The sequence below is a fragment of the Mogibacterium neglectum genome (assembly GCF_030644205.1).
Lineage (GTDB): Bacteria > Bacillota > Clostridia > Peptostreptococcales > Anaerovoracaceae > Mogibacterium > Mogibacterium neglectum.
Map to the genome: position 1 here is coordinate 403,701 of NZ_CP128647.1, position 461,373 is coordinate 865,073.

Consider the following 461,373-nt stretch of genomic DNA (forward strand, 5'->3'; position numbering starts at 1 on the left):
CGGTGTTATCTACAAAGTAATCTCGGAGATGCGTAGCTGGAAGGTTAAAGCGTAAGGGTAAACAACAAATATATGAATATTATTATGATATTGTTATTAATTATGTGTCTGGGATCGATGCTCATGAGCGTCCTCGTTCTGATGCGCACGAAGGGAAATGAGGAGCGAATGGACACGTATTTTAAGGCGTACGGCGATGCAATTGCTAAGAGTCAGATGACGATGTCCGAGCATCAGGATTTGAGGCTCAAGGAGCTTAATGACAGCATGGCAAGGCTTCGTGCGGAGAACAACACTCAGATTGAGAACATACGCCATACGGTGGATGAGAAACTGCAGACGACTTTGGATACAAGGCTCACGAAGTCTTTTGGCTTAGTGAACGAGAGACTAGAGCAAGTGTATCGGGGGCTCGGGGAGATGCAGTCAGTCGCACAGGGAGTTGGCGACCTTAGAAAGATTCTGTCTAACGTAAAGACTCGCGGTATCCTCGGCGAAGTGCAGCTGGGTTCGATCCTGGAGCAGATGCTACCACCAAACCACTACGTTAAGAACGCAAGGCTTAAGGAGAACAGCAGGGAGAATGTCGAGTTTGCGATTAGACTTCCTGGAGCGGATGACCACGATGTTTTTCTCCCTATCGATGCGAAATTTCCTGGAGATACTTATAACGCGCTACTTGAGGCGTATGACCTGGGTGAGAAGGAAACTATCGCTGAAGCTAAAAAGAAACTCGTTAATAGGATTGAGAGTGAAGCTAAAGACATCAACTCGAAGTATATCAATCCGCCGATTACGACGGATTTTGCGATACTCTTCCTTCCGTTCGAAGGTCTGTATTCTGAAGCGATTAATGCTGGCCTTATCGAGCCACTACAGAGGAAGTACAAGGTAACTATTGCCGGGCCAACCACGATGGCAGCGCTTCTTAATAGCCTTCAGATGGGCTTCAACACTTTAGCGATAGAGAAGAAGAGCAGCGAGGTATGGGAGCTACTGCACGCTGTTCAGAAGGAATTTGAGAGATTTGAGTTGGTCCTAGCCAAGTCGCAAGGACACTTAAAACAAGCTAGTGATGATATCGATGAGATGGCAGGCGTGCGCATGCGTCAGATGAAGAGGGTGCTTCAGAGAGTTAATAATATTGAAGGCGAAGAGGAATAAGTATGAAAATATACGCCATTGCGGATCTTCATCTTTCCTTTGATGAGAGAATAGACAAGCCGATGGACGTCTTTGGACCTGGATGGGGAGACCATGCAGAGCGAGTTAAAGTCGCTTGGACCGAGCTAGTTACGGATGATGACATTGTAATAATTGCAGGTGATATATCGTGGGGGCTGAAGCTGGACGAGGCTATGGCTGATTTGGACTGGATTCATGAGCTACCGGGACAGAAGGTACTGCTGCGCGGAAATCATGATCTATGGTGGTGCAGAATTCAGTACCTGAGGACACTTTACGACGACATGCATTTTCTGCAAAATGATTGCTACTATGTAGAGCCACTAGATCTTGCAATCTGTGGCTCTCGTGGTTGGCCGACGCATGACGTTATTTCGTATAGCGAGCATGATGAAAAGATGTATTTGCGCGAGCAGGGCAGACTTAGAAATAGTCTGGGCGAAGCGAAGAAAAAGGGCGCATCGAGAATTATCGTGGCGATGCATTACCCCCCAGCTAAGGTGGAAGAGACGGAATTTACCAGAATTATGCAGGAATACGGTGTTACCCAGTGTATCTATGGTCACCTACACGGCATGGTTGCATGGGCTAATGGCATCAAGGGGGAGCATGGGGGTATAGACTATAAACTCGTTTCACTAGACTACCTTGGTGCTAGACCGAAGCTCATTTACGATGGTGAGAAAGAAATATAGGGATAAATTAAATGAGGGACATTTATCAATGAAATATGCTTTTATCATAAATCCGATTGCGGGAAACGGCAAGAAAGTAGACAAGCTGTGCAAAGACATAAGTGCGGCGGCTCTAGATTCTGAGTTCGATATTGAGCTACATTATACGACTGGACCGAGTTCTGCGACGCATATCGCTGATAAGGTAGCGACCGCAGCAGAGCGTGATGGTGAAGAAGTCAGAATCTATGCATGCGGTGGAGATGGTACTGTAAATGAAGTTGCAAATGGTGTATATGGTCATGTAAATGCTGCACTAGGCATTGTTCCGATTGGCAGTGGAAATGACCTTATCCGTAACTTTGGAGGTTCTAGAGCTACGAATTATAAGGATATCATGTCACAGCTTTTGGCTGAGGAAGAAGTCGTTGATGTTATGTCGTTTTCATACAGGAGAGACGGAGAGGACTATAACAGAATTGGACTTAATGCGTTTAATATCGGATTTGATGGAAACGTTGCGATACTGGCGAGTTATTTAAATAAAAAGACATTTATAGGCGGATCGTTATCATACGGGATTTCGATTTTTCTGAATCTAATCGAGAAGTCGGGCCAGAATCTACAGGTTACTATAGATGGAGAACAGCTTTTCAAGGGTCCACTAATGATGTGCACTATTGGAAACGGTAGATTTTGCGGTGGTGGAATTGAAATCAGCCCGAAGGCGAAGCTCGATGATGGACTTCTAGATGTATTAGTTGTGCATAAGATTCCAAGGCGTACTGTGCTTAAGGTCTTACCTAAGTTTTCAAAAGGAAAGCTTGATGAGATAAAGGGAATAGAGAAGATTACTGAATTCAAGCAGGGAAGGAAAATCAACATCGTTCCTAGAAATGGGCACATGAAGTTTGTCGTAGATGGTGAGATAACAGAGACTGACGAAATTACGATAGAGATTAAGGATCGTGCGATGCGCGTGCTGGTGCCGTATCTTCAGGTTTAGCTGATAGTTATAACGAACTGGTTGAAGGTGCAACGATGCGATTCATATTATAAAGGAAAATCTTGATTGGAGATTAGAGATGGAAGCTTGGGATAATCTCAAGAAGAGTTTTAAAATAGCTATTTTAACGGTGTTGTGCATAACTATTGTCTTCAGCACTGATTTGCTGTACGTATTTTCATATGGTGCTAGCTATGAAAGCTGCGCTAAATCATCGAAGCAATCGGAATCATCTAAGAAATCAAACAAAGCAAAGAAGGTTCATGAACCTGAGATAAATGCAAAGAGTGCTGTTTTATACAGCGAGAATACGAATACTGTGGTGTTTTCGAAGAATAAGGATGAACGCGTAGCTCCATTTAGCACCACGAAGCTGATGACAGCGCTACTGGTAATTAAACATGTCAAAAATCTTGATCAGAAAGTTACGGTATCAAAGGAAGCAGCTGCTCTCGGTGGTTCCTCAATGGAGCTCAAAGAGGGGGAAGTTGTAACGGTCAGACAGCTTCTATACGGGCTCATGATCTTGTCAGGAAACGATGCCGCATATAGCCTTGCAGAGGTCGTGTCAAATGGTAATGTCGATGAATTCGTTAAGATGATGAACGATGAAGCAAAGACGCTAGGCTGTAAGGATACTAATTTTGTAAATCCAAATGGAGTGAAGGAAGAAAATCATTATACTACAGCCAGTGATTATATGAAGATTGCTAGAGCGGCACTTCAAAACAAGCAGGTATACAGGTTCGCAAGCACTAAGAAATACGAGATGGGTGCGACGAATCTAAGTGAAGCGCGTGTTATGAAGTCTCATACTGACCTGATCAACACCAAAAACTCCGGTGTAGTTGCTGGCAAGACTGGTTTCTGGGACGGTGAAGCCTCGATTGTGCTCGCTTATGATAAGAAAGATCTGAAGATGCTACTAGTACTGTTTGGTGATGATAAGGAAAACCGCCCGAAGGATGCAAAAGCAATTTTTGAATATGCATACAAATATCTAAAGGTGAACAAGCCTGTTGCAAAAGGCAAGAAGGTCACAAAGGTTCTAGTCCGCGGCGGCAAGAGCACCGTAGTCGATGCCTACGCAAGTGAGACGGCTTACGCATATACTGAGAAGGGTGATCGTGCAAAGATAACTGTAAAAATAAAGCGCGACTGGTCCGTTAAGGCTCCGCTCAAGAAGGGAGATCAGGTGGCGGTTGCAAAGGTATATGTCGATGACAAGTATGTGTCTGACGCACCGCTCGTAGTGAAACAGAGTGTAAGCAAGGGCTGGATAACATCAGAGGCATATATATCTAATCTGGGTGCAATGGTATTAGGTCCAGTTCTAGTTGTTCTATTTATGATTGCTTGCCTATTGAAAAGGCGCAGAAAGAAAACTGTAATGCCTATTGGAAAGCATGATATGGGCAGGTCTAAGTAGACATGACTGTTTGCTTAACATATTGCTAATTACCAACTGCGATACGGCCTAATTTGTATAAATGATGTTTAAATTTATATCTATATAGATGATAAAGCGCGTCCACGTGGCGCGTTTTGCTATTTTATGAATAGCGAGACATTGTTCAGTACGGATGTTGCTAAGCTTCTCAGCGTGTCGTTACGTCGCTTGCAACTACTTGCGTACACCATGCGGCTATGCTATAATGACCTTCGCGGTATCTTGCAGAAGCTTCCGCCCCGCTTGGGCTTAGTTTCTGGTTGAGGCTTTTGATCCTCGTTGGTCGCTAGTCTCCAAGGTATATATTTGTGGAGAGGTACCCAAGAGGCTGAAGGGACTGGCTTCGAATACCAGCAGGCGGGTAACTCCCGTGCGGGGGTTCAAATCCCCCTCTCTCCGCCACAAAAAAACAGGTAGCACTTTATGTGCTACCTGTTTTTTAAAACTGAATATATTAATTAGCATCGAAATTAAGAAGTTTTTTCATTTTCTAATTTTTATTGTCAAATTAGGCTTATAATAATGTTAGACGATAAATAAAAAAGCAGCAACAAGGCTGAAATACTTAACCTCATCACTGCAACTATCAATTTGATAGCTTCGTTGGCTGCATTGATTATAGCAATAAGGTATGGTTAAGGCAAGGGGGATAACGATGAATAGCTTTGAAGCATTTTTATTGATTAGTGTAATATATTCCAAGTTTGTTTGTGCAAAAGAAAAGCACTGATATCTAAACTAGCTAAGCATATTAGATAAACATGTGGCAGGTCCACGCTACCTACCACATATTTTATTTCTAAAATTATACTTCTCGCATTCGAACATCTTAACAGTTCTATCTCTTGCACTTATTAATAACGGCGGGAATGAAGCTGTTACTGTCGGTGGATACTGGTATAATCTCGGAGTAGTGTCGCTTGGAAATATGATAGGTGGCGTGCTCTTTGTAGCAGTTCCGTATATCGTGGCAGCTAAAGAGAACTCCAAGTAAATTCATAATATGTAATATAATAAAAGTAGCGTTAATGCAGTAAAAGAGGGGTGGCTACGCCATCCCTCTTATCGTATCCAAAGCATTTAATTATAAGGTTATACTACTGCCCATCATCAAGCAGAGCAAATTCCCCGTAAACTGGTCGATACAGCTTGTAGTGACTCAAGCCTATGAGTTTTCCAGTCTTCTGTTCGAACACCTTCACCTCGTATTCTTCGGCCGTATAGACAGCTCTGAACCCGAGATGCTGCACCTTGCCTTTTTCACCATTTAGCACGACTGAATCAGTTGCTTTATTATTAATGTCATTAATAAATAAAGGCGTATATGGTATATTACCAGTCATACGCTTATTAAGCGCATCAACGGCATTTAGGTTTGCAAAACCGTTATTAATAGATGCGTTCTTCTTCACACGGTAACCAAGAGTATCACCAGTTACGTATGCACGAAAAGTCACAAATCTATCCGGTGTAATTGGGGTGCCATCTACAGCACTCTTTACATTGCTAGATGAGCGTTTATAGGAGCTGTAATGTTTGTATTTTCTTATTAACGTATTTCTGTAATAAACTCCATGGTACTGTTCAGGCTTAGCGTCATGTTCGTTTGAATGTCCAAGCTTAGTGCTACCATAAATTGAAAGTACAGGTAGAGCTAAAACAATAGCAATCGCTATAGCTAACGCTTTTGACTTCTTCATAATGTCTACCTCCAGTGCTTAAAGTGCACTTTTAATTATAGAGGCGTTAACTGCTTATAACCTATAATTACCATATAAACTGATCAGTGTAAATGGGGGGGTAGAAAAAACAATTTAATACAAAAAACGGCAGCATTTACTGCTGCTCGTTTTTGTACTGCTTTAGCGCTTTGGAAAGCTGGTCCGGACATGATGTATCTTTGAACCCGCATTTTATACCCTCGAGTCTTTCAATTACATCATCGACTGGCATTCCTTTTACTAGACTGGCTAGTCCCTGGGCATTTCCGGCACACCCACCTATAAATTCAACTGATTTGACTATGTCGTCCTCAACATCAAGGTTTAGGAGCTGGGCACAGACACCTTCTGGCTTATATATCATAATTTCTTCCTTTCTTCTTTTCTTTCTCGTCTCAGCTTCAGCCTGCGCTTCACTATTAACTGATAAGCTGCAGCTGTTGCAACGTCTTCGATCACTCTAAAATAATCCTGGGCAGGTTTGGTATGAGAGATGCTATCTGCACAAGTCGAATCGATTGCAGCTTCAAGTGTACTGCAGTATAGGTCATAAGATTCGGAAATCTCATATCCTAGGCTATTGTCATCATCGATAGCTGAAATCAGCTCTGCAATCTCTTGCACGTTAAATATAGACTTGAGCGTGACAATTACGAAAAGCCGTGAAATAGCCTCCTTGCCGTACCGCCGCTTTATAGGAGGGGGGATAACCCCAAGTTTAACGTAATTATTAACCATAGTGCTAGTCAGCAGATAGCTATCACCGTATGTGTCCTGAAAATGAGGATTTATCAGCGATAGCACCTGATCCATATATAGCGATATATCAGGCAGCTCATCCCAGCGCGGGAGGTGAAGCCTTGTGCTGTCCTGCATCGTTTCTCTCTGTTCCATAAGTTCCTTCCAGTTATACTTCCATATATGATGGTAACACAGCTCGCCGCGAGCTTCAAATTTCTAATAACTTGTATTTTTCAACCTTTTGCACATTTATACCTGCATAAAAATTAAATTAAATATTGCTAAATCGTGCTAAATGGAGTATCATACAGCATATACTTAGATTATAATACTAAATAATATAGTTTTCAAAACTATATTATAATTTTTTTGTAAATTGGGGTTCTTCGGCGTGCCGGGATACCACGCTCTAGTGACTTTTGGTGGACGGTGTTTTTGTAAGAGACAAGTGATAATCTGATAGATAGATGGAGGTAAATTTGGAGAATATTAGAGAGATAATGGAGGATGCTGTTAGCAAGTACGGAGCTAACAAGGCATTTACGCTCAAGCAGGGTGATGGAGAGTATCGCGATATTTCCTACAGCAGATACTATGAGGAGATTAGATGTCTAGGAGAGGCGCTGCTATGTAGAGGCTTCTCGAATACTAGGATCGTTATCATTGGTAAGAATAGCTACAACTGGTATCTCGCCAACATGGCGACTTTGTTAACAGGCAATATAACTGTCCCGCTAGACAAAGAGCTAAAGTACGATGAGTTTGAAAGCTCGCTCGTTCGTAGTGAAGCAGAGGTTATCTTCTATGATGAGAAGGAAGCTGACGCTGTTGCTAAGGCGATTTCTAGTGGCAAGACTCGTATCAAGGCTGCATTTCCGTTTTTCAAGGTTGCTGACAAAACTGATATCTATGACCTTAAAGTAGAAGGTAAGGAACTCGTTGATGGGAATTCTAACAGGTATGATGATGTTGTTATCAATCCAGATGCTATGTCATTCATGATATTTACATCTGGAACTACATCACAGTCCAAGATTGTAATGCTTTCGCACCGCAACGTGGCTTCAAATGTTGTTAATACAATCGCGTCTGAACCGATTTATGATACCGATGTTAACATATCACTTCTGCCGTATCACCACACCTTCGGCCTAACATGCCAGATTATTATGTTCGCTGCAGGTGCATCGACCGTATTCTGCGATGGACTTAAGTATATCCAGCAGAACTTCAAAGAATATGGAGTTTCTATCTTCGTAGGAGTACCGCTTCTCATCGAGACTATGTACAGTCGTATTCTTAAGAAGGCAGAGAAGGAAGGCCTTTATGGCAGGCTCAAAGCCATGGGGAGGGTCGTAAGGGTGCTTGGAAAGGCACATATAGATATCAGAAGAACTGTATTTAAGGGAGTTCTCGAGGCTTTCGGTGGCAAACTTCGTATGGTAATCCTAGGGGCGGCAGCAGCTGACCCAGAGTGCATCAAGGGCTGGAATGACTTCGGCGTTATATGTCTACAGGGCTACGGCCTAACAGAGACTTCTCCAGTACTCTCTGCAGAAAGACCTGCGTATAGAAGACCTGGTTCGGTCGGAATTCCAATTGAAGGTGTTGGTATGGATGTCTACGAACCAGATGAGAACGGCATCGGGGAGATAGTCGCCCGCGGAGAGAATATCATGCTCGGTTACTACGAGAATGAAGAGGCGACAAACGAGTGCATTTACGATGGTTGGTTCCACACAGGTGACCTCGGATATAGAGATAAGGACGGATACTATTACATCACAGGACGTAAGAAAAATGTAATAGTGCTTATGAATGGTAAGAATGTTTTTCCCGAGGAAATAGAGCAGGAGTTAAATGTACTTCCGTATAAAGAAGAAGCGATTATCGTAGGTATTCCAAATGCTGAGGATGAGCGTGACCTCGTGGTTACACTCAAACTCGTATACAATCCAGAGGATTTTGATGGCAAGACATCTGAAGAGATCAATGCGATAGTAAAGGCTGATGTTGAGAAAATAAATGACAAACTTCCTTCATACAAGAGAATCAAGAGAGTCTACACAACTGATGAGCCGATGGAGAAGACAAGTACCCAGAAGATAAAGAGATTCGTTGAAACTCAGAAGATTATCGATGAAGAAAAGGCTGAAAAGCTCCGCAAGAAAGAGACGATGTCTGAAGAAGCATAGATACAATTAAGGACCTATGGCGTTGCCATAGGTCTTTTGATATTTAGAGTTTCAAATAAAACAGGAGGACACACGGTATACCGCTGACCTCCTGCCTATTGTTTATTGATATATGGTGTCTTGTAGCATGACAAGCAATCTATGCGTTGATTAGCAGCTCAGCAATCTGCACTGCGTTTGTTGCAGCTCCCTTGCGAACCTGGTCGCCAGCGCACCATAGGTTGATTCCGTTCTCGCATACGAGGTCACGCCTGATGCGTCCAACAAATACGATATCCTGGTCGCTAGTATCAATTGGCATTGGGTAGCTCTGTGATTCAAGGTCATCTACTAGCTTACAGCCCTCAGCCTCTGCGATAGCCTTCCTTACATCATCTAGCTCTAATCTCTTTTCTGTAATGACATTTGCAGAGATTGAGTGCGAACGCTCAACAGGAACTCTCACGCACGTGCAAGATACTTTTAGCTCAGGAAGGTGAAGGATCTTGCGACCTTCGTTCTGAAGCTTCATCTCCTCGGAAGTGTAGAGGTTCTCGCCGAAACCACCGATTTGCGGGATGAGGTTAAATGCAATCTGGTGCTGGAATACCTTCGGCTCTATGGAGCTACTCTCTCCAGCAATAATCTGCTTAGTCTGTTCGAATAATTCAATCGGTCCGCCTGCACCAGCTCCGCTCACAGCCTGGTATGTTGAAGCATAGAGTCCCTTGATAGGGGATAGCTTATTGATTGCGTTTATAGCTACTAATGTGATTATAGTCGAGCAGTTTGGATTTGCAATAATTCCATTGTGCTTAAAAGCGTCCTCTGGATTGATCTCTGGAACAACTAGAGGCACATTATCGTCGAGTCTATATGCACTGGAATTATCAATATATGTAGCCCCTGAGGACTTAATTGCATCGGTAAATCTAATTGAAATATCGTTTTCCGCAGCACCTAGCACGAAGTCAAGGCCTGCAAATGCATCATCGGTTGCCTCCTGAATCACGACTGTTCCGTACTTCTCGGTAACGACTTCTTTGCCTGCACTTCTCTTGCTTGCGAGCAGTCTGAGCTCTGATAGAGGGAAATCCTTTTCTTGAAGCACCTTGAGCATCTCCTGTCCAACGGCACCCGAAGCACCGAGTATTCCTAATCTGTATTCTTTCATATCCTATCTACTGGAATCAATCTGATCCCAAACCCCTTTCATTTTTATTTTGCGAAGCTCTCATAGAGTACGCGAATTGCTTTTTCAAAATCCTCGTTAAACACGCCGATCATTATATTGATCTCATCTGCACATTGCTCGATGATTCGAATATTGATTTTGTTATCACCGAGTGCTCCGAACAGCTTGCCTGAGATTCCAGTCTTATATGCCATCTGTCTACCTACGATAGCAATCATGCTGATGCCTTGATCGATTTCAGCATCGATTCCACATTCTTTCTTGATGGCTGCAAGCACATCGTACTTGCACTGTTCGAGCTTAGATGATGGCGTGATGATCGAGAAGCTGTCAACACCGCTTGGAATCTGAGAGATGGGAACATCGTGCTGTTCGCAGATATTGAGAACCTTACGAAGCGTATTTAGATTCTCGCCAATATTGCCCTTTGCTATCTTGATCAGGGAGAAATCACGCTTGCCGGTAATCCCGGTGATGAATCTATTACTCTCTTCAGGACTCTCTTCACCGAAGCTCTCGCGGATAATCGTTCCAGGATTTTCAGGTTCATTAGTGTTTCTGATATTGAGCGGAATGTCCTTAGCTCGTACGGGGAACACTGTATCTTCGTGAAGAACTGCAGCTCCCATGTAAGATAACTCTCTGAGCTCTGCGTAAGTCACGCGAGCGATACTCTTTGGATTTTCAACTATGCGAGGATCTACCATCAGGATGCCGCTGACATCGGTCCAGTTCTCGTATACATCTGCGTCGAGTGAAGCCGCTGCGATTGCCCCTGATACGTCGGAGCCTCCTCGGGAAAACACTTTGATATCACCATTTGGAAGGCTTCCGTAGAATCCCGGAATTACGATTTTGTTATAAACATCGAAGATTTCTTTGAAGTTCTGCCCTGTCTTCTCCGTGTCTACATCGCCGTTGTACTTGAAGCTGATGAGGTCTGCGGAGTCCACAAACTGGTATCCCAGATATTCAGCCATAAGCTTAGCGTTGAGGAATTCACCCCTCGATGCTAGGTAGTCCATGGAGATATTCTTGTTGAGCTTACCTCTTATAATCTCAAACTCCTGATCAAGGTCAAGTGACAGGCCGCATTCAGAGCGGATATCCATATAGCGTTGCTCAACCATCTCAAATATACTGTCATAAGATACATCGTACTTGATGTGTGCTTTCACTAGGTATAGAAGGTCTGTTACCTTGTTATCGTCCGAAGTGCGGCGACCTGGTGCCGAAACCACTACCACTCTGCGACTAGGGTCCTGTTCAATTATATTTTTTACTTTGGCAAACTGCGCACCATCACTGAGCGATGAGCCGCCAAACTTTGCAACTTTAATCATCAGTATATATTTACTCCCTTATTCCTGCCATGAAGAAATGCTCGTCACTGCTCTCGGAGGCTAATCTGTGCGCCTCGGCAACGCTTAGTGGCTCGATAATCTTGCATGAACCGTTTTCCCTTACGTAATATCTATGAGCTTCAAGGCTGTTATCTATTGAGATATCTTTCTTCTCTCTATTACCTGAGAATTTCCAGCCGTTTTCAATATCCAGCACATCCTGAATCACTGAAGTTCCGGTAGGGTACTTGCCAGCACCTTGTCCGTAGAAACTGAGTGTTCCGATGTGATTACCCGTCAGGCTGATGAGGTTGTTATTCGCTGGAACGCTGGACTCAAGTGCGCCTCTGCCAACAAGGGTAGGCTCAACGTATGCGTAAGCACCAGCCTCGGTCTGACCTGCATTCATGAGCAGCTTACAAGTGTATCCGTGTTCATTAAAATACTTGATGTCTCCAGCTGTGATATTCTGAATTCCGAACACAGGTACATCTCCTTCGGAAATACTTGTGCCAAAGGCGAGGTTCGCTGAAATCACGCACTTGCGCTGTGTATCAAAACCTCCAATATCTGCAGTCGGGTCCTTCTCCGCATAGCCGAGATCCTGCGCCTTTGCAAGAACCTCTGTGAAATCAACTGGCTCGTTATGCATAGTATCCAAAATGTAATTGCATGTGCCATTAACGATTCCGCTTATAGACAGTATCTCGTCGCTTCTAGACTGACGCCTTAGATTGAAAAGCCACGGTATACCTCCACCTGCAGATGCTGTGTAGCGGAATTCAGCTCCGTTCTCATTAGCGAGTTCATGCAACTCATCCCAGTATGCAGCAACCAGGTTCTTGTTAGGTGTTACTACATGCTTACCACTTTTAAGAGCAGCGGATACATACTCATATGCTGGGTGAAGACCTCCGATGCACTCTACAACTAGCTCAATCTCCTCATCCTTCAAAATATCTTCGTACTCGGTAGTCACTACATCTCCGAGCTCATCTATCGATCTCTTGTAGAGAACGCGTTTTACTTCTATATTATAAGCAGTCTGTGCGACCTCGTATGCACCGCTTCCGACTACTCCGTATCCGAGAATTGCAATCTTCATATTTATATACTCTTTAATCCTCTCTCTTGATTCTCTCTATGTCCTGGGCTTTGCACGAAGTGTCCTTGTATGAAAAACACTTGTATTCCTATGAGGAATAATGTATCATAAAAACACAAAATACGCAACAGAAAAGAGAGATAAAATGTTGAATTATATAAGCACAAGAGATGTGAATCACAAGGTTTCTTCGTCGCAGGCGGTACTTTATGGACTTGCCAATGACGGAGGTCTTTACGTTCCAGAAGATTTAGCCGAACTAAAGCTAGATTATAAAGAGGTAATAGCCGAGGACTACCGCGGCATGGCCAAGAAGGTGTTTAAAAAGTTCTTCCCCGACTATGGAGAAGAGCTGATAGATTCTATCGTCACGAGAAGCTACAAGGATAAGTTCACAGCAGAAGAAATTACTCCTCTAGTAAGCGTAGATGGTAGATATATACTAGAACTCTTCTGTGGGCCCACTTGTGCGTTTAAGGATGTTGCGCTCTCTGCGCTTCCTAACCTAATGTCAGAGGCAGCAAAGCTCAATGATTTTAAGGATGAGATTCTAATACTGACAGCTACTAGCGGAGATACGGGCAGCGCTGCACTTCATGGATTTTCAGATGTTCCAAGGATTAGAATAGCAGTATTCTATCCGGATAAGGGCATATCTGAGACTCAGCGTCTTCAGATGGTAACTCAATCAGGCGCTAATACCAAGGCGTTCGGAGTGAGAGGAAACTTCGACGATGCTCAGACAGGGGTTAAGAGATTATTCCAGGAGATTCCGAGACCTTGCGAAGGCGTTTCGCTGTCGAGCGCTAACTCCATCAATATAGGAAGGCTAGTTCCGCAGGTGGTATATTACTTCGCAGCTTATAAGAGTCTAATGGATGAGGGAGAGATTAAGCTAGATGACGCAGTCGATTATACAGTTCCGACCGGTAATTTCGGAGATATCATGGCTGGATACCTCGCTAAACAGATGGGGCTTCCAGTTGGAAAACTGATTTGCGCTTCTAACAAGAACGATGTTCTTACAGAATTCCTCGAGACGGGTCATTACAATAAGAAGAGGGAATTTTACAAGACCTCATCACCGTCTATGGACATTCTCGTATCAAGTAACCTTGAGAGGCTACTATTTTTCGTGTGTGGTGCCGATAAGACTAAGGAGTACATGAAGTCTCTTGCTGAAACTGGAGAGTATCAGATAAGCGAGGATGAACTATCTAAGATTAAGAGTGATTTTGTAGGCTATGCATGCTCGGATGAAGAGGGTTCAGCTGCTATCGGCAGACTGTTCAAGGATGCAAGCTACGTCATGGATACGCATACTGCAATTGCATGGGCTGCATCAGACAAGTATCTGAGAGATGGTGGGATACAAACAAAGAATGTGGTTCTATCAACTGCTTCACCATACAAGTTTACGAGTGCTGTACTCGCGGCACTTGGAGAGGATGCATCAGGAGACGATAGAGCTGATATGGAGAGACTATCGGAGCTTACAGGAACCGAAATCCCAAGTCCGCTTCGTGCAATATTTGAGAGAGAAGTTAAGCATAAGGACATTATCGACGTTGACGAGATGAAGGATAAAGTTGTGGAGTATGCTAGTGAAGGCAAGGAGTAGAAGGTGGATAGCAGGTATCTAATAGTAGATAAGAAAATTCTTCCTGAATACTTTGAGAAGGTTGTTGAGGCTAGCAGGCTGCTTGCAGAAGGAGAGGTCCAGGATATAAGCGAAGCGGTGCGTACAGTGGGGATTTCACGTAGTACGTATTACAAATATAAGGATTACGTGATGGAACTCAGCGCCAAGAAGACGAGCAAGAGAGCGATTATCTCTATGCAGCTACGCCATGAAACAGGTGTGCTAGAGAAGCTGATTCGCGTGATTGCTAGTCATTCGTACAGCATATGGACTATCAACCAGAGTCCACCTGTAAGTAACATTGCGACTATCATGATAGCTCTTAATATGGATGATGCAACATGCGGTCTTGAGCAGCTCATACTCGACATGAGGGAGACAGAAGGTATAAAAAAAGCTAATCTTATCGGTGTAGAATAGAATTTTTCAATAGCAAACCCATACATAATGCTGTTTATTTGACACGAAATTACAAATAATATAGTATTTACAGTAGCTAACAGGAGTGTTTCATTAGCGAGGCGCTCCTTTTTGATTAAGGGTTAGTGGAGGAAAGATGGATTTTAAGCAAATTGAAGCTTTTGTAAATGTTGTTAGGTTTAAGAGCTTTAGTCGTGCGGCAGATGCGACATTCTTTACCCAGCCAACAATCAGTACTCATATCAGTTCGCTTGAGAAGGAACTCAACACAAAGTTGCTCGACAGAAAGGGCAGGACTGTTGAGATGACACCTCATGGTCAGAAGTTCTATCAGTATGCTGTCGAGATGGTAAATGCGAGAGCGCAGGCTATTGAAGCGCTTGATAATGGCGATGATAACCTGGATGGAGTTTTGGAACTCCAGACTTCGACAGTACCAGGGATCGCATTTCTACCTGAGATTATCCGCAAGTTTACAGGTGCCCATCCTTTCACTCAGTTCTATATTGAGATGAATGACAGTAAGGCAACTGTTGAAAGCCTTCTTGAGAGACGTGGTGAAATCGGATTTGTAGGCGAGTACGTTGCTGAGCCAGGCATTGAAGTTCATGAAATCTTCCATGACCGCCCAGTACTGCTAGTTCCAGGGTCGTATGAAACTGATAAGGATATAATTACTCTAGAAGAGATGTCGAAGCTCCCACTTATCTGGAGAGAAAACGGTTCTGCAACTCGTAAGTCCTTCGAGGATACGGTTGCATCTAAGGGTTTTGATAAGAATAACTTTAGAGTGATTTCTAGAACTAATGACCTTAACATGATTATGCGCCTTGTTGCAAATAACGTTGGTGCATCGATACTTTCCGAGAAAACCGTTAATAAGGTAGTAAGGTCAGACGAATTTAAGGTTCTCAAGATTGATGGCTTTGACAAACTTCGTAGCTTCTATATGATTACTCTTAAGAATGTATTTCTTTCGCCGGTTGCAGAGGCCTTTAGGAAGTTCGTGCTTGAGAATGCAGAGAACCACAAGTAGGATGCTTTGAAGGCTAGTTAATTAAAATAAATTGTAAAAAAGCAGGAAGACGATATAATTCGCTTCCTGCTATTATTTTATGTAGAGTTTTGTTGTCAAAGTTTCCAAAAGTTGATAGATAGTAATATAGTTTACTTGTTCAAGATTTCAATATAATGTGATGTATGCTTCTTGAACCTTCCAATCACTGCGTTTTCGCAGCCCTTCTCTCCGAGCTGATACTGAAGTCTCTCAAGCTCAGGTTCCTTAACTGCGAGGAGCAGTCCACCTGAAGTCTGCGGATCGTACAGCATATCAATCTGAGCTTGTTTTAATCCTACACTGTAGTCCATTACATCCTTCTCTAAATATGCCATATTGTTGTGAGCGCCTCCAGGAAGAATTCCCTGCGAAGCGAAATCAAGCACTCTATCCATGAGAGGAACTCTTTCTGTAAAGATCTCAAGGGTCACATCTCCGGACTTTGCCATCTCTGCCCCATGACCAAGTAGTCCGAATCCGGTTATGTCTGTGCATCCGTCAACCTTCACGCCTGCAGTTGCCTCAAAAGCATACCTGTTAAGCTCGGCCATAGTTTCGCTTAGCGCTTTGCTCTCCGTTTCACTTAAAAGGTTTACCTTTTCGGCACTGGTGAGCACCCCAGAACCTATTTTCTTGGTTATTACAAGGTAGTCACCTTCAGAAGCACTGTTGCTCAAAATGTCGTCAGGATGAGCAAAACCAGTTACACTAAGTCCATACTTTGGCTCTTTGTCGTTTATACTGTGTCCGCCAGTCGTCATAGCACCAGCTTCGTTCACCTTATCGTTTCCGCCTTCAAGAATAGCTTCAACAGCGGTTATTGGAAGCTTTTCTGGGAAAGTGAGTAGGTTCATCGCCAGCTTGGGTGTTCCGCCCATCGCGTAGATATCACTAAGTGAGTTTGCCGCGGCAATCTGTCCAAACATATACGGATCATCGACAATTGGTGGGAAGAAGTCGATGCTGTTGATGATAGCGAGATCATCACTAGCTTTGTACACGCAAGCATCATCGCTGCTATCGAATCCAACCAGAACTCTCTCATCACGAATTTTAGGTAGCTTAGACAATATATCGCTTAGGACTCCCGGTCCTACCTTAGCACCTCATCCGCCAGCGGCAGTCATCTCTGTAAGTTTTACATCTTCCAGTGCCATAGGTATGGCACAGCAAGATTTCTTTTCTTTATCGCTCATTATCCTTTTCCTCTTTCTATTATTGAATTTAGTTAAATCATGATGCGTTAATAATCAAAGCGCATTGCAAAATATCTATAGATTGCTTGTTTCAGCAATTTCTTCGATAGCCCTAAGTGCTACATCGATTTCTTCCTCTGTATTGAATGGCCCGATTGAGAATCTAACAGTTCCTTCTGGGAACGTATGTAGTGACTCGTGTGCAAGTGGTGCGCAGTGAAGACCAACTCTCGTATTGATGCCGTACGTATGTTCAAGGTTAAAGGCACATATACCATTATCATCCCCTGCAAAATCGATAGAGACTACGCTCACTCTTCCTTCGATAGTAGGCAGTCCGACAAGCCTTACTCCTTTTATATTAGCAAGTCCCTCCAGCATCCTAGCGGTAAGGGCTTTCTCGTGATCATGGACTTCATCAAAATGCTTCTGTAACCACTTAAGCGCTGCATGAAGACCATAGATACCAGGTAAATTAAGAGTGCCACTTTCAAATCTATCTGGAAGTTCAGAAGGCATATCAGCCATATCCGAGTGACTTCCGGTTCCACCTGAAATTACAGGAATGATGTCATCTTTTATTTCGGGATTGATAAGCATAGCGCCAATTCCTTGTGGTCCGAGAAGTGACTTGTGACCTGGAACAGTAAGTCCGTCAATATGGCACTTCTGCATATCAATCGGAGTGTTTCCTGCAGTTTGTGCCGCATCTACGATGAAGATTACGCCTTCCTCGTGACATTTTCTTCCAATCTCTTCGATGGGGAGTATGGTGCCACTCACGTTTGAAGCGTGAAGCATGATTACAGCCTTGATATCTGGAGTAATCATTTCTAGAGCTTTAGCGAGCTCGAGCTGTCCCAAATCGTTGCAAGGCATACATTCATACTGAATTACTCCCTCTTCCTGGAGTTGGTGTAGCGGTCTATAGACTGCATTGTGCTCCATGTGGCTGGTGAGGAATTTATCTCCTTTACGAGCCAATCCCTTTATCAAAAAGTTGAGTGCATAGGTGTTGCCAGGCGTAAATATTGCATTGCGCGCACCATATCCATTCATCATCAAGTCAATCATCTCTCTGGTCTCGAGAACTACTTCGGCGGCCGAATAAGCTTTTTCGTAACCACCTCGGTTGATATTGCTTCCGACCTTAGTCATATATTCATAGACTGCATCAGCGACTTCCTGTGGTTTTGGGAAGGAAGTTGCACCGTTATCTAGATAAATCATCAAAAGCCTCCCATGAGATAATGTTTATACTATTAGAAATTAGTGTTGAATTTTATTATATCATAAAGCTGTTATATAGTTGATGGCGTGTTTATTTATATAAATGCGGTGCCGTATTAATGTTTTATGATTAAATACGTTAATTCCTGCTACGGTATTTGTGAAGAGAACGTATACACTCAACTATCTGTTGATAGACAATAACTTTGATGATATAATGACAAAGTATGTAACTTGGGGGTGGATAGGTGCTGGTGTGCCTTACGGTCTTCAAAACCGATATGAGGAGCTGATACCTTCTCGGGTGGGTTCGATTCCCACGCACTCCCGCCATTTAAGCTTGCATGGGAGTAATAGATAATATGAAAAAAAATGAAGTTTTACGACAGATTCCTAAGATAGATGAGGTGCTTAAAGAGCACCTCTTTTCTAATGCCTTCGAAAAGAGTGGAAGAGATGTTGTAACATCTGTGACTAGGAAGGTTATAGATGAGGTGCGTGCTAAGATTCTTGCCCTAGGCGATAATGAGCTAGAGCATTATGATATAAAGAAACTAAGCATCTCGCGCATCGTTGATGAGATTAAGGATAGACTAGAGGCGGACGAAGTGAATCATCTGCACGGAATTATCAACGCTACTGGAACTATTCTGCATACAAACCTCGGCAGAGCACCACTCTGTGAGGATGCGGTACACAATGTAGAGATGGTTTCGCGAGGATATTCGAATCTCGAATACGATGTGAAGCTCGGAAAGCGTGGGTCAAGGCATGATATTTTACAAGATCTTATGGTTGAACTTACGGGTGCTGAGGATGTCATGATCGTCAATAATAACGCATCCGCTACGATGCTTGTGCTGTCTGCTATGGCGGAAGGACACGAGGTCGTGGTATCGAGAGGTGAACTTGTTGAAATCGGTGGAGCTTTTAGAATTCCTGACATCATGGAGCAGAGTGGTGCGACCCTGCATGAAGTTGGAACCACCAACAAGACTAAGCCTAGTGATTACGAAAAGGCAATCAATGAAAACACTGGCGCACTCATGAAGATTCACACTAGCAACTACAAGATTATGGGCTTCACTGAAGAGGCTGAACTAGATGAACTAGTAGCTATTGGTAAGGAGCATGACCTTCCGGTAATCTTCGATATGGGTAATGGGCTCATGGTGAACCTCGCTGAGTACGGGCTAGATGAGCCTAATGTTCCTGCGTCGCTAGATACGGGAATTGATGTCATACTGTTCAGTGGTGATAAGCTACTAGGTGGTCCGCAGGCTGGGATTATCGCTGGAAAGCGAAAGTATATCGAGAAGATGAAGAAACATCCTTTGGCACGTGCACTTAGAGTGGATAAGATGACTTTTGCAGCGATGGAAGAGACGCTAAAGAAATATAGGGATACAAAAGTTGCTATGCGTGATATCCCAGTGCTCCGTATGATTACGACATCCAGGGAAGTTCTGCTCGAAAAGGCTATGAGGTTAGCTGACAAGATTCGCACGGCAAATAGCAAGCTCAATGTAAAAATTGTTGATGCAGATGATCAGATTGGCGGTGGTTCTGCGCCAATGGTATTCTTACCAGGTGTTGCAGTAGCTGTAACATCTGCTGAGGTGACGACAAAGTGGCTCGAGAGATTGCTCAGAAAGCATGAAATTCCTGTAATCGCAAGGATTCATGAGGATGAGCTGCTGTTCTCAGTTAGAACTGTGCTTGAACGGGAGCTCGATGATATCGCAGCAGCACTAAGGGAAGTGGAATAGATGAAGAATGTAATTATTGGTACAGCTGGTCACGTCGACCACGGCAAGACGCAGCTGATTAAAGCCCTATCTGGGATTGATACAGATAGACTATCCGAAGAGAAAAAGCGTGGAATCACCATCGAACTTGGGTTTGCGCACATAGATAATGATGCGGGATATAATATCGGAGTGATTGATGTTCCAGGTCATGAGAAGTTTATCAAAAACATGCTTGCTGGAATCGGTGGGATTGACTTCGTGTTATTCGTAGTTGCGGCAGATGAGGGTATCATGCCTCAGACTAAAGAACACTTTGAAATATTGCAAGCGCTCGGCATCAATGATGGTATCATAACCATCACCAAAAAGGATATGGTAGATGAGGAGTGGCTTGGGATGCTGGTCGAGGATGTAAAGGAATATTTTAAGGGCTCTTTTCTTGAGGGGAAACCCTTGATAGCAGTTTCTTCCAAGACCGGAGAGAACATTGGTGTTCTAAAAGAAGAAATAATAAAGAAGTGCGACCGTGAGTCGAAGAGGCACGAGGAGCCGGAGCTATTCAGGCTTCCAATAGATAGAGTTTTCTCAATGCAGGGATTTGGAACCGTAGTAACTGGAACTCTTGTGGATGGTGTATTAAAACTCAATGATGAGATGAACATATACCCTGACGATATACCAGTAAAGGTGAGAGGTATACAGACGTATGGTAACGATACTGATGAAGCATTTGCTGGACAGCGAACGGCAGTGAATCTATCTGGTATCAAGAAGGAAAATGTGACTAGAGGCTCTGTGCTAGCTGCATCAGGTGCAGTTACGGTAACCAATATGCTCGATGTGGAGATGAGCGTTTTTAAGAGCAGTGACAGACAAATACTAAATAACAGCAGAGTTCACTTCTATACTGGTAGTACGGAAGTTATAGCGAAGGTTATTATAATGGACCGCGATGTTATGATGAGCGGAGATAAGGCATCTGTGCAGCTAAGGCTCGAAGAACCAGTAGCTGTAAGGAGAGGAGATAAGTTTATCATCAGATTCTACTCGCCAGTTATCACGGTGGGTGGCGGCAGAGTGCTTGATGCAAATCCAGAGAAGCATAAGAGAAACCGCGACGATGTCTTAGCTGACTTTCGGGTTCTTGCTGCCGGCGATATAGAAGACATCATTCACCTAAAGGCCGGGAAATGGAAGTATTACAAAGAGCATGAGCTTGGGCATGAGCTTGGACTCACGGCTGCTGAAATAAAACAAGCGGTCCAATCGCTTGATGATAAAGGTAAGGTGATAATACTAGCAGACGGCTCTATCGTAAGTGAAGAGAAACTAAAAATACTCGAAGATACTGTTTCAAAAATAATCGAAGAGTATCATAGCCAGAATCCTATGGTAGATGGAATCCCTAAGAGAGAGCTACTCAGCAGGATCAAAGAGTATCACCATATTGAGGACGATAAGTTGGGGCAAGCGATTATTTCTAAGTTCTTAGATTCGGGGATGCTCGAGGACAAGGAGAAGACAATATCGCTTGCAGGTTTCAAGGTTGAGTTCTCAAATGAACAGCTTGCTCTGATGGACGAGATTAAAAAAATGTATGATAAAGCTGGAGTTGAGACGATTAAAAATGAATATATATATGAATTCGTCGGTGATAAGAATATCGCTAGTGCCATTCAAACTGAACTAGCATCACAAGGGGAAATCTTTAAACTCGATGCAAGCTACTACATTGATACCAATGCGTGGGATGTGGCAGTTGCTGCTGGGCGTGAACTGGGAACTGAAAAGCCAGAAGGATTTACTTTGGCAGAGTACCGCGATAAACTTGAAATCTCAAGGAAATTCGCATCAGTATTATTATCCGCACTTGACAAGTACGGTATAACAGTGTTTAATGGAGAGTGCCGAAAGGCGATAAAATAGTAACGAAAGGGAGAACTATAATGAAGAAAAAGACACTACTTATTGTGAGCATGCTTGTGTTAGTTATGTTTGCGCTAACAGCTTGTGGCGGAAAGTCACCAAAGAACGTTGTTGAAGATAATCTAAAACAGATTAAGACTGAGAAGACTTCTTCTAATGTTTCTAAGCTATTTAATGACAAAACTCTAGAACAGAAGTATGGAAAAGAGTATAACAAGTTCATCAAGAAGGTTCAGGACTTCGATTATGAAGTAAAGGACGAAAAGGTTAGTGGTAAGAAAGCAACTGTAAAGGTTGAGATTAAGACATACGACTTCGGTGCAGCTTACAAGACTACTTATGATACCGTAGTATCTGACGCTAAGAGCGGAAAGATTACAACATCGACAGATGTTAAGGATTATGTTTACAATCTGATGTTCCAGAATCTAAATAACGTAAAGGATAAGTCCTATAAGAAGACAGTTACTATCAATTGTACAAAGAACGATAAGGGTGAGTGGACAACAGATATCAACAACAATGTTGACTTCCTAGATGCAATGATGGGTGGAATGTTCACAGCAATCAAGTCTGTACAGGCAGGAAAGTAAAACCTGTTTGTCGGCTATCCGATAGATGAAGCAAATAATAAAGACCGTGGCTGTAAAGCCACGGTCTTGTTTTACACAGAGATTGTGTGTGTTGAAATTTAGTACTAGAATTGTATGCACTGCCAACATGATATTAATTGACAGGTGTAATAACTACTTCATAAGCTTGCAAATCCTTTCTCCAAATGCTAGTGGATCTTCAACCGGCATACCTTCGAGCACAAGCGCCTGATCATATAGGAGATTTGCATAATCGCTTACTTTGTCACTGTCTCCAGCTTCTACAGCTTTCTTAATCGCATCAAAGAACGGCAGGTCTCCGTTAAGTTCGAGGACTTTATCAGCTTCAACTCCTGATAGCTCCTTATTTCCTGACATTGCTGCTTGAGCCTTGAGAATCTTTTCCATCTCAATAGATACGCCGTCAGATGTTGCGAAGCATACAGGGTGATTCTTGAGTCTGGTAGATAGAATTACTGACGATACCTTGTTGCCTAGAGCATCTTTTATTGCATCGAGTGTGTTCTTAGCCGCTTCGTTTTTATCCGCTTGAGCTTTTACTTCCTCTTCGGTTTTCTCAAATCCTAAATCCTTGTCAGAGATATTCTTAAACTCTTTGCCATCATATTCTCTCATCGCCATAAAAGCAAATTCATCAATATTATCTGTGCAGTAAAGGACCTCATATCCCTTATCTTCAAAGAAATCCATCTGAGGCATCATCTTAATTTTACCTTTTGATTCACCAGCGGCATAGTATATGTATTTTTGATCTTCAGTCATCCTTGAAACATAGTCTTTAAGTGTAGTCATGTTATCAGTAGTGCTACTGTAGTATAGAAGTAGATCCTTTAGTTTATCCTTATCTGCTCCGAATTTATCATACACTCCATATTTGAGTTGAATTCCAAAGTTATCGAAGAACTTTTCATATTTCTCGCGTTCTTTATCGCGCATCTCTTCAAAAGTCTGCAGAAGTTTCTTTTCTAGTCGCTGTGCAATTGCGCGAAGCTGTCTGTCCTGCTGTAACATCTCTCTCGAGATATTTAGAGACAGGTCTGGAGAATCAACTAGACCACTTATAAATCCAAAGTAGCTTGGCAGAAGATCCTCGCACTTATCCATGATTAATACACCATTTGAATAGAGTTGAAGTCCTGGTTTAAAGTCCTTGTTATAGTAATTATAAGGCACCTCGCTAGGCACGAATAATAGCGCATCATATGAGATTACACCTTCAACATTAGTGTGCACTACTTTTAGTGGATTACTCCAAGCCATGTATGTCTTTTTGTAGAAGTCACTATACTGTTCTTCCGTTATTTCGCTTTTCTGCATCTTCCATAGAGGCACCATGCTGTTGAGCTTTTCATCCTCTGTATAAGTCTCATACTCAGGCTTATAATCATCGGCATTCATCTCTTCTTCAGATGCTGGCTTTTGACGCTCCTTTGTAACATTCATAACGATAGGATAACGGATGTAGTCGGAATACCGTTTGATGATTCCTCTGATTCTGAACTCCTCAAGAAACTCGGAGTATTTATCGTCTTCAGTATCGTCCCTAAGATATATTATTATGTCAGTCCCAATATTTGCGCGCTCCGCCTTATCTATTGTGAACCCTTCGGCACCTTCGCTCTCCCATATATATGCCTGGTCAGAACCGTAAGTCTTAGAAATTACCTGAATCTTCTTAGCAACCATAAAGGCACTATAGAAGCCAACACCAAATTGACCGATGACATCTACATCCTTCATCGATTCAGAGTTTTCTGCTTTGAATTTGAGCGACCCGCTATTTGCGATTATCCCAAGGTTGTTCTCGAGCTCCTCCTTGCTCATGCCGATTCCATTATCCGAGATGGTTAGAGTTCTTGCGTCTTTATCAGCAGCAATCCTGATTTCATAATCATCTCTAGATTTTCCTGTGCAGCCATCCTCAGCTTCCTTATAGTAACGCTTGTCAATCGCATCGCTAGCATTGCTGATAAGCTCCCTCATAAATATCTCACGGTTAGTGTAGATAGAGTTAATCATCATATCTAAGAGCCGCTGCGACTCCGCTTTAAATTTCATTTTTTCCATATCAAAACCTTCTTTCATAAGATTATCTAGCGTGTATTATTAGCACTCTCTAGTAATGCCTGCTAATAATATACTACTAGTTATGAGATAATTCAAGATTAAGCCAATAAAATTACGATAGTGGTAGGCTGTAAAATTAGATTGTACAAAATTAAAAATCACAGAATATTCATAATCTAGGAAGTTAGTGAGTTATAATGAACTTAAGATTATAGCGATGTGATATAAGTCAATCGCAAGAATATAGACATAAGGAATAAATTATACGGAGGTACTAGAGATGGGAAACAAGTATGATGTTGCAATCATTGGCGGAGGCCCTGCAGGACTTACTGCTGGAATTTATGCAGCTAGAGCTGGCAAGTCAACGGCTATTATCGAACGTGGACTTATAGGAGGACAGATTACTTTTACCGATTCTATAGATAACTTTCCTGCAACACAAGGGATGAATGGTGCTGAATATGCAATGAAGATTCAGGCACAGGCTGAGTCGTTCGGTGCAGAAATCATCATGGACGAAATATCTGAAGTTATTGCTCCTAAAAATGAGGGCAGGACTTTTAAAATTAAGGGTAACAACGACGAATATGAAGCTACAGCTGTTGTTCTTGCTACTGGACTTGATAATAGAAAGATGGGAATCTCTGGAGAAGATGGTCTGATTAGCCGTGGAATTTCTTTCTGCGCTGTGTGCGATGGTGCGTTCTTTAGAAACAAGGAAGTAGCAGTATACGGCGGAGGAAATACTGCCGTTGAGGATGCAGCATTCCTCGCTAACATCTGCTCAAAGGTTACTATAATTCACAGAAGAGATAGGTTCAGAGCAGAGCAGGCGGTTGTAGATGAACTCAAGGCACTTGATAATGTCGAATTTGTGATGAGCAGCAATGTTGTAGGTGTAAATGGCGATAAGGCGTTAGAGTCTATTACTGTTAAAAACAACGAGACAGGCGAGACTAGAGATATTGCTGTTAGTGCTCTTTTCGTAGCAATCGGGAAGATTCCTAATGGGAAGCCTTTTGTAAACCTTGTTGCAACCGATGAAGCGGGATACTTCGAAATCGGGGAGTCCTGTGAAGCAGACACCCCTGGTGTGTTCGTTGCTGGTGATGGGAGATCAAAGGATTTAAAGCAGTTAACTACCGCAGTATCTGACGGATCTATCGCTGCAACTAAGGCTTGTAATTATGTTGATAGGATTAACGGTCAGGAATACGTTTAGGATTTTCTGAATTTGTAGTACAATATATGAGCACGATTAACATATAAATAATTTGATATATAGGAGGAGTGAAATGGCAGATAATATGCAGACACCTGAATCCTGCAGCCATGATTGTTCAAGCTGCGGATCTAGCTGCCCATCTAGAGAGGGCGATGCACATGTTGGTCATGAGAAGCTAAATGAGCATAGCAGTGTAAAGAAGGTTATAGCCGTTGTTAGTGGTAAAGGTGGAGTCGGTAAGTCGATGGTTACCGCGCTATCTGCTGTAACAGCTAATAGAAACGGATGCAAGGTTGGAGTTATGGATGCTGATATCACAGGCCCCTCAATTCCAAAGATGTTCGGTATACATGATAAGGCTTACGGCAGTGAGATAGGAATTATTCCTGGCAAGAGCGCATCAGAGATTAAGGTCATGTCACTTAATCTGCTCACAGAAAACGAAAGTGATCCCGTGGTTTGGAGAGGTCCTGTAATTGCTGGAGCTGTAACGCAGTTCTGGACGGATGTTGCATGGGGAGATCTCGATGTGATGTTCATCGATATGCCACCAGGAACAGGAGATGTTCCTCTTACCGTGTTCCAGTCGCTTCCGATTGACGGGATTATCGTAGTTACTTCACCGCAGGAGCTCGTCTCCATGATAGTTGAGAAGGCGGTAAAGATGGCGAAGATGATGAATGTCCCAATCTTAGGGCTCGTTGAGAATATGAGTTACTTCGAGTGCACAGATAACGGAAAGAAGTACGAAATCTTCGGAAAGAGTCACGTTGATGAAATCGCATCAGAGAATGGCCTCAAGGTTTTGGCAAAGCTCCCTATCAATCCTGATCTTGCTACGCTCAGCGATCAAGGGCGCATCGAGTTCGCTGATACCACGGCTCTGGATGAATCTATAATGCAAATGCTACATGATATTGAGAAGTAGTATCATGTATCTATATAGATACTACATATAGATAATTAACCTCAGAAATCTCTATTGAGAGGACTGGGGGTTTTTATTTGTCGAGATACGTTGTTTAATATATCGAGATTTAAGATTAATATATTGACACTGTAACTAATGCGATTATAATATTGATATTGGTTTACAAATACTAAACTAATTATTTATTATAATGCGTGGCAGTAAATAATATTACATTAATTGATATATGTGAATACATTGCGGTTGCCAGTGCATTTAGATTGGACTATATATGGAAATCGGAGAGAAGATAAAAGAGCTTAGAATAGAACGTGGACTTACGCAGGAGGAACTCGCAGATAGGGCAGAACTATCAAAGGGGTTTATCTCACAGGTGGAGAGAGATTTAACATCTCCATCGATTGCAACACTAGAAGACATCGTTATATCGCTTGGTACGGACCTTACATCATTTTTCTCAGAGAAGGAGAGACCACAGGTTGTATTTAGCAGAGACGATTACTTCGTAAAGGAAGATGAGCATCACAAGAGTACTATAGAATGGATTGTCCCCAATGCTCAAAAGAACAATATGGAACCCATCAGAGTGACCATAGGTGCTGGTGGCACCACGATACCTGATAATCCTCATGAAGGCGAGGAATTTGGATACGTCATCAAAGGTAGTATAGATGTACATATAGGCAGTGATGCATATCATGTGAGAAAGGGTGAGTCTTTCTATATATACCCAGAGCAGGAGCATTTTATAAGCTCTGGCAAGGGCGCTGAGATTATATGGGTGAGTTCGCCGCCTAGTTTCTAGGACTACAGGATAATGCTTTACAACAGCAACATTGGAGGAAGATTTTGAACGAGTTAATCAGACTTGACAACATAGGGAAGAGCTACGGCGAACACGAGGTGCTAAGCGATATCTCGCTCTCAATCAAGGAGAACGAATTTGTAACGCTGCTGGGACCATCGGGATGTGGCAAGACCACTACCCTGCGTATCATCGGAGGATTTGAGACTCCTGATATAGGGAAAGTAATTTTTGACGGTAAGGATATAACCAATGTCCCGCCGAATCAGCGCCATGTAAATACAGTATTTCAGAACTACGCGTTGTTCCCGCATATGACAGTGCAGGAGAATATCGCTTTTGGGTTACGTGTAAGCGGTAAATCCGAACAATATATAAAAGATAAGATTGCATACGGGCTTAAACTCGTTAATCTTGACGGTTATGGAAATAGAAGAGTCGACAAGATGTCGGGCGGTCAGCAGCAGAGGGTCGCTATGGCGCGTGCGATAGTTAATGAGCCTAGGGTGCTATTACTCGATGAACCACTAGGGGCTCTTGATCTTAAACTCAGACAGGAGATGCAGTACGAACTCGTTAGACTCAAGAAGGAACTAGGCATTACATTTATATTCGTTACTCATGACCAGGAAGAAGCTCTTACTATGTCGGATACGGTCATCGTTATGAACAATGGCTACATTCAGCAGATGGGAACGCCTGAAGAGATTTATAATGAGCCTGAAAATGCTTTTGTAGCAGACTTCATCGGAGATAGCAATATCGTCGATGCCAAGATGGTGGATGATAAGCTCGTTGAGATAGATGGTCATGTATTTAAATGTATCGATGGTAGGGACAATGGATTCAATATTGGACAGCCTGTCGATGCGGTAATCAGACCTGAGGATATAGAGATTCGAGAGCATGGAGAAGGCATCATGAACGGCAAGATTATCAGCAAGCTGTTCATCGGCGTGCACTACGAGATGCTCGTGCAGAGTGAGGATGGTAAGGTGGAGTGGCTACTCCAGAATTATGATTCACATGAAGTTGGTGAGACGATAGGTATGTATGTGAGACCTGAGAATATTCAGATTATGCATAAGCCTACATCAGAGGACGAGGAGGCACAGGAAGTTGATATCTAAAAAAGGATATACAGCACCTTTCGTCATTTGGATAATCGCAGGGACTATAATCCCGACTTTGACAATTGCGTATTACGGAATAACCAATAGAAACGGTGCTTTTACATTTGAAAATATCACGGCGATGTTTAATTCGCAGCACCTAGAGGCGCTCACCGTGTCGCTGCTGCTCTCAGTTGTGAGCACGGTGGTATGTCTTGTACTGGCTTTTCCTATGGCTTTAATTTTGAGGGAAAGCAGGTTTGGCAAGCAAGGTTTTATGATATTCGTCTTTATACTTCCTATGTGGATGAATTTCCTGCTCAGAACTATGGCATGGCAAGTTCTCCTCGAGAGACAGGGAGTAATCAATTCTGTGCTCACATCCATAGGACTAAATAGACAGGAAATGATGGGAACACCTGGAGCAGTGGTGTTAGGTATGGTATACGACTTCCTGCCATTTATGGTGCTTCCTATTTATAACGTCGTATCCAAGATTGATAATCGCCTGATTGAGGCAGCATATGACCTTGGAGCAGGCAAATTCTACGTGTTCAGAAGAGTAATCTTCCCGCTCAGTATCCCTGGAATTGCAAGTGGAGTGACTATGGTCTTTATCCCAGCGCTCACTACATTCGTAATATCTAACATGCTTGGAGGTGGCAAGGTTAATCTGATCGGAAATATTATCGAACAGGAATTTACTGTGAACTCAAACTGGTATCTAGGCTCTGGACTTTCACTAGTTATGATGGTGTTTATCATCGTCAGCATGCTTATAGTCCAGAAGTTTGGCGACGGAGAGGAGGATCATTTATTATGAAGAAATTCTTCGGAAATATGTATTTGATAATAATAATGCTCTTCCTGTATCTGCCGATTCTAACGCTCATATTCCTATCATTCAACGAGAGTCGTTCGATGTCGGTATTTACGAGATTTTCGCTTAAGTGGTACCAGGAGATGTTCCACAGCAGACTCATACTGGGAGCTATTGTAAATACATTTTCGATAGCTATCTTAGCTTCACTTATCGCAACTTTAATCGGTACTTTGGCAGTGCTCGGAATTGAGTCGCTAAGGCCTGGTGCGCAGCAGACTCTCCTTGCAGTGAACAACATACCTATGCTTAACGCGGATATCGTAACTGGTATCTCACTGATGCTATCGTTCCTGCTATTTGGAGTATCGCTCGGCTATATGACGATACTATTCTCGCACGTTACGTTCTGTATCCCGTACGTGATACTTTCAGTACGGCCGAGACTTAACAAGAGGACGGATACTCTTTTTGAAGCTGCGATGGACCTGGGAGCCTCGCGTTTATATGCTTTTAGAAAGGTCGTTCTTCCCGAGCTTATGCCAGGAATACTCTCTGGTGCACTGCTGTCGTTTACGATGTCCGTTGATGACTTCGTGGTGACGCACTTTACAAGAGGGGCAGGTATTAACACTATATCTACACTCATATATAGCGAGGTGAAGATTGGCATCAGACCGTCGCTATATGCGCTATCTACGATTATTTTTTTGATAGCTCTAGTTGCACTATTGATCGTCAACGTGAATAGAGATAAGGAGCTAAAAAGAGCATGAAGAAGTTGATAATGGGTTCTCTGATACTGCTATTGCTTACAATGACAGGATGTAGAAGTGGCGAAAATGGAGAAGTTTATGTATACAGCTATGGAGATTACTACGACCCAGAGGTTGTTGCCGATTTCGAAGCTGATACTGGGATAAGAGTAATTCAGGATACGTATGATACTGCAGAGGAGATGTACCCTATAATAAAGAATGGCTCTGCGAACTATGATGTAGTGTGCACGTCCGATTATATGATAAGCAAGATGAAGGGCGAGAATCTGCTGCAGAAACTGGACAAAAAAAATATTAGGAACATTAAAAATCTTGATGAGGACTACATGAGAAAAGCCGAGGAGTATGATCCAGGCAATGAATATTCTGTTCCATATCTGGTTGGTGTATCGGGGATTCTATACAATAAGAAGATGGTGAAGGGTAAGAATATAGACTCGTGGAACGTACTTTGGGACCCTGATTTTAAGAATAACATAGTTATGCAGGATAGTGTGCGCGATGCCTTTGCAATCTCGCTCCTCAGACTTGGCTATTCACCTAACACCACAAATCCTAAAGAAATAGAAGAGGCGAAGAATGCACTTAAGGAGCAGAAAAAGCTGGTATATAAATACGCAAATGATTCGGCGAGAGATCTGCTAGCCGATAAATCAGCTGCAATTGGTGTTGTGTGGAATGGTGAATATAACTACACGCACGATCTCAATAAAGATATTGAGTTTGTAGTTCCGAAGGAGGGGTCGGAGTTCTTCATCGACTCTTGGGTTATGCCTAAGAGTTCCCGTAATAAGAGGAATGCAGAAAGATTCATAAACTACATGTGCAAAGCGAAAGTTGCGAAGCGCAATTTTGACTATATATATTATACGACTCCGAATACTGCAGCGATTAAGATGATTCCTTCAAAATACGTTTCGAATCCAGCGCTATTTCCTAGCAAGGAGACGATCGCTCGCTGTACGCTGCTAAAGAATCTCGACCCTGATACGACTAAGTTATATAGCGATAGCTGGAAGGAAGTAAAGTCAAAATAGGACATACATAAGCGGAGATAGACTATGAACGATAGACAGATAAAAGCTTTTGTAGAAGCAGCAAGGCTTCTTAATTTCACAAAGGCCGCTGAAAAGCTATACGTGCCACAATCCCAAGTCAGTCGTGCGATTAAGGGACTTGAGGATGAACTAGGGGTGATATTATTTGACAGGGAAAACTCTAGAAGCATAAAGCTATCACTCGCTGGTGAGAAATACTATAGTCTTTTTAAGAGGTTCGATGCTGAACTTGCCAAAACAAGAGAGTCGCTTAGGGACGAGACGCATGAACTGAGACTCGGATACAACATCGGGTGGAATATATCACATTTTCTTCCGGAAGTAATAGATAAATGCCGCGAGACATATGACGACTTTTCGGTTAGAATTGAATGCCTTAGCTTTGAGACACTCATGAACAAGCTTCAGTCAGGACAGCTAGATGCAGTGTTATCACTGGATGATTACATGCAGGGCACTTCGGGATTGGGAATCAAATATGAAGTTGTGACCGAAGTTAATCGTTCTATAATCTATTCGCATAAACTTCTAGACAGGAAGGTGAACAGTCCAAAGGAGTTAAAGGGTGTAAAGATGTTTGTCGCTGAGGATCCAAAGCTGCGTGAAATTATCTCACTAATAGGATTTAATCTTAGACCGTACAACTTTATACCAGAGATCGAAGTGGTTCCTAATCTCGAGTCGATGTTTGCAAATGTGCAAAATGCAAGAGGCATCATACTGGCAGACGAATGGGTAGCTGTGGGAGGTGGAACGGAAATTCACTCGATTGGGATAAGCAGTAAAGCGAATGTCGCATTGGCTTGGCATGAAAACGCACCGAACAGAGAGATTAAATTATTTAAAGAAGAGCTACAGGGACACTTTAAAGACTAGATAGTCATAGAATATGAATAGCAAAAATGTTGAAGAACGATAGATATCGATGCAAATTACGCATTGATATCTATTCGTTTTTTGTGGGTTCTAATAGCTTGATTTAAGTGATAGTCTATAGTCATCAATTAGTTAAGTATGAGATTTATATATAAAATATAAGGAGGGTGACATGTCTAGAAGAGAAGAGATGCTTTTTAAAAACACTGAGTTCGTCGGTTATTCAGATTTGAACAAGAAACCGGGTTTTCAGATGGGAATGCACCGCACGAAGGATGGCAGATATTATCTTTATACCGCTTGTTTCCGTGATAACGGATTTAATATCGTCGATGTTACAGATCCTGCAAATCCGGTTGCAAAGTGGGTTGAAGGAGACTGGGTTGGTGAAGTTCATGATGGTCAGAGCCTTGCTAAGCTGCAGGTCGCTGATGGTAAGCTAATAGCTTGCTACGGTGGAACTTTGAGAGTTCTCCACGGTACTCATGAGCAACCATATTGGGGTGGATTCAAGATTTACGATATAGAAACAGACCCTTTAAATCCTAAGCTACTCGGACAGTTTGAGTGTGAAGATGGTCCGGGTGTTCATCGTAGCTTCTACAATGGTGGGGATTACGCATATATTATGGGCAGTAAACGTAATTTCAGAGGATATATCCTAAGAATTGTTGATATCTCTGATCCAGCTAATCCGACTGAAGTCGGAAGCTGGTGGGCAGATGGACAGTATCTCGGAAACAAGAAGGCATCTGACATGCCGGAGGTTGGTACTGAACCATTCATGAAGCTCCCTAATGGACATGCAATTACTGTAAAGGATGATATCGTATATGCAGCTTTTCCTAATGTAGGGTTTTGCATGATCGATGTGCACGACAAGAGTAGACCTAGACTTCTTGGAAATGTTTCCCTGAACCCTCCATTCAGTAACGGGCAGTCGGGAGCAGCTGTGCATACAGCAATGCCCCTAGGGGACAGACCATTTGCTATCGTTACCACGGAGGGCGAGAGAACATGGTACTTCGATAAAAATAGAGAAGATGGGATGTTCCACAAGATTACCAGTCAGCCTATGAACATCATTGGGATTATTGAGACATCTGATAAGGAGAACCCAGCGCTCATCTCAGTATTCCCATACCCAGAGGTACCAGAAGAGTATAAGAAATGCCACGGTGACAACTTTAATATCGTCGATGGGCAGAGAGTTGTATTTGGGCCTCACAACATGTTCGATGCGTTCGGACAGGACTGCCTAGAGAACAGAGATGACAGAGTATATAATTGCCACTTCCAGGCTGGTCTTCGCATCTACGATGTTTCGGATCCATTCGTTCCTAAAGAAATTGCGTACTTCATGCCACCAGACCCAGAAGGCACTTGGTTTGATATCGATGAAGGCACACTGTTCCCAGGACCACACATCGCACATGCTGAGGATTGTATTGTAGATGATAGAGGATACATCTATGTAGATACTTATCAGGACGGACTTTATATCGTTCGCTGTACAGTATCGAGATAAATCTTTTAGATGCTGGATTTATAGATATAATAACCATATGATTAGAATTTCAGCGATCTCCGTCACTAGGAGGTCGCTATTTTGCTTTTATGTGATAAAGTGTCCAAATATAAAAGGTATTGAATTTATTTATTTTAGACCACGATAATCCAAGTAATTATTGAAATTGTCAATATAGATGAAATTCGTTAGGTTTTGATAAGTTATCTTTGTTACAATTACTAGGAATGTATTAAATTGATGATACATTTGAAGGTATGATTGGAGGTAACAAAATGAAAGTAAATGCAAAATCTATTGATTTAGCTAAAGTGCAGGCTGAGGCTGAAGAGTCATATCGCAAGGGATTCTTCTGCTGTGAAGCAGTTATGGAAGTTATTATGGATAACTTTGAACTAGATGTTCCACATGAGATTATCAAGATGGCTTCTGGAATGGCAATCGGCGTTGGTAAGTCAGGATGTATCTGTGGGGCGCTCAACGGTGGTGTTCTTGCAATAAGCATGTTCTTTGGCAGAGACCAGCAGAAGGGACCTAAGGATCCAGAGGTTGTAAAATGTATGAGCATGACTAATGAACTTCATGACTGGTTTAGAGAGAACAACACTAAGAAGGCAGCATGTTGCCGTGTTCTCACAAGGGAGTTCGATATGAGTCAGGGTGGTCATAAGTCGCAGTGCATCTACTATACAGGAATGTGTGCCGCAAAGCCTGCTGAAATACTCGCGCGTGAACTTGGAATTGAGACAACTGGAGAAATCAAAGTTCTTTCTCACGATGACTATCTCAAGACTAGAACTACACCGCTAGAAGCTTAATACTTGTTTTGTAGAGAACGGAGAATGTGATTATGATTAAGAAAGTACCTTTTCCCATATGTGGTGTGATGCTCGGAACGGCTGCCCTCGGAAATCTACTGCAGAGTTATTCGGAGACAGTTCGAAACGTTTGCGGAATTTTGGCAGCATTTTTGTTGATCTTAATACTATTAAAGCTCGTAAAATATCCGGGTACAATAAAACAAGATTTGGATACTCCTGTTATGGCTGGGGTGGCAGCTACTTTCCCTATGGCGCTGATGATACTCAGCACATACGTTAAACCATTTATCGGGCAAGGCGCATACTTTGTCTGGATATTCGCTATAGTATTACATGTCATTCTAATCGTATATTTCACAGCGAAGTTCCTACTGAAATACGATCAGAAGAATGTTTTCACGACCTGGTTTATCGTATATGTAGGAATTGCAGTTGCTGGAGTTACTGCACCTGCGTATGAAAAGATTGGATTTGGAGCAGCGACATTTTGGTTTGGTCTAGTTACGCTGATACCGCTTCTGGTAATAGTTATCAAGAGGTATGTGGCACACCCACTGCCAGAACCAGTTAAACCACTCAGTGGGATATTTGCAGCACCTATGAGCCTTTGTATCGCGGCATACATTCAGTCAGTTCAGGTTAAGAACTTTACACTGCTTATGGTGATGTTTGTAGTCGCAACAGTACTGTATGTATATTCTCTAGTTGTCTCCCTTGGATTGTTAAAGAAATTCTATCCAAGCTTTGCAGGATTTACGTTCCCATTTGTAATCAGTGCGATTGCTACCAAGCAAACTATGGCATGTTCTGCTCTCATGGGGCATCCGCTTTCATGGTTAAGCAACATAGTTCTAGCTGAGACGGTTATAGCAACAGCGTTCGTAGCATTTGTGTATGTGAAGTATATGGTGTTTATATTTGCTGGGAATGCAGGTCATGAGGGCAAATAACGTAAATGCATCAATAAGCAGAACTGTTGCAAAAAGGCAAGAGAGTAATCTTCTAAAAAGAAGCATCTGAGATTAATATTGATAGACCTCGGCATATGACCGAGGTCTATTTTAGTGTGAACATACGCTGATGTGTATTTCACGAAAAAAACATATAGTATTCAATTTTATGTGTTGACACATTGAGACTGTGATAGTAGACTATGTGTAGTGATTAGCACTCCGTATTAATGAGTGCTAACAAAATCTTGAGGACAGGAGGGAGAGCAATGGATATAAGTAAGAGAAAGCTTCAGATCCTCCAAGCAATTATTACTGATTACGTTAAAAGTGCGGAGCCTGTCGGTTCGCGGTCACTTGCTAAGAAGTATGGATTAGGCGTCAGCCCAGCGACGATTAGAAATGAGATGGCTGATTTAGAAGAGCTTGGATACTTAACTCATCCTCATACTTCGGCAGGTCGTGTACCTTCTGATAAAGCTTATAGACTTTATGTAAATAGTCTAATGAGTAAGCACGATCTTTCACTAGAGGAAAAAGAGATTATTAACGAGAGAATGCAGGTTAGTGTGGCTGAGTTTAATCAGACTCTTCAGCAGGCTGCGGAGCTTTTATCGGATATTACAAAGCTTGCATCCTTTGCGATGACACCATCAGCAAACTGTGACACGCTAAAGTTCATAAGGCTGCTTCCGGTAGATGAAGCCACAATCGTGTTGATGATAGTTTCGGATACAGGTAATGTTAACAATACTACGCTTAAAGTGGATGTTGCTTATACGCCTGAGGCTCTAGAAGTTTTGAGCAAGTCGATGACATATAACTATAAGGGAAATACGATAGATGAGGCCCTTAAGAAATCGATTATCGCAGATTTCAATTCTGACCTCGAAGCGATGAGTCCGTTGGCAAGTAAGATTATGCCTAATTTCATGAAGACACTTGAGGACATGCTCAATGTCAATCTCTACATGGAAGGCTTGACTAATATATTCAATATTCCTGAGTACAGCAGCATTGATAAGGCGAAAGCTTTTATCGAGCTAGTTAGCAAGAAGGATGAATTTGCTAAGGATATGCTTCAGCGTGACGATGGAATAATCGTAACTATAGGAGATGAAAATAGCGATTCTTCGATGAAAGATTGTTCTCTAGTAACAGCGACATATCACGTAGATGGTAAATTGATAGGAAAGATTGGTGTAATCGGACCGACACGCATGAACTACAGTGAGGTTACTTCAATTATGGAGTACTTAACTGAGAACCTCAGTAAATCGTTCTTACTAAGTGAAGGAAAGGAAATTAAGGATGACTGAAGAGAAAAAGATTAATATCAATCAAGCTGAAGATCAGACAAAGGTGACAGAAGAGATTAAGGCTGAAACATCAGAATCAATAGATGACAATATAGAAAATGAAAAAGCACCGCAAAAAGAGGAGCAGCCTAAATCCTCCGAAAACGCCAAAGGAAATGGTGAGGAGACTGCTGCCGAAGATGATAGCAAGAAAGCGGAAGCTGAAGAGAACGGTGATACAAAATACATCAGATTGATGGCAGAGTTTCAGAATTACAAGAAGAGAGTGGCAAAGGAAAAGTCTGACATCCATGCGTATGCAAATGAGAAGATTGTAACTGAACTACTCGAGGTTCTAGATAATTTCGAAAGAGCACTCGCAAGCGATGCTTCGGCAGACGTAGAAGGATATGCAAAGGGAATGAAACTGATCTTTGATCAATTGCTTGGAGTGTTAACTAAGTCTGGGCTTTTGGAAGTTGAAGCTTTGGGTGAAGATTTCGATCCTAACATGCATAACGCAGTTATGACAGCGGATAGTGAGGAGTACGGTAGCAACAAGGTTTGCAGTGTGCTTCAGAAGGGATATACCCTTAATGGAAAGGTCATTAGACCGTCGATGGTTACCGTCGCAAAGTAGTAGTGCGATAGCATGAAAGACGTGTACATAAATTTAGTAAATTAAGATTTCTTATATGAAAGGAAGTAAAAAAATGAGCAAGATAATTGGAATTGATTTAGGAACAACAAATAGTTGTGTAGCCGTTCTAGAGGGCGGAGAACCAGTGGTAATCGCAAATGCAGAGGGTTCAAGAACTACTCCATCTGTAGTTGCATTCACTAAAAATGGTGAGAGACTAGTAGGAGAGACTGCTAAGAGACAAGCTATAACTAATCCAGATAGAACTATCGCTTCTATCAAGAGACATATGGGTGAGAGCTATACTGTAGAGATTGATGGCAAGAGCTACACTCCACAGGATATTTCAGCTATGATATTAGGAAAGCTCAAGTCTGATGCTGAAGCTTACCTCGGAGAAAAGGTTTCAGAGGCTGTAATCACAGTTCCTGCATACTTCTCCGATGCACAGAAACAGGCTACAAAGGATGCTGGTAAGATTGCAGGACTCGATGTAAAGAGAATTATCAATGAACCAACCGCTGCATCGCTAGCATATGGACTAGACAAGGCGGACGGATCACAGAAGATTCTCGTATACGATTTAGGTGGTGGTACATTCGATGTATCAGTGCTTGAACTAGGAGACGGAGTATTTGAAGTACTAGCTACAAACGGAGATACACATCTCGGTGGAGATGACTTCGATAACGCAGTTCTCGACTTCTTAGCTGATTCCTTCATGGCAGAGCACGGAATTGATCTTAGAAAAGATAACATGGCTCTACAGAGACTTAAGGAAGCTGCAGAAAAGGCTAAGAAAGAGTTATCAAGTGCTCAGACAACTAAGATTAATCTGCCATTCATCACAGTTTCTGAAGCTGGCCCGCTCCACATGGATATGGATCTTACAAGAGCTAGATTTGACCAACTTACAAGCGATCTAGTAGATAGAAGTATTGAGCCAATGAAGAAGGCTATGGCAGATGCTGGAGTAACTAACTCTGATATCGCTAAAGTAATCCTCGTTGGTGGTTCGACTCGTATTCCGGCAGTTCAGGCTGCAGTTCAGAAAGTGACGGGTAAAGAGCCATTTAAGGGAATCAACCCTGATGAGTGCGTTGCAGTAGGTGCTTCAATCCAGGCTGGTGTACTTACAGGTGAGGTAAATGATGTTCTTCTGCTCGACGTTACTCCACTGTCACTTTCTATCGAGACACTCGGTGGTGTAGCAACTAAGCTAATCGAGAGAAACACAACTATTCCAACTAAGAAGAGCCAGATTTTCTCGACAGCAGCAGATAATCAGACTGCAGTAGATGTTCACGTAATGCAGGGAGAAAGAGAGATGGCTGCCGACAATATCACGCTAGGAAGATTCCAGCTAACGGGCATTGCTCCAGCTCCTCGTGGAATACCACAGATTGAGGTTACATTTGATATAGATGCTAATGGTATCGTAAATGTAAGCGCTAAAGACCTCGGAACTGGTAAAGAGCAGCAGATTACAATTACGTCTTCAACTAAGCTTTCTGAGGATGAGATAAATGCTAAGATCAAGGAAGCTGAACAGTATGCTGAAGAGGATAAGAAGAAGAAGGAAGAAGTAGAGGTTAAAAACCAGGCTGAAGGAATTCTCTTCGAAACTGAAAAGCAGATGAATGAGCTAGGAGACAAGGTTGCAGCAGATGAGAAGTCTAAGGTTGATGCTGCAAGGGAAGACCTTAAGAAGGCAGTAGAGGCTAATGACATTGAGGATATTAAGGCTAAGATTGAAGCTCTTACGCAGGCTTTCTATCCAATTTCATCAAGAATCTATCAGGAAGCTCAGCAGGCGCAGGCAGGAACTACAGAAGCTGGTGAGCAGTCACAGGACGGAGCACAGAGTGCAGGTCCAAGTGGTAACACTGTAGATGCTGATTATGAAGTTGTAGACGAAGACAAATAAGTCTAAATACAGCAGGTGATTACTGCCGGCACTTAGTGCCGGCAGTTCACTGATTTAATAAATTTATCGTTGGAAGGAAATAATATGGCAGAAAAGAGAGATTATTATGAGGTGCTAGGCATCCAGAAAGGCGCTTCCGAAGACGAAATCAAGAAAGCTTATCGCAAGATGGCGATTAAGTATCATCCTGATAAGAATCCAGGAGATAAGAAAGCTGAAGAAAAATTCAAGGAAGCCAATGAAGCATACGCTGTATTGTCGGATCCTGATAAAAAGAATAAGTATGACAGATTTGGACACGCAGGAGTAGATCCGAATGCAGGCTTTGGCGATGGAGCGGGCTTTGGAGGAGGCTTCGGTGGCTTTGAAGATATATTCGATATGTTTGGAGGCGGTTTCGGTGGTTTCGGCGGACGCGGTGCAAAGAGAAATGGCCCACGTAAGGGTAATGACCTACAGAAGTCGATTACGATTGAATTTACAGAAGCTATATTTGGTTGTAGAAAAGAGATTAGGCTAACCAAAGAAGTTAAATGTAAAACTTGTAGCGGTGAAGGGACAGCCCCTGGAACGCATAAGCATACCTGTGAGAAGTGTGGCGGAACTGGTCAGGTTTCCCGTGTATCACAGACTCCTTTTGGCACTTTCCAAAATGTAACAACTTGTGATGCATGTGGTGGAACCGGTCAAGTAATAGAAAAGCCTTGCCCTGATTGTCACGGCAAAGGCACGGTTAGAAAAACCGTTACGCTTAAGATTGATATTCCGGCTGGAGTTGATAGCGACAGTATCATACCAATTCGTGGAGAGGGTGAACCTGGTGTAAATGGAGGTTCGTCCGGCGACCTTTATATCGTCTTAAACGTAAAGCCGCACAAGATTTACAAGAGACGTGGTGATGACCTATACCTGACAATGCCTATTTCATACGATCAGGCAGTTCTCGGTGACAAGGTCAAGGTACCGGGTTTCAACGAGACTTATTCTTATACCCTTGCGCCAGGAACACAAACGGGTTCTAACTTCAGGCTTAAGGGTAAGGGTGTTAAAAACCCTAGAACCGGCAGATATGGTGACCTTTATGTAAAGGTAAATATCGAGGTTCCTACTAAGCTTAATGCGAAGGAGAAAAAGGCGATTAAGGACATGGCCGAGACATTCTCAGAGAATTCGTATCCACGCAAAAAGGAGTTTAGCAAACTAAAGTTTGATAAATAAAGTAAATATAAAGATAAACAAAAAATAGTAAGAAAAATAATAAATAAGCATTCAAAAATATAACACAAAATACATGGGGTTGCCGCACAAAAATTGCAGCAACCCCATGTTAGTTAGTAATTATAATCCTGTTCAGATATTTTTTCTACGAATGACTTCAATTATTTTTTTATTAAGTAATAACTGTTACGTTTATCCTTTGTTGATTTTTCCATATTGATACAGAGCAACCATCGCATTAACAGCCTGTTCTGCGGTTGCATACGCAGGGATGCCATGATCCCTTAGTTTAAGGATGGCTTCCTGGCACTCGTTTCCGCCCTGGCATTCCATAATGAACGGTTTACCGAGGTGACGATAGGTATCATGTATGCGGATAACCAAATCAGTAACTGCATCCACATCAGTCACGGCAGTAGGGCAAATCGAACCGATAATGCCGTGTACGTTAGGGTCACGCATAGCCTGTGTAAAGGCTCCTTTGTACTGAATTGGTGAGGCTGTTCCTGAAATATCAACAGGGTTCAATGGAGAACCGAACATAGGCATATAAGCACGAATTCTGTCAGATAGACTTGGTGAAATCTCGTTCAGCTCATGCATAGGCATGCCTCTACGTTCGAAGTGGTCGCAACTCAATAACCCAGATCCTCCTCCGTTTGTAATCATTACGATATTATCTCCTTTTGCAGGTGGTTGCATACCAAGTGCCATAGATATATCGAGGAATTCTTCCCATGTTGTTGCACGAATCGCTCCCGCTTTCTTGAAAACTTCGTCATAGAACGCATCCGATGTTCCTGCATTTTCAGAAGCAGTATGTGCAAATGCAGCTTTCTCACCAATCTTTGAACCACCAACCTTTATGGTGACAATTGGTTTATTTACATTTTGACAAGCTTCTATGAAAGCATCAGGACTGTCTAGCCCCTCAATATACACAGCAAGGCACTTTGTATCCTTGTCTCTACCCGCATATGCGATGAACTCGCAGAAATCCACATCGGCTTTATTGCCGAGTCCGACGAAGAAACTCATGCCGTAGTGATCCTTCTGTGAAGACCCTAAAGCAGCAAGTAAGTTAGCACCGGACTGTGAAATCATCGCAACTGGTCCCTTGATAGGTAAGTATGGGATAAATCCACAATTGAAGTCAAGATATGGGCTTCCCATTCCAACTAAATTTGGACCGATAAGAGGTAATTTGTTGTCACGGCAATATTGAGTCAGATCATCTTGTAGGGCACCACGACCAATTTCCTTGAATGCACTGGTAGCGATGACTACAATTTTAACCTTTTTGGCAACACAATCCTCTAATACGGACTTAACAATATGCGCCGGAACAGCAAGGAATGCCAAATCAACTTCTTTAGGAATGTCTTTAACTGTGGGATACGCCTTAAGTCCATTTACTTTGTCAGCACGTGGATTAACAGGATAAATTTCTCCCTTGTAACCCCACAGCTTGAGACCGTCTACAACTTTGTAGCCTACCTTTGTCGAATAGCGACTGGCGCCAACAACGGCGATAGACTTAGGATTTAATGCATACTGAAGATTATCTATCACATAATCGCGAGGATGTTTTACAATCATCTTATTTCACCTCCTCATGATCCGTTGAAAATCGGCACTTCGGTGCTCCGGTTTCCATACGGTTTTGGAGAAAGTCGTCCGTCATAACGCACTCCTCCCAATAGCCATTTTCATCATCAAGTCGTGCTACCCAACGTCTGAATTGGCGTTTGGAGTTAGCGACCTTAACTTCTTCAATTTCTGCATATTTTTCGAGCCTGTTGCGAATTTCATCAACATCATTTAACTCTGTGAAGACACTTAATAGGCAGTCATAGAAAGAATCGCCAAACTGGAAGATATCAACAAATTCAGACTGTCCGGTAAACTCTTCAATTAGTTCTGCTTTTCTATAGCTAGGAACATTCTGGAACATGCGAACGAGATACATATGCATTGAAAGTCCGATACCACGATAGTTTAAATATATCATCGGAAGCATAAACTTACGATCATCTACACAGGTTATAATGTCCTTTCTCATCTGTTCTCCATCAAGACCTGAAAGCTCTTCCAACCTCTTGAAGTTGAACATGTCTGCAACGGACTCGGTAGAATTCAGGGCATCAATGATTGCAAGATCTGTCTTGTCAATCTTCTGCTGAATCTTTAGGAACTTTTTCCTTTGTTCTTCTCCAAACACGAACTTTCTAAACTGGTCTGCCGGCACATCCCACTGGTTTACCATGGACTCACGCACATCTGCACGAATAGGGCAGAGGTGCACATACTCGACTTCTGGACGATCTCTCCACGGAGCTAAAACATCTGCAAGCAGATTATCAATTACACGCATGTGGTTTCCGTTGAAGAAATCAAAATCCCCTTCAGTCATGTAGCCAGTGCATATATCATCTTTGTTTTGATACCATTTTGCGAACTCGTCCTTCGTTGCTGAATCAGTTCCGTTTTTCAACTTAACAACCCAATAGTAGAGTCCCCAACCATAAACACTGACATTCGGATTCATGACGAACATAATCAAGTGTTCATCATACATCCTCTTTAGACGTTTTTTAATGTCGTCCTTTTTGCCTCCGGTCTTCTTGGCAATGTAGTCAAGGTTCCAAACGTCAGGATATACCTGATAGAATGACTTAACTACGTTGTAGGCAGCAACCTCTGTTGCATCCAGACCAAAGGTTCCCGGCTCCAGAAAGCCGTAGCCGCGTGGTGGAAAGCAATTTTTATGCATCCACGCTTGCTGTTGGTCAGTGCCAAGCATGTACTTCTTCTCACTCATTGATACTAACCTCCTAATCTTTTACAACTAATCAGTTACAACATACAACAAGATGAAGTAAATAATATCACCTTGTGTTATTATTCTATCACAATGTATAGTGAAATAGAACCTTACCGGCATTAAAATTTGTTCTTTTTATTTAAAATAATATAAATAATTTGAATATTGAAACAAAACTTTGAAATAGGCTCTATAGGCAGAGGAATCAGTGTTTAGATTTAGAGTGTGTGAGGCTTTGGAATCAACTACTGAAGTGCTTCATCAAGCACATCTTTGATGTGCCTCTTACACTCCTCGTAACTCTCGAAGAGGTGTGCCTCGTATTTTTTCTCATCATCTATAAACATCGAAGGTGTCGCATAGTAATCATAGTTTGCAATAATTTCAGGATGTTCGTTTTCTTCAATCCATTCAATTTCTACCTTGCCATATTCCGGATTCTCCTCAATGAGGTCGGCAAGAGCTTTCTTTCCCTGCACACAGTATGGGCAGCCTGCATATTCAAATGCTAAAATCTTTTTCATATTTTTCCCTTTCTATTTACATATAGTGATAAATGTTTATATTATTCAAGCACCAATGAAACTGGACAGTGGTCGCTGCCGTATACATCGGCGAGAATTGCAGCTTCTTTGATTTTAGACTCTAAGCGGTTTGATACTAAGAAGTAGTCAATACGCCAACCAGCGTTGTTTGCTCTCGCATTGAAGCGATATGACCACCATGAGTATACGCCTGTGGTTTCAGGTTGAAGAAATCTAAATGTATCTGTAAAACCAGCAGCTAGCAGCTCCGTCATTTTACCGCGCTCCTCATCTGAAAAGCCAGCATTACCGCGGTTGCTTTTCGGATTCTTAAGGTCTATTTCCTGGTGTGCTACGTTGAGATCGCCGCAGTATACAACAGGCTTAACCTTATCTAGCTTAGACATATAAGCTCTAAGATCATCCTCGTATTCCATTCTGTAGTCGATTCGCTTCAGTTCGTTCTGAGCGTTAGGAACATAAGCGCATATCAGGTAAAAATCATCGTATTCAAGCGTAATTACACGACCTTCTTCGTTATGCTTGCCTTCGATTCCATATACTACGCTGAGCGGTTCTTTCTTTGCAAAAATCGCTGTTCCCGAGTAACCTTTTTTCTCCGCGTAGCTGTAATATTCGTGATACCCTTCTGGGTGGAAGTCTGCTTGGCCTTCCTGCATCTTGGTCTCTTGTAAGCAGAAGAAGTCAGCATCGAGCTCAGTAAATATGTCTTCAAAGCCTTTCTTGAGCACTGCTCTAAAACCATTTACATTCCATGATATAAATTTCATTTCGTGAATTTCCTTTTGTTGAATTTTATTTTAAGTATATCTAAAGATTCTATAGTCGCATAATTTGCCAACACAGTATCATAATAGCTTCTTAACCTTGAAGCTAGTCATGACAGAATCCCTGTATTTTCCTATCCCCGTAACTATAGCATATCCTGTACCGGGAGATGTGTTCTTAATATATGCAACTTTGTAATCTTTTCCTTCACTTAACTCTTTGCCATGGTCATATACCACGATTCCAGGCTTAACTGCGAATCCGAGATATCTGGAGCTATGGCTCTTAAGTTGCACATTACATTTTTCAATCGACCTCTTGCCGTTCGCGTTAAAACGTAGCGAATGATATGTCTCTTTAGGGTTCAAATACATGAAATTCAGATCGACATTTTTGTTAATGCCCGGCACAGTCGCTTTGTCAGTGCTCTGCCACATCATGTAATTTCCTTTGTAAGTCGCTATCGTATTGTACTGTGCTAGCCAGATATTTGTACTCTTAGAAAGCTCGAAACCGCTTGCGTAGTGCATGAGGAAGTCGTAATTACCGTATATCATCGTCTCGTAGCCGCGTGTCCAGCCTCGCTTTGCAAATGCTAAAGCATTTCTATTTATCACCGCTGTTCCGAGTGAACCTGAACTTATCGCATTTGCAAGTCTACCGCCGTTATATAGTTCGTAATCCATGACTATCGGGAGATCTATGCGGTATTTATCTGCTAAATCAGCTAGATAGTCAGCCTCGGCAGCAGCTTCTTTAGTGGTGGTCGCCTGTGAATATAAATATACCCCGACCATGAGTCCTGCATCAGATGCACCTTTGATATTCTGTTCGAATTTTGCATCTTTGTGGAGATTACCCTTTGACGCATCTCTAAAACCAGCCCTAATATATACGAAGTCGACACCAGATTTCTTGACCTTATGCCAATCAATGTTATCCCCCTGTGCGTATGAAACGTCGATTCCAGTTGATATTACGTATCCCTTAAACCTCGCGTCATGTGTAAAATTACCGTATTCGAAAGGGGTGCTACGCATAGAATGGAGGATAATCACAATCAAAATCGCCAAGAGCCCGACAACAGAAAATGCTACCTTGAACTTGTTCTTCTTTATCTTGCGTATAGTTTTGCGTTTAAATGATGAACATTTGCGTTTCCACCATTTTTTTATTCTGACGCGTAGACCGTCCGATTTTCTCCTCGGTTTACTTCGTGTCCGTTGCGGCGAACTGCTTCGTCCCTGTCTCATTCTAATCCTCGTCGATTCCGATGTCGTTGCCGATTACATGTGCGAACTTTATCGATGACTTACCAAATTTACCTCTAATATCGTCCATAGCCTTAGCTATATTTTCGTCTTTTGCATTCTGATTATTTTCATTAGTAGAAGCGCCCATGCTAAATATAGTGATCTGACCTCCGTCAGGTGAGTCGGTAAGGTCAATGGCTGTTACCGTGAGAAGCCTTATTGGTTTGTTTGTATAATTAAGCTCCTTAATTAATTCAAAAGCAATATTCCTAAATGCAGCCGGACTATTAATAGGACTAGGAACGCGTTTCTGTCTCGACAGTCGTTTGAATTCTGGTGTAGTTAGTTCTATCTTGACACCGCGTGCCCATTTCTCGTGGTGTCTGAGCCTAGTACTCACTTTGTCAGATAACTCTGTCATGGCAAGACCGACATCGTCGGCACCTCTTAAATTACGGCGAAAAGTCATTCCGTGTCCGACTGATTTTATATCTTCGCGGTTGTCGTACGCGCGCACCGGATCATCATCCAGGCCATTTGCATACTTGTAAAGGCTCACTCCGTGAACACCAAAGGCGTTGGAAAGAAGCATCTGATCAGCATGCGCTAAATCACTTATCGTATGAATTCCAAAATTATTGAGTTTAGTAGTCGTAGATCTACCGACAAAGAACATTTCAGAGACAGGCATAGGCCATATGAGTTCTCGGAAATTGTCTCTTGAGATGACGGTAGTTGCATCCGGTTTCTTGTAGTCACTTCCCATCTTGGCAAAAATCTTATTAAAAGACACGCCGACAGATAAGGTGAGTCCGAGTTCGCTGCGTACGCGTTCTCTGATACTATCAGCGATAAATTTTGCATCTCCTAGCAGCATTTCACTAGCTGTCACATCGAGCCACGATTCATCAACACTGAATGGTTCGACAAGGTTCGTGTACTCAAGGTATATAGAGTTAAGCATATTGCTGTATTCGCGATACTTGTCATGATGAGGTGGTATGGTTATAAGCTCAGGACACTTACGTCTGGCTGCTTGTAATGTCTCTGCCGTTACAACTCCAAACCTCTTTGCTAGTTCGTTCTTAGCCAAGATAATTCCATGTCTGCTATCTGGGTCACCGGCGACTGCAACTGGCTTATCTTTAATGTCAGGGCGTGACAGCAGTTCAACAGAAGCGTAGAAGCTGTTCATATCGCAATGTAGTATTCGTCTGTCTGAATTCATGCTACAATCCTTTCGTAAGTTTATTTCTTATACTATTATAGACGATTTGATGGAGTAATAGAATTAAGAAGAACACTTCATCACTATTTAAGTGAAATATGTTTTGCTTAATTCTTTTTTATTGAAAAATTTGAGTGAAAGGAGGTAATCGTGAGGAACTACGAGAAAATAACCGCCTTGTATGAAAGGTTAAGTCGAGATGATGAACTACAAGGCGAGAGCAACTCGATCGTCAATCAGAAGAAAATTTTGGAAGAATACGCAAAGAAAAATCATTTGGAGAAAATCGTTCATTTTACCGATGATGGAATCAGCGGAACACAGTTTGACAGACCGGGATTTATGGCAATGATGAACGGAGGCAATCAAGGAAATATCGGTTGTATCATCGTAAAGAATATGAGTAGACTTGGCAGAGATTATCTCAAAGTCGGTCAATGTATGGAAATTCTAAGACAAAAAGGGATAAGGCTCATTGCTATCAATGACAATGTAGACAGCTTTTACAAAGACGATGATTTTACTCCATTTCGAAACATTATGAACGAGTGGTATGCAAGGGATACCTCAAGGAAAATCAAGTCCACATTCAAAGCGAAGGGAGAAAGCGGAAAGCACACAGGAAGCAGTCCACCCTATGGATATATCAAAGACAAGGACGATAAAAATCAGTGGATTATTGACGAAAAAGCGGCAGAAGTTGTCCGAAGAATATTCCATCTGACAATGGACGGAAAAGGATCCTATGCCATAGCAAGGATATTAGAAGCCGACAAGATAGATATACCTGCCTATCATCAACAAAAATTGGGATATGGACTACATCAAAGCAAAGTGTTTGAATATCTGTATAGTTGATGTAATTCCACGATTGCAAGTATCTTAAAAAAACAAGAATACTTAGGGCATACGGTCAACTTCAAAACAAGAAAGCATTTCAAAGACAAGAAGCACTCTATTTTGTCTCCAAATATGATTTAGGTATCAAGATAAGCTGAGGAAAGAAAAAGAGCCTTAAAATGCTTACCACCGTTTTGTAGTGAGTTAAATAAAAATATGGTTACAAGAATGATTATTCAGCTTGATGGAATGGAAAAATATGAGAAAAGTGATATAATAGGATAAATAGGAAATTGACAAATTTGAAGTTGCGAAGGAGAAGTTTTTATGGAAAGAGAAATACTTTTACTGGGAAATCCGCAACTTTATGAAATATCGGAAGATGTAAAGAAAGAAGAACTTGAAGATCTGCGTCCAGTCTTTGAAGATATGTTTGACTGTATAAAAGGGATACGCCGTGACTATGGGTTTGGACGTGCAATCGCTGCCCCGCAGATAGGTATCAAAAAGCGCCTTATTTGCATTCTTACAGACAAACCATATGTGATCATCAATCCAACATTGGAGTTTATAGGGGATGAGATGATGGAACTGATGGATGACTGTATGTCATTCCCGAAGCTGCTGGTACGAGTGCACCGTTATCGCCATTGCATTCTGCGCTATACAGATGAAAACTGGGAGAAGCAGGAGATGCGGATGGACGATGATATGTCTGAACTCATACAACATGAATATGACCATCTGGACGGAATACTGGCAACAATGCGTGCAATTGACAACAAGTCTTTTGTTATGAAGAAATATGCAAATCCCAGTTTGTCGAAGTAAAAAATCAAATATGATATTACCAAGAGGAAGTAAAAGCAAATTGCCGATACTTCCTTTTTTGTTGTAAAAATCCAAAAAAACGGAAAGGAGAATTTATGGAAGAATTGAAAAATAAAGATAAAAACGGCATTAGCACAAAGAGAAATATTGGAAAGACCACCTATGAGGTTGTTGTCCATTTCAATGAAAATGCGAAAGAAACAATGCAAGATAAGTTGACAAGAATAATGTTGAGGGAGCTTAGGAGAAAATCGGACGAAAAAAAGATGATTTTGATTAAAAAGTCCTTGACAAGTAGCAACAGGTGCGTGCGAACAGTGTTTTTAAGATAATAAAGACGAGCTCTATAGAGCCCGCCTGATATCATTATTTAACACACTACGATACTGTTTTTATTTAGTGGAAGCCAACTCCTGCGATCAGAGTACCAATTCTAAGTGCGAAGAGGGCGAAAGAAATCCACATAACTGGGGAAATTTCCTTTGCCTTTCCACCGATAACCTTAAGCAGTACCCATGAAATCATACCGAACATGATTCCATTAGCGATGGAATATGTGAAAGGCATGAATGTGATAGCGCAGAATGCAGCTGCAGTATCAGCGATGTCTGAGTTGAAGTCGATGTCCTTAATTGATGATACCATCAATAGTCCAACGTACATAAGTGCTGGAGTTGTAGCAAATCCTGGAATTGCTAGAAATACAGGTGAGAAGAATAGTGCGATTGCGAACATTACAGCAGATGTTACAGCTGTAAGACCAGTTCTACCACCAGCAGCTACACCGGCACTTGACTCAACGTATGAAGTAACTGTTGAAGTTCCTACAAAAGCTCCAAATATTGTACCGAACGCGTCAGCAAGAAGAGCTCCTCTTGCGTGAGGTAGATTTCCGTTCTCATCGAGGAGATTCCCTTTGGAAGCAACACCGATAAGAGTTCCTACAGTATCAAATAGGTCAACAAATAGGAATGAGAATGTGATAACTAGGAAGTTAATCAGATTCTGAGAGATCCATGTGAAGTCGAACTGTCCGAAGTATGGAGCAGTAGGAATGCTGAATATCTTTGCAGGTACTAGTGAAAATGCACCAGCAGCAGGGTCAACATGATACCAACCAGCCTTTTCAGCGATGATTCCGAGAATCCATGTTATGAGGATACCCCATAGAACTGCACCAGGAACGTTCTTGCGAACCATTGCGCAGATGCAAAGGAAACCGATCATAGCGAGTACGAACTGTGGTGATCCAACCTGACCAAGCTCAACAAGAGTTGCGCCGCTACCGATTACGATACCCGCACTCTTTAGTCCAACTAGAACGATGAATAGACCGATACCGGCTGTGATTCCGTACTTTAGGTTAGCAGGAACCTCGTTTACTAGCTTTTCACGGAAGCTTGTGAGCGAAAGAAGAACGAATACGATACCTTCTACAAGAACTGCAGCGAGTGCAATCTTCCAAGGGTCGTTGATTCCAGCCTTTGCCATTGGGATGCAAACAGAGAAAGCAAAGTATGCATTGAGTCCCATTCCAGATGCAAGAGCAACAGGGTAGTTAGCGAAGAATGCCATGAATAGGGTGGCTACAATTGCAGAAATCGCAGTAGCTGTGAATACGGCCGCACCATCCATACCTGCTGCAGATAGGATGTTAGGGTTTACTGCCAGAATATATACCATCGATAGGAACGTGGTAATTCCGGCAATAATTTCAGTACTTGTGGTAGTACCGTGTTCTTTAAGTTTAAAAAACTTTTCCATAAAGATAACTCCTTCTAGTGATAATTAAATATCTTGTAGTTGATTGAACAGCACATAAGTCGGTCTGTTCATGATAAAATAATTATATGGGGCAAAAAGTCTAACTTCAAGAAATGTTCACACAAAATAGTGCTGTGAAATGAAAAAATCGTCGGAAAATCGTAGTTTTTCCGAACAATGCACATACAAGTTAGAATTATCGTTCAATTTCAAGGAAGGTGATCAAGCGGGCTATGTATTTAATTTAGCCATATAATAGACCTTAATATTGAAAAAGCCTATAATGTAAACTCGAAAGATGTTTCGTCGGCATTGGGGAAAGTGAGATGTCAGAGATTAATAATATAAATGATAAAAAGAAAGTCCTGCTTACTGGTGGAGCTGGTTATATAGGAAGCCATGTTGCGGTGGAGCTGCTTGAATCAGGATTCGATATCGTAATAGCTGATGATTTTAGCAATTCTAGTGAAGAGTCACTCATGGGGATTCGGAAAATTACGGGAAGAGACTTTCCTTTCTATAACATAGATATTTGTGACAAATTATCACTTTATGATCTCTTTGAAAGGGAACAGATAGATGTTGTTATTCATCTAGCCGGATACAAGGCAGTAGATGAGGCGATTAAATCACCGCTCAAATACTATCAAAATAATATTGTAGCTACTATCACACTGCTCGAAGTTATGGATGCACATGAAGTACGTAAAATCATACTCAGTTCATCCGCAAATGTGTACGGAGAATCGAATGTTATACCGGTCACCGAGGAATGCGAGACTGGAAGATGTGTGAATCCTTATGGAAGAACTAAGTGGGTGCAAGAGGAGATGTTGAAGGATGTATTTACAGCCGATAATAGATGGAATGTAGTACTACTTAGATACTTTAATCCAGCGGGTGCACATGAGAGTGGACTTATAGGTGAGAGATATAGCAAGTCGCCAAGCAATATTGTTCCGTCGCTCGCTCTTGCGGCAAATGGAGATATTCCATATTTTAAGGTGCTCGGCGCAAACTATAACACTTTGGACGGAACTGGAGTTAGAGATTATATACATATATCAGATTTGTCTAGCGGTCATGTTGCGGCTATCGAGAAGTTATTTGGAAAACCTGAGGTATCCATATACAATCTAGGAACTGGTCATGGATATAGTGTGTTTGAGATGCTTGGAACCTTTGAAAAGATATCTGGACGAGAAATTACCTATAAGATTGAGATGGCTAGAAAAGGCGATATAGCCGAGCTGTACGCTTGCTGTAATAAAATAAGTGAAGAGCTCGGATGGTCAGCTAAACTTGGTTTAGAAGATATATGCGAATCAGCTTGGAAGTGGCATAAAAATTATATTAATTCAAATGAATAATTGTGGGGTCGATGTATATAAATAAAAATATATATCGACTTTTTTAACATGCAATATTGGGTAGACTTTATAATTGTTTAGTTATAAAATTAATTAAGTATATTATATATATGTTTAAGAACAGTAGTAGACATTGGTAGCGTGTTAATGATTTTTTATAGAAGGAGAGTGACAATTAAAATGAAAACACAGAAATTTACCAAAAAATTTCACGCACTTGTTATTGCTTTTGTGATGCTTGTAACTCAGCTTGTAGCGGTACTTCCAGCTTCTGCTGCAAACAGCATATTGCCTGTTGCACAGTACGTTACCCAGACAGGTAGCACAACTGGAGGAGCGGATGGCAACAGTGCGACGTATAACGGTACAGTAAAGCTAAAGATACCGATGTCGAAGGTGCTAGAGCCTAATGAGTCAGAGATGGCAAATGCAGCGGCAAATGGTCTATACCCACACGGAAGAGAGGGAAAGAATAAGATTGCCTATATCGAGTACAATGTTACATTTCCAGAGGATGTGAACATTGGAAATATCTCTGTAGCCAACTCGGTATCATATATTAATGGCAATAAGATTATCAAGACAGTTAACGGTAGAACTGTTAACTTTAAGCTGTATCTGAACGATGTAAACTGGCAGAGTATTTATAACGCTTATCTTGCTGACAAGGCTAATCCAGATGCGCATACAGTAGATATCACAATCCCTTATAGCGTAACAGCTAACGACAAGGCGGCAGCTGCAAGGATGGAAGGTGAAAAGATTGTGGGTAAGGGCGATTTCTCGTTTTACCCATCTGGATTTGGTGCAGCGTTCGGTTTTGGTCTTCAGACATTTAATACCGATGTAGCAAATGTTGGATTTACCAGCAACCTGGTACAGCATTTTCCCCAGGATTTGACAACTACTGGAAATCTTGAGGGTGACATCTTGGTAGGAAATGAGACTGAGCACAATGCTGTTTATGAGGCTCAAAAGAACGATACAATCGATTTCACAGGCAGCCTCAATGTAAAGCCTATCAAGGATGAGCTCTCTAGATTGGAGAAGCAGTTTAGTGATGCGGTTAATGCTGGAATTAAGGTTGAGAATATTGACACGACATTTAATACATCGATTGAGCTTCCAGCAGGTATGAAATTTAAGGATGCCAATCCAACAGTTAAACTAGTTGGAGCAAATGATAAGTTTGAAATTACAAATTCATCACTCAATGGTAATAAAGTAGATGTTACTATTAAGCTCAAGAATGCGAACGATATTAGGAATTACAATGACCTAAAGAAAGCTATATATGCGGTTGATGACAATCTTAAGGTTGTTGTCAAGGGTGCACAATTTACTGCAGAGGCAACTCCAGATACAAACTATACGGTAGTAGGTAAAGTCGGCGGAAACTTTAGGGCGAAGGCTACTAACACAGTTAGTAACAAAGTTATAAATTTTAACTATGTATGGAATGGAAAACAGAGTGCAGCAGGTGCAGATGCGATTAACACAACTGACCTTAGCAAAATTTCTTTTACCCTTAAGTATAAGAATCCCGAACCGATAGATGTAACTGATGAACGAGACCTCGAAGGTGATATACTTATCGGTAATGAAACAGAGCACAATCAAATATATGAGACAGGAAGAACTGATATACATGAAATTACAGGTTTACTCAAAGTAAAGCCTATAAAGGATCAGATGACTCAGATTGAGAAGCATTACAACAACCCTGCTGCTAACCAGATTAGCCTTGATGCAGTAGATACAACATTTACAGCTAGCCTTGAGCTTCCAAACGAGATGACTTTTGGAACAGATACACCAAACGCAACTCTTGAAGGTGCCAATAATGTGTTTAAAATTACAAAGGTTACTCGTACAGGTAACAAGGTTGTAGTTACTATAAAACTCATAAAGACTTATACAAATTACAAAGACTTTGCAAGAGATATTAGATCCGTAAGTGATGACCTAAAGGTAAAAGTTGGTGGCGTTAAATTTACAAACGATGCAGTTGTTAATAAGAACTACACGATGAAAGGTGAAGTTGGCGGCCTGTTTAAAGCAAAGGCAACACATATAACTACCGGCAAAGTTGTTAATTTTAACCTAAAGTGGAATGGTAAGCAGAGTGCAGATGGAGCCGACGCAATAGCACCAACAGATTTGAGCAAGATTACATTCACGATGAAGTACAAGGCTCCAGATCCTATCAACTCTAATTATGTTGGAGATCTCGAGGGAGATATCCTGATTGGTAATGAGACGGAACACACACAAGTATATGCTTCTCATAAGAATGCAAAGCATGAATTCACAGGACTTCTCGTAGTAAAGCCTATCAAGGATACCTTAACGCAACTTGAGAACAAGTTTGGAGTTAATGCTGTAAGCCAGATTAAACTCAATGATGTGGATACTACATTTACAGCAACACTAGAGCTCCCAGCTGGAATGAAATGGAGTCCTAATTCATCAAATGCAACGCTTGAAGGCTCAAATGGTATCTTTAAGATAACTGACTCAGTTATTGTTGGCAATAAGATAACTGTTAGAATGAAACTGATTAAGACGTACGACAACTATCGTGACCTAGCTAACGATATCAGATCAGTCGAGGATAATCTCAAAGTTAAAGTTCCGGGAGTTGTATTTACAGATGATTCAAATGCAAATACTAACTATACTGTAAAAGGTAAGGTTGGCGGAGTGTTCAGCGCTAAAGCAACACATGTGACGACTGGTCAGGTTGTGAATTTCAACTATAAGTGGAATGGTAAGCAGAGTGCAGATGGAGCCGACGCAATCGCACCAACAGATCTCAGCAAGATTACATTTACTTTAAAATATGCTCCAGAGACAACTCCTGTGACACCAATAAAGCCAAAGAAACCAGATAAACTTAATAAAGTTGTTAAGACTAGCGATGCTACAGATATTATGTTCTACATGCTAATCATGTGTGGTGCAGTAGCAGGTGTTGCTGGAGCGACTGGGTTTAGGAAAAGAGAAGAAAGATAAGTATTATTAATGAGTCAGCGACAAAACGCCGAGAAATCGGCGTTTTTGTTTTGTCTAATATGACCTTTGAAGAGAAACTTATCTAAAACAGGAAAAAATGCATATATACTTGCATTAATAAGACTCGTGCCCTATAATATATAGGCATCTTTGTGTTCAAATACATGGGTGTAGTAAGTAATAATCACATCGTGAAGTTGCCGCGGTGCCTCTTGAAGGTTGAAGGCTAGTGTTCACGGTGGAAGTAACAACCGGAGGTTAATTATGTCAGTAGTATCAATGAAACAGCTTTTAGAAGCAGGTGTTCATTTTGGACACCAGACTAGAAGATGGAACCCTAAGATGGCTCCATACATATTCACAGAGAGAAACGGAATCTACATCATCGATCTTCAGCAGACCATTCAGAGAATCGACGATGCTTACGATTTTATCAGAAAGGTAGCAGCAGATGGTGAGCCAATCCTATTTGTAGGAACGAAGAAGCAAGCTCAGGCAGCTATTAAGGATGAGGCTCTACGTTCAGGAATGTACTTTGTTAACGAGAGATGGCTCGGTGGAATGCTCACAAACTACAAGACTATCAGCAAGAGAATTGCTAGACTATCTGAGATTCGTGAGATGGAAGCTGATGGCACTATCGATAAGTATGCTAAGAAGGAAGCTCTTAAGATCAGACAGGAAGCTGATAAGCTAGAGAAGTTCCTCGGCGGAATCAAGGACATGAAGGGCATGCCTGGTGCAATGTTTGTGGTAGATCCTAAGAAGGAAAAGATTGCTGTTAAGGAAGCAAGAACACTAGGAATCCCAGTTGTAGGTATCGTAGATACAAACTGTGATCCAGATGATGTTGATTACATCATCCCTGCTAATGATGATGCTATCAGAGCTGTAAAGCTAATCACTTCTGCAATGGCAGATGCTGTAATCGAGGCAAAGCAGGGAGAAAGCTTCGATGCTAGCGAGGTTTCATCTGAGGAAGCTGAGACTGAAGCAGAAGCATAAATAAAAAAGACTTTTTATAAACGCATAATATAACAAGTGAATGCCGTCCGGACCGAGAACTAACCCGGCTCGGACGGTTATTTAGTAAGGAGGACACAATGGCTGTAACAGCTGCACTAGTCAAGGAGCTTCGTGAACTTACAGGTTCCGGAATGATGGATTGCAAGAAAGCGCTAGTTGAGACAGATGGGGACATCGATAAGGCAGTAGACTGGCTTCGCGAGAAGGGAATCATGAAGGCACAGAAGAAGTCTGGCAGAATCGCTGCTGAAGGACTTGTAAGAATTGCTTTTGGTGAAGGCAACAAAGTTGCTGCAATCGCTGAGGTTAACTCTGAGACTGACTTCGTATCAAAGAACGAAGAGTTCGTTGAATTTGTTGAAGCAATTGCTGCTGAGGCACTTGTAAAGGGTAATCTAGATATGGATGTTTTCTTAGAAGAACCATTCCAGGGATCCACTGTTAAGGAAGTTCTGACAGCAAAGGTTGCTAAGATTGGAGAGAACCTTAACATCAGAAGATATACTAGAGTTGAGGAAGATGGCGTTGTTTACACTGGCTACATCCACGGCGGTGGCAGAATCGGTGTTGTTATCGGAATCAAAACTGATGCTACTCCTGCAGAGGTTGAAGCTTGCGGCAGAGACGTTGCTATGCAGGTTGCTTCTATGAACCCTAAGTTTGTAGATGAAGATGGTGTGGATCCTGATTACATCGAGAACGAAAAGAAGATTCTCACTGAGCAGGTTCTCAACGAGGGCAAGAAGCCTGAGATGGTTGAGAAGATTGTAGCTGGCAAGATTAAGAAAGAACTCAAAGAAGTTTGCCTTGTTGACCAGCCTTTCGTTAAGGACAGTGATCTAAGCGTAGGACAGTATGTAGAGAAGTGCGCTAAGGAAATCGGTAAGGATATGAAGGTTGTATCCATGGTAAGATTCGAAGTTGGCGAAGGAATCGAGAAGAAGGAAGACGACTTCGCAGCTGAGGTTGCTGCAGCAGTTCAGGGGTAACCCATACTTGTATCAAGCAGATAGAAAATATAGTTAAAGTCTCGATATTTGTGATATGTCGAGTGACGATACAGCGTAGCCATAGGCTGCGCTGTTTTCATATGCATGCTTTATAAAAAAGAGACAATAATCTATAAAAACACAATTGTAGACGAATTATATTGAACTTATACACATATATATTTATAATTATTTATGTATATAGTACATAAAACTATGATTATGACATTATGGAGGTTTTCAATGAGCGATGTAAGTAAGCTAGCACCACGGGAAGTGTTTAGATATTTCAAAGAAATCAGTGACGTTCCTCGTGCATCAGCGCACACAGAGAAGATTAGCGCATATCTTGTTAATTTTGCTAAGGAACATAATCTAGAATATTATCAGGATGAAGCTGGTAATGTAATCATCTGGAAGGAAGGAACACCTGGATATGAGAACTCTGACATGGTTATGATTCAGGGACACATGGATATCGTTGCAGAGAAGACTGAGGACAGCATTCATGATTTCCAGAACGATCCACTAGAGCTGATTGTTGATGGTGATATACTAACGGCTAACAAGACTACGCTTGGAGCTGATGACGGCGTTGCAATTGCTATGGGACTTGCTCTTCTAGATTCGACAGATATCCCTCATCCGCCACTAGAATTCATCGCTACTGTTGATGAAGAGATTGGTATGCTTGGTGCATATGCTCTGGACGGATCGAAGATTAGATCCCGTAAGGTCATCAACGTGGATTCTGAGGATGAAGGCGTAATCACCGTTGGGTGTGCAGGTGCAGTAGATATCTTTGCAAGCTTCCCAGCAGATAAGAAGATTGTGAAGGGTGTAAAATACAAGTATCTCGTTGAGGGACTACTCGGTGGTCACTCTGGACTAGACATCCATCAGGAGCGCGCTAATGCTGGTCAGATTGTAGCAAGATTATTCCTCGATGCTAGAGAGAAGGCTGAGCTAAACATCGTATCTATCAATGGTGGAAGAGCTACTAACGTAATCCTCGGAATGGTAGAGGGTGAAGTGATTGTTGCTAAACCGGATGTTAAGGCTTTTGAAGAGAGCATTGTAGCTTCTACTGAGGAGATTAAGGCTGAGTACCGCGCTTCTGACCCAGGAATCACTATATCTATAGAGGCTGTAGGTGAAGCATCAGAAGAGGCAATCGACACTGTATGCCAGGACAACTTCTTCAAATTCTTAATTGCTTGTCCAGTAGGAGTAGAGCACTATAGCGTAGAACTAAAGGGGTTAGTTGAGACATCTCATTCAATCGGGATTATCCAGCTCGAAGATGGCAGATTACTCACTAAGTCTATGTCACGTTCAAGTGTAAACTCACGTAATGTATTATTAGCAAGGAAGATAAGAATACTTGCAGAGGCTCTGGGAGCGAGAGTTGAGCTAGGAAGTTCATACGGCGCATGGGAATTCAACAACAAGTCAGATCTTCTCGATGTATGCATAGCTGCATATAAGGAGCAGTATGGTGAGGAGCCAGTGGTAAGCGCGATGCACGCTGGTATTGAGTGTGGAATCTGGGCTGAGAAGGTAGGCAAGGTAGATGCAGTATCAATTGGACCAGACATCTCAGACGTACACTCAGTAAATGAGAAAATCTCAATTCCTTCGACAGAGAGAACATGGAATTACCTAAAGCTAATCCTATCTCACTGCAAGTAAATTTTTGATGTTACGATGAATTCAAAAGGATATTGAATCGTTAAGTAAATAGTGATATCTTAATAAAGGCAGGAATAGTTGTATGATTATTCCTGTTTTTAAGCTAATTTAGTTAGACATATCTAACTAACTATATTTAATAATAATTACTAATAAATAAGGAAGGCAGAGGATAGAACATGTATCTTAAGATTGATAACATTAAGAAAAGCTATGGCGCGGGAGACAGCCGGGTCGATGTTCTAAAAGGGATAAATTGTGGAGTTAACAAAGGGGAAATATGTGTGCTTCTAGGGCCATCGGGATCTGGAAAGTCGACATTGCTCAACATACTTGGTGGTATCGATAAGGCAGATAGCGGATCCGTGACAATAGGGGATGATAAGATTGAAAAATTTAACGATAAACAGCTATCTCAATATAGGCGTAAACATCTCGGATATATATTCCAGTCGTATAACTTAATTCCTAACTTAACAGTGAGAGAAAATATTGAGGTAGGAGCATATCTCAGTGACAGACCCCTTCCAATAGATGAGTTAATCGAATTACTTGGACTTGAAGCACACAGGAACAAAAAACCGAACCAGCTCTCCGGTGGACAACAGCAGCGTACCTCCATAGGTAGAGCAATTGTCAAAAATCCAGATTTGTTACTTTGCGATGAACCGACTGGTGCACTTGATTACAATACATCTAAGGAAATACTTAAGCTTGTTGAAGATATTAATAATAGGTATTGTAGCACTATAGTGATAGTTACACACAATGTCGCAATCAGTCAGATGGCTCATCAGATTATAAATCTTCATGATGGCAGAATTAGGAGCGATGAGAAGAATGCTTGTAGACTAGCTGCAGAACTAATTGAATGGTAGGTTTGGCTATGAAGAATCCAATATATAAGAGAGTTTTTAGGGAACTTTGGGCTGAAAAGGCCAAGTATTTAGTGTTGTTTCTTTTTCTTGTATTCTCTATAGGTTTCACTAGTGGATATCTCGTTGCCGATGGCAGTATGATTCGTACTTATAATAAGAGCTTTAATAAGTACAATGTTGAGAATGGTCACTTTAACGTTACGATGAAACCTAATTCAGACTTTAATAAGATAATTGATAATCTTGAGCAACAACAAGGCATTACTGTGCAGGAGCAATTTTATAAAGAACAGGAAATTTCAGCGGGTAAGCACAAGGGTGATACATTTCGTATTTATAAAAATAGGAAGGCACTAAATAAGGTCTCCGTTTTATCTGGTCGTTTACCTAAACACGATGGTGAAATCGCCATTGATCGTCTGTATGCTGAGAATAACAAGATTAAAATTGGCGATGAGATTTACGTAAATGGATATAAATTCAAGGTTTCAGGCTTTAGTGCATTTTCTGATTATAGCGCGATGTTTAGGAATAATGCGGATATGATGTTTGATGCACAAAACTTCTCGGTTGTACTTGTAACAGACAAGGCTTGGGATAAACTGGGAGATAATGGAATCGTATATTCTTATGCGTGGCGAAATAACAATCAGAAGCTATCTGAAAAAGTTCAAAAGGATAAAGCTGTAGATGTAAAAAATGGGCTTATAGAAAAACACGTGATGCTGAGTGATATAATCGCTAGACCTGATAATAATGCGATTATGTTTACTGGAAATGATTTTGGACATGATATGGCAGGTATGCAAATTATGCTTTATATAATCATGGCTGTCATTGCGTTTATCTTTGCCATCAGCGCTAGAAATGGTATTGAGAAGGAATCAAAAACGGTAGGGACTCTACGTGCTACTGGGTACACGCGGAGAGAACTTTTGTCATATTACTTGATGCTACCGATGATTGTTTCTATTGTGGCGGCAGTTATTGGAAATGCTCTTGGATATTCATACCTCAAAGGAGTTGTTGCAAAGGCATATTACCACAGTTATTCGCTTCCAATGTATACGACGCATTGGAATAGCGAGGCGTTTATCAAGACAACACTGGTTCCAATAGTAATAGTGCTAATCGTTAATATCGTTGTTTTGACAGTAGCACTCAACACGGAACCACTGCAACTTCTGCGTGGTGAAGTTAAGAGTAATGCGAGTACTAGGAATCCAATCAGATTACCAAATTGGAGATTCATATCGAGATTCAGAACCAGAATTATTCTTCATAACATTGGAGCATACATAACACTTGCGATAGGAATATTGATGGCGAGTATACTCATGATGTTCGGTACCATGCTAGGACCAATGTTGAGTCACTTCAAGACCGACATCCTGAAAAGCCAGATTGCTACATATCAGTATGTACTCAAATCCCCTTATGATGTTAAGTACAGGAATGCGGAAAAGTACACATATTCTAAACTCCAAAATGAGAGAAACGAGGAGGTGTCGATATTTGGGATCGAAGAGAACTCTAGGTACTTTAAAGGTAAACTTATTAATTTTGATACAAATACAAAGGTCGATGGCAAATCTAGCAATTCAGTTGAATCAGGGGATGCCGGAGCAAAATACGACAATGGGAGGAGAGAGATAGAAGTTCTCGCTTCAAGCGGCTATATGAAGAAGTATCGTTTAAGTGATGGAGCGAAGATTAAGCTGCACGCAAAGTTTGGAGATGAAAAATATACATTTGTATTGAAAAGAACTTACAAGTATCCTTCGTCACTAGCGCTCTTTATGCCTATTAATACATATAACGAAATATTTGGAAAACCCTCGGGGAATTATACGGGCTATTTCTCTGATAAGAGGCTGAGTGAGATTAATAAGAATTACATTGCAACGATTATTACGAAACAAGACTTGACACTTACTGCAAACCAGCTTGAGTCATCTATGGGAGATATCTTTAAGATGTTCAGTGCATTTGCCTGCACATTATATATACTGTTCCTATATTTGCTAGCAAAATCAGCAATCGAGAAGAGCGAAAATTCAATTTCTCTAATCAAGATATTAGGCTACTCGAACAGAGAAATAGGGCAACTTTACAATCGCGCGACTGGAACGGTGGCGATTTCGTCACTAGTAATTTCAGTATTTCTTGGTGAGCGAATCATAAGAGAACTGTTTTACTACATGATGCTCAATTATAGTGGATGCCTAGAATACTACATCGCACCAAAAGTATACATTGAACTTCTTGCTCTTGGTATAGCTGGATACTTATTAATATCAAAGGTGCTTCTTCGCCAGATTAAGAAGATTCCTATGGCTGTTGCGCTTAAGCAAGCTGAGTAAAAATGTCGCTGGTTACTGCAAATAGTAAAACTAATTTGTGCACAAGAAAAGCAGCTATATCAATTGAAATTTCAACTGATATAGCTGTCTTCCTTTTATTATAGTTAGCATTATATAGTAAGATGTATTAGAAATTTCAGTGCTACATATACATAAAAAGCTTGCCAATTTAATACTCTATTATAGTTGCTGCTAGTTTTTGATCTTCAGATATGATAAGCGCACAAGAACTCTTACTTCCGCCTCTAGGGTTGGTGAGGCTGCCAGGATTGATAAACCTTATACTAGAAGAGACTTCATTTACAGGAACATGCGTATGACCAAAGCATACAGCTACACATTTATACTGCATAGCGAGATACTTTAGATTCATGAGAGAAAATTTTACATTTTCCATATGGCCATGGGTAATCATAATTTTGCCAGCAGGGGTATCAATAATCTCAAAATTTTCTTTGTTACAGCCATCGCAGTTGCCAGGTGCACAGCTAACAGGGGTGCCAGTTTGAGCTTCCAGTTCATGGGCATCCTTGATAAAGTCACCGCAGTGAATAATGCGATCTATTTTGCAAATCGAAGTCGATATACGTTTGTACATCTCCAGTGCGCGGCCCAGCTCACCGTGTGTATCACTTAAAACTAAAATATTCATATTGATATTGTAACACACTAGATATAGCTCATATGCTTGTTTTGAATGACATCAAGAATTAAAATATATATGAATAAAAATTGAGTGGAGGAATATCGTGATTACACGCGGCGTTACGATTAGAGAGGGATCGCTTGCAATACACGGAAGATGGTATATGGATGGGCGCGAGGAGAAGCAGCCAACCATTATTATTTGCCATGAGTTTGGAACAAACATGAGGTTTACAAGCAGGTATGCCCAGATGCTGTGCAAGCAAGGGTATGCCGTATTTATATTTGATTTCTGCGGTTCTGAAAGTGGGACTAGCAGAGGTAGGAAGTCAACGGAAATGAGTGTAACAACAGAGGTGATTGACCTCCTTGTGGTACTGGATTATGTGCAAGACCGTTCATTTGTAAATAAGAATGCTGTATTTCTCATGGGCTGCTCGCAAGGCGGACTCGTTGCTTCGCTTGCTGCTGAAAAGCGAAAGAATGAAGTTAAGAAGCTCGTGCTTTATTACCCAGCATTGTCTATTCCTGACGATGCACGCAAAGGCTCCATGCTAGGGGCGGAATTTAACGGGGAGGAAATTCCCGATAGCTTTAAAGTTATGAACGATATGTTTAGGGTTGGCAAAAGGTACGTTGCCGATGCTATCGTGCTCAGCGAGTGGCGCGAGATGATGCGGTATAAGAATCCTGTTCTGATTGTACATGGCACGGATGATGAACTGGTGGATATCGATTATGCACGTAAGGCTGCAAAAATATTTCCAAATGCCAAACTCGTAGAAATCCAAGGCGGAAAACATCTATTCCCGTCTCTAGAGGAAAGAAAAATTGCTGTTGCCGAGACGATAAGATTTCTTTGGGAGTAGCGAGATACATCAAATGGTGATACAATCTATAGATACAGATTTTTAAGCTGTTTAGTATGCTAGGAGGAAGCGAAATGCAAGAGTTTAAACCTTTTAAGGCTGGTAAGGTAAGAGAGATTTATGATAATGGTGACAATCTAATCATGGTTGCTACAGATAGAATTTCAGCATTTGATCACATTCTTAAAAATAACATCGTTGACAAAGGTGCAATTCTCACACAGATTTCGAAGTTTTGGTTTGATTTATCGAGTGACCTTGTGCCAAATCATTTGATTTCAATTGATAACGATGATATGCCAGAGTTTTTCAGGAGTGAGAGATTTGCTCGTCGCTGCACTATGTGCCGTAAACTAGATATGCTACCTTTAGAGTGCATCGTTAGAGGATACATCACAGGTAGTGGATGGATGAGCTATCAGAAGACTGGTGAGATTTGTGGAATAAAGCTACCAGAAGGCCTTAGAGAGTCTGAAAAGCTTCCTGAAGCTATATATACACCAAGTACAAAGGCAGAAATTGGTGATCATGATGAGAATATCTCATACGAAAAGAGCGTTGCAATTTTAGAGAAAGCATATCCTGGAAGAGGTGAAGAACTAGCTCAGAAGGTAAAGGAACTAACGCTTGCCGTATACAAGAAGTGTGCAGATTATGCGCTTGAAAGAGGTATTATAATCGCTGATACAAAGTTTGAATTTGGACTCGACGAAGATGGTAATGTTGTACTTGCTGATGAGATTTTGACACCTGATAGTTCTAGATTTTGGCCGGTAGAAGGATATGAAGTAGGGAAGTCACAGTCATCTTACGATAAACAGTTTGTAAGGGATTGGCTAAAGGCAAATCCAAATAGTGACTACAAGCTTCCTGATGAAGTAATTGCGAAGACAATCGAGAAGTATAAGGAAGCATATAAGCTTTTGATAGGTAAGGACTTCTAGGCTGTTGTAATATGATTTTTAATGAGAGCCGTGAATGCGGCTCTCATATTATGTAGGATGATTATGAACTTGATTTTTTTATTGCTAGCATACTTCTGGGGGTTGGTTTAGCGATGGATGCATTTGTCATATCCATCGCTAACGGCATGAGTAGACCATATGCTAAGTACAGATATGTAATTAAAATTACATTGGTATATGCATTATTCCAGTTTGCAATGCCAATGATTGGATGGATTATGGTGCACGAAGCTGCAAAGGCATTTGTAGCTTTTAATAAACTCGTTCCCTGGATCGCTTTAGTATTGTTAGCTTTTCTTGGCGTATGCACGATAATCAAAGGAGTGAAAAGTGGTAAAATAAAGGCGGAAGTCTGTAGTGAGAGCGATGCGATGAAGACCTGTTATGCAGAAGTCTGTAATAGAGGTGATTTTTCAGAAATAAGTGGAAATAATCCAGCAAAACTTACAGGTATGACTCTTTTTATGCAGGGCATTGCTACATCTATTGATGCTTTATCTACAGGATTCACTATTTCAGACTATGACATAGAAGCAGCTTTCGTCTGTTCGACCATCATTGCAGTAGTCACGTGGATCATGTGCTTTATCGGAATGCATATAGGTGCAAAGGTCGGTGAATTATTTTCTGCTCATGCCATGATCGCTGGTGGTGTAATTCTTGTAATTATTGGCATAGAAGTGTTTACAAAAGACGTACTACTGTAATAGAATTACACTGTATGGGTATTATATTCTTAAGACGAAATATTTAATGTAAGGAGATATCAGATTGGAGATTTTCTTTAAAATCGTGAGTCTGCTCGGCGGACTAGCAATGTTCCTATACGGAATGCGCATCATGGGTGACGGTCTTAAGTCGACATCTGGAGGCGCGATGAAGGCGGCTCTTGCAAGAGTTACGGACAAGCCGTTTAAAGGGTTTTTACTCGGGCTTATCGTAACGTGTATGATTCAGAGCTCGACAGCGGCTATCGTGCTCACTGTGGGCCTTGTCGGGGCGGGATTCTTGACGTTTAGGCAGTCGATTGGAATCGTACTAGGTGCCAATGTAGGGACTACGATTACAGCACAGATTATTAGATTGATGGACGTAAAAGCTGGGTCAACTAGCTTTTTGTCTTTCTTTAAATCCGATAACTTAGCTCCTATGGCACTTGTTATCGGTATAATTCTAATCATGTTTGTAAGCTCGAGAGCAGCGAACACCGTGGGGACCATCCTAATGGGATTCGGAACACTGTTCGTAGGGCTGATGAATATGAGCGCAGCGGTTTCCCATATGGGTGATTCACTCAGCAAACTGCTAGTTTCTTTTGAAGGGAACCCAGTACTTGGGTTTTTCTCTGGTGTATTCGTTACAGGAATCATTCAGAGTTCATCGGCTGTAGTCGGAATACTTCAGTCGATTGCAAGTACTATAGGAATTAAATTCTGCGGAGTTTTTGCAGTAATCATCGGTATAGACATCGGTGACTGCTTGACGACATATCTTGTTTGTCGAATAGGTGCAAAGCCAGAGCAGATAAGGACTGCACTGGTTCATATATTGTATAATTTTACGGCATCTATACTTCTATTTATAGCGGTAGGCGTGCTTAGAGGCACAGGTGTTATCGATGATCATATTTGGTATATGACGTTACGAGCAGGTGGAGTTGCTAATGTTCATGGTCTGTTTAAACTGGTACCAGCACTCCTGTTACTTCCTTGTGCTGGAATTATTGCAAAGGTTGCAGAAAGGCTCGTACCAAATCAGCCAGAGGATCCAGAGGATACGATGATTAAGGAGAGCATAAAGCAGCTTGACCTAAGGCTCATAAACAATCCTCGTATTGCCCTCGGAGAGACACATTCAATGACTAGCAATATGTTTGAGGTTGCGCTCCATAATTATACAGCTTGTATACAGCAAATGTACGAGTATGATCCAAAGCGCAACGAACGTATGAATCAGCGAGAAGATATGATCGATAAGATGACAGACGTGGCTGACAAGTATGTAGTCGAAATTTCACCGCATATCACATTGGATTACGATGATAGATTCCAGAGTTTCCTGATGAAAGGACTAGTGAGCATTGAGAGAATTGGTGATTTGGCAATTAACATCATGGACGCTATTAAGAATATGAGGGAAGATGACGTTGAATTCTCAAGAGCTGCGATGGCTGAACTAAGGGTACTTCTGACGGCTGTAAACGATATACTTGAACTGACGGCTGATGCGTACAAAGAAAGCAGCTACGAAAAGGCTCAGAGGATTGAGCCTCTTGAGGAAGCTATCGACGAGCTTGTTGATGAAGTTCGACGTAGACATATGTGGAGAATGAAACACAATCTGTGTGATGTAGTTAAGGGCATAAGTTTCCAGAATATCTTACAAAACCTAGAGCGTATCTCCGATCAGTGCTCCGACCTTGGGGTTAATATACTTGGTATCGAAGATGATAATATCTATGGAAATGAGCACCAGTACTTGCGTGACATTCATCACTCTGACAATGATCTATATAATCAACTATTTGCAAAATTTAAGGCTAAGTACATGGGCGTGCTCGATTCGATGTCAGCTGACTCAACAGAGCATGATGATTCAGATGTAGAGAGGCAGCTTCAAATCGACGTTGTAAATTAAAAGAGTGTATGAAAACAACAAATAAACTGATTTTTGAATTAAAGGATGGAGTGTATGATTCGCTTCTCGAAGATGTAGTAAGCTATGATGATATTTTAAGGCTCAGAGAGAGACTGTGTGATGCTCTCAGTGGATTCGAGAAGGATTTCGGACAGATGGAGGTTTCTGTATACAGCGCTCCGTATACGATTCCGCTATTCGGAGACTTCACAGAAGCACAGAACGGCGCGGTGCTTAGTGCGGCCATAAATAGCGAACTTGTAGTTGTGATATGCGAATCCGAGGACAAGATGGTTCACATGCATTCTGAGGCGGAAGGCATACTCGAGTTGGATCCTTGGGGACTCAGAAGGAATGAGAATGAAGTACGTAGCCTGAAAGGTCTGGTGAGAGGAATCCTCGCAGAACTGAAACTGAGGGGGTATAAGATAGGTGGATTTAATGCCTATGTTCTAGGGAATGCGCCTTTTGATATTGATGAGATATATGTACCAACATTTGAGATTTTGGTGACGAGAGCGATATTTGAGCTATTTAATCAGGGTGAACTTAACAAATATGAGTTAGCTGAGATAGGGCAATGTGCATCGAACTCACACTACGACGTACCTAGTGGAACTGCGAGGCAACTCGCTGCATGTATGGGTGGCTTTAGCTTTGCGGATTTTAAAAAACCAGGTACTCCTATCTCCAGTAAAGTGATTGGTGAAGTGCTTCCGAGAGATTACAGATTGGTGCTCACTAAGCTTTATCCGAAGGCGATTCTCAATGAGAGAACAGATATCGTGGCTCTTGGGGATATCGTTCATGAGCTCAGACAGGTTTCTGGAATCATCGGAGCTAGAGTGCTTAGAGAAGTCACTAACGACGTGCTATTAGAACATGCGGAGGAGATAAGAGATGAACTCGGTGATAGGGCGCTTCTCAGAGCATTCTGCTATATGGGAGAAATCATCAGGACGCTAGAGGCTAGCAGCTATATAATCACTGATGATATCGAAAGGTTCATAAACGCGTTTAAGTCGGCAAGTGACTCTAGATTCAAATACATTCAGTCTTATGGAGTTGCAGGTGCTCCGACATTCGAAGAGCTTGCGATTGCAATATCTGTTAGCGATGAGCTGCTATATGATAGTGGTGCTACAGCCATCTTAGGTGATGGTAGACAGGGTATATCTGTTGCTATTGCAGTAGCAGGAAGGGTAGATTCGTATATTAAATCCATGCAGAAGATATTCAGCGACGATAGTGGAACTATAATATCTGAAATATATGAGTTTAGCAAGAATAGGCAGTTTAGGTTAGTTTAGCGACAGACATAAATATATATATAAATAAAAGAGCTCCAAGTAGATTGTATCTACCTTGGAGCTCTTCTGTTATAGCAGCCTTGATTCATAACAGGATAGATAACTGGTCTCTTGCCAAATTTAATATTGCTGCCGAGTTTTCCGGAAATTATTCTATATACTTCAGTATCGCAAGACAGTTTGTACGGAGTATAATAATAAATCCCAACCAATCCAAATGTAAATAGGCTACCAATATACCAACCTATGAACGACAAGTCATAGTTAAACATTTTTTCTTTATTACCATGCATCATATCTTCTGAAAGTCTTAGAGCTGCATGAGTGTCAATATCTGGGTTTTCAGCTAGAATATAAGGTACCATTCTGTATTTATATGCCTTAACGATTCCTGGGATGATGAATAAAATTGACCAACTAAGAATCCGAATGTTCCTTGCGAACATAGTCTTAACAATATTAAAGTAGCTACTCTTAAATCCATCTATAATGTGCAGTCCATAATGGTCATCTGCTGCATTATTCAGAAAAAAGGATCTAACGCTGATATTTAGCGGATTAATGAAGAATATTTTTACCGCTACCAATAGAAGCAGTACTAATATCATTGCGATAATTGGAAGTGAAGTAAGACGCGTGTAGAATGGGTCTTGTGCGAAGGAGTAGTCAAGAAGACCATTTCTGCCAAAATCAGTAGTAACCATCTCAAAGCGATGGGCTAATGAAAGTAAACCTCCAGCAACGAACATCCTGTAGATTATTCCGACCATTACCTTGTTCCAATAACTTGGATTATGCTTAAACTTTATTTTGTATTTGAGCGCTAATGTATCTATGTACGTAATTTGTTCCATAAGTTAAGTACCCTTCTTTAATTGATGATTCACTATAGAATATAGTTTAATGCTGGCAATGTCAATTATGTTCTCATAAATATTGATAACACAAAATATCCATTAAACTAGAAATGCAAAAAAACAAATTGTTACAGAAAAAAACCATCCACGCGTCGAACGCGTGGTTTTACTTATACAAAAAGACCTCCGTCTATAGATACGGAGGTCTTGTAATGTGCTTGTTTAAAAGCCCTGCACTACACCTAAGCGTTATTCGCCAGGTTTATATTCGATAGTATCCTCTTCAGATACAACACCATCGGACTTTGTTTCACTAGAATGTGATGAATGTGATGGGGAACTGCTTGAAGCCTGATCTCTTGTGGCTGCCGAATCATTTCTGCCAAATCCAGGTGCGTAGTATGACGGCTCTTCGTAGCCCGAAGGGCCTGTGCCAGTTCCCTCAACTCCAAAGCTGTAGTCTTCCCCACTCTTTCCTGCTAGCAGTCTGTATAGCTCTGCGTCGCACGCAAGCTTGTATGGCTGAACCCAGAAGATTGAAAGTATTCCACAAGTGAATATGCTCAAGATATACCATCCAATAAAGGAAAGATCATATATAAATGTTTCCCACTTGTTGCCACGCATAAGTTGCTCAGAACGCATTAAAGCTTCGTTGGTATCGATATCAGGGTTCTCAGCGAGTATATATGGGACAAGTCTATAAGAATATGACTTGATTATTCCTGGGATTATAAATAATAATGTCCACAGCAGTATCCATAGATTCATAAAGAACATGGTCTTGACAACATTAAGATAGTTGTATTTAAAACCGTCGCCTAGATGGAAACCTTCTGCTTCTCCAGATGAGTTCCGAAGGAAGAATGTCTGAATGCCGACATTAATTGGGTTAACAACAAATATAGCAAAAGCAAATCCAACTGCAATAGCTATCAATATCACACCTATCGCAAGACCAGCAATCCACTGCAAAGATGGGTCGTCAGCGAGCGAGTAGCTAGCATTGTAAGAAAAACTTCTGTTTGTCGTTGTAGTTGTGGTGTTGTAACTGCGTGAAGCAACGGTTGCACCGCCATTAAGTAGAAAATACACAAATGCTACTAGCACCGCATGCCAGTAATTAGCACGGAATCTAAATCTCCCTCTGTATTTTAATTTGTCTCTGTTGATATACATATTAATCTCCTCTTGTCTCAAAATCTTTAATAATTAAATGGTTTTATATAGGATAAAATGCAATGTCAATAATGTCAAATTATAACTATGACTTTAAGAAAATATTAAAAGTGGAGCTGTGACAGTGATCGATGTCCGAACAGTATCACAGCTCGCAAAAGTTATATAATTAAGAATATTTTACATATTTATTATCTTTTATTTGCCGATATATCTGCTTTCGATATAGTAACGTTTCTCGTTAGCTTCTCCCATCGAGAAAGTCTTTCTAGGAAGAGCACCATCCGCTGCAACTGCTGGGAAGAGCATGAACTTATCCATTGCTGGAAGTGCAAAACCTGCATTGCCAGCTTCGGCAGATAGGGACTCCAGAGCCTTTGTTCCGTGGATGTAGTCAATATCTACGGAATTTCTCTCCTTAACCATTACGTCCAAAGCGTTCTGAAGTACCCCTACCTCTAGCTGAGCAGAAGGTCCTTTAACGATGATAGTTCCTCTTTGTTCACCAGCTAGGCAAGGGATTGCAAAGCCACCATCTGGAGCAGCAGTACCATCTGGAGCGATGTAAGCCTTCTCGTTCTGCTCGTCTAGTAGAGCTACAGCTTCATTTACGAGCTCTTCACCAGTCTGACCGTTCTTAGCGAAGATTACACGATGAATTGGCTCAAATACGATGCCTTCATCGTGGATGTTCTCGATTTCGCAGAGAGCATATCTAGCAGGGTGAGTAGCAGCTTCCTCTGGTGAAAGATTCTTCTTGATGTTTTCCCAGTTTGTCTTAGCTGTAGCCAGTGAGTGATTTCCGTCTCCCATCGCTTGGAAGATGACATTGCCTTCACCATATTTTTCTACAGCCTTATCAAACAAGTCAGACAGAGCACCCTTTGCTCCTTCAAGATCCTTCTCCTCGATGAAGCATCCTGTGATATGTCCTCCTTCGAGCATTAGGTCTGTATCGTAAACTTGCTTCATAGGAGCATTTACCAATGGCTCAATTACACTCTTTTCAGGATCGTCGATGAGAATCAAGATGTGTGGTAGCTCGATAGGTGCACCTTCTCTAATCCTCAGTCTTGGTGGGATCCTCTCCACAACAGTTCCTTCAGTTGCTCTTGTAAGAGATTTAGAACCCTTGTTGAAATCATATGCTTCAAGGTCCGTAGCTATTACAAGTCCAAGACGAGTGCGCCCTTCAGCAGTTCTCTTTACGAGCATGCATCCTGGTGTAAGAGTTTCAAGTGTTCCGTCAGCCATGTACTTATCCATTGTCTGACGAATAGCCTTGATTCTTTCGGCTTCACCTTCCTTATCTAGGAAAATTTCAGGTAGCATGAGACGCAGTGTAGATGGTGCATCTCCAACAATTTCTTCTACCTGATCCCAGTACGTCGGTTCTGAAGTGTATTGGTCACATGCAACTACAGCCCACTTGCTGTAATCAGTGCCAGCCTTAGGTACCATTATTTCAGGGATGTGAAAACCGAACTTATCCCAATTGTACTTTGCCATTGCTTTAATACCTCCTATGGTCATTCAAATCAAATTTTCTTGATAATTCTATTATTTATTATCAGCAGACAAATTGCAATAAATCAATTATATTTATGTTCAAAAACAAATATTTCTTTTAAATCTAGTAAAATTAACACAGGTTATTCGATAGTATTTATTATTGATATTTGTTATAATTAAGCAGGGCTTTAAGAGATTATTAATATAGGGGAGATTTCAATCTATTAAGTCAACGTAGCGCATCACTATGAGCGGAGAGATTGTATTTGTTTCCGTTTTGTATGTGTATGAGCTTTTTTATTGGGATTATGTAAATGGATGAATTCAATATTTTAGATAATGATAACGCGCAGTTAAAGACGAAGTATATTATAGCAGCCACTATGCTGGTGGTAGGAATCCTAATGCTAGTTTCGATTAAGACGAATGTATCATATGTTTTTATAGCTACAGGAATAATGCTTGTATATGCAACAGCTGCTAAGGAACGTGACCGAATCAAGGAGTTAAGCAAGATTAGCGATATGAATGCCTTTCAGGATGAGATAGAAAGGGCTGATAAGTTCCGAGGGATGGGGCTGATGCTTACGGATAATTATGCCATAGTTGTAAGACCGTCGCTCAATGTATATGCATTTGGCGATATGGCTAAGTTTGAGGTAGGAATTGCCGAAGGCAAGGAAAAGGCACTGTTTCTAACTGATAGAGTTGGAACTAGACACAAAATTGCTAGGACCGTAACTGGTGATGGTAACCAGACAGACTTTGATGATGCTTATAGAATAGTAAAAAACAAATTTGCCAGATTATGAAAGGAAGATGGATATGAAAATCGGATTTGTTGGTCTCGGAATTATGGGACGTCCTATGGCAAAGCACCTTGTAAATGCAGGCTACGATGTGATGGTTTCTGATTTAAATCAAGAACTCGTTAGTGAGTTAGTTGACATGGGTGCGGGCACTGGTAGCTATAGTGAAATCGGCTCGCAATGCGATATCGTGATGATGATTCTGCCGAATGCAGATATCGTTAAGTCGGTAATTTTCGGTGAAGGTGGAATTGCTAGCTCAATGAAGAAGGGTAGCATCATAGTCGACCACAGCTCGGTTACCCCAGTTGAATCTAACGAGTGTTACTATGAACTCAAGGTGAAGGGCATTAGCTTCCTCGATGCACCAGTTTCTGGCGGAGAACCGGGTGCAATATCTGGCTCTCTAGCGATAATGGTAGGTGGAGACCAAGAGGCCTTTGATGTAGCGAAGACATATATGGATTCATATGCTTCTTCAATGATACTTACTGGTCCAAGCGGCAGTGGTAGTGTTACGAAGCTGGCTAATCAGATAATTGTAAATAATAATATCGCAATCGTATCAGAAGCGCTCGTATTTGCATCTAAGGCTGGAGCTGATCCAGAGAAGGTATACAAGGCGATTCGCTCTGGGCTTGCAGGTAGTGCCGTGCTAGATGCAAAAGCACCTATGATGATAGACAGAAACTTTGTGCCTGGAGGAACTATAAAGGTCAACCATAAGGATATAACAAATGTAGTTAAGACCGCACATTCGATTGACGCACCAATTCCATACAGCGCCCAGCTATATGAAATAATGCAGGCTCTCAAGGTGCACGGACATCTAGGTGACGACCATGCGGGAATTGTTCAGTATTTTGAAGCTCTTGCTGACTGCAAGGTAGAGAAGAAGGAGAACTAAGATGGCAATCAGCGCTGACGTTCTAAAGAAATACAAACCGATAGATGAAAAAGCAGTGGACGAACTGCTGGCTAAGGAGATTAAGAATAACAATAAGAAAATAGTAGTTCTCGATGATGACCCTACAGGAGTACAGACTGTTCACGATATATCTGTATATACTGGATGGGACGTTGATAGCCTTAGAGAGGCTTTTGAGGAAGAGAAGAACCTGTTCTATATACTCACAAACTCCAGAGGATTTACCGAAGAACAGACGAGAACTGCTCACCTTGAAATTGCCGATGCTGTTGATAGAGCGGCTAAGGAATCGTCAAGAGATTATATTTTTGTAAGCCGAAGCGATAGCACGCTGCGTGGTCACTATCCGTTAGAGACAGAACTACTCAAGGAGTGCTACGAACACAATACGGGTGCGCAAATTGGTGGTGAGGTTTTATGCCCGTTCTTCAAAGAGGGTGGACGATATACGATTGGGGATGTACATTACGTTAAGTATGGCGACGAGCTAGTCCCTGCACATGAAACAGAATTTGCCAAGGATAAAACATTTGGATATACGGCGGAGAATCTTCCAGATTACATTGAGGAGAAGACTGCAGGTGAATACAAGGCAGAGGACGTAATCAGCATTTCACTTGAAGATATTCATGATATGAATTTTGACAAGATTGAATCACAGCTGATGTTGGCTGATAACTTCAATAAAATAATCGTAAATGCCATTGATTACGCCGATATAAAGGTGTTTGCGGTTGCTCTATTTAGAGCGATGAATGCTGGCAAGATGTTTATGTTTAGGACAGCCGCTGCACTGGTAAAGGTTATGGGAGGGGTGTCCGACATCCCGCTATTGACACGCTCAGATATGATAGTTAATGATACCGAAAGCGGTGGTATCATAGTAGTTGGCTCTCACACAGCAAAGACAACATCTCAGCTAGAATGCCTCAAGGAGGTATCTAGCATAGAGTTCATTGAGCTCGATGCAAATCTTGTCAGAGATGAAGGAGAATTTGCGAAGGAAGTAGATAGATGCGTGGCGCTTGAAGAGGAATATATCAAGGCTGGCAAGACAGTCTGCTGTTACACATCAAGGTCGATAGTAGTTGCTAATACTGGTGATAAGGAAGATGAGCTCAGACTTTCTGTCAGAATTTCCGATGCGGTGCAGTCGCTAGTGGGGAGACTCGCGGTTACGCCAAGCTTCGTTGTTGCGAAGGGAGGAATAACATCGAGTGATGTTGGCGTAAAGGCCCTAGCTGTAAAGAGAGCTACGGTTCTTGGACAGATAAAGCCCGGAATCCCGGTTTGGCAGACTGGAAGCGAGAGCAAGTTTCCGAACACTCCATATGTTATCTTCCCAGGCAACGTAGGTGAAGCTGTTACCTTGAGAGAGGCCGTGGAAGAGCTGATGAACAGGAGATAAGGAGACGAAAATGTCAGAATGTGTAGTAATCGCTGATGATTTAACAGGTGGCAATGCGACTGGTGTACTTCTTAAAAAGATGAAATACAAAGCGCATACTGTCATTAACCTAGCGGCTATAGAACCGTCTCAGCTCGCTGAATGTGACTGTGTGATTTACCCGACTAACAGCAGAGGTCTGACATCAGAAGTCGCATATGATAAGGTGTATGAGGCATGTGCAGCTCTAGCTAAAGAGGGAACTATTCTATATTCGCATAGAATCGATAGTACACTGAGGGGAAATCTTGGAAGTGAGACGGACGCTATGCTAGATTTTCTCGGAGAGGAATATATAGCAATCTGTGCACCATGTTTTCCTGCTACTGACCGCATCGTATGCGGCGGGTATATGCTTGTGGATGGGGTGCCACTACATAAAACTAATATCGCTATCGACCCGAAGACCCCTGTAAAAATATCTGAGGTAGCCGAGCTATTTCGCCAACAGAGTAAGTATGGCGTGGTTTCAGTTAGACTTAAGGAACTCATGCATGGCAAGCATTATCTCGCAGATATTATAAATTCAAATGTAGAGCAAGGTAATAGGATAATCTGTTTTGACTGCATAAGCCAAGAGGATCTCGACTTGATTGCAGATGCTTGCATAACCAGTAAGAAGAAGATAGTTGCAGTTGATCCTGGAGTGTTCACGACGACACTTGCTAGAAAACTTATCGTACCTAAGGATCAGCAGGTGGACAGCAGGATACTTGCAGTTGTAGGAAGCGTAAATCCCAATGCTAAGGTCCAGATGGAAAACCTATGGTTAGCACAGCGTACCCATAGAGTTATGGTTGTAACCAAAAGATTGCTCGAAAGTGAGGTTGCTCGTAAGCACGAGATAGAAAGAGTGGTAAAGGAAGTGCTCGTCGGCTGTAACAAGAGGCAGGTGACAACGGTCGTTGGGGATGGTATTTATCCCGAAAACCGCATAGATTTCAGACCATATATGGATTTACTACAGTGCTCGATGGATGAAGTATCTTGCATAATAAATGATTCTTTCGCAGAGATCGCTTATGAGGTGTTTAAGAAAGAAACATCTTTCAGAGCTATGTATACAAGTGGTGGTGACATTACAGTTGCCGTATGCGATAGATTTAATACTGCGGGACTCAGGCTGCGAGACGAGGTACTGCCTCTTGCCGCTTATGGTAAATTCCTAGGTGGAGAATTCGATGGGGTTCACTTGATCACGAAGGGTGGAAGTCAAGGCGGACCTGATGCAATTAACTTATGTATAACGTATCTTAAGGAGAAACTATACATTTAAAACTAATATCGTAGAAAGGAAGTATATATATGGAAAAGCCAATTATTGCGGTTACGATGGGCGATCCAGCTGGAATCGGTCCAGAAATCGTCGTAAAGTCTATTGCTGACAAGACAACCTTTGATATAGCTAGGTGCATCGTTGTTGGAGATAAGAAGGTAATGGCGAAGGCCATTGAGATTGTAGGAGCCGACCTCAAGATTAACACCGTTGATAGCCCTGCAGATGGAGATTATTCTTACGGTGTGCTCAACATGATTGACCTAGATAATATTGATATGAGCAGGTTTGAATATGGCAAGGTAAATGCTATGTGTGGACAGGCTGCATTTGACTATATAAAGAAGAGTATCGAGATTACTATGGATAAGCAGGCCGATGCAGTTGCGACGACACCTATCAACAAGGAATCACTACATGCTGCAGAGGTGGATTTTATTGGACATACGGAGATATTTGGGGCGTTAACAGGCACGGCGGATCCGCTTACGATGTTCGAGACAAACGGGTTAAGGGTATTTTTTCTAACCAGACACAAGTCTCTTAGAGACATGCTTGATGATATCAAAAAGGACAGAATTATAGACTATGTAGAGAGATGCACCGGGGCACTGAGAAGACTTGGTGTTAAAGATGGAACGATGGCTGTTGCAGGTCTTAATCCGCACTCTGGAGAACATGGACTCTTCGGATGGGAAGAAGTTAATGAAATTGCTCCAGCTGTTCTTGAGCTCAAGGAGAGAGGGTTTAGTGTTGCGGGACCAGTTCCTGCTGATTCTGTATTCCATCAAGCTGCGCAGGGAAGATACAACAGCGTCCTATCCCTATATCATGATCAGGGGCACATAGCTACGAAGACGCTGGACTTCGATAGAACGATTTCTATAACCAACGGAATGCCAATCCTACGCACATCTGTAGATCATGGTACGGCATTCGATATCGCTGGCAAAGGCATTGCAGGTGCTGTCAGCATGGAAGAGGCTATTAGACTGGCTGCAAAATATGCACCATTCTTTAAGCAGTAATATATTATTTTCTTAAGGAGGACTATTATGATTAATGGCCTAGACGGGCAGAGGATGCTGATTGCACTTCTAATCGGTATTGCAATACTTATTATCCTCGTGCTCAAAACCAAGGTACAGGCTTTCTTGGCACTTATTGTCACTACAGTCATCGTTGGAATTATCGGAGGTATGCCTCTAGCTACTGAGATGATTAAAGTCGATGGTATTGAGAAGCCGTTTGGTATTGTAAATTCCATCACAACTGGTTTCGGAGGCACTCTAGGGAACATCGGAATCATCATCGGTTTCGGAGTTATGATGGGAGAAATTTTCGAAGTTTCAGGAGCTGCGAAGCGTATGGCTTACTCTTTTCTGAGATTATTTGGAAAGGGAAGAGAAGAAGAAGCGTTAGCTCTGACTGGATTCTTCGTATCGATTCCGATTTTCTGCGATTCAGGATTTATTGTACTTGCACCTATCGCTAAGGCTCTATCAGAGTCAACTAAAAAATCTGTAATCGGACTTGGAGTTGCTCTCGCATCAGGTCTTGTAATCACTCACTCACTCGTACCACCTACACCAGGACCTCTTGGAGTTGCCGGTATCTTCGGTATAGATGTTGGTAAGTTCATACTATTGTCACTGGTTCTAGCTGTTCCAATGACATTTGCTTGTATAGCTTACTCCAGAAAGATTCTATCGAAGAAGTTCTATAGGTTGGTTAATAAAGACGGAGTTATCGAAAAGGTTGAATACCAGGAACCAGATTACGAAGCCGCATTTAACATGGACATGTCCGGTGTTCCTGGAACATTTGAATCGTTTGCTCCACTGCTTCTTCCTATTGTGCTCATACTTATCAACACAGTTGCAACCGCTATGGGCAAGACAGATGGCATAATGAAGGTTCTTATCTTCCTTGGACAGCCAATCGTTGCGGTTGGACTGGGCCTAATCGTTGCTATATTTACACTCGGAAGACCTTTCAGTAGAGAAGAGCTTCTAGCTGCTATGGAGAGAGGTATGGCAAGCGCTGGTATCATCATGCTGGTAACTGGCGGTGGTGGTGCTCTCGGTCAGATCATCAAAGATTCTGGACTAGGTACATACATGGCAGATGGACTTGCAAAGGCTGCAGTTCCGATGATCATACTACCACTCGTTATTTCTACAGCAATGCGTTTTATCCAGGGGTCTGGTACCGTTGCGATGACGACAGCTGCAAGTATTTCTGCACCTATCCTAATCGCTGCAGGTGTTAACCCAATGCTTGGAGCAATTGCATGCTGCGTAGGATCATTATTCTTCGGATACTTCAACGACAGCTATTTCTGGGTTGTTAACAGGACACTCGGAGTTTCAGAGGCTAAGGAACAGCTTCAGGTTTGGTCAATCACATCTACAATTGCGTGGGCAGTCGGTGTTGTGGAAGTAATTGCACTCAGTTTCTTTATGTAATACATTGCATATAAGAGGATGAGGATATACAATAAAGCGATTAGATTGCAGGCACCGTATTGCTCGGTGCCTGTGTTATTTAGGATAGATATATCCGTTTAGACTCAAATAGACAAGGGGTACAAAATATGAGTTTAGTAACTATGGATAAGCTTGTTCAGCGTGCATGGGAAGATGGCAGCTGTATTCCCGCATTTAATGTAGGGAGCCTAGAGATGATTAGCGGTGCAATTAGAGCCGCAGAAGATCTTGATAAGCCGATAATTATTCAGATTGCCGAAAGACTGCTTAAGTATTCTCCGCTCGAATACATTGGACCAGCGATGGTGAATGCAGCTAAGGAGGCAAAGGTAGATATTGCCGTAAACATGGATCACAGCAACAGTTTTGATGTGATAGAAAAAGCTTTAAAACTTGGGTTTACATCAGTAATGTATGATGGTTCTACTAATCCGTATGAAGACAATATAGATGGAACCCTCCAGGTTTACGAGCTTGCAAGAAAGTACGGTGCGTCAGTTGAGGGGGAACTTGGGCTAGTTGGTGGTAGCGAGGATGGTTTAAGTGACCATGGCATTAAGTGCACAAATCCTAACCTGGCATACGATTTCTGTGAGAGGACTGGAGTTTCAGCTCTTGCTGTGGCTATTGGTAATGCTCACGGCGATTACCCTGTAGCTCCAGAGCTAGCATTTGATATACTGGAGGAGATAAATCAGAAGGCTGGTAAGCCACTGGTGCTCCATGGTGGTTCAGGTCTTACAGACGATGATTTTAGAAAGGCTGTATCACTAGGGATTTCCAAGATTAATATTGGGACCGCAAGCTTTAAAAATGTTACTAGATTCGCAGCCAGCTACCTTGCAAGCAAAGGAAAGCATGACTACTTCGGTCTAAATACTGCGATGACACAGGGAATGTATGAGAATGCATTTAGACATATCAAAGTGTTTACAGGGATTGAATGATATGCATATTGATAAAGAAAAACAGAAGGAACTATTCGCTAAGTATAATACGCCAAAGCATGTACAGCGTCACTGCGACGAGGTTGCGAGAGTTGTCGTGGTTATCGCTGAACGCCTTAAGGATAAGGGAATACAAATCAATGTGGATGAACTACGAGGTGCGGCATTGGTTCACGACATGTTAAGAACAGAAAAAAATCACGATAAGCTTGGAGCAGAAGTCTTGATGAATATGGAACTTCCACATGAAGCTGAGCTTGTGAGGCGTCATATGACATATTATCCATTTAATCATGCAGATAGATTTAAGGAGATAGATATACTATGTCTTGCTGATCGTCTTGTAAAAGAGGATCGTTATGTGGGTTTAGATGAGAGGATGCAGTACCTGATTGATAAGCCTGGCAAGACTCCAGAGCGAACAGAAAGAATCTTGAACGCAAAGGCTCATACGCAAGAGATAATAGATGAGATAGAGGGAGTCTTAGATATCTCTCTTGACGAACTGTGTCACAAAGCAGCTGAATAGACATGATGTGTTTTTAGTCTATTTTGCCTTGATTATATGAGTGTAATGTGTGATATATTAGATAATTTTTCCTCCACCTACGACATAGTCACCGTCGTATACAACGACTGACTGCCCTTTTGTTATGGCACGCTGAGGTTCATCGAAGACGATTGTAACTTCAGTTTCGCTTATAGGCGTAATGGTGGCCGGCGCTTCTTTGTGCTTATATCTAATTCTTGCCTTAGCTCTGAAAGGCGCATCAGGGCAGGCTATTGAAACCCAGTTGAAATTATGCGCGGTAAGCTCGTTAGTGTATAGATCCTCGTTTGAACCGAGCACTACTTCGTTGTTCTCAACGTCGATATACTGTACGTACATCGGGTGTTTAAGTGCGAGCCCTAGCCCTTTACGTTGACCAATTGTGTAGTGTATTATGCCCTTATGGATACCGAGTATATTGCCGTCCATATCTACAAAATTGCCAGAAGCAATCTTCTTACCTGTATATCTCTCGATAAAGGCTGAGTAGTCACCATCTGGGATAAAGCATATATCTTGAGATTCCTTGCGATTCGCATTGATAAAACCGTGATCCTCCGCAATCTTTCTGGTTTCTGATTTGTGCAGTGAACCGAGAGGAAACATCGTATGTGATAACTGCTCTTGACTTAAAGAATAAAGCACATAACTCTGATCCTTAGATAAATCGACAGCTTTCTTAAGCTTATACCTTCCATCTTCTCCGTGTTCGACAATGACGTAATGGCCAGTGGCAATATAATCCTGACCTAATTGATTTCCAGCTCTAAAGAGTTCATCGAACTTTAGAGTCCTATTACAATCAACACAAGGATTAGGTGTGATTCCGTGTTCATATGCACTTATAAATTTGCTTATAACCTTTTCTTCAAACTCTGGTCTGAAGTCGCAGACCTCAAACGGAATACCTAGGCTCTGAGCGACACTCTTTGCGTCATTTATATTCTCAAGGCTGCAGCATGTTTTTGCATCACTGCCGATAGTATCATTATCATACAGCCTCATCGTTACTCCTGTTGCATCATTACCCTCCTCTTTGACAAGAAGAGCTGCTACACTACTATCCACTCCGCCGCTCATAGCGACGAGAACTTTCTTTTTCATTTCTAGTCTCCTATTTTCATTGAATAACTGATTATAGCACAACTATTGTCTTTCGTAGTATTAGATATAATACATGGATTTAATCAAAGACATATTGACACCCTTTATGCAAAAGAGTATATTATAGATGAATATATGAACAAATGCTCATATGAATGATTGTAATTTTTATTTCTGAAGTGGGAGATTGTATGGTAAAAGATTTAGCGCCTAACTGCGAGGTTAACGAAGTACATGGAAGCACTGTAGAAAGGGTTGTCGGAGCGATGCCTGAAGAAGAGGAGATATTTGATCTATCCGAGCTCTTCAAGGTGTTTGGTGACTCAACAAGGATGAAGATATTATTTGCACTCTTTGAAGAAAAGATGTGCGTATGCGACTTGGCAGAGGCATTGGGTATGACACAGTCGGCGATTTCTCATCAGCTAAAGATTCTTAAACAGGCTAAGCTAGTCAAATTTTCAAGGTCAGGTAAGCAGGTTATCTATGAGCTTTCAGACGAGCATGTAAGAATTATCATCGCTGTCGGTAAGGAACATATCGAAGAAAGATGATTTAGAAGAGAGCATATATACTTTCTTCAATAATATGATAGGTGCAATGTTTTAAAGCTTTAAGGAGTATACTAAGCGGAAAAGGAGTAAGAGATGAAGAAGAAATTTAAGTGCGAAATTGATTGTGCAAATTGTGCAGCAAAGGTAGAGGACGCAATAAATAAGTTAGATGGAGTAGAGGAAGTAAAAGTAAATTTTATGGCTCAGAAAATCACTCTCGTTGCCAATGATGATAGATTCGATGAAATTCTAGAAGCAGCTATTAAGACAGGTAAGAAGATTGAACCTGACTTTACAGTAGAGATGAAGTAGTACTTAGATTAGGGTTACTTTTTGGATAGCGTATTGAGAGATTAGGGGCTATACTGATGAGCAAGAAGCAAATAAATAGGAGAAATAGGATAGCAGCATCACTCGTGTGCTTCTTAGTATTGATGATACTCGAGTTTGTAGGCGTGTTAGATGGAATTCACGGATTTGTGCTGTTTATAATTTACTTCATTCCATATATTATAGTCGGTAATGATGTAATCATAAGAGCGGCAAAGAATATCAGAAATGGTCAGATCTTTGATGAGAATTTTCTTATGATGATTGCAACATTTGCTGCATTTGGACTGGGCTTATTTGGAGACACACAGTATTCAGAGGCACTCGCCGTCATGCTTTTCTATCAGATAGGTGAAGCATTCCAGGATTATGCTGTCGGTCAGTCGAGAGCTTCTATTACTGAAATGATGGAGATTGCTCCCGAATCAGCATTTGTACTTAATGGAGATGAGACTGAAGAGGTAGATCCTGAGGATGTCGAAATAGGCAGCATGGTCGTGGTTAGACCTGGCGATAAGGTTCCACTTGATGGAGTAGTAATCGAAGGAGAGTCTTTTATCGATACGTCAGCTCTGACAGGGGAATCTGTCCCTAGGAGAGTTTCTGAGGGCGATGATATCATATCGGGATGTGTAAACGGCGAAGGTATGCTCAAAATTAGAGTTACCAAAGAGTATGATGATTCAACAGTCGCAAAGATTTTAGAACTGGTTGAAAATGCTAGTGCTAGGAAGGCTGTCCTCGAGAACTTCGTAACGAGATTTGCGCGTGTGTATACACCTATAGTTACTATAGGTGCTGCGTTTCTGGCTGTAGCCATGCCTCTTGTGTTCGGCTTATCATGGTCAGATGGTATAGAGAGAGCCTGCAACTTCCTGATTGTATCTTGTCCATGTGCACTCGTTATTTCAGTTCCGCTCGGGTTCTTTGGAGGCATTGGGGCAGCATCCAAGATTGGAGTTCTCGTAAAGGGGAGCAACTTCCTCGAAGCAGCAGCGAGCCTTGATACAATGGTCTTTGACAAGACGGGAACACTCACAAGGGGAGAATTTAAAGTATCAAAACTTGTACCAGCAGAGGGTACAACTGAAGACGAGTTAATAGAACTCGCCGCATATGGCGAAGCATTTGCAACACATCCAATAGGAAAGTCAATACTAGAAGCCGCAAAGGATAAGGAAATTGATAAGAGTAGGCTTGAAGATGTGATCAATCTAACCGGAAAAGGCACATCAGCTATGTTAGATGGAAAATCTCTACTTGTAGGTAGCCGTAAACTTCTCGATGAAAATGAAGTAGAAGATGTGAGTGGAGTATATGGCTCCGAGCTGGGAACTATCACATTTGTATCGTATGACGAGAAGTATAAAGGATATATAGTGGTATCTGATACCATTAAGGATGAAGCTAGAGAAAGTATCGCTGAACTTAAGCGTGAGGGTGTCAAGAAGGCGGTTATGCTCACGGGCGACAGGAAAGCGACTGCAGAGGCTGTAGCCAAAGAGCTTGGACTCGATGTAGTTAGGTATGAGCTGCTTCCAGCTGACAAGATTGAGGAGGTTGAGAAGCTCATAGAAGGAAATCATAATACTGGGGCTAAACTTGGCTATGTAGGAGATGGAATAAACGATGCTCCTGTGCTGATGAGAGCTGATGTCGGATTCGCCATGGGGTCGCTAGGATCAGATGCGGCAATAGAGGCAGCAGACATCGTTCTGATGGATGATGATTTGCGCAAGCTACCACTGATCTTAAGAATAGCTAAGCGAACGATGCGGATTGTAAAATCTAATATTGCATTTGCTATAGGGGTAAAGCTCATCATTCTTGCATTGTCTGCACTAGGACTCGTTTCAATGTGGTATGCAGTGTTTGGAGATGTAGGAGTTAGCATCATATGCATTATAAATTCGATGCGCGTACTTAAATTTAAACAGTAGTAATTCTTAACCGTGTGCGTTTGACTTACTAAGAAACTTGTCATAAAATTAAATTGGTTTTCAATTCTGAAGAGTTGAAAACCAATTTTTCTTGAATTATAGCGAGGCTTAGATGGAATCGAAGAAGAGATATAAGACAAAACAGTACGATGAACTTGTTGAATACATATCGTCAATCCCGGGACAGTATTTTACGGTGAACGAACTATACGTACACTTCGCTGGCATGGACAAGGCGATTGGAGTCACAACCTTATATCGTCACCTGCAGAGAATGCTCGATGAGGGGATTGTAAGCAAATATGCGGTAGGAACAAACGGAGCCGCTTGCTTTGAATACGTTGGTGATGGAGCGCCTCATGAAGCTGTAAGTGTTTATCATTGCAAGTGCGAAGGATGCGGGAAGCTCATCCATGTTCACTGCGATAAAATTAAGGATATAGAACAGCATCTGATCGATGAACATGGTTTTAAAGTCGATCCGTTTCGCACTGTCTTTTACGGTATATGTGAAACATGTATGGATAAATCTAAAGAAAGGTAACTGCAGGTACAGAAGGGATTATAGATGAAGTCGAATGATATGAGTGACCTCCTCCATGGTAGTATATGGAGGAAGGTTTTAATTTTTGCATTACCGCTAGCGCTGACTAGTGTGCTACAGCAGCTATTTAGTGCCGCTGATGTTGCTGTTCTCGGAACATTTGTCGGTAAGAATTCTATGGCAGCTGTAGGTAGCAATGCACCGGTTGTCGGATTGATGATCAATTTATTTGTTGGAATCTCAGTTGGTGCTAACGTCATGATGTCTAGATATACAGGAGCTAACGATGCCGATGGAGTTAGTAGGACAGCGCATACTTCGGTTGTGCTTGCAGTGTTAAGCGGAATCACAATCGCTGCTGTAGGTAATATAATCGCAAGTCCTATAGTCAATATACTTGGTGTTCCGGCTGATATCGCTCCTCTGGCTATTAGATACTTGAGGATATATTTTTGCGGAATGCCATTCGTAATGCTCTATAACTTCCAATCTGCTATATTTAGAAGCCAAGGGGATACTAGGACTCCTCTGATATGTCTTGCTATATCCGGTCTTGTGAATGTCGCATTAAACCTATTTTTCGTCATAGTGGTAGGAATGGATGTAGAAGGTGTTGCTATCGCTACTGTGATAGCTGATGCATTAAGCTCTTCGCTTCTATTCTATTTTCTAAAAAAGCACAGTGGAGCAGTAAGAATTTTTTTAAATAAGCTAAGAATAGACAAGAGGATAACGAGAAATATTCTTAGAATCGGAATTCCTTCAGGTATGCAAGGTATGGTGTTTTCGATATCTAATCTGCTAATTCAGTCTGCGATCAACAGCCTCGGCACTGATGCTATGGCCGGTACAACGGCTGCCTTCAATATAGAGATTATGGCATACTTTATTTCAAATGCATTTGGACAGGCTGCAGTTACGTTTGTCGGACAGAATCACGGAGCTTCGAATTATCGAAGGTGCAAAGATGTAGTAAAGCAGACATTGATCCTAAACTGGATTTCGATGATTGCCTTCGGTGTCTCAGTGATCGTATTCGGCAAGGAGATGCTGAGTGTATTTAATGATGATATGGCAGTGATAAAATTCGGCTATATAAGACTGGTTATACTTATGGCTGGTGAGGTTCTAAACTCTACAATTGAGACATTATCTGGAGGTATGAGAGGATACGGATACTCACTAAGTCCAGCAATAGTAACGCTTTTAGGTGTATGCGGTTTTAGAATAATATGGATTTACACGTTCTTTAAATTTAACCCAACATGGTTTAACCTAATGCTCGTGTATCCGGTAAGTTGGGCTGTTACATCGGCAATGATGGTTGTTGCATACAAAAGAACTATCAAGAAGGTCTTGCCTAAGGGGGAGTTATTAGTCTAAAATGTAATAGCTAAGACAGAGGGTTCGAAAGGAGATAGAGATGAGATTGCCTGCGCCTATTGAAAAATTCGCAGAACAATATTTTGTGCCACATGCTAGCGCTATAGTCTGGGCAGCGATACTAGTTATCTTTGCGCTGTTCGGTTACGTATGTTATAGAGCTAGGTCTAATAAGCCAATAAAATGGATTCTGCTTTTGGCGTTTTTAGTATGGGCATCGGTGCTTGTGCTACTCACAATAATCACCTTTGCTAATGAGGAAGAGGCTTTTGTCTTTTTAAACGTGTAAGCTAATTCTAGAGACAATTTTATACAGCAGTTCGAAACCATCCTGCTTTATCAAAACTACGGGTACTAGGAATACGAAAGTAAGCCGGCGTTTTGTTTTGCGTCGGCTGTTTATTTTTGATTAATTTTATCAGCGGCAGCTGTGTGATAATATGCGCTGTTAGATATTATGATTGTCTTCTGGAAATTTGATGTGGAAAGGAGAGCTCGAAGACTTGAGTGTCCGAGCAAAAACAAAATGAGTAATGAATTACTACTAATTATCACGCTAATAGTCGAGTACAGCGCCGTAGTGCTCATGTACAAGTATCTTGGGAGAGACGGACTCTACCTATGGACGGTGCTTGCGACTATCACCGCCAACATTGAGGTTCTTATCCTCGTAAAGGCGTTCGGCATGGAGATGACACTCGGAAACGTGCTCTTTGCGACCACTTTTTTGGTCACTGATATTGCCAGTGAAATCTATGGGAAAAAGGATGCGCACAAAGCTGTACATCTTGGTATAGCAACGTCCATTGCGTTTGTGGTAATCAGTTCGTCATGGTTATTGTATTCGCCAAGCTCAAGCGATTTTGCATCACCTTCAATCAGGCAGATATTTGCACATACACCGAGACTCATGTTCGCAAGTCTAGCGGTATACGTAATCGTGCAGTATTTTGATGTATGGCTATATCATAAGTGGTGGGATTTCACTAATAAGAAGTTTGGTGATAGAGAAAGGTTCTTATGGCTCCGTAATAACGGCTCGACATTAATCTCACAGCTAGTGAATTCGGCGCTATACACTGTATTTGCGTTTGCAGGATTATACGATACCAAGACCGTAATAACACTGATATTCTCGACTTATATAATCTATATCGTTACAAGCCTCTGCGATACACCTTTCGTGTATCTTTGCAGAGCTATAGCTCGTAAAAAAGGGGATATAACTGCATAAATAATAGCCACGCATTGTATTATATGCTTGCGTGGCTATTTTTATTTTACATTATAGATTTCATAGTTTTCTACCGTTATAGCAATTTTATTCCTGCACACTTGCTGATTTATTATGACCAAGGTGCTTTGCAAGTGCCTTAGAAACTATAGTGCCGAGCACGCAGCATGTTACCGCCTCGATTAAGCCTTGAAGTCCCACGAGTGTGATTACAAAAGTTAGCGGATTGGTTGCACCAATTGTGTGAGCAAGCTTCTGTATATATCTGGTGTCGTAGAAGGCAATAACTAAAAATCCCATGAAGAATATCGTGTTAAGTAAGGGGGCACTTATTGCTCCAATCGAGTATGCGATGGTACGGCTTTTTAAAACTTTATTGATCGCTTTAAATATGATACCTGCAAATGCTCCCATGAGCACTCTCGTGATGACACATAGTACAAATGTCTTAAAGGGTGCGACTTGAAATAAAACTCCGCCCATTGCAGATGCACCAGAAATAGCATCTATAAAGCTTGCGATGCCGAAGACTCCGCCGAGTATAGCTCCAGCGAGTGGACCCATTAGTATCGCTCCGATTGCGACTGGAAGTGTGAGAAATGACATGTAGATTGGACCGATAGGCACACTGCCAAGTCCTGTAATTTTCATGACGAGTTCAACTGCAACGAGAAGCGCTAATTGCGCAAGAAATTTAGTATTGGATAATTTATCCTTCATATTTACCTCCTTCTGCCGTTCTGCTAGGATACAGCGATGAGTCGGGCATCCCCGAAGAAATGATTTACATGGCATGACACTGCACGGTGAAGTCTCTGTCGCGCGTATTGCTGCGATGATATTCGCACAGTAATCTGCCCGAGAGATTATAACAACTTGTGAGATATTTTACAACAAGCAACCTCGTAAATAAAAATGGAATTAAGTTGCGATTTGGCCTAATTCCATAAATTAATTTTCATAACTTTACTCATAGATGATAAGAGCGACGAATTTTACAGGTTCGTTTTTCTTGTTGGCCAGACTGTGACCTTCGCCAGGCCCCGTAAATGTGACATCATCAGCACGCTAAGTCATCTTGATTAAATGCGATATTTCAGTTAAATCGTTCGCTCTATAACATATAAAATGGCATGCAATTTATGCATGCCAACATTTGACTTTTAGTCCTCCTCAGGCTTGAGCAGAGACTCGTTATATCCGAGCATGTTGCATGCGGTGTCTTCTATGGCATCGGCCATAAGTGCGGCATTCTCTAGGCTCGTAGCACAGAAAATCGGACCTCTGTTCGCAATCACGCATATGCTATTGTGTCTTAGCTCCTTGAGGATACTTTCGATGAACTCAGGGGTGTGCGGCTCAACATGTTCGCTAGCGCTGACATCTCCGAGCAGCTCATGAAGGGCTGGGTTTGTAATTTTGAAACCAACTTGTGCAGCCGCAAATACCGAAAGTCCATGCGAATGTGTACGGATTATCGCTTTCCAATCAGGGTGCTCCCTATAAATGGCAGCGTGCAAGTCAAATTCGCTCGAAGGGACACGTTGGATGTGCTCGAATTCCAGTGTATTGATATCTATCTTGACGATATCCTCGGCACGAATTTTGTTATACTCCATAGCTGAAGGAGTTATCAGCATTTCGTTATCATTAAGCCTAACAGACAGGTTTCCCCATGAACCATGGAAGAGACCTTTATTCTTGAGCTTATGCGCACAGTCAATCATGTTGTTACGCACATCGAGTTCGTCTGTTGAGATGTTTACGAAAACAACATGCTTCTCAGAATTGACATTAGAATATAGGTGATTATGCATCTGGCGAGTGCGCATTGCCTCTTCGGCAGAAAGATGCTTTATTCCACCAATTTTATCACCGTACATCTCTGCCTCGATGCTCTTTTCGATAATCTTAACTATTGAAATCGCATCCTTCATATTACTGCTAGCACTGAATATTCCTTTGCTACGAACTATGCAGCCAGCTCTGTCTTTTAATGCAGTAAGCAAGGATTTTGCTGTAGTATCTTCGGTAATTTTTATATCAGTACCAACTATACCTGCTAAATCATAGAGCGCTGGTCTAAGCACATCAGCGTCTTTGGAGAAGATTGCTGAAGGTTCTGTACATGCAAAAATCATGACGTTAATATCTCGCCTAGTACTGAGTATCCTGCCCGCATCACCTGAACTCATATCATAAAGCTGTAGATCTGAATCCTTGATAGTATCCAGAACTAAACCAGGTCTCGACATGAGGTATGTTCTATTGTCAACCCTAGCGATAATTGATCCGTAAGCTTTGGTATATCTATCTGTAAAGTCGGAGGCATACTTAACAATAAGTTCCCTCACCTGTAGTTCGTTCATTTCCGTACCTTTCTATACTATTGCATTAGAGTAGTGCAGCCGAACATGATAGTTCGCGCTGCACTAATTATCTCATTATTCATAAAATTTCTAAATAAAAACCGCGATATAGGTATCCCGATGATTCTATGAACACAAGTATCAAGGCGATTCCACATGTACGAGTGTTCAGTTGATGATATGTATAAAATACCCATCTATCATTACGTGTAAATTATATCATCTAATGTGATTTTAAATGTGGAGAGAGCAAGGAAAGTTATACATATTTTAGTATAGTTTCCGTAACTCCGTCCCACGACGCTTTGCTCGTATCTGGATACACATAGTCATGACTATATCTATTGCTGTGGGCAAGTTTTAAAGCGGATATGAGCCCCCCTTTGAGTCGCTCTTTAAATGCAGAAATTTCGGACTCAAATGGTTCACCTGGAGCCTGCATCTTAGGCGGCTCTACCAAGATGGTATTGTCAGATACAATCTTGCTGGCCAGCCAACTCTGTATACCTGGCAGGCTGGTGCAGACGGGAATTGCGCCCGATGCCATCGCCTCTATCAGAACGAGGGGAAGGCCTTCATAGTATGAAGGGAGCACGAATATGTCGCTGGCTCTGAAGGCCGCGGCGAGCTCGGTCTGAGATAGCATGCCGAGGTAGAGGGCGCTGAATGGCAGGGCTTCGAGCTCGCCTGCATCGCCAGCACGGAGTGCTGGCTTCCCTGATAGGAGACGTGCGATTCCCTCCTCCTGACATCCGCCGGCAAGTCGGAGTTCAAAAGCGGGAATTTCACTATCCCTATCAAGCTCGGTCAAAGCTTCTACAAGTGGAAAAATTCCCTTAGCCGTGCTGAGCTTGCCGGCATAGATAATCTTATACGGCTCATCTAACTTTGACTTTTCCATATCTTTATTCATATTAAATATCTGAGAATTATACCCGGTTCCGATTACCTTAATCTTCTTATTTTGTATACCGTAAAGCTCATTGATTTGATTTTTTTGCTCATCGTGCAGAGCAAATATACCATCCAGCTTACGTATTCCAGAGATGATAGCCTCACGTCTAAATGGACAATTCTGAAACTGCCTTATGTCGGAGCCGTGTGATATGCCGTAGATTTTGCCATGAAATGAATCAGGTGCAAACTCTTTGATCATATCAGGAAGCATGGAAGTGAGCAAGAATAGGTGATGGCATAGGATTACATCTGGATCAAGCTCTCTTATAGCTCTTCCGATAGCTTTGCCAAAAGCGCTATAAAGCATATCTGCCATATCATCAGTTAGGGAATTGTATAGAGTGGAAGGGTATGGCATAACATCTGACATGCCAAGCACCTCAAATGGTAATTCACCCATAGAATTCCCGTGTGAATAATATACAGGGTAGGTACGTACAGAAGGAGGAAATTCAAATAAATCCTCATTATATACACCTGCAACCACGGCCTGCTTGTGACCATTTCTGTCAAAGGATTTTACCAGCTCTGTTAGGTATACGCCGCTACCAGTTGAGTGCGGCTTTTGTGTGCTAATACTTAATATTTTCATAGTGTTTATATTGTCTTATAAGTAAATTGCAGTGTCAATATCAATTGGAAAACTTAAAATTCTATCAACCAATATTTTCCGTATAACGAAATTGCTGCTCGAAATACGGAAAAAATTCGCTTGTTAATGTTGACTAACTTAATCCTAAAGAGTATATTTTGAATTGTAAAAAGGCAGTGAAAGGAAGACATCATGGCAGAACGTAATAGTTCGCTTGAAAAGGCGTTAAAGGTGCTTGATTTGTACCAGTCTCAGAGTCGACTGACATTGACGTCTATAGCTCAGCAGACGGGACTTTCCAACGCTGCTATAAGTAGAATTCTCAATTCGCTTGAGGAGATGAAGTACATCTATAAGGATAAAATCGATAGTGGTTATTATCTTACCGATAGAGTATTCACCTTGAGTCGAAATACTAATATACAGAAGCAGATAGTCAACATGCTCGATGAGCCGGTGGCTAGACTATGTAGGAAATGTGGTCTGGCGGTGACGGTATCAGTGCGTGAAGGACTTAAATCATATATAGCAATTCGTAAAAATCCATATACTGGTGTTGCTGTAGTGGTTAGCTCAGAGGAGATGATGAGTCTAAATTTGACCGCTGCTGGTAAAGTGCTTACAGCATTTTCAGGTGAATCGGATAAATTAGTTGATGAGATTGATTACGTTCGTCTTACACACAAGAGTATCGTAGATAAAGACGAGTATAGAACACTTCTTGAAGAGGTTAAGGAAAGTAGACTCGCTTACGATATGGAAGAAGTGACAGAGGGACTTGTATGTGTAGCGACACCTGTACTTTCGTCCGATGGGACAGCAATCTGTGCAATCAGTGTAAGCGGGTATAAGGAGAGAATGGTCAGAAGCCTTTACTCCGTAATTCCAAGGTTGCAGGATACAGCTTCTGAATGTGAGAATTCATTTAGGTAGTTAGAACTGATTGATGTTTGTACAATGTCCAGATTCATCTTGGGTATCGTATGAAAGAAGTTTTTAAATGAGGTAGTGGATGAGTATTTTCTACGAGATGGATAAAGATTTCGGAGATCTTCTTAAAGAGAAGAAGAATTTCCTCTTTATAGGAGAGGCTGGAAGTGGTAAGAGTGAGATTGTTCTCAATGTTGCAGCAAAGCTTGCTGAACAGACGGGTGCTAAGGTCCAAGTATTCGATATGGACCAGAGCAAACCGCTATATCGTTCTAGAGATATGAAGGATGCATTCGCCCAAAAGGGTGTGGAGATAAATTATCAGCTGCAATTTCTCGATGCGCCGACAGTAGTTGGTGGTGTTGCCGAATCGCTGATGAATAAGGATGTATATACGGTCCTTGACATCGGTGGCGGTCACAATGCTTCGAGAGTTGTGGGAGTATACGCACACTTGCTAAAGGATGACAATACGGTTCCGGTATACGTCATTAATCCGTATAGACCTTGGACGAAGAGTCTAAAGGCGATTGATGAGACCATGAGCGATATTGTCACTGCGGCTAGGTTGAATCGCATCTATATTCTTGGTAACCCTAACCTAGGTTACCAGACGAGTGCAGAAGAATTCATGGAAGGGCTTGCTAGGCTCGACGAGATGCTGAGCGGAATAGTTACCGTCGGCAGCTTCGTTGTGAGAGACGAGATATATGATGAAGTCAAAAGTATGACTGACAGACATCTATTCCCAATTGAGTTGTTCCTGACGTATTCGTGGGTTGATCGCTAAAATATTTTATTTAAGGAGGTAATGTTGATGGCTAAAGGTAGAGTTGAAATCAATGCTGAAGCTTGCAAATCTTGCCAATATTGCGTGATTTCATGTCCAAAGAAAGTCCTCGTTATTGGTGAGAATGTTAACTCAAAAGGTTACCCTTATTCGGTTGCAGCTACACCAGAGGATTGCATCGGTTGCGCAATGTGCGCACAGATATGTCCAGAGGACTGTATTGAGGTTTGGAGAGATTAGTAAGGAGGAGCAATATGGCAGAACGTGTATTTATGAAAGGCTGCGAAGCTATTGCAGAGGCAGCTGTAAGAGCAGGATGTCGTTTCTTTGCTGGTTATCCAATCACACCACAGAACGAAATTCCTGAGTATATGGCAAGAAGAATGCCAGAAGTAGGTGGTAACTTTGTACAGGGTGAATCTGAGGTTGCATCTGTAAACATGCTTTATGGTGCTGTTTCTACTGGAATCAGAGCAATGAGCTCTTCATCCAGCTGCGGAATCAGCTTGTACTCAGAGGGTATCTCTTTCTGCGCATCTGCTAGACTACCAGCAGTATATGTAAACGTGCAGAGAGGTGGTCCTGGAATTGGTGCTATACAGCCAGCTCAGCAGGATTACCTTCAGGCAACTAAGGCTTCCGGAAACGGTGGTTTCAGAATGATCGTACTCGCCCCATCAACTGTTCAGGAGTGCGTAGATATGGTATATAAGGCATTTGATTATGCTGAGAGAGACCAGAATCCAGTACTCGTCCTCACAGATGGAGTTATGGGAACAATCATGGAACCAGTAGTTCTTCCTCCAATGAAGACACCAGAAGAGATTGCAAAACTAAGAGATGCATTCAACTACAGAGCAATCGTAGGTCACCCAGTAGGTGAGAACGCATTCTGTAGACCTGGTTCTGTTGGAACAGGACAGGAAGCTGTTAATATCGAAGCAGATAAGCTCTACAGAACTTGGGATAAGGATGTTGAGTACGAGGAGCTTGAGACAGAGGATGCTGAGATCATCATCGCAGCATACGGAATCTCCGCTCGTATCGGAAAGGTTGTCGTAAGAGAGCTAAGAAAAGAAGGAGTTAAGATTGGTATGATAAGACCTATCAAGCTTTCTCCATTCCCATATGAAGCATTTGAGAACCTAGACTTCAACAGAATAAAGGGTATTCTCAATGTCGAGATGTCCATTCCTGCTCAGATGAGATGGGACGTGGATCATGCAGTTAAGGGCAGAACAGTTATCAAGGAGTGCCTAAGATCCGGTGGTCAGCTTCTGACTAATGATCAGGTAATGGAAGCTGCTCGTGAACTGATTAAGGAGGTACTATAGATGGCAAAAGTTTATTCAAGAACTAAGGGAATTCTTCCTGATACAGTATCCGGATTCTGTCCGGGATGCATGCACGGTACTGTGCATAAGCTAATCGGTGAAGCGGCAGAAGAACTAGGTAAACTCGATAAGCTCGTAAGAGTTGAGGGTGTAGGCTGCTGCGGACTCGGTCAGTTCTACGTTGCTCACGATGCTACTATTGCTGCTCACGGAAGAGCTTGTGCTGTAGCAACAGGAATCAAGAGATCATCCCCTGATTCACTTGTATACACATACCAGGGCGATGGAGACCTTGCTTCAATCGGACTTGCAGAGACTATGTCAGCTGCTAACAGAGGAGAGAACTTCACAGTTATCTTCGTTAATAATGGAATTTATGGTATGACTGGTGGACAGATGGCTCCAACAACTCTTATCGGCATGAACTCCACGACTACACCAGAAGGTAGAGAGCCAGATATTCACGGATACCCAATGCATATCGTTGAAATTCTCAACCAGCTAACAGCTCCTTACTATCTAGAAAGGGTTTCTTGCAACACTCCTCAGAACGTAATCAAGGCTCGTAAGGCAATCAAGAAGGCATTCCAGTATCAGCTAGAAGGAAAGGGCTTCTCACTTGTGGAGATTGTTACATCTTGTCCAACGAACTGGGGAATGAGCACGCTTGATTCGCTCAAGTTCCTTGAAAAAGATATGTTTGATGAGTACCCTCTAGGTCTCGTTAGAGACAAGGGCGCAGAAGCTAAATAGGGAGGTTTAGAATGGAAAGAAATTTGATGATTGCCGGATTTGGCGGACAGGGTGTAATGACCATGGGAAAGCTTCTTTCAGAAGCTACATGTCAGTCAACAGACCTTAATGTAACATTCTTCCCTTCTTATGGCGCAGCTATGAGAGGTGGTACAGCAAACTGTTACGTTGTAATTTCTGATGACGAAATCGGTGCACCTGTATCTAACAGTGTAGATGACCTTGTAGTAATGAACGGACCTTCACTACACAAGTTCCTTCCAACTCTTAAGAAGGGTGGTACATTGTTCATTAACAGTTCAATAGTAAAGGATCCTATTGATAGAGATGACATCACTGTGGTATCTGTTCCAGTTACAGAGATGGCTCTTGAAATGGGTAACCCAAGGGTTCTCAACATCATTATGCTTGGAGCTTATATCGGATACTCTAATGCAGTACCTGAGCAGGTTATTTATGATGGAATTCACCACAAGTTTGAGCACAAACCAAAGGTAATTCCACTAAATGATAAGGCTTTCAAGACAGGTCTCGATATTGGTGCTGAAGCTAGACAGTAATGGCATACGCTATGTAATGGGCGTATATTGATAATCCATAAAGTATGAGGGAAGATGGCTGAATTTCAGCCATCTTTTCTTTTTTTTGAAAAAATTAAAATTAGAATAAGGGGCTTTTAATGTTGAAAAATAGCTGTTTTTAAAGCAAAAAAAGGATTCCACACAAAACTTTCACTTGACGAAAGTCACAAAGGCAAATAAAATAGTAAAAAAATAATAGATAAAAATATTTAACTAAAATATTTTATCCAACGTAGAGATTAAGAAAAAAAGGAGTAAATGCTATGACTTTTGAACAGCTAAAGGAATTAATTTGTGAGAATTTTGGTGTTAGTGAGGATAAGGTAACTGAGACTGCTGACCTTCAGGAGGACTTAAAGCTTGACTCATTAGACGCTGTAGAGCTTTCGATGATGATGGAAGAGGCTCATGGTGTTTCGATTCCTGAGGAAAAATTCCCAGAGTGCAAGACTATTGCAGATGTACTGAAGTTCGCAAATGGTGGTAACTAATTATGGAAAAGTATCTAGAGCTAACCGAGAGGCTAGTCAGCGTATTTGACCGTAGTAGCAGTGACTATTTAGAAATCAAGATATCGGATTATGCCTTAACGCTTAAAAAAGGTTCATCCGCATGTGCAGTGCCATCAGTACCTGTGACCGAAACAGTAGTACCTGCGGCTTCTTTGCAGCCTGCCGTTCATGCTTCAGCACCTGCTACGCAGACAGTATCAGGAACAGTAGCAAATGATGTGTCTATGTCTGAATCGTCAGCGCATACTGCGGAAGTGGCAAAGGAAACTCTTAATACAGAGGTTGTAAAATCACCGATTGTAGGAGTGTTCTACGCAGCTAAGGATCCTAATTCACCTCCGTTTGTAAAGGTCGGAGATACTGTGAAGAAAGGTGATGTGCTCTGCATCCTAGAATCGATGAAGATGATGAATGAGATTAGGTCTGATTATGACGGAGTGATCAGGGAGATTCAGTGCAAGAACGAAGAGCTTGTAGAGTTTGGTCAGATCATGTTTGTGCTGGAGAAGTGTGAATGATTAGAAAGGTCTTAATAGCCAATCGCGGAGAGATTGCGCTTAGCATACAGAGAAATTGCAGTGAGATGGGTGTGGAGACTGTAGCTGTTTATTCTGACGTGGATAAGGGGCAGCCTGCAATATATTTGGCGGACCAGGCTATCTGCATAGGCGCAGGAAAGAGTTCAGCTTCATATCTCAATGTTGCTAATATACTGACGGCTGCTATCGAATCTGGTTGTGAAGCCATTCATCCCGGATATGGGTTCCTTGCTGAAAATGGCGATTTTGCTGAAAAGGTGGAGGCCTGTGGACTGAAGCTTATCGGACCATCGTCAAAGGTTATAAAGCTTATGGGCAACAAGCTCTCAGCTAGAGGTCTAATGGAGCAAAGTGGCGTTCCAGTCGTACCTGGATGTAATGATGTAGTTCATGATGAAGAACAACTCTACAGGATTGCTGATGAGATTGGTTATCCAGTTCTCCTAAAGGCTTCGGCTGGTGGCGGCGGAAAGGGTATGCGTAGAATCTATAAACGTGAAGATCTCGTTGCTGGCTGGGAATTAACGAAGCGAGAGGCAAAGGCATCATTTGCAAATGATGACATATATGTTGAGAAGCTAATTGAGAATCCTAGACATATCGAGATTCAGATTCTCGCAGATAGTCACGGAAACGTGGTTTACCTGCCTGAGAGGGATTGCAGTGTCCAGAGAAATAATCAGAAGATAATCGAAGAGAGCCCTAGCAGAGCTAACAACGAGCTACTGGAAAAGATGTATAAATCTGCCGTACTGTGCGCGAAAGCATGTGAATACGAAGGCACCGGAACAGTAGAGTTCATCGTAGATAAATACGACAATTATTATTTCATGGAGATGAACACGAGGATTCAGGTTGAGTATCCTGTAACAGAGATGGTAACAGGAATCAATCTGATTAAGGAGCAGATTAGAATTGCCTCGGGACTTCCGCTATCTGTAAAGCAGGAGGATGTAGCAGCTAATGGTCATGCTATCGAGATTAGAGTTAATGCTCAGAATCCATACGATGATTTTAGACCTAGCTGTGGCGATATAAGCTTCTTTCTACCGCCAGGGGGTCTCGACACGAGATTTGAGACGGCGCTATATCAAGGTGCAAAAATACTGCCATTTTATGATTCTATGATGGCGAAGCTAATCGTAAAAGGACGCACACGAATGGACGCTATAAAAAAGCTAAGACGTGCAGTCTCTGAGACGATTATAGACGGTGTTCCTACAAACCTAGGATTTATCTATGCGATACTGTATGACAAGGATTTTATCCTTGGAAATATTGATACAAACTATATTGCTAATAAGGAAGCTGAGCTTCTGGAAAGCATGCATGTAACAGGAGAATAGCAGAAAATGGGAAGCTTAAATAAGCGAAAAAATCTATTGTCCGCAATTAAGAGTATAAGAGGCGGGAGCAAGCAGAGTCAGGTTAGGCGTGAGCCTCGAAGGGCGCTTCCCGACCTTTTTCTTAAGTGTGAGGGATGCAAATCGGTAATCGACTACAAGGAGTTCGTAGAACATCTTAAGATATGTCCAGAGTGCGGATATCACATGAAGATGAATGGACACGAGCGTTTCGAGTATCTCATGGATGAAGAATATGAAAAAATCAGTTTTGGTAGCGAGATCAAAGACCCAATTTCATTCCCTAAGTACGATGAAAAGCGTGCAAAGGAAGAAGCAAAGTCAGGGCTAAATGAAGCGGTTTCTATCGTCAAAGGTGCGATAGAAGGGAAATCTGTCATAGTGGCAGTTCTTGAACTGCAATATATGATGGGAAGTCTCGGTACATACGTTGGCGAAGAGCTGACTGCAATGTTCGAGTATGCGATTAGAAATGAACTTCCAGTTATCATATTCTCTGCTTCAGGTGGAGCTAGAATGCAGGAGGGGATTTTTTCTCTCATGCAGATGGCCAAGACAAGTGCAGCTATAGGAAAGTTTCAAGACGCAGGATTGCTTTATATAAGTGTTTTAACAAATCCCACCACGGGAGGTGTATCAGCAAGCTTCGCATCTCTCGGAGATATAATCATAGCCGAGCCTAATGCTCTTATAGGATTTGCCGGACCAAGAGTAATCGAGCAGACAATCAAAAAGAAGCTGCCAAAAGGATTCCAAAGAGCTGAGAAGCTTGAGGAATGTGGTTTTGTAGATATTATTTCCGAGAGAGAGAGCCAGCGTAGACTGATTGCTAAGCTGCTCAAGCACCATGTGAAGATTGGAGCGAAATATGAGTAATGCTTATGAAATAGTTAAGAAGGCGAGATCCAGTAACAGGCTTAGAGCTAAAGAGGTTATCGAGAGACTTCTCGAGGACATAGTTTACCTTAAGGGAGACAGATGCTTTGGGGACTCCAAGACAATAATCGGTGGAATCGGATCATTTGAGGAAAGACCGGTTACTTTCATCGGAATTCAGAAAGGGCGCGGCATTGAAGAAGGAGTAGAAACAAATTTTGGAATGCCGATGCCTGAAGGTTATCGCAAAGCCATGAGGCTAATGGATCAAGCGGAAAAATTCAGAAGACCAGTAATCACATTTATAGATACCCCGGGTGCATATCCAGGTGTAGGTGCAGAAGAGCGAGGACAGTTTGAAGCTATAGCATCTTCGCTGGAGAAGATGTCAATGCTAACAGTTCCTGTAATTGCCGTGGTTATAGGTGAAGGTGGCTCTGGCGGTGCGTTAGCACTATCCGTAGCCAACAAGATATTTATGTTTAAAAATGCAGTGTACTCAATACTTTCACCAGAAGGCTTTGCGTCTATTTTATGGAAGAATGCAGGGCTTGCCGAAAAGGCTGCTGATGTGATGAAGATTACATCGCAGGATTTATATGACTTCGGAATCGTGGATGAAATCATAGACGAGAATGGAGAAAAGGTGAACTTTACACAGCTTAGAAATTTGATTTCAACTGAGCTTAAGACCTTCTCAGACATGACCGGCGAGGAAATCAGAGAGTGCAGATACGATAAATTTAGAGAGATTAGAGGATAAGATGGGACTTAAAGTTAAGGACATTAAGAGTTTGACTAGAGGAGTTAAGCGTAGCAATAAGTACTATGAAGAAAGACTCGACACCACTGATGAGTGGATTTTAACTCGTACGGGGATTGAAAATCGCTACATAACTGAGGAGACTCCATCGGAGATGGCGAAGGAACTAGCAGATAAGCTAGTATTTGATAGAGATAAGGTAAAGGCTCTTATCGTCGCATCTTTCTCGAGTGACATTAGGATTCCTTCAATTGCTGGTATCCTACACAAGAGATTAGAACTTAAGAACAGCTGTTTTTCTGTAGACATTAATGCTGCCTGTGCAGGCTTTGTATCAGCTATGATTATGGCTGAGCGCATGCTTAATCCTGGAGAAGAGGCTATTCTCGTTGCCAGCGAACAGGTTAGCAGATACATAGATTTTAATGACAGAGGGATAGCTGTGCTGTTTGGAGATGGATGTGCAGGAATTGCAGTTGAGAAGAATGACAAGCTATGGCTAAGTGATGCAAGCACCTATGGAGATGACCGAGTAATTGTTATGGATGATAATGACTTTATTCAGATGAATGGTCAAGAGGTTTTTAAATTTGCTATAAGTAAAGTTCCAGAATCACTTGAACGCCTGCTAGAGAGAGCTGATCTTACTGGAGCGGATATAGATTATGTCGCTGCCCATCAAGCTAATGTGAGGATACTCGAACAGATTTCCAAGAGGACCGGGATAGATGAAGACAAGGTTCTAAAGAATATCAGGGAGCGTGGAAATACTTCTGCAGCCTCGATTCCTACACTTTTATACGAGTATAGAGATAAGTTTAAAGATGGGGATAAGGTTCTGTTCACAGCTTTTGGAGCGGGACTAATTGTTAATTCAGTACTGATGGAGTGGTAGAGATGAACTTAAATAAATTACTTAATATTAAATATCCGATAATTCAGGGAGGAATGGCGAATATAACAGATGGTAAATTTGCAGCTACTGTATCTAATGTTGGTGCTCTAGGGACGATTGGATCAGGCGGAATGAAAGCCGATGTGCTTGCCAAAGAGATTGAAATTTGTAAAGGACTTACAGATAAGCCTTTTGCTGTAAATTTAATCATGTTTCGTTCAGACATCAAGGAGCTTGTTGAGGTTGTATGCAGGGCGAAGGTTCCTTATGTAATTGCTGGAGCAGGCAGTCCTGGTCCGTACATGGAAGAGTTCCAAGCAGCTGGTATCAAGATTATGCCGGTTATATCATCACCGCTTCAGATTAAGCGCCTCGATAAGTTCGATGTATTTGCTTACATTGCAGAGGGGATGGAAGCTGGAGGTCATATCGGGGAGATGACGACTATGACGCTTATCTACCAAGTAACAGGCGCAACTGATAAGCCAATAATTGCAGGTGGAGGAATCGGATCAGGTGCTCAGATGTTAGCTGCGGAAGTGTTAGGAGCTGCAGGAGTTCAAATTGGGACAGCCTTTCTGTTCACTCATGAAGTTCCAGTACACGAGAACTACAAGGATTTGCTGATGCATACTGAATCTCATCGCATAACATCGATCGGAAATCTAAATGGAAGACCTATGCGTCTTGTAAAGAACCCGATGACCAGAGAGTTTAAGGAGCTTGAGAGAAGCGAGAGTGACAAGGAAGTACTAGAGGATTTCACACTTGGTAGATTAAGGAAAGCAGTATTTGAAGGTGATGTTGATCAGGGTTCCGTTATGGCAGGATATACAGCCGCTCAGTTCGATAAACTGTATTCAGTTCCTGAGCTACTGGATAAACTAATGGGTGAGTATCAGCTCGCAAAAAATAGTATCAAATAGATAGTTTGTTTGCATAGATGACAGTTAAGTTAACCTATCAATGAAACAGAGGAAATAATGAATAAATTAGCAGTAATATTTGCCGGACAAGGCTCACAGTATGAGGGCATGGGCAGTAAGTTATATGATAGATATCCTGAGATTAGAGGTATATACGACAGCTTAGGAAAAGAGCTCACAGATATATCCTTTAAAGGTAGCATCGAGGAGATATCGAAGACACACAACCTTCAGCCTATTATGATTGCTTTCCAACTTGCCGTTTTAAAGCTAATTCACACACATAAGCCAGGGCTTCTAAATGGGCTTAGTGCGACATGTGGACTCAGCTTAGGGGAATACAGCGCACTCGCACTATCAGGAGTAATCGACGAAGACGATGCACTACGACTCGTTGCCGTACGAGGTTCTCTAATGGGAAAAGCGTCAGAGAACAGAAGTAGCAAAATGCTTGCAATTCTCAAGATGACTGAGGAAGAGGTTAGGAAAATCACCGAGGAAAATCCAGATTTTAAAGGTAAGCTATATATTGCTAATATAAATAGCAGCAGGCAAATCATCGTATCAGGTGAAGGTGAAGCAATAGATAAACTTAAGGCTTTTCTAAAAGCTAACGGTAAGCTCGCTAAGCCTCTTGCTGTTAGTGGCGCATTCCATACTCCGTTTATGGAATCAGCGAAAGACGCCTTTGTGACAATGCTTGAAGGCACTTCGTTTAACTCGCCAGAAATTTCATATTATCCCAATGTTACTGGAGAGAAATATGAAGGAACTCCGATGAGTGAAGTGCTGTCTGAACAGATAGTGTCACCAGTGCTGCTATATAAGACTTTCAAGGAAATGGTAGCCGATGGAATTAAACACTTTCTCGAAATAGGACCAGGTGGTGTTCTTTCAACTATTCTAGAGAGAGAATTTGAAGGTCTAGAGGTAAGCGTTATTAAGAATGATGATGATTTAATTGAGCTACTTGAAGCCTAGGCAGAGTGTTCAATTCTTAGTAGAAAAAAAAGGAGTAGATGTATGGCGAATAAAGTAGCACTTATTACGGGCGCTGCTGGTGGAATCGGCACAGCAATTGCGGAAAAGCTAAAGAGCGAAGGGTTTAATCTTGCACTAAATGTTCGCACCGTTAAGCCACAGTTTAAACAGCTAGTAGAGAAACTGTCTGACGAAAACTGTCATGTGCAAGTAGTGCTCGGTGATATATCTCGCGCTGAAGATTGTAAGAGGATAGTAGAGGAAGTCGCTAAAGAACAGGGACAGATTGACGTGCTGGTTAACAATGCAGGTATCACGAGAGATAAGCTCGTCATGCAGATGAGCGAAGCTGACTTTGAAGATGTTATAACTACTAACCTAAGTGGTGCTTTCTATCTAAGCAAATATGTGTCGAGATACATGATGAAGAGGCGTTGCGGTAGAATCATCAACATGTCTTCGGTCGTAGGTCTACATGGTAACGCTGGGCAGGCTAACTATGCTGCAGCAAAGGCAGGGCTTATAGGTATGACCAAGTCATTCGCAAAGGAATTTGCATCGCGAAATATCCTTGTAAATGCGATAGCACCGGGGTTCATAGAGACACCGATGACTGAAAATTTGACAGAACAGGTAAAGGATAAGATAAAGTCTGAAATTCCGCTCGGGATAATTGGGGAACCGAGCGATGTTGCAAATCTGACAGCATTTCTCGCCGGAGAGGAATCGCGTTATATAACAGGACAGGTTATATCTGTAGATGGGGGTATGAACGTATAATGAGTAGAGTAGTAGTGACTGGTATCGGCATGATTACGCCGCTAGGAAACAGCGCATCTGAAGTGCTTGAGGGAATCAAGAATTCGCGCTGTGGAATCGGAGAAATCACGAGATATGATACGAGTGATAGAGCGGTGAAGCTAGCTGCAGAGGTAAAGGACTACAATCCAGACGATTACTTTGATAAAAGGGAACAGAGGCGATTGGATAGAGTCACGCAATTTGGTATAATAGCCGGCAGAAGAGCTTTGGAAAACGCTAATCTTACAAGAGAATATTTGTCAAATAAAAGGGCTGGAGTCTTTGTTTCCTCTGGAATCGGTGGAATAAGCACTATCGAGTCAGAGCATGCCAAGGGTATGAACCGCGGGTTCGACAAGGTATCACCTTATTATATTCCGATGGCAATAATAAATTTAACGGCTGGAAATATCGCTATTGACTTAAATGCACACGGTTCTTGTCAGGCTATGGTTACAGCTTGCTCCAGTGCAACGAATGCTATCGGTGAGGCATACCGTCATATCAAGCATGGGTATGCAGATATCATGTTTGCCGGCGGCAGTGAAGCTCCTATCACCGAACTTTCGGTAGGTGGGTTTACATCTATGAAAGCACTATCGCTCTCGCAGAATCCTAACAGAGCGTCGATTCCGTTCGATAAGAAGAGAGATGGATTTGTAATGGGTGAAGGGGCTACGGTGTTAGTCTTAGAGGAATATGAGCATGCGGTTAAACGCGGGGCTAACATACTTGCAGAGATTGTCGGATATAGTGATACCTGCGATGCAAATCATATAACAGCTCCTTGTGAGGATGGAAAGTATGCCGCGCAGGCCATGACACAGGCGATAGCAGATGCAGGACTTAAGACTGGTGATATTGATTACATTAATGCACATGGAACTTCAACTCCTCTCAATGACAAATATGAAACGGCAGCCATTAAGCGTGCATTCGGTGATGGCTACAGAGATGTGCTCGTATCTTCTTCCAAATCACAAGTAGGTCACCTTCTTGGGGCTTCAGGATCAACGGAGCTGGCGATGACTATTATTTCTATGCAGGCTGGTATAGTTCCACCAACTATAAACTACGAATATCCAGATGATGCATGCGATCTCAATCTGGTAGTTAATAGGTATAAGGAAGCAGAAATCAACTATGCTCTTAAGAATTCGCTTGGATTCGGAGGGCATAATGCATCAGTCGTAGTAAAGAGGTGGACCGAATGAAATTGACATATGAAGAAGTGAGAAATATTTTACCGCACAGATATCCGTTCATCATGGTGGATAAAATCGTTGAACTTGAGGCGGGTAATAAGGCTGTAGGAATTAAGAATGTTAGTGGAAATGAGCCTTTCTTTCAGGGACACTTCCCTAGTGAGGCTGTAATGCCAGGAGTTCTTCAAGTGGAGGCAGTGGGCCAGGTCGGAGCGGTTGCGGTCCTAATGGATCAGGAAAAGGGTGCTAATGCATTCCTAGCAGGAATTAAGAAGGCTAGATTCCATAAAAAAATCGTTCCAGGAGACCAGCTGGAGATTCACTGTGCAATCAATAATAGAGTTGGAAATATTGGATTTGGAGAAGGTTACATCCTCGTTGACGGTGAAAAGGCGATGTCATGCGAGATTTCGTTTGCTATCATGTAGGACGCCAGAACTATAATCCCTGTAATTAAGAAAGGCGGATTTGAATAGATGCTTACAGAGGTATTCGCAGAGGTATACGAGAAGTTCAAATTGAACTTGTATAAGCATATGTTTGTAAATGGCGGAGGCAAAGAGCATGAGCTTACAGCGACAGAGACATTTACACTAGAGGTTATTCATGCGATGAAGAACCCAAAGGTTAGTCAGCTTGCAGAATTCCTTGAGATGTCTACACCTAATGTTGCTTACAAGATTTCTTCCTTGATGAAGAAGGGATATATTGAAAAAATTCAGTCTAAAGAGGATAAACGAGAGTATATCCTCAAGGAGACAGATAAATTTCATGAGTACTACAAGGCGAAGAATAGTTACATACCGATAGTGCTCGACAGATTGGCGAAGAGGTTTACGGAAGAAGAAATCGATAACCTGGAGCATATCCTTAAGGTTATGAGCGATGAGTTTATGGGCGAGGTTAATAGGTTTATCGCAGACAACAAGGTTGATTAGATGCACGATTTTAAATTGTATGAGGGAGCCGTAATTTCAGAAATCAAAAGGAAAAATGCGGATATCGTTTTCCCTCAAGGATTCAGATACATACATTTTGAAAGTATAGACTCAACAAATAAATACGCTAAGGAACATGCCGGAGAACTTGAGAACGCTATAATTGTAGCAGAAGATCAATATGATGGAGTGGGTAAGAACTCGTCTCATTGGTGGTCTTTACCATGCCGCTCGATACTGGCGACGATTGTACTTTCGATTGATCTTGATCCTTCTGAAGCACTTGTGTATCCACTTCTCGTTGGAGCTTTAATTCGTGAAGTCCTAGCACAGCATGGGGTTGAGGCTGATGTGAAGTGGCCAAATGACATTTATATCGGCGATAAAAAGCTAGCTGGGATACTATGCGAGACGATCATAGAGAATGGGAAAGTTGAAAAATTAATAATTGGTTTTGGTATAAACGTGAACCAAACTAAAGACGAGATGGCTATATATAATATGACATCTCTGTATGAATATAAGGGTATAGAATTCAATAGATGTGAGCTCCTTGCAGATATTATCATAAAGCTGTTTGAGCACATGAACGATAGCAATCCAGATAATGTGAGGTATATGGAAAGAGAAGTTAATGCACATCTATTCGCAAAGGGATTAAATGTAATTTTTGAATTAGACAAGCGCTATGAAGGCACACTGATCGGAGTCGGTGCGGACGGAGCGCTTTTACTTTTGACAGATTCAGGCATGAAAAGGTTTATTTCGGGGAAAATAATCCTTTAGCTGATGAGAAAGAAAAGGTTAAAAATGAATAAGAATCAAAATAATGAAAACGATATTTGCGAGAACAATGAAAGCTATAATAAAGGTCCTGTTAAAAGACACAATCGATTGGATGCACGAACTATCACAAACGTTGGACTTGCAGTAGCTTTGCTCATAATAGGTTCGGCGATTTCCATACCAATCGGCCCGGTTCCTATCAGTCTACAGTCGCTTGTAGTGCTCACTATAGGAATAACCATGGGAAAGAGACTCGGTGTAATGGCAGTTACAGTGTATGTAATAGCTGGGCTAGTAGGACTCCCTGTGTTTGCGGGACTAAAAGGAGGACCTCAGTATGTCTTTGCCCCAACATTTGGATTCATAATAGCGTTCGTCTTAGCGGCATATATAGTAGGTGCAGGCTATGAGTCGAGTTCAAGCGTGCGCAGATATGCGAGCCTTGCTATAGCGACCTTCATGATATATGTGATAGGTACGTGTTACTTTTATTTCGTGCAGAGTGTGCATCTTGGAAATAATATTCCATTTGCTAAAGTTATACAGCTTACTGTTCTGCCATTCATAGTTGGAGATTTGATAAAGCTCCATGTAGCGTTCTGTGTGGGCGGAAAGCTTAAGAGTATACTGGGTGCAAATTTTGAAAATGTCAACTAGATGAATGCAGAAGGTCCACATCTAAATACCTTGAAAAAAACAAGGTATTTAGATATAATCGAGAGAAGTAGCACATGTAAATACTGCCTGATGGCAAGGAGGATATAATGGTTAGAAGAAGACGTATGACAGATGCAGAAAAGGCACTTCTAATTGAAGAGGGAAAGGTAGCTAGAAGACATAAGATGCTTAAGACAAGCATGAGAATAGCTGGTCTAAGTTTGCTAGCTGGAGCTACTCTAGTTGTTGCAACTAAGAAAATCTTCGACGAAATTTTTGTTGAAGATGATTGGTCAGATGTTGATTGGGGAGAAGAGGACGAGGACTACGGCGTATACTAAACCAATCCTCTGACATATGTTATAGATTTTGAAAGGGAATACGATGACGGAAAAAAAGGACACCTTTTATATTACTACACCTATATACTATCCAAGCGCTAAGCTTCACATAGGACACACATACTGTACAGTTATGGCAGATGCGATGGCTAGATTCAAGAGACTCACTGGATATGACGTGAGATTCCTCACTGGTACTGATGAGCATGGCCAGAAAATCGCCAGATGTGCACAGGAAGCAGGAGTTACACCGCTTGAATATATAGATCCAATTGTTGAGACAATAAAGAGACTTTGGGCGACGATGGAGATCAGCTACGATGATTTTATCAGAACCACAGAAGAGCGCCACGAAAAGCGCGTTCAAGAAATCTTTATGAGGATGTACAACAATGGCGATATATATAAGGATAAGTACGAGGGTTGGTACTGCACTCCGTGTGAGTCTTTCTGGACTGAGAGCCAGCTAGTAGAGGGAAACTGTCCTGATTGCGGTAGACCTGTTAAGAAGATGAGCGAAGATGCTTACTTCTTTAAGCTGTCAAAGTATTCTGACAAGCTTGTTGAGCTCCTTGGAAATGGCACATTCCTTCAACCTGAGTCTCGCGCTAAGGAGATGATTTCGTTTGTAGAGCAAGGACTCGAGGACCTATGTATCTCTAGAGCTTCTCTAGATTGGGGTATTAAGGTTCCGATTGATGAGAGACACGTAATATATGTTTGGCTCGATGCTCTATCAAACTATATTACTGCCCTTGGATTCCCTGGAGAGGATGAAGAACAGTATAAAAAGTACTGGCCAGGAATAAACCTGGTAGGTAAGGAAATTGTAAGATTCCATTCCATTATATGGCCTGCAATGCTAATGTCCATGAACGAGCCAGTACCTAAGAAGGTTCTCGGCCACGGCTGGATTCTAATAGATGGGGGTAAGATGTCGAAATCGAAGGGCAATATTGTTGACCCAGAGATTCTAATTGATCGTTATGGAATAGATGCATTAAAATACTTCTTGCTCAGAGAGTATACTTTTGGTCAAGACGGACTATATACCAACGAGATTATGCTTAACCGCATCAATTACGACCTCGCTAATGACCTTGGAAATCTCTTATCAAGAACTATTTCGATGATTGAAAAGTATTGCGGCGGAGTTGTTCCAGAAACTACAACTGAGGACGATTTCGATCGTGACCTGATTGCGACGGCACTCGGATGTGCTGTGAAAGTTGAAGCTCGCATGGATGAATTCCACTTCAACAATGCGCTTGAGGAGATTTGGATAGTTATTTCGAGAGCTAACAAGTATATCGATGAAAAGATGCCTTGGGTTCTTGCAAAGGACGAGAGTAAGAAAGCTGAACTTGATACAGTTATGAGCAATCTTGCAGAGGTGCTCAGAATGATTTCTGTGTTAATCATTCCATATATGCACACGACGTCAGATAAGATGAGAGATCAGCTCGGAATTTCAGATCAGGAGGCAAAATGGTCGGATCTCGAAGAGTTCCGCATGATGGCTGGTGCACATGTCCATAAGGGGGAAGCGCTGTTCCCAAGACTTGATGTAGCTAAGGAAATTGAAGTCCTATCTAATACAGAACAGGAAAAGGTTGCTATAAAGAAAAACAACCGAAAAAAATAATAAAAATGAGGCCTCAAGTCTATACTTGAGGCCTTTTTTACCAATATAAGGGGGTAGAAAAATGCTATTTGATGCACATACCCATTTGAATTACGAGGAGTTTAGCGAAGAAGAGCGGCTTAATAGGGCAAAGGAAATAGAAGAGTCTGATGTGGAGTTTATCATTGATGTTGGCGATTCTGTAGAATCGTCCAGGCAGGCGATTAAGGATGCAACTGATTATTCTTGGTGCTATGCCGCTGTTGGGATTCACCCGGATAAGGCGCTCACATACTCCGATAATGATTTAGATGAAATCAAGGAACTTGCTAGCGCACCAAAGGTTAAAGCAATCGGTGAAATAGGTCTAGACTTCCACTATGGAAAGGATTCTAAGGCAGAACAGATTGAACTCTTCAGGAAGCAGATCAGAATTGCGAATGAACTCATGATGCCGATTATGATTCATACACGAGAAGCTGATGCGATTACTAGAGATATTCTCATCGAAGAAGGAGCATTTAGCGAAGCTCGAAAGGGTCATTTCCCTAAGAGACCAGACGGACAAGAGGGGATGGTTGCTGATGCCAGAGTACAGCTACACTGCTACTCAGGCTCACTTGAACTGGCGCGTGAGTATGTGAAGCTTGGGGCGACAATCTCTATAGGTGGACCGCTGACATTTAAAAATGCGAGAAAAACCGTAGAGGTGCTAGAGGGAATACCGCTTCAGTTTATAATGAGTGAGACAGATGCGCCTTTTCTTGCGCCAGAACCGAAGAGAGGGAGACCTAATAAGACTCCGTATATTGAGCATGTCGTCAGGAGAATGGCTCTATTAAAGGGCATCGGGTTTGACGAAGCAGTACGGATAACGTCAGAAAATGCGAGACGATTCTTTAATATAAAGGTTAAATAGCAAGAGTTATATTTTATACATGACAGTATGTTAATGAGATGATTTATAAAGAGCACTTACTAGAAGTTTGCTGGGAATATCTATGAAGGGAATAATTAAAAAAATTATTGATAGTAAAACAATAAAACATGGAGATACGATAATTGTGGGTTTTTCTGGTGGTCCTGATTCTCTGACACTCCTTCATGCGCTAGATTCCGTTAAGGAAGTGCTTGGACTATCAATATATGCGGCTCATATTAATCACCAGATTAGACCCGTTGATTGTGATAAAGAGGCAGAGCATGCTAGAGATATATGTGAAGAGCTTGGTATTCCGTTTAAACTCGTTATTTGCGACTGTAAGGTACTCGCAAAGCTTGAAAAAGTATCGGAAGAAGAGGCTGGTCGTAAGATCCGTTACAAAGCATTTTCAGATATGGCGAATGAAATAGAGCAGTGCGGAACATCTAGAGATAAGATAAAAATAGCCATTGCTCAGAACTCAGACGATCAAGTGGAGACTGTATTGTTCCATATACTGCGTGGCACTGCAGTTCGTGGTCTAACAGGTATACCTATCAGTAGGCTGGATGAGTGTGGCTACATGGTAATTAGACCACTTCTGGGTATAAGTCGAACAGAGATTGAAGAATATGTGGATGACTACGACCTAAAACCTAATATAGATAAGAGCAATGAAAAACCTATATACAGTCGAAATAAGATTAGACTTGAGCTGATACCAGAGCTTGAGAGAGAGTACAATCCTTCACTTAGAAAAGCCGTTTTAAGACTAAGTAAGTCGGCAGCCTGTGATGACGAGTACATGATGAATGAAGCTATGAAGCTCTATGATGAATCTATTTCCGAAAATCATGAATATGGCATTTATAAAATAAGGGCTGCGCATGGAGCACTAAAGAGGCGTATTGCAACAATAATGCTTGAGGCTGAGGGTGTACATCCTACATATGAACTCGTCAATTCAATAGTAGGAATCATCAATTCAGATAATCCTTCGGCAAGCTACAATCTCCCTGGAGGTAAGGTGGCAGAGCGCAGGTATGATAATCTAGTGTTTTCGCAGGAAAAACATGGAGATGATTCTTATACAGAGTCGGAAAGTTGGGATATAACAGATATTTCTATAAGTTCTATCTCTATTGCTGAATATCTAGGTATTAGAGGTGGTTTAAATGGTAGCAAAGAGAAGAGAGCTCTATATGCAGCGTTTGACTTAGACAAATTGATTCGTGAGAGAGGGCTTGAAACGGAAATAGTTTGTGCGACAAATGTACGTTCGCAGCTTGGCATTAACCTGCGTACAAGGAAGTCTGGGGACTACATTAGAACTGGAAATGGCAGTAAAAAGTTACAGGATTTTTTAGTGGATGAGAAGGTTCCAAAGAGTTCACGAGATGAAATAAAATTAGCTGTAATAGGTAGCGAGATATTGTGGATTTTGCCAGATGAAATGTTTAGATCAGAGAGATACAAGATTAAGGGGAAATATTCACAAAAATATCAGATTGACGACAGTTCAGAGCGGGTTTTGTTTCTTGAACTGCGCTAATACGTATGATAAAATAACACGACAGTTTGTGTAAAATAACAAATTTCAGACCAAAAAAATTATTTAAGAATATGAGGGGTACGATAATTGAAGAGATTTACTAAGAATTTTGCGATATATTTGGTTATATTCGTGGTGGTTCTCGGAGTGGCTTTTTTCTACAAGGGAGCAGATGGTGCCAGGAAGACGGCTGAAGTGAAATTCTCAACATTTGCAACTCACCTCGAAAAGGGGAAGTATAAAACGATAAATATAACGGACCGCAAGATGACAGCAACGCTAAAGAATGGCAACAAGGAATACGCCTATGCTCCATCGGTTGTTGAGATTAGCTGGCTTGAGAACAGCTATGTGTTCCCGCAAGTTAAGACTGGTAAGTTGAAGCTTTCTAGCGATCCTCCTCAGAGTAGTGTGAACTTCTTCTCACTACTACCGACTATTATTATGGTTGTCGCACTTGGATTCCTGTTCTACTTCATGATGAGTCAAGGTGGTAACAATAAAGCATTCCAGTTCGGCAAGAATAGAGCTAAGTTATACAAAGAAAATGGTAAGAATATACGTTTTGCAGATGTAGCAGGATTAAAGGAAGAAAAAGAGGAACTCGAGGAGATTGTTGATTTCCTCAAGAATCCTTCTAAGTATTCTAATCTGGGGGCTAGAATTCCTAAGGGAGTACTGCTTGTAGGAAACCCTGGTACTGGTAAGACTTACATCTCTAGAGCCACAGCTGGGGAAGCTGGAGTTCCGTTCTTTACGATTTCAGGTTCTGACTTCGTTGAGATGTTTGTAGGTGTGGGTGCATCTCGTGTAAGGGATTTATTCGATCAAGCAAAAAAGAATGCACCGTGCATCATATTCATAGATGAAATTGATGCAGTAGGACGTAAGAGAGGTGCGGGCCTTGGCGGTGGAAATGATGAACGTGAGCAGACACTTAACCAGCTCCTAGTTGAGATGGATGGATTTGATGGAAATTCAGGGATTATCATTTTGGCTGCTACAAATAGACCTGATGTATTAGACCCTGCACTACTTCGTCCAGGAAGATTCGATAGACAGATTGTAATCGGCATGCCTGATGTTAAAGCGAGAGAGGAAATTTTCAAAGTACATACCAAAAACAAACCACTTGCAGACGATGTTACTATTGAGATTCTCGCAAGGAGGACACCCGGATTTTCACCGGCAGATATTGAGAATCTGGTCAACGAAGCTGCGCTTTTAACCGCTAGACGTAATGGTACTAAGATTAGAATGGATGAAATTGAGGAGGCTACTACTAAGGTAATGGCCGGACCTGCAAAGAAATCTAGAGTGATTTCGGAGGGAGAGCGTAAGCTCACTGCGTACCACGAAGCTGGACATGCAATAGTTATGAAGGCTATCCCTAATTCCGACCCAGTTCATCAAATTACTATCATACCTAGAGGTATGGCTGGTGGATTCACGATGTCGCTTCCTGAAGACGAAAAGTTCTTCATGACAAAAGGTGACATGGTTAATATGATTAAGCATCTCCTAGGCGGTAGAGTTGCAGAAGAGCTTAAGCTTGATGACATTAGCACTGGTGCAAGTAATGACCTTGAGCGTGCAACAGGTATAGCTAGACAGATGATTACAAAGTATGGATTTAGTTCAAAGCTCGGTCCGGTGAGCTTTAGTTCAAGCGACGAAGTTTTCCTTGGGAAGGATTTTTCAACAAGACAGAATTACTCTGAGGAAACAGCTTCAGAAATCGATGCTGAGATTAAACACATACTTGAGAGCTGCTACGAAGCTACCACTAATATTCTTAAGGAGAATGACGAAGCGTTCGAAAGAGTTGCGCAGGCACTTCTACTCATCGAGACACTAGATGGAGAACAGTTTAATGATCTCTATGAAGGCAAAATCACACCAGAAGAACTTGCTGAGAATGTAAAAGCTCGTGACGAAGAGATTGAAGAGTTAAATAAGGCTGAGGCAAAAGAAAGCGAAAGACTCGAGGAGGAGAGACGCCAGGAAGCAGAGGAGAGATTAAAGGAGCTACAGTCTGTTATCGTGGGCGATTTAAAGTTTGAAGACTCAACTTTTGCAGAAGAAAACAAGCTTGCAGATAAGCAAGCTTCGGAAAAGCCAGCCGAAGAACAGAATACAAAGTCTAACGAAGGATGGCCGGAGACTGAAGCAGAATCGAAAGACCCTAGTGTTAAAGAAGATTTAGGTATAGATGCGGATGTAAAGACGGAATCAGAGCCTGAATCAAAAGACGAAACTAAGAATGATACGGAATCGTACAAAGAGTAAAAGAGTATTAGACTCTGAGTCAAAGAAATTGAAGGAGCAACAAAATGAGGATAACTGTAGAAGATTGCCTTAATCTAGATGCGTTCAAAGGAAGCACCGTAATTTCCTGCAAGAGAAAGATGGATAGAAGAGTGCGAACTATCTCGGTTTTCGATGAAATCGATTACGATAAGGGGATTGAGCGTAACGGAGTAAAAGAACAGATGGTCCTTACTCATTTCTGGAATTGCAAGGATGATATTGATGCGCAGTGCCGAATTGTCGTTGGTTTTGGTAAAAAGGCAATCGCTACACTGGTAATATTCCTACATGAGGAGGGTGTTAGAGCTATAGACCAAAAGGTGATAAAGACAGCTGAGGAAAATGGTCTTCTGATTATCGTCATTCCAGATGATAAAGAGACTACTTATGCTGTGCTTATGGAGCAGGTGCTTGATAAAATCTTGTACGGGCACAACTACAGTGACAACATTTTAAACAACACAATTTATCATCTTCTTAACTTTGAAAAGCATAGAAACTTCCAGAGTGCACTTAAGGAAGCGGCTATAAATAACGACTATCAGGCTATCTTGATGACCTCAGAGTTTAATCCAATCCTCACGATTGAAACTCGTCACGAAGAGACTATTGATAATGCTATAGTTCAGGCCAAGAAAATGGATGTGTCACACTCTACTATGTTCACTCAGGTCAATATAAATGATGTGATCACTTACTGGGGCACTATAGATATAAATAACGAGAAGCATATTCTGATGATTGTTGACAATGAGGATAACTATTCTGCTACGGAAATCAAAAAGCTAGCAGAGATTATCGAGCTTGCGATGGGTATGTGGAAGTACACCCCTGAGAGAGATTCAAGAGCTGAATTTATCAAGTCAGCTATAAGAGGGGATTTGACATTCTGCTATACTCTAATTGATGAGGCGGGACTCAAAGGCAAGCAGTTTGTCAGTGTATTCTATGCGAATGGGATAAACAACAGAGCCTCTCAGGATATTCTCGAGAGATATAAATCCGACAAGGGTTTTGGCATACTTCCTCTAATTGAAGGAAATGAATTTTATGGTATGATTTATGCCGATGCGGGTGAAGAGAAAGGTGTTCAGCTCAAGAATGATTGCCTCAGAATGTACGATGATCTCAAGGAAGGCCGTAAAGACGTAAGAATTTTCCACTCAACGGGTATCGAAGAGCTCGACAGCGCAGTAGATGGTTTCAAGATGATTAATGAAACCTGGAACAACGTAGAATCTGTTTTCCCTTATAAGAGAGTGTTTACTAAGTACGAGATGTCGATGGTTTGTAACTGTATCAATATTCAGATGCAGAGTAGCGTGCTCAAGAAGATTTATCTAGATTTACTCGAGCCGTTTGAGAGAGAAGTATCTTTAAATAAGGGAAGGTTACTTCTTGAGACGCTAGAAACATTCGTCCTTGATGCTGGAATGAACAGTAACAAGACTGCGGAGTTTATGAATATTCATAACAACACAGTTCAATACAGACTAAAGCGAATCAATGAGATTCTCGGAGCAGAGCTAACAGGAAACAGAATTATCCCAGGGCTAACTATGGCACTAGCTCTAAGGAGAATGGAGGATCACTAAAATGCTCCTAGCTGTAGATGTAGGAAATACAAATATAGTGATAGGCGTGTTCAGCAAGTCGCAGCTCATTACGAGCTGGCGACTTGCTACTGATAGCAGGCGAAGTGCAGACGAGTATGGGATTCTAGTCGAGCAGATGTTCAGACATGAGGGGATTGACCCGTCTGATATCGACGATGTAATTATATCCACTGTCGTGCCTTCGCTGCTTTTTGCCTTACAGCACATGTGCTATAAGTATTTGCATGTATCACCGCTTGTTGTTGAAACAGGGGTGAAGACAGGACTTAAGATTAAATGCGACGATCCCCGCCAAATCGGTTCTGATAGGATTGTAAACGCCGTTGCTGCACATCACAAGTACAAGAGCCCACTAATAGTCATCGACTTTGGAACAGCTACAACTTTCTGCGCTATAACTGAGGATGGAGACTATCTAGGGGGTACAATTGCACCTGGAATAAAAATTTCAGCAAAGGCACTTTTCGAGCAGACGGCTAAGTTACCACACGTGGATTTGGAAGTTCCAGGAAACATGATTTGCAAGAATACCATTGAAGGCATGCAATCGGGACTAGTATACGGTCATATGGGTCTTACCGAATACATTGTTGAAGGTATGAAAAAAGAGCTCGTTGAAGATTACGGGAAAGAGTATGATGCCATTAAAGTTATCGCGACAGGAGGTCTTGCTCCAATGGTAGAGAATGGCGTTAAATGTATAGATGTTATTGAAAAGAGACTTACACTCGATGGTCTAGTACTCATCTATGAAAAAAATAAATCACAGAGGAAGAAACGTTACTAATGTCAGGTAACAGATATATTATTGGCGATGTTGAGCTACCGAATCCGTTTTTATTAGCACCGCTTGCAGGTGTCACAGATGCCGTTATGAGGCGGCTTTGCGAGGAACAGGGTGCGGCGATGACTTGCACTGAGATGGTGAGTGCAAAAGGTCTATATTATGGAGATAGGAAGACCCCAAAGCTCCTTTACATACCACCAGAGTCTGGGATAACAGCAGTTCAGATTTTTGGCAGCGAACCTGATGTGATGTCATATGCGGCATCAGCTTTGAACTCGGAACCCAATAGGATTCTTGATATTAATATGGGTTGCCCGGTCCCTAAGGTGGTAAAGAACGGTGATGGTGCGGCTCTGATGAAGGATTCTGACCTCGTCTATGATATCGTATATGCGGTTGTGAAGAACTCTGATAAACCGGTTACAGTTAAGATAAGAAAAGGGTTCGATGATGAGTCTATCAATGCGGTAGAAGTTGCAAAAGCTATATCTAGTGCAGGTGCATCTGCTGTTGCAGTGCACGGCAGAACCCGCGAGCAGTACTATTCTGGTGAGGCTGACTGGGATATCATCAGACAAGTAAAAGAAGCTGTAGGTATACCGGTTATCGGTAACGGAGATGTATTTACGGGTGAAGACGGTGTACGCATGATAAAGGAGACTGGATGTGACTTTGTCATGGTAGCAAGAGGGGCTATGGGAAATCCCTGGATATTTAAAGAATTAAACGCAGCGCTCCATGGTGAGGAGACACCACCTCGCCCGACTGTAAGAGAGTTAAGTCTGATGATGACTAGGCACCTAAACGAACTAGTTCAATTAAAGGATGAATATTCGGCGGTAAGAGAGATGAGAAAGTTTATCGCATGGTATACTAAAGGGGTGAAAGGAGCAGCCAAACTCCGTGGTAAGATTAACAACATTGAAACACATGCAGAGATGAAAGAGGCTTTGAACATTGAGTAATAAGAAGAAACTTAAAGCGGTATCTATTGCGCTAGCAATGTTTATGATAGCTAGTGTACTTGGTGGATGCACGACCTTTGACAATTTCAAAAAGACTTTTGTAGACAAGCAGGTAGTCGGTGATGATAACATCATAACCATTGGTATATATGAGCCTAGCTCTGGAGAATTTAAAGAGCGAGGCGAAGAGGAAATCAGAGGAATTGAGCTCGCGAATTCTATTTATAACAATGTAAATGGAATTAAGATTAGACTTGTTATAGTAGACAATCAGTCGGATGTCAATTCAGCGAAAGGTGCGATACAGAACCTCATAAAAATGAAACCATCTGTAATACTAGGAAGCGCTGGCGAGTCAAACTCTATGGTTGCATCTCCATATATTGAGGCTGCGAAGATCCCAACTATTACACCGTCTGCAGTGAATCCGCTGATAACCGAGAACAACAAATATTACTTCAGGGCATCTATCACTGAGTCACAGCGAGGGGCGGGATTAGCTGAATACGTTTATAGTGTGCTCGGGTCTAGAAAAATCGCGGCGATATCTATGAAGAATGACAGTGCTAATACTGCCATGCAGAGAGGCTTCAACTCCAAGATTAGCGAGCTAGAGCAGAGCTCAGCAGGTGACTCTTCTTCAGCCATTTCTTCCATAGTCTACCAGAAGTCTGTTGACGTCAATTTTGAAAGCTATGGTAAATTAGTTAAAAGTATAAAGAAATCTGGAGCAGATGTTGTAGTTGTACCGTTTGGAGCAGAGAATTCCGACAAGCTATTCTCGGAGATAGAAAAAGATAATCTAGAGAAGAAGATAACTTTCGTAGGAAGTTCAAACTGGAATGGTGAGGACTTCACTGAGATGATGAAGAGGCATCCAAAGATTAAAGTTGTATTTCCATCAGACTCTGTGTTTAGTGGTGGAAAAACAACGACAAAATCTGTAACGGCTGAGACTCAGAGATTTATTATTGAGTATGCAAAAAAGTACGGTAATGATTCCGAGCCGACGAGTAATGCTGCACTTGGATACGATTCTTATTTACTTGCGATTAATGCCATTAACAGAGCAAATTCTAAGAAACCTGAAGACATACGAAAGGCCTTATCAGAACTATCAGATGTAAGAGGTGCGACTGGTGTATTCACTTTTGATAAGGATGGAAATCCTATCAAGGCAGTAAACCTATCAACAATTAAGTCTGGAAAGGTTATTTCGCTATATGTAACCAACGACAAAACTACAGCGGAAAACATGGGAAAGATTAAGTAAGTGTAATCAGGTATTTAGATAAATATTTTTTGTACGGAATGCTTTGCAGCAATAGGTAACAAAATGAATTATATAGAGTGTTTAGAAAAATCACAATCTGAGATGATTGAGGAACTTGCAAAGCAAGTAAGAATTGACAGTGTTAAGTCAGAACCCGTAAGAACACCTGACGGGGAACTGTACCCGTTTGGACAGGGTGTTCAGGAGTCTCTTACGGAGCTGCTTAACCTTGGTGAGCACATGGGCTTTGAGGTTCATAATTATGATAACTATGTTGGAGAAATTATTTTCCCTGGTGACCCAGGGGAAGAATCGTTTGGTATAGTAGGACACCTCGATGTAGTTCCTGTGGCTGATGATTGGAAACATGGACCATTTAATCCCGTGATTGAAAATGGTTTTATGTATGGACGTGGTACAGCTGACGACAAGGGACCTGTTATCGCTGCACTTTTCGCTATGAAAGCGATTAAAGATGCAGGCATCATCCCTAAGAAAACTATTAAACTGATTGCTGGTCTCGACGAAGAGACTGGCAAGGAAAGTGCAATTTATTACAGAGAAGTTGCAAATATGCCTGATTTTGGAATCACTCCGGATGCGGACTTTCCTGTAATTAATGGCGAGAAGGGGATCCTTATCTTTGATATCGCACAGAAGCTTAAAAAGCATACCGTAAAGGACGGTCTCGTGTTAAGCAAGGTTCAGGGTGGGCTTGCAGCAAATGCAGTCCCAGCACGTGCTAGAGCGGTTATAGCATCAGATAATAGGTCGAGATATGACGAGATCATTGCTCTCGTTAAATCATATAGCGAAGAGAGCGGATACGATGTTACCGCTAAAAAGACTGGAACATCATTAGCTGTTGAGGCTCGTGGAGTCGCAGCGCACGGATCAGTTCCAGAGAAAGGCCTCAATGCTATAAGTATTCTCATGGAATTCCTTGGTAAGCTCGACCTAGCTGGAGACGATGTAACAGAGTTTATCGACTTCTATAATGACCACATTGGGTTTGATTTAAATGGGGAACGACTAGAATGCCAGTTTGAAGATGATCCGTCAGGCAAGGTGATTGTAAATGTAGGAACGATCGATATAAATGATGAAGTTGCCACTATGAAGGTGAACATTAGGGTCCCAGTGACATGTGAAAACTCAGCTGTGCTGAGCGGTATTGAAAGCGTTCTAGGACCGAATCAAGGCATAGTAAAGGGTACAGACGACAAGGCAATATATGTTGACCCTGAGGATGATTTCGTAAAAACACTTATGGAAGCATATAGAGATTACTCAGGGGATTTAGACAGCGAACCGATAGTAATCGGTGGAGGGACATATGCTAAGCACTTTGATGGGATATTGGCGTTTGGAGGACTCTTCCCATGGGAGGATGATTGTATGCACATGTCGGATGAGAGAATCTCTCTTGATTCGTATGACAAGATGGCAAAGATATATGCTTCGACCATATATAAGCTTTGTTGCAAGTAGGGATTAGACGAGATATGAGTGTTCATGAACAGATTGTTTATATAAAAAATGAGCATGATACTGAAGAGTTTGGGATTAAGCTGGCTTCTACATTAGAACCTGGTGATATTGTAGCTCTAATTGGGGATCTTGGAACGGGCAAGACTACTTTGACGAAGTATATTGCAAAGGGACTCGGAGTTACTGAGGCTATCGATAGTCCAACCTTCAATATTGTTAAGGAACACAAGAGCGGTAGATTACCGCTCTTCCATTTTGATGTATATAGATTATCTAGTGGTGATGAACTTCTAGACATCGGAGCTGATGAGTATTTCTACGCAGCTGGAGTATGCATAATTGAGTGGGCTGATGTAGTTTCGGATGTCGTACCTGAAAAGGCAAAAGTGATATTGATAGATTATGGTGAAAAGCAAGGGGAGCGAGTTTATAGATGTATATTCTAAGCATTGAGACAACAGGAAAGTACGGTTCGGTTGCACTTATAGATAGTGATGGTAATATCACTTCAAAAAACTCCAATGAGGAGATGAATCACCTTAAGGATATCATGTTTCTTGCCGACGAGTGCCTTAAGGCAAAAGGTATAGAATCAACTTCTATCGATGCTGTTGCAGCTTCTATAGGTCCTGGTTCGTTTACAGGTATAAGAATTGGTGTATCTACTGCTAGGGGAATCGCAGAAATGCTTAATATACCTTGTATTTCGATATCTTCTCTAGAGGGAATGGCGGCTCTAGCTGATGCTCATGTGCGTGAAGAGGTAAGGTTCTTTGCACCTATCATAAATGCGAGAAGGGGACAGCTTTATGGTGCACTTTTTAAGAAAAGTGGTGCTAAGTATGAAGCTGTACTTAGTGAAAAGCAGTATATGATAGACGAGTTTTTGGAAGAACTTAAAAAAATAGATGCCGTGGAGAAGCAGATTATCTTTATAGGCGATGGTATAGATGCGTATGAGGAGGAAATTCGTGAAGCCGGGGAATATAGATTAGCGGATGAAGACTGGCGGTATCAGGATGCTGCTTCAGTGACTAAACTAGCACTTCAGAATTATGAAAGCAGCAATATAATCTCTTACGATGAGCTACTTCCTAACTATATGAGAAAGAGTGAAGCGGAGATGAGACTTGAATCAGGTACTCTCAGCAACAAGATAGGTAATCTCAGATGATAATGAATACATGTGAGAATAAGCAGGGAATTAAAGTCCGAATTGCAGAGTTCTCGGATTTAGATGATATATACAAGTTAGACGTGGCGACGTTTGCAATGCCGTGGAGCAAGAAGGCGCTGAACTACGATATCCTAGAAAACGATAATGCTTTCGTTATTGTTGCTGAGTATGAAGATAAATTTGCAGGGTACGCAGATATATGGATCGTAATGGACGAGGCTGACCTGAATAGCATCGCGGTTAGCATCAACTTCAGAAGGAAGGGGATCGGGGATGCGATTATGATAGCGATGACTGAAATGCTTGCATCAAATGGCGTGGAGACCATTAACCTAGAGGTTAGAGTGAGTAATGTGCCTGCAATAAGACTTTATAAAAAATACGGATTTAAGGAGTGCGGAGTGCGCCCAGGGTATTATCTGGATAATGGCGAGGATGCACTGATTATGAAGAGGGAGACAGTTGATTATGCACGACAATAAGCATATTACGCTGGGAATAGAATCGAGCTGCGATGAGACGGCAGTGGGCATCGTTGCAGATGGGCGCGAGGTGCTCGCAAATGTCATTTCATCTCAGATTGATATACATACGAAGTTTGGGGGAGTGGTACCTGAAATTGCTTCGAGGCGTCACCTTGAGAATATAAACGACGTAATAGAACAAGCGCTAAATGAGGCTGGAATTACAATGGATGAGGTTGATCTCATCGGGGTGACGTATGGACCAGGGCTTGTTGGTGCGCTTCTTGTTGGCGTGGCAACGGCAAAAGCTATGGCATGGGCGCGAGGTATCCCACTAGTAGGAGTAAATCATATGCATGGTCATATTGCATCAAACTATCTGGAATATAAGGAGCTTAAACCACCTTTTATCGGCTTAGTGGTATCTGGCGGACATACAAATATCATCAAAGTCGATGATTATAACGAATGTGAGATACTCGGAGCGACAAGGGATGATGCGGCCGGTGAAGCTATGGATAAGGTAGCGAGGGTGGTTGGACTAGGCTATCCAGGCGGACCAAAGATAGATAAAGCTGCCCGCGAAGGTAATAGAGATGCAATCGAATTTAAAAGGGTATATCTCGAGGAGGGAAGCTATGATTTTAGTTTCAGCGGACTTAAGACTCAGGTGATAAACTACGTAAACAGCGAGAGACAAGCAGGTAGGGAGATAAATGTACCTGACCTAGCGGCTTCGTTTCAGGAATCAATTATGGAAGTCATAGCGGATAAGGCGATTAGCGCTGCAACCTCATCTGGAAATAATAAAATCGTAGTGGCTGGTGGTGTTGCTGCTAACAGCAGACTTAGAGAATTACTAGAGAGCAAGGGTGAAGCTGCAGGCATCGAAATTCTAAAGCCTGCTCAGATTCTCTGCACTGATAATGGTGCGATGATCGCTTGTTCTGCATATTATCAGATGAAGAAAGGAGAGTTCGCGGACATGTCATTAGATGCGTGCCCCGGACTGGAGTTTTAACTATGCTTGTAATGTCGGCAAAAGATATATGCAAGTCATACGGAACAGACATAATCATTGAAGATGTGTCGTTTTCTGTAAATAAAGGTGATAAGGTTGGAATCGTCGGACCAAACGGTGCTGGGAAAACCACTTTGCTAAGCATAATTGCTGGCGAGAATGAACCGACAAGCGGCGATGTTTTTATTCGTAGTGGATATGTCGTCGGGTATCTCAAACAGAAGGATCATTTTTTCTCAGAAGGAACGGTTCTCGAAGAAGCTACGAAGACTTTCACGCACTTTTACGAGATGGAAGAAGAGATTTCTGTTCTAGAAAAGGCAATTTCCGATACGAATAATCCGAGATTTGATCAAGACCTAGAAGCTTATACCCATCTTATGGATGAGTATAAGGCGATGGGTGGATATTCGTACAAGAGCGAACTTATCGGTGTTCTGGCGAGTATGGGATTTGGTGAAGACACTCATGATAAGGAGATAAGCATGCTTTCTGGTGGTGAGAGAACAAGGCTTGCTTTGGCTTGCATGATGCTTCAAAAGCCAGATATCCTCATGCTTGACGAACCAACTAACCATCTTGATCTTAAGATGCTTGCTTGGCTTGAGTCATTCCTAAAGACATATAAAGGTACGATAATTGTCATATCTCACGACAGATATTTTCTGGATAAGATAGTGAATCGCATATTTGACATGCGTGAAACTCAACTTATAGATTATCGCGGAAATTACTCTGAATATCTTATAAAGCGCAGTGAGCGTGAAGAGGTTATGAGACGAGAGTACGAGAAGCAACAGAAGGAAATCGCTCGTCAGGAAGAGATAATCCGCAGGTTTAAGCAACACAATACAGAACATCTCGTCAAGAGGGCGCAGTCCAGAGAGAAGCGACTTGCACATCTAGAAGTACTAGATAAACCGTCATTAAGTCAGGCCGAACTGAAGCTATCATTTGATGCTGACTTTCAGAGTGGTAAGGATGTAATAATGACAGAAGAGCTGTCTAAAAGCTTTGGAGAAAAGCAGCTTTTTAGAGATGTCAAGTTCGATATCAAGAGCGGAGAAAAGGTATGCTTTATCGGCGAGAATGGTGTTGGCAAGACTACCCTTCTACGCATCATTATGGGCGAGGAAGAAGCAGATGATGGATATCTAAAAATAGGGCATAATGTCGATTTCGGATATTATGACCAAGGACAGCTGCTGCTTGATGAAAATGAGACCGTATTAGGAGAGATGAAAAATGCATATCACCTATATACGGACACGGAAATGCGAAATATCCTCGGTAGATTCCTGTTTAGAGGAGATGACGTATTCAAGAGCGTCTCATCGCTTTCGGGAGGCGAGAAGGCGAGATTATCGCTTCTAAAGCTAATGCTATCTGGTGCCAATACCCTAATCTTCGACGAGCCGACCAACCATCTTGACATAGAGTCAAAAGAGATTGTTGAGTCCGCGATTATGGAATTTAAAGGAACTGTACTCATCGTATCTCATGACAGATATCTGCTTAGCAAGATTCCAGACAGAATCCTCGAGCTCAGGCACGAAGGAATAAGAGAGTACAAAGGTAAGTTTGATTACTACCTCGAGAAGAGTGCTGAGTTCGACAAACAGGATATTGAGGCAGGTGAAGCTGAAGATGCAAATGATGAATTAAGTGCTGAAGAAGAGCGTAGGCTCAGGAAGGAACGTGAAGCTGAGGAGAGACGCAGATCTCGCAGGGTAGCTGAGTTAGAATCAATTATTCACGATATCGAGGGCAAGATTGATGAAATTGAGACCGAGATGTGTAAGCCTGAACACGCTTCTGATGTATTTTACCTCCGAAAGGCAGGAGAAAAGGCAGATGACTACAAGACGGAGCTCGAGAGCGTATATGACGAATGGCTTAGTTTACAGGAAGACGCATAAGTGACAAATCTTAATAATGTATGTGAAGGGCTGCCGAGTGCAGTATTTTTTCATGTCCATTTGTACAATCTGAAAGAAGATTTATCTATTTTATAAACTTAATGAATAGAGTGCTCGATATAATAACTTTCAATATGTGAAATTCGTTTAGCCGAACAATTATATAAAATGAAAGAAAGATGTCTTTCCATTAAAAATTTTTATAATAATGACTAATTCTATCTTTGATAATAATTTATCACAACCATTAATTCTGTGATATAATCTTGTTAAGAATATATCAATTATTGGTATGTATTGAGGAGGTATTCGAGATGATGAGATTTACAAACCCTAGAGATTTATATCATGGAAAAGGTGCTTTAGAGGCACTCAAATCACTAAAAGGTAAGAAGGCTGTTATCTGCGTGGGTGGTGGGAGTATGAAGCGGTTCGGTTTCCTAGATAAAGCTCAGCAGTATCTAAAAGAAGCGGGTATGGAGGTGGCTTTAATCGAGGGGATTGAGTCAGATCCATCTGTAACGACTGTGATGGAAGGTGCTCGCAAGATGCTCGAATTTGAGCCTGACTGGATTGTTGCAATTGGCGGAGGATCACCGATTGATGCGGCAAAAGCAATGTGGATTAAGTACGAGTATCCAGAATGTACATTTGAGGATATGTGCAAGGTGTTTGGACTTCCAGAGCTTCGCAAGAAGGCGCATTTCTGTGCAGTATCCTCTACATCTGGAACGGCTACAGAGGTTACGGCATTCTCTATAATTACTGACTACGACAAGGGTATCAAATATCCTCTCGCAGATTTTCAGATTACTCCAGACGTAGCTATCGTCGATCCGGATCTTGCTGAGACAATGCCTCAGAAGCTTGTGGCACACACAGGAATGGATGCACTTACACATGCGATAGAGGCCTTCGTATCATTAGTTGCATCTGACTATACAGATGCACCGGCTCTATATGCAATGCAGATGATTAAGAGGACACTCGTTTCGTCATATGAAGGAGATATGGAAGCAAGGGATGCTATGCATAATGCACAGTGCCTAGCTGGAATCGCATTCTCGAGCGGACTACTCGGAATAGTGCACTCAATGGCACATAAGACAGGCGCTGCATTTGATGATTATGGTGCGCACATCATCCATGGTGCTGCTAATGCGATGTATTTGCCAAAGGTTATAGCATTCAATGCGAAGGATGAGAGAGCAGCTGAGAGATTTGCTGTGATTACAGATACACTTAAGTTAGGTGGAGAGAGCAGAGATGAGAAGATTAAGAATCTGATTGAATGGCTAAGAGGTATGAATGATGCTTTAAATATACCGCACTGCATCAAGCACTACGGTGCGGATAGCTATCCAGTAGAGCAGGGATTTGTTCCAGAGAATGTATTCCTAGCAAGATTGCCTGAGATTGCAAAAAATGCTATCCTCGATGCTTGTACGGGCGCAAATCCTCGCAAAATCAAACAGGAAGAGATGGAAAAGTTGCTTAAGGCTTGTTACTACGACACTGAAGTAGATTTTTAAGTCTCAATGATGCATTATTTATTACTTTATTTATATGCAGCATCTAACTATTCGAGGAGTGTTCTCAATTAATAAAGGCTTGAGGGCTGTGGTGTGATCACAGTCCTCTTTTTCTGAAAATGCATGGTTATATCAGTGTAAAATGCAAATAAATTCTGAATCTCTAAATGAAGTTCTCAAAATATGAGAAATATATGTAATAATTTACTTTTATCGTGATTAATATGCATATGGTTGATAAAAAACTTGCAAGAATTGATTGTATAATTTATAATTAGCTTTGAATTTCAAAAGGAGGTTAGAGCTATGACTTTTGATACAATCAGAGATATAGTAGTCGAGCAGCTTGGCGTAGATGCTGACATGGTTCAGATGGACACCAACTTGATGAAAGATCTCGAAGCAGATTCACTTGATGCTGTAGAAATCATTCTAGGCGTTGAGGAAGCTTTCGGTCTAGACATTCCAGATGAAGAAGCTGAGAAGTTTGAGACTGTTAAGGATTTAGTAGAGTACGTAGATTCACACAAGTAAGAAACACGAAAATTGTCGAGTTGGGGTGGGAAGTATTTATGAAAAGCAACAACACAAGGGTATCTAATGCGATTATCCGCAGATTACCAAGATATAGAAGATATCTAAACGAACTCCGCAAGAAGGGTATTAAGAAAATCTCTTCTAATGAACTAAGTGAGCTTATTGGTTATACTGCATCTCAGATTAGACAGGATCTCAATACATTTGGTGGCTTTGGTCAGCAGGGATACGGTTATTCAGTTGATTCTCTATTCCATGAGATTAACAAGATTTTGGGTCTTGATCGTGAGTACAAGACTATCGTAGTTGGTATTGGTAATCTTGGTCAGGCAATCACGAACTACACATATTACTACAAGATTGGGTTTAATATCGTTGGTCTTTTCGATGTTAATCCAAAGCTGGTAGGTCTAAGTATCAATGATGTACTTGTTCGAGATTTTTCTGAGATGAGCGATTTTGTAAAGGAAAATGACATAGATATTGCGATTATCTGCGTTAACCGTGAAAATGCACAGAAAGTCACAGATGTCCTTGTCGATGCAGGTATAGAGGGAATCTGGAATTTTGCTCCAGTAGATCTCAATGTGCCAAACGATGTCGCTGTTGAGAATGTGCATCTAAGTGATAGCTTGCACACACTATCGTTCTTAATCAGAAGCAATGAGCTAGAAGATGCTGAGAAGTAAATAATTAGACATAATGCAATTAAATGAAATGGCTGGGCGGTATCCAGCTATTTCATTTTTTTCTTTGGCTGTATAGGACATAAAAAATTCCCCTGCGCAAAGCGCAGGGGAATTTTATACCTTTGGTATATCCCTAACAGACTACTCCTGAGCAGGTGCTCCTACTGGACATACATCTGCGCAAGCTCCGCAGTCAATGCAAGTATCTGCATCGATAACGTAAGGTGTTCCTTCTGTAATAGCCTCTACTGGGCAACCATCCATGCAAGCACCACAGCTGATGCAATCTTCACTAATCTTATAAGCCATAATGACCCTCCTATGATAAACTGTTCATTTAATTTCTTTATCAGCATTGTAACATGGTATAATGGGTTTGATAAAGTTAACTTTTTGTGAAGTTTCAAGGACTAACGTTATATGAAGGTATACTCATTTACTGGAAAAAGTGGGACAGGCAAAAGCTATCAAGCAATTAGAGTTGCTAAGGGAAAGGGAATTCCTGCACTGATTGATGATGGCCTTTTGATTTATAAAAATAAAATTGTAGCTGGAAAATCAGCCAAGAAGTGTGAATCAAAAGCGAAAGCTATGCGCACTGCACTTTTTAATTATGAAGATCATCGAAGCGATGTGCAGAAGAAGATAAAGGCGCTTAAGATTAAGAAACTACTCGTACTCGGAACGTCTGACCATATGGTGGACATAATAACCGATACGCTGGAAATACCGAGAGCGATAGAGAGACTTTACATTGAAGATTATACAAGTTCAGGTGAACGTGAACTTGCTTCGGAGCGTCGTTATAACCATGGAGAACACGTCATTCCGGCACCGATGGGGGATTTAAAGCGAGATTTTGCAGGGTACTTCATGAACCCACAGAGATTTCTCAAAAATTGGAATCTTGCTAACGATGAGACAGATAAGTATGAGAAAACTGTGGTCATGCCGCAATACGCTTATAATGGAAATTACACAATCAATGAGAACGTAATTGGTGATATTATCAGAATTGTGGCGAGAAAGTATCGGCGTAACATCAGGGTGACGAATTTTTATAACAATGGTAAGACTGGCAGTTTGGTAATCGAGCTGGATCTAAAAGTCAGGAAGACTGTCGACTGCATGCGCTCCTGTATTATTCTGCAAAGAGATGTAAAACGCAGCATAGAGCAGATGACCTCATTTCAGGTAAAGTGTGTAAATGTTAATATTAAGGAGCTAGTACTCGACCGCGAGATAATGCGTAATCATGGTAGGAAGCAGGCGTGAAGAATCGAAACCCGAAGCTGAAATAGAGAAGGAGTTAGCCGGTAAATTTATCATATTTTCATATTAGAGCACGAAATATAAGAACGATGATTGTATCATCTAAATGCAATGATTAAAAATATCAGCCCGCGGGATATCCCCAGCAGGCTGATGTTTTGTTTATATCACATATATTTATATTATTTTAATTCGAATTGCTTTAGATAGTTTAAATATTTTTTTTCGCTTGAAGATAGTTCATCTATAGGACGATGTCCTATACCGTATACGAATTTTAGATCTGGTTCAATTGGTATAGCCTGTATATTTGAATTGTTTGGTAGATTGTTCGAAAATTCAACAGAATGAAGTGAAATCCCCATTCCAGCCTTTAGTAGCTCAATACTTCCTATTGAACTACCTTCGTACGTAGGACAAAATTCAAGCCCCTGCGCAATCATAGCATCTTTAATAATAGCCTGTAGAGTGGAGTTCCTCCCTGGTATGAGTATCTTCTCGCCAGACAAATCCTTAAGCGATAGGCTGGTTTTATTAGTGAGTGGATGAGATGTATTAAGTAATGCTACAAATTTAGTTTCAACCATTGGCAGGAACTCATAATTCCCAGTTAACTCACTAGGAGGAAATGCCGTAAATAGATTGTATTTTCGTTGTTTGAACATCTCTAACAAGCCTATTTCATCTGCCTCGATAAGATTAAAGTTTATATCGGGTTCAGCAATCATAAATCCAATCATATACCCTGCAAGATCGTAATACTGTGGATTTGAGATAATTCCGACAACGAGTTTATTGTTATCCCGTGAGCTAAATAACTCTAATTCACTCGAGTAAGAGTCGCATAGCCCGATTATCTTTTTTGCATAAGGCAGAAACATGATTCCTGCTTCAGTTAACCTAATTGATCGCGTGGTTCGAATAAATAACTGTGTCCCAAGTTCCTTCTCAAGAATCCTTATATGTTTAGATAATGATGATTGTGATATAAATGAATCCTCGGCAGCCTTGCTAAAATTAAGATTACTAGCCAATAAAATAAATTCTTTTATATGTTCTGTATTCATAACGTGCCTTTCTATCAACGAAGTTATATATTCTAATATGGAATAAATACTATCATATTTTGAATTGCCGGACAACGTGAAATAAGACTACAATTGATAAAAAGATATCAATTACAGATGTCGGATAAAACGTTGCGAATTATTTATTGAAGGAGGCACCAAATGTTTTTCCAGGTTTATGGTGAAAACTCATTTTACCAACTAATTGGATGGGTTATGGTTTTTGCAGGACTTATTATTACAAATGAGATTCAGAGAAGATCTAAGGCAGGGGGCTGCTTTTTCTTTTTCGTGTTACTGGCAGCACTCACTGCTTATTTTATCGCTATCTATATTGGTGCGGCTAATGGTGCTTCCTGGGCGCTTAAGAACCCTACATACGTTCATATGACCAGCTGGTTCCACTATGCTAAGCTCTATGCAGCTACAGCAGGATGTATAGGATTTATGATGCTCAAATACAAGAAGGGCATTGGAAAGACTGAATGGTTTAAAGTCTTTCCGTTTGTAATCGTGGCCATTAATATAGTAATCGCAGTGTGTAGCGATTTCGAGAGTGCAATAAGAGGATCCATTGCACTTGCAAATACAGGCACGAGATGGTGGTTATCCTCTGAGGGTGTATGGCTTTACGGTGGTTGGTGGAATGTCGCAAACGGTGTTGCTGGCATTATAAACATATTCTGCATGACTGGATGGTGGGGGATTTATCAGTCTAAAAAGAAAGATGATATGCTATGGCCGGATATGACATGGGCATACATACTAGCTTATGATGTTTGGAATTTTGAGTATACGTATTTAAATCTTCCAACACATTCGTGGTACTGCGGATTTGCGCTACTATTAGCGCCAACTGTTGCAGCGATGTTCTGGAATAAAGGTGGATGGATTCAGAATCGTGCCAATACACTCGCTACTTGGTGTATGTTCGCACAAGTATTCCCGATGTTCCAAGATTATAGCAGATTCTCCGTAATACCAAGCTTATACGCAGATGGTTTCATGAAGTCCAATATTCACCCAACTGCCGCTGATCCTAGAGCGGGTGGAGTTGTTGCGATCGTTTCAATCCTTATTAACCTTGCAATATTTGCATACATCGTTAAACGAGCAAAGGCTCAAGGTATTAATCCATATAAAAAAGAAGTATTTAAAGGTACTCGTGACTTTGAAGAGGCTATGGCTAGAGCAGCATAATCAGATTCTAGTGATTATAGGAGAGCAGTATGATTAATTACGATAAGATTAGCGGAAATAAAAAACCAGAATGTGTTAAGGATGACGGTCCCATTCGCGAACCGATAGTTAAACTTGCTAAGATGATTACCGATAGACCTGCACAGCATCTGGGTCTTAAGAAGATTACAAAAGATGACCCGGAGTATTGGGGGCTGGCAGCTTTAATTTCTGACGAGGAGGCTGAGCTAGCGAGTAAACTCGGAGTGAGGAAACCAAAGACATTTGAAGAAATTCATAAGCTTTCTGGTATGAGTGAAGAGCACTGCAGGAAACTCATAGATCATATGTCTGAACAGGGCATACTCGAGTATAATTGGGAGAATCTAGACGGTACAAATCCTAAGAATGAAAAGAGATACATAGTTCCTATGTTTGTCCCTGGAGTTGGTGAATTTGCAGCTATGCACGAGACCAATATGAGTGAGCATCCGGAGCTTGGTCGATTCTTCGAGAGGATGACGTTTCTTCCTCTTGAGAATGTAACTAAAATTGTTCCTCCTGGAGGTGCTGGTGTTGGAATGCATGTTATTCCAGTAGAGCAAGCGATTTCAATGGAAGAGACATCTATCTCTGTTGAGCATATTTCTCACTGGCTTCAGAAATATGAAGGCAAGTATGCGGCGAGCCCATGCTCTTGTCGTAAATCTAACTGCTCATATGACGAAGGCTGCGCTGACGATTTTAACGATTGGTGCATAGCTGTCGGCGATATGGCGGATTATGTTGTTGAAACGAAGAAGGGCGGACGATACATTTCCAAAGAAGAGGCGCTTGAGATATTCAAAAAAGCAGAGGATAACGGATTTGTTCATCAGATTACAAATATTGACGGAGAACAGAAGATATTCGCCATATGCAACTGTAATGTAAATGTGTGCTATGCATTAAGAACGTCACAGCTCTTCAATACTCCAAATATGTCGCGCTCATCATATGTTGCAAGGGTGAAGAAAGAAAATTGCGTTGCTTGTGGTAGATGTGTAGAGTACTGTCCAGCAGGTGCGGTTAAGCTTGGTCAGAAGCTATGTAAAGCGGACGGGTCGGAAGTTAAGTATCCAAAGAGTTCTATGCCTTCGCTTGAAAAGTGGGGCTCTGAGAAATGGGATATAGATTATAGAGACAATAACCGAATCAATTGCTATGAAACTGGAACTGCTCCTTGTAAAACGGCCTGCCCTGCGCATATCGCAGTTCAGGGTTATTTAAGACTTGCGGCACAAGGAAAATATAAGGAGGCTCTGGAGTTAATAAAGAGAGAGAACCCTTTTCCGGCGGTTTGCGGCAGAATTTGCAACAGAAGATGTGAAGATGCATGTACTAGAGGGAATATTGATCAGGCGGTAGCAATTGATGAAGTGAAGAGGTTTATCGCACAGCAAGATCTTGATAGCGATAGAAGATTTGTCCCTGATAAGGTTATACCTAAGGTGTGTGGGGAGTTTGAGGAAAAGATTGCCATAATTGGTGGCGGACCAGCTGGTTTAAGTTGCGCATATTATTTAGCTATAAAGGGATACAGCCCTACAATATTCGAGAAGGAACGTAGAATGGGTGGAATGCTTACCAATGGAATTCCTAGTTTTAGACTTGAGAAGGATGTTGTAGAGGCAGAAATCGATGTGCTAAAAGAACTTGGTGTCCAATTTAGATGTGGAGTTGAAGTAGGTAGGGATATCACGATTCCAGAGCTCAGGGAACAAGGTTTCAAAGGATTCTACTTAGCTGTTGGACTGCAGTCTGGCGGAGAGCTAGATATCAGTGGAGCTGATGCAAATGGAATTATATCTGGTATCGATTTTATGCGCAGGGTTAATCTCGGCGATGCAGTTGAACTAAAAGGACGAGTGGTTGTTATCGGTGGTGGCAATATCGCTTGCGATGTTGCTAGGACAGCCATAAGACTTGGTGCAGATGCCGTGGATATGTATTCCCTTGAAGAATATGAAAAGATGCCTTGCGGTGAAGAGGATAGAAGTGAATGTGAGCGTGATGGAATAACGATTCATGGTGGATGGGGGCCAATCTCTGTTTCAAAAAATGAAGGTAATTGTGAAGCGATATCGTTTAGAAAGTGTCTCAGAGTGAGAGATGATGAAGGTAGATTTGCTCCAAAGTTCGATGATAATGATCGAGTGACTGCTAAATGTAAAGCCGTAATTTATTGTATAGGCCAAAAGGTAGAATGGGGGGAAATACTTGAAGGTACTGATGTTGAACTTAATGCAAATGGGACGGTAAAGGCAGACCCAATTACATATCAGACGGATGAACCAGATATCTTTGTTGGAGGCGATGTTTACACTGGTCAAAAGTTCGCTATCGATGCGATTGCAGCAGGTAAAGAAGGGGCTGTGTCTCTTCATAGATTTGTACAGCCACGATCAAGCCTTACGATAGGGAGATATCGCAGAAACTTTGTTGAATTTAATAAAAAAGATATGAGCGTAAACGAAGAGTCATTCGACAATTCACCAAGAGAGAGAATTGGATATAATGAGGCGCTGGCAAGGACGTTTAAAGATGAGAGAATCTCCTTTACTGAAGAGCAGGTCAAGAAGGAAACTTCAAGATGTTTATCATGTGGAGCCTCAATCGTAGACGAGAACAAGTGTATCGGATGCGGTGTATGTACTACAAAATGTGGGTTTGACGCAATTAAGCTATATCGTGAACATCCAGAATGTTCCAATATGGTACCTAGCGAAGAAAAGATGAGACATATAATCCCATACGCAATCAAACAGGCAGTGAGAGTAAAGATTGCAGGAAAGAAAGGTTAAATTTCATGCATGAACTTGGAGTAGTATTTCATATTATCGATGAACTGAAAGTTGTTGCAGATGACAACAATGTGACCAAGTTTTCTAAAGTCGTCCTTGAACTTGGGGAGGTATCTTCTGTAATACCCTCATATCTTGAGGATTGCTGGGAATGGGCATCTGCAAAACATGAATTTGTTTCAAATGCTGAACTCCTGATTGAAACTATTCCGGCAGTTACTTACTGTGAGGCATGTGCTCGTGAATATTCAACCGTAAAGCATGGCCTTACTTGCCCATATTGCGGGAGTGGAAATACTTATTTGATACGTGGTAATGAATTTATGATTAAGGAAGTAGAAGTACCAGAGGTTTAGAGATGGATAAAGTAAAGGTAATTGAAGTAAGGGAAAGCGTTTTTGCAAATAACGATAGAGAGGCGGATAGGGTACGAGAGAAACTTAAATCTAAGAAGACATGCCTAATAAATCTAATGTTATCACCTGGTGCTGGTAAGACCACTACTATTCGCAGATTAATTGGTGATTTGAGTACTGAAATATCAATTGGGGTAATGGAGGCAGATATCGACTCCACTGTAGATGCGGAGGCTATCGCTGAAACTGGAGCAAAGGCTATACAGATACACACAGGTGGTATGTGTCATCTTGATGCTGGAATGACTGAGCAAGGGCTTGATGAGATAGGATATGAAGACTTTGACCTGTTGGTGCTTGAAAATGTTGGGAACCTAGTATGTCCTGCGGAGTTCGATACCGGTGCCGCTTTCAATATGTCGATTTTATCTGTTCCAGAAGGTCATGATAAACCACTCAAATACCCTCTCATGTACGAGGTGTGTAAAGCACTCATTATTAATAAGGTTGATGTGTTACCGTATTTTGATTTTGATATGGAAAAAATAATGGAATATGCATCAAGGAGAAATCCAAGTATCAAGATATTCCCCGTTTCTGCTAAGACTGGAGAAGGCTTTGAAGAGCTCGAGACATGGCTGAAATCTGAAGTGGGAATGTGGAATTCATAAAAAACAGCAGCCCGCAGGATATTACATGTGGGCTGCTGATGTTATTTCTGATTATGAAGCTATCTCTCTATATGCTCGTTAATAATGTCTATATAGCGATCAAGCCTCGGTAATAGTAGTTTTTGAATTATCTTTTCAAACCTATTATGCGTGGGAATCGCAAATAGGAATGTCACAGCGATTAAGAAGGCTCCTACCATATAGCATATCATAGCAAGTGGTAACATTTCTGTGATAATCTGAGCCATGATACCTACTAGGAAGAGAAGTACGCTCTCAATAAACAAAAATATCGGTAGTGGTGCTTTATATCCTCTCGGCTCAGCTTCATATGAAAGGGTTGAAGTTTCTCCGGACGTCGATACGATATCGAATTTTAAGGTTTTTATATTTATTAATAGACCGGAAAGATTCCTTCCCTCAGGAGTTTTTTGCAGAGTCTTTATCGCTTTGCGATCTAAAGAATAACTTTGAGGGTTATCCACTCCTTTGTATGAAAGGAGTCCTTTAAGAGCGATTTGTACGACTTCGGCTGGGGCATTAATTTTTACAGTCCCTTTTAATACATTCATGATATATTACTCCTTAAACTTTGATTGTTAAGCAGAGCTTTAATTATCCTTCTTTGCGCTATATATCAGCCAGATGATAAATGCTATTTCAATGATTGAAGCTAATACACCTAAAATCAGAGCTAAGCTTCCGATTACAAGGATAAAAATGCAGATTAATACTCCAAATATATCCAGGAGCATAGGAAACAAGTAGAGCGATTGTCTTTTCTTTATATCAAAACTATCATTTAAATCGGCAGCATTATTTAAACACAATGCTAACATCGTAACGGATGCGATTAATAATAATATAAAGACAAAGCCCATGAACATCAGCTTGAATAGCGTGGTTATATCCTGATAGAAAAAGTAGCTACTGCCAACCACTATGTCGTTTGATATTGATATTCCGAGTGTAAGATAAAGCACGATACGTATAGATGCGAAACAAATGTACGCTATTAACGATCGTTTGATCGACTTTTCTAGCTTTTCTGTTGAATAAAACTTAGTCTCTATGTTTTTCATATCTTTCTTTGGCAAATCTCTCTATCTAGCTATAAAAAATCGTATTTAAGTTCTAATTATGCTTCGGTGCTATCTGAAGAACCATTGTCTTCAGACTTCACTTCGTAATCCACATCGACAGGCGCGGCATCATCTTCAGCTTCAGCGGGTACAGCTTCGGCCTGTACAGCGGTCTCGGTCTTCTGTGCAGGTGAAGCCTGAGTAGAATTAGCGTTATCAGAAGATTTCTTAAGTTCTGCAACTGCTCCAAAATCAAGGTTGCTTTCAAAGTTGCTCTCGCCCTGGAGCTTCCTGAACTGACTAATCGATACTCCGCAGAGAATCCATGTGATAATTCCTAGCACAAGTCCGAGTAAAGCGAGTATGCCCGCGATAACAGCTCCGACGATGAGCAGTATGAATCCAGTGTTCTTTCCCTGGTTCTTAGTCATAAGTACTGCTGAGCAAATGGTAACTACCACTGATACGATTAAGAGACCGATAAGTGTTGCTTTCTGTAAAGTGAACATTTCCGTGTAGTAACCGCTGTATCCGAAATTAGATGTTAGATACGAATTGGTAATTTTAATTACTATAAATGCTACGATTGTAGCGATTATGAGTACGGTATTGAGAATTATACCTTTCTTTGCAATGCTCTGTTCTGTCATAATTATTCCTTTCTTAACAAAAAAATATCTACTAGATTGTAACATATTTAAGCCCGTATACATAGTTTTTAATCTACATTTCGTGTGTTATAATGTGAATTAAATACAAGGATTACGGTCATTTGAAATTCGAACCGAGAAAGGGAGGTTATTAATGGCACTTGTAACAACAACAGAGATGTTTAAGAAAGCATACGATGGATGCTATGCCATCGGAGCTTTTAATGTTAATAATATGGAAATCGTTCAGGGAATCACAGAGGCTTGCAAGGAAGAGAATTCTCCGGTGATACTTCAGGTGTCAAAGGGTGCTCGCTCTTATGCTAGTCACACTTATCTCATGAAACTCGTCGAGGCGGCGGTTATGGATTGCCCGGATATTCCAATTGCGCTTCACCTAGATCACGGTCCGGACTTCGAGACCTGCAAATCCTGCATAGATGGTGGATTTACTTCAGTAATGATAGATGCCTCGTCAAAACCATTTGAAGAGAACATTGAAATTACTAAGCAGGTTGTAGATTATGCGCATAAGTATGGCGTAGTAGTTGAAGCTGAACTCGGCACACTGGCAGGCATTGAAGATGATGTGGTTGTTTCAGCGGAGGATTCTTCATATACACGTCCTGAAGATGTCGAGGAGTTCGTTCGTAGGACTGGCTGCGATTCGCTTGCAATTGCTATTGGAACGAGCCATGGTGCATTTAAGTTTAAGCCAGGTACTAAGCCGCAGCTGAGATTTGATGTGCTTCACGAGTGTGAGAAGAAGCTACCTGGGTTTCCAATTGTGCTTCATGGAGCATCGTCTGTTCCACAGGAGTACGTACACATGATTAACGCTTATGGTGGAGCGATGAAGGATGCGATAGGTGTTCCAGAGGATCAGTTGAGGGAAGCTGCTAGATCGGCAGTATGCAAGATTAATATTGATTCAGATCTCAGACTTGCTATGACGGGCTCCGTCAGAAAGCATCTGGTTGAGTGCCCTGCAGATTTTGACCCTAGGCAGTATCTGAAACCAGCAAGAGCTAATATCAAGGAACTTGTAAGGCACAAGATTGTAAATGTTCTTGGCTGTTCAGGAAAAGCGCTATAATATTTGAAAAAATATCATTTTCACGAGATTAAGAGCATTGCGCAGAGCGCAGTGCTCTACTATTATAGATATATGAAAAAATACTTACATTTGCTTAAGAGGTTTAGATGAAAACACTTTATTTTGATTGTGCGACTGGTATCAGTGGCAATATGACTATTGGGGCACTGCTCGAGATCTGTAATGGTGAGCAATATCTGAGAGATGAGCTCGCTAAGCTTAGAGTTCCAGGATATGAGTTAAATGTAGTTAAGAGGGACTCGCATGGAATAGATGGAACATATGTTGAGGTGCTAGAGGCTAATACAGGATTACCAGTGGATGCAATTTATGAAGATAGCCATAATAGAAACTGCGGTGCCACTCTGGAGCCTGATCACGGATATGCTCATAGTTATAATCATGAGCATGAATTTGATTCCGACCATAACTATGGAGGGCATAATCACGAACACGAACATGTTCACGAACACTCTTTTGAACATCATAGCTACAATCACCATAATCATAAACATGGGCATGCCCATGACCACAACCATAATCATGTTCATAGGACCTATGGTGATATAAGGCAAATAATAGATAGCAGTGGGATTACAGAAGCCGCAAAGGCGCTTTCAAAATCCATGTTTCATAAAGTTGCGGTTGCGGAAGCGGCAGTTCACGGCAAACCGATAGACGAGGTGCATTTCCACGAGGTTGGAGCGCTTGATTCGATAGTTGATATAGTCAGTGTAGCAATATTGATGGATTACATTAAGCCTGACAGAGTTATGGCGAGTGTTGTTTCGGATGGATACGGTACGATAAAGTGTGCACATGGGATGTTAAGCGTTCCAGTGCCAGCAACAGCTGCGATTTATAAAAATGAACAGGTAAGATTTAAACAAATAGAAGTTCCGACGGAGCTCGTAACACCTACGGGGGCCGCTATTATATCCACTTTTGCAGAGACGTACGGTCTGATGCCAGAGATGAATCTGAGTAAAATTGGGATTGGAGTAGGTAGTCGCGAAATCGGTGGACCTAACACGCTTAGAGTTATTCTCGGAGACGAGGTGTCAACGGGTGGAGGAATTCAGAAAGGAGACATTCTAGTTATAAATTCTAATATCGATGATTCTAGCGGAGAGGAGCTAGGATATGTGCTCGAGAAGCTGATGGATGCAGGCGCTCTTGATGTTTCGTATGCCCCAATCTTTATGAAGAAGAATAGACCTGCGTATAGGCTTGAAGTTATATGTAAGGCAGAGAGTAGAGAGAAACTCTGCGAAATCATATTTGCCGAAACGACGACAATCGGTGTTAGATACTATCCCGTACAGCGTGAGGAGCTCGCGAGGATGAAAACTCTGGTGGAAACGGAGCTGGGGCTGATTGAAGCGAAGAAGGTTGTGACGGCGGATGGGCAGTCGTATACGTATCCAGAATATGAGAGCCTGAGGTCTATAGCTTCAGATCTGGGGATATCGATGAAATCGGTAAGAGCTACTTTTGAGAAGGGATTAAGAGATTGATGTATAAAGCTGCAATTTTTGACATGGATGGGACAATCCTTGATACCATAACGGATCTAAAGGATAGCACTAATCATGCACTTAAAGTAAATGGACATAGATGCGATTATAACGTTAGAGATGCTGCAAGATTTTTTGGTAGCGGGGTTAAGGTTGCTATGTCTAGGGCGCTAGCGACTGAGGCTGGATACAGTGATGAAGAGGTTGATCTCATAGGTGTAGAGACATCCTACGCAGGCGATGAAGCTGAGCTTGCTGCAGTAATAAATTCCTTTGAGGAATGGTATCCAGATCATTGCGATGAGAATACTAAGCCTTTTGAGGGCATAATTGAAGCAATTGAGAATCTGAGGGAGCAAGGTGTAAGGACAGCAGTAGTGTCCAACAAGATGCATGAAGCTGCGGTGATTCTTGCTGATAGATATTTTGCTGGGGGTTTCGAATACGTTCAGGGCGTAGATGATAAGATTAGAAGGAAACCTAACCCAGACGCAACACTGAAGATACTTGAACGCATGGGTCTTGGACAAGACGAGGCCGTATATATAGGTGATACTGAGGTGGATATCGAAACTGCACATAATGCAGGTCTAAAGTGCATAAGTGTCGATTGGGGCTTTAGGAACAGAAGGTTTTTAGAGCACGTCGGGGCAAATCCGATTTGTTCCGATATGGATTCACTAGTCAAAGCTATTATAGACTAGCATATGTAGATGATAATTTATGGAGGGAAATGTGGTAGCGACTAAGCTGAAATGCACCAGAGAGTGCATTTTTGTCGAAAATAAAAAGGCATCGAGAGCGAGCTCATTTAATTTTGCTTGCAACTACATAATCATTGGAGATGAAAAGGGGCTTCCTATAGATGGAGCACGAATCAATGCCAACGAACAACTTTATTCAGTACTATTTTATGAGAAACGCCATTTTATATCTCTCGTTGTAAAGAAACCAACGCCATACGCTATATCTCTAGTGTTCCGAAATAGGGCAGATTACGATGATGTGCTCGCACTACTAGAGATGACTGCGAATAAAATTAGGTTTAGCCGCCAGGATTTTAAGGTAGCAAGCTATGCTAGCAGGATTACAGATAAGCTGAGGGATGGTGTTGAACTTGCAATCATGGATGCTATAGATAAATCGAATGTTGCTGTCTGTCCAGAGTGCGGTATGGAGGTGCCACCAGGAGCTGAGTACTGCATGGAGTGTGGAGCTGAGCTATAAATGGCGAATTAGCCGAGCAGGGCAGCCGATATTAACCACCTATGATACTAGATGAGATACTGATTGGGCGAAGTGTGTAAATGTATGAGTAAGGTTTATAGAGAGGAGACTTAAGTGGATAAGGATATAATGATTATGGAGTCTTGTCAGACTAATGAAATTAGAAGTGCCGAGGAAATCGATAAGGACATGAGTGAATTAGCTGAGCAACTCCTAGAGGATTACAAACATGACCGTGACATCGACGCTGTTAGAATGTTTGAACTGCCTGAACAAAAGGCTATTAAGGAGATAATTCGCGAGCTTATGATGGTTCTTCTTCCAGGATATTATCGTGAGAAGTCTTATCGCACGTACAGCGTAGATAAGAAAATCCTGGTAATCCTAGAAGATGTGATGTTTATGATGACTAAGCAGATTGAAAAGGCATTACTTCATAGACCGGAGTTTGAAGACACATGCATCGCTGTCAGGCAGGATGAAGCTAAGAAAATCGCAAAGTCTTTTTTTAGGCAGATACCCAAGATCAGGGATTTTCTTAATACTGATATAATTGCTACATACGAAGGAGATCCTGCGGCAAATAGCAAGGATGAAATCGTTCTCGCATATCCGGGGCTTTACGCCACAGCGATTTATAGGCTCGCTCATGAACTACATGAGCTTGATGTTCCACTGATTCCAAGGATTATGACCGAGTATGCACACAGAAAAACCGGTGTGGATATTCATCCAGGAGCAACGATTGGTAAATACTTTTGTATGGATCATGCGACTGGAGTAGTAATAGGATCAACCTCTGTAATCGGTGAACATGTTAAGGTGTATCAAGGGGTTACCATAGGTGCACTTTCCACAAAGGCGGGTCAGAAGCTTCACGGAACGAAGAGACATCCGACAATTGAGGATAATGTTACGCTATATTCAGGAGCATCCGTACTAGGTGGAAACACTGTGATTGGTGAAGGTGCTGTTATCGGAGGAAATGCATTCGTAACAAAGTCTGTAGATTCTCACACTACCGTAACAATTAAGACACTTGAAATGGTTTACGACAAGCAGTCACACAAGACAGGGCAGGAGAAAGAGCGTAAGCAGGACGAATGGTTTTACGTGATTTAATCAAATTGATTTAGTAGATAGAATTTTCAGAGGGAGGGGAGCATGAGCAAGAAGCTGACACTAGGGATATTGGCACATGTTGATGCAGGCAAGACTACGCTTAGTGAAGCTATGCTGTACTCCGCTGGAACAATAAGGAAACTAGGACGAGTCGACAATGGCGACTCGTTCTTCGACAATTATGAGATTGAGAAAAATCGCGGAATTACCGTTTTTTCGAAACAGGCTGGACTAAACTGGAAGGACAGTCAAATCACCATACTAGACACGCCAGGACATGATGACTTTTCAGCTGAGATGGAGAGAGTTCTAAATGTAATCGATTATGCACTACTAGTTGTAAGCGGTCTAGATGGACCTCAAAGCCATACAGAGACAGTTTGGAGACTTCTCAGAGCGCGGAAAATTCCGACGTTTGTATTCGTAAACAAGATGGACCTTGCTATTGCTGATAGACATGAGCAGATTAGCCGCATAAAAGGCAGGCTCGGTGAGGGATTCGTCGATTTTAGTGTGGATAAGAATGATGAGGAATTTATCGATGGCATAACATTTTATTCTCCAGATCTTGCCGAGTGTTTTTTGGAAAATCTAAATTTGCCCGAAGAAGGTGTTCGGAAGGCAATCCAAGAGTGCCAGATATTTCCGTGCCTATTCGGTTCAGCACTTCATCAAGATGGAGTAGATCGATTGCTCGATGCCATGTCCTCATACACCTACGGCTTTGATGAACGTAGAGAAGACGCTTCACTAGATGATAAAATGGGGGCTCTAGTCTATAAGGTAGCCCGAGATCAGAGAGATGAACGAATCTCTTTTGTACGCGTGATGATGGGTACTCTTCACCTAAAGGATAGCGTCGCGGTGAGAACCGAAAACGGTGAGCTTCTACATGAAAAGGTCAATCAGATAAGGATTTACTCCGGTCAGAAGTACACGATGGTTGATTCAGCCTTGGCTGGTGATATATGCGCAATTACTGGTGTGGGCTCATCAAGAGCAGGACGAGGAATCGGTGCATTGGCGGAGGATGAGACCAGAAACGGTATAATTGAGCCGTACCTGTCTTATAGAATCATTCCTGAAGAATGCGTTGAGCAAAACAAGTTTGTAGCTGATATGAGAATACTCGAAGAAGAAGATCCGAAACTGCATGTTGCTGTAGATCTAGGTTTCCGTGGTGCTAATATCAGGCTTATGGGTGAAGTGCAGCAGGAAATTCTTGAAGCTCAGATAATGAGTAGGTTTGGATATAGAGTGCACTTTGAGACAGGAAATATAATCTATAAGGAAACTGTGACAGAGGCAGTTGAAGGTATTGGCCACTTCGAACCACTTAAGCATTATGCTGAAGTGCATCTAATCATTAGGCCAGGTGAACGCGGAAGTGGCATTGCCACAGATAGCATTATCCCAGAGGATGTCCTCAGTAGAAATTGGCAGAATTTAATACTATCGCATCTGGACGAGAGAATGTTCCGAGGTGTGCTGATCGGGGCACCTATCACGGACATACGCATTACACTTGCGGCAGGAAAAGCGCATGAAAAGCACACAGAGGGTGGAGACTTTAGACAGGCAACCTATAGAGCAGTTAGAAATGGGCTGCTGCATGCCAAGTGCCACATACTAGAACCTTGGTTCAGCTTTGAGATAAAACTACCCAGTGCTAATATCGGAATGGCGATGACTGATATAAGAAATGCATCGGGGGCGTTTGATGAGCCAATTATTGACGGAGATATGTCTACTTTAATTGGGAAGGCGCCGGCAGTAGCACTAATTGACTATCAGAGAAAGCTTGCTTCGTACACAGGTGGCAGAGGATATATTAGCTGTATGCTAATCGGATATGACTTTTGCCACAATGAATCTGAGGTTATAGAAGAGTCCGAGTACGAGCAAGATAAGGATGAATTAGAAACCGGAGATTCGATATTCTGCTATCATGGGGCTGGGAGAACAGTTAAATGGGATGAGGTTCAAGACTTCATGCATCTTCCATTTGCGCTTGAGAAGGAGACTGATTCAAATAAAAGAGAAGATTCAGCGAGAGCTGAAACGATGGCAGCCGGTCGGAAGCTGGCTAGCGATGCAGAGCTGTTAGCAATATTTGAGAAGACATACGGTAAAATTTCAAAGGGCAATGCAGTGAAGCGTAAGGCAAAGCCGAAAGGATCCGATTACCATGCTATGGAGATGCAAAAACGTTCTCTTCATAGGCTCGAAAGGGTTGGTAGTCCGGATACACACTTCATCATAGATGGCTATAACCTCATAAATGCTGACAAGCATATGAAAGAACTTTCTAAGGCTGATATTGGGGCGGCCAGGGATCATCTGATAAATATTCTTGCGAATTATCGCGGATATCTAGGATGCAAGATGACTATCGTCTTTGATGCGTACAGAGTGCCATACAGCTTCGGAAGAAAATATAAAGTAAGTGATACCGAAGTCGTGTATACTAAGGAAAATGAGACAGCAGATGCATATATCGCTGAGCTTACAAAAGAGATTGGGAAACGAGAAAGTATTACGGTGGTATCATCTGATGCACTCGTTCAAGAGATGTCGCTAGGACACGGCGCTCTCAGGATATCATCTAGGGAGTTCCTAATTGACATCGAAACAGCTCTGCAGGAGATTAGGGAGTTCCTCGATGAAAATAGATAGGAAAATTGAGTAGAAGGATAGAATTAACATTATAGTTACAAAATATTAGACATAATTGTAAGGCTAGAAGTAAAGAGACAGAAAGGGACTATAGATGGAGAAATATTTGGGATGCCACCTATCGTCTTCGGATGGGTTTGAAGCGATGGGGAAAGCTGCACTTTCGATTGGTGCAAATACATTTGCGTTTTTTACTAGAAATCCACGTGGTGGTAAGGCGAAGGCAATCGATGAAGCCGATGCACAGGCTTTGATAAAGCTGATGGATGAGCACAACTTCGGAAAGCTTGTAGCTCACGCACCGTACACGCTAAATCCATGCTCGGGTAAGGAAAGCGTGAGGGAATTTGCACGAACATGCATGCTAGAAGATCTAAAGCGAATGGAATATTTGCCAGGAAACTACTATAATTTCCATCCTGGCAGTCACGTTGGCCAAGGCAGTGAACTGGGAATACAGATGATTGTTGATACGCTTAACCACGTGATGTGGGAGGACCAGCATACAGTAGTGCTACTCGAGACAATGGCTGGCAAGGGTAGTGAAATAGGTAAAAATTTTGAAGAGCTTCGTGAGATTATCGATGGGGTGAAAATCAAAGACAAGATAGGGGTTTGCCTTGATACATGCCATATAAGTGATGCGGGATATGATGTGAAGAATGACTTCGCTGGAGTGCTGGAAGAGTTCGATAGAATTATAGGGTTAGATAGATTATGTGCGCTACATATCAACGATAGCAAGAATCCTATGGGGGCGGCAAAGGATAGGCACGAGAAGATTGGAGGCGGAGAGATAGGTCTTGAGGCAATGATGTCAGTAGTTAATAATCCGCACATAGTAGGGCTTCCGTGCATCCTCGAGACTCCGCAGGAAGACCTCGAAGGTTATGCAAGAGAGATTGAGACACTTAGATGAAATATTACGAGATAAAAATTGAAGTATCGGAGATTGGAATTGAGCCAATGCTTGGTGCGCTCATATGCGAAGGAATAGATACTGCTGAAGTAAACGATCCTGCAGATGCTCTGTTTATGAATGACCAACTTGGGGATACGGATTATCTAGCGCCAGAGGATTTTGAAAAGGAGAGCAGCAAGGCTCCAAGCATTATAGTATATACAGCAGATGATAGAGCGGCTGATGGCACTGTTGATGCGGTGAATAAGGCGGTAAATGCAGTTAGGAAAAATGCAGAAAATGGTTTTTTCGGTACTACTGCTGCTGATCTCGGATCATTAAAGGCAACAGTGCGTGTCAGAGATGACGAAGAGTGGAAAGACCGCTGGAAGGAATTCCTTAAACCGGTGAACATAGGATATAGCTATATAGCTGCTCCACCATGGATAGATATGACTGACTATTTACAAGAATTTGAATCTGATAGAGAGGTTATACGTATAAACCCGGGCATGGCCTTTGGAACCGGCCTTCATGAGACTACCTCGCTGTCAGCGGATTTACTAGAATCCTATATCGATGAAGGCGATAAGGTCCTGGACGTTGGCTGCGGCACAGGAATCCTATCTATATTAGCTAGTAAGCTCGGAGCTAGTGAAGTGCTAGGTATAGATATCGATGAAGAGGCTGTGGCTGCTTCAATAGAAAACTGCAAGAGCAATGATGTACACAATGTGGATATAAAAAAAGCTGATTTGACAGCAGGAGTAGACTTTAAGGCAGATATAGTAGTAGCCAACCTGCTTACTAATCTTGTTGTTCGCCTTACCGGTGATATTCGCAATCACCTTAATTGTGGCGGAAGATATATTATGTCTGGTATACTAACTACTCAGCAGAATAAAGTGATTGCGGTACTTAAGGAGAATGGTTTTGAAATGTTAGCCGTTGCAGAACTAGGCGAATGGTGTGCAATCGCAGCTGAACTTATATAAAAGGGGATTTGGGAGGAGAATATAATGCCAATTAAAGTACCAAATAATTTGCCGGCTATAGAGACGCTTACTGATGAAAATGTATTCGTAATGACGGATACACGTGCTATGACGCAAGACATGCGTCCGCTTCACATACTTCTTCTCAACCTCATGCCGACAAAGATTGACACTGAAACTCAGATTACACGTATGCTCAGTAATACACCACTGCAAGTGGAGCTTGAGCTACTGCAGACCGCAACACACAAGCCTCACGTTACTTCTCAGGAACATATGCTCGCATTTTATAAGACGTTCAGCGATGTAAAGAACGAGTATTATGATGGGATGATCATCACAGGTGCTCCGATAGAGCTACTTGAGTTTGAAGAGGTTAATTACTGGGAAGAGCTCTGCGAGATAATGGAGTGGTCGAAAACTCATGTTCACAGCACATTTCACATATGCTGGGGAGCACAGGCTGGGCTTTACTATCACTATGGAATAAACAAGAAAAGACTTCCTAAGAAGCTATCAGGGGTATTCAAACATACGCTTAAAACTAAGCGTAGCATGCTATTTAGAGGTTTTGATGATGAGTTTTATGTACCTCAATCCAGAAATACTACAGTAGATGAGGAGGATATCGACAATACTCCGGGAATTACTGTTCTTTCCACTTCAGAGGAAGGCGGTGTATTCTGTGTTAAGTCAGATAATGATAGGCAGATTTTCGTTACGGGTCACACCGAGTATGATTGGAATACACTACTTAAGGAGTATGTAAGGGATAAGGGAACAGGCATTAATCCGGAGATTCCTGCAAATTATTTCCCTGACGATGACGATTCAAAAACCCCTGTGGTCCGCTGGAGATCATCAGGGAGCCTGCTGTTCTCAAATTGGCTGAACTATTTTGTATATCAGTCAACTCCGTACGATATAAAGCTCATCCATAACGAGGATCTTGCACCTGCACTTAGAAATAACTCCGAGCTCACAGTAGCGAAGTTTGGAGGATCTTCACTTGCAACTGCTGAGCGCATTAGGCATGCTGCGGAAGTAGTCCGTCAAAATAAAGCACGACGCTATGTAGTTGTTTCGGCTCCAGGTGTTCACGACGACGAAAAGGTAAAGGTCACAGATCTTCTGATTTCTGCGCACGAGAACCCAGATGAATTCGATACCAAGATTACTCAGGCTAGAAATCGTTTCAAGAACCTTGCAATTGGACTAGGTTCAGAGATTAATATCGATGAAATCTTTGATAAGATAATTGAAAAGTATAAGGATTCTAGGTGCCGAGATTATCTCATCAGTAGAGGAGAGTTCATAACTGCCCAGCTTATGGCTGAGCAGCTTGAGTATGATTTTGTAGATGCAGCTGAGATTATTAAGTTTGATGACACGGGGAAACTGCTTGATGATACGACGAGAAATAACATCGAGAAACTTATTAAGAATCATAAGAAAATAGTATTTCCTGGATTCTATGGTTCAAATGAAACAGGGGAAGTTGTGACCTTCTCGAGAGGTGGATCAGACATCACTGGCGCGATTATAGCATCAGCAGCAAAGGCTGATTTATATGAGAATTGGACAGATGTGCCTGGACTACTGATGGCGGATCCTCGTATTGTGAAGAATCCTCTCAGTGTTCCTGTAATTATCTATAAGGAACTAAGAGAGCTTGCGCTCAGAGGTGCTGAGGTTCTTCACGAAGATGCGGTTAGACCTGTGAGCCAGTGCGGAATTCCAATCAATATTAAGAGCACATTAGAGCCGGATAAGCCTGGTACTCTCATAGTTAAGAATGCTGACTCATATGAGAACCGCCTTGAGATTTCCAGTATAACCGGTAAGAAGGGCTATTCTTCAATTCTTATCGAGCGAGAGAAACTGAATGATGATGCGAAGTATCGCGAAAGAATACAGAGCATTCTCGACGAGTTTAACATCACAGTTGAAAGTGAGCAGCTTGGGCTCGATTCATTCTCGGTCATCGTCGGTTCAGAAAGTGTAGCTAACTGTGAGGAAGAGCTAACGGAGAAGCTAAGGAGCGCAACTGATGCTGACGAAATAACAATATCTACTGGTATTGCAGCTATAGCTGTAGTTGGAAGAAATATCTCGGGAGAAGTTTCTGTTGCTATGAAGATATTTGAAGCACTATCAAGCGCTCATGTAAATGTAAGGTTTATCGACCATGCACCAGAGCGTATAAGCGTGCAGGTAGGAGTGTCGGAATCAGACTATCAGAGAGCCATTAGAGCTATATACAATGCTTTCGTTGTGAAAGCATAATTGGAATAAAAATTAGATGCTTAACTAAACCGTCATCTGAAGTGAACGCATTCAGATGACGGTTGGGAAGCGTCTTTTTTTTGCTATTATCTAGAAATTTTTCTAAATAATAATAAAATGTAACATCTGTTACGGAGATTAGATACATTTAATGTATAATGTATATACAATTAAAGAGTAAATTAAACACAGTATTGCGACCGTTACACAAGCGGATTATAAAAAAGATAAGATTAATTTTAAAGGAGGAAATAGACATGACTGCAAAAGTATTAGATATGAAGAAAAATGTACACGATCTGGCTACAGAATTTCCAGAGGTGATAGATATCATGATTGAGCTCGGATTTAAGGATATTTCGAATCCTGTTGCTCTAAATACCATGGGACGAGTGATGACAATTCCAAAGGGGTCACAGATTAAGGGAATAGACCTAGCTTCGATTATTTCTCTGTTTGAAGAAAAGGGATTTGAGGTTATAAATGTTCCTGAGTTGAAGAAGAAGGGAACGGATAAAACCCCTGTAGTTAAAGAAGAATCTTCAAAGCCAGCATTCGATTTAAGTAAGCTTAATATTCCTGATTTTGCAAAGGCTTACATCAGAGAAGACGGAACTGTGGATGTGGAAAAGGTTCCTGATTTCGTAAAGAACTTCTTAGATGAAGATGGAAGAATCGATCCAAGCAAACTCCCATCTTTTACATCAGGTAGTGATGCGAAGCGTGAAGAAGAACCTGCATCTGAGGAAACTAACAAGCCTAAGAATGCTAGTGAGAGAGAGGTTCTGCTTCGCAGTTACATAGAGAGACTGACTAAGGGCGAGGATTTAGAGACAGTAAGAGAAGAGTTCGTACAGAACTTCAAAGAAGTCGATGCTCTTGAGATTGCTAATGCGGAGCAGCATCTGATAAAAAGTGGAGTGCCTTTCCAGGAGGTTCAGAAACTTTGTGATGTGCATTCTGCACTATTCCACGGTTCAACTAAGCAGGAAAAGATTATGAACGCTGAGAAAGCCGTTACAGCATCAAAAGAAGCTGCTCAGAGAAGAATGAATGGCGCAAATGATCGAAAAGCGGCGGAAATTAAGGCTCAGACGCTTATCGCTGAACCTGGACATCCGTTAAATGTGCTGACTCTCGAGAACGAGGGAATTGCTGAACAAATTGCAGTAATTAACAAGCTATTTGAGGAAAGTGAGGACCGTTCTGTAATTACCGATGAACTAAATAAACTTCGTGATGTTTCTATTCACTATGCAAAGAAAGGTGACATAATCTACACGATACTTAAGAGTAGATACGATGTAACAGGCCCATCTGATGTAATGTGGACAGTCGATGATGAAATCAGAGATGAACTAAGAAACGTTACCGATGGAACACTATCCGATGATGAGTGGCTTGAGAGATCTAAGGCAGTTGTTAAGCGAGCAGATGAGATGATCTACAAAGAGTCGAATATCCTGTTCCCAATCTGTGTACAATTCTTCAAGGATGAAGAGTGGGAAGAAGTAGGGCGTGATTTCAAGGAATATGATTACTGCCTGCTCAAGGAAGAACCGGCTGAATGGGCTAAAGCTTCTAAGGAGGATTATACGCATAGAGCAGCTAAGGAAGGTAAGAACGGAGCTACTGCAAATGATGGAGACATCATATTCGCGAGTGGACACATGGCTCCGTACCAGCTTGAGGCGATGTTAAATACTATTCCTCTCGAGTTAACATTTGTAGATCACGTGGATATGAACAGATACTACAATGATAACGGTGAGAAGAAACTATTCAAGAGACCAATCAGTTCGCTCGATAGAGAGGTGTATACTTGCCACCCACCAACGATTGAACCGATGGTTCGCAGCATCATATCTTCATTCAAATCAGGTGCGCAAGACAAGGTAGAGGTATGGATGAATAAAGGCGGAAGCGATGTCCTCGTGAGCTACAGGGCTGTTCGAGATGCGAATGGTGAATATGTAGGAACTCTTGAATGCGTTCAGGTGATGGACGAAATCATGGAACACTACAAGGAGAAGTTCCAGTAAGAATTTATATAAAAACTACACATGCCATACTGCATATTTTATGATAATATAGTAACCACTATATTATTTAGAACAGAAGGATTGGGAAAGCACATATGGTATCAAAGCTAAGAACAGCTTTTAAGAATATTAAGGTGATAGTCGTTACTGAATTGCTACTCATGGTAGTGATGGTATCGACTATTGTCGTTAAGGCAGATGCTATAAATGACAGACGTGTTGTGACTATGTATCTAAACGTGGCCACGCTCAAGACAATTAGCTCTGATAATAAATCAAGCGAATCGACTGGGATGAAGGCGACAATCACTAATGCTGAGACTGAGAGGAATATCAAGGTTGCCGAAGATAAGCGTGCGAGTGTGATTTCATTTGCGAGGCAGTTTATCGGTAAGCCGTATGTGCTCGGTGGAAAGAGTCTCACTAATGGATGTGACTGTGCTTCATTTATAACACTGGTCTATAAGGAATACGGTTATAACTGGAAGATGGGTTCGGTTAATACGCTCTATGATAACTGCGGTGGCACGCTCGTGTCAGTGGATGATATGAAGCCAGGGGATATAATTTTCTTTGGTAGAGGCACTAGGAAACTGCACGTTGCAATGTATGCGGGAAATGGTCGCGTTGTACATGCCATGGACCCAGCACACGATATTTGTGAAATCGATCTCTACAAGCCAGGTACTAAGACCACCTATAGTGGCAAGAGCATATTGGCAGTTAAGAGGATAATTAACTAGATTTTTACCGAGTGTAGGAAGCCAGGGCTAAATATGAAACCATTGTATGATGAGCAAGGGTGCAATTTTCTGCAATATTTAATAAGGAAAACTGCTCCTTTTATGGTTTTAGGATTCGTATACTATATTTGGCTTAGGATGACGCATTTGTATATTCCTTGCATCTTTAAATCAATAACCGGTTATAGGTGTCCGTGCTGTGGTACGACAACCATGTGTATAAGTATACTGTGGTTCAGGTTTATCGACGCTTTCTATGCCAATCCGTTTATCTTCACAACTATCCCATTTATACTGTTTGAGATAGTGTATAACGTGTATTTGAGCTACACAGAAAGACGCATGCCACTGTGGAACAAGATCCTGCTCGGGGTTTACTGCTCTGCGCTATTAATCTTTGCAATTATAAGAGATTTCATGTAAAAGACTCTATGTCTGAACGCAAGTACGACGATTTAACATGAGAGGGTGGATGGCAGAGACCTTCTAATCACAAAGAAATAAAAATGCGCTCCATACGGGGCGCATTTTTTACATCCTTTTCTGTAGTTTTCTACTTGTTATCATAAGCCATTCTGTATATCTCTTTGAAATCATCCCTGTACAGAACCTTTGCAGCACCTACTTTGCCACCGACAGCTTTCTCGCATTTCTCAGCAAGCTCATCTATAACTTCATCTGTTAGCTCAAATCCAAAATCCTTCAGAGATATAGGCATTCCGATGTTTTTAAAGAAGTCCTCGGTTCTTGATATGCCTTCGAGTGCGACTTCACGGTCATCACCAGAATCCTCAATATTCCATACATTTGTTGCAAATTTCTTAAACCTTGTGAGGCAGTCGTCTAAAACGTATCTAGCCCAGCTTCCCCAAATTGCGGCAAGGCCTGCACCATGTGCTACATCGAACATGCCGCTAATTTCATGTTCAATTCGGTGGGTAGCAAAGTCGTCACCACCATTTCCGCAGCCTGTAAGTCCGTTATGAGACAAACTACCAGCCCACATTACCTCGGCGCGTGCTTCGTAGTTATCCGGCTCATCTACGAGTATTAAGGCATTTTTTACAACTGTCCTGAGCAGTGCTTCGGCAATCCCGTCAGTCAGTTCCATATTTCCTGCTGATGTAAAATATCTCTCCATCGTATGCATAATTATATCTGTGCAGCCGCATGCTGTCTGGAAGTCAGGAAGAGTCATCGTTAGCTCTGGGTTTAGTATAGCGAATTTAGGTCTAACCATGTTGTTGCTATAGCCGCGCTTGATACCTCCGTCTTCGTTAGTGATTACAGAAGAATTGCTCATCTCGCTACCTGCAGCTGCGATTGTAAGTACAACACCTACTGGAAGGGCGGACTCTGGGGTTCCCTTTCTATCATATAGATTCCATACGTCAAAGTCAGCTACAGCACCATATGCGATTGCCTTTGCGGAGTCTATTACACTGCCACCACCAACAGCGAGTATAAAATCTACCCCTTTAGATTTCGCAAGTTCGATGCCTTCATAAACGAGTGATAGTCTTGGATTAGCTACCACCCCTCCAAGCTCTACGTAATCTATACCCGCTTTATCTAGCGAAGATTTGATCTTGTCGAGCAGACCAGTGCGAATCACGCTACCGCTTCCGTAGTGGAGGAGAACACGGTTACATTTTGATGATTTGAGGAGAGAGCTCACCTCGGATTCAGTTCCTCTACCAAATACAATGTGCGTAGGTGCATACCAATCGAAGTTATTCATAATATGTATTACCTCCATATATGACACAATATCTTGTGCTAGCATGTACAAATGAAGTGAAAAAAATATGCATAAATTATTTTTCGTATTTTAGTAAATATTAGCACAGAAGGCTTGAAACTTCTACTTTGCAGGCTTAAAATTGTATAAAATAATATAGTATAAAACTGATTGACTAACCCCACTATATGGGATATAATGACAGGGCGTCAAACAAGATATAGTGTTTAGCGTTAAAAAGTGTATTAATTAATTTTAAGAGAATTAACTCACATAAATCAATATGTTCGGGTATTCGGTTAAGGAGAGACAATGAATGTTATCAAGAGAAATGGCTCAGAAGTAACTTTTGACAAAGCCAAGATTGAGAATGCAATTATCAAAGCAAATAGTTCCGTTGAAGAAGCAGTTAGACTTACACCAATTCAAATTAAGAGAATCACTGACAGCGTAATTCTATCTTGTGAAGACCTTGGTCGTTCACCTGCAGTAGAAGAGATTCAGGATATGGTGGAAGAACATATCATGCAGCACGGCGCGTATGAGGTTGCAAAAGCATATATCACATACAGATATACAAGATCCCTTGTTCGTCAGTCCAACACAACAGACGACAAAATTCTTTCGCTTATCGAGCTTAACAACGAGGAAGCTAAGCAGGAGAACTCTAATAAGAATCCTATTATCAACTCCACTCAGAGAGACTATATGGCTGGAGAGGTAAGTAAGGACCTCACTAGAAGAATCCTTCTTCCAGAGGAAATCTCTGCTGCGCATGATGCTGGTATCATCCATTTCCACGATTCCGACTACTTCGCACAGAAGGAGCATAACTGTGATCTTATCGACCTAGAGGATATGCTGCAGAACGGAACTGTAATCAGCGAGACTCTTATCGAGAAGCCACATAGTTTCTATACAGCATGTAATATTACAACTCAAATTATCGCGCAGGTCGCTTCTAACCAGTACGGAGGGCAGTCATTTTCACTAGCTCACCTAGCTCCTTTTGTTGATGTGAGCAGACAGAAAATCAGAACTAAGGTTGAGAAGGAGTTCAAGGACGCAGGTATTGATGCAACTCAGGAAGCACTCAACAAGGTTGTTGAAGACAGACTTAGAGATGAGATTAAGAGTGGTATCCAGACTATCCAGTACCAGCTCATCACACTGATGACTTGTAACGGACAGGCTCCATTCGTAACTATGTTCATGCACCTCGAGGAAGCACCGGAAGGAAGAATTAGAGACGACCTAGCTCTCTGCATCGAAGAAGTTCTTAAGCAGAGAATGCAGGGTGTTAAGAACGAGAAGGGTGTATGGATTACACCAGCCTTTCCTAAGCTAATCTACGTGCTTGACGATTGCAACATCAGAGAGGATGCACCATACTGGCATCTAACAGAAATCGCTGCAGAGTGCACATCTAAGAGACTCGTTCCTGACTACATCTCGGCAAAGGTTATGAGAGAACTCAAGAAGGGTAACGTGTACACTTGCATGGGATGCAGATCCTTCCTGACGGTTGAAGAATCACAGAAGAATGCTGACGGAAGCTACAAGTTCTACGGAAGATTTAACCAGGGCGTTGTAACAATCAATCTAGTTGACGTAGCTTGCTCATCATATGGAAATATGGACAAGTTCTGGGAAATTCTCGACGATAGACTCGAGCTTTGCCACCGTGCACTGAGGCTGCGTCATGAGAGACTTCTCGGAACACCGTCTGACGTTGCACCTATACTTTGGCAGTATGGAGCGATTGCTAGGCTCAAGAAGGGCGAGACGATTGACAAGCTGCTTTATAACGGATATTCGACCATCTCACTTGGATATGCTGGACTTTGTGAGATGTGCTACCGCATGGTAGGAAAGAGCCATACAACTGATGAAGGTAGAGAGTTTGCGCTAAAGGTTATGCAGAGACTCAACGACAAGTGTTCTGAATGGAAAGCAGCTGAAAACATCAGCTATTCCGTATATGGAACACCGATGGAGTCAACAACTTATAAGTTCGCTAAGGCTCTACAAAGAAGATTTGGAGTAATCCCTCACGTTACAGATAAGAACTACATAACTAACAGCTATCATGTTCATGTTGAAGAGGAAATCGATGCTTTCCAGAAGCTGAAGTTTGAGTCGGACTTCCAAAAACTATCTCCAGGTGGCGCTATTAGCTACGTTGAAGTTCCTAACATGCAGGATAATATCCCAGCTATACTCGAGGTTATGAAGTATATCTACGAGAACATCATGTACGCTGAACTCAACACAAAGAGCGACTTCTGTGAAGAGTGTGGATACAGTGGTGAGATTAAAATCGTTGAAGATGCTGAAGGTAAGCTTGTGTGGGAGTGCCCAAATTGTGGAAATCGCAATCAGGACAAGATGTCTGTAGCAAGAAGGACTTGTGGGTATATCGGAACACAGTTCTGGAATCAGGGAAGAACTCAGGAAATCAAGGACAGAGTTCTCCACCTATAAGAGAAAATTAATATGAAGAGACGATATTTGAGAAGCGTGAAACGCACTGAAGCTCACGTTGTAAGCATAGCTGGGGAAACTCTGGTCTATACCTTAGAGCGTAAGAATGTGAGAAATATAAACCTGCGGATTAGACCAGATGCTTCTATATACGTCTCAGCACCTCATAGAGTGCCCTTAGCTGAGATTGAAGACTTCATGATTAGTAAGGGCGCTTTTATTATGAATGCAATTGACCATATCAGAGATGCAAGAGCAGATATATCGAGATATGAAGACGGAAATAAAGCGTATTTCTTAGGCAGACCACTTGAGGTGAAGTTATCGCAAGGGCCGAGAGTTAATGTCTCTATAGATGGTGATTTCCTTTTCATCCAGATGCCAGAACCAACGAATGTTTCTGCTCGTATAGAGTTAGTGAAACGGTGGTATAGTAGGCAGGCAAGGGATATATTTATAAGTGCTTTGCATGATGTGTATGATGAATTTAGATGCGTTTATCAGGTCCCTTTTCCACATGTAACTATTAGACAGATGAAATCAAGATGGGGATCTTGCCGCCCTGATCTAGGCAAGATAACTCTAAATCTTCTGCTTGTGACTGCATCATACGAGGATCTGAGATATGTAGTGGTGCACGAGTTAGCTCATTTTATTGAGGGGAATCATTCGGAGGCATTTTGGGATGTTGTAAGACAATTTGAACCGAACTATAAGGAGAGGAGACAGAGCCTTCGTAAACTCCCAACTAGGTGGTAGGAATCCGAACAGAGTATGATTTTTAAGGCTTATAATAATACTGGTTATACGATATAATTGTATTAACAGAATGAAAAGAGAGTAAGAAAGTGTATTACGGAGAGATTAAAGATTGTGATATAGCCAATGGAATTGGTGTAAGGGTAAGCCTGTTCGTGTCAGGCTGTACAAATAGATGTCCTGGCTGTTTTCAGCCCCAGACTTGGGACTTTAATTACGGACAAGAATTCACCAAGGAGACTGAAGACAAGATTATTGAGATGCTTAAGCCCGACTATATAACAGGGTTAACAGTTCTTGGGGGAGAGCCTTTCGAACCAGAAAACCAGGTGGTACTTGTGCCATTCCTTAAGCGCGTAAAAGAGATTTATCCTGATAAAACGATTTGGTCGTTTTCAGGGTTTGTGTTCGAAGATCTCATGAGAGAGGGCACGCACTGTCACACAGAAGTGACTATGGATATGCTTAATATGATTGACGTACTAATCGACGGTAGGTTCGAGCAAGAGCTTAAGAATATTCAGCTGAGATTTAGAGGATCAGAGAATCAAAGGCTGATAGATATGAACAGAACTAGAGAAGAAGGAAGGGTTGTGCTCTGGGACGAATAGACGTGATAGGGGGCTAGCCACATGAGTGCTTTAAAGACATTTGCAACATACGAGAAGAAGGAGCAGGTCAAGAATAGTATTGGGCGTTTGATGATTGCCGTCATAGCTATTGTAGCTGAAGTGCTGTTTATTGCTATGCTCATAAATCGTTTAAATGAAAAATACACCCTACTAGCCACATTATTCCGAATCGTCGCCTTAGCTATCGTCATAGCTATTTCGACAAAATCTACGAGCGCATCCATTAAACTGCCGTGGGTTGTTCTCATCATGCTCAATCCGATCATAGGCGTTACAATATATTTTATGGTTGGGTTTTCTGGATCGACTCGGAAGATGAGGATGAGATTCCAAAAAGTAGATGATGAGCTGTTTTCTCTACTAAGTGGTGACAAAGAGGTTCTTGAGGAGATTGGGGAGAGCGACCTAGGTGTTGCTAATATCTTTAGGTATATTTCGCGTAAAGCGTTATTCCCTGCTTATCGCGATTCAAATATAGAGTTTTACGGCGAAGCTAGAACAGCTCTTAATGCGCAGAAGGAAGCCATGAGAAAAGCGGAACATTTCATCTTTATGGAATATCACGCTATTGAAGATTCAGCGGCATTTGCAGGAATAAAGGAGATTCTAGCAGAGAAGGCGGCAGAGGGTGTTGAGGTTAGAATCATTTACGATGATGTCGGAAGTGTCGGTTTTCTCGACAGTAGCTTTATAAAACGTCTTAATGTTTTAGGTATTAAATGCAGAGTTTTCAACCCTGTTGTACCGATAGCCAATGTCTTTCTGAATAACCGCGATCACCGCAAGATCACAGTTGTGGATGGGAAGGTTGGCTTTACAGGTGGATATAATCTTGCAAATGAGTATTTTAAGCTGACCAGGCCATATGGTGATTGGAAGGATTCCGGTGTTAGAATTGAGGGAAATGCCGTACACAATCTAACGATGATGTTTCTGGAAATTTGGAATGCGACCAAGACTCATGATACGAAGGATTTGAACTACTCTAAATACATGCCGGATGTTGAACTCGATAGTAAGGAGGATGGTTGCTTTATTCAGCCTTATGGGGATACACCGCTTGACCATGAACATGTTGGGGAAAACGTTTATCTCAATATAATAAACAATGCTGATGAGTATGTGTGGTTTATGATCCCTTATCTCATAATTACAGATGAAATGAACAAGGCATTGACTCTTGCTGCATCGAGAGGTGTTGATGTAAGAATAATTACGCCGGGAATTCCAGATAAACCTGCGACCTATGCTGTGACAAGATCATATTATTCAAGGCTTGTAAGAGACGGTGTTAGGATATACGAATACACTCCAGGTTTTTGTCACGCAAAACAATGCATAGCCGATGATGAACTAGCTACCTGCGGAACTATTAATCTGGACTATAGGAGCTTTTTCCATCACTTTGAAAATGGTGTATTAATGTACAACTGCAAAGCAGTTCATGACATAAAGGCAGATTTTGATGATACTCTTACAAAATGCCTAGAAGTGACAGATAGATATGTAGAGGGAAAGAGATCTCTAAATGTATTTAGACAGATTCTCAGGCTCTTTTCTGTTCTAATGTAGGATGGTTAGAACAAATTTAAAGCGGTTAGGTAACATGAAACATGTCCGAGAAATGGGACGTATCAATCCTAACCGCTTTTTCTTTAAAACAATACAATATCTGAATAAATCAGATTATGCTTCTTTTACAAATTCATTGATGAGAGCTTTTATAACTGCTACACCTGTCTCCATGCCCTCTATAGTTATATGCTCATAAGGACCATGAAATGCATGTCCACCAGTACCTAGGTTTGGACAAGGCAGTCCCATAAAACTGAGGTTGGCGCCATCTGTACCGCCTCTAACTGGAATAACTAGAGGTTCTACACCTGCTGCTTTACAAGCTTTCCTAGCATTTTCAATAGCATCTGGATACTTTTCAAGTACCTCAGCCATATTCCTATACTGTTCTTTAATCTCGAGCTTTATAGTTCCTTCTCCGTATTTTTCGTTAAGGAACTTCTCAGCCATCTTCATTGTATCCTGCCTGTTAGCAAACTTAGATGCGTCGTGATCCCTGACAATGTAAGTCATATTCGCATCGCTTACAGTTCCGTTTACAGATATTAAGTGATAGAAACCTTCATGGTCTTCGGTTCTCTCAGGGCGTTCAGCTGCAGGAAGTAGTGAATCAAATTCCATTGCAACAAGTGATGCATTAATCATAACGTCCTTTGCTGAACCAGGATGGACATTCTCTCCCTTTACATAAACCTTTGCTGTAGCAGCATTAAATGTTTCATATTGAACTTCGCCCTCGGTTGAGCCGTCTAGCGTATATCCATACTTTGCGTCAAATTTTGCAACATCAAAGTGCGCTGTTCCTCTTCCAATCTCTTCATCTGGAGTAAATGCTATAGAGATAGGACCGTGATCGAATTCATTTATATGTTCAACTACAGTCATAATCTCAGCGATTCCGGCTTTATCATCAGCACCGAGCACTGTCGTTCCATCTGTTGTTATTAAGGTGCGACCCTTCAAGTCCTTAAGATGAGGGAAAACTTCCGGATCAAGGATAAGTCCGCTGTCGCCGAGTTCTACGACTCCGCCATCATAATTTTCGATAATCTGTGGATTTGCATCGTGATCGCAATAGTCGCTTACTGTATCCATATGTGAGCAAAATCCGATAGCTGTTACATTTTCTTTTCCCGGAGTAGCTGGTATGTGTCCGTATACGTAACAATATTCGTCACATGCTGCGTCCTCGACACCTAAATCTTTTAGTTCCTCAACTAATGCATGCGCTAGTGAAAATTGACACTGGCTTGAAGGGAATGTTTCGCTATTATCGTCACTTGGGGTGCGGTAAGAAACATATTTTAATAATCTTTCATGTACTTTCATAGAAGGCCTCCTTATGAAACCGAATCTAAATGTAAATAATATAATTTATATTATCACATACGAGATATGGTAACAAATATTAACTACTTAGGTAGTTGATAAAAGTGCAACAAGTTGACGATAAGAATAAAGATATAATAAAAAATTCACTTTATAATATTCTCTGAAATCTTGACATTTTCCGATATCTGATGATATATTATTTTGTTGTACACAGTTATTTTTTAGGCTGTTTACAAAGTTTATGCTTTAAGTTTGATGACGAATTATAGACTGAAGAAAGGGTTATGAGTGACCTGAGGGGACTCGAAAAGGTGGATTATGAGAAATGCTTCCAAGGTGGGACTAGAAGTGCTTCAAATAGTTGTTGGAAATGCGTTAAGTGCCTTTGCTATTGCTTGTTTTGCCTTGCCGTATGGGATGGTAGTTTCGGGATTAGCAGGTGTTGGACGTATGACCAATCATTATTTCGGTCTTAGTGTGTCAGGGACGGTACTTGTAATTAACGTTATTCTTTTTGTAATCGGAACATGGGCTCTGGGTAAAAAGTTTGCAGCATCTATCGTGTTAGGAACAGTGTTATTCCCAGTATTTTTGGGAATATTTCAGAAAGCTACGATGCTTCATCATCTTGTAGATGACCCGCTGCTCGCAGCCATATGTGCTGGTGTTATCGATGGAATAGGATTAGGGCTTATCCTTAGGGTTGGTGGTTCTACAGGTGGAATAGACGTCCCACCACTGATTCTAAATAGAAAATTCGGCGTTAAAATCGCACCGATCATGTATGCCATTGACTTTGTAATCTTTATGATGCAGATTCCGGTAACAAAGACCAACGGAATAATCCTAGGAATTCTGTATGCGCTGATTTATAGCGTGTGCATGAACAAGATGATTCTGCTCGGGCAGGGTGGTGTACAGCTCATGATTTTTACAAGGAAAATCAAAGAAATCAATGAGAAGATACTGCAGCTAGGGTTTGGCACGACAATCATGCACGCTACAGGTGGATATCTACAGTCTGAACAGGATTTAGTATACTGCGTAGTTGGTAGCAGAAATCTCAACAAAGTGAAGCAGGCGGCTCTTGCAATAGATAAAAATGCTTTTATCACTATAACTAATGTCAGCGAAGTAAATGGCAATGGCTTTACCACATGGTTTAGTGATGAAGATTATGTACCTAAGGTTGCAGAGCGTCGTCAAGGAATTGATCTTACACAAAAAGAGGAGTGAAATAAATTAGATATGACTCAGGAAGAACGGTTAGATATATTAGCACAGGTTGCTGCTGGAATCGCTAAGCTTATGGGCAGCGATACAGAGGTTGTACTTCATGATTTGACTAAAAGAGAAATCATTTTTATGCATAACAACAACATCACTGGTAGGGAGAGAAGCTATAGAATAAACCCTGGGGTATATGATGTTATTAACAACCTCGCTGATGGAGAAGGACATCTGATAGGATATGCAAGTAAGTCAGCGCATGGTAAGAAGCTTCGCGCATCACATTTCATGTTTATGGATGAGGAGAACAATCCTGCAGCGATGATTTGCATAAATCAAGATCCTTCTAAGGTTCAAGACATTATTAACTATTTAAGCGAATCGATTAAGATTCACGATGTTGAGGAGCCGATAGCTGATGATTCGGCATACTCTATTAATGACGAGGATTATATGCAGAATGTGATGAAGGATACTATACTTAAGACTTAAGTCGATAAAGCAGTTTGATCCAAACCAGATAAATACTAAAGAAGGCAAGCTTAAGCTTCTGAGTAAGTTCAAGTTCCAGGGGGTTTTCTCCGTAAAGGAGGCTGTCCCATTTATCTGTGAAACTTTATCTATATCCCAGGCGACACTATATAATTACCTTCGTGAGATAAGGGATGAAGAGGGGCGCGAACCATACAACGAACTCAAGCTAAGATAGCATGACAAGTACTATGTAATTAAGGTACAGCTAAGCAATTAAGTATATAAGAAGTTATGAATAACATTATGGGCGATCGGAAGTAATCCGGTTGCCTTTTTTTGCCACAGAGAATATGAATAGAAGCAAATCCCCATAACAAAATATATATAAAATATGTTTATATGCGATAAAATCATTAAATAATTTAATCACACTTAATGATATTGTATAGGAATATGAACATGAAGTATAATGACCATATATCTATATATCTAGATATATGCTTTTGACACATATGTTTATATTTGTGGAGGAATGTTATGAAGAAAGATGTTGAAATTGCTCAGGAAGCAAAAATGCTTCCGATTACAGAAGTTGCAAAAGTGCTCGATATCCCTAGCGATGAGCTTGAGCAATATGGAAAATACAAAGCTAAACTTTCTTATTCGTACATTAAGGAAAACATGAATAAGAAAGACGGAAAGCTGGTGCTAGTTACCGCGATAAATCCTACTCCGGCAGGAGAAGGAAAGACGACCACTAACGTGGGGCTTTCTATGGCACTTAGCAGGCTTGGTAAAAAGACCGTTACAACTCTTCGCGAGCCTTCATTAGGACCTTGCTTCGGAGTTAAAGGTGGCGCAGCTGGTGGTGGATACTCTCAAGTAGTACCAATGGATGATATCAATCTGCATTTTACAGGTGACTTCCATGCTATCACTTCCGCTCACAGCCTGCTTGCAGCACTACTTGATAATCATATTCACCAGGGTAACAAGCTCGGAATAGTTACCAAGAGAATTGTATGGAAACGCGTTGTTGATATGAATGATCGTGCCCTACGTAATATCGTTATCGGCCTAGGCGGTAAAGGCGATGGCGTAACACGTGAGAACGGATTTGATATCACAGTTGCTTCTGAAATTATGGCTATACTTTGCCTTGCTTCTGACCTTGATGATCTCAAGGAAAGGTTATCAAAGATGGTAGTTGCTTACAACTATGATGGAGAGGCTGTAACCGCTGGTGACTTGGAAGCCACAGGAGCTATGGCGTTGTTGCTTAAGGATGCAATTAAGCCTAACCTAGTTCAGACACTAGATAACACACCAGCATTCATACACGGTGGACCGTTTGCCAACATAGCTCACGGCTGCAACTCTGTAGTAGCAACGAAGACTGCGTTAAAACTCGGCGATTATGTGATTACGGAGGCTGGTTTTGGTGCTGACCTTGGAGCTGAAAAGTTCTTTGATATCAAGTGCAGATACGCTGGACTCAAGCCGGACTGCGTAGTGATAGTTGCGACAGTTCGTGCACTCAAGATGAACGGTGGAGTAGCTAAGGATAACCTTGCTGAGGAGAATTTAGAAGCACTAAATGCAGGTTCTTCTAACATGATTAGACATATCGAGAACGTTGCTAAATTCGGCGTTCCGTCAGTAGTAGCAATCAATAGATTCCCAACTGATACAGAGGCTGAACTTGAGCTTCTCGATAAGATTTGCGAAGAGTACGGAGTGAAGGTTGTTCTATCCGAAGTATTTGCAAAGGGAGCTGAAGGTGGAATGGAGCTAGCTGAAGAAGTAATTAGAATCTGCGAAGAGGGCAAGGCAGACTTCAAGCCTCTATATGATCTAGAGCTTTCTATCGAAGAGAAGATGGAAAAGATTGCAAAGGAAATTTACCGTGCAGACGGAGTTGATTTCACTGCAGCAGCTCAGAAGCAGATCAAGGAGCTTGCTAAGTTAGGCTACGATAAACTACCAATTTGCGTTGCAAAGACTCAGTATTCATTCTCTGATGATGCAACACTTCTCGGTGCACCTACAGGATTCAGAATCACTGTTAGAGAACTGAAGGTGTCCGCTGGAGCAGGATTTATAGTTGCTCTTACAGGATCAATCATGACCATGCCAGGTCTGCCTAAGGTACCTGCGGCAAACGGTATGGATGTTCTATCTGATGGAACTATCATAGGACTATCATAAGAAATAAGCTGATTATGCACCAGATTATTGAGTTAGGCTTTTGGCTACACGTATCTAGTGCTATAATCGATTTAAGACATTATTAGTAAATATTATATTTAATTGTTCATTTGAAAGGAGACTTTAAATGGGTGTAATTCAGGAAAGACTCGCTGCACTTCGTTCCAAGATGCAGGAGCACAACATTAATTACTATGTAGTTCCAACTGCTGACTTTCATCAGAGTGAATATGTTGGTGAGCATTTCAAAGCAAGAAAGTTCATCACTGGCTTTTCAGGTTCAGCAGGTGTTGCTGTAGTTGGTCTAGAAGGCGCGTGGCTCTGGGTAGACGGAAGATACTTCATCCAGGCTGCTGAACAGCTACAGGGATCATCAATTGAGCTTATGAAGATGGGCGAGCCTGGAGTTCCAACTCTCGATGCTTTTATCAGTAGCAACCTTAAGAAGGGTGAGAAGATTGGATTTGACGGAAGAGTTGTATCCATGGATGAGGGACTACTTTATGATGAAATTGCTAAGAAGCACGAAGGCTGCATAGAATACAGTGTAGATCTTATTGATGAGATTTGGACAGATAGACCGCCGCTATCAGAGAAGCCTGCATTTGATCTTGACGTTAAATATGCAGGAAAGACAGTTGCTGAGAAGCTAGCTGATATTCGTGAGAAGATGGTAGAGGCTGAAGCAGATATGCACGTTGTTACAACACTTGACGATATCTGCTGGACACTCAACATTCGTGGAGACGATATAGACTTCTTCCCACTAGTTCTATCCTATGCTCTGATTGATGATAAGATATATCATCTATACATTGATGAGCGTAAGCTAGATGACGAGATTAAGTCTCGCCTTGCTGCAGACGGAGTAGTTCTACACCCATACAATGACATTTACGAGGATATCAAGAAGATTCCTGCAGACACAAAGTTAATGCTCGATGCATCCAAGGTTAACTATGCTCTATTCTGCAACATCGCTGATTCTGTTCAGAAGATTGACGTGATGAATCCAGAGATGATCTTCAAGAATGTTAAGAACCCAGTTGAGCTTGAGAATATCCGCAAGGCACAGATTAAGGACAGTATTGCACACGTTCGTTTTATGAAGTGGCTGAAGGAGAACGTAGGCAAGATTGAGATGACTGAGCTAAGCGTTTCTAATAAGCTTGATGAGCTCCGTGCAGAGCAAGGAAACTTCATTCGCCCAAGTTTCGAACCAATCTCATCTTATGGTGCACATGCTGCAATTGTGCACTACGCACCAACACCTGAAACAGATATCCCAGTATTAGCTAAGGGACTTCACCTGACAGATACTGGTGCAGGATTCTACGAGGGTTCAACCGACATCACAAGAACCTACGTATTAGGCGAGATTACAGATCAGATGAAGAAGGACTTCACTCTAGTTGCTATCAGTAATCTGTCTCTTGCAAATGCTAAGTTCCTCTACGGCTGTAACGGGGTAATCCTTGATGCTTATGCAAGAAAACCATTCTGGGATCGCCATCTCAACTTTAACCATGGAACTGGTCATGGGGTAGGATACCTTCTAAACATTCACGAAGGTCCTGCTAGCTTCCGTTGGGTATACAGAAAGGGTAACCAGTGTGTAATCGATGAGGGTATGGTTATCACAGATGAGCCAGGAATTTACATCGAAGGCTCTCACGGTATTCGTCTTGAGAATGAGCTCCTATGCGTGCTAGATGAAGTTAACGAATACGGTAAATTCCTCAAATTTGAGCCAATAACGCTAGTTCCATTCGACCTAGATGCTATTGATCCTGATTTCATGACACCTGAAGAGCGCAAGCAGCTTAACGACTACCATAAACATGTATATGAGGTTATCGCTCCATACCTAGAAGAGGATGAGAGAGAGTACCTTGCTAAATATACAAGAGAGGTTTAAGTATATTAATCTATTTTATGTATAGATAAAGTTAAAGCTTAGCCCCATCCAGTTTACTGGATGGGGCTTTTAGTGATAAAATACAAGCAACTATTTTTGAACTGAATATGCATAGAAGTTGAGCGGAAAGAGCTGAAGAGGTATTAGGAGTAGGGTAAATGATTAATATATTTATTTTAGAAGATGAGATACTGCAGCAATCGCGAATCGACAATGCAATTAGGGAATTAATCGATAAGAAAGCTCTCAAGTGCAGAATACCAGAAATTTTTAGCAATCCAAAGCAGATGCTAGAGGCTGTTACAGAAATGGGCTCTCACCAACTGTTTTTTCTAGATATCGAGATTAAGGGAGAAGGGCAAAAAGGATTGGATATTGCGAAGGAAATACGCAGTAGAGATCCTAATGCGACAATTGTATTTGTGACAACGCATACAGAGTTTATGCCTATTACGTTCAAATATAAAGTAGCAGCGCTAGATTTTATCAATAAAGCTCTTGATGAAAAATCATTTAAAGAGCGAGTATGTTCGGCTATCGAGTACACTATTGATAAGCTTGGAACAAGCTTATCTCAAGACTCATTCGTATTTGAAACAGCAATGACACGCGTACAAGTGCCATTTAATAATATCCTTTATTTCGAGACCTCTCCAATGATTCACAAGGTTATTTTGCATACTAAGGACGAACGTATGGAATTTTATGCTAGTATCGCTGATATTGAAAAGGCTGATAACCGTCTTTACCGCTGTCACCGATCATTTATAGTTAATCCTGAAAATGTAATTAAGATAGATAAGGAGAGTAAGGTTGCTCTATTTGAAAATGGAGAGGGTTGTCTAATATCAAGGATGAAGTACAGAGGGCTGCTTGAAAAGCTCAATCATTAGATATTAAGGTGTTTATATAGATATGTTATTAAATATTTCTAGTGTTGCATTGAAAATACTCATAACAATGCTTTTATACAACCAGGTAAGTGAGAAAAAGTTTAAACTTCATTGGTATATAATTTTTCCACTGGCTTACGTTGTAATTTTTGTGTTATGCCCACCAGCTGGATATTTCTGCTATTTTTTTATATTTGTAGTATACAGCTTTTTTACTAACCCTCAAGATAATAAGTTATTTAATCTGTTTATAGGAATTTATCCTGTTGTTATATTAAGCTTGCTTGGAAGACTGCTTGCGTATCGCATATTTCCTCTCGTGGGGATTGTGGTTTATAATGAGGCAAATATTAGTATTTATGATTTAGTAATTGATGTGCTTGCATTTTCTTTCTACCTTCTAATCATTAAAACTCTGAAATTGGACTTTAACGATTTGAAAAAGGGCTTTGAACGCAACTTCTTTAATTGTATGCTACTTATTGTTGATTTCTCAATGATTGTATACATGCTAATCATTTCAGCCCTTATGATTTTTGATGAGAAACTATCGTACGCAGATTCATTGCGTGGGCATGTCAATGATGTCTATATCCTGCTGTTCTTTGTTATGCTATTGTACCTAAACTCAACATCAAAAGAAAAGCTTAAGGAGGAGATTCTTAAACAAAAGGATATGCAACTAAGCGAACTATCAAATTACAGTCGACACATAGAGAATCTGTATGGTGAGATTCGTAGCTTTCGCCATGACTACATAAATATCCTTACCAGTATAAAAGTAGGCATTGATAATAGGGATATCGATGCAATTAAGAACGTCTATGAAGGAGTTCTTACTGATAGTGGTAAACAACTATATAACAGCAAGTTTGACATAGCAAAACTTACTAATGTCAAAGACGATGCTGTGAAGAGTGTAATTTCAGCAAAGCTTATTGAAGCATATAGTAGAGGTGTGGAAATCACGATTGAGATTGAAGATACTGTTGATGATTTTAAGATAGACCTGCTAGACTTTATCAAAGTGATATCAATACTTTGTGACAATGCAATCGAATCCAGCTTAGAGTCTGAAGTGCCAAAGCTGACAGTTGCACTGATTCTCGATGGTGAATCGCTGGTATTGATAATTGAAAACACTACAAAGCAAGAGAAGGTAAATATCAGTCAGATATTTGAAGAAGGTTACTCAAGTAAAGGTAAAGGACGAGGTATAGGACTCCATAACGTAAGTGATATCCTTGCAAAGTATCCTTTTTCGTCCGTCGTTACTCGAAGTGCAGACCATCAGTTCTCTCAGACGATTATTTTTAGAAAATAAAATACACACAATGTAATACCAAAAAACTGGATATTAATTATCCAGTTTTTTGCTTGTAATAGTCGTCTTGATTAATGATAAATGGAGGAATAAATGATTATTGACCGTTAATGACCTTATAAGTACCGTTCTTGACAAATGTGTTTTACTAATTGTGTATGACATATAATATGGTCACAAATTAAGGACAGACGAACGGAGACTCATATGTTTAAAGTAAAAGAGATAGAAAAATCGTTTAAAAATAAAGAAGTTTTAAAGGGCGTGACATTCGAGGTTTCAGAAGGAGACAGAGTTGCCTTGCTCGGCAATAACGGTGCTGGAAAGAGCACACTCCTTAAGATAATTGCTGGTCAGATAGAAGCTAACTCAGGCAAAATAGATACTTATCTTGATTTTAAAACTGAAATAAGCATGATGCCGCAAGGAGATATACTTATCGATGATCTTACGGTATTTGAAATCGTTAGTCTAAAGTGCAAGATGAATAAAATAAGCGATGTCGATACACAGGAGATGCTTTTGATGGTTGAACTACAAGGACAGCAAAAGCAATATGTCGGAAACTTATCTGGAGGACAGAAAAGGCGGCTATCTCTTTTACTGACGATACTTAATTCACCTAAGCTAATTTTTTTAGACGAACCAACTACAGGCATGGATCTAGAATCAGTAGATAACTTCTGGAGGTTGTTAGAGAAAAAGCATTATACATCGGTAATTGTCACTCACGACTTCAACCAGATAGACCACTTTTTTACCAAGACACTCATCATAAAGAATGGAAAAATAATAGCAAATGAATCGGTGGAGACAATTCATGATTTAGGAAAGACAGTAGAACAGTATTACCGCGAGACAATAGAAATGGAGGATTAAAGATATGAAGATGATACAATTAAAGCAGGTTATAAGAAATAAGAGATTCTTGCTATTCACAATACTGCTTCCTATTGCATGGTATACGTTCCTCTATAATGTTCAAAATGGTATTGTACCGAACATCATATTCGGTATAGCGGTATTTATAGGGATTATTGGAAACAGCTTAGCCACATTTAGCAAGAGAATCTCAACAGATATTGAATTCTATTCATTTGAATCGAGATTTACAAAATATGCAGTGAAGGACTATCTGATTTATCAGCTGTTCGTTCAACTAGCGCTAAATACATTAATTTTCTTGGTTGTACTCGCATTTGCCACTTCTTTGTTAAACTTCCGTGTCATGAGCAATCTAGTAGTACAGTTTTTACTTCTTATGGTTATGGGTATTTACTTCAGTATTATTGGTTTTGTACTAGGGGTAAGAGTTGATGCAAAGACACTCGATACCTTGAGCTTTCCCGTTATTATCATGGCATCGATGACGATAATACCATTTGCATCGCTAGGTGGAGATGGCAGATTCGTAGATATTGTTAGCAAAATTCAGATGATTTTCCCTGGATATTATTATAGCGATATTGTAACATCGCTTTTTTCAGAAAATGCAATTGATTCAAAAGATGTGTTGCTATTTATAACAGTATTTATCTTGAATATAATTCCATTATACTTCTTAGTCACAAGGGTAAGGACAATTAAGGATAGATAACACTTTGACTTATAAAATTTCATACACTAAAAAAATGTGGCTGTTGAAAATCAACAGCCACATAAGAATTTGATACTCTCTAATTGCTATATGGTATATTCAGCACTAATAGCTTTGCAAAAGAGTTTGGAGCCATATATTAATAGTGTAGATATTAGTAAATTAATTAAGTCAGATTATTCTTATGCTTCATCTTTATCCTTAACTAGCGACATTAACTTACCATCGATAGCAAACAGTATAACGGTGCTCACAAATGCAATCGCTGCAATTGTTATACAAGCTTTGGAAAATGCAAATTTCCCGCTGAATGCAAATGCATATAGATTTCCATATAGTTTAGCAGCAGCAAATATACCGAGACCCCATACGGCTGACATGATAGCAAGAAGTCGACTTGGTGAATATTGTCCGATAAATGCACTTCCAAAAGGTGAGAAGAACATCTCTCCTAGTGTTAGGAATACAAAGAATATAACAAGTAGAAGTACTGTAGGTTTGCTATCTCCACGGACGATGTCTATCACTGCATAGTAGATATATCCGATACCTAGGAATGCCAATCCAAGACCAAGCTTCTTGAATATGCTGATATCACCCTGTGGGCGGGCTGCTAGCTTCTGCCATAGAAGTGCAGTGAGCGGTCCAGAAATTACGCAGAACAGAGCATTTAGTGAGTCAAACCAAGTTACAGGAACTGTAAACCCACCAACCTTCCAGTTCATGTTCTCTGCCCAGTGGTAGTAGATTGGTAGATAAGCTAGATACCAGAACATCCAGAATATAATCTGGAAAGCTGATACTAACACAATCGCAGATACACGCTTTTTCTCGAGAAGAGTCATCTTCTGATGTGTCTTTGCAGCCGCTTTTTCTTCAGCTTCTCTTTTAAGTTCTTCTTCGGTCTTATACATCTTAAATGGTTTCTTGCCGTAATCCTTACCCTTTAGTAGCATTCCAACCGTGAACCAGATGCAACCAAGAAGCATTGATATAGCTGCAAGTCTAAAGCAAGGACGGAAGCCTAGGACATCGCCTGACTAAAGGTATATTGATATAGGAATCCAGCAACTAGGGGTCCGAAGAATGCACCGACGTTAACGAGTGAATAACGGATAGAATACGCTGAGTTAAGATTCTCAGGGCGAACAACTCTTCCGATTAGTGGGCCAGTCTTAAATAGACCTAGACCAAATGCAACGCAGAATACCATAACGTATACAAGCTTGGCATCATGTGCAATAGATCCTGAGAAGTATCCGAATGCTATGATGAGCATTCCAACCGGAGTTGTATATCTAGCACCGACTAATTTATCCGTGATGAATGCTCCTAGGAAACCTGCTAGATATGAATAAGCGGTTAGATCCGCTTGCATCTTTGCACCTGTTGTATTTGCAAGGCCAAGACCACCAGATGCAACAGCAGTGGTAACAAAAACTAGAATCAGAGAACGACCAAGATAAAATGATAGACGCTCAAAGATTTCTGTGCAACCACAAATCCAAAATGCTATTGGAAATTTGCGCTTTCTTTCAAGTTCTGCCATGAGGTATCTCCTTAATAAGGTGAGACAGCAATAACCTATGTTCTCCGTCTTAAGTATGTTTGGTGCAAAAGAAAAAAGTGCACACGCATCACAAATCACAAAAGCGAAGAAAACAAACTACTAATATATGGCTTGTAATCATATATTACTATTAATTCTGCCATATAATGCTTGACAAGTAAACAGCTAGGCAAGAGAAAGGTATGTACTTAGCACAAGAAAAAACCATCTCTTAGTTGAGATGGTGGCTTGTAAGCTTATAAAATTATATTGAGATTCATTATTCCAACGAATCTTCATCGTGATTCATTGCAGGGCACTCTGCCAAGAAATTGTTAACATGGTTACAAATGGCTTCATACGTAGCTTGGCTGATATCATGCTCGATTTTACACGCATCCTCATCAGCAGTTTTCTTATCAATACCTAGTAGATTTAAGAAACGAGACAACATCTTGTGTCTATCGTAAATTTTTGTAGCAATAGACATTCCAGTCTCAGTGAGGTGAATTAGACCATCATCGTCCATAGTAATGTAGCCGTTCTCTCTTAGCCTCTTGGTAGCATATGAAACGCTGGGCTTAGTTACATCGAGATGTCTTGCAATATCGATGGACTTAATATATCCTCTCTGCTCACTAAGCATCAGCATTGTCTCTAAATAATCTTCTGAAGACTTCTGAATTTTCATGAAATATCCCTCCTTCATTTATAGTTAGATTAGCATAACATATCAATAATATCAACATTACTGGTATATTAAACGACAAACTTAAATTTTTCTCAATTTAGTTGTTGACAATCAAATTTAATGTGGTATCATATTGTTAACAATAACGATTATCAATATTAGAGGAGGCTAATGATTAAGTACAGCAAACAGCGTCAAGCAATTAAAGATCAATTATCGAATAGAGGAGATCATCCTACAGCGGAGATCCTATATTCTGAGCTTAAGACTAGCATGCCTAATCTTAGTATCGCGACCGTATATAGAAATCTGAAACAGCTTGAAGGAATGGGAGAGGTTTCGACCATTATCACTGATGGGGCTACTAGGTATGATTATAATGTAAAGCCTCATGCACACTTCTTCTGTAACAGATGCGGTGCTGTTCTCGATATTGATACTGACAAAGGGGAAATCATTAAAATTGTCCAGGATGATTTTTCTGGTTCAATAGAAGGGTGCGATGTTAACTTTTATGGACTTTGCCCCGACTGCATGGCGAAGGACCGTGCATAGATGATTAACAAAATGACTTTATTTTATGTATTTCAGCAGAGCTGAAGAAGGGAGAATGAAAATGGCTAAATATGTATGCCAGGTATGTGGTTACGTTCATGAGGGAGATCAGGCACCAGAGAAGTGCCCAGTTTGCGGAGTTCCTGCAGAGAAGTTCAAGAAGCAGGAAGGCGAGATGTCTTGGGCAGCAGAGCATGTTGTAGGTGTTGCACAGGGTTCTAGTGAAGACATCATGGCTGATCTAAGAGCAAACTTTGAGGGTGAGTGCAGTGAGGTAGGTATGTATCTTGCAATGGCTAGAGTTGCTCACAGAGAAGGATATCCTGAGGTTGGACTATATTACGAGAAGGCTGCTTACGAAGAGGCAGAGCATGCTGCTAAGTTCGCTGAACTTCTAGGAGAGGTACTAACTGACAGCACAAAGAAGAATCTACAGCTAAGAGTCGATGCTGAGAATGGTGCAACTGCTGGGAAGTTTGACTTAGCTAAAAGAGCTAAGGCTGCTAACCTCGATGCAATTCATGATACAGTTCATGAGATGGCTAGAGATGAGGCTAGACACGGAAAGGCATTCGCTGGTCTTCTAAAGAGGTACTTCGGCTAAACCCAATATAAGTGCAGATATTATTCATATAAGATATGGGGCTTTTGCCCCATTTTTTAATACTATTATACGTTTTTCATAAGGGGTTCTTTATCAATGCGTCACCTAAAACACAAATACGATGTGTTATAATACGCGATATAGAATAAGAAATAAATCATCGATATGGTGAAAGTAAATACGTAGGGGGAAAAGAGATGTACTATCGTGATGACGGTGGCCTCGGCTGCTTGATTGGAATATTTATTATGCTGATACTTTTGTCAGTTGTAATGGCTATAATTTTGAACCCTGTTTTTTGGATTGTTGTCGGCATACTTGTGCTATTTCAAGCTATCTCGAAGAGATGGGGCAGGCGGAGTGCTGGTGAATCTGAGCAGTATTATTATTCGGAATCCAGGTCATACAATCGCGATGAACCTGCTAGTAAGGGACTGGAAGATGAATTTACCAAGGATGCGGTAGATGTAGATGTCGAGGTAATACCTGAAGATAAGTAGTTTGGACTGCATTAATCTATAGTATTATGAAACGTGCGGATTTTGTAAATATGTTATTATTGCTTATAAAATAAAATGAAGGTTACTTGATTCGATTAAATGAAAAATTAACTTCGGTGATGAGATTAAAGCTTTTTCACCGAAGCTTTTTTGTATAAAATAGAAGTATCACTTCGTAGGAGGAAGATTATGCAGCAGATAAAATGCCCTAAGTGTGGCGAAGCCTTTCAAATTGATGAAGCCGGCTATGCAGCCATAGTTAAACAGGTCAGAGATAGGGAATTCAATAATGAGATAAAGCGTGCTGAGGAACAGTATAAAGACGACAAAGCTGCGGCCGTAAATCTTGCTAAGGCCGAGACTGAAAAGAGAGTCCAGGAGCTTATCGCAGACAAAGAGCAGGAGATAATAAAACTTCGTGCTAGTATCAATGCTTATAATAAAGAGAAAGCATTGGCAATTAATGAAGCAGTACAGCAGAAGGAATCGGAGTATAGGAAATTAGTCGATAAAAAAGACGAAGAGTACCGTAAGCTTGTTGCATCGAAGGATGAAGAACTTTCAATGAAGAAGGAACAGCTTCAAAGGCTCTCTGGTGATCTAAAGGTTAGCGAAAAGCAGGCTGAACTGAACATACAGGTGCTTAAGGATGAGTATGAGACCAAGCTTAAGATGAAGGATGAGCAAATTGATTATTACAAGGATCTTAAGACCCGCCAGTCTACCAAAATGGTAGGAGAGACCCTGGAGCAACACTGTGAGATAGAATTTAACAAGCTTAGATCAACTGCATTTCAGAATGCTTATTTTGAAAAAGACAATGATGCTAGGAGTGGAAGCAAGGGCGACTATATCTTTAGGGAAAAGGATGATGCTGGATTAGAGGTTGTGTCTATCATGTTCGAAATGAAGAATGAGATGGATACCACAGCGACGAAGCATAAGAATGAAGATTTTTTCAAGGAGCTCGATAAGGATAGAAACGAAAAAAAGTGCGAATACGCAGTGCTCGTTTCGATGTTAGAATCAGATAACGAGTATTATAATCAAGGAATTGTAGATGTATCGCATAGATACGAGAAAATGTATGTGATAAGACCTCAGTTTTTCATCTCGATGATATCTCTGCTTCGCAATATGGGGTATAACTCTCTTAAGTATAAGCAGGAACTGGAGACGATGAAGGCGCAGGATGTTGATATCACACATTTTGAGGAGGACATGGAGAAATTCAAGAGTGCTTTTGCAAGAAATTACGATTTAGCATCTAGAAAGTTCCAGGAAGCTATAGATGAGATAGATAAATCGATTAGTCATCTTGAAAAGATCAAGAAGGCTTTAACTTCTTCAGAAAATAACTTGAGACTAGCGAATAATAAAGCTGAGGATTTGACGATAAAAAAACTTACCAAAAACAACCCAACGATGCAAGAGATGTTCAAATCGCTTGAAAGGAGTAAATAAATTGTGTTAAAATACTACACTAGATTAATTAGAAAAGGAATAATGAAATGAGCAAAGGTAAGCAGAGACCACCACAATACATAAGACAGTCGAAAGGCTATCAGCAGAATTTATATAAGAAACAGATGAAAGAGCAAGATATCCAGGTTCCAAAATCTATCAATATTGAAAAAATTACAAAGATTAATAGAATCCTCGGAATCGTATGGATAATTTTGATTTTTGCTTGCGGGTTTTTCTGGACATGGATTGCAGCAGCAGTTTTGGCTGTAGTAGGTGCTGCATATATGGGCGGATTCTTCGTGTACATGACCAATTATTCCAAGAAGTATCTTGGTGCATATAAGAAGATGGGGGTACCAAAAGAGATGTATATGAAGCAGCTTAAAAAGAATGGTACAGACGCCAAGAGCATGGAGAGAATGTCAAAGCTTTGGGATAAGATAAAGGTGGATTAATTTTATAATTAAGATTTATCTTACAGATAAAAAGAGCAAAATAGCGAATACACGGACATTGCTGTTAAAAATTTTTATAGAAAAACTGTTTTAAGAAGGGGATAACCCCTTCTTTTTTTTAAACGCTTAGAAATTCAATTATTGGAGTCATAAAAACAAAACTATTAAAAATAATTAAATACACACTTGAAAAACAACTATAATATTTTTTTAACAAAGTTGGTTGACTATAAAATAACGAGATATATAATGAAATTGTACATAGAAAGGAGGCTGTCAGATGTTTACCCTTGGACTAGACATAGGATCAACTACATCGAAGAGCGTGGTACTCGAAGATGGAAAAAGGATTGTCGCAAAGGCTCTAAGAGTTGGAGGTCTTGGTACATCTGGTCCAGAGGAAGTCATAGCGGAGATTATGAAGCTCTCAGGACTTAAAGAATCTGATATTTCATGTAGCGTTGTTACTGGGTACGGCAGAAATAAATATCAAGGATGTGATTTAGAAGTAAGCGAACTAACATGCCATGCGCTAGGAAGTCAAATTATTTTTCCAGAAGTGAGAACTGTAATAGATATAGGCGGTCAGGACGCAAAAGTAATCTGCTTGAATGATTCAGGAAGAATGACGAACTTTGTGATGAATGACAAGTGTGCAGCTGGCACAGGTAGATTTTTAGATGTAATGGCAAACATACTAAGAGCAGACATATCTGAACTAGAGGTGCTGGCATCAAAAGCAGATAGCCCGGCTACTATCTCAAGCACCTGTACAGTCTTTGCAGAGTCTGAAGTGATCAGTCAGCTCGCAAATGGTGAGAGCAGAGAGAATGTAATTGCCGGAATCTGTAACAGCGTAGCATCAAGGGTTAGCTCGCTTGCGCGTAGAGCTGGTGTAAAGGAGAAGGTATGCATGTCAGGTGGCGTTGCAAAAAACAGTGCTGTGAGGGATGCGATGAGTAGGGCTCTCGAAGTTCAGATAGAGTATGATCCACTCGCGCAGTATTTTGGAGCAATTGGTGCAGCTGTATATGCTTTTAAAAGTAAGGAAAAGATAAAAAATAGCTTTACTGCTCTATAGAGCAGTAAAAAATTTTAAGAAATGATGTTATAAAAATAACAATAATAGTGCAGATTTGGTATTGAAAGAAATATATATGATTAAATTTTTCTAATAGATTAACAAAACAAATGAGGAGGTATGGTTATGGCAGAGGAAATCAAAAAGCCTAAGAAGCCTATTGATCCTAATTCAGCAAAATTCAAGCTTGGTAAAATTGCTGGAGATGCGTTCGCAAGTGCAATTGAGGCTAAAAAGAAAGGCGTTCCAGTTGCATGGGTTTCGAGCAACTTTCCGGTAGAGATCCCAGAGACGTTAGGCATTGCTACTGCTTATCCTGAAAATCAGGCTGCAGGAATTGCTGCTCGAGGTGCAGGAGAGAGAATGTGCAACGTCGCTGAGGCAGATGGTTACTCAAATGATATATGCGCATATGCTAGGGTGAGCCTTGCATATGCAAAGCTAAAAGAATGTCCAGAACAGGATGTGGCGATGCCAGATGTGCTTTTATGCTGCAATAACATCTGCAACTGCATGATTAAGTGGTACGAGAATTTAGCAAGAAATTTAAACATCCCAATGATTATCCTCGACATACCGTTTAACCCAGATTACGAAGTGTCTGATGCTGAAGTTGAATATGTATCCGCTCAGTTCTGGGATGCAGTTCACAAACTTGAAAAACTTTTTAATCTAAAATGGGACGATGAAAAGTTCAAACAAGTTACCGGATTTAGCTGCAGGGCGAGCAGAGCATGGCTTGATGCAACAGCACAGGCAAAATACGTGCCTTCTCCATTCAATGGATTCGACCTTCTGAACCATATGGCTGTAATGGTTACGGCAAGAGGTAAGGAAGAAGCAGGCGAAGCGATGGAGACACTGCTCAAGGAGTATAAGGAAAATCACCTAAATGGAACAAGTACATTTAGGGCAGAAGAGAAATACAGAATCATGTTCGAGGGAATCGCGTGCTGGCCATATTTGAGGGCAACATCACATGGCCTCAAGGATCGAGGCATCAACATGGTAACTACGATATATGCGGATGCTTTTGGGTTTGACTATCACTCGTTTGAAGAGATGATTAAGGCCTATTGTAGCGTACCAAATGCCATAAACCTCGAGAAGTCGCGAGATAAGAGAATTAAGCTTTGCAAGGACAATCACGTTGAAGGTTTGCTTGTACACACCAACCGTTCATGCAAGCTGTGGAGCGGATTCATGTACGAGATGAGCAGACAGATTGGAGAGGCTTGCGATATACCAGTTACAAGCTTTGATGGAGATCAAGCAGACCCAAGGAACTTCTCTGAGGCACAATATGACACGAGAGTGCAGGGCCTTATGGAAATTATGGAGTCAAACAAAGCTGAGAAAGGAGATAAGTAGCTATGACATACAGTTCAATTAAAGAGTTTCATGAGATAGCATCATCTCCTCGCAAGCAGATGGATAAATACCTTACAGAAGGCAAGAAAATTGTGCTTACGGTTCCTTACTACACACCCGATGAAATTGTGCACTCGATGGGGCTTGTTCCAATGGGAACTTGGGGAGCCGACATGGAGCTTAACAGGTCGAAGGAATACTTTCCTGCATTCATGTGCTCTATCGTACAATCAATCCTAGAACTAGGAATAGATGGAAAGTTCAAGGGTGCGAGTGCAATCATAATCCCATCTCTCTGTGACACGCTTAAGACCATGGGTGAGAACTGGAAGTATGCAGTCCCTGACATCAAGTTTATCCCTATGACTTATCCGCAGAATAGAAAGCCTGCATATGGAGTAGCATATACGAGAGCTGGATACGAAAGAGTTATTAAGGATCTCGAGGAATGTACTGGCGCGACGTTCTCGATGGATAGGCTAACTGAATCGAATAAGCTTTATAACGAACACAACGAAGCGATGAGACGTGTGGATGAACTACTTGCAAGGCACGCAGAAGTGACGGTGCAGGAGAGAAGCGACATATTTGCAAGCGCTAACTATATGCTTGTAGAGGAACATACAGCTCTTGTAAATAAACTTATCGCCGAGCTTGAGGCTTCCGATGAGAGCGTAGGTAATTATCCAGTAGTTGTATCTGGGATTCTTACCGACATGACAGGATTAAGTGAAGCTTTCGATGAGATAGGAATTCATATCGTAGCAGATGATGTCTGTGCACATTCAAGGCAGTATAGAACTGATGTGCCAGATGGAGATGATCCATTACAGGCTCTCGCTGTTAAGTTCGCAAACACTGACAATTGCTCAGTTCTCTTCAACGTAGAAAAGCCAAGAATTCAGTGGATTATAGATATAGCGAAGAAGAGAGGCGCAAAGGGAGTTGTCGTTGTAATGACAAAGTTCTGCGATCCTGAGGAATTCGACTTCGTATGTATTAAGGAAGCATGTGAGAAGGCTGATCTACCTCTTGCTCTAGTTGAAGTAGACAGGCAGATGAAGCAGTTCGAGCAGGTTAAGACTAATCTCGAAACATTCCGTGACATGTTAATGTTTTAAAACGTAATGCGCATATAGATAAATTCAAGGAGGATAAAATGGGAAATAGACCACTTGAGGGAATCAGAGTTGTTGAGATGGCAACATTTATCGCCGCACCTTGCACAGCCAGATTTTTAGCTGACCTGGGAGCTGAAGTAATAAAAGTAGAGCCACCTATGGGAGATCCGCTTCGTTACACTGCCGTAAACGAAGGAAGACCTTTGGATCAGAAGGAGAATACATCCTACGATCTTGAGAATGCAGGCAAGACTTGCATCTCTCTCAATACGAAATCTGAAGAGGGAAGAGAAGCCCTCGAGAAGCTCCTGGCAACAGCAGATGTATTTATCTGCAATTGGCGTCAGTCACCTCTCAAGAGAGCAGGTTTAGACTGGGAAACTCTACACGAGAAATACCCTAAGCTAGTGTACGGATACGTATCAGGATACGGAGAAAAGGGTCCGGATAAGGATCTCCCAGGATTTGACTTCACTGCATTCTATGCAAGAGGCGGTATCCTAGGACCTCTACGTGACAAGAACAGCTTGCCAATGCTAACAGTCCAGGGCTTCGGAGACCACCAGGTTGCTATGAACCTAGCAGCTGGAGTTCTCGCAGCATTATTCAAGGCTAAGATGACTGGCGAAGGAGATCACGTGGTAGTATCTCTTTTTCATAGTGCAATCTGGGATATTTCACTGATGCTACAGGCAAGTCAATACGGAGCAGACAGTACGCAGTATCCTATGGAGAGATGGAAGCTCGGAAATCCGCTTGTGCTCTGCTATGAGACTGCTGATGGACAATGGCTGCAGATAGCAATGCCTCAGTACGATAGGCACTATCCAATACTGATGAATGCAATGGGATATCCAGAGCTTGCTGATGATCCTAGATATTATCCACAGAAGAATCTAATTCCTAACCGTGAAGAGTTCTCGGCGTGGATAACCGAAGAGTTTAAGAAGAAGACTTGCGACGAGTGGTGCAAGCTACTGGATGCAAATGATTTGCCATATGCAATCGCTCAGGAATGGGATAGCCTCCTCGAAGATAAGCAAGCTTGGGCATCGGATTGCTTCTATGAGATGGCTTATAGCAACGGAAATAAGCGTACACTCGTTAGACCACCAGTTCTATTCGACCAGATGGGACTACCTCCATATGAAAGAGGCCCTTACCTTGGAGAACAGACAAAGGACATACTCGGTGAACTGGGGTATTCCGCTGAAGCTATAGATGAGTTAATAAAGAGTGGTGCTGCAATCGATATGGATCCAGCACTTAGGGACTAATTAAAAAATTACAGGGAAAATGCATAGGTTTGAAACAAGAAAAGTGATTTACAAAGGAGAAATGGTATGAAAATTACTGCATATGAAGTTAGACCTGATGAAGAGCCTGTCATCAGAAATCTATGTGACAAGTACGGTATAGACGTTATTATTACGAGAGCTAATCTCGATGAAACTACGGTTAACCTTGCTGAAGGAAGTGATGGAATCACTACTCTAGGGCAGAGCACATATTCTAACGAGGTGCTTGATGAACTAAAGAAGATGGGAGTTAAGGTACTCGCATCACGCTGCGTTGGCTACAATCACATGAATGTTGAGTATGCTAAGAAGCTTGGCTTTAAGCTCTGTAATGGTACATATGCACCTAATGGAGTTGCTGAATACTCAGTAATGGCGATTCTGATGTGCATGCGTCACCAGAAGAAGGCACTGTATAACACAAATGACAACGACTTTACTCTCAAGGGCAAGATGGGCAGAGAGCTTAGATCCCTCACAGTTGGCGTACTCGGTGCAGGAAAGATTGGTAAAACCGTAATCAAGATTCTTAGCGGATTTGGCTGTAAGATACTAGCTTACGATGTGGTTCAGGACGATGAGGTTAAGGAATACGCAACCTACGTTGATATGGATACCATATACAAGGAATGCGATGTAATTACAATCCATATGCCACTACTACCAGCTACAACTGGCATGATTGATAGAGATGCAGTGGCAAAGATGAAGGATGGAGTGATTATCGTCAATAACGCGAGAGGTGAACTGCTCGATGTAGATGCTATTATCGAGGGCATTGAGAGTGAAAAAATCGGCGCGCTCTTCTGTGATGCATTTCCAGGAGAGACTGGTATTATTCATATTCCACACAACACAGACATTATCAGAACTGAAGGAATGCCTTACTTTAAGCTCAAATATCTGCGTTCATTCGTAAACGTATATCACACACCACACATGGCATTTTTCACTGAAGAAGCAGCTGAATCTATGGCAGCATGTGGAGTTGACAGCATCTATGAGGTTTTGACAGAAGGCAAGTCATCTCATGAGATACCATGCTAAGGAGGTAAGTAAATGATTTTAGATCGAAAGCATGCACTTCAGCAGAAACTGTTCCGCGAGTTTGCAGAGACAGAATTCACTAAGGAGCTTCAGGATGAACTAGATGAAACCGGCGAATTCAACTGGGATATGCACAGGAAGATGTCCCGCTACGGATTTATGGGAGTGAAGATTCCTGAGGAGTACGGCGGAGCTGGAGCTGACAGCTTGACATATGTACTCATGGACGAAGAGTTCGCTCGCCAGGATGCAGTTCTTGCAATATATGCAAATACATCAAACTCGCTCGGTGGAGGTCCTCTTCTACTAGCAGGGAGCGAGTCTCAGAAAAAGGAATATCTCCCACAGGTTGCAAGTGGTGAAAAAATCCTAGTATTCGGACTGACTGAGCCTGGTGCAGGATCAGATGCGGGTGGAACCACTACGACAGCAATTCCAGATGGCGATGACTTTATCATCAATGGTCGTAAGTGTTTCATCTCTGGTGCGCCTATGGCTGACTGGATTATCATCTATGCAAAGACAGATTTATCTCAGAAGGGTTCTCGTGGAATCTCGATGTTCATCGTAGACATGCACGCAGACGGAGTATCGCTTGGAGCACCTGAGAAGAAGATGGGAATCAATGGATATCCAACTTCTGACGTTGTATTTGAAGATGTAAGAGTGCCAAAGGCTAATCTTATTGGACCTCTCAACAAGGGATTCCAGTATGCCATGAAGACACTTGATGGAGGTAGACTCGGTGTAGCGGCTATGTCGGTAGGAGTAGCTCAGGGCTGCCTCGATGAAGCTGTAAAGTACGCTAAGGAGCGTAAGCAGTTTGGCCGCAGAATCGCGGATTTCCAGGGCGTGAGCTTCATGATCGCTGAGATGCAGGCTGATGTTGAAGCTGCAAGACAGCTTACATATCACGCAGCTACTCTCAAGGACCAAAATTCTCCTCAGGCAGGAATGGCTTGCTCTATCGCTAAGTACTTCGCTGCAGAAGCTGCAAACCGCTGTGCTTACAAGGCTGTGCAGATTCATGGTGGATATGGCTATATCAAGGAATATAGAGTAGAGAGACTTTATAGGGATGCTCGTATCATGAGTATATTTGAAGGAACTAGCCAGATTCAGGAAGTTGTAATCGCAAATAATTTGCTTAAGTAGAGGAGGAAGGAATAAATGAAAATTTTTGTAACAGTAAAACAGGTTCCTGATACCTCTGGCAAGGTTGCAGTAAACGAGGATGGAACACTTAACCGCGCTTCTATGCAGACTATCATCAACCCAGATGACCTAAATGCTGTAGAGCAGGCGCTTACACTAAAGGAAGAGTTTGGATACAAGGTAGTAGCCTTCACAATGGGACCTATGCCAGCAGAAGGAATGCTCAGAGAACTCATGGCGATGGGTGTAGATGAGACAGTGCTAGTTTCCGCTCGTGAGTTTGGAGGTTCTGACACATATGCGACTTCGCAGATTCTCGCAGCTGCAATAGATACTTATGGAATCGAAGAGGATGACATAATAATCGCTGGACGTCAGGCTATCGATGGTGACACTGCACAGGTAGGACCTCAGATTGCTGAGAAGCTACATTTACCACAGGTTACATATGCTGGTGAGGTTACCAAGGAAGGTGATGTGCTCGTTATCAAGAGAATGCTAGAAGATGGATATATGCTCGTAAAAGTTCCAACACCATGCATGATTACTTGCATTAAGGAACTCAATACACCTAGATATATGAGCGTAATCGGAACTGAAAAGTGCTGGGATATGCCACTTAAAATAATGGATTTTGCAGCACTTGAGAATCATCCACTTATCGATAAGACTACTATTGGACTAAAGGGTTCTCCAACCAACATCTATAAGTCGTTTACACCTCCAGTTAAGGGTGGCGGCATGATGCTAGAAGGTTCAGACAAGAATACCACTGATGAGCTTGTATCGATTCTGACAGGCAAGCACATCATATAGAAAGGAGAATTCAAAATGGCTTACGATAGTTCACAAATCGACGCTTTCAAGAATGTATGGGTGTTCTGCGAACAGCGCCAAGGCAAGATGATGCCAACAACATTTGAACTTATATCCGAGGGCAGGAAACTAGCAGATGAGCTAGGATGCAATCTATATGGAATACTTCTCGGAGATGATGTAGATGATCTCGCTGCTGAGCTCGGCGGCTACGGTGCAGATGGGGTATACGTATATAACAGCCCACTGCTCAAAAATTATACCACCGACGGATATACTAAGGTTATAAGCGAAGCGGTGCAGAAGTTTAGACCTGAGGTAATGCTATTTGGAGCATCTAACATCGGCAGAGACCTTGCGCCTAGATGTGCAGCAAGACTTCATACAGGACTTTGCGCAGACTGTACACACCTCGATATTGATCTCGATGGATATATAAACTTCCTGCGCTCTGGATCATCTCTAGATGTAGACAACATGAAGTTTGATACTAAACTCTTTGATGTAAATACCAACCTTAAGATGACTCGTCCTGCATTCGGTGGACACCTGATGGCTACCATCGTTTGCCCAAGGTTCAGACCGGCGATGGCAACTGTAAGACCTGGGGTAATGCAGAAGAGACCTTACGATGAAGCTGGAGCTGCAAAGGTAGAGATTGTGCATCCAGAGTTCGAATTAGTAGCTTCTGATATCGAGACAGAGGTTCTAGATATCGTTAAGGCTGCTAAGAAAATGGTAGACCTAATCGGTGCTGATGTAATCGTATCTGTAGGCAGAGGAATCGCAAAAGATGTTGAGGGCGGTATAGCTCTTGCAACTGAGCTTGCGGAACTGCTCGGCGGCGTAGTAGGTTCGTCGAGAGCTTGCGTGGATGCAGGCTGGATCAGTGCGGATCATCAGGTAGGACAGACTGGTAAGACTGTTCATCCGAGGATATATGTTGCACTAGGAATCTCTGGAGCGATTCAGCACAAGGCTGGAATGCAGGATTCTGAATGCATCATAGCAATCAACAAGAATGAGACGGCTCCAATCTTCGAAATTGCAGATTACGGAATTGCTGGTGATTTATTTAAGGTTGTTCCACTGCTAATCGATTCAATTAAAGCAGCGAAAGAAACTGCTTAATAATAGGCAAGTACAGGGGTGTGCGGGCACGTCCTGCATTCCCCTGTTCTTCATAACTGCCATAGGGGGACATTATGGAAGAAAAGATATATAACATAGTAGCTATAAATCCTGGGTCTACATCGACGAAATTCGGGTTTTATCACAACTGCGAAAAGATATTTATCGAGAATATATATCATAAGAAAGATGAACTCTCCCAGTTTGGCAGCATACAGGAACAGCTCAGCTACAGAAAGCTACTCGTTGAAAACAGGTGTGCATGTAATGGAGTTAATCTGCAAGAGGTTGATGCGTTTGTCGGCAGAGGTGGAGGGCTTCTTCCTTCAACCAGCGGTGTATATTGTATAAATGATAAAATCATATACGATTGTGAGACCGCAGCTTCAGGAATACACCATCCTGCTCTACTTGCCTCTCAAATAGCAAGGCAGCTCGCCAACAAATACGATGCGAAGGCTTATATCGTAAATCCGCCAGATACCGATGAATTTCAGGATTTGGCTAGAGTTACAGGCATCAAAGGGATTTATAGAGATAGTCACGTTCACTGCCTAAATCAGAAGGAGGTAGCAAGACGCTACTGTTTGAAAAAAGGCATAGCTTATAATGAGTCAAACTTCATCATCTGCCATCTTGGCGGCGGTGTATCTATAACGGCGCATCGTAAAGGTAGGATGATTGATAGCAACGATAATCTAATCGGCGACGGTCCAATGACTCCGCTAAGAGCCGGAACGATACCGGCAAAGAAGCTAATTGATATGACATTTAGCGGCGACTATTCACATGAAGAGCTTGAAGATTTGATTGTTAGGAATAGTGGACTTAGCAGTCACCTAGAAACTGCTGATGTTAAGGAAATCATGAGACGTATAGAAGAGGACAATGATGAATATGCAAAGCTTGTCCTCGATGCGATGATTTATCAGTTTGCAAAGGCTGTAGGCGAATGTGCATGCGTGCTCAAAGGCGATGTGGATGCAATCCTCATCACAGGTGGGCTCGCAAGAAGCGAATATATAGTAAGAAGTTTAGAGAAATACGTGGACTGGATTTCAGAAACATGGGTTATGCCAGGGGAGTGGGAAATTGCGGCTCTCGCATCCGGTGCATATCAGGCTATGACTAATCAGGTAGACGTACTCACATATACTGGAGTTCCAGTTTTCAGAGGTTTCCATTCATTAAAATATCATTTATAGATATACACCTTTTTAATTTTTCTTCTTGAAGGCGTAGCTTTATGCTGCGCTTTTAAAATTCAGTAGATTTGCAAGGCAGTGATTGGATATAAAATAGCTCATAAATATAGTAGTACAATAACAATTCCAAAAGAATTGAAATTATTTTCAAAAACGAGGCAGACATATAAGCAATATGATAAAATACTAAAATATATATAGTTTAATTTATTGATTATTAGTGGTGTCAAAGATAAGTTAATCCTCAATTCGCAGAGCTCTATGACGAGTTTTCGAGAAAGTATAGTATATGAAGTATGAATTAATTGCAACAGCGACATTTGGACTTGAAGCGGTAGTAAAGATGGAGTTGCAGGATCTTGGATACAGTGTAGTGAAGGTCGAAGATGGGAAAGTTACCTTTATCGGTGATGAGAGAGCCATAGCTCACACCAACATTTGGCTCAGGACTGCTGATAGAGTTTACATAAAAGTGGCTGAGTTCAGGGCTGAAACCTTTGAAGAATTATTCCAGCAGGTTCGCGGTATCGGTTGGGAGGATTATCTCACGGTTGATGCTGCATTTCCTGTTGTAGGAACATCTGTCAAATCCACACTGCACAGCGTTCCATCGTGCCAGAGCATAATCAAGAAAGCGATAGTTTCAAGGCTTTCTGATTTCTACGTGCAGAGTCACTTTGATGAAACGGGTACAAATTATCGCGTCAGATTTTCGATACTCAAAAATCATGTCACGATACTACTCGACACTTCGGGGGCAGGACTTCATAAGCGTGGCTATAGGACCGTGGATGTTGCAGCACCAATGAAAGAGACACTAGCAGCAGCGCTTGTAAGGCTTAGCTTCTGGAAGGAAGGTGTAATGCGCCGAGATAAGGATAATCCTGACCACGTGCCACGGATTCTTGTAGATCCATGCTGTGGATCTGGAACGATCCTAATTGAGGCGGCTATGATGGCTAGAAATATTGCCCCTGGTCTTAACCGCAAGTTCGCTGCGATGGGATGGGACTTCATCCCTGAGAAACTGTGGAATGAAGAGCGTCAGGCGGCATATAATGCTGTTGATTACGATAGTGAAGTCATCATCAAGGGCATTGATATAAATGGTAAGGCGATTACAGCAGCTATGGCCAATGCTATGGAAGCAGGTGTTGAAGAAGATATATCATTCAGCCGCATGGATATGCGCAAATTCAGAGCGGATGAATCAAACGGAATCATAATTACAAATCCTCCGTATGGTGAGAGAATAGGTGATAAGGAAGCGATTCATAAAATCTATGCGCGCCTAAAAGAGATTCTTGAAAAAGATCCTACGTGGTCTCTCTTCATGATTACGACTGACCGCGAAGTGGAGAAGATATTTGATAGAAAAGCTGATAGAAGACGTAAGCTATATAACGGAAGACTTCAGACTACCTATTATCAGTTCCACGGACAGAAAATTTTAAAGTAACTATGTAAATAGCGTACATCGCACAGATATTTACAGGCAGGGAATTAACCTATGAAAAAGATTGATGAAACATTTATGTCAGGAGATGCGAAGACTCCGATACATGTTAGAAAATGGATACCAGATGAGAAGCCTACGGCAGTGCTACAGATAGTACACGGAATGGTTGAGTTCGTTGGCAGGTACAGTGCATTTGCTTCGTATCTGACCGATCACGGATATGTTGTCGTTGGACATGATTTGCTGGGCCATGGGGAATCGGCGCTTACACCTGATGATTATGGGTATTTTGGTGATTATGGAAATGAAACGCTGATTGCTGATATACATGAACTTAGAAATAGAACGATGAAGGAATATCCAGATATTCCTTATTTTATACTCGGTCACAGTATGGGCTCCTTCCTCTTGCGTCAGTATTTAACTGAAACGGATAATGATGATATTAGCTACTCTGAAGGTCTAGCTGGCGCGATAGTGATGGGGACAGGCCAGCCTAATGCTTTGGTTTTGCATGCGGGAAGTGCACTGGCATCCCTGTTTAAAGCTGTGAGGGGACCTCGGTATAGAAGTAAACTCATTAACTCTATGGCATTCTCCTCGTATAATAAAAAGTTTAAGCCGGCAAGAACACCGTTTGACTGGCTAACCAAGGATACTGAAATCGTGGATTGGTACTGCGATGAAGAGTGGTGTAGCTTTATTTTTACTGTAAATGCATACAAAGAGATGTTTAAAGGTATCTTGAGGTGTATTGACAAGGATAGAGCTAAGACGATCGCTCCAAACCTTGCTATGCTCTTCGTTTCTGGTGCAGAAGACCCAGTAGGTGACTTCGGTGAAGGCGTTAGAAAAGCATATATGCAGTACGTGAGTAATACGAAGTGCATAGTGGACATCAAACTGTATTATGATGACAGACATGAGATCCTTAATGAGACAGACAGAGACTCTGTGTACGACGATATTAGAACTTGGATAGACGAAAGGTTAGAGGATATCAATGAACTATAGAGAACTATATAATTCAAAGTTAAAAGCACCTAGCGAAGCTGCGCAGGTCGTAAAGAGTGGTGACTGGGTTGATTTCGGATGCTATCAGGGCTTTCCAACTCTATTTGATGAGGCGCTTGCAGCAAGAAAAAATGAACTTGAGGACGTAAAAGTTCGTGCTCTACTCATAACTAAACCACTTCAGATAGCTGAACAGGATCCAGAGGCAGAACACTTTACATATAACTCATGGCATATGATTGGATACGAGAGAAAGCTATCTGATAGGGGGCTTTGCAAGTTCATTCCTATGGTATTTAGAAATCTTCCTGACTATTACAGGCGTTTTCTCACGGTAAATGTTGCTGTCATGGGTGTAACACCGATGGATGAACATGGCTACTTTAACATGTCGATGAGCAATTCTCATGCTCGCGCAGTTTTCGATGTAGCTGATATTATCATTCTTGAGGTAAATGAGAAGCTACCTTTCGTTCATGGACTAGAGAATACGATTCATATATCAGAAGTAGATATGGTTATCGAAGGTGTGCATGAAGAGTTGACTGAATTCCCTTCAATTGTGGCTGGCCCGGTGGAGCAGCAGATAGCTGAGTCTATTGTTGATCGAATGACTAATGGGGCATGCATTCAGCTAGGAGTCGGGGGTATGCCAGATGCAATCGGAAAGCTAATTGCCGAGTCTGAACTCAAGAACCTAGGGATACACACGGAACTGCTAGTAAATGCTTATCTAGATATGTACAAGGCAGGTAAGATAACAAATTTAAATAAGCATGACATAATGCGAGGTAAATCGGTTTTCAGTATCGCCCACGGTACAAAAGAATTATTTGACTGGGTGGCAAACAACCCTAGCATGTGCTGTGCTCCGATAAATTATGTAAACGACCTTTCTGTAATAGGAGAAATCGACAACTTCGTCTCCATAAACAGTTGTATTGCTGTTGATTTATTTGGACAAATTTCAGCAGAAAGTGCGGGCACAAGGCACATCAGTGGAACTGGAGGGCAACTCGATTTCCTCACTGCAGGTTTCAAGAATCCTAGAGCTAAGAGCTTCATCGCACTACCTTCTACGTATACGGATAAAAAGGGGAATCTACATTCTAATATCAAACCTACGTTCACTGGCGGTGATATAATTACGGACCCACGCAGTCAAGCATACACCATGGTAACGGAGTACGGCATTGAAAATCTTGCAGGGGCTTCCGTGTGGGAACGTGCTGAAAAGCTCGTTGGCTTAGCGCATCCTGATTTCAGAGATGAGCTTGTTGAGTCTGCTAAGAATTTAAATGTATGGAGACAATCGAATAAAAGATAGATTTTGTTGATAAAATGCTTATAATAGGTACATTAAGGCACCCTTTAGGGTGCCTTATCCATTATATTGTATGTTATAATTAGCGAATGGATCAATATTACGTATTTATGATAATTAAATCGGTAATTTCAGTAATTATCGCATTACTGCTAGGGAATGGTGCAGTTGTTTGGTTCAATAACATGCCTGTGAGATGGTTCCAGGAGGAGGGAGAAAATCTGCCTCCATCACTTATCGCGGATATTGAGGGCGAGAAACAGAGACTGCCTAGCACTCCTTGGAAGCTTGTTTTTACAGTATTCTTCGGAGCGAGCGGTGTATTTTTGTCTATAAGGGAATCGTCGCAGTTTATGATTGCTGGTATACTTTTGATATTTATTATCGCCATGATGGCTATATGTGATGCTAAGTACAGGGTAGTTCCTGATCAACTGAACGTGCTATTAGCTGTATCTGCAGTTGGTTTTGTGAGCTTTAACGAGAGACTACTCGAACCTCTTTACGGTGCGCTCATCGGATTGTCGCTTGGACTTGCTACATATGGGTTAGGAAGAATTATATATCACAAGACCGTAATCGGTGGCGCAGATCTCAAGTTTTACATATCGATTGGTCTGGTGACGGGAGTTCACGGCGTGATTACTATTTTTATTTTGATTTCTATATTCGCACTTATACACATAGTATATCTGAGCATAGCGAATAAATTCGATGCGGATGAACATAGACCTATGCTCGTATATGCGCTTCCTGCGGTAACTTTATACATATTGGTGCTATGGGATTATCTTCCTCTTGTGTTACTATAGTAAACCTAGCTAAGTTAATACATGGCATCTTATAGTGATAGTTACAATAACTATTTTGTATAACTGTATAGAGAGGCAAATATGTCTGAGAACAGCAAGAATATTCTTCTTAAAATTCAATATGATGGGACAAACTTTCATGGCTGGCAGAAGCAGCTTGATGTTAGAACTGTACAAGGCGAAGTTGAACATGTGCTTCGTTTTATCGCTGGATATGAAGTGCCTGTAAATGGCACAAGCAGAACAGATACAGGGGTACATGCATTAGGTCAATGTTGTTCCTTTACATGGGACAATCCGCTTCCAACTGATAAGCTAGCAGATATAATGAACAGAAGATTCGGGGCAGGGGGTCTAGGGAGAAGTGGACTTCCTGGTGATATTAAGGTTATTTCGGCGCATGAAGTTCCAGAAGATTTTCACGCACGATTTTCTTGTCATGGCAAGACATATAAGTATATTATTGATAGAAGTGGTGACATATTCGAGAGAAATCATGTGTATCAATTTGGATTAGAGCTAGATCATGATGCGATGCGTGAGGCTGCAATACTCGCTGTTGGAACACATGACTTCGCTTCATTTCAAACATCAGGTGGCACACCTAGAGAGACAACGGTCAGGACAATCACTAATATTACCGTAACAGATGAAGGTGACAGAACCATTATTAGGGTTACTGGTGATGGGTTTCTATACAATATGGTGAGAATCCTAGTTGGTACGCTGCTTGAGGTTGGAACTGGTAAGAGGGAAGCGTGTGAGATGGAATCTATTATAGCATCCACTAATAGGAGTAAAGCGGGATTTACGGCACCGCCAGAAGGGCTATACCTAGAAGAAATATTTTTTGATGATGAATTCAAACGTGGAGGCAGCACTTGTACAAAGTAAGAATTGATAAATTTGAAGGGCCATTCGATCTACTGGTTTATCTGATTCAGAATGCCAAGATGGATATATACGATATACGAGTGGCTGAAATCACGGAGCAGTATATAGGATATCTCAAAGAGATGGGCGAGCTTAATGTCGAAGTGAGCAGTGAGTTCATAGTCCTAGCAGCTATACTAATCAGGCTTAAATCACATATGCTGCTTCCTCGTGTTAATGACACTGGTGAAGTCGTAATTGACGAAGATCCACGTATGGAGCTTGCAAGCAGGCTTGCCGAATATGTACGAACTAAGAAGATTGCCGAGATGCTCCAGGAGAGGCTTGAGGCAAATCAGTGCATACATGAGAAACCAGCCGAGGATATGTCACAGTACCTTGAATCTCCGGATGAGCTTTTAAAGGCAGACATAGAGCAGTTTGTTAACGCGTTCAATGCTTTCTTGCAGAAGAAAAAGCGTGTGGCAGATGTAAAAAAGAGATATCGGAGAATAAAGAGAGAGCGGACTTCGATAGAAGATCGCATAAAATATATGACAGATGTTATAAAGGACAGAGTTTCTGTCGGTGGATGTATTGATTTTACAGAGCTCGTGCCTGTAGAGGCGGACAGATACGACATTACACTCTCATTTATGTCACTTCTTGAGATGATTAAGATGCAAGAAGTTGATGCAAGGCAAGAGAAAAACTACGGGAATATCAGTGTTATTAAGAAAGAGGTTCAGACAGATGTACAATGATAAGGTAATGAAATCAGCACTTGAATCGATGATGTTTGTCTGGGGAGAACCACTTAAGGTAAAGGATGCAGCAGAAGTTCTAGATGCTGACAAGAAGGAAGTCAAGGAGTTGTTCCTAGAGCTGCAACGCGAATACGCGATGATGGGGCGTGGTATCAGAATCAGAGAGGTGGATGGGGCTTTTCAGTTTGTGACACACGCTGAAAATGAGATATTCATTGAGAAACTCTGCACACCAGTAAAGGTTAAGAAGCTATCGCAGGCAGCGCTTGAAGTGCTTGCCATCATAGCTTACAGACAGCCTGTTACTAAGGGAGAGATTGATTCAATTAGAGGTATTAAGAGCGAGAGAGTCATAGATGGTCTAATGAGCAAGGAGTTAGTCGATGTTGCTGGCAGGTCAGAAGGCGTTGGTCGTCCACTGCTGTACAAGACGACAGACGAGTTCCTCAAGAAATTTGGCTTTTCTTCAATCAAGGATCTACCAGATATAACAGAGTTCGACGATATTGAAGAATACGAAGTGGAGAATGCTCACGAGCAGCTATCTATTAATTTCGAAGGAGATGCGGACAGTGAGGATAAATAAATATATAGCTTCCTGTGGTGTGACGAGCAGGAGAAAGGCTGATCAGCTCATAATAGACGGCAAGGTGGCTGTCAATGGTGCTGTGATGAAAGAGCCGGGATATGATGTGCAGCCAGTTGATGAGGTTCTGTGCGAGGGCAGGAAGATATCGCCTGAAGTTGGCAAGACATATATACTGCTCAATAAGCCGGTAGGCTATGTGACCACTGCCTCGGATGATAAGAATAGACCGACGGTTCTCGACCTTATCCAAGACGAGGATAGGAGAATTTTTCCTGTGGGAAGGCTAGATTATAATACTTCAGGTCTTCTTATTCTTACAAATGACGGAGATGTTGCAAATAAACTCATGCATCCGTCGAAGGAACTAGACAAGACTTACCGTGCGGTAGTATCTGGCATACTTACACGCGGTAAGATTGCTAGACTTGAAAAAGGCATAGATATAGGAGGATTTAAAACTTCGCCTGCCAAGGTAGAGGTGAGAAAGCACAATAGAAACTCAACGGTAGTTGATATCACCATACATGAGGGCAAGAATCACCAGGTTCGCCGTATGTTTAAGGCTGTCGGTGCGCCAGTTCAGGAGTTAGAGAGGATTAAGATTGGTAATTTAGTAATCGGGAGATTGGCAGGTGGCGGCTATAGAAAGCTTGGACCAGCAGAGGTTGAGTATTTGAAGTCGATATAGTTCGACTTATCCGAATTAGAAATGTATAACGCAGATGTCTAAAGAAAGAATCTTCACTGATTCAATCATAAACATCTGCGTTTTATGTTGCTATTTAAGAATTGTTCTAGTTTAGAATTGGGACCGAAATCGAAATCTAGTCTGGCATCATGCTTTCGCCACGACTCGACTCTATGTATGTCTTGATGATCTTTACTGCACCATCGATGCCTGCACGGCTGGTATTGATGAGCAAATCATATGAATCTCTATCTCCCCACTTAGTATCGGTGTAGTATTCATAGTATCTGCGGCGCTGCTTGTCCATCTGCTTAACAATCTTTTCCATCTGAGCAGGAGTCATGTTCTTCGCATCTTGTCCAGATAATAGAGCGAGCTTACGCTTTACTCTATCCTCTAGAGGAGCGAAAAGGAAGATGCTAACGTGTGACTGATCTCTTAGTATGTAATCAGCACCACGACCAACGATAACACAGCTATCCTCAGTAGCGATCTCTCTGATAATCTTGTACTCCTCTGCCTGAATCTTATCGTATGGAGATGGCTGATACAGCTCGATTCCTGAAAAGAGTGCACTAGCTGCAAAATCAGGGGCCTTCTCCTCGTTGTTCTTAACGTAGTCTTCATGAAATCCAGTCTTCTGAACTGCCATGCTGATGAATTCGTTATCATAGAATTTTATTCCAAGCTCGGTCGCAAGTCGCTTACCAACTTCATGACCTCCGCTACCAAATTCTCTTCCGATTGTTACTATGACTTTATTTGACATAACACCGTCTCCTTAAGCTGATTATAACACAATATAATGACAAAGTATCAAGCTATATATTCTGTTTTATCGCTTTGACAAATGATTCTAAATCATCCTTGCTGCCGAATTGTGCTCTCGCGTTATCATCGCGGCCACCACCTTTTCCACCAAAATCCTTGGCATGTTCTTTAACGAGGTTGCCACAATGGTAGGTTCCGTCGGAAATGAGCATGAGCGTATGGGAAGTGGCATTTGCGAGAGCGAGGAGGGGCTTATTCCCATCGATCATCTCTAACGCCATAAATCCAAGCTTCTGGATGTCGTTAGGGGAGATATTGTCGTACTCCTTGTATATGAATTCCATGCTAGACTCATAACTATTTGAAATCGCTTCTGCCTCAGCATTGCGAACATATTCAGCGAGACTTGCGCGTTCTCCTTTCAACTCAGTCTCTTCCTTGTCTTTTTTTGCAAGTGCATTCATGAGATTCTCTGGCTTAGATGAAAATTTCTCAGCTACTTCAGTAAGAATCTTGTGTGACTCACGGTAGTGAAGCAGTGCGTTTCGGCCGCAGTCAAAGAAGATTCTAGTCATGCCCTTGTTAGGCTCGGCCTTAAATATTTTTATAAGGCCAACCTCTCCGCTATAAGCAGGGTAGGTGCCACAGCATGCACAGCAGTCAAAGGGACTTGCAGGATCTCCTATCGTGACAATTACTACATCACCATCTACTTTATCGCTAACGGCTTTTCTAAGAGGCATATCATTGGCAGCTTCGACTGAGTCAAATTTGTGAGCTTGTATATGAAGATTTGCCCATATTGCTTCATTGGCGAGATCCTCGGAGGCCTCTAGCATTTCTTCCGTCATGAGTTCACCGCCGAGATCAATATCGATGGTTATATAATTCTGACCCATATGGAAACCCTTGTTAGAGCCCTTATATAATTTGTATATCGCACCACTCAGTATGTGCTCGCCATAATGCCTCTGCATATTTGAGAAGCGGAATGTCCAATCTAGCTCTAGAGTAACCTTGTCTCCAATCACAAAAGGGACATCGTCTTTTGTATAGTGTGCCACTGCATCACCTGAATCATAAGTATCAAAAATGGTTACTATTTTGCTGCTATCATCTGATAGATGAATGATCCCTCTGTCACCAGTTTGCCCACCACCCTCAGCGAAAAAAATGGTTCTATCTGTTATAATTTCAGTCCTTCCTTTGGAAATAACTATATCAGTTATTGTCGCCTCTAGTGTTTTTAAGTAGTGATTATTGTGGAAAACTTTTTCTGTAGTCATATTTCCCCCCTTGTTAAATTTTTTTTCGCAAATCGAACAAAAATATATAAAAACATTTTTAAAAACTGTTGATAACTTCTCTTGACATATCAGATTAGAATCGCTAAATCTTGTAAAATGTGCATTTTATCTTATCAACTTATCCACTTTATCATGTTGAAAAGATTGTATACAGTTTTTGACTTTTGTGTGGATAATTCGTGATGTGTGCATTTTATTGGGATTATAGCGATGTGGATAACTAGCACCAAATTTGATAGTCAAAAAAGAACAACCCTTGACGGATAAAATCATTCGTTATTTTCAGGGTTATAAATCATCTCACTAAATTTTGCTCCAGGCGCCTCACAAAAGCTCTTGAAGACCTGTGTCTCTAGCTTGTATCTGCCCTTTAATTCAAGTTTGCTAGCATTCAAGCTTCTGCTTATATCTGCCTCCATACTGGTTATCTTGATGATATCATGACTCATGACCACGAGCTCGTTATTAGGTGTCAATAGATAAGCTCCATACATATCATGGTTCATAAAATAGTTTGATGAATCCACATGGTAATTATCCTTATTGTACAGGATATATGTGATTCCGTTCGGGGCTGGCGACATGGTGGTGTCTGCCCCAAAGACGGAATCGTCGAGATCGAATGCTTCTGCAGGCACTTTTAATTCGTACAGTGTTACATATTCGGCCTGCTGGAGCTGGAGCGCTGCCTCGTAACTGGAGATGCGCATTAGAGTCGTCACTTCGAATTCTAGGACGCGGCGTGTTCGCATGATGCTGCGCGGTGAAAGTTTGATGAGCACTTCACCGTAGATATATGAATCGGAAAGCGCTGTGAACCTACACTTGTACACTGCATCTTCACCGCTAGGAGTATCGGCAGTGGTTTCTTTTGATATTTTATTCCTGACCAGCTCAGCTAGACCAATTTCATTAAACCTGCTTTGCTGCATTTCGCTGGTGGTCACATCCCCGAGGAATGAAGCACCATGAAAATCTTTATCTAGCATCCTCATGAGAAAGTAGTTGATAAGTTCAAATGAGGTGAGAGGGGATTTGCAGACTAACTGCTGTCCTTCCTTACTCTTTTCTTCAAAGCTATTGCCCTCATAAAGTAGATTAATAGAGGCCTCCTTCATAAGTTTAAGCCTCGTCAATGTTTCTTTGCGAAAGGCCTGAATAAACGGTTCGTGACCTCCATAATATTTTTCGTTCGTCGCTACAACCTCATCAATTAGCTGTACAAGTGTAAAGAATGGGATCTTAACTTCGGTGCCTCCAAGGCCACCCGATATACGCTTCCATTCAGACATAACCTCACGGCCACCTTCAGGGTTGTCAGCGTTAGAGAATATCTCATGGTAATCATCTACGCCGTATTCTGAAAAATCGAGATGAATAAGCTGGAAAAGCTTATCTCTACTTCCGTCCTTTGCGGTCCATGAGACTTTCATTGCTACGACACCCATAAGACGAGTGTCTGTAGCTATACATGAGTCAAAACGATAGTCATTAAAATGATTATATTTATTGGAAAGTTTACCTTCTACAACTCTTAGCTTGGGCATATTAATTCTCCTTGTCAATCCATAACACCATAATTATACCAAAACTGAGTATCAATCTCGCTATAGATAGCATTTTTCTCAAAAAACCATGATATGTAACATATGCAACTTGACACTAACAGATTTACATATATAATACTTTTACAATCCTTATTAAGAGCGAGTGAGGGAATGGGCCCGATGAACTCGCGGCAGCATCGCATTTTGCGGTTGTGCCAAGTCCCACAGGCAAAGCCTGAAAGATGAGGAGACATATTCATAGATGAAATTTGTCTCTTCATGCATGTGGCTCATGCTGAAGAGTTTTTTATTTAAAGAAGGGCAGTTATGCTCAATGGAGGTTTTAATGAAGAAACTATTTACATCAGAATCGGTTACAGAAGGTCATCCTGATAAAGTTTGCGATCAAATATCTGATGCGATTCTTGACGCCATACTTGCCGAAGATCCCCATGCTCATGTAGCATGCGAGACAGCAACCAAGACAGGATTTGTAATCGTATTTGGTGAGATTTCGACTACTTGCACTGTAGATATCGAGGGAATTGTTAGAGGTGTTGTTAAAAGCATAGGATATGATTGCAGTGAAGTTTGCTTTGACGGTAATACTTGCGCAGTTCTCGTCAGCATCGAGGAACAGTCACCTGATATCGCCATGGGTGTAAATGAATCCTTTGAAGTTAAGGAAGGAAAGGAAGCTGACGATGATTCCATGACCGGTGCAGGAGATCAAGGTATGATGTTCGGATTCGCTTGTGATGAGACGGAAGAACTCATGCCAATGCCTATTTCTCTCGCACACAAACTAGCAAGAAGGCTTGCTGAAGTTAGAAAAGATGGTACAGTGAGCTACTTAAGACCTGATGGTAAGACGCAGGTGACAGTTGAATACGATGATGACAAGGTTGTAAGAGTTGATACTGTAGTAATCTCAACTCAGCACAATCCAGATGCAACTCTCGAGCAGATTAGACGCGATATGATTGAGCATGTAATTAAACCTATTATCCCTGCCGAGCTAATCGACGATGAAACCAAGCTGTTCGTTAACCCTACTGGCAGATTCGTAATCGGTGGTCCAAAGGGAGACTCTGGTCTGACAGGACGTAAGATCATCGTTGATACTTACGGTGGATATGCTAGCCATGGGGGTGGTGCATTCTCTGGTAAAGATCCAACGAAAGTTGATAGAAGTGGTGCATATATGGCTAGATATATTGCAAAAAACATCGTCGCTGCTGGACTTGCTCGTAAGTGCGAGATTGAACTAGCTTATGCTATCGGCGTCGCAGAGCCGGTTTCCGTATATGTAAACACTTATGGGACTGCAAGCCTCAAAGATGAAGATATCGCCAAGCTAGTGAGAAAGAACTTCGATATGAGACCTGCTGCTATCATCAAGCAGCTTGACCTTCTGAAGCCAATCTATAGAGCACTTGCTGCCTATGGACACTTCGGCAGAGATGCGCTCGGCGTTAGATGGGAAGATACAGATAAGGCTGAACAGCTAAAGGCTGCTGCGGAGAGGTTCGCATAATATACGGCTATTTATAAATTAAATAATCATAAGACTTATGGGCTAATACAATCATCTAGGCATGTTTGTATTAGCCCATTATGATATAATTATATGATTTTATATGCAAGAAGGTGTATTTATGTCGCAAAAGCACATGAGGGAAAAGGGTACATTCCATAGCCCTCAGATTCCCAAAACTCTAAGAAGTGCCATTTTAATAATCGGCGGCGGTCCAGCAGGTATGGCAGCAGCTATAAGTGCCAAGCGAAGCAATTCTAAGCTTGATGTGGTTTTGATTGAAAAAAATGAAATCATGGGCCGTAAGCTTCGTGTGACTGGTAATGGAAGATGCAATATAACTAATGTTAATGCGGAAGGTTATAGTGAAGTTATTAGTTTTTTGAGCTCCCTAGGTATAGTGACTAAGAGTAATGAAAATGGTTTTCTCTACCCTGTGTCCGAGTCTGCTGCTGATGTTTCAGAACTGCTTGAGTTAAGGCTAAATCAGCTCGGTGTAAAGGTATTTACCGGGGTTACTGCACTGGAAGTATCGTATGCTTCTGACAAGACTGAATTCGTAACGTCGGTTTCCATGGGGGAAGCAAGTAGCCAAGGTAGATCGGCTAATGCCCTTAAGTGCACCGTATATTCGTCAGCCCTTGTAATAGCGGTAGGTGGCAAGTCCGCACCTGTATACGGTTCAACTGGAGACGGATACAGATGGCTTAGGAAGCTTGGCCACACAGTAACTAGACTCGTGCCTTCGCTTGCTCCGATAGAGTGTAGTCGGGCAGATTTATCAAAGCTATCAGGTACAAGAGTTCGTGCGGAAGCGAAGCTCTTTAAGAATGGCGAAGAAATACATAGAGAATGTGGAGAAGTTCAATTCACTAAGTTTGGACTCTCAGGCATATGCGTATTTAATCTATCTAAGATGATGAAGTTTGAACCAGGTGATACTTTTTCTAACTTCGAAATCGAACTCGATTTATGTAGAGATGTAGAGTTAGGAGAGGTTTTAAAGCGTACGGCCGAGAGAGTTTCTAATACACATAATGAATTTTTAGAAAGCGAGAAGCTTGTGGATGTGTTTAAAACTGTCTACAAGGAAGGTGTAGCACTTGAAATAATTAGGCAGGCAGGCTTTAAACCTGAAAAAAGCTCCATGGTGTTAACAACAGAGGAAGCTATAGATAAGCTAGTAGCAAGTGCGAGCGCTCTTAAGTTCCAGCCGACAGGCCAGAAGGGGTGGAAAGAAGCACAGTGCACTTCAGGTGGAGTTGTAGAATCTGAAGTTGATCAATCATCGTTTGAATCAAATCTAGTAAAGAATCTATATATTGTTGGTGAAGTTCTAGATTACGACGGCTTTTGCGGAGGATATAACCTAAATCATGCTTTTCTATCTGGAAAGCGTGCAGGTGCTACAGCAGCAGATCGTATTTAACTTTAGATATGAATAGGGTTGTAAAGAAGGATAAAGTATGGAAGCGAAAATTGTAGATAGAGTGTGGCGCGACGGAGATACACCTGGTAAATATTCATACTGTATTAGCGAAGTGAAGCTTCCTGTGGGATGTGAAATGACCGATTTACCGGCAAAAATATCTAAACAGCTATCAATAAAAGCTTCGGATATCATGACTTGGCAGGTTGCTCGTGAGTCGGTAGATGCCAGGGATAAGACAAAAATTTTCATGGTGTATACCGTGGATTTTACGACAAGAGTAGAGGTGTCGCCTAGAATTGCAAAAAAGCATAAGTGTAACGTACATAAGCCAATTGAAAAATTGGAACCGATGCCTGGAAGTGAGAAGCTTATAGGTCGTCCAGTTATCGTAGGATTCGGGCCGTGTGGTATATTTGCTGCCCTAGAGCTTGCAAAGAATGGATATAGACCGATTGTCATAGAGCGTGGAAAAGGGATGTCTGAACGTGTTAAAGATGTAGAGTCTTTTAGAAATAATGGCATTCTTAATGAAGAATCCAACATTCTCTTTGGAGAAGGTGGAGCTGGTACATTTTCCGATGGAAAGCTGACCAGCGGCATCAAGGATCCTAATATTAAGTTCGTAATGGAAACCTTTGCCGATGCAGGGGCAGGAGAAGAAATTATATACAAAAATAGACCTCATATAGGCACAGACGTGTTGAGAGCAGTGATAATAAGGCTTAGAGAACAGATAATTGACCTCGGTGGCGAAGTTAGGTTTGGAGCAAGACTCAGCGATATATCGATTTCAAATGGTGAACTCGAGTCTGTTACCATCACTTCTCTAGACGGAGGAACGGAAGTACTTGCGACTAATGCAATGATCTTGGCAACTGGTCACAGTGCGCGAGATACGTATGAACTTATCAAAGAAGCGAATCTTGAGATGGAACAGAAACCACTTTCTATAGGAGTTAGAATGGAGCATCCACAGGAGCTAATAGATAGAGCACAGTACGGATCAGAGGATAGGCTTCCGCCAGCGGAATACAAGGTTTCGTACAAAGCGAGCAATGGTAGAGGTGTATATTCTTTTTGCATGTGCCCTGGAGGTGAGGTTGTAACTTGCTCGACGCATAATGGTGAAGTTTGCGTTAATGGCATGAGCAACAGACGGAGAGATAGCGGGACTGCTAACAGCGGCATTCTCTGCGATGTGAGAGTGAGTGATTTTGAATCTGATGATGTTCTAGCTGGCATTAGATTCCAGCAGAAGTACGAAAAGCTCGCTTTTGTAAACGGTGGTGGAAACTACAAACCTCCAACATGTACTATGGGTGAGTTCCTATCTGGAAAAGCAGATACGGTCATAGCATCTCTTCCGGACTTTGCATATGAAGCGATAAGAGAGGCGGTTCCGAATTTCGCCAAGAAGATTCACGGATATGATAGCCCAGATGCAGTAATCAAAGCTGTTGAAACTAGAAGCTCGGCACCTCTAAGAGTTATTAGAGATAGAGAGACGGGCGAAAGCACAACAATCTCCGGCATCTATCCTGCAGGTGAGGGCTGCGGATATGCAGGTGGAATCACTTCGGCAGCATGCGATGGCATAAAGCAGGCGGATAAGGTGATAGAGCGGTTTAGCAGATAGCCTAAATATATTAATAACCATACAGAGACGGGGTAGCTGATACCTTGTTTTTCTGCATGGTTATTAGTTTAATATTATATCTGTTACATATGTTCTACAGCCCAAAGCAATCCTGAACCGTATATGAACCAACGGGCTGCTTGCTGAGGTAAACGGCACAGTCGACTGCACCGGCAGCAAAGCACTTAAAGCTCTGAGAGTGATGAGTAATCTCAAGTCTCTCACCAAGACCTACAAAATATGTCGTATGACTACTTGATATATCTCCGCCTCGGATGGAATGAAAAGCAATCTCGCCATGCTCGCGAGGGCATCTTCCTTGTCTACCATATCTATCTACATCATGGAGCGATTCGCCTCTAGTTTTAGCTACAAGTTCTCCGATTTCCTTAGCAGTACCACTAGGTGAGTCGAGCTTAGTACCATCGTGCATGTCGAGTATCTCAACGTCCACATCACCAGCTAATTCTGTAGCATCTTCGATTAGTTTATACATAACATTTACAAGTCTAGATGTATTAGCCGCAAGCATTACAGGGATTATTTTGCCTGCTTCTTCAAATGCTTCTCTCTGTTCTTGGCTGAATCCAGTGGTTCCGCAGATTAGTGCTTTCTTGTGCTTTTTCGCAGCTTCCAGTGTAATCATAGCCTGCTCAACAGTGGCGAAATCGATGATCACATCACAGTCATCAATTAGCTCTTCGATGTCCGAAACAACAGGGGCGCCCAGCGCTCTGCCGATCATAGCGACTTCTCCAATATCCTTGCCTATGTAATCTCTGTCAGCAGGAGCGACACCACCGATGATAGTAATCTCTTCGCGGTCTGCAGCAATTGCTGTGATTAGGCGACCCATTTTGCCGCGAGGACCAACAACTAGAAGATTCATAACAGTACCTCCAATTAATAAAATAATTTCTTAATAATAACTATAAAATTATGAGCTATCTATCAAGCTCATTTTCGAAGCTTAGTACGAGATTCTTTTCCCTAGGAGTAAGCCTGCGAAGCTTAACCCCAGCCATGCCGAGGAGTCTCTTAGATGCTAAGGTGGATTTCTCGTTAGCATATTTGTCGTTTAAATATACGACCTCCTTGATGCCGGACTGAATAATCGCCTTAGCGCATTCGTTACATGGGAAAAGTCCAACGTAGATCGTAGCTCCTCTCAGAGATTTACCTCCTGAATTTAGAATTGCATTGAGTTCAGCATGAACAACGTAAGGATACTTGGTATCCTCGCCAGTTCTGTCCCACGGTAGATCATCATCCGAGCAACCAACAGGGAATCCGTTGTAACCAGTGGATAGAATCACATTGTTGCTATCGACAATGCAAGCTCCAACCTGCGTGTTTGGATCCTTGCTTCGCTTAGCTGCAAGCAGGGAAACTCCCATAAAATATTCATCCCATGATATATAATCTTGTCTCTTCATATTACACCCTCGTTAATATAGTATCTATCCTGTATTTTATACTAAGGTTCAAAGCGTATCAACTATTCTATGCCCCTTTGAATCATTGTGCTTAACCATTTTATGCGGTATAATATCAAGAAGTATTGCCTAGAAGGAGACGTATAATGACGAGCAATGGCAAAGTGTTGTCAAATATATATAAATACTTACTTAAAATATTACTAATTTTAGCAATCATGAGTGTGATTCATGGTCTAGTTTTGGCTGACTCTTTCGGTGCAACTAAGGACAATAGCTATGAGATTAACAACTATGATTTTAAGGCAGTTGTAAAAAAGAATCACACCTATGAAGTCACTAAGCAGATAACCGTTAATCTTCCGAACAATCTTTCGGAAATATCTTTCGATGTACCAGCAGGGAACTATATCATTAGTGATGTAGAGGTCAAGAGTACTGATTTTTCTTTGGCAAAAAATGGTTCAAAGTACAACATCGTAATCAAAGATAAGAAGCGGCTTAAGAAAGGAAGTCACACCTTTAAGATTACTTATGTCGTAAAAGAGTTTGCTGAAAAGAATAAAAATTATGATTTATTTTATTTAACTGCATTATCACCTGATTGGGAGGTGCCGATTCAGAGCTACAAGTTCACACTAGTGCTGCCTAAAGACTTTCCTTGGGATGACCTTCAGTACTACGCAGGGCAGTTCGGTTCACAGGATGTATCAAACAAGATGTCCTACTCTATAGATGGAAATACCATTACTATGAATGGTTCACTTATTCCGTCGGATTTTGGCATTACTTTTAAGGCAGAGCTTCCAGACGGATACTGGAAGGATTCTCTCAATAACGAGTGGACTATTGGACTAGGTGGTGTGCTATTTATAGCAGCAGCAACCTTGTCATTGATTCTATGGCTAGCAGGTGGAAGAGATCCTAAGTTTAAGAAAAAGGTTATCTCTAATCCAATTGATGGCATATCGACTGCTGACGTGGCATATGTATTTAACGGCAAACTGTCAATACGAGATATCGTTCCGCTCATTGTCAGGCTAGGTATAGCGGGCTGCCTCAAGATAGTTGAGTATGCTCCTAAGAAGTACAAGCTGGTGAAGCTCAAATCACCCTCTATTGATGAAGATAGATATATTCGTGCAATCTATGGAGAACTTTTCGAAGATGTTTATGAGGGAAGAGCTGTCGAGATGGAGGGCATAGGCGTTAAGCTAAAAAGGATACTTCTCGATGTTGAAAGCAGTGTTGCTAGCGGCTATAGCTCTCGAGAGATGAGGGCGAGCACTACAATATCGAAGCTGTTTAGATATGTAAGTATTATAGCCATATCTCTTGCTATTGCTACGATTCCTGTACTTGTGTCGATGTATATGTATGAGGAAGAGATTAAATATGGCCTTCCTACTGGGTTATTCGTATTTTCTGTGTTAATTTTGAATATTATCACGAGGAGATTTGATCTGCGGTTTGATATGGATTGGAATCATTTCAAGATGTCAATATCCATGTACTCGGCGCTTTACGCAGCCGAACTCGTGTACGTAGGATACCTAGTGCATAAGTGCAACAAATCAATAATGATTCCTCTTCTGATACTAGTAACTGGTATATTTGGAGGTGTAATGACATGCCTGATGACGGCGAGGGCTAGAGAAAACGCTCGCCTTTCAAACAGGATGATGGGTATGCGCAACTTCATTGAAGCGGCACAGCCTAGGGATATAGCTATAATGCAGAGATCAAACTCCGAATATTTCTATGAGATGCTGCCATACGCTATGCAGTTCTCACAGTATGAGATATGGGCACAGAAATTCAGAGGGTTCAAAGTTTCAGCACCAGATTGGTTTGAAATTGTTGCCGAAGGACGCACATCGACGGCTAGCGTTTCAAATGGTGATGTCGAGACTTTGACTAGAGAACTTTATCAATTTGAAAGAACAATAGAGAGCGTTTATTACGTGATTAACCGTAGAAGGAGATTTTTCTTCGGTTCCGGTAGATAAATATTGTATAGCCATTTAGAAGGGATAACGATGGGAGAAAAGAATAAGATAATTAATATTGCAGTAATTGCACACGTTGACGCAGGAAAATCAACACTTGTTGATGCGCTTCTAGCTCAATCTCACGTGTTCAGAGACAATGAAGAGGTTGTAGAGTGTGTAATGGATAGTGATGCAATTGAACGCGAGCGTGGAATTACTATATATTCCAAAAACTGCTCAATCATGTATAAGGACTACAAGATTAACATTGTGGACACACCAGGCCATGCAGACTTCAGCTCTGAGGTTGAACGTATCATGAAGACTGTTGATACAGTAATCCTACTAGTTGATTCTAGTGAAGGTCCTATGCCTCAGACTAGATTCGTGCTTAATAAATCGCTTGAGCAGGGCTTAAATCCAATATTATTTATCAACAAGATCGATAAGAAAGATGCTAGAATAGATGAGGTTGTAGATGAAGTTTATGAACTGTTTATGGATCTTGAGGCTAACGATGAACAGCTAGATTTCCCAATCATGTATGGAATTGCTAGGCAGGGAATAGCAGTCAGTGACCCTAGTGAAGTTGCTGATATCATGGTGGATGACGGTACAACTAAGATTAAGAAAAGTCCTAAGGGCTTTGGTGAGTTCAATATAGAGCCTCTGCTTGATAAGATTGTTGAACACTGCGACCCATATCCTGATCTAAGAGACGAGCCACTTCAGCTGCAGATTTCTTCACTTGCATACGATGACTATATCGGTAGATTAGGAATCGGTAGAATTACAAGAGGTACACTCAAAGCAGCACAGCAAGTAGTTGTCATGAAGGATGAGGAAGAGTCGTACAATGCCAAGATAAATCAGGTGTTTGTATATAGAGGTCTTCAGAGAATGTCAGTTGACGAAGCTGAGTGCGGGGATATCGTTGTTGTATCTGGTATTTCCGATATCTCGATAGGAGAGACAATCTGTGATCCTGCTCACCCTGAATCTCTTGGTAATATCAGTATCGAAGAGCCAACTTTGTCGATGAATTTCATGGTTAACTCTTCTCCGTTCGCTGGTAAAGTTGGCAAGTACGTGACAAGCAGACATATCAAAGAACGACTGGAGAAAGAGCTTGAAGTCAATGTCGGTCTAGTGGTAGAGCCTACAGATTCAACCGATGCGTTCAAGGTATCTGGAAGAGGCGAGCTTCATCTGTCGATTCTGATTGAAAATATGCGCCGTGAAGGATACGAACTCGCTGTATCAAAGCCTGAGGTTGTAACTAAGCGCGGTGACAGTGGAGGTCTGCTAGAACCAGTTGAAGAGGTTGTTGTTAGTGTTCCAGATGAATATTCTGGTTCGGTCATATCTAAGCTCAATATGCGTAAGGGTATGATGAAGCAGATGATGAGCGAAGGAAATGGATATTCGAAGATTGAGTACTCAGTTCCAACCCGTGGACTCATGGGATATAGAAGTGAGTTTATAAATGACACTCATGGGGAAGGTACCATGGTTAGAAGATTCGAAGGATTTGAATCTTGGAAAGGTGAAATCCCAGAGCGCACTAACGGCGTTGCTGTAGCACAGGAAGAAGGCAACTGTACGCCATATGCAATATTTAATATTCAGGAGCGAGTACAGATGTTCGTTGAACCTGGGACTCACGTCTATGAAGGTATGATAGTAGGCATGAACTCTAGAGGCGATGATATGGTAGTAAATCCATGCAAGGCAAAAAGAGTATCTAATATGCGTGCGGCTGGTAGCGACGATACGATTAAGCTAACACCACCGCGGACATTTACTCTGGAGGAGGCACTTGAATTTATCAATGGAGATGAACTCGTAGAAGCAACGCCAGAGGATATCAGACTTCGAAAGAAGCTTCTCAAAGAGATTGAGAGACGCAAAGCTGGTAATAGAAATAAATAGTCATGTTATCACGTTCGAATGTATTTATACTAAGGACATGATTAAAATATTGAGGTAACGAAAGGAGAAATTGGTAACATGAAGATTCTTGTAATCAACCCTGGAGCAACATCCACAAAGATTGCTGTATACGAGAATGATCAGGAGCTTATGCGCGTAGGTATTGACCACGATGCAGCTGAGATGGACAAGTATGCAAACATCGTAGATCAGATGCCATTCCGTCGCGACGTAATAATGAAGACACTCGAGGCTGAAGGCTACAAGCTAGAGGATTTTGACGCAATTTGCGGTCGTGGAGGTTTATTCAAGCATATCCCATCTGGAACTTATCTCGTAAATGATGCAGTTATCAGAGATATTAAGAACCCACCTTATGGCGAGCATGCTGCAAACCTGGGAGCTTATCTTGCAAAAGAGCTAGGAGATAAAGTCGGAATTCCTGCTTTCTTCGTTGACCCTGTTTGCGTAGATGAGCTTGATGATGTTGCTAGATACTCTGGACTAAAGGGTATGGAGAGACAGAGCTTTTTCCATGCGCTTAACCAGAAGTCAGTTGCTAGAAAGGCAGCAAAGGAAATCGGAAAGGCTTATGAGGACCTCAACCTAGTTGTAGTTCACCTCGGAGGTGGAGTATCTGTTGCAGCTCACAAAAAGGGCAGAGTTGTAGATGTATACAATGTAAAGGACGATGGTTCTATGGGTATGGATAGAGGTGGTGCCCTTCCTGCAAATGCCCTCGTTAACCTATGCTTCTCAGGAAAGACTAAGGCTGAAGTAAAGAAGATCATCGGTCATGAGGCTGGTGTATTCTCATACACAGGAACTAAGGATTTCCGTACAGTAGAGAACAAGGCATTTGACGAAGGAGATAAGGAGTGCTTAGGTGCATTCAGAGCTATTGCTTATCAGCTAGCTAAGGATATCGGCGCTATGTCTGCTGTTCTTCACTTCGATGTAGATGCAATCGTTTACACAGGTGGAATGGCTTATAGTGATAGATTCTGTGAGGAAATCACTTCCTACGTAGGTAAGGTTGCTCCAGTTCTAAGATTCCCAGGAGAGGAAGAGATGAAGTCTCTCGCTGATGGTGCTCTCAGAGCTCTTGAGACAAAGGAGTACAAGATTTACGAATAGTAAGGTTTTGAATCGAGTTCCATGTGAAATCAAATAAAACAAGCGGACGGCATTGCCGTCCGCTTTGTCATTATAAGCATAATTGCAATACTGATTATACTTATGATTACAACATTGACTATACTTATGAATGCAGTTTTGATTTCATTATATCTAAGATGGTCTCTTCGGTTTTGACCATGCCAGGCGAGGCGATTAATCCCATATTACGCATGGTTTCTTCAGGCGTAGAACCATTGATACCATGTAGATTCTCGATACAAATACCAGCCATTGCAAAGTCTTTTGAACGAAAAGCCGTATCTACAGCGGAGACACCCTTCATGACACATCCATGGTTTCCACCGTCGCAAATCATACCGGTGATACTGCTAGCCATGTTGTTGAGACATCTGGATATCGCTTCAGTGTCACCTCCATCAAGGTAAACAAGTGCAGAAGCCATGCCGCTTCCTGCTGCGATAGCGCATCCGCAAAATGCAGACAACTTTCCAGAATATTCTTTGATATATGTACAGATCAGATAGCTAAGTGCGGTTGCTCGGATAAGCTTCTCGTCGTCAATATTGTGGATTTTACAGTACCCATATAGAGGAAGTGTGGCGATGATACCGTGTGCCCCAGAACCTGTAATACTCATCGCGGGAGCATCAAGTCCAAGTACTCTAGCTTCAATTGCAGCATTGCATAACAGGCTTGCGGTATCGACAGCGTTACTGCTGATAGTTTTGTTTCCGTTAATAGCATAAAGTGATTTCGCAAAAGTCGTGCGGTCACTATCCATAGATACTTTGTAAAGATCCAAATTTATCCTGTAAGCATCTTTTATAAACTCGATATCTTCGTATGGGACTTCGTTAACCAGGTTCACAAAATCTTGAAGGGTATACTTGTGAATTATCGGTGGCTCAGTCGATTCAGATTGCTCATCAGTAGGAGAGTCGCTACCTTTTATAATCCTACCGTTGTGCTTTATGCACGTAATATTGGTATGAGCATCCCAAATGATAACCTCTGCAGATTCATCACCGCAGCGAACAGTTGCCTCTATGTGTATGCGGCTGCTCACTTCCGATAGTAAAACATTGATGCGACCTTCGGCAATCATCCTTTCAGCTGCTTTGTTATCAGCAGGAGTAACTGATGAAAGACACTCAAGCCCCTTGGAATGGTCGGCAGCAATTGCACCAAGTGCTGCTGCATATAGGTTACCTACGTGAGGGCTGCTCGGTATGCCACAGGTAAAAGCATTCTTATATATACCGCTGTTAAGTCTAATATCAATGCTATCTGCTTCGCTTTCAAGGTACGAACAGGCCGTTGAAACGGCAAAAGCGATAGCTCCAGGCTCTGTAACACCTAATGCTGGCTTCATATCTTTTTTTAGTAGTTCGATAAGTTCGTGCATTTGATACTCCTTTCTATATATTACATAATACCATACGCGTGAAAATAATAACGGCTTGCGTTTATATTTCGTTTATGTTAACCTATTTAGGCACGATTTGAATATGAGTGCGTTAGCCGCGTGTGGAGGATTGACCGAGTGGCTAAGGAGCCTGATTGGAAATCAGGTAAGGCGTAACAGCCCCGTGGGTTCGAGTCCCATGTCCTCCGCCAAAAGAGACGAGCGAAGCTCGTCTCTTTTTTAATGTAACAAGGATGGGACGAGAAGCCACGGGTTCCAGTGAGGTTCGATTATGACCTAGCTAGCCGCCTCGCGAGTGAACCGAAGTGAGAGGCAAAGCAGGTCAAATACAGAGTAGTCTCATATCTGATTGTTGTATGATATAATACAGAAAAATTATATCTAAGTATGATAGAAATAGAATTAACCTAATCAAGTTCAAGTAGTATTGAATGAATTCCTCGTTTGAAAGATATTCTGGGAAATCGATAATACTATTGAATTTATATTCTGTTACGATTTAAAGGAGAAAAACATGTTTACTTTTAACCATTTTAACTTCAACGTTCTAGATTTAGATCGCAGCCTTGAGTTTTACGATAAGGCACTTGGATTAAAGCCAGTTAGAGAAAATCGTGGTGATGACTTTACATTAGTTTATCTTGGTGATGGAAAAACTGATTTCCAGCTGGAACTCACATATCTACATGATCGCAAGGAGCCGTATAACCTCGGTGAACTCGAGTATCATCTTGCAATGACAACTGATGATATGGAAGCATCTGTAAAGCTGCATGAAGAATTGGACTGTATTGTCTTTGTCAATGAGGGCATGGGAATCTATTTTATTGAAGATCCGGATGGATATTGGATTGAGATCATTCCAGAGAGATAGTGGCAAATAAGCAAAAAATAAATAGGCTTTCAGAAGTATTATTTAAAACGTTGATATAGATAAAAGGAACGAGATGAAAAAAGTAGGAATATTTATCATAAGCTTACTTGTTTACTTTGTCATTTCCTATATGTTAGGGCATCTTTATGTATAGTTTTTTAAAGAAACACAGATTCATAAATGATTTAAATGAACTGGAAGATTTTGAATTGCCACAAAATGCAGTTATGTTTAAAGAAAGCAACAATGTAAACACATTTATTCTTAAGATGCTTTTTTACGGTAAAAATGCATTTGCGAAGATATATTTATCACCAATTAATGGGGTACTTGTTTGTTATTCATCAAAACCACTTAAAAAGAAACAGTTTATAATAATGTCTCTTGCACCGACTATTATTTTTGCCATCATACCATATCTGAGCTGGGCATTGTATTTTGTAAACTATGGTGGTATAGGAAGGGCACTTTTATCTTATTGCATATTTCCATTTATTTTTGGTGTAGGGGACTATTCAAATGTCTTTAAGACTATTAGGCAAGTCCCTAATGGGGCCTTAGTTATAAATTCGGGAATGCATACGTATTGGTTTAAAAAAATACCATAAGGTTAATCTGCCTGAAAAATTATTTTAAATAGGTCAACACAGCCTGGCTTGTAGATAATAAAATCAATTCACATCATGTTCTATTACATTACAAATGCTCAAATTAATATCATTCTATAATGATATTTCTGTGAAAGAAGAAATTTTGCTACATATTGAACCTCATAAGTTTCAAACGTTTTTTTCATACATGTTTTGTTTACACCGCTGCATATTAGACCAAAAAGAGAAATAACAACTATAAGAGCTGTAATTTCAATAACTATATCGGTTGTTATAAACTATCTTTTTATACAATGCTATAACTTTGCTATTATTATTTCTCAACATATCTTTTTACAACATCTAAATCTAGCTTATAGAATTTATGAGGGCTCTGATTTACAGTGATTTATAGCATGTGGTTTTCCCCAGTTAACGCGACATATTTTTTTACTAATCCTACAAATCTCTTGCTTTTTGCTTTAGGGTTGTCGAGCAAATCACCTATTTCTCTGCGTGTACTATATACCCTCTATGCTATTTGTTAATACAATTTCATCTATTAGGCATTTATTTATATACTGAGTAAGCGGTATTTGAGGCAGCTCGTTCATGATTTGTTTTATATCTTTATTAATTCGTGCAATTTCGATTACAGCTTTTAATAATTCAGGTGTTTCTAAAAAGAATGCAGGTGAATCGTTAATCAAAAAGTCGAGGTGAATGCATTCATCTGAGTTAATTCTGCTTTCATATAAATTTATATAATCATCCTGATTATCATAGTATATATTTGATAAGTGTTTGTATCCCTTACTTCTCATTAAAATCACCTCTCTAATTTCAAATATAGTACAAATATATGACATATCATTAAAAAACAAGCATATTTTTTAATGAAAATAAAAAATTTAATTATTTGTTTAAAAAATACTCTGCAAATTTAAATAGTTTTTAAACTACCTTGCACATAATAAAAACAATTCACATTGAACTCCCATCTATACTATATAATCATGCCAAAGGTTAATAGGGTGGGGATATGAAGTACACAATCGGAGAAGTTGCTAATTTTTTGCACTTATCAAGAGATATGATTCGCTACTATGAGAAGCGGGGTGTGATAGTCTCGGAGCGCAATGAAAACAACAATTATCGCACCTATGATAATATGGCGGTTTTTGAGCTACTTGATACAATTCAGCACAAAAATCTTAATCTGAGCATTAGAGAAATCGAGGCGATGCGGCAGGGTGATTATGAGCACAATAAGTCGCGTTATCTGGATAGGTATTATAATGAACTCAAAAGTGAGATAAGCTATGGCACTGCGCTTCTCAAACGCATAGACGAACTAAAATCCAGATATGATTTGAGAGAACAGAAAATTGGTAATTCTTGGATAAAGAGCGTGTCCGGTCACTACAGATACCATATTGTTGACAGTAGGAAGGGCGAATTTGGATCTATAGAACTTACTGTACCTATCAGCGAGGTTTTATTCTCAGATTACGTAAATCCTTTTGTGGATTATGGTTTTACTTCAATCGATGATATGGAGTCGTGGTATGCGGTTATATCAGAATCATACACAGATGAACTATCCATAGATTTGCCTCATGGATACAAGTATGAGCCAGAGGGAATTTATCTGTGTTCTCTTGTAAATATTGGTTCTGTAAAAAAGTTTGATATGTCGGTAATCGATATGTTCCGTAAGGATGCTAGTGAGAACTATGGCGAAATGGTTGCGATTAATCCGGTAAGGGGTATCATAGCTAGCAGGGTTAAAAAAGATGGAGAGCTCCATGTGGTAATGGAACTTCAGATAAAGATCGGCTAGAGAAAAGTATATAGTATTGATATGAATGAACCTTGGAGTAAATCCAAGGTTTTTATATGCAAAAGTATTCAAATGAGGTCTATATATTTTTATGATACATCAAATCTAAAAACAATATAAATCATAAGCATTTTGTAAAAAAAGAAAATAATCACTTGACAATAGAACAATTCCATACCATAGAATGGTTTTACATAAGATAGATAGCATGATGGCGATAGTCAGTTGTGTAGTGCAGCTCCAATGTCGCCTTTAAAGCATATATCCATATCGATGGGTGTTGGCCACATACTAACATAGGTCGAAATATTCCTAACTCCATATTTCGCACATGCAAAAAGGTCTGATTCTTCGAATCAGACCTTTAGCATTTTGTCTTCTTATATTAAGTAGCTATAATCTGAGAAATATGCACCATATATTTTTATATTGTTCAAATTCGGCACTAGGATATAATTTAGATTCCGAACTTCATCCTAATGATTCCCAGTATTAGTAGGTGTACAGGGTAGAATAAATAATTCAATAGCTTATACTGCTTTCCTCGCTCACCGTTATAAGTTAAAACAAATCCATATCCAAGTAGCGCCCACGGCTCTTTAATCATTGATACAAAGCAGAATGGAACTGCTAAAAGTTCCCTGCCGTGGAATAGATAGAAAAAGTATGCGATAAGAATCCCATGGTAGTCATAATCAACACTGAAGTACAAGGATAGAGCAATGCCAACTAGTAGGACTGGAACAGATGCGAGGAACCAAAAGATCTTGTGTAAAGACCCCATTTTTTCCTTAAGAGTATCGATAAGCCAGATTGTTATGAGCATGAGTGCAAGCGTAAACATCACGTTGCTCCAATTCTTTTCGTATAATTCTGCACTTGTAAACATATCGAAAGGAACTTCTGAAATAACCCCGAACAACAGAAGTGTTCCGAGGTATCGCCATTTGTTTCGTGTTTTGAAATAACCTTCTACAAGAAGGAACGCAAATATAGGGAAGGCAATTCTGCCGAGTATATCGAATATATCGCTTAAGACATTCAGTTTTCCTCCCGTAAGATTTGGGTATATAAGTGCTTTATTTGTATGATCTATCAGCATTGAGAGAAATGCTATATATTTGAGCTTTGCCCCAGACAAGACTCTGAGGTTGCTTAATTTTGTACTGTTCATCTTAATTCTCCTATTTTACGATAATCATGTTTATTAGCTGTAATATAGCATTTAAATACAAAATATGATAGTAGATTGCGTACAATTTAATAAATGCTTAATAATAGCCTTTTCTAATAATTATAGAAAAATGTAAAATATTTGCCGATAGTATAAAAAAGACTGATACTCTTCTAAATGCTGAAAAATACGCACTAATGAGATTGAATTTATACATGACCAGGTGTAAAATCCACTAAAGTGACCAGGTGTAATATTGTGAGATGTATTCGACTTCGCAAAAATGATTTATCACATGTAACATGGACTTTGGATAATTAAGGAGCAGGTGAAAGTAAGAAATGGAGATTATAAAGGATTTGCCAGAGATATTTGAGGAGTTCTCGGAACAGAGGAGGAACTCATTCTTAAGTGTTAAGGAGATTAAGGAGTCAGGGACACCAGTTGTAGGTGCATACTGTACGTATTTTCCGCAGGAGGTTGCAATGGCGGCGGGCGCAGCGCCGATAGGGCTATGTTCTATGTCAGATGAAACTATTCCTGAGGCCGAAAAAGATTTACCTGCCAACCTATGTCCGCTGATTAAGGCTAGCTATGGGTTTGCAAAATCTGATAAATGTCCTTACTTCCACTTTTCCGACGTAGTTGTAGGTGAAACGACTTGCGATGGCAAGAAGAAAATGTATGAGCTCATGTCTGATTTTAAGGAACTCTACCTAATGAATCTTCCTAATAGTCAGGACGAAGAAGGTAGGAAGCTGTGGCGTGCAGAAGTAGTTAAGTTTATCAAGTATTTGGAAGAAAAATTTTGTGTTGAAATTACAGAAGATAAGCTTCGAGATGCTGCAAGGCTCAAGAATAGGGAGAGGGATGCACAGAGGATGATTTCTGAAGTGATGATACATGATCCGGCACCTATTACAGGAGAAAATCTATTCAATGCTGTATATGGTAGCACCTTTAAATTCGATAAAGAAGAACTTATCGGATCACTTAATGCCCTGACTAATCGAATAGAAGATGAATACAATCATGGCAATATGTTAGATAAGCGTTCTAGAATTTTAATAACAGGATGTCCGATGGGGAGTGGAACCATGAAGGTCGTGAATGCCATAGAAAACAATGGCGGCGTTGTTGTATGTTACGAGAACTGCTCTGGATATAAGAATTTTGATAGACTTGTGGATGCAGAAGCTGATGATATAATAGGAGCGATAGCAGATAGATACCTTAAGATTGGCTGTTCAGTGATGACTCCAAATGAGAATAGGTATGAACTGCTAGGGAGACTAATCGATCAATATAATGTAGATGGAGTAGTGGATATGTCGCTTACGGCCTGTCTGACATATAATATTGAATCTAAATCGATAGGAAAATTCGTAACAGAAGAGAAAGGCATTCCGTATCTGAGCGTGGAGACGGATTACTCTAAGGCAGATGTTGGACAGCTCAATACAAGGATTACTGCTTTTATGGAGATGCTGTAATAACAGCTAAAAGGCTAAGAACCTTGATTTAGCCGCTGACTTTCCGTATGAATTTTGGTAAGAAGGTATATTGGAAACTAAGAACGAAACTAAGAACAAAAGAAAAAGGATTTACATCGGCATAACTATTGCAATCATCGTGGTTGCAATAGTTTCTTTCATGTGTTTTTTTATCTCTGATAGAAGAACTGGAGAGTGCCGAAGCGGAAGCAAAGATACCTATAATAGCAAAAGTGTATATGTATACAACTTGACTGACGGTAAAGTAGAGATTGATGTTAACGGCAATAAGAAGCTACCTATAGCATCGCTGACTAAGCTGATGACATGCCGAAAAGCTCTCATAATTATGCGAAGTAAGGGTCTTGTCCTTGATGATAGCGGGCAAGTGAGTGAAGAAGCGGTTAATATTGTCAAGCGGCAAAAAGAGTTTATGGTGGGTTATGATGTGGATGAAAGCACCGATTTAAAGGATCTCTTTTATGCGATGATTATGCGATCTGATGGTGCGTGTGCAAATTCGATTGCTAGCATGATGGGTGGCAATATAAACCATTTCGTAAGTGAGATGAATGACGAAGCAAGTGTAATAGGACTTTCCAATACACATTACGAGACACCGGATGGTGTGTATAAGAAAGGAGAGTTTTCGACTGCTTCAGATGTTGCGAAATTACTCAAGGAGTCGTTATCGGATAAAGATTATTACAAAATTTTCACTACGCCGACTTGTGTATCGACAAAGACTGAGCGTCACCCTAATGGTATAAAATTATCAAATGACGTTATTTCAGCATTTAATAAGTACAAGAGGAAGAATTTTAAAGTTCTCGGTGGTAAGTTTGGATATACACAAGAAGCAGGCAAGAGCATAGCTGTATTAGCGGAAAAGAATGGCAAAAAGTACATAGTCATTACATTGGGCTGCTACAACAAAGGCGGCAATCATGGCCATATGGATGATGTTTTAGCAGCGATGAAAAAGATTAATGGGTAATTTTATGATTAATAATTATAAATCTTCACATGTAGAAAAGTTTAAAAAGCTAAAAGCGCCTGAAAAAGACGGTTTCTATACATATATATTGCTTTGCGGAGACGGCACCTTATACACTGGATGGACGGTCAATCTCGCTAAAAGAATTGATGCACACAATAGAGGAAACGGTGCAAAATACACTAGTGCGAGACTTCCAGTAAGTCTCGTGTATTATGAAGAGTTTGACAATAAGCGTGAAGCGATGAGTAGAGAGTGGTATATCAAGAAGCTTAACCGTGAAGACAAGGGGGAGTTAATTAAAAGCTTAAGATTGTAAGGCATACAACTTATTTAAATATTAGACAAATAATAGACACATTATTTGTAGTGTGGTATAATTTTCACGTTGATGCATGATTATTATGGGAATCATGCATCAACTTTTTATACTAAAATACTTTTACTTTATACGTTATTACTATGCGGACTTATTATTAGGGAGAAAAAAATATGGAAAATGCTATTAACAATATAGTGCTCATGATTAGTGATGTACTATATAGACCGTGGTTTGTGCCACTGCTACTCCTTGCTGGCGGATTGTACTTTACAATTCGCACCAGATTCATGCAGATAAGTATGTTTAAGGATTCACTCAAAGTTGTGGCAGAGAAACCTAAGAGTGAGAACGGTATTTCGTCGTTTGGGGCACTAATGGTTTCTACTGCTTCAAGAGTTGGTACTGGCAATATTATCGGTGTTGCGACAGCTATTATTCTTGGAGGTGCTGGTTCGATTTTCTGGATGTGGCTTACTGCCATTTTGGGCGGAGCATCGGCTTTTGTTGAGTCTACGCTTGCTCAGATTTATAAGAAGAACAGCGACGGATCTAGCTACGGCGGGCCGGCATATTACATGCGTGATGCCATTAAACTTAAAGGCGTTGGCAAAGTGCTTGGCGTATTCTTTTCTATAATCATAATATTTACATATGCCGTCGGTTATAATATGCTCGCAGCTTATAACCTGCAATCAACATTTAGCGCGTTCAGCTTCTATAATCAAAATTCACCAAAGGTCATCGGTGTAATCCTTGCGATTGCATTTGGCGCAATTGTAATAGGTGGAGCAAAGAGATTATCAGATGTAACAAAAATACTTGTACCAGTGATGGGTGTCATCTATGTAGGTGTTGCGCTTGTGGTTATCCTTATGAACATCAAGAATGTTCCTCACATGTTCCATCTAATTTTAGCAAATGCCTTTGACTTTAAAGCGATTTTCGGTGGATTTACTGGATCATGCATAATGTTTGGTGTAAAGAGAGGATTATACTCCAATGAAGCTGGTATGGGATCTGCACCTAATGCTGCCGCTACAGCGGATGTATCTCACCCTGTAAAACAGGGACTCGTCCAGATGTTATCGGTATTTATAGATACACTTCTTATCTGTTCGACAACTGCATTCCTGTGCCTGATTACAAATGTAGACCCTCAGAAATATGTTAATGGAGATGCTGCAAATGCTGCGGGCTACGTGCAAGCTGCTATTCATTCGACCCTTGGCAATTTCGGACCGATATTTATCGCAGTATCTATGTTCTTCTTTGCGTTTACTACTCTAATTGGAAACTATTCATATTGTGAAGGCTGCCTAGCATTTGTGTTGAAGAGGGATTTAAAGAGGCAAGAAGCTCTTGTGTTTAGATGTATTGCCATTGTTCTCATATACGTAGGAGCAGTGTCTCAGGCTGATCTTGTATGGAATATGGCTGATATGGCACAGGGCTTCATGGTAATTACTAACATGCCGGTAATTCTAGTTCTCGGTGGAACTGCGGTTAGATGCTTGAATGACTATAGGAAACAGAAACATGCTGGTCTTGACCCGCATTTTATCGCTTCAGACATCGGTATACACGACGAGACGGATTTCTGGAAATAGCAGAATTTGGAAGAAGCTAAAGTTAACACATATTTTGAATATATTAGGAGACCGCTATGTGCAGATGCATATAGCGGTCTCTTGATGTTGCGCGTGCTAAGTGATAACATTAAATCTATTCATAAGCAGTATTGTTGGAGGTCAAAACATGAGAAAGGGCAAACGAGTTCTTATAACAGATGGGGTGAATGCCGGTGGAGATATGCTCGTAAGAAGTTTTGCTTCGTACGGTGCATCTACAGCTTTCTTTTACAGTAATTCGTACGACAAGGCTATTGCTCTTAGCAAAGAGGCGAGTGCGCTTAATATTAGGTGTAAAGCATCTAAGCTTGATTCATTATGGTCAGCACTTGAGGTGCTAAGAGGATACTTCGATGATGAACTTGACGTGCTTGTGTTAAACATCGATATTTCTGATGGTACTAGTTTCGATGATATGGATGGTGATAAATGGCGTCATAGAGTGATTGCGGAAATTGATGGGCTATTTTATACGATTAGAGCACTAAGACCTTTTTTAAACCGACGCAGTGGAAGTGTGGTAATAACTGCGGCAAAAAACAAAAACTCTGGATTCGCATGCGACATACTAGAATCATATATAGAGGGCTTTACGATATCTTTATCAAAATCGCTTAACGATGCAAATATCACTGTAAATGCTATAATTTATGAGAAAAATGACAGTCTTGGGGCACATGTTGCAGATGCAACTAGACAGCTGGCATCAAGCAGCTCATCGTTTATTACAGGACAAATAGTCCGACTGTAGAGTATAAAAGGGGGACTAATATGAGATTCAAGACCCATTATAATATTAGATCGTATGAAGTCGACCTACATGGTGCGCTTAAACCTATGCAGCTTATGCAGCTTCTTCAAGAATCTGGTGATAGGCAGATGAGAGAAGAAGCGGTCGCATACGACGAACTGTATACTAAGGAACATAAATCTTTTGTAGTTAGTCGAATGAATATCGAGGTATTTAGACCAGTAGAAAAGTATTCAGATGTGAATGTAGAAACATGGATTGTTCCTGGAAAAGGTGCAAATTTTCCGCGTGGTTATGAAATGTATAAAGATGGTCAGTTGGTTGCAAAAGCCATCTGTAATTGGGCTCTCGTTGACACTATTACTGGAAAGCTTATAGCTAGCAAAGATTATGATATGGGTACTTATTCTATGGATGAGGCTCCAGAACTCTCGATTCCAAGGAGGTTTAGAATCCCTAAAGAGCTTAAGTTTCAAGAGGTTGAGAGTTCCAAGGTTGCGATGTCGATGATAGATATTAATATGCATATGAATAATACTGTATATGCATCTAAGCTGTACGATAATATTGATGATGCCGAAAAGTATTTTATAACATCGATTAATCTTAGGTACGTACACGAAGCGCCGCTGGGCAGCGAGTTTAAGGTTTATCGCAGCGATGCCGTGGATCCTGGCGAAATGGATTGTAGGGCGGAAAAACTAGTATATTTTTATACAGAAGCAGACGGATTGCTAAATCTTGAGGCAGCTGTGGGACTTAAAAAAGTGATTATCTAAAAGTGTATCTTTGCTCACTTGATGAATGATTATTAAATGAATTTATGATGGAGGACTGGATTTGAACAGTCTTCTTTTTTTATGAAAAAAATCAGTGAAATTACTGAAAAATACATAAAAATACCAATAAAGTGTTGAATTGTGGAGAGAAGTGGTTTAAAATGGAGGAGCAAATATAAAAAATAGAATTTGTGTGCAAAGAGGGAAGAGATGTTTACCGGGACTTATGAAAATTCAATAGACAGCAAGAACCGGTTAATCATTCCGGCAAAGTACAGAAATCAGCTCGGTGGGGAGTGCGTTCTATCAAGAGGGTATGACCGTTGCATCTACATCTATACGATGGAAGATTGGGGGCTGTTAGTAGAGAAGTTAAAAGAACTTAGACAATCAGATCCAGCTATACGAGAGTTCATCAGAAAGCTATTCTCTCAGGCTAGCGAGTGTAAACTTGATTCTCAGGGACGAGTAATAGTTCCTGCCAATCTCAAAAGCTATGCGAGGATAGATAAAGATCTAGTAACATTGGGTGCAATGGATAAGATAGAAGTTTGGAGCAAGGAAATCTTCAATGAAAATGAGGATGACAATCCTATGGATGATGAAGATTTTATAGCTAAGTTAGCTGAGTATGGGCTTTAGGAGAGATGATGACGTTTGAACATGTGCCAGTTTTATTCAATGAGGTTATCGATTCACTCGACATAAAGGCAAATGGAACTTACATGGATGGCACGGTTGGGGGAGCAGGTCATTCCTCGGGGATCTGCAAGAGACTCAGTGAGGACGGGCATCTGGTTGCAGTTGATAGAGATAGTATCGCTCTTGAGACCGCAAAGATAAGACTCAATAAGTTCAAGTGTGAGAAGACATTCATTCATGCGAATTACAGTGATACAAACAAGATAAAGGAGAAGGTTGAAACTGTAGATGGGATTCTCTTAGACCTAGGAGTTTCGTCATATCAGCTAGATACAGCTGAACGAGGGTTTTCATACATGCATGATGCTCCTATGGATATGCGTATGAATGAGGACGACATGTTCACAGCGGCGACCGTGGTAAATGAATATTCAGAAGCTGAGCTTTTCCGAATAATCAAGGAGTACGGCGAGGAGCGCTGGGCGTCACGCATAGCTAAGTTCATAGTTAAAGTGAGAGATGAAAAACATATAGAGACCACGGGACAACTGGTAGAGATTATAAAGGCTGCTATTCCAGCCTCAGCAAGACGAACAGGGCCTCATCCGGCAAAGAGAACATTTCAAGCGATTAGGATAGAGGTAAATGGAGAGCTAGAACATCTAAAGCTAGCGATGGAGAGACTTCCTGATCTATTAGCGCCTGGTGGAAGAATGTCTGTTATAACATTCCATTCACTAGAAGACAGAATAGTAAAGGATGCGTTTAACAAGAGATTGAATCCATGCACCTGTCCGCCGGAGCTACCTGTGTGTGTATGCGGTAAAGTGGCAGATGTAAGGAAAATTACGAGAAAGCCATTGGTAGCAAGCGAACAAGAGCTTGAGGAGAATCCGAGAGCAAGAAGCGCGAAGCTAAGAGTTATTGAGAAAATTTAAGGGTATTCAGTAAGGGAGAAGAAGGAAATGCAAGTTGCGACTAACGTAGCAGGAACAATGAATAGCGGAACTCATGTTGCTAGAAGAGGCTCTGGTAGCATCAATCGTAGCACTAGGGCAAGACAGAATTCGAGAATGCTGGCTATAGTTATTGTGGCGGGGATTATGTGCCTTATGATGGTGGTTATGTCTGCATTTGCGGCAAATCTCAATCAAGAAAACAATCAGCTACAGAAGAAGAATGATTATATTCAAGCAGAGGTCGATTCGTTGAATACGAAGATAAATGATGCGAGCAACATCAATAAAATTGAGAAAACTGCAACTGAGAAATATGGGATGGTACATTCAGAATCGCAAAACTGCGTTACCATTGGAGATTCAAAGTCTTCTGGCAAGACCAACCTAGCGTCAGCAATCAAGGATGAAGCTTATGAATAAATAGTCCATTTTGATTATAATGCCACTGATCCGAAATTGGATCGGTGGCTTTTTTCAAATATATACGTTATATATACAAAAAACGACAAGATATGGTATATAATGTAAGTTGTAGTGTTGCGGATAATTAGAGAATAATTAGGAGAATTTGATGGCTAAGTTCCACAATCCTTTAGATAAACAGAAAAAGAAGGGTTCAAGTAAAAGCAAGGCAGTTAGTGCAACCGCCAAAACCAATAATCGCAAGGCTGTTAGCACAGCAGTTACTGCTGAAAATAAAAGCCGGCTTGGTTTTGGATTTCTTGCAATTGTAGTATGCTTTACAATTCTAATATTTCGTTTAGCATTTTGGCAGGTTATTAAGTCTGATGATTTAAATGCGAAGGCTGCTGAGATGCAGAAGATAGATACAGAGCTTGATCCCGTTAGAGGTAATATTTACGACAGAAATAAAAAGGTTTTAGCGCAGACAGTTACAAAGTATGAACTTTACGGATATTCGCTTAACCTATATAAGAAAAAGGGACTAGATAGTTCTGCCAAAGAGAAGAATTTGCGTGACCTATCCAAGCTATCTGGCGATAGTCGTAAGGAGATGAAGAAAAAACTCTCCGGCAAAGATAATCTAGTTTTACTAGCAAAAGGTCTAGATCAAAGCCAGGTGAATAAGGCCCAGAAAGAGTGGGGGGATGATATTGTAGTCAAGACAAAGGTTACTAGGTCGTATCCGAATGGAACATTTGCATCGACCCTAATTGGCTCAGTAGACAGCAAAAACACAGGGCTTAATGGTCTAGAATATCAGTATAATGAGAAGCTTGCCGGAATTAAAGGAAGAGTGGTTAGAACGACAGACATATATGGCAATTCACTTTCTGTAGGAAGCAGTAAGTATTACTCCCCGCAGAATGGCGATAGCCTTGTGACATCGATAGATGAAGTAATTCAACACTACGTTGAAGATGCGCTAGCAGAGGGCATGGACGACACTGGGGCTGAGTCGATTACATGCATAGTGATGGATCCTCGTACAGGAGATATTCTGGCTATGGCAAGTACTCCAAGCTATGACCCTAACAATCCGTATACACCGTCAGGCGATGAAGCGAAAAAATTCAAGTCTCTCAGCACCAAGGAAAAGAGTGCTTACCTTAGTAGAATGTGGACCAATCCAGCTGTCAGTGGGCTTTATGAGCCTGGATCGACATTTAAGCTGATAACATCTTCGTCCGCTATCGAATCTGGAACCACAACCGATTCGTCTAGATATAGTTGTCCTGGATATATCAATGTGGATGGAACAAAGCTAAATTGCTGGAGCCCAGTTCCACACGGAACTCAGAATATCACGGAAGCCGTTGGAAATTCATGCAACCCTGCACTAGCTAGAGTTGCCCTCGATATGGGAAAGATTAACTTCTACAAGTATATAGATATCTTCGGATTTACGCAGAAGACTAGAGTGGATTTGCCTGGAGAAGCTGACCCAATAATTAAGAATAAGAATAATGTGAGTAACGTTGATATTGCCACGATGGGATATGGACAGGGAATAGCTATTTCCCCAATCCAGCTGATGACTGCTGTAAATTCACTTGGTAATGACGGAATAATGATGCAGCCTAAAGCAGTAAAGGAAATCATAGGGCCCGATGGCAAGGTTAAGAAAGTAATTAAAAATAGACGTCTAAGGCAGACAATTTCAAAGTCAACTGCCGATAAGATGCGTTCTATCATGGAGTACTACGTATCGGATGGTGGCGGTACAAGCGCATATCTGGCTGGATATAGGGTCGGAGGTAAAACCGGTACTGCAAATATCGCTGAGAATTCAGGATACTCTGAACAGACCATAGCTTCGTTTATCGCTATGGCACCGATGGACGATCCTCAGGTATCAATTCTCGTTATGGTAACGAGACCTAAGAAGAGTATTTACGGTGCAGCCAATGCCGGTCCTATAGTCAAGAAAATCCTCGAAAAGACACTTGTGTATAAAGGCATAGAGCGTAAATACTCAAAGAGCGAGAAGAGTGCCCTAGCAAAAGCAGAGATTTCTGTCCCTGATGTTACAGGTATTAATAGCAGTGAGGCGATAAGTAAGATTACTGCTGCAGGGCTCAAGGCTAAAAAGATGCCAGAAGGAACTGGTGATTCATTCGTTGTAATCGATCAGTACCCTAAGAAGGGTGATAAGATTGCTAAAGGCGGTACGGTATACATTTATAGTGAATAATTAAGGGATAGTTTAATGAAGAAAACAGGAATTAAATATATTCTTGAATCCATGCATGGTGCAAAGCTCATATCTGACGCAGGGTCGAAAGAGGTCACTAGCGTTGCTATCGATTCAAGACAGGTGAAATCAGGAACACTGTTTTTTGCTGTTATAGGTGGGAGAAATGATGGTCATGATTTCCTACCAGCAGTTAAGGAAAGTGGATGTCTTGCAGCGGTGGTATCTAATCCCGATTGGGCTAATAAGATTGCAGAAACGGGTGATATGACGGTAATCCTAGTGAATAATACCAGAGATGCGCTCATGCAGCTTGCAAAACAGTATATGGCAGACTGGAAGGATCTAATCAAAGTTGCCATTACAGGTAGTGTTGGCAAGACGAGCACGAAAGATTTTCTGGGAGCAGTACTTTCGGCAAAGTACAAGACTGGGAAGACGCCAGGCAATCTTAACAGCGATTATGGAGTGCCACTAACAGTGTTTGGATTCGAAGAAGATATTGAAGCTGCTGTTATCGAAATGGGGGCAGGCGAGTCTGTGCACATTAGTGAGCTCGCTGATATTATTCATCCACAAATAGGGGTAGTAACAAACGTTGGAACTTCACATCTAGAAGTATTTGGAACGCGTGAGGAGTTGACGATTGAAAAGCTAGGTATCGCTAAATGCTTTAAAGACAATGAAACAATTATTGTTAATTCAGATTGCGACATGCTGACTAGGCAGAAGGTTAGTAGAATAGTGTCTGTTGGAACAGATATTTTAACAGTGGGCAGCAAAGGCGACGATAATTTTATATTATATAATATAAAAGATAAGGGGATAGATGGGGTTAGCTGTGCGTTAGATGTGTACACAGGTAATGAAGATTACGATGGTACATTCGAACTAAGCATACCTGTAGTTGGTGCCCACAATCTCGGAAATGCTGCACTTGCAATCGCTGTAGGTATGAGGCTAGGTATCAAGCCGAAAGATGCGATTTCAGCTTTGGCTGATACACATTTTTCATCAGGCCGTCTTGAGATTGACAGACGTGATAATTTAACAATTATAAATGATGTGTACAACGCTAGTCCGGAATCTATGAAAGCAGGGATCAAGATGCTTATGGCATCTAAGGCAGAAAGACATGTGGCGATACTCGGTGATATGTTTGAGCTGGGTGATGAGTCAGAAGTGCTCCATGAGAGTGTGGGAGATTATGCTGTAGGTGCCGGTCTCGATTTACTAATAACAATTGGAACCAATGCAGAAGCGATTGCTAATGCAGCAAAAGCTGCAAATCGCGAAGCTGGACGCAATATAGCTAGCCAAACAAGATTAATCTCGTATAAAGATAAAGATGAAGCGATCAAAGATCTTAGCACTATACTTCATAGAGGTGATCTAATTTTAGTGAAAGCATCTCGTGGTATGAAGCTAGAAGACGTTATTTCAGCTATTAATTAGCAAGGAAGAGGTAGATGAATATTTCACTTGTAGTTGTTTTTATAGTATCATTACTTATTTCGACAATAGGAACCAAACTTCTGATTCCATTTCTCAAACAGAAGCAGTTTGGTCAGTTCATTCGAGAAGAAGGTCCAGAGGCTCATAAAAAGAAAGCTGGTACACCGACTATGGGAGGTGTCATGATTGTTCTTGGCATTGTAGCAGGGCTTGCATATGCGATATTCACAAACGGAAATGCCGCTGACACTTTTGCGATAATCTTTACAATGCTTGTATTTGGTGCTATAGGATTTCTTGATGATTTTGAGAAAATTGCCAAGAAGAACAATCTGGGACTAACAGCTAAGCAGAAGATATTGCTGCAAGTTTTGCTAAGCCTTGGGATAGGTATATATATGATACTTGGTGGCAATGGGACAGATGTGCTCATTCCGTTTGTAAATGTTTATGTGAATTTCGGAGTGCTCTTTATGCCTTTCGTAATTCTGACAGAAGTCGCAATGTCCAACGGAGTTAATTTGTCCGATGGGCTTGATGGGCTCGCGTCATCAGTAACACTTGTTGTAGTGATTCTGCTTGCTGTAGTGGGATATACACACGATGTATACATCTTAACGGTTAGTGGACTGGCTATTGCGGGCTCGTTGATTGGTTTCCTAGTTTTCAACAAGTATCCAGCAAAGATATTTATGGGTGATACAGGATCAATGGCACTGGGAGGAGTTCTTTCAGCAATTGCCATTGTAAGTAAAACTGAATTCTTACTTCCGATAGCTGGCATAATATATGTAGTAGAATCGCTTTCGGTTATTATTCAGGTAGTATACTTTCGTAAGACAGGTGGCAAGAGGTTCTTTCGTATGGCGCCTATCCACCACCATTTTGAACTAGGTGGTATGAAAGAGTACAACGTAGTAAAACTATTTACACTCGTAACAGTATGCTCGAGTGTAGTTGCATATTTCTCAGTTGCATAGAACTGGTTAGGAGTGAATTATGAGTTACGCAGTTGATGAGTACAGAAGAGAAGTCGCAGATAAAAATATACTTGTTGTAGGCATGGGGCGCTCTGGGATGGCGGCTGTAAAAGAACTCCATGCTCTTGGTTCTACTATAACAGCACAGGACATCAATACAGTAGACAAGATAGATCCTAAATTCATAACATTCCTAGATAGAGAAGGTATCGAATATTATTTTGGATCGACACCGGAACACATGGATATCTTTGATATAGTCGTACTTAGTCCAGGAGTAAATCCAAATCTTGGATTCCTTAACGATGCAAGGAGCAAGGGTGTAGAAGTGATTGGAGAACTCGAGATGGCATATAGATTATCTCGTGGTAAGTTTGTAGCGATTACTGGCACTAATGGTAAGACGACAACTACAAGCCTGATAGGAAAAATTTTTGAAGAGTCTGGCAGGAAGTATACTGTGGTTGGCAATATAGGAGTTGCTACTATTTCAAAGGTACAGGACTCAACGGATGACGAATGGATGATAACCGAGGCTAGCAGTTTCCAACTCGAAACAGTTTTAAAATTCAAGCCGGTAGTATCTGTAATACTTAATTTTACTCCAGATCACCTTAATAGACATGGTAATATGGAAGCTTATGGTGCGTGTAAAGCGGCAATAGGTAAGAACCAATCTTCTGACGAGTATATGGTCATAAACTATGATGATAAGGCATGTCTTGCTCTTGGTGCTAACACCAAGGCTAGGCTTGTACCATTTAGCAGAATAGAAGAGCTTGAATTCGGAGCTTGTTTAGACGATGGCTACATAGTAATAAGAGATGAGAATGGAATAGTTCACCAAATTTGCAGTAAAGATGAGTTAAAAATAATTGGTAACCATAATCTGGAGAATGCTCTTGCGGCAGCTGCAGTTTCGTTCTTTACAGGAATAGAGACAGATGTCATTGCTTACGCACTTAAGAAATTTCCCGGTGTTGAACATAGAATAGAATACTGTGGGATTGTTGATGGAGCAAAGTTCTATAACGATTCAAAGGGAACGAATGTCGATGCTTCAATAATCGCGCTAAAAGCACTAGAAAAGGATATCATCCTAATCGCAGGAGGGGATGGAAAATCTCAGGACTTTACTGAGCTCGGAGAAAACCTGCCAGTACGTGTAAAGGCACTTGTTTTATTAGGGAGAGATGCAAAAGATATTGAGAAGGCAGCAAGGAATGCTGGATTTTCAAATATTTACCATGAAAATGATATGAATGATTGTGTAAAGAAAGCACATGAAATCTCCGAAGCTGGAGATAAGGTACTGCTGTCACCTGCTTGTGCAAGCTGGGATATGTATGATAATTATGAACAGCGGGGTAACCATTTTAAAAATTGTGTAAATCAGCTGCTTAGATAGTGGTTAGTGTTCATTAGAGTTTGGGATAAAGGGTAGCCAGAATTGAAAAAACGGAGCAATATTAAAAATTCAAAACAGGTAAACAAGTTAAAGGCGGAAGATTACACTAGGACTAGCAAGCTATCATCGAATCGTAAGTTTTTTAAGGGTGCGATGAGCAGCTTGTATACGGAAAGTGATTTCACCATACTTTTATTGGTCGCGGCTCTTACTATGTTCGGTGTTGTTATGGTGTTTAGTGCGGGCTATTATTCTACACTTGCGAAATCAACAGATGCATATTACTTTCTCAAGAGACAAGTTGCTTTTGCCGTCTCTGGTTTTGCAATTCTGTTTGTTTTTTCAAAGATAGACTATCATTCATATTCTAAGTATTACAAGCAGATTGCGCTGTTTAGCTTACTGATGCTAATGCTGCTTTTTACACCTCTTGGTGTAACCGTTAATTTTGCGAGGCGATGGATATTTATAGGACCAATCAGAATTACGCCTAGTGAAATATCAAAGCTAGCCATGATTATCTTTACGGCTACCTATCTTGCGGAGCATCCTAACAAAGCAAAACAAGGGATTACTGGAATGTCAACGATATTGGCACTTATGGCGGTTCATGCAGCTTTGATTATCAAGCAGCCAAATCTTTCTACGGCAATTGTAATAGTAGCCATTATGATTGGTATTTTATTTGTAGGCGGTTTAGCTTGGAAATACATTGTCATTGCGTTTGGTAGCTTGGGTGTGGGCATGGTCTCAATTCTGATATTTTTTAGACATACTCACTGGTACTCCAGACTTACCAACTGGATGGATCCATTTAGGGATGCTCAAGGCGAAGGATACCAAGTTTCACAGTCCATAATTGCACTAGGAAATGGCGGCTTCAAAGGGTTAGGACTTGGAAATAGCATATCCAAAAACTTATATTTACCAGAGCCGCAGAATGACTTTATTCTAGCCATAATAGGTGAAGAACTCGGCTTCGTAGGAATCTTTATAATGATGATTGTATACCTTGTTCTAATATGGAGATGTATCATGGTTTCATCTAAGGCCAAGGATAAGCTAGGCTTATTCATGGGTGCTGGAATTGCTATTATGCTGGGGTTACAGGTTATTGTAAATGTTGCTGTTGTAACCGCATCTATGCCGGCAACAGGTATCACATTGCCGTTCGTCAGCTATGGTGGAACATCATTGTGGGTATTTATGGCATCGATGGGCATAATGCTAAATATATCTAAGCAAGGAAGGGCGAAATAGATATGAGAATTATTTTAACTGGGGGAATCACTGGTGGTCATATTTACCCTGCATTAGCGATTGCAGATCAATTCAAAGAAATAGATAAGGATGCAGAGTTCCTATACCTAGGTTCTGATGAGGGTATGGAACGCTATATCGTACCAAAATACGGATATGATTTAAAGTATATCGATTCCAGGTGGTTTGACAGAAGCAGTCCGCTTAAACTCGCTAAGACACTTTTCAAAAACGAAAGGGGTAAGAGACAGGCGATTAGGGTAATGAAGCAGTTTAAGCCTGATCTTGTGATGAGCACAGGCAGCTTTGTAAGCGTGCCAGTAGTTTTAGCAGCAAGAACTCTTAAGATCCCGATATATATTCATGAGCAGAATGCTTATCCTGGTGTAGCCAATAAGCTCCTTTCTAAGTATGCTAGAAGGGTATTTCTCGGGTTTGAGGCAGCAAGAAAGTACTTTCCTAGTGAGAAAGTAGTGTATACAGGAAATCCAGTTAGAAGTGAATTTGGAGAGCAAAATAGGGAACTTGCACGTTCTGAACTAGGCATAGCGCAGGATGACTTTGTTGTCTTGATCTTTGGAGGTAGTTTAGGTGCTGAGACTATTAACGATATAGGACTTGCGATAATTAACAAATACGGAAATGATGGCAATGTAACTATCTTGTTCGGTACAGGCAAGGATTACTATGAACACGTCAATGATAGATTGACCATGGATGGCAAGAAAATACCTACAAATGTCAGAGTGATGCCTTATATTTCTGAAATGGTAAAGATGTTGTCTGCAAGCAATGTAATTATATGTAGATCGGGTGCGCTTTCAACTGCGGAAGTAACCATGGCTGGACGCGCAGCTATTTTTATTCCATCACCAAATGTTACAGGAGATCATCAATATTACAATGCGAAAGCCGTAGCCGATAACGGAGGCGCCGTTCTTATCACCGAAGACGGCGATGTAGAGGTTAGGGTACTCAATGCTTTAAAGGCTCTTAGTACAGATGCATCTATTTTAAAGGATATGGAAGAAGGAAGCTATAAATCAGCTCCAGTCGATGCTGCAAAGATAATTTGTGAAGAGATAATTAGTGACGTAAAAGCTAGACGGAGATAGGGGGTTCAATGAAAGAGGATAAAAAGACCAAACCTGAACTCAATAAAGAAGAATACCTAGAATCACTTTTTAACGGTGCTAAAGATGAACTAGAAGCATATATAGTATCTAATGACCAGTCAGATTCTGATGAGAAGTCAGAAGAACAAGTTAATATAGATACAAAATCAGAAAATTCGGATATTATAGAGTCAAAAAATAACCTGGAAAACATTTCTGAATCAAAACTTTATAATGTATCCAATATTTCTAATAGTGGCTCAGATGCGTCTGAGACCGACGATGATAGTGATATTGATCAGCATATAGAAGATGATTTCCTAGAATCAGATATACCAGAAGCAGAAGGGGTATCACAGACCAAGGAAAGTGAAAAGCTTGATGAATTAGAGACTGACGATAATGAAAAATCCGGGGGGTTGGCTGAAAAAAAATCAAAATCAGATATAGATGATATCGAGAAGCGCCGGATAAAACGCAAACGAAAGCTAAAGATGCCAGGTTTTTTTACGAGAATCTTCATCATTTTAGGAATTATAATTGCAGGTGCAGCGTTTTCTTTATCAAGCTTCTTTACTGTAGATACAATTGATGTACAGGGTAATAAATATTTTACTGATGAAGAGATTTCAAATATGGCACATGCGAGAACAGGGCAGAACATTATTTATAAACTTAACAAGGGGAATATGCTTAATTACCTCGAAAAAAACCCATATATCGAGGAAGCCAGAGTTTATAGAAAGTTACCTAGCACGATTGTTATAAATGTAAAAGAGAGAATGCAGATAGCAGCCCTGACTTATGGAGATCAGTTCCTCATAATAGATAACAAAGGAACTCTTCTAAGGGTAACTAAAACAAAGCCAAAGCTAACAATTGTCACAGGGTTTAAGGTTAAAAAGGTGAAACTGGGGGATCCTGTAGAGGTAAGCAGTCCAGATTTATTCAAAGAACTGTTATCGCTGCTGAAGTCAATGAAAGCTGGGGATATTTACTTCACGAAAATAAATATTACGGAACTCTTTATAACGGCAAATGTATATGATTCGCTAGTCGTAAAAAGCAAGTATAAGGATCTCAAAGACAATATCGATAAAGGACGGCTGCATAAGGTGCTCAATGAACTGTTCAAAAGAAATATCAAGCGAGGTACAATTACAATTTCCTCCGATGGATATGCATCATTCACACCAGAATTATAGATAACGAATATTATTTATTTGTTAATCAAAAACAATAAAAAACCATGTATTTTGTGGTATGAATGCAAAAAAGAACCGTATATATAGTGCATTGTGTTATTCAATATGATATTATTAGTTAGATTTAGTCGATAATAGGAGGGGCTTTATGATGGAATTTGTTTCAGACTTCGTATCCAGCACTGATAATGCTGCGATTATCAAAGTCGTAGGTGTAGGCGGCGGCGGTTGTAACGCCATAAATAGAATGGTTGACGAGAATCTTCAAGGTGTAACCTTTATTGCGGTTAACACTGACAAGCAGGCTCTTGCAAAATGCAAAGCTGAAGTAAAGATTCAGATAGGAGAGAAGCTAACAGGTGGTCGTGGTGCAGGTGCTAATCCTGAGATTGGACAGAAAGCAGCTGAGGAGACTCTAGAGGAGATTTCAGGTTATCTGCAGGATGCAGATATGGTGTTTGTTACCGCAGGCATGGGTGGTGGAACTGGTACAGGTGCTGCACCAATCATCGCTAAGGCTGCAATGGACTGCGGCGCATTGACAGTTGCAGTAGTGACTAAGCCATTTTCGTTTGAAGGTAAGAAGCGTTGGAACAGAGCGACAAAGGGTATTCAGTATCTGACTAATTTTGTTGACTCTCTAGTTATCATTCCAAACGATAGACTTATTGATTCAAGTGAGAAGAACACTACAATGCTTGAGGCATTTTCAATGGCTGATGATGTATTAAGGCAGGGTGTTCAGGGCATCTCTGATCTTATTTCTGAGTACGGAATCGTTAATGTTGACTTTGCAGACGTTAAGACCATCATGGAGGGCAGAGGAGTTGCTCACATGGGTGTTGGTATTGGCACAGGAGACAATAGAATTGAGGATGCAGTTAGAAATGCTATCGAGAGTCCTCTTCTTGAAACATCAATCGATGGAGCAAGATCCATACTTCTATATGTTTGTGGTGGATATGATATGGGGATGCAGGACATCAGCAAGATTGCAAGCAAGATTCAAGACGAGGCTGATCCAGATGCGAATATCATATTCGGAGCTACAGTCAATGAAAATATGAATGATAAAGTGTCTATTACACTTATCGCAACAGATTTCACAAGCGGTGGTCTTTCTGCTCCAATCAATGAGACTCCTGAAGTTGCATCACCTAGTGTTCGTGGAACACGCGTTAATGTCGACGGACTTGAGGGGCAGATTGTTGACATGAGCGACTTCATGAAGGAAGACCACAAGGACAATAGTGGATCATCTGATTTTGATGTTCCTGATTTCCTTAAGTAGTGGAAGCTTATAACGAATATGGCAGGAAGACTAATGATGAGTCATATCGATTCATTAGCTCCCCTGACAACGATAAGATACGTCGCGTTAATAAACTTAGTAGAAAGAAATACCGCGATAAGAAGGGTGAGTTCGTTATCGAAGGAATTAACCTCGTAAGAGCGGCACTGAGTAAATCGCAACACATCAAGCTCGTTCTCATATCAGATGATTTCGATTATGGAGAGATAGCTGATGCGCTAGCTGAAGACGTTGATTATCGGAATATATACCTGATTCCGCGCTTTCTGTTTGATAAGATAAGCGATGCGGAAAATGGAGCTGGAATTATGGCAGTCGTTGATAAACGTTCCTATAGTTTGAAGACTATAACCAGCTTAGAACCTATTGGTACAGGTAATATTCTCGTGCTAGATAGACTTCAGGACCCGGGCAATATAGGAACTATGATTAGGACCGCTGTTGCTACAGGGTATTCGGTTGTTGCAACTCTTAAAGGTACGGCGGATATATATTCACCTAAAGTGCTGCGAGCTTCAGCAGGAATGATATTTGGGATTTCTGTTATAGAACTTGCAGATGCTGAAGAATTAAAGGGTTTAGTATCGGTACTTGATAAAAAGATTGTTGTTACAGATCCAAGAGAAGGGTGCCCTTATTATGAGTGTAACCTTGAAAATGATATAGCACTCATTATAGGAAATGAAGGCAATGGTGTTAGTGACGAGATTATGGAATGTTCTGACGTCCGTGTGACTATACCAATGCAAGGTGAAGTTGAATCACTTAATGCAGCGATTTGCGCTTCGATACTTATGTACGAGGCGGTAAGGGCTGATGAGTGATAATGCGGATACAACGTTTATAGCAGAATGGAGTATATTATGGAAAAATGCAAAGCAGACGTTACAATCTGTGGCAATGACTATGTCCTGTCTGGAGATAAGAGTGAGGATAAGATTAAGGAAATTGCCAAGTACGTTGACGATGAGCTTAGACATACCAGTAAGATGCTTAATAGCAATCCAAATTATAGAAGTGCGGTTCTTACAGCTATTAACTTGGCTGAGAAACTCATGGATAATAGTGATTTGCTGCTTAAGCTACAGACTGAGAATCATCAGCTCGATAACGATGTTAAGCACTATATCTCGCTCTGGGAGGATGCTAAGCTACAGGTATCTGATCTGAAGGATAAGATGACAACTGCATCAGATATGAATGTTCAGGAGAGTGAGAAGTATAAGGCTTTAGAAACCAAGTGTTCGGAACTTGAAAGTGCTTACTTCGATCTCCAGATGGAGAATACTAATCTCAAGAACGAAATTAGGAACTTGCAGAAGTTCAGAGGCGAGAATGAATAAGAAGGTTTTAAATCTTCTGGAATACAACAAAATAATAGACCTTCTTTCCGCTCAGGCTGGGGCAGTTCTTGCGCGAGAACGCATTAATGGATTTGCGCCTATGTCAAATATGCGGATGGTTAAGGAAGCATTAACGGAAACTACGGAAGCAGTTTCCGTTATTCTATATAAAGGCAGCATTCCGGTTGGAGAAATAGGGAACATCAATGGCTTTCTAGACATAGTAAGCAAGGGCAGATCATTAACGATGAGGGAGCTTCTTGCTATCAATCGTAGCCTAGCTGGTGCAAGGGAAGTCAAGGACTTCCTTTCTTCTGATGTTCCTGAAATTCCTATGATTAATGAGATAAATTCACTAATTGTTCCAAATACCAAGCTTGAGAGTGAAATAAACCGTTGCATACTGTCTGAAGATGAGATGTCTGATAATGCATCGCCTGAATTAAATAAAATTAGACGTGAAATCAGGAATAAAAATGAGAATATACACCGAAAAATCGACAGCTATAGGGGTGTAGGAAATAACAATTCATATCTGCAAGATGCGATTGTAACCTTAAGAAATGGTAGGTATGTAATTCCTGTTAAGCGTGAATATAGCAGCAAAGTGCCGGGGCTCATCCATGACCAGTCTAAAACAGGTGCTACGTTTTTTATCGAACCACAGGCTATAGTAAGTTTAAATAATGAGTTAAGAGAACTGGAATTAGCTGAGCAACGAGAAATTGAACACATTTTACAGATGCTATCTGATAGGGTTAGCGAGCATTATAACGATCTCAAGAATAATCAAGAATTGCTTATAAAGCTTGATGTCATCAATGCAAAGGGAAGACTTTCGATAGCGATGGATGCTGTGTCACCAAAGCTTAATCTAGATGGGTATCTAGATATTTGCGCAGGAAGACACCCACTTCTGGACAGGGAAAAGGTGGTACCAATTGACGTAAGCCTTGGTGATGGATACGATACACTTTTGATTACAGGTCCCAATACAGGTGGTAAGACTGTAACACTTAAGACCATCGGGCTGTTTATTCTAATGACGGAGTCAGGTCTACATATTCCGTGTCATGAGGAGAGCAATATCCCTCTCTTCAAGGAGGTCTATGCTGAAATAGGAGATGAACAGAGCATCGAAAATAATCTGAGTACATTTTCCTCTCATATGCTCAATACGGCAAATATTATTGCAAATGCAGATAATGAATCACTCGTGCTACTCGACGAAGTTGGCTCTGGAACTGATCCCACTGAAGGAGCAGCACTTGGTGTTGCGATGCTTGAAGCCTTGAAAGAAAAAGGTGCACACATCGTTGCAACTACACACTATACGGAGCTCAAGAAATATGCAATTTCAACAGAGGGCGTTGAAAATGCATCGATGGAGTTTGATATGGATGCACTTGCACCTACATATAAGATAAAAGTGGGTCTTCCTGGAAAGTCTAACGCATTTGAAATATCTAGAAAGCTTGGTCTTGATTCCAATATTATCGATAGAGCGATATCCCTAATGAATGGAAGTGACCTCGAGTTTGAAGGGGCAGTTTCGAGAGTGGAGGAGGATAAAAAGGAAGTTGATTTAGCGCTTGAAGAAGCTCGCATCAAAGCAGCCGAAGCAGAGAAAAAACTTAAAGAAGCTGATGAAAAGCTTGCAAAAGCAAAGGAAAGTAAGCATAAGATAATTGAATCTGCAAAGGAAGAAGCGCGTGAAATTATCAGCGATGCAAATAGGACGGTCAATGAAGTGAGCAAAGAGCTCAGAAAGGCAGCTAAGGAGGGTATAAATAATTCTTCGGCAGTTGTTGCTGACAGTAAACGCAAGCTCAGAGAGAAATCAATTGAAAATGCTATGACACCGCGCAGAGTTAAGAATACCAATATACCAAGGGCGGAGGATTTGAAGCCAGGCACTAGAATCAAGTTGCTTAAGCTTGGGCAGAATGGTGAAGTTGAAACTTCGCCTGATTCGTCAGGAAAACTGACAGTGAGAATCGGCGCGCTCAAGATGGGTGCAAAGATTAAAGATGTTATGATTATAGAGGACAATAAGCCTGGAACAAAAGAACGTAAGCGTAGGGGCTACGCAAAGATGAATACGGATAAGGCTAAGTTGATTTCACCATGTATTAATGTCATCGGTAAAAACCTTGATGATGCTGAACTAGAGGTTAGTAAATACATAGATGATGCCTTCTTGTCGGGTATAAACGAGGTGCAGATTGTACATGGACGAGGTGAAGGTATACTTCGTGGCGGCATCAGAAGCATGCTTAAGCGCAACAAAAACATTAAGTCCATTGCAGGTGCTTCATATGACCAAGGTGGTGAAGGGGTTACGGTAGTCACTTTTATAGACAAATAATGAGCTTTAGCACTTTAATAGGTTACTAAAATACTAATTTTGATATATAATTAATTGATTAAAGATTTATACTGGAGGTTTTGTAAATGTTCGTCGTTAGCAGCTGCCTTGTGGGCAATAATTGCAAATATAATGGCGGTAGTAACTATAATGAGGAAGTTGTTGAATTTTGCCGTAATCACAATGTTGTTCTAGTGTGTCCAGAGATTTTAGGTGGCCTTAAATCACCAAGACTGCCAGCAGAGCAACAGTGCACGAAAAAAATTGATGGTAATTTAGAGATTCGCGTCATCGATAAGGGAGGTAACGACCTTACGGAACCTTTCCATAAAGGAGCTATGATATCGCTAGAATTAGCACTTAGGCGGGCAGACGAGCTAGGCGAAGAAATAGAAGGAGCTATCCTTAAGGCTAATAGTCCATCTTGCGGAAGTGACCAGATTTATGATGGAACATTTACAAGTAGCTTGATTTCTGGAGATGGCATCTTTGCCAATCTTCTTAAAGAACAAGGGATTCCAGTTGTGAGTGAGAAAAATTTCAAAGAAAACATATTATAAAGAGGAGAAGTCCGGGTAATGATCGACTATAAGGTACAGATTGCACAAATTATTGCTAAGCAGGAAATTAGATTAACTGCCGAAGAAATTGCTGAGATGATTGAGATTCCAACCGATTCTAAGAATGGTGATTTTGCATTTCCTTGCTTTAGATTGGCAAAGACTATGCGAAAAGCGCCTCAGATGATTGCCGCTGATATTGCATCGGCTATCGAAGCTGAATCTATCTTTGATAAGGTTGAACAGGTGAATGCGTATGTGAATATGTTTATCTGCAAGGATGCTTTTGTGCGAAATATCATTTCAGAAGTTATTTCCCTCGGACGAGAATATGGTAAATCTGATGTTGGTGACGGGAAGAAAGTAATAGTAGAGTTTTCATCTCCTAATATCGCTAAGCCGTTCCATATTGGACATATCAGGAGTACCGTTATTGGTAATTCCATTTACAAGCTGTACAATGCAACTGGCTATGATGTAGTTAGAATCAACCACCTCGGTGACTACGGCACGCAGTTTGGAAAGATGATAGTTGCCTACAGGCTTTGGGGCAGCGAGGAGGAACTCGAGAAAAATCCTATAAAATCACTTCTTAAGTATTATACGAAATTTCATGAAGAAGCTGAAAAGGATCAGACTTTAGACGATAAGGCCAGAGAGACTTTTGCTAAGCTAGAAAATGGAGAACCCGAGGAAGTGGAGCTGTGGAAAAGATTTAGAGAACTCAGCCTCGAAGAGTTCAGCAGAGTCTATAAGATGCTTGACATCGAGTTTGATTCGTATGCAGGTGAGAGTTTCTATTCTGACAAGATGCCTGCTGTTCTGCAGGAACTAAAGGACAAGAACCTCATGCATGAGTCGAGGGGGGCACAGATTGTTGACCTTGAAGATTATGATATGCCTCCGGCTGTTATCACTAAGTCTGACGGTTCAAGTCTGTATGCTACTAGAGATATTGCTGCAGCTATATACAGAAAGCAGCATTACGATTTCTACAAGAACATCTATGTAGTAGCAACTCAGCAGAATCTACATTTTAAACAGTGGAAACAGGTTCTATCACTTATGGGATATGAGTGGGAAAAAGACTGTATTCATGTTCCATTTGGTCTTGTTAGCCTTGAAGAAGGGACGATGTCAACTCGTAAGGGCAGGGTGGTATTCTTAGAGGATGTTCTTAAAAAGGCTGTTGAGAAGACTAGAGAGATAATCTCCGAGAAGAATACAAGTGGTATTGATATCGACGAGATTTCTAAAGAAGTAGGTATAGGTGCGGTTATATTCCAAGAATTATCTAACAATAGGATTAAAGATTACGTATTCTCATGGGATAAAATTCTTAACTTTGATGGGGAGACAGGACCTTATGTTCAGTATACACATGCTAGAGCATCTAGTGTCCTTAGAAATGCATCAAGTGAGGAATTAGACAGGATTAAGAACTGTGATATCAGTAATTTCAGCTATGTAACATCGGATAGTGCTTATGAGCTAACTAAGCTGATTTATAGGGTGCCAGAAGTAATAAGAGAGGCTGCAGCTAAGTATGAGCCATCAATTCTAACAAGACATCTGATAGATATCGCGCAGAGCTTTAATAGGTTCTATCATGATGAACATATTTTAGTGGATAATGAAGAAGAGAAAGTTGAAAAGCTAGCGCTAGTATATGCTTCTAAGGTTACAATTGCCAATTGCTTAGCGATTTTGGGTATAAAAGCGCCAGATAAAATGTAGAGGAGACAACGATGAAGCTATTGCTCAGTACAGTCAAGACGGATTGCTTTGATTCAAAGCTAGCACTCAAGAACATGTATAATGTCGTTGGGAACTCACCATTAGAGGTAACTCTCAGGGAGTTTGAATTGAGTGAAACTGACCAGAGGATTTATGAAGAGTTGCTGGATGAGAAGTATAGTATTCTGTATTTCCATGCTGATGCAATCAATGAATCCAAGATAGTGCATATTTGCGAGATGATTAAGAAGGCTATTCCGAGCTGCATCACAGTGGTAGGTGGCACAGAAGTGAGCTTTGAAACTCGCGAGTTCATGCTAGCACACTCAGAGGTGGACTACGTTTTCCGCGGTGAAGGCGAAAAGATCCTATTTGACTTCGTGCGTTCAATTATTACGTACAGTTTTGATTTCGAGAGCATAGATGGATTAGCTTACAGAGAGAATGACGAAATTCTTGTAAATAAGATTGGTGAACCGATTCGTTACGAAGATATTCCATTTGCATATGATAAGTTTGGAGTTCAGCAAGGTGAAACGGTATATTACGAATCGTCTAGAGGGGTTCCCGATACCTGTCATTACTCTCAGTACATGCCGGGGGTATCGCTGCGTTCATTATCTCTAAACAGAATTTGTAATGAACTCAGATATTTCCTTGTCAAGAAAGTTGGGAAGGTAGAATTTGTAGAAAAGTGGTTCAATTACGATGTTTCGAGAGCATATAGAATCTGGGAGTACCTTATCAACAACGATAATGGTGTCACATCGTTCTCATTCGATGTGAATGGTGATTTGTTAGATGAGGAAACGGTTGAACTACTTAGCGAGGCAAGACATGGTTTATTCCACTTCGATATAGATATTGAGAGTACCAATGCAGTTGCACTAGCGGCAGCTGGGCGTAAGGAAAATATTTATCAGCTTATGTACAACGTATCTAAGCTTTTACAGAATAGCAAAGTCCATGTAAGAGTTGTACAGCGAGTAGGGCTGCCAGGGGAGACGATAGAATTATTTGAAAGATCGTTTAACAAGATATATAATCTTGGCGCTGATGAATTTGACATCGAAGTTCTACGTATTAAGAAAGGAACGATGTTCAGACAAAAAGCAGATGAATTCGGCTATGAATACAGCAGAGGATATCCAAATGAAGTCATAACTAATGATTATATTTCGGCTGCAAATATAGTTAGAATCAAGCTAGTGGCTGAAACTGTAAGGACATTTGAGCATGGTTTTGAAAATTCTATTAGCAAGATTATGTTCGATGCAGGCATGAAGCCATTTGAGTTTTTTGATGGACTTACATCATTCATAATGGAAAACGATCTTTCGTGCAAGCTGGGTAAAGCAGAGAATCTGTATAGGATCATATATACTTTTGCTGCAGAGCTGTACGATAAAAATGAAGATACATTGAAACTGCAGGTCCTTCAGGAAGTTCTTCACAGCGATATGAATAACAATGTTTCGCAAGATGTGATTAGAAGATTAGAGCGTAAAGGTTGGGAAATACATGTCAAAGCAAAAATCTAAACAGGATCGAATCGCAAAATACCTCCAGGATTTAAATGGAGGTATTTTATTTGACGAGCTATCAGACAAATATTTAAAAGATGCGGGGGTGTTTGAAATACTTCACGGCATCCCTGTTCCTATTGCGGCTGGAGTGGGTGACGAACTTACAACACTGACAATCGCTTTTGGGATGGCGAGAGTTATCGGAGCAGATACTAACTTTGAATATAAGGATAATTATATCTCATATATCAAGTATATATTCGGAGAAGATGCGAGCAAAGCTCTTATTGCAGAGGGTGCTAAGTATGGGCAATCTAGAAAATATGAAGTTGCAGCAATGTTCTTTAGATCTGTATTGGTATTCGATCCGAAGTCACGGGATGCACTTTATCTATACGGCAGGGCTTGTAAGGATGCATATGAACAGGAAAAAGAAGATGAATCTTATGTAGGAAGTTTTAAAGCTGAATCACTTGAAGTCTTTGAACTTCTAACGATGATACATACTGACTTTGCTATGGGATATTACTTCCTTGGCTATGGATATGCAAACATGGGACTATATACTAAAGCCAATCTTACATGGAAAACCTTTATAGAACTGACAGCAGCTTCTGGAGATACAGAAGTTGAAGAACTCCGTAGTGAGATTTCTGAAAGATTGGATACCCTTGAAGAACCTGTGAAGATAGAGGAGGGGGTAAACTGCGTACTTAGTGGAGATTACATGGGTGGTCTTGATATTCTATCTAAATACAAAGATGGGAAATACCGTGATTGGTGGCCTCTATGGTACTATATGGCGGTATGTGCGGCGTCTCTAGGCGAAGCAGAGTCAGCGATTGATTATTACAAGCAGGCTCTGATTTACTCTCCTAGCAATACAGATATAATGGAAGAGTTAGCCTCTGTATATACTGCTATAGGAGATCAGGTGAATGCTTTAAAGTACATAAATAAGATAGATATAGTTAATAACAATATAGAACAAGAAAATTTCTAAGGAATTGGGATGCAACATTTTTTTAGATATACTTTAGATGGTGATCCGAACCTAAACATGAAACTCATATATGTGGGGCTAGTGATTGCAATAATTATCGCATATAGATATAGAAAAAATGATAAGTTACTGAAAATACTGCTAGCTACTAATGTGATACTGCAGATTACGTTGTTCATCTGGTATCTGGGCTATAAAGAGCTTTTTATCATGGAAGGACTGCCTTTATATCACTGTAGGATTGCTGTGCTTATGATGGCAGTGGGATATGTGGCAAAAAGGCCAGTGATTACCAGATACTTTGCGTGGTTAGGAATAATAGGCACCGTCATAGCATTCGGTGTACCAGATCCGTCTGACTATTTGTGGCCACATCTTACGAATATTACATTTATATGTACTCATTACCTAATCACTATGAATTCACTTATTATTATCTCTAAGAAGGAGGTAAGGCTGAATTTAAAGAACGTAGTGGTGATCACATTCATTATGAATTTGGTTATTATGATTGCAAATGCGATTCTTGGAAGTAATTATAGTTACCTAATGGAATTACCTCCATCACTTCCTATCAGTATTAATAAGTATGTTATATTCACATTAATGACTATACTTCTCGTAATTGGCGAAATGGCTCTCGATAATATTTATTTATTAATAACAAATAAAAGTGTAAGCGACCTAAGTGCATAGACGTCTAGGTCGCCATAAAGGAGCGATTTATATAAAATCGCTTGACAGTATAATATGTGTAGTGTAAAATAAGGAAGTCGCAAATGCGGGATGATGTTCCGAGGTAGCTCAATGGCAGAGCAACCGGCTGTTAACCGGTAGGTTGTGGGTTCGAGCCCCACCCTCGGAGCCATTGAATTTGTGCCGGAATGGCGGAATTGGCAGACGCCCGGGACTTAAAATCCCGTGAGAAGTGATTCTCGTACCGGTTCGACCCCGGTTTCCGGCACCATTTATAGATATCGCGGGGTAGAGCAGTTGGTAGCTCGTCGGGCTCATAACCCGGAGGTCGCAGGTTCAAGTCCTGTCCCCGCAACCAACGAAAAGTAACGACTTCAGAGTAATCTGAAGTCGTTTTTAGTATAAAAATAATTATTATTTAATATCTTGTTTTCTGATAAAGTAATTTGCTTTGCAACTATAACTCGAAAATGATGTATTTTGATATGAGTAAAAAAACAATTAATAAATCTTATGTCTATGGTAAGTATGAAGATAAGCTTCTAAAAGAAAAGACTTTAAAATTGGATTATGTGAATATCGTAAACCGATTATCTCATTAAATTTTGAAAAAGAAAATATGGTAGAGTTCGTGCTAAAATACGACCTTGAGTTATGATGTTATTTGTAAGGAGTTGTCAATAATGTATGCTGCAGCTTTTGCTACAGCATACATTATTTCTATCATATAGTGAATATTTTAATACAACTGAAAAATGCAAAGCTCATATAATCAGCATATATAGTTTAAATATTCCTGTATAACTGAGTGCTGATAAGGATTGAGAAAAGGTTAATCTCTCGATGTAGTTCTTTACCATCATTAACTAGAAGCAGATAATCATTGATGAGGTTATCAGATTCTCTTAATAATTCGGCATATTTAATCTGTACATCATCTTCTGAGGATTCAGCCCGTAATAGTATTTTCCTGATATCTAGAAACTGAGAGTTCCCATGCTTCTCAAGTGGAATCTTTATCTGATAAGAGCAGTTTTCCTTGATGAATTCCGCGCTAATAGATGAAGCCGTTTCTGGGAATATATTAGCATTTATTGCAAAATCAGTTTCTTCTGATAGTTTGTGCGGCGCACGGAGCTGACTGCCCGTAATGACCAGGCAGCCAGCGGCGAGCCTCGGTCTTGCTGTAAGATCGCCGCCAGCAGACGGGAGCCCAGCTCCCGTCTGTGCCAGCGCTGCATCCAAGCGGTGGTTCGAAACAATAGGCTCTGCATTTGAATCAGATGATTTACTCGCGCCATGCGGCTCACTTGCATTGGGCACTTTATTTGAGTTGGAGTATGTAACTTCATGAATATCATCATACCTTGATTCAACATCAGGTTCGCCTAACGCAGCACTGAAATTGTTTCGTCCTATTATACTTAGAAGGTGGCAGAGCTGGAGAACATCCTCACGGTTATGCGTGAGAATTATCTTTTCTATTACAGAATCCTGATTAAGAGTGTATTCAGCAAAAAGCTTGACGCTTTCTCTACCAGATATTACATCTTTTCGGTTTGAGTTGATGCCAAAGTATTGCTCAATATTCTTCTGACTTAACGAACCTATCTGGGATTTAAGGTCAGTATTTGATCTTATGAAATTATATAAATCAAATTCATACATATTTAGAACATAAGGGAGATTTTTCATCTCAAGCCTCTGTTTCATAAATGGAATATCAAATGATAATCCATTATATGTTATCAAATAATCTACACCTTCATCTTTCAAAAAATCCATTGTGGCCATAATTACACGGTCTTCCTCATATGGATTTTCAGCAAAAAATTGAGTTATAGTCACGCCTTTTCTATCTGGTATAAGACAAGCTGTCAGAATGATTTTATTTCCGCGCTGTGCGGAGAGACCGGTTGTCTCAATATCAAATATGCATGGCTTTAGCCCACCATGATATAAATCGAATATTTGTCCTGAGTAAATATAAGTGTTGTAAGATCTAGTAAATTTTTTCATGTCTTTATTTTTAGTTATGCCAAAAACTGGCATATAAGTGCTTATTAAGAAATATAATAATGCCTAGTATTTAAATCTACAATTAATTGAAATACTATCTGTTATGTTTTATTACTATAATTCATTAGTATAAAAAAGTAAAACAGACTACAGGGGAGTAGTCTGTTTTGTAAAAAGGGTATTGGGACTAGAGATTAAGAGATTGCCAGGGAGACAATCTCTATAAGTGATTATAGTCGCTCTTTGTACATTTTGCAATACTTAATGTGATAATAATTATACTAGTAACATAATTAATATTTTTAGTGAATGAGTATTCGATTGATTTATGTGATGAAAAGGAAATTGTACAAGAAGACATATAAAAAGGACCACTTTCAGCTTGCAAGCTTTAGCTGAAACACATCTACAAAAGCTAGCATGACATCTAACTTTTGGGGTTTATTCAAAGCTTTAAGTAGTACCTTTATCATAAGCTGCTTAAAAATTATTTTCTATACATTGAATAAGAAATGAATTACATCTCCGTCTTGTACAACATATTCTTTGCCTTCGGATCTAATCAGACCTTGCTCACGAGCTTTTACAAGACTGCCACCACATTCAATTAGTTTGTCGTATGCGATGGTCTCAGCTCTTATAAAACCCTTTTCAAAGTCTGTATGTATCTTCCCAGCTGCCTGAGGCGCTTTAGTCCCCTTAGTAATTGTCCAAGCTCTAACTTCCGGCTCGCCAGCAGTGAGGTAAGATATTAGATTGAGAAGGGAATAGCTTGCTTTAATCAGCTTATCTAAACCAGATTCCTCTATGCCTAGGTCTTCAAGAAACAACTCTCTTTCATCATCCTCAAGTGCGGCCATTTCAGCTTCGATTTCCGCACAAATTTTCACGCAACCAGCACCTTCAGTAGAAGCAAATTCTGAGACTTTGGATACATACTCGTTATCTTCACTAGCTACCTCATCCTCGGAAACATTAGCAACGTAGATTACTGGCTTATAGGTTAGTAAATCCATAGATGAAATGATTTCTTTTTCTTCGTCATCAAGCTCCATAGCGCGAACACATTTGCCTGTCTCGAGCCACACCTTAACTCTCTCTAGCAGTGCAACTTGCTTGCCAAGAGTTTTATCAGCCTTCATATTCTTGTTAAGCTTGGTTATAGCTCTTTCTAAAACCTCTAAATCGGCAAATATGAGCTCTGTATTAATCGTATCGATATCATCCAGTGGATCAATATGACCATTTACGTGAACGATATTGTCATTTTCAAAGCATCTTACAACATGAACGATGGCAGAAACCTCACGGATATGACCGAGAAATTTATTTCCAAGACCTTCTCCTTTTGAAGCTCCTTTAACTAGTCCGGCAATATCGCAGAATTCTATAGTCGTATAGATTGTCTTTTTTGCCTTATAGATATCTGTTAGAACCTCAAGTCTTTTATCTGGAACGGTTACAACCCCAACATTTGGCTCAATTGTGCAGAAAGGGTAGTTGGCAGCTTCTGCGCCAGCCTTAGTGATTGCGTTAAATAGTGTGCTCTTGCCTACGTTAGGTAGACCCACAATGCCTAGTTTCATTTTATTACCTCTTATAAATTATTCTTACTATTGTAATCGTTCCTTTTCTTAAGATATACATATAATGTAAGTGAAACGATAAAGATGACTATGCTGATAACCTGAGCTTGTCTTAAGAAACCAACCATCAAGCTGTCTGTTCTCAATCCTTCTACCAAGAATCTCTCTGGCGCATACAGCAGTCCATATAGACATGCTACCTGTCCGGGAAATTTTCTGTGTCTAAAGATAAATGAAAGGATGATGAAAATAATAAAACACCATAACGATTCATAGAGAAAAGTAGGGTGTACCGATTTTCCATCTACTATTATAGCCCATGGAAGGGTGGTTTCGGTGCCGTACGCTTCATTATTGAAAAAATTCCCCCAGCGGCCTATTGCCTGTGCTAGAGCAACAGAAGGAAGTATTAAATCGGCGGCATTAATAAAGCTAATATTCTTATACTTACAAATAGCATATGCCGTAATAAAGCCCAAAATTAATCCACCGTGTATCGCTAGACCTCCACCACGAATATTTAGAATCTCAGAAGTTGACCCGCTATAATAATCCCAATTAAATATTATATAATAAACTCTTGCTCCAAGTATTCCCAAAGGAAGAATCCCTAGTGCTATATCTAGTACATCGTCAGAAGATAAGCCGTATCTTGGTGCACGCTTGTAACTTACAAATAGCGCAAGAAGTGCGCCAAAGGCAATTAATATGCCATACCATCTTATATCGAAACCTGCTATTGAAATTGCAATTGGTCCGGGTGATGTCACTGAAACCTCCAATACAAAGTTGATTCTAGAAAAATATACTAGGATAGTATACCATAAATGAGCTAAATTAACGAGATTATCGCAGAAAATGAAGATGAAGTATTGACAAGAATAATGACGTTTGGTAATATAGTTTGGCGACACATTAGTGTATATATGGCGGTGTAGCTTAGCTGGCTAGAGCGTCCGGTTCATACCCGGAAGGTCGATGGTTCGAGTCCATCCACCGCTACCATTTGGACGCTTAGCTCAGCTGGGAGAGCATCTGCCTTACAAGCAGAGGGTCATAGGTTCGAGCCCTATAGCGTCCACCATATTTTGGCCGGGTAGTTCAGTTGGTTAGAATGCCAGCCTGTCACGCTGGAGGTCGACGGTTCGAGCCCGTTCCCGGTCGCCAACTTTTAAAATCGATATGGTGGGTATCGTCAAGCGGTTAAGACCCAGGGTTGTGGCTCCTGTATGCGTGGGTTCGAATCCCACTACCCACCCCATTGACGTTTACATTTTTTGTTGGGGTATCGCCAAGCGGTAAGGCAACGGACTCTGACTCCGTCATTCACAGGTTCGAATCCTGTTACCCCAGCCAATAATGGCGACATGGCCAAGTGGTAAGGCAGAGGTCTGCAAAACCTTTATCCCCAGTTCGAATCTGGGTGTCGCCTCCATAATGAAAACAGCTCAACTATATGTTTAGCTGTTTTATTTTGCTTTGACATGGACACCTCATTGTGATTTAATTAATGGGTATAGATTTTACAAAATGCAATTTAATTAATAATAAAAAGTAAGGAATTGTAGACTTGAGAAATAAAAATGTTGTGCAAAATCTCGCTGATAAGAAAGTTAGTACTGGCAATCGAGCTAAGATAATCATTGCGATTATTGCATTGATTTTCATATGTGTGAGTGCATTTGTAGGCTACAGATACAGCAATGCGACAACCTTTCCCAAAGGAGTAAAAATCGACAATGTTGACGTATCTGGACTCAAGACCGAAGAAGCGGTAAAGAAGATCACAGATGCTAATAATTCTTTCACAATCGAAGAAGATGGACAGGAACCAAAGAAAATAAATACATCATTTACTTATGATATTAAATCAGCTGTTCGTGCTAAGATTGGAATATCCTCCGTAGACCCTAGGGTATTAATAGAAAATAGTGTTAACTATAATATCTCGCTTAAAAATGCTGGAGGTATCGATGAATCCGCCAAGATAATAGGTGATGCTGTCCCTGATGCTCAGGGTGTAAAATACACTAAAGATGCATATATTGATTACAATAATATGGAGATTGTACCAGAGGTTCAAGGAGATAGTGTTGATTTCACCAAGGTGGCTAAGGATGTTGCTGAAAAAAAAGCTGCTGATTACAAGTTTAATAAGTATAAGATCAATCGTAAGAAGCTTATATCAGAGCCTAAGGTTACGGCAGAATCTCTTAAGGATGAGTTTGAATTTGCTAAGAAGTATATTTCAAAGCCTCTTTATCTAAACACTATTACCGGAACACCTTATGAGGTAGATCAGAACTCTCTTGCAAAGGTTATACTTTATACAAAGGAAGGACCTAAGTACAGTAAAAAAGGAGCGAAGGAGGTTGCAAAGGGTATAGCAGAAAAGTATGCAGGAAATACTTTAACTGTAAAGACTCTTGTTGGTGATAAGACACTTTATAATAGTGCCCTTAAACTCAGTGTAGATGTTGACAAGACTGCGGATTCTATTCTTAATTCTGCCAAGAATGGCAAAACGGGATCAATCGTGACAGATAGAGCGGCCTCTAATGGAGATGGTTCACATCTTGAGATTAATCTTGCCGGTCAAAATGTAAAATACGTTAAGAACGGCAATGTAGTATTCACATCGTCAATTGTTTCCGGAGGTCCTGGACATAGGACGAGGACAGGAATATTCAAGATAAACGGAAAGATGCGTAATATCACGCTCAAAGGTCGTAACGATGATGGCTCAGATTACGAATCGCCTGTAAGTTATTGGATGCCTTTTGATGGTGGAAATGGTCTTCACGATGCAACCTGGAGAGGTGCATTTGGTGGGGGGATTTACGTATCTAATGGTTCTCATGGTTGCGTTAATATGCCACCTTCGATGGCTGCGCAGCTGTTTGGAATTATTCCTGCAGGGACGATAGTATACGTATACAATTAGTTATAAGCAGATAACTCAGGTTTTAAGAGGTGTACAAATTAAATATTTAAAGAGCGCTAACACTAATTGTTAGCGCTTTTATCATGTGTATACTTTTAATTTATATTATTTGTGTTCGAGCGACTTTTTAACTCTATGTTGTCTTAGTGGAGAGTATATCATTCCAAGACTAAAATTATATGCTATGAAGGCATAGACTGAATAAAATGCATGAGCATGTTTAGATTTTAGGGTTTCGCCACGAACGATACCCCCACAGCTTATTAAGCTATCTGTGTTTAATGAAGTTTTATGAACGGCCGAAATTAAATCATCGCAGCTATATATGTCATCTGAAAATAGCGTATAACCCATCCCAACGTATTCATAATCGTGCGAGTCAGAGCCACCAAACATCGGTTTGTTGAAATCTTTAGCTAGTAGCTGAGATAAGTCATTTGCGGTTTCAGTTTCACAAGCGTTAAAACCCTCGATAAAATCAAACTCCCTTACAAGAGTCCTGTTGCGTTTAAGTGCTTTAAAAAGCATCGCACTTGAGCTCCTAGTACCAAAAGGATGAGCAGGACCGATGATGCCTCCGACCTGGTGTACGAGATTAACCAGCTTTTCAACCTTCATTCCTCTCATTGTTAATGCTTTTAAGTGAACTCCATCAGGCAAAATTATGATAAAATGTCCAGCATCCCTAGTATCATATTCGATACCCCTGATTACTCTGAAGTTATTGTCTGGATTTTCTGCTTTCCAGCGATTATATCCTCGGTAAGAATCGTGATCGGTTACAAGCATTCCGTCATATCCTTTTATTGAAAGCATCTCAACATATTCAGAGATTCTAATCTTGGCGTCTATTGAACCATATCTCGTATGGCAATGCATATCAAATTTTAACAAAACAATCTTCCCCTAAAAATTAATTGCCTTGATTATATAACCCTATTATGTCGAAAATATGTAGAAATCAAAGCAAGTTCAAGTATATCAAGTGGTTAAAATCACTGGAAGATCTATATTATCTATATTATTCGAATGATGCTTTGATCAGATTCGCATCTTCATCGATTGAGTCGAGGTATATCACGGGAAGGTAAGAAGCAATTTTTTTCTTGATGGGTTCTCTCGATGTTATGGCTACACCCGCACCAACTACTTCTATATCAAACTCCGATAGGATTTCTGATACACCCTTTAGACTTCCTCCTCCGCGCATGAAATCGTCGATGATTATAGCGCGCTTATTTGGGGAAACTGCTCTTTTTGAAATAGACATTTTTTGTATTCTATCGTATGAGCCTGAGAAGTAATTTATACTCACGGTAGAACCCTCAGAGTATTTTGCTTCGCGCCTAATAACCACCAATGGGAGGTTCATCATGAATGCTACATCGGTAGCTAATGATATTCCTTTAGTCTCGACTGTTACAACATAATCAGCTTTTAAATTTGCAAATTTGCCTGCAAAGTAAGTACCCATACTACGTGTTAGCTGTCCATCGAACATGATGTCCGAGGTATATAGAAAGCTTCCACCGAGAATCCTTGCGGGATCAGACAATTTGTTTACTAGAGTCATTTGTAGCTCTTTTAACCTCTTGTCTGATAGTGATGGTACATATCGTAATCCACCGTTTGCTCCTTGGATCGTCTCGATTCTACCGATACCTTCCGTAGCTATAATCTCGCCTGCAGTTGTAATATCTTCGCTTAGGCTAGATTTTGCAATATCGAATTTAGAGCAGAATTGATTATAAGAATACTGTTTGCTTGGGTGAGAAAGGAGCTCAGCAATTAAGCTTCCAACACGCTTATTTTTCTTCATGGCAAATTCCTCCAATACCATTCATTTTACTGTTATTAGATCAAAAGTCAATTCGTGTTCTTATAGTGTTTAATGTCTTTTATTCGTTGAAATCATAAGGGATATGCCGTATAATTATTCGAGGTATTAATTAGCTTGGAGGTAAATAAAGTGGCTGACATTTCAAAGTTCAAGAGAATTCATTGCCTAGGTATTGGCGGTGTAGGGCTATCAGCTGTTGCAGAGATATTACAGGACAATGGTCATGTAGTGAGCGGGACAGATATAAACAGATCTGATATTACTAATCACCTAAGTAGGATTGGGATTAAAGTATTTTATGAGCATAAAGCGGAGAACGTAGAGGATGTTGACGCTATAGTGTATTCTAATGCTGTATCTGATGCTAACCCTGAGATTGTTCGTGCAAAGGAAAGAAGAATCCCGATATTCTCACGCGCAGAAGTCTTGGGCATGATTATGAGCAACTATAAGCATAGTGTTGCAGTATGTGGCACACATGGAAAAACTACTGTTACATCCATGATTTCCCTTATACTGCGTGATGCGAAGTATGAACCAACAATTCTTGTCGGCGGAAATGTCGAGGAGATTAAAGGTAATGTAGAAATTGGTGACACCAACTATTTTGTTACTGAAGCCTGTGAATACATGGATAGTTTTTTACATCTTACTCCTAATATAGGTGTCCTTCTAAATATAGATTCTGATCACCTAGACTATTTTAAGGACATGGATCATATCGTTAAATCGTTTAAAGAATTTGTTTCTAACATTCCTAAGAAGGGGATTATCATAGCATTTGGAGAGAATCCTTTTGTAAAAGAAGCGCTCAGAGGACTTACTAATGTAATAACGTATGGATACACAGACAGTAACGACTTCTATGCTGAAAATATTTCGTTTGATGATAGAGGATTTCCAGAATATGATATTTGTCATGAAGGCAAAGCTCTCTGCCACCTTCATTTAGGCGTACCGGGCGAACATAACGTTCTGAATTCAATGGCTGCATATGTTACAGCGAGATATCTCGGTGTAAACGATGATGTAATTGCTGGTACACTTAAAAACTTCAAGGGAACTCACAGACGCTTTGATTTTACTGGTGTTACCAAGAAAGGCGTTAAGATAGTGGATGATTACGCACATCATCCAACGGAGATTAAGGCAACACTTTCAGCTGCTAGCAAGGTTAAGCATAATAAGCTTAGAGTTGTATTCCAACCACATACATATACTAGAACAAAGGCGCTTTTTGAAGATTTCGTGGATTCGTTCGACCATGTTGATTCACTTATCATAACGGATATCTATGCAGCTAGAGAGAAGGATGTATATGGAGTTTCTTCATACCAGATAGTAAATGCAATTAAGGCAAAGTATCCTGATAGAGAAGTTTATTACGTTCAGGATTTTGAGGATATAGTCAAGTATCTTTCTGCCAATGCAGAGAATAATGATATTGTGATGACGATGGGCGCTGGCGATGTCTATAAGATTGGTCAGATGTTGCTTAAAGCATAGTGGAGGAATTACATGACTATTGAGGAGTATAGGAATTACGAAAGCGCAAGGATTGAATCGAATAAACGTAGGATGGAAGATGACGGAGTTAAATTCGTAGACATCTACTCTGCATATATAGATGAAGAGGTTGTAATTGAAGAGGGGGCTACAATTGCTCAGAATGTTACAATTTCAGGCAAATCTATAATTAGAGCAGGTGCCTACATAGGACAATCTTCAGTTATTAGAGCTGCGGAGATAGGTACTGATTCTACTGTAGAAGCATCATACATATACGAGAGTAAGGTCGGGGCAAAGACTAGTGTAGGACCATTCGCTTATATCAGACCGGGAAGCATTGTCGGTGATGAGTGCAAGGTAGGTGACTTCGTTGAAGTTAAGAACTCTACAATAGGTGATGGAAGTAAGTCTTCACACTTGACATATATAGGCGATGCCGATATAGGAAAAAATGTTAATCTAGGATGCGGAGTAGTATTCGTAAATTACGATGGTACTAAAAAGTATCGTTCTAAGATTGCTGATGATGCATTTATAGGATGTAATTCGAACCTTGTTTCTCCGGTTGAAGTAGGTGAAGGGGCATATGTAGCCGCAGCGACCACAGTTACGGAGAATGTTCCGGAAGACGCCCTTTGCATAGGGAGATCGCGAATGACCACAAAGAAAAATTGGGTACGTAACCGCAAGATTTTAAAGAAAGATAATAAATAGCAAGAGAGTATATTTTTAAGTTCACATATTGGAGGTAAACAATGAACAAGGTCTTTTCCGATCTAAAGCTTTTTACATGCAACGCACATCCAGAACTAGCAAATGAAATTGCTGAATTAATGGGGATTAAAGTTGGAAAATCAACGGTAAATAAATTCAGTGATGGAGAAATTCAGGTAAGTATTTGGGAGTCTGTAAGAGATTGCGATGTATACGTAGTACAGCCCACATGTGCACCTGTTAATGACCATTTGATGGAACTGCTTATCATGATTGATGCCCTCAAGAGGGCATCCGCAGGAAGAATCAATGCTGTGATTCCTTACTATGGATACGCAAGACAGGATAGAAAAGCGAAGGCAAGAGATCCAATTACAGCTAAGCTTGTTGCCAACTTAATTCAGGCTGCCGGAGCAGATAGGGTTATCTCGATGGACCTTCATGCTAATCAGATTCAGGGTTACTTTGATATTCCAGTTGATCATCTTCTTGGATTGCCAATACTTACAAAGTATTTCAAAGAAAAGAATCTCGACAATGTAGTCGTTGTATCACCTGACCACGGAAGTGTTACAAGAGCTAGAAACATGGCTGAAAGACTCGATGCCCCAATTGCAATTGTAGATAAGAGACGTCCAGAGCCAAACAAGAGTGAGATTATGAACATAATCGGAGATATCGATGGCAAGAATTGTATTCTCTTAGACGATATGATTGATACTGCAGGTACTATTTGTAATGCAGCAAGTGCACTGATTGAATTAGGTGCAAAAAATGTATATGCTTGCGCGACACACGGAGTTCTGTCGGGACCAGCGAAAGAGCGGCTTGAGAACAGTCCTATACAGGAACTGGTTCTTCTAAATACTTTACCGATTGATGATGAGAAGAAGTTAGACAAGATGACGTTTATCTCTGTTGGGACAATCTTCTCGGAGGTTATCACTAGAGTTTACCAGGGTGGATCCGTAAGCACTTTATTTGACTAATTGATATAAAACTGCGATTTATGGCAACGGAGTTATCTCCGTTGCCAATCTATCTATTGGAGTAAAAGATTATGTACATTATTGCAGGATTAGGGAATCCAGGGGATAAATACACACGGACAAGGCATAATATGGGATTTAGGGTGGTTGATAAGCTTGCGGATGATCTTAACGTTGATATCACCAAAGCTAAATTTAAGTCGCTTATTGGAGAATGCAGAATTGGCACACATAAAGTACTTCTCGTAAAGCCGCAGACATACATGAATCTTAGCGGAGACGCTTTAAGAGAGGTCGCAAATTTCTATAAAATTCCTTCGGAGAACATAATAATTATCTATGATGATATTGATATTCCTCTTGGGTCTATTAGAATTCGTAAATTTGGTGGTCCAGGAACGCATAACGGGATGAGATCAATTGTTAGTCAGCTCGGAACGACTGAGTTTCCAAGAATTAGAACTGGCGTTGGAAGTGGCGGTGGATCTTTAGTTGATCATGTGATTGGAAAAGTATCAAAGTATGAAAATACAATACTCGATGAAACGGCTGCGAAAGCAGCTAAGGCTGCGCAGGATATCATTGAGGTTGGTATTGATAAAGCCATGAATCTCAACAATACGACTAAGAAAAAGGACTAGATATGAAAATTAATATCACCGGTGTTAGTGGAAGTAGGGTTGCCTACTATGCAGCTAAGGAGATTGTTAAGAAGAAAAAGACAATGATTATCGTTTCCAGAGCGGATGTCGCTAAAAGGCTCAGGGACGATATTTCTTTTTTTGTACAGGATAGGGAAATCTTTGTATTACCCGAAGAGGATGAACTTCAGATAGTTTATGAGGCAAAAGACAACAACTCAACAATACAGAGATTAAGAGCGTTAGACGCATTATGCTCAGATGACGATGCTGTTGTAATCGCCCCAATTTCAGCAGCTTTAAAATCTATTCAGCCTGCAAAAAGATTCATAGATTCAATTATAGATCTCAAAGTTGGCATGAGGATTGATCCGAAAGAATTAAAACAAAACCTGGTAGAAGTTGGATATACTCCATCCTCAATAGTTGAAGCAGAAGGGGAGTTTAGCTCGCGTGGAGGGATAATAGATATATTTTCACCTAACCATACGGATCCAATGAGAGTTGAATTTTTTGATGATGAAATAGATTCGCTTAGATACTTTGACTCGGAATCGCAGATATCACTCGAGAATGCCGATTCTATCCGAATATGTCCTGCGGCTGAGTTTGTGCCTTCTGAACGAGAACGCCTTGATGTGCTTCCCGTGATAATTGATGAATATGATAGGCGCCTTGATGAACTTATCGTTCAAAGCAGTGATAAAAAAATAGCTGATGGCAGAATAGACAGAATCAACGAACTTAAGAGCCGCATTACAGAGATGTTCAAGGAATGCACTAATGTCCAAATATTTTCCAATTATCTTAAGTACTTTAATATAAAGTCCGAAATGCTGTGGGATTATCTAGTATTATCAGACGATTCAAACCTAATGGTATATGATCCAAACAGGATAGAAACTGAAATTCCAGAATGCGAGGAAAAAACTGACCTCAAGAAATTGTTTCAAAGGGACCTTATTGTATTTACACCATTTCCAGAACCAATAAAGGAAATAGATGAATTTAACAGAGTCATCAATGTAACTAGTAGGCAAATTGCTAGCTTCAATGGACAGATGGAGCTTTTTGGGAGAGAGATGAAAAGGCTTTCCAAAGAAGGCTATGAAGTTCACATAGTTTCTGCTGATCATGAGAGACATGAACGCATTCGTGAGTATTTAGAGGATGCAAAGATTTTCGGCCATTTTAGGTATGATATAGGACTGCTTGGATCTGGGATGATGCTCGAAGACGATAAGCTTTGCTACATAACAGATGCAGATATTTTTCCTAATATAAGAAAAAGTTCAAAACGAAAGCTACGCCGCAAGACTAAGAAGCAAGACTTTTTAGATCTTCACGCTGGCGACTATGTTGTTCACGAAGAACATGGAATAGGCCGCTTTGAAGGAATTAAGACGTTGGAAGCCGATGGAGAAATAAAGGACTATTTAAAAATCCACTATTCAGGCACGGATGTTCTATATATTCCTACTGAGCAAATGGACATCATACAGCGTTATATAGGAAGTGAAGGGAAAGCTCCAAAGCTATCCAGACTGTCGGGTGGGGATTGGCGCAACACTAAAGCTAGAGCACGTAAGGCAATTGAGGAAATTGCTGAGGATCTTGTTAAATTATATGCTGAGCGTGAACTCCGTGGAGGCTACGCATTTCAGCACGATACTATATGGCAGCATGAATTTGAGGAGAGATTTCCGTATCAAGAAACTGATGATCAGCTGCAAGCTACAGAAGAGATAAAAGCAGATATGGAAAAACCGCTACCTATGGATAGACTTCTGTGCGGAGATGTCGGTTACGGTAAGACAGAAGTGGCTGCTAGAGCAATTTTTAAATGTGTCTCGGAAGGAAAGCAAGCGGTATTTCTTGCTCCTACAACACTTTTGACCAATCAGCATTTCAATACACTAAAAGAACGTTTTGAAGATTATCCGTTTAATATAGAAATGATGTCTAGGTTCGTAAATGAATCACACCAAAAGAAGGTGATTGAAGGATTATGTAAAGGTACTGTAGATTTAGTTATTGGAACTCATAGACTGCTGTTGGAAGATATATCCTATAAAGATTTAGGATTACTAGTTATAGATGAAGAACAGCGCTTTGGTGTAAAACACAAGGAAAAGCTCAAAATGGCAAGGCAAACAGTTGATGTTTTGACACTTTCCGCAACTCCGATTCCAAGAACTTTGAACATGTCGTTAACAGGTATTAAAAATATAAGTACAATTGAGGAACCTCCTCAAGATAGGTATCCAGTACAGACATTTGTATCTGCTGAAGACGATGAGCTTATGAGAAACGTAATTAGGCGTGAACTTGATAGAGGTGGACAGGTATATGTCATATATAACCGCGTAAATGGAATTAATGATGTTGCAAAACGTATAAATTCATTAGTACCGAATGCGACAGTTGCGGTTGGACATGGGCGTATGAACGAAACAACACTAGAAAATGTCATGCTAGATTTCGTAGAAGGTGAAGTAGATATATTTGTGGCAACAACGATTATTGAAAATGGAATTGATATTCCAAACGCTAATACCATAATTATATTAAACGCAGATAAACTCGGGCTTTCGCAGCTATATCAACTTAAAGGTAGGGTAGGAAGATCAAATAGACTTGCCTATGCGTACTTACTATATAAACCAGAAAGAGCTTTGACAGAAGTCGCTACAAAAAGACTTGCGGCAATAAGAGAGTTTACCGAGTTTGGCGCAGGCTTTAAACTTGCGATGCGTGATCTAGAGCTCAGAGGAGCGGGAAATATCTTGGGAGAAGCTCAACATGGTAATATAGCTGGAATTGGTTATGAACTATACGTTAAGGAAATTGATAAGGCTGTTAGAAGGTTAAAAGGAGAAAAAATAACCGAAGGCCGAGAAGAAATCGCTATAGAAGTCGATATCCCAGCGCGCATCCCTGCTGAATACATAAAGGATGAAACACTTAAACTACAGGCGTACAAGAAGATTGCTCAGATTGCAAATCATGAAGAGGCTGAAGAGCTTGTAGCAGAACTGATTGATCGATATGGTGATTTACCTGACGTAACAGTGGACCTTATTAGGATTGCCGAGATTAAATGCCTTGCAGCCGAGCTTGGTGTAAAATCCATATCCGAGCGTGGCGGACATTATGTTATTGAATTTAGTGAAGAAAACAATGCGGACGCATTCACCTTGATTGTAGCTAAGCAAAAGTATGGGGAACAGCTGATTATAAGTAGTGGGAGTAATCCATACCTTAGCTTACAGAAAGGACGAGAAAAGCCAGCTGTAAGAATCTTAGAGTTGATGATGACAATGGCAGAGGCTAGACTTAAAGGACTTTCTAAGGCCGAGTAGAGTATAGATTCAACCAATCTTAAGCATGGACTTATTTGCGTGTTATGGTATAATCGGCGTTAGTTCTGAAATAAACTGTTTGTTATAGGAGATATAAATGAGTAAAATTCAACACTCTGAACATGGTGCTAAATTCGTAAAAGGTGCGGCAATCCTGTCGATTACAGGAATAATTGCCAAAGTTTTTGGTGCTTTCTTCAGAATCCCACTTAATAACTGGATTGGTGCTGCAGGTATGTCATACTACGGTGTAGCATATCCTATTTATTCGTTCTTTCTTATTATAGCAACTGCAGGGCTACCGGTTGCTATTTCCAAGATGGTGTCAGAAAGAGTGGCAATTGGCGATTATATAAATGCACATAGGGTATACAGGGTATCTCTTCACATCATGTTTGCTATAGGTGTTTTTGGATTTATTGTTTGTTACTTCGGAGCAGATATGATAGCTGCACACAGTAAAAATCCTGGTGGTGCAGCGTCTTTGAGAGCTATAGCACCAGCATTATTGACCGCCCCCATTGTTGCGTCGTTCAGAGGCTATTCTCAAGGACAGCAACACATGATGCCAACGGGAGCATCGGAAGTTATTGAGCAATTGATGAGAGTGTTTGCGGGGCTAGGATTAGCTTATATGTTTCTTAGTTCAAGCAGAGACCTTACAAAAGCAGCAGCAGGTGCTACATTTGGAGCTTCTGCTGGTTCAATAGCTGCGCTCATATTGCTGCTTATCGTCTATATTGTTGGCAGTAAAGAACGTAAGCTTCATTTCCAGAGGTCAATTCATAAGGATGAATCTACAAAATCAATCTTCAGTAAATTACTTAAGATTGCTGTTCCTATTACTATCGGCTCAGCTATCTTACCATTCATGATGATTGTAGATTTATGGCTAGTAATGAGAAGGCTGCAAGCTACAGGCTGGACTCATCATCAATCAAAGCAGTTATATGGATTAATAAGTGGGTTTTGTGATCCGCTCATAGGATTCCCACAAGTATTCACTATTGCTGTGGCAGTAAGCCTTGTTCCGGCTATTTCGTCAGCATTTGTAAGAGATGATATGGTGGGGCTTCATAAAAACATACAAACTGGAATCAAAACAAGCATGATTATCAGTTTTCCTTGCATGATTGGGCTGATTGCTCTGGCTAAACCTATTCTTTTCTTACTTTATCCAGAGCAGCCAGAGGATTCAGCGCTTGCAGTGCCTACGCTACAAGTTCTATCTTTGGGGATAGTTTGCTTGTCGATACTTCGTACATTCTCTAGTGTTTTACAAGGAATAGGAAAACCAGCTATTCCAGTTATTAACCTATCAATCGGTGTCGCATGTAAATTCATCATCACATATATACTAGTGGGTATTCCGGAGTTTAACATTAATGGAGCAGCAGCAGGAAATGTTGCAGCGTATGGGATAACAGCTATACTTAATTATCGTGCTATGCATAAACTAACTGGTACAAATATTAATATATTAGGAACATTTGTTAAGCCTGCCATTGCGGCGATTGTTATGGGGGTTATAGCTCACGGATCGTATATGCTAATTTATAGAGCTTTAGGAAGTAACTCTCTTGCAACACTAGCTGCGATGATAATAGCAATATTTGTATACATTGCTGCAGTATTCGCCACAAAGTGCTTAGGGCCAGATGAAATTCTAATGATGCCTAAAGGGTATAAGATTTTGAGGATAACGAACAAATTTCACTTGACGGATAAGAATAATTAGCGGTTATTTTTATATTTTGTAGGCTTTTTATAAACTTTAAGTAAGATAAACACAATCAATTCGTTGACTTTTCAATGCTTCAACAGTATAATACGTGTAGTTAAGTTACCATAAGGAGGAAAATTATGAATAAGGCTGAATTAGTAAGCAAGGTTGCTGATAAGACTGGTTTTAAGAAGAAGGATGCAGAAGCAGCTTTGGACGCTGTACTAGGAAGTATTGAAGAGTCTCTAGTTGCTGGAGACAGTGTTAGACTTATCGGTTTCGGTACATTTGAGACAAGATCTAGAAAGGCTAGAAAGGGTAGAAACCCGCAGAAGCCAGAGGCAGTTATTGATATCCCAGCTTCAAAGGCACCTGTTTTCAAGGCAGGTAAGTCGCTTAAGGATGCAGTAAATAAGTAATTGAATGATGCTTCGGGAGATGGGTGCAATGTACCCATCTTTTTCTTTTGTTAAATTTCCTTTGGAAATGTATGGAGCGAAATGGTTCCGTGTTCCAACTTCCGACTTCACCAGAGCAATATTCTTAAAGTGTTTAGGAGCAGTTTTGTACCACAGATAGGACGATGAGTGAATCAATACTAATTATATATGATGTGATAACTTTGTATTTATCATATTCAGTATAGTAGGTATTGCTTATGGTATACAGATTAAATTGAGAGGGTAGAAATGGCTAGGATAGTATTGCTAGGTTTACTTGTGCTTTTGGCCTTTTTATATATTGGTATATGGTTTGGGGCATACAAGTACTTGAAGAATAAAAAAGTTGAGGGAATATCGTTACTTGATAGTGCAGTTAATGAATCGATAGATACGAGCAAGATTCCCTTGAATGAGCTCATAGTTTATATTCTTATGATTGCTATAGCCGTTAGTGGAGCAATCAAGCTTATAAATGGAGCAGGTTCTGGGTTTTCAATCATGGCTAGATGGATTATTGGACCTCCTGCACTTGCATTGTTTAATGCTCGAAAAAGGACGGGAAGATCGCTGTTGGTTCTTGCGGCAACAGCGCTACTCTCAGTATTTCTTATGATAGCGTTTTCTGTAATTGGTATGCCGAGCAAGGCGCCAGTTATAACCATTGATGGCACAGATATTAAGATGGCTCAGACGAAGGCTTCAGAACTAGTAGACAATGGTTTCGATATATATGTGCGAGTGAGTGACGAAACCGGGAATAAGGTTGATTATGCAAACATCTCAGATTCACCTAGATATAAAAAGTTCTCATCTAGCAGCAATATCTCTATCCCTGCTGGATACAAACGAGCTGAAGAGGGGATACTTTATTCTAAATATTTAATAGTTAAAAATAATACTGTAGTCGGTAGTATACATTTCTTTGGCGACATGAAAAAAAGCACCTTGCTAAAGGATTGCAAAGTTATTGCCATAATGATGGATGAGGATTGTATTAAAAATGCTAGAAAAGGCGGTAACAATATTAAGTTAAATGGGTTGGACCTGCTTTCTATTTTAAATGAACAGGAGTTTAAGGATACTTTCGGAAGTCACTTATGGTCAGTGCCTAACTATCCTGCTGATGAGACGAGCCTCTATTATGGTATACAGTGGATCCCAAGGAGTGATCATTTGTTCTGGAATGAATATTATTCATACGTAAGATTTGATAGGAGTAATATGATGACAGATTTCCAAATTGTTGCAGAGATTGCTCGTAATTACGATGATAATTAGTAGGAGAGACGTCTCAGTTTGAGCTTAGATATAGAATATAAGGTATAATAAAGTAAGAAAGTTAAAGTGAAGGTAATATGAGGTTAGATAAATTTCTTAAGAATTCAAGAATAATAAAAAGACGCACAGTTGCAAAGGAAGCCTGTCAGCAGGGAAGGGTGGAAGTAAACGGCAAAATTGCAAAGCCTGGAGTTGAGCTTAAAGAAGGGGATATTATTAAAATTACATTTGGAACAAGTATACTAGAAGTGCGAGTTGAAAAGCTTTTAGATAACGTTAAGAAAAGTAATGCAGAGTCAATATATACTGTCGTTTAGAGAATTATTTAAAACCAATCATATAAATTGTTTGACAAATGCATATTGTTAGATAGGATATCAACTGATACATAGCTGTAATCATTTAGGTCTTTTAACAAACTATTTAGTGATAAATTAATTTCAGAAAGATAAAATCAGTTTCGAAAAAAACCGTGACAGTAGTAAAAACTGAATAAAAATAACAAGAAAAAAATGACCAAAAAACTGATATCAATCAAAAATAGCATAAGTAGTGGTCGCGTTCTGCGAAAACTCAATATGTTGATTTTGAGGTCGAAAAAAGTCGATTTACTTTTAGTGTTTATAAGGTTAATATTAAGCCACCAGTTACCCCTGGTTGTAAATGTGTGTTATTTCATAATGATAGAAGGAGCAGATTATGTATAAAGAGAACACAGACACTATATCAATTATCACTGGGTCGACATGTGCACAAGTTGCTATTGATGACATTGAATTTATAGATAGGGAAGGAAAGTCTCTTCTAATATATACGTCGTCATACATCTATAAAACCTTTGCAAAAATTGATGACATCGCGTATCCGCTGATAGGAAGATCGTTCTTTAGACCGCTTGTTGGCCTGATTATTAACTTTGATAAAGTTAGAAGAATTGACAAATACGAAATTGAATTTGAGTCTGGAAGGAAGATAGGTATAGGAAGAAACAACCATTCTAAAATTAGAAAGGCATATAAGAAGTATCTATTCAGATATCCGCCATATGTAACTGTGGACTGGGAGAGCAAGCCACATGCTACAATTAACTCGCTTTGGGAAGATGAAGTAAAGTACAAAGGGAAGGATCATTAAGTGAGTTAAATTCATTGTAGGTCTGCACTACTTGAGTGTGAGTTAAGAAGGAAAGAATTAATGATGATAAACAACTATAATATAGTATCAATGCATTCATAAAACATATTTATGAATGACAAAACAAGAATCGTAAAAAATGATTAATAAGATCAGTATTCACCTATATATTTAAAGAAAAAAATATAAAACTAGGTTGAATGGAGAGAATAATAAAGTTAAAAAGTACTATATACAAGTTGAAAGAATAATGATGAGAAAAAAGATTCACTAACCAGGGGTTGACAGGCAATAGTGCAGACTCTATAATGAAAAAACTTGTTATCTAGATAGATGACGAGAGAGCGAGCCAGGGCGTGGCAAGCAAGAAATCTTAAAAAAGATGGAAAAAGTGCTTGACGAGTCCAAAATGGTGCGCTATAATGATTAAGCTGTCGCGAGAGAGCGGGCAACAAAAATCGCTCAAACGCAGTCAGCAGAACCATGACAACTTCATAGTGTAGAAACTGGTCAAGAGATCGACACGGTGAAAACCGGAGATTAGATCTCAAGATCGTATAAGAGACAAACGATGTACAATATGTCGTATGTCCCTGTACAATTCAAACACAAACAACAATGATTCGGAAATAACGAGTCGAGACGCGATAAGCGTCATCCATTAACAGGATTTGGACGAATCGAAAGATTCTTCAGATAACATTTATTAAGAGTTTGATCCTGGCTCAGGATGAACGCTGGCGGCGTGCCTAATACATGCAAGTCGAGCGAGATGTTAGCGCATGAACCTTCGGGGGATTATGCTAACGGAAAGCGGCGGACGGGTGAGTAACGCGTAGGCAACCTGCCCCTGACAGAGGGATAGCCATTGGAAACGATGATTAAAACCTCATGACACCGATGAAGCACATGCTTCATCGGTCAAAGATTTATCGGTCAGGGATGGGCCTGCGTCTGATTAACTAGTTGGTGAGGTAACGGCTCACCAAGGTGACGATCAGTAGCCGACCTGAGAGGGTGATCGGCCACATTGGAACTGAGACACGGTCCAAACTTCTACGGAAGGCAGCAGTAGGGAATCTTGCACAATGGGCGAAAGCCTGATGCAGCAACGCCGCGTGAAGGATGAAGGCCTTCGGGTTGTAAACTTCTGTTCTAAGGGAAGAAACAAATGACGGTACCTTAGGAGCAAGCCCCGGCTAACTACGTGCCAGCAGCCGCGGTAATACGTAGGGGGCAAGCGTTATCCGGAATTATTGGGCGTAAAGAGTGCGTAGGTGGTTACCTAAGCGCAAGGTTTAATTTAGAGGCTCAACCTCTACTTGCCTTGCGAACTGGGCTACTTGAGTGCAGGAGGGGAAAGCGGAATTCCTAGTGTAGCGGTGAAATGCGTAGATATTAGGAGGAACACCAGCGGCGAAGGCGGCTTTCTGGACTGTAACTGACACTGAGGCACGAAAGCGTGGGTAGCAAACAGGATTAGATACCCTGGTAGTCCACGCCGTAAACGATGAGCACTAGGTGTTGGGCCCGTTAGGGCTCAGTGCCGCAGTTAACGCAATAAGTGCTCCGCCTGGGGAGTACGCTCGCAAGAGTAAAACTCAAAGGAATTGACGGGGACCCGCACAAGCAGCGGAGCATGTGGTTTAATTCGAAGCAACGCGAAGAACCTTACCAGGGCTTGACATCCTGCTGACAGGACCTTAACCGGTCCCTTCTTCGGACAGCAGAGACAGGTGGTGCATGGTTGTCGTCAGCTCGTGTCGTGAGATGTTGGGTTAAGTCCCGCAACGAGCGCAACCCTTGTCGCTAGTTACTAACATTCAGTTGAGGACTCTAGCGAGACTGCCGAGGTCAACTCGGAGGAAGGTGGGGATGACGTCAAATCATCATGCCCCTTATGTTCTGGGCTACACACGTGCTACAATGGTCGGTACAATGGGATGCAATACTGTGAAGTGGAGCAAATCACCAAAACCGATCCCAGTTCGGATTGTAGGCTGCAACTCGCCTACATGAAGTTGGAGTTGCTAGTAATCGCAGATCAGAATGCTGCGGTGAATGCGTTCCCGGGTCTTGTACACACCGCCCGTCACACCATGGAAGTTGGGGGTGCCCAAAGTCGGTTAATTAATCTATCGCCTAAGGCAAAACCAATGACTGGGGTGAAGTCGTAACAAGGTAGCCGTTCGAGAACGAGCGGCTGGATCACCTCCTTTCTAAGGAGACCTAGTCTCTACACTATGATAGTTTATGGGCTTGTAGCTCAGGTGGTTAGAGCGCACGCCTGATAAGCGTGAGGTCGGAGGTTCGAGTCCTCCCAAGCCCACCATTACATATATCTTATATATGTGAAGTAGTACCTTGAAAATTGAATAACACACCAAGTGTAAATGAAGACAAATAGACAACGAATCGAGATACAAGCCGAATCTTCTAGAAGGAGATTCAAATTGGGTAACGATTTCAAACAGACTATTTGTTGAGAGAAACCAGAATTCACTGAGAGAAAATACAATAGTGAATAAGACCTAGTTAACGCTAACTAGGCAAGAGAACATTTCGAAAGAGATGAATGGTCAAGTACAAAGAGCATCGGGTGGATGCCTTGGCACTGGGAGCCGAAGAAGGACGTGATAAGCTGCGATAAGCTGCGGTAAGGAGCACATATCCGATATACCCGCAGATTTCCGAATGGGGGAACCCACATACGGTAATGCGTATGTATCATTAAGTGAATACATAGCTTAATGAAGGGAACGGGGTGAACTGAAACATCTAAGTAGCCCTAGGAAGAGAAAGAAAAATCGATTTCCTGAGTAGCGGCGAGCGAAAGGGAAAGAGGCCAAACCAGACTGTTTACAGTTTGGGGTTGTGGACCACCGACATTGACGAAGTTATGCGAGCCGAATAGGGTTGGAAAGCTCAAGCAAAGAAGGTAATACTCCTGTAGGCGAAGCAGAAAGCGCATAGGTGGCACCAGAGTAGGACCGGACACGTGTAACCCGGTCTGAAGCAGGAGGGACCACCCTCCAAGCCTAAATACTACCCAGTGACCGATAGCGAATAGTACCGTGAGGGAAAGGTGAAAAGAACCCCGGGAGGGGAGTGAAATAGAATCTGAAACCTGATGCTTACAAGCATAGGGAGCGCAAGTGACCTAGTACTTTTTGTAGAACGGGCCAACGAGTTATGGTATGTAGCGAGGTTAAGTTGCTGGAGCAATGGAGCCGTAGAGAAATCGAGTCTGAATAGGGCGAGAGTTACATGCTGTAGACCCGAAACCGGGTGACCTATCCATGAGCAGGTTGAAGTAACCGTAAAAGGTTATGGAGGACCGAACCTATATCTGTTGAAAAAGGTTAGGATGACTTGTGGATAGCGGTGAAATTCCAATCGAACTCGGATATAGCTGGTTCTCCTCGAAATAGCTTTAGGGCTAGCCTCAAGGTAAAGATACGCGGGGGTAGAGCACTGACTGTTCGCGGGGCCTTCACCGGTTACCAACAACTATCAAACTCCGAATACCGTGATATCATACTTGGGAGTCAGACTATGAGAGATAAGTTCCATGGTCGAAAGGGAAACAGCCCAGATCAACAGCTAAGGTCCCAAAGAGTAAGTTAAGTGGAAAAGGATGTGGGATTGCACAAACAGCTAGGATGTTGGCTTAGAAGCAGCCATACATTTAAAGAGTGCGTAATAGCTCACTAGTCGAGTGATCCTGCGCCGAAGATAAACGGGGCTCAAACTTACCACCGAAGCTTTGGAATTAGTATAACTAATTGGTAGAGGAGCATTCTATATAGGTAGAAGGAGGCGTGAAAGCAAATCTGGACGGTATAGAAGAGAGAATGTTGGCATGAGTAGCGTAAGGCGGGTGAGAATCCCGTCCGCCGAAAATCTAAGGTTTCCTGAGGAAGGTTCGTCCTCTCAGGGTAAGTCGGGACCTAAGCCGAGAGCGAACGCTGTAGGCGATGGACAACAGGTTGATATTCCTGTACCACCAAGGATTGTTTGAATGAAGTGGGGACACAGAAGGATAGATTGAGCACGCCGTTGGTTGAGCGTGTCCAAGCAGTAAGGCTAGAAAGTAGGCAAATCCGCTTTCTATAAGGTTGAGCTGTGATGGGGTGGTCAAATGACCGGTAGCAATCGATTTCACGCTGTCAAGAAAAGCCGCTAATGAGATCCAAGGTGCCCGTACCGCAAACCGACACAGGTAGATGAGGAGAGAATCCTAAGGTGAGCGAGCGAACTATTGTTAAGGAACTCGGCAAAATAACCCCGTAACTTCGGGAGAAGGGGTGCCTGCTTCGGCAGGCCGCAGTGAAGAGGTCCAGGCAACTGTTTACCAAAAACACAGGTCTCTGCTAAAGCGAAAGCTGATGTATAGGGGCTGACGCCTGCCCGGTGCTGGAAGGTTAAGGGGAAGTGTTAGGGCAACCGAAGCACAGAACTTAAGCCCCAGTAAACGGCGGCCGTAACTATAACGGTCCTAAGGTAGCGAAATTCCTTGTCGGGTAAGTTCCGACCCGCACGAAAGGCGTAATGATCTGGACACTGTCTCAACAATAGGCTCGGTGAAATTGTAGTACCGGTAAAGATGCCGGTTACCCGCAGCAGGACGGAAAGACCCCGTGGAGCTTCACTGTAGCTTGATATTGATTTTCGGCATTGCATGTACAGGATAGGTGGGAGACGAAGAATTCAGCACGCCAGTGTTGGAGGAGTCACCGTTGGGATACCACCCTTGTAATGTTGGAAATCTAACCTAGTACCGTGATCCGGTACAGGGACAGTGTCAGGTGGGCAGTTTGACTGGGGCGGTCGCCTCCTAAAGAGTAACGGAGGCGCCCAAAGGTTCCCTCAGCGCGGACGGAAATCGCGCGAAGAGTGCAAAGGCAAAAGGGAGCTTGACTGCGAGACATACAGGTCGAGCAGGGACGAAAGTCGGGCTTAGTGATCCGGTGGTTCCGAGTGGAAGGGCCATCGCTCAACGGATAAAAGCTACCCCGGGGATAACAGGCTTATACCCCCCAAGAGTTCACATCGACGGGGGTGTTTGGCACCTCGATGTCGGCTCGTCTCATCCTGGGGCTGAAGTAGGTCCCAAGGGTTGGGCTGTTCGCCCATTAAAGAGGTACGCGAGCTGGGTTCAGAACGTCGTGAGACAGTTCGGTCCCTATCCGCTGTGGGCGTTGGAAATTTGAGAGGAGCTATCCTTAGTACGAGAGGACCGGGATGGACATACCTCTGGTGTACCGGTTGTTCTGCCAAGGGCATAGCCGGGTAGCTACGTATGGAAGGGATAAGCGCTGAAAGCATCTAAGTGCGAAGCCCCCCTCAAGATAAGATTTCCTCCGAAAGGTAAGACCCGTGAGAGACTATCACGTTGATAGGTCAGAGGTGTAAGTACGGTAACGTATTGAGCTGACTGATACTAATAGGTCGAACACTTGACCAAATGGTTTTAAGCATGAGGTGGTTATTCAATTTTGAGGGTACATCTCTCAAAAGCGTAGAAGATGATGAAGACACATCTTACTACAAAATATGAGTAGATTGCGAAAGCGATTTACATAATCCGGTGACAATAGCAGAGAGGTTACACCTGTTTCCATCCCGAACACAGAAGTTAAGCTCTTTAGCGCTAAAGATACTTGGTGGGAAGCTGCCTGGGAAATTAGGACGTCGCCGGTTTTTTTAAGGCCCCATGGTCAAGCGGTTAAGACATCGCCCTTTCACGGCGGTAACCCGGGTTCGATTCCCGGTGGGGTCACCACCAATTAAATATGCGCTTGTGGCGGAACTGGCAGACGCACCAGATTTAGGTTCTGGCGGGCGACCGTGGGGGTTCGAGTCCCTCCAAGCGCACCAAAGATAAGACTTATGGTTGTTCCATTGGTCTTATTTTTTTTATTAGCTTATTAATTTTGTATTTAATCACAATCTAAATCATTTCTTTTTTCTTTTTTCTCAAGTCATTACCCTTATAAAAGGTGTGCTGAAGGGGAATTTCTTTCATGCTATCATTTCTTTGTAAGGTAATTAAATACTCCTTACAACTCCAATTTTTTACTATTTCTAGAGGTGATTGATGAGATTTCGAATTTTGTTAAGTGATAAAGAGTATCTTACATCGTTTATAGATTTGACTAGCAAGATTGATAAAAACCTTCTTATTGACTTAGACTTTAATGGTTTACTCTTTGGTGATGAAATTTTAATTACTGATTTTACTCCTAATGCGTTATCTCATCAGTATCCTTCTTTAAATCTTAAGGCTGTTTGTTTTCTTTCATCAATAGAGTGTGAAGAAAATTTATTTACAGGACCATTTAAAATTTTTAAGTTTCAAACTTTTGATGATTTAGTTTCTAAAATCAAGATATGTAGCTTTAGTTATTTGGGTGGCAATAAATTTGAGGTTTCAAGTAATCATAAAATTGCATTCATCTTTGATTTCGATGTTTATTTTTCAGATTTTATCGAACAATTTGCAAAACAAATTGTTTATAAATTTGGATTAAACGTTTTGATTTTTCCGCTTCAGTTTATATCTTCTATAAATTGCCTTAATTTTAGTGGATATAATGACGCATATATTTTTAAGAAATTTATTTACCTAATTAATAAGCATGAGGACATACCAATTGATTCATTCTTTTCTTTAGATAAGCTTGGTTTCTATCATTTTAAGAGTTCACTAGCGTTGAATCCATTATCTACAATGGATGATATATCTTTTGAAATGCTTATCAAGTACATATATGGACATTTCTTTGATGTTATTTGCTTTGATATTGGTCGTTGTCTTAGCGAGCGCAATATTAATTTAATTAAACACATGGATAATGTCATAATACTTAGTCGTAATAGTGAAAACAATCAAGCTTATCCAAGCATTGCTTCTGAGTTAAATCTTAGTAATGTTTCTTATATTAACCCCGATTCTGATGGCAGTTCGCTAGAAATCGCTATTAATGAACTGATTGATGTTACTTTAAATTCATAGCTGTTATGAGTATTTTTATTTATACTTGTAATACATGTTATTTTGTTAGGAATTATTTATGAGAATTGCTTTAAATTATAGTATGAAGAAAGTTGTGAATAAACATTCAAAAGTTATTGAAACAATTATGAATCATTTAAAAGGAATTATTTCTCGTTCTGATAATTTAAATAATGAACAGCTTCGTGAATTAGTTGAAAATGCAGTATTTGAAAGTAATTATATTCCTATAATTGATTACAATGAGATTACTGAAATAATCAATGCTATTTTCTTAAGAGTATCAAGTAAATATAGCATTTTATCTAAATATATTGAGGATCCACATATTAACGAGATTATGGTAAATGGATACAATCGTATTTTTGTTGAGAAGGATAAGCAAATTATTGAAGTGGATAACTCGTTCTATTCAGCTGATGAGTTAGAAGGACTGATAAGGATGTTTGCATCAGATGTTCATCGTGAGATTAATGAAGCAAATCCTATTGTCGATGCACGTTTAGAAAACGGGTATAGAGTAAACGGTGTTTTAAAAAATGTTGCTTTAAATGGACCAATATTAACGATTAGAAAGTTTGCAAACGATGAAATTACACTTGAAGATCTTGTTAAAAACGATACGATGCCTCAAGAATGCTCTGAATTTCTATCTGACCTTGTTGCTGCAAAATATAATGTGTTTATTAGCGGTGGTACATCATCAGGTAAAACTACTTTTTTAAATGCTCTGTCATCCGCAATTAATTCAGATGAACGTGTGATTATCATCGAGGATTCTGCAGAGTTAAAGGTGAGCCAGATTGAAAATATTGTTCATATGGAATGCCGTAATGCTAATTCTGTTGGAAAAGGTAGGGTGAGTATGGAAATGCTGATTAAGACTAGTCTCCGAATGAGACCTGATAGAATTATTGTTGGTGAAGTCAGAGGGCGGGAAGTTATTGACATGATACAGGCTATGTCAACTGGTCATGATGGCAGTATGTCCACAGGACACGGGAACTCCATAAAAGGAATGTTAAATAGACTTGAGACTATGTATCTTATGGATACACAGATCCCCATTTATTCGATTAAAAGCCAAATTGCAAATGCAATAGATATATTTGTTCATTTACGTAGAGACAGTGGCGGGAAAAGACGTCTTATTGAAGTTGCAGAAATGGTCGGTTTTGATGGTGATGATTATAATCTCAATTATATTTATGCAACTAATTCTGATGGGAGACTAGTAGATACTGGTAATAAACTTATGAACTGTGAGAAACTACTACAAAATAGATGTGAGGAAGGTGTGTGTTAGAGTTGAGAAATGGTTTTTTGTTCAGTGAAAAGTCTTCAAAGGCTGTTACCAAGTTTGAAAATATCAGGCCTGATGAATCAAAAAATGATAATTGTGATAAAGATGAATGTTCTGAAGATTCTGAGGTAAGGTATGATAAGTATGTTATGGATAAGGTGGAAAAAAAGCTGATATTTGTATTTACATTCGCTGCTGGGATAGGTTTATCTATACTTTTATATCACAATATACTTTTTAGTATTGTACTTCTATTCTTTTATTTCAAAATTAAAGAAATTTACGTGGAATTTATGGTTAGTAGAAGGGAGCGTGCACTTGCTGAGCAGTTTAAGGACTTTCTGTTTATTTTATCGACATCGATTGGCGCAGGTAGAGGAATGCGTGATGCAATTGGGGAAGCGATACCAGGGGTAGTTGGGATATATGGTGACACTGCTATTTTAAGTAAGGAACTAAAGAATATGCACAAACGCATGAGTATTGGTAATGAAGAAGATGTGACTGTTTTAAATGATTTTGCTAAGCGGTCGGGTTCAGAAGATGTAGTTGATTTTACGATTATTTATTCAACATGTAAGACGACAGGTGCTAGTCTTGTAGATGCACTTAATAAAGCTGCAAGTGTAATCATAGATAAAATGACAATAGATAACGAGATTAGAGCTATGGCAAATAGAAAGAAGAATGAGAGCATTATTCTGTTTGTGATGCCATTTGTTGTAATACTATTCCTAAATATTTTTTCTCCAGAATATATTGCACCGCTGTACGAGAGCTTTTTTGGGCGAATGATCATGACTCTAGTTGTTGTGGCTGATATATTTATATATTCAGTTATGCAGAAAATCACTAATATTGATATATAGGCAGGCGATATGTGCGTGAAATTTGATTTTAAAGAAATATTTGATAATAAACTTAAGAAGCAATTAGTTCAGATCTCAATTATCGCGTTCATTTTCCTGGTAGTCATTCTTATTAAACCTCGTATTAATGGTACATACATCATAGATGAAAAAGGAAATGTTGTTGGGATAGTGCAGCGAGGTGAACATAATTTCGTGGAATATGATTTGATTGCTAATGTACAAAAAGGTAGCAAAAGAATTACGCAAGATGTAAGACTCAGAAAAAATATAGACGAAAATAATCGCAAAGAGGTCCCTGATTCCACTCATGATATTGAAGCAGAAATGAGCACAAGTCTCGGAATTGCAGTAGGCAAGCTGGAAGAATCGCGTGGTAAAAAAATTGTATTACCATCAAAGTTAGATGATGGGAGCAATGTTACTTGGAGAAAAAGCGATAAATCTAATAGAGATTGGGTAATTATTCCAATGCTATATGTTTTAATTTGCTTCGCAGTGATAATGAATAGACAAGATAAGCTTCGTAAGGCTGCAGTGGATGAGCGCAAACAGATTCTAAAATCTTTACCACGGTTTACAAATCAGCTTCTATTAATGATGAATGCAGGTGTCATATTAAGTGATGCTTTCCATAAGATCTGTTACGGATACTCAATGATGCAGATGGATACTCAAGGTGAACTAGAGCGTAATATTATTGCAATGACTGAGTCAGCAGAGCTAACTAATCGAAGTATCCCTTTATTATTCTCTGAATTGGCACAGAAGTATTCTGTAAAGGAGCTCATGCGAATATCAACTGTACTGCGTGAGAATGAAAAGAGAGGAAGTAATATTCAGGATAAGCTTGAACGTGAGAGTGCTTTCCTTTGGGATAATAGAAAAGTTATTGCAAAGGAACAAGGTAAATTGATAGACACTAAAATGACTTATCCCTTAGGGCTTCTACTAGTTTTGTTAATTGTTATAACTATGGCACCAGCAATGATGGCGATGTGATGCATTATTATATAGTACTTAAGGAGGTGATTGAAATGTAAGGAGATGAAATTGAAAGGGTAAACATAATATTAATGTTTTAAAATGCAAGTGTGTACGTGTGAGTATAAAAGTGCAGATTCTTGTCAATTTAAGTGTGTGATGATAAGATTCAGCAGCAATTAAGGGAGGAAAGATATGAAAAATATTAAGAAATTATTTAAATCTAAAGCTGGAATGGAACTTGTTCAAGTAGCAATTTTGATTGCTATTGCTATTGCTCTCGGAATTATCTTCAAATCAGAAATTACATCTTTTGTGAACAAAACTTTTAAAGCACTTAATGCGAGTAAATTCTAAAGTATACTCACAGAGCCTAGTGACCCCTTTTGCAAATAAGCGTGGTGGACAGATAATAGAAGCGAGTATTGTTTTGCCTATTATAATATTGGTAATAATGTTACTAATTAGACTCTGCACCTTTTACCTGGAATGCTTAATCACCCAGACTAATATGCACTACAAGATGTTATCAAAATGGGACAGCACAAGTTCTCCGGTGGTTAAGACAATAAATGATTATAGAGATATTAACTATGCGAATTTTGGGCTTGCGGAAGGATTGATAAGAAAAACGGTAGAGGTAAAAGGATTTGCAGTACGTGAAGATAAGTTTGTGAGAGTTGGTGATACTGTTGAGTCAGCTGTTCAAGAATAAAAGCGGATCTACGATTGTATTTGTATCGTTTGTATTTCTTGCTTTCATATCTATTATAACAATTGCAATTGGTTTAGCTAGAAGTCGCACTGTTCAGAGCTGGGCAGAAGTGAACGGTAAGTTATGGTGCAAAGCGATTCTTTCCGAATATGACAAGTATTTACTTAGTGACTATGGCTTAATGGCATTTCAAGGCAATGATAAAGATGTAGTCAAAAGATTGAATGTGTATTCAAAATACTCTTTTGAAGATAAACTTCGCGTTAGTGTTGGTACACCAAGTGCAAACTTAGATCAGTATCGTATGTCAGATTTGGATAATTTTCGCAAAAGTGTACGCAAATCACTTTTTTATGAAAGTACCAAATTTATTATTGATGGAAACAACCGAACTGTTCGTAGTAAGGTTGATAATACAAATAGTTCTGTAGAGGAATCTGAAGGTGAGGGAACTGAGTCAAAAGATAAGAGTGTACATGGTAAAAGAATAATAGGAAACAAATATGTTATAGAAACTCTGCCATCGAGAGGTGAAAAGAATAAATTTAGCATAAAAGGAATATCCAGAATGATAAGTAATGATAATGCATCAGAAAAGTTGAGTCCAAAGGCTCTAGGGAAAGTCTCTGAAATAATATTCATAGTCAATAAGTTTAATAGCCACCTAAAGACTTGTAACGATAAAGAGACATTTTTTGCAAATGAGTACGAATACATTATCAAAGGAAATTTAGATGATAGAAAAAACTTTGAGAGCTGTAAAAAGAGCATTTTTTTGATCAGAAATGCACTTAATCTGATTGCATTATCTAAAGACCCAGAAAAGATGGAGTTAATAACAGCAGTAGCAGAAGTAATATCTCCAGGACCAGGTGCGATAGTGGTTCAAGGCATAATAATGGAAAGCTGGGCGACACTTGAGGCTCGTGAAGATGTGAAGGCATTATTAGATAACAAAAGAGTTCCATTTATCAAAAAGAAAGGTGAGTGGAAGGTATCTTTAGACAGTGTGCTTGGTGATGAAAAGTTCAGTGATAAGATAGATGAGGAATCTAAAAAGCTAATGAACGAGAATTCTGAGCAATTAAAGGAAATGAGCAAGACTGAAAGGTTTGTTGATAAGATGAATGGACAAAACTACGAAGAATATCTCTTGCTTATGATGTTAACAACCCCTAAGGACCTTAGAACAAAGAGAATCATGGATCTGATTCAAATTAACATGAAGTACCGATACTATGATGATTTTAACTTCGATGAATATAACTGTGGGGTAAGATTCAATTTAAAAATAAATGGTAAATCATATGAAGTTGATGATTCATACAGGTAAAAAAATCAATAATAAAAGGGGAAGTTACATTGTTGAGGCGACGTTAATTCTGCCGATTTTCATGATTGCAATTATGGTTATGAGCTCTATTATTTCTGCCTACAGTTGTATTGAAGATGCAAATTATGTATCTGCTAATTATTTAAGAAGATCGGCAGCGGTTGCCTCAAAGGTCAATATCCACAAATTAGTTCCTTATCAAATTCATAAGGAACTAAGCTCAAACCATTCTCAGGTTGACGGAATTTTAGTGAATTCATTAGCTTATAGAAAGCCTCTTCTTGGAATTGATGAAATCATATATATAGATGCAGATATGAGATTAAATACTAAAAATCCAATTGGTTTTAAGGCAGAGGCAAAATATAGGCTTAAGACAATAACGCGTGCGTATGTTGGGCGTGTGAGAGATGATACCCACATGACGGTTGACGATCTAACAGGGGAGGGAGATAAGGCGGTATTTATTTTTCCAAAGCGTGGAGAGAAGTATCACAATCAAGGGTGTATGTATATGCACTCTAAAGTAAAGTCAGCTACGTTAACTCCAAGGTTTATAAAAGAATATGATCCATGTCCAGTTTGCAAGAGTAAAAGAGCGAAGGCTGGAGCATATGTGTATTACTATCCTGTCGAAGGTGAATGCTACCACATGGCAGGTTGCAGAGTTATGGAAAGAAATTATGTAGAGATAACAAAGAAAATTGCAGAAAGACGCGGATATACACCGTGTTCAAAGTGTGGAGGTTAGTTAAGTGGAGAAGGATGTTAGGCAAAGTATTACCGACTACAAGTTGCCAAGATATATATGTGAGATTCTGTGTAATCATTATGCAAAAGCATTTCTGGATATGACAATTATATGTGAGAATAACAAATATATATTTTCATATGACAAAAAGAATAAGCAGCGCCTAATATATCGCGAGCTTACAGAGACGGATAAGCTGCAGCTGGTGTTAACGCTTATTCTGATAAATGATAATAATCGTCAGATGCTTATTGGAGCTGAAAGATATCTAATAGAGCCTGAACTAATTTATTCGGTCAGTAATAGGACAGACTATAACAACATAGGAATACTGTTTTATCCTGATACGACAATGACACCATTTAATATAAAGCTGCTAAGGTTTATAGATAAGATTGAAACAAAGAATAAGAAGAAGGTGATGGATTATTTTGGATTAATAAAAGATGAGTTAGCAAAAAATGAAATATATAGAGCAAGAAGTATTGCGGAAAAACATCTCAACAGGATGTTAAATGAGAGGGCGGTTTAGAAAAAGATAAAAAAGAAAATAAATTTGATATTACAGTAAAGTTTATTTTTAAAATATAAACCGATAGTTCGTATAAACTTTTTACTTATTTGCCATAAATTGATTTTTGTAAAAAATAATATAAATTATGTATATATATCTTGACTTTGATACAAAATATATGATATTTTATCAATAGTTAAAAGGCTCTAACCAAGAGTCTTTTTTAAAAAATGGGAGTTAGAGATATTTAACTCTTCTTGCGTAATCGCTATAAAGTAGTGCGTAAAAGCAATTGTATCGGTATTTTTTTCTTAGGGGTAGGCAATGTTAGAGGACAAAGTTATTCAGTTTTGTGCACCAACTTTGGCAAGGCTTAAAATAGGGAGCATGTTTGGTTACAACTACTATTCACAGGAAAAATTTAAGGATGAGCTTGCAATAATCAATAAAAAGCTAAATCATAAAGGTGTTGTTATGGTAGTATTACATGACAATGGCAAAAGAGCCCTATTATATGTATTTAGACCAGACATGTTGCTAGTGCGCTTATCTGAGTGTTGTGTAAGCAAGCTGATGCATGATTTTGGATATAAAAATTGCGATGTTGCAGGAGCTTTAGAAAGGCTAGTTTATAGGATTTCAATTTGTGGAAATTTTCCTCATGAAGTGGGTATATTTCTAGGTTACCCTGTGGATGATGTTGCCGGTTTTATCAATCATTGTGGGAATAACTGCAAGGTCTGCGGGCAGTGGAAAGTTTATGGTGATGTTGAATATGCCGAGAATCTTTTTGCAAAGTACAAGCGCTGCGAAAAAATTTATATGAAGAGGTTTAAAAAAGATGGTGATATTGCAAAATTAACCGTTTGCGCATAATTAGGAGGATGGATAATGAGTATTGTCATAGTTGGCGGAAATGAGTGTATGGAATGTAAATATAAGGAGATTTGCAAAAAGCATGGTTGCAAAGCAAAGGTCTTTACAAAAGAGCGTGGAAATGTAGGTAAAAAGATTGGTTGTCCAGATTTATTAGTCATGTTTACAAATACTGTGTCTCATAAAATGATGAATACGGCGGTCGCTGAAGCAAAGCGAAAGAATGTTGAAGTAGCATGGGTACACTCTAGCAGTGCATCGGCTCTCAAGACTTTGTTAGCTCAGTATGTGTAATTTAAAAACAGTTAAAAAATATAACACAAAAAGGATGAGGGTCTAAAATTAAAACGGATTCTCGTTTTATTAATCAGATTATGAATTAAAATGTCTGTAATGCATAGTATTTCAAGCATTAGAGACATTGTGAAATGTTGACTTTGTTTATTGCACATGTTAAACTAGAATGGTTTCATTAGAGAGTATAAATGTAACTTATGTGGAGGGGGAATATGCACACCGCACTAATGGTTGTTTTACTTGTTACTAGTGTGATTCTGATTCTTAGCATCTTGCTTCAATCAAGCAAGAGTGATGGACTTTCCGGCTCAATAGCTGGAGGTGCAGAACAACTTTTTGGAAAGAAAAAGAGCAATGGTTATGATGCGATACTCGCTAGAATTACGACAGTTGTATCAGCTATATATATCATTGTGGCATTAGTCATCGTAGCAATTTTCAACTAGTATTTATTTAGAAATACAGTAAATTAACAGATTGTTTATGTTGATATACAGAGGTTTAGGAATGAGCTTCTGTATATCTTTAATATATTTTTATTTTATTGTTTAGGAATTTGAGAATCTTTTTCTCATATTTCAAGGAGGTTTATTATGGCGATTAAGTGGATGGTTCCTGCTGCGGCATTAATCGGTCTGCTTGTAGCTTTCGCACTTGCTTCGTGGGTAGGTAAGGCGTCGGAAGGTACTGACAGAATGAAGGAAATATCCGGCTACATCAGAGAGGGTGCATTTGCATTTCTAAAGAGAGAATATAAGACGATGATTATTGTAATCGTTGCGCTATTTGTTCTCATTGGATTTGCAATTAATTGGACATCTGCCGTTCTCTATGTATGCGGTGCTCTGCTTTCTGTACTTGCAGGATTCTTTGGTATGAATGTTGCTACAAAGGGTAATGTAAGAACTGCTAATGCTGCTATGGAATCTGGCATGCCACGAGCTCTCAAAATTGCATTTAGAAGTGGTGCAGTAATGGGACTTTGTGTTGCAGGACTAGGACTTTTAGGACTAGGAATTGTTGTAGTTGTTCTTGATTTAGCTACAATCATGCAGTGTATTACGAGCTTTGGTCTAGGAGCTTCATCGATGGCCCTATTCGGACGTGTAGGTGGAGGTATTTATACTAAGGCCGCTGACGTTGGTGCTGACCTTGTAGGTAAGGTTGAAGCAGGTATTCCTGAGGATGATCCAAGAAATCCGGCTGTTATTGCGGATAACGTTGGAGATAATGTAGGTGATGTTGCTGGAATGGGATCTGACCTATTCGAATCATATGTTGGATCTATTATTTCTGCTGTAACTCTAGCTGCCGTCGCTGTTGACGCTTCAGGTGTTACTGGAACATTTACAGAGGCAACTGCAGCAATATTCCCGCTACTGATTTCTGCAGTAGGTATCCTTGCATCTGTAATAGGAGTACTGTGCGTAAGGGGAAGTGCAAATATTAACCCTGCCAAATCACTAAATGTTGGAACTTATGTGAGCAGTGCCATTGTAATAATCGGATCACTCGTATTAAGTAACAAGCTTCTAGGATCACTTACTTATGCATATGCGATTATTGCAGGGCTATTAGTTGGTGTTATTATAGGTGCTATAACAGAAGTTTATACTTCAGATTCATACAGATTTGTTAAAAAAATTGCTGAGCAGTCACAGACTGGATCCGCTACTACAATCATCAGCGGATTTGGTGTTGGAATGAGTTCGACATTCTGGCCAATTATCTTTATCTGTGTAGGTATTATCGTTGCATACAATTTTGCAGGACTTTATGGTATTGCTTTAGCTGCTGTAGGTATGTTATCTACAACAGGTATGACAGTTGCTGTAGATGCTTACGGTCCGGTTTCTGACAATGCTGGTGGTATTGCCGAAATGTCAGAACTACCTGAGAGCGTAAGAGAGATTACTGATACACTTGATTCTGTTGGTAACACAACAGCTGCTATCGGTAAAGGGTTCGCTATCGGGTCAGCTGCACTTACGGCACTTGCATTATTTGCATCATTTGCTGTTTCGGCAAAATTAAATCAGATAAGTTTGCTTAACCCACTGGTAATTGTTGGTTTATTTATCGGGGCAATGCTTCCGTTCCTATTCTCGGCTATGACTATGAATTCTGTAGGGAAAGCTGCAAATGAGATGATTGAAGAGGTAAGACGCCAGTTCCGTGAGAACAAAGGTATCATGGAAGGGAATGCAAAGCCTGACTATGCTAGATGCGTTCATATCTCAACAGGTGCTGCTCTTCATGAGATGATTGCCCCTGGGCTACTTGCTATTGTTGCGCCTTTACTGATCGGTTTGCTACTTGGAACCGAGGCGCTAGGTGGAATGCTTGCCGGTTCACTTGCCTCAGGTGTTCTTCTAGCCATCATGATGGCTAATGCCGGTGGTGCATGGGACAATGCAAAGAAATATGTTGAGAGTGGAGCATATGGTGGAAAGGGAAGTGAGACTCATAAAGCTACAGTTGTTGGTGATACTGTTGGTGATCCATTCAAGGATACATCCGGTCCATCAATCAATATACTTATTAAGCTTATGACTATTGTTTCGCTTGTATTTGCGCCTGTGTTTGTTCATTTCGGCGGGATCCTCTTTTAAGGGATAGGTAAATATTAATATTAAAAACAAGGACATGTACTAACGCACATGTCCTTTTATAGTGAAAATACTTAATTTTGTACGAAATGAGACTTTCAGTATTGTTGAATAAAATAACAAAAAATGATAAAATATTTGGGTATATTTTTAAGATAGCATGCTTACAAGGAGGGCCTAAGTTATGCATAATAGATTAGAAGAGATACGTGAAAATGGTCTTTTACGTATTGCAAACGCTGGAAGTGTTGAAGCTTTACAAGATGTTCGTAGAGAACTAACAGGTAAAAAGGGGACGCTAACTGATGTGCTCAAAAATCTTGGTAAGCTTGAACCAGAAATGAGAAAATCAGTTGGGATGAAGGCGAATGAAATTAAGAATTTCTTTGCAGAAAAAATTAGTGAGAGAGAAGAAGAACTCGTTGCATCGAAATCTGCTGTTGATGAGAAAATAGATCTTACTTTACCTGGCACACCTATAAAGAGCGGTGCACTTCATCCAATCACTCAGATGTGCTACGACCTCAACGATGCCTTTCTCTCCTTGGGCTTTGAGATATTTAGTGAAAATGATATTAGCAGTGAGAAGTATGCTTTTGACAACTTGAATTTCCCAGTAGATCATCCGGCAAGACAGATGATGGATACATACTGGATTGAAGGTACGGAGAACAAGAGCGGAACAGATAGACTTTGTCTTAGACCGCATTTAACTGGTGCATCAGTTAGACGCCTGCTTGAAGTTGGCGCACCAACTAGATTTGTATACCCTGGTCGTGTATATAGAAATGAGAACACTGATGCAAGGCATGAAAGAGCTTTTTTCCAATATGAGGCTCTCATCGTTGATAAGGACTTATCTTTCTCATCCGGGAAGGTAATGATAGAGACTATTCTTGAAAAAGTATTTGGTAGGAAGATAAACGTACGTATGCGTGAGGGTTTCTTTCCATTTACTGAGCCTGGATATGAAATTGATATGGAGTGTCTCGTTTGTGGTGGTAAGGGGTGTAGAGTATGCAATCAGAATGGTTGGATTGAGGTTATGCCTGGTGGTGTTATTCATCCAAATGTTCTTAGGGCTGCTAACCTTGATCCTGATGTGTGGACTGGTTTCTACACTAACATTGGTCTGGATAGACTCGTTATGATGCGCTACGGAGTAGATGATGTTAGACTTTTCCATAGTGCTGACCTTAGATTCTTAGAGCAGTTCAAGTAGGAGGGCATTATGAAAGTATCACTTAATTGGGTAAAAGAATATATCGATATACCTGTGGATTTGACGAATTCTCAAATTGCATATGATTTAACTATGAGAACTGTTGAGGTTGAAGATGTTGTTGATACTGCTGAAAAGTTCCATGATGTTGTTGTTGGTAAGATTACAGCAGTTAATGCGCACCCTAATGCTGATAAACTCAGAGTTTGTATGGTAGATATCGGTGAAGCAGAGGACGTACAGATTGTATGCGGTGGTTCGAACTTGTACGAGGGTGAAAAAGTTGTTGTTTCTAAGCCAGGTGCCGAGGTTTACTGGCATGGTGAAAATGAGCTCATGAAGATTAAAGAAACGAAGATGCGTGGAGTAACTTCGTATGGCATGATCTGTGGAGCGGAAGAGGTTTATCTTGAAGATCTTTATCCAACTGATGATCCTACTGTAATTGTTGATCTCGGAGATATTGATGCAATTCCTGGACAGAACATAGCAGATGTAATCGGCATGAATGATACCGTTCTTGAGATTGATAATAAGTCGCTGACGAATAGACCTGATCTATGGGGGCACTATGGTATTGCAAGGGAATTAGCGGCAATTTACAAATTACCTTTAAAGCCTCTTGACGAATTTGTTGTACCAGAAGGACTTAAGGATTATGACGTTGAAATTGACTGTACGGAAAAATGCTATAGATATGCATGCTTAGAGATTAGAAATCTATCTATTAAAGAATCACCTCTATGGATGAAAACAGCTATTATTAACGGTGGCATGAGGCCAATCAATGCTATTGTCGATATAACTAACTACATAATGCTCAGTGTCGGACAGCCAACACATGCATTTGATAGAACTCACGTTACAGGTGGGAAGATTATCGTTCGCAACGCAAAGTCCGATGAGAAACTAGAACTGCTCGATGGGGAAAATATTGAACTTACTCCTGAAGATTTGGTTATTTGCGATGTTGAAGGTCCAATTGCGCTTGCAGGAATCAGAGGCGGCAAAAAGGACTCTATACTTGATGATACAGTTGATGTTGTTCTTGAAGTAGCGAACTTCACCGCAGGCGCTATCAGAAATACAGGAAAGCGCTTTGATGAGAAGACGGATGCATCCATAAGGTATGAAAAAGGAATCGATACCCAGAGAGTTAATCAGGGGCTCGCGCTTGGTGTTAAACTTTTTAAGGAAATATTCCCTGAAGCTGAATTCACTGCGTTTAAGGATGTAAATCCAGTAGTAACTAAGAGAGCTGAGGTTCATGTTACAAAGGCTTTCCTTGATACTAGGCTTGGAAAGGTTCTCGATGATAATGAGATTTCAGATACATTGAGACGCCTAGGATTTGATGTTGAATTCAATAAAGGAGTATTTCATACACTTGCGCCAACGTGGCGTTCAACAGGGGATATCTCGATGAGAGACGATGTGCTTGGCGAGATTGCAAGATTAATTGGCTATGAAAATTTCGAAGCGAAGCCATTACCTGTTAACTTTGAAAGTGCAGTTCACCAAATAGACATGGATCTCAACAGACATCTAAGAGAGCACCTAGCTTTCAGGTGTGGATTTAACGAGATATTCACTTATCCTTGGATTGATGAGAAATATATAAAAGCGGCTAAGATTGATATGGATAATGGAGTTAGACTTGCGACTCCTCCAGCTCCAGAGTTAGCGACTTTAAGGCAGTCGCTGGTACCTGGTGCGCTTGAAGCTGTCGTAAAGAACCTCAGATACTACGATGAGTTTAAAATTTTTGAGGTTGCAGAAGTTTTTGAAAAGGGAGAGTTTCACCCCTCATCAGAAGATGAGACACTGCCAGTTCACAAACTTATGCTCACAGGTGCAATGGTAGGTAAGGATGCAAAATCTTTATTCTATGAAACGAAGGGTGTAGTGGAATCACTGCCAAGGTATTGTCATATGAATGAATATCAGTTTAAGCAGATTGAGAGACCATCATGGGCTGATTCGGAAGTATATCTCAATATCTTAAATGATGAGAAAGAGATTATAGGATCACTTGGGCTAATCTCAGTTGCAACGCTTTCTGATGCTGGTGTAAAAAAGGCTAGTGCTGCTGTGTTTGAACTAGATGTAAAGAAACTAGTTCCATTTACATCAAGAACAAACGAATTTGTACACTTGCCACAATTTCCTCTTGTAGAGGAAGATTTATCACTTCTAGCAGATGAAGATGTCAAATGGGAAGACATATATGAGGCAATCAAATATATGGCTAAGGAAGTTAGCTTCATAGAAGAGTACAGAGGCTCTCAAATTCCAGAAGGCAAGAAATCCATAATGCTTCGTATAAAGCTTGGAAATGATGATAGCACCATGACTGCCAAGCAAATCGAAAAAAAGACTAAGAATATCTTAAATGTACTTGCCAAGAAAACTGGAGTTACTCTTAGAGAAGAGTAACGAGCTTATGATTATCACATCAATATATCTGGTCTAAATTAAAAGGGTCACTGAATTGATACAGCGACCCTTTTAGCGTGAATAATTTTTATTATAGTTATAGAAAAAGACTGTGATAAATAGTCCAATGACTTTAACATCCATATGAGATTAGGTGAATATTCCTCAACTAATCTCCAGAGCGTATTAACAGAACCTTGCCATGATGCACAGAAATATGTGCCTGATTAAGAATAATCTCGTTCGAGATGCAAAGTGTCGATGCTCGAGAAATTGAAGCGTTATCGAGGTTATATTTAGCTCCTGTGATGGAAACACCATCTGCAATTGAATCTAATGATACAAGTGAGAAATATCTATATGCAGAGGTGTGAGTTAGTAATATTGAATTGCATGATTCACTATCAAGTAGCTGCATAGAATTTTTCCCATCCATGAATTCGAGGTGATCAAGCTTGCCAATATATTTTTCAAGTAGGCCTACATTGCCTAAAGTATGATCAAGCCTGCCACCTATTCCACCATACACCGTTATATCTCTAATGCCTAGTTCAATTGCGTGATTGATAGCAGCTTCAGTATCGGTGAGATCTTTTTCAGAAGGTAGTGTGATGTATAGGCAATCTAGGCGGTTGCTCGTGACTGTGGAATCAAAATCTCCAATCACGCAGTCTGGCCTTATGCCATATGTGTTCGCTATATCTACACCACCGTCCGCACATATAATGTAATCGCTAGTACAAGAGAGTGTATTTAAGTGAGATATATCTATCTTTTCAACAAATGATAGGATAATTAAAGCTGTATTATACATTGTGTCACCTAATCCTTAAATCTTGAATTACTACTTTTAGTATATTACAATTAGAGACGATTCTAAACTAGAAAGTGAGCTATAATGACTGAAAATAATAATCATTACATTGTTCAAGAAGATTTGGGCGAGATAAGGTATCTGTCGATAATGCACATGAAGGATACCATGATTCAATATATCTTAGGAATCATTTTATTTTATGTGTTTATGGATTTGGTACCAGATGTCCTGGGTTTCTTTGTGCCTAGATCATATTTTAAAGTTGTTTCAGAAGATATTAATCCCAAACTTCTTGCTGAATTACCAGATATTGCGTTTTCATCGTTTGTATATGTTGTGGCGCTTGGTGGCGTCCTGATGCTTGGGCGTTCGTTCTATATACTCAGATATCTAAGAAATAAACAAATAGACTACCCGTCAATCCTCGATGGAGTAAGATTTTTCTTTAGTGCTACGCTAATTTATATAATTCAGATGACTACAATATCAATCCTAGCAATGTTCTTGATAGTGCCAGGCGTGATTGCATTTTATATGTTTAGGCAGGCATTCAATATATTAGCTGAGGATCCATCTAAAAGTGCAATTAGTTGCCTAACAGAAAGCCGGAGATTGATGGCAGGGAATAAGTTTCGAATGTTCCAGCTAGATATGACATATATCCCGTTTGTAATTTTTTCTAGCATACCACTAGTATTATTTTCCGTTATGGGAATGCCTGAGGTGGGGAGCTATACGAAATTAGTTGCAATTTTCATTACATTCATACTTAAACTTCCTATATATCATGCAATGGGGAATATTTTCTTTGGAGAGACAGTATTTTACGAATTAATGGTTGCAAAGGGTTTTAGAAATTTTACTTATAAGGGTGAATCGGTGTTTAGAGCAGGAGCAAGAGCTAAGATATTTAAGAAATAAATTCAGTAAACCATAATAAAATTCAATACTAAGACTGAAATAATTGCTAATAAATAAGGCGGGGAGTCTCTGTTGAAGTTTGAGAATCCCCGCTATTTACGTGCTAGTCTTTAGGATATTATATGATGATGCTAAAAAATTTTAATTATGGATTATTTGACTGCCCTTGGTTATTTCCTTGATTATTACCCTGATTGCCTTGATTATTCTGGTTGCCCTGGTTGTTACCCTGGCTATTATTGGAACCGCTATTATCGTTCTGCGACTGATTGGTTTGCTCCTGCTCTTCTTCGATAGTCTCAGTTTCTTCAGATTTTTCGCTAGGTTTATTACCTAGTCCACCTTCTGTTCCCTTGGTGAAGTATTCTCCGTTCTTATGGACAACATTAGAAGGAGCTGGCTTGTATGAGCCTTTTCTAATATTAGGAACATTACGCATGATTCTTGACCACAGGCTTGCGGCAGAAACTGAAGAAGAAGTTAAAGGAATATTCACATCGGTACCAATCCATAGAGAAGCTGCATATTTTGGTGTGATTCCATCAAACCATATATCGTAGTTGCTATTTGTAGTACCTGTCTTACCTCCAACTTCAACACCAGAGATAGCAGCATTTGAACCTGTTCCACCATTTACAACGGACTTAAGCATTGTAACCATGATATAAGCAACACCTTCGTCCAGGACTTTGTGCTTCTTCTTTTCAGTTGTAAGAATTGTGTGCCCATCTCTATCTACAACTTTTGTAAACACTCTATTCTCAACGCGAACGCCACCATTAGGGAAGGTAGCATATGCTTCCGCCATCTCATAGGGGGAAACACCCTTTGATAGGCCACCGAGAGCAAGTGCAGCAGGGTTCATATCTCCATTTGCTGACTTATTGAGTGTGCTAATTCCGTACTTCTCAACCATGCTAGCAGAATAGTCTGCACCAATCTGCTCATATAATTTTACAGCAACAACGTTTGTTGAAGTTTGCATACCTTTACGCATTGTCATAGGTCCAGAGTATTTGTTGTTTGAATTCTTAGGCCAAATTCTGCCGTTAATCTTAATTGGTTCGTCGATAATAATCGATGCGGCGGTTAGATAATCACCGTAGTTATCAGTTCCTTGCTTATCGTTTCCTGGATCGACAAGTGGGTATTTCTGACCTTGCTCAGCATATTCATAACTTCTCTGTAGTGCTGCACTGTATACTGCGAGTGGTTTTATTGAAGAACCAGGCTGTCTAGGGTTAATTGCGCGGTTATATAGTTGTTTTCCAGTAACGCCACGACCACCAACCATGGCTTTTACTTTTCCAGTACCAACTTCAGTGATTACCATAGCTCCTTGAGGCTGTATAACTTTATCCTGCAGTATATATAGCTTGTCAGTGAAAGCTGGATTTCCATTGACGGTCGTTACTAACTTGCTGTTATTCTTTATGAATTTAGCACTGATTACAAGATTGCCAGATTTATCCATGGACTTGCTATTGCTTGGAATATTGATATATCCGCCTGGAACTATGTACAAGCTACTATTTTCTATTACATATGAAGGTTTTAGCTCAAGGCTATAATCAGTACCATTAGCCGTGGAAGTCTTGTAAATATTTAGTCGCTTGTTCTTGTAAAGTGTGATTGAACCATCAGCGTTATTCTTATACTCGCCATCTTGAAGTACGAATTTATCATCTTGAATCATATTATTGTATGCATAGAGAGTAATAGAACCCTTATCACTTACGATATTTCCTGAACTATCTTTTTTAAGTCCGGTTAGTGAAGGGAAGTAGCTACCTTCATTAAATCCATCTTCAACGGCTTTCTGTGCCTTGGAATCCATGGTCGAGTAAATCTTGAGACCGCCATTGTAAACCATATCACGCGCACTCTTGTAGTCGAGTTTATACTTCTTCATAAGAGCTTTGATTACCTGATTCACAGTATAATCGGTGAAGTAAGAAGTGCTTGCTTCACTTTCAGAACTTAATGAAGGGTTTATGAAATCTACAAGATTAGCAGATGCATTATCATCATATTGAGCCTTTGTGATATAGCCCTGATTATACATAAGCTTAAGGGCAATCTGACGACGTGATTTTGAAATATCATTTGCAATGTAAGTCTTCCCACTTACCTTAATAGGAGTTGACGTTTCCTTCGATGCAAGTGGAGAATCAGCATTTTGAATTAGTGAATACGTATCTGGAGACTGTGGCATTGAAGCAAGAGCGGCACTTTCTTTTATAGAAAGCTCGCTTACGCTCTTTGAAAAATAAGTCTTTGAAGCATTCTCTATACCGTAGTTGCCATATCCAAAGTAAATGCTGTTTACATATGCTGCAAAAATCTCTTTTTTAGTTAGGGTTCTCTCAATTTTAGCAGCATAATACATCTCGAGAATTTTACGGCGAACGGATCGTTGACTCTTAATATTTGGTAGATACACGTTCCTTGCTAACTGCTGGGTAAGTGTACTCGTACCACGAATGTTTCCATGTCCAAAAGAGGAGACTATAGCTCCTGCCATTCTCGTCCAGTTGAAACCATGGTGTTTCCAGAAGGTTTTATCCTCAAGAGCCACAAATGCATCAACTGTGTGCTTCGGAATATCTTTATATTTGATAATAGTACGACTTTCACCATTATTGACACTTCCAACACGCTTACCGGTATCATCGTATATAATCGTATCAGTTGAAATTTGATCATAAATCTTATGAGGATTGATCTTAGGAGCGAAGGCGATAACCACTGATGCGTAGATTGAAAACATAAGCGTCATCACTACACCCATAACGATAAAGTTGCGTATAGCATACTTTATGCTGAATGTACGAGCCTTATTCTTAACTTTTTTTCCAGCTACCATGATGTACTCTCCAGCTCCAGGTGTATAGTATGGGTTTGGCTTAGTAAATACGCGCTTGATAAACTGAACAGGGTGTCTAAGATCACGCTTAGGTTTAAAGCCTCCATCTTCACCGCGTGTCTTAGCTTTCTGTTCCTGTTTTAAAAGCTTCTTTTCTTCTTTTGCTCTTTTTCGTATTGATTTATCATGTTTTGCAGCTTCGGCCTCAGCTTTAGCAACTTGTTCATGAAAAGCAGCCTTGCCATCTTTGCTAATTATTCGAGCTTTGCTGTTAAGTGCTGTTTCATCAGTACTGTTATTATGTTTTACAGAATATTTCTCAAGATTATTTTTCAATCTATTCTTTTTTGCTTCTGTATCAGCCTTAGCAACCTGCTCATGGAAGGAAAGACCTTTTTTCTCGATTCCGTTAGCAGCCTGTGCACGCTTTTCACGCTGTGCTTTTTCAAACTTCAATTGTGCTACATGATTTGCGACTATGCGCATTTCTTCTGAGGAAAGGCGTTCGCCATTCTGTAGTTTTTTTATTAATTCTTTTATGTTTGTTGAATTGTTTTCCATAAATTGCCTCTTAAATAAAATATGACATATTATTCTACCATGAATCACTTGAAAAATGAACATTCAGGACGATTTTAATGTGAAGATTATATGTGCATATTAGATGATCATTATCTGTATAAATTAAATATGTGCTGAAGGGAATTCCTGCGCGTGATAACATCTGATAAATATATAAAACTTAATATTATAGACGTTTGTTAAGCGGTGGTGTTAAGTATGTTTAGAAGAAGGATTGTTGCTCTAAGTGTGTCTCTGGCGCTAGGTATTGTTGTTGCTGACATATTTATAAATAAGGGAAGTCCGGTTAAAGCTTTTTCGGTGACTGCACTATTTTTATTTTCTATTTATCGTGTAGTTTGCATAAGAACAGTGATAGAACAGGAAATCACAAGAAAATATATAAGAAGGGACACTATTCTTTGTGTATTTATATTCTGCGTCGGTTGTATGAATTATGCAATTCATGAACATGATATGAAACCAATGATGCCTAATAAACTATCAAATTATAATTATATTGAGGGACGAGTAATAGATTATAAAGACAACGATAAAGGTCTTACGATTGATGTAAAAACCTATTCGCTAGGGAATGAAACTATTGTTAGATGTCGGAAATTGAAAGGATTTATTAGAGGGAGAGGTGATGGCTTCAAAGCTAGAACAAATGCTGGCTATAGTAATACAAAAATTAAATATAAAGACATGAATCATAAACTTGGAATGAAACTTTATGGAAAGCAAGTAAAGGTGCAGGGAATAATAAAAGTTCCGACCGTAGCTCGTAATCCGGGATGTTTTGATTATAGGCGATATCTTCTGACCAAGAAGATTACATACATCATGAAAGTAACAAATATAAGCGAAATCAAGAGTGTGGAAACAAGCAAACTCTGGATTATGAGGCATTCTTTAAATAATACCAAAGAAGGGTTTGCAAGAAATGTATCGGATGGGAGAAATAAAGCATATGGATTTATAAAAGGTGTAACCTTTGGAGATACCGACGACATAGATGAAGATACAATCAAGGAGTTTCGGGAAAATACTACGGCGCATGTACTTGCCGTTAGTGGATTGCACGTTGGGGCAATATATGGGATGTTAAGACTCATGGCTATGGGGCGCCATGGAGGAATCGTAGGGATTATGACGATGATAGCAATGCTTGGATATGGTGAACTCGCTACTTGGAATGTTTCGACTACAAGAGCGGTAATTCTTACATGTACTGCAATTATGGCCTTTTATCTAAAGCGTCCGTTTGATCTATTATCTTCATTGGCTTTATCCTTTATAATGCTGCTGATATATAATCCATTCTTGCTTTTCAGCGCTAGCTTTCAGATGTCTTTTCTTGCGGTGTGTGGGATTGCTTTTTTCAATGATCCACTTAGCAGATTAACTGGAAAGAGAGGAGGATTTTTACTGGCAATTCAGCTCTCGATGATTCCTTATACGATGTTTACGTTTAACAAAATTAACCCAATAGGATTTTTAATAAATGTACCGATTGTTGCATTAATAGGTATATTAGTGCCATTTTCCATATTCGGACTAGCTACGTACTCAATAATCGGCAAAGCAGGAATAATAATAAAAAGCGAGATTTTTTATCTGACAGAAATCATAACTAGGCTCAATCACTTGCTTAATATGGGTGGTAAATACTCATATTCCATTAGCTCTATGAAAATAGCGACGGTAATTTCAATCTATGCGTTACTATTCTATATATGTTCAGAGTTCAATATCGTTATGCTACTACGGAAACGTTATTTCGTCGTATTGCAATCATTAATACTCATTTTGTGTATGTCTATTACAGTAGGTGCTGCGTATCGAAATATATTTATGGAGTATGAATTAGTGTTTATTGATGTCGGGCAAGGTGATGGAATACATATACGAACAGACAATTATGATGTGCTTCTAGATGGAGGCGGCGAAAAGAAACGGAATATAGGAGAGAAGGTACTAAAAGAGTACTTTTTGAAGAATGGATGTAGCAATCTAGACATAAGTGTATTTACCCACATGCATATGGATCACTGCAAAGGTGCCATGGAGTTAGGCGAAGTGTATCCTGTAAAGCAGTATATGGTTCCATATCCATACAGATACCAAGTGAAAGGGAGGCATTTAAATTTAGTTAGATTTAAAGATAAGATAAGGCTTGCAAAAGGCGTTTGGATAGAAGCTATTTGGCCGATGGATGATAGGATAGCGACGAGTGAATCTGATGATAATGAATTAAATACCGTATACATACTACACTATAATGGTATTAAGATAATGTTAACTGGGGACTTAGTTGAGGCAGATGAACTGGATATGATAGAATACTACAAATCTACTGACGTGTTAAAATGCGATATCCTCAAAGTAGCGCATCACGGAAGCAGGTATAGCTCTAATGAAAAGTTTATAGATGCTGTAAACCCGAGAATTGCAATTATCCAGGTTGGTGAACATAATACATATGGCCATCCTAATGCAGGAGTAATAGAGCGCTTTAAAAAGCGTGGGATTAGTGTCTATAGAAATGATAAAGAAGGAGCTATTGGCGTAGATATTAGTAACAACAAGATTAGAATCGATAGGATGATTAAGGATGTCATTTAAAGAGTTTAGTAAAGACATAAAGAGTGGTGTAATAGGCAGTAACATTTTTCTCTATGGCGAAGAGGGATTCCTTACCGCCTGGGCTGTAAAGGGCATTATAGAAAATAATTCGAGTGAGGCTGACAGAAACTACGTAGTAACAGATCTCGATGGAGAGAATATAACAGCACAGGAAATCGTTGAAACTGCTAATACCATGACAATGTTTACCAACACAAGAGTGTTGACGGTTAAAAATTATCAGCCGTTAATAAAAAAGAGCGCCGTAACTGAAACTACTCCGATTCTCGAGTATCTCAGCAACCCAAATCCATCGACGATTCTCTTATTTTATCTGGAGCCACTTGCGAGCCCTGGCAAGAAGGAGAAGTTAAATGCTTTTGCTACCAAAATATCTGGGTTATGTAGTACATATAATTTCGAGAGGCTGAATCTAGCGGAACTTAAATCATTTGTAAACAAGCGAATTCGCTCAGCTGGCAAGTTGATTGGTGCTCGCGATATGGATTATCTTGTAGATATCTCTGGCTATCTCAATAATGACAGTGAATATGATCTATACAGGATGGAATCGGACCTTACGAAGCTAGTCAATGCTTCTGATGAAGATACTGTATCAAAGCAGCTCATAGAAGAGATAATGATTGGTGATAAGGATAGATTCGTGTTTAACTTCATTGACTATTTACTAGCTGGTAAGAAGAGCATGGCTATGCAGCTTCTCATAAACACCATTTCTGCTGGTGAAAACTCAAAAGGTAAAGGAAATGTATTCTCACTTGCATCTACATTAATAGGCCAGTTTGAGATTATGTATGATTCACTTGAACTAGATGATGAGGGCATGCCAATCAAAGCTATGGCTAAGAACCTTGGAGTGAATGAGTATCGTCTCAAAAAGGCGTACGCTGCAGCTAGAAAAGTTGGTAAGTCTAAGATTAAGAAAGCCTTGATTGAACTATACGATACTGATAGATTGCTAAAGTCAGGTGAGATGGATAAGAATACATCACTTGAACTATTTGTATTTAACTGGTAGCTAATGTAAAAGTACACAAAAATCACCGACGATAAACTGGATAAACGGAAAAAGCTTGAGGCATAGCCTCAAGCTTTATTGTTTAACTGATGCGACTAGCTCTCTAGCAGCTTCAAGTGCATTGATACTGTCTGGAGCACCGCTTATTAATCTCGCAAGCATCTCAAGTTTTCCTGACTCATCTAGGTGTTCGATAACTGTGTGAGATTTTCCATCTGAAATCTCTTTTTCAATCGAGAAGTTATCATCTCCAGAAGCGGCAATTTGAGGTAGGTGAGTGATACATAATATCTGTCTATGATTGGCAATCTCGCTAAGTTTATGACCTACCACAAGTGCGGTCTTACCGCTAATTCCAGTATCGATTTCGTCGAAAATCATGGTCTCAACGCTGTCACTACTACCGATGATGTGCTTGAAGGCTAGCATAATTCGAGAAATCTCGCCACCAGAGGCAATCTTTGCCATCGGTCTCAGAGGTTCACCTGGGTTTGTAGATATGAGGAATTCAACACCGTCATATCCCAGGTCAGAGATGTCATCCTGCCTTGTTATCTCAATCTTGAATTCGGAATTTGCAAAAGCAAGAGCCTGAAGTTCCTTGATCATCCCTCTTTCTAGTGAAGCAGCATTGGCCTTTCTAATATTGCTAACTATGTCAGCCTGCGCTTCAAGTTCGCTGTACCTCTTGTCTATCAGTTCAGTAAGTCTTTTTTTCTCATCGTCAAGATTACGGATTACGCTAAGCTTACTATCGAGCTCTTCTTTGTATGCGATAATCTCTTCGATGCTCATATTGTATTTTCGCTTAGCATCCTCAATTACACTTAGCCTAGACGATACAAGATCTATCTCTTCCTCTGAGAAGTTGATAGATTCACTTGTATTCCTAAGGTTAGAAGAGATATCCTCAAGGCTATAGTATAGCTCAGAGAAACTCTCTGATAGTTCACCGAGCTCTTCGCTGTATGATGCGATACCCTGAAGCTGATTCATACATGAGCCAAGAACACTGAGTACCGAAGGGTCATCAGTTAGCTTGCTATATGAACCGGCAACGGCCTCGTATATTCGCTCGCTGTTACGCATCAATTCTAGCTGCTCTCTTAATTCGTCATCTTCACCAGCCTGCAAATCAAGGTTGTCTATGTAGTCAAATTCGAACTGATAGAAGTCCTGCTGTCTACGCGATTCTGACTCGCTTCGGAGTAGCTGATCGTATTCACGTTTGACTTCATGATAGAGTTTATAAAGGTCACTAAGCTTAGCGAGCTCCAGTTCGATAGATTCGTGATTGTAGCTATCGGTGATGAGTATATGGTTGTCTGGATCTAGTATCTGCTGATTGTCGTACTGTCCATGGATATCGACGAATTCACTGCAAAAATCTCTTAGCTTTGTCAAAGAAACTATCTCGCCATTGAGCTTTGCAACACTTTTTCCTGACCTAAGAAGCTCTCGTGAGATAATAACATCTTCATCTCCAATATGCCCGACAACTTGAATAAGAGCTTTATCTGTGCCATTTCTTATCATAGAAATATCAGCACGGTCCCCGAGGGCTGTGCTGATGGCCTGCACTAGTACAGATTTACCAGATCCCGTCTCACCGGTGATGATATTGAGAGAGGAACCAAGGTCAAATGCCATATGTTCAATTGTCGCAAAATTAGTAATTTCAATACGATCGAGCATTAAGATACCTCAATTTTAATTTATTCTCTTAGGGCAATCATGTCTTCGAACACTTTGAGAATTGTTGCAACATATTCTTCATGTTCAGCAATAATAAGTAGAGTGTTATCTCCTGCAACTGAGCCCACAACGTGTTCGAGTTTCAGACAGTCGATGGCTTCTGCTGCAGCATTTCCGCAACCAGAAAGTGTCTTTACCACGATGAGATTTTGTGCCGAGGCATAGGAGACGATAGTCTCTCTAAAAATTTTGATAAACCTTTCAGAAATCGGCTGAATGTCGAACTTTCCGGATGTGTACTTATAGCGATCCTTATCTATTGATACTTTAACGAGCTGTAGCTCCTTAATGTCTCTAGATATAGTCGCTTGAGTTACTTTGTAGCCTTCCTGCTCGAGTAGATCCTGTAGCTGATCTTGTGTCTCTACTACGTGCTTTTGGATTAGTTCTAATATCTTATTCTGTCTTGAGTAACGCATCTGTCCTCCTAATGATAAAAAGGTTTTCTGTACACAACACACAATAAATTATAGCATAAATTTGCAAGTGAATGAATAAATACGAAACATTAACGCTCGTTGTCTTGATTAATAGACAAAACAGCCTATTTTTGGTAAAATGTCGGAGGTGATTAATGATGAGAATTATAGGAATAGACCCAGGTTATGCCATCATGGGATATGGCATTTTAGACTATAATGGCAACCGCTTTAAGACCGTCCATTACGGTTCAATAGAGACAAAGGCGGGAGTGCCGATGCCTGAGCGGTTAAAGTTGCTCTACGACGGGCTGACTGAAATAATTCAGGAGTACAAGCCAGACGAAGCGTCGATAGAGGAGCTTTTTTTTAATAGAAATGTTACGACGGCTATCGGCGTAGGAGAAGCACGGGGAATCGCTCTGCTCGCATGCGTTGAAGGTGGGCTTTCGGTGTCTGAATACACACCAATGCAGATTAAACAAGCACTTGTAGGCTACGGAAAGGCGGAGAAGAAGCAGGTTCAGACGATGGTCAAAACTATACTGAATCTAAAGGAAGTCCCTAAGCCTGACGATACAGCTGACGCAGTTGCTGCTGCTATCTGTCACGCACATTCGCGTAATTCCAAAGTGATTGGGAGATAAGAGATAATGATAAGAAATATCAAAGGTGAATACCTTTATTATGACCAGGGATCAATGATTATCGAGACGAGTGGAGGAATCGGTTTTCGCATATACGTTGCGGATACTTCGCCACTACTTCTCCATCGAGAGGGTGATATCATAAATATATTTACGTACATGCAGGTCAAGGAAGATGGCATGTCGCTTTATGGTTTCTCTAAGCTTGATTCTTTGAATCTGTTCGAACAGCTAATCACCGTAAAAGGTGTTGGCCCAAAGGCGGGTCTCGCGATTATGTCGACGGGGTCAGCTGATGAGATTAAATACAGTATAGCTAATAAGGATGCTACCGCAATTGCTAAGGCGCAGGGTGTAGGTAAGAAGACTGCAGAGCGTGTAATTCTTGAGCTATGCGATAAGGTTGACACGGTTCCTATGCCAGATATGGGAGGAGCGACTCCAGTTTCTATTCCTGGGCTTGATAAAGCGAGGCAGGAAGCTGTTATGGCACTCACTACACTTGGTTATTCGAAAACTGAGGCTGAAGAGGCAATCGGTCATGTAACCGATGAGGGACTTGATGCGGAGACTTACATCAAGAAAGCTCTTAAGTATCTGCTATAGAAGAAGGATTGGGAAATGCTAGATAACATCACATCGACTAAGGTTATACCGAATGAGATAAACGGGGAGTTCACGCTCAGACCACAGTACCTAAGTGAGTACTGCGGTCAGTCAGTTGCTAAGGAGAACTTGTCTATATATATTGAAGCTGCTAAGAAGCGCGGTGAGTCACTAGACCACGTGCTTTTCTACGGACCTCCAGGTCTTGGAAAGACTACACTTGCAAATATTATTGCAAATGAACTTGGAGTAGACATCAAGATTACGTCAGGACCCGCAATCAGCAGGGCCGGCGACTTAGCCGCTATTCTTACGAATTTAAATGAGAATGACGTCCTATTCATTGATGAGATTCATAGGCTAAATCGTTCGGTTGAAGAGGTCCTGTATTCCGCTATGGAAGACTTTGCACTAGATATCATTATCGGAAAAGGACCTGCTGCGAGATCGCTACGAATCGATATCGCAAAATTTACATTAGTAGGAGCTACGACGAGGGCAGGAAGCCTTTCGGCGCCCCTAAGAGACAGATTTGGAATAATTACAAAATTTGAATTCTATACTCACGAAGAAATCAGAAATATTCTACTTCGCTCTGCAAAGGTTCTCGGCATAGAGATAGACGATGAGTCTCTCGATGAATTAGCTAGCAGATCGAGAGGGACACCAAGAATCGGAAATAGACTGCTCAAGAGGGTTAGGGATTTTAGTGAAGTCATAAGTGATGGACAGCTTAATATCGAAGTGACACGTAAAGCACTAGAAGCACTAGGCGTGGACGAACTCGGACTGGATAAGCTAGACAGGCAGATCCTCGAGACGATAATCAAGAGCTTTGGCGGTGGACCGGTTGGAATTGAAACTATTGCTAGTGCGATCGGCGAAGAGAGGGTGACACTCGAGGATGTCAATGAACCGTTCCTCATTCAGTCAGACCTCATGTACCGTACGCAGAAGGGACGTATGGTTACTAAGCTTGCATATGAATACCTAGGACTGATGTCCTATTACAAAGAAGATTAATAAGGGGCGCGGCGGATATGTGCTATATGTATCCGTAATCGCGCCTCGCTGATTAGAACTGGAGAATACAGAACAAATGAGACTAGAAGATTTTGATTACGAGCTTCCGAGAGAGCTAATCGCCCAGACACCTTCGCTAAAAAGGGATGAGTGCAGGATGATGGTGCTCGATAGAGCTAAGAATACGATAGAGCATAGACATTTCTACGATATTCTAGAGTACCTGCATGAAGGCGACTGTCTTGTCGTAAATGATTCGAGGGTAATTCCTGCAAGACTATACGGAATCAAGGAGAGGACAGGTGCGCATATTGAGCTACTTCTCATAAAACGCCTAGATGGTGATAAGTGGGAGAGCCTGGTTAAGCCTGGAAAGAGACTTAAGGAAGGCGATACAGTGGTTCTAGATGAGAACAAGCTTTTTAAGGCACACATCTTAGGTTTTAAAGATAAAGAAAACGGAACACGTATAATAGAGTTTGAATACGAAGGGATATTCATGGAGCGACTCGAAGAAATCGGAAGTATGCCGCTTCCACCATACATCGAACGAGACGCAGGTAATGACGATAAGGAGAGATATCAAACCGTATATAGCAAGGTAGATGGGTCTGTGGCTGCTCCGACGGCAGGTCTTCATTTTACAGATGAACTACTTGAGAAGGTGAGGGAAAAAGGCGTTGAAATCGCATACGTAACACTTCATGTCGGCATCGGAACCTTTAGACCGGTCAAGGTGGACAACATCGAGGACCACAAGATGCATTTTGAGGAATATACCATAGACCCTGAAACGGCAGAAACTATAAACCGAGCAATTAGAGATGGTAGAAGGATTATATCTGTTGGTACGACATCGACGAGAACTCTCGAGAGTGCTGCAAAGCAGGTTGACGGGGTGTGGCAGATTGAGAGCGGACATAGCAGCACAGGGATATTCATTTATCCGGGGTATAAATATAAGGTCGTAGATGGACTTATTACAAATTTCCACCTTCCAAAGTCGACTCTGATCATGCTCGTCTCGGCGCTATATGATAGGGAGCACATTCTTGCGGCTTATGAAGAGGCTGTGCGTGAGAGATATAAGTTCTTTAGCTACGGCGATGCGATGTTTATAAAGTAGGAGTTTGAGATGAAAGAATCACTTAGTTTTGAGCTAATAAAAAAGGACGCTCGCACTGGAGCAAAGCGCGGCAGGATTACGACACCTCACGGTACTATTGAGACGCCCGTATTCATGCCGGTTGGCACTCAGGCTACGGTAAAGGCGATGAAGCCTGAAGATGTTGAAAAGACAGGTGCGGAGATTATACTTGGAAATACATATCATCTATACCTTAGACCTGGTGAGGACATCGTCCGTGAAGCTGGTGGGTTACATAAGTTCATGAACTGGCATCGTCCTATACTTACTGATAGTGGTGGCTTTCAGGTATTTTCACTTGGAAAATTCCGTAAGATAACCGAAGAAGGGGCTAAGTTTAAATCATACATAGATGGCTCGTCTCACATGATGACTCCGGAGAGTTCGGTTGAAGTGCAGGCGGCGCTCGGTTCAGATATCATGATGGCATTTGACGAGTGCGTTGCATATCCTGCTGAAAAGAAGTATGTGGCGAGATCGCTAGAACGCACCACAAGATGGCTTAGGCGCTGTGACGATCACCACAGGAGACTAGAGGCTAAAGCCGCTATGAAAACAGGCTCTGATACTATGAAGCAGGCACTGTTTGGAATCATGCAGGGCGGAATGTTCAAGGATCTTCGTGAGCTAAGTGCAAAGCAGGTTACGGAGATTGATCTTCCTGGATACGCAATTGGAGGGCTGTCCGTCGGTGAGCCAAAGGATATCATGCTCGATGTACTTGATGATTGCGTTGACCTACTACCTGAAGATAAGCCAAGATACCTTATGGGGGTTGGAACCCCCGATTACCTGTTCGAAAGTGTTGAGCGAGGAGTAGACATGTTCGACTGTGTACTACCAACAAGGCTAGCTAGGCATGGTATGGCGATGACGAGCAGGGGTAAGATTAATATCAAGAATGCTGCATTTGCAAGGGATTTCAGCACTTTGGATCCAGATTGCGACTGTTATTGCTGCAGAAATTATTCACGTGCATATTTAAGACATCTATTTAAGAATGACGAGATACTTTGCTCTATGCTGCTATCAGAACACAATATTTATTTCTTGGTAAACATGATGAAAAACATCAGAAAAGCAATTGAGGAGGATAGGTTCCTAGAGTATAAAAGGGAATTTTATAACAAATATGGAGAATTTTAAGATCTGTCCGATCTCCGAGCACTGCGGAGGATGTCTGTATCAGGGTGTTCCATATGAGGAGCAGCGCGCGGAGAAGGAAAATATAATCAGAGAGCAGCTGACGAGGCGCAAGGTTGACGATTCTTTATTCAGTGGTCTAGTTCCGGCTCTCTCGGAATACAGATATAGAAATAAGATGGAGTATACGTTCGGTGACCTTGAAATTGGTGGGGAACTTACCCTAGGTATGCACAAGAAGAGACACTTCATGTCGATTGTGACGTGCGATGAATGTCAGCTGGTTCCTATGGACTTCAACAGGGTGCTTCGTACAACACTAGGTTTCTGTGTAGAAAAGGGCTATTCGTTCTATCATAAGAAATCGCACCAGGGTCTTCTTCGTAATCTTGTTGTTCGTCACGGAGTAAAGACTAATGAACTGTTGGTTAACATAGTTACAAGCAGCGAAGATGGATTTGACGAGCAGGCGTACCTTGATATGCTGCTGGGACTAAAGCTAGATAATAAGCTTATCGGCGTTATGCGTACGTTCAACGATAGCCTAGCAGATGCCGTAATCAATGAAGGAGTAAAAATTCTCTATGGCCGTGATTACTACAACGAGGAAATTATCGGGCTAAAGTTTAAGGTAAAGGCCTTTTCATTCTTCCAGACTAATATTGAAGCGGTTGAAAGATTGTATAGCGAAGCACTTGCGCTAATTCCAGATCTTGACTCAAAAGTCGTATACGACCTGTACTGCGGAACTGGGACTATTTCACAGCTTATGGCATCTAAAGCCAAGAAGGTGTACGGAATTGAGATAGTACAGGATTCAGTTGATGCAGCAATCGATAATGCCAAGATGAATAATATAGATAACTGTCACTTTATCTGTGGCGACGTTAAAGCGAAGCTTGATGAGGTGACTGAAAAACCCGATATGATAGTTGTGGATCCACCACGAATGGGAATGCACGACAAGGTGGTTGAGATGCTGGCTAGCTACGGCATAGAGCAGATTCTCTATATCTCATGTAATCCAAATACCATGGCGATGAATTTGGAGAAGTTCTCTGAGCTGGGGTACGAGCCTGTGGTGATGAAGGCGTATGATAATTTTCCGAAGACGAAGCATGCTGAGACGGTAGCGTTATTGTCCAAACTTGATGTCGATAAACATATAGATGTTGAAATTAAGCTTGATGAGCTTGATTTGACAAGTGCTGAAAGTAAAGCGACTTATGCACAAATCAAGAAATATATATTGGAAAAGTTTGATTTAAAGGTTTCGACACTCTATATTGCACAGATTAAAAAGAAATGTGGAATTGCACTGAGGGAGCATTATAATAAATCAAAAAAAGAGAAACAGGTTATTCCACAATGCACACCGGAAAAAGAGGAAGCTATCATGGATGCGTTAAGGCATTTTAAGATGATTTAATAGAAATGGAGGGTATTTATGAGATGGATATTAAAAATAATCTTATTTCCAATTAGATTGCTGTTAAGTATCCTCACTGCATTTCTGACATTCCTGCTCGGCATAGGAACAACTATTCTATATTTATTGATGCTGATGTGTATCGTTGCTGCAATAGGATCATTTATACAAAAAGATATATCACTTGGAATTGAGGCGTTGGTATTAGGATTTTTGTTAAGTCCTTATGGAATACCGATGGTCGGAGTAGCTGTTATAGCATTCCTTCAGGGAATCAATGAAGCAATAAAATCAATCTAAAAAAATTCATACAAATGGTTACCAAAGGCGATAGAAGAAAAACTATCGTCTTTTTCTTTGCCAATTTTTAAGGAGGGAGGTGAAGCGATGGACTTTGACTATTTCTATAACAGAGAAGCGGAAAGATTTAACTTTCTAAAAGTACCGGAGATATTGGTAGACGGAGAAGAATTTAAGGGATTATCCGCTGAAGCGATTATCCTTTATTCCATGCTTCTGAAACGGACAGGAATGTCTTTTAAGAATAACTGGATAGACAAAGATGGCAGGGTATTTATCTATTTTACTGTTGAAGAAATTATGAGAAGAAGAAATATCTCAAAGCCGACAGCTATAAAAACATTAGATGAACTCGATATGAAGAAAGGAATCGGACTGATTGAAAGAGTAAGACTTGGGCTTGGTAAGCCGAATGTCATATATGTTAAAGACTTTATGAGCATATTAGCGGTAAAAGAAAATGACTTTCAGAAGTCAAAAAACTTAACTTCAGAAGTAAAAGATTTTAACCTCAGAAGTAAAGAAAATGAACTTCAGGAAGTTCAAAATCTTGACTCTAACTATATAGAGAATAATAAGAGTAAGTATAGTAAGAGAGAATATAGTTTTGGTGAAAACGGGCTTGGAACATTTCAAAATGTATTTTTAACGGCAGAAGATATATCCGATTTACAAATCATAATGAACTCACAGCTTGATAATTACATTGAGAGATTATCTGCATATATCAAAAGCACCGGAAAGACCTATAAAGACCATAAAGCGACAATCCTTTCTTGGTTTTATAAAGATCAGGGGAGAGGAAAAGAAGTGAAAACATCAAATATCCCGACATGGGAAGAATATGATAAAGGAGAACACCTATGATGAAAGAATTAGAAAAAGTAATGATAGAAGATGTAGAGTATTCTTACGATCCTGAAAAAGAATATATCAAGGATGGACACGCATTTTGTAAAGTTTGCCATGAAAGAAAAGACGGAAAAGTGATGGAGTTCTTTGATAACAAGATGATATTTAAGATTTCTTGCAAGTGTGATAGAGATAGAGAGGAAAGAGAAAAAGAAAGACAAAAGCAGATGGAGATTGAACGATTAAAGAGTAGCTGCTTTAACTCGATTATTCAGTGGTCATACACATTTGAAAATTATCAGGGAGAAGAAAATCAAAGCCTTATCATTGCAAAGAACTTTGTAAAAGACTATGAGGAAATGAAAAAAGAAAATATCGGACTTCTTTTTTATGGCTCAGTAGGTAGCGGAAAGACCTATCTTGCCTGCTCCATTGCAAATAGCCTTATTGAACAGTATCGAATAGGCGTTAAAATAAGAAATTTTTCACAGATTATCAATGAACTGCAAAAGGGAGGATTTGATTTTGACAAGAACGCATATATTGAATCCCTTGTAAATATTTCCGTTCTTATCTTGGATGACTTAGGAATAGAAAGAGATACAAGCTATGCCAAAGAGCAAGTATATAACATCGTGAATAACAGGTACTTAAAACAGAAACCGACTATCTTTACCACTAATCTTTCCTATGACACAATCCAAAATTGTAAGGATAGCGTAGAGTATCAAAGAATCTACTCAAGAATCATAGAGATGTGTATTCCTGTTATGGTTGTAGGAGAAGATTTTAGAAAGGTTATTCAAAAGGACAAACTGAATCGGAATAAGGACAGACTGCTGAATGGAGGTGAGATAAGTTGATCAATGAAGAAATAGCAAGAAAAACGCTGAATATGGAAGTTAGAGCTGCTAAAGTAACAGGAAAGCTAATTCTGAACTTATTAAAAAAATTGATGAAAGAAGCAGAAAAACTTGGAGGACTTGAAAAACTTGTAAATAGCAACGGAAATGAAGTAAAGCTAAAAGATATGGTTAAAAAGGGGCAGCTTGAAGAAATTCCGGTTGAAGAAGCAGAGCTTAAGGAACTGAAAAAAGAACTTAATCGGTATGGCGTAAAGTTTTCAGTGATGAAAGATAAGGAAAGTGGGAAATACTCAGTATTCTTTCAAGCTAAAGATATGAAGGTTATGGACAAAGCATTTAAGCATGCCCTTTCAGAATCAGAAAAGAAAACGGAAAGGAAGGAGTCCATTCATAAGAATATTGAGAAGTTCAAGGAGATGGCTAAAAACTCTGTTTCCAAAGATAAAATCAAGAATAAACAAAAGGAGCAGAGCCTATGATAGATAAAATATTAAAGGACATCAAAGGCTTATTTAAGGTGCAAGATAAGGTGAAGTTTCTAAAGCAGAACATTCCCTATCTTGCATTTTTCTATACAGGAAACATCTTTTCAAATCATGTAAGAAGCTATGTTGGAGGAGATGTGATGGATAAAATATTTCAGGGAATATTGGAGCTTAACACAATGAGCTTTCTTCCGAGTATTCATCCGGCGGATATTTTAATAGGTATAGGAGTGGCTGCTTTAATCAAATTCATTGTCTATACAAAAGGGAAAAATGCTAAAAAGTTTAGGCAGGGAAAAGAGTATGGATCGGCAAGATGGGGAACTAAAAAAGATATAGAGCCATATATGGATGAAAAGTTTCAAAATAATATCTTGCTTACTCAAACTGAGCGATTAACAATGAATGGTAGACCATCTAATCCAAAGTATGCGAGAAATAAAAATGTGCTTGTTATCGGTGGTTCAGGAAGTGGAAAAACTCGATTTTATGTCAAACCTAACTTAATGCAGATGCACAGTAGCTATTGTGTAACTGATCCCAAAGGATTAACCTCTTAGGGACAGAGAAAATAAAAAACTTGGAAAGGAGGTAATTCTCATGTCAAATACAAAAAGAACAGGACAAACAGCCCTTTATGAGCGTTTAAGTCGAGATGATGAAATGCAGGGAGAAAGCAATTCCATCACTAATCAAAAGCAACTACTTGAAAGTTATGCGAAAAGAAACGGCTTTGTAAATATCTATCACTATACCGATGATGGAGTAAGCGGAACAACCTTTGATAGAGAGGGATTTCAGAAAATGATAAAAGCAGTAGAAGAAAACAAAGTATCTACTGTGATAGTAAAAGATATGAGTAGGTTTGGCAGAGATTACCTTAAAGTAGGCTTTTACACCGAAATACTTTTCAAAGAAAAGGGAGTAAGGTTTATCGCCATCAATAACGGAATAGATAGCGAAAAACAAGCAGAAAGCGACTTTACCCCATTTCTAAATATTATGAATGAATGGTATGCAAGAGATACCTCAAGAAAAATACAATCCATCTTTAGAGCAAGAATGGAAGAGGGTAAAAGAGTATCACCAAGCGTTCCATACGGCTATTATAGAAATCCTAAGAACAAACAGGAGTTACTTGTCGATAAAGAGAGTGCAAAGGTCGTAAAACGCATTTACAGGCTTGTAATAGAGGGATATGGAGTAACACATATAGCAGACATATTAACCAAAGATAAAGTCCTTATTCCGTCAGCCTATGCCCAAATACATTACCCCGAAAACAACCACAGTTCCAAGAAAAGAGGAATAGAAGACCCGTATTTTTGGACACCGACCACAGTAGGCTATATCTTAGAAAAAAGAGAATATATGGGACATACCGTACTTGGTAAAACAATATGTCTTGATTACAAAACCAAGAAACGCAGAAAGGCAAAAGAAGATGAACTCATTATTTTCAAAAACACCCATGAAGCCATCATTGACGAAGAAACATGGAACAATGCTCAACGCTTAAGAAAGACAGTAAGAAGAAGTCCAAAGTATGGAACAACCTCACACCCCTTTACAGGACTTTTAATCTGTTCCGATTGTGGAGGAAAGCTAAGTTACAGAGAGCCGGCAGAATATAAAGAAAAGAAATATGATTGTGATTATTGCTTTGTATGTCAACATTACAGACACAGAAAAGGCTCTTGCAGTATGCACTACATCAAGGTAAAAACAGTGAATGAAATTCTCCTAAAATCAATCAAAGAAATCACAGATTTTGCAAAAGAAGAAAAGCAAGAATTTCTAAAAGTGATGAACAAATTATCCGATGAAAAAAGGGAAGAAAAGTATCAAGATGATAAAACGAAATTAGAAAAATTATCTTCAAGAAATGAAGAACTAACAACCCTTATTACAAAGCTATATGAAGACCATGCACTTGGAAAAATTCCCGCAAAACACTTTGATAGATTATTTAATATCTATGACACGGAGCAACAAGAATTAGAAAAGCAAATACAGTATTTTGAAGATGAAATAGAAAGCTATCATCAGAGAAAAGTTGACACCGATAAATTCCTAAAGATGATAGAAAAATATACCGATATTGAAGAACTGACAGTCCCAATGATAAATGAGTATATAGAAAAAGTTGTAGTCCATGAAGCCACAGGGGGAAGAAAAGGAAAAGATAGAAAACAACAAGTTGATGTGTATTTTAACTTTATAGGCAACTGTCAAGTACCACAAAAAGCCGATATAGAAAAAATGGCTTAAAAATGGTATAATATTGTTAATTATTTAGAGAGAAAAATTAGAATTTGTACACAGGATGGATTAGACTAATGAATATACATGAATTTGGAAAAGGTAATGAACAAGCAATTCTGCTGATACATCCTTCTGTTGTAAGATGGGATTATTTTGAACATTTAATTCCGCTTCTCAAAAACAAATATCATCTGATTATTCCGGCTCTTCCCGGATATGATTCTGAGGATGAAAGTGACTTTACAAGCATTGAGAAGATCGCTGCCGAATTGAATGAGTGGCTTCAGGCTGAAGAGATTGCCGAATTGTATGCAGTATATGGGTGCTCGATGGGCGGCTCCGTTGCTTTAATGGTAACGCTTGGACAACTTATTCCAATCAGACACTGCATTATGGACGGAGGCATTACACCATATCAGCTACCATGGCTTGTCACACGCTTTATCGCCTTGAGAGACTATCTCATGGTGATGCTGGGCAGGACAGGTGGAGTGCGCTTGCTTGAGAAGGCTTTTGCTACCGATGAATATTCGAAGGAAGATCTTCAATATGTTGCAGATGTTTTGAAGTGCTCCAGTAGAAAAACGTTATGGAGAACTTTTGACTCATGCAACAACTATAAGATTCCACAGCCCATTCCGAAGGTCGATACGCAAATGCATTACTGGTATGCCGATGGCGAAGAAAAGGAGCGAAAACTTGATATCGCCTACATGAATCAGCATTTTCCGCAAACAGAATTCAAGGTTTTGCCTAAACTGGGGCATGCAGGTCTTGTTTTACTGAAACCGGATTTATTTGTGACAATGATAAACGAATTGTTTTGAGACAGACAAATTGCAGTTTGTCGAAGTAAAACAATTAAATACAAGCTATAACATAGCAGTTCACGAAACAGTAAATCAAATCGGTTTACTGTTTTTTCTTTACTAAAAATCAGAAAGGAGAACAGAAAATGAAAAATATAGATGAAAAAATCTTAATGGCAGAAGAGGAAATTAAGCAGTTACAAAACAAAAGAAAAAAACTCATCAGTCAGCAGAAACAGGAAGAACGAAAGAAAAGAGATAAAAGGCTTTATGAAAAAGGAGCAGTTTTTGAAAGTATCTTTAACGAAAGCAAGGATTTTACCAAAGATGAATTTTATCAGCTAATTACATTCCCAAATATCAAAGAAGCAATAAATGAAAAAATCCTAAAAATCATGGAGAAAAGAGAAAAAACGGAAGAAGAAAACATAGAAAAACAAGAGAAAGTAACGGAAACAGAGCAGTAGTCCCTTGTTTACAAGGGCGCACTTATACACCCTAAAGGGTGTGTGCGTTCTCCGAAGGCTCTTGCAGAGAGCATATCAGCTAAAGCTGATACAGGGGAGCTACACTCCCCTACGGAAATAAATTTCCTACCCCTTGTGTACTTACCAAAAGAAACCGGATAAAAAACAATCCGATTTTTTTAGTAAGTCTTATCCATCGCCACTGTATCCACATCAGAAAAAGAGAGGAGGTTTTAGCTATGGCGATATATCATCTTAGTATAAAGATTATCTCAAGAGGCAAAGGCAAAAGTGCGGTTGCAGCAGCTTCTTATCGAAGTGGCGAAAAGATAAAAAACGAATATGACGGCATAGTCCATGACTTTACAAGAAAAGGCGGAATAGCACATACAGAAATCCTATTACCACAAAACGCACCACAGGAATTTTCAGACAGAGGAATGCTATGGAACAGTGTAGAGAAAATAGAAAAAAGTAAAAACTCACAGCTTGCAAGAGAAATAGAAATCGCCTTACCCAAAGAATTAAACAGGGAAAAACAGATAGAACTTGTAAGAGAATATGTAAAAGAAAATTTTGTAAAAGTCGGTATGTGTGCCGATATTGCTTTGCACGATAAAAATGACGGGAATCCACACGCTCATATCCTATTAACTATGAGACCGTTAAATGAAGATAAAACATGGGGAGCAAAATCAAAAAAGGAATATATCCTTGATGAAAACGGAGAAAAAGTAAAACTCAAAAATGGCAATTACAAAACAAGGAAAATAAATACAGTCGATTGGAACGAGCAAGACAAAGCGGAAGAGTGGCGAAAGACATGGGCAGATATTACAAACAAATATCTTGAAGAAAATAGCATACAGGAAAAAGTAGACCATCGTTCCTATCAAAGACAGGGCATAGAAGAAATACCGACCATTCATTTAGGAGTATCAGCAAGTCAAATGGAGAAGAAAGGTATAGCCACCGACAGAGGAAATATCAATCGGGAAATCAGAAAACAGAATAGGCTATTACAAGAAATCAAGTTAAGAATAAAAGCCTTAATGAGATGGATAAGGGGAATTGGAAAAGAAGAAAAAGCAGAAACTGATAAACTCAAATCCACCCTCCCACCCAAAGAAAATTTGCTATCCGTTTTTGAAAATCTTATCCGTAAAAATGCAGATAACCATAATACAGATTTAGAAAAATACATCGAAAGCTATCAATTCTTAAAAGAGAAAAACATTATTTCCTTATCTGAACTGAAAGAAAGTATAGTTACTTTAAGAGATAAGAATTACAAGACCACAAGAGCCATTAAAGATACTGAAAAGAAAATAGATGGTAAAGTACAGCTTATTGACCAAGCCGAGAAATATTTGAAGTATAAGGACATCTACAAAGCCTATACGAAATTAAAGAAAATAAAACAGGAAGATTTTTATAATGAGCATACGGCGGAGCTTATTCTATTTGAAAGTGCAAGGAAACATCTCAAAGAGCATTTAGGGGAAAGTAAGACCTTAAATATATCCAAATGGAAATCGGAACTTACCACTTTGAAGAAAGATAAAAAGAGCCTATATAGTCAAATATTAGAAATACGAGAAGAAGTAGAGCATGCTGAAAAAGTTAAGACCTGTATAGAGCAGTTACAGGAACAAGAAAAACAACTATCACAGGTAAATAGGAATGAGTTAGACCTATAAAACTAAGTAAAAAAAGTATATAATACTAACTAGTGAAGACAAAAAATAAAATTTGAAGGAGGCGTTTACATTTGGGGAAAATAGAAATGCAAGAGAAAATAAAACCTGTTTTGAACGGCACTGCAGAAACTATGCTTCAAAGTTTTTATGCACGTGCAGAGTATTCACAGAGAAAGAAGCATAAATTCTATGATGCAAAAGCAGTAGAACTTGTAAATAAGATTGATTATGACTTTTCAACTGCAGCAAAAGATCGTACCATGAGTAGTGGTGTAATCGCACGCACACTCGTCTTTGACGAACTGGTCAAAGAATTTATTGGGCGAAACCCGACTGCTACAATAGTGAACATTGCCTGTGGACTGGACACAAGATTTTATCGTGTGGATAATGGTACTATCACTTGGTATAATCTGGATCTGCCTGATGTTATAAATCTCAGAGATCAGATTTTTTTAGAAAGCGGGAGAGTTTCATCTATCAGTGCGTCTGCTTTAGATCCAAATTGGTTCAAGGAAGTAAAAAACAGAGAGAATGTACTTTTTATTATAGAAGGACTGTCCATGTATCTCACTGCTGAAGAAAATGCCAAGATACTTTCTATCATTCATAAAAACTTTGACACCGCTACGGTCATAATGGAATGTATTGCAAAGATGTGGGTAAAACGAGAAGGGGTTGAAAAATCCATTCAGCAAACCGGAGCCAGATTCGTTTTCGGTGCAGACAGCTTTGATGATATAAAGAATATTGCTCAGGGGTTTCATAAGATTAAAGATGACAACATATTACGTGGTATGCGTGTTCTTATGCCTACATTAAAGCTAATCGACTGGCTTCCGATTGCGAGGAAGATCACGCAGAAGATTCTTGTTTTTAGTAAAGATTAAAGCAAACCACAGTTTGCATAACTAACAATTTAATAAAAACTAACACAGAACAGTAAATCATAAAAGGTTTACTGTTTTTTCTTTGTCTAAAATCGGAAAGGAGGACTTATGAAAGAAGAAAAAAGAGAAATACAAGCATCACCCAATAAACAGTTAATAATGGATATTGGAAAGACAAAATATACTGTAAACCTACATTTCAAACAAGGTACAGGAGAAACATACAAGGATAAAATACTGAAGTTAATCAAGAGAGAAACAGAAAAGATATAAATTTGTCAAAGAAATTTTGTTTATGTCCTTGACAAATCTTCCCAAAAGGAACAATAGTCCTTGAGTGCGGTAAGATGCTTGAAGATAACGGATATGAGATAAAAATCTTAAATACAATTAACTTCAAAAAGAGCATGAAGTACAATCCATTCGCTTATCTTAGAAGTGAAAAAGACATACTAAAATTAGTGCAAACCATCATCGCAAATACCAAGGGAGAAGGAGAAAAAGCAGGAGAAGATTTTTGGGTGAAAGCTGAGAAGCTCTATTACACTGCACTTATAGGATACATCTTCTATGAAGCTCCAAGAGAAGAAAAGAACTTTGCAACACTTCTCGATATGATAGACGCTTCAGAAGTTAGAGAAGATGATGAAACCTATATGAATCCGATAGACAGACTCTTTGAAGCACTGGAAAAGAAAGAGCCTACACACTTTGCAGTCAAGCAATATAAAAAGTACAAATTGGCTGCCGGAGTAATAGAATTAAGGAGAACACTTAATCACTATTTTAGTGAAATATGTACTTCTTAATTCTTTTTTTATTGAAAAATTAAGAGAAAGGGGGTAAAAATGAGGAATTTTGAAAAGATAACAGCACTCTATGAGAGATTAAGTCGTGATGATGAACTGCAAGGAGAGAGTAACTCTATCATCAATCAGAAAAAAATATTGGAAGAATACGCAAGCAAAAATAATTTGTCAAACATCATTCACTTTACAGATGATGGAATCAGTGGAACGCAGTTTGACAGACCGGGATTTATGGCAATGATGAACGGAGTCAATCAAGGAAATATTGGTTGTATCATTGTAAAAGATATGAGCAGACTTGGCAGAGATTATCTCAAAGTCGGTCAATGTATGGAGATACTAAGACAAAAGGGCGTAAGACTAATCGCTATCAATGACAATGTAGATAGTTTTTACAGAGAAGATGATTTTACCCCTTTTAGAAATATCATGAACGAATGGTATGCAAGAGATACATCAAGAAAAATCCAATCGACTTTCAGGTCAAAAGGCGAAAGTGGGAAACATACTGCAAGTACACCGCCTTATGGCTATATCAAAGATGAAAAAGATAAAAACAAGTGGATAGTAGATGAAAAAGCAGCAGAGATAGTAAGGCGAATATTTAACCTGACCATGCAAGGAAATGGTCCGTATCGAATAGCAAAGATATTGGAGAGTGAAAAAGTAGATATACCAGCCTATCATCAACAGAAATTAGGCTATGGACTATATCAAAGCAAAAACTTTGAACATCCCTATCGTTGGTGCAGCTCAACCATAGCAAGCATTTTAAAGAAACAGGAATACTTGGGACATACAGTCAATTTCAAAACAAGAAAACACTTCAAGGACAAGAAAAGCAAATATGTATCCGAGGATAACTGGCTTATTTTTGAAAATACACACGAGCCAATTATAGATCAAGAAACCTTTGACAATGTGCAAAGGATAAGAGGAAATGTAAAAAGGTATCCTGACGGTTGGGGAGAATATCACCCACTCACAGGACTGATGTATTGTGCAGATTGTGGAAGTAAAATGTATGTTCATAGAACAAGCAATTACAAAAATATACCCTATTACACTTGCAGTGCCTATACTAAAACACCTTGTGGCATGCTTTGTCCATCAGCACACAGAATAAAAGCGGAAGTAGTCTTAAATTTAATACAAGACACACTAAAAGATATTAAAAAATACCTTGATGAAGATAATGAAGCCTTTATCTGTTCCATTCAAAATGAAATGGAAGAAAAAGAAAAAATAGAGATAGAAAAGAAAAAGGTAAGATTAACGGAAAGCCAAAACAGACTTAGGGAACTCGAACGACTTATGTGCAGAATTTACGAAGATATGATCCTTAACAAAATACCAAATAGCAGATATGAGATACTAAACAATCAATATGAAACAGAGCAGATAACTTTAAGCAAAGAGATCAAAGATTTAGAGCAGCAGGTATCAAGATATGAAAAAGAAACAGACAGAGCAAGAAAATTTATATCTCTTATCAGTCGTTATGAAAACTTTGATGAACTTACAACTACAATGATAAATGAGTTTGTAGAAAAGATTATCGTACATGAAAGAGATAGAAAAGGAAGTCAGACATCAAAGCAAAAGATAGAAATTTACTTTAATTTCATAGGTAATTACGAACTACCACAGGCGGAGTTAAGCGAAGAAAAAAAACAAAAACTTGAGGAAGAAGAAAGAAAAATCGAAGAAAGAAAAGACAAGCTACATCAAAATTACCTAAAGCGTAAAGCGAGTGGAAAACAGAAAGAGTATGAAGATAAATATAAGGCAAGAAGAGAACAGAAGAAACAGGAGAAAATAAAGGTTTTGAAAAGAGTGGGGATACCGGTGAGTGAGTATATAAAAACAAATATTTAAATCTATCTTGACAAATATTGAATTTTAATTTATTATTAAATATAGATTCAGTATTGGAATAGAAAGAGGTGTGCTATGGCACAAGTATTAAAAGAAGAAGTTAGAAATAGAATACTCGAAGCAGCAGAAAAAGTATTTTATAAAAAGGATTATAGAGGTGCCAAATTAACAGAAATTGCAAAAGAAGCAGATATTCCTGTGGCACTAATTTATACCTATTTCAAAAATAAGGCAGTTTTGTTTGATGCAGTAGTAAGTTCTGTTTATATAAACTTCGAGTCAGCTTTTAATGAGGAAGAATCTTTGGAAAAAGGTTCTGCTTCTGAAAGGTTTGATGAAGTTGGAGAAAATTATATTCATGAACTTTTAAAAGATCGTAAGAAGTTAATTATTTTAATGGATAAAAGCTCAGGTACAAAGCATACAGAAGCAAAACAAAAACTCATATCGCAAATGCAGGTTCATATTGAAGTAAGTTTAAAAAGACAATCGAAACAGGAATATGATCCAATGCTTGCCCATATTTTAGCCAGTAACTTTACAGAGGGACTTCTTGAAATAGCAAGGCATTATCAAAGTGAAAAGTGGGCAAAAGATATGCTAAAACTTATTGCAAAGTGTTATTACAAGGGAGTGGAATCATTGTAAGTTGATTTGATATTTAAATGCGATAAATTTAAATTTTTGGAGGAGATATTTTGAAGATATATAAAGATAAAGAAGAACTGAAATCTGAGATAAATAAAAGTTTTGAAAAGTATATTTCTGAATTTGATATTATTCCTGAATCTCTCAAAGATAAGAGAGTCCCTGAAGTTGACAGAACACCAGCAGAAAATCTTGCTTATCAACTCGGATGGACAACATTAGTTTTGAAATGGGAAAAAGATGAGAAAAACGGTTTTGAAGTAAAGACACCGTCGGATATGTTTAAATGGAATCAACTTGGAGAATTATATCAGTGGTTTACCGATACTTATGCTCATTTATCGATAGAAGAATTAAAGAAACGATTGAAAGAAAATATTATATCTATCTATACAATGATTGATACACTAAGTGAAGAAGAATTATTTCAACCGCATATGAGAAAATGGGCTGATGAAGCTACTAAAACAGCGACATGGGAAGTTTATAAGTTTATTCATGTTAATACGGTTGCCCCTTTTGGAACGTTTAGAACTAAGATTAGAAAATGGAAAAAGATTGTGCTATAATTTTTGATTTGCTGATACAGTAATTTAAAAAAATATAGTGATCGGATAAAATAGACTTTGCGTAATCAGCAAAGTCTTACTTTAAACCTTAATACTGAATTAAAATTCAATATTATTCAATTTTGAAAGGAGAGTTGTTCATGCCGGAAAAAGAATTAAGGAAAAAAGTGATTGGGAAAAATAGTTTATCCAATTCACTTCTTGCTTTAAAAATAGTATTTGATTTGATACCACAAATCTTACTTGTATATTTGATTAGTTCTTTAATCACAAACAATATTAACGAAGGTAATTTAAAGTATATATTCTTGGGAATCTTTATATCGTTTGTATTAAAAGGAGTGTTTTATTATTTTGCAACAAAGGTTGCCCATGAGAAAGCATACGAAAAATTAACAGAACTTAGGTTAGATATTATCGGTCATCTGAAAAAACTAAGTTTGGGATTCTTTAAAGAACATAATACAGGAGAGCTTACCAACATTGTTCAACATGATGTAGAGCAAGTGGAAGTATACCTTGCCCATGGTCTTCCTGAAATAATGGCAGTTACACTTCTGCCTACCATTATTTTTGTAGCTATGATTTTTGTTGATTGGCGTCTTGCTCTTGGAATGATTGCTGGAGTTCCACTCATGTATTTGGTAAAAGTTCTTTCACAGAAAACAATGGATAAAAACTTTGCTATTTACTTTAACCATGAAAATAAGATGAGAGAAGAGCTAATGGAATATGTAAAAAATATTTCTGTGATTAAGGCTTTTGCTAAAGAAGAGGAGATTAGTGAAAGAACATTAAAAACGGCAAGAGAATATATTTACTGGGTTAAAAAGAGCATGGGAGCAATTACAATTCCAATGGGACTCATTGACATATTTATGGAAATTGGAGTAGTTATTGTCATGATTTTGGGAAGTATATTTCTTTACTATGGAAATATTACAACCCCTAATTTTATACTTGCCATTATTTTATCGTCTGCTTTTACTGCATCTATAAGTAAGACGGCTACATTGCAACATTTTTCTATTGTGTTTAAGGAAGCACTAAAGGCGATTGGAAAAGTTTTAACAGTTCCGCTTCCAAAGAAAAAGACAGAACAAGGTTTAGAATTTGGAAATATAGAATTTAAAGATGTGAATTTTGCATACGGAAAAGATAGCTTTGAGCTTAAAAATATCAATTTGAATTTTAAGAAAAATAGTTTGAACGCCTTTGTAGGAGCAAGTGGTTGTGGGAAAAGTACTGTATCTAATTTGCTTATGGGATTTTGGGATGCAGATGAAGGACAAATACTGATAAATGGAAAAGATATAAAAGAATATAGTCAAGAAAATATCTCAATGCTGATTGGTAGTGTGCAACAAGAAGTTATCCTTTTTGATTTAAGTATTTTTGAAAATATAGCAATTGGAAAACTAAATGCAACAAAAGAAGAAGTCATAGAAGCTGCTAAAAAAGCAAGATGCCATGATTTTATTTCAGCATTGCCAAATGGATATGAAACACGAGTAGGTGAAATGGGAGTTAAGTTATCTGGTGGAGAAAAACAAAGAATCTCCATAGCAAGAATGATACTGAAAAATGCACCGATTTTAATATTAGATGAAGCAATGGCAGCTGTTGATAGTGAAAATGAAAGACTAATCGGCGAAGCAATTGACGATTTAAGCAAGGATAAAACCATTATTACAATTGCTCATCATCTAAACACAATTAGAGATTCAGACCAAATTATAGTTATGGATAAGGGTGTTGTTCTTGATGCAGGAAGCCATGAAGAGTTGATGAAAAGATGTGAGTTCTATAAGGATATGGTTGAAGCACAGAACAAGGTAGATAGATGGAATTTGAAAGAGGTGGTAACAGAAAATGTTTAGAGAAATGTTAAAGCTGCTTACAAAAACCGGCAAGAGAGATTTGATTATATCAAGTGTATTCTTTGCCCTTTATGGACTAAGCTCCATAGCCATGATTGTTATCGTATTTTCTATACTGTTTCAGATATTTGATGGGACGAGTTTAGCAAGTTTATATAAAGGTTTTATTGCAATTGGGTTACTTGTAGTATTCAAAGGCATTTGTAATATGGTTGCAGATATGAAAAAGCATAGTGCAGGTTTTGATATTGTTCAGCAAATCAGAGAACGCATGATTATTAAATTGAAAAAATTCAGTTTGGGATTTTATACCAATGAAAGACTGGGAGAGATCAATACAATTTTACACAAAGATGTTGATAATATGTCTCTTGTTGTAGGACACATGTGGTCGAGAATGTTTGGCGATTTTTTGATAGGTGCAGTCGTATTTATCGGTCTTGCAAGTATTGATTTCAAACTTGCTATTCTAATGGCTGTATCTGTTCCGATTGCACTTGTCTTTCTATATCTGACAATTAAGCAATCTGAAAGAATAGAGAATCAGAATAATTCAGCACTTCTTGATATGGTTAGCTTATTTGTTGAATATGTTAGAGGAATACCTGTACTAAAGAGTTTTTCAAACAATAAAAGCTTGGATAATGAGCTTATGAACAAGACAAAAAAGTTTGGAGAAACAAGCAAAGTAGCTTCAAGATTCAAGGCAAAACAGCTATCTATATTTGGGTTTTTACTGGATATTGGATATTTAGTTCTTTTAATTGCAGGAGCAATACTTGTTATAAAGGGAAGTCTTGATGTACTTAATTTTATTATCTTTGCAGTAATTTCAAAAGAGTTTTATAAGCCGTTCGCTTCTATGGAACAACACTATATGAACTATGTTTCGGCGGTAGATAGTTACGAAAGACTTTCAAGAATTTTATATGCAGATGTAATCCCGGATAAAGTGAATGGAATTGTTCCGATGGATAATGATATAGCTTTTGAAAACATAGATTTTTCCTATGAAAAAGATGAATTTAAAATGGAAAAATTGAGCTTTTCTATTGCTGAAAAAACTATGACAGCCTTAGTTGGAGAATCAGGTAGTGGAAAGACTACTATAACCAACTTGCTTTTAAGATTTTATGATGTGCATAAAGGAAAAATTACCCTCGGAGGAACTGATATAAGGGATATTCCTTATGATGAGCTTTTAGATCGTATTAGTATTGTCATGCAAAATGTTCAGTTGTTTGATAATACCATTGAAGAAAACATCAAGGTAGGTAAAAAAGGAGCAACGAAAGAAGAAATCATTGAAGCTGCAAAGAAAGCGAGGATACATGATTTCATTATGGGTTTACCAAAAGGTTATGAAACTGATATTGGAGAAAATGGTGGGATTTTATCAGGTGGACAGAGACAAAGAATATCTATTGCAAGAGCTTTTCTAAAGGATGCACCTATTTTAATTCTTGATGAAATGACAAGTAATGTTGATCCTGTAAATGAATCTTTGATACAAGATGCTATTACAGAACTTGCAAAGAATAGAACTGTACTTGTAGTGGCTCATCATTTAAAAACCATTCAAAAAGCTGACCAAATTCTCGTATTTCAAAAAGGAAATTTACTTGAAAAAGGAAAGCATGGGGAACTTCTTGAGAAAGATGGTTACTACACAAAATTATGGAAAGCTCAGTACGAGGTATAATCATGATTTTGTTAAAAAATGTTTCTTATGAATGGGAAGATGGGCGAACTGCTTTAAAAAATTTCAATCTTGAAATTAAAAAAGGTGAATTTGTTTTAATTTCAGGGAAAAGTGGAAGTGGTAAAAGCACTCTTGGAAGTGTAATGAATGGTCTTATACCACATTATTACAAAGGCAAAATGAAAGGAGAAGCCTTTGTGTCCGGAAAAGATATAAGCAAATTATTACTTCATGAAATAGGGCATATTGTAGGGACTGTATTTCAAGATCCAAGAAGTCAGTTTTTTACAACAACTACAGATGAAGAAATAGCTTTTGGGCTTCAAACGATCTGCAAATCAAGATATGAAATCAAACAGAGAGTAGAAGAAGTATATGCAGAACTGGATATTGAGGAACTGAAAGGAAAATCTGTTTTTGAATTATCAAGCGGACAGAAACAAAAGATAGCTATTGCAAGCATCTATGCGATGAATCCGAAAGTTTTAATTTTGGATGAACCTTCAGCAAATTTGGATATGAAAGCAACATTTGACCTGTTTTTAATTTTGGAGAAATTAAAGAAAAAAGGAACAACAGTTGTTCTAATTGAGCATCGTTTGTACTATGTAAAATCTTTATTTGACCGTTTTCTTTTGGTGAAAGATGGAGAGATTGCACAGGACTTGAGTCGGGAAGAAGTTATCCGTCTTGAAGGGGAGTTTTGGGATGAAAATGGGCTAAGAACTCTTGAATTAGAAGAATACAGGATAAGTGAGAAGAAAGATTCATATCAATTAAATGATGAAAGTATCAACGGAAAAGGCTTGAGATTTTGCTATCCGAATGTAGCTAAGGATGGAAAGAAACAAAACAAGTACATCTTAAATCATCTTGATTTCAATATGGAGTGTGGAAAAGCCATTGGTCTTATAGGCTTAAATGGTACCGGGAAAACCACCTTTGCAAGAGTGATTTCAGGACTTGAGAAGATAAAAGAGGGAACAATATGGGCTGGAAAAGATAAGTCGCTTAATCATAAAGATTTAATGGATATGTCATATTTTGTCTTTCAAGATTCAGACTATCAGTTGTTTTCGGAAAGTGTACTTGATGAAATGCTACTTGGTATTTCAAGTAAAGATAAAAAAGAAAATACTCAAAAGGCAAAGTCTATTTTGAGTGTACTTGGCTTAGACAAATACATTGATAAGCATCCGTTTGCTTTATCAAGAGGAGAAAAACAAAGACTGACAATAGCTTGTGGAATGATGAAACAGGCAAAAGTTTTTATCTATGATGAACCAACATCAGGTTGTGATAAAGACTCAATGCTTTCGGTGGCAAAATTGATTGAAGAACAATTAAAAAATGGGACAACAGTCTTGGTAATAAGTCATGATTTTGAGTTTTTAGCAAACACAGTAAGCGATCTGTGGGTAATGGGAGATGGAAAAATAGAAACTGTTTTAGATATGAGTGAAAGTAACAAATTTCTCATATTAGACAAGATGAGAGGAGGTAGAGAACTTGATAGATAGAAAAACAGTCGATCCGAGAATAAAACTTATTCTACTTCCAATTGCCTCCTTTACCAGCTTTTTTATAAGCGATACAATCCTACTTTTCGGACTGATTGTCTTTGCCTTTTTTCTGTATGTATACAGTAGTATGTGGAAAAGAGCATTACGCTTTATTTTGTTTTTTGTGCTTTTATACTGCATAGAGTTAGGGCTTGGAAAGTTTCGTGAAGCAAGTATCGTATTTGCAATATATATGTTTATTTACTTTGCATCAAGGATGACCTTAATTGCTATGTTTGGTGGATATATAACAAAGACTACAAGTGTAAGTGAAATGCTTGAAGCATTAAATAGAATGAAAGTACCAAGAAGCATTGGTATACCTTTTAGTGTTTTGCTTAGGTTTGTACCAACTATAAGAATAGAACTCAAGGCATTAAAAGAGAATATGAAGATTCGAGGAATCGTAACAAGTAGATTTTTCCCGTTGCTACATCCATTTAAATATATTGAATATACGCTTGTTCCACTTTTAATGAGGATGATTAAGATTTCAGATGAACTGTCAGCTTCAGCACTCATTAGAGGACTTGATAGTGATGAGAACAGGGTTACATTGACAAAATTGAGGTTTAGATGGGCGGATTTGTTGATTGGACTATTAGGAGCTTTGATGATTGCTCTTGTGATAGTAATACAGAAAATTTATTAGGAGGACTTTTATGAAAAACAAATTAAATGGTCGTGATTTTATTACAATCGGAATCTTTAATGCAATTGGAATTGTCATATACATGGTGGTTGCATTTGCTATGGCAACAACAGTGATTGGAGGATTTATTGCTTCAGGAGTTAGCTTTATGGTAGCTGCTACCGTTTATATACTTATGGCTTTGAAAGTTAAAAAGAAGGGCGTATTTACAATATCAGGAACGCTTCTTGGTTTAATTGCATTGTCAGGAGGACATTTGCCTCATGCAGTCTTTGCTGTAATCGGTGGAATTATATGTGATTTGATTATAGGAAATTATGAGAGCAAGGGACGAATGATTATTGGATATGGGATATTTGCATTAGCAGATTTTTTAGGAACAGTAATTCCTGTGATTTTATTCGGGACAGCTTCTTTTGTGGAAAGAGCATCAAAATGGAAAATGAGCGAAGCACAAATAAATGAAGCATTATCTTATTTCAAAGTTTCGTGGGCAGTAGGATTTGGCTTGATAACTTTTGTTCTTGCTTGCATAGGAGCATTCGTTGCAACAAAGATACTCAAAAAGCATTTTGAAAAAGCAGGAGTGATTTAATAATAAATTTACTTAGGAGGGAAAATAATGGAGGGATAATTATGTCAAAACTTATAGTTTCGGTTTTCACAGAACGATATAATTATCCTTTTTTATTCTTGGAATTGCTTACACATAGCAATAATACTTTACCAGAAACAACAAAATAGAAAATTATATAAAACATTAGTTTTTAAGCCGAGAGGACTTTTTACGTCAAAGTGTAGAAGTCCTCCTTTTTTATTCTCAAAACCAAAACAGAGAACTTAAAAAGGAGGATGACTAAGTGGCAAAGAAAGAATATTACCTTTATGTAAAAGGCAAAGCCGTACCTGTAAGTGAAGAAGTCTACAAAGCCTATTGGAAGATAACAGAGCATGAAAAGTATCTCCAAAGAAAAGATTGGAAGCATAATGTAATACCATTTTCGGCACTGGATCATGATGGACACTTTGTAGATAACATCATAGATGAAAAGATAGACTTAGAAAAAATTGTAGAAGTAAAAATGCGAATTGAAGAACTTCATAGAGCATTAAATACTCTTTCAAAAGAAGAACGAGAGTTGATGGAAGCCATCTTCTACAAAGAAGAAAGTCTAAGGTCAATCAGCAGAAGAGAGAAAGTTACACATCAAGCAATCAGTGGGAGGAGGGATAGGATTTTAGAAAAACTGAGAAAGATTTTAGAAGATAAAATCTAAAAACTTGGAAAGGTTAAGTGTCAAAAAAAGGTGCTTAACCTTTCTTTATGGAAACAAGCAGATACCAAAACGGAGGAATGAAAAATGAAGAAAGAAAACACATTACAGGAAGTACAGGAACAAATTTCTGAACTTCAGCAAGAAAGAGAAAAGTGCGATGTGAAGCTGAAACAATTACAAAATCAAGGCAAGAAATTAGAAAAACTTGCAAACGAAAAGGAACGAAAAAGAAGAAATCATAGGCTCATACAAAGAGGCTTGATAGTAGAAAGAGTCATTAAAAATCCTATCATGTTTACTAACGATGAGATAGAAGAATTACTTAAAGTTGCTACTCACACAAAAGAATACAGACAAGCCTATGAAGAAATGATAAATGGGAAAGATATGGAAGATGAAACAGAGATAGAGTAGATAAAATAAAAAACCATAGTTTTTTCAGAAGCTCCCTGCAAGGGCAAAAAGCTTCGCAGAACGCAAAGCACCCTTTAGGGTGTATAATTGCGCCCTTAGAAAAACTAAGGGATTTTAGCAAGTCTTTAAAAATCCAAAACTTAATAAAAACATACGGATAAAGTAGATAGGAAAAGATACAAAAAATAACCTGTCTGCTTTTTCCTTTACCTGAAAACAAACAAAAAATGAAAGGAGCTTAAAAGTGGCAGAAACATTTCACTTTAATATTTCTATGATAAGCAGAGGAAAAAGTAAATCGGCAGTTGCAAGTGCAGCATATATCTCTTGTGAGAAAATCAAAAATGAATGGGACGGAGAAGTTCACGATTACCATAATAAAAAGGGACTTTTACATTCAGAAATCTTCTTGCCGGAGAATGTTCCCATAGCATTAAAAGATAGAACTACATTATGGAACAGCGTTGAACTAAATGAGAAAGCAAGCAATGCACAGCTTGCAAGAAATTTTATCATTGCTCTACCAAAAGAATTATCCTTTGAAGAAAACAAGAAACTCATTACCGACTTCATACAAGAACATTTTGTATCAAAAGGAATGATAGCAGACCTTGCAATTCATGATGAAAGTGATGAAGAAAATAACAATATCCATGCACATATTATGACTACTCTTAGACCGATTAATAAAAAAGGAGAGTGGCTGGCAAAAAGCAAAAAAGAATATGTTCTTGATGAAAAGGGAGAAAAGATAAAACTAAAAAGTGGTAATTACAAAACAAGAAAAGTAGAGCTGACAGACTGGAACGATAAAGGCAACGCAGAGAAATGGAGAAAGAATTTTGCAAGCCTTTGTAATCAGTATTTAGAAAAAAATCATCAGGAAAAGAGAGTAGATCATCGTTCCTACAAAAGACAAGGGATAGAAGAAATCCCAACCATTCACATGGGAGCAAGTGCCAGTGCCTTAGAGAAAAAAGGAATCGAAACCGACAAAGGAAATATCAATAGAGAAATCAAAAAGCATAACTCTTTAGTAAAAGCCATCAAGAACAAGATAAAAGAAATCACCTCTTGGATAGACTCTTTACTTGGAAATCTGCAAGCAAAATACGATGAGTATAAACAGACCAAGAAAGATGAACTGGAGAACAAAGCGGAACTCTTTAACCTCTATGAGTATATTTCTATCTACAACGAGATACAGGGAGAAAAAACAAAAAATTTATCCTACTACGGACAGATAAAAAAGGGAAATGCAGACCTAAAGAGATTTGTAAAAGCAATCTACTATTTGAAAGATAATCATCTTCAAACCATAGCAGACCTACAAGGAAAAGTCTTTGAACTGGCAAAGCAAAGTAAAAAGATAAGTGGTGATATTCAAGATAAAACACAAAGAATAAAAGACCTAAATCAATGTGTAAGCTGCATAGACGCTATCAGAGAAAACAAAGAAGTCTATCAGGAATACAAAAGCAAGACACTATTCAAAGACAGTTTTTACAATTCCCATAAAAAAGAAATAGACAGATACCAAAGAGCAAGAAAGATCATAGAAAAATTTACTGGAACATCAGCTATAAAGTCGAGTGATTGGCAGAAAGAAATATCAAGCCTTGAAAATCAGATACAAGAGCTAACCAAAGATAAAGCTAAAGTTCAAGACGAATTTAAGCAGATAGACCATATCAAATATGCAGTAAAGATTGTCAATGAAGAGTATGGAATAGACCTAAGCATAGAGATAGACAAGGCAATTAAGAGAGGAGATAAACCAAGTGTGATTGCACAACTGAAAAAATTCCAAGAGCAAGAGGAAATAAAGGGGCAGTACAAACAAAAAGCCAAGGAAAAGGCTAAAGAAAATTATAAAAATAAAGGGGAGGAAAGATAAAAATGGCAGACAACAGAAGATACTATTGGTTAAAATTGAAAGAAGATTTTTTTACAGATAAGAGAATCAAAAGGCTAAGAAAAATATCAGGAGGAGATACCTATACAATCATCTATCTTAAATTGCTTTTACTTAGCTTAAAAGATAGTGGGAAGCTGTATTATGATGGAGTAGAAACAGACTTTATCAAAGAGATTGCCTTAACGATTGATGAAACGGAAGATGATGTAATGGTTACAGTAAATTATATTATAGCACAAGGCTTGATGGAGATAATCACAGAAAATGACGAGTATTTTTTAACAGAAATCCCAAGTCTTATAGGTTCAGAAACAGCTTCTACAAGGCGTTCAAGAAAATCGAGAGGACAAAAAGCGTTGCAATGCAACACTGGTGCAACACCTTGCAACCTTTTGCAACAAAACTGCAACGGAGATATAGAGATAGATAAAGAGATAGATATAGAGTTAGAAAAAGAGGGGGAGATAGAAAAAATATCCCCCAACCTTTATGGAGAATATAAAAATGTTTCCTTAACCGATGAAGAATATGGGAAGTTAAAGGATAAAATGCAAGGTCATAGGGAAGAAATGATAGAGAAGCTGTCAACCTATATGCAAAGCACGGGAAGAAACTATAAAGATCATTATGCGACCTTAGTTCATTGGTATGAGCAAGATAAAGTTAAATTAAAAGAAAGCCATAAATCAAAAATATATACCCTTGAAGATTATGACAAGGGGGAACACTTGTAGACCTCGTACAAGACGGTGGGAAGGTGTTTTTAGAGCGTTAATGATAAAATAGGTATCAGACTATAGCTAAGTGTAAAATATGGCTTAAAATTGCAGTATGGAAAAAATATCGTATTTATGATAAAATGATAGTGATATGGTAATAAACTCAGTTATAAGGAGAGGATATATAAATGCGAATTCAATTTACTGTAACCGATGAAGAACTTGAAATTTTAACTAAAAAAGCAATAGAGGGAGGTTTCCCAAGCGTTACTGAATATTGTAAGTGTAGTAGTTTACAAGAAAATACAAGCTATGCTGACCTATATACTACCTTATTAAACAAAATTAGCTCTTTACCAAAGGACAAAGAATTTGTTTTGAGAGAGTTAATCGCAACACCTCCGGCATTGATTGGCAGATGGTTTTATGAAAATGTAAATAAGGGACTTGTAAAAAATGTGGAACACATCGGAAAAGCTGAAGGCGGAGTAGAAAAATATAAAAGAATATAAGACTTATTCAAAAAGCTACGCAGTGCGTGGCGAATTGGAAAAGAATTTAGATAATGTTGGAGGTGCATTTCATGGCAGAAGAAAATAAAGAGATAGTTATTGTAGATGATAAAACTATACAAGAAAAAATATATCTTATTCGTGGGCAAAAAGTAATGCTTGATGCAGATTTAGCTGAAATATATGGTTATGAAACAAAAAACTTTAATAGACAGGTGAAAAACAACGCAGAAAAATTTGAAGGTGAAGACTTCATGTTCCAATTAACGGACGAAGAAATGGTAGAACTTTCAAGGTGCAAAAATTTCACCTTGAACAGAGGGACTGGTAGAGGAAGTAATATTAAATACAATCCTTATGCCTTTACAGAACAAGGTATTTATATGCTGATGACTGTATTAAGAGGTGAACTTGCTGTTAAGCAAAGCAGAGCTTTAGTTAGAACATTTAAGCAAATGAAAGATTTTATCATTGAAAACCAAGATTTTATCGGTTCAAAAGAATTAGTTCAAATAGCAGTACAGACAAATCAAAATACAAAGGATATAGCTGAAATAAAGTCGCAAATGGCTACAAAAGAAGATTTGAAAAAGGTTATGGATAATTTTATAGATCCGGACACATACAAGCATTTCCTTTTAATGAACGGAGATAAGATTGAAGCAGATGTTGCCTATACCAAAATATATAAGTCTGCAAAGAAAAGCATTTATGTGATAGACAACTATATAGGCTTGAAAACCTTAGAATTATTAAGGGCTGCAAAAGACAATGTTGAAATTATAGTCTTTAGCGACAATGTGAAGAACAAGGATATGCTGACAAAAAATATCCTAAACGATTTTAGAAAAGATTACCCTAATATCAATCTGAAGATGAAAATTGCAGGTAAAAAGTATCACGATAGATATATTGCCATTGACTATGGAACAGACAGTGAAGCCTTTTATCTTTGCGGAGCTTCATCAAAAGATGCAGGAAATAAAATATCAAGTATTACAAAGATAGAGGAATCTTCCAAGGATATGTATCATATGATGTTTGGCGGAATGCTGAACAATAAGGATTTGAAAATTTAATATGTAAATGGTAAAGCGTTATTCAATGAATAGCTATAAGACTTGCGAAAGGCGGTAGAAATAAAATTCTATCGTCTTTTTTAATTGCAACTAATAGGAGGAAAATAATATGCACGAAAACAGAAATGAACAAAATACTGGAACAAAGACCATAAAGAAGATAGGAAGGGCAACTTACGAGGTTGTAGTCCATTTTAATGAAAATGCGACTGAAACCATGCAAGATAAATTGAAAAGGATAATGCTTAGGGAAATGGAGAGAGAAAAACATCAAAAAGTCGATAAAAATGATTAGAAAGTCCTTGACAAGTTGTTACAGGAAAAACGGCAAAATCTATTCTTATCTCTTGTGGTGCAAGGCTTGCTCCATTTGATATTAGGGAACTTAGGGACTTGATGAGTGAAGATGAACTTGAGCTTGATACACTCGGAGATAGAAAAACGGCACTCTTTGTTATTATCTCTGATACTGATGATACCTTTAACTTTGTAGTATCCATTATGTACTCACAACTTTTTAATCTCTTATGTGATAAGGCAGATGATGTATATGGCGGACGATTACCTGTCCATGTGAGATGCTTGCTTGATGAATTTGCAAACATCGGCTTAATTCCAAAGTTTGAGAAACTTATAGCAACAATCCGTTCCAGAGAAATATCAGCAAGTATCATACTTCAAGCACAATCTCAGCTAAAGGCAATCTACAAGGATAACGCTGATACAATCGTAGGTAACTGTGATAGTACCTTATTTCTTGGTGGCAAGGAGAAAACTACGCTAAAAGAATTGTCTGAAACACTGGGAAAAGAAACTATCGATCTGTATAACACGTCGGAAACAAGGTCAAATCAAAAGTCTTTCGGACTTAATTATCAAAAGACAGGTAAGGAACTGATGAGCCAAGATGAGATTACTGTAATGGACGGTAGTAAATGTATTTTTCAGCTTAGAGGTGTAAGACCTTTTCTTTCAGATAAATTCGACATCACAAAGCATAAGAACTATAAGTTCTTAGAAGATTATGACAAGAAGAATGTGTTTGATATTGAAGAATATATAAAGAGAAAAGGCAAGGTTAAGCTTAATAGAAATACGGTAATTACAAGATTGTAAGATTTACTGTTATAACTATATGGTCGAGGGTATATTTGATATAATAGAGCTAGATAAATTTGAATTTGTACACAGGATGGATTAGACTAATGAATATACATGAATTTGGAAAAGGTAATGAACAAGCAATTCTGCTGATACATCCTTCTGTTGTAAGATGGGATTATTTTGAACATTTAATTCCGCTTCTCAAAAACAAATATCATCTGATTATTCCGGCTCTTCCCGGATATGATTCTGAGGATGAAAGTGACTTTACAAGCATTGAGAAGATCGCTGCCGAATTGAATGAGTGGCTTCAGGCTGAAGAGATTGCCGAATTGTATGCAGTATATGGGTGCTCGATGGGCGGCTCCGTTGCTTTAATGGTAACGCTTGGACAACTTATTCCAATCAGACACTGCATTATGGACGGAGGCATTACACCATATCAGCTACCATGGCTTGTCACACGCTTTATCGCCTTGAGAGACTATCTCATGATAATGCTGGGCAGGACAGGTGGAGTGCGCTTGCTTGAGAAGGCTTTTGCTACCGATGAATATTCGAAGGAAGATCTTCAATATGTTGCAGATGTTTTGAAGTGCTCCAGTAGAAAAACGTTATGGAGAACTTTTGACTCATGCAACAACTATAAGATTCCACAGCCCATTCCGAAGGTCGATACGCAAATGCATTACTGGTATGCCGATGGCGAAGAAAAGGAGCGAAAACTTGATATCGCCTACATGAATCAGCATTTTCCGCAAACAGAATTCAAGGTTTTGCCTAAACTGGGGCATGCAGGTCTTGTTTTATTGAAACCGGATTTATTTGTGACAATGATAAACGAATTGTTTTGAGACAGACAAATTGCAGTTTGTTGAACTGAAAAATTGAATACTAAATGCGTAAGACGATAGAAAAGAAAAAAATCTATCGTCTTTTTTCATACCTATTTTCAATTTATATTGCGATCAATAAATAGGGGAAACTCGCTAATTAGCGAACTAGTATTTCAAGTACCTTTCACTAATATATACACGACAAAATGCTAATTCACTTAAATATGTTAAAGACAATAAAGGAGATAAGATGATAAGGATCAGAAGTCCCACTAAGAAAAAACTAAATAGTAAGAGTATCAGCGATTGGAAAAGAAATACTCCAGTCGCTTTTTTATTGAATTGAAAAGGAGAAATTTTTAATGAAGCAGGAAATGATTAACATCAACGCCAACTTAGTGGCGGAGCCTACCTTCTCAAGTTTTGAAAATGAAGGAGAGAAAGTGGAAGTTGCAAACTTCACGCTTGTAAAAAAGTACGGAAAGGGTAAGGAGTACATCAACTGTGCAGCTTATGGAGAAAAGACAGAAATAGCAAAAGCCTTTGAGAAAGGCGATTTAATTCATATCTTTGGTTACTTTAAGAAGCGTGAAAAAGAGGGAAAGACTTACAAAAACTTTGTAGTGAAGTCATATAACAAGATTGAAAAGAAAGAAGAAAACGAGGAGGAATAACTTATGGCATTTTTTACACAGGCAGTTAATGTATTAAAGATTTTGGTTATGGCAGTAGGTGCAGGACTTGGAGCATGGGGCGTTATCAACCTGATGGAAGGATATGGTAATGACAATCCCGGTGCTAAGAGCCAAGGTATTAAGCAGCTTATGGCTGGAGGAGGTATCGTTCTTATCGGACTTAAGCTCATTCCACTACTTGCCAATGTACTCAATTAAGAAGAAAAGGAGAGCTTAGATGTTTGGAATATTCGACAAGATAGAAGAATTCTTTAAGGAGCTTCTACTGGGCGGTATCCAAGCAAACTTAGAGTCCATGTTTCTTGATATCAACGACAAAGTTGGTGCGGTTGCAACAGATGTAGGTAAAACGCCTATGGGGTGGAACGGAGATGTATTTGCCTTTATCAAAAGCATTAACGATTCCGTTATCATTCCAATAGCGGGACTAATCATCACAGCAGTTCTTTGTATTGAGCTTATCAATATGGTAATGCAAAAGAACAATATGCACGATACAGATACCTTTGAATTTTTCAAGTACATCATCAAGATGTGGATTGCTGTATGGTTAGTATCCCATGCCTTTGAGTTTTCGATGGCGGTTTTTGATGTGGCACAGCACATGGTAAATAAGGCGGCAGGGGTGATAAATACCTCTGCCACCGTTTCCGGAGATCAGATAGTAGCAATGATGGATACCCTAAAAGAAAAGGGGCTTGGAGAACTTGTCATGATTCTCTTTGAAACCTCACTCATCAAGGTTGCTATACAGGTAATATCCGTTGTGATTATGCTTGTAGTTTACGGAAGAATGTTTGAGATTTATGTTTACTCATCGGTTTCAGCCATTCCATTTGCCACAATGGGAAATAAGGAGTGGGGACAGATTGGAACAAACTACATCAAAGGACTATTTGCACTTGGACTACAAGGACTCTTTTTAATGGTTTGTCTTGGAATTTACGCAGTTTTAGTTAAGACGATTAAGATAACAGATATACACACAAGTACAATGACGATACTTGGCTATGCGGTTTTGCTGGGGTTAATGATGCTAAAGAGCGGAACATTGGCCAAAAGCATATTAAATGCACACTAAAAGAAAGGAAAGATAGTATGAATAAAAGAAAAACAATATTTACAGCAGTAGTAATTGGAGCAGGTATTATGGCGATAATTGATAGAATCAGGCTTCATAACAAGGTAAAAGAATTGGAAGAAAGAACAGATGACATCGGTCGCTGCCATAATGATTTTTGCTTAATGCAGGAAAGATATAACAAAAGTACGAATGAACAGATAGAGAGTATTCAGGAAGAAATCGGCTCTGTATATGAACACTTTGAGGAGCTGTCAAAGGGTAAAGAAGATGGGAGGTAAGATATGGCATATGTACCAATCCCTAAAGACTTAAATAGGGTAAAGACAAAGGTTGCTTTTAACCTAACGAAAAGGCAGCTCATAGGCTTCACACTTGCAGGACTGGTTGGAATACCAGTCTATTTATTTATAAGGAAGTTTGTGCCAAATGACATAGCTGTCATATTCCTTATCGTATCCACGCTTCCTATCTTTTTCATCACACTATTTGAAAAGGACGGACTGACCTTTGAGAAATATTTTAAGCACATCTACCTTCATAAGTTTTATCAGCCAAAAAAGAGAGTGAGAAAGGAGGTTTACCTTGAACAAGAAAAGAAAAATTCAGCAAATAAAACTCATGCAAAACGAAAAGGCATTGAGAAGTCAAAAGCGGGACTTAAAGAAAAGTAATTGCAAGTCAAAAAAAGATAAGGGAGGAATCCTTGACCTTATCTTTAAGAAAGAACCGAAAAGATATACGGTAGAAGATACCATTCCCTATCTAAGGCTTTTAAAAAGCGGAATATGCCAGCTTGATGAAAGGCACTTCAGTAAAAGTATAGCCTTTCAGGACATTAACTATCAGCTTGCCTTAGATGAAGATAGGGACTTGATTTTTAATCAGTTTGCAAACTTTCTAAATTCCTTTGATCCGAGCATCAGCATTGAGTTTTCATATATCAATCAGCTCGGACGAAACGAAGAAATGAAGTCGGCAATTCAGATACCGGATAAAAAGGACGGTTTTGACGATATACGCTTTGAATTTAGAGAGATGCTTAAAAGCCAGATTGTAAAGGGAAATAACGGACTTAAAAAATCAAAGTATGTAACCTTTACAGTGGAAGCGGATAATTTAGAGCAGGCAACATCAAAACTTGAAAGACTTGAGATAGATATACTGTCTAATTTAAAGAGTATGGGAGTTCGAGCAGAAAGCCTTATCGGAGAAGAAAGACTAAAGGTTCTTCACGATATTTTAAATCCAAATAAAACATTTGAATTTTCCTACAAAGACCTAAAGAAAAGAGAAAGCACAAAGACATATATTGTGCCTGATGAGTTTAACTTTACACCGAGTAGATACTTTAAGTTCGGCAAATTCATCGGAGCAACAAGTCATTTTCAAATCCTTGCCAGTGAGCTTTCAGATAGGATGTTATCCGAGTTTTTGGATATTGACGATAACATCAATATTTCCTTTCATATTAGGGCAATCGACCAATCGGAAGCCATTAAGATGGTAAAACGAAAAAACACTGATATTGATAAGATGAAGATTGAGGAAAATAAGAAGGCGGTAAGAAGCGGTTATGATATGGACATTCTTCCATCGGACTTAATCACCTATGGGGAAGATGTAAAAAGCCTCTTAAAAGACTTGCAGACAAGAGATGAGCGAATGTTTGTGGTAAGTATCGTCTTTATGAACTTTGCAAGGACAGTGCAAAAGCTCGATAACACAATTGCTCAAATAAGCTCCATTGCAAATAAGCATAACTGTAAGCTGAAAAGACTTGACCATTCTCAGGAACAAGGTTTAGTGAGCGTGCTGCCTCTTGGTGTAAATAAGATTGAAATAGATAGAGGATTGACAAGCTCATCAACGGCAGTATTTATGCCATTTACCACAGAGGAGCTTTTTATCAATTCAAGTAATAGTCTTTACTACGGACTAAATGCCCTAAGCCATAACCTGATTATGGCAGATAGAAAAAAATTAAAGAACCCAAACGGTCTAATCCTCGGAACTCCGGGCAGCGGTAAATCCTTTAGTGCCAAAAGAGAAATGGCAAATGCGATTTTAGTAACAGATGATGATGTGATTATCTGCGATCCGGAAGGAGAGTATGGAAACCTTGTAAGGCAGTTTAAGGGAGAAGTCATTAAGGTCAGCAGTAAGTCAAAGGATTACCTGAATCCCCTTGATATAAATTCAAATTATGGAGATGGGGACGCACCTCTTAAAGACAAGGCAAACTTTATCATGAGTATGCTTGAGCTTGTAGTAGGTGGTAGTGGTCTTACAGCAGAAGAAAAGTCTGTAATAGACAGATGCCTGCCAAAGATTTATGAAAAGTATTTTGAAAACCCAGAGCCTTATAATATGCCAATACTACAAGACCTATACGATATGTTAAAAGGACAGGAAGAAAAGGTTGGTAAGAAGCTGGCAACAGAGATGGAAATCTATGTATCGGGTTCTCTTAATGTCTTTAATCACAGGTCAAATGTGGATTTGAATAAGAAGCTCCTTTGCTTTGATATTAAAGAACTTGGAAGTCAGTTAAAGAAAATAGGAATGCTTGTTATTCAGGATCAGGTGTGGAATAAGGTGTCACAAAACAGAGGAAACAAGGCTACAAGGTACTATATCGACGAGTTCCATTTGCTTTTAAAAGATGAGCAGACAGCATCCTATTCCGTAGAGATTTGGAAAAGATTTCGTAAATGGGGAGGTATTCCAACAGGTATTACGCAGAATGTCAAAGACCTACTTATGAGTAAGGAGATAGAAAATATCTTTGACAATACAGACTTTGTCTTAATGCTAAATCAAGCATCGGGAGATAGAGAGATACTTGCAAGAAAACTTAAAATCTCACTTCCTCAGCTTAGATATGTTACCAACTCCAATGAAGGTGAGGGACTACTTTTCTTTGGAAATACCATTGTGCCTTTCCTTGATAAGTTTCCGAAAGATACAATTTTATATCAGAAGATGACTACCAAGCCGGAAGAAGTGAGGTAACCTATGGGAAAGAAGCTGAAAAAGGACTTTAGGGAAAGGCATAAGGCGAGTCTTGAAAGAGAGATATTTCATAGTAAAACAGATACTATTCCTGAAGAAAGTAAGCTAAAACATAACGATGATTACAGAGGTAAAATCGTTCATGAGAAAGAACGGTTTCAGGATAAAGTGCGTGAAAAAACAAGTAAGGTAAGTGCTGATAATGAAAAGTCTTATGGAACATCCAAGAGAAACGAAAAATATAGAGCTTCAGATAAGGGAGACGTAAATTCCGCAATTGAAACGAGAAGATCAGATTATACTACGGAGGTTAAGGATGGAAAAATCTATGATCCTTTAGGAAAAGACCTTGATAATGATGGGATTATGGACAGATACGACAATGACTTTAGGGATAGCGACTATTTTGAATCGACCTATGATGTCGAGGATAATCTTCATCATAAAGCAGAAAATACAAATAGCTTCTCAAAAAGCCAAAAAGCTCAAAAGAGAAATTATAAGAGAAAAAACTATACCGAAAGCCTTTATACAAGGAAAAAGGATGATGTGTTAAAGGAGAATAAGCCTGAAGATAAAAAGACTGGAAAAGATACTGCAAGCAAAAAAGTTTATAGCAGTATTTATAAAGAGCAGAAGAAAAAGCTAAAGAAAGATATGGTAAAAACATCTGCACTTTCTGGACTTGCCAAAGGAAGTGAAACTGTAAGAGATTACTTGTCTCATGGAAGTGATGAAAATCAAGGAGTGGAAGCAGGAGAAAAGACAGCAGATACAAGCTCCAAGCTCATTCATGGCATAAAGAAGTATTCTGATAAGAAAAGAGCTAAAAGAGGCTATGACCTTACAAATAAGGACTATAAAATCAGAAAGCGTAAGTCAAAGTTGGAATTTCGTGATGCCAAAAAGGAACTGAAAAAGACGGATGAGTATAAAAGAGCAAGTGCATATAAAAGATTTCAAAAGAAAAATCAGGTAAAGGCAGCAATTTCTCGTGAGAATAAGTCAAGGCTTAGAGATCGAATTAAAGAGGGACTTATCGGAACACTGAAAAGCTCAAAGGATATGATTATCCGAAAAGCAAAAGGACTAATGCTTATTTTCATAGGTATCATTATCTTAGGGACTTTTGTGATTAACTTTGCAGGAACGGGAATGACAGGCTTTATGAACTCTACAAGCTCTGTGCTTACAACAAGCTATTTATCAAAGCCAAATGTCCTAAGTGAAATCAATCAGAAATTTTCAGATATGGAGGGTGAGCTTCAAAGTGAAGTTGACCATGTGAAAGAAAATTATCCCGGATATGATGAATATATCTTAAATAATACAGAATACATCGGTCATAATGTCCATGAGCTTTTATCCTACATTACATCAAGGTGCGGAGAGGTAAAGAGTGTATCGGAAGTAGAATCCATATTAAAAGAATTATTTGATTCCATGTATGACCTTGAGTATAGGGAAGAAATTGAAATCAGATACAGGACGGTTACGGAAACCTATACCGATGAAGATGGCAATGAATATACCGAAAGCCACGAAGAACCTTATGAGTATAAAAAACTCATCGTAACGCTTCATAAAAAAGAGATGGACAGCATTATCCGAAAGGTCTTTGCAAACTATCCCGATAATCTAAAGCACTATGAAGCCTTGTTCCTTGCACAAGGCAATATGGGAGAAGCCTTTGGTAATTCTGACCTTATCAGTGCAAATGGTGGTATCGGCGGTGGAAAAGAGTATGAGGCATCTACGGAAGTACAAAAGAAGATTGTTAATGCTGCATACATTACGCCATCTCCGGGTGCAGGCTGGTGTGCCATGTGGGTATCACAGGTCTATCAAAATGCAGGACTTGGATATATAGGCGGGAATGCCTGTGATATGTACCGAAACTATACCTTTACATCAGACAGGTCAAAGCTCAAGGTCGGAATGCTTGTGGCAGTCGAAAGCAGCAGTAGCGGAAGCAGTGCAGGGCTTACCTATGGTCATGTAGGTATTTACATTGGAGATGGAAAAGTGATTGATAACATCGGTCGAATAAGAGTAACTACCTTAGATGATTGGATAGCAACATTTTGTAAGCACCATCCCGTAGGATTCGGTTTTCCGCCAAATGTAAAGAAATAGGAGGTAACAATTTGAAAAAGGAACTGATAGCAGTAAAAAACAGAATAAAGAAGTTAAATGATAAAAAGGCTCTGATTGATGAAGAATTGGAGCCTTTATTCATTCGTGAAGAAGAGCTTGAAAATGAAGAAATCATTGCCATTTGCAGAAAGAATAACATCACAATCAGCGATTTGATGGCAAAGGTAAACAGACAAAAAGCAGAAATGAAAAAGGAGAAAACAAATGAAAACCAGTTTGAAAAAGAATAATAAGTTTTGGACGGTAGCACTTGCGGTAATTGTAAGTATTAGTTGTATTTTAGGTCTTTGGACGGTTGTTTATGCACAGGAGCAAAAATCTGAAGCTCCAACAAAAAACGAAGCTGTTCAAACGGAAGTTGAAGTAAATGTAAGGTATATCTTTGAAGATGAAAAGGTCTTTAAGGAAGAAAAGATAAAGGCTGAGAAAGGACAACTTATTGATAGCGGAGATCTTCCAATGCTCCCAGATGATATGAAATTCATTGATGAGTTTCTGTTTTATGAGGTAAAGGGAGATGGAAAAGATGAGATTATCCGTAAGGTAGCAAAGGCTGAACTTAAGGATAAAGAAACTAAGACGGAAGAAAAAAAGCCACAGCAGGATAAAAGCACTCAGACGGAAGATAAAAAGACGAAAGATAAGTCAACGCAGACAGAGCTTTCCAAAGAGGATATTTCCAAGATGGAAAAGCAGGCAAAAGAACTTAAAGGGGAGCTTGATAAGCTAAATGATGAGATTAAGGATAAAGATAAGTTAAGCGATAAGCAGAAGGAAAAAATCAAAGCTCTTGAAGATGAAATTGAAAGTCTGAAAGAAAAACTGAAAAAAGAAAAGGATAACAAAGATTTATCTTCTGATATTAAAAAGGAAATGGACAAGCTAAATGAAAAGATTAAAGATCTTGAAAAAAAGGCTAATGAAGTGAATAAAGCTCCGGCATCATCTAATGTTGTTACACCAATTCCACCAAATAGCAGTATAAAAACAAGTGCAGGAAATTCTCAGCCACCTGTAAATACAGGTAAGGGAAGTGAACCAAAGATAAGTTTTGGAAATACTACAAAAGATGAAAATACTAAACAATCAAAAGATAAAGAAAAGGAAATTCGTTATCCTAATAAGCTGACAGCTAAAACGCCTGCTAACAATAACAGCCAAGATTCAGCTATGGATGGCACAAGTAAGAGTGTAAATACCAATAAGGGAGTAGCTTCTGCACCGTCTAAGGCAAGAGGAAGTGTTACGGAAAATAAGGATAATGCAAATAAGGAATATCCGATTCATCATAGCGATGATAAGGATAATAAAGAAACTGATAAATATTCGGCAGATGCAAGGCAGTTTATTACCTTTCAGACTAAAAACGGTAAGACCTTTTATTTAATCATCAATCATGATGAAGATAGTGAGAATGTAATGCTTCTTACGGAAGTATCTGAAGATGATTTGCTTAACATGGTGGAGAAAAAAGAAGCACCAAAGCAGGAAGTAGTAAAAGAAGAACCTGTTAAGGAAGAAGTAAAGCCTGAGAAGAAGGACGAAAAGAGTAATTTAGGAACCTATATTATTTTGCTTCTTGTAGTAGGTGGTGCATTAGGAGCAGGCTACTATTTTAAGGTTGTAAAAAAGAAAGAAGATAAAGAACTTGAAGCCTTAGAGGAAGAAGATGATGATTTCTTTTCTGAAGCAGAAAGTGAGGAAGAAATAAATGATGCAGATGAAGTAGAAGATGAAGAATAAACGCACCTAAAAACATATTATTTTGGGTGCAAAGTTAGGGCGGGAGAGTAACATCTTTCGCCCTATTTTGATTTATAACAGGAGGAAAACACAGATGAAGTTAGTTATTGCAGAAAAACCGAGTGTTGCAATCTCCATTGCAAAGGTTATTGGAGCAAATAAAAAGAAAGACGGATATTATGAAGGAAACGGATATAGGGTAAGCTGGTGCGTTGGACACCTAATTCAAATGGCAAATCCGGATGCTTATGATGAAAAGTACGCCAAGTGGAATATGGCTGATTTACCGATTATTCCAAGAGAATATAAGTATGAGGTAGCAAAGTCAACCAAGAAACAATTTAACATCCTTAAAAAGCTGATGAACGACAAAGAGATTGATACGGTTATAAATGCGTGCGACGCAGGTCGTGAGGGAGAGAGCATTTTTAGACTTGTATATGATCAGGTAAATTGCAAAAAGAAGATGAAACGCCTTTGGATTTCATCTATGGAAGATAGTGCGATTAAAGAGGGTTTTGATCATCTAAAAGACGGAAAGGACTATGATAATCTCTTTGAATCAGCACAGGCAAGAGCAATCGCTGACTGGTTAGTCGGAATGAATATCAGCAGGCTCTATTCTTGCCTATACAAGCAAAATTATTCTGTCGGCAGAGTGCAGACACCTACCCTTGCCATGATCGTAAAAAGAGATGAGGAGATAGCAAATTATCAGAAAGAAAAATATTACACAGTAGAGCTATCTATGGATGGTTTTACACTTTCAACAGACAGAATTGATGACGAGGTTGCTGCCGAACAGCTAATCAATTTAGTAGGTGATAAGATTGAAATAACCGATGTCATTCAGAAAGAAAAGATTACTAAACCTGATTTACCCTTTGACCTTACAACACTTCAAAGAGAGTGCAATAAGTATTTCGGATATAGTGCTAAACAGACACTTGATTATGCCCAAAGCCTTTATGAGAAAAAGCTCATCACCTATCCAAGAACAGACAGCAGATATTTAACGGAAGATATGATTGTAAGTACGGTTAATAACATTTTAGGTAAGAATGACTTTGACACAGAGCGTATCAAGGTAGTATTTAACTCTAAAAAGGTTACGGATCATCATGCGATTATTCCGACAATCAGTTCATTAAAGGAAGATGTTTCGGAGCTTCCTCCAAGCGAAGCAAAAGTTTATTTCCTTATATCCGATAAATTTCACGCAAGTGTAGGCTATCCACTCATTGAAAATATAACGAAGATAGTAGCTGAATTTGACGGCTTTGAATTTACAAGTTCAGGAAAGGTAATTAAAGACGAGGGGTTTACAAAATATCTTAAAGAGTATAAGTCCAAGAAGAATGAGGATGTAGAACTTCCTAATGTAAATGTTGATGATGCTTTAAACATTGAAAATAAAGAGATTAAAGAAAAATTTACCCAACCTCCCAAGCACTTTACAGAAGATACGCTTCTAAAGTCTATGGAGATTGCAGGAAATGAAGCCTTAGAAAAAGGTGTAGAAGTGGAAAGAAAGGGACTTGGAACACCTGCAACAAGGGCAGGAATTATTGAAAACTTAATCTATAAGGGTTTTGTCGAAAGAGATAAGAAAAATTTGATTGCCACGCATAAGGGGATCAGCCTTGTAACAATAGTATCCGATACCTTTAAGTCAGCGGAAACAACTGCAAAGTGGGAAATGGAATTAGCGGATATTGCTCAAGGAAAATCTTCAAAGGAAGAATTTTTAGAAGCGATTGAAAATGAGCTAAAAGAGGCTGCTCTGACATACGCAAAGTAAGAGGTAACTAATTTCAGAGTGGAAAAAATCCTCTAAAAATGCTATAATATAAGCAATTTATTTGTAATTGTTAGGAGAATTAAGATGGCAATAAAAAATCAAGATTATATAAAAAATTTAATCAGAGAGTTGATTTCTTTGCCAAGTGAAACAGAATGGGTTGAATTTAAGCATAATAACGATGAACCTCAGATGATAGGTGAGTATATTTCTGCTTTGGGCAATTCTGCAACTTTATGGGGAAGACCTAAAGCATATTTACTCTGGGGTATTGATGATAATACACATAAAATTGTAGGAACTACATTTGATTATAGGGAGAGTAAAAAAGGTTCGGAAGAACTTGAAGCATGGTTATCTCGAATGACAAATCCAAGAATAGACTTCAGATTTTATAAAACAGAAATTGAGGATAAAAATGTAGTATTACTCGAAATTCCATGTGCAGAAAAGCAGCCAATTAAGTTTTCAGGTGAAGAGTATATTAGAATTGGAACAAATAAGAAGAAGTTGAAAGAATATCCTGATAAAGAGAGATCTCTATGGGCAGCTTTTGATACAACTCCGTTTGAATTAAGAAATGCAAAAGATAATATTTCGTTTCATGAGGTGTTAGATGTACTGAATGTAGCGGGATATTATGAAAAGATGGGGTTTGCATTACCACAAAATAACAATAAAATATTGGATGATTTTACTAATGAAAAGTTTATAAAAAGAAATGATTCCGGAAGCTATGATATTACTAATTTAGGAGCATTACTTATTTCAAAAGATTTAAAGAATTTTGAGAGTTTAGCTCATAAATCTATAAGAGTAATTTGGTATAAAGAGAACAATAGACTTGACACGATACGGGAAAAAGTATTTAGTGAAGGTTATGCTATTTCATATGAGAAAATTGTAGATTATGTTTTGACTGTCATTCCACAGGAAGAGATAATTGAAGACTCTATAAGAAAAACTAAGTTGGGTTATCCGGAGATAGCTATTCGTGAGTTAATTGCCAATATCATGATTCATCAAGCTATTGAACAAAAAGGGACAAGTCCTATGGTTGAGTTATTCAAAGATAGGATAGAATTTTCAAATGCAGGTTCGCCATTGGTTTCGATAGACCGCATTGTTGATACAGTTCCGATTTCAAGAAATGAAAATCTTGCAGGATTTATGCACAAATGTGGGATTTGTGAAGAAAGAGGAAGTGGTTTTGATAAGATAGTATATGCGACAAGTAAGAATTCTATGCTTGCTCCTAAAATCGAAAATCAAAGTGATAAATTCACAAAAGTAACTCTCTATTTGAAAGCTCCTTTTGACTTGATTAGTAAAGAAGATAGAATAAGAACTTGTTATATGCAGGCTTGCTTTGTCTATGTCAATGGAGAGAGTATAACGAATAATTCGCTCAGAGAATTATTTGATATAAGTGATAAAGATAAATATAAAGCATCGAGGATAATTAAAGATACATTAGAAGCCAAACTTATTAAGCCAGTTGATGAAAATACAGCTCCGAGATATATGAAGTATATTCCTTTTTGGGCTTGATTTAAGTTGCAGTAAGTTGCAAAATCGTGATTTATGCAGTATGAATGGGGAGATAAAACCTAGTAAAATAAGGATTTTTAGTAAGTCAAAACAGAAAAATTAAGTTGCAGTAAGTTGCAGCACATAGAATTTAAAGGTGATTAGAGTAAAATCTAACCACCTTTTTTGTTTGGAAAAAAGAAGGAGGTAAAAATGCGAATAAATGATTTTCATAACATTTTGGAGCTTGTAAAACAAGATGTGCTTCAAAGTGAAGCAGAATATCTGAAGCTACTAAAGGTTGTCGGAAACAATCAGAGATATGACTTTAGAAGTCAGCTTAGTATCTATGATAGAAATCCTGAGGCGACAGCCTGTGCCAAGTTCGACTATTGGAGGGAACGATTTAACCGTACCGTTATGAGAGGTAAAAAGGGTATCCCAATTTTGGAGGACTACGGCACATACAAGAAGGTGGACTATATCTTTGATATAAGCCAGACGGTTTCAAGAAACAGGGATGTCAATGAGGTCAATCTTTGGAGATTTGATAAGGAAGCTCATAGGGATGTCTTAAAGGAAATGATAAAAAATGAGGGCTATGAGGAAAGTGAAAGCACCTTAGAAAATATCTTTTCTTTAAGCAGGCTTTACGGAGATGAAAAGATAGACAGTCTTATGAACGAGCTTAGAATAGCCGATGAGAATAGAATATCTTTTACAAAGTTTGTGAGAGAATCAGTGAGCTATGCGGTATCTTCAAGGTTTCAGCTTGATTATCCTATGGATAGTGAACTTTTAAGAGAAAATTTTGAAAGACTTGATAGTATATCTCTTATGAGTCTTGGTGAAACCGTATCGGATATTAGCGGAAATATCATTGATGCGACCATTCAGAAAAGTAAAGAGCTTGACAAAGAAGTTTTAAGAGGTAAAGAAGCAGGATATAATAAGATTAGAGAAGAAATTGAGGAGGTAGAAGAAAATGTACTTCGACGAGATGATCAGAAAAGAAATGAAAACGAGCGAGTTCTCCGAAATGGAGAGTACGGACGAGATAATAGAGAAAATCAGGGAGAATACACTAAACAGCTTGGAGGAACAGACGGATTTCATGAAAGAATTCCCGAATCCGATTTACGCAGTGATGAGACTCACTTATCTTTCAGAGAGCGAGGAGCAGAGCCATTTCGAGATGTTAGTGGATCTATACAAGGAGAAGAAGCTGACAGGACACCTGATGGATATTCAAAAACAAGCGATAGACTTTATGAGAGCGGAGAAGCCGAAACTGATGGCAGCTTGGAAGATAGAGGACGAGAACGATCCACAGTATGGGGCGATGATTTCAGCTCTAAAGGAAATGACGATCAAGGAAGTAGTGGAAATTTAAAAGATAATACTGAGGTAGAGATAAGAGAAGCTGATAAGGCTTCTTTTTCTTTACCCGAAAATACTTACGGACAGATGAGGCTTACCATTCCATTAACTCAGAAGGATATAGATGCTGTCCTTATTAACGGAGGAAATCACGATGGAAGTAGACTTCCTGTTATTGCAGAGTTTTCTAAAGGAAAAAGTAATGGAGAATTGGGAGAATACCTCAAAGATACATTTAGAGGCGGAAACGGATTTTACATTGATGAAAGAGAAGTATCTTCCTGGTATTCGGATAAAGGCATTCATTTAGCTTATGGGACTTCAGCAAGAGAAGATGATACGCAAATTTTAAGCTGGAATGATGCAGCAAGTAGGATAAATGAGCTTTTGGAAACCGGAGAGTTTGCCACAAATGTAGAACTTTCTGAATCCCTTGATTATGAAAGAGATAGAATTTCAGAATCCCTATGGTATCTATATCACGATTTAAGCGAAGAAGGAAAAGCACAGGGATATTTTGATTTTATAGAAAGAGGTGGTGGCTTTCCGGAAGAAACGAAAAAATTGTCTGAGGCATTAAAAAATCCTGAGTATCTGAAAGAAACAATCAAAGAATACAGCAGGTTTTTAGCAGGATATAAAGAAAATAGAGATGTACTAAGATTTCACTACCACAAGGTAGATAGCCTTTATCAGAGATTACAGGAACTTGAGCTGCCACGAAAGGAATATAGTACCAATCTGATAGAGCTTCCTAAAGCAAATCCATTTATTGCAGAAGATGAAGTCTTTGCTGCAATTTCAAGAGGAAGCGGAATAGATAAGGGAAAAGAGCGAATCACCAAATTCTTCAAAGAAAACCATACACTTCAAGAAAAAGCTAATTTCCTAAAAGATGAGTATGGCATCGGGGGAAGCTCTCATGCTGTTTCAGGGGCAATGGGAAGTGATGAATGGCACGATGCTAAGGGATTTAAATTACAGAAGAAAGATTGCAGTGATGTTTTTCTTACTTGGTCAAGTGTGGCAAAGCATATTGATGAGCTGCTTTCTAAAAATCTTTATCTTGAGGAAAAAATAGAAGGTAATTCAGAGATAGAAGAAGCAAAAGAACCACAATATTATTCTAAAGATGATCCTGAAAACTTAATGACTGATGAAATGCTTGAAAGAGTGCCTGAGCTTTATGCACAGGAAGATGTCGCTTTAGCAGATAAAGAGGTTCATGCTGCATATATCATTCCGTTTAGAAGTAATTGGACTTGGTATATGACGGAGTATGATAGAGAAAGTGGAGATGCCTTTGGACTTGTACTTGGGATTGAACCTGAATGGGGATATTTCAGTATTGAAGAGTTGAAAGAATTAAATGCCCAGAGGCTTATTTTAGAAGATTTTCCAAAGACCTTTAGAGAACTTAAAAATACAGAGCTTGTCAAGCAGATGGATGAGCAGGAGCTTCAATCGGTATTTAACGGAGAACTTAGTTTTGAAGAAGAAACAGAGCTTGAAGCACCTGAAGAAGTAGAAGAAAGAATAGCTGCAACACCTGTTCAAGGAACGCTATTTGATTACCTCAAAGAAAGAGAAGAAGTAGAGCTTAATGAAGAAAAGGAAAGCCTTACCGATGAATTTACAGTTAAAGAAGATGATACAGTCTATTTCAACCATGAAGAATACACTGTAAGGGAGATTGCTAAAAATCAAATCACAGGAAGAAATGATTTATGGCTTGATCCGGTAAGAAGTGGAAATCGTCAAATCCCGATTATAGCCTTTGAAGATAATGGGGACTTATTAAAGCAGATAAGCCTTGAAAGACCGAATTTTATTGTTGGTGATGAAGTTAAATATAAGGATAAAAACTATACCATCACACGCTTTGATGATATGGGAAATAATCTAAAGACAGTAACGGTTAAGGACAATACCGAATATCTTGGCGGTATGATAACAGGCTCCGATGTAATTCTTTATCGTCTTGAAAGCGACCTTGATAGGCTATTTCAAAATATAACCTATACGAACCCTGAAAAGACTATTGAGGAAGTAGAAATAAAGAAAGCTGATGCTCATAACTTCAAAATCACAGAAGAAACGCTCCCGGAAAAGTTATCTCCAAGTGAGAGACTGAATAGCAACCTTGAAGCAATCTCTATGTTAAATAGAATTGAAAGAGGTGAGAGAGATTTAGATATTAACGCTCAGGAAGTCCTTTCAAAGTATGTCGGTTGGGGCGGACTTGCTGATGTATTCGATGAAGAAAAAGGCGGACAGTGGAAAGAAGCGAGGGTATTCTTAAAAGAAAATCTATCGCAATCTGAATATGAAGCTGCAAGAGAGTCTACCCTAACAGCTTTTTACACACCGAAAACAGTGATTGACAGCGTATATAAGACACTTGCAGGTATGGGATTTAAGAGCGGTAATATCTTAGAGCCAAGTATGGGAGTTGGAAACTTTATCGGTAATCTTCCCGATGAAATGAGTAGGTCAAAGTTTTATGGCGTTGAACTTGACTCAGTAAGCGGTCGTATTGGAAAACTCTTATATCCTGAAAGTGAAGTGCAAATTAAGGGATTTGAAGAAACTACCTTTTCCAATAACTTTTTTGATGCAGTTATCGGTAATGTTCCCTTTGGAGAATATAAGGTAAATGACAGGGATTATAACAAAAATAACTTCCTTATTCACGATTATTTCTTTGCCAAGTCCATTGATAAAGTAAGAAATGGTGGTGTTATCGCCTTTATTACATCAAGTGGCACAATGGATAAAAAGGATGAAAGCGTCAGACGATACATTGCAGCAAGAGCAGAGTTTTTAGGGGCAATCAGACTTCCAAATGATACCTTTAAGGGCGTAGCCGGAACAGAAGTAACCTCAGATATTATATTCCTAAAGAAAAGAGATAGTATCAGAGAAAGAGATGAGGACTGGATTCATCTTGCTGAAGATGAAAACGGGCTTTTATATAACAAATATTTTGTTGATCATCCTGAACAGGTGCTTGGTTCTATGGAAGAAATATCTGGAAGATTTGGGAATACAATAGCTTGCCTGCCGAAAGAAAATACAGACATAAAGGAACTTCTTACAAAAGCAGGCACAGAAATATCAAAGAACGCAAAGTATGAGGAAATAGAACTGCTTGATGATGAAATCAGCACAATGCCTGCAACGGATGATGTTAAGAACTTTTCCTATACCGTTATTGATGATGAAGTGTATTACAGAGAAAACTCTCTTTTTGTAAAGAAGGAAATAGCGGATAAAAACAAGGAAAAGATTAAGGCTTATCTTGAATTAAATGATGCTCTAAAAGATGTAATCTACAAGCAAAAGGAAGATTTTTCTGATGATGAAGTAAGCAAAGCTCAGGAGAGGTTAAATGAAGTCTATGACAGTTTTTCTAAAAAGCACGGGTATATCAATAACCTAAGTAATACCAGAGCCTTAAAAGAAGATAGTAACTTCCCACTTGTTTCCTCAATAGAAATTCTTGATGAAGAAGAAAACTTTAAGGCAAAGGGCGATATTTTCAGTAAGAGAACTATTACAAAGGCAAAGACAATCGACCATGTAGATACTTCCCTTGAAGCTCTTGTCTTATCTATGTCTGAAAAAGGTTATGTGGACTTTGACTATATGGGAAGTCTTACAGGAAAAGACAGACCAACTTTGATAGAAGAATTAAGGGGAGAAATCTACTTAAATATTAGAGAAGAACAAAACTTTTACAGACCGTTATCCTTTAACCCTGAAGATGGGGATTTACCATTTGCCTGTGCAAATGGCAGTAATTCCTATAAATATGGCTATGTAACAAAAGATGAGTACCTATCAGGAAATATCAGAGATAAGATTGCAATTGTTGACAGTTATCTTTCTAAGCTAAGACAAACGGAAAGAGAGCTACCTCATCTTGGCTATGCGGAAGATGGCAAAGAAAAAGAGTTGATAAGCTATGAGATGAACCGTTTGGAATACCAAAAGGCAGAGCTTATAAAAGTTCTCCCAAAGGAGCTTGAAGCAAGTGAAATCAATGTGCGTCTTGGAGCAACTTGGATACCGATTAAGGATATAGAAAAGTTTATCTTTGAAACACTGAAAACTCCGGGCTGGGCAAGATGGGATATTAAGGTTAAATTTTCAAATCTTACAAGTGAATGGAATATTGAGGGAAAAAGCAAAGACAGAGGAAATGACCTTGCAGAGATGACCTACGGTACAAGTAGAGTAAGTGCCTATAAGCTGATTGAAGATGCTCTAAACTTAAAAGAAACAAAGGTATTTGACCAGATTGTAAATCCTGACGGCTCGAAAACTTCTGTACTAAATAAAAAGGAAACTCTCCTTGCAGGACAGAAACAAGAGCTTCTAAAGGAAGAATTTAAGAACTGGATATTTAACGATCAGGAAAGAAGAAACAGGCTTGTAAAGCTATATAATGAGCGTTTTAACTCTATCAGAAATCGTGAGTATGATGGAAGTAAACTATCTTTTGAGGGAATGAATACTAAAATAGATTTAAGACCTCATCAGAGAAATGCTATTGCAAGAAGTTTGTATGGAGGAAATACGCTTCTTGCCCATGTGGTTGGTAGCGGAAAGACCTTTGAAATGGTGGCTTCCGCAATGGAAAGTAAAAGGCTTGGAATGTGCAGTAAATCACTCTTTGTTGTACCGAACCATCTAACAGGTCAAATAGGCAGAGAATTTATGCAGTTATATCCATCGGCAAATATTATGGTGGCAGATAAAAAAGACTTTGAGCCGAAGAACAGAAAGAGATTTATCGGAAGAATTGCCACAGGAGAGTACGATGCGGTAGTAATCGGGCATACGCAGTTTGAAAAAATTCCGATGAGTAAGGAATATCAAGAGAAGCATATTCAGGATCAGATTGATGAAATCATAAATTATGTTGAGGAATATAAGCATGACAGAAATCAGAACTTTACGGTAAAACAGCTTGAAAAGACAAAGAAAAAGTTGGAAACAAGGCTTGAAAAATTAAATGATGATTTTAAGAAAGACGATGTTATTACTTTCGAGGAACTGGGTGTAGATAAGCTATTTGTGGATGAAGCACACAATTACAAAAATCTCTATCTATACACAAAAATGAGGAATGTAGCAGGTATCGGTCAAAGTGAAGCATTTAAGTCCTCCGATATGTTTATGAAGTGTAGATATATGGATGAAATGACGGGTGGAAAAGGTATTGTATTTGCCACAGGAACGCCTGTATCAAATTCCATGACAGAGCTTTATACCATGCAGCGTTATCTTCAGTATGAAAGCCTAAAGAAAAATAATTTGGAGCATTTTGATAGCTGGGCATCTACCTTTGGTGAAACGCAGTCAGCTTTTGAATTATCTCCGGAGGGAACAGGGTACAGAGTTAAGACAAGATTTTCAAAGTTTTACAACCTACCTGAGCTTATGTTTATGTTTAAGGAAGTTGCAGATATTCAAACAGCGGATATGCTTAATCTTCCAACACCTGAGGCGCATTATGAAGTTATTAAGACTTTGCCAAGTGAGGAACAAAAGGAAATCCTAAAGAGCCTATCCGAAAGAGCTGATGATGTTAGAAATAGAGTGGTAGAACCTGATGAAGATAATATGCTGAAGATTACCAATGACGGTAAAAAACTTGCCTTAGATCAGCGTTTAATCAATCCTTTGCTACCCGATAATCCTGACAGTAAGGTCAATGTATGCGTGAAAAATGTGTTTGCCATTTGGGATAAGACAAAAGAAGATAGGTTAACACAGCTTCTATTTTCCGATATGTCTACACCAAAAGGCGATGGGGAGTTTAATATCTATGATGATATTAGAGAAAAACTTTTAGCAATGGGTATACCGAAAGAAGAAATCGCCTTTATCCATGAAGCCAATACTGATAAGCAAAAAGATGAACTCTTTGCAAAGGTAAGAAAAGGAGATGTGAGGATTTTGCTTGGTTCTACTCAGAAGATGGGAGCCGGAACGAATGTGCAAAACAAGCTGATTGCACTTCATGACCTCGATGTCCCTTGGCGTCCTGCCGACTTGGAGCAGCGTGCGGGTAGAATTGTCCGTCAGGGAAATGAAAATAAAGAAGTTAATATCTATCGTTACATTACCGAGAACACCTTTGATGCCTACCTTTGGCAGACCATAGAAAACAAGCAGAAATTCATTTCACAGATTATGACAAGTAAAACACCTGTCAGAGTGGCAGAAGATGTAGATGAAAGCAGTTTAAACTATGCGGAGATTAAAACCCTTGCCACAGGTGATCCTAAGATTAAAGAAAAGATGGATTTGGATAATGAAGTTACAAAACTTAAAATGCTGGAAGCAAACTATAAGTCCAATCGTTACAGATTAGAAGATAAGGTTGCTAAAAACTATCCGGAAGAAATCGCAAGAACCGAAAAACTAATTGAAGCTGTTAAGAAAGATATAGTAAGTGTAGAGCCTAAAGCGGAAGGTGAGGAAAAGTTTACTTCCATTACCATTGCGGGAGAAAAGATTACCGATAAGAAATTAGCCGGAGAAAAGCTGCTTGAAGCTATTTCTAAAGTAAAAATCAATGAAAGCAAGGTTATAGGTAAGTATAGAAACATGGATTTAGAGGTAAGTTACAACTTCTTTACCAATGAGCATAACTTTAGCTTAAATGGTGCTGCAAAGCATTCAGGAGAGCTTGGCACAAGTGCAGACGGTAATATCATAAGACTGGATAATGCCATTGAGAAAATGCCTGAGAAATTAAATAGGCTTGAAGAAAAACTTATCAGCACAAAGGAACAACTGGAAAATGCCAAAGAAGAATTAAAAAAGCCTTTTGAAAAAGTCGATGAGCTGAAAAGTAAGGTATTAAGACTTGCAGAACTGAATAAGCTCCTTGATATGGGAGAAGTGGAAGAAAAGAGAAATGATAATCCGCTTATAGAAGATGTAAAAAGAGCAATCATTGACTTCTGCAACAGAGAGTATGAGGAAAACCATAGTTATGATGAGTTTGACGCTCTATATCCTGATTTAAAGCACATAGGAATTGCTTATACTGATACACCGGATGAAAGACATGGCATACAGTTTGAGTTAGACCTTGAGAATTATACAGCAACTCAATATGTAAATGATGTTGTAGTAAGTCATTATGATTATGTAAAGGAAAATGGAAGTGTTGAAAAGGCTCTTGATGTCATAAAATTTGAAATGGAAAATGGAGAGTTTAATACCTTTGTTTCGGTAGATGAAGAAGAATTAAAGCAAGCAATGGGACTTGAAATTGATGATGAAGGTAACTTCTATGATCCACTTTCTAAAGACCTTGATAATGATGGAATTGCTGACAGATATGACAATGACTTTAAGGACAGCGATTATTTTGAGTCAACCTATGATGTTGAAGATAATTTGCATACCAAAGAGGAAGCCACACAGAAAACGGGTGATAAACCATCTATCTTAGGACAGATAAGAGCCTATCAGGAAGAAAGTAAAACAGAAGAAAAACAAACTGCAAAAGAACAGGAATATGTACGATAAGTGAGGGAAACCTCCCTTTTACCATGAAAGGAGATAAAACATGGATTACAAAACAATGAGAAATCAGATAGAAGATATGGTAAGTGATAATCACAAGGACTTTGTTAAGGCGGTTATCAGCATGGAAAAAGGTATCAACGATGAAAGTGCTTTGGATAAGCTCTATGAGGCTTATATGGACAATGACACCGTTAATTTACTGCATGAGGAATTTGATTACATGATTGAAGATTTAAGAGAACAGGGGCAGATTAAAGATCTTCCTTATGTTCAAGAGGAGAAAGATAATCTTGTCAATATCGTTGGAAATATTGTAGGAAAGATCGATGTAGTTGAAAGAGAAAATAAGAACGGCGAAGCCTTTCAAGTAGTAAACTTCTCTGTGGCATCTAAAGATGATGAGGGCAATAAGGTATATCATAATTGCTCCGCATACGGAGAAAAGGGTGATATTCCAAAAGACTTTAAGCAGGGAGATTTTGTAAAACTCTTTGGACAGATCAGAACTTCCGTTGACGATAACGGCAAGGAACATACTAACATCAGGATACTTTCTTCAAAGCTCTTAAAGGCAAAAGAACAGATGAAAGGTCGAGATGAAAAGAAAGAGTCTGTGCTTGGAGCTATCAAAAAATATCAGGCTGAAGATAAGGAAAAGCCTAAAGAAAAGAAAGAAACATCAAAAGAAGCTGAGAGATAAACTTATGGTCGGTGTGGTCTTGGGACTGCACCGACTCTTTTTTTATTTGCGAAAAAAGGAGATAAAGATTATCTCTCCATCTCCTTACCCATATAAATTCCGTAATTTTTTCGTATCTTATAAAGCTCGTCCATAGTGGATTTTGAGGAAGAATACTCTTGCATAAGGCTATTCTTTTTTTCTTGTAATTTATCAAGCTCAGCTAAAATATCCTTTGAATTTGGGAGCTTGGAATAAGATTTTTTAAGCTCTGAGAGAGCATTTTCATATAGGGTAATCTGAGCTTTGTACTCTTCAAAAAATGCCTTGTCAGACGGATTAGCAGTATATTCCTTGTAGCACGCTCTGTATTTTTTAACGGTATGAACTTGCTCCATAGTGGTGGAAAGCTTCTGCATTTCCTTATCAATAGCCTTGATTTTCTCTTGTATATTTTGCCTTTCATCGGCTGCTTTTTGAATATACTCGTCAAGCTGTTTAACGGATTTAATGCCATGTTCTCTGATATAAATAACAGACTCAGCCATTGTATGAAGGTTATGTTTGGTTGCCCAATATTCGTAGCCTTTGCTTTCCTTTACCTTTGCATTGGTGTTCATGTCAATAACATTGCCGATGCGTTTTTTGACGTCGGGAGTCTTGATAAACTCTCTTTCTGCAATTCGTTCTTTTAATCTTTCCTCGGTATAATCTTCTCCGATTGTTTTAGTCCTTGTAAATCTCGCCTTATCTTTTGGCTTAAAAGCAATGTGCTTACCGTATTTGATTTCATAGCCAAGATCAGCCATCTTCTTTAAAAATTCGTCCCAGTCCTTTGACTGTTTTATTATTCTATCAATGTCAAATTGAAGTTTACTTTTCCAAGAAGTGCCATGCTTTGCCTGTTCGTTTTCATACCAAGATTTACCGTTAATCTTATATTTTTTCTCATAGCTTTCGTAAAACTCGTCAATGACATATAGGCTATTTTCTTTGCAGAGTTTATCACTCTGATAACGGATTTGGTGGTAGCTTTTCTTGTTAGACTGGTAGCACCTACCTGTTACCATATTTACATTATTGAAGATGATGTGATTGTGGATATGCCCCTTATCTACGTGAGTAGATAAGACAAATTCGTACTCATCTTTGAGTATCTTTTTACACAGCTCCATACCAATCTGGTGAGCCAATTCAGGGCTTGTTTCTCCGGGTAAAAAGGATTGAATGAGGTGTCTGGCAAGAACAGTTCCGTTTGTTTCTGAATCATTTCGTGTCCTTAAAAACTGGGTATGAGCAGTTTCTTGATGACATTTATGAGTGCTTACCAAGATTTGCTCATCTGTTTTTTCTTCATTAACAATATATGAAATGGCAAGATTAAGAGTTGATTTTATAGGATGTATTTTTGTGATAGCCATAAGATTTAATCACCTCCTGAAGTTCTGTTAAGAAGCAGAGAATGTATTTGCCACAACTCCTTTGAGAAATATTCTATCTGCTTTTTCATATCATTTATATCGTCCTTATAGATTATGCCGGTAGAATTTACACGCTTTGCAATTTGATTGATGTTGTTTGTAGCATTGGAAAGTAAACCCTGTAAATCTCTAAATGGCTCTAAATCCACTTGATATATTTCCTTTTCTAAAACGCACTTGCGTATGAAGTGGCTCATATTTTTACACTTCGCAAGTTTTCTTTTCTCCTCAAAAAGAGCCTTTTCTTCTTCTGTCAATTTAATTTCAAGTCGTTCATTTCGTATTCTATTTGCCATAGGTAAATCCTCCTTTGAATGTGTTTCGGGGTCTTAGGGTACACCCTAACAAGTTAAAAATTGATAAAAAAAGAAGCAGATCCCAAAGGGCTGCTTCATCAATTTTTTCGTAAGTGTCCGTACACTTACTGTGCTTGCTACATAAGAATGAATTAGATAACAAGCATTAAGCAAGTTTTGAATTTATTATTAAATTATACCATAAGAACGCCATAATTTCCACATGTAACGATAATTTATAGGAGTGGTGATATATTGACTAAAAACTGAAAAAGTGATAATATAATTATTAAAGATAATTAGATTATCAAAAATAAAAAATGAGAGGGGAAAGTTAGATGTCTTATTGCTCTGATATAACAAAAAATAGAATTTTAGAATGTGCTAAAGGGGAATTTTTAAGCAAAGGATTCGAAAATGCACAGGTAGCTGAAATTGCTAAATTAGCAAAAGTAACTACAGGAGCTATTTATCGTCATTTCAAAAATAAGGAAGCATTATTTTTTGCTCTAATTGAAGAGGAATATAATTACACATTAGATGTTGTTTCTGATGTTGAAAAAAGGAGCGAACAAAAAACTATTAGGATAGACTCTGATTTAGTCGATGATGAAGCAATTATAGAAAATTTATTCTTGGAAACAATGCTATTTGTTGATTATATGTATGCACATTTTGATAACTTTAAGCTGATTTTTGCGTGTAGCAAAGGGTCGCAAGTAGAAAACTTTATTGAGGATATTACTGAAAGATATACAGCTAAAAATATGAAGCTTATTCTTTTCAACGCTAAACAAGAGCAAATTATCACAGAGATTAAAGAGTTTGAAGTTCATGTCATTACAAAAGGCTATATTACATCTCTATGCGAGTGTATTCTTCATGATATACCGCATGATAATGTTGGCGAATATATTAGAAGCATTGTTGTTTTTCAATATTATGGTTGGCAAGGCTTAATGAAGAAAAACAACAAATAAATTTTTTCAAAGGGTTAGCAATAACTAATTGATCATCTGTTTGTAGGGGGTGTTTTCTTGAAAAGTAACAATAAAAATGTCATTTCAGAGTTGCTTAAATACGCTGATGGCGAGAAAAAACAATTATACAAATCAATTTTGTTAGCGACCATAGGGGAACTGTTTGGAATGATTCCTTTTTTAGCAATAGCAAAATTGATAGAAAAAATATATCAATCTGAAGTGTCATTTAGAACTATATTGTGTTTAACACTTATAGCTTTGTGTGGACAAGTTTTAAAAGGTATTTTTACTTTATATTCAACAATAATCTCACACAAAGCAACATTTCATATTTTAAAAAATATAAGAAGTTTAGTAGCTGAAAAAATGCTAAGAGTACCTATGGGTGTAATGATAGATACTCCTATAGGTAAATTTAAAAATTTAATTGTAGATACAGTGTCTAAGCTGGAAGATTCAATGGCTCATTTTATGCCGGAGATAACATCAAGTATAGTATCTCCTGTTTTATTTTTGGTTTTGATTTTTGCTTTGGACTATAGGATGGGATTGGCTTCGTTGCTTACAATTCCTTTAGGAATGCTTGGATATATAGGCATGATGAAGGATTATGAGTTTAGAAGCAAAACATATACTACAGCTCAAAATAATATGAATAGTACATTGGTTGAATATGTTAATGGCATTGAGGTCATAAAAGCTTTTAATCATAGTACATCTTCATATGAAAAATTTACGAGTGCAATTCAATTTTTCCATGATAGTACCCTTGCTTGGTGGAAACAAAGCTGGTTATGGTCAGCATTTGTTCAAGCAGTTATGCCGTCAACACTTTTGGGGACTTTGCCAGTTGGTGCATATCTATATATGAATTCTCAAATATCTCTATCAAATTTCATTGTGTGTATTATCTTACCTATCGGCTTTATTGCACATTTAATGAAAATCGGAAAGTATTCGGAGCAATTCAGTATGGTTAAGGCGAGTTTAGATGTAATAGATGAATTTTTATCGACAGAGGAACTTAAAAGACCAAAAGAGAGAGCAGTTCTTGATAATACTCTGTATCGTTTTGTAAATGTTTCATTTGCATATGATAAGGAACTTGTGCTAAAAAATATCAACTTTGAATTAAAACCAAACACAGTAACTGCATTGGTAGGAAGTTCCGGTTCTGGAAAATCTACAATAGCAAAACTTATGGCTGGTTTTTGGGATCCGTCCAAAGGAAGTATCTGTTATGGTGGGAAAAAAATAACTGAAATTCCATTTGAACAGCTAACAAATGAGATAAGCTATGTTGCTCAAGATAATTTTTTATTTAATACAAGCATTAAAGAAAATATAAAAATGGGAAACCCAACTGCAAGTGATGAGGAGGTTATTGAGGTGGCTAAAGCTGCATCTTGCCATGACTTTATTATGGAACTTGAAGATGGATATAACACAAAGGTCGGTGATGCAGGAGGTTCTTTGTCCGGTGGAGAAAGGCAAAGAATTACGATTGCAAGAGCAATGTTAAAACAATCTAAGGTAATAATTTTAGATGAAGCAACTGCATTTGCAGATCCAGAAAATGAATATCTCATTCAAAGTGCAATCAACAATCTTATTAAAGGAAAGACTCTTATAGTGGTTGCTCACAGGCTTTCTACTATTACAAATGCTGATAAAATCCTTGTTATGAAAGATGGGGAAATTGTAGAGAATGGAACTCATGAAAACCTTGTAAAAAAAGATGGAGTATATGCTTCCCTGTGGAAAAATTATGTGGGCGGACAAGATAATGAAAAGGAGGCGATGTAAATGATTAGCATTGTAAAACGAATATTAAAAATATCAGGAAAGTATCAAAAAAATGTAATCCTTGGTCTTATATTTAGTGGATTAAAATCATTTTTCGTTTCTTTGATGTTGTTGGCGGTTTTACTGATTATGATTAATCTTGAACAGTTGAATATGACTATTATTATTCAGGCAACAGCAATTGTAGTTGTGAGTATATTCGGCAGATTCATATTTCAGTATCTTTGCGATAGAAAACTTAGTGCTTCAGGCTACGAGATTTTTAAGGATAAAAGAATTGAAATAGGCGAAAAATTAAAGAAAGCTCCGATGGGATATTTTTCAGAAAAAAACTTAGGGACAATTCAAGCTGTTTTAACGACAACTATTTCCGACTTAGAAGCTATGGCAATGCTTGCGATGAACTTTATTGTTGGTGGGTTTTTCCAAGCTCTAACTATGACAATCATGTTATTAATCTTTTGTTTCCCGGTAGGGATGGTGTCTTTAATTGCGATAATCCTTGGAATAATTGTTCTTAAATTAATCACAAAGAAAACTGAAAAATATTCTCCTATTATGCAAGATTCGCAGGAAATATTAGTTACAGAAGCAATTGAATATATCAGAGGAATTTCAGTGCTTCGTTCATTTAAGAAAGGGACTGATGGAAAAAACAAAGTTGAAAAAGCTTTTATGAGGAAATGCGAAGTTGATATAGAGGTCAATGAAGGTTCAGCTTATTTAATGAAATTATATGAAATGATTTTCAAGGTAGCAAGTTGTGCCTTAGTGTTTGTTGCTACGGTTTTATATATGAATTCACAAATTCCACTTTCATATGCACTGATGTTTATAGTATCTGCCTTTCTGATTTTTTTGGAATTGGAGTTGGTCAGCGATGGAGCTTTTTTAAGTAGGATGCTTGCAACACAACTTAATAGACTGGAATATATTTCGGATATACCTTCACTTGATGAGGGCGGAAAAGAAATTTCTTTGAACTCCTATGACATTGATTTGAAAGATGTTTGTTTCGGCTATGGAGAAAGGGAGATTTTGAATAATATAAACTTGCAAATAAAGTCTAATAGCAGTTTAGCCATTGTGGGTGCTTCAGGTTCCGGGAAAACAACGCTATGTAATCTGATAGCAAGATTTTGGGATGTAAAAAAAGGTGAAGTTCTTATTGGTGGACATAATGTTAAGGATTTTACTTCTGAAAGCCTTTTAAAAAATATCAGTATGGTATTTCAGAAGGTGTATTTGTTTAATGACACGATTGAAAACAATATAAAATTTGGAAATCCAAACGCAACACATGATGAGGTGGTGGAGGCTTGCAAGAAAGCTTGTTGCCACGATTTTATAACAAGCCTTAGTGATGGATACGACACTGTTGTTGGTGAGGGTGGTTCAACTCTGTCGGGAGGAGAAAAACAAAGAATATCTATTGCAAGAGCTATTTTGAAAGATGCACCAATTATTATTCTTGATGAAGCAACTTCAAGTGTAGATCCTGAAAACGAGCATATGTTAATTAGTGCAATTAAGGAATTAACAAAAAATAAAACACTTATTAGTATTGCACATAGACTATCTACAGTAAGAGAAGCAGATCAAATTATTGTCATTGATAAAGGGAAAATTGTGCAACGAGGCAATCATAAGGAACTAATTGGTCAAGATGGAGTATATAAACATTTCATTGAAATTAAAAAACAATCTATTGGTTGGCAAATATAGGTGATGAAATGGGAGATGTAGTTATTGATTTTGACAATGTAAGTTTCAGTTATGGAACACAAACAGAAGGGAGTCTCAGAAATATAAATTTCAAAGTTAAAGAAGGAGAATTTATTTTGCTTACTGGTCAGTCTGGTTCAGGGAAAACAACTGTTACAAGATTGATAAACGGCTTAATTCCACATTTCTTTGAAGGGGTTTTAACTGGAACTGTGAAAGTGTTAGGAAGTGATATAAAAACTATTACTCCCGGAGAAATGGGGAAAAATATTGCTTCTATATTTCAAAATCCACGAAGTCAATTTTTTGCAACGAATAGTACCAAGGAAGTGGCATTTGCTCTTGAAAATTATGGAATAGATAGAGATGAAATGATAGATAGAGTGAATTGTGCATTTCACGATTTAGAAGCTGAAAATCTTATGGATAGGGATATGTTTTCTTTATCTAGTGGTGAAAAACAGAAGATAGCGATTATAGCTGCAAAAACTTTGAATCCCAAGATTTATGTTTTTGACGAGCCATCTGCAAATTTAGATATTCATTCAATTATTAAATTGAAAAAAATTATGGAGTGGTTAAAGAAACAGGGACATACAGTAATTGTTTCAGAGCATAGATTGTTCTATTTAAAAAATTTAGTAGATAAATGCCTAATAATGAAAGATGGAAAAATTGATAGAGAATTAAAGAAAAATGATATTGATAACTTGAATGATTCAGATATTAGAGCGTATAAACTTCGAACATTTAAGTTAAGTAATATTAAATATGAACTAAAGGATAATCTTATTGTTAACAAGCAAAATGCAGATTTTAAAGTGGAAAATTTATCTTTTTCCTATGATGTCAATCATTCTGTTTTGAGTAATTGTAATTTAGAAGGGAATTTTGGTGAAACAGTAGCTATAGTTGGACACAATGGAAACGGCAAAACGACATTAGGTAAAATAATGTCAGGATTACTAAAAGCAAGAAGTGGACAATTTTTTATTGAAGGTAAATATACAAAGCAAAAGAACTTATATAAAAGTGTATATTTTGTAATGCAAGATGCAGATTATCAATTGTACTCCGATTCTGTTGTTTCTGAGTTAATGCTCAGTTCTATGAATAGTATTAAGCAAAATGATGAAAAAATAGAAAATGCGATAACTTTATTGAATATTTCATCATTCAGAAATAGACATCCGCAAAGCTTATCAGGAGGGCAAAAGCAGCGAGTTACTATTGCAGCTGCAATAGCTTCAAACAAAAAAATTCTGATTTTTGATGAGCCAACCAGTGGACTTGATTATGAAAATATGAAAGTCGTATCTGAAGCAATTAATACTCTTCGTAAAAAAGGAATACTGATTTTTGTTATTTCTCATGATTTAGAATTTTTAAGTAGAGTAGCAACTAAAGCAGTTTTTATAGAAAATAATACTGTTAGCAAAAGGATAAATTTAAAGAAAAGTGATGGGTTTGAAACAATAAAAAGATTTTTACTACAGAGTGAGGGATATGAAGAATGAGCAAATCTTGTAAACAAAATGGAATAAGATATGATCCAAGAATTAAGTTGTTACAAGTTTTAATTATAGGGGTTTTAGTATTTACTTTGACTGGTAAAAAGTATGAAGTTCTACTTTTTTTGTCAGTATTTGCATATGGAATGATAAGCGGCATATACAAAACTTGTTTTAAATTTTTAGCTTTATATATAGTGTTGTTTATGGTAGCGGAAATAAGTCCATTATTTATTTCAACTACAATACACTATTTTTTCCTATGTTTTATAACATTGACTCTTGCAGCTATAAATATGATTAGAACAAGTGAAATATCTGAAGTATTAGCTTCCTTGCAAAATATGAAAATTCCATATTATATAAACATTCCACTAGCTGTTATATTAAGGTTTTTTCCTACTCTAAAACAGGATATTACTTGTATAAAGCAGGGAATTAAGACTAGAGGGATTGATATTTCTTTCCTTGGATTTTTAAAACATCCTTTTAAAGTTTATGAAATGATGTTGATTCCTATGTTAATGCGAATGTTATGTACTGCAACTGAGTTGTCGGCATCTGTTGAGACACGAGGACTTGGAGTTTCGTGTAAAAAAACTAGTTATACAGAAGTCAAATTTCGTATGCTTGATATGTTATTGCTAGTAATAATGATGGTATTTTATCTAGCTATCATCATTATGAAAATAAAAAATATTTAAAAACAAGGAGAATAATTATGGAAGAAAAAAAGAATTTTCAAATTAAAGATTTAATTATTACAGCACTAATGGTGTTATGCTCACAGGTTTTATATAGAGTGTTATCTTTTCTGTTCATATCGCCATACACAATGCTATTAGTAGTTCCGATATGGTCAATTATTGGAGCAATTGCCTATTTCTTAGTACCGGTAAAAACAAAAAATCCATGGATGATTTTATTATTTTGTGTACTTACAAGCATTATAGGTTTTTATCCACCATATATCATTAGTTGTATATTTGCCGGGATTATAGCTATGTTGATTGCAAGAACAAAAGGGGTTGGCAATTATAAAGGATTAACAATTGGATATATGATATTTTGTGTTCTCGCCGGCTTTGGTGGAATGTATGTACCATTTCTTTTTTATGCAGATCAAACACTTAAATCTTATGAAAAAATGTTTGGGAGCGAATATTTAGGTACATTAACTAAAATTGTTTCTCCTATGACTACAGCAATAATGCTTATTGTAATAGCCATTTGCGGATTGATTGGAGCAGTAATTTCTAAGAAACTATTGAAGAAACATTTTGAAAAAGCAGGAATGATTTAATCAATCTTTATTTGTGAGGGGAAAAAATGGATTAAATAATGGAGGTAATTGCTATGTATTATTTAGGGTCTGTTATTCATATAGAAAAAAACGATAGACCTTTTTGATACTGGTAATTACCATAAAAAATCAAATTTAAAATATAAGGAAAGAGCAAGTTTCTTTCATTTTAGAGGACTTATTATGCCTATGTGCAGAAGTCCTCCTTTTTTGTCTAAAAACGCAGACAAAAAAGAAATGGAGGAAATAAAATGTCAAAAGAATATTACCTTTATGTCAACGGACAAAGGGTTAAAGTCAGTGAGCAGATATATAAAGTCTACTGGCGAGAAAAAGAACACGAAAAATATTTAGAGCAGGTGGACAAGAAAAACCACTTGCTCTTTTTTTCATCATTGGATCATGACGGACATTTTGCAGATAGCATTATTGATGAAAGCGTTGATGTAGAAAAGATTGTGGAAACACAGATGATGATTGAAGCAGTCAGAAATGCTATATCAAGGCTCAATGCAGAAGAAAGAGATATTATTGAACGCTTATATTTCAATGATGAAACAGTTCGTTCAGTGGCAAAGCTCAAAAGTATTACACATCCAGCTTTAATCAAAAGAAGAAACAAAATTCTTGAAAAGCTGAAAAAGATTATCGAAGAACTTTAAAACTTCGGTAACCAAAGGGGTCAAATTTTCCTTATGTAAAGTGAAGGGGAGTTTGACCTCCTTTACTTTCTTGGGTAAGAGATACGCCTGCTTATGGCAAATAGGAAAATGTAGAGAAAACAATCCCTTTCAAATATTGCTCTTTGACAACTGAATAGACCAAGGTAGGACTTTATCTGCTTGTGGAGAATTATGACTTACGCCATGACCTTTCTGCTGAAAGCAATTTCGGTTTTATGAATACTGGGTTAGCCAAGGATACAAGAAAGTGAGCGATAAATAAGAATACATAAAAAACAGAGGTGGCAATCTGTTCGATGATACAAGTAGTGACAATGATACTTCAATAGTTTAAGCTGCCTCGTCTGGAATAAGGGGCAGAGGTGAGATTCCTATGTAGCAGCCAATGCACCTACCAATGTCATAAAACTTAGTAAGAAAAATAATATGTGATTATAAAGAATTTAAATAGGAGGAGGTGTATTAGTGGATAATGACTGGAATGGATTGGCTGATTTGATAGCAAATCTGATTACAAAATATGCTGGAGTTTTAGATTTAGATAATCTTCCAAATCCAACTCCAGTAAAAAATACAGAAGGTAAAAATAAATTTGACATGGCAAAAACACAGATTGAGAAAAAGCAATAAAAGTGATATAATATACTTGATATATAAGTCCAAACTATAATTGGTAAAAATATAAAGATATAGAAAAAGGATATTGAGGTTAATGCTATGTCAAAAGAAAAAATAAAAGTATACCTCTATACAAGAGTATCTACATCAATACAGATAGACGGTTATTCTTTAGAGGCACAAAAATCAAGAATGAAAGCTTTCGCTCTTTATAATGATTATGAAATTGTTGGAGAATACGAAGATGCAGGAAAGTCTGGAAAATCTATTGAGGGAAGAATACAGTTTACTCGCATGATGGAAGATATAAAATCCGGAAAGGATGGAGTATCTTTTGTTCTTGTGTTTAAGCTGTCAAGATTTGCAAGAAATGCTGCTGATGTTTTATCAACTCTACAAACAATGCAAGATTTTGGAGTCAATTTGATTTGTGTTGAGGATGGGATTGATTCATCTAAAGATGCAGGTAAATTGATGATTTCAGTTTTATCAGCTGTGGCTGAAATTGAAAGGGAAAATATTCGTGTTCAAACGATGGAAGGGCGTATTCAAAAGGCAAGAGAAGGCAAATGGAATGGAGGGTTTGCTCCTTACGGTTATCAATTGATTGATGGGAAATTGATAATCAATGAGGAAGAAGCAGTTGCGATACGAACTATTTTTGATCAGTATGTAAATACAACAATTGGAGCCAATGGACTTTCTAAATACTTAGAAAATCATGGTATAAGAAAAATTCCAAGACAAAATGGGAAAAATCCATTATTTGATGCGGGTCTTATAAGAAAGATATTAAAGAATCCAGTATATAACGGGAAGATAGCCTTTGGAAGAAGAACTTTAGAAAAAGTTCATGGTACAAGAAATGAATATAAGCAAGTTGAACAAGATGAATATTTAATAGCTGAAGGTATTCATGAAGCAATAATTTCTGATGAGTTGTGGCAGGCTGCTCAGGTTAAGTTAAAATCTCAAGCAAAGAAATATGAGCATGTGAATAAGGGAAAAGATGTTAGAACTCATTTGTTATCAGGAATTGTAAAATGCCCGATATGTGGAGTGGGAATGTTTGGAAACAAGTGTATCAAGAAAAAGAAAGATGGTACAAAGTATAAAGATTTTTATTATTATGGTTGTAAACATAGGCAGATGATAAGAGGTCATAAGTGTACTTTCAGTAAGCAGATCAGAGAAGAATTGTTAGATGATGCAGTTGCTGAGGTAATTATAAAGATAGTAAGCAATCCCAAATTTGCTTCTATGATGCAAGAAAAAATTAACATGAAGGTAGATACCTCTGAAATAGAAAAAGAGATAGATAATTACCAGAAAGAATTGAGGAAGAGCCATTCTACGAAATTTAAGCTAATTGAGGAAATAGATAATTTAGATGCTGATGATAAGCACTACAAACGAAGAAAACAGGACTTAGACGATAGACTTTATCGTATGTATGATAAGATTGAAGACTTAGAATCATCGTTAATTGATGCGAAAGCAAAGAAACAAACTATTGAAGCTGAGAAACTTACAGGAGATAACATATATAAGATTTTGATCTATTTTGATAAACTTTACAAGGTAATGAATGATGTAGAGCGTAGACAGTTAATTACAGCTTTGATTTCTGAAATTCAAATTTACGAAGAAAAGCAACCGAATGGGCAATGGCTAAAATCAATTACTTTTAAACTTCCTATCATCGATGAAGATTTAAATATAGGTTTGGACAATAATGAGCAAGTTGAAGCCGTAACACTACTCACAAGAACTGATAGTTATTGTGAGTAGATGTACGTCTCACGCAAGGCACGCCAAAGAAAACGAGCGAAGTGAAGTTTGATTTGTAGCGGGCTACTGCGGAGGCATAATAAAAAAACTAGTATCAGAAATGCAAACTAAAAGCTGGTACTGCCCACGCGACAGCTGTCCAAGAGCAAGGAGCGAGGCGACGTTGCGATTGGAGACAGCGAACTGCTGAAGCCGTAACACTACTCGCAAGAACTGAAAGTTATTGTGAGTAGATGTACGTCTCATGCAAGGCACGCCAAAGAAAACGAGCGAAGTGAAATTTGATTTGTTGCGGGCTACTGCGGAAGCCGAGAAAGTAGCTGGTACTGCCCACGCGACCTAATGAAGAAAACTTAGCCATTACACTTGAACATGAACTTGTCACAAAGTTTGCTAAAGAGTTTATAATTATATAATGGGTATTATTTAAACAAAGAAAAATTAGAGGCTGGAGGTAAGTAGTTGAAAGATAATCGAGCGGATTTTATCAATATAAAATCATTTGAGGAATTTAACAGATACTATTGGTATCGAGAAGAACTTTCGCAAATTTGTAAATCTCTTGGATTAGAATACAGAGGTACAAAACAGGAGCTGAATCATATTATAGAACAATATTTCAAAGGAAATATAATAGAAAAGTCTGTAAGGAAAGTAAACAAAAAACAAGCCGAAGCGATAACCTTAAATACGCCGTTGCTTGAATGTGGCTTTTCCTTTAACCAAAAATTTCGAGAGTATTTTTCGGTTGTAACAGGTGTTGATCCATTCAAATTTAATGCTAATATGGCTACAGCTTGGCGAAAAGTAAAAGCTGAGAATGACTTAAACTTTACAATTCAAGATATGCTAAAAGTATACTATGGCGAGTCAGACTATGCTAAGTATGATCATTCAGTTTGTCAATGGAATCAATTCCTAAAGGACTTTTGCTCGGACGAATTTAGCGACTTTTATTCTAATAAGTTAAAAGTTGCTGCTATTCTATGGAAAGAAGTCAGAGATTCAACAAATGAAAAAACCTATTCAAGCCAACTTCTGGATGAGTATAGATACAAAATAGAGGAGTATCTAAAATAAACAAATCCCAGTTTGTCGATGTAATATCTTTTAACGATATCTTATGCTGTCGTTAAATAGTTTAGTGGATATGTTTCCACATACAGACAGGACTGCTGGACGTACTTAGTGTTCACTCGTTTCATGCTGAGGCAGTTGCCCTTTTAGTTAAGTCAGGTACTGACGCAAACAAAAGCTGGTACTGCCCACGCGACCTAATGAAGAAAACTTAGCCACTACACTTGATCATGAACTTGTCACAAAGTTTTCTAAGGTGTTTATGGAATTTATAATGAGATTTATTTTAAACAAAAGACAAATTTGAATTAAAGGAAGACAAATGATTTTAGAAACGTAAAGGTTGATTCTTCGCTCATGGGAAGAAAGAGATGCCAATGATTTATTTCAATATGCCAGTAATCCAGAGGTTGGTCCGATTGCAGGTTGGCCGGTACATACCAGCATTGAAAAACAGCAAGGAGATTATTAAAAATGTTTTTTCCGCACCTGAGACATACGCCGTAGTTTTAAAAGAAACAATGAAGCCAGTTGGTAGTATAGGTTTGATGATCGGCTCTGCAAGTGATAAAGGTATTCCCGATACTGAGGGGGAGATTGGTTACTGGATATGAGTTCCGTATTGGGGCCAGGGTCTTATACCAGAAGCAGTTCGTGAGATTATGAGGCATGGATTTAATGACCTGAATCTGGAGAAAATGTGGTGCGGTTATTTTGACGGTAATACAAAGTCAAAGAGAGTCCAGGAAAAATGCGGTTTCCGTTATCATCATACAAAAGAAAACGTTCCATGTGCATTGGAAGGTGTTCTTCGAACAGAACACATAACCTGCCTATCAAAGGCAGAGTGGATTTCATATAAGTAAATCCCAGTTTGTAGGGGGAGCAAAATGTTAAAGATAAAAGATTTTACATTTCAAGAGGATTGGGAGGATAGAAGAAGTTGTCTCATGTTCTTTAAAGCAGACCGAGAGGAAAGCTCTTCATGGGCTGTAGACATTGGGTTTAAGCCCGGTGATTTTGAGGGAAATGAGATTTCCCCTTCCCTCTGTATCAATCCAATAGATACGGACAAGAGCAATGTAAAGGAATTGGCGGGGACTACATTTTCAGTAAAGACAGCTTTGGATAGTGAAGAGCGTGAGGATTCATTTTATATTTATGAAAATGAACCTTTGTGTGAATATAGGATAGAAATCTTAAACATAGTAGAGGCAAAAGCCCATATAAAATGTAATGGGGTGCTTATTCTTGACGGCTATGCGGAGCCGTGGATAGAAGAAAGATTCCAAATAGACAGTTGGATTCCGGTAATAGAATCGGTGCAGGATTGGGATAAGTTGTCCTTATGACGGAAGAATCCATTCTGCGGTTATCCGATTTATAGGGGAGCCCGGTGAGTATGCTAGAAAATCCGTGGACAATGGATTACGATATAACAGTAAGAAGTTCCCTGACTCTATTCAAAGCGGAAGCCAGAACATAAGTTACGAGCTACAAAGTAGCGAAGTAGAAGTAGATGTACGTCTCAGTTTTAATTGCGCGATATCCTCCATATAGTTCACGCTATCGCAGAAATAATTAGAATTAAAGGAAAAGTTAAGAGCTGAGGAGTTATAGATGTTTATATTGGAATTGTACCAGAGCAATTATTCAAAAGACCTAGTTGCATTTGATTCGATAGAAGAAGGGAAGGCTTTTGTATCTAAAATACATGGGTATACTTTAGAAAAAGAGGATCAGTTTGAATACAAATATTTTAATCCTAAAAATATTCCTGATTACACGGAGTTTACCTATAACGGCAATATTGTTCCTTTCTCTAGATTTATGTTTGATTCTTAGGAAAATGTTGAGATCATTTGGAAGGAGCTTTCGAATCTATCCGTCACAAACGACCAAGTAATCAAAGGATATTCAAAAATTGATGCGTATGTCAGATAGATTCAATAACTAGGAGATTAAAATGTGCAGTATCCAATTGGAAAAATATCAGGGCAGGATTAAGGCGGCTTATGAAGCAAGTGCCTTTACAGAAGGTGTTAGGCCGGAGTCAGAGGAAGATATAAAAAAGTTTGAAGCAAATTACACCTCCATACCATCAGAGTACAGGTGGCTACTACTTAACTTAGGCGGTTGCTATTTGGCAGAGCCATGGATTTTTGGTTTGAAGGAGCTTACGGAAAACTATACCATCTTTGAAGAGGTATATGAGGAATATATGTGTGAATGTGAACACGGCCCAGCATTTCCTATCGGAGGTTTAGGTGATGGGAGCATCGTGTTTATAGACATTGAAAGCGGCAAAGTACGTGGATATAACAATGATTATGCGGACCTTGAGGAAATTTCAGAGAGCTTCTCTGAGCTTATCTTAGATCTAGTAGAGCAGGTAGAAAGCTTTTCTGCCTACAATATCTGATATTAAGCATATTTATTAAATGGCATATCTACAGACGTTTAAGATGATTATTTATTGTCATAGTTTGTATCCACTCTAGAATTCATTTTATAGGATCAATTTGGACTAAAGCGAGACAATAATTAAAAGAAAAAATTTGAAATTTGCAGGTTTAAATATATGACATTATTAAAAATTATTTTAATAGCAATTGGTGCAACTTTTTCAACGTTTGGATACTTAATCTACTTTAAGAAAAAGTACAATCTTATCAATGACTATGAAGCTAACCGCAAAGCTGGTAAGAAAACAGAATCTTATGCTAGAAAAGTTGGCCTTATTGAATTACTACTTGGAATTGCTTTGCTAATGATTGGCTTATACTTGATTGTTGCTATGCGAAGCACTTGAATGTGTTAATTAGTATCCGTAATGGATACATGATCATATTTATTATATGCGAGGAACAATATGGATTTTATAAATGATAGAAGCAGCAATATTCTTTTTAGCCTTCATGACAGCAGGGTGAAAGAAATCAAATATCATAACAAAACTTTGACATTAAAGGTACATAAAATATTTCAATTTGTGGATGGTGAAGAAAAAGCCTATCCAGGCGAAGTATGTTTTAAAGATTGTGATTTGGACATGTGTGATGTACTGATATTTAATAAAACATTGGGTGAAGGCCGTTTTTATGGAAAGGCTATTGAATTACAGCAATTTATGGATGAATATGCAGGCTCAGAGTTTGAAATAATCAAAGAAGGATATTTTGGTAACACGACAACATATACAGGCTGGCTTTGGGAAGATGGTAAACAACCAGTGTCAGCAATTATGTATATTTGGAACAGAGAAGATATGGTATATAGAGTAGAGAAATAAACTTTACTTAAACTAAGATTTTTGCTGCTTTGCTACGAAAAGTAGCAAAAAATATAATAAAGACAACTAATGTTTCTTGATTGGTAAACATCAATTTACTAACCTTTGAAGTAAGTAAAACATAACTAAATATCGGAGGTAGAAAAATGACTTTATTTGAAGATCAAATCAAACATTACAGAAAACAGGCGGGACTGTCACAGGAAAAGATGGCGGAGAAGATTGGTGTATCTCGTCAGGCGATTACAAAGTGGGAAAATGGAACTGGAACACCTGATATTTCAAATTTGATGGCTATAGCTAATCTCTTTCTAATATCTATAGATGAATTACTGTCAAATGAGAAAACAGAGAGTAAAAAATCTGACTATATCTATGAAAGTCGTACGGAATACGATATCGATGGAAAAAAAGACTTTGATATCAAACTCGGTGGGGCATATAAAGTAGATTTAAAAGCGTATAATGGAGAAAAAATAGTAGTTGAACTATTCTCGAATGTTTATAAAAATATTCAGTCGGACTATAAAGTTAAGATCGATGATAATAGGCATAACATTGATATCGAGCTTGCAAGGTTAAACGGAGTAAGCGAAGCAATTGCGAAGGAGAGCCTCATTGTAAATATTAATATTCCAGCCAAATATATCGGAAGAGTTGAAATATCAGTTAATGCAGGGACACTAACTGTTAATGATATTGAAAATGAAAATATTGAAATAAATGGAAAAATCAGTGAAGTTGCATTAAAAGGCAACAAAAGTGAAATTGAAATAGATTCTAATCTTGATATGCAGATTAATGTTATCTCGCATGAAGGTGCAGTTGAAATCAATCAATTGTCTGCAACATCAAGACTTATAATACCTGAAAACTTCTGTTTTAGAAGTGCAAAAAAAGGAATTGCTAATACTATTTATTATGAAAAGTACGGAAAAAAGGTAGAGTCATTTTCAAATGATGAATCCGATAATTATATTGAACTTAATGGGATAAAAAGCGAGCTTGTTATAGCTATTGACGAAGCATAGAATTTATTGGAAGAAAATGGATTGCACGTATATTTCAGCTGAGGAATTAGAAAAAATATGAGGGATTATGCATTATGGCAATAGATGGTGTGAAAAATTATAGATAGCGATACAGGGTATGATATCTATAATTATGTTATCAGGAGCTATAAGGACGGGATGAGTGCAGATAAAATCGTCGAAACCATGCTAGCTGAAGAAAAACACTATTGTATCGATGATTTTTATTCCGAAATTTACTGGACGGCGCTTGCTTATTCGCTATGGGAAATAGGACACCTTCCAGATGGTGTAAAAGAGAAAGCATTTGAAATCATCAAAAAAGGAGCAAATGAATTCTGGCTCGAAATTGATGACAAAGCATTAAAGCAAAGGCAAAAGTGTTTGGATAAATTAGCAATACAGCTAGAAAACGAAAATACTAAGCCAATCAAAGTACCAAAGTTAAAGACTACAAGAAAACCCTTCTTTCAAACAGGAGATGTTCTTGCGATAAAATTTGATGATGAGTATGGAGTTTGCTTTGTATCTTCGGTAGATCAAGGAGTGAGAAAAATAGAATACCACTTAGCATGTACGCGATTACTGCAGAAAGAAAAACCTAGTATCGATGATTTCATAAACAGTGAAATTGCTTGTGGCAAGCAGAATACATCATACTGCCTGAAGACAGACTGTTGGTTTAACCATAAAGACCTAGGCTTGCTTATAGACAGATTTGTGAAGATTGGACGAGTGGAATTGGAAGATTATGTATTAGGAATTCTCTCGCCTACTTCCACGCTTGAGGATATTTACAATAGAATTACTATAGACAAAAAGACTTCGAATTTTAAATTTAAAGATACATGGGAACTGATAAGAGGTTTTGAGGTTGATGAGACATAATTGGGTATTTGAAACAACGGTAATAACTAGTTTAATTATGTTTTAGGACACTTGGAAGGAACGAAGCTAATGGGCGATAAACCAACGAGCATCTTTAATTTGCATGTTTTATTGCAGTGTGTTTTACCAAATATGGACATAGCTTTGATAAAAGCTATACCAAAGAAGTATTCGATTTAGTCACAGCGCTGGGAAGTAAGCTGCCGGCACAAATAAAGAAAAACGGTAGCGGATCAATCCCAAAGGAAATCGCAGAATGTAAGACGGAGGATTTTTCTTGCACTTCAAATGACGCCTTTGCAATTATCAAAATATCAGTGAAAAATGAGTCTGAAGAAACATATAGTAAAGCTTTAGATTATCTATGTAAGCTGTTCGAATATGGTTTTTCGCCGAGCTACTCAATTGAATTTAAAAGTTCTAATAAAATATATCTCCCTATAAAGAAGCTTCCGAAGAAGGGGGTAAATCAATTTTTTGCAAATGCAATTCTCTATCCTGAGATTCACGATAAAATTGAGCGATATGCAAGGTTAGTTATGAAAGAGTTTGAATGGTATCTAAATTTGAACGACGAGTTTTGTACGATGCCGGGAAGCTTTGCGGTGTTTGCATTAGGTCTTTACGACGAAAAATATCATAGGCTGGTCTGCGACTATTTTGCTATATGTGATGGTGAACATCAAAGCATTCAAGGTGAATTTGTGCTTGCGTATATAGAAAAGTTTGGCTTTACAGAAAAAGGTCTTGAGCTGTATAAACTGTGCAGGTCAAACATACAGGCGCTCCCAAATAAACTGATAGCTCAATATAATAAATTCTTTGCTCAGAGGTAAGGTGTTTTGAGGTTTTTATGAAACAGATTAATGAAGCAATCAAAACGTTTTTAGCAAATCCACAAAATATGACATGGTGGAATATTCAAGGCTAAAAAATGTGAATCTGGGCGCATCGTTTTTTACTATTCTTATTGCTGTCGGAGCAGAAGTAGCTAGTCACTATATCTACAAGTGGCTAGATAGTAATCATAATGACAATTAGCACATTGAAAAACCAGGAGCTGGCATTCCTGGTTTTTCTTTCGCGTGTATACATGACGCTTAATATCATTTCTTGGTTATTAACAATATAGCACAGCTTTATTTATATACAATGTTACTTGTATAACGATAGGATATGCAACTTTAATGAATACCTAACCCTACAGTAATCATAAAATTTAACGATAGAAACATAACCGTCATGTTAGCATCTTTCTTTTCTTTCTCGAGCATTTTATATGTATATATTAAGACTAATATAATGGATATTGCCGATCCAGTTTTAATAACAGAATGTAATGGGGATACATCAAACATGGTATATATTGCATAAGCAATAAAGAAAACAGCTTCATAGATATATATTATATTTTTATATAAATTACTCATTTTTTTCATAAGCACCTCCAAAAGTATTATATACATGTTTGAATTTAAACTATCTAACTTATAATTAACATTTACAGTTTTGGTGAAAAACCAGTAGCTATCTTCTTAGGATTGCCTACTGAGGACAAGTCTAATCACTTCTTAGCCCTTAATTTTGTAACACAGGTATTCCAGTATCTATTCAAGGTTGCGAAGGCTGGAAATGGCAAATTAGACCGTAATGTGAGGTTCATATTAGACGAGTTTGGAAATATGCCAGTTCTTGATAACTTTGGCGGCATGGTTACAAATTGCCTTGGCGTTGGATTCAGCTTTGATATATTCATACAGTCATATAATCAGCTGCATACTAATTATGAAATGGAAATGGATACGATTAAGGATAACTTTGCTAACCAGTTCTACATCATGGCACTTGGAAACGAGACAGCAAATGAATTTTCAGAGCAGCTTGGAAATAAGACAGTAATAGAGCTTCAGCGTACAGGAACGAGATTCGGTAGAAACAAAACCTTTATGGAAAGCTCTAAAGAAAGACCGTTGTTATTCCCAAAAGAACTTAAAGAATTTAGGCAAGGGGAATATGCAATGATTAGAGGTGCAAAGAGAACAGACTTAGCTGGAGCTGGAATAAAGCACTATCCAATACTTGGTGAATACATGGATAACATTAGCTTTATAAAGAAGCTGCAAATACGCAGCATGGTAAAGAAAAGAAGGAAAGCTGGTGGAGCTATGAGGAATAGAGACACAGGCGAACCTTTATCTTACAGGCAAGAGCTTAACTATGAGCTTTCTGAAGCTGCTAGAAAGTCTGGAACTGCATTTCTATTTAGGTATCAATATGCTACAGATGATTTTCCTAATCCAAATGAAATATATCTGGATCAGATTTGCACCGAAAGTAGAGAGCGTGTAAATTACACAGAATATGTCTATGATCCTAATATTGCTTTAGGGAAAAAGGAAAACGCTCATTCAGGGGCTAAGAAAAAGGTTCTTAGTGAGCTTTCAGATTATTACAGTTTAGAAACTGTACTTTATGCTTGCTTCGGAGATAACTATGAAGATGAGCTTGGGCTTAATTCAAATACAAGTGTAGATCAAGCTATGATGATAATATCCGCAGCTTGTGACAGAGAGGGTATTAAAGAGAAAATGGCGGCACAGATGAAAAGTATCTTAATGAGAGGATAAACAGTATGCCTTGCATTAAAAAAGTCGCTTAAATCGCAAATATGAAGCTCTGTTCTTAAGGGAAAGGAGAGTTGATTTGAAAACTAAACCACAATTAAATAAAAGAAGATGGAAGAAGCGGATTTCTAGTTTTTCCATCTTCTTTTTTGTAGGACTAATACTTGCTAGTCCTGTTTTTGCGGATGAAGGAGATAAATACCTATCATTCTATAAAAACAACGCAGATATACTAAAAACAAACACATTATTTTTAGATGCACTTAGAGCTATCTTGTGGTATGGAGTAATTGCATTAGTTAAGCTAGGGCAAGAAGTACAGAAGCTTTATGATACAGCGTTTGGATTTATAGACTTAACTACAAATAGTGATGTAACCGCATTTGTTAATCAATTCAAGCCTGTATTTATAGCTTTAACAGCAGCTGCTCTTGTATATCTAGGAATTATCCTGATATTACACCATGATAAAAAGCCTAATGTTGTTACAAATATTGTTATTGCTGCTCTTTGTGTATCATGCAGTACCTTTATTTTTAGCTCTTTTAATTCACTTTTAGTGTCATTTAAAGATGGTGTAAACAATACATCAATCAAAAGTGAACAAGAGGTCTATACGATTGTTAATAACAACAGCTTCGATGTCCTGAAGCTTTATAACAAATATGGTACTGGTCTTAATAAAGGTAAATATGCTAATGGTAAAGCTGGAATAAACAAAGAAAACTTTGGATATTTTAATATCAACGAAGTTATAAATTACAAAAGTAAACTTCTAGCTTCAGAGGAAAATCCATTTAAGTATAGAATAGGTTACATACTAGATGGCAAAGCTGGTACGGTAGAAAATTCCAATGGATGGGGAATAAATGAAAATGACGATGCGGATTTTGGTAACGAGTTTTACTATCGTTACTCGTTTCAGTTCCTTGTTGCATATATCCAGCTAATAGCACTCATAGTTGTTTATCTGGCAATGTCATATAAGGTTGTCAGAGTAGCATTTGAGCTTGTAGTAGCTAGGCTACTGGCTTATCTATATTCAGCAGAGTTATCTGGTGGAGAGAAGATAAAGAAGATATTAGCATTTATAAGAGATAGCTATATATTACTAGCTGTATCAATCGTGTGTATAAAGGTGTATGTAATCTTTACAACCTTTATAACAAAGACTGCTGGAACTGGTTTTACAGCTGCTATTTTTTCTCTTTTTCTAGCTTTTACGGTCATAGATGGACCGAATCTAGTTGAAAGGGTACTAGGTATGGATGCTGGATTAAAGTCATCTACAGCGAGAATGATGGCTGTTGGCGGTATGGCTGTTGCTGGTACTAGAGCAGCAACCAATCTAGGTAAAGGAGTAGGAAGAAAGATTGGTGGCACGCTGAAGAACGCAAGCGATAAAAAGGCTGCGGATATGGCTAAAGCTGGTGCTACTGGTGCAGCTCTTGGAGCAGCAGACGATAAAGAGAAAAATACTACCAGGGGAAAAGATGGTGCTGGCGGCACTATGGAAACATCAGGAATTAGTAAAGTAAGTAATACAGAAACTGGTTCTTCAGGAAGCTCTTTTGATAAAGATGTATCTTCTGGTCTATCTACCGAAGGAGCTGCATCGAGCAGCCTTGCAGATAGAATGGATAGTGCATTAAGTGATAAGCACGAAAACAGGAATTTAGGATCTGAACTACAGAAGTCAAACCACCATTCAAAAGCTGGTTCTGAAAGCTTTAATAGTAGAGTAAATAACCTAGATAGACAGCAGACTAGGAAGAATACGGTTGTGACAAGTTCTAAGCCTAGAACGATAACTAGATCAAAGAGTAAGTTCATGGATAAGGGAGATAAGAAGTAATGGCAAGAACAGTAACTACGGATTCAATAGAAAGTAGAACTAGCGTAGCATTTGGATATGATGTATGGGATCTCTTTTTTCTCATGTTTTACATTGCTCTTATATACTCGCTAAGAATATTTGTGCATCCTAAACTAAGGATTGCATACATCATATTTTCAGTATTAGTGGCTATATTTTTAACCACAAGAAGCACGCTCAATAAAAGAAGAAAAAATTATGAGAGTTTATACTTCTTAATTTCAAAAGATATATCCACTTATAGACCATTCTATAGCAGAAAGGATAGATAAATGTTTTCTAAAAAGAAAGAAAAAGAACCTAAAGAGAAGAAAAAGGAAATAATAAAAGAAACCTTAAGCGTCTTGCCTATCAGAAACTATGATGAAGGTATAGACGCTTTTTCTTTAGAAGATGGCACATATTTAGATCTACTTGAAATCGTTACAAGAGACAGAGAAAATCTACAGGATGATGTTGTAAGGTTTGATATGTTTACTTTAACTAAATTTGAAAGGCTTTACTCTGGAGATCATAAGATTGTTGGACTTAATTTTCCAATAAATACTTTATCTCAAAGAAAATACCTAGATAGGAAGCTAAAAAAGACCGCTGATCCAATCAGAAAAGAATGGTTAATGCGAGAATGGGATGAACTCGATAGGCTGGAGAGCATGATAGACCGTAAAGAATTCTATTTGTTCTTCTTTGGGAAAACAAAAGACGAACTAGAAAAGAATCGTGGAAATATCCTTGGATGGATAGGGTATGGAAGTTCTAGGCTAGTCAAACCTATGGGTAAAGAGAAGAAAATACAGATTATAAGAAAGCTCTGCAATATGAACGCATTAATACTTGCAGATGATTTAGTAGAGGATGAAGAATATGAGTAAGTTCGGTAAAAAGAAAAAGGGGAAATTTAAGACTGAAATTCCGTTAGACGAAGAACTTTTTGAGTATATCCAACCAGCTGGTGGAATTACTTTTAAAGATCCTAATTATATAACTACAGGGGATGGATATATAAGATGTTTACACCTTTATCAGCTTCCCAAATTGCTTGATGATTTTTGGCTAGATAACTTCTTTAAGCTAGAGGACTGTATATCTGTAATGGATATACATGCTAAAGATAATGCAGAAGTTAAAAAGAATATTAACCGTTCTTTGAAGGAAGAATTTGCCAGGGCTAGGACTGCTAAAGACTACATGGAACTTTATGATGCGAAGCTTAGACAAGAGCAGCTTCAAGGGATGTATGATGAACTAACATCCCTGGGAGAAGTTGTAAAGGATGTAGATATAAGAACCTTTGTAAGTGGAAGAAATCTGGTAGAGCTAGATGATAGATGTAAAGAAATCATTTCTAGTCTTGAAGCAGATAGTTACATGACTGCAACAATGCTAAATGAGGGCAAGAGGGAATGGCAAGCTATTTTTGAGCCTTATCAGACACAGCACAGCAAGATTTTTTCAATGAAAGCACATCCGTTAATGAGTGAACAGGTTGCTATGGGAAATCCGTTCTCATATAGTGAGCTTATAGATGATCATGGAGATTTACTTGGATTTACACCAGTTAGTGGTGCAGTTATATTTGACGAGTTCCATAAAACTGCAACGAGAAAACATTACAACTCACTTGTATGCGGAGATATGGGTTCTGGAAAATCAACCTTCCTGAAGAAAAGGTTTAAGGCTAATGCTGCTAAAGGAAACTTTATAAGAACCTTTGATATTACTGGAGAGTTTGAAAAGCTGACTAGGGAATTTGGCGGTAAAATTATAAAGTGTAATGGTGAAGATGGTATGCTTAATCCTTTAGAAATACTAAAGGCTGGCGAAGATGATTTTACTTCATATAGTAAACATATTTCAAAAGTAGCAACATTCTTCAGGTGTATTTTGCCGCAGACAGATGACCAGATAGTAACTAATCTAGAAATCTTGCTAAGAGACTTCTATGAATTATATAAGCTAGTGCCAGCTGAAGGTAGAAGTATTACAGGGCAGCCAGCTAAGAACTATCCAACATTTTCAAATTTTCTTTCTTTTTTAGATGATCAAATTGAGGTTGAGAAAACTAGGAAATACACTAGCAGTGTAGATGCTGGATTAGCACAGAATAAAGCTTTAATTGTTAATCAGATTAGGGATGCTGTTTCAACAATTGTTGGTAACTATGGATCTATGTTTGATGGACATACTAGCGTAGATAATCTTGTAGATGAAAAGATTGTTACCTTTGACATTTCAGATATTAAAGATTTAGGCAATGTGTTTGTTGCTCAGATGTTTAACATGGTTTCACTCTGCTGGGATAACGCTGTTAATAACGGTAGCATAATGAAATCCATGTGGGAAAATAAAGAAATTGAACTTGAAGATGTTACGTGCTTCCTTATCCTAATAGACGAAAGTCACAGATGGGTAAATACAAAGATGGTTCAGATACTGGAGCTTCTAATCCAGTATCTAAGAGAAGCTAGAAAGTTCTTTGCTGGAATCACTTTTGCTTCTCAGTCAGTAAGAGACTTTGCTCCACAAGGTGCATCCGATCCACATATTGATAAAATACGTGTCTTATTTGAGCTAACACAGTATAAGTTTATGTTCAAGCAAGACAGCTCTACACTTCCGCTCATTAATGATGTTTTTGGAAGTGCATTGTCCTTCTCGCAAGTTGAGAGAATACCATTTCTTGGTATGGGTGACACCATTCTTTCAATATCAGGAGATAGAAGTCTTGAATTTAAAGTTTACCTAAATAAGCAGTACGAAGAAAGCATCTTCTCAGGTGGAAGATAATGAACCTAAAAAGGCATTTAAAGAAGATTCTCATCGGTTCTGTTATATCTGTTTTATCATTCATGATAATTCTATCAGCAATCGTTGTTGCAATTACCAGCACTATGCAAAGTGCTGGCGGTGCATGGTATAAGCTTAAAAAAACAAATGAGAATACAGAAACTGAAGAAACAGAAAGCGGAGACATTCAGGCTGGTGTAATCAAAGGTAAAAGAACTTCATATCCTTCAGGAGATAACCTCTTTTACTTTGGTGCAAATCTTAATCCTTGGGTCAGCATGGGTGCAAGACCAGGATATCATAATTGTACCTGGTATGCTTTTGGAAGGTTCGGAGAAATCCTAGGAAAAAGACCGGCACTTCCTACAGGAAATGCTAATATGTGGTATAGTCATTGTACAGCATACAAAAAAGGTAAGACACCTAAAGTTGGAGCTGTTATATGTTGGGATTATACTAATCATGACTGCGGTCATGTTGCCATTGTAGAAGAAGTGAAATCTAATGGTGATATAGTTGTATCTCAATCTGGATGGCGAGGTGGCAAGTTCTGGATGACGAATGTTACAAAGGCGAGTGGTTACAGACCGCAAGGACGGTATGTGTTTCAAGGCTTTATTTACCAGCCGTAGGAGATAATTATGAAAAAGTTAAAAGAACTTAATTCAAGACAAGTATTAATACTTGTAGGAATTATAATCATGCTTGGTGTAACAGCTTTTGCTGGAGTGCAGTCCTTTATTGGAAAGAAGCAACAGAAAAGTTTAAGTGAAGTTAGGAAAGAACTTTCTAATACCGTTTGGCTAGAAGAAACGTCAAATGGAACTAATGTTGTTTACTTCAGTCCATTTGGAGATATTCTACTTGGAACGAAAAACAAGAAAGGAAAGCTGAACTTAAACACGGTTTATCTAACTTATGAGGTTACAAAGCCAAATAATTTATATATCTCAAATCAAGCTGGAAACGATAAAGGAAAAAGCTGGTTTGGAGATCATAAGATAGAGGTAAATGGAGATACATTAAAGCTTGATAATAAGTATTATAAGAAGGGGAAGGATGCCACAGGGTGGTATGACTACTCACAAGATCCAGCAAATTGGGAAAGCTTCACCGAAGAAGATATATATGAAATGGATCATCCAAACAAGACAGATGAAAATGAATAGAGTTTAAAGTACCAGGACAAAGCTGGTACTTTTTCTTTTTTACTGAAAGTGATGGTGAATCGTTATGAACATGAGGAAAGTATATTTGCTTAGCAAGGCTAAAGAAAAGGAAAAGTATAAAAAAAAGATTCGAGATAGATATAGAGTTGTTTTTTTAGAGGATGATGTTGATGCGGATCTAGTTATTCTACCAATTGAGGAAGAAGGAATAACTATAGAGCAGCAAATGTATATAGACGAATTAAAAGAAGGAGCATCCTTAACAATGCTGAGTTCTAAAGATATTCTGGATGATAATTTTGAACGAGTATTAGATAAAGAGCTTGAAAAGGAAAAATCTCTAGAGAAGTCAAGAAAACAGACTAATGATGACTTAGATTATGGATTGGAGATATAGATGGAAAATGCAAGAGAGCTAGAATTAATTGAAAAAAGAGAAAAAATAGAGAGGACAGGAAATAGAATCCTGAAAGGCTTTTTAATAATTTTCTTTCTTGGTTACGCTGTATTTTTCACATCCAGATTATGGCTTCCAACACCATATGAAGGAGTTGCAATAACACCAATTGGAAAGTCAGTAACCGTTGAAGATAGGACTTTAACTATTGATAGCTGGAAATACTCGAAAGAGCAGCGAGAAATGGAAATTATAGTCGAAGTGAACAAAACTTCCCTTGATAGCGTAAATACTTATAAGTGGAGTGTTGCTACTGCCACAGGAAAACTTGATACAAAAGCAGTTCATGAAAGTAAAGATATAGTGGTTCTTAAAGTAACTAATGTTCCTAGAAGATGGACGGAACTTGCTTTAAATATGAGCTTAAAGCAAGAAGATATGAATAAAGGATTAGAATTTTCTTCCCTAAAGGTATATACAAATGACAAGCACGTTGATTTTGTAAAGAAAATCAAGCACAAGTCAACAAAAGGATATTTAAGAGAAGCTTATCTATCTAAAATAGAAGGTTATAAAGCACAGCTTAAAACTTTAAGGAAAGAAAAAGCTGCCATTAAAACTAAAATTACAAATGCTGATAAGATGATAAAGGATCTAACTGATAAAATGCAGTATCAGACACCTAGCGATCAGCAAAAAACTGGTGATGAAATATCTAATATTTCATCTGAACGAGATAGCCTTAATGATAGATTGAAGGAAAAGGATGCTGAAATTAATGAAATGCAGCAGAGGATTGATATACAAAAAGAGCTTTTAAAAAAGCTCTAAAATGTACATTACCTTGTAATGATGTGATTGTATTTCTTCATGTTCTCTGTGCTGTTATTTTATGCGTTATATAGCTTCTGCAAGTGGCAAGCGGTTGTAAAAAGCTATGCTTTTTCTCCACCGTCTAGTAAGACCACTTGCTTTACGCTTTATATAACGCTTTTTTTACAGCTAACAGAGAACAACAAAGAATTGTTCATCTGAAGAAAGTTAAATGGTTTTCTTGAAAGGAGAAAAAAATGGATAAGTTTAAAGAAATTACTGCGGTAGAACAAAATAGTTTTGCGGATGAGAGATTTAGCCGCAATGGTGGCGGCTACTTACAACCGCATATCGTATATGATTATCAAGGTGAAAAAGTTGAGTTATTTGATAATAACATCGGTGAATATGGGAATGAATACACCGTTGTATATGATGGCTGTGAATTTTGGTATAGCACAAAAGGAAAAGACGAAGAAGTTTCAACAAACTTTGCAGAAAAGCATAATCAGTTTATTAATGATTGGAATGAGGCTTTTGGACGTAATTATCCTATATGGAACAGTCATGAAGAAATTGTACGTCCTATCAGGGAAGAAATTCTGTATCAATCTGTAAATTCAACACCAGAACCAGGTGCATTTGCAACATATGCCATAGAAGATGGTGATGGTGGATATGTTTCTGCAAGTGTTTCAGAAGATGATTTTGTGGAAGCAATGGGGTATAAAACAATAGAAGATTATCAAGATGGTGACTATGATGAGTTTCTATGGACAGACAAGGGTTATGAAATTTTAGGTACCCTTGCAAGAAAAAGACATTTACTATAACTTAAAAAAGTATGATTCTGTGAGGATTAATCCTCACAGAAATTTTTACAACACTAAGTGAGTAAATAGAAGGATATTAAAAAATGGCAGACCTTGAAAAACTTAAAGATATAAGCATAGTAGATTATGCTAGACAAATAGGATTTACACCAATTAAAGTTGGCAGATACTATAGCTTAAAAGAGCATGATTCAGTGCGAATTGACACTAGTCGAAATGTGTTCTTTAGAAATTCAACAGGAGAAAAGGGCAGTATTATAGACTTTGTAATGGCTATGCGAGGGATTAGCCTTGGTGCTGCGATTAAAGAATTAAATGGGAATCTAGGCAGCTTAGAGCCTACAGAGAAAAGAGAAAAGAATTATCCTGATAAGGATAAGCCTACTTCATTACAACTTCCTAATAAGGCTTCGTCTATGAAGAATGTATTTGCATACTTAGTTAAAACAAGATGTATCAGTCAGAAGCTTGTACAGGAACTTGTAGATAGAGATATGTTATATCAGGACGATAGAAATAATTGTGTATTCGTATCAAGAAACGAAGAAAACATTGCCGTTTTTGCTACAGTTCGAGGAACAAATACATATAAGCGATGGGTAGGGGATGTATATGGGTGTGACTATTCTCATTCTTTCTTCATAGATAATGGAGCTGATAAGCTTGTTGTAGCTGAAAGTGTCATTGATGCGTTATCTTTCATGGATGTAATGAACCAAAGAGGGAATAATCATCTTAATTATAACTACCTTGCCTTATCAGGTACAGGTAAGGCGAAAGAAGCTATAGAGTACCATCTTGAAAAGGAAAAATATGGGGAAGTTTTACTAGCATTAGATAGTGACAATGCTGGTAAAAGAATTACCGCTGAAATGGTTTCACATATCAATGGGATTAAACCAAAAATTAATGTATCAGATTATAACCCTGAGATATATAAAGATTGGAATGAAGCTCTTGTAGATATGAAACAGACTAAAAAAGAAAGAATAAAAGAGAGGGATGCTGAAATATGAGAATACTATATATTGGAGATAGAGCAAGAGGGGTATTTATAGAAGAAGTTTGTAAATCAAATGCTAATGATGGATGGGTATTTGATTTTATAGAAGCTTCTGGGCATTTAAAGACATATGAGCCTAAACTGCTTAGTAAGCTTGCTGGATATAACTATGTTGTATATGATACAGAGCCATACATTGATGATGCTGAAGATCTAGCTGCAATAATTGAGAGTATATATAAATCAAATGCTGTAACTCCTATAGTTATGGTAAATACTATAAATCCAACTAATACTATGGTTAAGGCTTGCCTTGATAGAGGTATAAAGAGCTTCATTAATCTTGGAGTAGGTTCCGTTTCCGACTTAAAGGAACAGCTAGTAAAAAACATAAGCAATTATTACGAAGCTAACGGTCGAGAAGAAGTAAACCAAGTTAAGGAAACAATAGAGGAAGAAAAAGTTAATATCTCTAGGTTTACTTCAATAGCTGTTGTGGGTACTGAACACAGGATAGGCACAACTACACAAGCTATTCAGATTGTAAAGTTTTTAACCTCGCAAGGGTTTAGAGCTTGCTATGTTGAAATTAATGATAACAAATATACTAATCGCTACTTGTCACAGGAAAGTAAAGATCAGCTTTCATATGTTGAAAAGCTGAAGCTTATGGTTGGTGGAGAAGTAGAAGATAGCGAAAGAGGGTATTTAAGGACAGACGGTGTAGATATGTTCTATAAGCAAGATAAACTTGCGGATCTGTTTAAGGAAGATTATGACTATTTAGTTTATGATTATGGAATGTATCGATCTGCTGGATTTAATAAAACAGCTTTCCTTAAAGATGACATAAAGCTCATATGCACTTGTGCAAATGTTATAGAATTTGATGGAGCAATTGAAATTGCGACAAATCCATCATATAATTCTGCTAAGCTAATATGTTCATTTTCGGCACAGAAGGATAGAGAGGATGTAAAAGAGATATTTGCAGAATATAATGCGGATAACAGGCTGTATTTTACAGACTATACACCTGATCCATATATTCTAACGAATATTACACTGTACAAGGAGCTTCTAAAAACAGAAGCTGAAGAACCTACTCCTGAAGAACCAGAAAAGAAAAGATGGAAGTTTTTTAAGAGGTGATTGCAATGAATGATGATTTTACAAAGAGACTAGCTATGATAAAAACCTTACTATTTTTTAGACCGATAGTTAGGTTTATATGCAAACCACTTCTAATATTATTCGGAATAGGTGTAGCAGCATGGATATTTAATATTGTGAAATTCAGAGCTGGTGCAACAATTCCAATACTGATTATGTTTGTTGTATTAGCATCTACGTTATTAGGGTATGACACCTTAATATTCAAATTAGCTAAAGATGATATAGATGTACGTTTATAATAAGCGATTAAGAGAGCCTGCAAGCTCTCTTTTTTATTTGGAGAATCAATGAATGAATAAATACGCAAAGATGAAAGAAGTGGCTAACAGAGAAACAGAGTTTAGAAATGAACAAGCAGCCCTTCATGAAAAACACAAAGACATAGATCAAAATAAAGTTATAGTAGAAAAGAGTATGGCAGTTAAGCATACCTATTCCTTTATAAAAAGTATATGCAGAACAATAGTAGGAGTTCTGTTTATACTACTTGCTGCAATAGGGGTAATTACACTTATTTACCCTGAACTTAGGACGGAGCTTATATCCATACTATCAACAATTTATAATGAAATATCCAGTATGGTTTAGAAGGTAGGAATTAATGATTAATGTAGGGAAAACTGAACTGAAGAAGTTTGTACATGAATATATTAAAGAAAATAGCAGCCTGTTAGAAAAAGAAGAAATAAAGGAAGCTATTAATAATGATACATATTCATCACAGATGGAAGCTGAACTTGATAAGCTAAAGGAAGAATTTAGCTTATATGTAGCTGATAACGATTATGAAATTATCAGCCTTAATGCAGATAATTTAGATCGCATTAAGAGAGTTGCAAAACGATATGTAGATGTTGATCTTGAAGATGATCTTATTAATGAGTATCTTCAAGGCATTTTAGAAAGGATAAACTGTAATGAGTAGAAACTTAGTAATTCTTGCAGAAAAGGCAAACGCTGCGGAAGCATATGCTGAAGCTATAGGCGTTAAGAATTTACATAAGAATAGAGATGGCTTTTTAGAAGGGGAAGTAAGTTTTTCAATTGGTTCTAGAGAAGAACCAGTACATGTTGAAATTGCACATTCACAAGGTCATTGCCTAAGACTTTTAGATCCAGAAGAAATTGATGAAAATTATAAGAAATGGGATGTTGCAATGCTGCCTATTCCATTTGATGATAATAAGCTGAAAGCTATAGATGATTACAAAGAGAGAAAGCTTAATGCTATTAAGAAAGCTCTTGGAGCTGCGGATTATATCATTAATGCTGGTGATTCTGGAAGGGAAGGCGAATTAATACAGCGTTGGATATTAAAAGAAGCTGGAAAAGAAAGAAATGTATATCGTCTATGGACTAGCAGCTTAACTATAGCAGCTATAAAAAAGGCATATGATAATCTGTTAAATGATCCGACTTCTAAAGAAATGCTTGATAACCTATATGCTTCTGGTAAAGCAAGAGCAATAATGGATAAGTATATTGGATTTAATTATTCGAGGCTTATATCTTTAACAAAGACTGCCGGTGTAACTGTAAATTATGGCAGATGCAAATCTCCATTAACTCACGCTATTATTGAGCGAGATTTAGAAATTGAGAATTTTGTTAAAAGACCATTCTCTTACATAAAGCTAAAATTAGGTAACGAGATTACATTTAATGGGGTACTAATTTCTGATAATGGAGAAAAGCTAGAGTTCGATAATCATGTTGCAGCTGCGGAAGTTTTAGAAAAATTGCAACATGAAGCGAAGGTTATATCTGTAAAAAAGGAAAATGGTGTAGATAATCCACCTAAGCCTTTTGATATACTTACTATCCAAAAGGAAATGAGTAAGAAATATGACTATGAAGCAGATGTTACACTTTCAATTTGCCAAGATCTTTATGATAAGCGCAAGATACTATCTTATCCAAGGACTGATTCTAGATATTTAACAGCTGATCTAAAAGAGGAACTTAAAGATACAGTAAAGGCTCTCGACTTTGGAGAATTTAAACAGTATGTATCAAGCTGTTGTGTGAGAGAGATTCCGAATAGGTATTTTAATGATAAGAAGGTCATAGATCATCACGGACTAATCCCTGTAGTTCCACAAGGTGGAATTGAAACAAAATATGAAAAACTTAATGAAGCTGAAAAGAATGTATATGATGCTATTATTAAGAATTTCATTTCTCTTTTTATGGAAAGCTCTAGATATGAGAAGACAGAAATAATAACTGAAGCTTCTGGTTATAAGATAAAATCAAAGCTTAAAAACGTAACTGAGATTGGATATAAGGCACTATTTAAGGATGATGCTGTAGAAACAGATGATGTTGATATACTTTCGATAGGCAGCATCAATGAAGGGGAGCTTATTCCAATTAATGAAAAAGAAATAGTTGATACTGAGACGAAACCTAAACAGCATTTTACAACAGCTTCACTTCTTGATTTTATGAAGATACATAACATAGGAACTGGTGCAACTAGAGACGGAATTATAAAAGAACTTACAGAGAAAAAGGGGCATAATGTTTCTAGCACTGTTAAGAAAGAAGGTAAATACTTTATATCTACAGAATTTGGACGATCCATGGATGCTGTTATACCAGATAGGTTAAAGTCTATTGAATTTTTATCTGAAGTAGATGGTAAACTGGCAGATGTAGAAAATGGCAAACTATCTTTTGATGACTTTATGGCTGATGTACAAGCAAAATTCAAAGCAGATTTAATTGAAATGGCAAGCAATACAGAAGTCTTGATTGAAAATAAAAGAGAAGAAAAAGAATTGTTTGATTGTCCTTGCTGCGGAAATAAGCTTGTAGATAAAGGTTGGGGATATGCTTGTAAAGGATGGAAAAAAGACGGATCTGGCTGCAACTTCAATTTGCCTAAAAAGATTAGCGGTAAAATTCTATCTGAGAAAGTTCTTTTGGAGCTTTTGACATATAAGACTACAAAGAAAGAAATAAAAGGTTTTAAAAGTCAGAAGTCAGGTAAAAAATATAATGCTAGGCTGAAACTTGATATTGTAGATGGTAAATCAAAGATTTCTTATATTTTTGATAACTAACTTGTATGCTAGTTGGGGTTAAAGTATATGGGAATGAAAAATGATACTCAAGGAGGTTGAAAAATCACATGGGAAGGAAAAGGAAGATACAGGATGGCGATAAATTCGGCTACTGGACAGTTCTCTCCAAAGCAGATAAAAGGCGTTATCTGTGCCGCTGTCAGTGCGGTACAGTAAAAGCTGTTGATTATGGCAGTCTTTTATCTGGCTCGTCAAAGTCCTGCGGATGCTTGTATCGAGCTGAGCGCAGAAAAATAGACGAGAAAAGAATCGATGCGCGGTTTTTAGGGCGCAAACTTGGGCGATTAACGCCGATCAAAAGGTTGCCTGGTACACCAGATTCAGTCAGGAGCCTTAAGTATCTGTGCAGGTGCGATTGTGGCAAGGAAATCGTCATGACTGTGGAACAACTAAAAAAAGCAAGGTCGTGCGGTTGTTTGCGCAGGGAGAATTCTGCCGTGCTGATGGACAGTATCAAGGAAGCTGGTTATGATAAAATCCAAGATGCTAGGATAGACGGTACTATAACATATAGCCTCGTTCAGAAAACAAGAAGAAACAATACATCTGGGATCAAGGGTGTTAGCCGTCTGAAAAACGGCAAGTACCGAGCGTATTTGAACCTCAGAAGGACTCAAATCAACCTCGGGTATTATGACACTCTTGAAGAAGCTGCACTCGCACGTCGTGAAGGGGAAAAGCTCTACTATAAGCCAATACTTGAGAAAGTAAAAAATAAAAATTGAGGGGGCAGTTAAGCCCTCTCAATTTTGCCCTCTATTTGAAGTCTTATAGAAGAATTAAATCAAATTATCATTATTTAACTATTAAGAAAAAGCATTTCTTGGCCAAACACCAGCGTTTCAAGTTCCTTGAAAACACATGGGTTTAGCCATTATAAGATTGTCATTTTATAAATAAGTAGAGTTAAGAAAAGGCATTTTGCTTTTTCTTTTTTTATTGAAGCGAAAGGAGAGAAATATATGAATATTTCAGAAACACAGAAAGTTAAAGTTTTTAAAGTTAATGAACATGAGAAAAGAAAAAATACCATGCAAGTGCATATATCTTCCTATGAGGGAAAAGATAAAAATGATGATGCTGTATATAGCTCTTGGTTTGCTAACTTTGTTGGAACTGCATACACGAAAGCTAAAGAGGAACTTAAAGAGGGTGACTACATACAGTTAACTAACGGTAAGATTGAAAACATTTATAGTAAGGAAAAAGGGAAAGCTTTTCTTGAAGTAATTGTTTTCGATTTTGATATTTTGCCTGAAAAGGATGGAAGCAACTAATGTTCTTAACCGAACAAGAGTTAAAAGATACCTTTTGGAAAAATTACAATTATTCTGGACGAGCTATAAGGTATCAATTTGAGAGCAGTATAAGAGAAGGTAATGCTGATCTGGTGACAGTAGAAATGTTCCAGAATAATGTTCAGTTTAATTCTTTTGAATTTAAACTGTCAGATATTAAGAAAGCTATAGTGCAAGCAGAACACAATTCAAAGTATGTTCACAAGTCATGGATCGTTATTCCTGAAGAAAAGAAAAAACTAATTCAAGACAAGTACACGAACATACTAAATGAAATTAAATATGTGGGAGTAATCACTGTAGAAGAAGGTGGTAAATGGACTATGATACACCGTCCATTTTATAGAAATAGGGTAGAACTTAATCAGGAAATTTTGAAGCTTATGCTTCTAAAATTTTAGTAAAGGTGGGATGTTAGGGCTTAGCCCTCATCCCTTTTTTATTTTTCGCTCTGCGAATAAATAAAGAGCATAAGGGAAAACTGATAGCACGGAACGTGCTACGTTGGCAGTGCCAACGGTTTTATATGCTTGCATAAATTCTTATAAATACGGTTTATAACCGTATGAAATTATAACGAATTTATGGCAATACGGTTTATAACCGTATCATTTTATGCGGTAGAAATCTATATAGAGGAGACGGAAATGGCAAGAAAAGAATACAATTTACCAGAACAGACAATAGACACCATCCACGAAGTTATGAAAGAAACTGGTTTTAAATATGAGGTGGATGCAGTCATTTTCATGATAAACGAATATAACGAATATAGAAAACGAGAGCTAGATTTGACTAAATATTCAGAAATGACCGCTGATTTAGTTACAGAAAAATTAGACAAGCATTTTACAAGACTTCGATTAGGATTAAGGACAGCTGAACAGAACTCTATAATTATGAAAGACATAACCAATACACTTTTGTTTAAGCTTTTACCATCTAAGAATGAAATGTTGATGCCGGCTGAAGGACGATTTAAACATACCGTATTAGTAGAAGCTGAAGATAATCTATCTGAAAAGATAACAAAGGCGAAACAAGAAAAAGACAATCTGAAGGCTCAGAGAGGTATTGAGTAATGAGAAGTGAAGTATTATATGTAAGAGGGGTTTCCGAATATACAAAGACAACTCTTGAAAAGATAGCTAGGACTAAAGGAATAAGCACAAACGAGCTTGTAAATAAAATACTTGCTGATTATGTAAAAGCTCCAGAGCTTAGGAATTTAGATAATAAGTATATAGAGCTAACAGACAAGATGATAGCCTTATATAAGGCACAGGCAGATAGATTAGCCGAAACTTTAGCCGAACAAAGCGAACTTATAAGAGAACTACTGGATAGACAAGATATTTAAACCACTTTAAAAAGAAAGAGGAAAATCCTATGGTTGGAATTGTTGCAGTGACAAGATTTTGTACTTCAGGAAGTAAAGCTTTTTCTGAGTATATTAATTACATAGATAGAGATAATGCGACCAGAAAAGACAAGATGGATCAATACAACCTATTTGAAGAATATCTAGGTTATATGGAAAACGAAGAAAAAACGGTGGTAGATGATTATAAAAATAATACTACTGAAGAAGTCAGTGCTTTATTTACCAGAGATAAAGACCATCTTTCGCTGGATGAAAAAACAAAAATTAAAGACTTATTTAAAGCTGCACAGAACAATGAATCCAATATGTGGCAAACCGTTATATCTTTCGATAATCGTTATTTAGAACAAATTGGTGTATATAAGGACAAGATCTTAGACGAAAAGAAGCTAATAACATCTAGTAGAGCTGCCATTGATGCCATGCTACATAAAGAAGGACTAGATAACGCTGTATGGACTGCTTCTTTTCATTACAATACAGACAATATACATATCCATATTGCAACTATTGAACCAACTCCGATGAGAGAAAAGAAAATATATCGTGAGTGGGTTAGAAATCCTGATGGAAGAATTAAAATGCAGCGTAATCAAGATACAGGCAAGTTGGAAAAAGTTCCGTTGCTCGATGAAAATGGTAATCAGGTACTGAAAGAGCAGTATAAAGGAACTTTTAAACAGTCAAGTATAGAAACACTAAAAAGCACAATGGTTAGTGAACTTGAAACAGACAAGGAGCAGATGATTGAAATATCCAGTATGCTCAGAGATATTATAAAAGACAAAAAAGATACCTCTTTGCTAAATAACGACAAGTTCAAAGAGCGATTAATTAACTTATACAAAGAAATAAAGGCTACAGGAACGGAAAGAAGATACTGGAACTATAATCAGAAAACGCTACACCATTTAAAGGGCGAAATTGACGATTTAAGCGACTTTTTTATATCTTCCTACCACCAAGACGAATTCAAGCAAATAGTGTCTGAAATCGAAGATTTACAGGCAAAATTTGCTAATACATATGGTGGCAACAACTCATATTTAGAAAACAAACTATATAATCCCAAAGATGGACTATATCCAAGACTAGGTAACGCAATACTTAAAGAACTGCAAACATATGATAGGGCAAGATCTAACCAGCTAAAAACGGTCAGCGAAGCGATAGAAATGCTTGATAAGACAAGTTCAAAATACGATCCTAAGACTGCAATATTTAAGCTGGAGAAAGCATCTGAAATGGGAAATTCTTTTGCTCAAAATAGATTAGGGCTTATGTATCTAAAGGGTGAGTTTGTTAAAAAGGATAAGGTGCGTGCTATGAATTACTTTAATCGATCTGCCGCTAACGGAAACAGGTTTGGTTCTATGATGTTAAGCAAGAAAGAGGTTTATAGCACTAAAGACTATGGAAGAAATTATCACGTCAGCAGATACATTGAAAGATCCACCAACAGACTAAGAAGAAACCTAGAGCAGAATTATGAATCGTGGAAAAATAAAGCTGCTTATGAGGAATTACAGCGTGATATAAGCAAGAGAACAGATGACTATGAATTATCTTAAAGGATTGATATGGGAGAAAAATTTAAGCACCTAACTTATAGTGACCGACTAACAATAGAACGGATGCTCTTAAAGAACTTTTCAAAGAAAGACATAGCAGCGGCTATAGGCTGTAGCCTTAGGACAATCTATTATGAAATTAAAAGAGCAACTTATGTGCATACAAATACAGATTTAACTACTGAAATTAGGTATGATCCAGAAATTGCTAATGCCAATTACAAGGATAAATTAAAAGCAAAAGGGAGAACACCTAAACTCATATCTGATCTTGAATTTAAAAAATATGTTGAAACAATGATAGTACAGTACAAATATAGCCCTGAAGCCGTACTTCTTGGTATTAAGGAAGATGGGCTATATTTTGATGAAATGGTATTTTCTCATACAACTTTATATACAGGAATAAAGAGAGGTTACTTTGAGAATCTTAGTATGGTTGACTTGCCTAGACATGGGAAAAGTAACAAAAGAAAGAAGAAGAAAGTTGTTCAAAAACGGATTGCTCCTGGTACATCTATTGAAAAGAGAGATAGAACGGTACTTGGTCGAGAGACCTTTGGAAACTGGGAAATGGATTCCGTAGTTGGAAAATCCACCAACAAGAAAACAGCACTTGCTCTAACAGAACGAAAAACACGATATGAAATTATTGAAGTGCTGAAAGCTCACACTGCTGATGAAGTGGCTAAAGCTCTTAATCGAATAGAAAAGCGGCTTGGTGCTAGTTTTTATTCGGTTTTTCAAACAATTACTGTGGATAACGGATCTGAATTTAAGGACTTTGAAGCTCTTGAAAAAGCGATAAATCGTGTTGGTAATAGAACTAAAATCTATTATTGTCATGCCAGATCACCACAGGAACGTGGCTCTAATGAAAATGCAAATTTATTAATCAGAAGATGGTTGCCAAAAGGATCAGATTTTGACAAGATCCTTACCAGAGACAAAGTTAAGAACGTGGAAGAATGGATAAACTTCTACCCAAGACGATTGTTTAAAGGCAAGTGTTCGTTCGTATTATTTCAAGAAGAATTAGCATTATTATGATATCTACAAAGTTATCCACAATTACACATTCCTATTCAAATATAAGGAGATATTGCCAATAATATCCCCTTAATTTCTGTTTGTTGATTTATATTTTTAATTCTATGACATTAGATATTCTAGTTTCTACTATATATATTAATGTTTAGTATATTTAATATTTACCCTATATTCATATATAATTGACTTAATTTTAATATTTTTAATTTATTTGGAAATTAACTATTGACATTTAAGATTTACACACAAAAAATATAAGTATTGAATATAATAATTATACGGTATATTATGAAATTTACATATGTTTTATAGTTTGTTTGGGTAGGTTTTATTCTTTTCTTGAGTTCTTTTTATGGCATAGCCATCTTTTTATTTCTTATTTTAAAGTTAAAGAATTATAAAATATAAAATTTGACAATTCAAATATTCAAATTATATACTATTGAAAAATTCCGTATGGGGCGCACTTACAGACACACTTCGTATATCTATTTTAGTGCAGTCTGCGACGCTGAAAGGATTTTTCAATATGGCAATATTCAGTATGGAAAGTCCTAGTAAATTTTCGAGGGAGCTTAGCATATGAATACAATTACGAAAGAGATAATCCTAGAAAGACTTAATTGCTTTAAGGAAAGAGTTGACGAATTGGGTGGAATTACCTGCAAAATAGTATGCAAGGAAGCTGCAACAGAAAAAGAAATACTAGAACTTGAAAAGGAATTAGGGCTAAGCTACCGGATGACTTAAGGTGGGTACTTCTTAATGTATCGTCGCATTTAGAATTTTTCTGGAATCTCTATCATGAAGACGAAGAACTTTTAGAGTTACCAAAAGAGTTAGTGGAAATTTTTTCGGGTAATTTGTACTTCGGAATTGATACGATACTTAGCTGTGAAGACAGCAGAAAGGGCTGGATTGATATTTGTTATCCTGATTACAATAATCCATATGACAAAATCTTTCACAATAAATTAGCATTCCAAAAAGTGAGTAAGGGCGATTTATTTGCTATTGATTTGGAAGAAGAAAGCTATGGAAAAATCGTATATTTAAGCCATGATGGAAGCGATATGCACGGCTATGTAATGGCAAACTCATTTCAATAGTTTTTAGACGAATACACCCAAATAGGGTGTGTAGGTGGTGAGGATTGGCAGTTGGAAGCTTTTACAAACAATCATGCAACGCCTATAGATGGTAGCTGCGAAAATGCAAAGAAATGGCTTGAAATACTGTTTAAATGTAACTGAATCTTAGGAGACAGGTAAAATTATGATTACAGGTGTTGATTACATCTTATATACTGATAAAAGTCAGGATGCTCTTATAGAAAAAATAAAAGAAACTATTCCGTTTTGGGGGAATCCATACTTCGTTATTGATAATGAAGATGAAACAACAGATGTTTATATTTCCCGAGATGAGGAGATGTTTCAGCTAATGGAGGAAAAATGCTTTTATGCAGATGAACTTTCTGAAGAAGGTTCATTTTTACTAATAATTAATAAGCAATATTCATCAAAGCTAAATAGAATAACGCTAGTGCTAGCCGAAGAAGTTGATGAATCCAAATTTTCCAAGCAAGTATTAGGCTTTATCAAATCTATTTTGTAGAAAAATACGGGTTTCCGAATTTGAAGAATCCTAAATTTGAGGTTGAATTTGATATCGAGTGAGATGTGTCAAGTAAAATCATTGATGTGAAATATTGCCAATTACTGTTTTTTCTTGTTGTAAGATTTAAGTGATTTATTGGCTTAGAATAAAAGGATAAGGGGAGAAAGCTATGGGTACATGGAGCGCAAGCATTTTTGGCAACGATACATCTCTTGATATCAAAGATGAATTTTTTGAAAGGTATAATCAGGGAGAAGAGCCTGAGGATATAAAGAAAGACCTGCTTTTAGATATAGATGATGAAGATAGATTTAACGTGATGTTTGCTCTTGCGCAATGTATGTGGGAAGTAGGGCAATTAGATGAATCATTTTTATCTGATATAGAGAAAGTCATAGGGAATAAAGAGGACCTGTCTGTTCTTGAAGAACTTGGTGCTGATAAGTCATTCATTAAGCAGAGAACTGCACATTTAGAGAAATTCCTTAAAAAAATCAGCGTCAAAAAAGAAAAACCGAAAAAGAGGGTTGCTCCACCCATTCCTGTGGAAAGTAAATACAGAAATGGGGCAGTAATGGTATTTCAATACGAGGATGGAAGGTATGGGGCATTAATCTCTGTAGATGGCAAATTTTACGACAAGGAAACATACTATTCTTATATCCAGACAGATATTAAAATGTCAAGAAAACCAAGCATTGACGATGTTAGAGATGCGAGAATCATCGATCCGAGCTTTCATAGTGAAGAATACAATTCGTTTCGAGATCCAGCCTATTATTATTCCTTTGTGTATTGCGTTTCCGGTTATTTAAAGAGTACTGCGACGAAGCGATTTGAAAAATATAACGATAGTTTCTTTGAAGTTATCGGATATTTATCCGATTGGGGAGATTGCTGCAGCGGAACCTTTGACTGCTTTGACTATTATAGACAAAAGACTAGTGATGAATTTAGAGCCATTGCCAGCAAGGAATTAAGCAAAAGGTTTGATAAAAATCCAGATGTTCGTACAAGCATGACTGTTGGTGAGATAGATCTGGAAGCTCAAAATTATAATAGGTGGTTTTCAATCTAGAATACATAATAAATATAAAACGCCTTCTAAGATTATTCCTAATCTTAGAAGGCGTTTTATACATATAAGATTTAATATAGCGAACAGCGCTAACCCTCGATGTTTGGAAGTGTAGCCAGGCTCGCTTCAATTTCCTCGTCGCTTGGTACGTAGTCAGTCATATTGCCATCGTTAAACTGTTCGTAGGCATAGAGATCAAAGTAACCAGTTCCAGTAAGTCCAAACAGAATGGTCTTTTCTTCGCCAGTCTCTTTACACTTTAGAGCTTCATCGATAGCTGCCTTAATAGCATGACTACTCTCTGGAGCAGGGAGTATGCCTTCAACTCTGGCAAAGTCACGAGCAGCTTCGAAGACTTCTGTCTGTGTATAGCTTACAGCCTCGATTTCGCCCTGGTGATATAGCTCAGAAACGATTGGGCTCATACCATGGTAGCGTAGTCCGCCTGCGTGATTAGGTGCAGGGATGTAGCCACTGCCAATCGTGTACATCTTTGCCAATGGGCATACATGTCCTGTATCACAGAAATCGTAAGCATAACGACCTTTTGTAAGGCTAGGGCAGGATGCAGGCTCAGCAGCGATGAAGCGGTAGTCTGCCTCTCCTCTAAGCTTTTCGCCCATGAATGGTGACATGAGACCGCCTAAGTTGCTACCGCCGCCAGCGCATCCGATAATTACATCTGGCTTGATGCCGTACTTCTTCATTGCGGTCATAGCTTCTTCACCAATTACACTCTGGTGTAGAAGTACCTGATTTAACACGCTTCCTAGTACGTACTTGTGTCCATCGCTTGTCGCAGCCACCTCTACTGCCTCGGAAATCGCACAGCCAAGGCTTCCTGTCGTTCCAGGGTGCTCGCTCAGTATCTTTCTACCTACCTCTGTAGTTTCAGAAGGAGACGGTGTAACCGATGCACCATAAGTCCTCATAACCTCACGGCGGAATGGTTTTTGTTCATATGAAACCTTAACCATGTACACCTTGCAGTCTAGACCGAGGTAAGAGCAAGCCATGGATAGGGCAGTTCCCCACTGGCCAGCACCAGTCTCGGTTGTGACTCCTTTGAGCCCTTCCTTCTTAGCATAGTAAGCCTGTGCTATTGCTGAGTTAAGCTTATGACTTCCGCTAGTGTTGTTTCCCTCGAACTTATAATAAATCTTGGCAGGGGTCTGGAGTTTCTCCTCAAGGCAGTAAGCACGTACGAGAGGGGAAGGTCTATACATCTTATAAAAGTCTCTTATCTCCTCCGGAATCTTGATATATCTATCGGTATCGTTTAACTCTTGTTCTATAAGCTCATCGCAAAATACAGGTTTCAGATCATCGAAGGTTACTGGCTTTCCCGTACCTAGATTTACAAGTGGAGCGGGCTTCTCTTTCATATCAGCTCTCACATTGTAATAGTGTGTTGGCATCTCATTTTCTTGCAAATAAATCTTATAAGGTAGTGCGCTGTTGTTTGTGTTGTTTGACATTTTACTCTCCTTTGTCATCTCATCTAATCTTGCGAAGTGTGAAAGAAAGCAATAAAAAAACTCTCATCCCCAAATTGCTGGGACAAGAGTTGAATCTCCTGCGGTGCCACCCGGCATTGACGTAAAAACGCCCACTCCTTCGCATACTAACATATGCAGATATTGTTTACGAAGTATCTTCTCCGTCGCCCCTAATAGAGTCTAGATATTAAACTCGTTCAGTTTGCCCTCAGGAGACCATTCAGCAAAGCGCATACAGTCTGCAATCACACCATCTGCAAATCTCTCTTCTGCTGCATCTAAGCTTACTATTCTCCCTCAATGGTTTGTAATTTTTTACAATGTTAACATCGAAATCTGTGAGAGTCAACATATTCCATGATTGATTGTATTTATGCATATAATTATTTACATTAAATCACGTCTTGCTGTTGACTTATTATCTAAATGATGTTAAGTTATAGCCATAAAGATATTATCAAGATGATAATAAGTTGAGATGAGGTGAATACCATGAAAAAAACATTGATTGTTGTAGACATGCAGAAGGATTTTATAGATGGAGCATTAGGGACGAAAGAAGCAGTGGACATAGTTCAAAATGTTAAGAATAAGATTGCTGAATATAAGTCTAGAGGTGATGAAATAATTTTTACGAGAGACACTCATAAGCAAAACTACCTTGAGACGAATGAGGGTAGACATCTCCCGATAGAACACTGTATAGAGGAGACTGAAGGCTGGAAAATTCCGGAAGAACTTTATGTCGAAGGTGCTGCTTATTTAAATAAACCGAGCTTCGGATACATAGACTGGAACAAATTTGATTTTAAAGATGTCGAAATTATTGGACTTTGTACGGACATATGTGTAGTCTCGAACGCACTTATAATCAAAGCAGCATTTCCAGAAATTGATGTAACTGTAGATGCGAGCTGCTGTGCAGGAGTAACACCAGAGACACACGAGGCGGCATTAACTACCATGAAATGCTGTCAGATAAACGTAATAGGTGAAAAGTAAACACATATAGTTATTTAAACGGTAATTGGGAGAGCTTATATGATTCGTATAGATAATAAAGAAATTGATCTGAAGCATTTTCCGGATGGAACTATGCTCATAAAACACTTGTCTGATGGCGAAAATACTAAAATCACTTGGCTCTATGATAATGATGAAGAGTGCATGGTGATTTATTTCCTGGTGAAGCACCTAAGAACTTATGGGGTAAAGAGAATTGAACTACTAATGCCCTATATTCCAAACGCCAGAATGGATAGGGTAAAAAACTCCGATGAAGTATTCACGCTTAAGTATTTTGCTGAGTTTATCAATGATCTGAAATTCGATACCGTGGAGGTACTTGACCCACATTCAAATGTCAGTACCGCGTTAATCGATAACATCTCGATTATTGAACCGACGGATATTATCTTACATCTACTTGAAACCGTGAATAGTGACGGAAATACCATTCTGTTTTTTCCAGACGAAGGGGCAATGAAAAGGTATTCTCACATAGCATCAAAGTGCAATATTCCGTATGTGTTCGGCATGAAGAAGCGTGACTGGAGATCAGGGGAGATATTGGGGCTTGAAGTGCTTGGAGAAACCGATATAGTTTCAGGCAAAAATATCCTTATTATCGACGATATATGCTCGAGGGGCGGAACGTTTTTACACAGTGCCAAAGCTTTAAAAGCCATGGGTGCTGCCGATATTGATCTATATGTGTCTCACCTCGAAAATGCAGTTTGGGAAGGTGAAATGATTAAGAGCGGACTCGTTAGAAATGTTTATACAACTAATAGCATATATCGATTTCAGGATAAGGGAACAGTTAGGGTTGTAAGGGAATATTAGAGAGGAGTTCATCATGAGTGCGAAGAAGATAAATCCTATGCTGCTTATAGATTTTTACAAGGCTGTACATGCCGAAATGCTACCTAAAGGAATAACAAAGTCCGTTTCATATTTTACACCGAGGATGAGCCGCGTAAAGAGATGGGACAAGATTGTAATGTTCGGACTTCAAGGCTTTATTAAGAACTATTTAATTGATTACTTTAATGATGAGTTCTTTGGAAGACCTTTTGATGAAGTAATCGAAGATTATAAAAGGATTATGGATAACGCGCTTGGTAGTGAAGCTTATAAAATAGAGAAAGTGGAAAAGCTACATCATCTTGGGTACCTGCCAATTGAGATTGTGGCCCTACCAGAAGGCACATTAGTGCCAATGCATGTGCCTATGTTCGGAATTACTAATACACACCCAGACTTTGCATGGCTTCCTCAGTCGCTTGAAAGCTTAATATCTGCTGAAAGCTGGCATCCTATGATCGCTGCAACTGTCGGATATACGTATAGGCAGATTGTAAATGAATATTACGACAAAACATGTGATGATAATATTCCTCGTGCGAGAGCTCTAGGAGCATTTGACTTCAGAGGCGAAGAATCTGTAGAATCTGCCGTAAAAGCTGGTGCAGGCTGGTGCCTATCGTTTTTAAATACCGCTACCGTTCCGACTATCCCTTACCTCGAGGCTAACTACGATTGTGATTGTACGAAGGAGTCTGTAGCATTTGGAAGTCCAAGCACCGAGCATTCGGTTATGTGTAGCAATTATGCAATAGATGGTGATGAAATTACCTTACTCAGAAGGCTTCTTACTGAGATATATCCAAATACAAGCTTTAGTGCCGTTTTAGACTCATATGACTACTGGAATATCATAGATAACGTGCTTCCTGAATTAAAGCCTGAAATCACAGCCCATAACGGATGCATGCTAATGAGAGGAGATTCTGGGGACTGCGTCGAAGTTGTAACTAAAACTGTCTTCAAGCTGTGGGAGCAGTTTGGAGGAACGATTAATAGTAAGGGCTACAAGGTCCTTGACCCTCATGTAAAAGCAATTTACGGTGACTCGATAACTGTCCAAAGATGCGAAGAGGTGTATAGGATACTCGAGGAAAATGGATTTGCTTGTTCTAATGTCGCCCTAGGTGTAGGTTCGTTTTCAATGCAGTGCATCGAAGAAGATGGGGTGCTGAAACCGTTTACACGAGATACTTTCAGCTCGTGCATTAAAGCTACTTACTGCGAGATTGAGGGAAAACCATATCCCATTTTCAAGAATCCTAAGGACGGTGGATTCAAGAGGTCACAGAAGGGCTGCTGTGCTGTGTTCAAGGATGATAATGGTGAGTTTACTTACAAGGATGAATATACCTGGGAAGAAGTATGCCGAAATCCTAAGAACGAATTAATTTCAGTTTTCAAAGATGGTAAACTTACAGTAAATCAGACTCTAGCGGAAGTAAGAGCTGTGCTACACGAAGGTGAATTTTAAACGGCAAAAATAAATAATAATTTCGTAATATTTTAAAAGGATATGATTATGAGGGAATATAGATTCGATGCAGAAAAGACAAAAGCTGAAGTGATTACGTGGATTCGTCGGTTCTTCGAGGAGAATGGGCCTGGCTGTAATGCAGTGCTAGGCATATCAGGTGGAAAAGACAGCTCCATCGCGGCAGCCCTATGCGTAGAGGCGCTTGGTAGGAACCGTGTAATAGGCGTGCTTATGCCAAATGGCGAGCAAACTGATATCGAAATGGCGAGGCTATTAATTAATCATTTAGGAATACGGAGCATCGAGATTAATATCAAGTCTGCCGTGGATGGGGTACTGAATGGAATCGAATCAGGTAAGAAGAATGGATTGAACTTAGAGATCTCAAAGCAGACAAAAGAGAACCTCCCTCCTAGGATTAGAATGTCGACGGTATATGCGATAAGTCAAAGCATGAATGGTAGGGTTGTTAATACATGCAATCTTTCAGAAGATTGGGTTGGTTATTCAACTAGATATGGTGACTCTGTCGGTGACTTTAGTCCGATGTCTAATTTGACTGTAACAGAAGTTAAGAAAATTGGTCGTCTGTTAAACTTGCCAGATGTGCTTATTGACAAGGTACCTATCGATGGACTGTGTGGAAAAACCGATGAAGATAACCTCGGGTTCACTTATGAAATGCTAGATGTATATATTAGGACAGGCGAGATTACCGACTTAGAAAAGAAAGAAATTATAGATAGAAAGCATGCACAGAATTTATTTAAATTGAAACTCATGCCTATGTTTGATCCTAAAATTGATACTATATAATTAATAATTACTTACTAAAGAACTGAAATTATAGTAATGGAAAGAATAATTGGTTAGCGGGAGATGACCTATATGACATACGACATAAATAGTTCTGAAGAGAGGGAATACCTCGAGGATTACAATATTGAGCAATTTGAACGTCCATCAGTTGCCACTGATATAGTTGCTTTTGCTGTAATGCAGGAGGGGGAGCAAAGTAATATCAGGAAGCTGGCAAATAGAGAGCTTAAACTTTTGCTCGTCAAGAGATCTCAATTTCCGTACAAAGGTGTCTGGGCGCTCCCCGGAGGTTTTTTACGACCAGGTGAAACCATCGAGGAAACTGCAAAGCGTGAACTCCTTGAGGAAACAGGCGTAGAGAATCCATTTTTACACCTAGCAGGGGTGTACTCAGAAGCCGGAAGAGACCCTAGAGGCTGGATTATATCAAATAGCTTCATATCTCTAATTAATGCGGAAAATTGCTCACTAAGGGCGGATACTGATGCGTGGGATGCAGCCTGGTTTTGCGTAAAGCTTCAGAGTGAGGATATTTCGTCTGATGATTCTGCAAGCACAACTAAAATAATAAAACACATTCTCACTTTATCTTTTGACAGTACCTCGTCCGATAGCAATATAAAAGGTGATGACAATATTGAGATTAAAGCGATTGTGTCAGAGAAATCAACAAGAAAAGGTTACAATCACGTATCGAGCTATCAGATAGTAGAGAGCGGCGAGCTAGGATTTGATCATGCCAAAATCATAGTCCAGTCACTTCTCGAGCTCAGAGATATGATGGAGTACGACCTTAGAGTTGCGTTTGATTTATTGCCAGAGTCATTTACCTTGGCTCAGCTACAGAGCACCATTGAAAAGGTGACGGATAAGAAGTTCCTGTCTGCAAACTTCAGAAGGAAGGTTGCAGAGTATGTTGAAGAAACTGGAGAGGTAATTGAGGGATATGGACATAGACCAGCGATGCTGTTCCGCGTAAAGAGTGCAAATCATTAAAAATAAGCTGCTGGACAAGTTATATAATTATGTGAATTAACCTAAGGAGATATACATGATAGCAAAGGCTGGAGATATTTACTGCGTTTACAATGAACTTTTTAAGAAATACACTGCTTGCCAAGTAACAAAGGTAGATGACAGCGGTAAAAATCCGCAGGCTATTATATTGTCACTTAACTGGTTCGGTGATAAACTACCTGAACTGGATGATCTTGCTACGGTGACACCACTTTATATCGATTACATGTACTGGAATAGAGCTTTACATATGAAATAGGAACACAAGTTCTTCTTTTAGCCTGGATTGTGTAGGTTAATATTAAGATAATAAGCAAAGAAAGTTATATGAAATATAAAAATAAATGGAGGTGACATAATTGAAACCACTAATTGTATATTATTCGTACTCTGGAATAACAAAAAAACTTGCAGAAGATATTGCATTAATTACGGATGGCGATTTGAGAGAACTAAGACCACAAAAACCCTACTCATTTTCATATAATACAGCTGTGAAAGAAGCAAGAAAAGAAATTGAAAAGGGATACTGTCCACCTCTTATTGAAGGGACAGAGCCTATTGATAATTCAGGAGTAATTTTTATAGGCTCCCCTAATTGGCTTAAAACTTTTGCTCCGCCTGTTCTTTCCTTCTTAAGGAAAGTTGATTTAAGCGGAAAGACAATTATTCCATTTTGTACACATGGTGGAGGTGGTTTTGGGAGAATGATTGAAGATTATAAAAAAGAATGTAATAACTCAATAATAAAAGATGGATTAGCTTTAAAGGGAGGGTACAGTTTTGATGAACTTCAAAACTGGTTAAAAAGAAACCTATAGCCTTGTAGACTGAAAGCCGGGTATATCATGTCAGTCTTTTTTTGATAGATTAACTTATGTCTATAGATAGACTTGTGTTTATACAGTAGAAACCTATAGGATTTACACACATAATGTAGGAAATAGAGTTTATAAATTATATCCATAATATTCTTGTTATATGGTAGACTGTGTAAAATATAAATTTTAAATATCACGAGGAATTGATATGAAATATACGATTGAGACAATGGATAATGAACTATGCAACCTGGAAAGCAATGATGAGAAAGAACGTAAAAAAGCCTCAAGTTATTATATGAGAGCTGCATGCAAAGAGCTTGGTACTAAAAATACAAAGCCAATAAAGATTTGGTTTATTATCAATACAGATAGGTATATCTCAGCAATTAAAAAAGAGACCGATATTGATACTATATGGAACAATGTATATACTCTCCAAAGCTTTTGTGCACGATATATTCATTTAAGTCATTTATATAAGGCTGACTCAGATATAATTACAGAAGACAAAATTAATCATTTTGAAGAAGAAAGTAAAAAATACGTTAGATATTTGCTTGAGACACAAAAACATCCCAAGGTGCTGCAGGCTGTAGCATCGTTCTTTTGTATATATGAAGAAGCATTTGTATGGGATGTTTTCATAAAAGTATTAGAGAAGAAAAGAGATAAACTTACGTTGTCCCACATTAAGATTGCTATCAGGCAGTGCTATAGTTCTTCCCAAAATGATTGTACAAGGAGCTTTATATCGAAAAAACAGCGAGAAAAACTTATAGCTATTTTGAAGGAAAAGGATATTTTACATAGAGAAATAGAATTGCTAGAAAGCATGTAAATAGGAAAAGGGAGTAGCATTACGCTTACTCCCATTTTATATGCTGCGCTCCGACGCTATATTGATAAGGCGATTCGTCATTTCTAAAATTAACCACAATGCGATAAGATTTCCATAATATGTATTCATCTGTCTGTAGCGTTAGATAGAAGGTTTTTTCCACCATATTCTCTTTATAAAAAAATGGATTAACAGAAAAGGTTGATGCCATTCTCTTAGTCTTAAAGTCACGATAACTTAGCTGTGATAAAGCAGTATTGTTGAATTTAACCTTATCTAATTCTTCGTTTTGAGCCGCTATTCTATAAAATGTTACAACACAGTTCTTGAGCTTATCCATATCTTCGCTGTTTGGTGTAAGGAACATATGTCCGTATGATTTTCCATCTTTCGTAATCTCTACGAGATCCCCGTAGTAGAAGTGATCATTTCGCTTGTTTACAATTATGTCATCGGCAGTTCTGTCTTTAAAAGTGTAACCGGATGAGAGTAATTTAGAAGCTTTCGTTTCACCTATAATCACGTTTGTACTACCTAGCTGCACACTGATAGGCTTTACTGGTATACCTGACATTGATAAGCACAGTGCCAACACAAATGAGGTAAAGAATATTGAGCCAATTACCGCGTTTGTTGAAGCATATACGTAAACGGGTTTGTTTGATTTATTTCTAATTACTGATATGAATTTAATAATGCCTTGAATTAACATCGTTACTATAACGAGTCCAAATTGTGCCTTTAGGCATTTATAAGTAGTATATGGTATATTGTGAGTTTTATGGAACATTACAATCAAATACAGCAGATTCACAATAATCAGACGTACAATAAAAAACGTAGCTTCTTTGAGCGCTGTTGCGTCAGTTATATTATCAAAGTTATTAAAGTTTCGGTGCCTAAATGCTTGTCCGATCTTGTAAATCCATGCAGGAACATCTTTGACAGTTCTTACACAATATGCAAGCTCGAAGTATATGTAAATCGTGATAATACAAGAAAAAGAGAGAATGCCTAAAAATATCCAAAATATTGATAAAAAGCTCATATACAGACCTCTTTCTACATAAATTACATGCTTTAAAAATGTAATGATATATCATTATAGCAAGATATATAAACCTATGTTTAAAAAAATTATTGCTGAATTCATTCCAGAAGGAATTGAAACTAGAAAACGCTCACTTGGTAGAGGAGAAAATGAAACGCTGATAGCAGACGATAAGTTTGCATTACGCTGGGTTGAAGGTATAGATATTAGTTTGCCGACTCTCATTTCTGCATCAGGAGTATATCAGTATTTCGATGAAGCTAAAATAAATATTACACAGAAATAGATTATAAAGACCTACTTACAGATGCAATAGCATCAAGTGAGTAAGTTTTATAATGAATAGGAGGGGCATGGTAAATGGATGACAATAAATACAATACATGTACTTGTATCCGATGCAAGTACATGTTGTAATTCTAATACAACATAAAGAAAGAGGAAAGACATGGATACAAAATTTTCAATGACGCTTCATATTTTAGTTTACATAGCAGAATCAAAAGACGTCGTTACTTCTGAGCTTCTTGCAAAAAGTGTTGGTACTAATTCGAGCCATATACGAAAAATACTTCTTCTGTTAAAGGAAGCAGGGTTAATAGAAAGTAAAAAAGGTAAGAAGGGAATTTCACTTAAGTTAAAGACTGATGAATTAACTCTAGATAAGATATATTTCGCGGTCTATCTAGATAAGATTCTATTATACGTTCATGATTCTGCTAACCAAGAGTGCCCTGTTGGTGCAAATATCCGAGAAGCATTGTTACCAATATTTGAAGAATCTGAGAAACAGTTAATTCTAAGTTTAAAGGGCAAAACATTAAAATCGTTAATTGATGATATGTATAAATTGCACAGCGCAAAGTAGAAAGGATAAAAAATGAAAGCAGCACAGGTAAAACAGTACAACAAAAGTAATATAGCCGTAGAAATTGCGGATATAGAAAAGCCGGCAGTGGGAGCACATGACGTACTAATCAAAGTATCGGCTGCGGGAGTTAACCCGCTTGATAACATGATTTCTCGTGGCGAAGTTAAAATGATAGTTCCATATAAGCTTCCAACTGTAGCAGGAAATGAGGTTGTTGGTGTAGTTGAAGAAATTGGTGATAGAGTCTCGAAGTTCAAAGTTAATGACCGTGTTTTCGCTAGACTTCCGCTTAATAGAATTGGAGCCTTTGCAGAATATGTAGCTGTTGATGAAGATGCTCTTGCAATAGTTCCAGAGTATTTGAGCGATGTAGAGGCGGCCGCTGTACCACTGACAGCTCTTACAATCATGCAAGCTCTAGATGTAATGGAAGCCGAAAGTGGCAAGACGATATTCATCTCTGGTGGAACTGGTAGCGTTGGAGCTATGGCCATTCCAATTTCTAAAGCTAAGGGTTTAATAGTAATCACGAATGGAAGTGCAGAGAATAGGGATCGAGTTCTTGAATTAGGTGCTACAAGATTTATTGACTATAAGACCGAAGACTACTCAGAGGTTGTATCAGGTGTAGACTATGTGCTTGATACCCTTGGAGGCAAAGAAACCGAGAAGCAAATGTCTATTCTTAAAAAGGGTGGAAAGCTAGTATCCCTTAGAGCAATGCCAAATGGTTCTTTTGCAAAGCGTATGAACTTACCGGTTTGGAAGCAGTTTGTATTTGGTATCGCTGGTCGTAAATTTGATAAAATGGCTGATAAATATGGAGTTTCGTACAATTTTATATTTGTAAAGTCAGATGGTAAACAGCTAACAGAAGTTTCAAACATCTTTGAAGAGCTAAAAATTAAACCATCAATTGATACAGTATTTGATTTTGATGATGTAAATGACGCCTTAGATAAAGTTGCAAATGGACGTTCTAAAGGTAAAACAGTTATTTCGATGATGTAATAATAGAAGGGGATTATGATGAGATTTATAGAAGTTGAAAAAATGCCAATAGATATTAAAAAGGCGATTAATGAACGTGTTAGTACGAGGAGCTTTCAGGAGAAATCTATAACTGATGCTGATAAAACTAAGCTTATGGAATTTAATAATACGCTGAATAATCCTTTTGATGTAAATGTTAAGGTGCAGTATATCAGCAAAGAACAGGGAGCAGACAGTGTAAAACTTGGTACTTATGGAACGATAAAAGGTGCTAAGGATTATTTAGCAATCACAGTTAATGATGAACCCTATGCTATGGAGGCTATTGGATATCAGTTTGAAAATTTGATTCTTTATGCTACTGAGATGGGACTTGGCACTGTGTGGCTTGCAGCAACATTTAGTAGAAAAGACTTTGAAAAGGCAATGAATATAAGCGATAAGGAGCTATTCCCGTGTATATGTCCAGTTGGATATAGTAGAGAGAAGCGTTCGTTTATAGAGAAATTTACTAGAGCAAGCCTGGGATCTAAAAAGAGAAAAGCATGGAGTGATATATTCTACGATGGTGACTTCACACAGCCGCTTACTGAAGCAGATGCTGGTAAATACGTTGAGGCACTAGAGATGTTAAGATTAGCACCCAGCTCAACTAATGCACAACCATGGGCTGTAATTAAGGAGGGGGAAACATTCCATTTCTTCTGCAACTATAAGAACAGCATAAGTGATGACATGAAGAAGATAAAGCATCTTGATGTTGGTATTGCTTTATCGCATTTCCATCAGACGCTATTGAGCGATGGACTAGAAGGGAAATTTGAGAATATAGATACAGAGTTTGATGTTCCGGAGGAGATGCACTATGTTATTTCCTTCGTGGGAAGTAAATAGGCATAATTATATTTACCTATTGAATAAGCTATGTAGTGTGTGTTACGGCAGATTCATTATCATAAAAATTACGACTAATATAACTACCTCACAAGTGTACATTAGTCAATAATGTGAGACCAAATATGTAAAAATAAAAAAGCCATATGATATCATTGAATTGTTTTACCAAAGTGAGTGATAAGTTGCGCCTTGAGTTGTGAATGCCTCTCAATAGGAGATATCCAGCCGAGTACAGCCATCGGAATTCGATTTGAGCGACGCATATATCTGTACATCTGCTCTTTCAGATCCTAGAAAGAGTAGAAACTCAGAAAGTTATAGAATCGCTCCTGATCATTTCTCTGGCGCGTTCCACCTTTCCGTTGTGCCATGGAGTTCTTGGCCGAATAAGTTTGTGGTCAATTTCTATGCTTTCACAAAAGCGATCAAACGGATGTATACGGCTACAATCTCTGGGATATGTAAATTCAAAACCATTATCAGTTGGGATGATTTTAGGCTTATACCCAAAGTAGACTATTGCGCGTTTTACAAAGTCAATTGTACTGTAGCTGCTTTGTTCACGATATGGATAAATAGATCATTGATCCACTTGAGGTCCATATCCGTATGAGCGCTTGGGGTGAGTGCTGATTGGTCGATGAGACTTATCTCTAAGAGAGTCTCTGCTTCCGTCAAATCGTTTGTTCCAGTGCATAAGAGACGCTTTTGATATATGGTATTTTCGGCAGACAAATTGTACAGAGTTACCACCACGGTATAGCTTTACAGCATAGAATCTGGTATCGATAGTATGTGGGAGATATCGTTGAGAATGTGTTATACTGTTCGTGAGCGATTGAATGTCCTTTCGTTAGTTGATTTTGTGGTAAAACCATTCTAACGGACTCAATCGCTTTTTTCTATACCTGAGGTCTCACATCTATTGTAGAGCTACATATACTTATATTTGTATAGTAGAAACCTAGAGGATTTTGAAAGATCAAATGGAGTATAATATTATGTATCATCAGAGAAATATAGGAGATACAAGATGAATTTACTAATTCATGATTTAAGCAAAATTGAAGTTGATAAATTTATTGGAGAGAATGATGATATAAAGATCATTTCAAATAACAGCTCAATAAGAAGTTGTATGGGGTGCTTCGGCTGTTGGATAAAGACACCAGGCAAATGTGTGATAAATGATGACTATCAAAATATGGGGGCGTTACTTGGGGCGGCAGAAAATGTCATTGTCATCAGTCACTGTTTCTGTGGAGGATATAGCCCTTTTATAAAAAATGTAATGGACCGAAGCATTCCTTATTTACTTCCTTTTTTCAAAATAAAACAAAATGAAACACATCATAAGCAGCGCTATCGTAATAAGTTTAATCTTATTGTTAGTTTTTATGGAAAAGAAATTTCATATAAGGAAAAGGAAATCGCTATACGGCTAATAGAGGCTAATGCAATTAACTTTGATGTAGCCGCTAGTAAAATTAGCTTCTATGACTGTGAAGAAGAGGCCTTGAGAAAGGGGTTATCATATGGAACTCACAATTGTTAATGGTAGTCCAAGACGCGGTAAGAGTAACTCGGGATTACTTATAGAGTTGTTAATGCCACTCATACAAGAGAAAAATGAAGTGAAGATTATTCATGTGGAGAGCTTTAAATCAGCAGATAAGAATGTTGAAGAAATTGTTAAAGCAGATATACTCATTTTTGCTTTTCCTCTATACGTTGATAGTATTCCATCTCACATCCTGTATCTTATGGAGAAAATAAGTGAAAATTATAGAAACGGTAATTGCATTATATATTTAATTGTGAATAATGGATTTTATGAAGGTGAACAGAATCATATTGCCGTTCAGCAGATGAAGTTTTGGTGTAATGACACTGGTTTTGTTTGGGGGCAAGGAATAGGTTGTGGAGCTGGTGAGATGCTGCCTTTTCTAGAAAAAGTACCACTCGGACATGGACCGAATAAAAATTTAGGCGATGCTTTAGAAGTGTTTGCCGCAAACATCAATAGACAGAACTCAGGAGAAGATTTATATATTAAGCCTAATTGGCCAAGATTTATATGGAAGCATCAAGCTAATAGAATGTATTGGATTCCGAGGGCTAAGAAGAATGGCTTAAAAAAGAAGGATATATTTAGGAAATAGATTATATTTTTCAATTGAAAAAAACTTCTACAATTCAACATATTATACATTGTGCAATATGGTATGGTTTGAATGAATAGTGCACAATTTAAACTTGCAATAAGGAGTATAACAAAGATGAATAAAAAGGTAGATAATATAATAATTGGTTTTGGGAAAGCTGGAAAGACGCTGGCTAACTATCTTGGAAATGAAGGTGAGAAAACCGTTCTTGTAGAGAAATCGCCAGAGATGTATGGTGGAACTTGCATCAACGTTGGTTGCATCCCTTCTAAGTTCTTAGCAACTTGTGCAGATAGAAAGGCTTATAGCAATGCTGATAATAGAGCATATTATAAAGAATCTGTGCTTGGTAAGAAGAATCTTATATCGAAGCTGAATAAAGCAAATTACGATAAGGTTGAAAGTAATGAAAACGTAGAAGTTCTAGATGGTAAAGCTTCATTCAAAGACGATCATACAATCCTAGTTGATAATGGCGCGGATTCATATGAGATATTCGCTGAAAAGATTTTTATCAATACTGGGACTAGACCATTTATTCCTAATGTTGAAGGTCTTGAAATAGGAAACCACATTCATACGAGTGAAACGCTGATGGACCTCGAGGAATTCCCTGAAACGCTAGCTATTCTAGGTAGCGGATTTATAGGATTAGAATTTGCAGCAACATATGCAAAGTTTGGAACTAAAGTAACGATTATTGACAAGGGAGATAGACTACTACCACGAGAAGATGACGATGTGGCGGACGTTGTATATGAATCATATAAGTCATTAGGTGTTGATATTCTATTCAATTCAGAAATTAATCATGTTGAGCAGAGCGATGATGAAGTTTTAATCGCCTATACCGAAAATGGTGTAAGCAAAGAGCTCAGGGCAGATGCGCTACTAGTTGCTACTGGCAGAAGAGCAAATGTTGAGGACCTGCATGTAGAGAATGCTGGAGTTGAGGTTTCAGAGCGTGGATTTATCAATGTAAATGATCACCTGCAGACTAACAAGCCACATATCTTCGCAATGGGAGATATCAACGGCGGACCGCAGTTCACATACGTTTCTCTCGATGATTTCCGCATTGTGAAAAGTTATTTGGATGGGGATGGAAGCTACTCGAGAAAAGAGAGACAGGGTATTGCGTTCTCTGCATTTTTGCATCCTACATTTTCTAAAGTTGGTCTTGGTGAAAAGGACGCAAAGGAAATGGGTTATAACGTGAAGGTTGCGACCTTGCCTGTAACGGCTATTCCAAAGGCAAAGATTCTTGGAAATCAGACGGGCGTGTACAAGGCTATTGTTGATGCGGATACGGATCAAATTCTTGGAGTGGTTCTCTTTGGCGAGGAGTCACACGAAATTATCAATATCGTAGTTACAGCTATGATTGCAAAGCAGCCATACAGAGTGCTAGCAAATCAGATATTTACACATCCGACAATGGCGGAAGCACTCAATGACTTGTTTAGCTCGATTAAGTAATTAATGTCATTTAATTAACTACTCAGCAAGTATCTTGCAATTCACGGATAAAAAATATATAGTTACTTGGATACAAAAAGGAGGGACTTTTATGACAAATTACAAAACTAGCACGGTATGCGTACAGGGTGGTTACGAGCCAAAGAATGGAGAGCCGAGAGTAGTTCCAATAGTTCAGTCCACCACTTTTAAGTACGAATCATCAGAGCAGATGGGAAATCTATTCGACTTAAAAGAGTCTGGATATTTCTATACTAGACTTTCTAACCCCACTAATGATGCAGTGGCAAACAAGATTTGTCAGCTAGAGGGTGGCGTTGCAGCTATACTTACGTCGTCTGGTCAAGCTGCAAATTTCTATGCGATGATGAATATTGCAAGCGCAGGTGATCATATTATTTCTAGTTCCGCTATATACGGTGGAACATACAATCTAATCGCACACACTATGAAGCAGATGGGCATTGAGTCGACCTTTGTTGAACCCGATATTTCACCTGAAGAGTTAGAGAAGAAGTTCCAGCCTAATACAAAACTTGTATTCGGTGAGACTTTATCGAATCCTTCACTAAGTGTACTAGATATTGAAAAATTTGTGAATGCAGCACATAAGCATGGAGTACCACTAATCGTAGATAATACATTCCCTACACCAATTTTCTGTAAACCTTTCGAATGGGGTGTTGATATCGTTACACATTCAACCACAAAATATATGAATGGTACCGCTAACTCAGTTGGTGGAGCAGTTGTAGATTCAGGTAACTTCGATTGGACTAAGCATAGCGATAAATTCCCAGGTCTAACAACACCTGACGAGACATATCATGGCACTGTTTATACAGAGAGCTTTGGCAATGCTGCATATATTGTAAAGATGACAACCAACCTAATGCGTGACCTCGGATCTATTCCGTCACCTCAGAATGCTTTTTATCTAGGAATTGGGCTTGAAACGCTACATCTAAGAATGGAAAGACACTTCCAGAATGCACTTGCTCTCGCTAAACACCTTGAGAATCATCCTAAGGTAGCTTGGGTATCGTTCTCCGGACTTGAAAACGATAGCCAGCATGAGCTCGCGCAGAAATATCTTCCAAACGGATCTTGTGGAGTTATCGCATTTGGAGTTAAAGGTGGTAGAGAGGCAGCTATTAAGTTCATGGACTCGCTTAAGCTTGCAGCAATAGTTACACATGTGGCTGATTCAAGAACTTGCGTACTACATCCTGCATCTACTACTCACAGACAGATGAACGATGAAGAGTTAGCAGCAGCTGGAATCTCTCAGGATTTAGTGAGAATGTCAGTAGGTATCGAGGATATCGATGATATAATCGCTGACGTTAATCAGGCTCTTGAGCAGTAATTGCGTGAATACAGCTTACTAAATTAATTTAATAGAATTATCTAAAAAGGAGTTTCTATACCAGTCAATTTTCCGAGGTACAGAAACTTCTTTTTTAGTTGCCATATTGGGATAAGTAATAATACAAACAGTGCACTAAGAATATGATAATCATCTAAATTATTTTAAATCTAATACTCACATGTTATGATTAGTCAGAACACGGAAATAAATCAATGTGTTGCTTAATTATTATATATTAGATTAGAAAACAAGGTATCAATAAGAAATAGTTTAGCTTTTAATAAAGAGAGTGAGTAACAACGAAGGGAGAGAAACTTGTGAGTGATAGTAATTATTTGGTAATTGGTAAATATACTATAATTTTAACAGTGCTATGTATCGCTGTTATGATATTTACAATTGTTAGAAGGGGAGTAACTAAAAAATACAAAGGAGATTATATGGCTACCGGTATGATTATAGGTATTTTGTTTGGTATGATCGCTGGTTTGATATTTGGTAAGTCCAGTTTAGGAATGGCTATTGGAATGTCTCTCGGGGAGATATTAGGAATGACTATAGGTTTATTAATCCCTAGGAAATAAGTTATTATACGTTCATTAGCACGAAGGATACTTTGTAGTGGGTATCTTATATATCAAATCAAATACCTACAGTATATTAATTTGATACCTTCTTGCCCTTGTGATGTAAGTGATACAAGATTGCAAGTGTCGGTATTATACACACATATGCAATAACATTTAGAAGCATATTATTGAAATCTGTATCCAAAGATGGCGGTAATGTGCCACCTATATTGTTAACGCCGTGTGCTAACACAACAAGAAATAAAGATCTACACTTCTTCATGTAGTATGCTAAGATGATTCCTACTATTGCAGTATAAACGCCTTGGATAAAGCTACCGTGCCATACACCAAATATAATACCAGTTGCGAGTACAGGAAACCAAGAGTTTTTCGTTGTGTTCTCAAAGCTACTAAAGATGATGCCACGGAAAAGTATCTCCTCAATTATCGGTCCAACTACAACAATCGCGAGGAATAGCCATATATATGGACCTTTCTCCATATCACTATAGAGCGAATCAAATCCTTTAACTTGCTTTGCAAGGAAAGGCGAATAATCAGCAAGAATGTACATACCGTTTAGCCAAATGCTTGATATTCCTCCCGCACCGAATCCGAGTACTATAGCATATATTACTCCAGTTGGTTTATTTATAAGAACTTCTGGCTCTCTTTTTGTAAAAACTATGCGGTAGAATATATAGCATATAATTGATAATACGAAAGCTATAGATGCATCCATAAAGCTTGCGCTTGAACTCAGAAATTTATTGCTAACTGAGAATAATGTGAGGCCTCTTTCGATAACAACGGCTACCAAAGATGCCAATATGTCATATACAAATAAAAATATAAATGGTAGAAATAAAAAAAGTAATCTTTTTAAAGGTGATTTTTTTGTATCCAATTTATTTGCCTCCAATCATTTAGTTTATATGATATCATAAACTTTAAATTGATAATAGAAAGAATAGATAGGTCCTTATATAATAACAAGAATAGAAACAATGATTTTGAAAATATGAAAGGAAGTGTTTATGCATATATTTATATTGATAAGTCTGAAACTGTTTATAGGGTTCATTGTGATGATCATAATAATTAACGTCACGGGGAAGGGAAACCTTGCGCCATCATCTGCTAGTGATCAGGTGCAGAACTACGTGCTCGGTGGAATTATCGGAGGTGCTATGTACAATGATAGTGTTAAGATTCCTCAGTTTGTCGGCATCCTGTTCATCTGGTGTGCTATGGTCTTAATTCTGAGATGGATTAAACAGCATAACGTCAAGGCCAAGCAAATCCTCGATGGTAAGGCTCTTATTGTTATAGAGGATGGTAAAGTAAACATTAATAACTGTAAGAGAGTTGGACTTAGTGCTCATGAAATTTCATTTAAACTGAGGACTAAAAAAATTTATTCTACTAATAAGGTAAAAAGAGCAGTTATTGAGCAAGATGGCGATTTAATTATCGTAAATGAAGGTGAAGCGAATCCAAAGTATCCACTTATAACCGATGGTCAGATTCAGACTGACATATTGAGGGTTATCGGTAAGGATGAAGCGTGGCTGACTGAGGAATTAAATAAACGTGGTATAAAATCACACAGAGAAGTATTTCTAGGTGAATATGAAGACCGAAAGCTTCATTTAACAACTTACAATTAGAGGTTTAAATGTACTTAATAACGATATTACTAATTGCTTCATTTATATATTCATTTTGGAGAGATCGGAGAAGCTTTTTAAACCCGGCCCTACTAATGTTATGCATTATATTTGGCTATTTGTCTATCGCTAGATTATTCTAAGATCTGGGGTATAATTCTGCTCGTCATTCTCTTGTACTAATCATGTTTTTTTGTGTGCAAGGCCTGATAATTATGGGTGCTATTTTTCTGATTTTTAATGGATGTATTTTACTAAAAAAAGAAGGAGCTTCAAAGACTAACCTTGTATCGTTATCTCTCGGAGTTTCGGTTCTTGCGTTTTATGTAGTGACTTTTTATTATCTCACATCAGAGACGAAAGTGTTTAATGTAAATACTCTTTCTAATGTCATTTTTGTAATAGCAGTATATTCATATTTGATATTTTGCACAGCCTTTATAGCATTCATGTTATACTCATTTATCTATCTAACTGTGCCAAACAAAAAGATATATGATTTTATCATCGTTCATGGTGCCGGACTCCGTGATGGTGAATACGTAACACCTTTGCTAAGACAGAGAATTGAAAAAGCTGTTGAAGCTTATCTCAATTCCAGTAATCCATATATTAAGATTATTGTTAGTGGTGGGCAAGGGCCAGATGAAAAAATATCTGAAGCTCAAGCAATGGCAAATTATATCGAGAGTAGAACTTCTGTTCCGATAGATAGAGTAATTCTTGAGGATAAGTCGACCACGACTTATGAAAACCTACTATTTTCAAAGGCACTAGGGAAAAAGCTAGTAGATAATCCCAAGTTCTTATTTGTAACTAATAATTACCACGTATATCGTACTAGTGCATATGCTAGAAAGATTAAAATGGATGGAGATGGTCTCGGATGTAGAACAGCAGGTTATTATATTCCGTCTGCTTTTATCAGAGAATTTATCGCAGCCTGTGTAAAGATCAAATGGGCTTTCGTAGTATTATATACCCTACTATTTATATTTCTCTTTGTGATATAGCACTATATGCTAAAATAAACTTTGTATTGTTGAGTCTGTTAAACACCTGCATGGCAGGTGTTTTTTTATGGAATCAAAAATTTATATGTAATAATTATATTTGGTAACTTAGTAGAAGTTGCAGGAATATAATATTTGTTAGAGAAATCTAATGGTGATAATATAATAAAAGAAATATTTAATTTTGCTTATTTAACGAGCCCATTATATGATGAGAGGGTGTGATGAAATTTGGAATCTAAGAAATCCCAGAGGAAGCGACAGAAGGAGATTATGCTCGTATCACAGATGATTAAACTTTATTGCCATAAGAATCATACTAACCAAAATGGTAAAGTGCTATGCGAAGACTGTCAGCAATTATTAGAATATGCGAGGTTCCGTAGTGCAAAATGTCGATTTATGGAAAACAAGACGTTTTGCAGTAACTGCAGGATACAATGCTACTCGCCTGAGATGAAGAAAAGGATTCAGAAGGTCATGCGCTATAGTGGTCCTAGAATCATCATATATCATCCAGTGCTTTGTCTAAAACATGCGCTTACTGGTGTCATTGAGAAGAGGAGAACTAAATGTGATTAAGATGAGACTGATAAGACTCTTAAAGGGTTCTGGAAAGTATATAATCTATCAAATCATTTGGCAGTGGCTTTCACTGCTTGCTCAAATTGCGATAGTGTGGCAAGTTACAGAGTTAATCGATGCTGCGTGGCAAAAGAGTGTTACGAATTATGAAATACTTACGACTGTCGGAATTGTAGCGGTTGGACTAATGATTAGGTTTATTTGCGACCGGCTGTATTCTCGCGCGTGCTATTTGGCAAGTGTCGATGTTAAGCGTGCACTTAGAGATCAGATATATAAAAAGGTGCTATGGCTAGGTCCATCATACCGCGAGCAGATAAGGACTTCTGAAATCGTACAGATGTCAGGTGAAGGCGTCGAGCAGTTAGAGATTTATTTCGGTAGGTATCTAAGCCAGTTTTTCTATGCACTTATTGCTCCGTTAACGTTGTTCTTTGTCGTTTCGAGGATTAGCTTAAAAACAGCAATCGTACTACTTGTGGCTGTTCCGCTTATTCCGATTGTAATTATGCTCGTAATGATGGTAGCAAAAAAGATTCTTGGTAATTACTTTGATATATATTATGGACTTGGTGATAGCTTCCTCGAGAAACTACAGGGCATGACAACGCTGAAGATTTACAGGGCTGACCAAAGGGCGGTTGATCAGATTGACAGTGAATCAGAACAGTTTCGCAAGATTACTATGAAGGTGTTGATGATGCAGCTCAATAGCACATCGATTATGGATATCATCGCATATGGTGGTGCAGCAGCGGGAATCATAAGTTCTCTTATTGAATTTTCTAATCGTAACATTAATGTGTCAGGGGTGCTAATGTGTACATTCCTAGCTGCAGAGTTCTTCTTGCCAATGCGTTTACTTGGCAACTTTTTCCATATTGGGATGAACGGAATGAAGGCTAGTGATAGAATCTTCGCATTTCTTGATTTGCCAGAACAGAAACGTGGAGATAAGGAAATTTCAGGTGAATATATAGATATAAGTCTCGAGGATGTTACGTTTTCATATGACGATAGCAGGGAGATTTTGCACGATATTAGCATGAATATAGATTCTGGTTCACTCGTATCCATAGTTGGAGTCTCTGGATCTGGTAAATCCACTATTGCAGGAATCTTACTCGGCAAAAATCACAACTACAGGGGTTGTATAAAGGTTAATGGCATCGAGCATCAGGAAATAACCAGTAAGTCGATTATGAATAACTTTACTATGATTGGTCATAACAGCTGGATTTTCAAAGGTACCGTACGTGATAATCTTATGATGGGAAATCCTAATGCAACAGAATCGGAGATGCTAGAGGTATTAGACAAGGTTAATCTAAGGTCATTTCTTGAAGCTCAAAATGGACTAGATACAAAGGTTAAATCTAATGCTACGAACTTCTCTGGAGGTCAGAAGCAGAGACTTGCCCTAGCGAGAGCATTACTTCATGACACACCGGTATATATATTTGATGAAGCAACTTCCAATATAGATGCCGAGAGCGAAGAGGTAATAATGGCAGCTATTACACAGATTGCGAAGGAGAGGACGGTTATTCTTATATCTCACAGACTTGCTAATGTTGTAAATAGCGATGTTGTATATACGCTTCGTGGTGGAGTAATAGTTGAAAAGGGAACTCACGAAGAACTTATGAAGCTAAAAGGCACATATGAAAACTTGTACTCTGAACAATCAGAGCTTGAGAATTACTCTAAAGGAAGAGAGGTTGCGTCGATATGAAAAAGGATAAGCGCAGATCAGATATTGCAATAATGCGCAGTCTTATCGTGCTTGTAAAGCCTCTAACAGGAGTTATGCTAACAGGCATTATCTTAGGTGTTGTCGGCTTCCTATGTGCGATATTTCTTACAATAATAGGTGGAATTGGCGTAATAAAAGGACTGTCAATCATCGGTGGTGATGTTCTATTCGGAGGAATTTCAATTGACGAATTAATGACGTGGAGTCAGATTTTTACAATTCTAGTCATACTTGCTATAGCAAGAGGGGTGCTGCACTATGGAGAACAGTATTGTAATCATTACATAGCATTTAGAATTCTTGCTATCATCCGTCACAAGGTATTCGAATGCTTAAGAAAGCTCTGTCCTGCTAAGCTTGAGGGCAAGAATAAAGGAGACCTTATCTCGATTATCACGGGAGATATTGAGCTACTTGAGGTTTTCTTTGCCCATACGATATCTCCAATCGTAATCGCATTTCTGACGTCATTGATTATGATTGTGTTTATAGGGTCTCAAAGTCTCATAGCTGGAGTCATCGCATTTGCAGGATATACTGTAGTTGGGGTTGTGATTCCTGTATGGAATGGCAAAAGGAGCGCTGCTGTTGGCATGAAGTTCCGTAATTGCGTAGGCGAACTCAATAACTTCGTACTAGACAGTATGTACGGTGTTGATGAAATTCTTCAGTACAATCACGGAGATGAACAGATTCGTAAATTGAACGATAACTCCCGCTCACTTGCCGATAATCAGAAGAACCTCAGTTTATACGAGGGTTCTCAGAGGGCAGTTACCAATATAGTGATTCAGCTGTTCTCCTGGGGAATGTTATTTACAATGATATACCTCTATGTCGAGAGCGCCGCTACGTTCTCTGAGATGCTAATCGCGACTCTTGCCATGATGAGTTCCTTCGGACCTGTTGTAGCGCTATCTTCGCTTTCTAATAGCTTGAATCAGACGCTTGCCTGCGGAGAAAGGGTACTTTCACTTCTCGAAGAAGCACCGGAAGTCGAGGAAGTAAGTGGAAAGGAAGAGACTATATTTACAGGCGCTAAGGCTGACAATATTACATTTTCATATGCAGATGAAGTTATCCTCAAGAATGTTTCTGTGGATATTGATAAAGGCAAGGTGCTAGGTATACACGGTGCTAGTGGCTCTGGGAAATCTACACTTCTTAAGCTCTTAATGAGGTTCTGGGATGTTGAACAGGGTGCAATGCGCATATCAGAAAAGGATATAAAGGATATTAATACAGTCGATTTACGTAATATGTCTTCGTATGTAACTCAGGACACTATACTTTTTCGTGACACTATAGCAAATAATATTAGGGTTGCAAGAGAAGATGCTGACCTACTTGCAATCGAAGAAGCAGCTAAGAAAGCAAGTATACATGAGTTTATAATGAGACTACCTCACGGGTATGAAACGAATGTAGGGGAACTTGGCGACACACTTTCAGATGGAGAGAAGCAGAGGATTGGAATTGCAAGAGCATTTCTTCATGACGCTGATTTATTGCTACTTGATGAGCCGACAAGTAATCTCGATATTTTGAATGAGGGAATTATCCTTAAGTCGCTAGAAAAAGAAAAGTCAGGTAAGACGATAGTACTCGTTTCTCACAGGAAGTCGACACTTTCTCTTTCTGACAGGGTGTATGAAATGGATAACGGTAGATTATCATAATTAAATATTACTGTATGTATAAAATCTCATCTGCGAACTATATTACGCGCTCTTGGGAATTGATTGAGGAGGAACTGTAATTATGTTTTGGGATAATGTAGCAGGGGTCTATGACATATTCGTCAAGGTTATTAATAGAAAGACACATAATGAACTAAAGAGTATAGTGGGCAAATACATAGAGTCACAGGATAAGGTGCTAGAGTGTGCGGCAGGGACTGGTATGCTAAGTACGGTGATAGCCGAAAGGTGTGATACGCTTGTTGTAACTGATTTTTCATCAAAGATGATTAAACGTGCTGAGAAGAATTGCTCATCATATGATAACATCACTTTTGAATTAGCAGATATCTTTGCACTCGACTACCCAGATAATAGCTTTGATAAAGTTATTGCCGGTAATGTCATTCATCTTCTTGATGAACCTCTAAAGGCTCTAGCCGAGTTAAACCGCGTATGCAGACCTAGTGGAATGCTGATAATTCCTACGTACATGAATCGTGATAAGCAAGATAAGAAGAACAAATTAACCGATTCAGTAGGAAAGGTGGGTGCTGATTTTAAGCAATACTTCAATGTTGTTAGCTACCTAGAGTTCTTTAAGTCTGCAGGGTATATCGATGTAAAAGTAGAACTAGCAGATGGCAAGATTCCATGCGCTGTTGCTACTATGCAAAAGTTGATTTAAACTGAGTTATTAAGAGTAGTTTATAGGTGGAAAATTGTGTAATACTTTAGCTAATTTAAGGAGATAGTAATATGCCAATGAATATAATTAAAATTGCTACTGTATATTTTTCACCAACAGGAACAACGAAAAAAGTTATTGACAATATTGTTAAGGGAATTGGCGGAGAAATAATTTATTCAATTAATCTGACTGAACGTGACAATAGAGAAAAAACTCAAAATCTGAGCTTTGATAATATAGATTTAATAATTTTAGGAGCTCCAATATATGGAGGTTTTCTGTATAAAGAATTCAGGAACTGTATTAAACACTTAAATTTTCAGAGGAAAAACGTAATTGCTGTTACACTGTATGGCAATGCATCAACCATGTTTGCTACTAAAGAATTGATATCAATAATAAGAAAAGGTGATGGAAAATTACTTGGGTATGGTGAGTTTGTTGGTGAACATTCATATTCCAGTAAATTTATTCCAGTTGCTAAAGGTAGACCAAATGAAGATGATTTACAGAAGGCAACCCAGTTCGGTGAGACGATAAGAGATAGATTAGCAAATATTGAGAGATATTTTTTTAGCAATAAAGTTAGTATGTCCGATAAAGTTATAAACTTTGTTGCGGATAATAAACCTATACATACAGGAAAAAGAATATTTACTATTCCATATACAGATAACGAAAAATGCATCCGTTGTTATAAATGTATAAAAGCATGTCCTAAAAGCTGTATAAAAGCAGATATAACAACTGATAAAGATGAATGTATAGTTTGTATGGCATGCGTTAAAATATGTCCGATAGATGCACGAATAGCTTATCCTAAAAATGCTATAGTTAAATTAGGATTACGGGTGATAAATAGAAGACGTCATGAATCATTGTTTTTTTGAATTCATGTAACGGCTTTATAATAAATTGGTTTAATAATTGCATTTTTATTAAAAATATGATGTATGAGGGAAGGTATATGAAAAAAATATACTTATTAGGGCTGGTAATAGCATTAATTATGATATTGTGCTCTGGATGTATACTGCCTGATGGTAAACCATTAACCACTAAGAGTGTAACGGAGAAAGTAGAAGAGCGTTACGGTGAAGGTAAGGTTAAGGTCAAACAGCTTGACAAGAAGACATGGGAGATTTCACCTACTGATTATCCAGAAATAAAGTACACCATTAAGCAGAAAATTGGTCATGGAGGTGTAATTCCTGTCCCGGCATATACGGATGATGATAATAGAACGGAAATATTAGGTAAAATTGTCCTGCCTAAGTTTTTCAGCCGAAAAGAGATAAAAAATATAGAATTTTCAGATTCAATAATTAAGTATAACTGTACCGTAAAAAATAATCAGGATGTTGAAGCTCTGTGTTCTAAGCTACAGGCAATGTGCGAATACATGAATGAAAACTATAGACCTGTCGTTAAGGATGCATATGTTATGGCTTATTTTAAAGAGCCACAGGAATCTGTTACTGCCGATGTATCTCACAAGAAACCTCTACTGATGGATAAAACGAGCAGAACTAAAATAATCTCTTATCTCGATTCTAAGTATGGCAGTGGAAACTACACGTTTAGAAAAGTTCCATCAGATGAAGTTTCGCACGAAGGAGAAGTAGAGGTAAAACTGAATGCTTACCCAGATATGCCTTTCTACCTTGCAACCAGTACTAAGCAGGGCAAGAGAGGTCAGCTGACAGACACACTGTACATAGATATGATATATAATTTGGCAACGAAGTTTCCAGCGAGTGAATATGACTCTTCAAGCTATCTAACAATAGAAGGGGAAGAAAATCTTGATGGAAAACGCTACTATGGAATTCTTCTCAGGCGTTACTTCAAATGGGGTGATGAGACAGGTGTTATCGAAAATATGCAGGTGGCAAGAAAGGCGCTAAGGACATATTTGGATCAGTATCCTATGGTTAATTATACGGACTATCCGCAGAACCAACACATAGTGAAGCCACCTATTTGTATGGAGATATCTGTACAGTTTTAATTTATAAGTAATATAATTAAGGAGTATATATATGGGTTTTGATATTAGCTATCATCCAATGAGCAGATCGCAGATGGAGGAGTGGTACTTTGCTCCGCTCAAAGCTCTTAGAAATGGAGATGAGAGTGTTCTAAATGCTTTAATGGAAGCACAAGGAGAGGAATTCTTTTACGAAAAGTATGTTGATCACATGAAACACTTCGCATCGATTGATGAAGGAGAGCCATCGGAAAAGGGACTTCTATACGGACTACCTATTATGGGTGGATTCTTCCGTGACTATCAGTATGTACGCGGTGCGGCCTTTTCGTTTGTAATAGAAGGACATCCTGAGATGGATAAATACCGTACGCCTTGGTCAGAAGTACTCCCTTCGTGGCTTCCTGCTCCTAGTAACGACTTGATAGAGGAGAATTATTCTGCAGGAATATTTATAGGTCCTGATCACGTTAAGGAGCTACTAAGAGATATAGAAAGCGATGAAGCTGTACGCAGCATTCTTACAGAATCATTTGGAACGGACAACCTCGGGGTATTCCAGTTCGCTTTACAAGATGCGGCAAATACAGATAGCGGCCTTATTGAGGCAACCGAGGTAATGGAAGTTCAGCCATTTGACTTAAATAGATCGACTTGCTATTCGGATATTCGATTCTGCGATCCTCGAGGAGCTCTTATATATCGTGAGGTAGCTTTAGCACAGGTTAGAGAAGCGACTGGTATGAGCGATTATGAAATATCTGAGAATGTCGAATACAAGAAGACAGATCATGAGGTGCCGGAGGAGAGTACTCCAAAGACTGAGAAGAAGAAGGGACTTCTATCAAAATTGTTCGGGAAGAAGTAGGTCATTACTTTAACCTATTAGTGCTGCAGAACTAAAAAAATATATTTATTTTGATAAGGGTGATTTTATTTTTCGTATTAACTATTAGTACGATTATAATCATCCTTTTAATTATGCTATTAGATAATAAGTAAAACTTGACAGCATAGATGTAATAATATATATTACATCTATGCTAGTGTTAGAACACGTGGAGTTAACATAATTAACTTAAATGTTAAAAGGTGGGATAGGAAATGAAAGCACAAGATTGTTTAGACATTTTAAGAGAGATTAAGGATGTAGCGTTTGCAACTGTTGATGAAAAGGGTAAACCACAGGTTAGGATAATCGATGTAATGATTGTTGAAGACGAAAAACTCTATTTCTGTACGGGACGCGGTAAGGATTTTCATAAGCAGCTAATAACTAAAGGTGACGTAGCCATCACTGGGCTTAATAAGAATTTTCAGATGATTCGTCTTGAAGGCGAGGCAAAAAAGGTTGAAGATAATAAGTACTGGATAGACCGAATTTTCGATGAAAATCCAGCTATGAATAGCGTATACCCAGAAAATAGCAGATATATCCTCGATGCATTTTACATAGATAATGGATTGATAGAATTTTTTGATCTTGGTAAGAATCCAATTAATCGATACAGCTTTTCAATTGGGGAGGATACAGTTAAAGGAAAAGGTTTCTTTATAACATCAACGTGTATCGGTTGTGGAAAATGTTTACACGGATGTCCACAGAAGTGCATTACAAAAGGAGAACCGTACGTGATAAATCAGGATCACTGTCTGCACTGTGGACTATGTTTCGAAAACTGTCCTGTGTCCGCAATCGAAAGAAGAGGGTAATATAAAATGTTAAAAGAAATAGTAGAGCTGTTAACTACAAAAAAAGAATTTTTCTTAAAACTGTTATTGGAGCATATTGAAATTTCAATGTCAGCTATTTTGATTGCTATCATAATTGGTGGAATGGCAGGAATATTAATAAGTGAGTACAGAAAAGCTGCAAAACCTGCTTTAAATATAATTAACTTTTTATATACAATTCCATCAATATCGATGCTTGGATTCCTTATTCCATTTTCAGGAATTGGTAATGTAACAGCTGTAATCGTTCTGTCGGTGTATGCATTACTTCCAATGGTTAGGAATACTTACACTGGTATGATAAACGTTAATGAATCAATATTAGAAGCAGCAAAAGGAATGGGCAGTACCCGAGCTCAAACTCTTTTCAATGTTCAAATTCCTCTAGCGATGCCTGTGATTATCTCAGGAATTAGAAATATGGCAACAATGACTATCGCACTTGCGGGAATTGCTTCCTTTATTGGCGCAGGAGGTCTTGGTGTTGCTATTTATAGAGGAATAACGACCAATAATGCTGCTATGACTATATCTGGTAGTTTATTAATTGCTGGCTTAGCGCTTATTATCGATTTTCTTCTTGGTATCCTAGAAAAGAAAGTTTTGAGGAAATCTAAAAAAAAGAGCAATTTAAATATTAAAGTAATAATTACGATAGGTGTTATCGCGATTTCCCTAATAGCAGGAATTATAATTCCTAAACATAATAATAAAATACGTTTAGCAACGAAGCCTATGACAGAACAATATATCCTTGGGGAAATCTTAAAACTTATGATTGAGAAAGATACAGATTTGGATGTTGATATCACTCAGGGCGTTGGAGGAGGTACATCGAATATAGAACCAGGTATGGAAAGTGGTGAATTTGATATGTATCCCGAATATACAGGTACTGGCTGGAATATGGTACTAAAGAAAAAGGGGATATATACGGAAACTCGATTCCAAGAGCTTCAGAAAATGTATCAGTCAAAATTAGGACTAACATGGAATGTACTACTAGGATTCAATGATACGTTTGGCATTGGAGTTCGAAAGGAAATTGCCGATAAATATAATCTAAAAACATACTCTGATTTGAAAAAATTGAATGGGAAGTTAGTTTTTGGAGCAGAATATGATTTTTACGATAGAGAAGACGGTTATAACAAGCTTTGTAATGAATATGGGTTAACTTTTAAAAATACTAGTGATATGGATATGGGACTAAAATATAAGGCAATAAATAGTGGTAAAATTGATATCATGCCGGTAAATACCACAGATGGACAACTTGCAAATTCTGATATTGTAGTACTAGAGGATGATAAAAAGATATATCCATCATACCAATGCGGAATTGTTGTACGCCAGGAGGTATTAAAAAAACATCCAGAATTAAGCAAATCTTTAAATAAACTCAGTGGGATTATAACCGAATCCGACATGCAACGGATGAATTACGAAGTCGAGAGTGAGAAAAAGGAACCAAAAGAGGTTGCCAAAGCATTTCTCATAAAAAAGGGACTTTTAAAAAATAAAACATCATAAAAGAATTTCGATAATTTAAGTAAAAACGGTTTAAATAGATACATGAGGGAAGTTTATGAGTACAGTAATTGAATTTAAAGATGTAAGTAAACGATATGGAGACAACATTGTTATACCAAATTTTAATCTTGCAATAGAAAAGGGAGAATTTGTAACCATTATTGGTTCGTCGGGTTGTGGTAAAACCACGATTCTTAAGATGATTAACGGACTCTATGAGCCGAGTGAAGGTGAAATCTTCGTAAACGGGGAGAACATAAGATATAAGGATATGATTGAATTGCGCAGAAGTATTGGTTATGCAATACAAGGCAGTATCTTGTTCCCACATATGAATGTTTCGCAAAATATATCATATGTACCACGTTTATTAAATAAAAAAAATGTTGAGAAGACTGAGCAAGCTGTAAATAAATGGATGGATATTGTAGGTTTAGATCACTCCTTAAGGTATCGTTTTCCAGATGAATTATCAGGTGGTCAACAGCAACGGGTGGGAATAGCCAGAGCATTGGCTGCATCTCCAGATATCCTTCTAATGGATGAACCCTTTGGTGCAGTGGATGCAATTACACGAGCACAGCTTCAAGAAGAATTAAAATTAATTCATAAAAAAACCGACATAACAATATTCTTTGTGACTCATGATATTGAAGAAGCTTTGAAGCTAGGAACAAAGGTTCTAGTCATGAATCATGGAGAAATTGAACAATATGAAACACCAAAAGACATTTTGAATAATCCAGCTAGTGATTTTGTAATGAAAATGGTGGAAAAACAAAGAAGGTCATGCAATCTTCCTGATGATAGACTTGACGATTGCGAGTTCAGTGGGGCATCTTGTGGATTACTAGATTAATAGGAAAAAAGAAGGAGTTATATAAAGATAGGTATGCAAATTACGAGTAAATTTACAATAGCGATTCATATTTTAGCATGCATTGATTATTTCCATGGTAAGATTCCAGTAAATAGCAAGCTTCTAGCTGAAAGTATAGGCTCAAATCCGGTGATTATTAGAGGTGTTATGTCATCTCTGAATAAAGCAGGAATAATCAATACTGAAAGAGGAAAGAGGGACGTATCTATACAAAAGGAGCTGGCGGATATCACATTTTATGATATTTATTTAGCTGTTGACCCTTTAAGCGATAATGGATTATTTCACTTTCACGAAAATCCAAATTTAAAATGCCCTGTAGGAAGTAAAATCCATATAGCTTTAGATGACAAGCTTGAAAGGGTAAAAGTTGCAATGGAAAATGAAATGAAAAGTATTTCAATAAAATCAATTATTGAGGATATTAAGGATGATATTTAAGTGAATGAATAAGCTAAAATCGTAGTTTAGATTAATTTTTATTAAATTGTTATATGTAATATTCTATACTAATATTGTGATATACTAAAATTATGATGTCGATTTCGAAAGGGAGTGTTAATGTATTATGTATTTAATAACTCTATTTGCTATAATTGCTTTTATTTTCTCAGTTTGGAGAGATAGAAGAAGTTTTTTGAATCCGGCATTGTTAATCATATGTATAATATTAATTAATATATCTGTGGCAAAAATACTTTATGATTCTGGTTATGTAGTTGCACATGGTTTTATAATATTCCTGCTATTATTCGTGATACCTTTAATAATTCTTTTAAGTGCAGTGTTCTTAATATACAATGGCTTCATTTTATTGAAACGCGAAGGACTGTCCAAAACCAATCTACTTTCTTTAATATTAGGTATAATCATCTTGCTATTTTTTGCATTGATATTTTTCTATTACACAAGTGTAGGGAGGTTGTTTTTTTCAAATATGATTCTAACCATCATATTTATAATAATCGTTTTTTCGTACTTACTTTTTGGATCAGCTTTTGTAGGACTCATGCTATATTCAATTTTATATTTGGCTATCCCTAAAAATAAGCTCTATGATTTCATCATTATCCATGGCGCGGGACTGAAAGAAGGCGAATATGTGACACCTTTATTGAAACAACGTATTGATAAAGCTATCGAAGCATTTTATAAATCAAAGAATCCGAATATTAGGATTATTGCTAGCGGAGGAAAAGGAAACGACGAGAAAATCTCTGAAGCACAAGCAATTGCTAATTATATAGAAAAAGAGACAACTGTTCCAACTGACAGAATCATACTAGAAGATAAGTCAACAACAACGTATGAAAATCTGCTATTTTCAAAAAAAATAGGTGAATCTCTAATTGAGAATCCTAAATTTTTGTTTGTAACTAATAATTACCACGTATATCGTACTGGAGCTTATGCAAAGAAAGTCGGAATGGTTGGCGATGGTTTAGGTTGCCGCACAGCAAGATACTACATCCCGTCTGCTTTTATCAGGGAGTTTATAGCACTATGTGTAAAAATAAAATGGGTGTTTGCTGCGTTTTATGCAATATTAATATCTGGATTGTTTCTTTCATATGGATATTTACTTTTCTAATTCACTGACACATTTGAGACTGCAATTATCTGTTTTTTATAATGAATATCAATATCGAATAGAATAGTCCTTTTAGTAATTAAGTCAATAGGACTATTTTTTGTACAGATTTATAACCTTATTTATGATAAATTGTAGTGTATGGAATAGTTGTTATTAAAAATTATGATTGTTAAAAGTCAGAAGTTTTAGGAGATAAGAATGCTAAAAATTTTAATTATTGAGGACGATAAATCGATAGATTCTATTCTTAGTGATGAACTTAATCAATGGGGATATCAAACGAAAAGCATCGAAGACTTTAGCACTGTATACGAGACTTTTGAAAAATTTGAACCCAATCTTGTCCTTATGGATATTAGTTTACCATATTACAATGGATTCTATTGGACGCAAAGGATTCGTCAAAAGTCAAATGTTCCTGTAGTTTTCATTTCATCACATTCTGAATCTATGGATATGGTGCAAGCAATACAATTTGGAGCAGATGATTTTATTACAAAGCCTATTGATATAACAGTAACTATAGCCAAGATACAGGCGATTTTGAGAAGGACATATGACTATACTTTAGATAGTGACAAGCTTGCATATGGGGAATTGACATTAAATTTGTCTTCAGCAAAACTTGAGGGAGAAGAATTTTCTCTTTCATTGACAAGAACAGAGCTTTTGATACTTGATATTTTATTTAATATGAAAGGACAAATTGCAAAGAGAGAGGATATTATAAACCATTGTTGGCAAGGGGATGATTTTATAGATGATAATACGTTAGCTGTTAATATGACAAGGCTTAGAAAGAAACTGGCTGGCGTAGGGTTAGATGAATTTATTCAAACAAAGAAGGGTATTGGTTATTATCTACAGTGAGGTTAATATGAATAAGTTTATAAATTATATTAAAAGTGAATATAAAGTAATTATTTTCGCAATATATTCGATAATAGTGTTCAGCGCTATTTTTTTATTTGCTAATTTAGAAAAAGAGTATCTAGTGTTAGGTATAGAAGGGATTTCATTTGGCGTATTCTTATATCTATTCATTCAGTGGTTCAATTATTATAAAAAAGAGGGATATAGAGAAATAGCAGAACAATTAAAATTAGAAAATAAACAATTGCAAAGTCAAGCCTTGAATGACAGAAGAAATCTTGAGGAATATTTCCTCTTATGGGTGCATCAAATTAAGACTCCTATTACGGTGGCAAACCTAATTTTGCAAAAGGATAGCTCGTTATATAACAAGAAGCTTAAAGCGCAAATGTTTTATATTGAAGAATATACTAATATGGCAATCAATTATTTAAAGCTAATTGATAGACAGGCAGATATGGATATAACGTTCATTAATCTTGATAAAATCATAAAGAACTTGCTCAAGAAATATTCCATGATGTTTATAGAAAAAGGGATTTCTTTGGAATATGAACCAATATACGTAGAAGTTATATCCGATGCGAAATGGTTGTCAGTTCTTATTGAACAGATTCTTTCTAATGCAATTAAATATACGGAATCTGGCACTATTAAAATCTCATATGAAGAAAGGACCAATACTATGAGCATTCAAGATACAGGTATTGGGATTCGGTCAGAAGATTTAGGAAAGATTTTTGACAGAGGTTATTCAGGCTTCAATGGAAGAATAAACGAGAAATCAAGTGGTCTTGGATTGTATCTTGTTAAATCTATTGCAGATTTGATAAATGTTAAAGTAAAAGTTGAATCGACGATAAACGTTGGAAGCAAATTTATAGTGCAATTTCCTTTCAATCTTTCAGAACTGTAAGTTTAGGAATAGAGATTGTCATATTAAATAAATGCAGGAATATATGTGTATTAGTAAAATTATGACATAAAGAAAAGGAGTGATGAAGATATGGCAATCTTAGAATTAAAAAATGTAAAGCGATTATATCAAACTAGAAAGATTACAACAGAAGCCCTAAAAGGTGTTAATTTTTCCGTAGAGAAAGGTGAATTTATTTCAATAATGGGCGAATCAGGTGCCGGTAAGACAACTTTATTAAACATAATAGCTACACTCGATAAAGCTACTTCTGGTACGGTTGTTCTAAATGAGCAAGATACAAATTCGTTAAAGGACACCGAAGTTTCAGAATTCCGTAGAAAAGAGCTTGGTTTCGTTTTTCAAGATTTTAACCTGCTTGATCAATTTAACAACCGTGACAATATATACCTACCACTTGTTCTTTCAGATGAAAAAGAGGCTATCATGAGGTCAAGGTTAAGTAATTTAAAGGAGCCGCTTGGTATAGGGGATTTGTTGGAAAAATACCCGTATGAAGTATCAGGTGGGCAGAAGCAAAGAGTAGCTGTTGCAAGGGCTATAATTACCGAGCCGTCTCTGCTGCTTGCGGATGAACCTACAGGTGCGCTTGATTCACAGTCTTCTGAAACGTTACTAAAGATGTTCCGCACTATTAATCAGAATGGGCAGACAATCATTATGGTTACACACTCTTTAAGGGCGGCATCATATGCAAACAGAGTGTTGTTTATTAAAGACGGAGTCGTTTATCACGAAATATACCGTGGGGAAAATGAGAGGCAAGCAGAATTCATGGAGCGTATTAATCAAGCTCAATTTATGTTGAATAGAGGTGATAAATAATGACATTCTCAATGGCTAGAAAGTTTGCTTTTCAAAATTTGAAGGCAAATAGATTGTTAGAAGTTCCATTTGTTTTGTCAGCAGGTATTATGTTGATTCTATTTAATATAATGGCGAGTTTAATAAATAATAATTATGTTCAGACGAGACATGATTCTCTTCCTACCGTTATAGCAATGGGAGCAATAGTAGTAGGTATATTTACTTTTATATTCGTAACATATACGACAAACTTTTTGCTAAAAAAAAGAAATAAAGAGTTTGCTTTATACGCAATACTCGGTTTAGAAAAGAAACATATTCGTAAAATAATCAGCATCGAGTTTTTTGTATTGTTTTCTATGATAGCAGTTGTCGGTGTTGTTGGTGGGTATATTTTTGGGCAGCTTACTTTTTTAGGACTTAACCGTCTAATGCATGATGTTTCAGGCAGACTCATGGACTTTCCTTTCAGCATTATTGCTATGCTTTTAAGCTTGGCAATAATAGCCGTACTATATATGATTACTGTGCTTCGTAGCAGTTATAGAATTTATCTGTCAACACCAATTCAATTGCTTAGCAAGCAACACAGTGGGGAGGGTGAGCCTAAATCCAGATGGATAATTTCGGTTATAGGACTAATAACATTATCAGCAGGTTATTATATTGCATTGACAACAAAGGGTTCATTGTCTTCATTATTTAACTTTTTCATCGCCGCTATCCTGGTTATGATTGCAACTTACCTACTTTATATATCGTTCTCGATCATTGTTTTGAAGAGGCAGAAAAAGAGAAAGAGCTACTTTAAACCTACAAAATTCTTGGGTATCAGTGGTCTTATATATCGTATGAAGAGTAATGCGGTGTCTCTTGCCAGCATATCAATTATGAGTGTCGGCATTATTATTACTTTATCAGTTACTGCAACAATATACTCAAACATACAGTCTACAGCGCAAAATATTCTTCCAAGGGATTATCAGATTAATAGTAAAGTGTCTGTGGATGAGAACAATTATAAAGAAGTTGCAAAGTCACTTAAAGAGGAAGTTAATAAAACTGTAAAAGATGATAAACAAATTAAAGATGAATATATATCCTACAATATGACAACAGCAATTCTTAAAAAAGGAAATTCCTTTGTAGAATTTACCCCTTATAAAAATATTGAACCAAGATATATTTTTGTAAATAACTTGGATGGGTATAATGCTCAAACTCACAATAACATTAAACTAAATGATGATGAAGTACTTATTTGTGCCAATCATAAACAACTCCTTGGGATGAAGAATCTTAAAATAGGAGATCGTACATTTAAAGTAAAAGAAATTCCCAATATAGCACCTTCAAATTATGCAGCTGAGGTATATGTTATTATAGTAAAGGATTTCTCCACTATGAAATATATAAGCAGTTCATTGAAAACCACAAATGTGAAAACACAAAAAAAGGAAAACTCAATCATTAGCTGCAATGTGAATTGGAATGTTTCAGGTCTTTCGGAAAAGATATATAGGAGTGAATTAAATAAGCTTAAGGAAGGAAAAGATTATTTTGTTTTATCTAAATCGGAATATTTAGATAAAATATATGAAATGAACGGGGGATTTCTTTTCCTTGGTATCATAATAGGGTTAGTTTTCTTAACTGGAACTATTCTAGTTATATACTATAAACAAATTAGTGAGGGTTACGAAGATAGGGAAAAATATCAGATAATGAAAAAAATCGGTTTGTCTGATGGACTAATTAAGAAAACAAGTTCATCGCAAATAGTATGGATGTTTTTTGCCCCGCTCATCGTCGCAGTTATTCATAGTACAATTGCATCGAAGATAGTTTATCAATTACTGGGATTGTTTGGTGTTAACAGTTTTATACAATATGGTAAATTCTTTGGTATAGTAATTGCGGTATTCTTCATGGTTTACTTCATTATTTTCAAGTTTACATCACGTACGTATTATAAAATTGTGCAATGAAGTATGTTTTATTTTATTATTGAGATAAGGGATAAACATTTGAAATATAGCACTTATGAGCCCCAATATAATGGGGCTTTTTCATTGTTGAAATATCTCTTGATACTAAACTCTTGCTGAATTAAAATATATACATATTTAGAATGATTTAGGAGTAATAAATGAATTACAAGGAGTCAAGAGTATATCTGGATGAACTTTCCAGATACGGAAGTGTACTTGGCCTGGACAGTATGCGCGAGCTACTCCACAGACTGGGTGATCCACAGGACGAGTTAAAGTTTATTCATGTCGCTGGCACCAATGGCAAAGGGTCGATTCTCTCGTATCTATCTAGTATCTTAATTCAAGCAGGATATACCACGGGGTGCTACTTCTCTCCGTGGCTTTTTGAATACGGCGAACAGTTTCAGGTAAATGGTGTTCATATAACAGATGATGAGCTTGCACGTCATACGACAGTGATCGCTGAAGCGATTAGCGGCATGGTTGCGGATGGGCTAAATTCACCGACGCTATTTGAAGCGGAGACGGCTCTAGCTATGGTGTATTTTAAGAGCAGAGGATGCGACTTCGTAGTGCTAGAGACCGGTCTAGGCGGTAGAGGAGATGCGACGAATGTCGTAAACACAACTCTGGTCGAAGTGATAACGCCTATTTCGAAGGACCATATGGCATTTCTAGGAGAGACTATTAAGGAGATTGCTGGTGAGAAAGCTGGCATTATCAAACCGAATACCATAGCGGTAAGTGCTAAGCAACATGAAGATGCTGAAGAAGTACTAGCAGCTAAGTGTGATGAACTCGGATCTGAGCTTAGAGTGGTTGATGAAGCTGCTATTGAACCAATCTCATATGGAATAGGAGAACAACGCTTTAATTACAGCTCATGGAAAGATGTGACCATATCGCTTGCAGGAGTGCACCAGTTCAGTAACGCATCATTAGCGATACTAGCAATAGAGGCATTAAGGGATAAGGGTGTCATAATACCAGATAAAGCGATATACGATGGACTAAAGGCTGCAAGGTGGTTTGGACGATTCACTGAATTAGCAAAGGAACCTACTGTAATAATCGACGGCGCACACAACGAAGGTGCGGCAATCGCACTTGAGTCGTCAATATGTCAGTATTTTGGGGATAAGAAGGTAATACTGGTTATTGGTGTATTTAAAGATAAAGAGTACAATAAGTTACTATCACACCTGGTACCTTTATCAAAGCAGGTTATAACGGTTGAGACGCCAAATAACGATAGAGCTATGCCATCACAAGAGTTAAAAGAAAAAGTTCTCGCTTACTCGGAGCATGTCGAGGCTGCGGATAGTATTTGCCAGGGCATGGAGAAAGCGTATGAATATGCTAATAAACACGATGTGATTCTCGTATGTGGGTCACTATCGTTCCTAGGGGACGTAAAAAGGATTGTAGAAAGAAGAGGGACTAACAATGGATAGAGATAAAATCATGGAGGGTGTAAGGCTCATACTGGATGGAATCGGCGAGGATGTCACAAGAGAAGGATTGCTCGAAACACCTGAACGCGTCGCTAAAATGTATGAAGAGCTTGCAGGTGGATATACCGATTCAGCAAGTACATACCTAGCAAAGCGCTTTGATGTTGAAAATAACGATATAGTGCTAGAGAAAGACATAGAGTTCTATTCCCTATGCGAGCACCACATGCTACCGTTTTATGGACGCATAGCTATTGCATATATACCTAATGGCGAGGTAATCGGACTCAGCAAGATGGCGAGGACCGTTGAAGTATTTGCTAAGAGGCTTCAGCTTCAGGAGAGAATGACAACGCAGATAGCTGATGCATTCATGGAGGAGCTTAATCCAAAGGGTGTGATGGTTATGATAGAGGCTGAGCATATGTGCATGACTATGCGCGGTATTAAGAAGCCAGGAACCAAGACAGTTACGGTTATGGCGCGAGGAAGCTTTGAGAACGATGAACATCTTCAGAATACATTTTTCAGAATGATGGAACATAGGTAGTGGTTAGATGGCTTATTCTGTAAAAAGTATGATTACATATAGAGCCATTCCTTCTAATGACAATGAGTCTATGAAGAGGCTTGATTCCATTTACCGTGATGAGCTTTGGCGGAGGTGCATGGAAGATATTGAATGTACTGAGATTCAAAGAATCTACTGTAGACATGACTTTACACATCTGATGGAGGTTGCTCGCATTGCATACGTATTTTCGCTTGAAGAGGCTTTGGAGATACCTAAGGATGTAATATATGCTGCAGCCTTACTTCACGATATAGGGCGAAGTAAGGAGTATACTGATGGCATTCCTCATGACGAAGCAGGAGCTAAGATTGCAGAGGAAATTTTAAAGAGGTCATCATATACCGAAGAGGAACTAGAAGCGATAATAGCTGCGGTTAGTGGTCATAGAGGGCATTCTGAAACTAAAGAGGCTGGCGGACTTATAGGGGAATTAACCTATGTCATTAAACGTGCAGATAAGGAGTCTCGGCTATGTTTTATATGTGATGCGCGTGATACATGTAAGTGGCCCAATAATAAGAAGAACAAGAATATTACGTATTAATAAGTTGTAATATTCTTTAATCCACAACAGTAATGTGGAAAGGAAAAGGAATAAAATGAGAATTGGCAAAAAAATTTTTGATTTAGAAAACGACTGTTACATCATGGGAATTCTTAACTTCACTCCCGATTCATTTTCTGATGGAGGCAAGTGGAACGATATGGACAGTGCGCTACGCCATGTTGAAGAGATGATTGAAGATGGCGCTGCAATTATTGATATCGGCGGTGAGTCAACTAGACCTGGACACATTCAGATTACGGAGCAGGAAGAGATTGAGAGAATCGCACCTGTGATTAGAGCTGTCAAGGAACGCGTTGATGTCCCAGTTTCTATCGATAGTTACAAGGGGGCAGTTGTAGAAGCTGCCCTAGAGTGTGGTGCCGATATGGTAAATGATATATGGGGATTCAAGTACGATGAAAAGGTAGCTGAAGCAGCAGCGAAGTACGATGTTCCAGTTTGTATCATGCATAATAGAAACAACACTGACTATACCGATTTTGTAAAAGAATGGATTGATGATATGCGTGGCTGCATTGATATAGCCAAGTCTCATGGAGTAAAAATGGATAAGATTGTGATGGATCCGGGCTTTGGGTTTGGTAAAAAGCCTGAGCATAATCTTATGGCTATGCATCACTTAGATAAAATGAAGGAGTTAGAGCTACCAGTCCTACTTGGAACTTCGAGAAAGTCCACGCTTGGCCTAATACTAGACCTACCGGTTGACCAGAGGGTTGAAGGAACGGTTGCAACTACTGTTTACGGTGTGGTTCAGGGTGCATCTATATTTAGAGTTCATGATGTTAAAGAAAACTATCGTGCGATGAAGACTATGCAAGCAATTCTCAGGGAGCATATATAGGATAAAAACTACATATGCTATGTGCTGAAAAGTAAATTACATAGCTTGAACGTACACGAGGAGACTGAAAATGTACGATGAGATTAAAATAACTGACCTTGAAGTCTTTGCGAATCATGGGGTATTCCCTGAAGAGAATACATTGGGGCAGAAGTTCGTATTTACAATAAAATTATATATAAACACTAGGCTCGCGGGTAAGACAGATGAGCTCGATGACTCGATTAATTATGGTGATGTGGCGTCATTTGTCACAGAGCACACAAAAACTCACACAGTCAAGCTTCTTGAAGCTGCTGCCGAAGAGCTTGCTGAAGCAATGTTGCTTAGATACGAGATAGTGAAGGGCGTATCTGTTGAGATAAAGAAGCCATGGGCACCGATTGGACTTCCGCTAAGAGAGGCTTCTGTCAAGATTGAACGTTTCTGGCACAAGGCTTACGTTGCTATTGGATCAAATATGGGCGACAAAAAGGCATATCTCGATTTTGGTATTAAGAGCATAGGAGAAATTAAGGGATGCAGAGTAGTTAAAGTATCTGATTATATTACAACAGAGCCTTACGGTGGAGTTGAGCAGGATGAGTTCTTAAATGGAGCGCTACTAGTTGATACGCTATTATCTCCTAAAGAGCTCCTTGGCGAGCTACAGCGAATTGAACTTGAGGCACATCGTGAAAGGAAGGTGCACTGGGGTCCAAGGACACTAGATCTCGATATTATCATGTATGATGACTGTATTGTGGAGGATGAGAATCTTACTATTCCTCATATTGAGATGCACAAGAGAGACTTTGTGCTAAAACCTCTAGCACAAATCTCACCTTATCTCCGCCATCCTGCACTTAACAAAACAGTCATGCAGCTGCTTGAAGAGCTTAAAGGATAAATCATAAAAGCTAAACTGATTAAATATTTTACATACTTTAAGAAAGTCGGTGTTATACACATGGACTTTCTTTTTTCAATAAATTTAAAATATAAGAGAGTTTTTGTAACGTTTTAGATAAAGCAGAGTCATATAAATAGAAACGCAAATACTAAAGGAGGACATGATGGATTTAGACCAGCTATATCGTGAATACTTCACATTGGTCTATAGATACATTTTCTCTATGTGTAAAGACTCTTTGCTCGCCGAAGAGATTACACAGGAGACGTTCTTTAGGGCGCTTAAAAAACTTGATTCATTCCGCGGAGAATCGAGTGCTAGGGTGTGGCTTTGTCAAATTGCTAAGAATATTTATTTCTCTTACCTCAATAAGAATAACCGCCTCTGCGAGTTAAAATGCGATGAATCAGATAACCTTGTGGATGAAAGTGTTGAGAGCATTATCCTAGGCAAGGAACAGTCAGAGGAATTAAGAGCCGCAATCCATGCTTTAGAGGAACCATATAAAGAAGTTTTTATGCTTAGAGTTTATGCAGACTTATCATTTAGTGACATAGGGACATTGTTTGGTAAATCTGATGGATGGGCGCGCGTTACTTACCACAGAAGTCGTTTAAAGATAATGGATAATTTGGAGGTCTTAAAATGAAGATAAGCTGTGACGTGATTAAAGACTTACTGCCTTTATATGTCGAAGATATGCTGTCTAATGATAGTAAGAATTTAGTTGATGAACATATAGAACAATGTGAAAGCTGTAGGGATGAGCTAAAAAAACTATCAGGAGATGAAGTACATAGCTGTGCAGTTAACCAAATTGAAAATAAAAGTATCTATGATTCCCTTAATAAAATACGGAAGAGGATAAGCTTTAAGATACAGATAACAGTTTTGATTTCGGTAATATTTACATCGATAGTTGCGGTCTTTGCTTGGGATTACTACGATAATCATAGGATTTATATGCCATACAAAGAGGCGAAAATAAAGTGGGTAAAAGATAGTATGAAAACTAGTGAGAAGTATCGAGACGTTGATCGGGTAATCTCAACTGACGGAAAAGTACTAATTATAGTTTTGAATCGAACACATAGAACTAGTAACGATAGCAGTTATTCTGACCGAATAATTTGGAAAGGACCAAATAGGGAGTATTCGTATGAAGATGAGAAGGGAGAAGAAAAGTTAGCTGACATAGAGGAAGTTTATTATATGTCATCAGATGCATGGGAGAGGTATAAGGAAAGAGAGGTTCTTATTTACAATATACCACAAGATGAATTTAATCTTGAAAGATATAAAAGGGAGTTTAATGTAGTTAAGAGCAAATCGAAGCTGATATGGACTAAAAGTAATGGGTTTATAGGCTAGCAGTTCATAACATAACAGTTATGATACTTATGTGTATATATCAATTATACAAATGAATCCTCCTATTGTAATATCTAGTTGTAAGCAGTGTTTTGTTTTTAACAAGTGCTTATAAATGGATGATTTATGGTAAATGTTGGGGGATTGAGTATGAAAATTTTAGGAATTTCTCTAGGAACAAAGAACGGTAATAATGACACTATGTGTCGCGTTGCACTTGAAGAGGCAAAGGAGATGGGGTGCGATATAGAGTTTATCCATCTATTTGACTGGAACATCAAGCCATGTACTGGATGTGTCGCTTGTTCAAGAGCTCTCGTAATGGGCAAGGGGATGGTCTGTTTGCAGAAGGACGACTTTGCAGCGCTATATGAGAAGATGACCGATTCAGACGGAATACTAGTTGTAGACCCAATATTTGAGTCAGGTGGTACAGGTATGTTCCATAACCTAATGGATAGAATGGGACCTGGTCATGATACTGGTCTAATGCTCGGATGTCAGGCAAAGATGATGGAACAGGGCAAGGAGCCTCTACCTATGAAGTACTTTAAGCAGAGAGCGATTTCATTCCTTGGAATTGGCGGATCTGACTGGGCTGTGCGTACTGAGACTGATCACGCAATGCTCGCTATGAGCCCTGGCTGGAAGGTTGTTGATAACGATTACTTCTCTTGGTCAAAGGATGTTCTCATGCAGGATAACAAGGTTGCTCGCGTGAAGGAAATCGGAAGGAATCTGGTTGAAGCTGCGAAGGACATCGCGGAGAGAAATCTCATGATTATGGATCCAGAAAACGATAAGCTTGACTATTTTAAGGGACACAAGGGTGCATGTCCTCACTGTCATGGTAACAACTTCTATATTCACCCGGATACCAACGAAGCTGAATGCGAGCTTTGTGGACTTAAGGGTGAGCTCGTTATGATGGACGGAGCATTACGACTCAAGTTCGATCCAGCTACTCTTCATCATGCTCACGATATTCTATCTGGAAAAGCATTACATGGTCAGGATATCTTTGAGAACGAAGGTAGACTCATGAACCTGTTTAAGGATGAGACTTTCAAAGCGAGGAAGGCACATTATACAGCAGTTTGTGAGCCAACTCCATCGCCTTCAAAATAATAGCTGATAAAGGCGATATGCCAAGCCGTATAACCAACAAAATATTCAGATAAGGGTGCCTATGGGTACCCTTATTATTTTGCATAAACTTCTAAATCTTAATATCAGCTTAAGCATTACAATATAGTAGTGATAGTGTATAATTTAGAGACGTGAATTTTGATAATATATATATCTGCATGTACAGGAGTAAAAGAGATTAATGAGTATTTTAACTGTTTCAAACGTTTCACATGGATTCGGTGATAGAGCAATTCTTGAGGATGTTTCATTTAGGCTTCTTCCAGGAGAGCATGTCGGTTTAATCGGTGCCAATGGTGAAGGAAAGTCTACTTTTATGAATATAATAACTGGCAGTTTACAGCCAGATGAGGGCAAGATTGAGTGGTCAAAGAATGTACGTGTTGGTTATCTTGATCAGCATTCCGTACTCAAGAAGGACATGACGATTGAAAACGTTTTAGCTAGTGCTTTTGACTATCTATATGATATGGAATCACGTATCACCGAGCTGTATATGTCGATGGCTGATGTGGATGAAGAAACTATGAATTCTTATATGGAGGAAGCTGGCACACTTCAGGAACTCCTGACTGCGCATGATTTCTATATGATTGATGCCAAGGTGAGCGAGGTCGCACGTGCACTAGGTCTAACGGAGCTCGGGTTAGACCGTGATGTGTCCGAGCTTTCAGGCGGTCAGCGTACGAAGGTTCTTCTTGGTAAGCTTTTACTAGAGAAGCCTGAGATTTTACTTCTCGATGAGCCGACCAACTACCTCGACGAGGAACATATCGCCTGGCTGACTAGATACCTACAGGATTACGAAAACGCATTTATCCTAATCTCTCATGAGATCCCATTTCTAAATAGCGTAATCAATACAATTTATCACATGTATGAAAAACAGCTTAACAGATACGTCGGCGACTACGATCATTTCCTTGAAGTCTTTGAGATGCAGAAGGCTCAGAGGGAGGCTGCATATAACAGGCAGCAACAGGAGATTGCAGAGCTTCAGGATTTCGTAAATAGAAATAAAGCCAGGGTTGCCACTAGAAATATGGCGATGTCACGCAAGAAGAAACTCGATAACATGGAGCTTATTGAGAAAATTGTCGAGAAGCCTAAGCCAGATTTTCACTTTGAGTACTCCAAGGCGCCTGGAAAGTTTATTTTCACGACTAAGGATTTAGTTATCGGATATGATGAACCTTTATCCTCTCCGCTTAATATTTCACTCGAGAGGGGCAGCAGGGTGGTTCTCACAGGTGCTAATGGAATTGGTAAGACGACACTCCTTAAGAGCCTACTCGGGCTTATAAGTCCGATTTCTGGAACTTCAGAAAGGGGTTTCGGACTTGAAATCGGCTATTTCGCACAGGAAGACGGTGCTGATGATGACAACACATGCATTGAGGCTGTATGGAAAGAATTTCCTTCATATACACAAGCGGAAGTACGTGCGGTTCTCGCAAAATGCGGTCTGATGACGAAGCACATCGAGAGCAAGGTTAAAGTGCTATCGGGAGGAGAGCAGGCTAAAGTTAGACTTTGTAAAATTCTAAATAGACCATCTAACCTATTAGTTCTCGACGAGCCGACTAACCATTTAGATGTAGATGCTAAAGACGAGTTAAAGAGGGCTCTTAACGAATATAAGGGAAGCATCCTCATGGTTTGCCATGATCCGTTCTTCTATGATGATGTAGCTACAGAGGTGTGGGACTGTACAGAGTGGACTACTAGAGTATTTTAGCGAGGTGTATGATGATTAAAATTTACGGCATGATTACATGCCCAGACTGCTTATATCTTATGGACCAGATTTCTGGTCGCGAAAATGAATACGAGTATATAGAAATAGGTGAGCATGTATTCAAGCTGAAAGAATTTCTTAGGTTGCGAGATTCAGAGAGAAATGCGGAGATTTTTAAAGATATAAAAGCCACGGGAGGCGTTGGCATTCCTTGCTTTGTATTAGAAAATGGACGTATATCTCTTGATCCAAGCGATGCAGGGCTTGAAGCGAATCCGCAGTAGTTCAAGGTTAGGTATATCTCACCAATTATGAAATTTGAAGCTGTTTGTGCTATACTACTAATGTATTTTCAGCTTATTGACAACTTCGCAAGGAGATTTATATGAATTCATTTAGAGCCAAATTGCCAGGAATAATCGCATGTATTGCGATTGCCATACCAGCCTGGCTACTTGGTAAGTTTGTACCGGTTGTTGGTGGACCGGTTTTTTCAATTCTATTAGGTATGATAATAGCTCTGTTTTGGACTGATAAAGGCAGATTCGGGAAGGGTATAAAATTTACATCGAAGTACATCCTACAGCTGGCAGTTGTGCTATTAGGATTTGGTCTCAATTTAGGAGTAATCCTAGATACTGGTGTTCAATCCCTGCCGATTATTGTGTGTACAATCTCGACGTCACTTATACTTGCTTACGTGATGCGCAAGGTCATGAAGGTAGATGCAAATTCAGCTACACTTGTTGGGGTCGGTTCATCAATATGTGGGGGATCCGCGATAGCAGCTACGGCGCCTGTAATTGATGCTTCCGATGATGAGATAGCACAGTCAATTTCAGTAATATTTTTCTTTAATGTTATTGCAGCTCTAATATTTCCTATATTTGGACACATGATTGGCATGAGTACTACAAGTGGGGACGCATTTGGAATTTTTGCAGGAACCGCAGTAAATGATACATCTTCAGTTACAGCAGCAGCATCTACGTGGGACAGCATGTGGCGACTTGGGACGCAGTCACTTGATAAAGCCGTAACCGTTAAGCTTACTAGAACACTAGCAATAATACCGATAACACTATTACTTGCAGTTTATACGGCGAAAAAGAAGAACAACTCTCATTGTGAAACAGAAACGGAACATTCATTTAGCCTAAAGCGGGCATTTCCAATGTTTATACTGTATTTTATAGTTGCTTCTCTGATAACGACGGTATGTGTGTCTGCTGGAGTAGATGCAAAGACTTTCGAGCCACTTAAGTCACTCAGCAAGTTCTTTATAGTCATGGCTATGGGAGCAATAGGGCTTAATAGCAATATAGTGAAGCTAATAAAGACAGGAGGAAAGCCTCTTGCTCTTGGAGCAACATGCTGGGTAGGGATTACGGTAGTCAGCCTGATTCTTCAGCATGTGTTGGGGCTTTGGTAGAGATATTTGGGTATATTTCCTAAATATGCCATATAAAAATTTCGAATCGTTATGAATTATGATAGCCTGAACGTTAGCAGGGGAGTTATGTCCTTTGCTAATGCTACAGGCTTTTTAAATGCGCTATTTAACGATAATCTACTATACGTCTTTAAAGATTTAGTCAAGAAAAATTATAATAATTAATTAAATTATGGAAAAGTTGTAATAAATTTAGATAAATTATGTGTAGATTTTTTATTGATATGATGTTAAAATTCTTCATGGGTTAGTTTAAGTGAACTAACTTAATTTGTCTAAATTAACCCAACAGTATTATTAAACACGCTTTTGCATTGCATGTATTTATTCATTAAGGAGGAATAAGTAGATGAAGAAAAATTGGTCGAAGAAGCTTCTTACCGCAGCCTTAACGTCCAGTATGTTGTTCAGCATGGGTGCCGCTAACTCTTTTGCGATTACAGGTGACCAGGTTGCTAAGGACAAAATATATACGGGCTCCGGTAGAGTAACTGAGGATCCGCGTTCTATATGGAGTGGTTACGATATCAGTCTTAAGATGGAAGTAAAAGATGGAGTTATCAAGTCCATAGAGTGCACACCTGCTGCAAATATGGATAGAATGAACCAAGGATATGTTGATTTAACCAGAATGCAGTTAGGAACACTAGTTGGAAAGCCAGCTACACTAAGCTCTGTAAATGGGTTAGTTGATTCTAATACTGGTGCGACATATTCGCTCAAGGGTGCGAAGAGAATCGCTATCAAAATGATGCAGGATGCCGAAGCTAAGGATAGCGGAACTACACCTATAAATCCTGGAAATAATGAGAAGCCAAACCCTAATCCAAACCCCGGGAATAATAATTCAACACCAGGAAATAACTCAGATTCTAAGACGGGAATTGATGCTATAGCCGATAATGATTATATATACGGCAAGATTAACCTAACATATGCTGATTTCTACTATGGTGAACTTAACAACCTCAGAAATGGAATTCAGAGCATGGACTTGAATTCTGAAGACAAGGCCAAAAGTATGAGAGGTGCAGGGCAGTACGATGCAGTAACGAGTGCTACAAAAGTTAAGTCAAAGAGATTCCCAACTACGTATTTTGAGGAAAAGGAAAACGGAGTTGAAATCCTAGGTATAAAGGATGCAAATGTTGCAATTAGGAAGAGTCTATATGTTGAAGCGATGAAGGCAATTAAAGAAGGTAAGTCTTCTAACAATCCACTTCTAAACCTTGTAAAGAATTTCAAGGCAAATGAAGACCCTGCAGCACCATCTTATGAGTACAAAGTTCTTAATGGTGATGGAACACTATCAGCTACAACCACTCAGGAAGTGCTTGATCCTGATGCAAAGGTAACAGTTAAGACTGGCAGCAATTGGGGTCACTATCTAGTAAACGTTGATTCCAAGAAGATTCCTAAGATTGATGAAATCGAAGGGATTATCGTTAAGACTAGTGATGGCAAGCAGTATGGTATGGAGCATCTTGAAAATATTTGGCTTCGTCCAAATGAGTTCTCGTTCGCTGTAAAGAAGGATTTCGTAGAACCACACGGTAACACAGTTGACTATAAGCGTCATGAGGAATTACAGGGCAAGAGAATCATTCAGATTCGTTATCTAGTTAGAGATAAGGCTGATCTTGTTATAAACACTAACGTTCTTTGCAAGACACTTCTTGACGAAAAGTATGGTGCTACTATTAATGATGCTGAGTTCAAGGATGGTGTTACAGTAACACCTGAAGTTAAGACTCCTGCGGGAAGTAACTACAAGCTAGCAGCTATTTATAAGGGTAGAAATACTCTTGAACAGGGCAAGGACTACACAGTATCTGGTAACAAGATATCATTCAAGGAAACAGATAAAACTGGAATGGGTACATATACAGCTGTTTACGAAGATGAGAACTTTGCTGATATCGAAGCATCTTTCAACTTAAGATCTAAGTATCATGATGGAGAAATTAAGCTCGCAGATAATAAACTGACACTTCCAGAAGGTCTTTCACAGGAAGACTATGCATCATCAATCAGCACAGTTCTTATTGATGGTAAGAGAGTCAGGGGTCGTGATTTAATGAAAGCTATCTTCAATGCAGATGGCACAGTTAATTTCGATGGAAAGATAAAGGGTAAAGACGGTTCTGAGACTCCAATCTTCAATAAAGGTGCAGCTGGAATCTATACTATCGAGCTTAAATCAGATAGACATCCTAGTGTAAAGAACATGATTGTTGCTCCTGGAACCAAGGATATTGAGGTTAAAAAGATTGATTCTGAACATGCTTTTAAGAAAATTTTCCTCGGCTACAATGTTGCCGGATATAATCTAAATGATTATGATTATGAGGCATATGATATATCTCTTAGAGATGGTTCAGACAACAAGATCCAGCCAGAAACTGGTAAGAAGGTTAAAGTTCAGCTTGAGCTTAAGAAAGTAGATCCAAAAAAGCTTGTTATTCTCCACGACAAGGGGAATAAGCAGCTTGAGGAAATTAAAGACTTCAAGATTATCGATGGAAAGAAAATCGAGTTTGAAGCTGATCATTTCTCGAATTTCTTCTTTGCAAATAAGAAGCCAGCAAACTCATCATCTGTAAATACAGCTTCTGCTCATAGATCTACTCCAAGCAATGTTGCAAAAGCTACAAAGCATGGAAGATCAACTAGCAGAGTAGTTAAGACAGGTGACTCGAGTTCCGTAATCCTATACTCACTAAGTATGCTAGTTGCTACAATGCTCGCTGCTGTTACAGTTTATGCTAGAAGAAAGAGCAACGAGAAATAGAGAACACGCTACTAACACTTTAAGTAAAATATAGTTAAATTGCTTAACTATATCAGCTAAACTAAAATAATTCTGGTCATGCAGTTTTATGTAGATCAGGATTATTTTAGTATTATATTTAATTATAAATTTAATAGTAGTATCGTTTACGCATCAAAGATAAGAAAAAAATTGAAATGATAAATGCTATGATTTCTGAAAGTGGATTTGACCACCATATTCCCTCAATTCCCATTATCAATGGTAGTAATATTACAAATGAGAGTTTGAATACGAAGGTTCTTAGGAATGATATTACAGCAGAAAGCCATCCATTACTTAATGCAGTAAAGAATGACGAAGCAAACACATTTATCCCTAGAATCACAAAGCATACAGTGGTAATTCTCATAGCATGAACAGTCATATCTGTTAGCGCATCATCATAACCTACGAATAATAAAGAAAGGGGCCTTGCAAATACCTCACCGATGATTAGCATCAAGAATCCTGTACCTGCTAATAACCTAAAGCTTTTATTAAGTATATTTCGTAATTCACTTGGGTTTTGAGCGCCATAATGGTAACTAATTATAGGAGCACATCCCATAGAGTAACCGATGTAAATCGCTGCAAATATAAATAATACGTACATTAGCACTCCATACGCAGCAACCCCATCTGAGCCTATATATTTTATAAGTTGCACATTGTAAAACATGCTTACAAATGAAGAAGTAATACTCGTAACCATTTCCGAAATTCCGTTACCACATGCTTTAATGATAGGCTTAAACTCAAGTTTGGTCTGTACTAGCCTCAGCAGGCTGGAATTAGGCTTAATAAAATAAATTAGAGGGATTATAGCTCCGACAGCTTCGCTTATACCTGTTGCGATAGCAGCACCTGCAACACCCCAGCCCAAAACGTATATAAATAGTGCGTCAAGCACGATGTTAGAGAGTCCAGCGATTACAGTGCATAGAAGTCCAAGATGTGGTTTTTCAGCAACGATCAGGAAATCTTGGAAGCAGTTCTGTAGCATGAAGAACACGTTAAAATACATGCTTATTCTTCCATAAGTAACGCAGGCACTTATCATACTTGAATCAGCACCGAGTGCTAGACATATTTTCTCCATAAATACATGTGCTAAGATGCATATAAAAATTCCAGCAATCGCTGTAATAGCTATAAGCATAAAGAAGTATTGATTTGCACGTTCCCTTCGTTGTTCACCAAGTGTCTTCGCGACAAGTGCAGCTCCACCTGTTCCAATCATGAAGCCTATGGCGCCAACAATCATCTCGACCGGCATAACGAGATTTATAGAAGCGAAAGCTGTTTTCCCTACAACATTAGATACAAAAAGACCATCAACTATGCCATAAACTGAAGTAAACACCATCATGCCTATAGAAGGGATGACGAATCTTATCAGTTTAAAATAAGTAAAATGGTCTGATAATTGAATTTTGTTGCGATTAATCTTAGTCTCCATATACATATTTTACATGAGTGTAAATAAATGTAAATATGTATAAATTCATGTAAAATCATGTACCCTCTAATCAACTGCACTAGTTCGGCACATGAACCGTGAAGCAACATATGAAGAAATAGGGATTATGATAACCGTTCCTATTGCACTAATCATGATTGCAATGAGTTCCTGAGTAAAATCTTTAGAATTGATTAGAGTGCTCCATGAATAAAATTTTAGGAAACTGATACACATAATCATGAATTCTCCAGCAAATATAAAAAATAATGTATTGATGTTAGAGCTTAGTATCTTGCAACCTATATTCATACCTGATTCGATGATTTCTGAGCGTTTCACATTAGGATTATGTCTGAGAATTTCATAAGTTCCAGAGCATATTGCTACTGCGGTATCAATTAATCCACCAATCAAAACAACGATAAATACAGCCACCTGAACTAATCTCATATTAATCCTAATATCTTCTTCGTACCCATTTGAAGGTTGTATTTTGACATCACCGACTACCCCAAAGCCTTGAAGATGTGCGTGAGTGATTATAAATGATATGACCAATGAGGAAATAGCAAGAACGATAATCACTGAAATGAATGAAGAAACTGTCTTGATGTTGTTCTCATTCTGGTAAAATATTGTCACAGCTGTGATGAGAATAGCAGCGATGGCTGTCGTAAATACGATGTTAAACCCAAGATAAATGAGTTCTATGAGCATGGCGAATATTGCTATATTAATTGCAGTTGTCATAAGTGATTTTGCAGTTCGATCACCTCCCGCAAATAGAGATAGGAGGACGAACACAATGATAAGCACTTTAATCATGTTTTAGCTCCTTTCTAGCTACAAGAGATGTAACGAATGTTGAGACGAGTATGGCAACAACTATCGAGAGCATTCCAGCAAGTGAACGAACTATATAGAAGTATGCATCGTGGCTTACTACCGTTCTGAAACTTATCTCATTAGACATAGAGATTAAGAATATCGGCAGGGTTGAAGCTATATTCGTTAGAAGAACAACGCTTATCATGGTTCCATTTATATCATCTGCAACCTCACGCACTGACGTGAGAAGTGATTTGTTGCTAATGCTAGGAGTTCTCTCGATGAGCTCCATACAAGTGGCAGTAATGGTAACTGATACGTCAATTACAGCTCCCAAGCAACCGATAATTATCTGAGCGAGGAAAAAGTGATTTGCATCTGTAGTTGTAAATGGCTCCGGCAAGAAGTGAAGAAAATCATAATCTATATCGGTATTCCATATTAAGAGCATGACAAGACTAGAAAGTAGCAAGGTGGTCAGTAATGCTGCTGCAAACGATAATATCATTCTGCGAGATATTCCGTCTACTACCAGTAGTACGAAGAACGTAAATACCTCGGAGCCAGCAACTGTCATGTAGAGAATATCTGCACCACGCATGTTCATATAAATAATAAGACTAAAAAGCGCAATGTTCCCGAGAATACATAATGATGTGTAAGCACCTCTTTTTCCGCCAACTGTGATTAGCGATGAAAGCAAAAATAAGAATATAGCTGCAACCCAGTAATCTCTTTTTACTCCGGTTATACCAGTGTATTCATCATTAAGAAACACGTAGTCGTGTTTAAAGTATCTCTCATCGTAAACCTGCGATTTATCATACTTGTTTTTTATATGGACGGTCTTTCCTTTATCACTCCCATTTTCAAGACGCAGTTCAATAGACTGCTGATTACCATTGTTATGGACAGCGAGGACTTTAGCGACGGGGGATTTATACATCCATGAATTATTAACGACAAACAGAAATAAAATGACTGCACCCACCATTGAGATAGCCATTCTTAACAAATACTTATTCTTCATACGTTAATTATAGCGCACAGTTGATATATCTGGTAGAGTACGCTTGTTATTTGCTTGAGTCATATGTGAAAATAGTTTTTATTATGTTCAAAAAATTCACTAAAAAGATATTCAAAAACAAAATTAGTTTGATACAATGTAAATATCATGATTAAGCATAACTATATAGAAAAAGGTGAGGGTGAAGTGCTGATTATGCTCCATGGGAATGGTTTAGATAGCAGTTACTTTTATCACCAGATTAACTATTTTTCAACTAAATATAGGGTTATAGCTGTCGATTCGAGAGGACACGGAAGGACTCCGCGCGGTGATAAGCCTCTCACGATTTTGCAGTTCTCTGAAGATTTGCGTTTTTTTATGGATATGCATGATATCGAGAAAGCACATATTCTTGGTTTCTCAGATGGAGCAAATGTCGCAATTCGTTTTGCTATAGATCATCCAGAACGCGTTGATAAGCTCATTCTTAACGGAGCGAATATAAAGTATAGGGCGCTTAGATTCACTGTTCGAATTGGAATCGAATTACTTGAGCTAATCAATGCTACTTTTAGCATAAGCCTTGAAAAGAGGAGACTAAGAGCTGAAAGACTTGAACTCATGAAAAATGAACCGGTAGTCAGCGCTGATGAACTGAAGAGTATAAAGTCTAAGACACTTGTGGTTGCGGGTACTTTCGACTTGATGTACGGGAGTCATACAAAGTTTATCGCTGAGCATATACCAGATGCCCAGCTTGAGTTTATTCCTGGAAAACACACTGTTGCACGTTGGAACTATAAGAGATTTAATAGCGCTTTAGGCGATTTTTTATCAAAAGATACTAAGGTAAAAGAGAAAACGAACAATTTATATGATAAATTAGTATAGAGGAAATAAGTACCGACATAAGAATAGTTGTGCATTGGATACTGTAAGCGGGGGGATACTATGTTAAATAAGAAAAATATCGTCATCATATCAGTACTGCTCGCAATATCTGCGTGTATATATGGAATGCAGATTCTTATATTTAAGGATGTGAGGAATACAGAGTTCTATATATTTCAAGACATGGCATTCATTCCTATAAGTATTGCAATTACAACTGTTGTAGTGGGTGAACTCCTCGATATCAATAATAAACGCGACAGTCGTCAAAAGACTCGAATGCTAACGAGCACATTCTTTAGCGATATAGGTTTCGAACTTATGAGCATGCTCGCACTCGTATCTAATATAGATGAAGCACTATTGCAAACTATAAATGATTCAGATTTATCTGAACAGGATAAAATTAGCGCTATTAAGAACAGCGGATTTACGGTCAATGCTGATATAGGAATTTATACTATAATCAGTGATGTAATCATAGCATCAAAGACAGATATCTTGATTCTTTCTTCAAACCCCATGCTATATGATCATGAGTATTTCTCTGATCTATTGTGGGAGTTGCTACACCTAATGGACGAATTTAGATTGCGAGGTGATTATGTTAAGCTCACGCCAAATGATTTGACGGAGTTAAATAGTGATTTTGCCCAAGTACTTGAACTCCTACTTATAAACTGGGTAGTAAATGCTAAGTATCTAAAAGAGACATATCCAAATTTCTATAAGACAATTACGTCCTTTTTAGATAATTAATAGTACATTCATTACGAATAATATAAAATCCACACGGTGTTAATAATTCCAGTAATTTGGAATATTTCACTTTCGTGTGGATTTTTAATTTTAATCTAAATTGAGTGTTAGTTAAAGAAAAAATATAATAGCACAACGACTCCAAGTGCTATTCTGTAATAGCCAAACACCTTGAAATCATGCTTCTTGATATAGTTCATCAGCATTTTGATAATAAATAAAGAAACTACAAATGCTACTATCATTCCAACAAGCAGGACTACCAGCTCATTCCCTTCAAAGTTAAAACCGTATTTAAGAAGCTTTAACAAGCTGGCTCCAAACATTACTGGGATTGCCATGAAAAATGTGAACTGTGCAGCGGTTTTGCGGTTAACTCCTATAACCAATGCACCGAGAATTGTCGAACCTGATCGCGATGTACCTGGGAATATAGCTGCTACAAGCTGAAATAATCCGATAATAAGCGCCTGCTTATATGTCAGCTCATCCAGCGAATTAGTAGTAGGTTTAAGATGCTTATTACGGTTCTCGGCAATAATAAAAAGAATACCTATTAATATAAGCATGATTGCTACTACCTTATAGTTATAGAAATGTTCTTCAATCACATCATCCCACTTGAGTCCGACAATTACAGATGGAATGCATGCAACAATAACCCTGAACCACATAGACCAAACGTCCTTACGGATATATTTCTTAGATTTGTCTGCTGAAAAAGGCCAGATATCATTCCAAAAGGTGATGACTACAGCTAAAATCGCTCCAAGTTGGATCACAACTAAAAACATATTCATGAAATCCTTGTTGACATGCATCGGCCAAATCTCATTAACAAGAATCATGTGACCGGTACTAGAAACTGGTAGCCATTCTGTAATGCCTTCAACAATACCCAAGAAAATCGCTTGTAAAATTACAGTCATTTTTAACTCCTTTTCTCAATAACCAATATATTATACCAAAAAATCGAGAGACTTGCTTAAATTATACGTATATTTCTAATGAGAATATGCTGAATAATTCGATGCAGCACAATTATATTTTATAACATTTATTAAAAATAGACTATGAAAGTAGATTTATAATTAAAGTTTTAGTGTAATTATAAAATAAATTCAGTATGTAGAATTCATTGAAGAATAAAGACACAGAAGGAGAATTTTAATGAATTCTAGAGGAATAAAAAGAGTTATGGCTTTACTATTGTGCTTGAGTTACATATGTACTATATAGAAATATATTATTGCAATTAATTAAAATTAAGTTAAAATATGCAAAGTAATAATTATTATAACTATTAATTGAAAAATAAGATTTGGGGTTTATTTATAGCCCTTTTTTAAATAGGGGGTATTGCTATTTTTGAATTTATGAAAAGGAGCGATAGAGCTCTCAATATAACATCTGATAACTGTAAACCGAGAGACAGAGCATACTTGCTACAATATGAAGAAGCCCTAAGGAGTGAAGCTCTCAGAGATCCTATACTAGTTCATATCAAATCTAGAGATGGACTAGTGCTCAAGGGGAGACTATATAAGAAGCAAAAAAATAAACCTAGAGCTGTTATAATTGCCGTTCATGGTTTTCATAGCGGAGGCCTAAGAGATATGGGTAGATTCGCTGATATGTATTCAAGGAACGGATTTGATTATTTGATTATTTCTCAGAGAAGCCACTTTGATTCAGAAGGCAAATATCTAACATTTGGTGCAAAAGAGTCACGAGACGTCTTAGATTGGGTCAATATAGTGCGAAGAATATATTCACCAGATATTCCGATAACTTTACATGGAGTATCCATGGGAGCGGCTACAGTTTTAATAGCTGCAGGCATACATGAGAATCTTGTAGATGAAAATAGTAAACCTAACATTATCTGCTGCATAGCAGATAGCCCATATGACGATATAATAAGCCAGGTAGAGTATTTATTGGGAGAGAGGGGCAAAATATTACCAAAAAAGCAGCAATCGGTCTATTTAAGGCAATTATGCGCCTTAAAGCAAAAGTCAATGTTAGAGATGCATCTCCGATTACATCTATGGCGAATATAAAACTGCCAATCATGTTTATACACGGAGAAGACGATAGATATGTGCTCCCCGAAAATTCAGTAAGATTGTATAAGGCATGCAATTCTAATGTTAAGGAATTACTTCTTGTAGAAGGAGCGGGGCATGTGTGTTCATACGTTTTAAAGCCATATGAATACGAGAAGGCATTCGTATCATTTGTGGTTAATTCCATAGAGTAACTTCAAGAGAGAGTTTTATAAGCAATGTTAACAGACTTTGAGCCGCATGATCTATACGGTTTTTAGTTTTGTTATTTGCAGAAACAATTAAAACCCCTCCCAATAGGGAGGGGTTTTGAGACTTTGATCATATAATTTATTATCTCTTTATGAGATTATAATCTTATTTCGCACCAAAGAAATCCTTGAACTGACCATAAACAATCATAGCCATGAAAAGAGGTCCAATCCATCTGATACAGAAGTTGTAGAAACCTCTTGTCTTGAATGTACGAGCTCCACCGTTTTCGATTTCTTCATCGAGGGAGTGAGGCACGAACCATCCAAGCAATATAGCCATGATGAGACCTGTTAGTGGCATCAAGAGACCTTCAGCTAGACAATCCCATACACTGAGAACATCAGCCTGTCCGAATAGGTGGAACCAATTCATCTTAGGGTTTCCGCCTAGGCAGTCAGCAGTTGTTAGGAAGTTCCCTACGAATGCTGCAAGTGCCATGATTAACGAAACCTTAACTCTGCTTGCAGGCTTACCAGCCTTTACCCTGGAGTCGAGTATAGCAGAGATACCAGCTTCCATCATTCCGATTGAGGAAGATAGAGCAGCGAAGAATACGAGTAGCCAGAATGCAAGCTGGAAGATCTTACCAGCAGCTCCCATTGATTGGAATACAGTAGTCATCGAAACGAATAGTAGTCCAGGACCACCGCTTGGCTTTAGACCAAATGCGAATACAGCTGGCATAATAGCCATTCCAGCGAGAACAGCTACTAGGGAGTCACCTGCGGTGATGATAGCAGCATTAGACTCGAGGTTTTCCTTCTTACCAAGGTATGAACCGTAAGCGATGATGCAACCAGAAGCAAGTGATAGTGAGAAGAACATCTGTCCACCAGCTAGTCTTACTACTTCGAAGAAGTCCTTCTTCCACATTGATAAATCAGGGTAGAAGAGGAACTTAAGTCCAGGACCAGCTCCAGGAAGTGTGCAAGATCTGATAACTACAGCTATTAGTAGGAAGAATAGTGCAGGCATAGCGATTTTACAGAACTTCTCGATACCGCCTGATACGCCTCCGAATACGATTACCATAGTAAGTATAAGGAATCCAGCCATCCATGCTACGGAGTTTCCAACGTTTCCAATCATACCTCCGAATAGGGCAGCAGGATCTCCTGTGTTGAGAACTGCGTTCTTGCTGAATAGAGCCTGAATTGACTCAAATAAGTATTTAGTGATGTATCCACCAAATGTGCAGTAGAAGCAGATTAGGAACCAAGGAACGATAGTCTGAAGAACACCGTTGAACTTGAATCTGTGATCAGCCTCTTTGTATGCTTCGATAGCAGCCTTCTGAGTCTTACGTCCAAGAGCAATCTCGGATAGCATCAGAGGGTAACCTACTACGATAGCAAGAATTGTGTAAATAATTAGGAATGCGAATCCGCCACCAAGTCCTAGCTTATAAGGGAAGGACCATAGGTTACCAAGACCTACAGCGGAACCAAGTGCAGCCATCAAAAATCCAAAATTGGAATTAAATTGGCCTTTGTTGTTTTCCTGTTCCATGTTAAATAACCTCCATACATAGAATAATCAAAGTCCTATTACAAGTACAGTCTGATTATAAAATCGGTATTTTGTGTTGTCAATATGACTTTGTTATCACAAAATTGACACTTTCGGATGATATACCCTAAAAGCCTTTTATTTGAACGATTACATAGATATTGACATAATTTAAATTATTAATATTTTTTGTTATGTCAATAAATATTTTAGAAAATAGTTAGAATTTATAACAGTATTATTAAAGTGAAAGTTGCTTTTATATTGAAAAAAATAAAGCTCCAAAGTAATAGCGGAGCTTTATTATCGCAATTAAATTTTCGTACTTATAAAATTTTAATAACCAAATCAACCAAACTTTATGCACCAGGGATGGTAGGTCCAGAGTTCGTATTTTGTGATGATTGGCTGGTATCATCATCAGTATCATCGTCCTCATCATATTGCTGCTGATGTTGCTGCTGAGGAGTAGGTTTAGGCTGTACATATGTAGAGCGACCTTTTTCTGTACCTTTAGTGTAGTATTCGTTTCCTACCTTTACTACATCGCTTGGCATTGATTTATACTTACCAGTTTTAGCATTAGGAACCTGATTCATAATCCTGCCCCAAAGTCTTGCAGCCATCCCAGACATGGATGATAACTTGATATTAACGTCAGTACCAATCCACAAGGAAGCTGCATAATTAGGAGTAAATCCATCGAACCAAATGTCGTAATTGCTGTTAGTAGTACCAGTCTTACCGCCGGCTTGAACACCACTTATAGATGCCGCTCCAGCAATACCGTTTGATACTACGGTTCTAAGCATATCAGTCATGATAAAGGCAACTCCTTCATCCATAACCTTAGTTTTCTTCGACTTGTTCTTTAAAAGAACTTTACCATGCCTATCTGTAACTTTAGTGTAAGCGATAGAGGATTGGCGTACACCTCCATTAGGGAAGGTAGCATAAGCCTGTGCCATCTCGAGAGGAATTACACCATTTGTAAGACCTCCGAGTGCGAGTGCTGCAGAGTTCATATCGCTAGTATCGCCTTTAGTAACTATGGTTGTTAGTCCAAACTTCTTTAGCATATCCGCAGAATATTCATTTCCTACCTGAAGCTGAATCTTTACAGCAATAGTGTTAATCGATTGCTGCAGTCCTTTACGCATGGTTACAGGACCAGTGAAGCTGTTACTTGCGTTTTTAGGCCATACTTTCCCGTTGAATGTCATCTGTTCATCGACAATCGTGGATGATGCGGTTAAATAGCTACCATAGCTCTTGACTCCTTGCTTATCGTGCTTATAATCGACAAACGGCCATGTTTCACCTTTTTCTGCATAGTCGAAACTCTTCTGAAGTGCCGCACCATATACGGATAGTGGCTTTATTGATGAACCGGCCTGCCTTGGGTTAAGCGCACGATTATACAATCTGCTACCAGATTGACCTCGACCTCCTACCATAGCCTTTATCTTGCCGCTTCCGACTTCTACTACAACCATCGCTGCCTGCGGCTGAATAGTCTTCTCGTTTAAAGAGTATGCGTCTGGTTTAATGATCAATGTATTTCCAGACTTAACCATAGCCTTAGGGAAGTCCTTAAAATAGCTCTTATCAATAACTAAATTGTCGTTACTATCTAGTTTCTTATACTTACTTGGCACATTTATAAATCCACCTGAATATATGTAGAATGTACCGTTTTCTTGAACATATTGTTTCTTGAACTCAAGGCTATAATTAACTTTTCCCCCAGCCTTTGTAGTGAATATGTTAAGTCTCTTGTTGCGTTTAATAGTAACTGAACCATCTTTATTAATAGTTGCTTCATCACTCTTTAGTGTAAAATCACCATCAGAATTGAAGCTATCGTTATAATCATATAATAGGATGTTTCCATTTGCACCTATTACATTGCCAGAAGAATCCTTGCGGATACTTACTAGGGAAGGGAAGTTCGATCCCGTTTCAAATTCCTTAGTTATTACACTCTGTGCTGTAGAATCCATGGTGGAGTGTATCTGTAGTCCTCCAGTATAGATCATCCTTTCAGCTTCTTCTGGTGAAATATTATATTTCTTCTGTAGGTCATGAGATACTTCGTCAATTACATATTCGTTGAAATATGAATTAACGCTCTTGTTGCTCTTAACAGATGGGTTTATGAAGTTGATTAAGTCTTTTTTATAAGCTGATTTAAATTCTTTATCCGTTATATACCCCTGTTCGTGCATCAGTTTGAGGGCTGTATCCCGACGATTTTTAGATGTGTCATTAGCTATATAAGTATCTGGGTCACGTAGGATTATATTCGTATTTCCTTCGGTTACGGAGTCTTTACCCACAAGTTTAACTAGCGCATAAGTATCAGGCGCTTGAGGTAGGGCAGCAAGCGCTGCGCATTCATCTAGAGTTAAGTCCTTAGGGTCTTTGGAGAAATAAGCATGCGATGCTGAATAGACACCATAACTTCCAAAACCTAGATAAATAGTATTAAGGTAAGCTTCAATGATTTGTTTCTTTGATAAAGACCTTTCAATCTGGCTAGCGTAGTACATCTCGAGGATTTTACGCTTGATGCTTCGCTGACTCTTTATCTTTGGCAAGTATACATTACGTGCGAGCTGCTGCGTTATTGTACTTGTTCCACTTATATGACCAGATCCTGTAAATGACTGAACTACGGCTCCCGTCATCCTAGTCCAGTTGAATCCGTGGTGTTTCCAGAAAGTCTTATCCTCTAGTGCGACAAAAGCGTTGATCATATTCTTAGGCATATCTTTATAAGAGATGAGCTGTCTATCCTGGTTATAAAAAACAGTTGAAACCTTTTTGTCTTGATCATCGTAAATTACTGAGCTCTGAGCTACCGAATCGTAGATGTTTTCTGGGTCAATCTTTGGAGCAGTGCTGATCACAACGAATGTATAAAGAATTGTAATCACAAATAAGATAGCAAATAAAATTATGAGATCCTTTGCGATTTTTCCTTTGCTTATAACTTTCGGTGTATTTTTCACTTTTTTTCCATTGACAACTACCGATGCGCCGAGACTTTTGTTGTAGTAGGGATTATCCTTAAGAAACAGTCTGTCTCTTAATGGCTCACCATTCCCCTTGATTAAGCGTGCAAGGAAAGAGCCTTTAGTTTTAGGTTTATTTTTTTTGTTTCTATTGCTGCTTTTAGCTGACGAAGCATCTCCTGTACTAGGAGATGTCTGTGATGTATCGTCGCTGTCAAGCTTTTCAAACTTCGATAGAAATTCATCTATTTCACGTTCGTTATTAGAAATCTTGTCATTATCAGACTTCATTAGAAACCCTCCAATTATAAATAATAAATATAAAGTAAATTATCACATTATATAATCCATATCATTATATCATATATATTCATATGAAAAATATTAATAGAAACTTAAATTATTATATATAAAAACGCTTCTTTGTTTATTTGAGAATCATCAAATAGGGAAGAAGCGTTAGACACTGGTGCTTTAAATAAAAACGATACAATCTCAACTCATACCATCATATTAATCAAATGCACCTTTAAAGGTTGATTAGTCCAGATTTTGTATAAGAGTTTATGTAGTTTAGAAGAGTATTCGTTACCTTTATACCTGCCTCCGGATCATTATCATTTAGGTTAATATGAGTAATATTAGCTTTAGCTTGAACATTACTAAGCAATGACATCGTTGTAAATTTTTGATCTCTATCAATTGGAATAGCGATTGTCTGCGCTGCTTTATCATTTACATTTGAGTAAATTGAACTAAGTGCGCTAGAAAGTTTCTGGTCTTTGTTTTCATATGCACTATATAAGTCATATGTATTTATTGTTAGACCCGCTAGTGATGCTGCCGATGTATTATCTTTGATTATTTGATCGCGATATGCGTTTGTAACACCTGTTGTATTCATCCTGAGATGCATAATGTCACCTTCGACATATAACTCTTCAATCGTATTTGTCGCATAGACATCCCCTTTTGAATACTTGTTAGGAATCTTATCGTCATCGCTAAATCTATAATTGCTATTTTTATCGATATACAGATATGTTGTTAAATAATCAATCGTACTTTGAGATATTGCTGTATCCGGTAATTTTGATTCATCTGTGACAACAGAATATGTCATCTTGGCATCTGGAAAATACTTCTTATTTGCTTTCATAAATTTTTCAACTTGGCCGTCAAAATATTCCTTTGTATCATCGAGGTTATATGAATCTACGAGAAGCGTGAATTCAAGAGAACTTGGATACATATTACCGTTATTTCCGAATTTCAAATCTGCAATCTGATATGAGACTGATTTGTTTTTATATTTAGATACAATAGAACTGAATACCTCAAACACATCTGGTTGTTGTGATATATAAGAACTAGGGGCATCGGTCTTGATACCACTAATCTTAATTTTAATGCCAGTATTTTGTGCTCGTGGTTCTGTGGTATAAGGGATAGAGATATCGCTCATGCCACTTGCGAAAGAGCTGTTTGATATATATAGTTTCTTTCCACCGCTTACATATACTACATTAGAATTAGCTGGGATATATGATTTGTTTATATTTTTGGCCCCAATGTGCTCATTGTTTTCGTTGTTCATAAAAATTGCTATTACACTGCCTCCATTTGTCTTGGAAGTTGATACTTCATGGAGAGTCGCAAGTGTATCAGCATCAATAGCCACGGTCTTGTAATTATAATCAGCTACAACAACAGTAGCAGGAGCTGTGACATCTGATGCTGTCTTAGTGATTATTATATTGCCGTGTTCATCAGTTATATATATGACCTTGTCTTTAGCGGTTTCATTTTCAATAAATTTCTGCAGTTCAGTGTTAGATTTAAAATCATTTGATTTTGATAAGAGATTCTCACGAAAACTCAAGTAGTTCTCTTTGTTAACAAGTCGAGTCTTTGTCATTTCATAATAAGCGATTATACCGACAAACGCTAAGACAATCACGAGTACAATAGCCGTAGTTTTTTTATTAGAATTACGCATGGAAACCCTTTCACTCTTTTTTATATTTCTGATATAGGCTTTATTATACAGAGTAAGTGTGAAGATTAAAACAAGAAAAGACACTATTATGCTACTTAATTAATTTCTAACCTACTTAATGGTAATAGATATTCAAAATTAAAGTTGATTTAGTTAATATTGTTTTTATAATCAATGATTGGAAAAATGATAACAAATCTCTTGCACCTAGTGCAATTGTTGTGTTATAATTTTCATCGCGTTACTAGTTAACGCTACTATATTAACTACAAGGAGGTGCGGCAAATGTCCAGAAAATGTGAAGTTTGCGGTAAGGGTCAAGCTTCGGGAAACGCTGTTTCTCATTCTAACAGACATTCGAAGAGAAAGTGGAATGCTAATATTCAGTCTGTAAGGATTAGCGAGAACGGTACGGTCAGAAAGGCAAACGTTTGCACGAGTTGCCTGAGATCTGGCAAAGTAGACCGTGCCATTTAGTCTATATACCCGAAATCTTGTCTTAAACGGTTTGCCGTTTAAGACTTTTTTATTTCTTGGTATTTAAAAATGCTGTTTAATCGCTATTATCTGGATAATCATATATAATCATTAATTAAGATGTGTAAAAACGGAGGATAGTATGAAACTACTCAGCAATTCAGAATATGGAACCGTCAAGATTAGTAAACATGTTATAGACAAACTCGTGCTTGATGCACTGCTTAAATATGAAAATGTAGTCACACCATGCAGCCAGACTGGAAAGCCATTAAGAAGAGGCTTTTTCTCTGGCATAAATGATCTGCTTTCTTCAGTTGAGGTTCGAGATTCGGATAATGGCATTTATATTGTCTTCTATACTATAGTAAAGTTTGGGGAAAGTATTAATGAGGTTAGCAATGCTATTTTTGATAGTATTGAACATGATTTCGAAATGTTTTCTCTTAGCAAACCAGTAGAGATAAAGGAGTGCATTAAAGGTGTGCAAGCTGAACATATCATGAAGAGAGATGTTGAAGTAAGTAGGGTAAACGAATAGATTATGAAATTAAGTGACAGTGTAACGACAATCAAAGGTGTCGGTGCAAAAAAGCAAACAGTGCTTGAGGAGATGGGGATTACCACAATTTATGATTTGCTTGAACACAGCCCTTTTAGATACCAGAATAGACTTAATCGTACTCATTTTATGGATGTACCTGAAGATAAAGATGTTTTGATTGGTGGTGTTTTGATTAATAAGAGGCTTCGTTCTATAGGTAGAGGTCGTACAATGCTTGAATGTGCGCTCCGTGACGAGAGCGGTATATTTCATGCAATTTTTTTTAATATGCCTTTTCTTGAAAAGAATTTGAGATTAGGAAATGATTACACTTTGTTCGGTAAGATGAAGTGGAGAAATGGGGCTAAGACCATAGTTAATCCTGAAATGTATCCTGCGAATAGTCCTAGAGATATTCGGGGTATAATACCCGTATATAGGCGATCCGCTGGAATATCTTCTAATGAATTGTCAAAGTTGATTCTCAGCATTCTAGATGAGATGGATGAATCTTGTGAGTGGCTAGGAGATGAGCTTTTAGAGAAAAATAATCTTGCGCCCGAGTACTACGCATACAGGAATATTCATTTTCCGGAGAGTGTAGATGCATACAATAGAGCGAAGTTTAGATTGATATATGATAAGCTACTTGCGTTTCAATACTGCATTTTGTATAATCGGAGATTTCTTGATGAAGAATGCGGAAACTCAATGATTGCTCCCGTTGATATAAGCAAATTTTTGGACTCGCTTCCATTCAGGCTTACTGAAGGACAGCAAACCGCTGTAGATGATATAGAGCATGATTTGATGAGCACAAAGACCATGAATAGACTTGTGCAAGGGGATGCTGGGTGCGGAAAGACTGTCGTTGCAGAAACTGCTATCTTTCATGTTGTTAGTGCGGGTTGGCAGGCTGCCTTTATGGCTCCGACAGAGATTTTAGCTAGACAGCACTTTGCTAAACTTACTGCTGATTTTGGAGAATTTGGAATGAGAACTGCACTTCTAGTCAGTGGTATTAAATCTACTGATAGAAGAGAAATACTTGAAGGTATTTCTAGTGGTGACATTGATATCGTTATAGGAACACATGCTCTGATTCAGTCTGATGTGGAGTTTGCAAAGCTTGGTCTAGTTTTAACTGATGAGCAACACAGATTTGGCGTTAATCAGCGAAAAATTTTGACAGAGAAGTCAGAGGCGGTAAATGTTCTGGTGATGTCGGCAACTCCTATTCCTAGAACGCTTGCAGCTACGGTATTTGGTGATATGGATTTCTCTGTTATAAAGAGCAAACCATCAAATCGTAAGGAGATAATAACAAGGTATGCAACTGAAAAATCGCGTGAGCGTGTATATGCAAATGTCTATAATGAAGTAAAGAATGGTAATAGAGCATATATTGTAGCACCGTCAATTGAGGATAGTGAAGATAACAACTTAATATCGGCGGAAGCTCTTTATGAGGAATTAAAAAAGAAATTCAAGGGTACAAAGATAGGTCTTATTCACGGCAAGCTTGATAAATTAGAAAAAGAGCGGATGATGAATGAATTTGCTGCAGGGACTATTAAAGTTCTTGTATCAACAGTAGTAATTGAAGTTGGCATAGATGTTCCTGAAGCAACTGTCATAGTAATTGAAAATGCAGAGAGGTTTGGCTTAGCTCAGCTACATCAGCTAAGGGGAAGAGTTGGAAGAAGTGATTTGCAGTCATATTGCTATCTGATTTGTTACAGCGATGCTGAGAATGCCATAGAGCGTATGAACGCTATGGTGACTATGAGCGATGGATTTGAGATAAGTGAAGAGGATTATAGACTTCGTGGGGCTGGGGATTTGATGGGAACTATGCAACACGGATATTCTGGTAATAGTTTTTACGATTTATTTGGTTATGATAAAATACTAAAGCTTGCAACTTCTGATGCAGAACAGATACTGTCTAAGAATCAAATTGAACTCAAAGGATTCGTAGACCTAGAGCAGTTACAGCTAAGAACAAACAATATCATGGTGCAAGATAATAGTAATATAATATAGTAGGAAAAATAAAGGAGATGCCAATGAGGATTAATACTGGCAGGTTCAAATATAGAAAAATAGAGGTTCCTGAGAGTGCTAGGCCAACTACAGAGAAGGTAAGAGAGGCGGTATTTAGCATGCTTATCGGCCGTATAAAAGGAGCAACTGTACTTGATTTATTTGCTGGATCTGGATCTTTAGGCCTAGAGGCACTATCAAGAGGAGCAGGGTATTGTGTATTTAACGAAGTTAATAGAAAAAACTATAAAATACTAAAAAATAACATTGAAAACTGCAAAGCAGAAGAAATTTCTTCAACTTATAATAATGATTTTAGGAAAGCTTTAGTGCTTGCAAATAGAGAGTTTGATATTATATTTGTAGATCCACCTTACCGTGAAGGGTATTATGGTGAAGTATTTGAACTTATTGAGGAATATGGACTTTTAGCAGATGATGGAGTGATAGTCGCCGAACACTTAAACGATAACTTATTATCCGATAAAGTGCTGTGTTTCAATAGAACTAAGCATAAAAAGTATGGAACCATAGGTGTGGACTTCTTCGAAAGAGCTTAAAGCCTTGCAAATACAATATCCGTTTGTTAAAATACGTTGAGAGATGGTGATTAACATGAAAAGAACTGCAATTTATGCGGGTTCGTTTGATCCAATTACTAATGGTCATTTGGACATAATTGAACGTGCAGCTAATATGTTTGACAGTTTGACTGTCGGCATAGCCGTTAACAGTTCTAAGACCCCGTTGTTCACTTTGGATGAACGAAGGAATATAGTCTCCAAGGTGACGGAGAATATACCTAATATCGAAATTGATGTATTCGATGGGCTGCTCGCAGAGTATGTTAACGATCATGATTTCGAAGCAGTTGTAAGGGGACTTAGAGCAACTACTGATTTTGAATATGAAATTCAGATGGCTCAGATGAATGCTCGCTTATACACGGGTGGGACAGAGACTGTTTTCTTGATGACAGACCCTAGGTATTCGTTCATTAGTTCATCTCTCATCAAAGAAGTGGTCTCTTATGGTGGCGATGTAGATGGGTTGCTGCCAGACTATGCAAACGAAATGATTAAAACTAAAGTTGAGAATCAATAAACTAGGAGGAAATCGTTATGGGCGACGCATCAATTAGAGTTATGACACTACTTGACGATCTTGAGGAAATTCTTGCTAATGCATCTAAGGTACCTTTTTCAGAGAAGGCAATTGTAGATAGCGATGAAATTAGGAGCATTGTTGATGATATTAGACTCAGCATGCCTAAGGACATTCAGCAGGCAAAGTGGGTTAAGGATGAGCAGGACAGAATTCTTAACGAAGCAAGAGGTGAGTACGATAAAGTAATCATCGCAGCAAAGAAACAAGCTGAATATCTTGTTGAGAATGATGTTATAAAGAAAGAAGCTGAAAAGAGAGCGGATGCTCTTATCTCTGAGGCTGAAAACCATAGCAGATACATTAAGCTTCGTTCTTACGAGTATGTAGACAAACTTCTGTTCGATATGCAGAATGATATTGCGAAGGTTGCTACAGAGCACATTCAGCCGATGAATGATTACTTCACTGATATGCTCGGCGAGATGAATGGAAGAGTTAATGGAAACCGTCAGGAAATGAAGGCTCTTGCAGAACGTATTCAGGGCGGAGCTTCATATAATGAAGGTCCGCAAGCAGCTCCTGCAGAAGAAGAGGAGCAATAATTACCTGATGAGAGTTCTGGGAATTGTTGCTGAATACAATCCTCTTCATAATGGTCATCTGTACCAAATCAATAAGGCAAAGCAAGAAACTGATGCTGATGCAGTAATAGTCGCTTTGAGCGGGGATTATGTGCAGCGCGGTGAGCTTGCTTCGGCTAACAAGTGGGTTAGAGCAGAGTCCGCAATTAAGAATGGAATAGACGCAGTGTTCGAGATACCAACTTATGCGTGTCTCGGCAATGCGTCTGTTTATGCGTCTGCAGGTATTGAACTTCTTGCAGCAACAGGTGTTGTAGACGTCATATCATTTGGTAGCGAATCTGGAAATCTAGAGGAGTTAACAGAGATTGCATCTAATATGAATGACGGGAGGATATGTGAGAGGATAAGTGAGCTGTCAAAAGATGGCCATAGTTACCCACGGGCACGTGCAATTGCATATGAGGAGTTCTTTGGTAGTGATTCTAATGAAATCCTAAGTAGACCAAATGATATACTTGCTATTGAATATATCAAGGCACATTCATCTCTTAAAAACTCAAATATAGTTCTCCACGCGGTAAAACGTGAGTCTTCTGGATACTCAGCAGCCTTTGATAATAGCATGAGATTTCAAAGTGCATCTGGAATCAGACAAGCTATTCGAGATGAGATTGATGTTTCTGATTTTATGCCTGAAGATTCTCTAAAACATGTGGAATCATACTCAAGTTCCATGCAAGATAAAGTGGATGGGAACCTATTTAATTTAATCAGATATGCCCTTATTAATTTGTCCGCTGCAGAAATTGACGAGTTTCCAAGTGGTGGTGAAGGTATAGGGGGCAGACTTTTAGAGATTTATACAAAATGCAATACATTCGAAGATTTAGTCATAGGTGCAAAGAGTAAGAGGTATACATATACGCGTATTTCAAGGCTTTTGATGCAGATCCTTCTTGGTATAAAGAGGAGAGACTTTGACAATGCTTCACCTGAGTATTTGAGACTACTAGCGGCAAATGAAACTGGTCGGCAACTTATAAGAAGGGCGAAGAAGGAAGAACTCAATAAACTTCCTTTATTGACGAATATCAATAGAGAATCTAATATTCTATCTTTGTTTGCAAAGAAACAATTGCTCCTTGACATTAAGGCTGCAGATACATACAATATTCTAGCAATTAATGATATGTACAAAGAGTCAGATCGCGTAAAAAGGCCGACAATGCTTTAAATTTCATTGACATAGATTGATGTTGCGTATATAATATTGACTTGTAATGCGTGAAACGTAAGTTCAATATTTGAGATAATCACATTTGTAAGGAGGTGTCGACAATGGCAGTACCAAAGAGGAAAACATCGAAAGCAAAGACTGCTAGCAGAAAGGCTGCTAACATGAAGATGGGCGCTCCGGGACTTTCAACTTGTCCTCAGTGTCATGAGCCAAAGCTTCCACACAGAGTTTGCCCAACATGCGGATTTTATGATGGAAAAGACGTCGTAAATAACGCTGAATAGTTAAGACAAGCCCATGATCCGAGATATCTCGGGTCTTTTTCTTTTTTGCAAATATACTTTACAAATAGTATAATTAAACGAATATATCTACTTGTTTGAATACGAATTGGGGAATCATGGCAGAGGATAAGAAAAAACGCGGTCCAGGTAGGCCTCCTGGCAGTAAGAATAAATCAAAGAGAGCTACATCTACTTCGAATAACAAGAGAAGCAGCAGTAATGCAGAGAATGCTGAACAGAAGCAGATTCGGGAGATGCAAGAAAAAAGAAATTCACATAGAAAGCTTATTGATGAGATATGGGGAATTGCCATATTTGCAATAGGTGTTTTTTTGATATTTACGATGAAGAGTGATAGTACTGGAAGCTTTGGACATGGAATACATAACATTTTGAGAGGTTTGTTCGGTGGTATGTCCTATGTGCTCCCATACTTTTTGATTTTAGTTGCAATTTGCTTATTCCTTCAGAAACTGCAACATCTAAATGCCAGAACTGCCTCGTTAACTACGCTCATATATTTTATGATGTGTGCACTTAATGGATACAGATTTGTAGATTCGAATAATATCAAATTCGGATTTGGTGATATTTTGATTTTTTATCGAAATGGCGTAAAAGGGCATAACGCTGGTGCTGTCGGAATGGAATTGGCGAATGTCCTTGTTAAGCTTATCGGAAAACCAGGACTGATTATTCTCGGTTTAGCTTTGATTTTTATATCTGTACTTTTAGTTGCTAATACGCCTATTTCTAAACAAATACATGCATTTAGAGAAGCTCGTGAAGAGAAACAATTGATAAGGGAGTTTGAACGTTCAGGTGGAACAATTGGACCATCCTCTAGCTTTGGTGAAAATAAAACAAGTGATGTAGATGGAACTTCAGCTAGAACCGATAGGAACGACCATATGCAATTTGGAATAGGTGAACAAGCAAGTGTTCAAACTACTCCTTTAACCTCTTCATCTACAACTGATTATAACATCTCTGGAAATTTGAGTCAGGGCTCGTATTGTGAACTAGAAGAAGAACCAACGTCAGGATTATTTGGTAGAATGCTTGCTAAGCACCTGAACTCTAGAAAACAAAGAGCTCAAGAAGAAGGTACGGGAGTTTCTGGTGCCAAATCTAAAAAAAGGGCAACAAACATAGGAGCTTATAAAATTGACGAGGCAGGTGAAAAGAAAACAGCTGAAGGATTTCCTGATGAAGAAACTAGGAGAGAACTAGCTAATATGCTCGATAATGGATCAGACTTTGGTGGAGATGAAAGCGGGGTCTATGATGGGTATAGAGGTAAAACAGCAAGTGTCATTGGGTT

Annotated in this window: 425 protein-coding genes, 15 tRNA genes, 3 rRNA genes, 6 pseudogenes and 1 riboswitch (2 of these 450 running past the window's edge); of the genes and pseudogenes, 384 read left to right on the forward strand and 65 right to left on the reverse strand. The window is 39.1% G+C overall.

Annotated elements, in window-relative coordinates; genetic code table 11:
* The 7 genes from QU661_RS01825 to QU661_RS01855 all read left to right on the forward strand — a co-directional run.
* Positions 1-55 carry the 3' portion of a regulatory protein RecX gene (locus QU661_RS01825; protein WP_304990063.1) on the forward strand. Its footprint begins 491 nt before the window's first position, so 55 of the gene's 546 nt are visible here — the last part of the coding sequence; its start codon lies beyond the left edge, outside the window; it ends in the stop codon at positions 53-55.
* A 113-nt stretch (positions 56-168) separates the two neighbouring features.
* A complete protein-coding gene (locus tag QU661_RS01830; protein WP_304990064.1) occupies positions 169-1,164 on the forward strand; it encodes a DNA recombination protein RmuC in 996 nt (331 codons plus the stop codon).
* A 2-nt stretch (positions 1,165-1,166) separates the two neighbouring features.
* The gene (locus tag QU661_RS01835) at positions 1,167-1,880 is read left to right on the forward strand and encodes a metallophosphoesterase (protein WP_304990065.1); all 714 of its coding nucleotides are present in this window, start codon (positions 1,167-1,169) and stop codon (positions 1,878-1,880) included.
* Positions 1,881-1,908: 28 nt separating this feature from the next.
* Positions 1,909-2,865, forward strand: coding sequence for a diacylglycerol/lipid kinase family protein (locus tag QU661_RS01840; RefSeq protein WP_304990066.1), 957 nt, complete (start codon positions 1,909-1,911; stop codon positions 2,863-2,865).
* Positions 2,866-2,944: 79 nt separating this feature from the next.
* Complete coding sequence (locus QU661_RS01845) at positions 2,945-4,294, forward strand: D-alanyl-D-alanine carboxypeptidase family protein (protein ID WP_304990067.1); 1,350 nt, start codon at positions 2,945-2,947, stop codon at positions 4,292-4,294.
* A gap of 331 nt (positions 4,295-4,625) precedes the next feature.
* Positions 4,626-4,717: transfer RNA gene (locus tag QU661_RS01850), tRNA-Ser, on the forward strand.
* Positions 4,718-5,078: 361 nt separating this feature from the next.
* Positions 5,079-5,309, forward strand: a complete 231-nt coding sequence (locus QU661_RS01855; protein WP_304990068.1) for a hypothetical protein — start codon at positions 5,079-5,081, stop codon at positions 5,307-5,309.
* A gap of 103 nt (positions 5,310-5,412) precedes the next feature.
* Here the strand turns inward: QU661_RS01855 and QU661_RS01860 are convergent, their stop codons facing one another.
* The 3 genes from QU661_RS01860 to QU661_RS01870 all read right to left on the reverse strand — a co-directional run bounded on the left by QU661_RS01860 (position 5,413) and on the right by QU661_RS01870 (position 6,930).
* The gene (locus QU661_RS01860; protein WP_304990069.1) at positions 5,413-6,015 is read right to left on the reverse strand and encodes a hypothetical protein; all 603 of its coding nucleotides are present in this window, start codon (positions 6,013-6,015) and stop codon (positions 5,413-5,415) included.
* A 136-nt stretch (positions 6,016-6,151) separates the two neighbouring features.
* Positions 6,152-6,400, reverse strand: a complete 249-nt coding sequence (locus QU661_RS01865; RefSeq protein ID WP_304990070.1) for a TIGR03905 family TSCPD domain-containing protein — start codon at positions 6,398-6,400, stop codon at positions 6,152-6,154.
* On the reverse strand, positions 6,397-6,930 hold the full coding sequence (locus QU661_RS01870; RefSeq protein ID WP_304990071.1) for a DUF1836 domain-containing protein: 534 nt from the start codon (positions 6,928-6,930) through the stop codon (positions 6,397-6,399). The genes QU661_RS01865 and QU661_RS01870 overlap by 4 nt, the downstream gene beginning before the upstream one ends.
* Before the next feature lie 326 nt (positions 6,931-7,256).
* Here QU661_RS01870 and QU661_RS01875 point away from each other — a divergent pair, with 326 nt between their 5' ends.
* A complete protein-coding gene (locus QU661_RS01875; RefSeq protein ID WP_304990072.1) occupies positions 7,257-8,972 on the forward strand; it encodes an AMP-binding protein in 1,716 nt (571 codons plus the stop codon).
* 139 nt (positions 8,973-9,111) lie between these two features.
* Here the strand turns inward: QU661_RS01875 and QU661_RS01880 are convergent, their stop codons facing one another.
* From QU661_RS01880 to QU661_RS01890, 3 genes are read right to left on the reverse strand one after another with little or no spacing between them, the layout of a single operon-like run.
* Entirely contained in the window at positions 9,112-10,125 is a 1,014-nt protein-coding gene (locus QU661_RS01880) for an aspartate-semialdehyde dehydrogenase (protein WP_304990073.1), read from the reverse strand.
* A gap of 44 nt (positions 10,126-10,169) precedes the next feature.
* Positions 10,170-11,489, reverse strand: a complete 1,320-nt coding sequence (locus QU661_RS01885; protein WP_304990074.1) for an aspartate kinase — start codon at positions 11,487-11,489, stop codon at positions 10,170-10,172.
* A gap of 10 nt (positions 11,490-11,499) precedes the next feature.
* On the reverse strand, positions 11,500-12,594 hold the full coding sequence (locus QU661_RS01890) for a homoserine dehydrogenase (protein WP_304990075.1): 1,095 nt from the start codon (positions 12,592-12,594) through the stop codon (positions 11,500-11,502).
* Positions 12,595-12,739: 145 nt separating this feature from the next.
* Here QU661_RS01890 and thrC point away from each other — a divergent pair, with 145 nt between their 5' ends.
* From thrC to QU661_RS01905, 3 genes are all read left to right on the forward strand, one after another.
* Positions 12,740-14,215 (forward strand): threonine synthase, encoded by a 1,476-nt coding sequence (thrC, locus tag QU661_RS01895; protein ID WP_304990076.1) that lies wholly within the window; start codon positions 12,740-12,742, stop codon positions 14,213-14,215.
* Between the two features lie 3 nt (positions 14,216-14,218).
* A complete protein-coding gene (locus QU661_RS01900) occupies positions 14,219-14,656 on the forward strand; it encodes an ACT domain-containing protein (protein ID WP_304990077.1) in 438 nt (145 codons plus the stop codon).
* Between the two features lie 136 nt (positions 14,657-14,792).
* Positions 14,793-15,692, forward strand: coding sequence for a selenium metabolism-associated LysR family transcriptional regulator (locus tag QU661_RS01905; protein ID WP_304990078.1), 900 nt, complete (start codon positions 14,793-14,795; stop codon positions 15,690-15,692).
* A gap of 131 nt (positions 15,693-15,823) precedes the next feature.
* On the opposite strand, the pseudogene selD reads toward QU661_RS01905, so the two are convergent.
* A pseudogene (gene selD / locus QU661_RS01910) lies at positions 15,824-16,816 on the reverse strand (selenide, water dikinase SelD); the annotation flags it as partial.
* 168 nt (positions 16,817-16,984) lie between these two features.
* Positions 16,985-18,139, reverse strand: a complete 1,155-nt coding sequence (locus QU661_RS01915; RefSeq protein ID WP_304990080.1) for an aminotransferase class V-fold PLP-dependent enzyme — start codon at positions 18,137-18,139, stop codon at positions 16,985-16,987.
* A gap of 236 nt (positions 18,140-18,375) precedes the next feature.
* On the opposite strand from QU661_RS01915, the gene QU661_RS01920 reads away from it, so the two are divergent.
* The 4 genes from QU661_RS01920 to QU661_RS01935 all read left to right on the forward strand — a co-directional run bounded on the left by QU661_RS01920 (position 18,376) and on the right by QU661_RS01935 (position 22,409).
* Positions 18,376-18,472, forward strand: a tRNA-Sec gene (locus QU661_RS01920).
* A gap of 29 nt (positions 18,473-18,501) precedes the next feature.
* Entirely contained in the window at positions 18,502-19,908 is a 1,407-nt protein-coding gene (gene selA, locus QU661_RS01925; RefSeq protein WP_304990081.1) for an L-seryl-tRNA(Sec) selenium transferase, read from the forward strand.
* Positions 19,909-21,816 (forward strand): selenocysteine-specific translation elongation factor, encoded by a 1,908-nt coding sequence (gene selB, locus QU661_RS01930; RefSeq protein WP_304990082.1) that lies wholly within the window; start codon positions 19,909-19,911, stop codon positions 21,814-21,816.
* 20 nt (positions 21,817-21,836) lie between these two features.
* Positions 21,837-22,409 (forward strand): peptidylprolyl isomerase PrsA family protein, encoded by a 573-nt coding sequence (locus QU661_RS01935; protein WP_304990083.1) that lies wholly within the window; start codon positions 21,837-21,839, stop codon positions 22,407-22,409.
* Between the two features lie 153 nt (positions 22,410-22,562).
* On the opposite strand, the gene htpG is transcribed toward QU661_RS01935, so the two are convergent.
* The gene (htpG, locus tag QU661_RS01940; protein ID WP_304990084.1) at positions 22,563-24,497 is read right to left on the reverse strand and encodes a molecular chaperone HtpG; all 1,935 of its coding nucleotides are present in this window, start codon (positions 24,495-24,497) and stop codon (positions 22,563-22,565) included.
* Between the two features lie 280 nt (positions 24,498-24,777).
* Between htpG and QU661_RS01945 the strand changes: the two genes are divergently transcribed.
* The 15 genes from QU661_RS01945 (at position 24,778) to dnaJ (ending at position 40,488) form a co-directional block, all read left to right on the forward strand.
* Positions 24,778-25,722: an NAD(P)/FAD-dependent oxidoreductase gene (locus QU661_RS01945; protein ID WP_304990085.1), complete on the forward strand. Its 945-nt coding sequence runs from the start codon at positions 24,778-24,780 to the stop codon at positions 25,720-25,722.
* A 73-nt stretch (positions 25,723-25,795) separates the two neighbouring features.
* The gene (locus QU661_RS01950) at positions 25,796-26,653 is read left to right on the forward strand and encodes an Mrp/NBP35 family ATP-binding protein (RefSeq protein ID WP_304990086.1); all 858 of its coding nucleotides are present in this window, start codon (positions 25,796-25,798) and stop codon (positions 26,651-26,653) included.
* A 274-nt stretch (positions 26,654-26,927) separates the two neighbouring features.
* Positions 26,928-27,461 (forward strand): helix-turn-helix domain-containing protein, encoded by a 534-nt coding sequence (locus tag QU661_RS01955; RefSeq protein ID WP_304990087.1) that lies wholly within the window; start codon positions 26,928-26,930, stop codon positions 27,459-27,461.
* Positions 27,462-27,502: 41 nt separating this feature from the next.
* A complete protein-coding gene (locus QU661_RS01960) occupies positions 27,503-28,591 on the forward strand; it encodes an ABC transporter ATP-binding protein (protein ID WP_304990455.1) in 1,089 nt (362 codons plus the stop codon).
* The gene (locus QU661_RS01965; protein WP_330692466.1) at positions 28,581-29,396 is read left to right on the forward strand and encodes an ABC transporter permease; all 816 of its coding nucleotides are present in this window, start codon (positions 28,581-28,583) and stop codon (positions 29,394-29,396) included. The genes QU661_RS01960 and QU661_RS01965 overlap by 11 nt, the downstream gene beginning before the upstream one ends.
* Positions 29,393-30,169 (forward strand): ABC transporter permease, encoded by a 777-nt coding sequence (locus QU661_RS01970; RefSeq protein WP_304990088.1) that lies wholly within the window; start codon positions 29,393-29,395, stop codon positions 30,167-30,169. The genes QU661_RS01965 and QU661_RS01970 overlap by 4 nt, the downstream gene beginning before the upstream one ends.
* Entirely contained in the window at positions 30,166-31,209 is a 1,044-nt protein-coding gene (locus QU661_RS01975; protein ID WP_304990089.1) for an ABC transporter substrate-binding protein, read from the forward strand. Before QU661_RS01970 ends, QU661_RS01975 begins: the two co-directional genes overlap by 4 nt.
* A gap of 24 nt (positions 31,210-31,233) precedes the next feature.
* Complete coding sequence (locus QU661_RS01980; protein ID WP_304990090.1) at positions 31,234-32,106, forward strand: LysR family transcriptional regulator; 873 nt, start codon at positions 31,234-31,236, stop codon at positions 32,104-32,106.
* A 172-nt stretch (positions 32,107-32,278) separates the two neighbouring features.
* Positions 32,279-33,634: an LVIVD repeat-containing protein gene (locus tag QU661_RS01985; protein WP_304990091.1), complete on the forward strand. Its 1,356-nt coding sequence runs from the start codon at positions 32,279-32,281 to the stop codon at positions 33,632-33,634.
* Positions 33,635-33,909: 275 nt separating this feature from the next.
* Complete coding sequence (locus QU661_RS01990; protein WP_304990092.1) at positions 33,910-34,452, forward strand: C-GCAxxG-C-C family protein; 543 nt, start codon at positions 33,910-33,912, stop codon at positions 34,450-34,452.
* 32 nt (positions 34,453-34,484) lie between these two features.
* Complete coding sequence (locus QU661_RS01995) at positions 34,485-35,405, forward strand: TDT family transporter (protein WP_304990093.1); 921 nt, start codon at positions 34,485-34,487, stop codon at positions 35,403-35,405.
* 269 nt (positions 35,406-35,674) lie between these two features.
* Complete coding sequence (gene hrcA / locus QU661_RS02000) at positions 35,675-36,724, forward strand: heat-inducible transcriptional repressor HrcA (RefSeq protein ID WP_304990094.1); 1,050 nt, start codon at positions 35,675-35,677, stop codon at positions 36,722-36,724.
* Positions 36,717-37,343: a nucleotide exchange factor GrpE gene (gene grpE / locus QU661_RS02005; protein WP_304990095.1), complete on the forward strand. Its 627-nt coding sequence runs from the start codon at positions 36,717-36,719 to the stop codon at positions 37,341-37,343. The genes hrcA and grpE overlap by 8 nt, the downstream gene beginning before the upstream one ends.
* A 73-nt stretch (positions 37,344-37,416) precedes the next feature.
* Positions 37,417-39,270: a molecular chaperone DnaK gene (gene dnaK / locus QU661_RS02010; protein WP_304990096.1), complete on the forward strand. Its 1,854-nt coding sequence runs from the start codon at positions 37,417-37,419 to the stop codon at positions 39,268-39,270.
* Positions 39,271-39,354: 84 nt separating this feature from the next.
* Positions 39,355-40,488, forward strand: a complete 1,134-nt coding sequence (gene dnaJ, locus QU661_RS02015) for a molecular chaperone DnaJ (RefSeq protein WP_304990097.1) — start codon at positions 39,355-39,357, stop codon at positions 40,486-40,488.
* Between the two features lie 192 nt (positions 40,489-40,680).
* Here dnaJ and QU661_RS02020 read toward each other — a convergent pair whose 3' ends face one another.
* The 6 genes from QU661_RS02020 to dinB form a co-directional block, all read right to left on the reverse strand.
* Positions 40,681-42,087, reverse strand: coding sequence for an acetate--CoA ligase family protein (locus tag QU661_RS02020; RefSeq protein WP_304990099.1), 1,407 nt, complete (start codon positions 42,085-42,087; stop codon positions 40,681-40,683).
* A 1-nt stretch (position 42,088) separates the two neighbouring features.
* A complete protein-coding gene (locus QU661_RS02025; protein WP_330692467.1) occupies positions 42,089-43,261 on the reverse strand; it encodes a hypothetical protein in 1,173 nt (390 codons plus the stop codon).
* Between the two features lie 296 nt (positions 43,262-43,557).
* Positions 43,558-43,836, reverse strand: a complete 279-nt coding sequence (locus tag QU661_RS02030) for a thioredoxin family protein (protein ID WP_304990101.1) — start codon at positions 43,834-43,836, stop codon at positions 43,558-43,560.
* A gap of 41 nt (positions 43,837-43,877) precedes the next feature.
* Positions 43,878-44,627, reverse strand: a complete 750-nt coding sequence (locus QU661_RS02035; protein ID WP_304990102.1) for an exodeoxyribonuclease III — start codon at positions 44,625-44,627, stop codon at positions 43,878-43,880.
* Positions 44,628-44,705: 78 nt separating this feature from the next.
* Complete coding sequence (locus tag QU661_RS02040; RefSeq protein WP_304990103.1) at positions 44,706-45,878, reverse strand: glycoside hydrolase family 25 protein; 1,173 nt, start codon at positions 45,876-45,878, stop codon at positions 44,706-44,708.
* Position 45,879: 1 nt separating this feature from the next.
* Complete coding sequence (dinB, locus tag QU661_RS02045; protein ID WP_304990104.1) at positions 45,880-47,106, reverse strand: DNA polymerase IV; 1,227 nt, start codon at positions 47,104-47,106, stop codon at positions 45,880-45,882.
* A gap of 150 nt (positions 47,107-47,256) precedes the next feature.
* Between dinB and QU661_RS02050 the strand changes: the two are divergent.
* The 3 genes and pseudogenes from QU661_RS02050 to QU661_RS08310 form a co-directional block, all read left to right on the forward strand.
* A pseudogene (locus QU661_RS02050) lies at positions 47,257-48,072 on the forward strand (recombinase family protein); the annotation flags it as partial.
* A 201-nt stretch (positions 48,073-48,273) separates the two neighbouring features.
* A complete protein-coding gene (locus QU661_RS02055) occupies positions 48,274-48,777 on the forward strand; it encodes a peptide deformylase (protein WP_304990105.1) in 504 nt (167 codons plus the stop codon).
* A gap of 95 nt (positions 48,778-48,872) precedes the next feature.
* The gene (locus tag QU661_RS08310) at positions 48,873-49,109 is read left to right on the forward strand and encodes a transposon-encoded TnpW family protein (RefSeq protein WP_330692468.1); all 237 of its coding nucleotides are present in this window, start codon (positions 48,873-48,875) and stop codon (positions 49,107-49,109) included.
* 64 nt (positions 49,110-49,173) lie between these two features.
* Here QU661_RS08310 and QU661_RS02065 read toward each other — a convergent pair whose 3' ends face one another.
* Positions 49,174-50,541, reverse strand: a complete 1,368-nt coding sequence (locus QU661_RS02065) for an NCS2 family permease (RefSeq protein WP_304990106.1) — start codon at positions 50,539-50,541, stop codon at positions 49,174-49,176.
* A 326-nt stretch (positions 50,542-50,867) separates the two neighbouring features.
* Between QU661_RS02065 and galE the strand changes: the two genes are divergently transcribed.
* The 7 genes from galE (at position 50,868) to QU661_RS02100 (ending at position 61,874) form a co-directional block, all read left to right on the forward strand.
* Positions 50,868-51,911: a UDP-glucose 4-epimerase GalE gene (galE, locus tag QU661_RS02070; protein WP_304990107.1), complete on the forward strand. Its 1,044-nt coding sequence runs from the start codon at positions 50,868-50,870 to the stop codon at positions 51,909-51,911.
* A 180-nt stretch (positions 51,912-52,091) separates the two neighbouring features.
* A complete protein-coding gene (locus QU661_RS02075) occupies positions 52,092-54,926 on the forward strand; it encodes a hypothetical protein (RefSeq protein WP_304990108.1) in 2,835 nt (944 codons plus the stop codon).
* A gap of 264 nt (positions 54,927-55,190) precedes the next feature.
* Positions 55,191-55,931: a 30S ribosomal protein S2 gene (rpsB, locus tag QU661_RS02080; protein ID WP_304990109.1), complete on the forward strand. Its 741-nt coding sequence runs from the start codon at positions 55,191-55,193 to the stop codon at positions 55,929-55,931.
* Positions 55,932-56,029: 98 nt separating this feature from the next.
* Positions 56,030-56,941 carry a translation elongation factor Ts gene (tsf, locus tag QU661_RS02085; RefSeq protein ID WP_304990110.1) on the forward strand — a complete coding sequence of 304 codons (912 nt, stop codon included), beginning with the start codon at positions 56,030-56,032 and terminating at the stop codon, positions 56,939-56,941.
* Between the two features lie 243 nt (positions 56,942-57,184).
* Positions 57,185-58,633, forward strand: coding sequence for an aminoacyl-histidine dipeptidase (locus QU661_RS02090; protein WP_304990111.1), 1,449 nt, complete (start codon positions 57,185-57,187; stop codon positions 58,631-58,633).
* A 179-nt stretch (positions 58,634-58,812) separates the two neighbouring features.
* Positions 58,813-59,511, forward strand: a complete 699-nt coding sequence (locus QU661_RS02095) for an ABC transporter ATP-binding protein (RefSeq protein ID WP_304990112.1) — start codon at positions 58,813-58,815, stop codon at positions 59,509-59,511.
* A gap of 8 nt (positions 59,512-59,519) precedes the next feature.
* Complete coding sequence (locus QU661_RS02100; RefSeq protein ID WP_304990113.1) at positions 59,520-61,874, forward strand: ABC transporter permease; 2,355 nt, start codon at positions 59,520-59,522, stop codon at positions 61,872-61,874.
* 169 nt (positions 61,875-62,043) lie between these two features.
* On the opposite strand, the gene QU661_RS02105 is transcribed toward QU661_RS02100, so the two are convergent.
* Positions 62,044-62,526: a metallophosphoesterase gene (locus tag QU661_RS02105; protein ID WP_304990114.1), complete on the reverse strand. Its 483-nt coding sequence runs from the start codon at positions 62,524-62,526 to the stop codon at positions 62,044-62,046.
* Positions 62,527-62,623: 97 nt separating this feature from the next.
* Here QU661_RS02105 and QU661_RS02110 point away from each other — a divergent pair, with 97 nt between their 5' ends.
* From QU661_RS02110 to QU661_RS02130, 5 genes are all read left to right on the forward strand, one after another.
* Positions 62,624-63,388, forward strand: coding sequence for an alpha/beta hydrolase (locus tag QU661_RS02110; protein ID WP_304990115.1), 765 nt, complete (start codon positions 62,624-62,626; stop codon positions 63,386-63,388).
* A gap of 74 nt (positions 63,389-63,462) precedes the next feature.
* Positions 63,463-64,332 (forward strand): phosphoribosylaminoimidazolesuccinocarboxamide synthase, encoded by an 870-nt coding sequence (locus tag QU661_RS02115; protein ID WP_304990116.1) that lies wholly within the window; start codon positions 63,463-63,465, stop codon positions 64,330-64,332.
* A 113-nt stretch (positions 64,333-64,445) separates the two neighbouring features.
* Positions 64,446-65,060: a manganese efflux pump MntP gene (locus QU661_RS02120; RefSeq protein ID WP_304990117.1), complete on the forward strand. Its 615-nt coding sequence runs from the start codon at positions 64,446-64,448 to the stop codon at positions 65,058-65,060.
* Between the two features lie 64 nt (positions 65,061-65,124).
* Positions 65,125-66,990, forward strand: coding sequence for a Na/Pi cotransporter family protein (locus tag QU661_RS02125; protein ID WP_304990118.1), 1,866 nt, complete (start codon positions 65,125-65,127; stop codon positions 66,988-66,990).
* 8 nt (positions 66,991-66,998) lie between these two features.
* On the forward strand, positions 66,999-68,300 hold the full coding sequence (locus tag QU661_RS02130) for a galactokinase (protein WP_304990119.1): 1,302 nt from the start codon (positions 66,999-67,001) through the stop codon (positions 68,298-68,300).
* A 50-nt stretch (positions 68,301-68,350) separates the two neighbouring features.
* Here QU661_RS02130 and QU661_RS02135 read toward each other — a convergent pair whose 3' ends face one another.
* The 3 genes from QU661_RS02135 to QU661_RS02145 all read right to left on the reverse strand — a co-directional run bounded on the left by QU661_RS02135 (position 68,351) and on the right by QU661_RS02145 (position 71,845).
* Positions 68,351-69,154, reverse strand: coding sequence for a DUF975 family protein (locus QU661_RS02135; protein ID WP_304990120.1), 804 nt, complete (start codon positions 69,152-69,154; stop codon positions 68,351-68,353).
* A gap of 252 nt (positions 69,155-69,406) precedes the next feature.
* A complete protein-coding gene (locus QU661_RS02140; protein WP_304990121.1) occupies positions 69,407-70,336 on the reverse strand; it encodes a DUF975 family protein in 930 nt (309 codons plus the stop codon).
* Positions 70,337-70,534: 198 nt separating this feature from the next.
* On the reverse strand, positions 70,535-71,845 hold the full coding sequence (locus tag QU661_RS02145) for a DUF1015 domain-containing protein (protein ID WP_304990122.1): 1,311 nt from the start codon (positions 71,843-71,845) through the stop codon (positions 70,535-70,537).
* A gap of 317 nt (positions 71,846-72,162) precedes the next feature.
* Between QU661_RS02145 and QU661_RS02150 the strand changes: the two genes are divergently transcribed.
* The 8 genes from QU661_RS02150 to QU661_RS02185 all read left to right on the forward strand — a co-directional run bounded on the left by QU661_RS02150 (position 72,163) and on the right by QU661_RS02185 (position 80,273).
* Positions 72,163-72,660: a hypothetical protein gene (locus tag QU661_RS02150; RefSeq protein ID WP_304990123.1), complete on the forward strand. Its 498-nt coding sequence runs from the start codon at positions 72,163-72,165 to the stop codon at positions 72,658-72,660.
* 13 nt (positions 72,661-72,673) lie between these two features.
* Positions 72,674-73,564 carry a 2-hydroxy-3-oxopropionate reductase gene (garR, locus tag QU661_RS02155; protein ID WP_304990124.1) on the forward strand — a complete coding sequence of 297 codons (891 nt, stop codon included), beginning with the start codon at positions 72,674-72,676 and terminating at the stop codon, positions 73,562-73,564.
* Position 73,565: 1 nt separating this feature from the next.
* The gene (locus QU661_RS02160) at positions 73,566-74,993 is read left to right on the forward strand and encodes a four-carbon acid sugar kinase family protein (RefSeq protein WP_304990125.1); all 1,428 of its coding nucleotides are present in this window, start codon (positions 73,566-73,568) and stop codon (positions 74,991-74,993) included.
* A gap of 10 nt (positions 74,994-75,003) precedes the next feature.
* Positions 75,004-76,308 carry a four-carbon acid sugar kinase family protein gene (locus tag QU661_RS02165; protein WP_304990126.1) on the forward strand — a complete coding sequence of 435 codons (1,305 nt, stop codon included), beginning with the start codon at positions 75,004-75,006 and terminating at the stop codon, positions 76,306-76,308.
* A gap of 29 nt (positions 76,309-76,337) precedes the next feature.
* A complete protein-coding gene (gene pdxA / locus QU661_RS02170; RefSeq protein ID WP_304990127.1) occupies positions 76,338-77,336 on the forward strand; it encodes a 4-hydroxythreonine-4-phosphate dehydrogenase PdxA in 999 nt (332 codons plus the stop codon).
* Positions 77,337-77,363: 27 nt separating this feature from the next.
* Positions 77,364-78,776 (forward strand): GntP family permease, encoded by a 1,413-nt coding sequence (locus tag QU661_RS02175; RefSeq protein ID WP_304990128.1) that lies wholly within the window; start codon positions 77,364-77,366, stop codon positions 78,774-78,776.
* Positions 78,777-78,904: 128 nt separating this feature from the next.
* Positions 78,905-79,744, forward strand: coding sequence for a class II fructose-bisphosphate aldolase (locus QU661_RS02180; protein ID WP_304990129.1), 840 nt, complete (start codon positions 78,905-78,907; stop codon positions 79,742-79,744).
* Between the two features lies 1 nt (position 79,745).
* Positions 79,746-80,273: an HD domain-containing protein gene (locus QU661_RS02185; protein ID WP_304990130.1), complete on the forward strand. Its 528-nt coding sequence runs from the start codon at positions 79,746-79,748 to the stop codon at positions 80,271-80,273.
* A 57-nt stretch (positions 80,274-80,330) separates the two neighbouring features.
* On the opposite strand, the gene mnmA is transcribed toward QU661_RS02185, so the two are convergent.
* Positions 80,331-81,398 carry a tRNA 2-thiouridine(34) synthase MnmA gene (gene mnmA, locus QU661_RS02190; protein WP_304990131.1) on the reverse strand — a complete coding sequence of 356 codons (1,068 nt, stop codon included), beginning with the start codon at positions 81,396-81,398 and terminating at the stop codon, positions 80,331-80,333.
* A 191-nt stretch (positions 81,399-81,589) separates the two neighbouring features.
* Between mnmA and QU661_RS02195 the strand changes: the two genes are divergently transcribed.
* The 7 genes from QU661_RS02195 (at position 81,590) to QU661_RS02225 (ending at position 87,383) form a co-directional block, all read left to right on the forward strand.
* Positions 81,590-81,952, forward strand: coding sequence for an ArsR/SmtB family transcription factor (locus QU661_RS02195; RefSeq protein ID WP_304990132.1), 363 nt, complete (start codon positions 81,590-81,592; stop codon positions 81,950-81,952).
* Positions 81,953-82,045: 93 nt separating this feature from the next.
* On the forward strand, positions 82,046-82,264 hold the full coding sequence (locus QU661_RS02200) for a cation transporter (protein ID WP_304990133.1): 219 nt from the start codon (positions 82,046-82,048) through the stop codon (positions 82,262-82,264).
* Between the two features lie 56 nt (positions 82,265-82,320).
* Complete coding sequence (locus QU661_RS02205; protein ID WP_304990134.1) at positions 82,321-84,222, forward strand: heavy metal translocating P-type ATPase; 1,902 nt, start codon at positions 82,321-82,323, stop codon at positions 84,220-84,222.
* Between the two features lie 112 nt (positions 84,223-84,334).
* Positions 84,335-84,766 carry a Fur family transcriptional regulator gene (locus tag QU661_RS02210; RefSeq protein ID WP_304990135.1) on the forward strand — a complete coding sequence of 144 codons (432 nt, stop codon included), beginning with the start codon at positions 84,335-84,337 and terminating at the stop codon, positions 84,764-84,766.
* A 24-nt stretch (positions 84,767-84,790) separates the two neighbouring features.
* Positions 84,791-86,149 carry an MATE family efflux transporter gene (locus tag QU661_RS02215; RefSeq protein WP_304990136.1) on the forward strand — a complete coding sequence of 453 codons (1,359 nt, stop codon included), beginning with the start codon at positions 84,791-84,793 and terminating at the stop codon, positions 86,147-86,149.
* Between the two features lie 40 nt (positions 86,150-86,189).
* Complete coding sequence (locus tag QU661_RS02220; protein ID WP_304990137.1) at positions 86,190-86,438, forward strand: hypothetical protein; 249 nt, start codon at positions 86,190-86,192, stop codon at positions 86,436-86,438.
* Between the two features lie 237 nt (positions 86,439-86,675).
* On the forward strand, positions 86,676-87,383 hold the full coding sequence (locus QU661_RS02225; protein WP_304990138.1) for a queuosine precursor transporter: 708 nt from the start codon (positions 86,676-86,678) through the stop codon (positions 87,381-87,383).
* Positions 87,384-87,470: 87 nt separating this feature from the next.
* On the opposite strand, the gene QU661_RS02230 is transcribed toward QU661_RS02225, so the two are convergent.
* The 3 genes from QU661_RS02230 to QU661_RS02240 all read right to left on the reverse strand — a co-directional run bounded on the left by QU661_RS02230 (position 87,471) and on the right by QU661_RS02240 (position 91,301).
* Positions 87,471-88,103: an ECF transporter S component gene (locus tag QU661_RS02230; protein WP_304990139.1), complete on the reverse strand. Its 633-nt coding sequence runs from the start codon at positions 88,101-88,103 to the stop codon at positions 87,471-87,473.
* Between the two features lie 443 nt (positions 88,104-88,546).
* Positions 88,547-89,752, reverse strand: coding sequence for a class II aldolase/adducin family protein (locus tag QU661_RS02235; RefSeq protein WP_304990140.1), 1,206 nt, complete (start codon positions 89,750-89,752; stop codon positions 88,547-88,549).
* Positions 89,753-90,011: 259 nt separating this feature from the next.
* On the reverse strand, positions 90,012-91,301 hold the full coding sequence (locus tag QU661_RS02240; RefSeq protein ID WP_304990141.1) for a glycosyltransferase family 4 protein: 1,290 nt from the start codon (positions 91,299-91,301) through the stop codon (positions 90,012-90,014).
* A gap of 192 nt (positions 91,302-91,493) precedes the next feature.
* Between QU661_RS02240 and QU661_RS02245 the strand changes: the two genes are divergently transcribed.
* The 38 genes from QU661_RS02245 to QU661_RS02430 all read left to right on the forward strand — a co-directional run bounded on the left by QU661_RS02245 (position 91,494) and on the right by QU661_RS02430 (position 127,152).
* Positions 91,494-92,234, forward strand: coding sequence for an IclR family transcriptional regulator (locus tag QU661_RS02245; RefSeq protein WP_304990142.1), 741 nt, complete (start codon positions 91,494-91,496; stop codon positions 92,232-92,234).
* A gap of 79 nt (positions 92,235-92,313) precedes the next feature.
* Positions 92,314-93,021, forward strand: coding sequence for a nucleotide-binding protein (locus QU661_RS02250; protein ID WP_304990143.1), 708 nt, complete (start codon positions 92,314-92,316; stop codon positions 93,019-93,021).
* 27 nt (positions 93,022-93,048) lie between these two features.
* Positions 93,049-93,261: a 4Fe-4S dicluster domain-containing protein gene (locus QU661_RS02255; protein WP_297967946.1), complete on the forward strand. Its 213-nt coding sequence runs from the start codon at positions 93,049-93,051 to the stop codon at positions 93,259-93,261.
* 14 nt (positions 93,262-93,275) lie between these two features.
* On the forward strand, positions 93,276-94,355 hold the full coding sequence (gene vorB, locus QU661_RS02260) for a 3-methyl-2-oxobutanoate dehydrogenase subunit VorB (RefSeq protein WP_304990144.1): 1,080 nt from the start codon (positions 93,276-93,278) through the stop codon (positions 94,353-94,355).
* Positions 94,356-95,108: a thiamine pyrophosphate-dependent enzyme gene (locus QU661_RS02265; RefSeq protein ID WP_304990145.1), complete on the forward strand. Its 753-nt coding sequence runs from the start codon at positions 94,356-94,358 to the stop codon at positions 95,106-95,108. It abuts the gene before it with no gap.
* A gap of 11 nt (positions 95,109-95,119) precedes the next feature.
* Complete coding sequence (locus QU661_RS02270; RefSeq protein WP_106056369.1) at positions 95,120-95,668, forward strand: 2-oxoacid:acceptor oxidoreductase family protein; 549 nt, start codon at positions 95,120-95,122, stop codon at positions 95,666-95,668.
* Positions 95,669-95,952: 284 nt separating this feature from the next.
* The gene (locus QU661_RS02275) at positions 95,953-96,180 is read left to right on the forward strand and encodes an acyl carrier protein (protein WP_106056371.1); all 228 of its coding nucleotides are present in this window, start codon (positions 95,953-95,955) and stop codon (positions 96,178-96,180) included.
* Positions 96,181-96,182: 2 nt separating this feature from the next.
* Positions 96,183-96,719 (forward strand): acetyl-CoA carboxylase biotin carboxyl carrier protein, encoded by a 537-nt coding sequence (locus QU661_RS02280; RefSeq protein ID WP_304990146.1) that lies wholly within the window; start codon positions 96,183-96,185, stop codon positions 96,717-96,719.
* Positions 96,716-98,086: an acetyl-CoA carboxylase biotin carboxylase subunit gene (locus QU661_RS02285; RefSeq protein WP_304990147.1), complete on the forward strand. Its 1,371-nt coding sequence runs from the start codon at positions 96,716-96,718 to the stop codon at positions 98,084-98,086. The genes QU661_RS02280 and QU661_RS02285 overlap by 4 nt, the downstream gene beginning before the upstream one ends.
* Before the next feature lie 6 nt (positions 98,087-98,092).
* Positions 98,093-98,980 carry an acetyl-CoA carboxylase, carboxyltransferase subunit beta gene (gene accD / locus QU661_RS02290; protein ID WP_304990148.1) on the forward strand — a complete coding sequence of 296 codons (888 nt, stop codon included), beginning with the start codon at positions 98,093-98,095 and terminating at the stop codon, positions 98,978-98,980.
* Positions 98,973-99,743 (forward strand): carboxyltransferase subunit alpha, encoded by a 771-nt coding sequence (gene accA / locus QU661_RS02295; RefSeq protein WP_304990149.1) that lies wholly within the window; start codon positions 98,973-98,975, stop codon positions 99,741-99,743. Before accD ends, accA begins: the two co-directional genes overlap by 8 nt.
* A 1-nt stretch (position 99,744) precedes the next feature.
* On the forward strand, positions 99,745-100,638 hold the full coding sequence (locus tag QU661_RS02300; RefSeq protein WP_304990150.1) for a 3-oxoacyl-ACP synthase III family protein: 894 nt from the start codon (positions 99,745-99,747) through the stop codon (positions 100,636-100,638).
* A gap of 2 nt (positions 100,639-100,640) precedes the next feature.
* Positions 100,641-101,564, forward strand: coding sequence for an NAD(P)H-dependent flavin oxidoreductase (locus QU661_RS02305; protein ID WP_304990151.1), 924 nt, complete (start codon positions 100,641-100,643; stop codon positions 101,562-101,564).
* A gap of 57 nt (positions 101,565-101,621) precedes the next feature.
* The gene (locus QU661_RS02310) at positions 101,622-102,545 is read left to right on the forward strand and encodes an ACP S-malonyltransferase (RefSeq protein WP_304990152.1); all 924 of its coding nucleotides are present in this window, start codon (positions 101,622-101,624) and stop codon (positions 102,543-102,545) included.
* Between the two features lie 42 nt (positions 102,546-102,587).
* Positions 102,588-103,325 (forward strand): 3-oxoacyl-[acyl-carrier-protein] reductase, encoded by a 738-nt coding sequence (gene fabG, locus QU661_RS02315; RefSeq protein ID WP_304990153.1) that lies wholly within the window; start codon positions 102,588-102,590, stop codon positions 103,323-103,325.
* Positions 103,325-104,560, forward strand: a complete 1,236-nt coding sequence (gene fabF, locus QU661_RS02320; protein WP_304990154.1) for a beta-ketoacyl-ACP synthase II — start codon at positions 103,325-103,327, stop codon at positions 104,558-104,560. The genes fabG and fabF overlap by 1 nt, the downstream gene beginning before the upstream one ends.
* Positions 104,557-104,979, forward strand: coding sequence for a 3-hydroxyacyl-ACP dehydratase FabZ (gene fabZ, locus QU661_RS02325; RefSeq protein WP_304990155.1), 423 nt, complete (start codon positions 104,557-104,559; stop codon positions 104,977-104,979). Before fabF ends, fabZ begins: the two co-directional genes overlap by 4 nt.
* A 48-nt stretch (positions 104,980-105,027) precedes the next feature.
* Positions 105,028-105,489 (forward strand): MarR family transcriptional regulator, encoded by a 462-nt coding sequence (locus QU661_RS02330; protein ID WP_304990156.1) that lies wholly within the window; start codon positions 105,028-105,030, stop codon positions 105,487-105,489.
* Positions 105,490-106,275, forward strand: coding sequence for a biotin--[acetyl-CoA-carboxylase] ligase (locus QU661_RS02335; protein ID WP_304990157.1), 786 nt, complete (start codon positions 105,490-105,492; stop codon positions 106,273-106,275).
* Between the two features lie 24 nt (positions 106,276-106,299).
* Positions 106,300-106,932, forward strand: coding sequence for a biotin transporter BioY (locus QU661_RS02340; RefSeq protein WP_304990158.1), 633 nt, complete (start codon positions 106,300-106,302; stop codon positions 106,930-106,932).
* Positions 106,933-107,039: 107 nt separating this feature from the next.
* Positions 107,040-107,273, forward strand: coding sequence for a hypothetical protein (locus QU661_RS02345; protein ID WP_304990159.1), 234 nt, complete (start codon positions 107,040-107,042; stop codon positions 107,271-107,273).
* 43 nt (positions 107,274-107,316) lie between these two features.
* Positions 107,317-108,918 (forward strand): methionine--tRNA ligase, encoded by a 1,602-nt coding sequence (gene metG, locus QU661_RS02350; protein WP_304990160.1) that lies wholly within the window; start codon positions 107,317-107,319, stop codon positions 108,916-108,918.
* Positions 108,919-108,979: 61 nt separating this feature from the next.
* Positions 108,980-109,816 (forward strand): TatD family hydrolase, encoded by an 837-nt coding sequence (locus QU661_RS02355; protein ID WP_304990161.1) that lies wholly within the window; start codon positions 108,980-108,982, stop codon positions 109,814-109,816.
* Positions 109,817-109,898: 82 nt separating this feature from the next.
* On the forward strand, positions 109,899-111,371 hold the full coding sequence (tilS, locus tag QU661_RS02360) for a tRNA lysidine(34) synthetase TilS (RefSeq protein ID WP_304990162.1): 1,473 nt from the start codon (positions 109,899-109,901) through the stop codon (positions 111,369-111,371).
* An 87-nt stretch (positions 111,372-111,458) separates the two neighbouring features.
* Entirely contained in the window at positions 111,459-113,660 is a 2,202-nt protein-coding gene (gene ftsH / locus QU661_RS02365) for an ATP-dependent zinc metalloprotease FtsH (RefSeq protein WP_304990163.1), read from the forward strand.
* A 44-nt stretch (positions 113,661-113,704) separates the two neighbouring features.
* Entirely contained in the window at positions 113,705-115,276 is a 1,572-nt protein-coding gene (locus QU661_RS02370; RefSeq protein WP_304990164.1) for a PucR family transcriptional regulator, read from the forward strand.
* Between the two features lies 1 nt (position 115,277).
* Positions 115,278-116,084 (forward strand): type III pantothenate kinase, encoded by an 807-nt coding sequence (locus QU661_RS02375; RefSeq protein ID WP_304990165.1) that lies wholly within the window; start codon positions 115,278-115,280, stop codon positions 116,082-116,084.
* Complete coding sequence (gene dusB / locus QU661_RS02380) at positions 116,084-117,049, forward strand: tRNA dihydrouridine synthase DusB (protein WP_304990166.1); 966 nt, start codon at positions 116,084-116,086, stop codon at positions 117,047-117,049. The genes QU661_RS02375 and dusB overlap by 1 nt, the downstream gene beginning before the upstream one ends.
* A complete protein-coding gene (locus tag QU661_RS02385) occupies positions 117,042-118,322 on the forward strand; it encodes an ABC transporter substrate-binding protein (protein WP_304990167.1) in 1,281 nt (426 codons plus the stop codon). The genes dusB and QU661_RS02385 overlap by 8 nt, the downstream gene beginning before the upstream one ends.
* A 63-nt stretch (positions 118,323-118,385) precedes the next feature.
* Positions 118,386-119,813 carry a dipeptidase PepV gene (gene pepV / locus QU661_RS02390; protein WP_304990168.1) on the forward strand — a complete coding sequence of 476 codons (1,428 nt, stop codon included), beginning with the start codon at positions 118,386-118,388 and terminating at the stop codon, positions 119,811-119,813.
* A gap of 14 nt (positions 119,814-119,827) precedes the next feature.
* On the forward strand, positions 119,828-120,259 hold the full coding sequence (gene tsaE / locus QU661_RS02395) for a tRNA (adenosine(37)-N6)-threonylcarbamoyltransferase complex ATPase subunit type 1 TsaE (protein ID WP_304990169.1): 432 nt from the start codon (positions 119,828-119,830) through the stop codon (positions 120,257-120,259).
* A complete protein-coding gene (tsaB, locus tag QU661_RS02400; protein ID WP_304990170.1) occupies positions 120,247-120,987 on the forward strand; it encodes a tRNA (adenosine(37)-N6)-threonylcarbamoyltransferase complex dimerization subunit type 1 TsaB in 741 nt (246 codons plus the stop codon). Before tsaE ends, tsaB begins: the two co-directional genes overlap by 13 nt.
* A complete protein-coding gene (gene rimI, locus QU661_RS02405; RefSeq protein ID WP_304990171.1) occupies positions 120,984-121,472 on the forward strand; it encodes a ribosomal protein S18-alanine N-acetyltransferase in 489 nt (162 codons plus the stop codon). Before tsaB ends, rimI begins: the two co-directional genes overlap by 4 nt.
* Entirely contained in the window at positions 121,459-122,475 is a 1,017-nt protein-coding gene (tsaD, locus tag QU661_RS02410; protein ID WP_304990172.1) for a tRNA (adenosine(37)-N6)-threonylcarbamoyltransferase complex transferase subunit TsaD, read from the forward strand. Before rimI ends, tsaD begins: the two co-directional genes overlap by 14 nt.
* 2 nt (positions 122,476-122,477) lie before the next feature.
* Positions 122,478-124,394 carry an ABC-F family ATP-binding cassette domain-containing protein gene (locus QU661_RS02415; RefSeq protein ID WP_304990173.1) on the forward strand — a complete coding sequence of 639 codons (1,917 nt, stop codon included), beginning with the start codon at positions 122,478-122,480 and terminating at the stop codon, positions 124,392-124,394.
* A gap of 314 nt (positions 124,395-124,708) precedes the next feature.
* Positions 124,709-125,926 carry an iron-containing alcohol dehydrogenase gene (locus tag QU661_RS02420; protein WP_304990175.1) on the forward strand — a complete coding sequence of 406 codons (1,218 nt, stop codon included), beginning with the start codon at positions 124,709-124,711 and terminating at the stop codon, positions 125,924-125,926.
* Between the two features lie 306 nt (positions 125,927-126,232).
* Complete coding sequence (gene acpP / locus QU661_RS02425) at positions 126,233-126,460, forward strand: acyl carrier protein (protein WP_106056433.1); 228 nt, start codon at positions 126,233-126,235, stop codon at positions 126,458-126,460.
* Between the two features lie 38 nt (positions 126,461-126,498).
* Positions 126,499-127,152, forward strand: coding sequence for a redox-sensing transcriptional repressor Rex (locus tag QU661_RS02430; protein WP_304990176.1), 654 nt, complete (start codon positions 126,499-126,501; stop codon positions 127,150-127,152).
* A gap of 141 nt (positions 127,153-127,293) precedes the next feature.
* Here QU661_RS02430 and QU661_RS02435 read toward each other — a convergent pair whose 3' ends face one another.
* Entirely contained in the window at positions 127,294-127,461 is a 168-nt protein-coding gene (locus tag QU661_RS02435) for a DUF362 domain-containing protein (RefSeq protein ID WP_106056437.1), read from the reverse strand.
* 111 nt (positions 127,462-127,572) lie between these two features.
* Here QU661_RS02435 and QU661_RS02440 point away from each other — a divergent pair, with 111 nt between their 5' ends.
* Positions 127,573-128,427, forward strand: coding sequence for an Asp23/Gls24 family envelope stress response protein (locus QU661_RS02440; RefSeq protein ID WP_304990177.1), 855 nt, complete (start codon positions 127,573-127,575; stop codon positions 128,425-128,427).
* A 179-nt stretch (positions 128,428-128,606) separates the two neighbouring features.
* Here QU661_RS02440 and QU661_RS02445 read toward each other — a convergent pair whose 3' ends face one another.
* On the reverse strand, positions 128,607-129,491 hold the full coding sequence (locus QU661_RS02445) for a LysR family transcriptional regulator (protein WP_304990178.1): 885 nt from the start codon (positions 129,489-129,491) through the stop codon (positions 128,607-128,609).
* A gap of 162 nt (positions 129,492-129,653) precedes the next feature.
* Here QU661_RS02445 and QU661_RS02450 point away from each other — a divergent pair, with 162 nt between their 5' ends.
* The 4 genes from QU661_RS02450 to hypB are packed head-to-tail and all read left to right on the forward strand — an operon-like array spanning position 129,654 to position 134,540.
* On the forward strand, positions 129,654-130,691 hold the full coding sequence (locus tag QU661_RS02450; RefSeq protein ID WP_304990179.1) for a DUF5692 family protein: 1,038 nt from the start codon (positions 129,654-129,656) through the stop codon (positions 130,689-130,691).
* 29 nt (positions 130,692-130,720) lie between these two features.
* The gene (locus QU661_RS02455) at positions 130,721-133,513 is read left to right on the forward strand and encodes an FAD-dependent oxidoreductase (protein WP_304990180.1); all 2,793 of its coding nucleotides are present in this window, start codon (positions 130,721-130,723) and stop codon (positions 133,511-133,513) included.
* 5 nt (positions 133,514-133,518) lie between these two features.
* A complete protein-coding gene (locus tag QU661_RS02460; protein ID WP_304990181.1) occupies positions 133,519-133,869 on the forward strand; it encodes a hydrogenase maturation nickel metallochaperone HypA in 351 nt (116 codons plus the stop codon).
* 2 nt (positions 133,870-133,871) lie between these two features.
* Positions 133,872-134,540 (forward strand): hydrogenase nickel incorporation protein HypB, encoded by a 669-nt coding sequence (hypB, locus tag QU661_RS02465; RefSeq protein ID WP_304990182.1) that lies wholly within the window; start codon positions 133,872-133,874, stop codon positions 134,538-134,540.
* Between the two features lie 59 nt (positions 134,541-134,599).
* Here the strand turns inward: hypB and QU661_RS02470 are convergent, their stop codons facing one another.
* Genes QU661_RS02470 through QU661_RS02480 form a run of 3 tightly spaced genes read right to left on the reverse strand, consistent with a single transcriptional unit; the run spans position 134,600 to position 136,272 of the window.
* On the reverse strand, positions 134,600-135,112 hold the full coding sequence (locus QU661_RS02470) for a hypothetical protein (RefSeq protein ID WP_304990183.1): 513 nt from the start codon (positions 135,110-135,112) through the stop codon (positions 134,600-134,602).
* Between the two features lie 39 nt (positions 135,113-135,151).
* Entirely contained in the window at positions 135,152-135,622 is a 471-nt protein-coding gene (locus QU661_RS02475; RefSeq protein ID WP_304990184.1) for a hypothetical protein, read from the reverse strand.
* Positions 135,623-135,678: 56 nt separating this feature from the next.
* Entirely contained in the window at positions 135,679-136,272 is a 594-nt protein-coding gene (locus tag QU661_RS02480; RefSeq protein WP_304990185.1) for a hypothetical protein, read from the reverse strand.
* Between the two features lie 154 nt (positions 136,273-136,426).
* Here QU661_RS02480 and fba point away from each other — a divergent pair, with 154 nt between their 5' ends.
* From fba to QU661_RS08395, 12 genes are all read left to right on the forward strand, one after another.
* Positions 136,427-137,368, forward strand: a complete 942-nt coding sequence (gene fba, locus QU661_RS02485) for a class II fructose-1,6-bisphosphate aldolase (protein ID WP_304990186.1) — start codon at positions 136,427-136,429, stop codon at positions 137,366-137,368.
* Between the two features lie 107 nt (positions 137,369-137,475).
* On the forward strand, positions 137,476-138,885 hold the full coding sequence (gene larC, locus QU661_RS02490) for a nickel pincer cofactor biosynthesis protein LarC (RefSeq protein ID WP_304990187.1): 1,410 nt from the start codon (positions 137,476-137,478) through the stop codon (positions 138,883-138,885).
* On the forward strand, positions 138,885-139,589 hold the full coding sequence (locus tag QU661_RS02495; protein ID WP_304990188.1) for an HAD family hydrolase: 705 nt from the start codon (positions 138,885-138,887) through the stop codon (positions 139,587-139,589). Before larC ends, QU661_RS02495 begins: the two co-directional genes overlap by 1 nt.
* A gap of 31 nt (positions 139,590-139,620) precedes the next feature.
* Positions 139,621-140,112 carry a zinc ribbon domain-containing protein gene (locus QU661_RS02500; protein ID WP_304990189.1) on the forward strand — a complete coding sequence of 164 codons (492 nt, stop codon included), beginning with the start codon at positions 139,621-139,623 and terminating at the stop codon, positions 140,110-140,112.
* A 114-nt stretch (positions 140,113-140,226) separates the two neighbouring features.
* Positions 140,227-141,234 (forward strand): serine O-acetyltransferase, encoded by a 1,008-nt coding sequence (locus QU661_RS02505; protein ID WP_304990190.1) that lies wholly within the window; start codon positions 140,227-140,229, stop codon positions 141,232-141,234.
* Positions 141,235-141,276: 42 nt separating this feature from the next.
* Entirely contained in the window at positions 141,277-143,910 is a 2,634-nt protein-coding gene (locus QU661_RS02510; RefSeq protein WP_304990191.1) for a translation factor GTPase family protein, read from the forward strand.
* 94 nt (positions 143,911-144,004) lie between these two features.
* Complete coding sequence (locus tag QU661_RS02515; protein ID WP_304990192.1) at positions 144,005-144,829, forward strand: deoxyribonuclease IV; 825 nt, start codon at positions 144,005-144,007, stop codon at positions 144,827-144,829.
* Entirely contained in the window at positions 144,826-145,806 is a 981-nt protein-coding gene (gene prmA / locus QU661_RS02520; RefSeq protein ID WP_304990193.1) for a 50S ribosomal protein L11 methyltransferase, read from the forward strand. Before QU661_RS02515 ends, prmA begins: the two co-directional genes overlap by 4 nt.
* 24 nt (positions 145,807-145,830) lie before the next feature.
* Positions 145,831-148,092, forward strand: coding sequence for a homoserine O-acetyltransferase MetA (gene metA, locus QU661_RS02525; RefSeq protein WP_304990194.1), 2,262 nt, complete (start codon positions 145,831-145,833; stop codon positions 148,090-148,092).
* A 257-nt stretch (positions 148,093-148,349) separates the two neighbouring features.
* Positions 148,350-150,134: a DUF438 domain-containing protein gene (locus tag QU661_RS02530; RefSeq protein WP_304990195.1), complete on the forward strand. Its 1,785-nt coding sequence runs from the start codon at positions 148,350-148,352 to the stop codon at positions 150,132-150,134.
* Positions 150,135-150,229: 95 nt separating this feature from the next.
* A complete protein-coding gene (locus QU661_RS02535; protein WP_304990196.1) occupies positions 150,230-150,877 on the forward strand; it encodes a C40 family peptidase in 648 nt (215 codons plus the stop codon).
* 213 nt (positions 150,878-151,090) lie between these two features.
* The gene (locus QU661_RS08395; protein ID WP_416388977.1) at positions 151,091-151,300 is read left to right on the forward strand and encodes a hypothetical protein; all 210 of its coding nucleotides are present in this window, start codon (positions 151,091-151,093) and stop codon (positions 151,298-151,300) included.
* A gap of 130 nt (positions 151,301-151,430) precedes the next feature.
* Here QU661_RS08395 and QU661_RS02540 read toward each other — a convergent pair whose 3' ends face one another.
* Positions 151,431-152,618, reverse strand: coding sequence for an iron-containing alcohol dehydrogenase (locus QU661_RS02540; protein ID WP_304990197.1), 1,188 nt, complete (start codon positions 152,616-152,618; stop codon positions 151,431-151,433).
* Between the two features lie 312 nt (positions 152,619-152,930).
* Between QU661_RS02540 and nrdD the strand changes: the two genes are divergently transcribed.
* The 4 genes from nrdD to cls all read left to right on the forward strand — a co-directional run bounded on the left by nrdD (position 152,931) and on the right by cls (position 158,065).
* Positions 152,931-155,102 carry an anaerobic ribonucleoside-triphosphate reductase gene (nrdD, locus tag QU661_RS02545; RefSeq protein WP_304990198.1) on the forward strand — a complete coding sequence of 724 codons (2,172 nt, stop codon included), beginning with the start codon at positions 152,931-152,933 and terminating at the stop codon, positions 155,100-155,102.
* 12 nt (positions 155,103-155,114) lie between these two features.
* A complete protein-coding gene (locus QU661_RS02550; RefSeq protein ID WP_304990199.1) occupies positions 155,115-155,861 on the forward strand; it encodes a M48 family metallopeptidase in 747 nt (248 codons plus the stop codon).
* Positions 155,862-155,950: 89 nt separating this feature from the next.
* A complete protein-coding gene (gene nrdG / locus QU661_RS02555; protein ID WP_304990200.1) occupies positions 155,951-156,472 on the forward strand; it encodes an anaerobic ribonucleoside-triphosphate reductase activating protein in 522 nt (173 codons plus the stop codon).
* Positions 156,473-156,493: 21 nt separating this feature from the next.
* Positions 156,494-158,065 (forward strand): cardiolipin synthase, encoded by a 1,572-nt coding sequence (gene cls, locus QU661_RS02560; protein WP_304990201.1) that lies wholly within the window; start codon positions 156,494-156,496, stop codon positions 158,063-158,065.
* A gap of 114 nt (positions 158,066-158,179) precedes the next feature.
* On the opposite strand, the gene pepT is transcribed toward cls, so the two are convergent.
* Complete coding sequence (pepT, locus tag QU661_RS02565) at positions 158,180-159,397, reverse strand: peptidase T (protein WP_304990202.1); 1,218 nt, start codon at positions 159,395-159,397, stop codon at positions 158,180-158,182.
* 321 nt (positions 159,398-159,718) lie between these two features.
* On the opposite strand from pepT, the gene QU661_RS02570 reads away from it, so the two are divergent.
* The 9 genes from QU661_RS02570 (at position 159,719) to QU661_RS02605 (ending at position 169,044) form a co-directional block, all read left to right on the forward strand.
* Positions 159,719-160,636, forward strand: coding sequence for a YitT family protein (locus QU661_RS02570; protein WP_304990203.1), 918 nt, complete (start codon positions 159,719-159,721; stop codon positions 160,634-160,636).
* 12 nt (positions 160,637-160,648) lie between these two features.
* Positions 160,649-161,122 (forward strand): PAS domain-containing protein, encoded by a 474-nt coding sequence (locus QU661_RS02575; RefSeq protein WP_304990204.1) that lies wholly within the window; start codon positions 160,649-160,651, stop codon positions 161,120-161,122.
* A 58-nt stretch (positions 161,123-161,180) separates the two neighbouring features.
* Positions 161,181-161,339 carry a helix-turn-helix domain-containing protein gene (locus QU661_RS08400; protein ID WP_416388978.1) on the forward strand — a complete coding sequence of 53 codons (159 nt, stop codon included), beginning with the start codon at positions 161,181-161,183 and terminating at the stop codon, positions 161,337-161,339.
* Between the two features lie 302 nt (positions 161,340-161,641).
* A complete protein-coding gene (locus QU661_RS02580) occupies positions 161,642-163,312 on the forward strand; it encodes a formate--tetrahydrofolate ligase (RefSeq protein WP_304990205.1) in 1,671 nt (556 codons plus the stop codon).
* 127 nt (positions 163,313-163,439) lie between these two features.
* Positions 163,440-165,230, forward strand: a complete 1,791-nt coding sequence (locus QU661_RS02585; RefSeq protein ID WP_304990206.1) for an aminopeptidase P family N-terminal domain-containing protein — start codon at positions 163,440-163,442, stop codon at positions 165,228-165,230.
* Between the two features lie 158 nt (positions 165,231-165,388).
* The gene (locus QU661_RS02590; protein WP_304990207.1) at positions 165,389-166,123 is read left to right on the forward strand and encodes a response regulator transcription factor; all 735 of its coding nucleotides are present in this window, start codon (positions 165,389-165,391) and stop codon (positions 166,121-166,123) included.
* A 328-nt stretch (positions 166,124-166,451) separates the two neighbouring features.
* The gene (locus tag QU661_RS02595; protein WP_304990208.1) at positions 166,452-167,447 is read left to right on the forward strand and encodes a sensor histidine kinase; all 996 of its coding nucleotides are present in this window, start codon (positions 166,452-166,454) and stop codon (positions 167,445-167,447) included.
* A gap of 207 nt (positions 167,448-167,654) precedes the next feature.
* Positions 167,655-168,326, forward strand: coding sequence for an ABC transporter ATP-binding protein (locus QU661_RS02600; protein ID WP_304990209.1), 672 nt, complete (start codon positions 167,655-167,657; stop codon positions 168,324-168,326).
* A 4-nt stretch (positions 168,327-168,330) separates the two neighbouring features.
* Positions 168,331-169,044, forward strand: a complete 714-nt coding sequence (locus QU661_RS02605; RefSeq protein WP_304990210.1) for an ABC transporter — start codon at positions 168,331-168,333, stop codon at positions 169,042-169,044.
* Between the two features lie 182 nt (positions 169,045-169,226).
* On the opposite strand, the gene QU661_RS02610 is transcribed toward QU661_RS02605, so the two are convergent.
* From QU661_RS02610 to QU661_RS02620, 3 genes are all read right to left on the reverse strand, one after another.
* The gene (locus tag QU661_RS02610; RefSeq protein ID WP_304990211.1) at positions 169,227-170,033 is read right to left on the reverse strand and encodes a POT-type proton-dependent oligopeptide transporter; all 807 of its coding nucleotides are present in this window, start codon (positions 170,031-170,033) and stop codon (positions 169,227-169,229) included.
* Between the two features lie 35 nt (positions 170,034-170,068).
* Complete coding sequence (locus QU661_RS02615; protein ID WP_304990212.1) at positions 170,069-170,593, reverse strand: MFS transporter; 525 nt, start codon at positions 170,591-170,593, stop codon at positions 170,069-170,071.
* Positions 170,594-170,873: 280 nt separating this feature from the next.
* Complete coding sequence (locus QU661_RS02620) at positions 170,874-171,284, reverse strand: metal-dependent transcriptional regulator (protein ID WP_304990213.1); 411 nt, start codon at positions 171,282-171,284, stop codon at positions 170,874-170,876.
* Positions 171,285-171,455: 171 nt separating this feature from the next.
* Between QU661_RS02620 and QU661_RS02625 the strand changes: the two genes are divergently transcribed.
* From QU661_RS02625 to QU661_RS02730, 22 genes are all read left to right on the forward strand, one after another.
* Complete coding sequence (locus tag QU661_RS02625; protein WP_304990214.1) at positions 171,456-171,839, forward strand: Fur family transcriptional regulator; 384 nt, start codon at positions 171,456-171,458, stop codon at positions 171,837-171,839.
* A 61-nt stretch (positions 171,840-171,900) separates the two neighbouring features.
* The gene (locus QU661_RS02630) at positions 171,901-172,443 is read left to right on the forward strand and encodes an NADH peroxidase (RefSeq protein ID WP_304990215.1); all 543 of its coding nucleotides are present in this window, start codon (positions 171,901-171,903) and stop codon (positions 172,441-172,443) included.
* Positions 172,444-172,640: 197 nt separating this feature from the next.
* A complete protein-coding gene (locus QU661_RS02635; RefSeq protein WP_304990216.1) occupies positions 172,641-172,943 on the forward strand; it encodes a hypothetical protein in 303 nt (100 codons plus the stop codon).
* A 189-nt stretch (positions 172,944-173,132) separates the two neighbouring features.
* Positions 173,133-174,407 (forward strand): DUF2130 domain-containing protein, encoded by a 1,275-nt coding sequence (locus QU661_RS02640; RefSeq protein ID WP_304990217.1) that lies wholly within the window; start codon positions 173,133-173,135, stop codon positions 174,405-174,407.
* Positions 174,408-174,454: 47 nt separating this feature from the next.
* A complete protein-coding gene (locus QU661_RS02645; RefSeq protein ID WP_304990218.1) occupies positions 174,455-174,865 on the forward strand; it encodes a hypothetical protein in 411 nt (136 codons plus the stop codon).
* 280 nt (positions 174,866-175,145) lie between these two features.
* Positions 175,146-175,946: an acyl-CoA dehydratase activase gene (locus tag QU661_RS02650; RefSeq protein WP_304990219.1), complete on the forward strand. Its 801-nt coding sequence runs from the start codon at positions 175,146-175,148 to the stop codon at positions 175,944-175,946.
* A gap of 126 nt (positions 175,947-176,072) precedes the next feature.
* The gene (locus QU661_RS02655; RefSeq protein WP_304990220.1) at positions 176,073-177,317 is read left to right on the forward strand and encodes a 2-hydroxyacyl-CoA dehydratase subunit D; all 1,245 of its coding nucleotides are present in this window, start codon (positions 176,073-176,075) and stop codon (positions 177,315-177,317) included.
* A 2-nt stretch (positions 177,318-177,319) separates the two neighbouring features.
* Positions 177,320-178,438 carry a 2-hydroxyacyl-CoA dehydratase subunit D gene (locus QU661_RS02660; RefSeq protein ID WP_304990221.1) on the forward strand — a complete coding sequence of 373 codons (1,119 nt, stop codon included), beginning with the start codon at positions 177,320-177,322 and terminating at the stop codon, positions 178,436-178,438.
* A 38-nt stretch (positions 178,439-178,476) separates the two neighbouring features.
* Positions 178,477-179,715 carry a CaiB/BaiF CoA transferase family protein gene (locus QU661_RS02665; RefSeq protein WP_304990222.1) on the forward strand — a complete coding sequence of 413 codons (1,239 nt, stop codon included), beginning with the start codon at positions 178,477-178,479 and terminating at the stop codon, positions 179,713-179,715.
* A 66-nt stretch (positions 179,716-179,781) separates the two neighbouring features.
* Complete coding sequence (locus QU661_RS02670; protein ID WP_304990223.1) at positions 179,782-180,783, forward strand: NAD(P)-dependent oxidoreductase; 1,002 nt, start codon at positions 179,782-179,784, stop codon at positions 180,781-180,783.
* Between the two features lie 12 nt (positions 180,784-180,795).
* A complete protein-coding gene (locus tag QU661_RS02675) occupies positions 180,796-181,938 on the forward strand; it encodes an acyl-CoA dehydrogenase family protein (RefSeq protein ID WP_304990224.1) in 1,143 nt (380 codons plus the stop codon).
* A 15-nt stretch (positions 181,939-181,953) separates the two neighbouring features.
* A complete protein-coding gene (gene acrB, locus QU661_RS02680) occupies positions 181,954-182,754 on the forward strand; it encodes an acryloyl-CoA reductase electron transfer subunit gamma (RefSeq protein WP_304990225.1) in 801 nt (266 codons plus the stop codon).
* A gap of 15 nt (positions 182,755-182,769) precedes the next feature.
* A complete protein-coding gene (gene acrA, locus QU661_RS02685; RefSeq protein ID WP_304990226.1) occupies positions 182,770-183,885 on the forward strand; it encodes an acryloyl-CoA reductase electron transfer subunit beta in 1,116 nt (371 codons plus the stop codon).
* A gap of 74 nt (positions 183,886-183,959) precedes the next feature.
* Positions 183,960-185,090, forward strand: a complete 1,131-nt coding sequence (buk, locus tag QU661_RS02690; protein WP_304990227.1) for a butyrate kinase — start codon at positions 183,960-183,962, stop codon at positions 185,088-185,090.
* A 289-nt stretch (positions 185,091-185,379) separates the two neighbouring features.
* Positions 185,380-186,549: a THUMP domain-containing class I SAM-dependent RNA methyltransferase gene (locus QU661_RS02695; protein ID WP_304990228.1), complete on the forward strand. Its 1,170-nt coding sequence runs from the start codon at positions 185,380-185,382 to the stop codon at positions 186,547-186,549.
* A 51-nt stretch (positions 186,550-186,600) separates the two neighbouring features.
* Entirely contained in the window at positions 186,601-187,563 is a 963-nt protein-coding gene (locus tag QU661_RS02700) for an alpha/beta fold hydrolase (protein ID WP_304990229.1), read from the forward strand.
* Positions 187,553-188,890: an acetyl-CoA hydrolase/transferase family protein gene (locus QU661_RS02705; protein ID WP_304990230.1), complete on the forward strand. Its 1,338-nt coding sequence runs from the start codon at positions 187,553-187,555 to the stop codon at positions 188,888-188,890. The genes QU661_RS02700 and QU661_RS02705 overlap by 11 nt, the downstream gene beginning before the upstream one ends.
* A gap of 107 nt (positions 188,891-188,997) precedes the next feature.
* On the forward strand, positions 188,998-189,699 hold the full coding sequence (locus QU661_RS02710) for an A24 family peptidase (RefSeq protein ID WP_304990231.1): 702 nt from the start codon (positions 188,998-189,000) through the stop codon (positions 189,697-189,699).
* 81 nt (positions 189,700-189,780) lie between these two features.
* Positions 189,781-190,593: a tRNA pseudouridine(38-40) synthase TruA gene (gene truA / locus QU661_RS02715; RefSeq protein WP_304990232.1), complete on the forward strand. Its 813-nt coding sequence runs from the start codon at positions 189,781-189,783 to the stop codon at positions 190,591-190,593.
* Complete coding sequence (locus QU661_RS02720; protein ID WP_304990233.1) at positions 190,581-191,336, forward strand: segregation and condensation protein A; 756 nt, start codon at positions 190,581-190,583, stop codon at positions 191,334-191,336. Before truA ends, QU661_RS02720 begins: the two co-directional genes overlap by 13 nt.
* A complete protein-coding gene (gene scpB / locus QU661_RS02725) occupies positions 191,326-191,925 on the forward strand; it encodes an SMC-Scp complex subunit ScpB (protein ID WP_304990234.1) in 600 nt (199 codons plus the stop codon). Before QU661_RS02720 ends, scpB begins: the two co-directional genes overlap by 11 nt.
* Entirely contained in the window at positions 191,903-192,616 is a 714-nt protein-coding gene (locus QU661_RS02730; RefSeq protein ID WP_334307219.1) for a pseudouridine synthase, read from the forward strand. Before scpB ends, QU661_RS02730 begins: the two co-directional genes overlap by 23 nt.
* A gap of 136 nt (positions 192,617-192,752) precedes the next feature.
* On the opposite strand, the gene QU661_RS02735 is transcribed toward QU661_RS02730, so the two are convergent.
* From QU661_RS02735 to QU661_RS02745, 3 genes are all read right to left on the reverse strand, one after another.
* Positions 192,753-193,385, reverse strand: a complete 633-nt coding sequence (locus QU661_RS02735) for a cytidylate kinase-like family protein (protein WP_304990236.1) — start codon at positions 193,383-193,385, stop codon at positions 192,753-192,755.
* 52 nt (positions 193,386-193,437) lie between these two features.
* Positions 193,438-194,673, reverse strand: coding sequence for an alanyl-tRNA editing protein (locus QU661_RS02740; RefSeq protein ID WP_304990237.1), 1,236 nt, complete (start codon positions 194,671-194,673; stop codon positions 193,438-193,440).
* Between the two features lie 290 nt (positions 194,674-194,963).
* Positions 194,964-196,241 (reverse strand): hypothetical protein, encoded by a 1,278-nt coding sequence (locus QU661_RS02745; protein WP_304990238.1) that lies wholly within the window; start codon positions 196,239-196,241, stop codon positions 194,964-194,966.
* A 147-nt stretch (positions 196,242-196,388) separates the two neighbouring features.
* A riboswitch (SAM riboswitch) is annotated at positions 196,389-196,490 on the forward strand.
* 97 nt (positions 196,491-196,587) lie between these two features.
* On the opposite strand from QU661_RS02745, the gene metK reads away from it, so the two are divergent.
* The 3 genes from metK to QU661_RS02760 all read left to right on the forward strand — a co-directional run bounded on the left by metK (position 196,588) and on the right by QU661_RS02760 (position 200,846).
* Complete coding sequence (gene metK, locus QU661_RS02750; protein WP_334307220.1) at positions 196,588-197,778, forward strand: methionine adenosyltransferase; 1,191 nt, start codon at positions 196,588-196,590, stop codon at positions 197,776-197,778.
* A gap of 121 nt (positions 197,779-197,899) precedes the next feature.
* Entirely contained in the window at positions 197,900-199,207 is a 1,308-nt protein-coding gene (locus QU661_RS02755; protein WP_304990239.1) for an aminoacetone oxidase family FAD-binding enzyme, read from the forward strand.
* A 37-nt stretch (positions 199,208-199,244) separates the two neighbouring features.
* Positions 199,245-200,846, forward strand: a complete 1,602-nt coding sequence (locus QU661_RS02760) for an NAD(P)/FAD-dependent oxidoreductase (RefSeq protein ID WP_304990240.1) — start codon at positions 199,245-199,247, stop codon at positions 200,844-200,846.
* A gap of 94 nt (positions 200,847-200,940) precedes the next feature.
* Here QU661_RS02760 and dapB read toward each other — a convergent pair whose 3' ends face one another.
* On the reverse strand, positions 200,941-201,735 hold the full coding sequence (gene dapB / locus QU661_RS02765) for a 4-hydroxy-tetrahydrodipicolinate reductase (RefSeq protein ID WP_304990241.1): 795 nt from the start codon (positions 201,733-201,735) through the stop codon (positions 200,941-200,943).
* Positions 201,736-201,790: 55 nt separating this feature from the next.
* Positions 201,791-202,282 carry a deoxycytidylate deaminase gene (locus QU661_RS02770; RefSeq protein WP_273137124.1) on the reverse strand — a complete coding sequence of 164 codons (492 nt, stop codon included), beginning with the start codon at positions 202,280-202,282 and terminating at the stop codon, positions 201,791-201,793.
* 146 nt (positions 202,283-202,428) lie between these two features.
* Here QU661_RS02770 and QU661_RS02775 point away from each other — a divergent pair, with 146 nt between their 5' ends.
* The 3 genes from QU661_RS02775 to buk (QU661_RS02785) all read left to right on the forward strand — a co-directional run bounded on the left by QU661_RS02775 (position 202,429) and on the right by buk (QU661_RS02785) (position 207,342).
* Entirely contained in the window at positions 202,429-204,291 is a 1,863-nt protein-coding gene (locus QU661_RS02775; protein ID WP_304990242.1) for a DUF2207 domain-containing protein, read from the forward strand.
* 30 nt (positions 204,292-204,321) lie between these two features.
* Positions 204,322-206,205: a translational GTPase TypA gene (typA, locus tag QU661_RS02780; protein ID WP_304990243.1), complete on the forward strand. Its 1,884-nt coding sequence runs from the start codon at positions 204,322-204,324 to the stop codon at positions 206,203-206,205.
* 78 nt (positions 206,206-206,283) lie between these two features.
* Positions 206,284-207,342, forward strand: coding sequence for a butyrate kinase (buk, locus tag QU661_RS02785; protein WP_304990244.1), 1,059 nt, complete (start codon positions 206,284-206,286; stop codon positions 207,340-207,342).
* Positions 207,343-207,466: 124 nt separating this feature from the next.
* Here the strand turns inward: buk (QU661_RS02785) and QU661_RS02790 are convergent, their stop codons facing one another.
* On the reverse strand, positions 207,467-208,750 hold the full coding sequence (locus QU661_RS02790; protein ID WP_304990245.1) for an L-cysteine desulfidase family protein: 1,284 nt from the start codon (positions 208,748-208,750) through the stop codon (positions 207,467-207,469).
* Between the two features lie 124 nt (positions 208,751-208,874).
* On the opposite strand from QU661_RS02790, the gene QU661_RS02795 reads away from it, so the two are divergent.
* From QU661_RS02795 to QU661_RS02805, 3 genes are all read left to right on the forward strand, one after another.
* A tRNA-Ser gene (locus QU661_RS02795) sits at positions 208,875-208,962 on the forward strand.
* A gap of 323 nt (positions 208,963-209,285) precedes the next feature.
* On the forward strand, positions 209,286-209,645 hold the full coding sequence (locus QU661_RS02800; protein WP_304990246.1) for a VOC family protein: 360 nt from the start codon (positions 209,286-209,288) through the stop codon (positions 209,643-209,645).
* Between the two features lie 146 nt (positions 209,646-209,791).
* Positions 209,792-210,253 carry a DUF3267 domain-containing protein gene (locus QU661_RS02805; RefSeq protein ID WP_304990247.1) on the forward strand — a complete coding sequence of 154 codons (462 nt, stop codon included), beginning with the start codon at positions 209,792-209,794 and terminating at the stop codon, positions 210,251-210,253.
* Positions 210,254-210,756: 503 nt separating this feature from the next.
* Here the strand turns inward: QU661_RS02805 and QU661_RS02810 are convergent.
* A complete protein-coding gene (locus QU661_RS02810; protein ID WP_304990248.1) occupies positions 210,757-211,059 on the reverse strand; it encodes a hypothetical protein in 303 nt (100 codons plus the stop codon).
* A 218-nt stretch (positions 211,060-211,277) separates the two neighbouring features.
* On the opposite strand from QU661_RS02810, the gene QU661_RS02815 reads away from it, so the two are divergent.
* Positions 211,278-212,078 carry a MerR family DNA-binding transcriptional regulator gene (locus tag QU661_RS02815; protein ID WP_304990249.1) on the forward strand — a complete coding sequence of 267 codons (801 nt, stop codon included), beginning with the start codon at positions 211,278-211,280 and terminating at the stop codon, positions 212,076-212,078.
* A 457-nt stretch (positions 212,079-212,535) separates the two neighbouring features.
* Here QU661_RS02815 and QU661_RS02820 read toward each other — a convergent pair whose 3' ends face one another.
* The gene (locus QU661_RS02820) at positions 212,536-213,252 is read right to left on the reverse strand and encodes a TraX family protein (protein WP_304990250.1); all 717 of its coding nucleotides are present in this window, start codon (positions 213,250-213,252) and stop codon (positions 212,536-212,538) included.
* Between the two features lie 341 nt (positions 213,253-213,593).
* Between QU661_RS02820 and QU661_RS02825 the strand changes: the two genes are divergently transcribed.
* From QU661_RS02825 to QU661_RS02960, 28 genes are all read left to right on the forward strand, one after another.
* Entirely contained in the window at positions 213,594-214,745 is a 1,152-nt protein-coding gene (locus QU661_RS02825; protein WP_304990251.1) for a double-cubane-cluster-containing anaerobic reductase, read from the forward strand.
* Positions 214,746-214,815: 70 nt separating this feature from the next.
* A complete protein-coding gene (locus QU661_RS02830) occupies positions 214,816-215,742 on the forward strand; it encodes a D-alanyl-D-alanine carboxypeptidase family protein (protein ID WP_304990252.1) in 927 nt (308 codons plus the stop codon).
* A gap of 4 nt (positions 215,743-215,746) precedes the next feature.
* The gene (locus tag QU661_RS02835) at positions 215,747-216,061 is read left to right on the forward strand and encodes a GIY-YIG nuclease family protein (protein ID WP_304990253.1); all 315 of its coding nucleotides are present in this window, start codon (positions 215,747-215,749) and stop codon (positions 216,059-216,061) included.
* A gap of 173 nt (positions 216,062-216,234) precedes the next feature.
* Complete coding sequence (locus QU661_RS02840) at positions 216,235-217,671, forward strand: alanine/glycine:cation symporter family protein (protein WP_304990254.1); 1,437 nt, start codon at positions 216,235-216,237, stop codon at positions 217,669-217,671.
* Positions 217,672-217,819: 148 nt separating this feature from the next.
* Positions 217,820-218,443, forward strand: a complete 624-nt coding sequence (locus tag QU661_RS02845; RefSeq protein ID WP_304990255.1) for an SDR family oxidoreductase — start codon at positions 217,820-217,822, stop codon at positions 218,441-218,443.
* Positions 218,444-218,463: 20 nt separating this feature from the next.
* On the forward strand, positions 218,464-219,222 hold the full coding sequence (locus QU661_RS02850; protein WP_304990256.1) for an acyl-[acyl-carrier-protein] thioesterase: 759 nt from the start codon (positions 218,464-218,466) through the stop codon (positions 219,220-219,222).
* A gap of 210 nt (positions 219,223-219,432) precedes the next feature.
* The gene (gene mraZ, locus QU661_RS02855) at positions 219,433-219,864 is read left to right on the forward strand and encodes a division/cell wall cluster transcriptional repressor MraZ (protein ID WP_106056592.1); all 432 of its coding nucleotides are present in this window, start codon (positions 219,433-219,435) and stop codon (positions 219,862-219,864) included.
* 8 nt (positions 219,865-219,872) lie between these two features.
* Positions 219,873-220,802 (forward strand): 16S rRNA (cytosine(1402)-N(4))-methyltransferase RsmH, encoded by a 930-nt coding sequence (gene rsmH / locus QU661_RS02860; RefSeq protein WP_304990257.1) that lies wholly within the window; start codon positions 219,873-219,875, stop codon positions 220,800-220,802.
* Positions 220,803-220,829: 27 nt separating this feature from the next.
* Positions 220,830-221,243 (forward strand): FtsB family cell division protein, encoded by a 414-nt coding sequence (locus QU661_RS02865; RefSeq protein ID WP_304990258.1) that lies wholly within the window; start codon positions 220,830-220,832, stop codon positions 221,241-221,243.
* A 151-nt stretch (positions 221,244-221,394) separates the two neighbouring features.
* On the forward strand, positions 221,395-223,479 hold the full coding sequence (locus QU661_RS02870) for a penicillin-binding transpeptidase domain-containing protein (RefSeq protein WP_304990259.1): 2,085 nt from the start codon (positions 221,395-221,397) through the stop codon (positions 223,477-223,479).
* Between the two features lie 15 nt (positions 223,480-223,494).
* Positions 223,495-224,934 carry a UDP-N-acetylmuramoyl-tripeptide--D-alanyl-D-alanine ligase gene (locus tag QU661_RS02875; protein ID WP_304990260.1) on the forward strand — a complete coding sequence of 480 codons (1,440 nt, stop codon included), beginning with the start codon at positions 223,495-223,497 and terminating at the stop codon, positions 224,932-224,934.
* 14 nt (positions 224,935-224,948) lie between these two features.
* Positions 224,949-225,914 carry a phospho-N-acetylmuramoyl-pentapeptide-transferase gene (gene mraY, locus QU661_RS02880; protein WP_304990261.1) on the forward strand — a complete coding sequence of 322 codons (966 nt, stop codon included), beginning with the start codon at positions 224,949-224,951 and terminating at the stop codon, positions 225,912-225,914.
* A 19-nt stretch (positions 225,915-225,933) separates the two neighbouring features.
* Complete coding sequence (murD, locus tag QU661_RS02885) at positions 225,934-227,322, forward strand: UDP-N-acetylmuramoyl-L-alanine--D-glutamate ligase (protein WP_304990262.1); 1,389 nt, start codon at positions 225,934-225,936, stop codon at positions 227,320-227,322.
* Between the two features lie 42 nt (positions 227,323-227,364).
* A complete protein-coding gene (gene ftsW / locus QU661_RS02890; RefSeq protein ID WP_304990263.1) occupies positions 227,365-228,582 on the forward strand; it encodes a putative lipid II flippase FtsW in 1,218 nt (405 codons plus the stop codon).
* Between the two features lie 2 nt (positions 228,583-228,584).
* Positions 228,585-229,697 (forward strand): undecaprenyldiphospho-muramoylpentapeptide beta-N-acetylglucosaminyltransferase, encoded by a 1,113-nt coding sequence (murG, locus tag QU661_RS02895; protein ID WP_304990264.1) that lies wholly within the window; start codon positions 228,585-228,587, stop codon positions 229,695-229,697.
* An 8-nt stretch (positions 229,698-229,705) separates the two neighbouring features.
* Positions 229,706-230,902, forward strand: coding sequence for a cell division protein FtsQ/DivIB (locus tag QU661_RS02900; protein WP_304990265.1), 1,197 nt, complete (start codon positions 229,706-229,708; stop codon positions 230,900-230,902).
* 148 nt (positions 230,903-231,050) lie between these two features.
* On the forward strand, positions 231,051-232,193 hold the full coding sequence (gene ftsZ, locus QU661_RS02905) for a cell division protein FtsZ (RefSeq protein ID WP_304990266.1): 1,143 nt from the start codon (positions 231,051-231,053) through the stop codon (positions 232,191-232,193).
* Complete coding sequence (locus QU661_RS02910; protein ID WP_304990267.1) at positions 232,193-233,038, forward strand: TrmH family RNA methyltransferase; 846 nt, start codon at positions 232,193-232,195, stop codon at positions 233,036-233,038. The genes ftsZ and QU661_RS02910 overlap by 1 nt, the downstream gene beginning before the upstream one ends.
* A gap of 39 nt (positions 233,039-233,077) precedes the next feature.
* On the forward strand, positions 233,078-233,557 hold the full coding sequence (locus tag QU661_RS02915) for a cell division protein ZapA (protein WP_158696652.1): 480 nt from the start codon (positions 233,078-233,080) through the stop codon (positions 233,555-233,557).
* Positions 233,550-235,925 (forward strand): endonuclease MutS2, encoded by a 2,376-nt coding sequence (locus tag QU661_RS02920; protein WP_304990268.1) that lies wholly within the window; start codon positions 233,550-233,552, stop codon positions 235,923-235,925. Before QU661_RS02915 ends, QU661_RS02920 begins: the two co-directional genes overlap by 8 nt.
* An 86-nt stretch (positions 235,926-236,011) precedes the next feature.
* Positions 236,012-236,485 carry a 2-thiouracil desulfurase family protein gene (locus QU661_RS02925; protein ID WP_304990269.1) on the forward strand — a complete coding sequence of 158 codons (474 nt, stop codon included), beginning with the start codon at positions 236,012-236,014 and terminating at the stop codon, positions 236,483-236,485.
* A gap of 18 nt (positions 236,486-236,503) precedes the next feature.
* Entirely contained in the window at positions 236,504-238,222 is a 1,719-nt protein-coding gene (gene argS / locus QU661_RS02930) for an arginine--tRNA ligase (protein WP_304990270.1), read from the forward strand.
* 11 nt (positions 238,223-238,233) lie between these two features.
* On the forward strand, positions 238,234-239,763 hold the full coding sequence (locus QU661_RS02935; protein WP_304990271.1) for a B12-binding domain-containing radical SAM protein: 1,530 nt from the start codon (positions 238,234-238,236) through the stop codon (positions 239,761-239,763).
* Positions 239,744-240,751: a tetratricopeptide repeat protein gene (locus tag QU661_RS02940; RefSeq protein ID WP_304990272.1), complete on the forward strand. Its 1,008-nt coding sequence runs from the start codon at positions 239,744-239,746 to the stop codon at positions 240,749-240,751. Before QU661_RS02935 ends, QU661_RS02940 begins: the two co-directional genes overlap by 20 nt.
* A gap of 9 nt (positions 240,752-240,760) precedes the next feature.
* The gene (locus QU661_RS02945) at positions 240,761-241,447 is read left to right on the forward strand and encodes a YwaF family protein (RefSeq protein WP_304990273.1); all 687 of its coding nucleotides are present in this window, start codon (positions 240,761-240,763) and stop codon (positions 241,445-241,447) included.
* 97 nt (positions 241,448-241,544) lie between these two features.
* Positions 241,545-241,619 (forward strand) — tRNA-Asn (locus QU661_RS02950).
* A 10-nt stretch (positions 241,620-241,629) separates the two neighbouring features.
* A tRNA-Leu gene (locus tag QU661_RS02955) sits at positions 241,630-241,718 on the forward strand.
* Between the two features lie 11 nt (positions 241,719-241,729).
* A tRNA-Met gene (locus tag QU661_RS02960) sits at positions 241,730-241,805 on the forward strand.
* A 428-nt stretch (positions 241,806-242,233) separates the two neighbouring features.
* Here the strand turns inward: QU661_RS02960 and QU661_RS02965 are convergent.
* From QU661_RS02965 to lgt, 3 genes are all read right to left on the reverse strand, one after another.
* Positions 242,234-243,466: a ribonuclease H-like domain-containing protein gene (locus QU661_RS02965; protein WP_304990274.1), complete on the reverse strand. Its 1,233-nt coding sequence runs from the start codon at positions 243,464-243,466 to the stop codon at positions 242,234-242,236.
* A 494-nt stretch (positions 243,467-243,960) separates the two neighbouring features.
* Positions 243,961-245,052 carry a redox-regulated ATPase YchF gene (gene ychF / locus QU661_RS02970; protein ID WP_304990275.1) on the reverse strand — a complete coding sequence of 364 codons (1,092 nt, stop codon included), beginning with the start codon at positions 245,050-245,052 and terminating at the stop codon, positions 243,961-243,963.
* An 11-nt stretch (positions 245,053-245,063) separates the two neighbouring features.
* Positions 245,064-245,822, reverse strand: coding sequence for a prolipoprotein diacylglyceryl transferase (gene lgt, locus QU661_RS02975; RefSeq protein WP_304990276.1), 759 nt, complete (start codon positions 245,820-245,822; stop codon positions 245,064-245,066).
* Between the two features lie 158 nt (positions 245,823-245,980).
* Between lgt and QU661_RS02980 the strand changes: the two genes are divergently transcribed.
* The 7 genes from QU661_RS02980 to QU661_RS03010 all read left to right on the forward strand — a co-directional run bounded on the left by QU661_RS02980 (position 245,981) and on the right by QU661_RS03010 (position 247,996).
* Positions 245,981-246,057 (forward strand) — tRNA-Met (locus QU661_RS02980).
* 3 nt (positions 246,058-246,060) lie between these two features.
* Positions 246,061-246,136, forward strand: a tRNA-Val gene (locus QU661_RS02985).
* 6 nt (positions 246,137-246,142) lie between these two features.
* A tRNA-Asp gene (locus tag QU661_RS02990) sits at positions 246,143-246,219 on the forward strand.
* An 18-nt stretch (positions 246,220-246,237) separates the two neighbouring features.
* Positions 246,238-246,313 (forward strand) — tRNA-His (locus QU661_RS02995).
* A gap of 20 nt (positions 246,314-246,333) precedes the next feature.
* Positions 246,334-246,408, forward strand: a tRNA-Gln gene (locus QU661_RS03000).
* A 5-nt stretch (positions 246,409-246,413) separates the two neighbouring features.
* Positions 246,414-246,487, forward strand: a tRNA-Cys gene (locus QU661_RS03005).
* 135 nt (positions 246,488-246,622) lie between these two features.
* Positions 246,623-247,996: a L,D-transpeptidase gene (locus QU661_RS03010; RefSeq protein WP_304990277.1), complete on the forward strand. Its 1,374-nt coding sequence runs from the start codon at positions 246,623-246,625 to the stop codon at positions 247,994-247,996.
* Between the two features lie 105 nt (positions 247,997-248,101).
* Here QU661_RS03010 and QU661_RS03015 read toward each other — a convergent pair whose 3' ends face one another.
* Both QU661_RS03015 and purR read right to left on the reverse strand, forming a co-directional pair.
* A complete protein-coding gene (locus tag QU661_RS03015) occupies positions 248,102-248,890 on the reverse strand; it encodes a PHP domain-containing protein (protein ID WP_304990278.1) in 789 nt (262 codons plus the stop codon).
* A 127-nt stretch (positions 248,891-249,017) separates the two neighbouring features.
* A complete protein-coding gene (purR, locus tag QU661_RS03020; protein WP_304990279.1) occupies positions 249,018-249,815 on the reverse strand; it encodes a pur operon repressor in 798 nt (265 codons plus the stop codon).
* 150 nt (positions 249,816-249,965) lie between these two features.
* Here purR and murC point away from each other — a divergent pair, with 150 nt between their 5' ends.
* The 31 genes from murC to pheT all read left to right on the forward strand — a co-directional run bounded on the left by murC (position 249,966) and on the right by pheT (position 282,556).
* The gene (gene murC, locus QU661_RS03025) at positions 249,966-251,342 is read left to right on the forward strand and encodes a UDP-N-acetylmuramate--L-alanine ligase (protein WP_304990280.1); all 1,377 of its coding nucleotides are present in this window, start codon (positions 249,966-249,968) and stop codon (positions 251,340-251,342) included.
* Between the two features lie 12 nt (positions 251,343-251,354).
* Positions 251,355-252,059, forward strand: coding sequence for a DapH/DapD/GlmU-related protein (locus QU661_RS03030; protein ID WP_304990281.1), 705 nt, complete (start codon positions 251,355-251,357; stop codon positions 252,057-252,059).
* Positions 252,060-252,100: 41 nt separating this feature from the next.
* Positions 252,101-253,048 carry a ribose-phosphate diphosphokinase gene (locus QU661_RS03035; RefSeq protein ID WP_304990282.1) on the forward strand — a complete coding sequence of 316 codons (948 nt, stop codon included), beginning with the start codon at positions 252,101-252,103 and terminating at the stop codon, positions 253,046-253,048.
* Positions 253,049-253,119: 71 nt separating this feature from the next.
* A complete protein-coding gene (gene pth, locus QU661_RS03040; RefSeq protein WP_304990283.1) occupies positions 253,120-253,689 on the forward strand; it encodes an aminoacyl-tRNA hydrolase in 570 nt (189 codons plus the stop codon).
* 2 nt (positions 253,690-253,691) lie between these two features.
* Positions 253,692-257,051 (forward strand): transcription-repair coupling factor, encoded by a 3,360-nt coding sequence (gene mfd / locus QU661_RS03045; RefSeq protein WP_304990284.1) that lies wholly within the window; start codon positions 253,692-253,694, stop codon positions 257,049-257,051.
* A gap of 97 nt (positions 257,052-257,148) precedes the next feature.
* Positions 257,149-258,789 carry a putative polysaccharide biosynthesis protein gene (locus tag QU661_RS03050; protein ID WP_304990285.1) on the forward strand — a complete coding sequence of 547 codons (1,641 nt, stop codon included), beginning with the start codon at positions 257,149-257,151 and terminating at the stop codon, positions 258,787-258,789.
* A 125-nt stretch (positions 258,790-258,914) separates the two neighbouring features.
* Positions 258,915-259,193, forward strand: a complete 279-nt coding sequence (locus QU661_RS03055) for an HU family DNA-binding protein (protein WP_304990286.1) — start codon at positions 258,915-258,917, stop codon at positions 259,191-259,193.
* Between the two features lie 270 nt (positions 259,194-259,463).
* The gene (locus tag QU661_RS03060; protein WP_304990287.1) at positions 259,464-260,495 is read left to right on the forward strand and encodes a hypothetical protein; all 1,032 of its coding nucleotides are present in this window, start codon (positions 259,464-259,466) and stop codon (positions 260,493-260,495) included.
* Positions 260,496-260,572: 77 nt separating this feature from the next.
* Entirely contained in the window at positions 260,573-260,812 is a 240-nt protein-coding gene (locus QU661_RS03065) for an RNA-binding S4 domain-containing protein (protein ID WP_304990288.1), read from the forward strand.
* A 382-nt stretch (positions 260,813-261,194) separates the two neighbouring features.
* The gene (locus QU661_RS03070; protein ID WP_304990289.1) at positions 261,195-261,629 is read left to right on the forward strand and encodes a LytTR family DNA-binding domain-containing protein; all 435 of its coding nucleotides are present in this window, start codon (positions 261,195-261,197) and stop codon (positions 261,627-261,629) included.
* 702 nt (positions 261,630-262,331) lie between these two features.
* Positions 262,332-263,848 (forward strand): 16S ribosomal RNA (locus tag QU661_RS03075).
* 36 nt (positions 263,849-263,884) lie between these two features.
* Positions 263,885-263,961, forward strand: a tRNA-Ile gene (locus QU661_RS03080).
* 244 nt (positions 263,962-264,205) lie between these two features.
* Positions 264,206-267,097, forward strand: a 23S ribosomal RNA gene (locus QU661_RS03085).
* A 118-nt stretch (positions 267,098-267,215) separates the two neighbouring features.
* A 5S ribosomal RNA gene (gene rrf / locus QU661_RS03090) occupies positions 267,216-267,332 on the forward strand.
* Together the 16S, 23S and 5S rRNA genes with 3 tRNA genes alongside form the textbook arrangement of a ribosomal RNA operon.
* A gap of 7 nt (positions 267,333-267,339) precedes the next feature.
* Positions 267,340-267,414 (forward strand) — tRNA-Glu (locus tag QU661_RS03095).
* 12 nt (positions 267,415-267,426) lie between these two features.
* Positions 267,427-267,509: transfer RNA gene (locus QU661_RS03100), tRNA-Leu, on the forward strand.
* A 220-nt stretch (positions 267,510-267,729) separates the two neighbouring features.
* Complete coding sequence (locus tag QU661_RS03105) at positions 267,730-268,647, forward strand: hypothetical protein (protein WP_304990290.1); 918 nt, start codon at positions 267,730-267,732, stop codon at positions 268,645-268,647.
* A gap of 58 nt (positions 268,648-268,705) precedes the next feature.
* A complete protein-coding gene (locus tag QU661_RS03110) occupies positions 268,706-269,953 on the forward strand; it encodes a CpaF family protein (RefSeq protein WP_304990291.1) in 1,248 nt (415 codons plus the stop codon).
* A complete protein-coding gene (locus QU661_RS03115; protein WP_304990292.1) occupies positions 269,947-270,819 on the forward strand; it encodes a type II secretion system F family protein in 873 nt (290 codons plus the stop codon). Before QU661_RS03110 ends, QU661_RS03115 begins: the two co-directional genes overlap by 7 nt.
* 9 nt (positions 270,820-270,828) lie before the next feature.
* Positions 270,829-271,821: a type II secretion system F family protein gene (locus tag QU661_RS03120; RefSeq protein ID WP_304990293.1), complete on the forward strand. Its 993-nt coding sequence runs from the start codon at positions 270,829-270,831 to the stop codon at positions 271,819-271,821.
* 177 nt (positions 271,822-271,998) lie between these two features.
* Positions 271,999-272,160, forward strand: a complete 162-nt coding sequence (locus QU661_RS03125; protein ID WP_304990294.1) for a Flp1 family type IVb pilin — start codon at positions 271,999-272,001, stop codon at positions 272,158-272,160.
* Positions 272,161-272,314: 154 nt separating this feature from the next.
* On the forward strand, positions 272,315-272,518 hold the full coding sequence (locus tag QU661_RS03130) for a hypothetical protein (protein ID WP_304990295.1): 204 nt from the start codon (positions 272,315-272,317) through the stop codon (positions 272,516-272,518).
* A complete protein-coding gene (locus tag QU661_RS03135; RefSeq protein ID WP_304990296.1) occupies positions 272,487-273,851 on the forward strand; it encodes a DUF5702 domain-containing protein in 1,365 nt (454 codons plus the stop codon). The genes QU661_RS03130 and QU661_RS03135 overlap by 32 nt, the downstream gene beginning before the upstream one ends.
* Positions 273,826-274,602 (forward strand): TadE/TadG family type IV pilus assembly protein, encoded by a 777-nt coding sequence (locus QU661_RS03140; RefSeq protein ID WP_304990297.1) that lies wholly within the window; start codon positions 273,826-273,828, stop codon positions 274,600-274,602. The genes QU661_RS03135 and QU661_RS03140 overlap by 26 nt, the downstream gene beginning before the upstream one ends.
* A gap of 4 nt (positions 274,603-274,606) precedes the next feature.
* On the forward strand, positions 274,607-275,134 hold the full coding sequence (locus tag QU661_RS03145) for a hypothetical protein (protein ID WP_304990298.1): 528 nt from the start codon (positions 274,607-274,609) through the stop codon (positions 275,132-275,134).
* A gap of 306 nt (positions 275,135-275,440) precedes the next feature.
* Complete coding sequence (locus QU661_RS03150) at positions 275,441-275,992, forward strand: DUF3793 family protein (protein WP_304990299.1); 552 nt, start codon at positions 275,441-275,443, stop codon at positions 275,990-275,992.
* Positions 275,993-276,007: 15 nt separating this feature from the next.
* Complete coding sequence (locus QU661_RS03155) at positions 276,008-276,286, forward strand: DUF2325 domain-containing protein (RefSeq protein ID WP_304990300.1); 279 nt, start codon at positions 276,008-276,010, stop codon at positions 276,284-276,286.
* A gap of 215 nt (positions 276,287-276,501) precedes the next feature.
* On the forward strand, positions 276,502-276,735 hold the full coding sequence (secG, locus tag QU661_RS03160; RefSeq protein WP_304990301.1) for a preprotein translocase subunit SecG: 234 nt from the start codon (positions 276,502-276,504) through the stop codon (positions 276,733-276,735).
* 147 nt (positions 276,736-276,882) lie between these two features.
* Positions 276,883-278,901: a sodium-translocating pyrophosphatase gene (locus QU661_RS03165; RefSeq protein ID WP_304990302.1), complete on the forward strand. Its 2,019-nt coding sequence runs from the start codon at positions 276,883-276,885 to the stop codon at positions 278,899-278,901.
* A gap of 181 nt (positions 278,902-279,082) precedes the next feature.
* Entirely contained in the window at positions 279,083-280,120 is a 1,038-nt protein-coding gene (pheS, locus tag QU661_RS03170) for a phenylalanine--tRNA ligase subunit alpha (RefSeq protein ID WP_304990303.1), read from the forward strand.
* Between the two features lie 9 nt (positions 280,121-280,129).
* Positions 280,130-282,556 (forward strand): phenylalanine--tRNA ligase subunit beta, encoded by a 2,427-nt coding sequence (pheT, locus tag QU661_RS03175; RefSeq protein WP_304990304.1) that lies wholly within the window; start codon positions 280,130-280,132, stop codon positions 282,554-282,556.
* A gap of 169 nt (positions 282,557-282,725) precedes the next feature.
* On the opposite strand, the gene QU661_RS03180 is transcribed toward pheT, so the two are convergent.
* On the reverse strand, positions 282,726-283,370 hold the full coding sequence (locus QU661_RS03180; RefSeq protein ID WP_304990305.1) for a thiamine diphosphokinase: 645 nt from the start codon (positions 283,368-283,370) through the stop codon (positions 282,726-282,728).
* An 84-nt stretch (positions 283,371-283,454) separates the two neighbouring features.
* Between QU661_RS03180 and QU661_RS03185 the strand changes: the two genes are divergently transcribed.
* Positions 283,455-284,294, forward strand: coding sequence for a DUF975 family protein (locus tag QU661_RS03185; RefSeq protein ID WP_304990306.1), 840 nt, complete (start codon positions 283,455-283,457; stop codon positions 284,292-284,294).
* A 145-nt stretch (positions 284,295-284,439) separates the two neighbouring features.
* Here the strand turns inward: QU661_RS03185 and QU661_RS03190 are convergent, their stop codons facing one another.
* Positions 284,440-287,721: a transglycosylase domain-containing protein gene (locus QU661_RS03190; protein WP_304990307.1), complete on the reverse strand. Its 3,282-nt coding sequence runs from the start codon at positions 287,719-287,721 to the stop codon at positions 284,440-284,442.
* 219 nt (positions 287,722-287,940) lie between these two features.
* On the opposite strand from QU661_RS03190, the gene QU661_RS03195 reads away from it, so the two are divergent.
* Both QU661_RS03195 and holA read left to right on the forward strand, forming a co-directional pair.
* Positions 287,941-290,349, forward strand: coding sequence for a DNA internalization-related competence protein ComEC/Rec2 (locus QU661_RS03195; RefSeq protein WP_304990308.1), 2,409 nt, complete (start codon positions 287,941-287,943; stop codon positions 290,347-290,349).
* Positions 290,339-291,388, forward strand: coding sequence for a DNA polymerase III subunit delta (holA, locus tag QU661_RS03200; RefSeq protein ID WP_304990309.1), 1,050 nt, complete (start codon positions 290,339-290,341; stop codon positions 291,386-291,388). The genes QU661_RS03195 and holA overlap by 11 nt, the downstream gene beginning before the upstream one ends.
* Before the next feature lie 75 nt (positions 291,389-291,463).
* Here holA and recN read toward each other — a convergent pair whose 3' ends face one another.
* Both recN and QU661_RS03210 read right to left on the reverse strand, forming a co-directional pair.
* Entirely contained in the window at positions 291,464-293,083 is a 1,620-nt protein-coding gene (gene recN / locus QU661_RS03205; protein ID WP_304990310.1) for a DNA repair protein RecN, read from the reverse strand.
* 20 nt (positions 293,084-293,103) lie between these two features.
* The gene (locus tag QU661_RS03210) at positions 293,104-293,562 is read right to left on the reverse strand and encodes an arginine repressor (RefSeq protein ID WP_304990311.1); all 459 of its coding nucleotides are present in this window, start codon (positions 293,560-293,562) and stop codon (positions 293,104-293,106) included.
* Positions 293,563-293,720: 158 nt separating this feature from the next.
* Here QU661_RS03210 and ruvC point away from each other — a divergent pair, with 158 nt between their 5' ends.
* From ruvC to QU661_RS03450, 48 genes and pseudogenes are all read left to right on the forward strand, one after another.
* A complete protein-coding gene (gene ruvC, locus QU661_RS03215) occupies positions 293,721-294,209 on the forward strand; it encodes a crossover junction endodeoxyribonuclease RuvC (RefSeq protein ID WP_304990458.1) in 489 nt (162 codons plus the stop codon).
* A 6-nt stretch (positions 294,210-294,215) separates the two neighbouring features.
* Entirely contained in the window at positions 294,216-294,815 is a 600-nt protein-coding gene (gene ruvA, locus QU661_RS03220; protein ID WP_304990312.1) for a Holliday junction branch migration protein RuvA, read from the forward strand.
* A gap of 15 nt (positions 294,816-294,830) precedes the next feature.
* A complete protein-coding gene (gene ruvB / locus QU661_RS03225; RefSeq protein ID WP_304990313.1) occupies positions 294,831-295,838 on the forward strand; it encodes a Holliday junction branch migration DNA helicase RuvB in 1,008 nt (335 codons plus the stop codon).
* 76 nt (positions 295,839-295,914) lie between these two features.
* Complete coding sequence (gene queA / locus QU661_RS03230) at positions 295,915-296,964, forward strand: tRNA preQ1(34) S-adenosylmethionine ribosyltransferase-isomerase QueA (protein ID WP_304990314.1); 1,050 nt, start codon at positions 295,915-295,917, stop codon at positions 296,962-296,964.
* Between the two features lie 9 nt (positions 296,965-296,973).
* Positions 296,974-298,131 (forward strand): tRNA guanosine(34) transglycosylase Tgt, encoded by a 1,158-nt coding sequence (gene tgt, locus QU661_RS03235; protein ID WP_304990315.1) that lies wholly within the window; start codon positions 296,974-296,976, stop codon positions 298,129-298,131.
* Positions 298,118-299,557 (forward strand): 23S rRNA (uracil(1939)-C(5))-methyltransferase RlmD, encoded by a 1,440-nt coding sequence (gene rlmD / locus QU661_RS03240; protein ID WP_304990316.1) that lies wholly within the window; start codon positions 298,118-298,120, stop codon positions 299,555-299,557. Before tgt ends, rlmD begins: the two co-directional genes overlap by 14 nt.
* A gap of 18 nt (positions 299,558-299,575) precedes the next feature.
* Positions 299,576-299,857 carry a CD1845 family protein gene (locus QU661_RS03245; RefSeq protein WP_304990317.1) on the forward strand — a complete coding sequence of 94 codons (282 nt, stop codon included), beginning with the start codon at positions 299,576-299,578 and terminating at the stop codon, positions 299,855-299,857.
* An 87-nt stretch (positions 299,858-299,944) separates the two neighbouring features.
* Positions 299,945-300,724, forward strand: a complete 780-nt coding sequence (locus tag QU661_RS03250; RefSeq protein WP_018365310.1) for a replication initiator protein A — start codon at positions 299,945-299,947, stop codon at positions 300,722-300,724.
* Entirely contained in the window at positions 300,721-301,572 is an 852-nt protein-coding gene (locus QU661_RS03255) for an ATP-binding protein (protein WP_106382493.1), read from the forward strand. Before QU661_RS03250 ends, QU661_RS03255 begins: the two co-directional genes overlap by 4 nt.
* On the forward strand, positions 301,569-302,054 hold the full coding sequence (locus QU661_RS03260) for a PcfB family protein (protein WP_106382494.1): 486 nt from the start codon (positions 301,569-301,571) through the stop codon (positions 302,052-302,054). Before QU661_RS03255 ends, QU661_RS03260 begins: the two co-directional genes overlap by 4 nt.
* Positions 302,051-302,608 (forward strand): annotated as a pseudogene (locus QU661_RS03265) (type IV secretory system conjugative DNA transfer family protein); the annotation flags it as partial. The gene QU661_RS03260 and the pseudogene QU661_RS03265, both read left to right, overlap by 4 nt.
* 52 nt (positions 302,609-302,660) lie before the next feature.
* The gene (locus QU661_RS03270; RefSeq protein ID WP_304990318.1) at positions 302,661-304,331 is read left to right on the forward strand and encodes a DUF4368 domain-containing protein; all 1,671 of its coding nucleotides are present in this window, start codon (positions 302,661-302,663) and stop codon (positions 304,329-304,331) included.
* Positions 304,332-304,399: 68 nt separating this feature from the next.
* Entirely contained in the window at positions 304,400-305,152 is a 753-nt protein-coding gene (locus QU661_RS03275; protein WP_018370703.1) for an alpha/beta fold hydrolase, read from the forward strand.
* A gap of 128 nt (positions 305,153-305,280) precedes the next feature.
* Entirely contained in the window at positions 305,281-305,601 is a 321-nt protein-coding gene (locus tag QU661_RS03280; protein ID WP_009216383.1) for a DUF3847 domain-containing protein, read from the forward strand.
* 239 nt (positions 305,602-305,840) lie between these two features.
* Positions 305,841-307,301 (forward strand): MobQ family relaxase, encoded by a 1,461-nt coding sequence (mobQ, locus tag QU661_RS03285; protein ID WP_304990319.1) that lies wholly within the window; start codon positions 305,841-305,843, stop codon positions 307,299-307,301.
* Between the two features lie 71 nt (positions 307,302-307,372).
* On the forward strand, positions 307,373-308,191 hold the full coding sequence (locus QU661_RS03290; protein WP_003031946.1) for a class I SAM-dependent methyltransferase: 819 nt from the start codon (positions 307,373-307,375) through the stop codon (positions 308,189-308,191).
* 108 nt (positions 308,192-308,299) lie between these two features.
* Complete coding sequence (locus QU661_RS03295) at positions 308,300-308,464, forward strand: transposon-encoded TnpW family protein (protein WP_003031944.1); 165 nt, start codon at positions 308,300-308,302, stop codon at positions 308,462-308,464.
* Positions 308,465-308,505: 41 nt separating this feature from the next.
* A pseudogene (locus tag QU661_RS03300) lies at positions 308,506-308,943 on the forward strand (type IV secretory system conjugative DNA transfer family protein); the annotation flags it as partial.
* Positions 308,944-309,039: 96 nt separating this feature from the next.
* Positions 309,040-310,878, forward strand: coding sequence for a recombinase family protein (locus tag QU661_RS03305; RefSeq protein ID WP_001243447.1), 1,839 nt, complete (start codon positions 309,040-309,042; stop codon positions 310,876-310,878).
* Between the two features lie 75 nt (positions 310,879-310,953).
* On the forward strand, positions 310,954-311,526 hold the full coding sequence (locus QU661_RS03310; protein WP_000079884.1) for a TetR/AcrR family transcriptional regulator: 573 nt from the start codon (positions 310,954-310,956) through the stop codon (positions 311,524-311,526).
* A gap of 50 nt (positions 311,527-311,576) precedes the next feature.
* Positions 311,577-312,095, forward strand: a complete 519-nt coding sequence (locus QU661_RS03315; protein WP_000708365.1) for a ClbS/DfsB family four-helix bundle protein — start codon at positions 311,577-311,579, stop codon at positions 312,093-312,095.
* A 140-nt stretch (positions 312,096-312,235) separates the two neighbouring features.
* Positions 312,236-313,975 carry an ABC transporter ATP-binding protein gene (locus tag QU661_RS03320; protein ID WP_001114256.1) on the forward strand — a complete coding sequence of 580 codons (1,740 nt, stop codon included), beginning with the start codon at positions 312,236-312,238 and terminating at the stop codon, positions 313,973-313,975.
* Complete coding sequence (locus QU661_RS03325; protein ID WP_130009445.1) at positions 313,968-315,677, forward strand: ABC transporter ATP-binding protein; 1,710 nt, start codon at positions 313,968-313,970, stop codon at positions 315,675-315,677. Before QU661_RS03320 ends, QU661_RS03325 begins: the two co-directional genes overlap by 8 nt.
* 2 nt (positions 315,678-315,679) lie before the next feature.
* Complete coding sequence (locus QU661_RS03330; protein ID WP_304990320.1) at positions 315,680-317,197, forward strand: ABC transporter ATP-binding protein; 1,518 nt, start codon at positions 315,680-315,682, stop codon at positions 317,195-317,197.
* Positions 317,187-317,891, forward strand: coding sequence for an energy-coupling factor transporter transmembrane component T (locus tag QU661_RS03335; RefSeq protein WP_000567178.1), 705 nt, complete (start codon positions 317,187-317,189; stop codon positions 317,889-317,891). The genes QU661_RS03330 and QU661_RS03335 overlap by 11 nt, the downstream gene beginning before the upstream one ends.
* A 10-nt stretch (positions 317,892-317,901) precedes the next feature.
* Positions 317,902-318,486 (forward strand): MptD family putative ECF transporter S component, encoded by a 585-nt coding sequence (locus tag QU661_RS03340; protein WP_000791750.1) that lies wholly within the window; start codon positions 317,902-317,904, stop codon positions 318,484-318,486.
* 265 nt (positions 318,487-318,751) lie between these two features.
* Positions 318,752-319,168 carry a sigma-70 RNA polymerase sigma factor region 4 domain-containing protein gene (locus QU661_RS03345; RefSeq protein WP_001074478.1) on the forward strand — a complete coding sequence of 139 codons (417 nt, stop codon included), beginning with the start codon at positions 318,752-318,754 and terminating at the stop codon, positions 319,166-319,168.
* Between the two features lie 84 nt (positions 319,169-319,252).
* The gene (locus QU661_RS03350; RefSeq protein WP_000712033.1) at positions 319,253-319,582 is read left to right on the forward strand and encodes a DUF3847 domain-containing protein; all 330 of its coding nucleotides are present in this window, start codon (positions 319,253-319,255) and stop codon (positions 319,580-319,582) included.
* Positions 319,583-319,826: 244 nt separating this feature from the next.
* Positions 319,827-321,479: a MobQ family relaxase gene (gene mobQ / locus QU661_RS03355; RefSeq protein WP_000852173.1), complete on the forward strand. Its 1,653-nt coding sequence runs from the start codon at positions 319,827-319,829 to the stop codon at positions 321,477-321,479.
* A gap of 2 nt (positions 321,480-321,481) precedes the next feature.
* Positions 321,482-322,234, forward strand: a complete 753-nt coding sequence (locus QU661_RS03360; RefSeq protein ID WP_019124106.1) for a phage replisome organizer N-terminal domain-containing protein — start codon at positions 321,482-321,484, stop codon at positions 322,232-322,234.
* Positions 322,235-322,407: 173 nt separating this feature from the next.
* Entirely contained in the window at positions 322,408-322,731 is a 324-nt protein-coding gene (locus QU661_RS03365; protein ID WP_001222544.1) for a hypothetical protein, read from the forward strand.
* A gap of 71 nt (positions 322,732-322,802) precedes the next feature.
* Positions 322,803-323,810 (forward strand): ORF6N domain-containing protein, encoded by a 1,008-nt coding sequence (locus tag QU661_RS03370; RefSeq protein ID WP_019124107.1) that lies wholly within the window; start codon positions 322,803-322,805, stop codon positions 323,808-323,810.
* Positions 323,811-323,919: 109 nt separating this feature from the next.
* On the forward strand, positions 323,920-324,105 hold the full coding sequence (locus QU661_RS03375; RefSeq protein ID WP_000545053.1) for a transposon-encoded TnpW family protein: 186 nt from the start codon (positions 323,920-323,922) through the stop codon (positions 324,103-324,105).
* 11 nt (positions 324,106-324,116) lie between these two features.
* Positions 324,117-324,926: pseudogene (locus QU661_RS03380) on the forward strand (VirD4-like conjugal transfer protein, CD1115 family); the annotation flags it as partial.
* Positions 324,927-325,015: 89 nt separating this feature from the next.
* Complete coding sequence (locus QU661_RS03385) at positions 325,016-325,768, forward strand: alpha/beta fold hydrolase (protein WP_106382496.1); 753 nt, start codon at positions 325,016-325,018, stop codon at positions 325,766-325,768.
* A gap of 344 nt (positions 325,769-326,112) precedes the next feature.
* Positions 326,113-326,424, forward strand: a complete 312-nt coding sequence (locus tag QU661_RS03390) for a single-stranded DNA-binding protein (protein WP_304990321.1) — start codon at positions 326,113-326,115, stop codon at positions 326,422-326,424.
* Positions 326,425-326,427: 3 nt separating this feature from the next.
* On the forward strand, positions 326,428-326,643 hold the full coding sequence (locus tag QU661_RS03395; RefSeq protein WP_000863833.1) for a Maff2 family mobile element protein: 216 nt from the start codon (positions 326,428-326,430) through the stop codon (positions 326,641-326,643).
* A 19-nt stretch (positions 326,644-326,662) separates the two neighbouring features.
* Positions 326,663-327,526: a VirB6/TrbL-like conjugal transfer protein, CD1112 family gene (locus QU661_RS03400; protein WP_006525981.1), complete on the forward strand. Its 864-nt coding sequence runs from the start codon at positions 326,663-326,665 to the stop codon at positions 327,524-327,526.
* 17 nt (positions 327,527-327,543) lie between these two features.
* Positions 327,544-327,807, forward strand: a complete 264-nt coding sequence (locus tag QU661_RS03405) for a conjugal transfer protein (RefSeq protein WP_161550930.1) — start codon at positions 327,544-327,546, stop codon at positions 327,805-327,807.
* A gap of 3 nt (positions 327,808-327,810) precedes the next feature.
* Complete coding sequence (locus tag QU661_RS03410; protein WP_011860787.1) at positions 327,811-328,200, forward strand: PrgI family protein; 390 nt, start codon at positions 327,811-327,813, stop codon at positions 328,198-328,200.
* On the forward strand, positions 328,112-330,541 hold the full coding sequence (locus QU661_RS03415; RefSeq protein ID WP_304990322.1) for a VirB4-like conjugal transfer ATPase, CD1110 family: 2,430 nt from the start codon (positions 328,112-328,114) through the stop codon (positions 330,539-330,541). The genes QU661_RS03410 and QU661_RS03415 overlap by 89 nt, the downstream gene beginning before the upstream one ends.
* Positions 330,542-330,544: 3 nt before the next feature.
* Positions 330,545-332,677: a CHAP domain-containing protein gene (locus tag QU661_RS03420; RefSeq protein ID WP_304990323.1), complete on the forward strand. Its 2,133-nt coding sequence runs from the start codon at positions 330,545-330,547 to the stop codon at positions 332,675-332,677.
* Between the two features lie 11 nt (positions 332,678-332,688).
* Positions 332,689-332,928, forward strand: a complete 240-nt coding sequence (locus QU661_RS03425) for a hypothetical protein (RefSeq protein WP_000711884.1) — start codon at positions 332,689-332,691, stop codon at positions 332,926-332,928.
* Entirely contained in the window at positions 332,903-334,441 is a 1,539-nt protein-coding gene (locus QU661_RS03430; protein WP_268730879.1) for a CD1107 family mobile element protein, read from the forward strand. The genes QU661_RS03425 and QU661_RS03430 overlap by 26 nt, the downstream gene beginning before the upstream one ends.
* A gap of 94 nt (positions 334,442-334,535) precedes the next feature.
* Positions 334,536-336,242, forward strand: a complete 1,707-nt coding sequence (locus QU661_RS03435) for a DNA topoisomerase 3 (protein WP_304990325.1) — start codon at positions 334,536-334,538, stop codon at positions 336,240-336,242.
* 84 nt (positions 336,243-336,326) lie between these two features.
* On the forward strand, positions 336,327-337,793 hold the full coding sequence (locus QU661_RS03440; protein WP_304990326.1) for an RNA-binding domain-containing protein: 1,467 nt from the start codon (positions 336,327-336,329) through the stop codon (positions 337,791-337,793).
* A gap of 192 nt (positions 337,794-337,985) precedes the next feature.
* Positions 337,986-346,706: a helicase-related protein gene (locus QU661_RS03445; RefSeq protein WP_304990327.1), complete on the forward strand. Its 8,721-nt coding sequence runs from the start codon at positions 337,986-337,988 to the stop codon at positions 346,704-346,706.
* Positions 346,707-346,746: 40 nt separating this feature from the next.
* Positions 346,747-347,406 (forward strand): single-stranded DNA-binding protein, encoded by a 660-nt coding sequence (locus QU661_RS03450; RefSeq protein WP_003042425.1) that lies wholly within the window; start codon positions 346,747-346,749, stop codon positions 347,404-347,406.
* Between the two features lie 68 nt (positions 347,407-347,474).
* Here the strand turns inward: QU661_RS03450 and QU661_RS03455 are convergent, their stop codons facing one another.
* A complete protein-coding gene (locus tag QU661_RS03455) occupies positions 347,475-348,806 on the reverse strand; it encodes a relaxase/mobilization nuclease domain-containing protein (protein ID WP_304990328.1) in 1,332 nt (443 codons plus the stop codon).
* A 5-nt stretch (positions 348,807-348,811) separates the two neighbouring features.
* Positions 348,812-349,162: a plasmid mobilization protein gene (locus tag QU661_RS03460; protein ID WP_002846228.1), complete on the reverse strand. Its 351-nt coding sequence runs from the start codon at positions 349,160-349,162 to the stop codon at positions 348,812-348,814.
* 338 nt (positions 349,163-349,500) lie between these two features.
* Between QU661_RS03460 and QU661_RS03465 the strand changes: the two genes are divergently transcribed.
* From QU661_RS03465 to QU661_RS03555, 20 genes are all read left to right on the forward strand, one after another.
* On the forward strand, positions 349,501-350,142 hold the full coding sequence (locus tag QU661_RS03465) for a TetR/AcrR family transcriptional regulator (RefSeq protein WP_000119423.1): 642 nt from the start codon (positions 349,501-349,503) through the stop codon (positions 350,140-350,142).
* A gap of 57 nt (positions 350,143-350,199) precedes the next feature.
* A complete protein-coding gene (locus QU661_RS03470; RefSeq protein ID WP_304990329.1) occupies positions 350,200-351,951 on the forward strand; it encodes an ABC transporter ATP-binding protein in 1,752 nt (583 codons plus the stop codon).
* Positions 351,952-353,676: an ABC transporter ATP-binding protein gene (locus tag QU661_RS03475; RefSeq protein WP_304990330.1), complete on the forward strand. Its 1,725-nt coding sequence runs from the start codon at positions 351,952-351,954 to the stop codon at positions 353,674-353,676.
* A gap of 8 nt (positions 353,677-353,684) precedes the next feature.
* The gene (locus QU661_RS03480; RefSeq protein ID WP_304990331.1) at positions 353,685-355,193 is read left to right on the forward strand and encodes an ABC transporter ATP-binding protein; all 1,509 of its coding nucleotides are present in this window, start codon (positions 353,685-353,687) and stop codon (positions 355,191-355,193) included.
* Positions 355,190-355,891: an energy-coupling factor transporter transmembrane component T family protein gene (locus tag QU661_RS03485; protein WP_004634149.1), complete on the forward strand. Its 702-nt coding sequence runs from the start codon at positions 355,190-355,192 to the stop codon at positions 355,889-355,891. The genes QU661_RS03480 and QU661_RS03485 overlap by 4 nt, the downstream gene beginning before the upstream one ends.
* Before the next feature lie 17 nt (positions 355,892-355,908).
* Positions 355,909-356,490, forward strand: coding sequence for an MptD family putative ECF transporter S component (locus QU661_RS03490; protein ID WP_304990333.1), 582 nt, complete (start codon positions 355,909-355,911; stop codon positions 356,488-356,490).
* A gap of 251 nt (positions 356,491-356,741) precedes the next feature.
* Positions 356,742-357,152, forward strand: a complete 411-nt coding sequence (locus QU661_RS03495; protein ID WP_000032596.1) for a sigma-70 RNA polymerase sigma factor region 4 domain-containing protein — start codon at positions 356,742-356,744, stop codon at positions 357,150-357,152.
* A 486-nt stretch (positions 357,153-357,638) separates the two neighbouring features.
* Entirely contained in the window at positions 357,639-357,803 is a 165-nt protein-coding gene (locus tag QU661_RS03500; protein WP_000368179.1) for a hypothetical protein, read from the forward strand.
* An 87-nt stretch (positions 357,804-357,890) separates the two neighbouring features.
* On the forward strand, positions 357,891-359,582 hold the full coding sequence (locus tag QU661_RS03505) for a recombinase family protein (RefSeq protein WP_304990334.1): 1,692 nt from the start codon (positions 357,891-357,893) through the stop codon (positions 359,580-359,582).
* A 462-nt stretch (positions 359,583-360,044) separates the two neighbouring features.
* The gene (locus QU661_RS03510) at positions 360,045-360,662 is read left to right on the forward strand and encodes an SAP domain-containing protein (RefSeq protein WP_304990335.1); all 618 of its coding nucleotides are present in this window, start codon (positions 360,045-360,047) and stop codon (positions 360,660-360,662) included.
* Positions 360,663-361,030: 368 nt separating this feature from the next.
* On the forward strand, positions 361,031-361,273 hold the full coding sequence (locus QU661_RS08315; RefSeq protein ID WP_330692476.1) for a hypothetical protein: 243 nt from the start codon (positions 361,031-361,033) through the stop codon (positions 361,271-361,273).
* A 48-nt stretch (positions 361,274-361,321) separates the two neighbouring features.
* Complete coding sequence (locus tag QU661_RS08355; RefSeq protein WP_334307221.1) at positions 361,322-361,525, forward strand: GNAT family N-acetyltransferase; 204 nt, start codon at positions 361,322-361,324, stop codon at positions 361,523-361,525.
* A gap of 24 nt (positions 361,526-361,549) precedes the next feature.
* Positions 361,550-362,011, forward strand: a complete 462-nt coding sequence (locus QU661_RS03520; protein WP_304990336.1) for a hypothetical protein — start codon at positions 361,550-361,552, stop codon at positions 362,009-362,011.
* A gap of 268 nt (positions 362,012-362,279) precedes the next feature.
* A complete protein-coding gene (locus QU661_RS03525) occupies positions 362,280-362,504 on the forward strand; it encodes a hypothetical protein (protein WP_304990337.1) in 225 nt (74 codons plus the stop codon).
* Positions 362,505-362,625: 121 nt separating this feature from the next.
* Positions 362,626-363,081, forward strand: coding sequence for an SMI1/KNR4 family protein (locus QU661_RS03530; RefSeq protein ID WP_304990338.1), 456 nt, complete (start codon positions 362,626-362,628; stop codon positions 363,079-363,081).
* Between the two features lie 159 nt (positions 363,082-363,240).
* Positions 363,241-363,471 carry a DUF3784 domain-containing protein gene (locus tag QU661_RS03535; RefSeq protein WP_304990339.1) on the forward strand — a complete coding sequence of 77 codons (231 nt, stop codon included), beginning with the start codon at positions 363,241-363,243 and terminating at the stop codon, positions 363,469-363,471.
* Between the two features lie 60 nt (positions 363,472-363,531).
* Positions 363,532-363,951, forward strand: coding sequence for a hypothetical protein (locus QU661_RS03540; RefSeq protein WP_304990340.1), 420 nt, complete (start codon positions 363,532-363,534; stop codon positions 363,949-363,951).
* A gap of 146 nt (positions 363,952-364,097) precedes the next feature.
* Positions 364,098-364,982, forward strand: coding sequence for a helix-turn-helix domain-containing protein (locus tag QU661_RS03545; protein ID WP_304990341.1), 885 nt, complete (start codon positions 364,098-364,100; stop codon positions 364,980-364,982).
* A gap of 159 nt (positions 364,983-365,141) precedes the next feature.
* Positions 365,142-365,870, forward strand: coding sequence for a hypothetical protein (locus QU661_RS03550; RefSeq protein WP_304990342.1), 729 nt, complete (start codon positions 365,142-365,144; stop codon positions 365,868-365,870).
* A 116-nt stretch (positions 365,871-365,986) separates the two neighbouring features.
* Positions 365,987-366,706, forward strand: coding sequence for a DUF6138 family protein (locus QU661_RS03555; protein WP_304990343.1), 720 nt, complete (start codon positions 365,987-365,989; stop codon positions 366,704-366,706).
* A gap of 348 nt (positions 366,707-367,054) precedes the next feature.
* Here QU661_RS03555 and QU661_RS03560 read toward each other — a convergent pair whose 3' ends face one another.
* Positions 367,055-367,309 carry a hypothetical protein gene (locus QU661_RS03560; protein WP_304990344.1) on the reverse strand — a complete coding sequence of 85 codons (255 nt, stop codon included), beginning with the start codon at positions 367,307-367,309 and terminating at the stop codon, positions 367,055-367,057.
* A 102-nt stretch (positions 367,310-367,411) separates the two neighbouring features.
* On the opposite strand from QU661_RS03560, the gene QU661_RS03565 reads away from it, so the two are divergent.
* The 27 genes from QU661_RS03565 (at position 367,412) to QU661_RS03695 (ending at position 389,638) form a co-directional block, all read left to right on the forward strand.
* Complete coding sequence (locus tag QU661_RS03565; RefSeq protein WP_304990345.1) at positions 367,412-368,497, forward strand: type IV secretory system conjugative DNA transfer family protein; 1,086 nt, start codon at positions 367,412-367,414, stop codon at positions 368,495-368,497.
* Between the two features lie 76 nt (positions 368,498-368,573).
* Complete coding sequence (locus QU661_RS03570) at positions 368,574-370,349, forward strand: pLS20_p028 family conjugation system transmembrane protein (protein WP_304990346.1); 1,776 nt, start codon at positions 368,574-368,576, stop codon at positions 370,347-370,349.
* The gene (locus QU661_RS03575) at positions 370,349-370,642 is read left to right on the forward strand and encodes a DUF5592 family protein (RefSeq protein WP_304990347.1); all 294 of its coding nucleotides are present in this window, start codon (positions 370,349-370,351) and stop codon (positions 370,640-370,642) included. The genes QU661_RS03570 and QU661_RS03575 overlap by 1 nt, the downstream gene beginning before the upstream one ends.
* Positions 370,643-371,242, forward strand: coding sequence for a hypothetical protein (locus QU661_RS03580; RefSeq protein ID WP_304990348.1), 600 nt, complete (start codon positions 370,643-370,645; stop codon positions 371,240-371,242).
* Positions 371,235-373,157: a VirB4 family type IV secretion system protein gene (locus QU661_RS03585; RefSeq protein WP_304990349.1), complete on the forward strand. Its 1,923-nt coding sequence runs from the start codon at positions 371,235-371,237 to the stop codon at positions 373,155-373,157. The genes QU661_RS03580 and QU661_RS03585 overlap by 8 nt, the downstream gene beginning before the upstream one ends.
* Complete coding sequence (locus QU661_RS03590; RefSeq protein WP_304990350.1) at positions 373,157-373,789, forward strand: CHAP domain-containing protein; 633 nt, start codon at positions 373,157-373,159, stop codon at positions 373,787-373,789. The genes QU661_RS03585 and QU661_RS03590 overlap by 1 nt, the downstream gene beginning before the upstream one ends.
* A gap of 9 nt (positions 373,790-373,798) precedes the next feature.
* The gene (locus QU661_RS03595) at positions 373,799-374,326 is read left to right on the forward strand and encodes a hypothetical protein (RefSeq protein WP_304990351.1); all 528 of its coding nucleotides are present in this window, start codon (positions 373,799-373,801) and stop codon (positions 374,324-374,326) included.
* Positions 374,327-374,390: 64 nt separating this feature from the next.
* Complete coding sequence (locus QU661_RS03600; RefSeq protein WP_178978271.1) at positions 374,391-374,723, forward strand: hypothetical protein; 333 nt, start codon at positions 374,391-374,393, stop codon at positions 374,721-374,723.
* Positions 374,724-375,554, forward strand: a complete 831-nt coding sequence (locus QU661_RS03605) for a hypothetical protein (RefSeq protein ID WP_304990352.1) — start codon at positions 374,724-374,726, stop codon at positions 375,552-375,554.
* Positions 375,555-375,793: 239 nt separating this feature from the next.
* Positions 375,794-376,369 (forward strand): hypothetical protein, encoded by a 576-nt coding sequence (locus tag QU661_RS03610; RefSeq protein WP_304990353.1) that lies wholly within the window; start codon positions 375,794-375,796, stop codon positions 376,367-376,369.
* 83 nt (positions 376,370-376,452) lie between these two features.
* The gene (locus QU661_RS03615) at positions 376,453-377,385 is read left to right on the forward strand and encodes a DUF3991 and TOPRIM domain-containing protein (RefSeq protein ID WP_304990354.1); all 933 of its coding nucleotides are present in this window, start codon (positions 376,453-376,455) and stop codon (positions 377,383-377,385) included.
* A complete protein-coding gene (locus tag QU661_RS03620; protein ID WP_304990355.1) occupies positions 377,382-378,524 on the forward strand; it encodes a hypothetical protein in 1,143 nt (380 codons plus the stop codon). The genes QU661_RS03615 and QU661_RS03620 overlap by 4 nt, the downstream gene beginning before the upstream one ends.
* 5 nt (positions 378,525-378,529) lie before the next feature.
* A complete protein-coding gene (locus QU661_RS03625) occupies positions 378,530-378,787 on the forward strand; it encodes a hypothetical protein (RefSeq protein ID WP_304990356.1) in 258 nt (85 codons plus the stop codon).
* Between the two features lie 52 nt (positions 378,788-378,839).
* A complete protein-coding gene (locus QU661_RS03630; protein ID WP_304990357.1) occupies positions 378,840-379,136 on the forward strand; it encodes a hypothetical protein in 297 nt (98 codons plus the stop codon).
* A 13-nt stretch (positions 379,137-379,149) separates the two neighbouring features.
* Positions 379,150-379,473 carry a hypothetical protein gene (locus tag QU661_RS03635; protein WP_304990359.1) on the forward strand — a complete coding sequence of 108 codons (324 nt, stop codon included), beginning with the start codon at positions 379,150-379,152 and terminating at the stop codon, positions 379,471-379,473.
* Entirely contained in the window at positions 379,466-381,616 is a 2,151-nt protein-coding gene (locus QU661_RS03640) for a type IA DNA topoisomerase (protein ID WP_304990360.1), read from the forward strand. Before QU661_RS03635 ends, QU661_RS03640 begins: the two co-directional genes overlap by 8 nt.
* A gap of 68 nt (positions 381,617-381,684) precedes the next feature.
* Positions 381,685-382,362, forward strand: a complete 678-nt coding sequence (locus tag QU661_RS03645) for an AP2/ERF family transcription factor (RefSeq protein ID WP_304990361.1) — start codon at positions 381,685-381,687, stop codon at positions 382,360-382,362.
* 237 nt (positions 382,363-382,599) lie between these two features.
* Positions 382,600-382,914, forward strand: a complete 315-nt coding sequence (locus tag QU661_RS03650) for a hypothetical protein (protein WP_304990362.1) — start codon at positions 382,600-382,602, stop codon at positions 382,912-382,914.
* Entirely contained in the window at positions 382,914-383,336 is a 423-nt protein-coding gene (locus QU661_RS03655) for a hypothetical protein (protein ID WP_304990363.1), read from the forward strand. The genes QU661_RS03650 and QU661_RS03655 overlap by 1 nt, the downstream gene beginning before the upstream one ends.
* A gap of 246 nt (positions 383,337-383,582) precedes the next feature.
* Positions 383,583-384,017: a hypothetical protein gene (locus QU661_RS03660; RefSeq protein WP_304990364.1), complete on the forward strand. Its 435-nt coding sequence runs from the start codon at positions 383,583-383,585 to the stop codon at positions 384,015-384,017.
* Positions 384,017-384,295, forward strand: coding sequence for a hypothetical protein (locus QU661_RS03665; RefSeq protein WP_304990365.1), 279 nt, complete (start codon positions 384,017-384,019; stop codon positions 384,293-384,295). The genes QU661_RS03660 and QU661_RS03665 overlap by 1 nt, the downstream gene beginning before the upstream one ends.
* Positions 384,296-384,324: 29 nt before the next feature.
* On the forward strand, positions 384,325-385,890 hold the full coding sequence (gene mobP2 / locus QU661_RS03670; RefSeq protein WP_304990366.1) for a MobP2 family relaxase: 1,566 nt from the start codon (positions 384,325-384,327) through the stop codon (positions 385,888-385,890).
* A 9-nt stretch (positions 385,891-385,899) separates the two neighbouring features.
* On the forward strand, positions 385,900-386,940 hold the full coding sequence (locus QU661_RS03675; RefSeq protein WP_304990367.1) for an IS30 family transposase: 1,041 nt from the start codon (positions 385,900-385,902) through the stop codon (positions 386,938-386,940).
* Between the two features lie 582 nt (positions 386,941-387,522).
* Positions 387,523-387,690, forward strand: a complete 168-nt coding sequence (locus tag QU661_RS03680; RefSeq protein WP_304990368.1) for a hypothetical protein — start codon at positions 387,523-387,525, stop codon at positions 387,688-387,690.
* On the forward strand, positions 387,663-388,049 hold the full coding sequence (locus tag QU661_RS03685) for an SMI1/KNR4 family protein (protein WP_304990459.1): 387 nt from the start codon (positions 387,663-387,665) through the stop codon (positions 388,047-388,049). Before QU661_RS03680 ends, QU661_RS03685 begins: the two co-directional genes overlap by 28 nt.
* Before the next feature lie 166 nt (positions 388,050-388,215).
* On the forward strand, positions 388,216-388,557 hold the full coding sequence (locus QU661_RS03690) for a hypothetical protein (RefSeq protein ID WP_304990369.1): 342 nt from the start codon (positions 388,216-388,218) through the stop codon (positions 388,555-388,557).
* Positions 388,558-388,729: 172 nt separating this feature from the next.
* On the forward strand, positions 388,730-389,638 hold the full coding sequence (locus QU661_RS03695) for a hypothetical protein (protein ID WP_304990370.1): 909 nt from the start codon (positions 388,730-388,732) through the stop codon (positions 389,636-389,638).
* A gap of 89 nt (positions 389,639-389,727) precedes the next feature.
* On the opposite strand, the gene QU661_RS03700 is transcribed toward QU661_RS03695, so the two are convergent.
* Positions 389,728-391,116 (reverse strand): TrpB-like pyridoxal phosphate-dependent enzyme, encoded by a 1,389-nt coding sequence (locus QU661_RS03700; RefSeq protein ID WP_304990371.1) that lies wholly within the window; start codon positions 391,114-391,116, stop codon positions 389,728-389,730.
* 513 nt (positions 391,117-391,629) lie between these two features.
* On the opposite strand from QU661_RS03700, the gene QU661_RS03705 reads away from it, so the two are divergent.
* From QU661_RS03705 to QU661_RS03740, 8 genes are all read left to right on the forward strand, one after another.
* Complete coding sequence (locus QU661_RS03705) at positions 391,630-392,139, forward strand: cysteine hydrolase family protein (protein WP_304990372.1); 510 nt, start codon at positions 391,630-391,632, stop codon at positions 392,137-392,139.
* Between the two features lie 39 nt (positions 392,140-392,178).
* Positions 392,179-392,982 carry a phosphoribosyltransferase family protein gene (locus QU661_RS03710; RefSeq protein WP_304990373.1) on the forward strand — a complete coding sequence of 268 codons (804 nt, stop codon included), beginning with the start codon at positions 392,179-392,181 and terminating at the stop codon, positions 392,980-392,982.
* Between the two features lie 13 nt (positions 392,983-392,995).
* Positions 392,996-394,477 carry a nicotinate phosphoribosyltransferase gene (locus tag QU661_RS03715; RefSeq protein ID WP_304990374.1) on the forward strand — a complete coding sequence of 494 codons (1,482 nt, stop codon included), beginning with the start codon at positions 392,996-392,998 and terminating at the stop codon, positions 394,475-394,477.
* Between the two features lie 48 nt (positions 394,478-394,525).
* Positions 394,526-395,296, forward strand: a complete 771-nt coding sequence (nadE, locus tag QU661_RS03720) for an NAD(+) synthase (RefSeq protein WP_304990375.1) — start codon at positions 394,526-394,528, stop codon at positions 395,294-395,296.
* Positions 395,297-395,368: 72 nt separating this feature from the next.
* The gene (locus tag QU661_RS03725; RefSeq protein ID WP_304990376.1) at positions 395,369-396,295 is read left to right on the forward strand and encodes an NUDIX hydrolase; all 927 of its coding nucleotides are present in this window, start codon (positions 395,369-395,371) and stop codon (positions 396,293-396,295) included.
* 55 nt (positions 396,296-396,350) lie between these two features.
* Positions 396,351-396,575, forward strand: a complete 225-nt coding sequence (locus QU661_RS03730) for a hypothetical protein (protein ID WP_304990377.1) — start codon at positions 396,351-396,353, stop codon at positions 396,573-396,575.
* Between the two features lie 100 nt (positions 396,576-396,675).
* Positions 396,676-397,137 carry a flavodoxin gene (locus QU661_RS03735; RefSeq protein WP_304990378.1) on the forward strand — a complete coding sequence of 154 codons (462 nt, stop codon included), beginning with the start codon at positions 396,676-396,678 and terminating at the stop codon, positions 397,135-397,137.
* 208 nt (positions 397,138-397,345) lie between these two features.
* The gene (locus tag QU661_RS03740; RefSeq protein ID WP_304990379.1) at positions 397,346-397,978 is read left to right on the forward strand and encodes a hypothetical protein; all 633 of its coding nucleotides are present in this window, start codon (positions 397,346-397,348) and stop codon (positions 397,976-397,978) included.
* Positions 397,979-398,003: 25 nt separating this feature from the next.
* Here QU661_RS03740 and QU661_RS03745 read toward each other — a convergent pair whose 3' ends face one another.
* Complete coding sequence (locus QU661_RS03745; protein WP_304990380.1) at positions 398,004-399,026, reverse strand: hypothetical protein; 1,023 nt, start codon at positions 399,024-399,026, stop codon at positions 398,004-398,006.
* A 76-nt stretch (positions 399,027-399,102) separates the two neighbouring features.
* On the opposite strand from QU661_RS03745, the gene QU661_RS03750 reads away from it, so the two are divergent.
* The 4 genes from QU661_RS03750 (at position 399,103) to QU661_RS03765 (ending at position 401,787) form a co-directional block, all read left to right on the forward strand.
* On the forward strand, positions 399,103-399,315 hold the full coding sequence (locus QU661_RS03750; protein ID WP_304990381.1) for a hypothetical protein: 213 nt from the start codon (positions 399,103-399,105) through the stop codon (positions 399,313-399,315).
* A 162-nt stretch (positions 399,316-399,477) separates the two neighbouring features.
* Positions 399,478-399,897, forward strand: a complete 420-nt coding sequence (locus QU661_RS03755) for an Rrf2 family transcriptional regulator (RefSeq protein WP_304990382.1) — start codon at positions 399,478-399,480, stop codon at positions 399,895-399,897.
* 12 nt (positions 399,898-399,909) lie between these two features.
* The gene (locus QU661_RS03760) at positions 399,910-400,911 is read left to right on the forward strand and encodes an NADP-dependent oxidoreductase (RefSeq protein ID WP_304990383.1); all 1,002 of its coding nucleotides are present in this window, start codon (positions 399,910-399,912) and stop codon (positions 400,909-400,911) included.
* A 15-nt stretch (positions 400,912-400,926) separates the two neighbouring features.
* On the forward strand, positions 400,927-401,787 hold the full coding sequence (locus QU661_RS03765; RefSeq protein ID WP_304990384.1) for a nitroreductase family protein: 861 nt from the start codon (positions 400,927-400,929) through the stop codon (positions 401,785-401,787).
* Between the two features lie 152 nt (positions 401,788-401,939).
* On the opposite strand, the pseudogene QU661_RS03770 reads toward QU661_RS03765, so the two are convergent.
* A pseudogene (locus tag QU661_RS03770) lies at positions 401,940-402,634 on the reverse strand (integrase core domain-containing protein).
* A gap of 189 nt (positions 402,635-402,823) precedes the next feature.
* Between QU661_RS03770 and QU661_RS03775 the strand changes: the two are divergent.
* The 5 genes from QU661_RS03775 to QU661_RS03795 all read left to right on the forward strand — a co-directional run bounded on the left by QU661_RS03775 (position 402,824) and on the right by QU661_RS03795 (position 407,390).
* Positions 402,824-403,345, forward strand: a complete 522-nt coding sequence (locus QU661_RS03775) for an NADPH-dependent FMN reductase family protein (RefSeq protein WP_304990385.1) — start codon at positions 402,824-402,826, stop codon at positions 403,343-403,345.
* Positions 403,326-403,952, forward strand: a complete 627-nt coding sequence (locus tag QU661_RS03780; protein ID WP_304990386.1) for an NAD(P)H-dependent oxidoreductase — start codon at positions 403,326-403,328, stop codon at positions 403,950-403,952. The genes QU661_RS03775 and QU661_RS03780 overlap by 20 nt, the downstream gene beginning before the upstream one ends.
* 117 nt (positions 403,953-404,069) lie before the next feature.
* Positions 404,070-405,434: an FAD-dependent oxidoreductase gene (locus QU661_RS03785; protein WP_304990387.1), complete on the forward strand. Its 1,365-nt coding sequence runs from the start codon at positions 404,070-404,072 to the stop codon at positions 405,432-405,434.
* A 91-nt stretch (positions 405,435-405,525) separates the two neighbouring features.
* Positions 405,526-406,803, forward strand: coding sequence for an O-acetylhomoserine aminocarboxypropyltransferase/cysteine synthase family protein (locus tag QU661_RS03790; RefSeq protein WP_304990388.1), 1,278 nt, complete (start codon positions 405,526-405,528; stop codon positions 406,801-406,803).
* A 320-nt stretch (positions 406,804-407,123) separates the two neighbouring features.
* A complete protein-coding gene (locus QU661_RS03795) occupies positions 407,124-407,390 on the forward strand; it encodes a DUF2700 domain-containing protein (RefSeq protein ID WP_304990389.1) in 267 nt (88 codons plus the stop codon).
* A gap of 76 nt (positions 407,391-407,466) precedes the next feature.
* On the opposite strand, the gene QU661_RS03800 is transcribed toward QU661_RS03795, so the two are convergent.
* Complete coding sequence (locus tag QU661_RS03800; protein WP_304990390.1) at positions 407,467-408,285, reverse strand: CPBP family intramembrane glutamic endopeptidase; 819 nt, start codon at positions 408,283-408,285, stop codon at positions 407,467-407,469.
* Positions 408,286-408,415: 130 nt separating this feature from the next.
* On the opposite strand from QU661_RS03800, the gene QU661_RS03805 reads away from it, so the two are divergent.
* The 30 genes from QU661_RS03805 to QU661_RS03950 all read left to right on the forward strand — a co-directional run bounded on the left by QU661_RS03805 (position 408,416) and on the right by QU661_RS03950 (position 439,948).
* The gene (locus QU661_RS03805; protein ID WP_304990391.1) at positions 408,416-409,048 is read left to right on the forward strand and encodes a DUF421 domain-containing protein; all 633 of its coding nucleotides are present in this window, start codon (positions 408,416-408,418) and stop codon (positions 409,046-409,048) included.
* Between the two features lie 215 nt (positions 409,049-409,263).
* Positions 409,264-410,061 carry a YdcF family protein gene (locus tag QU661_RS03810; RefSeq protein WP_304990392.1) on the forward strand — a complete coding sequence of 266 codons (798 nt, stop codon included), beginning with the start codon at positions 409,264-409,266 and terminating at the stop codon, positions 410,059-410,061.
* Positions 410,062-410,292: 231 nt separating this feature from the next.
* Positions 410,293-410,643, forward strand: a complete 351-nt coding sequence (locus QU661_RS03815) for a nitrous oxide-stimulated promoter family protein (protein ID WP_304990393.1) — start codon at positions 410,293-410,295, stop codon at positions 410,641-410,643.
* Position 410,644: 1 nt separating this feature from the next.
* Entirely contained in the window at positions 410,645-412,381 is a 1,737-nt protein-coding gene (locus QU661_RS03820) for an ABC transporter ATP-binding protein/permease (protein ID WP_330692488.1), read from the forward strand.
* Positions 412,378-414,081: an amino acid ABC transporter ATP-binding/permease protein gene (locus tag QU661_RS03825; protein WP_304990395.1), complete on the forward strand. Its 1,704-nt coding sequence runs from the start codon at positions 412,378-412,380 to the stop codon at positions 414,079-414,081. The genes QU661_RS03820 and QU661_RS03825 overlap by 4 nt, the downstream gene beginning before the upstream one ends.
* Positions 414,082-414,163: 82 nt before the next feature.
* Positions 414,164-414,769: a class I SAM-dependent methyltransferase gene (locus QU661_RS03830; RefSeq protein WP_304990396.1), complete on the forward strand. Its 606-nt coding sequence runs from the start codon at positions 414,164-414,166 to the stop codon at positions 414,767-414,769.
* Between the two features lie 71 nt (positions 414,770-414,840).
* Positions 414,841-415,662 (forward strand): EFR1 family ferrodoxin, encoded by an 822-nt coding sequence (locus tag QU661_RS03835; RefSeq protein ID WP_304990397.1) that lies wholly within the window; start codon positions 414,841-414,843, stop codon positions 415,660-415,662.
* A gap of 77 nt (positions 415,663-415,739) precedes the next feature.
* On the forward strand, positions 415,740-416,783 hold the full coding sequence (locus QU661_RS03840) for a hypothetical protein (RefSeq protein WP_304990398.1): 1,044 nt from the start codon (positions 415,740-415,742) through the stop codon (positions 416,781-416,783).
* Positions 416,784-416,814: 31 nt separating this feature from the next.
* A complete protein-coding gene (locus QU661_RS03845) occupies positions 416,815-417,630 on the forward strand; it encodes a hypothetical protein (protein ID WP_304990399.1) in 816 nt (271 codons plus the stop codon).
* Positions 417,631-417,866: 236 nt separating this feature from the next.
* Entirely contained in the window at positions 417,867-418,475 is a 609-nt protein-coding gene (locus QU661_RS03850) for a 4Fe-4S binding protein (protein ID WP_304990400.1), read from the forward strand.
* 6 nt (positions 418,476-418,481) lie between these two features.
* On the forward strand, positions 418,482-420,029 hold the full coding sequence (locus QU661_RS03855; protein WP_304990401.1) for an ABC transporter permease/substrate-binding protein: 1,548 nt from the start codon (positions 418,482-418,484) through the stop codon (positions 420,027-420,029).
* Between the two features lie 55 nt (positions 420,030-420,084).
* Positions 420,085-420,888, forward strand: coding sequence for an ABC transporter ATP-binding protein (locus QU661_RS03860; RefSeq protein ID WP_304990403.1), 804 nt, complete (start codon positions 420,085-420,087; stop codon positions 420,886-420,888).
* A gap of 33 nt (positions 420,889-420,921) precedes the next feature.
* Entirely contained in the window at positions 420,922-421,350 is a 429-nt protein-coding gene (locus tag QU661_RS03865; RefSeq protein ID WP_304990404.1) for an Rrf2 family transcriptional regulator, read from the forward strand.
* Between the two features lie 127 nt (positions 421,351-421,477).
* Positions 421,478-422,500: a YdcF family protein gene (locus QU661_RS03870; RefSeq protein WP_304990405.1), complete on the forward strand. Its 1,023-nt coding sequence runs from the start codon at positions 421,478-421,480 to the stop codon at positions 422,498-422,500.
* A gap of 201 nt (positions 422,501-422,701) precedes the next feature.
* Positions 422,702-423,373: a response regulator transcription factor gene (locus tag QU661_RS03875; protein WP_304990406.1), complete on the forward strand. Its 672-nt coding sequence runs from the start codon at positions 422,702-422,704 to the stop codon at positions 423,371-423,373.
* A gap of 7 nt (positions 423,374-423,380) precedes the next feature.
* Entirely contained in the window at positions 423,381-424,292 is a 912-nt protein-coding gene (locus QU661_RS03880; protein ID WP_304990407.1) for a sensor histidine kinase, read from the forward strand.
* A 90-nt stretch (positions 424,293-424,382) separates the two neighbouring features.
* The gene (locus tag QU661_RS03885; RefSeq protein ID WP_304990408.1) at positions 424,383-425,138 is read left to right on the forward strand and encodes an ABC transporter ATP-binding protein; all 756 of its coding nucleotides are present in this window, start codon (positions 424,383-424,385) and stop codon (positions 425,136-425,138) included.
* An 11-nt stretch (positions 425,139-425,149) separates the two neighbouring features.
* Positions 425,150-427,108 carry an FtsX-like permease family protein gene (locus tag QU661_RS03890; protein ID WP_330692479.1) on the forward strand — a complete coding sequence of 653 codons (1,959 nt, stop codon included), beginning with the start codon at positions 425,150-425,152 and terminating at the stop codon, positions 427,106-427,108.
* Between the two features lie 161 nt (positions 427,109-427,269).
* Positions 427,270-428,568, forward strand: a complete 1,299-nt coding sequence (locus tag QU661_RS03895; RefSeq protein WP_304990410.1) for a bifunctional folylpolyglutamate synthase/dihydrofolate synthase — start codon at positions 427,270-427,272, stop codon at positions 428,566-428,568.
* Positions 428,561-429,118 carry a GTP cyclohydrolase I FolE gene (folE, locus tag QU661_RS03900; protein WP_304990411.1) on the forward strand — a complete coding sequence of 186 codons (558 nt, stop codon included), beginning with the start codon at positions 428,561-428,563 and terminating at the stop codon, positions 429,116-429,118. The genes QU661_RS03895 and folE overlap by 8 nt, the downstream gene beginning before the upstream one ends.
* Positions 429,119-429,125: 7 nt before the next feature.
* Entirely contained in the window at positions 429,126-429,686 is a 561-nt protein-coding gene (locus QU661_RS03905) for an HD domain-containing protein (RefSeq protein WP_304990412.1), read from the forward strand.
* A 55-nt stretch (positions 429,687-429,741) separates the two neighbouring features.
* Positions 429,742-430,554: a dihydropteroate synthase gene (folP, locus tag QU661_RS03910; RefSeq protein WP_304990413.1), complete on the forward strand. Its 813-nt coding sequence runs from the start codon at positions 429,742-429,744 to the stop codon at positions 430,552-430,554.
* 70 nt (positions 430,555-430,624) lie between these two features.
* On the forward strand, positions 430,625-431,443 hold the full coding sequence (folK, locus tag QU661_RS03915; protein WP_304990414.1) for a 2-amino-4-hydroxy-6-hydroxymethyldihydropteridine diphosphokinase: 819 nt from the start codon (positions 430,625-430,627) through the stop codon (positions 431,441-431,443).
* Positions 431,444-431,609: 166 nt separating this feature from the next.
* Complete coding sequence (locus tag QU661_RS03920) at positions 431,610-432,095, forward strand: RNA polymerase sigma factor (RefSeq protein WP_304990415.1); 486 nt, start codon at positions 431,610-431,612, stop codon at positions 432,093-432,095.
* Positions 432,092-432,817, forward strand: a complete 726-nt coding sequence (locus tag QU661_RS03925; RefSeq protein WP_304990416.1) for a zf-HC2 domain-containing protein — start codon at positions 432,092-432,094, stop codon at positions 432,815-432,817. Before QU661_RS03920 ends, QU661_RS03925 begins: the two co-directional genes overlap by 4 nt.
* Before the next feature lie 150 nt (positions 432,818-432,967).
* Complete coding sequence (locus QU661_RS03930; protein ID WP_304990417.1) at positions 432,968-433,945, forward strand: flavodoxin family protein; 978 nt, start codon at positions 432,968-432,970, stop codon at positions 433,943-433,945.
* A 202-nt stretch (positions 433,946-434,147) separates the two neighbouring features.
* Entirely contained in the window at positions 434,148-435,704 is a 1,557-nt protein-coding gene (locus tag QU661_RS03935; RefSeq protein WP_304990418.1) for an ABC-F family ATP-binding cassette domain-containing protein, read from the forward strand.
* Positions 435,705-435,712: 8 nt separating this feature from the next.
* The gene (locus tag QU661_RS03940; protein WP_304990419.1) at positions 435,713-435,988 is read left to right on the forward strand and encodes a glutaredoxin-related protein; all 276 of its coding nucleotides are present in this window, start codon (positions 435,713-435,715) and stop codon (positions 435,986-435,988) included.
* A gap of 101 nt (positions 435,989-436,089) precedes the next feature.
* Positions 436,090-437,136 carry a YeiH family protein gene (locus QU661_RS03945; RefSeq protein ID WP_304990420.1) on the forward strand — a complete coding sequence of 349 codons (1,047 nt, stop codon included), beginning with the start codon at positions 436,090-436,092 and terminating at the stop codon, positions 437,134-437,136.
* A gap of 370 nt (positions 437,137-437,506) precedes the next feature.
* Positions 437,507-439,948: a hypothetical protein gene (locus QU661_RS03950; RefSeq protein WP_304990421.1), complete on the forward strand. Its 2,442-nt coding sequence runs from the start codon at positions 437,507-437,509 to the stop codon at positions 439,946-439,948.
* A 130-nt stretch (positions 439,949-440,078) separates the two neighbouring features.
* Here QU661_RS03950 and QU661_RS03955 read toward each other — a convergent pair whose 3' ends face one another.
* The 3 genes from QU661_RS03955 to QU661_RS03965 all read right to left on the reverse strand — a co-directional run bounded on the left by QU661_RS03955 (position 440,079) and on the right by QU661_RS03965 (position 443,289).
* On the reverse strand, positions 440,079-441,428 hold the full coding sequence (locus QU661_RS03955) for an MATE family efflux transporter (protein ID WP_304990422.1): 1,350 nt from the start codon (positions 441,426-441,428) through the stop codon (positions 440,079-440,081).
* 66 nt (positions 441,429-441,494) lie between these two features.
* Positions 441,495-442,256, reverse strand: a complete 762-nt coding sequence (locus QU661_RS03960; protein WP_304990423.1) for a YibE/F family protein — start codon at positions 442,254-442,256, stop codon at positions 441,495-441,497.
* Positions 442,249-443,289 (reverse strand): YibE/F family protein, encoded by a 1,041-nt coding sequence (locus QU661_RS03965; protein ID WP_304990424.1) that lies wholly within the window; start codon positions 443,287-443,289, stop codon positions 442,249-442,251. The genes QU661_RS03960 and QU661_RS03965 overlap by 8 nt, the downstream gene beginning before the upstream one ends.
* A 147-nt stretch (positions 443,290-443,436) precedes the next feature.
* Between QU661_RS03965 and QU661_RS03970 the strand changes: the two genes are divergently transcribed.
* The gene (locus tag QU661_RS03970) at positions 443,437-444,162 is read left to right on the forward strand and encodes an alpha/beta fold hydrolase (protein ID WP_304990425.1); all 726 of its coding nucleotides are present in this window, start codon (positions 443,437-443,439) and stop codon (positions 444,160-444,162) included.
* A gap of 60 nt (positions 444,163-444,222) precedes the next feature.
* Positions 444,223-444,921, forward strand: a complete 699-nt coding sequence (locus QU661_RS03975) for a hypothetical protein (RefSeq protein ID WP_304990426.1) — start codon at positions 444,223-444,225, stop codon at positions 444,919-444,921.
* 107 nt (positions 444,922-445,028) lie between these two features.
* On the opposite strand, the gene QU661_RS03980 is transcribed toward QU661_RS03975, so the two are convergent.
* A complete protein-coding gene (locus tag QU661_RS03980; RefSeq protein WP_304990427.1) occupies positions 445,029-445,850 on the reverse strand; it encodes an undecaprenyl-diphosphate phosphatase in 822 nt (273 codons plus the stop codon).
* Positions 445,851-446,363: 513 nt separating this feature from the next.
* On the opposite strand from QU661_RS03980, the gene QU661_RS03985 reads away from it, so the two are divergent.
* Entirely contained in the window at positions 446,364-446,984 is a 621-nt protein-coding gene (locus tag QU661_RS03985) for an alpha/beta hydrolase (RefSeq protein WP_304990428.1), read from the forward strand.
* Complete coding sequence (locus QU661_RS03990) at positions 446,972-447,184, forward strand: alpha/beta hydrolase (RefSeq protein WP_304990429.1); 213 nt, start codon at positions 446,972-446,974, stop codon at positions 447,182-447,184. Before QU661_RS03985 ends, QU661_RS03990 begins: the two co-directional genes overlap by 13 nt.
* Before the next feature lie 163 nt (positions 447,185-447,347).
* Here the strand turns inward: QU661_RS03990 and QU661_RS03995 are convergent, their stop codons facing one another.
* The 3 genes from QU661_RS03995 to QU661_RS04005 all read right to left on the reverse strand — a co-directional run bounded on the left by QU661_RS03995 (position 447,348) and on the right by QU661_RS04005 (position 453,770).
* A complete protein-coding gene (locus tag QU661_RS03995) occupies positions 447,348-448,754 on the reverse strand; it encodes a sodium-dependent transporter (RefSeq protein ID WP_304990430.1) in 1,407 nt (468 codons plus the stop codon).
* Between the two features lie 359 nt (positions 448,755-449,113).
* Complete coding sequence (locus tag QU661_RS04000; RefSeq protein WP_304990431.1) at positions 449,114-452,062, reverse strand: transglycosylase domain-containing protein; 2,949 nt, start codon at positions 452,060-452,062, stop codon at positions 449,114-449,116.
* A 238-nt stretch (positions 452,063-452,300) separates the two neighbouring features.
* Entirely contained in the window at positions 452,301-453,770 is a 1,470-nt protein-coding gene (locus QU661_RS04005; RefSeq protein WP_304990432.1) for a zinc-binding metallopeptidase family protein, read from the reverse strand.
* 285 nt (positions 453,771-454,055) lie between these two features.
* On the opposite strand from QU661_RS04005, the gene rpmB reads away from it, so the two are divergent.
* From rpmB to QU661_RS08320, 9 genes are all read left to right on the forward strand, one after another.
* A complete protein-coding gene (gene rpmB, locus QU661_RS04010) occupies positions 454,056-454,247 on the forward strand; it encodes a 50S ribosomal protein L28 (RefSeq protein ID WP_094234211.1) in 192 nt (63 codons plus the stop codon).
* Positions 454,248-454,389: 142 nt separating this feature from the next.
* Positions 454,390-454,788 carry an Asp23/Gls24 family envelope stress response protein gene (locus tag QU661_RS04015; RefSeq protein WP_304990433.1) on the forward strand — a complete coding sequence of 133 codons (399 nt, stop codon included), beginning with the start codon at positions 454,390-454,392 and terminating at the stop codon, positions 454,786-454,788.
* 3 nt (positions 454,789-454,791) lie between these two features.
* Entirely contained in the window at positions 454,792-456,837 is a 2,046-nt protein-coding gene (gene recG / locus QU661_RS04020) for an ATP-dependent DNA helicase RecG (RefSeq protein ID WP_304990434.1), read from the forward strand.
* A gap of 23 nt (positions 456,838-456,860) precedes the next feature.
* Complete coding sequence (rsmD, locus tag QU661_RS04025; protein WP_304990435.1) at positions 456,861-457,397, forward strand: 16S rRNA (guanine(966)-N(2))-methyltransferase RsmD; 537 nt, start codon at positions 456,861-456,863, stop codon at positions 457,395-457,397.
* 55 nt (positions 457,398-457,452) lie between these two features.
* The gene (gene coaD, locus QU661_RS04030) at positions 457,453-457,941 is read left to right on the forward strand and encodes a pantetheine-phosphate adenylyltransferase (RefSeq protein WP_304990436.1); all 489 of its coding nucleotides are present in this window, start codon (positions 457,453-457,455) and stop codon (positions 457,939-457,941) included.
* A 17-nt stretch (positions 457,942-457,958) separates the two neighbouring features.
* Complete coding sequence (locus QU661_RS04035) at positions 457,959-458,546, forward strand: hypothetical protein (RefSeq protein WP_304990437.1); 588 nt, start codon at positions 457,959-457,961, stop codon at positions 458,544-458,546.
* Positions 458,503-459,762, forward strand: a complete 1,260-nt coding sequence (locus QU661_RS04040) for a tRNA(Met) cytidine acetate ligase (protein WP_304990438.1) — start codon at positions 458,503-458,505, stop codon at positions 459,760-459,762. Before QU661_RS04035 ends, QU661_RS04040 begins: the two co-directional genes overlap by 44 nt.
* 104 nt (positions 459,763-459,866) lie before the next feature.
* The gene (gene rpmF / locus QU661_RS04045) at positions 459,867-460,049 is read left to right on the forward strand and encodes a 50S ribosomal protein L32 (protein WP_094234218.1); all 183 of its coding nucleotides are present in this window, start codon (positions 459,867-459,869) and stop codon (positions 460,047-460,049) included.
* 116 nt (positions 460,050-460,165) lie between these two features.
* On the forward strand, positions 460,166-461,373 hold the 5' portion of the coding sequence (locus QU661_RS08320) for an FtsK/SpoIIIE family DNA translocase (RefSeq protein ID WP_330692481.1). 1,954 nt of this gene lie beyond the right edge of the window; 1,208 of the gene's 3,162 nt are visible here — the first part of the coding sequence; it begins with the start codon at positions 460,166-460,168; its stop codon lies beyond the right edge, outside the window.

What these genes read in the sequence shown, in the direction of transcription:
- garR (WP_304990124.1), top strand. Translation starts at nt 72,674, where the DNA reads ATGAAAATCGGATTTGTTGGTCTCGGAATTATGGGACGTCCTATGGCA.
- QU661_RS02020 (WP_304990099.1), bottom strand. Translation starts at nt 42,087, where the DNA reads ATGATTGTAAAACATCCTCGCGATTATGTGATAGATAATCTTCAGTAT.
- QU661_RS03445 (WP_304990327.1), top strand. Translation starts at nt 337,986, where the DNA reads ATGCGAATAAATGATTTTCATAACATTTTGGAGCTTGTAAAACAAGAT.
- QU661_RS03190 (WP_304990307.1), bottom strand. Translation starts at nt 287,721, where the DNA reads ATGGAAAACAATTCAACAAACATAAAAGAATTAATAAAAAAACTACAG.
- QU661_RS02615 (WP_304990212.1), bottom strand. Translation starts at nt 170,593, where the DNA reads ATGGCAGAACTTGAAAGAAAGCGCAAATTTCCAATAGCATTTTGGATT.
- QU661_RS03675 (WP_304990367.1), top strand. Translation starts at nt 385,900, where the DNA reads ATGGGAGAAAAATTTAAGCACCTAACTTATAGTGACCGACTAACAATA.
- QU661_RS02805 (WP_304990247.1), top strand. Translation starts at nt 209,792, where the DNA reads ATGTATAGTTTTTTAAAGAAACACAGATTCATAAATGATTTAAATGAA.
- QU661_RS02835 (WP_304990253.1), top strand. Translation starts at nt 215,747, where the DNA reads ATGATTAATAATTATAAATCTTCACATGTAGAAAAGTTTAAAAAGCTA.
- QU661_RS03055 (WP_304990286.1), top strand. Translation starts at nt 258,915, where the DNA reads ATGAATAAGGCTGAATTAGTAAGCAAGGTTGCTGATAAGACTGGTTTT.
- pheS (WP_304990303.1), top strand. Translation starts at nt 279,083, where the DNA reads ATGCATAATAGATTAGAAGAGATACGTGAAAATGGTCTTTTACGTATT.
- QU661_RS02470 (WP_304990183.1), bottom strand. Translation starts at nt 135,112, where the DNA reads ATGAATGTATTAAAAGGGACTGTAAAAATTAATGCCCCAGCCGAAGTC.
- tsaE (WP_304990169.1), top strand. Translation starts at nt 119,828, where the DNA reads ATGAGTGTTCATGAACAGATTGTTTATATAAAAAATGAGCATGATACT.
- buk (WP_304990244.1), top strand. Translation starts at nt 206,284, where the DNA reads ATGAAGATTCTTGTAATCAACCCTGGAGCAACATCCACAAAGATTGCT.
- murG (WP_304990264.1), top strand. Translation starts at nt 228,585, where the DNA reads ATGAGAATTATTTTAACTGGGGGAATCACTGGTGGTCATATTTACCCT.
- QU661_RS02770 (WP_273137124.1), bottom strand. Translation starts at nt 202,282, where the DNA reads ATGAAGAGACAAGATTATATATCATGGGATGAATATTTTATGGGAGTT.
- QU661_RS02575 (WP_304990204.1), top strand. Translation starts at nt 160,649, where the DNA reads ATGACTCAGGAAGAACGGTTAGATATATTAGCACAGGTTGCTGCTGGA.
- QU661_RS02530 (WP_304990195.1), top strand. Translation starts at nt 148,350, where the DNA reads ATGACTGCAAAAGTATTAGATATGAAGAAAAATGTACACGATCTGGCT.
- nadE (WP_304990375.1), top strand. Translation starts at nt 394,526, where the DNA reads ATGAGGGAATATAGATTCGATGCAGAAAAGACAAAAGCTGAAGTGATT.
- QU661_RS02445 (WP_304990178.1), bottom strand. Translation starts at nt 129,491, where the DNA reads ATGAATACAGAACATATAAAAGAATTTATTTTATTGGCTAGTAATCTT.
- QU661_RS02335 (WP_304990157.1), top strand. Translation starts at nt 105,490, where the DNA reads ATGCACGATTTTAAATTGTATGAGGGAGCCGTAATTTCAGAAATCAAA.
- QU661_RS03940 (WP_304990419.1), top strand. Translation starts at nt 435,713, where the DNA reads ATGATGATTAAAATTTACGGCATGATTACATGCCCAGACTGCTTATAT.
- QU661_RS02700 (WP_304990229.1), top strand. Translation starts at nt 186,601, where the DNA reads ATGAAAAAGATTGATGAAACATTTATGTCAGGAGATGCGAAGACTCCG.
- QU661_RS01890 (WP_304990075.1), bottom strand. Translation starts at nt 12,594, where the DNA reads ATGAAGATTGCAATTCTCGGATACGGAGTAGTCGGAAGCGGTGCATAC.
- QU661_RS02705 (WP_304990230.1), top strand. Translation starts at nt 187,553, where the DNA reads ATGAACTATAGAGAACTATATAATTCAAAGTTAAAAGCACCTAGCGAA.
- QU661_RS03110 (WP_304990291.1), top strand. Translation starts at nt 268,706, where the DNA reads ATGAGAATTGCTTTAAATTATAGTATGAAGAAAGTTGTGAATAAACAT.
- QU661_RS02510 (WP_304990191.1), top strand. Translation starts at nt 141,277, where the DNA reads ATGAGCAAGAAGCTGACACTAGGGATATTGGCACATGTTGATGCAGGC.
- QU661_RS03155 (WP_304990300.1), top strand. Translation starts at nt 276,008, where the DNA reads ATGAGTATTGTCATAGTTGGCGGAAATGAGTGTATGGAATGTAAATAT.
- QU661_RS03310 (WP_000079884.1), top strand. Translation starts at nt 310,954, where the DNA reads ATGGCACAAGTATTAAAAGAAGAAGTTAGAAATAGAATACTCGAAGCA.
- QU661_RS03475 (WP_304990330.1), top strand. Translation starts at nt 351,952, where the DNA reads ATGATTAGCATTGTAAAACGAATATTAAAAATATCAGGAAAGTATCAA.
- QU661_RS02450 (WP_304990179.1), top strand. Translation starts at nt 129,654, where the DNA reads ATGTTTTTCCAGGTTTATGGTGAAAACTCATTTTACCAACTAATTGGA.
- QU661_RS02790 (WP_304990245.1), bottom strand. Translation starts at nt 208,750, where the DNA reads ATGCACGAACTTATCGAACTACTAAAAAAAGATATGAAGCCAGCATTA.
- mobP2 (WP_304990366.1), top strand. Translation starts at nt 384,325, where the DNA reads ATGGTTGGAATTGTTGCAGTGACAAGATTTTGTACTTCAGGAAGTAAA.
- fabF (WP_304990154.1), top strand. Translation starts at nt 103,325, where the DNA reads ATGAGTAGAGTAGTAGTGACTGGTATCGGCATGATTACGCCGCTAGGA.
- QU661_RS01860 (WP_304990069.1), bottom strand. Translation starts at nt 6,015, where the DNA reads ATGAAGAAGTCAAAAGCGTTAGCTATAGCGATTGCTATTGTTTTAGCT.
- QU661_RS03420 (WP_304990323.1), top strand. Translation starts at nt 330,545, where the DNA reads ATGGGAAAGAAGCTGAAAAAGGACTTTAGGGAAAGGCATAAGGCGAGT.
- QU661_RS02270 (WP_106056369.1), top strand. Translation starts at nt 95,120, where the DNA reads ATGGAAAGAAATTTGATGATTGCCGGATTTGGCGGACAGGGTGTAATG.
- QU661_RS03955 (WP_304990422.1), bottom strand. Translation starts at nt 441,428, where the DNA reads ATGGAGACTAAGATTAATCGCAACAAAATTCAATTATCAGACCATTTT.
- QU661_RS03970 (WP_304990425.1), top strand. Translation starts at nt 443,437, where the DNA reads ATGATTAAGCATAACTATATAGAAAAAGGTGAGGGTGAAGTGCTGATT.
- QU661_RS03650 (WP_304990362.1), top strand. Translation starts at nt 382,600, where the DNA reads ATGAATATTTCAGAAACACAGAAAGTTAAAGTTTTTAAAGTTAATGAA.
- QU661_RS01880 (WP_304990073.1), bottom strand. Translation starts at nt 10,125, where the DNA reads ATGAAAGAATACAGATTAGGAATACTCGGTGCTTCGGGTGCCGTTGGA.
- QU661_RS03665 (WP_304990365.1), top strand. Translation starts at nt 384,017, where the DNA reads ATGAGAAGTGAAGTATTATATGTAAGAGGGGTTTCCGAATATACAAAG.
- QU661_RS03130 (WP_304990295.1), top strand. Translation starts at nt 272,315, where the DNA reads ATGCACTACAAGATGTTATCAAAATGGGACAGCACAAGTTCTCCGGTG.
- ruvC (WP_304990458.1), top strand. Translation starts at nt 293,721, where the DNA reads ATGAGAATTATAGGAATAGACCCAGGTTATGCCATCATGGGATATGGC.
- QU661_RS04040 (WP_304990438.1), top strand. Translation starts at nt 458,503, where the DNA reads ATGAAGGTCCGCAAGCAGCTCCTGCAGAAGAAGAGGAGCAATAATTAC.
- QU661_RS03360 (WP_019124106.1), top strand. Translation starts at nt 321,482, where the DNA reads ATGGCAGACAACAGAAGATACTATTGGTTAAAATTGAAAGAAGATTTT.
- QU661_RS03890 (WP_330692479.1), top strand. Translation starts at nt 425,150, where the DNA reads ATGGCTAGAAAGTTTGCTTTTCAAAATTTGAAGGCAAATAGATTGTTA.
- QU661_RS03350 (WP_000712033.1), top strand. Translation starts at nt 319,253, where the DNA reads ATGAAGAAAGAAAACACATTACAGGAAGTACAGGAACAAATTTCTGAA.
- QU661_RS03305 (WP_001243447.1), top strand. Translation starts at nt 309,040, where the DNA reads ATGAGGAATTTTGAAAAGATAACAGCACTCTATGAGAGATTAAGTCGT.
- QU661_RS02760 (WP_304990240.1), top strand. Translation starts at nt 199,245, where the DNA reads ATGGAAGCGAAAATTGTAGATAGAGTGTGGCGCGACGGAGATACACCT.
- QU661_RS03935 (WP_304990418.1), top strand. Translation starts at nt 434,148, where the DNA reads ATGAGTATTTTAACTGTTTCAAACGTTTCACATGGATTCGGTGATAGA.
- QU661_RS02480 (WP_304990185.1), bottom strand. Translation starts at nt 136,272, where the DNA reads ATGACAGAACAGAGCATTGCAAAGAAAGGTATAATTCTCAATACCGTA.
- QU661_RS02145 (WP_304990122.1), bottom strand. Translation starts at nt 71,845, where the DNA reads ATGGCAAAGTACAATTGGGATAAGTTCGGTTTTCACATCCCTGAAATA.
- dnaJ (WP_304990097.1), top strand. Translation starts at nt 39,355, where the DNA reads ATGGCAGAAAAGAGAGATTATTATGAGGTGCTAGGCATCCAGAAAGGC.
- QU661_RS03810 (WP_304990392.1), top strand. Translation starts at nt 409,264, where the DNA reads ATGGGTGCTATTTTTCTGATTTTTAATGGATGTATTTTACTAAAAAAA.
- QU661_RS03875 (WP_304990406.1), top strand. Translation starts at nt 422,702, where the DNA reads ATGCTAAAAATTTTAATTATTGAGGACGATAAATCGATAGATTCTATT.
- hypB (WP_304990182.1), top strand. Translation starts at nt 133,872, where the DNA reads ATGGATAAAGTAAAGGTAATTGAAGTAAGGGAAAGCGTTTTTGCAAAT.
- QU661_RS02430 (WP_304990176.1), top strand. Translation starts at nt 126,499, where the DNA reads ATGAAAAGCAACAACACAAGGGTATCTAATGCGATTATCCGCAGATTA.
- QU661_RS03805 (WP_304990391.1), top strand. Translation starts at nt 408,416, where the DNA reads ATGCATATATTTATATTGATAAGTCTGAAACTGTTTATAGGGTTCATT.
- murD (WP_304990262.1), top strand. Translation starts at nt 225,934, where the DNA reads ATGAGTTACGCAGTTGATGAGTACAGAAGAGAAGTCGCAGATAAAAAT.
- QU661_RS03855 (WP_304990401.1), top strand. Translation starts at nt 418,482, where the DNA reads ATGTTAAAAGAAATAGTAGAGCTGTTAACTACAAAAAAAGAATTTTTC.
- QU661_RS02915 (WP_158696652.1), top strand. Translation starts at nt 233,078, where the DNA reads ATGGAAAAATGCAAAGCAGACGTTACAATCTGTGGCAATGACTATGTC.
- recG (WP_304990434.1), top strand. Translation starts at nt 454,792, where the DNA reads ATGAAATTAAGTGACAGTGTAACGACAATCAAAGGTGTCGGTGCAAAA.
- QU661_RS03725 (WP_304990376.1), top strand. Translation starts at nt 395,369, where the DNA reads ATGACATACGACATAAATAGTTCTGAAGAGAGGGAATACCTCGAGGAT.
- QU661_RS08395 (WP_416388977.1), top strand. Translation starts at nt 151,091, where the DNA reads ATGTGTATAAGTATACTGTGGTTCAGGTTTATCGACGCTTTCTATGCC.
- QU661_RS02215 (WP_304990136.1), top strand. Translation starts at nt 84,791, where the DNA reads ATGAAGTCGAATGATATGAGTGACCTCCTCCATGGTAGTATATGGAGG.
- QU661_RS02580 (WP_304990205.1), top strand. Translation starts at nt 161,642, where the DNA reads ATGAAGAAAGATGTTGAAATTGCTCAGGAAGCAAAAATGCTTCCGATT.
- QU661_RS02710 (WP_304990231.1), top strand. Translation starts at nt 188,998, where the DNA reads ATGATAATTAAATCGGTAATTTCAGTAATTATCGCATTACTGCTAGGG.
- selA (WP_304990081.1), top strand. Translation starts at nt 18,502, where the DNA reads ATGAAAAAAAATGAAGTTTTACGACAGATTCCTAAGATAGATGAGGTG.
- QU661_RS03950 (WP_304990421.1), top strand. Translation starts at nt 437,507, where the DNA reads ATGAAGAAAAATTGGTCGAAGAAGCTTCTTACCGCAGCCTTAACGTCC.
- ftsZ (WP_304990266.1), top strand. Translation starts at nt 231,051, where the DNA reads ATGATGGAATTTGTTTCAGACTTCGTATCCAGCACTGATAATGCTGCG.
- QU661_RS02030 (WP_304990101.1), bottom strand. Translation starts at nt 43,836, where the DNA reads ATGAAAAAGATTTTAGCATTTGAATATGCAGGCTGCCCATACTGTGTG.
- QU661_RS03715 (WP_304990374.1), top strand. Translation starts at nt 392,996, where the DNA reads ATGAGTGCGAAGAAGATAAATCCTATGCTGCTTATAGATTTTTACAAG.
- QU661_RS03325 (WP_130009445.1), top strand. Translation starts at nt 313,968, where the DNA reads ATGTTTAGAGAAATGTTAAAGCTGCTTACAAAAACCGGCAAGAGAGAT.
- QU661_RS02370 (WP_304990164.1), top strand. Translation starts at nt 113,705, where the DNA reads ATGAGGATAACTGTAGAAGATTGCCTTAATCTAGATGCGTTCAAAGGA.
- QU661_RS02650 (WP_304990219.1), top strand. Translation starts at nt 175,146, where the DNA reads ATGTTTACCCTTGGACTAGACATAGGATCAACTACATCGAAGAGCGTG.
- QU661_RS03065 (WP_304990288.1), top strand. Translation starts at nt 260,573, where the DNA reads ATGAGGTTAGATAAATTTCTTAAGAATTCAAGAATAATAAAAAGACGC.
- QU661_RS01955 (WP_304990087.1), top strand. Translation starts at nt 26,928, where the DNA reads ATGGAAATCGGAGAGAAGATAAAAGAGCTTAGAATAGAACGTGGACTT.
- QU661_RS03245 (WP_304990317.1), top strand. Translation starts at nt 299,576, where the DNA reads ATGAGATGGATATTAAAAATAATCTTATTTCCAATTAGATTGCTGTTA.
- QU661_RS02310 (WP_304990152.1), top strand. Translation starts at nt 101,622, where the DNA reads ATGAATAAATTAGCAGTAATATTTGCCGGACAAGGCTCACAGTATGAG.
- rsmD (WP_304990435.1), top strand. Translation starts at nt 456,861, where the DNA reads ATGAGGATTAATACTGGCAGGTTCAAATATAGAAAAATAGAGGTTCCT.
- mraY (WP_304990261.1), top strand. Translation starts at nt 224,949, where the DNA reads ATGAATATTTCACTTGTAGTTGTTTTTATAGTATCATTACTTATTTCG.
- QU661_RS03895 (WP_304990410.1), top strand. Translation starts at nt 427,270, where the DNA reads ATGAATTACAAGGAGTCAAGAGTATATCTGGATGAACTTTCCAGATAC.
- QU661_RS02540 (WP_304990197.1), bottom strand. Translation starts at nt 152,618, where the DNA reads ATGAATAACTTCGATTGGTATGCACCTACGCACATTGTATTTGGTAGA.
- QU661_RS02055 (WP_304990105.1), top strand. Translation starts at nt 48,274, where the DNA reads ATGGAAAGAGAAATACTTTTACTGGGAAATCCGCAACTTTATGAAATA.
- pheT (WP_304990304.1), top strand. Translation starts at nt 280,130, where the DNA reads ATGAAAGTATCACTTAATTGGGTAAAAGAATATATCGATATACCTGTG.
- QU661_RS03785 (WP_304990387.1), top strand. Translation starts at nt 404,070, where the DNA reads ATGAATAAAAAGGTAGATAATATAATAATTGGTTTTGGGAAAGCTGGA.
- QU661_RS01945 (WP_304990085.1), top strand. Translation starts at nt 24,778, where the DNA reads ATGGGAAACAAGTATGATGTTGCAATCATTGGCGGAGGCCCTGCAGGA.
- acpP (WP_106056433.1), top strand. Translation starts at nt 126,233, where the DNA reads ATGACTTTTGATACAATCAGAGATATAGTAGTCGAGCAGCTTGGCGTA.
- QU661_RS03860 (WP_304990403.1), top strand. Translation starts at nt 420,085, where the DNA reads ATGAGTACAGTAATTGAATTTAAAGATGTAAGTAAACGATATGGAGAC.
- nrdD (WP_304990198.1), top strand. Translation starts at nt 152,931, where the DNA reads ATGAATGTTATCAAGAGAAATGGCTCAGAAGTAACTTTTGACAAAGCC.
- tgt (WP_304990315.1), top strand. Translation starts at nt 296,974, where the DNA reads ATGAAAGAATCACTTAGTTTTGAGCTAATAAAAAAGGACGCTCGCACT.
- QU661_RS03540 (WP_304990340.1), top strand. Translation starts at nt 363,532, where the DNA reads ATGGATTTTATAAATGATAGAAGCAGCAATATTCTTTTTAGCCTTCAT.
- QU661_RS02745 (WP_304990238.1), bottom strand. Translation starts at nt 196,241, where the DNA reads ATGCCCAAGCTAAGAGTTGTAGAAGGTAAACTTTCCAATAAATATAAT.
- QU661_RS02870 (WP_304990259.1), top strand. Translation starts at nt 221,395, where the DNA reads ATGGCTAAGTTCCACAATCCTTTAGATAAACAGAAAAAGAAGGGTTCA.
- QU661_RS02440 (WP_304990177.1), top strand. Translation starts at nt 127,573, where the DNA reads ATGAAGGTATACTCATTTACTGGAAAAAGTGGGACAGGCAAAAGCTAT.
- cls (WP_304990201.1), top strand. Translation starts at nt 156,494, where the DNA reads ATGAGTGCTTTAAAGACATTTGCAACATACGAGAAGAAGGAGCAGGTC.
- QU661_RS03185 (WP_304990306.1), top strand. Translation starts at nt 283,455, where the DNA reads ATGACTGAAAATAATAATCATTACATTGTTCAAGAAGATTTGGGCGAG.
- QU661_RS03165 (WP_304990302.1), top strand. Translation starts at nt 276,883, where the DNA reads ATGGCGATTAAGTGGATGGTTCCTGCTGCGGCATTAATCGGTCTGCTT.
- QU661_RS03885 (WP_304990408.1), top strand. Translation starts at nt 424,383, where the DNA reads ATGGCAATCTTAGAATTAAAAAATGTAAAGCGATTATATCAAACTAGA.
- QU661_RS02965 (WP_304990274.1), bottom strand. Translation starts at nt 243,466, where the DNA reads ATGAAAAAATTTACTAGATCTTACAACACTTATATTTACTCAGGACAA.
- QU661_RS02850 (WP_304990256.1), top strand. Translation starts at nt 218,464, where the DNA reads ATGAGATTCAAGACCCATTATAATATTAGATCGTATGAAGTCGACCTA.
- QU661_RS02100 (WP_304990113.1), top strand. Translation starts at nt 59,520, where the DNA reads ATGAAGAATCCAATATATAAGAGAGTTTTTAGGGAACTTTGGGCTGAA.
- QU661_RS03615 (WP_304990354.1), top strand. Translation starts at nt 376,453, where the DNA reads ATGGCAGACCTTGAAAAACTTAAAGATATAAGCATAGTAGATTATGCT.
- QU661_RS01840 (WP_304990066.1), top strand. Translation starts at nt 1,909, where the DNA reads ATGAAATATGCTTTTATCATAAATCCGATTGCGGGAAACGGCAAGAAA.
- rlmD (WP_304990316.1), top strand. Translation starts at nt 298,118, where the DNA reads ATGGAGAATTTTAAGATCTGTCCGATCTCCGAGCACTGCGGAGGATGT.
- coaD (WP_304990436.1), top strand. Translation starts at nt 457,453, where the DNA reads ATGAAAAGAACTGCAATTTATGCGGGTTCGTTTGATCCAATTACTAAT.
- mraZ (WP_106056592.1), top strand. Translation starts at nt 219,433, where the DNA reads ATGTTTACCGGGACTTATGAAAATTCAATAGACAGCAAGAACCGGTTA.
- QU661_RS03390 (WP_304990321.1), top strand. Translation starts at nt 326,113, where the DNA reads ATGAAGCAGGAAATGATTAACATCAACGCCAACTTAGTGGCGGAGCCT.
- metA (WP_304990194.1), top strand. Translation starts at nt 145,831, where the DNA reads ATGCCAATTAAAGTACCAAATAATTTGCCGGCTATAGAGACGCTTACT.
- rimI (WP_304990171.1), top strand. Translation starts at nt 120,984, where the DNA reads ATGATAATGAATACATGTGAGAATAAGCAGGGAATTAAAGTCCGAATT.
- QU661_RS03365 (WP_001222544.1), top strand. Translation starts at nt 322,408, where the DNA reads ATGCGAATTCAATTTACTGTAACCGATGAAGAACTTGAAATTTTAACT.
- QU661_RS03600 (WP_178978271.1), top strand. Translation starts at nt 374,391, where the DNA reads ATGAACATGAGGAAAGTATATTTGCTTAGCAAGGCTAAAGAAAAGGAA.
- QU661_RS03645 (WP_304990361.1), top strand. Translation starts at nt 381,685, where the DNA reads ATGGGAAGGAAAAGGAAGATACAGGATGGCGATAAATTCGGCTACTGG.
- QU661_RS02265 (WP_304990145.1), top strand. Translation starts at nt 94,356, where the DNA reads ATGGCAAAAGTTTATTCAAGAACTAAGGGAATTCTTCCTGATACAGTA.
- QU661_RS01935 (WP_304990083.1), top strand. Translation starts at nt 21,837, where the DNA reads ATGAAGAAAAAGACACTACTTATTGTGAGCATGCTTGTGTTAGTTATG.
- QU661_RS02040 (WP_304990103.1), bottom strand. Translation starts at nt 45,878, where the DNA reads ATGAGACAGGGACGAAGCAGTTCGCCGCAACGGACACGAAGTAAACCG.
- fba (WP_304990186.1), top strand. Translation starts at nt 136,427, where the DNA reads ATGGCACTTGTAACAACAACAGAGATGTTTAAGAAAGCATACGATGGA.
- QU661_RS03395 (WP_000863833.1), top strand. Translation starts at nt 326,428, where the DNA reads ATGGCATTTTTTACACAGGCAGTTAATGTATTAAAGATTTTGGTTATG.
- QU661_RS03270 (WP_304990318.1), top strand. Translation starts at nt 302,661, where the DNA reads ATGTCAAATACAAAAAGAACAGGACAAACAGCCCTTTATGAGCGTTTA.
- QU661_RS01865 (WP_304990070.1), bottom strand. Translation starts at nt 6,400, where the DNA reads ATGATATATAAGCCAGAAGGTGTCTGTGCCCAGCTCCTAAACCTTGAT.
- QU661_RS02475 (WP_304990184.1), bottom strand. Translation starts at nt 135,622, where the DNA reads ATGAAAAACATAGAGACTAAGTTTTATTCAACAGAAAAGCTAGAAAAG.
- QU661_RS02600 (WP_304990209.1), top strand. Translation starts at nt 167,655, where the DNA reads ATGTTTAAAGTAAAAGAGATAGAAAAATCGTTTAAAAATAAAGAAGTT.
- QU661_RS01990 (WP_304990092.1), top strand. Translation starts at nt 33,910, where the DNA reads ATGAAAGTAAATGCAAAATCTATTGATTTAGCTAAAGTGCAGGCTGAG.
- QU661_RS03255 (WP_106382493.1), top strand. Translation starts at nt 300,721, where the DNA reads ATGATGAAAGAATTAGAAAAAGTAATGATAGAAGATGTAGAGTATTCT.
- QU661_RS02240 (WP_304990141.1), bottom strand. Translation starts at nt 91,301, where the DNA reads ATGAAAATATTAAGTATTAGCACACAAAAGCCGCACTCAACTGGTAGC.
- QU661_RS02415 (WP_304990173.1), top strand. Translation starts at nt 122,478, where the DNA reads ATGCTTGTAATGTCGGCAAAAGATATATGCAAGTCATACGGAACAGAC.
- QU661_RS03905 (WP_304990412.1), top strand. Translation starts at nt 429,126, where the DNA reads ATGGCTTATTCTGTAAAAAGTATGATTACATATAGAGCCATTCCTTCT.
- QU661_RS02495 (WP_304990188.1), top strand. Translation starts at nt 138,885, where the DNA reads ATGTATAAAGCTGCAATTTTTGACATGGATGGGACAATCCTTGATACC.
- buk (WP_304990227.1), top strand. Translation starts at nt 183,960, where the DNA reads ATGGAAGAAAAGATATATAACATAGTAGCTATAAATCCTGGGTCTACA.
- tsf (WP_304990110.1), top strand. Translation starts at nt 56,030, where the DNA reads ATGGCTGTAACAGCTGCACTAGTCAAGGAGCTTCGTGAACTTACAGGT.
- QU661_RS02945 (WP_304990273.1), top strand. Translation starts at nt 240,761, where the DNA reads ATGCAACATTTTTTTAGATATACTTTAGATGGTGATCCGAACCTAAAC.
- QU661_RS03975 (WP_304990426.1), top strand. Translation starts at nt 444,223, where the DNA reads ATGTTAAATAAGAAAAATATCGTCATCATATCAGTACTGCTCGCAATA.
- QU661_RS02935 (WP_304990271.1), top strand. Translation starts at nt 238,234, where the DNA reads ATGAAGCTATTGCTCAGTACAGTCAAGACGGATTGCTTTGATTCAAAG.
- QU661_RS03180 (WP_304990305.1), bottom strand. Translation starts at nt 283,370, where the DNA reads ATGTATAATACAGCTTTAATTATCCTATCATTTGTTGAAAAGATAGAT.
- QU661_RS03520 (WP_304990336.1), top strand. Translation starts at nt 361,550, where the DNA reads ATGTTAAAGATAAAAGATTTTACATTTCAAGAGGATTGGGAGGATAGA.
- QU661_RS02670 (WP_304990223.1), top strand. Translation starts at nt 179,782, where the DNA reads ATGAAAATTACTGCATATGAAGTTAGACCTGATGAAGAGCCTGTCATC.
- QU661_RS02570 (WP_304990203.1), top strand. Translation starts at nt 159,719, where the DNA reads ATGAGAAATGCTTCCAAGGTGGGACTAGAAGTGCTTCAAATAGTTGTT.
- QU661_RS03330 (WP_304990320.1), top strand. Translation starts at nt 315,680, where the DNA reads ATGATTTTGTTAAAAAATGTTTCTTATGAATGGGAAGATGGGCGAACT.
- QU661_RS02675 (WP_304990224.1), top strand. Translation starts at nt 180,796, where the DNA reads ATGATTTTAGATCGAAAGCATGCACTTCAGCAGAAACTGTTCCGCGAG.
- QU661_RS02130 (WP_304990119.1), top strand. Translation starts at nt 66,999, where the DNA reads ATGAAAACAACAAATAAACTGATTTTTGAATTAAAGGATGGAGTGTAT.
- QU661_RS03295 (WP_003031944.1), top strand. Translation starts at nt 308,300, where the DNA reads ATGAAAGAAGAAAAAAGAGAAATACAAGCATCACCCAATAAACAGTTA.
- QU661_RS02280 (WP_304990146.1), top strand. Translation starts at nt 96,183, where the DNA reads ATGGAAAAGTATCTAGAGCTAACCGAGAGGCTAGTCAGCGTATTTGAC.
- galE (WP_304990107.1), top strand. Translation starts at nt 50,868, where the DNA reads ATGTCAGAGATTAATAATATAAATGATAAAAAGAAAGTCCTGCTTACT.
- QU661_RS03525 (WP_304990337.1), top strand. Translation starts at nt 362,280, where the DNA reads ATGTTTATATTGGAATTGTACCAGAGCAATTATTCAAAAGACCTAGTT.
- QU661_RS02230 (WP_304990139.1), bottom strand. Translation starts at nt 88,103, where the DNA reads ATGAAGGATAAATTATCCAATACTAAATTTCTTGCGCAATTAGCGCTT.
- QU661_RS02195 (WP_304990132.1), top strand. Translation starts at nt 81,590, where the DNA reads ATGGTAAAAGATTTAGCGCCTAACTGCGAGGTTAACGAAGTACATGGA.
- QU661_RS03280 (WP_009216383.1), top strand. Translation starts at nt 305,281, where the DNA reads ATGAAAAATATAGATGAAAAAATCTTAATGGCAGAAGAGGAAATTAAG.
- QU661_RS03050 (WP_304990285.1), top strand. Translation starts at nt 257,149, where the DNA reads ATGAGTAAAATTCAACACTCTGAACATGGTGCTAAATTCGTAAAAGGT.
- mfd (WP_304990284.1), top strand. Translation starts at nt 253,692, where the DNA reads ATGAAAATTAATATCACCGGTGTTAGTGGAAGTAGGGTTGCCTACTAT.
- QU661_RS03625 (WP_304990356.1), top strand. Translation starts at nt 378,530, where the DNA reads ATGAATGATGATTTTACAAAGAGACTAGCTATGATAAAAACCTTACTA.
- QU661_RS03765 (WP_304990384.1), top strand. Translation starts at nt 400,927, where the DNA reads ATGATGAGATTTATAGAAGTTGAAAAAATGCCAATAGATATTAAAAAG.
- QU661_RS02420 (WP_304990175.1), top strand. Translation starts at nt 124,709, where the DNA reads ATGATGAGATTTACAAACCCTAGAGATTTATATCATGGAAAAGGTGCT.
- QU661_RS03580 (WP_304990348.1), top strand. Translation starts at nt 370,643, where the DNA reads ATGTTTTCTAAAAAGAAAGAAAAAGAACCTAAAGAGAAGAAAAAGGAA.
- typA (WP_304990243.1), top strand. Translation starts at nt 204,322, where the DNA reads ATGGGAGAAAAGAATAAGATAATTAATATTGCAGTAATTGCACACGTT.
- QU661_RS03505 (WP_304990334.1), top strand. Translation starts at nt 357,891, where the DNA reads ATGTCAAAAGAAAAAATAAAAGTATACCTCTATACAAGAGTATCTACA.
- QU661_RS02235 (WP_304990140.1), bottom strand. Translation starts at nt 89,752, where the DNA reads ATGAACGAACTACAGGTGAGGGAACTTATTGTTAAGTATGCCTCCGAC.
- QU661_RS02140 (WP_304990121.1), bottom strand. Translation starts at nt 70,336, where the DNA reads ATGTATATCAACAGAGACAAATTAAAATACAGAGGGAGATTTAGATTC.
- accD (WP_304990148.1), top strand. Translation starts at nt 98,093, where the DNA reads ATGGGAAGCTTAAATAAGCGAAAAAATCTATTGTCCGCAATTAAGAGT.
- QU661_RS04000 (WP_304990431.1), bottom strand. Translation starts at nt 452,062, where the DNA reads ATGAAGTCTGATAATGACAAGATTTCTAATAACGAACGTGAAATAGAT.
- QU661_RS02210 (WP_304990135.1), top strand. Translation starts at nt 84,335, where the DNA reads ATGGAATCGAAGAAGAGATATAAGACAAAACAGTACGATGAACTTGTT.
- QU661_RS02865 (WP_304990258.1), top strand. Translation starts at nt 220,830, where the DNA reads ATGCAAGTTGCGACTAACGTAGCAGGAACAATGAATAGCGGAACTCAT.
- QU661_RS03930 (WP_304990417.1), top strand. Translation starts at nt 432,968, where the DNA reads ATGAAAATTTTAGGAATTTCTCTAGGAACAAAGAACGGTAATAATGAC.
- QU661_RS03465 (WP_000119423.1), top strand. Translation starts at nt 349,501, where the DNA reads ATGTCTTATTGCTCTGATATAACAAAAAATAGAATTTTAGAATGTGCT.
- QU661_RS03105 (WP_304990290.1), top strand. Translation starts at nt 267,730, where the DNA reads ATGAGATTTCGAATTTTGTTAAGTGATAAAGAGTATCTTACATCGTTT.
- QU661_RS03755 (WP_304990382.1), top strand. Translation starts at nt 399,478, where the DNA reads ATGGATACAAAATTTTCAATGACGCTTCATATTTTAGTTTACATAGCA.
- QU661_RS02285 (WP_304990147.1), top strand. Translation starts at nt 96,716, where the DNA reads ATGATTAGAAAGGTCTTAATAGCCAATCGCGGAGAGATTGCGCTTAGC.
- QU661_RS02920 (WP_304990268.1), top strand. Translation starts at nt 233,550, where the DNA reads ATGAATAAGAAGGTTTTAAATCTTCTGGAATACAACAAAATAATAGAC.
- QU661_RS04015 (WP_304990433.1), top strand. Translation starts at nt 454,390, where the DNA reads ATGAAACTACTCAGCAATTCAGAATATGGAACCGTCAAGATTAGTAAA.
- QU661_RS03920 (WP_304990415.1), top strand. Translation starts at nt 431,610, where the DNA reads ATGGATTTAGACCAGCTATATCGTGAATACTTCACATTGGTCTATAGA.
- QU661_RS03870 (WP_304990405.1), top strand. Translation starts at nt 421,478, where the DNA reads ATGTATTTAATAACTCTATTTGCTATAATTGCTTTTATTTTCTCAGTT.
- QU661_RS03140 (WP_304990297.1), top strand. Translation starts at nt 273,826, where the DNA reads ATGAAGTTGATGATTCATACAGGTAAAAAAATCAATAATAAAAGGGGA.
- QU661_RS03945 (WP_304990420.1), top strand. Translation starts at nt 436,090, where the DNA reads ATGAATTCATTTAGAGCCAAATTGCCAGGAATAATCGCATGTATTGCG.
- QU661_RS03455 (WP_304990328.1), bottom strand. Translation starts at nt 348,806, where the DNA reads ATGGCTATCACAAAAATACATCCTATAAAATCAACTCTTAATCTTGCC.
- QU661_RS03695 (WP_304990370.1), top strand. Translation starts at nt 388,730, where the DNA reads ATGGGTACATGGAGCGCAAGCATTTTTGGCAACGATACATCTCTTGAT.
- QU661_RS02115 (WP_304990116.1), top strand. Translation starts at nt 63,463, where the DNA reads ATGCAAGAGTTTAAACCTTTTAAGGCTGGTAAGGTAAGAGAGATTTAT.
- QU661_RS01995 (WP_304990093.1), top strand. Translation starts at nt 34,485, where the DNA reads ATGATTAAGAAAGTACCTTTTCCCATATGTGGTGTGATGCTCGGAACG.
- QU661_RS03440 (WP_304990326.1), top strand. Translation starts at nt 336,327, where the DNA reads ATGGCAATAAAAAATCAAGATTATATAAAAAATTTAATCAGAGAGTTG.
- QU661_RS02640 (WP_304990217.1), top strand. Translation starts at nt 173,133, where the DNA reads ATGCAGCAGATAAAATGCCCTAAGTGTGGCGAAGCCTTTCAAATTGAT.
- QU661_RS02255 (WP_297967946.1), top strand. Translation starts at nt 93,049, where the DNA reads ATGGCTAAAGGTAGAGTTGAAATCAATGCTGAAGCTTGCAAATCTTGC.
- QU661_RS03060 (WP_304990287.1), top strand. Translation starts at nt 259,464, where the DNA reads ATGGCTAGGATAGTATTGCTAGGTTTACTTGTGCTTTTGGCCTTTTTA.
- mnmA (WP_304990131.1), bottom strand. Translation starts at nt 81,398, where the DNA reads ATGAAAAAGAAAGTTCTCGTCGCTATGAGCGGCGGAGTGGATAGTAGT.
- QU661_RS02330 (WP_304990156.1), top strand. Translation starts at nt 105,028, where the DNA reads ATGCTTACAGAGGTATTCGCAGAGGTATACGAGAAGTTCAAATTGAAC.
- QU661_RS03635 (WP_304990359.1), top strand. Translation starts at nt 379,150, where the DNA reads ATGATTAATGTAGGGAAAACTGAACTGAAGAAGTTTGTACATGAATAT.
- QU661_RS03690 (WP_304990369.1), top strand. Translation starts at nt 388,216, where the DNA reads ATGATTACAGGTGTTGATTACATCTTATATACTGATAAAAGTCAGGAT.
- QU661_RS02065 (WP_304990106.1), bottom strand. Translation starts at nt 50,541, where the DNA reads ATGGAAAAGTTTTTTAAACTTAAAGAACACGGTACTACCACAAGTACT.
- QU661_RS03610 (WP_304990353.1), top strand. Translation starts at nt 375,794, where the DNA reads ATGGATAAGTTTAAAGAAATTACTGCGGTAGAACAAAATAGTTTTGCG.
- QU661_RS01975 (WP_304990089.1), top strand. Translation starts at nt 30,166, where the DNA reads ATGAAGAAGTTGATAATGGGTTCTCTGATACTGCTATTGCTTACAATG.
- acrB (WP_304990225.1), top strand. Translation starts at nt 181,954, where the DNA reads ATGAAAATTTTTGTAACAGTAAAACAGGTTCCTGATACCTCTGGCAAG.
- QU661_RS02775 (WP_304990242.1), top strand. Translation starts at nt 202,429, where the DNA reads ATGACGAGCAATGGCAAAGTGTTGTCAAATATATATAAATACTTACTT.
- QU661_RS03630 (WP_304990357.1), top strand. Translation starts at nt 378,840, where the DNA reads ATGAATAAATACGCAAAGATGAAAGAAGTGGCTAACAGAGAAACAGAG.
- QU661_RS02180 (WP_304990129.1), top strand. Translation starts at nt 78,905, where the DNA reads ATGAGTTTAGTAACTATGGATAAGCTTGTTCAGCGTGCATGGGAAGAT.
- htpG (WP_304990084.1), bottom strand. Translation starts at nt 24,497, where the DNA reads ATGGAAAAAATGAAATTTAAAGCGGAGTCGCAGCGGCTCTTAGATATG.
- QU661_RS02535 (WP_304990196.1), top strand. Translation starts at nt 150,230, where the DNA reads ATGGTATCAAAGCTAAGAACAGCTTTTAAGAATATTAAGGTGATAGTC.
- QU661_RS03980 (WP_304990427.1), bottom strand. Translation starts at nt 445,850, where the DNA reads ATGACTGTAATTTTACAAGCGATTTTCTTGGGTATTGTTGAAGGCATT.
- QU661_RS03835 (WP_304990397.1), top strand. Translation starts at nt 414,841, where the DNA reads ATGCCAATGAATATAATTAAAATTGCTACTGTATATTTTTCACCAACA.
- QU661_RS03865 (WP_304990404.1), top strand. Translation starts at nt 420,922, where the DNA reads ATGCAAATTACGAGTAAATTTACAATAGCGATTCATATTTTAGCATGC.
- QU661_RS03375 (WP_000545053.1), top strand. Translation starts at nt 323,920, where the DNA reads ATGCACGAAAACAGAAATGAACAAAATACTGGAACAAAGACCATAAAG.
- QU661_RS03150 (WP_304990299.1), top strand. Translation starts at nt 275,441, where the DNA reads ATGTTAGAGGACAAAGTTATTCAGTTTTGTGCACCAACTTTGGCAAGG.
- tsaD (WP_304990172.1), top strand. Translation starts at nt 121,459, where the DNA reads ATGCACGACAATAAGCATATTACGCTGGGAATAGAATCGAGCTGCGAT.
- QU661_RS02185 (WP_304990130.1), top strand. Translation starts at nt 79,746, where the DNA reads ATGCATATTGATAAAGAAAAACAGAAGGAACTATTCGCTAAGTATAAT.
- QU661_RS02655 (WP_304990220.1), top strand. Translation starts at nt 176,073, where the DNA reads ATGGCAGAGGAAATCAAAAAGCCTAAGAAGCCTATTGATCCTAATTCA.
- QU661_RS03660 (WP_304990364.1), top strand. Translation starts at nt 383,583, where the DNA reads ATGGCAAGAAAAGAATACAATTTACCAGAACAGACAATAGACACCATC.
- QU661_RS02225 (WP_304990138.1), top strand. Translation starts at nt 86,676, where the DNA reads ATGAGTAATGAATTACTACTAATTATCACGCTAATAGTCGAGTACAGC.
- metK (WP_334307220.1), top strand. Translation starts at nt 196,588, where the DNA reads ATGAAGAAACTATTTACATCAGAATCGGTTACAGAAGGTCATCCTGAT.
- folP (WP_304990413.1), top strand. Translation starts at nt 429,742, where the DNA reads ATGAGAATTGGCAAAAAAATTTTTGATTTAGAAAACGACTGTTACATC.
- QU661_RS02120 (WP_304990117.1), top strand. Translation starts at nt 64,446, where the DNA reads ATGGATGCATTTGTCATATCCATCGCTAACGGCATGAGTAGACCATAT.
- acrA (WP_304990226.1), top strand. Translation starts at nt 182,770, where the DNA reads ATGGCTTACGATAGTTCACAAATCGACGCTTTCAAGAATGTATGGGTG.
- QU661_RS03495 (WP_000032596.1), top strand. Translation starts at nt 356,742, where the DNA reads ATGTCAAAAGAATATTACCTTTATGTCAACGGACAAAGGGTTAAAGTC.
- QU661_RS02820 (WP_304990250.1), bottom strand. Translation starts at nt 213,252, where the DNA reads ATGAACAGTACAAAATTAAGCAACCTCAGAGTCTTGTCTGGGGCAAAG.
- QU661_RS03370 (WP_019124107.1), top strand. Translation starts at nt 322,803, where the DNA reads ATGGCAGAAGAAAATAAAGAGATAGTTATTGTAGATGATAAAACTATA.
- secG (WP_304990301.1), top strand. Translation starts at nt 276,502, where the DNA reads ATGCACACCGCACTAATGGTTGTTTTACTTGTTACTAGTGTGATTCTG.
- QU661_RS03750 (WP_304990381.1), top strand. Translation starts at nt 399,103, where the DNA reads ATGTTTAAAAAAATTATTGCTGAATTCATTCCAGAAGGAATTGAAACT.
- QU661_RS02635 (WP_304990216.1), top strand. Translation starts at nt 172,641, where the DNA reads ATGTACTATCGTGATGACGGTGGCCTCGGCTGCTTGATTGGAATATTT.
- QU661_RS03120 (WP_304990293.1), top strand. Translation starts at nt 270,829, where the DNA reads ATGTGCGTGAAATTTGATTTTAAAGAAATATTTGATAATAAACTTAAG.
- argS (WP_304990270.1), top strand. Translation starts at nt 236,504, where the DNA reads ATGATCGACTATAAGGTACAGATTGCACAAATTATTGCTAAGCAGGAA.
- QU661_RS03460 (WP_002846228.1), bottom strand. Translation starts at nt 349,162, where the DNA reads ATGGCAAATAGAATACGAAATGAACGACTTGAAATTAAATTGACAGAA.
- QU661_RS03400 (WP_006525981.1), top strand. Translation starts at nt 326,663, where the DNA reads ATGTTTGGAATATTCGACAAGATAGAAGAATTCTTTAAGGAGCTTCTA.
- QU661_RS02660 (WP_304990221.1), top strand. Translation starts at nt 177,320, where the DNA reads ATGACATACAGTTCAATTAAAGAGTTTCATGAGATAGCATCATCTCCT.
- QU661_RS03070 (WP_304990289.1), top strand. Translation starts at nt 261,195, where the DNA reads ATGTATAAAGAGAACACAGACACTATATCAATTATCACTGGGTCGACA.
- QU661_RS02200 (WP_304990133.1), top strand. Translation starts at nt 82,046, where the DNA reads ATGAAGAAGAAATTTAAGTGCGAAATTGATTGTGCAAATTGTGCAGCA.
- hrcA (WP_304990094.1), top strand. Translation starts at nt 35,675, where the DNA reads ATGGATATAAGTAAGAGAAAGCTTCAGATCCTCCAAGCAATTATTACT.
- QU661_RS02275 (WP_106056371.1), top strand. Translation starts at nt 95,953, where the DNA reads ATGACTTTTGAACAGCTAAAGGAATTAATTTGTGAGAATTTTGGTGTT.
- QU661_RS03680 (WP_304990368.1), top strand. Translation starts at nt 387,523, where the DNA reads ATGAATACAATTACGAAAGAGATAATCCTAGAAAGACTTAATTGCTTT.
- truA (WP_304990232.1), top strand. Translation starts at nt 189,781, where the DNA reads ATGTCTGAGAACAGCAAGAATATTCTTCTTAAAATTCAATATGATGGG.
- selB (WP_304990082.1), top strand. Translation starts at nt 19,909, where the DNA reads ATGAAGAATGTAATTATTGGTACAGCTGGTCACGTCGACCACGGCAAG.
- QU661_RS02245 (WP_304990142.1), top strand. Translation starts at nt 91,494, where the DNA reads ATGGCAGAACGTAATAGTTCGCTTGAAAAGGCGTTAAAGGTGCTTGAT.
- pth (WP_304990283.1), top strand. Translation starts at nt 253,120, where the DNA reads ATGTACATTATTGCAGGATTAGGGAATCCAGGGGATAAATACACACGG.
- grpE (WP_304990095.1), top strand. Translation starts at nt 36,717, where the DNA reads ATGACTGAAGAGAAAAAGATTAATATCAATCAAGCTGAAGATCAGACA.
- QU661_RS03560 (WP_304990344.1), bottom strand. Translation starts at nt 367,309, where the DNA reads ATGAAAAAAATGAGTAATTTATATAAAAATATAATATATATCTATGAA.
- QU661_RS01845 (WP_304990067.1), top strand. Translation starts at nt 2,945, where the DNA reads ATGGAAGCTTGGGATAATCTCAAGAAGAGTTTTAAAATAGCTATTTTA.
- rpmF (WP_094234218.1), top strand. Translation starts at nt 459,867, where the DNA reads ATGGCAGTACCAAAGAGGAAAACATCGAAAGCAAAGACTGCTAGCAGA.
- QU661_RS02875 (WP_304990260.1), top strand. Translation starts at nt 223,495, where the DNA reads ATGAAGAAAACAGGAATTAAATATATTCTTGAATCCATGCATGGTGCA.
- QU661_RS03830 (WP_304990396.1), top strand. Translation starts at nt 414,164, where the DNA reads ATGTTTTGGGATAATGTAGCAGGGGTCTATGACATATTCGTCAAGGTT.
- QU661_RS01885 (WP_304990074.1), bottom strand. Translation starts at nt 11,489, where the DNA reads ATGATTAAAGTTGCAAAGTTTGGCGGCTCATCGCTCAGTGATGGTGCG.
- prmA (WP_304990193.1), top strand. Translation starts at nt 144,826, where the DNA reads ATGAAATATTACGAGATAAAAATTGAAGTATCGGAGATTGGAATTGAG.
- QU661_RS03740 (WP_304990379.1), top strand. Translation starts at nt 397,346, where the DNA reads ATGAAATATACGATTGAGACAATGGATAATGAACTATGCAACCTGGAA.
- QU661_RS01830 (WP_304990064.1), top strand. Translation starts at nt 169, where the DNA reads ATGGACACGTATTTTAAGGCGTACGGCGATGCAATTGCTAAGAGTCAG.
- ychF (WP_304990275.1), bottom strand. Translation starts at nt 245,052, where the DNA reads ATGAAACTAGGCATTGTGGGTCTACCTAACGTAGGCAAGAGCACACTA.
- QU661_RS02585 (WP_304990206.1), top strand. Translation starts at nt 163,440, where the DNA reads ATGGGTGTAATTCAGGAAAGACTCGCTGCACTTCGTTCCAAGATGCAG.
- QU661_RS08315 (WP_330692476.1), top strand. Translation starts at nt 361,031, where the DNA reads ATGCCAATGATTTATTTCAATATGCCAGTAATCCAGAGGTTGGTCCGA.
- QU661_RS02305 (WP_304990151.1), top strand. Translation starts at nt 100,641, where the DNA reads ATGAACTTAAATAAATTACTTAATATTAAATATCCGATAATTCAGGGA.
- QU661_RS02300 (WP_304990150.1), top strand. Translation starts at nt 99,745, where the DNA reads ATGGGACTTAAAGTTAAGGACATTAAGAGTTTGACTAGAGGAGTTAAG.
- tilS (WP_304990162.1), top strand. Translation starts at nt 109,899, where the DNA reads ATGAAGGGAATAATTAAAAAAATTATTGATAGTAAAACAATAAAACAT.
- mobQ (WP_304990319.1), top strand. Translation starts at nt 305,841, where the DNA reads ATGGCGATATATCATCTTAGTATAAAGATTATCTCAAGAGGCAAAGGC.
- QU661_RS03030 (WP_304990281.1), top strand. Translation starts at nt 251,355, where the DNA reads ATGACTATTGAGGAGTATAGGAATTACGAAAGCGCAAGGATTGAATCG.
- QU661_RS02375 (WP_304990165.1), top strand. Translation starts at nt 115,278, where the DNA reads ATGCTCCTAGCTGTAGATGTAGGAAATACAAATATAGTGATAGGCGTG.
- QU661_RS03960 (WP_304990423.1), bottom strand. Translation starts at nt 442,256, where the DNA reads ATGATTAAAGTGCTTATCATTGTGTTCGTCCTCCTATCTCTATTTGCG.
- QU661_RS02900 (WP_304990265.1), top strand. Translation starts at nt 229,706, where the DNA reads ATGAAAGAGGATAAAAAGACCAAACCTGAACTCAATAAAGAAGAATAC.
- dapB (WP_304990241.1), bottom strand. Translation starts at nt 201,735, where the DNA reads ATGAATCTTCTAGTTGTTGGTCCTCGCGGCAAAATGGGTCGCCTAATC.
- rsmH (WP_304990257.1), top strand. Translation starts at nt 219,873, where the DNA reads ATGACGTTTGAACATGTGCCAGTTTTATTCAATGAGGTTATCGATTCA.
- QU661_RS03405 (WP_161550930.1), top strand. Translation starts at nt 327,544, where the DNA reads ATGAATAAAAGAAAAACAATATTTACAGCAGTAGTAATTGGAGCAGGT.
- QU661_RS03995 (WP_304990430.1), bottom strand. Translation starts at nt 448,754, where the DNA reads ATGGAACAGGAAAACAACAAAGGCCAATTTAATTCCAATTTTGGATTT.
- QU661_RS03430 (WP_268730879.1), top strand. Translation starts at nt 332,903, where the DNA reads ATGAAAACCAGTTTGAAAAAGAATAATAAGTTTTGGACGGTAGCACTT.
- QU661_RS03710 (WP_304990373.1), top strand. Translation starts at nt 392,179, where the DNA reads ATGATTCGTATAGATAATAAAGAAATTGATCTGAAGCATTTTCCGGAT.
- QU661_RS02355 (WP_304990161.1), top strand. Translation starts at nt 108,980, where the DNA reads ATGCTATTTGATGCACATACCCATTTGAATTACGAGGAGTTTAGCGAA.
- QU661_RS03435 (WP_304990325.1), top strand. Translation starts at nt 334,536, where the DNA reads ATGAAGTTAGTTATTGCAGAAAAACCGAGTGTTGCAATCTCCATTGCA.
- QU661_RS03320 (WP_001114256.1), top strand. Translation starts at nt 312,236, where the DNA reads ATGCCGGAAAAAGAATTAAGGAAAAAAGTGATTGGGAAAAATAGTTTA.
- QU661_RS02135 (WP_304990120.1), bottom strand. Translation starts at nt 69,154, where the DNA reads ATGGAACAAATTACGTACATAGATACATTAGCGCTCAAATACAAAATA.
- rpmB (WP_094234211.1), top strand. Translation starts at nt 454,056, where the DNA reads ATGTCCAGAAAATGTGAAGTTTGCGGTAAGGGTCAAGCTTCGGGAAAC.
- scpB (WP_304990234.1), top strand. Translation starts at nt 191,326, where the DNA reads ATGTACAATGATAAGGTAATGAAATCAGCACTTGAATCGATGATGTTT.
- QU661_RS03480 (WP_304990331.1), top strand. Translation starts at nt 353,685, where the DNA reads ATGGGAGATGTAGTTATTGATTTTGACAATGTAAGTTTCAGTTATGGA.
- dnaK (WP_304990096.1), top strand. Translation starts at nt 37,417, where the DNA reads ATGAGCAAGATAATTGGAATTGATTTAGGAACAACAAATAGTTGTGTA.
- dusB (WP_304990166.1), top strand. Translation starts at nt 116,084, where the DNA reads ATGTCAGGTAACAGATATATTATTGGCGATGTTGAGCTACCGAATCCG.
- QU661_RS02435 (WP_106056437.1), bottom strand. Translation starts at nt 127,461, where the DNA reads ATGGCTTATAAGATTAGTGAAGATTGCATCAGCTGTGGTGCTTGCATG.
- QU661_RS03880 (WP_304990407.1), top strand. Translation starts at nt 423,381, where the DNA reads ATGAATAAGTTTATAAATTATATTAAAAGTGAATATAAAGTAATTATT.
- QU661_RS03705 (WP_304990372.1), top strand. Translation starts at nt 391,630, where the DNA reads ATGAAAAAAACATTGATTGTTGTAGACATGCAGAAGGATTTTATAGAT.
- purR (WP_304990279.1), bottom strand. Translation starts at nt 249,815, where the DNA reads ATGAAGAAAAATAAGCGTGTTGGAAGCTTAATTGCTGAGCTCCTTTCT.
- QU661_RS02460 (WP_304990181.1), top strand. Translation starts at nt 133,519, where the DNA reads ATGCATGAACTTGGAGTAGTATTTCATATTATCGATGAACTGAAAGTT.
- pepT (WP_304990202.1), bottom strand. Translation starts at nt 159,397, where the DNA reads ATGAAAGTACATGAAAGATTATTAAAATATGTTTCTTACCGCACCCCA.
- QU661_RS02925 (WP_304990269.1), top strand. Translation starts at nt 236,012, where the DNA reads ATGTTCGTCGTTAGCAGCTGCCTTGTGGGCAATAATTGCAAATATAAT.
- QU661_RS02340 (WP_304990158.1), top strand. Translation starts at nt 106,300, where the DNA reads ATGAATAAGAATCAAAATAATGAAAACGATATTTGCGAGAACAATGAA.
- QU661_RS02610 (WP_304990211.1), bottom strand. Translation starts at nt 170,033, where the DNA reads ATGCTTCTTGGTTGCATCTGGTTCACGGTTGGAATGCTACTAAAGGGT.
- QU661_RS03825 (WP_304990395.1), top strand. Translation starts at nt 412,378, where the DNA reads ATGAAAAAGGATAAGCGCAGATCAGATATTGCAATAATGCGCAGTCTT.
- QU661_RS02205 (WP_304990134.1), top strand. Translation starts at nt 82,321, where the DNA reads ATGAGCAAGAAGCAAATAAATAGGAGAAATAGGATAGCAGCATCACTC.
- tsaB (WP_304990170.1), top strand. Translation starts at nt 120,247, where the DNA reads ATGTATATTCTAAGCATTGAGACAACAGGAAAGTACGGTTCGGTTGCA.
- QU661_RS03640 (WP_304990360.1), top strand. Translation starts at nt 379,466, where the DNA reads ATGAGTAGAAACTTAGTAATTCTTGCAGAAAAGGCAAACGCTGCGGAA.
- QU661_RS03585 (WP_304990349.1), top strand. Translation starts at nt 371,235, where the DNA reads ATGAGTAAGTTCGGTAAAAAGAAAAAGGGGAAATTTAAGACTGAAATT.
- QU661_RS04035 (WP_304990437.1), top strand. Translation starts at nt 457,959, where the DNA reads ATGGGCGACGCATCAATTAGAGTTATGACACTACTTGACGATCTTGAG.
- QU661_RS02840 (WP_304990254.1), top strand. Translation starts at nt 216,235, where the DNA reads ATGGAAAATGCTATTAACAATATAGTGCTCATGATTAGTGATGTACTA.
- QU661_RS03840 (WP_304990398.1), top strand. Translation starts at nt 415,740, where the DNA reads ATGAAAAAAATATACTTATTAGGGCTGGTAATAGCATTAATTATGATA.
- QU661_RS03760 (WP_304990383.1), top strand. Translation starts at nt 399,910, where the DNA reads ATGAAAGCAGCACAGGTAAAACAGTACAACAAAAGTAATATAGCCGTA.
- rpsB (WP_304990109.1), top strand. Translation starts at nt 55,191, where the DNA reads ATGTCAGTAGTATCAATGAAACAGCTTTTAGAAGCAGGTGTTCATTTT.
- QU661_RS01870 (WP_304990071.1), bottom strand. Translation starts at nt 6,930, where the DNA reads ATGGAACAGAGAGAAACGATGCAGGACAGCACAAGGCTTCACCTCCCG.
- QU661_RS02625 (WP_304990214.1), top strand. Translation starts at nt 171,456, where the DNA reads ATGATTAAGTACAGCAAACAGCGTCAAGCAATTAAAGATCAATTATCG.
- recN (WP_304990310.1), bottom strand. Translation starts at nt 293,083, where the DNA reads ATGCTCGATCGTATTGAAATTACTAATTTTGCGACAATTGAACATATG.
- QU661_RS03035 (WP_304990282.1), top strand. Translation starts at nt 252,101, where the DNA reads ATGAACAAGGTCTTTTCCGATCTAAAGCTTTTTACATGCAACGCACAT.
- ruvA (WP_304990312.1), top strand. Translation starts at nt 294,216, where the DNA reads ATGATAAGAAATATCAAAGGTGAATACCTTTATTATGACCAGGGATCA.
- QU661_RS01980 (WP_304990090.1), top strand. Translation starts at nt 31,234, where the DNA reads ATGAACGATAGACAGATAAAAGCTTTTGTAGAAGCAGCAAGGCTTCTT.
- QU661_RS02800 (WP_304990246.1), top strand. Translation starts at nt 209,286, where the DNA reads ATGTTTACTTTTAACCATTTTAACTTCAACGTTCTAGATTTAGATCGC.
- QU661_RS03775 (WP_304990385.1), top strand. Translation starts at nt 402,824, where the DNA reads ATGAATTTACTAATTCATGATTTAAGCAAAATTGAAGTTGATAAATTT.
- QU661_RS03530 (WP_304990338.1), top strand. Translation starts at nt 362,626, where the DNA reads ATGTGCAGTATCCAATTGGAAAAATATCAGGGCAGGATTAAGGCGGCT.
- QU661_RS03195 (WP_304990308.1), top strand. Translation starts at nt 287,941, where the DNA reads ATGTTTAGAAGAAGGATTGTTGCTCTAAGTGTGTCTCTGGCGCTAGGT.
- QU661_RS02630 (WP_304990215.1), top strand. Translation starts at nt 171,901, where the DNA reads ATGGCTAAATATGTATGCCAGGTATGTGGTTACGTTCATGAGGGAGAT.
- QU661_RS02175 (WP_304990128.1), top strand. Translation starts at nt 77,364, where the DNA reads ATGATTAATGGCCTAGACGGGCAGAGGATGCTGATTGCACTTCTAATC.
- queA (WP_304990314.1), top strand. Translation starts at nt 295,915, where the DNA reads ATGAGACTAGAAGATTTTGATTACGAGCTTCCGAGAGAGCTAATCGCC.
- QU661_RS03730 (WP_304990377.1), top strand. Translation starts at nt 396,351, where the DNA reads ATGATAGCAAAGGCTGGAGATATTTACTGCGTTTACAATGAACTTTTT.
- QU661_RS02605 (WP_304990210.1), top strand. Translation starts at nt 168,331, where the DNA reads ATGAAGATGATACAATTAAAGCAGGTTATAAGAAATAAGAGATTCTTG.
- QU661_RS02165 (WP_304990126.1), top strand. Translation starts at nt 75,004, where the DNA reads ATGTCAGAATGTGTAGTAATCGCTGATGATTTAACAGGTGGCAATGCG.
- QU661_RS02735 (WP_304990236.1), bottom strand. Translation starts at nt 193,385, where the DNA reads ATGTCAAATAAAGTCATAGTAACAATCGGAAGAGAATTTGGTAGCGGA.
- QU661_RS03385 (WP_106382496.1), top strand. Translation starts at nt 325,016, where the DNA reads ATGAATATACATGAATTTGGAAAAGGTAATGAACAAGCAATTCTGCTG.
- QU661_RS02645 (WP_304990218.1), top strand. Translation starts at nt 174,455, where the DNA reads ATGAGCAAAGGTAAGCAGAGACCACCACAATACATAAGACAGTCGAAA.
- QU661_RS03965 (WP_304990424.1), bottom strand. Translation starts at nt 443,289, where the DNA reads ATGAAGAATAAGTATTTGTTAAGAATGGCTATCTCAATGGTGGGTGCA.
- QU661_RS03820 (WP_330692488.1), top strand. Translation starts at nt 410,645, where the DNA reads ATGAGACTGATAAGACTCTTAAAGGGTTCTGGAAAGTATATAATCTAT.
- thrC (WP_304990076.1), top strand. Translation starts at nt 12,740, where the DNA reads ATGTTGAATTATATAAGCACAAGAGATGTGAATCACAAGGTTTCTTCG.
- QU661_RS02105 (WP_304990114.1), bottom strand. Translation starts at nt 62,526, where the DNA reads ATGAATATTTTAGTTTTAAGTGATACACACGGTGAGCTGGGCCGCGCA.
- QU661_RS02810 (WP_304990248.1), bottom strand. Translation starts at nt 211,059, where the DNA reads ATGAGAAGTAAGGGATACAAACACTTATCAAATATATACTATGATAAT.
- QU661_RS02815 (WP_304990249.1), top strand. Translation starts at nt 211,278, where the DNA reads ATGAAGTACACAATCGGAGAAGTTGCTAATTTTTTGCACTTATCAAGA.
- QU661_RS08355 (WP_334307221.1), top strand. Translation starts at nt 361,322, where the DNA reads ATGAGGCATGGATTTAATGACCTGAATCTGGAGAAAATGTGGTGCGGT.
- QU661_RS01950 (WP_304990086.1), top strand. Translation starts at nt 25,796, where the DNA reads ATGGCAGATAATATGCAGACACCTGAATCCTGCAGCCATGATTGTTCA.
- ruvB (WP_304990313.1), top strand. Translation starts at nt 294,831, where the DNA reads ATGCTAGATAACATCACATCGACTAAGGTTATACCGAATGAGATAAAC.
- QU661_RS01905 (WP_304990078.1), top strand. Translation starts at nt 14,793, where the DNA reads ATGGATTTTAAGCAAATTGAAGCTTTTGTAAATGTTGTTAGGTTTAAG.
- QU661_RS01915 (WP_304990080.1), bottom strand. Translation starts at nt 18,139, where the DNA reads ATGATTTATCTAGATAACGGTGCAACTTCCTTCCCAAAACCACAGGAA.
- folK (WP_304990414.1), top strand. Translation starts at nt 430,625, where the DNA reads ATGTACGATGAGATTAAAATAACTGACCTTGAAGTCTTTGCGAATCAT.
- pdxA (WP_304990127.1), top strand. Translation starts at nt 76,338, where the DNA reads ATGGAAAAGCCAATTATTGCGGTTACGATGGGCGATCCAGCTGGAATC.
- QU661_RS03850 (WP_304990400.1), top strand. Translation starts at nt 417,867, where the DNA reads ATGAAAGCACAAGATTGTTTAGACATTTTAAGAGAGATTAAGGATGTA.
- pepV (WP_304990168.1), top strand. Translation starts at nt 118,386, where the DNA reads ATGAATTATATAGAGTGTTTAGAAAAATCACAATCTGAGATGATTGAG.
- QU661_RS01970 (WP_304990088.1), top strand. Translation starts at nt 29,393, where the DNA reads ATGAAGAAATTCTTCGGAAATATGTATTTGATAATAATAATGCTCTTC.
- QU661_RS03655 (WP_304990363.1), top strand. Translation starts at nt 382,914, where the DNA reads ATGTTCTTAACCGAACAAGAGTTAAAAGATACCTTTTGGAAAAATTAC.
- QU661_RS02590 (WP_304990207.1), top strand. Translation starts at nt 165,389, where the DNA reads ATGATTAATATATTTATTTTAGAAGATGAGATACTGCAGCAATCGCGA.
- QU661_RS01835 (WP_304990065.1), top strand. Translation starts at nt 1,167, where the DNA reads ATGAAAATATACGCCATTGCGGATCTTCATCTTTCCTTTGATGAGAGA.
- QU661_RS03450 (WP_003042425.1), top strand. Translation starts at nt 346,747, where the DNA reads ATGGATTACAAAACAATGAGAAATCAGATAGAAGATATGGTAAGTGAT.
- QU661_RS02550 (WP_304990199.1), top strand. Translation starts at nt 155,115, where the DNA reads ATGAAGAGACGATATTTGAGAAGCGTGAAACGCACTGAAGCTCACGTT.
- QU661_RS02740 (WP_304990237.1), bottom strand. Translation starts at nt 194,673, where the DNA reads ATGACTACAGAAAAAGTTTTCCACAATAATCACTACTTAAAAACACTA.
- QU661_RS02025 (WP_330692467.1), bottom strand. Translation starts at nt 43,261, where the DNA reads ATGCATAAAAATTGCTTTCCACCACGCGGCTACGGCTTTCTGGAGCCG.
- QU661_RS01985 (WP_304990091.1), top strand. Translation starts at nt 32,279, where the DNA reads ATGTCTAGAAGAGAAGAGATGCTTTTTAAAAACACTGAGTTCGTCGGT.
- QU661_RS02665 (WP_304990222.1), top strand. Translation starts at nt 178,477, where the DNA reads ATGGGAAATAGACCACTTGAGGGAATCAGAGTTGTTGAGATGGCAACA.
- QU661_RS03340 (WP_000791750.1), top strand. Translation starts at nt 317,902, where the DNA reads ATGAAAAACAAATTAAATGGTCGTGATTTTATTACAATCGGAATCTTT.
- vorB (WP_304990144.1), top strand. Translation starts at nt 93,276, where the DNA reads ATGGCAGAACGTGTATTTATGAAAGGCTGCGAAGCTATTGCAGAGGCA.
- QU661_RS02695 (WP_304990228.1), top strand. Translation starts at nt 185,380, where the DNA reads ATGAAGTATGAATTAATTGCAACAGCGACATTTGGACTTGAAGCGGTA.
- accA (WP_304990149.1), top strand. Translation starts at nt 98,973, where the DNA reads ATGAGTAATGCTTATGAAATAGTTAAGAAGGCGAGATCCAGTAACAGG.
- QU661_RS03845 (WP_304990399.1), top strand. Translation starts at nt 416,815, where the DNA reads ATGGGTTTTGATATTAGCTATCATCCAATGAGCAGATCGCAGATGGAG.
- QU661_RS02825 (WP_304990251.1), top strand. Translation starts at nt 213,594, where the DNA reads ATGGAGATTATAAAGGATTTGCCAGAGATATTTGAGGAGTTCTCGGAA.
- QU661_RS02095 (WP_304990112.1), top strand. Translation starts at nt 58,813, where the DNA reads ATGTATCTTAAGATTGATAACATTAAGAAAAGCTATGGCGCGGGAGAC.
- QU661_RS02940 (WP_304990272.1), top strand. Translation starts at nt 239,744, where the DNA reads ATGTCAAAGCAAAAATCTAAACAGGATCGAATCGCAAAATACCTCCAG.
- QU661_RS03490 (WP_304990333.1), top strand. Translation starts at nt 355,909, where the DNA reads ATGGAAGAAAAAAAGAATTTTCAAATTAAAGATTTAATTATTACAGCA.
- QU661_RS02845 (WP_304990255.1), top strand. Translation starts at nt 217,820, where the DNA reads ATGAGAAAGGGCAAACGAGTTCTTATAACAGATGGGGTGAATGCCGGT.
- QU661_RS03990 (WP_304990429.1), top strand. Translation starts at nt 446,972, where the DNA reads ATGGCGAATATAAAACTGCCAATCATGTTTATACACGGAGAAGACGAT.
- QU661_RS03590 (WP_304990350.1), top strand. Translation starts at nt 373,157, where the DNA reads ATGAACCTAAAAAGGCATTTAAAGAAGATTCTCATCGGTTCTGTTATA.
- QU661_RS03595 (WP_304990351.1), top strand. Translation starts at nt 373,799, where the DNA reads ATGAAAAAGTTAAAAGAACTTAATTCAAGACAAGTATTAATACTTGTA.
- QU661_RS03410 (WP_011860787.1), top strand. Translation starts at nt 327,811, where the DNA reads ATGGCATATGTACCAATCCCTAAAGACTTAAATAGGGTAAAGACAAAG.
- QU661_RS03275 (WP_018370703.1), top strand. Translation starts at nt 304,400, where the DNA reads ATGAATATACATGAATTTGGAAAAGGTAATGAACAAGCAATTCTGCTG.
- QU661_RS03545 (WP_304990341.1), top strand. Translation starts at nt 364,098, where the DNA reads ATGACTTTATTTGAAGATCAAATCAAACATTACAGAAAACAGGCGGGA.
- QU661_RS03125 (WP_304990294.1), top strand. Translation starts at nt 271,999, where the DNA reads ATGAAAAATATTAAGAAATTATTTAAATCTAAAGCTGGAATGGAACTT.
- QU661_RS04005 (WP_304990432.1), bottom strand. Translation starts at nt 453,770, where the DNA reads ATGCGTAATTCTAATAAAAAAACTACGGCTATTGTACTCGTGATTGTC.
- QU661_RS02730 (WP_334307219.1), top strand. Translation starts at nt 191,903, where the DNA reads ATGCGGACAGTGAGGATAAATAAATATATAGCTTCCTGTGGTGTGACG.
- larC (WP_304990187.1), top strand. Translation starts at nt 137,476, where the DNA reads ATGAAAACACTTTATTTTGATTGTGCGACTGGTATCAGTGGCAATATG.
- QU661_RS02150 (WP_304990123.1), top strand. Translation starts at nt 72,163, where the DNA reads ATGGATGAATTCAATATTTTAGATAATGATAACGCGCAGTTAAAGACG.
- QU661_RS03210 (WP_304990311.1), bottom strand. Translation starts at nt 293,562, where the DNA reads ATGCGTTACTCAAGACAGAATAAGATATTAGAACTAATCCAAAAGCAC.
- QU661_RS02075 (WP_304990108.1), top strand. Translation starts at nt 52,092, where the DNA reads ATGAAAACACAGAAATTTACCAAAAAATTTCACGCACTTGTTATTGCT.
- QU661_RS02220 (WP_304990137.1), top strand. Translation starts at nt 86,190, where the DNA reads ATGAGATTGCCTGCGCCTATTGAAAAATTCGCAGAACAATATTTTGTG.
- QU661_RS03575 (WP_304990347.1), top strand. Translation starts at nt 370,349, where the DNA reads ATGGCAAGAACAGTAACTACGGATTCAATAGAAAGTAGAACTAGCGTA.
- QU661_RS03620 (WP_304990355.1), top strand. Translation starts at nt 377,382, where the DNA reads ATGAGAATACTATATATTGGAGATAGAGCAAGAGGGGTATTTATAGAA.
- QU661_RS02160 (WP_304990125.1), top strand. Translation starts at nt 73,566, where the DNA reads ATGGCAATCAGCGCTGACGTTCTAAAGAAATACAAACCGATAGATGAA.
- dinB (WP_304990104.1), bottom strand. Translation starts at nt 47,106, where the DNA reads ATGAATTCAGACAGACGAATACTACATTGCGATATGAACAGCTTCTAC.
- QU661_RS03250 (WP_018365310.1), top strand. Translation starts at nt 299,945, where the DNA reads ATGGACTTTGACTATTTCTATAACAGAGAAGCGGAAAGATTTAACTTT.
- QU661_RS02515 (WP_304990192.1), top strand. Translation starts at nt 144,005, where the DNA reads ATGGAGAAATATTTGGGATGCCACCTATCGTCTTCGGATGGGTTTGAA.
- QU661_RS03550 (WP_304990342.1), top strand. Translation starts at nt 365,142, where the DNA reads ATGAGTGCAGATAAAATCGTCGAAACCATGCTAGCTGAAGAAAAACAC.
- QU661_RS02755 (WP_304990239.1), top strand. Translation starts at nt 197,900, where the DNA reads ATGTCGCAAAAGCACATGAGGGAAAAGGGTACATTCCATAGCCCTCAG.
- folE (WP_304990411.1), top strand. Translation starts at nt 428,561, where the DNA reads ATGGATAGAGATAAAATCATGGAGGGTGTAAGGCTCATACTGGATGGA.
- fabZ (WP_304990155.1), top strand. Translation starts at nt 104,557, where the DNA reads ATGAAATTGACATATGAAGAAGTGAGAAATATTTTACCGCACAGATAT.
- QU661_RS02455 (WP_304990180.1), top strand. Translation starts at nt 130,721, where the DNA reads ATGATTAATTACGATAAGATTAGCGGAAATAAAAAACCAGAATGTGTT.
- QU661_RS03745 (WP_304990380.1), bottom strand. Translation starts at nt 399,026, where the DNA reads ATGAGCTTTTTATCAATATTTTGGATATTTTTAGGCATTCTCTCTTTT.
- QU661_RS03780 (WP_304990386.1), top strand. Translation starts at nt 403,326, where the DNA reads ATGGAACTCACAATTGTTAATGGTAGTCCAAGACGCGGTAAGAGTAAC.
- QU661_RS02250 (WP_304990143.1), top strand. Translation starts at nt 92,314, where the DNA reads ATGAGTATTTTCTACGAGATGGATAAAGATTTCGGAGATCTTCTTAAA.
- QU661_RS03535 (WP_304990339.1), top strand. Translation starts at nt 363,241, where the DNA reads ATGACATTATTAAAAATTATTTTAATAGCAATTGGTGCAACTTTTTCA.
- QU661_RS03605 (WP_304990352.1), top strand. Translation starts at nt 374,724, where the DNA reads ATGGAAAATGCAAGAGAGCTAGAATTAATTGAAAAAAGAGAAAAAATA.
- QU661_RS03790 (WP_304990388.1), top strand. Translation starts at nt 405,526, where the DNA reads ATGACAAATTACAAAACTAGCACGGTATGCGTACAGGGTGGTTACGAG.
- QU661_RS03925 (WP_304990416.1), top strand. Translation starts at nt 432,092, where the DNA reads ATGAAGATAAGCTGTGACGTGATTAAAGACTTACTGCCTTTATATGTC.
- QU661_RS02620 (WP_304990213.1), bottom strand. Translation starts at nt 171,284, where the DNA reads ATGAAAATTCAGAAGTCTTCAGAAGATTATTTAGAGACAATGCTGATG.
- QU661_RS02345 (WP_304990159.1), top strand. Translation starts at nt 107,040, where the DNA reads ATGGTTAGAAGAAGACGTATGACAGATGCAGAAAAGGCACTTCTAATT.
- QU661_RS02090 (WP_304990111.1), top strand. Translation starts at nt 57,185, where the DNA reads ATGAGCGATGTAAGTAAGCTAGCACCACGGGAAGTGTTTAGATATTTC.
- metG (WP_304990160.1), top strand. Translation starts at nt 107,317, where the DNA reads ATGACGGAAAAAAAGGACACCTTTTATATTACTACACCTATATACTAT.
- holA (WP_304990309.1), top strand. Translation starts at nt 290,339, where the DNA reads ATGTCATTTAAAGAGTTTAGTAAAGACATAAAGAGTGGTGTAATAGGC.
- QU661_RS03485 (WP_004634149.1), top strand. Translation starts at nt 355,190, where the DNA reads ATGAGCAAATCTTGTAAACAAAATGGAATAAGATATGATCCAAGAATT.
- QU661_RS02035 (WP_304990102.1), bottom strand. Translation starts at nt 44,627, where the DNA reads ATGAAATTTATATCATGGAATGTAAATGGTTTTAGAGCAGTGCTCAAG.
- QU661_RS03700 (WP_304990371.1), bottom strand. Translation starts at nt 391,116, where the DNA reads ATGTCAAACAACACAAACAACAGCGCACTACCTTATAAGATTTATTTG.
- QU661_RS08310 (WP_330692468.1), top strand. Translation starts at nt 48,873, where the DNA reads ATGGAAGAATTGAAAAATAAAGATAAAAACGGCATTAGCACAAAGAGA.
- fabG (WP_304990153.1), top strand. Translation starts at nt 102,588, where the DNA reads ATGGCGAATAAAGTAGCACTTATTACGGGCGCTGCTGGTGGAATCGGC.